The sequence below is a fragment of the Mesorhizobium sp. RCAM 06353 genome (assembly GCF_059683585.1).
The window spans coordinates 4104858-4561857 of the sequence record NZ_CM185031.1 but is presented as its reverse complement, the minus strand read 5'-3'; the positions used below and the strand labels follow the sequence as shown (position 1 = coordinate 4561857).

The following is a 457000-nucleotide window of genomic DNA, read 5'->3' as shown; positions in this document are numbered from 1 at the left end:
CGATCAGCCCATCTTCTATCCAGTTCTGTCGGAAGCCTATGCCGTGCAGATCGCCCGCGACTGGAATGTGCCGGCAAGTGGTTCTGGCTTCGTGACGCGCGCGATGTCCTGAAAAGCTTCCTGGATGGCTATCGTGTCGAACACGCCGGCAGCAGGGCGCACCTCGAATACTGGATACCCGCCGAGGATTTGCCAGCCTTCAACAACGCGCTCATCGGCAAGATCGAGGTGACGGCTGCGTTCGGAAAGGCCGCCGAAAGCACCGTTTGAGAATTATTCGGCGGCCTTCTTCTTTGCCGCCGCGGCTGAGGCAAAACGCTCGCGCAATTCCTTGCCCTTGCCCGGGATTGTCTTCTGGCGGGCACGGCCGAAGGCCAGCGCATCGTCGGGCACGCTTTCGGTGATGACGCTGCCGGACGCGATGTAGCCGCCCTTTCCAATCGACACCGGCGCCACCAGCGAGGAGTTGGAGCCGACAAAGGCGCCCTCGCCGATATCGGTGAAGAATTTCGAATAGCCGTCATAGTTGCAGGTGATGGTGCCGGCGCCAATATTGGCACCCGCGCCAACGCGGGCATCGCCGATATAGGTCAGATGGTTGACCTTGGCGCCCTCCTCGATGACAGCCTGCTTGACCTCGCAGAAGTTGCCGACCTTGGCTTTCTGCTTCAGATCGGCGCCCGGCCGCAGCCGCGCGTATGGCCCGACATCGCAGTTGGACGCAATGGTGGCGCCTTCGATGTGGCTGAAGGCATGGATCTTGGCGCCCGTGGCAATCTTCACCCCTGGGCCGAACCAGACATTGGGTTCGACGAGCGTGTCGGCGCCGATCTCGGTGTCATGCGAGAAATACACGGTCTCCGGCGCGATCAGCGTCACACCCGAAAGCATCGCCTCGTGCCGGCGGCGCTGCTGCCAGATGCCCTCGGCCTGCGCCAGCTCAGCTCGGTTGTTGATGCCGAGCGCATTTTCGAAGCTGGCTTCTGTCGCGACCACATCAAGGCCGCGCCCGCTGGCGATCTCAACGATATCTGTGAGGTAATATTCGCCCTTGGCATTCTTGTTGCCGACCGCGTCGAGCAGCTTCAGCGCGTGGGCGCCGGCCACCGCCATCAGCCCGCCATTGCAGAAGGTGATCTCCTTCTCTTCCTCGCTGCAGTCTTTCTCCTCGCGGATGGCGACGAGCTTGCCGCCCTTTTCGATCAGCCGGCCGTAGCCGGTTGGATTGGGTGTACGGAAGCCGATGACCACGACGGCGGCACCTTCCGCCAGCTTTAGCCGCGCCACCGTGAGAGCGGTCGCATCGATCAGCGGCGTGTCGCCGAACATTACCAGCACATCATCATAACCCTTTGATATCGCTTGGCGAGCAGCCAGAACGGCATGCGCCGTGCCAAGACGCTTTTCCTGCACGAAGGTCTCTGCGTTCGGTGCGAACTTCGCCGCCGCCTTGCGCATCTCATCCGCACCATGCCCGATCACCAGCGCCTGGTCGCCGGCGCCAGCAGCTTCAGCGGCTCTCACCACATGGGCAACCATCGGCAGCCCGGCGATATGGTGCAACACCTTCGGCAGGGCGCTCTTCATGCGCGTGCCTTCGCCGGCGGCAAGGATGACGGACAGGCAGGATCTCTGGCTCATGGATGGACAACCATATGAAAAGGGTTGGGAATCAAATCATGCTAGCAGCCGTGCCATGCTGCACCAATGCGGTTAAATTCCGGTGAGATTGGATCTGGAATCGATGTGTTCGATGGCCGGCGCTCTGGAAAAGCAAGCGTTTAACCGAATTTGAATTTGCAAGAGATATAGGAAAAATAGGCGTCCAGCGCCCCCTGAAGGGAGATGGTGAATTGAGATACGTTGCCGACATGGCAATCGCCTTTGCAGCTATTGTCTTCGGCGCGGCTATCGGCATTCCAGTCTGTTGGCTCATCGCCGCCGAACTCCAAGACAAAGCGTCAGCTTTCTCCCTGGAAAGCACCATTCATACGCTAGTTGTAGCTACAGTGCTCGGGGCAGTTTTGGGTGCTGGATGTGCGCTTTTTCTCTTGGGAAAGATATCAAAAAAGCGATAGCCGTCGGGACCCGCTACCCTAGCCGTCCCAGCACCGGAAAGTTCTCCAGCAGCCAATACGACACCGTTTGCACGCCGCCGGTGAGGAAAAACACACCGGCGACCACCAGCAGCGCGCCGATCGCCTTTTCGACCCGGCCGAGATGGACGCGGAATTTTCCGAGGAAGCGCATGAAGGCGCCGGAAAACAGCGCTGCGATGAGGAACGGGATGCCCAGCCCAAGCGAATAGGCGGCGAGCAGCAGCGCGCCCTCGCCCACGGTTTCGCGACCACCGGCAAGCGTCAGGATCGGCCCCAGCACCGGGCCGATGCACGGCGTCCAACCGAAGGCGAAGGCGAGCCCCATGACATAGGCGGCGATAGCACTGGCTGGTTTTCCCTGCGACTGGAAGCGCGCCTCGCGCGACAACAACGGAATGCGCAGGATGCCGAGAAAATTCAGGCCCATCAGGATGATCAGCACGCCGGCGGCCATCGCCAGCGGCTCCTGCCAGACGCGCAGCAGCCGTCCGATGGTCGAGGCGCCGGCTCCGAGCGCGACGAACACTGTCGAGAAGCCGAGCACGAAAGCAACCGAGGAATAAAGCAGTGCGCCACGCGTACCTTCCCTGGCCGTCACGCCCGCATTGCCGCGAAAATCGTCGACCGAAACGCCGGCCATATAGCAGAGATAGGGCGGCACCAACGGCAGCACGCAAGGCGACAGGAACGAGATCGCCCCCGCCCCGATCGCGCTGACATAGCCGATGTCCAATGCCATTCCCAAGCTCCGACTGTTTGGCGACGATATAGCGACGGTCAAGCACGTCTGCCAATCACCATTGTGTGGAAAGTCATCGCCGCATGCGCGCGTCGGGGACGAAAGCACGTGCGTTGGACGTTGATGCAAAGAGGCCGCGATTTCCCGCGCGTCTCCAAATATCAGTCAGGGAGATTTCCATGAAAACCATAACCATAGGGCTGGCCGCACTTCTGCTCAGCACCGCCGCATCCTTCGCCGCCGACGCGTGGAAGGAAGCCGAGGTCAATGGCACCAAGATCTACACCGACGCCATGGGCATGACGCTCTACACCTATGACAAGGACGAGAAGGGCAAGACCAACTGCTACGACAAGTGCGCCACCAACTGGCCGCCGCTGAAGGCCGAGGCCGGCGCCAAGGCGGACGACGAATGGAGCGTTGTCGACCGCACCGACGGCACCAAGATGTGGGCCTATGACGGCAAGCCGGTCTACACCTTCATCAAGGACAAGAAGGCCGGCGATGTGACCGGCGATGGCGTCGCTGGCGTCTGGCACATCGTCAAGGCCAACTAGTCCTCGACCGTTGCCCGCCTGCTGGCGGGAAAAAGCTGGTCGCCGGGCATCTTTCCATGCCGCCGGCGGCCAGCGTCAGGCAGCCTGTCACGGCGTCGTCCCGATGTTGTGCGCTGCCGGCTTTTCCTCGACTCGGCGGAAAAATGAATCGGGCTGTTTCCACTGGCTCGAGACCGCCATCTCTCCAAGCCGAAATCTGTGATTTTCTCCATACACTCTAAGAGTGTATTGCTGCGGAGAGCCCTGCAATTTGGGCGCTTCCCCTTGACCCGATGCAAAAGCGCGGCCATGTGAGCGACAAATAGAACGAGATTTCGTCGCGCGCAGCGGAATTCTTCTGCCGCACCACAGCTGATATGAGACCTCATGGACGTCGTCGTCGTCGAATCGCCGGCCAAGGCGAAGACAATCAACAAATACCTCGGCAGGAACTACAAGGTTCTGGCCTCGTTCGGCCATGTCCGTGATTTGCCGGCCAAGGACGGCTCGGTGCGTCCGGACGAGGATTTTGCCATGTCCTGGGCGGTCGATACCGCGTCAGGCAAGCGCCTCGCCGACATCGCCAAGGCGGTCAAGGATGCCGATGGCCTGATCCTCGCCACCGATCCCGATCGCGAAGGCGAAGCCATTTCATGGCATGTGCTGGAAGTGCTGAAGCAGAAGCGCGTGCTGAAGGACAAGTCGGTCAGCCGTGTCGTCTTCAACGCCATCACCAAGTCGTCGGTGCTGGAAGCCATGGCCAATCCGCGCCAGATCGATGCGCCGCTGGTCGATGCCTATCTCGCCCGCCGGGCGCTCGACTATCTCGTCGGCTTCACGCTGTCGCCGGTGCTGTGGCGCAAACTGCCGGGCGCACGCTCGGCCGGCCGCGTCCAGTCGGTGGCGCTGCGCCTGGTCTGCGACCGCGAATCCGAGATCGAGCGCTTCATCCGCGAGGAATATTGGCAGATTGCCGCCCTCCTCGGCACGCCGCGCAACGACACATTCGAAGCGCGGCTGACCGCCTTCGAGCGCAAGAAGCTGCAAAAGCTCGACATCGCCAACAAGGCGCAGGCTGACGACATCAAGGGAATGCTCGAGGGCGCGACCTTCAAGGCGCTGTCCGTCGAAGCCAAGCCGACCAAGCGCAATCCCGGTCCGCCCTTCACCACCTCGACGCTGCAGCAGGCGGCCTCATCGGGCCTCGGCTTCTCCGCCACGCGCACCATGCAGGTGGCGCAGCGGCTCTATGAGGGCATGGAGATCGGTGGCGAGACCACCGGCCTGATCACTTATATGCGAACCGACGGCGTCCAGATGGCGCCCGAAGCGATCGACGCTGCCCGCGACGCCATCGCCAAGGAATTCGGCCCGAAATACCTGCCCGAAAAGCCGCGCCAATACACCGCCAAGGCCAAGAACGCCCAGGAAGCGCACGAAGCCATCCGCCCGACGGATTTCATGCGCACCCCGGCATCGGTCAGGCAATATCTCGATTCCGATCAAATGCGGCTCTATGAGCTGATCTGGAAGCGCGCCATCGCCAGCCAGATGCAGCCGGCCGAAATCGAGCGCACCACGGTCGAGATCGAAGCGGTCAACGGCGCCCGCACCGCCGAGCTTCGCGCTGTCGGTTCGGTCGTTCGCTTCGACGGCTTCATCGCTGCCTACACCGACCAGAAGGACGACGATGCGGAAGACGAGGAAAACCGTCGTCTGCCCGAAATCCGCGCCGGCGAGCAGCTTGCCCGCCAGGCGATCAACGCCACCCAGCACACGACCGAGCCGCCGCCGCGCTACTCCGAGGCGACGCTGATCAAGAAGCTGGAAGAGCTCGGCATCGGCCGCCCCTCGACCTACACCGCGATCCTGAAGACGCTCGAGGACCGCGACTATGTCACCATCGACAAGCGCCGGCTGGTGCCGCAGGCCAAGGGCCGGCTGTTGTCGGCCTTCCTCGAAAGCTTCTTCGAGCGCTATGTCGAATACGACTTCACCGCCTCGCTCGAGGAAAAGCTCGACGAGATTTCGGACGGCAAGCTCGCCTGGAAGGACGTGCTGCGCGATTTCTGGAAGGATTTTTCCGGCGCCGTCGCCGACATCAAGGAACTGCGCGTCACCGACGTGCTCGATGCGCTGAACGAGGAACTGGCGCCACTGGTGTTTCCCACAAGGGAAGACGGCTCCAACCCGCGCATCTGCCCGAAATGCGGCACCGGCAATCTGTCGCTGAAGCTCGGCAAGTTCGGCGCCTTTGTCGGCTGCTCGAACTATCCGGAATGCTCCTTCACCCGCCAGCTCGGCGACGCTGCCAACCCGAATGGCGAGAATGGCGGCGGCGAGGACGGCACCAAGCTGCTCGGCAAGGATCCCTATACGGCGGAGGAAATCACGCTGCGCTCAGGCCGCTTCGGCCCCTACCTCCAGCGTGGCGACGGCAAGGAAGCCAAGCGCTCGAGCCTGCCCAAGGGCTGGACGCCCGACTCCATCGATCATGAGAAGGCGTTGGCGTTGCTGGCGCTGCCGCGCGATATCGGCAAGCATCCCGAAACGGCCAAGATGATCTCGGCCGGACTTGGTCGTTACGGCCCGTTCGTGCTGCATGACGGCACCTATGCCAATCTCGACTCCATCGAGGATGTATTCTCTATCGGCCTCAACCGCGCCGTCACCGTGATTGCCGAGAAGCAGTCGAAGGGCAAGGGCGGCCGCAATGGCGGCACTGCGGCAGCGCTCAAGGAACTCGGCGACCACCCCGATGGCGGCGGCAAGATCGTCGTGCGCGACGGCAAATACGGGCCTTACGTGAATTTCGGCAAGGTCAATGCCACGCTCCCCAAGGGTAAAGATCCGCAATCGGTGACCGTCGAGGATGCGCTGGCGCTGATTGCCGAGAAGGAAGCCAAGGGCGGCGGCAGCAAGAAGCCGTTCCGCAAGGCAGCAGCAGCCAAGGCGCCGGCAGCCAAGAAAACAGCGGCCAAGAAGCCGGCGGCGAAGAAAAAAGGGTAGGACGGCGTGGCGCGCAGGATCACCGGACGAAGCCACGGCGATCCACGCACCGCCGACACCAGAGCCAAGGTCAAGGACGACTACAGGCCCTCGCGCGACGAAATCCTGCGCTACATCGCCGAAAATCCCGATCGTGCCGGAAAGCGCGACATCGCCAAGGCGTTCGCGCTGCGCGGTGACGACCGCATCTGGCTGAAGGACATCCTGCGCGACCTGCAGGACGAAGGCGTTCTCACCAAGGAACGCAAACGGTTGGCCCGCGTCGGCGCCCTGCCCCATGTCGCGGTGCTCGACATTTTCGGCCGTGACGGCGACGGCATCCTGCTGGCGCATCCGGCCGAGGCCGTCGGCACCGGCGAACCGCCCGTGGTCTCGATCCGCGTCTCACGCAGTGGCAACGGCCCGGCACCGGGCATTGGCGACCGCGTGCTGGCCAAGACCTTCCCGACCGATGATCCGTCTGGCCCCGCCTATACCGGCCGGGTGATGAAGATTTTCGAGAAGCGCACCGATGCCGTACTCGGCGTCTTCCGTGTGCTGCAGGACGGTACTCTCCGCATCGAGCCGGTCGAGCGGCGCCAGCCGGAGCTGATCGTCGACAAGGAATTCCAGAACGGTGCCAGGAACGGCGACCTGGTCGAGGTCGAGCCCGCGCGCGCCTCTCGCTATGGGCTGCCGCGCGCCAAGGTGCTCAACGTGCTGGGCTCGCTGACCAGCGAAAAGGCGGTCTCGATGATCGCCATCCACGCCCACGACATTCCGCACATCTTCCCGACCGATGTCATCGCCGAATCCGAAGCCGTCAAGCCGGCGTCGATGGACCACCGCGAGGACTGGCGCGATCTGCCGCTGGTCACCATCGATCCGGCCGACGCCAAGGACCATGACGACGCTGTCTTCGCCACACCTGACCTCGACGAGAAAAACCCGGGCGGCGTGATCGCCACCGTCGCGATCGCCGATGTCGCCGCCTATGTCCGCTATGGCACTGCTCTCGACCGCGAAGCCTTGAAGCGCGGCAATTCGGTTTATTTCCCAGACCGCGTCGTGCCGATGCTACCTGAACGCATCTCCAACGACCTCTGTTCACTGCGCGAGGGCCAGGATCGGCCGGCGCTCGCAGTGCGCATGACCTTCTCCGCCGATGGCCACAAGATCCGGCATTCCTTCCACCGCGTGATGATGAAATCCGCGGCGAAACTTGCCTACCCGCAAGCGCAGGCGGCCATCAACGGCGTGCCGGACGACAAGACCGGTCCGATCCTCGACACCGTGCTGAAGCCGCTATGGGACGCCTATGCGATCCTGAAACGCGGACGCGACGGCCGCCAGCCGCTCGAACTCGACTTGCCGGAGCGCAAGATCCTGCTCAAGCCGGACGGCACGGTCGATCGCGTCATCGTGCCGGAACGGCTCGATGCCCACAAGCTGATCGAAGAATTCATGATCCAGGCCAATGTCGCCGCCGCCGAGACGCTTGAGGCGAAGAAGCAGGCGCTGGTCTACCGCGTCCATGACGCGCCTTCGCTCGCCAAGCAGGAATCGCTGCGCGAGTTCCTGCAGACGCTCGGCCTGTCGCTGGCGCGCGGCGCGCAGATGCGGCCCAGCCAGTTCAACGGCATCCTGGAGCGCGTGCGCGGCGCAGACAATGAAGGGCTGGTCAACGAAGTGGTGCTGCGTTCGCAGAGCCAGGCCGAATATTCGCCCGGGAATATTGGCCATTTCGGCCTCAATCTCAGGCGCTACGCGCATTTCACCTCACCGATCCGCCGCTACGCCGATCTGATCGTGCATCGCGGGCTGATTGCCGCACTCGGCCTCGGTCCAGGAGGGCTGACGCAGGATGAGGCAGCCCGGCTCGAAGACGTTGCGATATTGATCTCCGGCACCGAGCGGCGCGCCATGGCGGCCGAGCGTGACACAGTCGACCGGCTAATCGCGGCCTATCTCGCCGAGCGCATCGACGACCGGTTCGACGCCCGCATCTCCGGCGTCACCAAATCAGGACTATTTGTCCAATTGCCGCAGTTTGGCGCAGATGGCTTCATCCCGGTGTCAACTCTGGGCGGCGATTACTATATATACGACGAAACGGCCCGCTCCCTGTTCGGAGAACGCTCGGGCAAAGGCTACCAGCTCGCGGACCGCGTCGAGGTCCGGCTCATCGAGGTGGCACCAATGGCCGGCGCGATGCGCTTCGAGATGTTGACCGACCCGAAGCCCCTGCCAGGCTCCAGCAAGTCGTTTCACAAGGCTAAAGGCCGCGCCCGTGCGTCGCAATCGCGATCGGGTTCGCGCGGCAGGAGACGATGATGCCAAATGAATTAGGGATACAAGAACAGGTTTTCGGCGGCGAACATCACACGGGCCGGGTTGCCCGCCCGCTGTGGACGGCCATGAAGCGCGGCCTCTTGGGCCGCTGCCCGAATTGCGGCGAAGGCAAGCTGTTCCGCGGCTTCACCAAGACCGTCGAAACCTGCAGCGTCTGCGGTGAGGAAATTCATCACCACCGCGCCGACGACCTGCCGGCCTATCTGGTTATCGTCATCGTCGGCCACATCGTTCTCGGCGCCTTCATGGGCGTGGAAGCGACGTCGACCTTGTCCACATGGCAGCACATCGCCATTTGGGTGCCGCTGACCATCGTTTTGTCGGTTGCGCTCCTGCAGCCTGTCAAAGGCGCCGTCATCGGACTGCAATGGGCGTTCTATATGCACGGATTCGGTGGCGAAAAGGATGGGACAGAGTCCCACCACGGCGCCTGAAGCGCCGCTGGCGCAACATACCGACCGTGAAAGGCCACTTTCGTTTGCAAGAAGTTTCCGCTAGGTCCAGCGCATGGAAGCAATGACCAAGGCGGATGTCGACAAGCTCGACAAGGGTCTTGCCGCGCATGGCGGCCGGCCCCTGCGTCCGCGTGACGCCGCGACCTTGATTCTTCTCGACCGCAAGGGCGACGAGGTGCTGGTGCTGATGGGCCGTCGCCACGCCGGCCACGCCTTCATGCCTGGAAAATTCGTGTTTCCTGGTGGCCGCACCGATCCGGCCGACAGCCGCATCGCGACAGCCACCGCATTGCATCGCGACGAGGAAGAAAAGCTGCTTGCCGGTCCCGGCCGCACCAGCGCTGCGCGCGCCCGGGCCGTCGCCTTGTCCGCAATTCGCGAGACCTATGAGGAAGCCGGTCTGCTGATCGGCCAGAAGGCCGCCTTTGCGACCGACAAGCGTGACTGGCAAGGTTTTGTCGAACACGGCGTGAGACCTTCACTCGAAACGCTGCGTTTCATCGCCCGCGCCATCACCCCGCCCAACCGGGTACGCCGCTTCGACACGCGCTTCTTCAGCGCCTGGCGCAACGATGTCGCCGTCGAACTGCCGGGCGGCGGCCCGACCAACGAACTCGAGGAACTGGTCTGGCTGCCGCTTGCCAAGGCCAGGGAAGCCGACATACCCGACATCACCCGAATGATCCTGGACGAGCTGGAAAAGCGCCTTGCCCATGACCCGCTGCTGCGTCCGGGCGGTCCCGTTCCCTTCTACCGGCTTGTCCGCAACCGCTTCACCCGCGAACTTCTGTAGAGCAATTCCAGGAAAGTGTGACGCGGGTTTTCCGCCCGGAATTGCCTAAGATCAAAGAGACAGAGTATTCAGCATCCCATGACGGTCGATACCCAACCACAGGGCGACGAACGCGTACACTGGCTGCCGATGGTGGCGGCGATCTCGTCGATCAGCGTCGTCGGCATCGCCATTGGCCTCGGCATGCCCTTGCTCAGCGTCATCCTGGAAACGCGTGGCCACTCGGCTTCGATGATCGGTCTCAACACCGCTGTCGCCGGTCTGGCCTCGATCGCAGGCGCGCCGCTGGCGACGCCGCTCGCCATGCGCTTTGGCGTCGCCTGGACCATGATTGGCATGATTGCCGCCGGCGCGCTCGCCTTCGTCGGCTTCCATTTCGCGCCCGATTTCTGGATGTGGTTTCCGCTGCGCATCGTGCTGCATATCGCGCTGACAGTGCTGTTCATCCTGTCGGAATTCTGGATCAGCACCTCGGCACCGCCGCACCGGCGCGGCCTTGTCCTTGGCATCTACGCCACCGTCCTGTCGCTCGGCTTTGCCGCCGGACCGTGGCTGTTCGCCCATCTCGGCAGCTCCGGCTTCAGGCCGTTCGGCGTCATCATCGGCCTGGTAACGCTGGCCGCGATACCGGTGCTGGCAGCACGCAACGAGAGCCCGAGCATCGCCTCCGACGGCGAAACCAGCAATTTCCTGCGCTACATCTGGCTGGTGCCGTCGGCGACCGCCGCCGTGCTGGTCTTCGGTGCGGTCGAAACCGGCGGCTTCGCGCTGTTCCCGATCTACGGCAATCGCATCGGCTATTCCGAAGCCGACGCGGCCTTGCTGCTGACCATGATCGGTCTCGGCAACGTGCTGCTGCAGATCCCGATCGGCATGATCAGCGACCGCGTCAGCGATCGCCGCTACCTGCTGCTCGCCTGCGCCACCGTCGGCCTTGCCGGCACGATATTCATGCCCTTCTTCGCGCAGAACTGGCACCTGATGGCGGCGCTCCTGTTCGTCTGGGGCGGCGTGGTCGCTGCCATGTACACGATCGGCCTTGCCCATCTCGGCTCGCAGCTTTCCGGCCATGAACTGGCATCCGCCAACGCCGCCTTCGTGCTCTGCTATGGCGTCGGCATGGTGCTTGGCCCACAGGCGATCGGCATCGGCATGGATGCGTTCGGTCCGTCCGGTTTCGGCTGGTCGCTCGGCCTGTTCTTCGCCGCCTATATGGCGCTGGTCGGCATCAGGCTCGTCCGCAAGATTCTTCTTTGACCCTTTGACGCAGCGTCCGCTGCTGACAGAACCGTGTCAGGAGCGCTGGGTTAAAAGAGTGTCCCAAAACATCGGAAGTTGAGGACACTCCCATGATCGACAGCGGCTTTGAAACCACATCCCTGCGCATGACGCTCCTGCTGCTTGTGAGCTTCCAGGCCCCGGCCGCGGATGTCGATCGCATCATGGACGCGGTGGTTGCGATCGCCCCGCTGGTGATGGGCAAATATGACCGCAACGCCTATCAGTCTGCGCACGGCATCGAGCGCTACAGGCCGCTTGAAGGGGCCGCGGCCGGCGCGGAAACCGAATTGCGCCGCCGCCCGGGCACAGTCGAGGTTTCGTTTGAACTGCCTGACGACCAGGCGCTAGCCGGTCGCGTCGTCGAGGCGATTTTCCAGGCCCATTCCTATCAGGAGCCGGTGATCCGCATCCAGCCGATCCTCGCCAGCCGCTCCAAGGGGCTGGACGACCGCGCCAATCCGAATCGCTGGTGGAACACGACCGGAGACTGGAAGAAGGTTGCGGTATCCGAGGCGGAAAACGCCTGATTTACGCGTAATGGGCGGGCCGGGCGGGCCACATCAGGTTCGCCGGGCTTGACTTTCCAGGCACGTTCTTTATGTGTCGCGCCAAGTTTCCCGCGTCCGGGTGTTTTTCCCGTGCTCCAGCGGCCAAAACCCCACGAACATAACGGACTGAGATCATGGCCAAAGCCGCAAACATCAAGATCAAGCTTCTGTCGACCGCCGACACCGGTTTCTTCTACGTGACCAGCAAGAACAGCCGTACCAAGACCGACAAGCTGTCGTTCCGCAAGTACGATCCGGTCGCCAAGAAGCACGTCGAATTCAAGGAAACCAAGATCAAGTAATCTGGGTTTCCCTTCGAAAACAAAAACGCCGCCCGATGGGCGGCGTTTTTGTTTGCAAGACAGCGCCTGCCCTCAGCCCGGGCTGAAATTCCGTCAGCCGATGCGATCGCCGCTTTGCGGGTCGAACAGATGCAGTGCTGGTAGGCCGCTCCAATCGCCACAACGTCGTGGTTCAGTCTAGCGCCTCTTCACCTTCGGCGTGATCTCCTCGACCCGCACCTAGTCGCCGATCTCCTTTGCCATATTGAGAGCCGCCTGCTTGTCCTTGGTCGTGATCACGGTGCGCCAATGCGGCTTCTCGAACACACTCACGACGTAGGTTGTGGCCGGTTTGCGCTCCGCCTTTTGCTGCTTTCATAGTTCATATGGATAAGTCCCGATCATAGGGATGAGTCCCTATTATATTAGCAGAAGCGTATACACCGGCCAGCCGGCGCGCCCGCCATATGCCCCACGCCGGCCGGGCCCGGCGCTCTGCCGCACCCCCGCCGATGCAGGGATGCCGGGCCGCATGGCATCCGCCTTGGAGGTGCGCGGGCCGATCCAACCGGTGCTGGGGCTTATAGGGGTTGGGTAGGCACAGCAAAGCATGGGAAAAGGCGTGTCCCGAGGGCGTGACGTGCGTATGTGGCGCGAAGCTGGGAAACTTGCTTTGTCGGGTGACTATGAAGGGTGGCAAGCGATTGAACGGGAGCTTCGTAGCAAAGGTTTTCCGCGCGCCAAGCTACTGCTTAATAACGATCGAGTCCGCGACAAATTAGATGATCTCTGTAAGAGCGCACAGGAGAAGCGTGCCGATGCCCACCGTACCTAAAGGCCAGAAGCGCCCCGACGATCTCTAGAAAAGCATGGCGATCTCCGATGAAAGGGGTCGCCGCAACGGGAGAACTGTATTCCTCGCCTTGTCACTGGCAAGGGCCAGCGCAACCCTTGCATGATGAATTCGTAGATCGTGCCAATTTCTTCATGGATCTCTCTGCCCGGGATGCCCTGGGCTTCCACCGCCCGTTTTGCGTCTACAGCCATATCGATCACCATCAGGACCGGGTCGATGATCGGATCGTCCGGTAAATGGTCCGCTATCCAATGATAGAGAAAATCACCGCCGCGCTTGCTCATTCTTCCCTAAAATCTTGCGAGGCAGGCACTGACTGGCAAGATCGGCATTTAATTAGCACATGCTGAATTATCTCGAGAGCATCTTAACGAATCATTGACCACGCTGTCCTATTTTGGAACAGCGCGGTCAAGTCCCATCATGACTGCGTGGGCGGCTCCGGCACTCCAGCCCCCGCCGCACTGTCGGAGCCGCTACCTCACTCTTCGAAGATACCAGCAATGGTTGAATCAACTGTTACCCACTGTGCTTTCCAGTGCGCTTTCCTAGCCGTTAAACTTTGATAGAACAGGGGATGATATCCATAGCGTGAACTATGCAGCAATCATAAGGATTGCGACAGATATCACATTGATTCAAAATGGCTATTTTCCGCCCATCGGGCGGCGTTTCTGTCTGCAAGACAGAATGCCGCTGGCTGAAATTCCTTCAGCCGATGCGATCGCCGCTTTTCGGATCGAACAGATGCAGCGACGCCGGATCGGCCGACAGCCTCACAGTATCGCCGGGCTTCACACCGGCGCGGCCCATGGCAAAGACGCACAGCTGCTGGCTGGCCAGTTTGACATAGAACTGCGTCGACAGGCCAAGCGGCTCCACCACCCCCACCTCGCCTTGCAGCGCACCATCATTGGCCAGCCTGATATGTTCGGGCCGCAGGCCGACGGTGATGGCGTCGCCGTCCTGCAGGGGCAGGCTGTCGGGCAGTTTCAACGCCTGACCATCCGCAAGCACGGCCTCCGAAGTGACACCCTTGCGAACCGTCGCCGGCAAAAAGTTCATGCCTGGTGAGCCGATAAAGCCGGCAACGAACATGTTGGCCGGCCGGTCATAGAGATCGAGCGGCGCGCCGACCTGCTGGATCAGCCCGTCATGCATGACGACGATGCGGTCGGCCATGGTCATCGCCTCGATCTGGTCGTGGGTGACGTAGACCGAAGTGGTCTTCAATTGCTGGTGCAGCGCCTTGATCTCGGCCCGCATATGGACGCGCAGCTTGGCATCGAGGTTCGATAGCGGCTCGTCGAACAGAAAAACCTTGGGATCGCGCACGATGGCGCGACCCATGGCGACGCGCTGGCGCTGGCCGCCGGACAATTGCCGCGGCAAGCGCTGCAGGAAATTGTCCAGGCCCAGCCGCTTGGCCGCACCGTCCACCCTGGCGTCGATTGTCGTTTTCTCCGCCTTCTTCAGGAGCAGGCTGAAGCCCATGTTCTTCGACACATCCATATGTGGATAGAGCGCGTAGGACTGGAACACCATGGCGATGTCGCGGTCCTTGGGTGCCACGTCATTGACCAGCCTGTCGCCGATGCGGATCTCGCCGCCGGAAGCCTCCTCCAGCCCCGCGATCATGCGCAGCAGTGTCGACTTTCCGCAGCCGGACGGGCCGACAAGCACAACGAACTCGCCATCGGCGATTTCAAGATCGACCGCGTGCAGCACGCGGACGGCGCCGTAATCCTTGCGGACCTTTTCGAGCGTAACAGAAGCCATCGATCTATCCTTTGACGGCGCCGGCGGTGAGGCCGGTGACGAGATAGCGTTGCAGGAAGGCGAAGAAGATGCAGACCGGGATCAGCGCCAGGATCGACGCCGCCATCATCTGCCCCCAGTCGACGGCGAATTTACCGATGAAGGTGAGCAGGCCGACAGCAAAGGTCTTCTGGTCGTCGCTGGAAATCAGCATCAGTGCGAACAGAAGCTCGCTCCAGGCGGCGGTGAAGACGAAACCGAGTGTCGCGCCCATGCCGGGCAGCGTCAGCGGCACGATCACCTTGCGCATCGCCTGCGCACGGGTGCAGCCGTCGATCATCGCCGCCTCTTCCAGGTCCTTAGGGATGCCGTCGAAGAAGGACTGCATCAGAAAGGTGGCGAAGGCGGTGTTGAAGGCGGTGTAGATGATGATCAGCCCGGTCAGGCTGTTGATCAGGCCGATCTGCCCCATGACGCGGTAGATCGGCGGAATGACCATCACCAGCGGAAAGGTCTGGGTCAAAAGCAGCATCAGCGCCAGTGCCGCCTTGCCGCGAAAGGTGAAGCGCGACATGGCGTAGCCGGCAAGCGTGGCAATGACTGTCACCAGGCCTGCCGTTGAGACCGAGACGATAACGCTGTTGAGAAAATAGCGCGGGAAATCGGTGGCTTCGAGCACGGTGATGAAGTTCTGCAACGTCATGTGCGACGGCCAGAAGGTGATGCCTTCGGAGTAAAGCAACCGCTCCGGCGTGACCGAGATCTTCAGCGTCCAGTAGATCGGGAACAGGGCGAAGACCACATAGGCGGCGATTGCCGCATAGAGGCCGACGCCACCGAAGAACCGTTGTGAAGTAGAACGTCCCGCGATCATCAGACGTGCCTCACCAGTGAGCGGCGGATGGCGATCAGCGCGATCGCATAGGCAATGAGCAGGACGAGCAGCAGCACGGCCACCGCCGAGGCATAGCCCTTGTCCAGTGATTTGAAGGCGCTGACATAGATGTAGACCGGCACCGTGTTGGTCGAGCCGGCCGGTCCGCCCTCGGTCATGACAAAGATCAGGTCGGCGAAAGTTGCGATCCAGATGGTGCGCAGCATCACCGTGATGGCAATGGTCGGCGCCAGGAACGGCAGCGTCACCTTGGTAAAGCGCTGCCAGGGCGAAGCACCGTCGATCGCCGCCGCCTCATGCAGTTCCGATGGAATGGATTTCAGCGCCGCCAGAAGCGTGATGGCGAAGAACGGGATGCCGAACCAGACATTGGCAATGATCGGCCCCCACATCGCCGTGGCAGGATCGGAGAGCACATTGGTCGGCTCGGCCTTCAGCCCCAGCGCGAACAGCCAGTGCGGCAGCGGCCCGACGATCGGGTTGAACAACCACGCCCAGGTCAGGCCCGACAGGAAGGACGGCACCGCCCAGGGCAGGAACACCAGCGCCTGCACCACCTTGCGGCCCCAGAACGGCTTGTCGAGCAGCAGCGCCAGGCCAAGGCCAAGGAAGAACTGGAAGAACAGGCTGGCGACAGTCCACCACAGCGTATTGACCAGCGCCTGCCCCAGCACCTGATCCGAAAACATCGCCTGATACTGGCCGAGCTCGACATATTCCGACTTGAAGGCCGAGAATTTGCGGAAGGAGTAGCTGATGCCGATGACCAGCGGCACCAAAAGCACCACGACCAGCAGGATGATCGCCGGGCTGAGATAGAGCCAGGGCTCAATGGCGGCATGCGACAGCCGCTTTCGTCGCGGCTTGCCGGCGGATCGTATTTCGGACACGGCATAGGTCATTGCTGAGGATCGGCTCCCTGGAGCGGCGGCGGATACGGCAGGCAGATGAGGGACAGAGCGAGCCTTGGGGTGCTGGCGCCGCCCCTCATCCGGCCCTTCGGGCCACCTTCTCCCCGTGAACGGGGAGAAGGAAGAAGCTGCGTTTACTTCTTGTTCTTGGCCAGCCAGTCCTGCTGTTCCTTGGTCAGGAACGTTGCCCATGCGTCGGCCGCTTCCTTGGCCGTCTTCTGGCCAAGCAGCACTTCCTGGAAGTTCTTGATCGCCACCTGGTCGACGAAATTGCCGAGGTTTTCCAGATGCGTCGGCGGCGTCACCATTTCATATTTGGAGGTGTCGCTGAGCTCGGTGAACCAGCCCTTGAACTGCTCGGTCTTGAAATGGGGATCCTGGTCCGCACCATTGTGGATCGGGACGACGCCGACTTCCTTGGCCCATTCCAGATTGTCCTTTGGCGACAGCAGCGTTGCCATCAGCTTCCAGGCGTCGTCCTTGTGCTGCGAGTTGGCGAACATCGCCCAACCGGCATAGCCCAGCGTCGGATAGGATTTACCGCTTGGCCCGACAGGCAGCGGCGCCACGGCGAAGTCGTCGGCGCTCATCTTGTCGGCGATGCCGAGCAGCGCGTCCGGATCCTGGTTGAGCATGGCACAGGTGCCGGAATAGAAGCCGGTGACGGTTTCGTTGAAGCCCCAGCTCACCGCATCCTTCGGCGCCAGCCCGTCCTTGTACATGTCGGCCAGCATCTGCAGGCCCTTGACCGAGCCCTCGTCATTGATGGTCGAGGTGCCGTCTTCGTTGAAGTAGCCGCCCTTGCCTGCGGCGATGTTCATGAACATGTGCATGCCGTTGAAGGCACCGGGGCCGCCGCGCAGGCAGTAGCCGTACTTGCCTGGGATGGCGGAGATCTTCTTGGAGTCGGCGATAAATTCGTCGAGCGTCGCCGGCGGGCCGTCGAGGCCGGCTTGCTTGAACAGCTTCTTGTTCCAGAACAGAGCGTTCACATAGTAGCCGTAGGGGATCATGTATTGGGTGTTGTTGACCGTCGAGCCAAACTGCTTGGCGCGCTCGCCCAGCGTCTTGGCGTCGTCCCACTTGGCCATGTAGGGGCCAAGATCCTCGAGCTGCGCATTGTTGGCATAGAGGCCCATCCAGCGTTCCGGCATCTCGACGACGTCGGGCGTGTCGCCGGCCTGCACCATGGTCAGGAACTTTTCGAAGGCCTGGCCCCAGGGCAGCGAGATCAGCTCAACCTTGACGCTGGGATTGGCGGCTTCGAATTCGGCGATCTGCTTTTTCAGGAACTCGGTGCGCGGCGGGCTGGTGATGACTTCGACCATTTTCAGGGTCGAATCGGCCGCAGCGTTCCCGGCGGAAATCGCCAGCCCCGCAACGGTGGCAAGCATGACGGTCAGTTTTTTCATGTTCAAGACTCCCATTTTGAACCCGCTTGTTATTTTCTGGCTTTTTCGAAGGCCTGGGCCACATCGGCCCAGAGGTCTTCGACACTTTCCAATCCGACATTGAAGCGGATGGTTCGGGGGCTGACGCCGAAGCGCGCCATCGAATTCAGTCCCGGCGTCTGCTCCAGCGACGCCTTGGCCGGCACGACCAGGCTCTCATGCCCGCCCCAGCTGACGCCGATGCGGAAATATTTCAGCGCGTCGACGAAGACAGGGATGTCGATATCGTCCGTCACCTCGAAGGAGAACAGACCGGCATAGCCGGCCAGCGTCGCCTTGCCCGGATGGTTCGAGTAGACGGGATGATTGACGCGCTCGACATTGGCATGCGCCTTCAGCCGTTCGGCGATGGTCAGCCCGCTCTTCATGTGGTGCGGCAAACGCAGCGGCAGCGTGCGCAGCCCGCGCAACAGCAGCCAGGCTTCGAACGGCGACAGCTTGCCGCCGAGATAGGAATAGGTCTGCTCGTTGATATGCTTGATGTGCGCGGCCGAACCCGCCACCACGCCGGCGACCGTGTCGCTATGGCCGCCGAGATATTTCGAGGCCGAGTGCAGCACCAGGTCGACGCCATGCGAGATCGGCTTCTGGAACACCGGTGAGGCCCAGGAATTATCGATGGTGGTGATGATGCCCTGCTCTTTCGCCAACCGGGCCAGATGGGCGATATCCTGCAGCTCGAACATCATCGAGGTCGGGCTTTCCAGATAAAGCAGCTTGGCGCCGGGAAGCGCTGCCGCCACCGCATCCGGATCGGAACCGTCGACATAATCGACCTTGATGTTGAGCCGCGGCAGAAGCCGCTCGAACAGCCGATAGGCATCGCCGTAGCAATTGCGCACCGCAACGATGCGCTCGCCAGCGCCGACGAAGGCAAGCACGGTGGCGCTGATCGCCGCCATGCCACTGGAAAAGCCACGCGCGGCCTCGGCGCCTTCGAGCGCGGCCACGCGCGCCTCGAACTCCATTACCGTCGGATTGTCGCCGCGCGAATAGATCGGCTGCTTCCGTTTGCCGGCAAAGGTGTCGGCCATTTCGGCATAATTGGCGAAGGTGAACAGCGACGTCTGGTAGATCGGCGGCACGACCGCGCCGCCAGGAAACGGTTCATCATGCGCCAAAAGCGTTGCCGCCTCGGCAAGATAATCGTGATCGAAACCGGTCGGATGCTCGTTCATATCTGGCTCGAAAGTTTGAGTTTGGCCGCACCGCGCTTGAGATCGTCCTCGACGGTGGCGATCAGCTTGAGCGCCTCGGCGCGGGCACCTTGCGGGTCGCGAGCGATTATGCGTTCGTACATGGTGCGGTGGTAGGGAAAGCTGGCGTGGCCGAAGTCGCGCACGCCGAGCGGATGCTCCCAGAAGCGGTGGAACAGCTCGTGCATGGCGGCGATGATCTGCTCGAACAGCGGATTGCCCGAGACGCGGTAGATCGCCTGGTGGAACTCCCAGTCCTCTTCCGACGACATGCCGTCGCGGGTGCGAAACGCCTGCTCCATGATATCGAGCTTGCGCTCGATCTCGGCAATGTCGGCTGGGCTCGCGCGCTCGGCGCAAAGGGCCGCTGCTTCCGCCTCCAGCGCGCGGCGGATTTCCAGTGTCTGCATGAGCGAAGCAAAATCGTTGCCGCCGGCCAGCGTCAGCGGCATGTGCAGCATGTCGGGTGACACAGCCGCCTTGAGGTAAGTGCCGCTGCCTTGCCGGCGCTCGACAAGACCGAGACCCTCCCACCGCGTCAGTGCCTCGCGCACCGTGTTGCGGCTGACCTTGAGCCGTTCGGCCAGGATACGCTCGGTCGGAAGCCGCTCGCCGGGCTGCAAGGCCTCGGCGCGAACAAAGCCCACCAACGCCTTCAGCACGGCGTCATCGCGCGCCGTCGTCTGAATGGGTGGCAGGCTGTTCTGGTCCACAAATTCTCCCCGAAACGCACAAGTGGTCCAATGGTCCAACCAATTCTGCACGGACGGAGAGATGTGTCAACAGCCGAAACGAGGACGGGCCGGACGGCTCGCCATGGCGCCGTTCGGCCCGTCAGTTCATGCTTGGCTTTACGCCGGCGTGACGGCTGCTCGCGTGGCGCGCCAGCGCGCGAACATCTCCTCGCGAACCCGCCTCGAACCCGCGAGCCGCTTCTTTGCCTCCGCCAGCACGGAAGGCGAGGCCTGTGCGGGCGTGCCCGATTGGAACGGAGGAGCCGGGGCATATTCGAGCGAGAGCTGCACCGTTTCGGCCTCGGCCTGACCGAGAAGCCTGGCGACCAGGGCGAGACCGAAATCGATCCCCGAGGTGACGCCGCCAGCGGTTATCAGGTTTCCGTCCTCGACAATTCGCTCGTCGACTGGAATGGCGCCGAACTCGGCGAGGAAATCATGCGCGTACCAATGCGTCGTCGCCCGCTTGCCTTTAAGCAGGCCGGCGGCACCGAGCACCAGGGCACCGCTGCATACCGAGGTGATATAGCGTGCCTGCGCAGCGCGCTCCCGCACGAAATCGAGGACGGCCTGGTCCTCCAGCAGCGGGTTGACGCCGCCTCCACCCGGAATGCACAGCACATCGAGAGGCGGGCAATCGTCGAAGGTCGCCGTCGGGTTGAGCGACAGCCGCGTCGACGACATCACCGGATTGCGATCCTTCCAGATCAATTCCACCTCGGCGCCCTTCGCCGATGCCAGGACTTCATAAGGGCCGGTGAGATCGAGCTGCTGGACATTGGGGAAGACGAGGATGCCGAAACGAAGGCTCATGGAACTCTCCACAGGTTGACTTCAGCCAATCTAAGGCATCATGCTTTGGCACGATCGCCAATCACCCCTCGTTTCTAGCCAAATCGCCATGCGCCGTATCGAAATTCTTGCCTATCCCGACATCCAGCTCCTCGATGTCAGCGGGCCGCTTCAGGTTTTCGCCAGCGCCAACGACTTCAGGACGCAGGCCGGAGAACCGGCTCCCTATGAGATCGCGGTCGTCGCCGCCTCGCCGCAGATCAGGACATCGGCCGGTCTCGTGCTGGAGGCAGCGGGCATGCCGGTGCACGGGCTGGAGATCGACACGCTGATCGTGCCTGGCGGATGGGGCGTCAACGCGGCCTGCGAGGACCCCGAACTCGTCCAATGGATAATGGGCCGCTCGCACGACGCCACGCGAACAGCTTCCGTGTGCAGTGGCGCCATGCTTCTGGCGACGGCAGGACTGCTCGACGGCCGGCGTGCGGTTACCCACTGGGGACGCTGCGCCGAGTTCGCGCGGCGCTTTCCAGCGGTCCGCCTGGAACCCGACCCGATCTTCATCCGTGACGGCAATGTCTGGACGTCGGCAGGCGTGACGGCGGGCATAGATCTCGCCCTTTCCTTCGTCGAAGCTGACCTTGGCCGGCGTGTGGCGCTTGCGGTGGCGCGCGAGCTGGTGGTTTTCCTGAAACGACCCGGTGGCCAGGCGCAGTTCAGCCAGACGCTCAAGCTGCAGCAAGGCGACGAACGCTTCGACCAGCTGCATGGCTGGATTCAGGACAATCTGGACGGCGACCTTTCGCTGCCGAACCTGGCCGAGCGCGCCAATATGAGCCCGCGCAGTTTCTCCAGGCACTATAGGGAGGCAACGGGCCGCACACCAGCGCGCGCGATCGAGGAGATCCGGATCGAGGCGGCGCGACGGATGCTGGAACGGGGCCAGGCCGTCAACCAGACGGCCCGCCGCTGCGGCTTCGGATCGGAAGAGACGATGCGGCGCGGTTTTCTAAGAGTCCTCGGCACAAATCCGCGCGATTATCGCGAACGCTTCTGACGCAAAGGCCTGCGGCGTGTCGCTAACTCGCGGCGGGCGGCCCGAACCAAATGGTCAGCGCCTCAGCCAGCCCCTCCCGGGTTCCAATCCCGATCCAGGCGACATAGCCATCGGGCCGGATCAAGATGGCGTCGGGCGCGGCGACCATCCCGAGCATCGGAAGCTCCCAGGCACCGGCATACAAAGCGTCGATCTGCCGAACCCGATCCGCCCAGGGCGCAATGTCCAGCCTGCTTGGTTCACCGAGGTTGAGAAGCACCGGCCGGGCGTCGTGCAGCAAGCTGAAGACCCGCATCGGACCGCTGGCCGTGGCCAGGTCGAGGTCGGGCATTCGCCGCCCAAGCAGCGGATGTCCCACGCCGAGATCGTAATGGATACCCAGACCACACATCTCCGCGGCGATCCGTTTGCGCGGCTCTTCCATGCCAAGCAGTTCGGCAAAGATGTCGTTCAATGCCTTGGTGCTGGCATCCATGCGACGAAGCGCAACCTGCGCCATCGCGTTGCGCAGGACGCGGGCGGCTATTGGATGGCGTTCGGTGTGATAGCTGTCGAGCAGGCTTTCCGGTGAGGTTCGCTTGACCACCTGGGCCAGTTTCCATCCCAGATTGACCGCGTCCTGCACGCCAATATTGAGCCCCTGCCCGCCCATCGGCGGATGGATATGGGCTGCGTCGCCGGCCAACAGGACGCGTCTGTCGCGGTAAGCGGCGGCCTGGCGCGTTGTGTCCGTGAACCGGGAGATCCAGGTCGGGCTGTGGACCCCGAAATCGGTGCCGTAGACCGCGACAAGTGCCTCGCTGAGATCGCCCAGCGTCGGTTCGCCGCCGATGGTCAGTTGCCGCTCGGTCAGCACGACACCCACCCGGTCGCCTTCCTCGATTTTGCCTATCGCATGAATTCCGTAGGCGTCGCTGCGAAAGCCCAATGCCGGTTCCCTAGACATTTCGACCTCGGCGATCATCCAGCTCATCGTCGGATCCTGTCCCGCGAACTCGATGCCCGCCGCCTTGCGGATTATGCTGCGTCCTCCGTCGCAGCCGACGAGGTATCGTGCCCTCAACCGTTGGCCACCGGACAAATCCAGGTCGACGCCGTCATCATCCTGCGCAAAGCCCGTGACGTCCTGTCCGCGGTAGATCGGCACCTGCAACTCGCTGATCCAGTCGGCCAATATCCGCTCGATATGGTTTTGCCGCAGGGCCAGCAGACAGTTATACCGCGTAGGAAAATCGCCGATGTCCAGCCGGATCATGTGGAAGCCGACTGTCGGGAAGCGCTGCCCCTGGGAGAGAAACCGGTCGGCAATTCCGCGTTGATCGAGCACCTCGATGGTGCGTGCGTGCAGGCCACCCGCACGCAGGCCGATCAGTTGCTGGTTCGGTCGCCGCTCGACGATGGCGACATCGATGCCGGCCAAAGCCAGTTCGCCCGCCAGCATCAGTCCGGTCGGACCGGCCCCGACGATGACCACTGCATGATCCCGACCGTCTGCTGGCGACACAACAACCATTCTCATCTCCCGTTTCCGCTGGCGAGGGCCGCGGTTTTACGAGAACAGGCGGGGCTTGCCGCAAGCCCCTTGTGCGCCATATGTACAAAATGGAGAGAGGTACTCTCCTTGCCCTGGATGAACGACAGCCCAAAACGGCAGTTCGCAGTCGCGCCGCCGCAGCTGAAGCCGCCACTGCCCAGCAAGCGTTATTCAGATTTTCCCACGCAAGAAAAAAGCCCCTTTCGGGGCTTTTGCTGAGGCTTGAAACTAAGGGGGCCGGTCGGCGATTGGCAGCGGTACGAGGAGGCCACTATGTGCCAGCGCCGGCCGGCCGACCCCACGGACCCAGGAGATGCGGCGGACCTGAGCATCATGGGGTATTCCTGAGGATCGAGCCGGCTATCTATCCCTCGTGCCGGCTTCGTCTCGCACTGCACATTTGCGCAAGAGCTCATAAAAATCAACAGTTTCTTAACCAAGGCTCGCGAATCGCTTGGATTAAGGTAAATAGCTAACCTTGTTGGATTGACCGGACAATCAGGCGCGGAGGACTACGCCGCCTTGGCAACGACGCGGTTGCGTCCGCCGCTCTTGGCTTCGTAAAGCGCGAGATCGGCGCGCTTCATCAGCGCCGCCACCGTATCCACGCCCTTCAGCACCGACGACACGCCAACGCTGACGGTGACCTCGATCGTCTTGCCATCGGTACCGATGGCGAAGGGCTGCTGGGCGATTTCGGCGCGGATGCGTTCGGCCACTTTTTCGGCCACCGCACCATCAGTGTCCGGCATCACCACCACAAACTCCTCGCCGCCGAACCGACAGGCAAGGTCGATACCCCTGACATTCTTGCGCAGCCGCCGGGCGAATTCCCGCAGCACCTCGTCGCCGCCATCATGGCCGTGCGCGTCATTGATCGACTTGAAGCGGTCGAGATCGGTGATCATCACCGATAGCGGCCGGCGCCGCGCCACGGCGCGGTCGAACAGCGTCTGCAGATGGCTGTCGAGATAGCGGCGATTGTGCAGCCCGGTCAGGCCGTCCGTCACCGCCATCTCGATGGTCTGGGTCACACTGGCGCGCAATTGGTCGTTGTAGCGCTTGCGTCGCACCTGGGTGCGTAGCCGCGCCGTCAGCTCCTGTTGGTCGATCGGCCGCATCAGATAGTCGTTGATGCCGAGTTCGAGGCCGCGGATGATGCGCTCCTCCTCACCCTCATCCGCCAAAAGGATGATCGGCACGAAACGGGTGCGGTCGAGCGAGCGCAACTGCGAGCAGAGCCGGAGCGGATCGAAATCGGCGAAGGCCGTCGAAATCATCACGCATTCATAGGATGTCTCGGCTGCCTGGAAGAACCCGGCATGCGGATCGCTGTTGACGTCAAGATCGGCGCGATCACGCAACATCTTCTGGATGCGCTCGACCGACGATTTGCGCTCGTCGATCAAAAGCACTTTCGGCGCCGTGTCTTCGGACGCGAAATTGCGGCTGAGCAGCTCTTCGATGCCGATGTTGCGCGTCGTCGAGGCGCGCAGCCTGAGCTCGTCGGTGAGAGACTTCAACCGGACCAAGCTCTTGACCCGCGTCATCAGTTGCAGGTCGTTGACCGGCTTGGTCAGGAAATCGTCTGCGCCGGCCTCCAGCCCGCGCACACGATCGGAGACTTGGTCGAGCGCCGTGATCATCACCACCGGGATGTGCGACGTCGCCGGATCGCTCTTCAGCCTGCGGCAAACCTCGAACCCGTCCATGTCAGGCATCATCACGTCGAGCAGCACGACATCGACCTTGCCGTTCTCGCAGGTCTCGATCGCATCAGGCCCGTTGGTGGCGGTCAGCACCTCGAAATATTCGGCCAGCAGCCGAACCTCCAGCAGCCTCACATTGGCAGGGATGTCGTCGACGACGAGGATCCGCGCGGTCATTTCACAAGGCTCCGGCTCGGCTGGAATGGCACATCAGGCATCGCCCAGATAGGATTTGATGGTTTCGATGAAACGCGGCACCGAGATCGGCTTCGAAATATAGGCCTCGCAGCCGCCCTGGCGGATGCGTTCCTCGTCGCCCTTCATGGCGAAGGCAGTCACCGCGATGACCGGAATGACGTGCAGATCGTCATCTTCCTTCAGCCATTTGGTCACTTCCAGCCCCGACACTTCGGGCAGCTGGATGTCCATCAAGATGAGATCGGGCCGGTGCTGACGCGCCAGATCGAGCGCCTCCAGGCCATTGCGGGTGCGCACCGTCTCGTAGCCGCTCGCTTCTATGAGGTCCCGAAAGAGCTTCATATTGAGCTCATTGTCCTCGACGATCATGACCTTCTTAGGCATCGACATCCCGTTCCGGCCGTCCTTCCGATCGAAGGTGGCCGTCATGCGCCCCTGGTTGAACGCACCAAACCCTGCTTCACTATACGGCAATATGATTGACGAAACGGAAACCCTCGGGCTGCAAAGCAGCGCGAATTCCACCTCGCCTCCCTGCGCGTCCAAACGGCGCGCCGTGCTGTAAAGGCTTGCCGCAAGCAATTCTTGCCATTACTGCGGAAGAGACTCATTCCACATACCGAAGGTAGTGATGGCAAACGCGGCGTCAATGCGCGAAGAGGCGGAAACCCTTGCCGTGAAGGCGCTGGGCTTCGTCGCCTCAGATCCGGAGCTGTTGCCGCGTTTTCTGGCGATCACCGGAATAGAGGCGCATTCGATCCGCAGGGCCGCCGGCGAGCCGGGTTTTTTGGCCGGCGTACTGCAGTTCATTCTCGCCCACGAGCCGACCCTGATGCGCTTTGCCGAGGAAACCGGCACGCCGCCGGCCGCCGTCGGCAAGGCGTTGCGCGCCCTGCCGCTCGGCGACGACAACCATGAGCATTCCATATGAGCGATGATCCAGAGACCGCGCGCCAGATCGAGGAACTGGCCGACGACGACCGGCCGTTGCTGGTGCTTGACGTCGACGACGTCGTGCTCGAATTCATTCGCCCCTTCCCGCATTTCCTCAAGTCGCGCGGCTATGGCCTGACGCTGGCGTCCTTCCGGCTGACCGGCAACATTGCCGAAACGGCCAGCGGCCGGCTGATCGAACAGCCCGAAGTCACGACACTCCTGGGCGATTTCTTCGACGCGCAAGCCGATTGGCAGAGCATCACCGACGGCGCCGCGGAAGCCTTGGCAAGGCTTGGCGACCGCGCGGAAATCATCTTGCTGACGGCCATGCCGCACCGGCATCGTGCCGTACGCCGCGCCCATCTCGATGCTCTGGGTCTGAACTATCCGCTGTTGACCACCGAAATGGCCAAGGGACCGGCGGTGGCCAGGCTGCGCGGCAAGAACGGCCGGCCGGTGGTCTTCGTCGACGATCAGCCGCACAATCTGGCGTCGGTGCGGGAATCGGTCACCGACGCCAATCTTTTCCATTTGATGGCCGACAATTCGCTACGGGCATTCCTGCCGGCAGTCCCGGACGATGTCATCGTCGTCCAGGACTGGCACGAAGCCGCGCCGAAGATCGCGGGCGCGCTGGGGCTCTAAACACTAGACGCAAGTCCCAAGGGGAATCTCTACGCGCTTTCCCCGAAACTGCTCGAAGGCTGTACCCTCAAGGATTCAGCTTCGCGCCGGCCCCGCCATTGTCGCCGCCGCCACTATTGGCGCCACCGTCATTATCGCCGCCGCTGCTATCGTCCGCACCATCACCGTCATCGACACTGTCGTCCACCGCCGGATCGGCGGGCTTCAGCATAACGCCGTTCACGGTGACCGAGCCGTCGGCCTTGGTGCTGACAGCCCATTCCAGACGGCCGTCCGGCAGCGTCTTGGCAAAACCCTTGGCCATGAGAGCGACGGGCACGTACTGTCCCAGTTCCGGCTCCGCCTTCGCTGCGTCCTGCAGATGCGCCATGATCTTGTCGAAGCCGGCGACATCGACCGTAAGATTGGCGTCGGGCTTTTCACCGAAGCTTGTCATCTCGCCTTCCAGCGCGATCTCCATGTCCTTGTTCTTCACGGTGCTGTGGCCGATGACAACCTTCGGCGCCTTGGCCAGGAAGTCGGCTTTGAGCTGGTCGCCGAACTCGGGCGACAGCGGCGGCTTCTTATTGAGATCAAGCGCTTCGATCGCCTTCTTCGCCATGCTGTCGAGATCGATATTGGCGCCGCCGAAATTGAGGTCGATATCGGTGGGCAGCAACGCCACGCTCCAGCTCGGCAAAAGCTGCTGCGGCACGGTCAGCCCCGACGCCTTGATGCCGTAGGTGATCTTGCCGTTCTGGGAAACGCCGTCGCTGCCGAACACGGTGCTGAGTTGCGTCGCCCCGAAAGTGCCGATCGGGCTGTCGACGGCGAAATCCTTGAAGCCATAGGTGCCGTCGATGCGCTCCCACACCGGAAGCGCAGCGAGCAGAAGCGACTTCAGTTGCGCCTGGTTTGCCTTCAGCGTCTTCTCGTCCTCATTGGCCACGGCAAATGCCAGGAGGTCGAGCAGCGGCTTGGTCTGCACGCCCTTGCCGCTGGCTTCCACCGACAATTCCGGCGACTTGATGGTGACCGGGAAATTCACCCCGCTCTCGGGATCATTGAATTTGATGGCCTCGACGAAATTCGAAATTTTTTGCGACATCGTGAAGTCGACGCCGCCATTGGCGGCCTTGGTGGCGGCAATGGTCGCGGTGCCGGCACCAGTGCTGGCCTCCATCTGCTGCTTGGCATCCTTCGATGCCATCGTCATGCCGGCCAACGAACTGGTGCCGCTGATGAAGGCCGCCAGATAGGGGTCGTAGACGCCTGAACCCTTGCCGTCCTTGATCGAAAACTGCGTGCTTTGCAGCCCCTCGGGCCCGTTGAACTCGAAGGATCCGCTTTGCGAAAAATCCATCGAGACATCCCAGGTGCCGTCGCTGCGCGACTTGACCAGCAAAGCGTAGGGCGCGAAGTCGAGTTTCACCTTTCCCTCTGCGGGAAAGGTCGCCGCAAGCGCCTGGAGATCGAACACGATCTTGTAAGCGTTGCCTTCGACCGAGACCTTCAGAATGCCCTTGTCGAGCGCCTGCTTGCCGACATAGCGGGACAGGTCGTCGGACAATTGCTTCGCCCCCTGGCTGTCGACGGTCTGGCCGAAAGCGGGCGCGCAGAACAGCAGCGCGGTAAAGGCAGTTGGCAACATACGGTTCACGGCAATTCTCCGTTGGATCGAAAAGGCAAAAACGTGTCGTACTTCTGGTAGGGAAATACCATCACAACTGCAAGATGATGACAGTCAGGCAGCCGGTTTGAGCACCAGCCGCATCAGCGGCCGGCCCGCCTTGCGCTCGACGAGCCGCTCGAAACCGGCCTTCTCGAACACCCCCGACGAGCCGACGAACAGACCGATCGAACGCGAATCGCGCGACAGGTCGATCGGGCAAGCCTCGACAAGCCGTGCCCCGTTGCTGCGGGCGAAATCGATGCCGCCCTCAACGAGGCGATGGGTGATGCCCTGGCCGCGCGCCTTGGCGCGGATGAAAAAGCAGGAGATCGCCCACACCGCCGGATCGGTAGCGTCGGCGGGATCGATCGGAGCCGAGCCCCTGCCCTTGTTGTTCCATTCGGGCACGTCGGCGCGTGGTCCGATCTGCATCCAGCCAACCGCCTTGCCGTCCTCGAAGGCCAGCAGGCCGGGCGGCGGGCCGGCTTCGATGCGCGCCTTGATGTGGTCCTTGTTGCGTTCGCGGCTGCTCTCGCGCCGCGCTGCCGGCGCCAGCCTGAAATGCGTGCACCAGCAGCCGTAGCAAGCACCCTGCTTGCCGAAAAGGTCCTCGAAATCAGGCCAAAGCTCAGGCGCCAGCGGCGCTATGGTCGTGCTCATACGGTTCTCCCCAGGCCAAGCTTGTGGCTGGCCCTGCACTGTCGTACCATTGCCTCTGTTCTCTTTATGTTCGCAGCGATGGCGGCCCCTGTCAACAATCCCGATCACGGTTTTTGCCGCGACTGCCTGACCTTTCAGCGCAGTGAAACGCGCCGCTGTGAGCGCTGCGGCAGCCCTCGCCTTGCCCGCCATCCCGAGCTGTACCGACTGCATCTGGCCCATATCGACTGCGACGCCTTCTACGCGGCGATCGAAAAGCGCGACAACCCGGCGCTCAAGGACAAGCCGCTGATCATCGGCGGCGGCAAGCGCGGGGTTGTCTCCACCGCATGCTACATCGCCCGCATCCGGGGCGTGCGCTCGGCCATGCCGATGTTCAAGGCGCTCGAGGCCTGCCCGGAGGCCGTCGTGATCCCGCCCAACATGGAAAAATATGTACGTGTCGGCCGCGAAGTGCGCGCCATGATGCAGGCGCTGACGCCGCTGGTCGAGCCGCTGTCGATCGACGAGGCGTTTCTCGACCTCGCCGGCACCGAGCGGCTGCACGGCCTGCCACCGGCGGTGGTGCTGGCGCGCTTTGCATCGGCCGTCGAGAAGGAGATCGGCATCACCGTTTCAGCCGGCCTCTCCTATTGCAAATTCCTCGCCAAGATCGCGTCGGACTTCCGCAAGCCGCGCGGTTTTTCGGTCATCGGCGAGGCCGAGGCGGTCGGCTTCCTGGCGGTACAGCCGGTGACCATGATTTGGGGCGTTGGCAAGGCGTTCAACGCCACGCTGGAGCGCGACGGCATCCGCACCATCGGCCAGCTCCAAAAGATGGAGCGTGCCGACCTGATGCGCCGCTACGGCACGATGGGCGACCGGCTCTACCGACTTTCGCGCGGTGAGGACGTCCGCCGCGTCGACCCCGACCAGAACGCCAAGAGCGTATCGGCCGAAACCACCTTCGACACCGATATTGCATCGCTGGATGAACTGGTCGCGGTGCTGAGAGGTCTTTCGGAAAAGGTCTCGGCGCGGCTGAAAAAGTCGGGCATTGCCGGACGCACAGTGGTGCTGAAGCTGAAGACCCAGGATTTCAAGCTGCGCACGCGCAACCGCCAGCTCGGCGACCCGACCCGGCTCGCGGACCGTATCTTTCAGACCGGCGTCGAGCTTCTTCGCAAGGAAACGGACGGAACGAAATTTCGATTGCTGGGCATCGGCGTCAGCGACCTCTCGGACGACGACAAGGCGGACCCGCCGGACCTGGTCGACGTGCAGTCGCGCAAGCGCGCCATGGCCGAAGGCGCCATTGATGCGCTGCGTGACAAATTCGGCCGCAAGGCGGTGGAAACCGGATATACGTTCGGCAGGGGCCGCGACGCGCACCCGCCGGAGCCACTGGAAGACTGATCCTGGATACCGGATGTGTTGAGATTCAGGTCAGCCATCAGGTTCGCGTCAGATCGATCCTGCTCGTCACCACGCTCTTGCCGGTTTTCGGATCGGTATCGATGACCGTCAGCCGGATGCCGTTCTCGCCTCGCTTCTCGACCGTCATCCGGGCCTTGCGATCGCCATTGACCTCCTGCGCCCAGCGGATACCAAGATTGATCGCATTGCCCGAACGGCTGCCGTTCAGCTGTGCGGGTCCGGTGCGGGATCCGACATAGATGCCGTTGTATTTCGCGCCTGTGACCTTCAGATTGGCACTGATGGCCCGCGACATCACAACAAGACCGCGACAATTGCCATCCAGCGAGAGCGAGGTTGAGGTCGCATCCGACTTGAAGCTGCAGGAAACACTGACATTCGGCACATCCGTGGTCACCTGGACAGTGCCCTTGCCGGCGAAATTACCCTTGAACGACTGGAGAAACTTGGTCTCGTCGGCATGAGCTGCGCCGGCGGCGATCACCAGGCAGCCAGCGAGCGCGACTTGCGCGAATGGTCTCATGAGACTCTCCTTGTCGATAAAGGCAGGGTTGCGAAGCACGGATAAAATATCGGGCTCAACGCCCGTGGCCGTATCAGGTTCCGCCAGCACCATGACTGTTTCGTCAGTTGATCGCGGCAACTGGCCCAGAAGAATAGATCAGCTAGCGATTGCGGCAAAAGCCGCGGCCTGCGAGACAGCTGCCATGGCACCCACCCCTTCGATCCCCAAGGCCGCGTTCTGGATGGCGCTGTCGATTACCTCGTTCCTAGGGATGTCGGTCGCCGGCCGCGCCACGACGGCCGAACTAAACGTCTTCCAGGTTCTGGAACTGCGCTCGGTGATCGGCTTGCTCATCCTCTTGCCGCTGGTGCTGACGAGCGGCGGCTTTGCGGCGATGCGCACGCAGCGTCCCCTCGCCCATATCGCCCGCAACGTCGTCCATTACACCGGCCAGGCGGCATGGCTCTACGCCTTGACGCTGATTCCGCTGGCGGTGCTGATCTCGATCGAATTCACCACCCCGATCTGGACGGCGATCCTGGCGGTGACGTTTCTTGGCGAAAGGCTGAGCCGGCCGAAACTGGCGGCAGTGGTGCTTGGCCTGATTGGCGTCGTGGTCATCGTGCGCCCTGGCGTTGGCTCGATTGATCCGGGACATCTCGTCGTGCTGGGCGCCGCGGTCTGCTTTGGCATCTCGTTGGTGCTGGTAAAGTCGTTGACGCGGACGGACAGCGTCGTACGCATCATCTTCTGGATGCTGATCATCCAGTCCGCGGTCGGCCTGATCCCCGCACTCTACGTATGGCGCACCCCGTCGCTCGAACTCTGGCCATGGATCCTGCTGATCGCCTTCACCGGCATGTCGTCGCATTTCTGTATGGCCCGCGCGCTCACCTATGCCGACGCGACCGTCATTTCACCGATGGATTTCCTGCGCGTGCCCTTGTCGGCGCTGGTCGGCTGGCTGCTCTATCAGGAACAGATCGACGCCTTCACCGCCGGTGGAGCGCTGCTGATCCTGATGGGCAATCTGCTCAATCTGCAGCGCAGGCCGGTGCGAGCGGCTGAAGTGGCGGCGTCTTAGCAGTCAGATCCCTTCGTCGGGTATGTTCAGAACATGCCCGCAGGCCTTGCAATGCACCGCATCCGGCTCATGCCGCTGCAGCCCGCATTGCGGACAGGGGAAGAACACCTTGGCCGGCCGGAAGATCGCCTGCGCCAGCCTGACGAACAGCGATATGCCGGTGATCATGGTGACGATCGCGGTCAGCTTGCCGGCTATGCCCGGCAGTACGATGTCGCCAAAGCCGGTCGTCGTCACCGTGGCGACGGTGAAATAAAGCGCGTCGATGTAGTTTTCGAGCCCTTCACCGGTCCGGAAGAAGAAGGTGTAGACGAAGCCGGTGATGACGAAAAGAAACGTCAACAGGTTGATGACCGCGTGGCTCGCCTCGCGCCAGGGCCGCAGGCCACGCATCTCGAAATGCCGCCAGATCGAACCGCTGCGCGACAACGACCACAGCCGCAGGATGCGCAGAAAACCGAGATTGGCGAGCGCCGTCGGCATCAGCAGCGTCAGCAGGATGAAGACATCCACCCAAGAGGTCGGCTGCTTCATCAGGCGCAGCATATCGTTGGAGGCCAGCAGCCTGGCAATCAGATCGGCACCGACGAGGGCCGCCACCGCATAGTCCAGCCACGGGAACGAGGCCGATTGCTGGATGACGGGTGTCGCGATGAAGAAGGCGATGATGGCCAGATCGATGACGATTGCCACCACCTGAAACCGGAAGGCGGCAGGCGTGCGCCCATGATAGAGCCTGCGCAGCCTGTGGCGCAGCAGCGCCATCGCGGAACGACCCTGCGATGCGCGCTTATCCGCGGCCTTCATGCCGATCGCGGTGACATGGGCGGCACCTGCGGAAGCGTGCCAAGGGGCGCGGTCACACCAATTCCACTTCGACCACGCCAGGCACCGCGCGCATTGCCGAGGCGATCTGTGGCGAGACGCGGTAGCCGCCCTGCAAGGCGATCTCGACCTCGCCCTGCGCCTCTTCCTTGAGAACGATAATGCTCACCTGGCTTTCACCGCGCTGGGTGAGCTGGGATTGGATCATCGAGGCAGGCCCATCGTTCCTGACGAAAATGCGCAGTGCCTTCTGGATGCGACTTGCCTCGTCTTCCAGCGACTGCACGGAGTTGATACGCAAATTGACGCCCTCGGGCCTGTCCTCCGCCGCGACAGTGATGACGACGGAGCGGCCGGCTTCCAGGAGGTCGCGGTACTGGGCCAATGCTTCCGAAAACAGCACCGCCTCGTACTGGCCGGAGGTATCGGAAAAGGCCACCACGCCCATCTTGTTGCCGGTGCGCGTCTTGCGCTCCTGCTTGCTGGTCACCGTGCCGGCCAGGCGGCCGGCGGTGGCGCCACGCTTGACGCCCGCCGAGAACTCCGCCCAGTTCTGCACCCGCATCTTCTGCAACGCCGCCTTGTATTCATCGAGCGGATGGGCCGAGAGATAGAAGCCGACGACCTGGAATTCGCGGTGCAGCCGGTCGGCGGCGAGCCACGGGTCCGTCGCCGGCAGATTAAGCGCCTGCGACTGAGCGCCGAGCGAAGCACCGAAAATATCGGCCTGGCCGGAAACGGCATTCTGCTGGGCGAGTGAAGCCAGGCCCATCATCCGTTCGACGCCGGCCAGCATCTGGGCGCGGTCGTGGCCGAAACAGTCGAGTGCGCCGGCCATGATCAGGCTTTCGAAGACGCGCTTGCCGACGATCTTCGGATCGACCCGCTCGCAGAAATCGGCGAGATTCTTGAACGGCTTTTCGCCACGGACAGTGACGACGTGCTCGACCGCCGCGTCGCCGACGCCCTTGAGCGCGGCCATCGAATAATAGATGCGGTTCTCGCCGACCTCGAAAGGCCGAAAACTCGTCATCACCGACGGTGCCAGAACTTCGATGCCAAGGCGCAACGCATCCTGACGGAAGTCGGCCAGCTTGTCGGTGTTGCCCATGTCGAGCGTCATCGACGCCGCCAGGAACTCGACCGGATAATGCGCTTTGAGATAGGCCGTCTGGTACGAGACGACGGCGTAAGCCGCGGCATGCGACTTGTTGAAACCATAGTCGGCGAACTTGGCCAGCAGGTCGAAAATGAAGTCGGCTTGCGGCTTGCTGACGCCGCGCTCGACAGCACCGGTGACGAAGCGCTCGCGCTGCTTGTCCATCTCGGCGCGGATCTTTTTGCCCATGGCGCGGCGCAGAAGGTCGGCTTCGCCGAGCGAATAGCCGGACAGTTCCTGCGCGATCTGCATGACCTGTTCCTGGTAGACGATGACGCCTTGCGTCTCCTTCACCAGATGGTCGATCTTGGGGTGGATCGACGCCATCTCCTCCTCGCCATGCTTTCTGGCGTTGTAGGTCGGGATGTTCTCCATCGGACCCGGACGGTAGAGCGCGACCAGTGCGATGATATCCTCGATGCAGTCGGGCCGCATGCCGATCAGCGCCTTGCGCATGCCGGCACTTTCCACCTGGAACACGCCGACCACTTCGCCGCGCGACAGCATGGCGTAGGTGTCGGGGTCGTCGAGCGGGATCGTCGCCAGGTCGATGTCGATGCCGCGGCGGCGTATCAGCTTCACCGCCGTCTCCAGCACCGTCAGCGTCTTCAGGCCGAGGAAGTCGAACTTCACCAGCCCGGCCTGCTCGACATATTTCATGTTGAACTGGGTGACCGGCATGTCAGAACGCGGATCGCGGTACATCGGCACCAGTTCCGACAAAGGCCGGTCGCCGATGACGATGCCGGCGGCGTGCGTCGAAGCGTGGCGATAGAGCCCTTCCAGCTTCTGCGCCATGTCGAGCAGCGTCTGGACGATCGGCTCCCTCTCGGCCTCTTCGGCGAAGCGCGGTTCGTTGGCGATGGCATCCGCCAGCTTGACCGGATTGGCCGGGTTCTGCGGCACCATCTTCGACAGCTTGTCGACCTGGCCATAGGGCATTTGCAGCACGCGGCCGACGTCGCGCAGCACGGCGCGGGCCTGCAGCGTACCGAAGGTGATGATCTGCCCGACCTGGTCGCGGCCGTATTTCTGCTGGACGTAGCGGATCACCTCTTCGCGGCGATCCTGGCAGAAGTCGATGTCGAAGTCGGGCATCGACACGCGGTCGGGGTTGAGGAAGCGCTCGAACAGCAGGGAGAAGCGCAGCGGATCGATGTCGGTGATCGTCGTCGAATAGGCGACCAGCGATCCGGCGCCCGAACCACGGCCCGGTCCGACCGGAATGCCTTGTGCCTTGGCCCATTTGATGAAGTCGGCAACGATCAGGAAGTAGCCGGGGAATTTCATCTTCTCGATGATGCCGAGCTCGAATTCGAGCCGCTCGCGATATTGCTCGACCGTGTAGCCCGGCGTCGGTCCGTGCAAGGCGAGCCGCGCATCGAGCCCCTCGCGCGCCTGGCGGGCGAGTTCCAAGGCCTCGGCCTTTTCGGCCGCGTCCTTGTCGGAGGCATCGCCACCGGTGAAGCGCGGCAGGATCGGGCTGCGGGTCTTTGGATAGTATGAGCAGCGCAATGCGATCTCGACCGTGTTGTCGATCGCTTCCGGCAGGTCGGCGAAAAGCTTTGCCATATCGGCCTGGCTGCGCAGGAAATTGTCCGGCGACAGCCGGCGTCTGTTATCGACGGCAACGACGGTGCCCTCGGCGATGGCGATCAGCGCGTCATGCGCCTCATAGTCGTCGCGCGAGGAGAAAAACGCCTCATTGGTAGCAACGAGCGGAAGTTCGTGCGCATAGGCGAGATCGATCGTCTGATGTTCGATGACCCGGTCGTAGCCCGCAACGCGATCCAATTCGACATAGAGCCGGTCGCCGAACAGCGCCTTGAGCGTCAAAAGCCGCACCTCGGCCAGATCGCGGCGATCCTCCTTCAAGGCGTTGCCGATCGGGCCGCGCGGTCCGCCGCTGAGGCAGATCAGCCCATCGCTCTGTCCAGTCAGCGTCTCGGTGGTCAGGTGTACCGCCTCACCGGGGGGTGTTTCCAGGTAGACGCCGCTGACAAGCCGAACCAGATTGGAATAACCGGCCTCGGTCGCGGCGAGCAGGACGACCGGCCGCATCTCCGGGCCTTGCCGCCGGCGGTCACGCTGGCCGTCGCTGTTCTCGCCGGAAAAAGCGAGCGCGATCTGGCAGCCGATGATTGGCTGGATGCCGTCCTTCACCGCCTTCTGCGCGAACTCCAGCGCGCCGAACAGATTGTTGGTGTCGGTGACGGCGATGGCCGGCGCTTCGTCCTTCACGGCGTGGCCGACGATCTTGCCAAGCTGAAGCGCGCCCTCGAGCAGCGAATAGGCTGAATGCACGCGCAGATGGACAAACGGCCGCGCCGGCACCTCCGGCCGCGCGGCAGCAATTGCTGCTTCGCGCTTCAGGGGATCGCGTGGTAGTCTGTCATCCGCCATGGTTTCTCGCGCTGCCTAAGGCTTTGAGTCGATGGAGATGTATTGTCCGGGACCGGGCGATACCAGTCCAGCACAAACGACTGCTGACCACAGAGTTCCAGCCTGGTCAGGCGAATTCCATGATCACCGCGTCGACAGCCAGGCTGTCGCCCGGCTTGGCGTTGAGCTTCGAGACGACAAGGTCGCGTTCGGCGCGCAGCACGTTTTCCATCTTCATCGCTTCGACCACGGCCAGCGTCTCGCCGGCCTTGACCTCCTGGCCTTCGGCAACGGCGATCGACACGACAAGGCCGGGCATCGGGCAGAGCAGCAGGTTCGACGTGTCCGGCGCCACCTTTTCAGGCATCAGCCGCTCCAACTCGGCGGTGCGCGGCAGCATGGCGCGCGCGGTCACCGACATGCCTTTCCAGGCGATTCGAAGACCGTTGGCGACTTGCCGAATCTGGGCGGCAACCCTTCGCTTGCCGACCGTGCCGCGCCAGATCAGGTCGCCCGGCCGCCAGTCGGATGAAACAGTCAGCGCCTTGCCGCCGTCGATCGACAGGTCGATCTCCATCGGGATCGAAATCATGCCTTCGAGGATGGACGCCTGGAGATAGTCTTCGCCGATCTTCACCACCCAGCCGCGCTTGAGCGCGCCCGAATGCGGCGCCAGCCGCCCGCCAAGCCGGTCAAGCCGGTCGCGGCGCAGCAGCTCCACCGCTGTGGCGATTGACGCCAAGACGGCCTTGTCCTCGCTGCTGGGTACGATCGGCGCGAAGCCGTCGGGATACTCCTCGGCGATGAATGCCGTCGATATCTGTCCTTTCCGCCAACGCGGATGCTGCATCAGCGCCGCCAGGAACGGAATATTGTGCTCAATGCCGTCGACGACAAAGCTATCGAGAGCTTCCGACATGGCATCGATCGCTTCGATGCGCGTCGGCGCCCAGGTGCAGAGCTTGGCCAGCATCGGGTCATAGAACATCGAAATCTCCGAGCCTTCGGTGACGCCGGTATCGTTGCGTATGACGACATCGCCGAATTGCCCTTCCTCCGGCGGCCGGTAGCGCGTCAGCCGGCCGATCGACGGCAGGAAATTGCGGTACGGGTCCTCGGCATAGAGCCGGCTTTCCACCGCCCAGCCATTCAGCTTGATGTCGCTTTGCGTCAGGCCAAGCTTTTCGCCGGCGGCGACGCGGATCATCTGTTCAACCAGATCGATGCCGGTCACGAGCTCGGTTACCGGGTGCTCGACCTGCAATCGTGTATTCATTTCAAGGAAATAGAAGTTCTTGTCCTTGTCGACGATGAACTCGACCGTGCCGGCGCTCTGGTAGTCGACGGCCCTGGCCAGCGCCACCGACTGCTCGCCCATGGCCTTGCGCGTCTTGGCATCGAGGAAAGGCGACGGCGCCTCTTCCGCAACCTTCTGGTTGCGGCGCTGGATCGAGCATTCGCGCTCGCCGAGATAGAACGCATTGCCATGCGCGTCGGCCAGCACCTGGATCTCGATATGGCGCGGATCGACGACGAACTTTTCGATGAACACGCGGTCGTCGCCGAACGAGCTCTTGGCCTCCGAGCGCGCCCGGTCGAAACCGTCGCGCACTTCCGACTGGTTCCAGGCGATGCGCATGCCCTTGCCGCCGCCGCCGGCCGAGGCCTTGATCATCACGGGATAGCCGATCTCGCCGGCGATCTTTTCGGCATGGTCGGCATTCTCGATGACACCGAGCCAGCCGGGCACCGTCGAAACCTTGGCGGCGTTGGCGAACTTCTTCGATTCGATCTTGTCGCCCATCGCCTTGATCGCTTTGGGCTTTGGGCCGATGAAGATGATACCTTCCGCTTCCAGCGCCTCGCAGAAGGCGGCGCGCTCGGACAGGAAGCCATAACCGGGATGCACGGCCTGAGCTCCGGTTTCCTTGCAGGCGGCGATGATCTTTTCCGGCAGCAAATAACTCTGCGCGGCGGGCGAAGGCCCGATATGCACCGCTTCGTCGGCCATCTCGACATGCACGGCATCGCGATCGGCATCGGAATAGACCGCGACCGTGGCAATCCCCATCTTGCGCGCCGTCTTGATGACGCGACAGGCGATCTCGCCACGATTGGCGATCAGGATTTTCGTGAACATGCTGAGGTCGTTCCCCTCCGGTCGGTCGTTCCTTTTATGGCCTGTGCTTGCGGGGTCAAGCCGACCATGCAAATCACTGCCTTTCAATCGATTTGCGATTCCAATTCTTCGCTGTGGCCCAGTCTCGGCACCAGCTTCCAGTTGATCGTGTCGATAAAACCTGAAACCTTGGAAAAAAATTCGCATTGGAGGACGCCTGATGAAAACCCGCGCCGCTGTCGCTGTCGCCGCCGGAAAGCCGTTGGAGATCATGGAGGTCGACCTCGACGGTCCGCGTGATGGCGAGGTGCTGGTAGAGATCAAGGCGACCGGTATCTGCCACACCGACGAGTTCACTCTGTCGGGCGCCGATCCGGAAGGCCTGTTTCCGGCCATCCTCGGCCATGAGGGCGCTGGCGTCGTCGTCGATGTCGGCAAGGGCGTCACCTCGGTCAAGAAGGGCGACCATGTCATCCCCCTCTACACGCCGGAATGCCGGCAGTGTCCGTCCTGCCTGTCGCGCAAGACCAATCTGTGCACGGCCATCCGCGCCACGCAGGGGCAAGGCCTGATGCCGGACGGTTCGTCGCGCTTCTCGATCGGCAAGGACAAGATCTTCCACTATATGGGCTGCTCGACCTTCTCAAACTTCACCGTGCTGCCCGAGATCGCGCTGGCCAAGGTCAACCCGGACGCACCCTTCGACAAGATCTGCTACATCGGCTGCGGCGTCACCACCGGCATTGGTGCGGTCATCAACACCGCCAAGGTCGAGCAAGGCGCCACGGCTGTCGTCTTCGGCCTCGGCGGTATCGGCTTGAACGTCATCCAGGGCCTGAAGCTGGCCGGCGCCGACATGATCATTGGCGTCGATCTCAACAACGACAAGAAGGCCTGGGGCGAAAAATTCGGCATGACGCATTTCGTCAATCCGAAGGAGATCGACGGCGATGTCGTGCCGCATCTGGTCAACATGACCAAGCGTGGCGCCGACCAGATCGGCGGCGCCGACTACACATTCGACTGCACCGGCAGCACCAAGGTGATGCGTCAGGCGCTGGAAGCCTCGCATCGCGGCTGGGGCAAGTCGGTCGTCATCGGCGTCGCGGGTGCTGGCCAGGAGATTTCGACCAGGCCGTTCCAGCTGGTCACCGGGCGGACCTGGATGGGCACCGCCTTCGGCGGCGCGCGCGGCCGCACCGACGTGCCGAGGATCGTCGACTGGTACATGGACGGCAAGATCCAGATCGATCCGATGATCACCCACACGCTGAAGCTCGAGGACATCAACAAGGGGTTCGACCTCATGCATGAGGGCAAGTCGATCCGAAGCGTCGTCGTTTACTGAAGGAAGGCCACAAGCCGCCGACCGACCGGCCAGCGACCTCTGTGGTTCACAAACGGGAGGAGAAAAGAATGGCGGAAAAACTGCATCCGAAAATCGACAATGGCTTGCCCAAGGAGAGCGCGAGCTTTGCCGGCGGCACGCTGGTCTGCGCCTGCACCAGCAAGCCCGTCAAGGTGAAGGTCAAGGGCCAGATCGCCCACAACCACGCCTGCGGCTGCACCAAATGCTGGAAGCCGGAAGGCGCGATATTCTCGGTGGTTGCCGTCGCCGGCACCGGCGACGTCACCGTCACCGAGAACGGCGACAAGCTCAAGGTGGTCGACCCCTCGGCGCTGATCCAGCGCCATGCCTGCACCGGCTGCGGCGTCCACATGCACGGCCCGGTCGAGCGCGACCATCCGTTCAAGGGCTTGTCCTTCATCCACCCTGAGCGCTTCCAGGAGGATGGCTGGTCGCCGCCGGGCTTCACTGCCTTTGTCTCGTCGATCATCGAATCCGGCGTCGACCCGAAACGCATGGACGGCATCCGGGCGCAGCTAAAGTCGATCGGGCTCGAACCCTATGACTGCCTCAACCCCGGCCTGATGGATTATATCGCCACCTGGACGGCGAAGAAGTCAGGCGCCTTGCCGGCCTGAACGCTGTAAGATTTCAGGCAGGGGCCGGACATGCTTCCGGCCCCTGTCCGTTTCGGAGAGACAATGCCCGCACCCTCCATTTACGTCGATGCCGACGCCTGCCCCGTCAAGGCAGAGGTCGAAAAAGTCGCCGAGCGCCTTGGCGTCGTCGTCACCTATGTCTCCAATGGCGGCTTGCGGCCATCGCGCGACCCGATGGTCCGCAACGTTGTGGTCTCCAAGGGCGCTGACGCCGCCGACGACTGGATTGTTGAGAACGCAAAATCCAACGACATCGTGATCACCGCCGACATACCGCTTGCTGCCCGCGCGGTGGCGCTCGGCGCCCATGTGCTTGGGCCCACCGGGCGCCCGTTCACGCCGGAAACCATCGGCATGGCCGTCGCCATGCGCGACCTCAAACAGCATTTGCGCGAAACCGGCGAAAGCAAGGGCTACAATGCCAGCTTCGCACCGCAGGACCGTTCGCGATTCCTCGGTGAACTCGACCGTATCTTGCGGCGCGCGCTGAAATCCGCCACACCCAGCTAGAAACCGAGCGTCATCCAGGGTGGAGACCGCCATGGCCGCCGAAACCCCGATCAAGAATCCCATTCAGCGCCACATGCTGTTCGCGATGTCGGCCTGCTTCGGCGCTGTGGCGCTTGTTGTGGCGTTGCTGCTGCACGCCCCGCTCGCCTATTCGGTCGGCGCCAATGCATTTTTTGCCGCTTACGTCATGCTTGTCGTCAGCCAGATGCCAACGTTCACCGGCAAGTATCTGAGCAAGAATGCGCGTGCCACCGACCTGCCGGTGCTGGTCATCTTCGCGGTGACGCTTGTCGTCGTCGGCGTCGCCGTTATCTCCTTGTTCCTGCTGATCAATCAGAAAGACACTGGGCATCCGGTTGAACTTGGCTTCGCGCTGCTGTCGATCCCGCTCGGCTGGTTCACCATCCATGCCATGGCGGCGCTCCATTATGCTCATGTCTACTGGATGGATGGCGACGAGGTCGACACCAAGACCAAGAAGAAAATCCCGGTTGGCGGATTGCTGTTCCCAGGCGACAAACGGCCGGAAGGCTGGGATTTCCTCTACTTCTCGGCAGTCATCGGCATGACGGCGCAGACCGCCGACACCAACATCTCCACCACGCATATGCGTTGTGTCGTGCTCGTCCATTCGATCCTGTCGTTCTTCTTCAACACCATCATCGTCGCCGCGGCGGTCAACCTCGCCGTCAGCCTGGGCTCTCCGTAATAAATCCGTGATCGGGTGAAACATCGGTTTGGATCGCGACGTATCAGGAGGACAATGAACGCGCAGGTCGCGCCGCGAGGCCGGGAGACGAGACAAGATGGAATCGGTTGCCAGAAGCCAATCTGAAATTGGGCCGGGCGTTCCCGCTTCGAACGACAAGACGCTGATCTACCGGCAGTCGCGCTGGACGCGGCTGACGCATTGGCTCTGGGCCATCTCGCTGTTCTTCATGCTGCTGTCCGGCCTGCAGATCTTCAACGCCCGGCCGCAGCTCTACATCGGCAAGCAATCCGGCTTCGGCTACAATAACACCATTTTCGAGATCGGTGCCGAAAACACCAACGCCGGTCCGCGCGGTTACACCGAAATCTTCGGGCACCGCTTCGACACGACGGGCGTGCTCGGCTGGTCGGGTCCGGCCGGCAACGAGACGGCGCGCGGTTTTCCGTCCTGGGCGACCATCCCGTCCTACTATGATCTCGGCACCGCCCGTGTCGTGCATTTCTTCTTTGCCTGGATCCTGACGACGACCTTGATCGTCTGGCTGGTCGCCAGCCTGATCAACGGCCATATCAGGCGCGATCTCGCACCACGCCTCGACGACCTCAAGCGGCTGCCGCGGGACATCATCGACCACGCCAAGCTGAAATTCCACCACACACGCGAATACAACACGCTGCAGAAGATGGCCTATGGCGGGGTGCTGTTCGTGCTGTTGCCGCTGATGATCATCACCGGCCTTGCCATGTCGCCCAGCATGAACTCGGTGCTGCCCTTCCTCAACGATCTGCTCGGCGGGCGCCAGACGGCGCGCACCATCCATTTCACCGTCATGCTGCTGCTGGTCGGCTTCTTCATCATCCACATCCTGATGATCCTGGCCGCCGGCCCGATCAACGAACTGCGCTCGATCATCACCGGCTGGTATCGCACCGATCCGCCCATGCATGACGACAAGACGACCGAGAGGAGTGCGTGACATGGCGAAATTCGAAATCAGCCGCCGGAAATTCCTGACCGCAGCCAGCCTCGGCGCCTCCGGCATCATGCTGTCGGGCTGCGACGCCTTCGACAGCCAGTTGAGCATCGGCAGCGGCTTGCGCAGTTTTCTCGAAAACGCCAACGGGCTGACATATCGGGCGCAACGCCTGCTTGCCGGTCGCGACGCGTTGGCGCCGGAATTCACCGAAGCCGACATCCGCCAGCCGCAGCGACCGAACGGCGTCACCTCTCCCGACGACGACACCTATAAGGGCCTGCTCGCCAACAATTTCGCCGACTGGCGGCTGGAAGTGACAGGTCTCGTCGAAAAGCCGCTGTCGCTGACCCGCGAGCAGCTTCAGAACATGCCGAGCCGCACCCAGATCACCCGCCACGACTGCGTCGAGGGCTGGAGCTGCATCGCCAAATGGACCGGCACGCCGCTGTCGCTGGTGCTCGACCAGGCCGTGGTCAAGCCGCAGGCGCGCTATGTCATGTTCCATTGCCTCGACACGATCGACCGCAGCCTGTCCGGCGACATCAAATATTACGGCACGATCGACCTCATCGATGCTCGCCACCCGCAGACGATCCTGGCCTATGGCCTGAACGGCAAGCCGTTGCCGGTCGAAAACGGCGCGCCGCTACGCGTCCGCGTCGAGCGCCAACTCGGCTACAAGATGCCGAAATATCTCTACAAGATCGAGCTGGTCGACGGCTTCGCCAATGTCGGCGGTGGTCGCGGCGGCTATTGGGAAGACAATGGCTACGACTGGTATGGCGGTATCTGACCTCACCACAAAAAGATGATCGGCCCGCGGAGGCCACGGGCCGATCACGAACGCCTGCTATGATTGAGCCCCCCGCCCCGCTCAATAGCCGGCGTAGATCCACTGGCAGTTGTTGTAGGAATCGCAGCTGTAGTACCAGTAGCCATCGCTGCGCGCCGTTTCGCCGTTCGAGGTCGCCATGCTGGCGACGGCATCGGCCTTCTTGGCGTCGGCGCCCATTTCCTTGGCCATTTTGGCCATCTTGCCGGTGTCCATCAGTGTCGGCTTGCCGTCCTTCATCTTGGCGCCCTGCTCGGCCACCGGACCGGCCTCGGCCAGCATTCTGGCGGCGACGAGCATCGCCTCGCCGTCCTTGTCGGCCTTGGCGATGTTGGCCAGTGCCACGGCTGTTTCGACCTTGGTGCGCGCGTCAGCCTGTTGTTGCGGCGTCATCCCGCCGGCATCGGCCAGCGTTGTCGAGCCAAGGCCTGCGGCAAATGCAAGTGCAAGCATCTTACGAAGCATGGTCATGTGTTGTTCTCCCCTGAGAGTGGACGTCCCCGCCCGACACTAGAGGAGTTTCATGGCCGACGAACCCTATCGAAACCGAGAGGGGGAATGCCGCGAAGCGGACGCTTGTTCTTTTCAGGCGACCTTGTCGAGCAGCGGCTTCAGGGCCGGATGGATCTCCGGCGAGGCATGCTTGATGAGCGTCAGCAGCGCGCGCTCGTTTTCGTAGAGGGGCCTGTCCACGCCGATATGTCCGACCAGCCATTTGGCTTCACCGGCATCGATCGTTTCGGCGCGGCGGGCCAAGGCCTCGGCCGCCCTGTTCTTGGCTTCCCACTCGGCCTCGATGTCATCCGGAGACCGATAGGCTTCGATGATGCCGGCAAGGCCGCCGGAGACCATGCGGCTGAAGAAGCCGCCGATTTCCGGATCGGCGTGTTCGAGGAAGCTTTCCTGTCGCAGTGCCACACCGCGGGTTGGGGCTTCATAGCCGGCCGAGCACATGACGAAATTGGCGATCGCCTTGACGAACAGATCGTTCCAGGACTGGTCGTTCTTGGCCTGCGCGGTCTGTTCGTTGATCCTGAACAGCACCGCGGCCTCGCCCCGTGTGATGGCGATGTTGCCGTCGCCGCCATGGGCGTGGAGGATACGGCGCAGCAATTCGACCTCCGCCCTGGCGATCAGTCCCGGCACCAGCGCCCCACCCAGCATCAGCGGCCCCTTGCCGTCGATGACGGCGTGCGCAACCTGCTCCAGCGCATAGACGCAAAGCTTGCTCGGCGAGGATCTTGCTTCTTCCAGCACATGGACCAGCAATTCGAGTTCGGTGCGGCTGTCGACCATGCCGTCGCGCGAGATGGTGCGGATCAGCCAGTCGGTATTCTCCTGTGAGATGTAGCCCGAGGGCTTTTCCTGATGGACGATGTAGTCGGTCACCGCCTCGACGAAGAACGGCGCCCAGTCCGCGCACTTGTCCCGGGCCGTCTGGTCGAGCGCGAACAGCGCCTCGGCCTCGCCTCGGGTCACCACGCCATCGGCGAACACGTCGCGGCGCAGCATCACCACATCTTCCGGGCCAATGCGATTCTTCGAGGTCAGCCCCGCCACCGGCGCGCTTATGATCAATTCGCCCATAGTCGTCCCCGTCCGCCCCAAAGCGTTACATCGGCCTCCTATATCAGGAGTGTCTTGAAAAACCGGCAAACGGCGTGGTTAGCGAAGACTTGCCGGCATCACCTGAATATCAACGTACCTTTAGATGTCGCTGGGAGGTGACAAGGTGTCGCCGACGGGCTATGGATGGCGCGTCGAGGACTTGAGGTTTTGAGTCCTACCTGTTTGCGGGAGAGAGCAGCGAGAGCTGCCGCCGAAGGGGAAATCGCCCGAAATCTCTCAGGCAAAAGAACCGTAGACGGGAAAGACACTCTGGAAAGTCGGGGCTTGCCCCCGCGCCGAAGGTGTAAGCGCCGCTGACAGAGTTCCGGCTGCGCGAGTCTCTCAGGCTTCAGACAGAGGGGCACGGACTGGTCGCCATCAGCGGCCGATTGCGTGCGACTCTGGAGATGACATGACGGGCGACGACAGCAGACACCTCCCCCTCGAAGATATTCACACAGCCACCGGTGCGCGTTTTGGCGCCTTTGCCGGCTGGTCGATGCCGCTGACCTATCCCGCCGGCGTCATGAAGGAACATCTGCACACCCGCGAGCATGTGGGTCTGTTCGACATTTCGCACATGAAACTGTTCGAGGTCAGCGGACCCGGCGCGATTGCCTTGCTCAACCGCGCCTGCCCACTGGACACCGGCGCGCTCGAAATCTCGCAGTCGAAACTGTCCTTCTTCCTCAATGAACATGCAGGCATCCTGGACGATCTGATCGTCACCAGGCTTGGCAACGAGCGCTTCATGGTGGTCGCCAATGCCGGCAATGCCGTCGCCGACGAAAAGCATCTGCGCGCGCTGGCCGCCGATTTCGATGTGAAGGTCGAGCCGCTCGACCGCGTCTTTCTCGCCATCCAGGGACCTGAAGCCTGGGCAGCCCTCTCCCGTGCGGGCATCGAGACCGGCTCGCTGCTGTTTATGCATGGGGTCGAGCGGCGGAAGAACTGGTTCATGAGCCGGTCAGGCTATACCGGCGAGGACGGTTTCGAGATCGGCCTGCCGGAAGCGGACGCGCGGGATTTGGTCACAAAGCTACTCGAGGATGAGCGCGTGCTGTGGATCGGTCTTGCCGCGCGCGACAGCCTGCGGCTGGAGGCGGGACTGTGCCTGCATGGCCAGGACATCACGCCGGAGACCGACCCGGCTGCAGCAGCGCTGATGTGGGCGATCCCCAAGGACATCCGCGCTTCCGGCGCCTTCATCGGCGCCGATGCCTTGCGCGCCGCCGTTGAACGCGGCCCGGCGCAAAAGCGCGTTGGCTTGAAGCCGGAAGGCCGCCAGCCGGTGCGCGCCGGTGCTGCTCTGTTCGACGCCGACGGCAATGCGGCAGGTCGTGTGACATCGGGCGGCTTCGGCCCTTCGGCCGGCCATCCGGTTGCCATGGGCTATGTCGCCACAGCGCTGGCAAAGCCCGGCACAAGGGTTTTCGCCGACGTGCGCGGCACGAGAATCCCCGTCGATATCAGTTCCCTGCCCTTCACTCCTCATCGCTACCGCAAAGGATAATTCCGATGGCAACGACCTATTTCACCTCCGATCACGAATGGCTCCGCGTCGAAGGCGGCATCGCCACCGTCGGCATCACCGACTATGCGCAGGAACAGCTCGGCGATCTCGTTTTCGTCGAGTTGCCCGAGATCGGCAAGAGGCTAAGCAAAGGCGATACCGCCGTCGTAGTCGAATCCGTCAAGGCGGCCTCCGACGTTTACGCGCCCGTAGACGGTGAAATCACCGAGGCCAACGGCACGCTGTCGTCCGACCCATCGCTGGTCAACTCGGCGGCGACCGGCGCCGGCTGGCTGTGGAAGATGAAGCTTGCCGACGAAAGCCAGCTTGCCGGCCTCATGGATGAAGCCGCCTACAAAGCCCATATCGCCTGATTACAGGACTTAAAAACGATGAGCACAGCACTTACCCCCTTCTCGGCCCGCCATATCGGTCCTGATGTCAGCGATGTCAGAGCCATGCTTGCGGTGATCGGCGTTCCCTCCGTCGAGACGCTGATCAGCCAGGCCGTGCCGCAGTCGATTCGCCTCGACGTGCCGCTGGCCCTGCCTGCGCCGGCGAGCGAAGCCGAAGCGCTGGCCGAATTGTCGGCGACCATGGCGAAAAATACGGTGCTGAAGAGCTTCATCGGCGCTGGCTATCACGGCGTGCATGTGCCGCCGGTCATCCAGCGCAATTTGTTCGAGAATCCGGCCTGGTACACGGCCTACACGCCCTATCAGGCCGAGATCAGCCAGGGCCGACTGGAAATGCTGTTCAATTTCCAGACGCTGGTCACCGAACTGACCGGCCTGCCTGTGGCCTCGGCCTCGCTGCTCGATGAGGCGACCGCGGTCGCCGAGGCGGTCGGCATTGCGCTGCGCCACCATCGCGACAAGCGCACCAAGGTGGCGCTTGCTGGCACACCGCATCCGCAAACGCTGGATGTCGTGCGCACCCGCGCCGAGCCGCTCGGCATCGAGATCGACGGCGACACGATCGACGACAACACGGCCGCCCTGCTCGTCTCCTGGCCCGACACGTTTGGCGTCTATGGCGACCACAAGGCGGCGATCGACAAAGCCCGCGCCACCGGCACCGTTGTCGTCTTCATCGCCGATCCGCTTGGCCTGACGATGACCGATGCGCCGGCGAAGCTTGGCGCGGACATTGCAGTCGGCCCGATGCAGCGCTTTGGCGTGCCGATGGGCTTTGGCGGCCCGCACGCCGCCTATTGCGCCGTCTCCGATAGGCTGACCCGGCTGATGCCGGGCCGCCTCGTCGGCCAGTCGACCGACAGCAAGGGCCGCGCCGGCTACCGCCTGGCCTTGCAAACACGCGAACAGCATATCCGCCGCGACAAGGCGACCTCCAACATCTGCACCGCGCAGGCGCTGCTTGCCAACATGGCCACCGCCTATGCCATCTGGCACGGCCCTGCCGGGCTGCAGGCGATCGCCGGGCGCATCCACACGCTGGCCAACCGTTTGGCAAGCGGCCTGAAGGTGGCAGGCGTTTCGGTGCTCGGCGCCAGCCGCTTCGACACCGTGACTGTGGAAGCAAAGGGCAAGGCTGCTGAGATCGCCGCCGCCGCCGAAAAGACCGGCCGGCTGCTGCGCGTCATCGACGCCGACCATGTCGGCATCAGCTTCGACGAGACCTCGACAGACGCCGATCTCGATGCGATCGCGGCGCTGTTCGGCGCCAAGGCTGAGGCTTCAACCAGCAGCACCGTGCCCGGCAAGGCGCGTGGAAAAGAGTTTCTGACCCAGCCGGTCTTCAACGAAAACAAGTCAGAAACCGACATGATGCGCTTGCTGCGCCGGCTGGCCGACAAGGACCTGGCGCTCGACCGCTCAATGATCCCGCTGGGATCCTGCACGATGAAGCTCAACGCCGCGGCCGAAATGATGCCGGTGAGTTGGCCAAGCATCGCCAATCTGCATCCCTTCGCGCCATCAGCGCACTCGGCCGGCTATCGTGCCATGATCGGCGAGCTGGAAGGCTGGCTGTCGGAAATCACCGGCTTCGACGCCGTCAGCCTGCAGCCCAATGCCGGCAGCCAGGGCGAATATGCCGGCCTTCTCGCCATCCGTGCCTATCACCGCTCGCGCGGCGAAGGCCATCGCACCGTCTGCCTGATCCCCTCCTCCGCGCATGGCACCAATCCGGCAAGCGCGGCGATGGCCGGCATGAGCGTTGTCGTCGTGCGCTGCCTGGAGGACGGCAATATCGACATGGACGATATGCGGGCCAAAGCCAACGAGCATTCCAAAAATCTCGCGGCGCTGATGTTCACCTATCCCTCGACGCACGGCGTCTACGAAGAAGGCGCGCGCCACCTCTGCGCCCTCATTCATGAGCATGGCGGCCAGGTCTATTTCGACGGCGCCAACCTCAACGCGCTGGTCGCGCTAGCCCGCCCCGCCGACATCGGCGCCGACGTCTGCCACATGAACCTGCACAAGACCTTCTGCATCCCGCATGGCGGCGGCGGCCCCGGCGTCGGTCCGATTGGCGTCAAGGCGCATCTGAAGCCTTATCTGCCGGGGCATGTCACCGAAAGCTCGGCGCATGCCGTGTCGGCGGCGCCCTTCGGCAGCGCTTCCATCCTGCCGATCACCTGGATGTATATCCGCATGATGGGCGCCACTGGGCTGAAGCAGGCGACGGAGACCGCCATCATTTCGGCCAACTATGTGGCGACACGGCTCGCGCCGCACTTCCCGCTGCTCTACAAGGGCCGGCACGATCGCATCGCGCATGAATGCATCCTCGACACTCGCGTGCTCAAGGAGAGCGCCGGCATCAGTGTCGACGATATCGCCAAGCGCCTGATCGACTACGGCTTCCACGCGCCGACCATGTCGTTTCCGGTTGCCGGCACGCTGATGGTCGAGCCGACCGAGTCCGAGCCCAAGCGAGAACTGGATCGCTTCTGCGAGGCGATGATTGCCATCGCCGGCGAGGCAGCCAAGGTGGCGAAGGGCGAGTGGCCGCTGACCGACAATCCGCTGGTCAACGCACCCCACACCGCCGCCGAGGTGCTGGCCGGCCAGTGGAACCACCCCTACTCGCGCCTGGAAGCGGCCTATCCCGCCGGCGACGCCGATACGGCAGCCAAATATTGGCCGCCGGTGTCGCGCATCGACAATGTCGCCGGCGACCGCAACCTGGTCTGCTCATGCCCGCCGCTGGCTGATTATCTGGGAGCGGCGGAGTAGCCCGCTCTATGCTGAGCGCAAGGCCGGCCTGACCGGTTCGGCCTTGCCCATCCTTTTATGGCTGATGACGCAATTTCGGCCGGCACGCTTGGCCGCGTAGAGTGCTGCGTCCGCCTCGGCCAGCACCTCGTCGAGGCTGCTGCCTTCGGCGCCGCCAAAGCCGATGCCGCCGCTGACCGTGCTGCGCAACGGACCGAGCGGGGTGGCAACGATTTCGGTGCCGAAGGCAACGCCGATCTTGCTGGCGAGATCATGGGCCCGCTCTTCCGTCATCCGCGACATGACGATGGCGAACTCCTCGCCACCCAGGCGAAAGGCGTCGACGCCTGTCCTGGCATACTTCCTGATGACGGCTGCGAAGCGGCACAGAACCTGGTCTCCGACCGGGTGACCGTAGACGTCGTTCGTCCTCTTGAAGTGGTCGAGGTCGAACATCACGACCGCCATGAAAGGACCGAAAGGCCGCTCGCCATAGTGCGACGTCAACCCGCGACGATTCATCAGCCCGGTCAATGGATCGGTCATCGTCTCGGCCTTCAGCTCGATCTGCGCCTGCAGATGGTGCAGCGACAGCGTCAAGGCGCCGAGACCTGTCATGCAGGCCACCGCAACGACGGAATTCAGACGTTCGGCCCAGTTGTCGGGCGCCGCCCCAAGCGTCCATTGCCCCTTGGCCATCAGAACCATGCCGCAAAGGGCAAACGACACCGCGCAGGTGCCGCTCAGGAACGAAACCACCAGCAGGATCCGGCGATCGTGACTGCCATTGACCCAGAACATGGCTCCAATCGTCGAGAGCAGCACGGTGACCGTCGCGTAGGTGACGATGAAGCCGACACCGTCAAGGCCGAGGAAGGTCACGGCCGCGCAGACAGCCATGGCGGCAAGTGTCGGCAGCATCGCACGCCTGTGTTCCGGCACGCCCAGATACTGCATCGCCGAAATGCAGATGATGAGGAAGCCCAGGCTGAGCAGCGCCAGCGCGATCTGGCAAAGCAGCGGATCAGGTTCCTTGGTGTAGCGCCAGAAGACAATCACATGCGCGACGAGCACAAGGATGCCGCAGGCCACCGTCAGCACGAAACGCGCCCGCGGCGCGGTGAACCAAATGGCAAACAGGGTGACGGCCAGACAAGTACCCGACAGCGCGGCTGCGAGCAGGAGCGAACTGAAATCCAGCATATCGGGCGGCGGCCTCTCGAGCGTCGGCGGTAGCGCCGCATTCTAGGTCAGCGGCAGCCCTCGACCATGGTTTTCAGCCGATCTTTCGACCCAAGCTGCGGTTAGGGTTTACAAAGCGTCGATACCACCTGTCTGGAAATCGCGCCCACGGTCGGCGCGAGGATCAAAACGGGCATCAACCCTTGTTGAGCAAGGCGAGGTTGGCGTTGACGACCGTGGGGTCGGCCATGCCGGCCTTGGCCTCGAGCAGCAGCGCCCTGGCTTTTTTCTTGTTGCCGCGCAGCAGTTGCGAATAGCCCATATTGTTGACGATCTGCGGTTTGCGGCCGGCGACCTTCAAGAGCTGGCCGTAGGCGCGGTCGGCAAAGTCGAAGCGGCCGAGCTCGTCATAGGAAGCGGCGAGCCCCATCCAGGCCTCAGCATTGTCGGCCTTCAGCTCGACCGCCTTGCGGAAATGCTGTTCGGCGAGACCATAATTGGCGTCGCGAAACTGCGCCTTGCCTTGCGCCAGATCGGAGGTGTCGACGGTCTTTGCAGCCGGCTGAATGGCCGTGGTCTTGGTCGTGTCGACGTTGTTGTTCGTCGTGCACCCGGTGATCATCAAGACAGCCGCCATCGTGGCCGCCGCCGCAAATTGTGTCTGACGCATGCCCTGCCCCGTCGCCCGATTTGTCGGGTCGTTCTTCAGAAATCAAGGTACAGAAGAGCAATTAAACTTCGGTGCCGAAATGCAGCTAAGATTTGGTTTCCGCAATACCGGCCATTAACCACCAGGCCCTGAGAGACGGTCTCCGACACCTCAAGCAGATGCAAGCTGCGCTCTCACGGCGTGTCCAGGACCTTGAGCGCGGCCGGAACCGGATAGTGGTTGCCGTCATAGCGCAGCCGGTGGGTCCGGCTCACCGACTTGCCGGGATGCGACTGACACTCGCCATCCTTGTCGGGAGCCGGCTCGTCGGTATCCTTCCGCTCGACCGCGATGATGTCATGGTAGCCGCGATGGATCGTCGGGCTCATCGCCAGGCTGACCTTGCTGGAATGAAAGGATCCCGCGCAATTGGTGTCGCCTTCGCCGCCAAAGCCGGCCACGACAAGGCCGTCGAGCACCACGCGCAGTGCATTGCCTGTTATGGCGTAGAGCCGCAGGTCGGTTTCATTGAAGGGATTGGGCTGCGAATGGTTGGCCATGTCGATGCGCAGGCCAAAAGCGGTGACACCCGGCGCCAGCCCATAACGGCCGGTATCGAATTCGATGCCGCGGATGGCGATGGCATCGTCGTTCATCAACCCGGGCTGGAGCAGACGCTGGCGCACCTGCAGGGTCTTCCTGTCGACGACCAGAAGCTCGATATCGCCAAAATGCTCGCCGTCGCTGGACTTGGCGCTGTCGATCAGCGGCACTGCGACCAGCAGCAGATCGTCATGGGCAGGCCATATCCTGCAGACCAAGCCGGGCTTAAGGTCCTGCGGATCCGCGAGCACAATGCTGGTATGGGGTTCGAGCGTAAAGGAGTCGCCGTCGGCGCCTTTCTGAACCTTGGGATAAGCCTGCCGCAACAGCGCGGCGGCATCGCCGCAATCGTTGGCCATGGCCCAGGCGGGCCACAGGCTGGCGGCGGTGAGGCCAAGAAAGATGATCCGCAACAGTGTTCGCATGGGGTTCTCACATCGCAGGGCCGAGTTCAGGAATCGAGCGCGAAAGCCTGTCACTTGCAGGTCGACCTCACCTGAATACCAGTACAGCCTAGTGGTGACCCGTCATTTTGACGATGATCGGAATGACCGCGATCATCAGCACCACCGGCAGGATGCACACCGTCACCGGTATCGACATCTTGGCCGGCAGGGCGTGCGCCTTTTCCTCGGCCAGCGACATGCGCTTGTGACGCATTTCGTCGGAGAAGACGCGCAGTGCGCCCGACAGGCTGGTGCCGAGTTCCTTCGACTGCTGCAAGAGGGTGGCGAAGGAGCGGACCTCGTCCAGGCTGAGGCGGTCGGCAAGCGCCTTCAGCGCGTCGTCTAGGCTGCGCCCGGCCCGCAACTCCAGCGACACCAGCTGCAGGTTCTGGCTGAGCGCGGGATAGGTCTTGGCGAGTTCCTTCGAAACGCGCTCGATGCCGGCCTCCATGCTCATGCCGGCGTCCGAGCAGACGATCATCAGATCCATGAAGTCGGGAAAGCCGTTGCGGTATTCGCGCATCTTTTCCCGCACCTTCTGGGTCAGCACCAGACCGGGCAGGAAGTAGCCGGCCACGCCCGACAGGATGACGAACGCCCAGCGGCTGGTCATCGTCGCTTCGGCACTGGCCAGCCATTGGTTGAGGACAAAGGCGCCGATGGCGCCGCCGACCAGCGCCGAGAAGCGGATGATGAAGAACGTGCCGACGGCACGCGGCTCCATATAGCCGGCCTGGATCAGCTTCATGCGCAGCCGGGCGACGTTTTCCGGATCGCTCCTGGCGTAGAATTCCTGCGCCCGCTTCACCGCCTTCTCGCGCACGACATTGGCGTTCTTCTTCTGCAGCGGCTCGGCTTTCGCGGCCACGGTACCATGGTCGACCTTGAGCCGGCGCTTCACGTCGTTGCGGTCGCCCTTCGCCGTCACCATCGGCCAGGCGACCGCGATGGAGCCCAGGGCCAACAGCAGGATGGCCACCGGCATCAGGGACGTCGGGGCAAGCGAGGCGAGGAATTCGATGAAGCCCTGCATGTCAGAACCTGAAATTCGACATTTTGAACATCATCAGATTGCCCAGCATCAGCCAGGTGATCGATCCACCGATCAAATACCAGGTTTTGGGCTCGTCCCAGACATCGCGGTAGAAGCCCGGCATCAGCGCCATGATGGCGGCAAACAGCAGCGCCGGGATCGCCGTCAGGATGTAGGCCGACATGCGGCCTTCGGTCGAAATGGCGCGCACCTTGCGGCGCAGCTTGCCGCGCTCGCGGATCGTCAACGCCAGGCCGTCGAGAATCTCGCGCAGATTGCCGCCCGAACTGGACTGGATCGAGACGGCGGTGATGAACAGCGGCAGATCCTCATGACCGACCCTTTCGAACAGCGAATTCAAAGCCGAGACCAGATCGGAACCATAGGTCACCTCATCGGCGATGACGCCGAATTCGGTGCCGATTGGATCGGGCATCTCGCGCGACACCATGGCGATAGCCACCGGCACGGGGTGACCGGCCTTGAGGCCGCGCGTGATCAGCTCCAATGCCTCGGGCAACTGCATGCCGAAGCGCTTGAGCCGGCGCTTGCGCTTGAAGCGCATCACCATCACCGGCACCAGCGGCATCAGCACGGCGAACAGCAGCAGCCCCATCAGCAGCGGCAGCCCATACCAGATGGCTACCAGGGTCATGGCCATCGCCACGCCCGAGGTGATCATCAGGAATTTCGGCAGCGGCATGATCATGCCCGACTGCGTGCGCAGCGCGCGGAACCGGTCCGGCGAGAACAGCGAGGTGCCTGCGTCGAGCCCGCGCTCCTTGCGCAGCTGGATCAGCACCTGTTCCTGGCTGATCTTGTTTTCCTGCAGCTTCATGCGCCGGTTGATGGCGGTGCGCTTGTCGCTGCGGCCGGCATAGAGGAGATAACAGGCCTCGGCGATCATGATGCCGGTGAGCGCTGCTCCGGCATAGACGACATAGATTGCGCTCAGCCCGTCGAACACCTGGCTTACTCCTGCGGCCGGCCGGGTTCGAAATAGCGTCCGGGAAACTCGATGCCCATGGCGCGCAGATCCTCCAGGAAGCGCGGCCGGATGCCGGTCGCCTCGAAATAGCCGAGAATGCCGCCATCGGCATCCATGCCGGTGCGCACGAAGCGGAAGATCTCCTGCATCTGGATGACGTCGCCTTCCATGCCGGTCACCTCGGCGACGCTTGTCACCTTGCGCTTGCCGTCGGAAAGCCGGGTGAGCTGGACGATGATGTCGATGGCGCTGGCGATCTGGCTGCGGATCGACTGCACCGTCATCGGCATGCCGGTCATGCCCAGCATCTGTTCGAGGCGTGAAATGGCGTCGCGCGGCGTGTTGGCGTGGATGGTCGCCATCGACCCTTCATGGCCGGTGTTCATCGCCTGCAGCATGTCGAAAGCCTCCTCGCCGCGGCACTCGCCGAGGATGACGCGGTCGGGACGCATGCGCAGCGCGTTCTTGACGAGATCGCGCTGCTTCAGTTCGCCATGGCCCTCGATGTTGGCGGGGCGCGTTTCCATGCGCGCGACATGCGGCTGCTGCAGCTGCAGTTCGGCCGCGTCCTCGATGGTGATCAAGCGCTCGTCTTCGGGAATGAAGGCCGACAGCGCGTTCAGCATCGTCGTCTTGCCGGTGCCGGTGCCGCCCGAGATGATCGTCGTCTTGCGAGCGTGCACTGCCGCCGCCAGCACTTCGGCCATGTTCTGGGTGATGGCGCCGAATTCGACCAGTCTGTGCAGGCCGAGCTTGTTCTTGGAGAATTTGCGGATCGACACCAGCGGCCCGTCGACGGCCACCGGCCGGATGGCCGCGTTGAAGCGCGAGCCGTCCAGCATGCGCGCATCGACCATTGGCTGCGATTCGTCGACCCGGCGGCCGACGGCGGCGACGATCTTGTTGACGATTCTGAGCAGATGGGCCTCATCCTTGAACGGGATATGGACCTTCTGCAGCTTGCCCTTCTTTTCGATGAAGCAGTTCTCGTGGCCGTTGATCAGGATATCGTTGATGTCGGGATCCTTGAGCAACGGCTCGAGCGGACCGAGACCGACCATCTCGTCGACGATGTCGTCGACCAGCGCTTCGAGTTCGACGGTGTTGATCGCCATCCGCTCCTGGCGAGTTTTTTCCGAAACGAAATCATGGACTTGCCGGCGCATCTCCTCCTTGGGCAAACGCTCCAGCGCAACGAGATTGATTTCTTCAAGCAGCATCCGGTGAATGCGCACGCGCGCATCGAGCACCTTGTTGGCGCTCTTTGCCGGTGCGGTGTCCGGCTTTGCCGCCAAAGCCTTTCGGTTGGTCGGGATGACGACCGCATGATGCGCCACCGGGGTCGAGTCCGTCGGACGCAGCGGGCGCGCGTCGCGGTTCTGCAGGGTGGAAAAACGACTGGTCATCCGGCCTTCCTTTTCAGCAGACCCTTGCCGAAGCTGAACAGCGACTTCGACCTAACCCCGGTCGCGACCGCCTCTTCCGGAAGGATGATCTTCTTCAGGTCGTTGATGACATTGGCGTTCGGGTCGATCTCGTGCAGCGGTACGCCGCGATCGACCGCCTCGCGCACCAGCCGGTAATTGTTGGCGATGCCGCCGACGAAATGCTCGCCGAGGATCTCCTGGACGTCCGCCTGCTTGATACCGTTGTCGAACATCTTCTGCTCGAAACGGTTGACGATGACGTTCGGCTTCACTTCCTTGCCGGCGGTCTCATAGACCGCCTGGATCAGCCTCTGCGTGTGGCGCAGGCATGGCACCGTCATCTCGGCGACGATATAGAGCTTGTTGGAACCGAGCAGCACGGTCTCCGTCCAGGGAAACCAGGTGCGCGGCATGTCGATGACGACATTGTCGAAATAGGCCGAGACGAGGTCCAGCATGCGCACCACGACATCGGTCTTGAACGAACGCATCTCCGAGGGATGCGTCGGTGCCGCCAGCACGCAAAGGCCGCTGGCATGCTTGGACAGCATCACGTCGAGCAGTTGCCGGTCGAGGCGTTCGGGCTGGTTCTCGATCTCGGTGATGTCGAAACGCGGCTCGAGGTCGAGATATTCGGCACAGGCGCCCTGCTGGAAATTGAGGTCGACCACGCAGGTCGAGGCGCCGCGCGTCACCGAGTGATGCAGCTGGAAGGCGGTCTGCAGCGCCAGTGTCGTGGTGCCGACGCCGCCGGCGGCCGGCATGAAGGTGTAGATCTGCGACTCGGTGTTTTCCTCACGCCCCGGCCCTTGCAGCGCCCGCACCACCGAGCGCACCAGATCGGCCGTGGTGATCGGCTTGACCAGGAAGTCCGCGACCTTGAGCTGCACCAGGATGCGCACGGCGGCGGCGTTGAACTCCTGGGTGACCACGACCACGGGCGCCTTGCCCTCCAGCCGGCGCATGATGCGCTGCAGCGACTCGACCTCCTCCAGCTTCGCCGCGTCCATGTCGACGATGATGGCGCCGAAATCGGTCTCCTGGATCTCGCCACGCAACTCCGTGACACTCTTCTCCACCGCCGAAAGCTGGATGATCTCGGAGGCGGCGAATGCGGTCCGCGTGTCCTGCACGAAGGTCCTGTCCGTCGATACGAGCAGGATCTTCTTGGTCTTGATGCCGTTAGCCATTTTTTGTCAGCCTGTGGGCTTGATCGCCCTTTGAGGTCAGTTACCCGCGGTCGCCTGAGATGCCTTCGAAGCGGCGGCCTGATCGGGCGTGACAGGTCCGGCGTCGCCGCGCTTGGCAGGTACGAGAAGCCTCGTATTCTGGACGCCGTATTTCCACGGATCGACCATCTGCATGACGGTGTTGGCGGCCTGCGCGTTGCCCGGGCCGGTCGTCACCCCTTCGCTGCGTGTGTAATCGTCGCTGGTGCAGCCGCCGGCCAGACCGGCAAGAAGCAAGGCGATGCTCGATTTCAGGACCAGTCGCATGGCTTCAGTCCTTCGGCAGGTCGAGGAAGTGCCCGACCGTGGTGGCGGGGGCGGTCCGTGCGGCGCTGCCATCGGCCATCGCCAGCGCGCGACCGGTGTCCGACGTCTTCACTTCCTCGGTGTTGTTGAGGAAATAGTCGACATTGCTGGCCGGCTGCGAACCATCGGTCGGTACCGCCATCTTCTTCGACGGATCGACCGGCTTGACCAGATAGGGCGTGACGAGGATGACCAGGTCGGTCTCGCGCCGCTGGTAGGATTTCGACGAGAACAGCGACCCAAGGACGGGCATCTTGCCCAGGCCGGGAATGCGCGACGTGGTGATGTCGTTTTGCGACTGCAGCAGCCCTGCGATCATGAAGCTCTGGCCGTTCTTCAGGTCGACCGAGGTCTTGGCGCGGCGCACGATGAAACCCGGCACCGAGATGTTGCCGATATTGTAGGACGCCGATGCGTCGATCGACGAGACTTCCGGCGCGATGTCGAGGCTGACCAGCCCGTCCTTGAGCACGGTCGGCGTGAAATCCAGGCTGACGCCGTATTTCTTGTAGGTAACAGAGATCTTGCCATTGTCCTCTGAAACCGGGATCGGGAATTCGCCGCCGGCGAGAAAGCTCGCCGTCTCGCCGGAGCGGGCGATCAGGTTGGGCTCGGCCAGCATGCGGGCCAGGCCGCGCTCCTCCAGCGCCTTGACGGCGACGTCGATCGAGAGGCCATTCGACAGCAGCCGGCCGATGATCTCGCCGGTTCCCGCCGCCGAGACGGTGCCTGGATCGATCGTGACATCGCGGCCGCCGAAGCCGTAAGCGAAATTGGCGCTGTATTTTGCACCCAGATCCTGCCCTGCCTGCCGGTTGATCTCGACGAAGCGGACATTGAGCTGCACCTGCTGCGACGACGAGATGTTGACCGAGTTGATCACCTCCTCGTTGCCGGAAAAGCGGGTCGCGATCTTGTTTGCTTTCTCGGCGGCGACCGCGTCATCCGCCTCACCCGACAGCACCACGCGGCCATTGGCCGAACCGACCTTGATCTTGGCGTCCGGCACGCTGGCGCGGATGGTGCTGGCCAGTTGATCCGTGTCGAGCGTCACCTCGATATCCACCGTGCCGACAAGCTGCTTTTTCTCGTCGAACAGCGCAATGCCGGTGGTGCCGAGATTGTTGCCGAGCACATAGAAGGATTTGTCGGTCAGTGGATTGACGTTGGCGATCTCCGGATCGCCGATGACGATCTGGTAGAAGGCGGCACTCGTGATGATCGTCTTGGGCTTGCCCTTGGCGACCTTGATCGACGCATTCTTGGTCGACGAGACATAGACGATGTCATTGTCCGCCTTGGCCGCCCCGGGCAGAGCGAGCATGCCGCTCGCAACCAGTGCAACCGCCATCGCCAGGGTGCGCACAAAGCGCGACCGGCCCGTCATTCGATATAGGGTACGCATCAACATTGCCCTGTCCCGTCCGGTCCCCACCGGCCTTTACTTCTGGTTCTGGTCCCGCGCGGGAACCTGATATTCCTCGGCCTTCGTGCCGCGCGTCACGATGACCGTCTTGAATTTCGGCTTCTCCGGCTCCTTGGTCATCGCATCGAACAGCGAGCCGGCCGCTGCCTGAGCCTTGGCCGCCACCGATCCGCCGAAGGAAGAGATGGTGGTGACGCCGTTCTGGCCGTCGCCGCCTTCGCTGGCGGAACGCAGCGACAGCGACAGCGTGCCGACGGTGCGGGCAAGCGCCACTTTCTGCGCGCCCTCGGTCGTCACCTCGATGGTCACGGAATTGGTCACCTGCGGCGTCGTCTGGCGCTCGTCGGCGCCCTGGCCGACACTCAGCACCTTGGCATCGGCGACGACGATCTCGGAAGTGATGGTCGAACCGGCGGCGCCTTGCGCGTTCTTGGCGACTTCCTGGATTTCGCCGGCATCGCGCGTCAGCACGACATCGACGCGGTCGCCCGGCGTCACGAAGCCGCCGACACCGGCGATCTCGTCAGTGCGGATGGTGACCGCCCGCATTCCGGGCGTCATCATGTTGGAGAGCGTCGCGCGGCCGTTCGGACCCGACAGCTTGGTGAGCAGCACCGGTTCGTTGACCTCGATCGGCGACAGCACGACGCGGCTGCCTTCGCCAAGCAACCCATCGATGGTGGGAAATGCCCCTTGCGGCAGCGAATCCTGCGGCCACGGGATTTCGCTCAGCTTGGCGCGGTCGAGTTCCATGCCGTAGCGCAACGGCGCGTTCGCCACCACGATGGTCTTGAACTCGACCCTGGGCGGTGCCGGAGCGGCGATCGACGCCGTCTTCTCCTCGGCATCGGGCCTGGCCTGGCTCTTGACCCAGAAATCCGCGGCAAAGATCGAGATCGCGCCGAAAACCGCGGCGATGCCGATCATCGTTATGGCCTTGCCCCTCACGCCGAAACCCCTGATGCCCGCAGTTTCTTATTATGTTGGGCTCACGCTAGGCCGCATTGTTAAAGAATCAGGAATCTTGTGCGGTGGCATTCGACCTATTTCCGCCCGCTTGGTTATCGAATGGTTTTAGGATAAGACGGGTCAAATCCCCGAACGTAACAGGAACCTCCGTCGCTTGACGCCGCAAAGCGTGGCAGTATCGACGGGTGATTCGCAGCATCGGACCCGATGGCAGGCATGGACGACAACAACGATCTCTTCGGCAATATGGACAAGCAGCCACAGCCGGTTCGCACACCCGCGCGCCCGGCGGATCCGCTGGTGCAGGCGGCGGCCAAGCGTCCGGCCGCGACCAAGGATGGCAGCGAGGGCTATAGTGCCGCCGACATCGAGGTGCTCGAAGGCCTGGAGCCGGTGCGCCGCCGGCCGGGCATGTATATTGGCGGCACCGACGACAAGGCGATGCACCATCTGTTCGCCGAGGTCATCGACAATTCGATGGACGAGGCGGTCGCCGGCCATGCCACCTTCATCGATGTCGAGCTGTCGGCCGACGGCTATCTGGCCGTCACCGACAATGGCCGCGGCATTCCGGTCGACCCGCATCCGAAATTCAAGAAGCCGGCGCTCGAAGTGATCATGACGACGCTGCATTCGGGCGGCAAGTTCGACTCCAAGGTCTATGAGACCTCGGGCGGCCTGCATGGCGTCGGCGTGTCCGTCGTCAACGCGCTGTCGGATCATCTCGAGGTCGAGGTCGCACGTGGCCGCCAGCTCTATCGCCAGCGCTTTTCGCGCGGCGTCCCGGTTACCGGCCTGGAGCACCTCGGCGAGGTCCATAACCGGCGCGGAACAAAAATCCGCTTCCATCCCGACGAGCAGATTTTCGGCAAGGGCGCGGCCTTCGAACCGGCGCGGCTCTACCGTATGACGCGTTCGAAAGCCTATCTGTTCGGCGGCGTCGAGATCCGCTGGACCTGCGATCCCTCGCTGATCAAGGAAAAGGACCAGACGCCGGCCAAGGCGGAATTCCATTTTCCCGGCGGCCTGAAGGATTATCTCAAGGCATCGCTCGGCGACGACTTCCAGGTGACGCGCGAAATCTTCGCCGGAAAGAGCGAAAAACAAGGCGGCCATGGCTCGCTCGAATGGGCGGTGACCTGGTTCGGCGGCGACGGCTTCATCAATTCCTACTGCAACACCATCCCGACCGGTGAAGGCGGCACGCACGAAGCCGGTTTCCGCAATGTGCTGACGCGCGGGCTTCGCGCCTATGCCGATCTTGTCGGCAACAAGCGCGCCTCGATCGTCACCTCGGAAGACGTCATGATCTCGGCGGCGGGCATGCTGTCTGTGTTCATCCGCGAGCCGGAATTCGTCGGCCAGACCAAGGACAGGCTGGCGACGATCGAGGCCATTCGCATTGTCGAGACCGCGATTCGCGATCCGTTCGACCATTGGCTGGCCGACAATCCGCAGGAAGCCTCAAAGCTGCTCGAATGGGTAATCGCGCGCGCCGACGAGCGCGTGCGCCGGCGCCAGGAAAAGGAAGTGTCGCGCAAGAGCGCGGTGCGCAAATTGCGCCTGCCGGGCAAGCTCGCCGACTGCACACAAAATGCCGCTGCCGGCGCCGAACTGTTCATCGTCGAAGGGGATTCGGCCGGCGGCTCGGCCAAGCAGGCGCGCGACCGCGCCAGCCAGGCCGTGTTGCCGCTGCGCGGCAAGATCCTCAACGTCGCCAGCGCCGGCAATGACAAGCTGGCCGCCAACCAGCAGATATCGGATCTGATCCAGGCACTCGGCTGCGGCACGCGGTCAAAGTACCGCGACGAGGATTTGCGCTACGACCGCGTGATCATCATGACCGACGCCGACGTCGACGGCGCCCACATCGCCTCGCTGCTGATCACCTTCTTCTACCAGGAAATGCCGGCGCTGGTGCGTGGCGGCCATCTCTATCTGGCGGTGCCGCCGCTTTACTCGATCCGGCAAGGCGGCAAGGTCGCCTACGCCCGCGACGATGCGCACAAGGACGAGCTTTTGCGCACCGAGTTCACCGGGCGCGGCAAGGTCGAGCTTGGCCGTTTCAAGGGCCTGGGCGAAATGATGGCCGCGCAGCTCAAGGAAACCACCATGGATCCGAGGAAGCGCACGCTGCTCAGGGTCGATGTGAACGAAATCGATTCAGCCACCAAGGACAGGGTCGATGAGCTGATGGGCACCAAGCCGGAAGCTCGCTTCCGCTTTATCCAGGAACGCGCCGAATTCGCAGCGACGGAAGTGCTGGATATCTAGCCGCCGGCCAGCTTAGCTTGCGCCTCTGATACGGAGACGAGCATGTGACCTGGGCGCGGCTGAAAACCTATTTCGAGACGAGTTTGGCCGGGCTGACACAGCCGACGCGCTCGGACTGGATTTTCGCCCTACGCACCGTTTCAGCCGGCCTGATCGCGCTGCTGGCGGCCTACGCCCTGAAGCTCGACCACCCGCAATGGGCGATGATGACGGTGTTCATCGTCGCCCAGCCCGTCGCCGGCATGGTGCTGGCGAAGGGCTTCTACCGGTTGCTCGGCACGCTGGCCGGCGGCATCGCGGCGATCGGCATCACCACCGTGTTCGGCACCAATCCATGGGTTCTGGTGACCGTGCTTGCCGTCTGGATCGGCATTTGCACCTTCGTCTCGTCACTGCTGCGCAATCCCGAAGCCTATGGTGCGGCGCTTGCCGGCTACACCGCGATGATCATCGGCCTGCCGGCCTTCGGACAACCACACCTCGTCGTCGACCTCGCGGTCGCGCGCTGTGCGGAGATCGTGCTCGGCATTGTCTGCGCCGGCCTGACCAGCCGGTTGATCCTGCCAAAACTGGCCAGCGACGCCATCATCTCGCGGCTGAGACGCTGCATTCTCGATCTCGCCACCTATGCCGGCGGTGCGTTCTCCGGCGGCGATCCCGCAACGCTCTCCGGCCTGCATCGAAAGCTGGTCGCCGACACCCAGACGCTTGGCGAGATGCGCGCCTATGCCAGACTTGAGGCACCGAGTTTCGCGCCACGCGCCCATCCGGTCCGGCGCACCATCGGACAGCTGCTCTCGGCGCTGTCGGCGGCTCGCGCGCTGCATTCGCACGCCGCCCCGAAAAACGCAGCACTCATCCCAGTGCGATCGGAATTGCATAGCCTTGTCAGTGAACTGGCGGCGAAGCCGGGCGCGTTGGACGACACCGCCCCCTGGGTGACACGGCTCGACGCAATCTCGGCCAAAGCCCGGCAAATTCCCGATGCCTCGGTCGACCAGGGCGACGACAGGGTCGGCACCATTACCCGTCTCACCATCGCCGCCGATTTCGCCGAGGCCTTCAAGCAGGTGCTGCGTGGTCTCGACGCCTTGCGCGCTCCCGTCACGCGCCCGGTTCGTGGCAGCAGGCAGCCTGCTCTGGTGGTTCACCGCGACTACCCCGGCGCATCGCGCAATGCTGTGCGCGCTGCCCTTGCCACCTTGCTGGTCGCGGCCTTCTGGCTGACGACGAAATGGTCCGAGGCGGCGGGCACGGTCATTCTCGTTGCCGTCGTATCCAGTCTTTTCGCCGCTCGCCCCGATCCGGTGCAGGTGTCCTGGGGCTTCTTCAAGGGAACGCTGCTGGCTTTGCCCTTTGCCTTTCTCGTCGGCCAGATCGCGATGCCTGCCCTGCCCGGCTTCGGCTGGTTCGTGCTGTTTGTCGTGCCGATCCTGGTGCCAACGGCGCTGGGCATGGCCAATCCGCGTTATGTCGGCGTGGCCACGGCCTTCGCCATCAATTTCCTCGCTTTCCTCAGTCCGCATCAGGCGATGACCTACGATCCTGGCCCATTCTTCGCCGGCTCGGCATCGGTGCTGGTTGGTATCCTGCTGGCGATCGGCGTCTTCATGATCGTGCTACCCGCCGATCCGTGGCTGGCGGCAAACCGGATCGTGCGGGCCATGCGCGAGGATCTGGCACGGCTTTGCCTGCACGAACGCGTGCCGAGGCGTTCGGCCTTCGAGAGCCTTGCCTATGACCGCATCAACCAGCTGATGCCGCTGGTGCAGAACTCCGGCAGGAAGGGCGACGCGGTTCTGGGCGGCGGCGTCGCCGCCGTCACGGTCGGCCTGGAGATCCTGCGGCTGCGCGATGCGCAACAGGCGCATGCCGTTCCGTCCGAAACCGCGCTTTCGATCGCCAATTTCCTAAGGGGATTGGCACGCGAACTGCTCTTCCGCGCCCCTAGCGATCCGCAGACAGCAACCGTCGCCGTCGCCCGCCAATATGCGGCGACCATCGCCCAGCGAAACGCCTCCGGCGACGTGCTGCAGATCGCGGCGTCATTGCGCATTATCGCCGCCGCGATAGAGGATTTTCCGGATTTTTTCGCGAGGGGTAAGGGCTAGAGCAATTCCAGGAAAAGTGTGAGCGGCTTTCCGTCAGGAATTGCGTCAAAACAAAGAGTTAGAGCGGTTCGCCGTTTCCATGAAACGGTGAAACGCTCTAGGCTGCCGCTATCGCCAGTGCGTGCCCACGCGCATTCTCGCGCAGCGCATCGAGATGGATCGACTTGATCAGGGCGGCAAGATCGCCTTCGGCGGATTGCCCGCCCACCTCTTTCAGCATCAGCCAGCTGACTTCCTGAACGCCAGCGACGCGCTTGCCATTGGCGACTTCGCGCCAGATTTTCAGCGCGCGCAGGATGATCGCATGCGTGGCGGCGGCCAGGCCGGCGCTTCGGAACAGCGCCTGCAAGGCCACGTCGTGCCCGCCAGCCAGCAGCGTCCTTACCCGCGGCTCGGACTGCTGGCTGAGCGCGACCAGCGTGGAGCCAAAGAAATCGACCTTGCCATGCGCAATGGTGCGGATGAGGAAGCTCGCGGTGAGATCGCCGCGCAGCCTGAGATGCTCGATCAGCGCCGCATGTTCTTCCTGGCGCGTGCCTTCGATCAGCGTCACCGAAGCCTTGACGCAAGCGTCGCGCATGACGCGGTCGGCACGCGCGGCGCCCATCAACGCCATGACCAGCGGCGATGTCTTCAAGGTCTCGCCGAGCTTGATGAGCAGCATGTGCCGGCAGTCGGCAGGCAGCCTGATATCCGATATCAGCGCCTCGCGCACCAGCGGCAGGTGCCCGTGGCGTTCGGCCATGCGGCGGAAGCTGAGCGAAGCAATGTCGGCGCCGCTGTTGGCCAGCAAGACGGCGCAGGCTTCGGCCTCGCCGATCTCGGCGATGGCCGCCGACAGCGCCATCGAGACAACGGGCCGGTCGGCGATCAGCTTCTGCGTTGCCTTCTGGCTCGACGCCACGCGGTTGATCAGGTCAGCATCGGTGAGCAGCGGCGAGCGCGCCAGCACGACACCGGCGACTTCCGGCTGGTCGGAGGCCAGCGCACTGATGATCTGCAGCGGCGCGTGGTGGCTCATCGAGAGCGCTTCGGCCATCGCCAACCGCACTTTCGACGAGGCGTCGTCGAGCAGCAGCGTCAGCGCCGCTTCGGCGGCGCAGCGTTCCTCGAACGGCAATTCGGAATTGACATAGGCCCGGGCCAGCGCATTGGCCGCGGCGGCGCGCTCGGACACTCTTGCCGTGTAGATCCATTTCAGGAAATGCGAAACAACAACCATGCCCGTCTGCTTACGCCCCATGCCGGAAGGTTTCCGGCCCCGCTGAGGACGGTAGGCAGAAATGGTTTACGAACGGTTCACCATGTTCATTAACTGGCTTGCGAGCGCTGAATGCAGCGCCTATCAACCGTCAATCAGCGCAGGAGACGGAAAATGGCCGGGCTATATCTCGAGGAGTTTGTCGTCGGCCATGTCTTCCAGCACACGCTGCGCAAGACCGTCACCGAAAGCGACAACATGCTGTTTTCGGTGATGACGCTGAACCCGCAACCGCTGCATATCGACTTCGATTTCGCCGCCAAGAGTGAATGGGGCAAGCCGCTGGTCAACTCGCTGTTCACGCTCGGCCTGATGATCGGCATTTCGGTCAACGACATCACGGTCGGCACGACCGTCGCCAATCTCGGCATGAAGGAAACCGTATTTCCGCACCCGGTCTTCCACGGCGACACCATCCGCGTCGAGACCACAGTCATCTCGGTGCGCGAGTCCAAATCGAAGCCCGATCGCGGCATCGTCGAATTCGAGCACCGCGCCTACAACCAGCATGGCGATCTCGTCGCCAAATGCACCAGGCAAGCGATGATGCTGAAGAAGGCGTCCTGATGCGCTCGCTGCTGTTTGTCCCCGGTGATTCCGAGCGCAAGCTGGAGAAGGGATTTGGCGCCGGCGCCGATGTGGTGATCGTCGATCTGGAGGATTCCGTGGCGCCGCAGAACAAGGCGGCCGCGCGCGCGATTGCGGCACGCTTTGTTATTGAGCGCAGGACGCAAACCAACTCGGCGATCTATGTCAGGGTCAACGACCTCTCGACCGGCCTGACGGACGACGATCTTGCCGCGCTCATACCGGCAAAGCCCGACGGCATCATGCTGCCCAAGTCCAACAGCGGCCAGGATGTGCAGCAGCTCTCGGCAAAGCTCAGGGTTCGCGAGGCCGAGAACGGCCTGCCCGACGGTGCGATCAAAATCCTGCCGATCATCACCGAAACTCCGGCGGGCGTGCTCGCCGCTGCGACCTATGCCGGCGCCAGCAAACGGCTTGCCGGCCTCACCTGGGGCGCGGAAGACCTTTCGGCGGCGATCGGCGCACGCACAGCCCGCGACGAGCACGGCCGCTATACCGACGTGTTCCGCCATGCTCGCCTGATGACCATCCTTGCGGCCGGTGCCGCGGAGGTCGCTGCGATCGACACCGTGTTCCCGAACTTTCGTGACATGGCGGCCTTCGCCGCTGAATGCACTGAGGCTGAGCGTGACGGCTTCACCGGCAAGATGGCGATCCACCCCGATCAGGTGCCCGTCATCAACGCCGCCTTCACGCCCTCGGCCGAGGCGGTGAAGCACTCCCAGGCAATCGTCGACGCATTCGCGGCGGCGGGCAATCCCGGCGTCGTCGGCATCGACGGTAAGATGTTCGACCGCCCGCATCTGCGGCTGGCCGAACGGCTGCTGGCTCGGGCCAAGGCAGCAGGCGTTTCCGTTTAGTCTCAGTCCCGCGCCAGCACGATGATCCGGTCCTCCGGCAGATAGGCCAGCGCCTCCGACTTCAGCGGATTGACGGTGACGCCGCCCAGCGCCCGCTGGTCGGTGTCACCCTCACGGATGCGCCGGTACCCTATGGCGATCTCGCCACGCAGCCGCGCCGATTCCGCGATCGTCCAGAAGGTCAAGGGCTGGTCGATGGCGACATAGTCGGCGACCGGGCGCATGTAGATTTCGGAGCCCTTCTCGTCGAGCAAATCGTCAAAGATCGCGGCGAGATACTGGTTCTCCGACGCCTGCGCCAGCATCAGACTGACCAGACGGTTGCTGACGACGAAATCATCGGCCTTGGTCACCGCCGCAAGCTCGCGGTTGCGCACGTCGATCATCTCGCTGACGATGGAAATGTGCAGGCCGGCGTCATCGGCGATCTTGCGCAGATGCAGCAACGTCACCAGCGTGCGCGTATCGGCCGGCTGCGCTGCCATGGTTTCGCTGTAGCCGAGGACGAGCACGTGGTCGTAGGAAGGCACGTCCAGGCTTACCAGTGCTGCGCTGCTCGACGTGTCGGTGATGCGGCAGGTAACCGACAGATTATCGCCGGCAACCGGCAGTCCGGCAACTTCCTGCTCGAGGCCAGGTGTGTCGGCGGCGATGGTCAGGATCGAACCAGGCGCGACGTAGCGCGACAGTTCATAGGTGATGATCGGACCGCGCCGGTTCCAGCCGAGGATCAGCGTACGCTCCGGCTTCGCCTCGATGGACCGTGGCCCACGGATCGCCGCCGCATCGATCTTGATCCCGGTGCTTCCGAGCTTAATCGCGGCATCGTCCTCGGCGATGATGATGGCGCGCAAATCCCCGCCGATCACCAGGTCCGATGGCGGGTTGAGATTGACGCGCCCCTGTTGGTCGCAAAGCCCGATCAGCGCGCAATGCTCATAGGCCATCACCGCCTCGCCGAAGGTCTTGCCGGTGAGATCGGGCTGCTCGGTCGTGTAGATTTCGCAGCCGTCGAAATCGAGCAGTTCCGAATAGACACCGCTGAGACCAGACTGCCGGCTCGAATGCACGACGATGCGCGAGATCAGCTGGTCGGCCAGCACGAGCTGCACCTCGGCCCCACCGACAACGCGGGCGACCTCGGCATTCTTGCCATCGCGGATCTCGGCGGCGATGTTGTAGGGGTCGGTGCGGCGGTTCGGATCGTTGACCAGCGCCAGCACTGTCTTGATGACCTGCGAATCCGGATCGTCGCCATCCGGCGACAGCACGACAACCGACCGCGAGCTCTGCGGATTGACGATCGCCAGGTCGTAGAGATCGGTCGGGTCGCCGCTGCGGCAGATGATGCGCGTATTGCCCAGTTTGCCGACCTTGGCCGCGATCTCGTCCTCCATAGCGACCTTGTCCATATTGGCCATGACGACGATGCGTGGACGGCGGCGGCTGGCATTGGCGATGACGAGTTCGGAGATGACGTCGAAGATCGACGGCGACCAGTTGAGGATGATCGTGTGATCGGCCTCCAGCACCCGCGAACGGCCCTTGCGCAATTCGTCGAGCTTGCCATCAACGCCGGCGCTGAGCACGCCGATGAGAGCCGACACGACGAAGATGCCGGCAAGCGTGACGACCAGCATGACGAGACGGAAAGCCCAGCCAGTGTCGCCGCCCATCGTGCCGGAATCGAGCGTGCGCATCAGCGATTCCCAGAATGCTTCGAAAAAGTTCAGCGGCTCGCCACCTTCCGGCGCGATACGGGTCACTGCAAGGAAGGCCGCGGCGGCAATGATGATCAGCAGAGAGACGACGGCGAGCCAGCCAATCAGCGCGATCGGGCCGGCGGCCATGCTCTTGTCGAAGCCGTAGCGCAGCCGGGTTCCCAGCGAGTCTCGTTTCTTCATGCCGCCTGTGCCCCCGCACTATCCCCAAGGTCGATGCGCCAACGCACCGCCGAAGTCGCTCTCTTAGCCTGTGTTTGGAGGAAGGGGAATCGCTATTCGCGTGCTCGCGGCTACGCAATGGATCTCTCTGCCGCATACCGAGCGCGCGGGCCGGCTGACGGGAGCCAGGTCTGAAGCCTACTCCTTGCCCCAGCGGGGCCGGCGCATCGAAAAGACCTCGCTGACACTGGCATAGTCCATATAGCCGAGACGAGCGACATTGCCGGCCTTGGTGATATCGAACAGGCCTTCTTTCAAAAAGGCATCGTCAATGTGCACGCCGACCACTTCGCCGGCGACGACAACGGCACTCGTCGGCGTTCCGTCCAGCGCCTTTGGGCGAAACACCTCCGTCACCCGGCATTCCAGCGCGGCAGGCGCTGCCGCCACGCGCGGCGGTCTGACAAGACGCGAGGGCGCCATGGCGAGATCGGCATAGACGAACTCGTTGACGCCGCGCGGTGCGTTGACGGAGGTGTAATTCATCTTCTCCGCAAGATCGCGACCGACCAGATTGGCGACGAACTCGCCGGTCTCCTGGGCGAAAGCGGCGCTGTCCTTCTCGCCCTCCGAGGAAAACCAGACGATGAAGGGCCGCGTCGAAACAGCGTTGAAGAAGGAGTACGGTGCGAGATTGATCTCGCCTGCCCCGTTCAATGTCGATATCCAGCCGATCGGGCGCGGCGCCACGATCGCCTTCGACGGATCGTGCGGCAGCCCGTGCCCCTTGGACGGCTCGTAGAACATTTTAGCCCGCCCAAGGCCCTGAGTAATCGGCATAGAGTTTTGCCGGATCGGGCCGTGGCCGCTCCGGCGCCGGGCCGGCGTGAGTGCCGATATGGACGAAACCGACGACGCGCTCCTTCGGTGCCAGTCCGAGGATTGCCCTGCCCTCCGGTACGTCGGAATACCAGTTGCTGATCATGTTGGTGCCATAGCCCAGCGCATTGGCTGCAATCATCAGGTTCATCGCCGCCATGCCGCCCGACAGGAACATTTCCCATTGCGGAATCTTGGGATTTTCCTTCGGCACCGACACCACGCCGATCACCAGCGGCGCGCGCGAAAAGCGCGCCAGTTCCTGGTTGCGGCGGCTCTCAGGCAGCGGCCCTTCCCGCTGTTCGGCGAGCGCCGCCAGTTGTCTGCCTATCTCGATCCGAGCATCGCCGCGATAGAGGATGAAGCGCCAGGGCTCCAACCGGCCGTGGTCGGGCACGCGCGTGGCGGCGGCAATCATCGTTGCGATATCGGCATCGCTCGGCGCCGGCTCCTTGAGGTCGGGAATCGGCGCTGAATTTCGGGTCAGCAGGAAGTCGATGATCGGCGACGCCATGGGCGCAAGTCTCCTAAACACTCTGTTTTGAGCTGAAGCGCACCATCGGGAATTCGGGCGGCTCGGGCAAAGGCGCGCAAGCGCCGGGCTGAAGAGTCACGGATCGGACTCTTAAGCCTTGAAATTGCCACCGCCATGGGCTTCAACGCAAGGCATGTTTGAGGGGCGACTGCGTCTTTTCCTGGTCTGGCTCTGCGCCGTGCTGTTCCTGCTGCCGGTCTCCATGGCTGCTGCGCAGGAAAAGGACGGCGTTAGCGACCTGAAACTTCCCGGAATTTCAAGCTATGCGACGCCGAAGAGCGAAACCCCGCTGGCGCTTGGCGGCGGTGGCACCATCACTTTGTCGGCCCAACTGACCGACAAAGGCACCGACATCACCCGTGGCCTCGTCTGGCGTGTCTTCAAGCCCGAAGCCGTCAATGGCAAATTGCCGATGGTTGCCTCCGCGCATGGCGGCAACGCCGTCTTCCAGCTCGAACCCGGCAGCTATCTGGTTCATGCCTCCTACGGCCGCGCCGGCGCCACCAAGCGCATCACTGTCGGCAAGGACGCCAAGCGGGAAAGCCTGGTGCTCGATGCCGGCGGTTTGAAGCTCGACGCGGTTTTATCCGGCGGCGTTCGTATTCCGCCCAAAAAACTGCGCTTCTCGATCTATGAGGGTACCGCCGAAGCCAATGGCGACCGCGCGCTGATCATTCCCGATGTCGAGCCCAACAGCGTCGTGCGGCTCAATGCCGGCATCTACCATGTCGTCTCGACCTACGGCGCGGTCAACGCGGTCATCCGTTCCGACATCCGCGTCGAGGCCGGCAAGCTGACCGAAGCCACCGTCGAGCACCACGCCGCCGAGATCACGATGAAACTGGTGCGCGAGACCGGCGGCGAGGCGATCGCCGACACGTCGTGGTCGCTGCTCAACGAATCCGGCGATCCGATCAAGGAGACCGTCGGCGCCTTTGCCTCGATGGTGCTTGCCGAAGGCGACTACACCATCATCGCCAAGAACCGCGACCGCATCTACCAGAAGGATTTCACGGTCGTGGCCGGACAGAACCAGGAGATCGAAGTTCTGGCCACTGAAGCCGCGGCCATGGACCCGGAAGAAGGCGCCGACTAGCCTTCAGGCGGCCAGCTTGGTCCGCGCCGGCAGGAAGGGTATCCGGCGGCGCGGCATCTGCGGCGCCAAGTCGAACACACCGCGATACAGCCGGTCGAGCAACGCCTTGCGGTCGCGCAGCGGCTCCAGTTCATCCCAGCTCAGAACATCGCCGACGCGCACGTCGATCGCCTTGCCGGACAGCCGCGCGAATTCGTGGATGAGCATCGAAAGGCGCAGTGTCAGCGATGCCTTGCCGACGAATTTGGCCACGCGACCATCGCGCTCGGCCATGTTCATCGGCCCGCTGACCAGATGGAACAGCCTGCCGTTCTGCCCGGAAAAATGCATCGGAATGACGGACGCCTTGGCATCCTGGACCAGGCGTGCCGGGAACATCTTCCATGGCAGGTCGCGCGCCCGGCCAAAGCCTTTCGGCGCGGTGGCGACACCACCGGCGGGAAACACCACGATGGTGACACCCTCCTTCAGCAGCCGCACCGCCTCGTGGCGCACGGCCATGTTGTTCTTCAACGCGTCCTTGGTCTCGGAAAAGTCGATTGGCAGCGAATAGGGCTCCATCTCGCGGATCTTGAGCAGATCCTTGTGGATCATCACCCGGAACGGCCGCCCCAGTTGTTCCACCAGGGAAAGCACGGCAATGCCGTCGCCGATGCCGAACGGATGGTTGGCCACGATCACCAGCGGTGTATCCGGTAACGGCGCGGGCGGCCATTGGTCGGCGGTCCGTATCCGCACATCGATCAGGTCGAGCATGCGGCTGAACACGCGCTCGCCTGATGGCACCACCTGGCGGCGCCAGAAATCATAGAGCGCGGCATAACGGTCGCGCCCCGACAGGCCTTCAATGGAATGGATGACCCAGCGCGTCAGCGCCGGCTGGCGCGGATTGGCATAGGAAAGCTCGGGAAACGGTTTTTCGCGCAATTTCAGCTTGAGCATGGGGGCTCGTTACAAGATCGGCGTGACAGGGATATGAAAATGGCGGTGGATCACTCCACCGCCATTCCTGGGGACTATGCGGATCAGGCCGCGCGTTTGCGCCTGCGGTCCGGCGTCACCGCTTCTTCGGTCAGTTGCGCGATCGCCTCGGCAAGGCCAAGCGATTCCTGGTCGCGCGAGCCGAGCCGGCGCATGTTGACCGTATGTTCCTCCGCCTCGCGTTTGCCGCAGACGAGGATGACCGGCACCTTGGCAAGGCTGTGCTCACGCACCTTGTAGTTGATCTTCTCGTTGCGCAGATCGGCTTCCGCCAACAGCCCGGCAGCCTTCAGCTTTGCCACCACCTCGGTCGCATAGCTGTCCGCCTCGGAGGTGATCGTTGCCACCACCACCTGCAGCGGCGCGAACCACAGCGGGAAGTGACCGGAATAGTTCTCGATCAGGATGCCGAGGAACCGCTCCATCGAACCGCAGATGGCGCGATGCACCATGACGGGCTGTTTCTTCTCCGAATCCGAGCCGATGTAGAAGGCACCAAAGCGTTCCGGCAGGTTGAAGTCGACCTGCGTCGTGCCGCACTGCCATTCTCGGCCGATGGCGTCCTTCAGCACGTACTCGAACTTCGGCCCATAGAAAGCGCCCTCGCCCGGATTGATCGAGGTCTTGATCCGGTTGCCCGACCGCGTCCTGATCGTCTCCAGAACATTGCCCATGATCGCCTCGGCATGATCCCACGCCTCATCGGTGCCGACCCGCTTGTCCGGCCGTGTCGACAGCTTCACGCTGACCTCTTCAAAACCGAAATCGGCATAGGTCGATAGGATCAGATCGTTGATGCGCAGGCATTCCGCCGCGAGCTGCTCTTCGGTGCAGAAGATGTGCGCATCGTCCTGCGTGAAGCCGCGCACGCGCATCAGCCCATGCAGTGCGCCCGACGGTTCATAGCGATGCACATTGCCAAATTCTGCAAGTTTTACGGGAAGATCGCGGTATGACTTCAACCCATGCTTGAAAATCTGCACGTGGCCCGGGCAGTTCATCGGCTTGAGCGCGAAGACCCGGTCGTCGTCGGTGTCGTCGCCGGCGACCGTCACCTTGAACATGGCGTCGCGATACCAGCCCCAATGGCCTGACGTCTCCCACAGGCTCTTGTCCAGAACCTGCGGAGCATTGACCTCCTGGTAGCCTTGCTCGTCCAGGCGGCGGCGCATGTAGTTGACCAGGTTCTGGAACATCTTCCAGCCCTTGGCATGCCAGAACACGACACCCGGCCCCTCTTCCTGGAAATGGAACAGGTCCATCTCGCGACCGACCTTGCGGTGGTCGCGCTTCTCGGCCTCCTCCAGCATCGTCTGATAGGCATCGAGCTGCGCCTGGTCGGCCCAGGCCGTGCCGTAGATGCGCGTCAGCATCGGGTTGTTGGAATCGCCGCGCCAGTAGGCGCCGGCCACCTTCATCAGCTTGAAGGCGTTGCCGATCTGGCCGGTCGAGGCCATGTGCGGGCCACGGCAAAGGTCGAACCAGTCACCCTGCGCATAGATCTTGAGATCTTGGTCCTCGGGAATGGCGTCGATCAGCTCGAGCTTGTAGCGCTCGCCCTTGTCGGCAAACACCTTTTTCGCCCGGTCGCGCGACCAGACTTCCTTGGTGAACGGCTTGTTGCGCGCGATGATCTCGCGCATCTTCTTCTCGATCACCGGAAAGTCGTCCGGGGTGAACGGCTCATTGCGGGCGAAGTCGTAATAGAATCCGTTCTCGATCACCGGTCCTATGGTCACCTGCGTTCCCGGCCATATTTCCTGCACGGCTTCCGCCAGCACGTGCGCGGTGTCATGGCGGATAAGCTCAAGAGCGCGCGCGTCGTCGCGGGTGATGATCTCGACCTTGCCGGACTTGCCGAGCGGGTCGGAGAGGTCGCGCACGGTGCCGTCGATGGCGTAGGCGACGGCCTTCTTGGCCAGCGACTTCGAGATCGATTCGGCAAGACCTGCACCGGTCATCGCCGCGTCGTAGTCGCGGACGGAGCCATCGGGAAATGTCAGGGAAACGGAATTCAGCATATGGATCTCCTATCCAGTCCCGCAAACGAGCGCGGGTGGTCGTGGGGGCCGGATGCGTCCGGCAAGCGGGCGGGTTTTAGAGGCAGTGCCGCGTCAGGTAAAGAGCGCTGATTGGCCCAGCCGTCAGGAAATGTCGCCAGAGATGTCGCAGGCTCGTCGCCCAGGCTTGCGAACATCGCCGCAATAGCCTGGAATTGTCGATATGGAAGAAGCAACACCCAGCCGAACCGCCCTTGGCGTCGCACGCATGAGGGCCCTGCATCAGTTTTCACCGCAAGCGGGGCTGTTTCGCGATCCCTACGCGATCGCGATTCTGGGCGAAGCTGCTCCCGCGGCGCAGGAGCTTGATCAGGAAGACGAGCGCCGCCGGCGCATGCGCCTGTTCGTCACCGCGCGCGCCCGCTTTGCCGAGGACTGGCTGGCGGCGGCGGTCCGTCGCGGCATCCGGCAGCTCGTCGTGCTTGGCGCCGGCCTCGATACGTTTTCGCTGCGCAATCCGTATCCGGATCTCAGGATATTCGAAGTCGACCATCCGGCGACGCAAGCCTGGAAACGCAAATGCATTGCCGATAGCGGGCTTGCCGAGCCAGCCGCCACCACATTCGTGCCAGTCGATTTCGAGCGGCAAAGCCTGCCCGCGGAACTGGCTGCGGCCGGTTTGCAGTCGACCGAGCCCAGCTTCTTCATGTGGCTGGGGGTCGTGCCCTACCTGACGAAAGAAGCGATCTTCAAAACGCTGTCCTGGATTGCCGGCGTCCCCGGCTCGGAGGTCGTGTTCGATTACAGCGAACCGGCTGAGAACCGCGATGCGGCGGGACAGGCTGCGCTGGCCTTCCATGCGGGGCGCGTCGCTTCTGTCGGGGAGCCATGGATCAGCTTCTTTGTTCCAACCGACCTGGCGAAATCCCTGACTGATCTCGGCTTCGAGGAGATCGAAGATATCGAGAGCGGCGATATCGCCGCCCGCCTTTCCGGGGCGCCGAAGGCAACGACGGCCAACTCCGGCGGCCACATCATCCGTGCCCGCCGAAGCGCTTAAGCAATTCCAGGAAAAGTGTGCAGCGGTTTTCCGTCCGGAATTGCGTAGAGACCAGACTCATTTCATCAGCAGAGGCAGGTCCTTCAGAAACCCGGAGCGTGTGCTCCAGCCCTTCGGCACATCGGTGCGCTTGGTGTCGACGATAAGACGGGCAAAGACGATCTGCTGGCCGTCCTTGTTCGCCCAGCCGACGAACCAGCCGAGCGAGCGCTCGTCCCTGATCTTGTCGGCATCGTTGGCCAGCCTTGTGCTGCCGGTCTTGCCTTGCACGGTCCAGCCGCCGGCCTTGAATGTCGGGATGATGGCTGACGTCATGTCGTAGGCCTTGGCTGAGACCGGCAGCTTGCGCGCCAGCAGCTTGCGCAGGAAATCGACCTGCTCGACCGGCGTGATCTTGAGCGAGGAATTCACCCAGGAATGGGTCAGGCCGTCATTCTTGCCGGGATTGCCGGAGACGTCATTGTTGCCGTAGCCGAGTTTCGAGACATAGCCGGCAAACTTTTCGGCACCGAGCCGGCGCGTGATCTCCCGCGAGAACCAGATAATCGAATCCCGCTCCCAGATCACCGGATCGACGGTCTTCTGATCCCGTTTCACCGCATTGAACTCGGGTTTGTAGTCCCAGGTCGGTGTGTGCTCGTCGCTCAGGATTCCGGCATCATAGCCGATCAGCGAAAGCGGCACCTTGAACGTCGAGGCAGGGCTGAAGCGCTGGTCGCAGGTGCCGTCCTGATAGAGCGTCTTGCCGCTCGCCGCATCGGCGATCAACGTGCACTGCACACCCCCAAGCGGCGCCGACTGCGCGCGCATCGGGAACCCCAGCAGCCAGGCGAGTAGGAACAGGACTCCAGCCAGGATAAAGGGAAGACGGTCGATGTTACGCATTGAAGCTCGCTCCAGAAGGGGTGTTCGCGAGCGGGCTTAGCGGGGTCTCTTGTCTCGATTTTGTCTCAAATGCGCAGTCTTTGTGCAGGCTTGCGTTAACCCTACCGGATCGTAAACGCGCACTGCCGCCCGAGGCGTGACCGGCGCAATCATGGCTTCGTTTCGGCGTGCTTGCGGCCGATCCGCCAGTACCGCCACGGCATGAACCAGACATAACGATCGGCCAGCACTTCCGGCACCCGGTCGATGCCATGCGTACCGAAGGGCCCGCAGCGCAGCACGCGGAAAAATCCCATCCAGCCGCCCGCCCACAGGCCATGGCGGGCGATCGCCTCATGCGCGTATTCCGAACAGGTCGGCAAATGCCGGCAGGAATTGCCGACAAAGCCGGACAAAGTCAGCTGGTAGAGGCGCACGAACGACGTGCCGAGGAGACGGCCAGGCGTCTTGCGCCATGGGCCGGGCCAGTTGCGGCCGCGCCCCGGCGGCCTGGCAGTGTGGGCATGCCCATGCGGGTCGTGCACCGCGGTCTCCGTATCGCGTTCTCCAGCGATAGATGTGGGCTTCGTCGGGAGAACGCAATCCCCGCCCCCTATCCCCCGTGCTGTCATGGGCGGGAGCGGCGAAATGGCTGCCGGTCGACAGGAGGCGCCCGGCGGTCGGGTCTGACATGTTCCTCGCTGCACTTTGCATGGTGCCTTTCGTCACGCCATTGAAACGTTGCGATCCGCATGACATCGCTGAAAATGTTCAGGAACTGGATCATGGTCGGTCTCCTTTGATGCGATTAGACCGCCGCTGGCCTTGGCCTTCAAACGAGTATAATTTCCACTTCGGATAACCTTGGATTATGCGAAATGAAGCGCGGACGCCTGCCGTTGACGGCATTGAGGAGTTTTGAGGCGGCGGGCAGGCATCTGAGCTTCAGCCGGGCCGCCGAGGAGCTTTTCGTCTCGCAGGCGGCGATAAGCCGGCAGATTCGCGAGCTCGAAACCTTCCTGCGCCAGCCCTTGTTCGAACGTCATCATCGCCGCGTCGAACTGACGGATGCGGGCCGCCGGCTGCTCGCCCAATTGGTCAGGAGTTTCGATGACATCGACAGACTGCTTTCGGAATTGGTCGCTGTCCCCGCGCAGTCCGTGGTTCGTGTCAGCGTCGAGCCCTCGCTTGCCTCCGTCTGGCTGGTGCCCCGGCTCAACCGGTTTCGCCAATTGCGGCCCGACATCGATGTCTCGCTCGAAGTCGACCCTAGGCTGATCGAATTCCGCAGCGATCAGCCCGAGCTTGCCCTACGCTTCAGCGCCCATGCCATCTCCTGGCCTCGCAGTCTGGCCGAGCGGCTTGCCTCGACCGTCGATTCACCGGTTCTGTCGCCGGCACTGCTTGCCTCGGGCCCTGCGCTCGAGAAGCCGATCGACCTTGCCCGCTACACACTTTTGCACGAGGAAAATCGCCAGGGCTGGGCGCGCTGGTTCGAAGCGGCCGGCGTGCCCGCAGATGCTGTGCCCGCGCGCGGCCCAATGCTGGCGGATGCGTCGCTGTCGAAACAGGCCGCCCTGCTCGGACATGGCGTGGCGCTTGGCGATCTCTTGCAGATCGGCGGGGAAGTCGAATCGGGCGCGCTGATCAAGCCGTTCGACATCGACGTTGCGTCCGGCGCCTACTGGCTGGTGGCGAGGAATCTGCGCGATCTTTCGGAACCGGCAGCCGCGTTCGCCGACTGGCTAAGAGGCGAGTTTGCTGAAAGCAGACACGCGCTGGAGGAGCACGCCTAAGCCGCTTCTTCGGCGCGCTTCTTCTCGATCTGGCCGATGGCGTCGACCACGGCGTCGAAGGTCAGCATGGTCGATGCATGGCGCGCCTTGTAGTCGCGCACCGGTTCCAGGTACTTCAGATCGGCGAAGCGCCCCTCAGGCGGCTCGCCATTTTCCTTCAGCATCTTTAGCATCGTGTCGCGCACCGTGCGCAATTCCTCGGCACTGGCGCCGACGACATGCTGCGCCATGATCGAGGACGACGCCTGGCCAAGCGCGCAGGCCTTCACGTCATGGGCGAAGTCCGTGACCACGCCGTCTTCCATCTTGAGGTCGACGGTAACGGTCGAACCGCACAGCTTGGAATGCGCCTTCGCGGTCGCGTCGGGATGATCGAGCCGGCCGATGCGGGCGATGTTTCCGGCAAAGCCGAGAATTTTCGCGTTATAGACATCGTTGATCATTTTTTTCCAATCCGTCGCCGCCAAGCGAACAGCGATTGCCGCTGCTGCGTCTTCCTTTCGCTCGCTACGATCTTATATAATGCTGGCAGTCCGGTAACGACAAGGCGATGAGCGCCACTGTCCTGGCCGGGAAGTTCACGCCGCTTACGGGGCTGGAAACGGGGCGAGTTTCCGACACCGAAAGGTCGTGGTCCGTTCAACTCGTTCCTCCTTGGAGAGGAACTACGGGAGACGCCTTTTATGGATGCCGTCATCAAGAAACTCATGCCCCAGTCCGCCTACATGGAAAAGCCGGTCACCGACCGGCCGAGCGAAGCTGAAGTCGAGGCCGCCGTGCGCACATTGCTGCGCTGGACAGGCGACAATCCGGTCCGCGAGGGGCTGATCGACACACCCAAGCGCGTCGCCAAGGCCTATCGCGAAATGTTCGGCGGCTACGACATGTGCCCGGCCGAGGAACTCGGCCGCACCTTCGAGGAGGTCGCCGGCTACGACGATCTCGTCATCGTCAAGGACATCACATTCCATTCGCATTGCGAGCACCACATGGTGCCGATCATCGGCAAGGCGCATGTCGGCTATCTGCCGGATGGCAAGGTCGTCGGCCTGTCGAAGATCGCCCGCGTCGTCGATATCTTCGCCCATCGCCTGCAGACGCAGGAGGCGCTCACCGCGCAGATCGCCGGCGTCATCCAGGATGTGCTCAACCCTCGCGGCGTCGCCGTCATGATCGAGGCCGAGCACATGTGCATGGCCATGCGCGGCATCCGCAAGCAAGGCTCGACCACGCTCACCTCGACTTTCACCGGCGTGTTCAAGGATACGCCCGAAGAGCAGGTTCGTTTTGTCACCATGGTGCGCGGCGGCGGGGCGTAAGCCCCTCGCCGGCGTCACGGTCAACAGGAAAATAGACCGGCGATGTCGGCACTGGAATTTCCCAAAGCTCCGTCAGACAAGAAGGCCCTGGAAGAAGGCGCGGTGTTGTCACCGCGCTTCGACGCCGCAGGCCTTGTCACCGTTGTCGTCACCGATGCCGAAGACGGCATACTGTTGATGGTCGCGCATATGAATGCCCAGGCCCTGGCGCTGACACTGGAGACGGGCATCGCCCACTACTGGTCACGCTCGCGCAATGCGCTTTGGAAAAAGGGCGAGACCTCGGGCAATTTCCAGCACGTCGTCGAGATGCGCACCGACTGCGACCAGGACGCATTGTGGCTTCGCGTTAAAGTGTTGGGCCACGACGCAACCTGTCACACCGGCCGGCGTTCATGCTTTTATCGGACGGTGGGGCTGGTTGACGGCAAGGCGACACTTGCCGATGATGGCAGCAAGCCGCTGTTCGATGCGGAAACCACGTATCGGAAGCCATCGTCTTGAACCTTCTGCCTAACACCAACCACACAGATTCATCATTTCGATACGGCCCGTCCGTATATTAGCCTTGGGACAAGGGAGATCGTGATGCTCGAGTGGGCGTCATTGCGTAACAGACCGGACGTGAGAGAGGCCAACGGCCCCGCTTCGTCCGGTGGCGCGTCCGAGCAAACACCGGCAAGGAAAACAGGCATTTCGCTCGCCCTTGGCGGCGGCTGCGCCAGAGGCTGGGCGCATATCGGCGTGCTGCGCGCGCTCGATGAAGCCGGCATCGAAGTCTCGATGATCGCCGGCACCTCGATCGGCGCGCTGGTCGGCGGCTGTTATCTCGCCGGCAAACTGGATGAGCTGGAAGAATTCGCCCGCAGCCTCACCAAGCGGCGCATCTTCGGCCTGCTCGATCTCAATCTGCGTGGCAGTGGCCTGTTCGGCGGCATGAAGCTCGATGCACGACTGCGCGAGCACATGGCCGGTATTCGTTTCGAGGATTTGGCCAAGCCGTTCGTCGCCGTCACATCCGAAATTCGCACCGGCCACGAGATCTGGCTGTCGAGCGGCTCGCTGATCACGGCGATGCGCGCATCCTATGCATTGCCTGGCGTGTTCGAGCCGGTGAACTGCAACGGCCGTGTGCTGGTAGACGGCGCGCTGGTCAATCCGGTGCCGGTATCGGTCTGCCGCGCCTATGAGCAGCCGCTCGTCGTTGCGGTCAACCTCCACTACGACCTGTTCGGCCGCGCCGCCGTGATCAAGCACAGCGCCGGCGAACTGGTCGTCGAAAAGGACGCGCCGCGCGCCGGCCACGTCGACCCAAATCACCAGTCGCATCAGACGCGCCTTGGCATCACCGGCGTCATGGTCGAAGCCTTTAACATCATCCAGGACCGCATCTCGCGCGCCAGGCTGGCCGGCGATCCGCCCGACATGTCGCTGCAGCCCAAGCTCAGCCATATCGGCCTCACCGAGTTCCATCGCGCCGACGAGGCGATCCAGCTCGGCTACCAGGCGACGATGGCGCAGATCGGCGAACTGAGCCGGCTGCAGACCGTTCTCGCCTGATCCAACCTCACGCCCGCGCCGCATCGACGATGCGAAATTGCACCGTGCGGTTGCCGTTCCAGTAATTACCCGACAGCGAGCCGGCGACATGCACGGTCTTGCCCCGGTTCTTGAACAGGAATTCGCCAAGCACCGTGTCGACGGCGCGAAAGGCGATCGCCTGGATGCGGCCACCGCTGTCCGACTGCAATTCGCAGCGGATGTGGTTGGTGCCGACGGGCCGGGCGTCGGCCAACCGATGGCGCGGCAGCACGAAAACCGGTGCGACGTGGCCGGCGCCGAAGGGACCGGCCTTTTCCAGCGCATCGAGCAGGCCGAGCGTCGCGCCTTCGGCCGCAAGCGCGCCGTCGATCGCCAGGCTTTCCTCGTCCTGCAGCCGAAACACGTCGGCGGCCGCCCGCTCCTCGAAGAATGCCCTGAGTTCGCCGAGCTTGGCGCGCTCAACGGTGATGCCGGCCGCCATGCCATGGCCGCCGCCCTTGACGATTAGCCCGGCATCGGCGGCTTCGCGCACCAATCGGCCGAGATCGAATCCCGACACCGAACGGCCCGAACCGGTACCTATGCCCATAGCGTTGAAGGCGATGGCAAAAGCCGGCCGGCGCGCATGATCCTTCAGCCTCGAGGCGAGCAGGCCGACAATGCCGGGATGCCAGTTGTTGCTGGCGGTGACGACGATCGCCGGTCCGTTGCCGCCGGCAAGCTCGGCATCGGCCTCGGCACGCGCCGCGGCCAGCATCTCCTGCTCCATCTGTTGCCGTTCCTGGTTCAGCCGGTCGAGCGTCTCGGCAATGGTCCGCGCCTCGACCGGATCGTCCGTCGCAAGCAGCCGGCTACCGAGAGCGGCATCACCAATACGCCCGCCGGCATTGATGCGCGGACCTATCAGATAGGCGAGATGGAAGGTGCTGACCGGTTCGCCAATGCGCGAAACCCGAGCCAATGCGGCCAGCCCTTCATTTTTCTGCTGGCGCGCCACTTGCAGCCCTTTGACGACGAAGGCGCGGTTGACGCCGGTGAGCGGCACCACGTCGCAAACGGTGGCCAATGCAACGAGATCAAGCAGCGAAAGCAGGTCAGGCGGCGCGACATCGCTCAGGCCACGCAGGATTTTTGCGGTCTGCACCAGGGTGAGGAAGACGACGCCGGCGGCACACAGATGCCCCTGCCCGGAGAGATCGTCGTCACGGTTTGGATTGACGACGGCAATTGCCGCCGGCAAGGCGCCGCCGACCTGATGGTGGTCGAGCACCACGACATCGGCGCCGGCTTCATTGGCCGCATCGACGGAAACGGCACTGTTGGTGCCGCAATCGACTGTGACGATCAGCGTCGCGCCGCGCGACACGAGTTCGCGCATGGCATCGGGATTGGGGCCGTAGCCCTCGAAGATACGGTCCGGGATATAGATTTCCGAAGGTATGGAGAAATGCGTCAGGAACCGCTTCAGCAAGGCCGACGAGGCGGCGCCGTCGACATCGTAGTCGCCGAAGATCGCCACCTTCTCCCTCGCCATCACTGCCGCGGCGATGCGGGTGGCGGCTTTGTCCATGTCGGTCAGCGAGGCCGGATTCGGCAACAGGTCGCGGATCGTCGGATCGAGGAAGCGCTCAGTCTCATCGGCGGTCACGCCGCGTCCGGCAAGCACGCGCGCGACGATGTCGGGCACGCCATGGCCCTGCGCGATGGCAAGCGCGACCATGTCCTGCCGTTCGGTCAGCCGATGCTCCCAGGAGAGACCGGTCACCGACTGCCTGACATCGAGGAAGAGGCGCTTGTCCCCCATCATGCGCTTTGCCAATTCATGGTTGGCCGCAGGATAATGCATGTCGCCCAAAAGTGCGCATCGCTTTTGGAACAACGACAGGCACAAACAACGGCCTAAAGCCGGGCAAAGCCAAGCGGTTCGCGGCGGGTGGCATCGCGGGAAAATTCAAGAAGAACTACGCTTTCCGCTTTTCAGCCTGGCGCCGGACCCATTCGTCGGCTGCATCCCCCATCGTCTTTTCCCGACCGTCCTTGAGCCAGGCCATGAAAAGTCGATCGAACCTGAACGCATCGCCGCATTCGCGGGTGAAAAAGCGGCGCGCATTCTGGGTGTTACGATAGGATTTCGTGATGGGCGTGGCACGCGAAATCGGATCCGCGTGCCAATTGAACGCATTCATCGTCAATCCTTGCGCGGCCAGGGTTCAGATGCAGCCAAGCGCTAGCAACTGCGGTGCGGCTTCGCAAGCAGGTCTAGAACTTATCCAGATCCTGGTGCCGGGCCTTGATCTCGCGCACGGTGCGTGACGACGAGCGCAGCACGATCGTGTGCGTTGTGATGTAGGTGCGGCCGAACTTGACGCCGGCCAGCATGTTGCCGTCGGTGACGCCGGTGGCGGCGAACAGCACGTCGCCGCGCGCCATGTCTTCCGCATGATAGATCCGCTTCGGATTGGAAATGCCCATCTTCGCCGCGCGTGCGACCTTTTCTGGCGTGTCGAGGATCAGCCGGCCCTGCATCTGGCCGCCGGTGCAGCGCAGCGCGGCCGCCGCCAGCACGCCTTCCGGCGCGCCACCGGTGCCGAGATAGATATCGATGCCGGTTTCTTCCGGGTCGGTGGTGTGGATGACACCGGCAACGTCGCCATCGCCGATCAGCCGGATGGCGGCACCCGTGGCGCGCACGGCCTCGATCAGCTTGGCATGGCGCGGCCGGTCTAGGATGCAGGTGGTGATGTCGGATACCGCGACGCCCTTGGCCCGCGCCAGGCTGGCGATGTTTTCGGCCGGCGAGGCATCGATGTCGATGACGCCTTCTGCACAGCCCGGACCAATGGCGATCTTGTCCATGTAGACGTCGGGCGCGAACAACAGGCTGCCCTTCTCGGCGATGGCGATGACGGCAAGCGCGTTGGGCAGGTTCTTGGCGCAGATCGTCGTGCCCTCGAGCGGATCGAGCGCGATATCGACGGCGGGTCCTTTGCCGGTGCCGACCTCCTCACCGATATAGAGCATCGGCGCCTCGTCGCGCTCGCCTTCGCCGATCACTACGGTGCCCTTGATGGCAAGGCGGTTGAGCTCCTGGCGCATGGCGTCGACAGCGACCTGGTCGGCCGCCTTCTCGTCGCCGCGCCCGCGCAGCCTGGCGGCCGCGACGGCGGCCCTTTCGGTGACGCGCACCAGTTCCATGGTGAGTATCCGGTCAAGACCGGCGACAATGTTCTGGGCCACATTCATTTTCGGGAAATCCTCGTTCGCACGTCGCCTCCCGCCGGAGGCGCGCCTGTTTTGTCAAACGAGCATGACAACGGCAAGACCTGCCGAATATTTTATCGAAAGGTCAGCAATATCAATCGATTGAAGCGCATTCCCAACAAGATTGTGGCCCGGTCGGAAACGACCGGGCCACTCAGAAGACGTCCAAATTGTGGGTCTCGCGACCTAGAAAACCGCGAGGTATTTGAGCAGCGAAATGATGCCGATGATGATGACGATAACCTGCACGATCTGCCGCATCTTGGCGTCGAGCGGCAGCCGCTGGACGAGATAGAGAACGAGAATGATGACGAGAAATGTGATCAGAATGCCGATCAGCATGGATGAAGCCACGGTGCCCTCCTGGAAATGATTTCTTGAAACGGGAGCCGGCAACGCCGGCTCAATGCCGGCGCGCTCAATACCAGCGGCGCGATGTGTCGTTGTTCAACGACTGGCCGACGGCAATTCCAGCCAGGAAGCCGAGCAGGCCGATGACGCCGACCACGGCGGTCGTCGTGCCCGGATTGTCGCGGGCGACTTCCGAAACCGCCTGAGCCTGGCTGCGCAGCTGTTGTGCCGTCCGCGATGCACGCGCCGACGCCGTCTCGTAGAAATCCGAAGCCTGCTCGCTGGCGTCATCGAGCATTTCCGCGCCCCGTGCCGAAATGCTCTTGTTGATCTTGGTGATCTCCTTGCGCAGTTCAGCGATCTGTTTTTCCAGCGTTTTCTGGATGTCGTCGATGTGAGGGGTGTCGGATTTGTTGTTATCGGCCATGAAGTGGCTCCCTTGGTTGCTGACCAAGAGAACGACGCCGCAACGATTTCGTTCCGGTCTATTCGCGGCTGGTAGCCAATCGGATCGACCGCGAGGCCGGAGGGGATTCTTCCCCCCGGGACGGAGCTACCCTGCCCGCTCGATGCGGATGACCTGCGGTTTGTCGGTCAGGTGACCGTCCTTGGTGATGCCGTCCACGGCCTTGCGCACGGCGGCCTCGGTGGTCTCGTGCGTCACCAGGATCACTGTCTTCTGCGCCGCCGCCTCGCCGCTGATCGCGTGCTGGACGATCGATTCCAGCGAAATATCGTTATCGGCCATGCGCTTGGCGATCGCGGCGAAGACGCCGATGCGATCGTGCACGGTCAGCCGGATGAAGTAGCCGCCGGCATGGCTGCGCATCTGCGCCTTCTTGTACGGCCGCAATTCCTTCGCCGGCCGGCCGAACACCGGACCATGCTGGAAGCCTGGCCGGCTCTTGGCGATGTCGGCGACGTCGCCGATGACAGCCGAGGCGGTGGCGTTGCCGCCGGCGCCGGGGCCGGAGAGCAGCAACTCGCCGAGAATGTCGGTCTCGATCGCCACCGCATTGGTGACGCCATGCACCTGCGCGATGACGGAGGCCGTCGGCACCATGGTCGGATGCACGCGCTGCTCGATGCCGCTTTCGGTGCGTTGGGCGACACCGAGCAGCTTGATCCGGTAGCCTAAATCGCCGGCCGCGCGGATGTCGGCCTGGGTGATGTTGGAAATACCTTCCATGTAGATGTCGTTGGCGGCGATCTTGGTGCCGAAGGCAAGGCTGGTCAGGATCGACAGCTTGTGCGCCGTGTCATGGCCCTCGATGTCGAAGGTCGGGTCGGCCTCGGCATAACCCAGCCGTTGCGCATCCTTCAGGCAGGCATCGAACGAGATGCCCTCGGCCTCCATGCGGGTCAGGATGTAGTTGCAGGTGCCGTTCAGAATACCGAACACGCGGGTGACCGAGTTGCCGGCCATCGCCTCGCGCATCGTCTTGATGACGGGAATGCCGCCCGCCACCGCCGCCTCGTAGTTGAGCAGCACACCCTTCTTCTCGGCGATCTCGGCCAGCGCCACGCCATGCTTGGCGAGCAGCGCCTTGTTGGCGGTGACGACATGGCGGCCGGCTTCGAGTGCCGCCTTCACCGACAGGCGCGCCGGCCCTTCGTCGCCGCCGATCAGTTCGATGAACACGTCGATATCGGCGCTCTGCGCCAGCTTGACCGGATCGTCGAACCATTTTGCCGAACTGACATCGACGCCACGGTCGCGCTTCGGGTCGCGCGCCGAAACCGCTGACACGACAATGTCGCGCCCGCATTGCCGGGTCAGCTCGGCCGCCTTGTCGCGCAGCACGCGCGCCACCGACGCACCGACCGTGCCAAGACCGGCAATTCCAACACGCAATGCTTCAGCCATGGAAGGCGACGTCCCTCAAATCAGATCGAATTTTGCTTATCGGTGAGCGGACAGCGGCACCACATTGTTGGGCTGCTTGGCGCTGGTCGACAGGAAGCGCTTGATGTTGCGCGCCGCCTGGCGGATCCGGTGCTCATTCTCCACCAGCGCCACGCGCACGAAATCATCGCCATGTTCGCCGAAGCCGACACCGGGCGCCACCGCCACGTCGGCGTGCTCGATGAGCAGCTTGGAGAATTCGAGCGAGCCGAGATGCTTGAACGGCTCGGGGATCGGCGCCCAGGCGAACATCGAGGCCGCCGGGGCCGGAATGTTCCAGCCGGCACGGCCGAAGGCATCGACCATCACGTCGCGCCGCTTGTGGTAGATGTCGCGCACCTCGGCGATATCGGCGCCGTCGCCATTGAGCGCATGGGCCGCCGCCACCTGGATCGGCGTGAAGGCGCCATAGTCGAGATAGGATTTCACCCGGGTCAGCGCCGAGATCAGCCGCTCATTGCCGACCGCAAAGCCCATGCGCCAGCCGGGCATGGAGAAGGTCTTCGACATCGAGGTGAACTCGACGCAGACATCGATGGCGCCCGGGACCTGCAGCACCGAAGGCGGCGGATTGCCGTCGAAATAGATTTCGGAATAGGCAAGATCGGACAGGATGATGATGTCGTTCTTCTTCGCGAACGCTACCACGTCCTTGTAGAAATCGAGCGAAGCGACCAGCGCCGTCGGGTTCGACGGATAGTTCAGGATCAGCGCCAGCGGCTTCGGGATCGAGTGACGAACACCGCGCTCAAGCGCTGGGATGAAACCATCATCAGGCTCGACCTGCAACGAGCGAATGACGCCGCCCGACATGATGAAGCCGAAGGCGTGGATCGGATAGGTCGGGTTCGGGCACAGGATGACGTCGCCGGGCGCGGTGATCGCCTGCGCCATGTTGGCGAAGCCTTCCTTCGAGCCAAGCGTGGCCACCACCTGCGTGTCGGGGTTGAGCTTCACGCCGAAGCGGCGGGCGTAGTAAGCGGCCTGGGCGCGGCGCAGCCCCGGAATGCCGCGCGAGGAGGAATAGCGATGCGTGCGCGGATCGCGCACCACTTCGCACAATTTGTCGACGATGGCCTTGGGCGTCGGCAGATCCGGATTGCCCATGCCGAGGTCGATGATATCGGCGCCGCGCGAACGGGCGCTGGCCTTGAGCCGGTTGACCTGTTCGAACACGTAAGGCGGAAGCCGGCGAACCTTGTGAAACTCTTCCATGGCAGTTCCAGACAGCAAAAGGAGTGTTGGGCGCGCGCTATATACTCATTTGCAGGTAGGGTCGAGGGTGGGGTCGCATTTGCCTTCGATCTGCGTCAGCGTCTGCGGGCCATGCTTCTTGGCGAGGTCCGTCAATGCCGCCTGATTGCTGGCAGCGCCGCCACCACCTTTGGCGCCCTGTGCGTTCTTTGCTGCCTTAAGTTCGGCGAGCTTGGCCTTGCTCTCGTCCGGGGTGAGCTGTTTGTTCGCCACCTGTGGCGGGATGTTGAGGTTCGGGAATGTGCCGGTATCCTTGGGGCCTGCATTATCGGCCATCGGCACCGGACCGCTGCTGTTCGTGCTCGAACACCCGGCGATCCCCAACAGGACGATCGCCGCGCCGATGCGGAAAAAGCGTGCGGCACCAAAAAAAACAGTCTCGCCAATATTAATCGTCATATTGTTTCCTTGGCAGCCGAGGTAGAGCCAGATTGGACCCTGTCGGATGTCCCATGTTACTATGTCAAGAAAACGCTTCGGGAGGAACCCCGCGAACCATGTCCAAAACACCCGATTCGGGCAAAACGGAAGATGACGAGCCTTCGACCGTCGAGCAATATCTGGTTAAGGACCCGGAGCGCTTTGCCTTGAATATGGCGCGCATGGTCGAGCAGGCCGGCAAGGCGGCGTCCGCCTGGGCCGAACCGCGCGAACGCGGCGAAGTGCGCGACCACGTCGCCGAGCCGGTCGTCGACATGGTCAAGACCTTCTCCAAGCTCAGCGAATACTGGCTTGCCGATCCGCAGCGCGCACTCGAAGCGCAGACGCGGCTGTTCGCCGGCTATATGACCGTGTGGGCGAACGCCATCCAGCGCGTCAGTCCCAGCGCCGAAGGCCCCGACGATGCGGTCAAGCCGGAGCGCGGCGACAAGCGCTTCCAGGATCCGGAATGGGGCCGCAACGCCTTCTTCGATTTCCTCAAGCAGGCCTATCTCGTCACCTCGCGCTGGGCGTCCGAACTGGTCGATCACGCCGAAGGTCTGGACGAGCACACCCGCCACAAGGCGAGCTTCTACGTCAAGCAGGTGTCCAACGCCATCTCGCCGTCGAATTTCATCCTGACCAACCCGGAACTGTTCCGCGAAACCGTCGCTTCGAACGGCGAGAACCTGGTGCGCGGCATGAAGATGCTGGCCGAGGACATCGCCGCCGGCAAGGGCGACTTGAAAATGCGCCAGGCGGACTATTCGCCCTTCGAGATCGGCAGGAACATCGCCACCACGCCCGGCAAGGTGGTCGGCCGCAGCGATGTCGCCGAGATCATCCAGTATGATCCCGCAACGGAAACAGTGCTTAAGCGCCCGCTGCTGATCTGCCCGCCCTGGATCAACAAGTTCTATATACTCGACCTCAACCCGCAGAAATCCTTTATCCGCTGGGCGATCGAGCAAGGCCACACCGTCTTCGTCATCTCCTGGATCAATCCCGACGAGCGCCACGGCGCCAAGGGTTGGGAGGCCTATATCCGCGAGGGCCTGCAATACGGCCTCGACACGATCGAGAGGGCCACCGGTGAACGCGACGTCAACGCGATTGGTTATTGCGTCGGCGGCACGCTCTTGGCGGCGGCACTGGCGCTGATGGCGCAGGAGGGCGACGACCGCATCAAGTCGGCGACCTTCTTCACCACGCAAGTCGACTTCACCTATGCCGGCGACCTGAAAGTCTTCGTCGACGAGGACCAGGTCGCGGCGGTGGAAAAGTCGATGAACGAGAAGGGCTATCTCGACGGCACCAAGATGGCGACCGCCTTCAATATGCTGCGTTCCGGCGACCTGATCTGGCCCTATGTCATCAACAACTACATGCGCGGCAAGGATCCCCTGCCCTTCGACCTGCTCTACTGGAACGCCGATTCGACCCGCATGGCTGCGGCCAACCATTCTTTCTACCTGCGCAACTGCTACCTCGACAACACGCTTTCGCAGGGCACGATGGAACTCGCCGGCCACACGGTCTCGCTGGGCGACATCACCATCCCGGTCTACAACCTCGCGTCGAAGGAGGATCACATCGCGCCGGCGCTGTCCGTCTTCCTCGGTTCGAAATATTTCGGCGGCAAGGTCGACTATGTCATGGCGGGATCCGGCCATATCGCCGGCGTCGTCAATCCGCCTGCATCCAACAAATACCAGTACTGGACCGGCGGCACGCCAACAGGCGATTTCAACCAGTGGATAGCCAGTGCAACCGACCATCCGGGCTCGTGGTGGCCGCACTGGCAAAGCTGGATCGAGGACAAGGACAACACCCGCGTGCCGGCCCGCAAACCCGGCAAGCATATGAAAACCTTGGGTGATGCTCCCGGCAGCTATGTCAAGGTGCGTGTGTAACGGACTGTAATGTCTGGTGAGTTGACGGCTTGTCAAAAGCGGGCGAAATGGTGTCGTCAACCATCAAGCAGCCGTAATTCGGCAATCACTGTAAAAATACTTCCAGGCTTGCTGATTTGACACAGGTCTCGTTTCCGGATCGGAGACAAAGGTCACCTCGACGCAGACATCTTAGGCTGCGGCAAGGACATACCGACCGGACATCGAGGGGGAATTTGACTTTGAAATCAGCAGGATGGAGCCTCGCAAAGGGAGAACGCCGCGCCATCGTGGCAGCGCTCTGCTCTTTGCTCTTGGCCTCCTGCACCTCGGCCGGCGACCCGACAATGTCGGTCGGCATGCCCGGCTACAATGCCTCCGCCTCGAACATCAATGCGGCCGCCACCGGCAAGCCGATCGCCACCGCCGATTCGACATCGACGACGACGACTACGCAAACGACCGTGATGAGCGAAGGCGACACGGCGTTGCCCGAAAAGGTCGCTTACGTACCTGTGGCCAAGCCGCAAGCCGCTTTTCCACTGACAACGCCAGCCGGCGTTGAGACGATCGCGGGACAGACGCCGCAGGCCTTGCAGCAGCCGGCCCAGACGGCACAGCAGACCGACGCGGTCGCCCAGAAGATCGCCGCCGCCGATGCCGCCGTGACGACGCCGAAGCCCGCGGCGGCGCCGGTGATGAACAATCCGGTCTATGTGACCGCTGGCGAGGCGCCGCAAGCGGACGCGCCGAAGAAAAAAGGCTTCCTGGCCTCGATGTTTGGCGCCACGCCCGCTTCGGCAACGCCAGCGCCCCTGGTCACCACTAGGTCGGGCGAACAGCCGGCCGCGCAAGCCAAGCCGGCAGCGGCGGCAAAGCCGATCATCACGCTGGCCTCGGCCGACTCCACGGCAAAGCCGATACAATTGGCCTCGACCGGTGACGAAGCCGGTCACATTACGGGCGGCGACGCCTTGCCCGGCGTGCGCCAGACCGCCCTGTTCGAGATCAAGCGCAAATCCGGCCTCGACGACGAAAGCGACGTCGACCTCAATGAGGACGAGGGCCCAATCGGCGGCTCCTATCAGGTCGCGTCCGCCGCCGGCATGGCGCGGCTCGCGCCCAACGGGCTGCTCAAACAGAACGAGACCGTCGATGTCGCCTGCCTGAAGCCGTCGCTGGTGCGCGTGCTGAAGACGATCGAAGGCCATTACGGCCGCAAGATGGTAGTGACGTCAGGCTACCGCGACCCGGCCCGCAACCGCCGCGCCAACGGCGCCAAGAATTCGCTGCACATGTACTGCGCCGCCGCCGACATCCAGGTGCCCGGCGTCTCCAAATGGGAGTTGGCGAACTACATCAGGACCATGCCCGGCCGCGGCGGCGTCGGCACCTACTGCCACACCGAATCGGTCCACGTCGACGTCGGCCCCGAGCGCGACTGGAACTGGCGCTGCCGCCGGCGCAGCGGCGGTGGTGACGACGGCTAACGGCATTCACGCGCCTAGACTGGGCGTGTTAGCGGCCAAGATCGTTCCGCCAGCATTGTTCCAGCCTCCCGAACATTCGAGATTGACCGAAGCGTCCCCCCACTTCGTCATCCACGGGCGGAGCAGGAGCGAAGCTCCGTCGCGAAGACCCGAGGATCCATGCCGCGCCCTGGCCAAAGAGCGCTGCGGAACCGAATTCTGCACCGCTGCGGCGTCTCAAAAGTCGCAGCATGGATTCCAGGGTCTGCGCCGCGTCGCTTCGCTCCTTGCTCCGCCCTAGAATGACGAAGCGATGGGGTGTCTCAGCTAATGACCAGCCGTGCAGCCGCGACGAAACACCCATGTTTCCAAACACCGGAAAAAAGTTGTCCAAGGCGGCAACTGACGGGTTGCCGGTTGCGCACAACGTCAGTATAAGCCGCTTCGTCTGAGCGCGCCCATCGTCTAGCGGTTAGGACACCGCCCTTTCACGGCGGTAACAGGGGTTCGATTCCCCTTGGGCGTACCACCTTCATTTAACTGCCCTTTTCATTCAATGCCTTGCGGCGATGAATGTCCAACCTTTCAACCCGGTTCGACAAACCCTGTTCGCTTGTCGCCCTCGCCACCTTCTCCATGCCGGTGTCGCCGAGCAGCTTGCGGTTGAATTTCTTGACGTAGGTTCTGGCCTCATCCGGCGTGCGGTGCCCAAGGTAAGCCATGATCTCCGATTCGGTCGCCCCGGCATTGGCGAGGCGAGTAGCGCCCGCCTTGCGAAGACCATGCGAGGCGCAATGCGGCAGGCCGGCCGCGGGCCGGGACAGTTGGCATCGTTGGAAACGGCTGAAGGTGCTATTAGGCGAAGTTACACCCGCGTGTTAGCTATCCAGCCCTGGGGGTACCCGCTGGGCTTCCGACAGAGCGAAGGATTCCAGAGGTAGGTGGTTTCCGATGGACCGCGAGTTTTACGTCGACGGCAACTGGGTCTATTCGAAGGATGGAAAGCCCTCGCACTATTTCGGCTGAATGGAAATCGGGAAACTTGCCATCGTGGAGGCGAAGGGGCATGACGAAAACGATAGACGTTCGACTTAGCAATATATCCCTGCGAGCGGAGGGCAAAGCCTACACCATCGGTACGCTGTCCCGCTACACCGAGCAATACGAGGCAATGGTTGAGACCTTCGTCGCCAACGGCTTCGGCGTGGACGACTGCGAGTTCCTGGTCGTTGACAACCGGCGCGACGATCAATGGGACGCCTTCCACGGGCTGAACGAAGTCCTCAACCAGGCACAAGGCCGATACGTCATCCTCTGCCATGAGGACATCCGCCTCATGCAGGATGGCCGGGCTGAGCTCGACGCCCGACTGGCCGAGCTGACAGCGCTAGACCCGAAATGGGCGCTGGCCGGCAACGCAGGCGGGACCGATGCGGGCACCCTTGCGATCCGGATCACCGATCCGAACACCGGCGACACGGCGATGGGGGGGCCGTTCCCGGTTCGGGTCATGTCTTTGGATGAGAACTTCATCGTGGTGCGCAAAGGTCCGCGCATCGGCTTTTCCAGCGACCTCGACGGCTTTCACCTCTACGGCGCGGATCTCTGCCTGAACGCTGAAATCATGGGCCATTCGGCCTACGTCATCGACTTTCACCTGCAACACCTGAGCGGCGGAAACGCCGATGCGACCTTCTGGGCCGCAGCCAACGCCTTCACCGACAAGTGGCGTCGCGCCTTCCGAAGGCGAACGATGCGCACCACCGTCGCCATCCTGCCGATGGAGGGGGCGCCGGACTAATGGCCCGCAGGAAGCGTTGTTCGGCCGCGCAATAGGCGTGGTGCACGCGGAATTGTGACAGTGAGCCGTCACCGTCATTCTGTCATCGATCAGAGATTGAAACGCGCTCATCCTCAGACATTGCGCGTTCCTCTTGGCAAACTCGTCGAACTCGGCACAGATGCGCGCAATCATCGTGGCCTTGAACAACCACGCCGTCAGCGCCACGTCCGGCGAGACGGTGTGCTCGTCATAGAGGTCCGGCATGCCTCGGCATCTCGCTTGCCGTATCCGCGCGGCACCACGTCAGCAGAGGCGAGAGGCCAGCCGAGTTGGTTCCGGTAGTCGACAGAGTTGCTGACCTTCACCTCTCCCCTTGAGGCGAGGAACTCGATCTCGGCGACAGCACGCCGCTTGGCATATCGACAGGCCAGGGACGTGTCTCGACGTCGACCAGATCGGCGCGCAGCCCGGCAACGCGATCAAGCACGGCAGGGATGGTGTCGGCCTTCTTCATGCTGATCGGCAGCGACCAGGCCTTCAGCGTATCGACGCGCACTTCATAGCCGCCGGCTTGCCCTGCGCCCGGGCATGCATCGGCGGCCAAGTCGCGCTTCCACCCGTTGCCAGCATATCGGCTCATCTCGCGGGCGATCTGCGCAGCGGAGAAATGGAAGTCCTCGGCAAGGGCGATGAGGCAGCAATCGCGGGCGACGAGCGCGGCACGCTGATGGTGCGCCGACGATATCGCAGCCGCAAAGGCGAGCAGCGACGAGGCCGGAACGCCTGCCAGGGCTGCCTGGTCGATCGGGGATAAGTCGGCCAGCACCAGCCCGGCGCTCTCGTCGGCGAGGATGGCGGTGAAGGACACCGGTCAAGCCCCTCTCGCGCGGAGGAAGAGCCCGACATCAGGGAACGATATCGCCCGCGGTGAGTTGGAAACGCATGGACACTATGGACCCCCACGGCCACGGGACGGCGGCCGATAGCGCCGAGCAGCGACACAGACGGGCCGAACTCGCACTTGCCCGTTCGGAAGAAATGCTGGCCGCAAATATCGCGCGGCGCGCCAGGATGCGGTGTCTGGTCGAGGCCGTTGGCAGCGTGGCAAAGATCGACCGCCCCACCAATCGCGGGGGTTGAGCAAGGCCGGCGTCTCATTCGTCGCGACCCTCGGGCCACCGGCGCCACCACTCGCGCCCTGGGACCGTGGCCACCATGTCGACTGCGGCCGAGCGCGGCGCATCGTGCGCGGCCTGGTGCTCGGCGAGGAAGCGATCTTCCGGCATGCGTTCGACTGCCTCTGCCAAGCAGGCCAGCGATTGCTCGATGCAGACGGCGGCGGAGCGATAGGCGGTGATGCGGCGCTGCCTCCGCGGTGGCCGCCCATGGGCACGCAGCAGAACACAGCATCGGCGAAGGCGCGCAGTTCGCGGTCGATCACATCGCAGTCACTGCCGGCCGCATCATCTGGCGACGCGTGACCATGACTTGTTGCCGCCGATACCGATCAGCATCAAGGCCACGCTTGCGCCGGAGGATCGAAGCGACGTGGCGAATGCGGCCCTTACGGAAGGCGTCGGGAACGGGGTTACCTGGGCTGTCATCGGGCAAACCCTCCCGAGATATAAGAGATCATGCCCATATGGGCACTAGTGAGACTGCAGGAATGGGCACTGGTTTTTGCAGGAATGGGCAGCCAGGTGGAAGGGTTAAAACGCCTTCGGGACAACGGCGGCCAGACGTCTCTCGACCAAGCGAAGCTCCATTTTGACAATATCAAAATCCAGCATTCAGAGTTCTACAAAGCCATCGATTTCCAGCGGTGGTTCCGCTTTCTGCAAACATGAGAACTGGCAACAAATAGACGGCGATTCAGTCTCTATCACCGATCTCGAGCGGGAGTTTCTTACCTTTGTCGATCAGGACAAAGGCGGGATCGCTCGCAGCTTTTAGAGTCCCGCCTTTCATCCATTGGGATGCGAGGAGCCGGGACACGATCCCTTGGAGCCGGTGGCCGAGGCTAAGATTCTCAAATTCCCTTGGCGGAAGTAATTCGCGCCAGTGCGGGGCTTGTCGAACACGCTCACGATGTAGGTTATGGCCGGCTTGTGATCACCTTTTGCTGCTCCCATTCGTTCATATTGATAAATCCTGAGTGTATCAGCAAAGGCGTATACATTAGCTAGCCGGACGCGCGCCCGTCCTCAAGGCTCCTGCCGGTCAGGCCCAGCGGCCTCCCGCTGCCAGTCCCTCTAGCAACCAAGCTGCTGGGCCGCTGCCCTAAGCCCGGGCTTGGGTGGTTCGAACATCGTTCCAGTCGAATCGCGCTGCCGGCCAACTTCAAGTTGCACGCTGAACTTATCGTTTGTTAAGCAGATTAGCGCACCATCATATGCGGACATGGAATGTAGCTCGTACATGGCCAAGGCCCCGGCGATTCACCCTGCGCCGGGGCTTTGTTCGTACAACCGCTTAATGTCGGCAGGCTCGATGGCGCTACCCAGCCGTAGGAGGCCGCACCGCTCCTGTGGTGTTCCACTGGATAAACTGGACTTCCTTCCGCTGACGTCCCGTACGGCCTTCAACAGCACCACGTGCAGGACACGCGTTGCCCGATAATGGTCGCAGTGTGGCGATATGAACGGTTTGATGATGCTCAGGTGCAGCGCTCCCGCTGCCACCAGGAAGCGCTCGATCTCGGTCTGCGATAACTGCTGGGAAGGTTTTGATCTGGCCATTGGCGATCTCCATTTTGATGGGGCTCGCCGCAGCACATGATCCTATTCCTGAGATCGGTGGGCAAGGCCAGCACTATCCAATCGGCAGGAGGGCGGGATTTACTTCATAGCAGCCGGGTTCTGGGCCCTCGTTGGCTACGTGCTCCGAGCCTGACGCTTTGCGCCACGCCGGATTTGGCTGATGAGCATGTCAAGTCGGCGGCCACGCTGAAGCCGCCGAGGCGTCCTGGCGCCCGCCTGTCGCCAGTGCCAAATCGTCAAGCACCTCTGCGGGGAGGCCCCCTTGCGTGTGAGTCGCTCCTCTAGGAAATGGTCTTCAGGAGTGTGCGAGCCCGAGCCGCGCCTGTTCGTCTTGGGCGAAGGCTTTGGCATCTTCCTTGGAACTGAAGCCCTTGATGCTTACCACACCGTCCTCGATAACCCGCACATAATACCTGTCTTTGACTTCCTCGATCTCGACCGAAGTCTTCCACGGTTGCTTGTTCATCAATTGCCCCCCCTGATGTCGCTGAAACGTCATCACCGGGGAAAATGTTCCAATCCGCCCGCTGCCGCAATGTGACGGGCCTTACACTTTTGGTCTAGCTCGGCGCGCCGTATCGCTGCCGGCGGGTCGGGAGTTCCGATCTTGGCGCCCTTTGCCGATTCTCATCGCCGTTGCCACCACAATTTCCTCGATTTGCCGAGGTCTTCATCCGCATGGGAAATGATCAAGAAGAACGCGGCCCGAACGATATTCTTCTTCGAGGCGTGTGGATGCACCCTGCGTGCCGCTTTGATCAATTGCTTGGGCGTCATCTCGGGCCTCACAATCCGGATGAGAGTGTCGCTAATCGCCCGCAATTCGGCTGCTTCCATAAGAAAACGTCCATCCTTTTTTTTGCGCGGTCGGCAGGCGAATGGCGCGATGATCGTACAGACCCAATGTGTTGCAGGGAACTGCAGAACCTTCAGCCTTTACGTCTGTCGATTGCAGAAATAGTGAGATGCCCTATTCATTTTGGCTTAGTTGCGCGATCGCGACCTACCCCAACAGACTGTCGATCTGATGGTAAGCGTGCGCTATCAGGCTCCTCCCGGAAATCCTGCAGCGAAGCGTGCCGCAGGTCCTGCTCGCCGCGCAAGTGTGCCTGCCATTGATTCGGAAGCCGATAAAACGCCAACGCCCTCGATCTCGACCTCGGTGACTGGGTTTCGGGCTAGCATGCCTCGCTCCCCGCGATTGCAGGCCCTGTGAGGAGCGCAAGCAGCGCGCCGGCCATATGAGTCAGCGGTATTGCCCGAAGCGTCCTGGCGGTCTGCCTTAGCCAGCCAAGGTCTATTTGATCCATGGCGAGGAAGAGATCAGCGCCAGTTTCGGGTGGCAGTATGTCGGCTCCGGTTCGAAAGTGTAAGTTCTTCACGCTCTCAGCCGTGGAGGCGGGAATGAACCTGCTGCGAACATCGCTTTCGTGCACGGCCATCGTCGGCCTGGCAGGACTATCGGCCGTACACGCTGAAGATAAGCCTGTTCCGCCAAACGGCGAAGGGACGCCTCCGCAGCCGCCAGTCCATTGCGAGGGGCAAAATTGCCAGGCTCCGGCCGAAGACCCCGTCCTCGACTGCAAGGGCCAGGATTGCAAGCGGGCTCCGGCGACCGACCAGACGCCAGGCCCGGAGATTGAAAAGATCAATGGAGAAGGATCAGCGCACGACGCAATCCTGTCAGGCGATCGGCACGACTGCTGAATGTATCGTTTCACACAATCCCCAATTGGTAGACTCGCGCGATGCATCGGCAGTTAATCCGCCGGGGCAAAGGAGGGGCAGCGAACTGGGAGGAAACGATGTCTGTCCAAAAAGGCGACTATCGAACGAACAGAGCCGACTACGTCATTGCTGTGATGCATGACCGAGCGACCGCTGACGACGGTGATCACGATGAGTTGCTGGCGAGAAAAAAGAAATCCCTTTGGCTAAGAGACCAACGATCCGCGAGATTGTCCACAAACCCGGCGCAAAGTTCGTCAGGACGGAAAAACAGACCGCGCGGTTAGCCCGTCCTGCGCCACGAGGAGTGGCTCGCGTCCTGGAGCAAAGACGCGAGCCGACCAAGAGTTGCTGTCCGGCTACAAATGCCGAGAAGATCCGCGCGATCATGTCCGATTCCCCGGTCGACTCGCTGCGTATACTTTTCGACCCTGAGATAACAGCCAGATTCGCGCCGTGCGGCATCACCATGCTCGACGACGCCGAGCAGGTGCTGGGCTAGGCACCGGTCTATCTCGGGCTGGACCCGGACACCGCCAATCCCGACGAATTGCAGAAAGCGGTGGACGTGTCGCTCGGCTTTTCCGGCGATACGCACATAGCCAAGGGTCTGGAATAGCGGACATCCTGAGCGGCCCGCGAGCCTAACTGCCGACCAGCGGCACGGTAACGGTGGTGGCGTAGTTGATCGGGAAGGCGCTGAGGTAAGGGAAGTCGACGACGAAGGCATAGGTGGCGGTCAGATGTGCCATCCGGAAGCCGCCACTCGCCGGATCGATGGCGATCGTCACGTTCACATCCTTCAAACCCAGGGCCTGCAATTTCTGCGTGGCGATTGATTGGATGTCGGCCTGGGTCAGCGTGTTCTGAAGCTGCAGCGAGCGGGATGACGTCTCCAGCGTATAGCGAACGCTGGACACGGAATGCATCGACCAACCCAAGGCGAAGATCCCGAACAGCAGTATGATGAGGAACGGCGCAATCAGGGCGAACTCCAACCCAGCCCCACCCGACCGATCCCGCCTGAAGGCGCTTGCCCCAGACTTAGCGGACACGGATCACCTCCAGATGGCCGATGATGCTGGGGGCAGAAAAGACGCCGAAGGTGAAGGGCGGCGTCCAGGTGGCCGATGCCTGGATCTGTACAAAGACCGATGGCACCTTTGGCCCACTGCACAAGGTGGAAGCATCGACCACGGTCGTCCCGCACATGTAGATCCGGCTTAGCGTGACCTGGCCGTCCGCCGGCCGCTTCTCCCAGCTCGACATGGCAACGGCCTGGGTCGCCGTATCGCTGGTCGATCCTTCCATGACCAGGTTCGCGGCGGTCTTCACCCCGGCGCGCATCGACAGCGAATTCGTCATATAGGACCAGCCGTCGACGATGCCGAGCAGCGCCAGACACAGGAAAGGCAAGACCAACGCGAACTCGACCGCGGCAACGCCCGAACCGTTGCCAAGGATCGATTTTGATCGGCGCGCCACCGCGGGCTACTCGACCAGTGCCACGGACTGCGTAGCCGGAATGTCACGCATTCCGAGGCTCGTGCAATCCTGGTCGATGGTTGAATTCCCTGACCATTGGATCGTGTTGGCAACGACCTGGGTGCACCCGTTCTTGCCGGAGAAATTGCCGAGATAATTGACCTGCTGCTTGGGGAAATAAAGCGCGCCCGTCAGCAGCGAATCCGCCGTGCCGTTGAAGGTGCTCTGTCCGCCGGTGCTGGTTCTGTCGCCATACATCAGCACACCGGAATAGGTGCCGGACGTCGGCGCGCTCAGAGTAACGGTTGCATTGCCGTTCATCGAGACCCGCGAGGCGCCGGCGAGGTAAATGGTGACGCCGTCACCAGTGACGTTGGCGTTCGCATTCACTTTGAAATCGCCGCTCTGGATGACATAGACGCCAGGCTGCATTGTGACTGTGCCGCTAAGGCTGAGCCCATTGCAGTAGGTGCCGGGTTTCAGCGGCGACTTGTTGGCGTTCTGGCAGGGGTTCGAGGCCGCCGGTGCCGGAACGTCTGCAAATGGATCAGCGGCAGGCAGCGCCTGCGTGATCGGGGCCGCGCAAACGGTCGTGACGGGATTGCTCAGAGAAACACCGCCCCCTGATATCAGGCAATCGGTCTGGAGGCTCGCCGAGCCCTGAAGCTTGATGGCATCCGAGGCGATCGAATTGGCCATGACCGAGCAGCCGATGAGCTTAACGCTGGTGTTGCCCGAAAACAGGGCTGCCTGCGAGGCGGACGGATCCAGAGCGAGCACGCAGGCTTTCGAGGCATCGGTGATAAGGGCCACCGCCCTCGCCTGCTCGGGAACCTGGCCTTGCGTGAAGATCGAGGTGAAAATCCGGTCGAGCTTTTGGCCGACGATGACCTCGACCGCCTTCTTCGCCGTGTTCGGTCCAGACGCCGGCGGCGTGTTGACGACGATCGTGCCCGAGCCAAGCCCGTTCGTTGCCGCCGACTGGGTCGCGGCCGCGACGATCGTCGGCGTGTCGGAACCCGAGATTTTCTCCAGCGCGCCGGCATAGGCCGCGGCATCGGCCGTCGCCTGCAGTTTCAGGCTGTTGTAGTACCAGTAGGAGGTCTCCACACCGAAGCCGGCGGCGCCGACAACGATCGGCAGGCTGAGAGCGAAGATGGTGGCAACATTCGCGCTTGCGCTCCGGCGTATACCGGTCGCCATCAGCCGAATTCGGGTGAAGCAATTGAAAGCCATAACTTAAATTAGAAACCACGCATATATGAAGGAACGGCTAAAAAGTTCATTTCATTTTTGAATTGGCTTCAAACAGCCGGCCCCTGACTCGCGCACGCGAAATCACGATGAACAAATCTCGCGGCAGCCGGACTCCGGCCCCATAGCAATGTGTGGCAACCTTTCCGCCCACGAAGCCTTGGAGCTACATGTTGCTGGCCGGACGAACCGGAGGCGACGGGCGATGCACCGGCCTCTGTCGCGACCCACGTGGAATGTCCGCCAACGATGCGCGGATCGGTTTAATGGATACCGACAGGGTATCCGCACGGCGCTTCAGCACCTTGGCTGACATCTTCGCAACGAGATCTCGTATATCCATGGGCGCTCCTCCCGAGCAGCCCCCCCCGCCGCACCTTGTTAGCAACGATGCAAGTTGTCCGCATTTAACTTTGATGTATCGAAGCAGTGAAGTTGTCAGTCTCGTTGGACAGGATGTTCCGTCACTAGCAGTCGCTAGCGAAGGTCAGGCAGGACGTTGGGCCGAGATATCCGGGCCATAAGTCTTATGCATCGCCTCCATTGGTCCTGGTTTGCCTTCTCTCCGGCCAGTTCAGGAATAATCGAGCGACTGGCCACGTTGCCTCCAGGTTAGCAAGGAGGACCATCATGCCTAAATTGACTTCGAGCCGATTCATCTTCTTCGCATTGCGTGCCTCGACAGCGTTGGCTCTGACAGCAGCCCCCTATCAACTAAACCTGCACGCCGTGGCCAAGATCGGCCCCGCCGCAGCCTACGCGAAGGGCGAAGGTGGTGGGGGCGGTGGCGGAGAGGGCCATGGCGGCGACTCAGGCGGTAGTTCCGGCTCCGGCGGCAGCTCCGGTTCAGGCGGCAATTCCGGCTCCGATGGCGGAGGAGATGACGGCGGCAATTCCGGCTCGGGCGGGCCTGACGATGGCGCCGGTGACGACCATGGTGCCGACGATCATGGCGACGATGACGGCCATGAGCATGTGAATCCGACGACCGGCAACAAGGTCGAAGTGGACGGCAGCAAGATCGAGGTCACTCATCCCGACGGAACCAAGGAGGAGGTCGAGAACGGCCAGTTCGAGATGAAGGATGCAACCGGCCGCACCATCATCGAGCGCCCTGCCACTCCTGACGACATAGCCCGTCTGCAGGGCGCATAAGCCCAAACAATTTGAGGCGGGGCTGGTTCATCAAAGGCCCCGCCTCTTCAATGTCCCGCTTCGCGGATCAGTTCCCTGGCGCTATCAGTTCACCTGAACCCGATATTGCCGTAGGTCTGCACCTTGTCAGCGAACCTGCCATCAAAAGTAGCGTACACCGAGGTGCTGGAGTTCCGGTTCAGCTTGACGCCAGCGTTGACGGTGACAGCGTCTTCTGCCGCTGCCAAGCGGACGGCCAAGTTGCCGGACTTGTAGCGAAGGGCCGCGCTGCCAACCACAGGATCGCCGGAAGCCACGCCCGAATTGCCGTCCTCCGTCGCCCAGTAATTCCAGCGTTGCTCGTTAGGGGCCTTGGTCAAGGCATCGAACGGATTTGTCTCGCCCGTCGGTTCGGCATAGGCCGTTGCCGGCACTTTCAGGCGGAAAGAACTGGAGCCGCCTCAGCCGCCAGTCCAGCTGCAAGCTCTCTTTGTACGGCCAGGAAAAACCTGCGTACTTCATCACTGGCTGTTGCCCTGTCTCTGCCTGACCCGACAACGAGGTCAAGCAACTCGGCTGCTTTAGCCCTCCAGAACGAGGCTGCAGATTCGCCATGCAGATGGTCGAGCTTGGCTGCAACTTCTCTGACGAGGAATAGCTGACGGTCGATTGGGAATGCACGAACTTTTGCTGGGGACATCTTCCGAACCATGAGACTGACGCAACGAATCAACCATTGCCGAACAAGCAATGGCGTAGCCTCTGATGTGGAAACGGAAGCTTAACGCCGCCGTCGATGCGTCGTCACGGAAGGACACACACACAATGATCAGCACATGAGATCATCACGCGTTCAAGCAAAGTTGGTTGAAAGGCCGAGTTGGTCGATTGGACAGGCGAAGCAGTCGTCAGGCCTGCAGCCCCCTCGCCTCGCCGCCACGCTTCCGCGGCGCCATCATGTCGCTGGCCATCAGCCCGGTGACACGGCAGAACGCCATGAACGCCCGACAGGCATCCTCGGTCTTGACCACGTCAACCGTGGCGCCAAAGCAAGCATTGAAGGCTTTTTGATACACCGGCCCCTGCCGGCGCGCCGGCCAGTCCTGGAGAAAATCCAGCGCCTGCTCGACGCTGTAAATCTCCTCGACGGGCAAGCCGGGGCCTTGCGCAATGCGCACCGGCACCTCGAATTGCAATCTGTCCATCAGACATCTCCCGAACTGGCGCCGCCCAAGCAACGCAGTTCGTCATCAAAAGTTGCGTTGCCCGATTTGTGGCGGGCAAATGTGTCGTCACTGCGGAAACGGCCGTTTCTGCTGCAAACGGACCGAGGAAAGTTCTGCCTGGGTCGCGGCCGCGATGATCGTCGGCTTGTCGGAACCCGATATCTGTTCGAACGCGCCGGCATCGACCCTGGCATCGGACGTCGCCTGCAGTTTCAGGCTGGTCTCCACACCGAAACCCGCGGCACCGACAACGATCGGCAAGGTCAGCGCGAAGATGGTGGGAACATTTGCGCTCGGGTCACCTGGAACCCGACATTGCCGCCATCACTTTGACACAGCTGTTTTGACGCCGACGCTTCGCATCATCGTGCACCCCGAATAGCCAGCCTTCTTGATTACGGACAAACCTGCCTTGGAGGCGTCCTCGGCTGTCTTGGCCGCGGCCGCCACGCATCCCATCTTGGGATACAGGCAACAGACTTCGGCAAAGACGGCCTTTGAATTGTTTGTGGTGGCAGGATTGCTGCTGCAGGTCTTGGAGACAGCTGTGCAAGCCTCGAATGCCGCCTTGGCAGCGGCCTTCTGGTTCTTCCCCCAAGCGATTGGGGCTACAGCCTCATTGCTACTGGCAAGGGCCGCCCAGCGTTCTGCGGCATAGGCCGGGGCCATGGACAAGATGAGAACCATGAAAATAATGACCTGTCGCATTCAACCCTCCAATGTCAGTGACCATCTTGGCAGAAGGCTTCAGTTGAGACCTTCGAGGATCGACGACAGACTTTCATTTGCGCCGTTGGCAGTGGCCGTCGTGTTCGTGTTCGAGGTCTGGTTGCCTGTACTGTCCTGGTTGGTATCGATGGCCGCGGTCGAGCCGTTGATGATAATGCACGTATAGTTGCCCGTGGACGTAGCGGTGCCGCCGCCGCCGCAGCCAAATGACGTTCCCGCATAGCCCGCGGTCGCATCGGCCTTTGCATGAGAATCCATCAGCGCGGCAATGCTCGCGCGACTGGCCTCCTGCCGGGGTTGCCATCCTGCGTTTCCCATAAGCGGGTCGGCAAAGGTGGGACCGGCCAGAAAAACGGCGGCGCAGATTGTGCCGAAGACAATAGACATTCTGGGCGTGATCATAGCGATGCCTTTCTTGGCTAGGAGAAAGGAGGGGCGTTGTGCGCCCCTCCCAAGTGGTATCGATCAAATGTCGGGGGTCCCGACCTTGATGCTCAGGTTGTTTCCAACCGCCGTGGCCGAATTGGAAATGATCGGCGTAATATCGCCGCCGCCGCCAAAGCCGGCTGCGCCAAGGCCAGTATAGTTGTTGAGATTGACATCCGTGACCGATGCGGCCGCCGATACGTTGGCATAGCCCCATTGGGTTAGATCGGCCACGACGACATGATTGGCCGGGTTGTCAGACGAGATCGAGAACGAAGCATTGTTGGTGACCGCGGTCGCCGAGTTTTCGACATAGGCATTGAGGATGTCGGAAACGCTTGCCGATGCGGAAACCGCCGCGGGCTCGATGAAGCCGGTCGCAGCTGCAACCGTCAGCAGGCCGGCGATCGAGGTGTGCTCGTTCAGATCCTGCAACTCGCCGTCGACCTCGGTGACGCCGTAAGCTCCGATGAGGAAACCCAGCGCGTCAGGGCAACTGCTGTCACCTTCTCCATCGCCGCCACAGGTCGTGTTGAAATTGCCCGCAGCAAACTGAGCGTCATGCAGGTAGATCGGGACGTCCGCGGAGATGCTCTGGTTGTTGGAGACCGCAGTTGCAGCATTCTCCACCTTAGGCAGATCAGCTGCATCGAGCGCTCCAGCCGATGCCAGCGTGCCTGACACGTTGATCTGGAAGTTGGCCTGCTCACCAATCTCATCCACGTTTCCGTAATTGCCGGCGCCCTGATCCACAAGGGTTACAGTGAGGCCGCCGACGGTCTGAGACGTGAAGCTGGAAGCCGGCGGGCCGGAAATGGCATTGGTTGCCGACTCCGCCGTGTCATTGATATTGGCCGGGCTGCCGTCGATATAGTTGATTGCAGCGTCAAACGTCTGGTCGATCGTTCCATCGGTGGCGCCAGCCGCGTTGTTATTGATGCCGCTGACATTCGACACTGCAGTGATGTCGCCGAAATGCGCCTGCAGCTTTTCGACCTGCACCAGGCCGGTCGGATCAATGTTGGTCGTGACATCGATGTCAAGGTTGAGATCTTCGTGGGTGACGTTGTCCCAGGCCCAGTCGACCTGGTCGAAGGCGAACGCCGCAGGTGCGGCCCCCATCAGCGCAGCGGATGCCACCGCGCCCAATAGCCATGTCTTGTAGTTCGTCATCATTCTCTCCTACGCTTCTGGTTTCTGCTTCAAGTAAGACGCCATGTTCCCGTTCTTCACTAAGGCGCAGCTGTCGCCCCCCGGCAGACCGAGAAACTCCGTCATGATCTGGTAGACTGCCATTTCAGCGACGGACCGCACGCCAAGCTGAAGCGGTTCATTGCGAATCGCTCCGGCGTCGAACTCGACGAGGGTATTTCCAAAGAATTTGAAGACGTTGGCTTCTACTTCGTAGCCGTAGATCTGCTTCTGCAGGCTTGAGACATAAGCGATCTGGAAGTTGCGGGCGTTGATGACGCGCAAGTCGAGCGCGACGTTGATGACGACCGTGCGCGCGCTGCCGCCCATGCCCTTGATGAAGAGCTGGCCGCCACCGGAGACGATATTGTAGTTGAGTTCCGTCAGGGCGCCGACGACTATGAAGTCGCTTGCGGGCAGTTTGCCGTATTGCGCTTCCGTGCGGGAGAGCTTCTTCTGTTCGGCGAGTTTGACTTCCGCGAGTGGAATGCGAAGGTCGAGACGTTCGACCTGTTTCACTTTCTTAGTTTTCTGGAGCGCGCTGATCACCATTTCCGACGCACCCTGGCTGAGTGCGTGGCTGTTGTTGTCGGCGTCGATCTGCCCCGTCTTGTCGGCGATTTCTCCCACTGAAAATACCGGCAGGCGTTTGGTCTTCACGTCGAGAGCCGCCAACTGCTCCAGGCATTGGCTGTAGGGGGTCGGATTGTTGGTGACTGCGTAGCTGTAGAGAGGCTTGACGCCCGCCGAGGTAAGGTCTGGCGGTACCGTGGCACATCCCGAAACAGCCAGAGCACTGGCTGTCGACAAGGCGAACATAGCCTTCAACATCGTTTCCCCCGCAGCCGTCGTGCACGGCCTTTTGCCCCACAACTGGAAGGCTAAGCGAGTGCGTCGGAAACGTTAAATGTTATTAATAGTCGAGCGAGGTTCAAATAGGCATACTGCCGAGAATAATGGGTACGCAATATTCTCGCCAAAAGGGAAAGTTGGAGTGGTGCACAGCCCGAAATGATTACCTCGAAAGAGCTGTGTCTCATATGCAATAGTCAGTTTCAACGTTGGAGGATGCAGCGCATTTTCTTGTTGCCGCGAGAGGGCGTGGCAAGATTCGAGGGAACTCGGAGCGCCCTGTCTCGCGGTTAAAGCATCGCTGTTTAGACAGGGCCAGGGTTGCCATGCCAACCTCCGAAGACATCAATGCCGGAAGCATCGTCGGTATTGCGGTGGACGAGTCAGCGCTTGCGGCTGCTATCGCGACGGTGCTTACCTCAAGCCGCCACGAGCACGTGGTGTTTGAGAAGCCAAGTGTCAGTTCTGGATCGTGGCCTGAACTGGACTTCACCGCTGTCATCGCGTCTCCGGAAGCCGCCAGGCGCTGGCGGCACGCTATGCCGGTCAAGCCACGATGGCCGATGATCTTTGCCTTTGAGCGTAATGCACTGATGAATTTTCATTGCCTGGCGACTGGGAATTCCTTTGTGCTAACCGATGAAAACCTGGCCCACCTTCCCACCCTGGTCACGCTCAGCCGCTATGGCCTGAGCATCATGCCGCGAGGCATCGATAGCGACAGCGCAAGCGTCAACCCTCGCCTGCTACGAATCTCGTATCTGTCATTGCAGGATCGCGAGATTCTGAGCGAACTGGGCCGGGGCAGCAGCAACAAGTTGATAGCCTGCAAGCTAAGCCTTTCCCTTGCCATGGTAAAATTCAAAGTCCGCCGCATCATCGCCGTCCTGGAGTTTCGCAACCGCACCGAAGCGGCTGTATTCTCCGCCACAATGCCTTCGGGTGTTGAACGCTCTACTCCCTATGACAGCGGCTTGACTAAAAAGATGAGATCCCTTGCCTTTCCACCGAATTGAGCCATTTTTGTCCTACGCTAATTGGCCGGTGGATGAAATTCATGCGCAAACATGTTCCGCTCATTGCAGGGTGTTTGGCTTGCCTGTTGTTTGTTGGTGTTGCCGACGCGCAGCAGAACAACAAGCCGTTCAATTTTCCTGCTGCCGGCGGCATGGGCATAAGCACTGCGGGCAAGCAGGCTATCCTCGATCAGAAGCTCACCGGAGCGGCACCGGATAACCTTGCCCGAGGTCCGGATGGCGTCCTTGTCGAAATTGGACACGGGCCAGGCGGCGTGGCGATCGGCACGATATCAGGAGGGAGTGGCGTTGCGACCCTTGTTCCGCATAAGAGGTTGCCATGGAGCAATGGCGTTGATCAGTTCAACAGTTTTTTTGTAAAATTCAACGGTCTGTCCTTCCGGTCCGAGATTGGCACGACCTCAGGGCAGATGGTCGATTCCTGGACCGGAGCTGTCTATGGCTTGATCGCGGGCGGTGGCAACTCTGTCGATCAGTGGACCAGCATGGTCTATCCCTGAGTTAAATTAAACGCGGCGAGGCTCCGTCGTCCGAACTCCTACAGCTTTGTTTTTGCCGGACAATGCCAAATCTGCCACGCGCCGTTGCGGCGTCGTTGAAAAGCCGTTCGGGGTTGTCGAAAAGCCGTTCTGCAACGCCCATATAGCTGCCTGTGTGCGGTTCTGAGCCCCGATTTTTTTTAGGATCGTCTTGACGTGAACCTTCACGGTGGCTTCCGTGATGCTGAGTTTCGTTGCGATTATCTTGTTGGAGCAGCCATCGATGAGCCATTCGACAATCTGAAGCTCGCGATGTGAAAGCTGCACGTCCTTTGTTTGTGCGCGCGCCCAATTTTTTCCTCCGAGCAGCAACGCCAGTTGGCTGGGGAATACTTTTTCGCCAAGCACGACCAGATTGAGTGACTCAAGCAAAGCCTCGGGCGAAATCTCCTTCAGCAGATAGCCGTCCACGCCGCCGGCGAAACTTGCGGCGAGTTGGCTATGCTCAACGGTGTCTGCGAGCAGAACGACGAAGGCGGCAGGCTGAAGGGATTTCAGGTGGCGGATCTCGTCCGTAATCGTCCTGATGTCACTCGGCTTGTGGACCAGAAAGAGCCATTGGCCTTCATCGCAGAGTGGCAAGATTTCATGCATGGATATTGCTTCGCAATCCACCGCAAAAGCGGTGTCTTGCAATATCCTAGTCAGCCCCGCGCAAAACAATTTGCTCAGACCGACCAAGCACGTACGCATGATTCCCCCGGAACGAAATGCGACAAATCAGAGAATTTGAAGCAACCCCAACAGCATGATCAGGATGCGGCAAAAACACCGCTGACGACGACCCCCATCTCTAAGATATTGTCTAAATGTTTAACCATTGTAAGGCATAAACCGGCAAATGCAAAGAGAGCCGCTTCCGATGATACAGTAGGGGCTCGACGCGATAGCTTTTTTGAAAACCGGTAAACGTCACATACACCACTCCGCCAATTTGGCATATCCTCGACGCCGTACCGCTTTCACCGACTGCCTCTACGGCTATCGGCTAGGCCCTCATGCACGGGGCCGCGCGCTCGGTCTCTCGGTCGAAACCGGCGCCACCACCAAGCAGTACGGTTTTAGCACTCGCTCCCCGATCAATAATTGCACGGCGCGAGGATGTCCTATCGCAGTGCCCTGATATTCGAAGTTTGTGGCAGCGCCCCAGCGTCGACAATGCCAATACTGTCGGGCTTTGAGCCGTTATCGCGATGTCGCCGGCCGGTCCGTGCATTCCCTCTGCACCTGCCGCGAAAAACCGACGAACATCATCGCAGGCCGATGCCTTGTCCTTGCCGGAGATGACGACAAGATCGAGGAGTTCGGAAGTGCGTCGTCACGGCGGAAACGGCCGTTTTTGCTGCAAACGGCCCAAGCAAAGTCCTGCCGGCAACAGTTCGTCCGGCAGAACCTTCCCACTCGACGGCACCACTATTGATTGATCGGGTCGGTCTCCGCGTCGAAGGCCATGCGCACCGCCGTCAGCAGAACATAGGCCGACGGCAGGGCGAACAAGGCGCCAAGGACGAGCGCTCCGCTTCCCGACAGATAGAGCGTCTCGGCGATCGCCCAATAGACGGTCCCGATACAGATGAACGCCTGGACGGACAGGAACGAAGCAGCCGAGGCCGCACGCGACAGGCTTTTGAATGTCTTGATACGTTGTTGCATTGCAATCATCCGAAAATGACGCGCCGCACCCGCCATGCGCGGCTCCTGGCCGCCGCACGGGTCGCGACGCGAATGGCTTGGAAATGGCGGTGAACGTGCGGTCCTGGACCGTTCAGGCCTGCGTGGAGGGCGGCGCACGCGGCTGGTTGGTGCTCGCGCCAGCGGCGAAGACCGTGCCCGATCCGGCAACAACCACCGCCGGCGACATCGGAGCGAGCCAAAGGAAAACAGCTTGCGGGGCCGGCAGCGCCGGATAACCGCCGGCGAACTTGGCCAGCACCGGCCGGGCAGTGCGAACCTCCAGGGCCTGGGCCTTGTTGGTGACACGCAGCAGCGCCGCGACTTCGCCCGACCGTTCCAGGCCAACGCTGGCGCCGCCCTGGGCAGGGTCCGCGAAGGCGGACACATCAGGCCGGCCGAGGCAAAGCATCGCCAGCAGCACCAAGCCCATCAGACATGAGCAGGCTGCCGTCAGCGGCGCTTCAAGCGATCTGGCGCGCTTTTGGGCTGGACGCGATCTCCAAAACATCGTCCCGCCCTAGCTTACGATGGCTGGAAAGGAAAGCAAACCGTGTAAAAACCGACGAGAGATCGCCCCGACGCGACGAATATCGCGACGGCTTGGGTTGCATCAGGCAGTTCTTCCTTGAACCTTTTGCCCTCAAGTGCCAAATCTGGTGGGATTTTCACGCCAGCACTCCTGCAGCCCACCCTTCTATACGGACAAAATGGTCACCTATCTCGACGCCGCGACGGCCCCCCTCAGAAACACCGGCCAGATCCGCCTCTATGGCGAGGACGGTTTTGCCGGCATGCGCAAGGCATGCGACCTCACCGCGCGTTGCCTGGACGCGCTGGTGCCGATGGTCGCGCCCGGCGTCACCACGGACACCGTCGATCGTTTCGTCTTCGAGTTCGGCATGGATCACGGCGCACTGCCGGCAACGCTCAACTATCGCGGCTACACGAAATCGTCCTGCACCTCGATCAACCACGTCGTCTGCCATGGCATCCCCGACAACAAGCCGCTGAAGGATGGCGACATCGTCAACATCGACGTCACCTACATCCTCGATGGCTGGCACGGCGATTCCTCGCGCATGTATCCGGTCGGCACGATCAAGCGCGCGGCGGAACGCCTGCTCGAGGTCACCCATGAATGCCTGATGCGCGGCATTGCCGCGGTCAGGCCCGGTGCCCGCACCGGCGCCATCGGCGCCGCCATCCAGACTTTTGCGGAGGCGGAGCGCTGCTCGGTGGTGCGTGATTTCTGCGGCCATGGCGTCGGCCAGCTCTTCCACGACGCTCCGAATATCCTGCACTATGGCAGCGCCAATGAGGGCGTCGAGATGCGGCCCGGCATGATCTTCACCATCGAGCCGATGATCAACCTCGGCCGCCCGCATGTGAAAGTGCTGTCGGATGGCTGGACGGCAGTGACGCGCGACCGTTCGCTGTCGGCGCAGTACGAGCATACGATCGGCGTGACCGACACCGGCTGCGAGATTTTCACGCTCTCGCCCAACAACCTCGACCGTCCCGGTCTGCCGGCCTAGTATTTGATACACCGGGCGAGGGCTTTGCCCGACTGATTGGCCGGATGCGGGGGCAGATGGGGAAAGCCAACGACGACGACGAGCGGAGTTTCTTCTCCGAGGTGCCGATCCGGCCAGCGGCGAAGGCCAGGGCGGCTCCAGCCGAAAAACCTGGTTATCTCGGCCATCGCGACCGCTTGCGCGAGCGCTTTGCCTCGGCGGGTCCAGACGCCCTGCCCGACTATGAACTCCTCGAGCTCTTGCTCTTCCGGCTGATCCCGCGCGCCGACACGAAACCGGCAGCCAAGGCGCTGCTGGCACGCTTCGGCACGCTGGCCGAAGTGCTCGGCGCGCCCGTCAACCTGCTGCAGGAGGTCAAGGGCATCGGCCCGGCGGTGGCGTTCGACCTGAAGGTTGTCGCGGCGACAGCCCAGCGCATGGCGCATGGCGAGGTCCATGGCCGCGAGGTCCTTTCGTCCTGGACGCAGCTTCTCGCCTATTGCCGCTCGGCCATGGCCTTCGAGGCGCGCGAGCAGTTCCGCATCCTGTTCCTCGACAAGAAGAACGCGCTGATTGCCGACGAAGTGCAGCAGACCGGCACTGTCGACCACACGCCCGTCTATCCCAGGGAAGTGGTCAAGCGGGCACTGGAACTGTCAGCCACCGCGATCATTCTGGTCCACAACCACCCCAAAATGCCTATTTCGATCCCGCAGGCTCACGCTCTATCACGCTGATTCATCTGCATTTTTTGACTTGCCGTAATCCCGGTTAGTGTGGCAGATTCGGGGTGGTTTTCGGGGGATCAAAACCCCTACCGACCCCAGTTGCCGACACTACTTTTTCGGTGGGAACGAACCCCACTTACCATCCGTCGGCAGAGCCCACTCTCAACCCAAAGGGAGAGCAAGAATGTCGATCATCTCCGATGGAGAAATACGCGCCGCAATCAAACGCATTGAACAAACCGGCAAACAAGAAACACTTGTCGATGGCGACGGACACGGCACCGGCCGGCTCGTCTTGACCCTGAAGCCGATGCCAACCCGCGTGACGGCCGACTGGATGGCGCAACAGTGGCGCGACAAGAAGCGCGTCAAAAGGAAGATCGGCTCCTACCCATCGATGTCTCTCGCCACTGCGCGCGAGATATTCGACCGCGATTTCGCCAAGGTGATCCAGAAGGGCCGCAGCATCAAGATTGCGACTGATATGCGACCTGGAACCGTCGCAGATCTGTTCGCAGGTTATGTCGCCGCCCTCAAGGCCGCAGGTAAGCCCTCCTGGAAGGAGACAGAAAAGGGCCTCAACAAGATCGCCAACACGCTCGGCCGACATCGCCTGGCCCGCGAAATCGATCCAGAGGAAATCGTCGAGGTCATCCGGCCAATCTACGAGCGCGGCGCTCACGCCATGGCCGATCACGTCCGAAGCTATGTCCACGCTGCCTATAGCTGGGGCATGAAGTCAGAACACGACTATCGGAACACATCGCCACGCCGGTTCCACATTCCGTTCAATCCCGCATCGGCAATCCCGACGGAGCCGAAGGTGCGGGGGACACGTTGGCTGGACGAGAGCGAGTTCGCGCGCCTCTATTGGTGGCTTGTCTGCCCGGATGTCCCGGTACATCCCTCTTATCCGCGCGCCATTCAGCTCATCATGCTCACCGGCCAGCGCGTGGAGGAGATTGCACGCTTGCATGTGGATCAATGGGATGCGGTCGAAAAGATAATCGACTGGTCGAAGACAAAGAACGAACAACCTCACGCCGTGCCCGTGCCGTCACTGGCAGCGGAGCTCATCGAGTCCATCACCCCGAACGAACACGGCTGGTATTTCCCATCGGCGAAAGATCCATCAAGGCCGGTCAGCCACGGCTCGCTCTATAGTTTCGTCTGGCGGCAACGGGACCGCGGGGTCATACCCTACGCAACCAATCGCGACCTGCGCAGGACATTCAAGACCCTCGGGGGCAAGGCCGGCATCTCCAAGGAAATCCGAGATCGCCTCCAGAACCATGCGCTACAGGATGTCAGTTCGAAGAGCTACGACCGCTGGAACTACATGCCTCAGAAGCGCACAGCGATGAAAAAGTGGGACGCCTATCTCAGAACGGTTCTTGCACGGAAGGCGTTCAAGGAGGCCGCCTAACCCAGTATGCTCTCGCCGACGACAGGGCTGGGGGGTAGGATGGTCAGTGTGTTTTTCCGGTGGCTCGAACGCCGGCGCGACATCAGGCGCCGTAGGCAGTTCGATGCCAGGCTGATCGACGAAGACGAGCCTCGCGCTTACACCGGATCGTATGCGTTCAATGGCGTACGGGAGGCGATTGACCATTTCGTCGTCGTCGGCACCGGGCTTGCAAACGCGTCCGTGACGTACCTCAACCTCAACGCCGACTCCCTCAAGCAGGTGAGCGATCACAATCCAGTCGTTCTGGTTGCCCACTGATGGACCCGCCACGTCCCACCGGCACCTCATCTAAACGACAGCGCTTCACGCACTGGCGGCGGGAGGTCGCGCAGACGCGAGCACGTCATGTCCTCCCAGCCGCGAATCCTTGAACACCCACTCGACGCCTTCCTTGCCCCGCCCCAGCAAGCTCAAGGTGGCACAAGGAATACGACGCGCATCAAACTTGCGCTGCAGGAATTCTGCCTGACCCAGGTCATGAGTTGAAAGCAAGACCTGATAGTCCTTTTGCTGCACTAAGTTGGCAATGAAGTCAGCGAAGGCGGCCGCGTGGATGGCGTCATTGTGCTGAAGTGGATCGTCTAGCACCAATGCGCGCCAGCGTGCCCATGGATAGGTGAGACTTGCCGCGCACAGCATGCTTACCGCCAAAGCCGCCATCTGCCCTTCACTGTGCACGAGCAGCGGGTCAATCTGGCCAATGGCGGTCGGCAGTTCGCCATTGCTCGATGCGCTCTGCTCAATTTTTTTGCGCCTGACATGAAGGTCGATGCCAACCCGAGGGTCACAAAGGATTGCCCTATTGATCTGTTTCATCAACGCGTCGAGGGGCTGAATGTATTCAGCGTTGAACTCTTCGACTTCGCGAGCAATGTCGGCGCTTGCGAGACTCGCGATTCCCTTGGCTTGCTTCGTCGCCTCCAACTGCCGCTGCTTCTCGGCCAAATTCTTCTCACCCACGTTGCGTATCTGATCGCGCTCGCTGTTGGGCGCCAAGTCGACCGCCAGGCGTAGGCGTTCGAAGGTGCCTCGGTGGGCCTGTTGACGTGCCCATGCCTCACGACCTTCACGAAGTCGGCGATGGATCAACGTCGCTTCCTCGACGGAGCTCTCGGAAGCGGCCAGATCCTGATCTGCACCTTCCAGATCCGACACCGTCGGACCTTTCTCCGGCCATCCGAGCTGAGGCCATTGCGATTGAATGCGCTGCGCGTCGGAAACGGCTTGCGCAAGCTGCTTTGCTAGCTCGCCAACCTGCGCTGTTGCGCTCGCAACCGCCTGCTGCAACGACGCTGCACGCGCATCGAACTCAGCGGCTACGTCGTGTGCTGCGTCGGAAGCTTCCTGAGCCTGCCGTAGCACGTCGGCGACTGTATCGATGGCGGCTTCTAGCCGGCCCGCCACGAGCGGTGTTGGCTCGCCCGGAAAGATGACTGTCGTACGAGTAGAGACTTCTGTAGCGGAAGTCTGTTCGGCCGCGGTGACATCGGACAGACGGCGAGCTAGCGCTTCCCGTCGGCGTAGCGCATCGTCGCGCCTTCTGATCGCGTCACCCAGCACGGAGGAAATGTCGTCTGGTGCCAAGCGAGGAATCCAACGCCCGCGACGGTCGCGTCTTGCCTGGAGCGCCTGGATTTTCGATACGAGCTCGAGGCGATAGTCCTCAAGGCTACTCAAATCTGCGGGACCTACCCAGGCGATCCTTTCGAGCAGCTGGTCATTCTGGGACTGTTCGGAAGTGACTTGCTCGCGAGCCAGCCGAATTTGCGATTGAAGTCCTTGGGATATTCTCAGCCGATCGGTGGCTGCGGTCAGTTCGGTCTGTGCGCGACGTGAGGCTTCCTCTTGGTTGACGAGCAGTGGCGCCAGGCGCGCGGCCGCGAGCGCGACGCGCTCGTGCAGCAGGTCTGCATTGTCAAAGCGGGTCGCGCAAACCGGACAGTCACACGCATCAACCGGCAGGTGTGTTGCAATCGTGGAAACGGCTGCGGTCAGCGCACCAACGGATTTCTGCATTTCGGCAAGCAGCGATCCCTGTACATCTGCTACCCGGCGTGCTTCGTCCAAAGCGGCCGCCGCAGCGTCGACCGCCTGATCGATGGACGGGTTCTCCAGCTCCATCGACGCCAGCGTCCGCCGCTGAACGTTTATGTTGCTTGACCGTGCGATCCACTGGGCACACCGGTCGACCTCTTCTCGCGATGAGGTGATTAGGCTGTCGGTTGAACTGATTTCGCTCTCAAGACGCGCAATGATCTGGCGCCGGCGCTCTACTCGTTCGACTTCGCTTTCGGCGCCTTTGAGCGACCGCTCCGCCTCGGTCAGCGAAGTAGCAACCTGCCGATGCTCATCTCGCACCTGCGCAAGCCGCACCGTCGCCTCGCGTAGCTGGACGAGCTGCCCATGCGCATTTCGCGCGGATGTGAGAGCTTGCAGTTTCGTCGCAGCTTCGCCGCGCTTGGCAGCAGCATCAGTAGTGGCTTGCGTGGCCGCCGCAGCTGCCGTCGCAAGTTCGCGCTCCGCCTCCACCAACGCCGCTTTCTTCTGCGCTACTTCGAGCGCGTTCCGGCGCTGATCTTCCAATACGAGCCGCGATTGCGCGATCCCGAGACGACGGTTTCTGACCGCCGCGGCTGCGGTATCGATTGATGTCTGCAATGCATCACCTTCGATGCGGTCAACGCTTATGGACGTCGGCACGGTGCTTCCAACCACCGACGGCACGCGACTCAGCGCACTCGCGATCTGTCGAACAAGGTCACGCGCGGCACCGTCGTCGATCGATCCCGAAGCCTGAGCACCCTGCCAGAGCTCGGCTTCCTGGGAGAGGAGGCTTCGCAGGTCATTGCTATCTCGCTCGAGATCGCCGATCCGTTTCGTGAACGCGCGTGCACCGGCATTGCTGCCCTTTCCGTGCATTGCGATCCCGATCGCCTCAAGTTCGGCACTCTGCGCTGCCTCCTTGAGGATCTCGAAGCGCTCGTCAGACGATCGATGCGTCAGCCGAGAAAGCGTCGACTGCCCGAGGAAGTGAGTAAGCAGCAGATAGCGGTTGAGAGCACTGATCGAGGGTTTCCACTCATTGGTCCTTAGATACTGCGCGACGTTATCCACTCCGGCCAACGTGGAGCTAACCGCCTGGGGCGAGGCAAGCTGACGTTGAATCACCTTGCCGTCCGAAAAGCTCATCGCGACCGATGTCGAGCCGGGTTCATCGCGCCAGCGACAGAGGTATTTGCCCACCTTGTCGTAGCCGTTGGCTGGGCGGAAGTGATCGATATTGTCGGTGAGCGTCCACTCGAGCGCATCGAACAGCGACGATTTGCCCAGGCCATTGCTACCGTGGACGATTAGCACACTCGGCTGCGCCGCCAGTTTCACCTTAAGATTTGCGAAGCTGCGGAACTGCACAAGCTCGATACCGGTGAGATAGACCTGGCTCATTGTGCTGCCTCTCTTGCAGAGACCAACTCGACAACCAGAGCGTCGGGGTCATCCTTCACTCGCCTCACAGCGCTGACCCACTGCTCGGCGACTTCGTTCGTTAGCCCGCGGGCGACCAGGGTTCGCTGAGCCAATCCTTGGTTGTTGTCCAGTGGCGCGTTGAGGCTCTCGTCGGCCTCGCGCCACGGTGCTGCAAGGAACGTGCGGGTCACGAACTCCTTATATGAGGCGTCCAGCGCACCCTTGTCCGGAATCCATATGATCTTACGACAGACCGTCTCGTCCCGTTCGGCAAGATCAACGACGTTCCGCCAATCCCCTTCGGGGGAGGGATTGGTGGCGCAAAGGATCAGGTGGGCGTTGATAACTTCCTCGGCGCGCATGTAGGAGCGCGCGATGACCATCTGGCTGTGCAGCCTGCGGAGCGACGCTTGCATCTCCTCCACGCTGCCAAGCACCACCGGCGCGACAATTGTCGGGTAGTCACCAAGTCTTAGACCATGGGCCCCCGCAGGAAGCGGAACCGTGGTTTCGTCCGACCGGCCACGGAACTGAGGACGCGTGAATTCTGGTACGACCGCCGTGGTCCATTCTAGAGCCGTAGCGGATGCCAGCAGTCGGTCTTTGAGCTCTTCCGCCGTCATTTTGACACTCCGTTTATCTGCTCGTCCTGACGCTGCCGCAGGGCCGCGAACTCTTCAGCCACAGCCTCTTTCCAGTTGGCGAGGTCACCAGCTAAACGCGTTCGCCAGTAGCCCGTATTTTGGATTATTGCCGGGCTGACGCGTCGCGCGGCCCTCATGGTTGTTCCAATCGTGCCCCCATCGAGAACACGACCGGCAGGGTTTCGGACATCAACCTCGCCGCTGGCCGAAAGAATCAGCGCATCGACACCCCAATCATCAGGTTCAGTCCGGATCGAGATCGGATCAGCACCGATCACCTCGCATCCCGTGCCCAGGGCAACGGCATCGGTGGCAAAGCTAAGATTGCCGCGCTCGATCGATATCGGAGCAAACGGTTGCTGACAATGCGCCGCCATGATCATGATGATCGCGTTCGCCATGCGCTGAACACTACCATGGTCACCGTCCCATGGGCTGATTTCCTGCTGGTCGACTTGCGCAAGCCAGCGAAGAAAATCAAAGCGTAGCGCGTGGTTGGCATCCAATATTGGCTGCCAAGCGTTCCAGGCCTTGCCGACTTCAGCAACTAGTGGAGCCGACAGTTTGCCCAATGGAGGGCTTTGCCCCTGCGCGATAGCCTGTTGCACACGTCCGTCCAGCGCGCGCATAAGGCAAGCATCGACACTCGGCACTATCTGAGCGCCGTCATAGTCCCGGGCCGCTCGCACGGATGTGGGAGCAGGTGCTGTGCCGATTCCGGGCAGTAGCTTCGTCCACTCGGCTGACACGGCCGGGTACGCCCGGAGATCAATCTTGCCGGCACTACTCTTGACAAGCCGGACGAGATCTCTCGCCTCCGGCAACTGACTCGGCAACACATGGATATCAATCGTGACGCGTTTAGGGAGTTCTTCGCAAGCGAGCGCTACTTCCGCCAGTTTTTGGCTGCCGCGCTCGATCAGAACATGCGCAGCGGGGTCAACGAGGATTTCTACAATTCGCTTTGCCTCATCGGCCTGAACAAGCTGCTGCTGCTTGGATGCGTAATCCGCGATCTTCTTGATTCGCAGTTCTTCGAAGAGTTCAAAGGTCACTTCTTCCAGCACAGGCGGGACCGCCAAACCGGGCGTGGCGACCAGCAGTGGGGTCAGGTGCGCCTTATAGGCGGCCATAAGCGTGGCGGCGGGCGCGTACCGCTTATCCAGGTCGGGTCCATGACGCAGCACGACGTGATTGAATGAACCCGGATAGGGAGTGGTGCCGAGGCTGATGCCGGCCAGCGCGGTACCAGCCGTTGTCTTCGTCGTACCTTTAACAAATCCCCTCGTACGTTGAACTGTGACGCCTTCAACCGCAGCTGCCTCGAGCAGCGCGAAGACCATGCAGTGGTTTAGCTGCGACGCCCTGCCGGCAGCAAAGAGGGGACCACTCGAATTGATTGTGACAACCCGATCCTTGCGGAGCATGGGACGCAGCCGGTCCAGCACGCCGTGCATCTCCAAGATAGGTAGAAGATTGGTGCGCAGGCTCGCCTCGATATCTTGTTCGAACGCCGCCCCGCTGAAAATCACGTCCGCCGCGATGCGAAGTTCGTCGCCTGGGAAGAACCCAAGGAAACCGCGCGTAAAGCTGACATGTTCGAACCCATCGACCAGCAGTCCCAGTGTTTCCGTCAGCGCGCCGTCGCCATTGCCGCTGACGACATAGCTGGCGCCTGAAACCGGTTCAGTTGCCGACGTGCCGATCGCACCCGGCCGCCAATAATCTTCAGGCACCACGTCCCCAGACGGCCGCTCGTCTCCGAAGCCCATGGCGAGAACGACATGCTGAAAGATGCGGTTTTGAGGGCCGCTCGCTGTGTCAAAGGTAAGCTGCCAGGCCGCACCTGATGGGGCAATATCGACGAGCTTGTGGCCTGGCCGGAACGTCAGGTTGGGCAGCGACACGTCAATCTTGGAGAACTCGCCGCGCAGTGCGTTACACACGACACCGCCCGTCCCTGCCGACCAATCCATCACCGGCAGGCCGGCACGATCGTCGAGCGACCCGCGATTCGGCCACTCATATATGTGCGGATGAAGCAGGCGCGACGACGCACTCTGTAACTGCAGAATCTGCGTGGCGGGATCGTATAGCGTCACCTGCTTGTCGAGCAGGCCAAGTGCAGCCGCGAGGGTCGAACCAGCGGCGCCCGCGCCCACGACCGCGATCTGATGGCCAGCGTTGACAAGATCCAGCCCGTGCATCGCATGTGCGAGCCGCAGGGCGCGAACCTGTTGCGAATAGAAGGTGATGCGAGGGTGGAAGGGGCCAACGAAATAGACGGTCTTTGCAGACGGCGCCCGGGAGGCGTTGATCAGGTCGGCGTAATCCATTGTTGTCGTCGCCATTAATGTGGACTTCCGTGGGCCGCACAAGACACGGCTAACAATCGTTATCGGGAGCTCAGACTTCTTGTTGATAGATTGTCCAACCGCACGGCCATCGCCATGCAGTTCATACGACCACAATCTAGTTGATGCCCCCTCCCCTGTTTACTTACCCGGCATTGCGAACGCGCGCCAAGGAAGTTTTTCCGTCAGCAAGGCTCGCACCTCGCCCTCGCGGTGTTGCTTTGTAGCCTTCGGCCAACAGCGGGAATTTTGGCTTTGGTTGCCCCATCGGCACGGCGCCGTGCGCATGGAATTGACGGTCGATAGCTTGCCACGGTGAGTCGTCGCGAAAGTGAAAACTAGCCGCTAGTCCGATCGTACGGCATGGTCTGTCGAGCTTGGTTCAATACAGCTGAGTATGACAGGATATTCGAGCGTGCAAACACAAAACTCGCGCGATAGGGTCATGAAAAACAAGCTATTTCCGCCAATGCTTAGGGGGGCACATGTCCGACAGCCTAGCCGACCTGATTCTGACGCTGATACCTGAAGACGGGTCTTCCATAGGAAACGGCGCAATGTTGGCACTGCTGCGCGAGCATGCCCCAAGCTTGTCTGAGGATGACTATATCAGCGCTCGCGACGTCCTACTGGGCGAAGGTGTCCTCGGACGAGGACGTGGTCGAGGCGGATCGATATTCCGGATGGTTGAGCAGGCGATTGACGATGATGAGGGCAGCGACGACACGGAAGGATTGGATGAAGATGACGGGTTCGAACTGATACCCACCGAAGAAACCACATCAACTCAAAGGACGAAATCTACCAAAAAGAGCGCTCGCCGGTCAGGTGAACCGCTCCAGGTGCTCAGCTATCGACATGGTGAGAGGCGGGTCAACAACCCCGAAGTCGGAATGGTCCATGCCGGGACCGATCCTGACGGGGACAAGACCGGATGGGCCTATGACCCGCATCTGGATCCCGTGTTGAACTTCGACAGCGCCCGGGCAGGGATCGAGAAATTAATCGACGACGCGTTGGCCAGTGACGACCTCCAGCGGATGAAAGGCGCTCTAACCGAGCTCAAACGACTCCAGCAGCCTTACCTCAACTGGTCGGGCAAGGCGGAGCGGACGTCGTTCGAGGTCGATACCGTCTCGCTCCACGTTCATGAGCGCGTGGACCCGGCAACAATCCTGGCCAATGCGGCTCGGCGGCTGAAAGGCAAGGATGCGGGAGCACAGTGGCGACAGCCCGACCTATTCGCCGCCCCGTTCGAAAACCTACCGCTGCGGCAGGCCCTCGATTTCTACAGCCATGAAAAGGGATGGTCGAACCGCTTGGTGGCGGGCGATAGCCTCCTGGTCATGAATTCTCTGCTCACCAAGGAGAGCATGGCGAGGAAGGTCCAGATGATCTACATCGATCCGCCCTACGGGATCAAATACGGGTCGAACTTTCAGCCTTTCACCAACAAGCGTGACGTGAAGGACCGGTCAGACGCGGACCTGACCCAGGAGCCCGAGATGATCAAGGCGTTCCGCGACACCTGGGAGTTAGGCATTCATTCATACCTTACCTATCTGCGCGACCGGTTGGTGCTCGCTAAGGACTTGTTGCATGAGAGCGGATCAGTGTTCGTGCAGATTTCGGATGAGAATATTCATCGCGTGCGATCAGTTATTGCAGAGGTAATGGGCGAGGAAAACTTCGTCGCGGAGATACCCTTTAAGACAACCAGCGCATTTACGAGCAGTAATCTTTCTCGATCGGCAGACTTCATCATCTGGTATGCAAGAGATCTGCCAAAGTTAAAATACCGGCAGCTCTACCTTGAAAAGTCACTTGCGGATGATCGCGGTGGTCGCTTTACGCGACTATTGGAGGTCGATGGCCGCCGACGCGTGCTCACTACTCAAGAACGGTCCGATCCAAGCTTCACCCCTGCCGATTCAATGATTTATCGGCATGACAACCTTTTCTCCCAGGGGCGTGCCTCTGATCCTCAGGAGTTCGCTTTTCAGGGCGCGGAGTTCGATCCTTGGACAAAGAACTCTCATTGGAAGTGCCATCATCCAGTGGGCGTGCAGCGTCTGGGCAAAGCAGGACGCCTAGCTTTGCCTTCGACCGCGTCAATTGCCTATTTGCGCTACCTGGATGACTTCCCCGTGATGGCGATTTCGAATGTTTGGATGGATACCCAAACGGGCGCATTTACAGATGAAAAAACATACGTCGTACAGACGAACCAGAAAGTCATCGAGCGCTGCCTGCTCATGACCACGGATCCCGGTGATCTCGTGCTTGATCCAACCTGCGGCTCGGGCACAACCGCTTTTGTCGCCGAGAAATGGGGACGGCGCTGGATCACCTGCGACACCTCGCGTGTGGCGATTACATTGGCCAAGCAGCGGCTGATGACTGCCAGTTTCGAGTACTATGCTCTGCGCTATCCGCATGAGGGACTGAAGGGGGCTTTCGACTACGAGACCGTCCCGCATGTCACTCTAAAGAGCATCGCCAACAATCCCGACATCGACACGATCTTTGAGGAAAATCACCCGAAGATTGATGCGGCGCTAGAGGGCCTGAACGCGGCCCTCACCGCCGCGCCGCCAAGGCCCGTGAAACCTGCGCAAGGCGTGCGCAAGGGCAAACCGGTGGACTTTGCCGCGAGCGAGACGCTCCAAGAATGGGAGGTTCCGTTCGACTGGTCCGACGACTGGCCCAGCGCCGCTCGCGCGCCCTTCGACGCCTTCCAAGCCGCCCGTCAAGCGATGCAGCGGCGCATGGACGAGAGCATCGCTGACCATGCCGAACAGGAGACTCTCTACGACAAGCCGCGGATTGACCGGAACCGCCTGCGCATCACTGGCCCGTTTTCGGTCGAGGCCGTGCCCGCGCCCACTGTCCTGTCGCTCGACGACAGCCTGCCGCCAGCAGAGGCCGACGACAGCATCGCCCGCACGGGCGAGACCTCGCGCCAGTCGCTCTGGCGCGACGAGCTCTTGAAAACCGGCGTCCGCGCCAAGGGCGGCGCGATGCTTCGCTTTGCCGAGTTCGAGACGCTGCCTGGCCTGCGCCACCTGCACGCCAGCGGATCGCTGGCCGAGACTGGCGAGCGTGTCGTCGTCAGCTTTGGCCCTGAACACGCGGCGCTAGAACAGCGGCAGGTGGAACTGGCGCTGACCGAGGCCGAAAGCCTGCGCCCCGCGCCAAAGTTCATCCTGTTCTGCGCCTTTACCTTCGACCCCGAGGCGGCGAAGGACATCGACGAGGTGAACTGGCCCGGCGTCACGCTGCTGAAAGCGCAGATGAACACCGACCTTCTGACCGAGGATCTGAAAAAGGCACGGTCGTCGAACCAGTCCTTCTGGCTGATGGGCCAACCCGATGTGGAGTTGCGCAAGCGCAAGGACGGGATGTGGGAGGTCGAGGTCAACGGCTTCGACTATTTCGATCCCAAGGCGGGCGAACTGGTATCGGGCGGGAAAAAGCAGATCGCCATGTGGTCGCTCGACACCGATTACGACCAGCGGTCGCTGATGCCGCATCAGGTCTTCTTTCCCATGGCAGACGCCAAGGGCGGCTGGAACCGGCTGAAGGCGACAGTCCGCGCCGAACTGGACGAGGATCTGCTGGAGCAATTCCACGGCACCGTGTCGCTGCCCTTTGCGGAAGGCGACAACCGGCGGATCGCGGTGAAGATCGTCGATGACCGCGGGATCGAATCCCTCAAGATCATGCCGCTCGAGGGCTGAACCCAATGTCCCTCATCATCAACACGCCTTTCGTCTGCCCGGCCCAGCATTGGGTCGAGGGCAAGGGTGGCAAGCTCGAGATCACGCCCGAGCGCCGCCCCGCGAGCTACGAGGTCTTCGACGCCCGCAACAACACCAAGCGGACCGAGGTGCTGGGTCTGGTCAACACCATCCGCACACGGGTCGACGACTGGCACGAGGCGGGCTGGCCAGGGGTGACCATCGTTACTCGCAAGCTGTTGGAACACTGGCACGACATGGAAGCGCGGCAGCACCCGTTCTACTTCTGCCAGCTGGAGGCGATCGAAACGCTGATCTGGTGGGTCGAGGGCGCGGAGGCCTTCAAGCAGGGCATCGCGATCCCCGGCGATGGCGGGACGTGGGAACGGCTCTGCAACAAGATGGCGACCGGCGCCGGCAAGACCACGGTGATGGCGATGATCATCACCTGGCAGGTGCTGAACGCCCTGACCTATCCGAAGCGCAACAAGGATTTCAGCCGCGCGGTATTCATCGTGGCGCCCGGCCTGACGGTGAGGGAACGTCTGCAGGTGCTGCTGCCCAGCGAGGGCAGCTACTACGACGAGTTCAACCTCTGCCCTTCGGAAGCTCTGCGGCAGAAGCTGAACCAAGCCGAGGTGCTGATCGAGAACTGGCACACGCTCATGCCGCTTAAGGAGCCGGAGCGTTCAGTCGTGAGAAAGGGCCGGGAGTCTGACGAGGCGTTCACCCGCCGTGTGCTGGGCAAGATGGCTGCCCACAAGGATATCATCGTCATCAATGACGAGGCGCACCACGCCTATCGCAAACCGCCCGAGGTGAAGATCAGCAAGAAACTGGCGGCCGAACAGGGCATCGACCTTGACGAGGCGACGCGCTGGATCGAGGGGCTGGACCGCATCCACAAGACGCGCCGCATCCAGCGCTGCTTTGACCTTTCCGCCACCCCGTTTGCGCCGACCGGCAAGAAAAGCACGGACACGGCGCTGTTCGACTGGATCATCTCCGATTTCGGGCTGAACGATGCGATCGAGGCCGGGCTGGTAAAGACGCCGCGCGTCGTGGTTCGGGACGATGCCCTGCCAGACGCCAGGACGCTGCGGTCAAAACTCTATCACATCTACCGCGATCCGTCAGTGTCCGAGGATCTGAACAGGGCCAAGGCCGCGCCGCACGAGGCGCTGCCGAAACTGGTGCAGGACGCCTATACGCTTCTCGGCGCCGACTGGCGCGAGACGCAGAGGCTGTGGCGAGATGCCGGGCATCATACCCCGCCGGTGATGCTGACGGTATGCAACCGCACCGAGACGGCCGCGCGGGTCGAGCACTATTTCAACAAGGGCGACGCGCACTGGCCCGAGCTGCATGCCCCGAACAAGACCTTGCGCGTTGATTCTAAGGTGCTTGAGAAAGCGGAAATCGGCGAAGCCGCCACGTCTGACAAGGACTACGAGAACAGGCTGAAGGGCATCATCGAGGCCGCGGACTTACCAGAGACCCGAAAGCAGCAGCTTCTCGGTATGAAGAAGGAAGAGCTGCTGCGCGAGATCGTGGATAATGTCGGTAAGCGCGGGGCTGCGGGCCAGGACCTGCAGAACGTAATCTCCGTAGCGATGTTGTCCGAGGGCTGGGACGCCAAGAACGTGACCCACATCATGGGTTTGCGCGCGTTCACGTCGCAGTTGCTCTGCGAGCAGGTCGTCGGCCGCGGGCTGCGCCGGGTGTCCTACGATACCGATGAGAATGGACTATTCCTGCCAGAGTATGTGAACGTCTTCGGCGTTCCGCTGTCCATTTCCGAAACGGGAGAAAGTGGGGACGCGCCTCCACCTCCCAGGCCGACCACCCAGATCGAAGTCATCCCGGAAAGGGCGAACCTCGAGATAAAGTGGCCCAACGTGTTACGGATCGAAACCGTGGTGAAGCCTCAGTTAGCCATGGCATGGGACGAGGTGCCGGCCCTCGTGCTTGACCCCTCCTCAACCCCCATCAGCGCCGAACTGGCGCCAGCCTTGGGTGGTGCGACGGACATGGGCAAGGTCACTGCGATCGATCTCGAACGCCTTCCGGATGGCTTCCGGCTGCAGAGATTGGTATTTCAGGCAGCACGTAAAGGCTTCGCTGAACTACGCCACAGCTTCTCGGGAACGGAGGAGTATCTTGCCGCGCAACTGGTTCGCATCGTTGAGAGCTTCCTGAATTCCAAGCTGCTGGATATTCCGTCACTCTTCCATTCCGATCCTCTCCGTCGACGGATTCTCATCGCGTTAAACATCGATCTCGTCGTTCAACATGTGTTGCGCTACGTCAGCGAGCACAACACGGAACGGCTCACCCCGGTCTTTGACGAGGAAAACCCTATAGGCGCCACCGGTCAAATGCGGACCTGGTATACGACCAAGCCCTGCTTTTTGGCGATAAAATCGCATGTCAGCCACCTGGTCGGCGATTCATCGTGGGAAGGTCATGCGGCGAATGTCTTCGAGAGCCGCAATGATGTCGTTGCCTATGTCAAAAACGATCATCTAGGCTTCCAGATTCAGTACATGTGGGCCGGTTCGCGTCGCAGATACGTGCCGGACTTCCTTGTGCGACTGTCGAGCGGTAAGACCCTCGCACTTGAAATCAAGGGAACGGATAGCCCGCAGAACAAGGCCAAGCGCGACGCATTGAGCGAATGGGTGGCGGCAGTCAACGGGGCTGGTGGCTTCGGCCAATGGACTTGGGACGTCGCTTTCAAGCCCGGCGAATTGCGGGACATTATCTCTAAGCACGCCAATTCTGTCGGAGGCGAAGTCACAGTTGCTTAGCCCAGGCAGCGACCCTCCCGCATCGCCGAACAGCTGCCAGCCGAGTGCTTGCCCCTACAGGAGTGACCTGCCGCACTTCGCCAGCCGTAAATTCCCCCTTCTGGGGGTGACGATGTCGTAGTTGGTGGCCCTGAGCCAGTCGAGCAGTACGGGCAGCCGACCATTCACACCGTTCACATTGAAGGTGGCGACGCGAACCATCTGCCTTCGCGACAGACGTTCACCGCTTGCCCAGCTTATCCTCGACCTTCCTGCGGCTGTTGCCAACCGACTTTACGGCCGACTTCACGTCGGCCTTGCTGGCCCCGGTCTTGCCCGCCTCATACTTAACTTCATGATCCTGCCCACCCGCGACCTTTGCGCGGTTCTGGCTGCGCCCGCGAGTTGTTTGAGTAATGGCCATTTCTTCCTCCAAGGATTGCGTTCCAACTCCCAACAACGCAGCCGGACTCTTCCGCTTCAATCCTCTGACCCACGGGCTTGGAACCGAATCCCAGGCAGTCTATTGAATCCGACTATGTATTCGAGTTTCGCATGTCGGCCGTAGAGGCCGCTCTCGGCAAAAAGCGCACACGGCGCAGGGACTCAGAATCTACCCCGAGATACCCGCTACCCAAGTTTCGTCCTTTTCAGCTCTGTACGCTGACAGACGACATCCCGGTGGGCGCCAATTGGCTGTTCGAAATGAAGTTCGACGGCTACCGCGCGCAGGCCGCGGTCTCCGGCTCGGAGGTCGTGGTCTATACCCGCAATGGCCACGACTGGACCCGCCAGTTCAAGGTGATCGTGCCGCCGCTGCGGTCACTGACCAAGGGCTCCGCCCTTATCGATGGCGAGATCGTCGCCATTGACAGCCAGGGCCGCACCAACTTCTCCATGCTGAAAACTGGTATTGCAGCCGGCATGCCGCTCAAGTTTTACGCCTTCGATCTTCTGGAGCTCAACGGCGAGGATCTCTCGAACCAGCCACTCCTAAAGCGGAAGGAACGGCTTGCAGAACTTCTCGGCGAGCGCGAACCACACGACAGTCTGCAGTTTTCCAGCCATATCGCCGACAATGGCAAGAAGGTCTTCAATACCATGTGCGCCGGTGGCCATGAGGGCATCGTCGCCAAGCGCGCGGACAGTCGCTATGTCGGCGATCGCACCGCCAGTTGGCTCAAGATCAAGTGCACGAAACGACAGGAGTTCGTGGTAGGCGGCTACCGTCCCAGCGACAGCGGCCAGGGAATGGCATCGCTGATCCTTGGCACTTATGAGAACGGCAAGCTGATCTACCGAGGCCGCGTTGGCACTGGGTTTACTCAGGCCATGCGCAAAACGATCCTCGCGCAGTTGGATAAACGCCGTCTAGACAAACCCGCCTTCGCATCCGTGCCGCGCGACATCGCGCGCCGCGCCCGGTGGGTCAAGCCTGAACTCGTGGCTGAGGTCACGTATTCCGAAGTAACACCGGACGGCAGCCTGCGACATCCAAGCTTCGAGGGCATGCGCGAAGACAAGCGAGCCGATCAGGTGGTGATGGAAATGCCAAGGGCGCCCGCGACCGCCGCCAATCTGGATCCCAGGATGGGCAAGGAGATCGCCAGTGCGTTGGGCGTGACGCTGACCCATCCTGACAAGATCAGGTACCCCGGCACTAAGGTGACAAAGGCGACGCTCGCCGCGTACTACGCCGCAGTCGCCGAGAAGATGCTGCCACACATCCAAGACCGGCCCCTTTCGCTTGTGCGCGACACCGACGGTGACCTCGAGCAGACATTTTTTCAGAAGCACAAGCTGCCAGGCATGCCCAAGGCCATCCATAATGGCCAATTGGAGAAAATGTCCGGTAAGGAAAGCCGCATCCTTTGGATCGATGACCTGGCAGGGCTGATCGCCGGCGTCCAGATGAACGTGCTCGAATTCCACGTCTGGGGAAGCCTGCGCCAGCAGCCGAGCCTGCCGCACCGAATAATCTTCGACATCGACCCCGATGAGGGCCTGGGCTTTGGCGACGTCAAGCAGGCGGCCCTCGACATCCATGGCGTGCTGGAGGCCCTCGGACTTCGATCCTGGCCGCTGCTGTCCGGTGGCAAAGGCGTGCATGTGGTCGTGCCACTCGTGCCCGAGGCCGACTGGGAAGCAGTCAAGAACTTCTGCCAGGACTTCGCCGAACTGCTGGCCCGCACGGATCCGTCCCGCTTCGTCGCGAATATGAGCAAGGCGCGGCGCAAGGGCCGCATGTTCATCGACTATCTGCGCAATGGACAGGGCGCCACGGCGATTTGCCCGTGGTCGACCCGCGCGCGGTCCGGTGCGTCGTGCGCCGTACCCGTCACTTGGGATGAGCTGCCGACATTCAAGAGTGCCAGCGCATTTGACGTTTTCACTGCCGCCGCCCGGGCTCAGGAGTCCGACGCCTGGGAGGGCTATTTCGATGTCGAACAAACGCTGACAGAGCGGATCCGAAAAGCAGTCCGATAGGTGCAGCCAGTCCTAGATCGTCAGCGACATCTGCCGATCGGCCTCGGTTCGCGTTCCGGTTATATTTGAAAGTGTCACCCCGAGCAGGCGGATCCCCTTGCTGACAGGAAATACCTGATCGAGGAGGGTGCCGCTGACGGTCGCTAGGTCGGCTTCGCCCTCGATGGCGCCTCCGATCGTGCGGCTGCGCGTGATCTGCTGGAAGTCGGCGAATTTCACCTTCAATGTCACCGTGCGACCCTGGATCGATCTTTCCTCGCAATACCGCCAGACCTTGGCGACCAATGGCGCCAACTCCTTGCGAGCACTTTCGAGATCAAACAGGTCGCTCGCGAAGGTGTCCTCGGCCCCCACAGACTTGCGCTCGCGATCGGGCCGCACCGGCCGTTCGTCGATGCCGCGAGCGATCCAGTAATAGTAGGGGCCTGCCTTCCCGAACTTCTCCTCCAGGAACGCCAAGCTCTGTGCGCGCAGATCGGCGCCGGTTTCGATGCCGAGCCGGGCCATTTTGTCGGCAGTCGCCGGGCCAACGCCATGGAACTTCCGCACGGGCAATGCCTCGACAAAAGCCGGCCCCATTTTCGGAGTGATGACGAACAGCCCATCCGGCTTGTTCTGGCCGGAGGCGAGCTTGGCCAGGAATTTGTTGTAGCTGACGCCGGCCGAGGCCGTCAGACCGGTCTCGGACTTGATCTTCGCGCGGATCATTTCCGCGATCGTCGTGGCGACCGGAATGCCTTGCAGATTGTCGGTGACATCGAGATAGGCTTCGTCGAGCGAAAGCGGCTCGATCAGTGGCGTGTGCTCGGCAAAGATCGCGTGGATCTGCTGGGAGACGGCCCGGTACGCATCGAAGCGTGGGTGTACGAAGATCAGTTCGGGACATTTGCGTTTCGCGGTGATCGAGGGCATGGCTGATCGCACGCCGAACTTCCTGGCCTCATAGCTGGCAGCGGCCACCACACCGCGCGCCGCCGAGCCGCCGACTGCCACCGGCTTGCCGCGCAGCTCCGGGTTGTCGCGCTGTTCGACCGAGGCAAAGAAGGCATCCATGTCGACATGGATGATCTTCCGAAGGATTGCCGTGCCTACCCTCGGCGCATCAGCTTCTAGGCCGCTGTCAACTCGCTCGCCCACCTCGTCGTCCCTGCGTCACCTGTCGGCATTTCAAGATAGACCGCAACTCGACGGAGTGCAGCCTGGGATCAACTCTCGAAGCGACGCGACGAGTCCGATTGACTCTCAGGCACCAAAGAGAACAAATAAGGAACATATCAGCCCCGAAATCCATTGGGAAGAGTGTTTGAGAGTAGTTCGTTCATGGGTCAGCCGGCCGCCAGCCCCGCTATCGCTGCGCTTCGCGAGCGTATCGCGCGCCTCGAAGGCGGGCCGGCGCGTAACCGCGCGACGCTTCCCTTCGGTGTTCCCGGGATCGACAAGGTCCTGCCGGGAGGCGGGCTGGCGCTCGGCGCGCTTCACGAGGTTGCCGGTGGCCGGAACGGGGCAATCGATGGTGCGGCGGCGGCGCTCTTTGCCGCCGGCATTGCCGCGCGCGCCAAAGGCAAGGTGCTGTGGTGCGTCACCCGGCAGGATCTCTTCGCCCCTGCCCTCGCCCAGGCCGGGCTGCTGCCCGGACGCGTCGTCTATGTCGAGGCCGGCGACGAGGCCGCCGTACTCGCCTGTTTCGAGGAAGGGCTTCGTCATGGCGGCCTAGGGGCCGTCGTAGCCGAACTCGCCCGTCTCTCCATGACCGCCTCCCGCCGACTACAACTTGCCGCCGAAACCTCCGGCGCCATCGGCATCGCCATCCGCCGCTGGCGGCGCCAGACCGAGGCGACCGATTTTGGACAACCAACTGCCGCGGTCACCCGCTGGCGCGTCACCGCGCTGCCCTCCCGCCCTTTGCCGGTCCCCGGCATCGACCGCGCTCGCTGGCAGCTTGAGCTGATCCGGGTGCGGGCTGGAGAAAGCGCCGATTTTGAAGTGGAAGCCTGCGATGACAAGGGTCGTCTCGCTCTATTTTCCGACCTGGCCGACCGATCGCCTAAGGCGCGCAATGGGCCAGTCCGCGCCATCGGCTGAAACCCCGATCGTCATGCTCGGCCGACAGGGAAACCGGCGGCTCGTGCTGGCCGCGGACGCAGCGGCGCGCGCGGCGGGCCTGCGCATCGGCATGCCGGCGAGCAAGGCCCAGGTGCTGGTGTCCAACTTGCAGAGCTTCGATCTTGATCTGGCGGGCGACGCCGAGGCTCTCGATAGAATGGCCCTCTGGTCGCTGCGCTATGCGCCAATCGTCGCCACCGATCCGCCCGATGGCCTCATCATCGACACCACGGGCGCCGACCATCTGCATGGCGGTGAGGACGCCATGCTAGAGGGATTGGTGTCGCGCATGGCAGCGTCCGGCATCGAGGCACGTGCCGCCGTCGCGGACACCTGGGGGGCCGCTCATGCCTGCGCGCGCTTCCTCGACCGGCCAACCTTCATCGTGCCAGTGAGGCAAGCCCCGGCGATTATGCGCGGTCTTCCGATCGGCGCCCTGCGGCTTTCCCACGATATCGTCGAAGGCCTGCTCAAGCTCGGGTTCGAACGGGTGGGCGAAGTCGAGGCGGCGCCGCGCGCCTCTCTCACCCTTCGCTTCGGGCCCGAACTCGGCCGTCGCCTGGACCAGGCCATGGGGCGGCGCAGCGAACCCTTCGAGCCCGCCCGCTCTCCCGAACTCATCGAGGTGCGTCGGGCCTTCGGCGAGCCGATCGGCGCCGCCGAGACGATCGCCCGCTATACCGGCAAGCTCGTCGAAACCCTCTGCGAGGCGCTTGAGGCCAAGGGGCTCGGCGCACGCCGGCTGGACCTGCTGTTTCATCGCGTCGACAACCGCATCGAGGCCATTCGCGTCGGCACCGCCGTGCCAGTTCGCGATGTCAAACGGCTGACCCGTCTCCTGACCGGCCGCATCGAAACTGTCGATCCCGGTTTCGGCATCGAACTGATGGCGCTGACCGCAACCCTCGCCGAGCCCTTCGGAGCCAAGCAGATCATCTCCTCGCTGGTCGAGGAGCCGGAGCCCGACATCACCGATCTCATCGACGTGCTTGCCAACCGTATTGGCGAGCAGCGGCTCTACCGCTTTGCCCCGGTCGAGAGTGACGTGCCCGAACGCTCGGTCCGCCGCATCGCGCCGAATGCGCCGGACGATGGGACGAGTTGGCCAGGTGACTGGCCCCGCCCGCCGCGTCTGCTGACGCACCCCGAACCCATCGAGACGATGGCGCTGCTGCCAGACCATCCGCCCGTCTGGTTCAGTTGGCGCGGCATCCGTCGCCGCGTCACGCGCGCCGATGGTCCCGAACGCGTGTTCGGCGAATGGTGGCGGCGCGATGCCGAAGTGATCGCGGTGCGCGACTATTTTCAGGTGGAGGACGAGTCCGGAGACCGCTTCTGGATCTACCGCGCCGGCGATGGCGAGGATCCCGAAACGGGCTCCCACAAATGGTTCATGCATGGGGTCTTCGCATGACCACCCCGCGCTATGCCGAATTGCAGGTGACCAGCCATTTCTCGTTCCTCCGCGGCGCCAGTTCCTGCGACGATCTGTTCGCGCAGGCGGCCGCGCTCGGCATCGAGGCTCTGGCGGTTGTCGACCGCAATTCTCTGGCCGGAATCGTGCGGGCCCATCAGGCCGCCAAGGACACCGGCGTCAGGCTCATCGTCGGCTGCCGCCTCGATCTGGTCGACGGCATGTCCCTGCTCGTCTATCCCACCGATCGTCCCGCCTATTCCCGGCTGTGCCGGCTGCTGACCCTGGGCAAGAAGCGCGGCGGCAAGGCGCAATGCCATATCGAGTGGAGCGATCTGGCTGACTATGCCGAGGGCCTGATCGCCGTTCTCGTCCCCGATCGGGCCGATGACACCTGTGCGCTGCAGTTGCGTCGCCTGCGGGAGACCTTCAACGATCGCGCCTACCTGGCGTTGACCCTGCGCCGCCGGCCCAACGACCAGGTCCGGCTGCACGAGTTGTCCAACCTTGGCACCCAAATGCGCGTGCCGATGGTGGTGACGAACGACGTTCTGTTTCACGAACCCGACCGGCGCATCCTCCAGGACGTGGTGACCGCCATTCGCCACAACATCACCATCGACGAGCTGGGATTCCGGCGCGAGCGCCATGCCGACCGCTATCTCAAGCCGCCGGAGGAGATGGCGCGGCTGTTTTCGCGCTACCCCGAAGCTCTCGCGCGCACCGTCGAGATCATGCGGCAATGCCGATTCTCCCTCGATGAACTCGCCTACCAGTACCCAGATGAGAAGATGCTGCCCGGCCTGACGGCGCAGCAGGCGCTCGAACAACTGACCTGGGAAGGTGCCGAGCGGCGCTATCCCGAAGGTGTGCCTGACAAGGTCGTGGCGCTCATCAAGCACGAACTGCGCCTGATCGAGATCCTGCAATACGCGCCCTATTTCCTGACTGTGAATGCCATCGTGCAGTTCGCGCGTAGCAGGGACATCCTGTGCCAGGGCAGAGGCTCGGCAGCCAACTCGGCCGTATGCTATGTCCTGGGCATCACCAGCATCGATCCCGAGCGCAATAATCTCCTCTTCGAGCGCTTTGTCTCGCAGGAGCGCAACGAGCCCCCGGATATCGATGTCGACTTCGAGCACGAGCGGCGCGAGATCGTCATGCAGTGGGTTTACGAGACCTACGGCCGCGACCACAGTGCCCTCTGCTCAACCGTGGTGCGCTATCACACCAAGGGCGCTGTCCGCGATATCGGCAAGGCTCTCGGCCTGCCCGAGGACCTCACCAAGCTGCTTTCCTCGCAGGTCTGGGGGCACGACGAGGGCATCGACGAGAAGCGCGCCCAAGATCTCAATCTCAACCTCGCCGATCGCCGGCTGCGGCTGACGCTCGATCTTGCCCAGCAACTCGAGGGCACGCCCCGGCATCTGTCGCAGCATCCCGGCGGCTTCGTTCTCACCAATGACCGGCTCGATGACCTTGTGCCGATCGAGCCCGCCCGCATGGTCGACCGCCAGGTCATCGAATGGGACAAGGACGACATCGACATCCTCAAATTCATGAAGGTCGATGTCCTGGCGCTCGGCATGCTTACCTGCATGAAGCGCAGCTTCGATCTGCTGGCCGAGCACAAGGGAATGACCCTCGACCTGGCCACCATCCCGGCCGAGGATCCGGCGACCTACGCCATGATCCGCAAGGCGGATACGATCGGTGTCTTCCAGATCGAGAGCCGCGCCCAGATGTCGATGCTTCCTCGCATCAAGCCGCGCACCTTCTACGATCTGGTCGTCGAGGTCGCCATCGTCCGACCCGGTCCGATCCAGGGGGATATGGTCCACCCCTATCTTCGTCGCCGGGAGGGCAAGGAGCCGGTCGAGTTCCCTACCCCCGAACTCGAGCGCGTGCTCGGCAAGACACTGGGCGTCCCTCTGTTCCAGGAGCAGGCCATGCAGGTCGCCATGGTCTGCGCCGGCTTCAGTGCCGGCGAGGCCGACCAGTTGCGCCGTGCCATGGCGACCTTCAAGCATACCGGCGGGGTCAGCAAGTTCCGCGACAAGCTGATCGGCGGCATGATCGCCAATGGCTATACGCCGGAATTCGCCGCCACCACTTTCAAGCAGCTCGAGGGCTTTGGCAGCTACGGCTTTCCCGAGTCCCACGCCGCCAGCTTTGCACTTATCGCCTACGCGTCGAGTTGGATGAAATGCCACCACCCCGATGTCTTCTGCTGCGCGCTGCTCAATTCCCAACCGATGGGCTTCTACCTCCCCGCCCAGATCGTGCGCGATGCCCAGGCCCATGGCGTCGAGATCCGCCCTGTCTGTATCAATGCGAGCCGGTGGGATTGCACGCTGGAACCGATCGACGAAAGGGGACGCTTTGCCGTCCGCCTCGGTCTGCGCCTGGTCAAAGGGCTAGCCAATGCCGACGCGGCCGCGATAGTCGCAGCCCGGGCCGACGAGCCCTTCGCATCCATTGACGATCTCTGGCAACGCGCGAGTGTGCCGGCGGCATCTCTGGTCCAATTAGCCGAGGCCGATGCCTTCCGTTCCAGCCTCAGTCTCGCACGCCGCGAGGCGCTATGGGCGCTCAAGGGGTTGCGAGACGAACCCCTGCCGCTCTTTGCCGCAGCATCGGCCCGCGAACAGAAGACCGTGTCGGAAATCCGTGAACCCGCTTTGACGCTGCGGCCGATGACGGCTGGCCGGGAAGTGGTCGAGGATTACGGTCATGTGGGCCTGACTCTGCGAAACCACCCACTGTCCTTCCTGCGCGCCGATCTTGCCCGCCGCCGCATCGTCACCTGCCGCGACGCAATGCAGGCGCGCGATGGCCGCTGGCTGGAAGCGGCGGGCCTTGTCCTCGTCCGCCAGCGGCCCGGCTCGGCCAAGGGCGTTATGTTCCTGACAATGGAAGACGAGACTGGCGCCGCCAATGTCGTGGTCTGGGTCAAGGTCTTCGAGAAGTTCCGCCGCGTGCTGCTCTGCTCCTCGATGCTCGCGGTGCGGGGTAAGATTCAGCGTGAGGGCGACGTGGTCCACCTCGTCGCCCACCAACTGACCGACCTTTCTTGGGAACTCGCCAGTGTCGGCAATCGCGAGACGCCGTTTCCGCTTCGGCGGGGCGACGAAGCCCATCATGGTGGTCCCAGAATCGATCCGCGAGGCTTGCCGAAGGGTCTGCGGCCGAGGGACCTCGTAGACCCCACGCTGCAGGTTGAGCCGATCAAGGTGAAGACAAGGGACTTTCGATAGCGCTCGCATCGTCCGTGCCAGCCGTAAACGAAAAAACGCCGGCTGAGATAGGGTGGAAAGCGGACTGGCTACCTTGCAGGCAGTTCAGCGAATACCGGACGCTGACAGCTAATCGAAGTCTAGCCTAACCGTGCTGCTTTTTTTCGCCGACCACGATCCCCTCCTGTCGTGATCGAAACATTGTCGCCACTCGGGTCGCCCTCTCGGCCTCGTCCGCGTCTTCAACCCACGGCCAGGCCAACGGCAGAAGGCCGTCAATAGGGCCTTGTGTACTGATGCTATCGACAATGACATACCAGCGGTCGCTTTTGGTTTCGTACTTGTGCTTTCTGCCGATGGCAGCCGCCGCAGCATGACTTCGTTCCGAAGCGTCCGAGGTCACTGCGTAGGTAAGCCCGCCGCCCTCAGTTGGAATCGAAAACGCCTTGATCGCCTTTCCCGTCTCTGCAACTTCTTCCCGAAGCATTTCGATGTTCCTGCCAACCTCTGCAAGCGCAGCACCAGAGAATCCATAAAGCTCGATCACAACCGCCGCGATTTCTGGAGGAGCTGTCCTCAGCTCCGATAGAAGCTCCGCAATCAGCGGAGTTTCTATCGTCTCCAATACGCCCTTGGGCCGCTCCGGCTCGACACCCAGGTCGGCGGAGATCATATAGTCGTCCACAACCGTCGCGAAGTCGCGGTCGATGACCATGAAATCCGCCTCAGGCGGCAGCGCCAGCTTTGTCCGAATATGGTAGCCAAGGAAGTTGTACTCGCTGTCCGAGATGATGCGGTCGAAAACGTCGCCTCGCGCCTTCAGATAGAACAGCATCTCGATTGGCGATGGCAACATACGCGATGCACAATCGAAAAACCCCAAATCCCAGATGACTGGGGCTGGATCGCCTTCTTTTCGGTCGAGCATGGACCGCGATAGGTTAGTAGCAGCAGGGAACATGTCGCTGAGCAACACGACTGGAAACACGCGTGGGAATTTGGGCAGACTGATTTTCGCCCCGTCAACATCCAAACATCTGGTGCCTGCCTTGATCAGTTCGCCACTCGCCAATGCCTGCTCAAAGGGATCCTTGATGGCTCCTTTGAAATCCGCCCTTAGCGCTTCGGGGTCTCCTGCACGTGCCTTCAGGGTAATCCGCTTGGATTTTGCCTGTACCACTAAAACAAATTCGCCATATCGGACCAGAACGTCGACTTCTTCGCCCTTGTGACCTACTGCGTCTGGAAAACGTGCATTCAAGAAGACGTTTTCATCTCCGAACACCTTCCGCATGACATGCGCAGCCGTCTTCTCCAGAAACAGCCCACGGTTTGCCGCCGCCTCGTCACCATAAGCCTTATCCACGACCATCCAGTAGAACGGACTCTCGTAGATGCACTCCATCAGCCGATACTGGCTGGGTACATAAAGGTGGTCACCGAAGTCGATCAACGGCGCAATAGAGGCGCCGTTGATTGAAAACGGTGTGTTGAAACCTGCGTTTGCACCGCTGACAGGCGTTGCAAACTTGGCGATGAAATTGTTGACCTTGGCACCAAATTTCCGGCGCAAGACAGCTTTTGAGACAAGCAGACTGTTGGTCAGGTCGCCGTTGCTCAGCGCTTCGCCCGCCACGCGCGCGCGGCCGGTAGCATCCATTTGAGCCGTTACCTGCTCGACGATGAAGGTCGCGATCTCAATCATAGGCCGGATTGAGATACCCGCCTTCTGCAACAGCCAGATCCAGTCGGCCTTGTAGCGATGCCGTGCATATTTTGCGAACTGGTGCATGTACCAGCTGGCGGGACCATAATAGATGGCCTCCCGCGCAAACATGCCCAGTGACTCCGGCTTCTCAAGAAACTTCTGGGATTCTGGGTCAAACACCGATGCTGCATCCGCGTTAATGCGGTCGTGCAACTCACGCATTAAACGGTCCGCCCTTGAAGCAAACTCTGATCTTAAGTTGATATCAGCGAAGGTACGATTGTCGGGAGTCTGAACAAGCAACCCCAACAGGAGGACCAGTTCGTTGGTGTTAAGCTTGTCCGTCGACCACCTTTCGGAGGGGGCATCGATGACCTTGCCTTCCTTCAGGTCGACATTTACCACCCAGTCGCGATAGATGATTTCAGAGATATCGTGCAGTGCGCCCTCGGACTGTGCAAGTGACCGCAAGTCTTCGAAGATGACGTCCATTGATCTGGGCGATGTGTCGGTCATGGCTGCCCCCGGCGCACACTGTGAGAATTGCAGGCGTTCTGCCAGCATTTTTTCGTGGTCAAGCGAGCCGCAATGGACAGGCAAGGCTGGTCCGGTCGGTTCGGGGCCATCGTTCATACGGCTCAACGACCGATTGGGGGTCGGAAGCCGCCGGATGGAATGAGCCCTATTCCGGCCGCTTGGCCTGACGATGCCGCCCTAATCCGATCCCTGGCGAACGGTTTCAACCGCGAGTGAGCCCTCCGGTAGGGGGCGCAGCAGTTCAGGTTCTGTCTTCGTCAGGTAGATCCAGTGCGCCCAGTCGGTGGGACGCAGGATCACCACCTGGCGGTCATGATAAGCAACAATATCGGGACCAGGTTCGGTAGTCAGCATGGCGAAGGCCGGGCTGGAGCCATCTGCGCCTTCGCGCCATATGCCGGCAATCGCCATGAATGGCGCATCGTTCAGCGTGAACCGATGTTTAGCTTTCGGGTATTTCTTGCCCGTGAATTCGAAGAAGGCCGATGCAGGAATGAGGCATCGGTTGCTCTTGTCGAAATGCCTTCCGTCTGACCGGTAGTTGAAGACCGGCCCACTCTTCGGATTGGATGGAGGGAAGCTGAAATTCATGGGCACCAATTCAACGCCATTGCCGGCAGCGCGCATCACCGGCGCCATGTCATTGATCCGGATATCGTCGCTTTCCGGCAGATCGAGTTCGGTCTGTTGCGTCGGGATGCCAAGCTCGAGCGCCTGCATCATCTGGACGTATTCGACCCATTTCACATGCTGTTCGTAGGCATTGCACATGCCGCGCACTCTATCGCGAAACGCAAATGAGTCGAGATGGGCGTCCCTTCGGGCCGGGCTCTCGGCTGGCGCTGAAGCCCCGCTCTGCGGGTCTTCACCCTTCGGGCGCTTCCATCCCTGACGCGGCACGGCGCCGACAGCGCGTAGCCCCCTCCTCTCCGGTGTCGGTCTTGCGCATCGCGAGAGTGAGAGGGCGGTTTTGGAGGGCCATGACGGGTATGGGCTTGGAGAGAGGCTTCCGGCGCCCGTCATGGAGAACTCCCATGAACAATTCAGTGACTATCGATGCCGGCCGCGACGCAACCGGTGGCTACAAGGTGGATGCGAGCCGCGGCGAGCGCATCGGGCGTGTTTCCTCGGAGTGGTTCAACCGACCGGCTGATGAGCGCTACCTTTCGCTGTCCGCGTTGATGGCTTCTGTGCACAGGCGGTCCGAGCGCAGCCGGACCCGTACCGTCGAGACCGCTGCGATCCGAGTCGACGCGACTCGCGACGATGCCGAGCGGCTCACCCTCATGCTTCCGGGTGCAGACAGGCCGGTCGCGCCGACGCATTGGAGCTTTGGCCAACTCGCCGGCATCGTGGGCGCCCCGGCGACCTACCTGCGCCAGCTTCCGGCACCGCTCGCCGGCATCAACCTGCAATACGGCCTGACCGCGCATCGCGCCGAGCAGGTCAAGACGCTCGAGGTTGAGAACGGTCGCGTCGAACTCCGCGCCGTCACTGGCCCGGACTATGGTCGCATCTATGATCACGAACTGGTTGCGGCCGTCCAGAAGATCGCCGGCAATGGCACTGGCGACACGCGCTGGAAGATCCCCGGCGTGCTCGACTGGTCCACCGGCATCTACAATCCCCGTGTCGACATCACGTCCGACACCACAACGCTCTACGCCTCCGATCGCGACGTCTTCCTCTTCCTGGTCGACGACCTCAACCCGATCGAGGCAGGCAGACTGCCGGATGGCTCGCCCGATCTCTATTTCCGGGGCTTCTACTGCTGGAACTCTGAAGTCGGGGCGAAGACGCTTGGCATCGCCAGTTTCTATCTCCGCGCCGTGTGCCAGAACCGCAATCTTTGGGGCGTCGAGGATTTCGAGGAGATCACCATCCGCCACTCCAAATATGCCGCCTCGCGTTTCGCGCACCAGGCGGCGCCGGCGCTGACCCGTTTCGCCAACTCCTCGCCCATGCCCTTCGTCAACGGCATCCGGGCGGCGCGCGAAAAGATCGTCGCCCGCAGCGACGACGATCGCACGGAGTTTCTCCGTAAGCGCGGATTCTCCAAAGCGGACACAGCGAAGATCATCGAGACCGTGCTCGCGGAAGAAGGTCGGAAGCCCGCGAGCGTCTTCGACTTCGTGCAGGGCATCACCGCCGTCGCGCGCGACAAGCCGCACCAGGATGCCCGGCTCGACCTGGAGGGCAAGGCCAAGAAACTGCTCGACCGGGCCGCCTGAATTCAGCAAAGCCGGCGATGCGGATTTCCGTGTCTCCGGTTGCGTGCCTTTCCGGGAACCCGGAGTTGCGGCGCCGTCCCTCAGAGTGAGAGGGCGGCGCCGATCGTCGTGACGGGTTGGAGGTCGAGAGAGGTTCCCGGCCGCCCGTCGCGGAGTACATCCCATGGCTACTGCCAGGAAGAAGCCCACCGTCACCCTGTCGCCCTCGCGCGACATCCCCTTCAACCAGCTCGTCCTGAGCCAGTCCAATGTCCGGCGCATCAAGGCAGGCGTCTCAGTCGAGGAACTCGCCGAAGACATCGCTCGGCGTGGCATCCTTCAGGGCCTCACCGTCCGCCCTGTCGTTGATGAAAACGGCGTGGAGACCGGCATGTTCGAGGTGCCGGCCGGCGGCAGGCGCTTCCGGGCGCTGGAACTGCTCGTCAAGCAGAAGCGCCTGGCCAAGACCGCCCCAGTGCCCTGTGTCGTCCGCGAGGGCGGTATTGCTGAGGAGGACTCGCTCGCAGAAAACGTCCAGCGAGCGCCGCTGCATCCGCTCGACCAGTTCCGCGCATTCCTCACCCTGCGCGAAAAGGGTCAGTCCGAGGAGGAGGTCGCCGCGGCGTTCTTCGTCTCGGTCAACGTGGTCAAGCAGCGCCTCAAGCTCGCATCGGTCTCTCCGGTGCTGCTGGACGTCTATGCCGAAGACGGCATGACGCTCGACCAGCTCGAAGCGTTCACCGTGTCGGGCGACCATGCACGCCAGGAACAGGTCTTCGAACGCCTGAAAACCTCCTACGACAAGTCGTCCTACGCCATTCGGCGCATGCTGACCGAAGGCGCCGTCCGTGCCACCGACAAGCGGGCACTGTTCATCGGTACTGAAGCATATGTCGAGGCGGGCGGCACGGTGCTGCGCGACCTGTTCGAGGGCGACGATGGTGGCTGGCTGCAGGATGTCGCCTTGGTCGACCAGATGGTGGCCGATAAGCTCAAAGCCGAGTCCGAGGCGATTGCCGCCGAGGGCTGGAAGTGGACCGAGGTCGCGCATGATTTTGCCTACGGTCACACCTATGGTCTGAGGCGCCTCCACGGTGAACCCGTGCCGCTCACGGCCGAGGAGGAAGCCACGCGCGACGCGCTCAAGGCCGAGTTCGATCGCCTCGTTACCGAGCATGAAGGTGCCGACGAACTGCCCGTCGAGGTCGACGAGCGGCTGGGCGAACTCGAGACCGCACTCGAGGCGTTCGACGAACGGCCGCTGTCCTTCGATGCCGAAGAAATCGCCCGTGCCGGCGCCTTCATCAGCATCGCTGGCGATGGCCGCCTGCGTGTCGACCGGGGCTATGTTCGCCCCGAGGATGAGGCTTCGGTCGAGCCCGAGAACGCATCCGATGGCGAAGCAACGGGTGGAGGAGCGTCGGCCGGCAACAATGCCGATGGCGTCGGCAGCGATGCCGCACCCGAGCCTGAGGAAGACGAGGGTCTTTCGCCCATCTCCGACCGTTTGATGACCGAATTGACGGCGCATCGGACGCTCGGTCTCCGGCACGCCCTCGGCGAGCATCCAGATGTCGCCTTCCGCGCCGCGCTGCATGTCCTGACGCTCAAGGTCTTCTACCAGTATGGCTCGGATAGCTGCCTGGAGTTGGACCTCAAGACCGTCAGCTTCGGCGTCCAGGTGCCAGGGCTGAACGACAGCGTCTCGGCCGAGGCGATCCGTGCCCGGCATGAGAGCTGGACGAAGGCTCTGCCGAAGGACTCGGCCGACCTCTGGGACGCGCTTCGTGACTGGGACAGCGATAGCCGCGCCGCCTTGTTCGCCCATGTCGTCAGCCTCTCGGTTAACGCGGTCCACGAAGCCTGGAACCGACGGCCCCGTGCACTCGCCCATGCCGACCAGGTGGCGGACGCCGTCGACCTCGACATGTCGGCGCGCTGGAAGCCGACCGTCGACACCTTCCTCGGTCGCGTCACCAAGGCGCGGATCCTACAGGCCGTTGCCGAAGCGAAGGGCCAGCGCGCTGCCGACCGGATCGCCCATCTCAAGAAGGGCGACATGGCGACGGAAGCGACGACGCTGCTTAACGGCATTGGCTGGTTGCCCGAGCCGCTCCGTACACCGGCCCGGGAGACGGTCGCCGACATGTCGCCGGTGGAACTGGCCGTCGTAGAAACGGCGGAGGTAGCGGACGAAACGGCCATGGCCGACGACGACGGTATCGTCGATGATGACGATGTCGCCGCAATGACCATCGCGGCCGAATAGCCTCCCACGACCCTCACAACTGGCCCGCCGGCAACGGCGGGCCTTTCTTTTTGAAGGAGGTAACCATGCGCGAACCACCGCATGCGCTGGCACGCCGCCTCGCCGACCGGGCCGAGGCGGTCTGCCGGCATTATCTCTCCAACGGCCGCCGCCAGGGGAACTATTGGACCGTCGGCGATGTACGCAACACGCCTGGTCGCTCCATGTTCGTCCGACTTGCAGACACCGCAAGAGGTTCGGCCGGACACTGGACCGACGCCGCTACCGGCGAGCATGGCGATCTGCTCGACGTGGTGCGAGAGGCGCTTGGACTCAGAGCTTTCGCAGATGTCGCTAAGGAAGCCCGGGCCTTTCTGGGCCCGTCGCATGAAGCAGCGCGTCTGGCATCTCCTGTCCGGCAGAGTGTCCAGGCTCCAGCCGGCTCATCGGAGGCAGCCCGCCGGCTGGTGGGCATGTCGCAGCCGATCATCGGAACCATCGTGGAAACGTATCTCCGTGAACGTGGCATTACGACTTTGCACGGAACCGGATCGCTCCGGTTTCATCCACGCTGCTACTATCGGCCTGACGGCAATGGACCGACCGAAACCTGGCCGGCGATGATCGCTGCAGTTACCGATCTCGATGGGCGGCTGACCGGCGCGCACCGGACCTGGCTTGCGCCGGACGGCGAGGGCAAGGCACCCGTCGACACGCCGCGCCGGGCGATGGGTGACCTTCTTGGCAACGCCGTTCGCTTCGGCGCGCCCGGCAGCGTCATGGCAGCGGGCGAAGGCATCGAGACGACGCTTTCGCTCAGATGCGCCCTGCCCGGCATGGCGATGGCGGCAGCTCTCTCAGCGGCGCATCTCGCTGCCATCCTGTTCCCGCCAACGCTGAACCGACTCTACATCATCCGCGACAACGATCCGGCCGGTGACGGTGCCCGCGACAACCTGATCGAGCGGGCGACCGATGCCGGGATCGAGGCGATCGTCCTCTCGCCGAGGATGGAGGACTTCAACGAGGATCTCCGCTACTTGGGCCTCGCCGCACTTCGCAAATCGATCGCGGACCAACTAGTTCACCGGGATCGCCATCGTTTCCTCGAACGTGTGACCTGAACCGGTATGGAGCGCGGCGCCGTGCGGTTCACGAGGCCGGCGTCACGCGCCCCAGAAGCCTCCGCCGGAGAGAACCACGACCCGGCCTTCGAGAGGGCGATCGGGCCCACAAGCGGCCCGGCCAGACAAAGGCGTCGGCCGACTATTTTCCGGCGGCGGCTGCGCCGCCTTTCCATCGCGAGCCAAAATAGTCGGCCTCTGCCATCCTCCGCTGTCGCTCCGGCCCTCCGCGTCGCTCCGGGTGCGAGGCCATCCCGCCTGTGAGCTTTCGTCGCCAAGAAGGCCGCGAGGGTCGCGGTCCAATCGACGGGAGCATACCGTGAGCGCGTACGACGACACCGAGCCACACCACTCCGCCTCTCCAACCGATCACGTCCTCACCGAACTCCAGCTCTATGGCTGGCGTCCTTACGCCGACGAGCCGGATCCGCGACCACTTCCCGACGGCGATCATGTCGCCGGAGCCGTGGTGGACATCTTCGATGCCCTCATCGCCACCTTGGCGGATACGCGCCTCGAACCTGACCTCGACGACCTGCTCTGGTCCGTCACCAACGTCTTCCACCGTGCCGTGCTGCGGATCGAGCGCCAACTGGACGACAACGAGCAGGCGCAGCGTCGCCTGCAGCGGGAACAGGATGGCACCGAGATCAAGGCGGTCGAACTCGAGAACCTCACCGCCCAGGGCCGGACGATGATCGAACGGCGCGACGCCTTCGAACTGATGCGCGACCAGGCTGGCGACCACTACGAGCAGCACACCGGATCGGCCTGGCGACCGCGCACCGGATCGATGGTCAACCACCGGCATCTCACCTCGGCGATGATCGACAGCCGCGACTTCCTCGCCGCCCGGCGGAAGGCAGACACCAAGGTGATGCTACCCACAGGCCCGAAGATCGCCCTGACCGGCGGGCTCGACTTCAACGATCACCAGTTCATCTGGGACGTGCTCGACAAGGTTCACGCCAAGCACCCCGACATGGTGCTGATTCACGGCAAGTCCCCGAAGGGCGCCGAGCTGATCGCCGCCAAATGGGCCGACAGCCGCAAGGTTCCTCAGGTCGGCTTCGCTCCGAACTGGGACAAGCACGGCCGGGCCGCGCCGTTCAAACGCAACGATGCGATGCTAGACATCCTGCCGATCGGCATCATCGTCTTCCCGGGCACCGGCATCCAGGACAATCTCGCAGACAAGGCGAGGAAGCTCGGCATCAAGCCCTACGACTTCCGCAAGAAGGACGGCGCGTGAGCGCCGCTGTATTTCCGCAAAGCCGTATCGCCATTTCCACTGAAAATCGGCTTCAGTCCGGATTGCCATCACCGCGATACGGCGGCACGCGCATAGGGCTCCACGTCCCCCTCGATCAACCGGTTCAGCAGCGCCTATCACGTCGCTCTGATCCGACGCCGACTGAAGCGGCCCCGGCTGTCGCGCGATCGCCAGCACTGCGATGGCCAACGTCTTCTTCACCAGGTGCTGATCGCGATCCTTGAATTCTGCTGCAATGACACCAATCCTCCAGAACGATCGGACCGACCATCCCCCGCGCCGATTGCAGAAGGGACAATGTGCCTTCAGGGCTCGTGACAACGGCTCTTGAACAAACGAACACCACCCCCGCTCCCAAGTAGCGCTGATCCTTGGTCCGGCCCATGGCCTGACGCCATCAACCCGTAAAGGGTCCGCTACGCGAGCGTGCGGCCCTGCGGCTTCGCCCCAGCGGTGATTGCGGCCACGGGCCGGACACATCGGGCGCCTGTCGCGCGGGGGATGGTCTCCCGCCTCCAAGACAGGAGCCGGAACAATGTCACTCAACGACGCTCACGCCTTCGCTTTCAGCCTCGCCGCAACCCTCATGGTCAACATCATCATCTTTCAGGCCGGCGACGGCAGCCTCGGCGTCATGCCCGCCAGCGAATACGACGGCGATACCGCCGCCATCGTCCATGAAATCGATCCTTTCGCTCCCTGAGCAGGGGCGGCCTTGCCGTTGGAGCGGTAGTCCTGCCGGATTTCCGCTCCCGCCGCCGCTCATCTTCGGCTATACTTCAAACTGCGCCGTGGTGGTGGTGGAGGCGCGACCGTCAGACCATTTCTCACGGAGACCACCACCATGATCTTCCTCGGCATCCTCCTTTGCATCGCCGGTATCGGATTCCTTTGCTGGCTCCTGTTCACGCTCGCGGTCTACGCGCTTCCGTTCTTCGTGGGCGTGACCGCCGGAATGTGGACCTTCGGCACCGGCGCGGGTCCGCTCGGCGCGTTCGTCGTGGGCATCGCCGCCGCCGGGGCGACGCTCGCGGTCGGCCAAATCACCTTCACATTCGTTCGCCCGGTCTGGGCTCGCCTTGCGGTCGCGCTCCTCTTTGCCGCACCAGCATCGGTCGCCGGCTATCACGCGACACATGGTCTCGCGACGCTCGCCGTACCGTCCTTGGGCTGGCAAAACGCTTTCTCGATCGTCGGCGCGATCGCCGTCGGCATTGCCGCTTGGGTTCGGTTGCTGGCGATGGCACCGCCCGAGCCAGCCATGTGAGGCGTCGCTCGCGGCTAGGCGCCATCCGGAGCTTGAGGGCGGCTGGGACAGCGAGGATCACTACCAAGCCGCCCCTCGCTGCGTCAGGGCCACGGACAGAGCGTTCAAGCCCAAGGGGTTCCACCCCCACGGCACAGACGCAAGCAGTGCCCCCCGCCTGGCATTGACCGCTATGACAACCTCGAGCGGCCGTTGATCGCAGATGCAACGGCGGTCTCCTCCCTGGGAGCGCTCATTCAGGTGCCATCGCGGATATGGTCGAAAAGCGGGCTGAGCGCCGTCGAGCAATGCCGGCTATTCGAAGTTGCCGATAGTCGCCATGTTCTCGCTCGAGATCCTCTTGCAGGTCGACCGCTCTAAAACGGCCTCATCAATGGCCTGATCTGACCGAAGGTCGGCTACGCCTCGACCGCCTATGCGGCAATGGCGCCGATCGTCTTTCTTCCCCTGCCGGCTGCGCCGTCATTCCTCGCGAAACAACAAAGTCGACTGGCTGCCATCCTCCGCTGAAGCTGCGGTCTCAAGCGATGCCGCGTCGATCGCCTCCGGCCTGCCGATCGCCATCGAGGCCGCAATGGTGCGGGCTCGAAGCAGAGATCAAGGAGAACTACCATGGCGACCATCGGAACCTTCAAAAAGTCCGGCAACGAATTCACCGGCGAAATCGTCACCCTGAGCCTTCAGACCAAGAATGTCCGCATAGTCCCCGACAGCCGGCAGGTCGGGGAGAACGCCCCAAGCCACCGCGTGTTCGTCGGCCGCGCCGAGATCGGCGCCGCTTGGTCCAAGACCTCCAACGAGGGCCGCGACTACCTCGGCCTCAAGCTGGACGACCCAAGCTTCAATGCTCCGATCTACGCCAACCTCTTCGACGACGAGGAAGGCGAAGGCTTCAGCCTCATCTGGTCCCGCCCCAGCCGCCGTAACGGCGAGTAGCGGCCTGAACAAAGCCCCGCCCGGACGCACCGGGCGGGGCCTTGTCCATTTTTCAGGCGGCGCGCGGCCGTGCGCCGCGCCTGACAAGCGCCCTTCGCCTCGCACCCGAAACACGTGGGCGGTTCCCAAACGACGATTACCTAGTATATTGGGTGGCAGTATATTAGGTAGCCGGTGACTCCTCCCGAATGATCTTACGGGAGAGAGTTGCGAAGAACTTACGCCGGCTGAGGCATGCCACTGGCCTGTCGCAGGAGGAGCTTGCCGATCGTGCCGACGTCAATCGCAACTATGTTGGCATGCTTGAGCGCGAGGAGCATGCCGCCACAATCGACATGCTCGAAAAGCTTGCCGCAGTTCTGGAAGTCGATCCCGCCGAGTTTTTCCGCAAAACCGCCTGACCGATCTGGGCACAGCGATGCGCCGCGCGCATCACCTGATGCCTTCGTGCACTCGCGCATTCACCTGCCAGCCTATACTGCTAATAACGATGCAGACGCTGCGATGACCGGCTGCGGGAGATCGGCGTGACACAAGAAGCGTTTCTGGACCAGCCACCAGAGAGCCAAGAGATTACCAGGTACGATCGCCAGCACATGAAGCTGTATATCCGCCTGCTTGACGCGGCGGCGGACGGTGCCGACTGGCACGAGGCGGTCTCGATCCTCTTTGGTTTAGATGCTGACCTCGAACCCGAACGAGCCCGCCGCGTCTACGACACCCATCTTGCTCGCGCACGCTGGATGACAGAGCACGGCTACCGCAAGCTTGTTCGCGAGAGCCGTCACTAGCTCGACCGCGATGCGGTGCTCGCATCGCGCGTTGTCCACGCGAGGGCTTCCCGAGGTCTTTCCATCCGGCAATCGTGTCGCTCCCAGCATGTACGAGACATGCACACTTGGAGGACACTGATGCGGCCGGACACATCACAGTGGCGATCCTCGTCGACGTACGACTATCTGGATGATCTTGTCGCCGCCGACCTCGCATGGGAATGGCTGCGCCGCAATGCCGACTATCAGCGCGACTACGCTGAAGTCGAACACCCCGACGCGGCCAATGAGCGCCTGACGAACATGGTGCGAATGCGCTGGGGGCTGCGATTTCCCTGTCGACCCAACTTTCAGTGCCATCGAGACGGCAGCGTTCTGGGCGCCGGGAGTAGATCCGGGCACAGTCATGCTCACAGCGATCCCGCCATTGCCATTGCCGGGCTTGCAAGGCTTTGCGCCACCTGATCTCGATCCCCGCAACGCGCAGTTAGGCCCGGAGGGGCTGAGCATTGTGCACGGCGAGGGTGCCGGCGCCATCCGCCTTCTGGTGCTTGGCGATGCGCGGCCCGATGAGCCGCTGGCGGCCCTTGTTCCGCTTGACGCCGACGGTCTCGATCGTATCGACGCCGTCACGCGGCTCTGGCGTGGGCTGCATGGCCGTCCCGTTTTTCCCGATACCCGCCTGACGGCACAGCAACGCCGAAGGCTGCGCCACATGCTGCAGGCCGTCGACGGCAGCATGAACGGCGCGAGCTACCGCGAGATCGCAAACGTCATCTACGGCGCGCCGCGCGTCGCCGCCGATTCCTGGAAGACCTCCGCGCTTCGAGACAGCACCATTGACCTCGTCAAGGACGGCCGCGCCATGATCGCCGGCGGCTATCTCAGGCTTCTGCGCCATCGCCGTAAGTCCTGACACGCTTCACGCCCGACGGGGGTGCGAATTTAGCTCATCCTTCTTCGCCATCCCCCCTCGCGGCCCCTCTCCGCCACCGTGGCCTTCGTCCGCCGCTGATCGCCAGCGGCCTCAATGAACCCACGGAGGCCCGATCATGTCCGCCAACCTCTCCGGCTTGCCGCCGCGCTTTCTGCGTACTCCCGAAGCCGCCCGCTTCTTGGGTCTGTCCGGCCGCACGCTCGAGAAGCACCGCACCTATGGAACCGGCCCGTCCTATCGCAAGCTCGGAGGTCGCGTCGTCTACGCGATCGACGACCTGCAGGCCTGGGCGGACCGGGGCGCCGTTACTTCGACCTCCGATCCCCGCGGCACGGTTCTCCCTGCAAAGCGCCATGAGGCCGTGACGCCGGTCGTTGCCGGCCGTCACGCCCGCTGACCGTCGCGCCGGTTCCCTCAATGCCGGTGCGCCGTCGCCCCCTGTCGGAACGCGGACAACTCGAACTGTTCCGTGCGCGCGGCAGCGATCTCGCACCCCGAGACACGCAGGATCTCATGGCCTATCCGTTCTTCAGCCTCTCCAAATCCCATCGGATACAGCCCATCGACTTCTCCGCCGGGGACGTCGTCATCCGCGTCGAAGCCGTACCCGAACATGGTATGGCGACCATCTGGGACGCGGATATCCTGATCTGGGCCGCAAGCCAGATCGTCGAGGCGCGCGACGCCGGACTGCGTACGTCGCGCCTCATGGCGGCCACGCCCTACGAAATTCTCACCTTCGTCGGACGCGGCGTCGGCGCTCGCGACTACCAGCGCCTGAAGGCGGCGCTCGATCGCCTGCAATCGACAACGGTGGCGACGACGATCCGCCAGCCCGCGCAGGGCCGCCGGCACCGCTTCTCCTGGATCAACGAATGGGTTGAACGCACGGATCCACGCGGCCATCCTGCCGGCATCGAGTTGATCGTCCCCGATTGGTTCTACCAAGCGGTTCTCGACGACGCCCTCATACTCACAATCGACCGCGACTACTTTTCGCTGACGGGCGGGCTCGACCGCTGGCTATATCGGCTCGTGCGCAAGCATGGTGGCCGCCAGCGTGCTGGCTGGCGCTTCGATTTTCGCCATCTCTACCTGAAGTCCGGCAGCCTCTCGCCCTTCAAGCGGTTTGCCTTCGAGCTGCGCGACATCGTCAGACGACAGCCGCTGCCCGGGTACACCCTGTTCATCGAGGTCGAAATCAGCGGCCGGGTGCTGCTCTCCTTTGAGCCGTCTCCTCAAAGGAGACCTGTGGACGGCCTCGTGCTATCGGGAACCCGCACTATCGTGCCATCGGGAACCCGAGGCTCGTGCTATCGGGAACCCAAACCGGGGTTAACCGACTGCACGGCAAGCGAAAATCGCGGCCCTAACTTAGAATCTAACACAGAATCTAACTCTTATGGCGCGCGCTGCATCGTCAAAAGCTCTGCCGGCGACGGCAATCGCGACGAAACACAGACGCTTCAGCCCCCGATCTTCTCGCAGACATCTTTCAGGAAATCCGGTGTTCCGACACCTGAACTTCCTCTCGAATCTAAACCGCGAGGGGAAAAATGATCGTAGCGCTCCTCAATCAGAAAGGCGGCGTCGGCAAGACAACGCTGGCGCTGCATCTCGCCGGACAATGGGCCAGGATGGGGAAGCGCGTCACGCTGATCGACGCTGACCCGCAGGGCTCGGCGCTCGATTGGTCGCAGCAGCGGACACGAGAAGGTCTGCCGCGACTGTTCGGGGTGGTCGGCCTGGCGCGAGACACAATCCATCGCGAGGCGCCCGAACTGGCGCGGGACACCGATCACATCGTCATCGACGGGCCACCCCGCGTCGCCGGGCTGATGCGCTCGGCGCTGCTCGCCGCCGATCTCGCGCTTGTCCCCGTGCAGCCATCCCCCTTCGATGGCTGGGCGTCAGCCGAAATGCTTTCGTTGATCCGCGAGGCGCGGATCTACCGCCCCGAGCTTGCTGCCCGCTTCGTGTTGAACCGCTGCGGCACGCGCACCGTCATCGCTCGCGAAACAGCCGAGACCCTGGCCGATCACGATCCGCCGGTGCTCGCCGCGACCATTGGCCAGCGTGTCGCCTTTGCCGATGCCGCGCAATCGGGTCGCCTCGTCTTTGAGACAGACAAGGATAGTCCGGCATCACGCGAGATTGCTGCCTTCGCCGCCGAGGTCGGGAGGATCGCACCATGAATCGACGATCCTCGAAGCGCGGCTTCGCCGCACGTCCCGGCTCCGCCGACGACTGGATCAAGGAATCCGAGAAGGCGCCGGATCGCAGCGGTGAAGCGCCAGGTTTCACCGCCAGGCTGACGATCGACGTTACGCCCGAGCTGCGTGGCCGCATAAAGATCGTCGCCTTTCAGCGCGGCCAGACCGTCGCCGACATGCTGCGCGACCTGCTCGCCCGAGAATTTCCCGAGAGCCAAGGAGACACTCCGTGATCCGAAACCAGACGCCTCGAATGCGCGGCGGCCGACAGCCCGACGTCGCCACACCATCCACAACCCTCGTCGAGTTGACCTGGATCGAGAAGAGGATCGAGCACTGGATCAGGTTCGGCCACAAGGTTCACGAGCAGGTTCTCGACCAGCGCCACCGTGTCGTCGGGTTTGCGCCCAACACGACCTTCGCCTTCGTCCGCTGGGCGGCGAACGACTTCGGCACGATCATCTCGCGTATTGATATCCTGCGCGCGGTTCGTGACGGCGAACCGTTCCAGACGCTGCCCTTCGTTAGACCCGGTGGCGACATCCTGCTGAAAGTCGACAGCTGGCCGAAGGTCGAGCGCGTGCTGCAGGCCATCGACGCCATCGAGGCGCTCGGCATTGATCCCGTCGATGTCGCACCCGACCATTGGCGACACATCCACAACCGCCTCAACGCCGGCCACGAGCCACGCTCCTACACCCGCGAGCGTCATCACGCCTGGCTCCAGCGCCGCAGGGCCGAACCATGACGCGGTTCGGCTACGTCATGACCACATATTTCGCCGTGCTCGCGATCGGCGGACTTTCCTTTGTCCATGTCGCGCCGAAGCTGATCTGGAACGCGTCAGCCAGCACACCGATTGGCCTGTACCGCGTCAGCCCCGCGGTGCGGCTTACTGTTGGCGATCTTGTCGCTGTCGTTGCTCCCGAACCACTGGCAAGCTTCCTTGCCGACAACGGCTACCTGCCGCGCGGCGTGCCGCTGATGAAGCGCGTCGCCGGCCTTCCAGGGCCGGAAGTCTGTCGCAATGGTCTTGCCATCACTGTCGATGGAATCGAGATCGGTAAGGCGCTCGAGCGTGACCGCATGGGCCGACCACTGCCGGTCTGGCAGGGCTGCCGGCGCATCGTCAGCGGCGAATTCTTCCTCATGAATGCGCACGTCCGCGACAGCCTTGACGGCCGCTACTTCGGGCCGATCAAGGCCAGCTCGATCATTGGCCGCGCAACGCCGCTGTGGACCAAGCAGGACACGACCGGCCGCTACGAATGGCGCGCTCCAGCCCAGTGATCGCGCCCGAACCTTCAAACGCCCATCGCAGAAAGGAGCAAAGAAATGTCACAGATCGGCGAGTTCACCCGCACGAAGTCCGGATATTCCGGCCGCGTCCGCACGCTCACCCTCGACCTGCAACTGGCCCTCGTTCCAGCCGAGCCCTCGGACCCCGAAAAGGCGCCGGATTTTCGCATCCACATCGGCGAGGACGGCGACGGACCCGAGGTCGGCGCAGGCTGGAAGCGCACCGGAGAGAAGGCCGGCGAATACGTCTCACTGCTGTTCGACGATCCCGTCTTTACGCAGCCAATCCGGGCAAACCTGTTCCGATCGGACGCCGACAATGCGTCGTGGTGGCTGCACTGGAGCCGTGCGCCCAAGCGCGGCGAGCGAGAGTGAGGCCATGTCGACCTCCCGTCACCGCGCCGCCGCCAGCCTTCCCAAGTTCGCCCGTTGCGGCGCATTCCTTCTTTCCGGCCTTCTCTCGATCGCTGCCTTGCCGCCCGCCTCGGTCGCGCAGAATGCGCCGATCGAACGAACGACTGCCGGCGATCCCTATGCGGCTATCATCGCCGAGGCGTCGCAGCGGTTCGGCATCCCGAAGAGCTGGATACGCGCCGTCATGCGCGCCGAAAGCACAGGCGACGCCCAGGCGATCTCAAAAGCTGGCGCCATAGGGCTGATGCAGATCATGCCCGACACATGGGCAGAGCTTCGTCTTCGCCACCGGCTCGGCAGAGATCCTTTCAGCCCGCGCGACAACATCCTGGCGGGCGCAGCATATCTGCGCGAGATGCACGACCGCTATGGCTCTCCGGGTTTCCTCGCCGCTTACAATGCTGGGCCTGGCCGCTACGAGGATTACCTCGCGGGCCGACGCGCGCTACCAGCCGAAACGCGGGCCTACGTCGCTGCACTCGCGCCACTTGTCGGAGGCGGAAAGATCGATCGCCCTTTCGTAGCCGAGGCCGTCGAGCGCAATGACTGGACGCGCGCACCGCTGTTCTCTGCCAAGTCCGAACACACGCCGGCTGTCGATCTTGTACCGCCAGATGGCCATATCGATGCTGTTCCGGCGGCAAGTCCCGCACATGATCTCTCGGCCACCTCACCGCTGTCCGTTGGCCTGTTCAGCGCCCGTCCCGGCTCTGGAGGCCCGCGATGACGAGTTTCGAAGGATCGAGCAGACCGGCGTGGAGTAGCGGAGGGAGGACGGGATTAGAGGAGTGGCGAGGAAATACGAGCTTAGGACGGCAAGATAAAAGCGGCTCGCCGGTCGTCATCCAAGCCATTGATATGGCTTGTTTTCCGGCGTGCCTGTCGGTCGGCGCGCGTGCCGCGCTTGAGAGTTTCCCCAATGATTTCAACGCTATTTCCGGCACTGCTCGCCTAATACCTTCATTGGTAGACTGGCCATGAGCAACGGGGACAGCGACTTTCGCCTCCGGCCAGGACGCATCCGCGGCACCCGCGCGCCGAAGGCGAAGAGTTTCGTCAACCAGGTGCTGCGGGCCGCCAAGCGCGCCGGCCATACCGATGGCGCGTTCAGTTCAACGCCGAGGAGCGGCCGTTCGCCCGTTCTGGGCCGCTCCAACTTCGGGCGCGGCCGGATCAACTTCAGCCGGAACCGGCTCTTCTCCTCTAGCCGACGTGTCGTCGTCGCGGCGCGGATTGCCCGGCATACGGGCAAGGCGTTTCGCTCCGCCCCCTTGTCCGCACATCTGTCCTATCTGAAGCGCGACGGCGTGACCCGGAACAGTGAGAAGGCGGTGATGTTCGACGCTGGCAGCGACCGCGCGAATGACACAGCCTTCGCCGACCGCTCCAAGGACGACCGCCACCATTTCCGATTCATCGTCTCGCCCGAGGACGCCGGCGAGATGACGGACCTGCGTGCCTTCACGCGCGACCTTGCGAGGCAGATGGAATCCGACCTCAGCTCGCGTCTCGATTGGGTCGCCGTCGACCACTGGAACACCGACAACCCGCACGTCCATCTGCTCGTGCGTGGCATCGACGACACCGGCGCGGACCTCGTGATCTCGCGCGACTACATCAGCCGCGGCCTGCGCTCGCGCGCCGAGGAGCTGGTGTCGATCGAGCTCGGACCCCGACCCGAGCACGAAATCCGCAACGCGCTGGAGAAGGAGATCACGGCCGAGCGCTGGACGCGGCTGGATTTGGAGATCCGCGCCGCCGCCGACGAAGCCGGGTATATCGACCTGCGCCCGCAAGCGACCGGTGCCGCCGATCCCGAAAGCCGTCGCCTGTTGATCGGCCGGGTCCAGCATTTGGAGAAGATGGGCCTCGCCACCGCGGCCCGTCCCGGAGAATGGATGATCGGCCTTGAAGCCGAACGGTCGCTCCGCGACCTCGGCATGCGCGGCGACATCATCAAGACGATGCACCGCGCGTTCACCGAGCGCGGCCAGGATCGCGGCATCGCCGACTATGTCATCGACGTGGGCGCGACAGGCGCGCCCATCATCGGCCGGCTTGTCGCCAAGGGCCTTCAGAACGAACTGACCGGCGAAGCCTACGCAGTGATCGACGGCATCGACGGTCGCGCGCACCACGTCCGCTTCGGCAGCATCGAGGCGTTCGAGCACTCACCGCCGATCGGCGGCATCGTCGAGGTTCGCCGCTTTGGCGGGCCGAAGGACGAACAACCGACGCTTGTGCTCGCCAATCGCTCGGACTTCGACCTGAAGTGCCAAATCACCGCGCCGGGCGCGACATGGCTGGATCATCGCCTTGTCGAGCGCGAGCCGATGTCGCTTTCGATGGGCGGTTTCGGCCGCGAGGTGCGCGACGCCATGACAGCCCGTGCAGACCATCTCGCCGAGGAGGGGATCGCCCGACGACAAGGCCAGCGCATCATCCTGCAGCGCGATCTCCTCAACACCCTGACCCGCCGTGAGTTGGACTCCGCCGCCGCGCGGCTCTCGGCCGAGACCGGCCTGCCGCACATCAAGGCGACAGCCGGTGATCATGTCACCGGCGTCTATCGCCAGCACCTGACGCTCACGTCCGGGCGCTTCGCGATGATCGACGACGGCCTCGGCTTCCAACTCGTGCCGTGGTCGCCGCCACTCGAGAAGAAACTCGGCAAGCACATTGCTGGCATCGTCAGGCATGGCGGCGGCATCGAATGGGGCTTCGGCCGCAAACGGGGACTCGGGTTGTAGGTCTCCAAATGTCGAATGAGGAATACCGGCATTAAGCCGTTAGGTCCGGGTCGCTATCGTAGCTGCGGCGCCACCCATCGTTACCGCAGCCGCTCGGTTGAAGATCTTAAGCGCACGTGGCGTCCGCAACACGTTTCGCGCTTTCGCTGCCAGGATGACAAAGGGCAATTGGGCAAGAGACAAAATGACGGTGGTCAAACCGAGCAAGATGATGACGTCGGATGTGCCAATCGCATCTAAGTCAATAATTGTTGGCAGGAGCGCAACATAGAAAAGGATGGATTTGGGATTGCCCAGGGTAACCAAAATTCCGGAGATCAGCGCATTCGATCGGCGGTCATTTCGGCTTCGCGAACCAACCTCATGAACAACGTTGCCGGCCCTCCAGAACTGGACAGCGAGCCAGCAGAGATATGCGACTCCCGCCCACTTGATCGCGATCAGCAGAATACTGAACGACTCGGCGATGTATGCCAGCCCCGCGAGAACTGCTGAAAGATACAGCACGTCGCCAATGACCATACCTGCAGTCATCCAGAACGCCCGGCGGTAACCCGAACTCATTGCATGGGCAACAAGAGCTACAATCTGCGGGCCCGGAATGACTGCCGCGATCGCAAGTGCAACGGAATATGTTGCGAACCCTGCAAGCGTCATCAGACGTCTCCTCAATGACAATAATCTTCTTCCAGACGAGCTTATCGCGCAGGTCGGTACCACATCAATATATGGAATCGCACTTTAAAGAAATCGGGATCGTCCGCTCCAAGCGCAAACTGACCTCGCCGCCCCCGACGCTTTTTCCTGTATTTTCACTCTAGTATCGCCGAGTCTACGACCCCCAACGGAGGCAGCTTGTAATCCTCAGCACCCGCCACCGACCTTGATGGCATACCTATCGAGGAGCGATGAACTTGTCCGCAACGAGAATCCTCTGGGGCCAGATCGCCATTGTCTCTCTGATCGTGCTCACCACGACCTGGGCGGCAACGCAGTGGACGGCGTGGAGGCTCGGTTTCCAGGCGCAGCTCGGCGCGCCATGGTTCGAACTGGCGGGCGTGCCGGTCTACTACCCGCCCTCATTCTTTGCGTGGTGGTATTTCTACGACGCTTGTGCGCCGCCGATCTTCGTCGAAGGCGCCTATATCGCCGCCTCTGGCGGCTTTATCTCCATCGCCGTGGCGATCGGCATGTCGGTCTGGCGGGCGCGCGAGGCGAAGAACGTCGAGACATACGGATCGGCGCGCTGGGCGAAACCGAATGAGGTCAAGTCCGCCGGTCTGCTCGGCCCTGACGGCGTGGTACTCGGCACGCTCGATCGCGATTATCTCCGTCACGACGGGCCAGAACATGTCCTGTGCTTCGCGCCGACGAGAAGCGGCAAAGGCGTCGGCCTCGTCGTGCCATCGCTTCTCACCTGGTCGGGATCGGCCATCGTGCACGATATCAAGGGTGAGAACTGGCAGCTCACTGCAGGCTTTCGCGCCAAGCACGGGCGGGTGCTGCTGTTCGATCCCACGAACAGGAAGTCCTCCGCCTACAACCCGCTTCTCGAAGTGCGCCGCGGCGAGTGGGAGGTGCGTGACGTCCAGAATGTCGCCGACGTGCTAGTCGATCCCGAAGGCTCGCTCGAAAAGCGCAATCACTGGGAGAAGACCAGCCACTCGCTGCTCGTCGGGGCGATCCTGCACGTACTCTACGCCGAGCCCGACAAAACGCTGGCCGGCGTTGCGGGATTCCTGTCAGACCCAAAGCGGCCGATCGAGACCACTCTGGCGGCGATGATGACGACGCCGCATCTCGGAGAGACCGGCCCACATCCTGTCGTCGCCTCAACGGCGCGCGAGCTCTTGAACAAATCCGACAACGAGCGGTCTGGCGTTCTCTCGACCGCGATGTCGTTTCTCGGCCTATATCGCGACCCTGTTGTTGCCGAGGTGACGCGCCGCTGCGACTGGCGCATCGCCGACATCGTCGCCGACCCGCGGCCGGCGACCCTCTACCTCGTCGTGCCGCCGTCCGACATCTCGCGCACCAAGCCGCTCATCCGCCTGGTGCTCAATCAGATCGGCCGGCGCCTGACCGAAGATCTTCATGCGAAGGACCGCCGCCACCGCGTCCTGATGATGCTCGATGAGTTTCCCGCGCTCGGCCGGCTCGATTTCTTCGAGAGCGCTTTGGCCTTCATGGCGGGCTACGGTCTAAAGGCCTTCCTCATCGCGCAATCGCTCAATCAGATCGAGAAGGCTTACGGCGCGAACAACTCCATCCTCGACAACTGCCATGTCCGCGTGAGCTTCGCGACCAACGACGAGAGGACGGCCAAGCGTGTTTCGGACGCGCTGGGCACCGCCACCGAAATGAAGGCGATGAAGAACTATGCCGGGCATCGTTTGTCGCCCTGGCTAGGGCATCTCATGGTGTCGCGCTCGGAAACGGCGAGACCCTTGCTCACACCGGGCGAGGTGATGCAACTCCCGCCCAGCGACGAGATCGTCATGGTGGCGGGCACGCCGCCAATCCGCGCGAAAAAGGCCCGCTACTACGAGGACGGGCGGTTCAAGGAGCGCGTCCTGCCGCCCCCAGATCCGGTGAAGAGCGTCCAGTCAGCACGAAAGGACAACTGGTCCGCGCTTGCCTCGCCGCAGGCTTCCACCAGGCTTCTGGCCGAGGCGGAAAAGGCCAAGCAGGACGAAGCCAATGGGGGCCTGCGGCGCGAACCGGAACTCCCGGATCACGTCGCTATCGCCAGGGAGACCAGTGGGCCGAGGCCGCAGGAAGAGTTCGCCATCATCGCCGACGACGAGCCGGAAGATGCTGCCCGGCAGGGCCGCATCCTGCGCCAGCAGATGCGCGGGGTCGCACGTCAGGTGGCGCTCGATCCCAACGACGGCATCGAGATGTGAGGCTCGACCATGCGCGACCGGATGAACGTCTATTTCCCGCCCCAAATGCTGAGACAGATCGCCGAGCTTGCCGACCGCAAGAAGCTCTCACGCTCGGCGATCGTGGAGGCGGCAGTCGCCTCCTTCCTGTCGCCGGACGGCGCCGACCGGCGCGAGGCCGCTTTCGCCCGCCGCCTCGACCGGCTTTCGCGACAGGTACAGCGCATGGAGCGCGATCTCGGTGTTACCGCGGAGACGCTAGCGCTGTTCGTCCGCTTCTGGCTGACCATCACGCCGCCATTGCCGACCGACGCCCAGGCGGCGGCCCAGATCAAGGGCCGTGAGCGCTTTGAGGGGTTCATCGAAGCGCTGGGCCGGCGCCTGCAGAAGGGACAGAGCTTTCTTCGGGAAATTCCCGACGACATCGGCAACCTCCCGCCGACCAAAGATCCCGACGAGTCGGGGACGGCCGGCTGAATAGTCTTCGCGAGGCGGATGCCAAGTATTCCGACGTCCCGCCGTTTCCCTGTCTTTATACGCCAGGCTGCGACGCCACATTGTAGTTGTTGCCAGCCTCTAATTCCTGCCTCTTCTAATCATCCCCGATGCCAGCGCCGCCTTTGCGGTCCTTTGGCAAGAAGGGGACGACATGGCGGCTTCTCACCAACAATCCGAGGCGATCATCCGGGGCGCGCGCATGCTGCGCACGGCCCTGGGACCGGCGATAGCGGGGTTTCTGGAAGACCCCGAAATCGTCGAGGTCATGCTCAACCCCGACGGGCGGCTCTGGGTCGATCGTCTTTCTCACGGGCTCGCCGACACGGGCGAGCGGCTGTCGTTCGCGGACGGCGAGCGCATCGTGCGGCTCGTCGCCCACCATGTCGGCGCCGAGGTTCATTCCGGTCGTCCACGCGTCTCGGCCGAGCTGCCTGAAACGGGGGAGCGGTTCGAGGGGCTTCTGCCTCCCGTCGTAGCGGCCCCGGCCTTCGCCATCCGCAAGCCCGCGGTCGCCGTCTTCACCCTCGGCGATTATGTCGACGCCGGCATCATGACGGCCGACCACGCCGAGGTCCTGCGCGCGGCCGTCGCGGCCCGCAAGAACATCCTCGTCGCCGGCGGCACCTCGACGGGCAAGACCACGCTCACCAACGCGCTGCTGGCCGAGGTCGCCAAGACATCTGATCGCGTGGTGCTGATCGAGGACACCCGCGAGCTGCAATGCGCCGCGCCGAACCTGGTCGCGCTGCGCACCAAGGACGGCGTCGCCTCGCTTTCCGACCTGGTTCGCTCGTCGCTTCGCCTGCGGCCCGACCGCATTCCCATCGGCGAGGTCCGCGGCGCCGAGGCGCTGGATCTGCTCAAGGCATGGGGCACCGGACATCCCGGCGGCATCGGCACCGTTCACGCCGGAACCGCCCTCGGCGCGCTCCGACGGATGGAGCAGCTCATTCAGGAAGCTGTCGTCACCGTGCCGCGCGCGCTCATCGCCGAGACCATCGATCTGGTCGCCGTGCTTTCCGGTCGCGGCTCGCACCGCCGTCTCGCCGAACTCGCCTGGGTAGACGGGCTGGATCCTGCTACCGGCGACTACCGCACGCTCGACGCCAAACACGACCCCAAAACAAGCGCGAATCCCCAGTCCTCCACGGAGTCTCAGAATGTACCCGATCCGCTTCACTTCATCGTCTATCCATAAGATTGCCGGCCTGCTTTCCACGACCGCAGCAACCGTTTTCGTTGTGGCCACGATGATCGCGCCAGCCCATGCCGCCGGTTCCTCGATGCCGTGGGAAGCACCGCTGCAGTCGATCCTCGAATCCGTCGAAGGGCCAGTCGCCAAGATCCTTGCGGTGATCATCATCATCGTCACCGGCCTGACGCTGGCCTTCGGCGACACCTCGGGCGGTTTCCGCAGGCTGATCCAGATCGTCTTCGGGCTGAGCATCGCCTTCGCTGCCAGTTCCTTCTTCCTGTCGTTCTTCTCCTTCGGCGGCGGGGCGCTCATCTGATGGACGGCGTCTTCGACCATGGCGGCGACATTCCGGGCTTCACCGCCCCGGTCCACCGCGCACTGACCGACCACATCCTGCTTGGCGGCGCGCCGCGCTCGGTGGCGATCCTGAACGGGACGCTGGCCGCAGCGCTCGGCTTCGGCCTGCGGCTCTGGCTGGTCGGCCTGATGCTCTGGGCGATCGGCCATTTCGCGGCCGTCTGGGCCGCCAAGCGCGACCCGATGTTCGTCGATGTTGTGCGCCGGCATTTGCGCATCCCCGGTCATTTGAACGTCTGAGAGACAAGGATCTGAGCCAGCCATGATGAACCTTGCCGAATATCGCCGCGCGTCTTCCCATCTGGCCGACTTCCTGCCTTGGGCAGCCCTCGTCGGCGAAGGCGTTGTCCTGAACAAGGACGGCGCGTTCCAAAGGACCGCGCGCTTTCGCGGACCCGATCTTGAATCTTCGGTGCCGGCCGAACTGGTCGCGGTCGCTGGACGCCTCAACAATGCTTTCCGCCGGCTTGGCTCCGGTTGGGCTATCTTCGTCGAGGCCGTCCGGGTATCGGCACAATGGTATCCAGAGAGCCGGTTTCCCGACCCGGCGTCCGCCCTCGTGGACGCCGAACGCAAGGCCGACTTCGAGGAAGAAGGCGCGCACTACGAGTCCAGCTACTACCTGACCTTCCTCTATCTACCGCCGGCCGAGGACGCCGCACGCGCCGAGGGCTGGCTTTATGAGGGCAAGGCACAGAGCGGCGTCGATGCCCGCGCGATCCTGCGCGGCTTCGTCGATCGCACCGACCGGGTGCTGCAACTCGTCGAAGGGTTCATGCCCGAATGCGCATGGCTCGATGACGCCGACACGCTGACCTACCTGCACTCGACGGTCTCGACGAAGCGCCATCGCGTGCGCGTGCCCGAGATCCCGATGTATCTCGACGCGTTGCTGGCGGACCAGGCGCTGACTGGTGGCCTCGAGCCGCGGCTCGGCAATTCGCACCTACGCATCCTCACTATCGTCGGTTTCCCGACCTCGACCACACCTGGCATCCTCGACGAACTGAACCGGCTCGCCTTCCCGTATCGCTGGTCGACGCGGGCAATCATGCTCGACAAGACCGACGCGACAAAGTTGCTGACCCGGATTCGGCGGCAATGGTTCGCCAAGCGCAAGTCGATCGCCGCGATCCTCAAGGAGGTGATGACCAACGAAGCGTCGACGCTGGTCGACAGCGATGCGGCGAACAAGGCGGCCGACGCCGATCTCGCGCTGCAGGAACTTGGCTCCGACCTGATCGGGCAAGCCTATGTCACGGCAACTGTCGTCGTCTGGGACGACGATCCCCGTATCGCCGAAGAGAAGCTGCGCCTTGTCGAGAAGGTGATCCAGGGCCGCGACTTCACCGCGATGACCGAGACGATCAACGCGGTGGACGCCTGGCTCGGCAGTTTGCCGGGGCAGGTCTACGCCAACGTCCGGCAACCGCCGGTCTCCACCCTCAATCTCGCCCACATGATCCCGCTCTCGGCGGTGTGGGCGGGGCCGGAACGGGACGAGCATTTTGCAGCGCCCCCCTGCTCTTCGGCAGGACCGAAGGCTCGACCCCGTTCCGGTTTTCTCTTCATGTCGGCGATGTCGGCCACACCCTCGTCGTGGGCCCGACCGGCGCCGGCAAGTCGGTGCTGCTGGCGCTGATGGCCCTGCAGTTCCGGCGCTACAGCCAAGCACAGGTCTTCGCCTTCGACTTCGGCGGTTCGATCCGTGCGGCGGCGCTCGCCATGGGCGGCGACTGGCATGACCTTGGCGGCGACCTAACCGATGGCGCCGCGGCGTCTGTCTCTCTCCAGCCGCTCGCACGTATCCATCACACACCCGAGCGCGCCTGGGCCGCGGACTGGATCGTGGCGATCCTAATGCGGGAGAGCGTCGTCATCACTCCGGAAGCGAAGGAATATCTCTGGTCGGCGCTGACCTCGCTGGCATCGGCCCCTGTGGCGGAACGCACACTCACTGGCCTCTCCGTGCTGTTGCAGTCATCGGCCCTGAAACAGGCCCTTCGACCCTATTGCGTCGGTGGACCTTACGGGCGGCTGCTCGACGCCGAAACCGAGCGGCTCGGCGAGGCGTCCGTGCAGGCCTTCGAGACCGAAGGGCTGATCGGCACGGGCGCGGCGGCCGCCGTGCTATCCTATCTGTTCCATCGCATCGAAGACCGCCTCGACGGTCGTCCCACTCTGCTCATCGTCGACGAAGGCTGGCTCGCGCTCGACGACGAGGGATTTGCCGGCCAGCTCCGCGAATGGCTGAAGACGCTGCGCAAGAAGAACGCAAGCGTCGTCTTCGCCACGCAGTCACTCTCCGACATCGACCGCAGCGCGATTGCGCCTGCCATCATCGAGAGCTGCCCGACGCGTCTGCTGTTGCCGAACGAGCGGGCGATCGAGCCGCATATCACCGCCATCTATCGGCGCTTCGGCCTCAACGACCGCCAGATCGAGATCCTCGCGCGAGCCGTACCGAAGCGCGACTATTATTGCCAGAGCCGCCGCGGCAATCGCCTGTTCGAGCTGGGGCTCGGCGAGGTGGCCCTCGCCTTCACCGCCACCTCGTCCAAGACGGACCAGGCCGCGATCGAACGCGTCCTCGCTGAGGCCGGTCGCGATGGCTTCGTGCCCGCTTGGCTTCGGGCACATGGCGTCGCGTGGGCGGCCGACCTCATCCCCGATCTCACGAACCTCAGTCCCCAAACCCAGGAGACAACCCAACCATGATTAACCGTTCCTCTTCCAGCATTGCGCGTTTCGCGGCGGCCCTGGTGACCGCGCCCATTGTGCTATCGCCGATGCTCACGACATCAGCCTACGCGCTCATCGTCTTCGATCCAACGAATTATGGGCAGAATGTCCTTCAAGCCGCCCGAGCACTGGAGCAGATCACCAACCAGATCACTTCGCTCCAGAACGAGGCGCAGATGCTGATCAACCAGGCCCGCAACCTCGCCAGCCTGCCTTTCTCCTCGCTCCAGCAGCTGCAGCAGTCTGTCCAAAAGACGCAGCAACTCCTTTCCGAGGCGCAGAACATCGCTTTCGACGTCCAGCAGATCGACCAGGCGTTCCAGACAACCTACGGCAGCGCCGCGCTCTCGGATTCGGACCAGGAGTTGATCGCGGGAACTCGCGAGCGTTGGCAGAACACGGTCGACGGCCTCCAGGACGCCATGCGCGTGCAAGCCGGCGTCGTCGGCAACATCGACACCAACCGGACCCAGATGTCCGCGCTCATCGGGCAGAGCCAGGGTGCCACCGGCGCGCTGCAGGCGGCGCAGGCCGGCAACCAGCTTCTCGGCCTCCAGGCGCAGCAACTGGCCGACCTGACCGCCGTGGTCGCCGCGAACGGCCGGGCGCAGGCGCTTCAATCGGCAGAGCAGGCCGCGGCCGCCGAACAGGGCCGCGAGCAGCGCCGCCGCTTCCTGACGCCGGGCGCCGGCTACCAGCCGGGCAACGCCCGCATGTTCCAGAACGGCGACTGAGGCAAAGTCATGGACGGAAAGATGCTCGCCCGGCTGGGCGCGGTCGTGTTCGTCGCGGTCGCCGTAGTGGCGACCGCGCTCGAGCTGACCCGGAAGGAAGATCGCTCCGCGATCCCCTCGGTCGGCCAATCGGAGGCGGGCAGCGCCGATCCGTTGCGCGGCGAGCTGATCCGGTGCCAGGAGCTTGGCGAAGCGGGCACGCGCGATCCCGCATGCCTACGCATCTGGGCCGAGAACCGCCGCCGCTTCCTCGCGCCCGCGCCGTCGGCGATCGATCGACCGGAGGCCCGATAGCCTCATGGGTGGCACCGGCGTCATCGATCACTTTCTCGAAGTCTTTACCCGCTACATCGATTCCGGCTTCGGCCTGCTCGGTGGCGAGGTCGCCTTCATCGCCACCACGCTGATTGTGATCGACGTGACGCTGGCCGCCCTGTTCTGGTCGTGGGGCGCCGACGACGACATCATCGCCCGCCTTGTCAAGAAGACGCTTTTCATCGGCGTGTTCGCCTACATCATCGGCAACTGGAACAGTCTCGCCCGCATCGTCTTCGAGAGCTTCGCCGGCCTCGGCCTCAAAGCGTCCGGCACCGGCTTTTCGACCGCGGATCTCCTGCGCCCCGGCAAGGTCGCCCAGACAGGTTTGGACGCCGGCCGGCCGCTGCTCGACTCCATCTCCGGCCTGATGGGCTACTGGTCGTTCTTCGAGAACTTCATCCAGATCGCCTGCATGTTTCTCGCCTGGGCGCTGGTGCTGTTCGCCTTCTTCATCCTGGCGGTCCAGCTCTTCGTCACCCTTATCGAGTTCAAGCTCACCACGCTGGCGGGCTTCGTGCTGATCCCCTTCGGCCTTTTCGGCAAGTCCGCCTTCATGGCCGAGCGGGTGCTCGGCAATGTCATCTCCTCCGGCATCAAGGTGCTGGTGCTCGCAGTCATCATCGGGATCGGCTCGACACTCTTTTCCGAATTCACCGCCGGCTTCGGCGGCGCAACGCCTACCATCGACGACGCCATGGCGATCGTGCTTGCCGCGCTCGCGCTGCTCGGCCTTGGCATCTTTGGTCCCGGCATCGCCAATGGCCTCGTCGCCGGCGGGCCGCAACTCGGCGCCGGCGCCGCTGTCGGCACGGGTCTGGCTGCCGGCGGCATGATGATGGCGGGCGGAGCCGTCCTTGGCGCGGCGGCAGGCGGCATCAACGCCGTGTCGAGTGGTGCCTCGACCGCTGCGCGTGGTGGCGCCACGCTCGCCGGCGGAGCCGCGAATTCCTATAGCCTTGCGTCTGCGGGCCAGACGGGCGCAGCCGGCGTTGCCTCAGCCCTCGGCGGCGTCGCCCGCGCCGGTGCCAGTGCCGCCACATCGCCGCTTAGGCGCGCCGCGTCCCGCACTGCCGACAGCATGGCGCAGAGCTTTTCCAGTGGTGCAAAGGCCGCCTTCGAGGCCACTGGCGGCACATCGACTGAAGGCACGATCGGCGGCGGCGCTGATGCCGCGAACGATCCTTCCCATGCAGCAGGCTCCTCGACGCCGCCCGCCTGGGCCAAGCGCATGAAGCGCTCCCAGACGGTCAGCCATGGGGTCTCGGCAGTCAGCCACGCCGTCCGATCGGGCGACGCCCATGGCGGTGGCTCATCCATCAATCTCTCCGAAGGGGACCGCTAATGTTCAAACGACCGTCCACCCACTACGGCAAGACACCCGAACCCGAGACGCCGTACCAAAAGGCTGCCCAGGTCTGGGATGACCGGATCGGCTCGGCGCGCGTCCAAGCGAAGAACTGGCGCTTGATGGCTTTTGGCTCACTGCTGCTCGCCGGCGGCTTCGCGGCGGCGCTCGTCTGGCAATCGGGGCGCGGGACGATCGTTCCCTGGGTGGTGCAGGTTGACCGGCTCGGCCAGGCACAGGCGGTCGAGCCGGCCGTCACGGATTACCGCCCGACCGATCCGCAGATCGCTTGGTACCTGGCGCGCTTCATCGAACAAGTCCGCTCAATTCCCGCCGATGCGATTATCGTTCGCCAGAACTGGCTCAGGGCCTACGACTTCACGACGGACCACGGCGCGCTGGCGCTCAACGACTATGCCCGCGCCAACGAACCCTTCTCCAAGGTCGGCAAGCAGCAAATCGCAGTTGAGGTGTCGAGCGTCATCCGCGCCTCGCCGGATAGCTTCCGCGTCGCCTGGGTGGAGCGCCGCTATCAGGACGGTTCGCTCGCATCCACCGAGCGCTGGACCGCCATCCTTACCGTCGTGATCCAGCCGCCGCGCGACACCGAGCGGGTGCGCAAGAACCCTCTCGGCGTCTTTGTCAACGCCATCAACTGGTCGAAGGAGCTTGGCCAATGATCACTCATGTTCGTAGATCCAGCCGGCCAGCTCCGGCGAAAGTCGGATTTCCTCATTTCCGTAAATCCGTCTTTCCGCTTGTGCTGCTCTCCGCAACGGCGCTTGGCGGTTGCGCCACCAAAAAGCCGCCGCAGATCTCCTACGACGATCCACAGCCCGCTGTGCTCAGGGCCGAGCCGGCGGCGCCTGTCCAGGTGGTCGAACTTGCACGTCCCCTGCCCTTGCCGGGCCAGTTGAAGCCGGTCAAGGAAACACGTCGAACACCGGAACCGGCCGAGCCCACCGCCCGGGTCAACCAGGCCAACGCCGCCGCGCGCATGCAGCCTGTGCGGGACGGCTTTATCAACGCGATGCAGGTCTATCCCTACACGCAGGGCGCGCTCTATCAGGTCTATACCGCCGTCGGACAGATCACCGACGTCGCCCTGCAGCCCGGCGAGCAGCTCGTCGGCTCCGGTCCAGTCGCCGCCGGCGACACTGTGCGCTGGGTGATCGGCGATACCGAAAGCGGCTCAGGCGGAACGCGGCAGATCCACATCCTCGTCAAGCCGACCCGTGCGGACCTGACGACGAATCTCGTTATCAACACCGATCGCCGCACCTATCACATGGAGCTGCGCTCGACGACGGGGACCTACATGGCATCGGTTTCCTGGCAATATCCGCAGGACCAGCTCATCGCCCTGCGCCGGCAGAACACGCGAGCCGAGGCCGCTCAGCCCGTCGCCACCGGAGTCGATCTCGCGTCGATCAACTTCCGCTATTCGATCGAAGGTGACCGCGCACCGTGGCGGCCACTGCGTGCCTTTGACGACGGCCGTCAGGTCTTTATCGAATTCCCGCGCGGCATCGGCCAAGGCGAAATGCCGCCACTGTTCATCGTCGGCCCCGAGGGTGACACCTCCGAACTCGTGAACTACCGCGTCCGCGGCAATCACATGATCGTCGACCGCCTGTTTGCCGCGGCCGAGTTGCGCTTCGGCAGCGGCCGCAAGCAACAGCGCGTCCGGATCGTCCGCACCGACGGAAGGCCCGCGTCATGAGCGAGGACCGGGAAGAGGAAGGACGCCCGCCGGTCGGTGGCGAAGCACCTGGTCCCGCGCCCATGCGCCTGCGTGGGGAGGCGCCACGCGTCACCCGCCTGTCGCGGCGTGTGCTGGCCGGGCTCGGCCTGGTCGCCAGCCTCGGCATTGGTGGCGCGCTGATTTACGCGCTGCAGACGCGTCACAGGGGCCCCGCCAACGACGAACTGTACTCGACCGACAACCGGACCACGGCGGACGGACTCGCCAGATTGCCGCGCGACTATTCCGGCGTGCCGCAACCCAATGTTCCGCAATTGGGGCCGCCGCTTCCAGGAGATCTGGGGCGTCCAATACTCAACTCACAGAACCGTGGTCAGCCCGTCCAAGGCGTCAGCGCCGAGGAACAGCGCCGGCTCCAGGAAATCGAATCCGCCCGGACGAGCCGGCTATTCGCCGGCACCGAAACGCGGTCTGTGACTCCCATGCCGGCGCCCGCGTCAGGCGAAACGCCGGCAATGGAGGCACCGACGCTCGCGAGCCTTGGCCTCGCCCCACAGCCTGCGACCCCCATCGCGCAGGAGAGGCAGGCCGCCTTCCTCAACGCGGCCGTCGACCGCCGCACGGTTAGTCCCGATCGCGTTGCGGAACCAGCCTCGCCCTACGTCTTGCAGGCAGGCTCCATCATCGCGGCGGCCCTCATCACCGGCATCCGCTCCGACTTGCCCGGCCAAATCACCGCGCAGGTGACCGAGAACGTCTATGACAGTCCGACGGGACACATTCTCATTATCCCGCAAGGCGCGCGGCTGATCGGTCAGTACGACAGCGGCGTCGGCTTCGGTCAGCGCCGCGTCCTCCTGGTCTGGAACCGCGTCATCATGCCGAACGGTAGGTCCATCGTGCTGGAGCGGCAACCCGGCGCCGACGCCGAGGGCTATGCCGGTCTCGAGGATGGCGTCGACTATCACTGGTGGGACTTGGCCAAGGCGGCGGGCCTGTCGACTTTGCTCAGCGTCGGGGCCGAACTGGCGATCGACGATGATCAACGGCTGCTCCGTGCCGTCCGCGAAGGGGCGCAGGACACGATCAATGATGCCGGCCAGCAGATCGTCCGGCGTCAACTCTCGGTCCAGCCGACGCTCACCATCCGGCCAGGCTTCCCCGTCCGCGTGATCGTCACCCGCGACCTCGTCCTCGAACCCTATGGAGGGTGATCCATGGCGAAGCTGAAACTTGGGGCCATTGCCGACGACAAGCCGGTCAAGATCTCGATCGAACTGCCGGCCACCCTGCATCGCGACCTCATCGCCTATGCCGAGGTTCTCGGCCGGGAGACTGGCCAGCCCGTTGGCGAACCGGCCAGGCTGATCGCGCCGATGATCGAGCGCTTCATGGCGACGGATCGGGCGTTCGCGAAGGCGCGGCGGATTCGGCAGCCCTAGTTGGCAGCGGGGGATAGCGCTCTTCCAACAGCTTGAGGAAGTGCGCCAGCGCCGGGTTGTCGTTGTTGCTCTGCCAACAGGCGGCGTAGCTGATCCGGCTCGGTCCCCTACCGTCCTGCACATCGCGATAGACGACGCCAACGTAACTGGCGCCGATGGCAGCCTCGCATGTCAGGCTGACCCCGAAGCCGGCACCCACCAGGCTCGTTATGCTTTCGCGGCTGACGTCTTGGGTGACAAGCTTAGGCTGGACGCCGGGCGAAGCCAGTTTCGCCAGTAAAATGTCCCGGAGTTCCGGTTCGGGATCGCGCTCGCTCAGGAGGAAGGTTTCGCCTCTGAGGTCGGTCCAATAGACTGTCTCGTTCGCTGCCAGTGAATGGCTCTCCGGGAGCGCGACCATGATGCGTTCGCCCCACAAGGCCATTGCTCCGCCGTCGCGAACTGCCGGCTCGCCGGTGACGATGGCAACGTCGAGCGTGCCATGTTCCAAGCCTACGATAAGACTCGCCCGTGCTCCCTCGACCGCACGGATTTCCACCTGCGGAAATCGTCGCGCATGTTCCACCAAGCTCGCGCGCAAGTTCCCCGCCGACAGCGAGGTGTAGAAGCCGATGGCCAGCCGGCCAGCCTCCCCCCTGCCTGCGGCCTTGGCCGACGCCATCATGTGGTCCAGCCCATCGACCAGATGCCGGGAGGTGCGCAGGATTTCGGTGCCGGCCAATGTCAGGCGCACGCCGCTGCTCGATCGCTCGAACACCGCGACACCCAAGCGGTCCTCCATTTGGCGAATGCGGCGGCTGAGCGACGACTGCTTGACGCCAAGCGCCTCCGCCGCGCGACGGAAGCTGCCATAGTGCGCGGCCGCGACAGCGTACCGCAGATGGCGCAGTTCAATCGCCATTAGGGACTCGCAGCAGCCATCATCACGCCGCTACCGGTGGGATAATGCGACCCGTGAGCACGGACCCTTTGAGCTGCCCCATCTCGCGAACGTTCATCAGCGCGGATTCAGAGATCGGCAGGTAACCGGCCAACGCCCTTGTGTTGTCAATCTGCATGGGCGGAGCAAAGCGCTCCAATGGCCATCCAGCACGCCTTAGGATGCGCTCAAATCGAACGTCCGTTACTGTGACTACCGCCTCTTGACCCTTCGCGAGTCCCCATTCGAGAATCCCCGCAAGCAGGCTGAACGTCGCGTCACGAAGCCCAGTTGAGGCCACGCTGTCCGCCGCGCTTGTATCCACACAGAAGCGCGAACTTTCGAATATTCTGTCGCTTCGCGGATGGAGATTCGATCCAAGCAGCGCTGGAAAGGTGTTCGCCAGCATCGTTGGTCCTGTCGTCGGCAGCAGCCTCGCACAGCCGACCACCGAGTTGCTGTCGTCGACAGCCATGATGTATGTCGGCTCAAGCGTGTCGTAGGCGTCGATCTCCATATCGCCTGAAACAGAAACATCCCAATTCAAACGATCCCGAAACACGCGGTAGCGCAAGCGGTGCATGCTCGCGATCAGATCAGGAAAGTCTGCGTAGTCCGAATGAGTAACTGGAATTACGCGCATGGCAGCAGGCTCCTTTGTTTGTGAGAAACAAAGAGCACGGCGGGCCGGGTCGCGTAGCTGTGGGGTTTTACAGGGTGAGTATGCGCGGAAGCTCCAGCGTAAATTTGGCCGATTGCACCCACGGCTGCAGTAGAGATGGGTGGTGCATGGACGGGAGATGTCGATCAGACCAAGCAAATCGGGGCGTCACTGCGCCCGCGGCGGTCTCATGAGAACCAGAGTCGAGCGCTTTTTCACGACAAGATAAGGCCGCGGTGGGCGGCCTCGGCTACTGCCTGCGCTACCGTGGACGCGCTCAGCTTTGACCGGGCATTCTCAAGATGGAAGACCACTGTTCGTGTGGTGATACCGAGAATTTTCGCGGTCTCTTGCATCTTCTTTCCGCGCGCCGCCCAAGAAAGGCACTGCAACTCTCTTTGGGTGAGTGGCGCGTCGGCAACCCGGGTCAGGCCGAGTTGGAGTTTCGCGTAGACGTGAGCATGATAGTAGAGTCCAGCAAGTTGCAGGAGATCCATCGATTCAGTAGTACGAATCTCGAGGTCTGTGTTCAGGTCGCCCGCAAGTGTAAACGCGGCGAAGCGGCCAAAGCCTCCGCGTATCGGAACCGTCACTCCGCTTTGAATGCCAAATTTGGCGGCCTCGGAGAAGAAGCGCTGCTGAGGCGCGGTTGACAGTCGCAACGTCCGGCGATCCCATTGGAACGACCGTTGCGACGATCGTGCCAGTCCGACCACGGGGTCGATATCCTCGTACCGTTGCTCGACATACTGCCGCGCCCATGAATTTGGATAGGAAGAGAGCACCTTGAGCGCTGGTTCCGAAAACCCGAGATAGGCAAACCATCGGTAGCCTAGTCGCGCAGCAAGACGGTCAGCGGCACCCTTGAAGCCAACCTCATCATAGGCGGTCTCAAGTGCGTCAATGAAATCTCTGAAGGCAAAGTCGAGAAGCGTCATCAACGGCCCTATCCCTGCACGCACGCTGATTAACGGTTAGCCGTCGGGTTCGTCACGGCCACTTCAACTCGCCCGCCGATATCCGTGTGCTCACGTAGAAGGGGAATTCTTCACCACACAGTGTAGCCGCCGTCGGCGACGACAATCGCCCCCGTCATCAGGCTCGAAGCATCGGAAGCCAAGAACAGCACGATGGATGCGATCTCGTGCGTCTGGCCGACGCGACCCATGGGGGTGTTCCCGAGCCACACCCGTGTCATCTCTACGTCCTGCTTCAGAGCAAAAGCGTTCATCGGTGTCTCGATAAAGCCCGGCGCGACGGCGTTGACGCGGACACCGCGTGGCGCCCACTCCGCCGCCAGCGAGCGGGTCGCGTGATGGACGGCGGCCTTAGACGCGTTGTAGTGGACGTTCTTCTGCGGCCGGACCACGATCTCTCCGGCCATCGAGCCGACGTTTACGATGGATCCGCTGCCACGCTCGATCATGCGGCGGCCGAAAGCGCGGGCGCACCAGAAGACCCCGTTCAGGTTAATATCCATGACCTCGCGCCACTCGGCGTCCGAGGTGTCCTCGGCCGCGGCTTGCCGCCCTATCCCTGCATTGTTGATCAGGATGTCGACCGTGCCGACGCGCTCCGCCATGCGGTTTACCGCGTCAGGGTCAGTGACGTCGACGTGCTCGAAGGAGACATCGGCGTCACTGAGCCTTGTCCGCGCTTCCTCCAGGTTCTCTTGGCTGAAATCGGCGACGATCACGCGCGCGCCTGCTTCGAGCAGGGCATCGACGCACGCGGCTCCGATGCCGCGTGCGCCCCCCGTCACGAGGGCCGTCTTGCCGCCAAGTTCGAATTTCTCCAAGTACATGCATACCTCCTCAGTCAGTTCCGCTGATTCTGTTCGAGTGAGAGCGCCGCCGCGCCCACGAGGCCTGCGTTGTCGCCGAGTTCGGCCAGCACGACCGGAACTTCCTTGAACGGCTGCATCGCGTCGCGACGGATGACGGCATGAATCCGTTCGGACATCAGATCAAACGCGTTCGAAACCCCTCCGCCCATCACCACACATTCTGGACTGAAAAGATGTATCAGGCCGGTGAATCCCTGCCCGAGGTAGTCTGCTTCCTGCGCGAGTAGGAAAATGCAGATTTCGTCGCCCTCGCGGGCGCCCGCCACAACGTCGCGCGTTTCCACTTGCCTCTCGCCTGCCACCTTCGAGAGGAAACCTTCACCCGAGCGACTCGCCTCCCTCGCACGCCGGGCCAAGGCAGTCCCGGCAGCGAAGGCTTCGAAGCAGGCCGTCGCGCCGCATGAACATTGGGGGCCGTCCGGAGCCATGCGGAAGTGGCCCATATGCGCCGCCATTCCCCGGCGGCCGTGGAGCAGATTTCCGTCGACTACGGCTCCGCCACCGACTCCTGTGCTGACCGTGACAAAGACCATGTGCCGAAGTCCTCGTCCCGCGCCGAACTTCCATTCACCGTAAACCGCCGCGATGCCGTCGTTCTCCACAGTGACCGGCAGTCCAAGTTCGCGTCCGAGCACCTCGCGAAGCGGGAAATCCTCCCATCCGGGGAGCGTCGGGATGTGGAGGACGGTCCCGGTGTCAGTGTCGAGCGGGCCCGGAGCGCTGACGCCAACGCTGACCAAGGCCACCCTCTCTTCCCGGCTACAGACACCCCGGATCATGCGATCGAACTGTGCGAGGACGGCAGCGGGGCCGCCCGCTACGTCCGTCCGCTCCGCCGTGCGGCGGACGACTTGACCGTCGCGGACCAACGCGACCCGGGCCTGCGTCCCGCCAAGGTCCATACCGACCGCGAGTTTGCCCGACATGGGTCAGGCCCCCTGAGGAAGCGCATGAAGCCAGGTCATACGCTGTGGAAGGTCGGGATCATTGAAAGCCAGGGAACCCAGCACGACGGTCTCGGCTCCAGCCGCTCTAAGGAGTGGCACCGTGTGCTGGCGGTTGCCGCCGTCAGACGCGAGCAGGATGCGACGCGTTTGCTCGGCGCGGGAGATCATGTCCTTCGCCTCGGTAAGCCGTGCAGTCGCCTGCCCGTCCAGGTCCTGGCCCTTTACTCCAATCCGGGTGCCAAGCAGCGTGAGGATACCGAGGCGGTCAAGAAACCGATCGACAACCGTAACCGGAGTATGAAGCTGGAGGACGAGGCCGGCGACCATTCCGAGTTCGGCAACGAGCCCAAGGCCTTCCTCCACATGGCGGTTCTCCGCATGGATGCTCAACGCATCGGCGCCCGCGTCCGCAAACTGTCTGATCTGGGCCATCAGAATCGAGTCGTCCACCATCAGGTGGACGTGGAGTGGCCTTGCGGTGCTCCGTCGTATCATCCTGACCAAGTCGGGGAAGAGCAGAATGTCGGGCGAGAAGTGGCCGTCAGCCACGTCCAGATGATAGAGGTCGGCAAACCCGTCAACGCGTCCGATCTCATCAGACATCCGGCCGAGGTCTGCAGACCAGAGGGACATCTCAGCGAGCAGCCGCTCGCGAGGCAGTTCGTCAAGCCAGTTATGGGAAGGTCTCATGGCAAAAAATCCTGAAGAAAAGATGCAACGGCAGCGCGGAACTCGCTGCGGTATAGGTCCCGGCTGTCGGACTTTGACGTGACCTGTGCAAAGCGCGCGCCGGGTATCAGAGCCGCCAGTTTCCGGGCCATCCCCAAAGGGTGGACCGCGTCTCGGGCGTTGCCGATCACGAGGACCGGAACGCGCAGGGCAGCGATATCTTCCTGGTCGACGCCTGGCCCGTCCATTGAGATCCTGGACAGGAGCTCCCGTGTTGTCTCCACGGGCTCTCGCGCGAAAAACCCCCTTAGGGAGGCAAGGTTGTCCGGGGCATCCTCGGCCAGGGCGACGGCGAGCTGAGAGCGGTCAAAGATCTCCTTGGCTTCAACGGGAGGATGGTCGCGCAACAGCCCGGCGATGAAGACATTTGGTTGCATGTTGACCGGCGCGGCCCTGTCCAGCCATGCGGGGCGCGCCAGCAGCAGGGCCGACACAAGGTCTGGACGCCGCACCGCGACGCGCAGGGCGATGGCCGCTCCCATGGAAATGCCGGCGAGCGGCATAGGGGTGAAATCCCGCGCCTCGATCAGAGAGATCAGGTCATCGGCGAAGGAAGCGATCGAAAAGTCCTCAGGAGATCCGGCCTCAGAGCGTCCATGCCCCCGACATTCCAGGGTGACGGCACTCCAGCCGATTCCGTTCGGAAACACATCCGCGGGTTGGCGCGCGTCGCCGCAGAGCCCGTGCTGGAAAACCATCGGCCGCCCCTTCCCGTAGGTGGCTACAGAGAGGGCCAGTCCCTCGCTCCAATGAATGTCCCTTTCCATTACTGCTTACCGGCCGCGTCGATCTTCCCGGCGAGGAAGCGCGCGACTTCGCCCGCCTCACTGGCTTTCAGTCCGTGCGTCACCAGCGTGCCATCGAAACCGGCGCGATCCAGCGCAGCAAGGTAGTGCGGCCAGTCGATCACTCCCCTGCCAACTGTTGCGAAACTGCCATCGGCATGGCGGTCCTTGGCATGGGCCAGCGCGATATCATCGCCGACAAGTTCGATGGACTGGTCGATGATTTCCCTCGCGCGGTCAGCGTCCTCCTGCTCAAACAGGTTGGCGGGATCCAGCACGATGCGGATCGGTCCCGACGGAAACATGTCAACGAGTACCCGGGCTCGCGCCGCCGAGTTTACGATGTTGGCGAGTTCCGGTTCGACTCCGATCGTAATGTCATAGCGCTCGGCGATCGGGACGAGATGGCGGAATTCGGCAACCATCTCTTGCCATGCGGCCCCGGTGTCGTTGTGGGGATGGTACCGCCACTGGTCGTCCGGATCGCGGCTCCCGCTACACACTGTGATGAGGCGGCTGCCCATGCGGCGCGAGGCCGCTGCGATGGCCTCGAAGCTCCGACGGCCTTGCGCACGCTTCTCCATGTCCGGATGCGTCATGTTGTATGTCGCGGAAACCGCCGCGATTTCTACCCCGGTCTCCTCCGCGGCGGCCGCGACGGCGTCAGCGGCTTCCTCGGTAATGCTGGCGGGAAGCGGCCCCAGCCCCGAGCACGCCATGTTGTACTGTACCGCCCTGTAGCCTGCGTCGCGCGCCGCCCGCAGGACGCCCATCGGCGTGCATCCCTCGAACGTCTTGGCGAATACCCCGAGCTTCATCATAGCGCTCCGGAGACGTCGGCGAGGCGGACCGGCCTCCCGCTATCAGCAGAACGCGCGATGGCCACCATGGCCCTGACGGACGCAATACCATCTGTGATGTCAGCGCCTGCCATTGGGGCGCCGTTGAGAACCGATGCCGCAAGACCTTCCAACTGGCGGCGGTAGAAGTGGCCGTCCGCTCCCAGCACGCGCGTGGTGGTCGCGGTCGCCTCGTGGAAGATATCGACATCGCTGGAGCGGTAGAGCCAGGGATTGTATGTTCGGGCGAGCACGCTCCCGTTTTCGCCGTAGATCTGGAAGCCCTCGTGCCAGTCCATGCGAACCGGGAGGGTCAGGTCGAGATGGCCCAACGCGCCGCTCGCGAAGCTCACGTTCACAAACCAGCAGTACGAGCCGAAGCTCTCGCGCAACCTCACGTCCACTTCGACGATCTCGCCGCCGAGGAACCGCGCGGTGTCGACCAGATGGCTTCCGTGAGCCAACATGTAGTAGGACTTCAGGTTCGACTTGGGGTTGCCGGGCGGGCGCTTCACGGCGCTGCTGCGGACCATCAGTGGTTGGGTGGCATCTGTGACCCGGTAACGGTGCGTGTTGTCACAATACCAGGCCTTTAGCGCGAGCATTGCCCCCATTTCCCCTTCGACGAATGCCTTGGCGCTCTGCACGCCCTCGTCGAAGCGCTTCATGTGGCCGACCTGCAGAAGAAGTCCCGACCGCTTTACCACCTCCGCGAGTTCCTCGACCTCCTCGACCGAGACGCCGATTGGCTTCTCGCAAAGCACGTGTTTGCCCGCCTCCAGCGCCATCGTCGCCGCTGGGACATGGAAGGTGTCGGAGGTGGCAATGATTACCGCATCGAGGTCCGGGTCGGCGAGCATCCGCTCGTAGTCCGTGAACGTCTTTCGCGCACCGTGGGCGACCGCCATCCGCTGGAGGAGGTCTTCCGCCACGTCGCAAACCGCGTAGAGCTCGGCGTTGCGGGCCTTCGTTGCGCTTTCAAAGTGCGCTGCCTGCGCGATGGGGCCACAGCCCAGCACACCCACCTTGAGGCGCCTATCCTCGTTTTCAGTCATCTGCTTGTCGAATCCTCTCGTCCGGCTCATGACGTTTCCAGAACTTTAGCGTCTCGATCCCTCATACTCCTCCATATTATTTACTCATTAAACAAATAAATTCGCTAGAAGCTTCGTGTCAAGCCGACTTTGAGTGCTGGCCGTAATCGACGCTACGTGCGCCGATCTGTAAATCGAAGGTGGAAGCTTTGCCCGGCACGAACCGTGCGGCAGTTGCCACGCCTGCCGCCGCAATCGGATTTGGTGCGAGTGCCACCTGCGTACCGAGATCGAAAGCCGAGATCACGGGTTCGATACCGACACAGAGATTCCTGCCATTCCATGGCGAGTGGCGCCTCCCACGATTGCTGAGCCAGAGGACACACGACGGCAACGCTTCCGGATCCCAAGTCAGCGACCAGCATGTTCGCTCCGCATCGTCGAAAAGGTGAGCAATGCCCCCTGTGCCGCAGAGCTGCAGAATCTCCTCAGTGTTGTCGGCCAGAGGCAGGAGGTCGAAAGGTCGGGTTCCGCCATCTCGAACCGGCACACGAGATAAGTTGTCAAAGTTTTCGTCGGGTTGGGCAGCGGACACATCAGCTTCGCCGACCGGATGGGTCATTCCGAAGCTGAACCTCCCGGGCACGATGCGGTACGACCCTGGTTTGCCGGGCAGCGCAAAATTGGGATGAAACCCAAAGGGGCGCCGACACGGTCGACGCGCCTCAACCTCGACAGAAATCTTAAATGCCGCCTCGCCGGGCAGACCTTGCACTTTGCGCACAAGACGGCCGATCGGCGAAGGTTCGGGATATTCAATCGCGATCACCAAATTCCCGGGAGATTGCGTGACCAACGACCATCTTGCGTTTGAGCAAAGGCCATGCGGCAACAGGTCACTTCCGGTCAGTTCACCGTCCATGTCGTCAATGGGCGTTTTGGCTGCCAAAAGCCATCTGTCTGGCAGTCCATCGGCATCTCCATACGCGCGTCCAAAAGGTAGGCAAGCGAACTCTCCACGCAAATTTGCGAGCAGCGAGACATCGTCGGGCGCGCTTTCTCCAAGCCAAGGAGCTTCGTAGAACGGCGCTACCCAACGCCCGTCTTCCAGCAACAGTCTGGTGGCCCCAATCATCCCGCTTTTTGCGTGAACGGTCATATGGCCGTGCGACCACGCAACGGTCCAAGCCTCGCCCATGATACATCCTTCCGGCTGCGTTGAGTTGTCGATCTTACCTGGCCGAAGCGCACCAATGCTGTGTTTGATTTTCGGTCGCGCACCTGTTTCGCGAAAGAACTTCCACAACGAAGGATGGGCCTCAAAGAGTCTTGAGCATGCCTCCGTCGACAAAATAGGTCGAACCCACTGAGTAACTTGCCCTTTCCGAGCAGAGAAACACGAAGAAGTCGGCCAGTTCCTCGGGTGACGCAAAACGCCCAATGGGCGCATGCTCGGTCGCGACCTCCGTCAGGTAGGCTTCCCAATCCCCGCCCCTGTCGGCAGTCAGTTCCTTGGCAGTCTTGATCCAGTCAGGCGTCTTTGTCAGTCCGGGGTTGACCGCATTCACCCGGATATTGTCCTTGATAACCTCATTCGCCAGGTTCTTGGAGAACATGACGAGTGCTGCCTTTGTGACGTTGTAGATCGGCTCATACCAGAGCGGCTGGGCAGCGCAAATCGAGGCATTGTGAAGGATCACGCCGCCGCCGCGCTCACGCATCTGCGGCACGAAGCCACGAGCCAACCGCACCGCTGCCATCACGTGGATGTCCCAATAATATTGCCACTTCTCGTCGGGTGCATCCATGATGGTTTCGTTGCTTCCGGTCCCGGCGTTGTTGATCAGGATATCTGCGCCACCAAACTCTCGGCGAGCCGAGCTCACAAGCGTGTCAACGCCTTCGACTGTAGCAACGTCGCACTCGACACCGAGAGCTCGAACGCCGTGTTTGCTGCTTACCAGCAACTGCGCTTCCCTCACGCGGTCCGCGTGACGCGCTGCTAGGACAACATGCGCGCCCTCAGCTGCCAGTCCTTGAGCGATGGCGAGGCCGATGCCGGTGCTGCCTCCCGTGATAACGGCAACCTTGTCGCGAAGACCAAGATCCATGCGGTTTACTCCCTTGTGCTATCAATTGAATTTGCTTCTCATATCGAGGCATCGCCTGACTGAAACATGTCGAGCAGCGCGTCACAAAATTAGGAAGTCCGCTGCGCCCGGATCCGTTCGAGCCCCATCGCCAGCAATATCGCCCCTCCAAGGACGATCGGTTGAAAAGCGCTTGGAACATCCATCAACGACAGCGCGCTTCTCAGTACGGACATTATTGCGACGCCCAAGAGAATCCCGATAGCCGACACCCCACTGCCCCCACCGCCGAACTTGAGACCGCCGATCACAGCGGCCGCGATAACGTCGAGTTCGTAGCCGGTCGCGACGCTAATCTCGCCACTGCCCAGCCTCGCCGTAAGCAGTAGCCCTCCAAATGCACCCATGATCCCGGCAATCACGAAGGCCGAGATCTTCAGGCGGCCAACAGGAACACCGGAAAGGCGAGCCGCCTCCTCGTTGCCGCCGATGGCGTAGATGCGCCAGCCGAATGTCGTGCGCGACATGAGCCAAGTGAATACGCACGCAAGGATCGCCATCAGCCAGACGGGGATTGGGATGCCGAGATAGAAACCCACACCCAGATACCTCAGTCCGCGAGAAAACCCGCTGATAGGCATCCCATTTGTCAGCGCATAGATGAGGCCGCGCCCCATCAATCCGGTTGCGAGGGTGAGGATAAGCGAATTCAGACCCAAGCCGACGACGAGAGCGCCATTTACAAGGCCGTAGAGTCCCCCAGCGGCCAAAACCAGAAGAAGCACTGCGGCGTCCGACAACCCGAGATTCACCGTGAAGTATGCGGCGAGAACGCCGGCAAGGCCCATGCAGGAGCCAACGGACAGGTCCAGTTGCCCAGCGGAAAGCACAACCATGGCACCAAGGCTGGCAATCCCCACGAACGAAAGCGAGCGCGCAACGAGAGTGAGGTTGCGCTCACTGACGAAATTTTCATTCATCGCCGCAAGCGAGAGGCACAGTAAAACAAGGATGAGAACCGCGGTCGCCTCCTTGCGGCGCAGCAGGTCTCGCAACACTGTCATCATGGACTGCCTCGACGATGCGAAGGTTTCTTGCAGTATCAACCCACTTGGCTCTGCCTCCAATTCCACACTCCTTGTCCCTGGATTGGCTTGCGAAGGCCGGGCGTTACCGTGCGACATGGCTTGCATACCTCATGACTAATTCGGGGGTCGCGTCGGATCGATCAAGGGTTGCCATGATCCGCCCTTCGGACATGACGCAAACGCGATCGCTCAGACCCAGCACTTCTGGCAGATCCGAGGAGATGAAAATCACAGCCAAGCCTTCCGCGGCCAGGTCCCCGATCAGTTTGTAGATCGTTGCCTTGGCGCCGACGTCGATACCCCGCGTTGGTTCGTCGAGAATGAGGACCTCGGTCGAAAGGACAAGCCACCGACTGAGGACGCACTTTTGCTGGTTGCCGCCACTCAGACCAGCGACGGTCTGATCAAGTGAACGCAACTTTATCCCAAGTTGTTCGGTGTATTGGGATGTGACCCTGGAAACGCGCCTGCTGCGAACCACCCCGAAATCTGAGAGCTTGGGAAGGGCGGCCAGGATCATATTTTCGCGCACCGAGTGGTCGAGAACGAGCGCGTCTTTCTTGCGATCCTCAGGCACAAGGCCAATGCCGCGCCGTATCGCCTCTCGCGGTGACCGATTGAGCGCTGGTTTCCCGTTCAAGAGAATCTGCCCCGCACTCGGCACTTGGTCGCCAAAAATCAGGCGAGCCATCTCGCTTCTTCCTGCGCCAACCAGTCCAGCAAAGCCGACAATCTCGCCGGCGCGCACCGAAAATGTCACATCCTTGACCATCCCCCCACTGAGCCCGCTAACCTCAAGGACAGGAGTTTGGCCGATCTGAACCGCACGTTTTGGGTAATGCTGATCCATAGGCCGACCCACCATCCATTCAACAATGGTCGCCTCGTCGATGTCTTTCGCGCCAGCTTTGCCAACATTCCTGCCGTCGCGAACAACGACAAACCGGTCCGCGACCCTGAAAGCCTCCGGCATTCTGTGGGTCGTAAAGACAATGGCCATTCCTTGCGAACGCAGTTCGCACATGAGCGTTAGCAAACTGTCGGCCATTTCCTCGGAGAGCGAAGACGTCGGCTCGTCCATAAAAAGAACCTTGGCATCAAAGGAAATCGCCTTGGCGATCTCCACGAGTTGTTGTTGGCCCGCGCTAAGATCCCACAATATCGTGCCAGGCGAGGCTTTCGAGCCGACAGTCCGCAGAGCCCGTTGCGCCCTGAGGTGAAGCTCCCGGCGATCAATGACTCCCAGCCAGCCCAGCCCGCCCCTCCGAAGGGGTTCGCGGCCAAGGTAGATGTTTTGGGCAACAGTGCGGCTTTGGACCAGGTTCAACTCTTGATAAATCATGGCAATGCCCAGGCTCTGCGCATGCATGACATTCCCGATCACGACCGCTTCGCCGCCATAGGAAACCACGCCGTCGTCGGGTCGCGTTGCGCCAGCCAGAATTCTCATCAGGGTCGACTTGCCCGCACCGTTTTCGCCGATGAGGGCGAGGATCTCGCCGGATCGAATATCCAAGTCGACGTCCTCAAGAACACGCTGCGAGGCGTAGCTTTTGTTGATGCCTCGGGCGCTGAGGACGATATCGTTCAAGCTCATTGTCTGCTCCGGCGCGGAACCGCCACGCGATTGCCGTGAGTTCCCGTTCTTCGATCGATACCTATTGGGCGTCGCATCGCCAGAATTTGCCGCCGAGCGAAACCCCGGCGGCAAATAATGTTGGCGCTACTGGCAGTCTGTGACCTGGACGGGATGTGTGTCCCAGTCGAAGTCTGTCCAGATTTTCTTGTTGAATTCCGCGGCGCTGATCCTGCCAGACCCACCGTCCTTGGTGATCAACTGGTTGGCCAAATTGCAGACGGAGGGATACTTGACGCCTTTGAGGGCGACTTGATTTGCATATTCTACCATTCCGGCGGTCAATTGACCGAGGTTCTGGGAAACCTGGCCATAGATATAGCCATCCTCCACCAGCTTCAGGCCGTTGGGAAAGGCGTCGACGTTGACAACGACGAGTTTTCCTTCCTTGGCCCTTGCGGTCATCAGGGGTAAGCCGACGCCTGGAACGGCCAGAGCGCGGTCACATAGACGGCTGTAATTGAGGGATCCGCGCGCAAGGATGACTCGATCGCGTCGATCGCCTTTTGGGTGTCTTCGTAGCATGGGATCGTGGGAAGAAACTCGACGTCAAGCGCAAGGTCCTTCACCTTGTCCTTGAAACCTTGTTCGCGCTCCTGGAGATTCTGAGCTCCGGGTGTTCCTGTCACCACCAGAACCTTCTGATGTCCTTTGTCCTTCACGGCCTCGGCAAACAGCGTCGCAGCATCTGCGCCCAGCGACAGGTTGTTCGAACCGTAATAGCCCAGGCGGGTGCTCTCCGAGCAGTCACCGTCGCCCATGACCACCGGGACGCCGGCCGCGATAGCATCATCCACCGCTTGGCACGTTGCGGGGCCCAGGCTCGAGACGACAAGCGCGTCGACCTTGTCCGATACGTAGTTCTCGATCATTTCGACTTGCTTTGCGATGTCGCCGTTCTCGGGACCAACCACCTCATAATCAACGCCGAGCCTGGCAGCGTTCTCCTGAATTTTCTTGTCGATCTCGGGTGGCCACCACTTGGTCGAAAACTTGAATACATAACGAATGACTGGCTTCTTGTCCTGAGCGTAGGCAGCGCTGGTCATCGGCACCACAGACGACCCAACGAGGAGCACCGACGCAAGCAATGCAGAACACCTCAGTTTTCCCAACGTAAAGTTTGACATTTCCCGTTCCTTTCCCAGTTGACTTCGTATCGTTGAGTTCATGCCTCGACGAATATTTTGAGGAGCCGGCAAGCATCGGCTTGTTTGGACAGCTTTGGATTTCATCCACGTATCTTGCGACGAATACCGTCGATCGACACTGCAGCGACTATGATGCTGCCGGTTGCTAGCAGCTGCCACATCGCGCCGATCTGGAGCAGTACGAGGCCGTTTCGGATGACAGCCATTGCGGCAGAGCCGATGACAACGCCTAAGACGCTGCCAATTCCTCCAAAGATGGACACACCGCCGATCACCGCGCCAGCGACAGCTTCCATCTCGTAGCCAACGCCGATCGTTTGTTCCGCCACGCCGAGCCGGCACGCCAGCAAAAATCCCGCCAGAGCGCCCATCGCCCCGCAAAGGACAAAGGCCAGCATACGAATCCGATCGACCGGAACGCCGGACAGTCGGGCGGCCGAAGCGTTCCCGCCTATCGCGAAGAGGTACTTGCCGAAAACTGTTTTTCGCAGCACCCAAGTCCAAAAACGGCAAGTACAAGCAGGATCAAAACGAGATTTGGAATCCCAAGAATTCGACCTTGTCCGACGAATGAAAGGTTATCAGAAAATCCGGTTAAATTCCTGCTCTCGGATATTATTACGATGACGCCGCGGCCAATGTACCCGGTAGCCAGCGTAGCAATGAACGCGTTAAATTTGAACTTTGTAACGATGATCCCGTTGATCAAACCAAAAATCATGCCCGACGCAATCGATGCGCCAAAAACCAGAACGTCGGGAGTTTCGGGATGGTGGAAGACTATCCGGCCGGCAATGATTGCAGCCAAGCCGATTTGAGCTCCTATGGACAGGTCGATGTCGCCCGCCGCCAGCACGAGCAACATGCCGATGGAGGCCAACCCAATTACGGCAAAACTGTAAAGGACCCACAATACGTTCTCTTGGCTTAGGAACGTTGGCGTGGCAGCGGACAGAAATATGGCCATGACGGCGAGCAAAATGGCTCCAGCTACTTCAGGTCGGCTTGCAAGCCTCGCGTAAAGTGAATCCCGATCGGCAACTGCCGGCCTCCTGGCCGCCATGTCGGCAACGCTCAGACTGCCGTGAGGCTCTCCTACCATTTCTCATCCTCCCGGGCCGAACTTCGACGGGAAGCGCGACTAGCACCATAAGAGAATGCGCAAGGGCGAAAAACCAGCGCCGGTGTTTCGGACTCCTGATACGCATTTTCTGCTGCTCTGCAAAAAAACGGCTCAAACAGCACCATTGCCGGAAATATCCCACTAGCGGCATCGCCAATGCGGGGTTCGGTGCGCGTTGCTGGAATCTAGATCGACTCCTCTCGCGAGGACATCCGAATGACAGCTTTGATGATTGGGGGAGTACCGGTCCACGCCCGCGATCGGGCCATCAGCCGAGGCGGCTCGTATTTCGCCTGGACCGTCAGCTCATTACATTGCCGCCATCAACGTTGAGCGTCTGACCAATGATGTACTGCGCGTCAGCCGAAGCAAGGAAAACTGCCGCCCCCGCTATCTCGTCTGGTCGTCCCATGCGCCCAAAGGGCACAGACGCGCCAACCCGTCTTTTCTTCTCGCCGAGCGGCAGTTGCTCGAGCCGAGCGTACAGAGCATCGACCTGGTCCCACATTGGCGTTTCCACTACGCCCGGCGCAATCGCATTGACGCGAATGCCGTGTCCGATCAAAGCAAGGGCAGCGGATCGCGTAAGACTGATTACAGCGGCCTTGGTGGCAGCGTAGACAGCTGAATCAGGTTCACCTCGCCGCCCGGCTTGAGAGGCCATGTTGATAATTGCTCCCAGCCGCCCGGCATCGACCATGTTGCGGGCCACCGTCTGCATCATGAAAAATAGGCCCTTCACATTGACCTGGAACAGCCTGTCAAAACTCGTCTCTTCCACTTCAAGAAGGGGTGCGAGATCGAACACCGCTGCGTTGTTGACCAGAATGTCAATGCCGCCGACGCGTCGTGTGATGTCAGCAACGAACGCCTCGATTGAGTTGCGGGAGCCTACATCGACCTGGGCAGGTATGGCGCCATACGGCAGACGCCCAGCCACATCTTCGGCGTCCGCCAAGGCTATGTCCGCGACAACGACCCTTGCCCCCTCGCCCGCATAGCGCTCAGCGATCGCGCGTCCAATCCCCCGGCCGCCCCCTGTAACGACTGCTATTTTGCCGTTGAGCTGCATTCTAACCTCGCGCATTCGAGACTGTGCTGGCTGCAAGGATCGCCACCGGGCGCGTGAGAAGAGTTGCTGCTCCAAGGCGCCTCGCGAACGCCGGAAGAGTCGTAAGCCAGCTGTTCATTGTGTCACCACTTCGGGCCGGATGCCGATGGAGCATCGTCGTCACGGTGATGGCACCATGCCCGGATTGTCGAGAACGGCGACCTTCCCTTCCCTCTCGACGACGATCTTTCGCATCCCGGTGCGCAAGATCTGTCCATAGTCATGACCGGCGTCCACCGAACAGACCCACATAAAGACCAAGCTTTCGGCGCCAATGTTGATCGACCTGTGCGCCCAATTCGGAGCTATGAAAGCGCATGTCCCCGGCCTCATCTCGATCACGTTGGTCTCGCCATCAGGGGACTCCAGGAGCAGGATACCGGCGCCGTTTCTTGTGTAGTAGACTTCGCCCATGTCCCGGCGTTTGTGGAAGTGACCCCGGGTCATGTAATATTCCGCATTGACCTTCCCCGGCAAAATCGCGGTTGTCCCAAAAAACAGATCACTTCCACCCTTTTTGTATTCGATCACTTCATAAACGATCGGGTCGCCCTTGGCCCGGATTTCGGCCTCGAGTACTTGGGCATCCTGGAAAAGGCCACGCAATTCGCTTAGGCGCTTCCTGTAGCGCCCTGTGTTGGGCGTCATGAGACCAGATTTGTCATCAATGACCACATGCTCGGGTATCATGATGGCTAGATCCCCATTGCAGCAAAACCGCCAGATTGCGTGGTCCCGTGCTTGTCGCCGGTTGCCAATGCGAGAGCCAGGAACCTGCGTAGGTCACCTATCCTCGTATCGACAATAATTTATTCATGCAATTAACTAACTACTAAAAAATCTCCTTGATTTCAAGCCTTTCCGGAACATTGGAATGACCGAGGCAGTTTTCCGCTTGATTTCGTCACGACTGCTCAGATAGCAACATGCTTGGAACACAGCAGGCTTTGCAAAATGGGCTATCAGACGCTTGCGAGACATGTGAACGAGTTGCGCGTCCTGACCGTGCTTAGGACCGAAGGGCCGACGAGCCGCGCCGACATGGCCAGACGTCTGGCGTTGACGCCCGCAACGATCACAAACGTCGTCGATGACCTTTCGCAGCGCGAACTGGTCATGGAAAGCGCGGGCGCGCGGCGGGTCGCAAACCGCAAAGAGCTGGGGCGGCCAGGAGTTGCGATCGCAATCAATCCCGGCGGTGCCTATTTCCTTGGTGCGGAAATCGGCGTTGGCGTCATGCGTTTTGCGCTTCTTAACATGGCGGCGCAAACCGTCGAAACGGCGAAAATACCGATATCGGAATCCATGACCGCGACGGACGCCGTCGATGCTATCCGGAGCCATGAAAAGTCGTTAGAGCGGAAATTGAAATATCGCGGGCGCATTCGCGCGATGGGCGTGACCGTGCCCGGCTTGGTCCGGTCGGATGGCTTTGTCGTCCATCTCCCTATCCTTGGCTGGAGCGACGTCAACCTGCTGGGCATCTTACAAGATACCGTAAAGCTTGACGCCATTGTTGAGAACAACGCCAATGCTGCAGCTCTGGGCGCTGCCTATACCGTTCCGGCGCTGCCGCAGGACTGCATAGTCTATCTAAAGCTCGGAACCGGATGCGGCGGGGCGGCCATTTTCAATGGCAGACTGTTGCGGGGCGCGTCTGGTACAGCCGCCGAACTGGGACATATCCGCGTTACGGAGAATGGCCCGATTTGCAGTTGCGGGCAGCGAGGGTGTCTTGAAACGTGGGTGAATATCGCCGCCCTTGCACGCGCCTATGATGACAGCGCGCACCTGTCCGCAGATGATCTTGCTTTGCTTCCCGCTCTGGTGGCTAAACGCTCCGGCTCGGGCGACAAGGCAGCCCGCGCGGCCATTGAATCTGTCTTTCTTCATTTGAACAATGCGCTTCAGACGCTGGTCAACACTTTCAATCCAAGCACAGTCATCTTGGGCGGAGCGATGCTGCCTGTCCTCCAGGCAATCATTGACCGGCTCCAAACGAGTGTTGCGAAATCGATCGTTCCAGGCATGCGGCCTCCGGAACTCCGCCTGTCGGTATTGGGAGAGTTTGAATGCGCGATCGGCGCGGCCTCGATAGCACATCACCACGCGTTCGGCGTGTCCAGTGTCAATACTGCCGCCGAAGGCGTCTCTGTATTTGGATAGGTGATAGTGGGCTCTACCGCAGGCTTCAGCCGCCTGGCTTGCCGACCCACCCGCGATCTCAGTCACTGGTGGTGATCGCCGCTTCAAGTGCCTTTGCCACTCCGCCTGTCGCAATCATATCGACGCAGGACATATATCCCGCGACAAAAGCGGAAGAGCCCGCAAGATCCAAACTGGCGAATGAGCCAAGTCCCAACACCCCACGCGGGTCCACGGTTGCCGCCTCGAGTTCTGAAGCACTGATATGGGGTTCATCAAGGATGAACCGAGCGCCTACCTCGTCTTGACCTTTCAGGTAGTGGTGAAAGCATGCGAAAACGAATGCAAATCGCGTGATATCGCTGCCCTCGTTCAAACAAGTGGCAAGCGTCTTGAACAGGAAGGTCGGAAGCTTAACGGCGCCATTGCCGCAAATTCTGAGCAGTTGGTCATGGATTGCGGGATTGGCGAACCGTCGCAAAACCATCTGCTTATAGCCGTGAAGATCGAGGCCCGCAGGTGCCGCAAGCAGCGGGATCGCATCCTTCTCCATGTACAGTTCAAGCAGACGCCTCAAACGCTTGTCTGCCATGGCTTCGTGCACTTCACGATATCCGAGGAGAAGCGCCGGAAAACAGAGGGTCATATGCGAGGCGTTGAGCATGCGACCCTTGATCTTCTCGAACTCGCGAACGTCGTCGCGCAAATCGACACCCACGGCTTCAAAATTTGGACGGCCCGCACAAAATCGATCTTCCATGACCCACTGGAGGTAGTCTTCCGCCATCACGGGCCGAAGGTCGTCGACGCCATTTTCCCGGTTGAGTCTCTGGCGTTCGGACTCGTCCACCATCGGCGTGATGCGATCGATCATGCTGTTCGGGAATGAGACGTGTCTCTCCATCCAGTCAGCGAGGCCTGCGTCTCGGGCGCGAGCAAATGAGGTGAAGGCAAGGTGGGCAACATCGCCGTTATGCCGGAGGTTATCGCAGGTCATGACGGTGAATGGACCGACACCTGAGGTGCGGCGGCGATTGAGCGCTTCGACAACGAAGCCGAAGGCTGTTCGAGGCGACTGCGGCTGAGAAAGATCATGTTCGACGTCAGGATGTGAGAGATCGAACTCCCCGGTCGCTTCGTCAATGTTGTAGCCGCCTTCGGTGATAGTCAGCGAGACAATGCGAATGGCTGGGTCTGCTAGACGGTCAAGGACGGCGGCGGGATCGGCCGGTGCGTGAAGGTAGTCAACCATCGAACCGATGACGCGAACAGCGACGGCGCCATTGGATGCGTATTCGGTGAGCGTGAAGAGGCAGTCCTGACGTTGCAAATCTGACGCCTTCCGCGCGGGGCCCGGCCCGGCGCCGAGCCCGATGCCGAGAAGACCCCAAGCCTCCTGTCCCGCGAGCTGGAGACAGCGATCAACATAGAGGGCTTGATGGGCTCGATGAAAGTTTCCAACGCCGATATGAGCAATGCCAGCCCGGACCGATCGACGATCATACCTTGGGATAGCAACGTGCTCGGGCAACGACGTAAGGGTCTTTGAGGACAATTTGGATGAGGTGTGCTGCATCATGTGTCGCATTTTCCTGAACGGTGGATTGCTATCGTGCCTTCGGCAGGTTTCGCCGAGACCGCTGTGAGGCGGCGGCGAAGTCGCTAAGCCTCGTGATCAGGGATCCACTTTGATCTGCAGTTTCACATCGCCAGGCAGCCCTTTTGCAGCACGCTCGAAAGCGATGACGCTGTCATCAAAGGAAAACGTTCTTGAGATCAGCGGCCTGACGTCCAGCTTGCCCGACGAGAGCATTTCGATCGCCCGGTCGAAGACATTGGCGTAGCGAAAGACCGTCTCGATTCGTACCTCTTTGGCAGCCGCCGCGACGACGTCGACCACTACCGGCTCGATTGGCATGCCGACTAGGACAACGCATCCTCCGGGCCTGATGCAGTCGAAGAGCTGAGGGAAGGCTTTCGGGCTGCCGCTTGCCTCGAAAATGATGTCAGCCCCCCACCCTGCGGTCACAGCGGCGACCTCGCTCCCCAACGTTTTATGCCTGATGTCTACACCAATCACGCCCGGATATTGTTGGGCGATACTGAGCTTCTCCGGAACGAGGTCTGCGATGATCACTCGGCTGCAACCACCCGAAAGCGCCGCTAGCGCGACCAAGATCCCGATCGGGCCAGCGCCCACGACGACGGCAACATCGCCGGGCCGAATGCGTGCCTTGGATGCGGCCTGCAGGCCAACTGCGAGCGGCTCGACCATGGCGCCTTCGGCAAACGAGACGTTGTCTGGCAGCTTGAACGTGAACGCAGCGGGATGCACCACGTAGGATGTCAGACAACCATGGATCGGAGGCGTCGCCCAAAACGTTACGCTCGGATCTACGTTGTATAGACCAAGTTTGGAGGCTCGCGACGACAGGTCGGGGACTCCGGGCTCCATGCAAACGCGATCACCAGCGACAAATGCCGACACGCCAATACCAACTTCTACGACAGTACCGGCTGCCTCGTGGCCCAGCACCATCGGTTGCTGGACAACAAAGGGACCTATGCGCCCGTGCGTGTAATAGTGGACATCGCTGCCGCAGATCCCAACCGTGTCGACCTTAACCTTGACCATCCCGTGTCCCACCGCCGAGGGCAGATCGATTTCACGAAGAGAGAGTTCTCTTTGACGTTCAAGGACGAGGGCTTTCATCGGATCCGCTCTTGGTTGGGCCAGAACCGAGGACGACCGACAGACGGCGGCCTCGGTGCCAGCAAGAAACGAGGGAGCCTGGGGTGGAGCCCAGGCTCCCTCGGCGCTCAGGGCTTGGGAGGAACCTCGAGCCTGAAGATGCACCGACTCTCAGGGAAGGGACGCAATGTCACTAGGACCCTATTTTCCAAGACCCGATACGCATTTTCTGCTGCTCTGCAAAAAACCCACGAACGCGCCGATATTTCTGAAATCAAGCACTAGCTTTCTTCTTGAATATGAGAATCCAGGGTGCAAAGGTAGCGAAACTGTGTCGCGCGCACCGCGACGTTGCAGCGGGACAGAGCGCGGTGACTCTCAAGGTTTTACATAGGCAATCAACGCAGACGCCGAATGTTGGCCGCCCTGGCCTCGAGCGCATACTGACGGAACCAGGAAAAAGCTTCGTTTGGCGGAAGGATGACTATCCTTGCGCCCTCGGCCAGTGGAACTATCATCCAGAATTCGAAATCCATCTGGTTCGAAAGTCGATCGGCCGTGTCTTCGTCGGAGACCACATCGGCCATTTCACTCCAGGATATCTCGGTGTGGTGGGATCGAATCTGCCGCACAATTGGGTAACCGACATCAAACCTGGAGAAATCATCCAGGGGCGCGACATCGTCATCCAGTTCGATCCGAACATGTTGCGATCGGCACGGGACACATTCCCGGAAATGTCGGACCTAGAGGGGTTTCTTTCCGCCGCCGGGCGGGGCCTACACTATTATGGTGCGACTGCCCTTCAAGCGGCCGACTTCATCGAAGACATGGGCGAAGCTCAGGGATTTAAGCGGCTGATGCTTTTCCTCAACCTCATATATCTGCTTGCCAGTTCTGATGAGCGTCACACGCTATCGAGCGAGCATTTTTCGCCCGATCTGGTGCCGAGCAATTCGGCGATCGTGCAATTGGTTCTGGAATATGTCCTCAACAATCTCCATGAAACCGTGAGCATGTCAGAGGCCGCGCGACTGGTTGGTATGACCGGTCCGACTTTTTGCCGGTTCTTCAGGAAGAATACAGGGCACAATTTCCGCGACTACGTCAGGATACTGCGTATTGGCCAATGTTGCAGACTCCTGACGGAGACTGACGCGCCGGTAACGGACGTTTGCTTCCAAGTTGGATATCAGAATATTTCAAACTTCAACCGCCATTTCATGCTTGAGAAGGGAGTGACGCCGACCCAGTATCGGCGGCTACTAAAGACCCGATCAAGCGGCGGTCTGGACCAACCAGCTGCCCGCTGACGTGTTCTTGATGGCACTCATGAAGATTGACTCGCTATTGATAGCGGCTCCCTTGCTCAATGCCCCATGGCTTTGATGATTTCCTCGGTCATCTTCTTGGCGTCGCCGAGCAGCATCATGGTGCCGTCCTTGTAGAACAGCGTGTTGTCGATGCCGGCATAGCCGGAGCCGAGCGAGCGCTTGACGAACAGGCAGGTGCGCGCCTTGTCGACGTCGAGGATCGGCATGCCGTAGATTGGCGACGACTTGTCGTCGCGGGCGGACGGGTTGGTGACGTCGTTGGCGCCGATGACATAGGCGACGTCGGCCTGCGCGAATTCCGAGTTGATGTCCTCAAGCTCGAACACCTCGTCGTAGGGCACGTTGGCTTCGGCCAGCAGCACGTTCATGTGGCCGGGCATGCGGCCGGCGACCGGGTGGATGGCGTATTTGACGTCGACGCCGTTGGCCTTGAGCTTGTCGGCCATTTCGCGCAGCGCGTGCTGCGCCTGGGCGACAGCCATGCCGTAGCCGGGCACGATGATGACCTTCTGCGCGTTCATCATCAGATAGGCGGCATCGTCGGCCGAGCCCTGCTTGACCGTGCGCTCGATGCCGTCGTCTGCAGCTGCCGCCGTCTCGCCGCCGAAGCCGCCGAGAATGACGGAGATGAAGCTTCGGTTCATGCCCTTGCACATGATGTAGGACAGGATCGCACCGGACGAGCCAACCAGCGCGCCGGTGATGATCAGCGCCAGATTGCCGAGCGTGAAACCGAGTGCCGCGGCGGCCCAGCCAGAATAGGAGTTGAGCATCGAGACGACTACCGGCATGTCGGCACCGCCGATCGGGATGATGAGCAGGATGCCGAGGAGAAGCGAGGCCGCGACGATCAGCCAGAACACCAGCTTGGACTCGGTGGTGACGAGCAGGATGATCAACACAATCAACGCGATGCCAAGCGCGGCGTTGATGAAGTGGCGGCCGCCGATCATGATCGGCTTGCCCGACATACGGCCGTCGAGTTTCAAAAAGGCGATGACCGAGCCGGTGAAGGTGATGGCGCCGATGGCGACGCCAAGGCTCATCTCGATCAGCGCCTGGGCGTGGATATCGGCAACGGTGCCGATGCCAAAACTTTCCGGCGCATAGATAGCGGCAGCCGCCACCATGACGGCGGCAAGGCCGACCAGCGAGTGGAAGGCGGCAACCAGCTGCGGCATCGAGGTCATGGCGATGCGCCGCGCGGTGACCGCGCCGACAGAACCGCCGATGGCGAGGCCGAGGACGATCAGCCAGTAGCGGCCGGCCGACGGGACAGACGGGGCCGCCAGTGCCAGCGTGGTGGCAATGGCGATGCCCATGCCGATCATGCCGTAGAGATTGCCCTGGCGGCTGGTGGTCGGATGCGACAGGCCGCGCAGTGCCATGATGAACAGGACGCCGGAGACGAGATAGAGGAAGGACGCGAAGTTGGCGTTCATGGCGCTCTACTTGTCCTTCTTCTTGTACATGGCCAGCATGCGCTGGGTGACGAGGAAGCCGCCGAAGATGTTGACCGAGACCAGCATCAGCGCAACGAAGCCGAAGCCGGTGGCGACGCCGGAGGCCGAGATGCCGACGGCAAGCAGCGCGCCGACGACGATGACCGAGGAAATGGCGTTGGTGACGGCCATCAGCGGCGTGTGCAGCGCCGGGGTCACTGACCATACGACGTAGTAGCCGACGAAGATCGCCAGGATGAAGATGGCGAAGCGGAAGACAAAGGGATCGATGGCGCCGCCGGACAAAGCGTGCGCGGCATCGCCCGCCGCATCGGCGTCGCCGGGGGCATTGGCCAGGTTCTGCACCGCAAGCCGGACGGCGGCGGACGCCTGATCGAGCTGGTCGAGGGCTTTCTGCAAGGTCTGATCCATCACGCGATCCCCTTCGGCTTGGCGGCGGACTTGCCCGTGGCGGCCTTCTTGCCGGCGGCCCTTTTCGCTGTGGCTTTCTTCACCGATGCGTCGGCGACCATGGTCTTCGCCGGGATCGCCGCCGGTTCGACATGCCGGCCCTTTGGCGGCTCTGCCGCCGCCGTGGCGAAAGCCGGATGCACCACCTTGCCGGCGTCGGTCAGCATGGTTGCCTTGACCAACTCGTCGTCGCGCTTGATCGCGAGCGTCTTCGTCGCCTTGTCGACCAGCGTCTCGACGAAGGTAAAGAGGTTCTTGGCGTAAAGCAGCGACGCTGAAGCCGCGACGCGGCCGGGAACGTTGAGATGGCCGACGATTTTTACCCCGTTGGCCGTCGTCACCACCTGCCCCGGCACGGCGCCCTCGACATTGCCGCCGCGCTCGACTGCGAGGTCGACGATCACCGAACCCGGCTTCATCGAGGCGACCATCGCCGCCGAAACCAGCTTGGGCGCCGGACGGCCGGGGATCAGCGCGGTGGTGATGACGATGTCCTGCTTGGCGATGTGCTCGGCAGTCAGCGCGGCCTGCTTGGCCTGGTATTCCTTCGACATCTCCTTGGCGTAGCCGCCGGCCGTCTCGGCTGCCTTGAATTCCTCGTCCTCGACCGCCAGGAATTTTGCGCCGAGCGAGGCGACCTGTTCCTTGGCGGCGGGGCGAACGTCAGTCGCGGTGACGACCGCGCCAAGGCGACGCGCCGTGGCGATCGCCTGCAGGCCGGCGACGCCGACGCCCATGATGAAGATTTTCGCCGCCGGCACGGTGCCCGCCGCCGTCATCATCATCGGCAATGCGCGATCATATTCCGAAGCGCCGTCGATCACCGCCTGGTAGCCGGCAAGATTGGCCTGCGAGGACAAAACGTCCATCGACTGGGCGCGGGTGATGCGCGGCATGAACTCCATCGAGAACGCGGTGACGCCGGCCTTGGCCAGTGCTGCGACAGCGGCATCGTTGCCATAGGGATCCATGATGGCGATGACGGTGGTTCCGGGCCGATAGGCCTTCAGCTCCGCTTCGCCCGGCCGGCGCACTTTCAGCACCACATCAGCCTTGGCGGCATCGCCGGCCTTGCCAATGGTGGCGCCCGCCTTGGCGAACTCCTCGTCGGGAATGCGTGACCTGGTGCCGGCCCCGCTTTCGACAACCACGTCGAGGCCCAGAGCCGCCAGCCGCTTCACCGTATCGGGCGATGCCGCGACGCGCGGCTCGTTGGCATCGAGCTCACGAGGGATGAAAAGTATCTGTCCCACCATTTACACCCCTAACGTCAAAGCACCCCGTCGACTGCAACGGGTCTCGTCGAATCTGCTTTGGAGGAAATTAAGACCAGCAGCGAAGCGATTAGGGTTTTGAACGAGCAGGTTAGCGACATTCCGCATTGGGATGTGGCCGGACTTTCACGTCCAAGCGTTCGGCTACAACCAACGGATCGGTTTCACTTCGCGACTTGGTTCCGACAATGCACGCTTCATCCGCTGCATCGAGGATACCCGAGCGCATTCAACGTCAAGAACGACAACGCCACTAGCGTTGGGTTTGTTGAAGTCTGATAGAAATTTTCGCCAAAGCTTCGTTCGCCACCGCCCGGATCAAACCCACCGGGTGCCGCTTCCGGAACCCACTCCACAAGCCGAACGTCGCTGAACAGATCTTCCCGCATCCTGCCCCACCGTCGCAAATCAGTCCGAAGCCGCATGGAGTAAGCCATGAAACGCGATGGGCGTCTTGCCTTCGGCGACTTTGATCGCGGCTCACTATGATTGATGGCGTTTCCACCGGCGGCCGGACCGTGCATGCCCTCAACGATTGCCAAAAGAGCTATCGGTGGGCGCGATGGATTTGCCATTGAGTATCTTAGCTGAAGATAACTCGTGCTCGAGAGGCAATCCTCATCTTCCCCGTTCGGTGTCGTCGTGCAATATTTCGGTCATCTCCTTGGGGGCAATCGATTGAATAATAGATACAACAAGTCGGCCGCGATCGCGGTTGCAAGTTCACTGAAAATTTCGAAGTCGCCAATGCGAGAAATCCGCTATCTCGCTAGTGAGGGCATCCACTCACGAGAAATAAAGGGAATCACCGCACTTGACGCAGCAATGCCGCCCCAGTGGGTATTCTACACCGGCCTCCAATACTTTCCAGGACACGACAGACCGATTGAGATGGATCTCATCATCCTAATGGACGACCGCGTGCTTCTGGTGGAAATCAAGGATTGGACAAAGGCAATTCGCTACGAGGGAAGTGTCTGGGTCGTCGGCCGTGGAAGCCGGCGTCCGAACCCAGTGAAATCTGTCGGAAATAAAGCCCGGATACTAAAAACGCTCCTCCGAAATAAATTGCCCAATATTCCGGTGTCGGTGGATTCTTGCGTCGTACTTACAGCTACGCCTACGGTCGACGGCATTCCGCCAAACGAGGGGCGACGAGTTTTATCGCTGCTTGAGGCTTGTGAACTTGACAATCCGGAGGTTCGCCGGAAGCACCTTGAGAAGTTGCAGCTTGGGCTACGGGCTCCAGAAATCTGGAAGTTCGCAACCCAATTTGACGAGGTGTTCGGAGATCGACGTTCGTTTCGATCTCAAGAGGCGGAGTTCTCCGGCTATCGGATTACCGAGGACAGTGTCTTCGAGCATCCGCGGCATATTTGGCGGGAGCATCGCGCTGAAGAGATCGAACGGACAGGGTCGACGGCCTTGCTACGTCAATGGGATTTTTCGAAGTTACCCCCTGCCCTAAACTCTCCTGATGAACGAAAATTCGTCGCAGAGCGAGAGCGGCGGCTGTTTGAACATCTGAACGCATTGGGAAGTTGGCTAGCGGAGGGGGCATCACTGCTGCGCCCCTTGGGAGCTGTCGACGACGAGGTTGGAACAAGTCATTTCGAACTCTTAGCGCTGCCTGCGACTTGGACGCAGGTGGTTCGCTTTGCCGAGCGAATGCACGAATCGTTATCTGACGACGATGCGCTCGATAGCGTCGGCGAACTTTTGCGGATCGTTGCTGAGTTGCATGACAGGCAGATCACTCACCGCGATATCGGTACTCGTAACGTTTGGATAGGGGGGACCGCACGCTTGGGCGTTACAGGTTTCAGCGTGAGCCAACTACCAACCGACAAGTCGATAGGGGATTGGCGGTCCACACTTAGAGGCTACGGTGACGACATTCCGGAAGATCTGGACTCTACATTGTTTGAAAGCGGCTTTCGGCGAGACGTTTATCAGCTCGGCATCGTCATCAAGGAACTCTTGGGCACGTGCAAACCCGAGGCCTTAGCGAGACATGCCGAGTGGCTCTCGGAATGGCTTGCCGTTGCTCTGGCGATCGATCCCAAGGATCGGTATGCCACGGCGAGGGCGATGGCAGACGATTTCGGCCTCCGCCGAACAGAAATTAAGTCGTCATCCCTCGACGCATCCCGCCTCGACGCATTCGAAACTTCTGAGAATCCGTATGCACGCTGGGTGCCGTTGACGACGATAACCTCTGGCGCCGTGCACATCTACGAATCGCTCCAAAACACAACTGAGAGTGTCTTCGTCAAGATCTGGCTTGGCATTCGTCGGGGTGCCACCCTTGAGACAGATTTGGCGCTGTTACGCCTCCTTGAAGGCGCTTCTCGAATGAAGGCCAGCCCGGTCGACGGTTTCCCGGTTTTCGAAGCAGTCGGCCTTCACGTCGCTGGCCCGTACGTCGTTTATAAACGGGTGGACGGGGAACCGTTGGGACGCTTGAGTGACATTACCAGGCGAGAGTCGGTGTCGCTGGCAACGCAGCTCCTGCGCTCAATTCAGTCTCTTCATGCGCTTGGTTATGCGCATGGTGACCTCTCCCCGCAGAATATCTTGATCGGTCGCGGTGGCAGTACGACATTAACAATCGTAGACCTCTTTGACCTCTCGCCTGTTGGCAACGGGAGGAAGAGAACCCTCGCCTATTGTCCCGAAGGTCACGACAATTTGGGTGACAAACAGGTAGATCGGTACGCCGCTGCGGTTATCGCGTTGGAGTTGCTGAAGGGTGCGGAGGCTCCAAGTACTCGCCCTGCGGTTGAATTGCTGCAGGCAGTCGTCGATTCTGGCGGCGAGGATCCGTTAGAGTTCGCCCTCGAAGCTCTTCTGGCAGCTCATTTTGAATTGGAGCGGCCACCGGCCCCTGAATTTGCAATCTCGTTCCCTGGAACTCCTCCGCTCAATTTAGAAAATCGGCTTATGAAACTAAGGCGGTTCGACACCTCCTTGGTACTCACCACCGACGAAGTTGAGATTGAAATTGCGGCCAAAACTAAAGAGCGTGCCATTGTACGCTCGATCGTCCGGCCAACCCATCGCTCGCTAGAAGACGCGTCATTCAACGGGGTATCTGTGCCGCTTACGTTGTTGGTCAATCGAGATGGCCGCGACGAGTTGGGCAACCTCGTCAGTCATCTGGAAGGAATTAGCACAGCGCGCGCCAGACCAACTGTCGCTCGTAAGGGCCCCTCCTCAATTAGCGCGCACAAGACCTTTCCAGTGAAGGAATATTGGAAGCGGGTGGTGGAACTCGAAGATAGCCTCCTGCCGGAGTTGGAGATTACAGGCCCGGGAGAAGCGCGCGGTCGAACAATGACGTTCCCGTGTGAGAGGACACGGGGTACGTTTGATTTTGACCCGCTTGATACTGTTGACGTTTTCATGGGTGGCAAAAGCAAGCCCATTGGAAGCGTTCACGTCGCCTCGCTAACCGACGAATCCATCACCCTCCTGAATGAACCCGATTGGCCACTTCGCAAGGGGGATCATGTACGGCTAATGAGCCGACGCAGCAGACAGTCCTTCGACAAGCGAAAGCGAGCAATCGATCGGATACTCAGTGGCTCAAGCCAGATACCCGACCTAGTGGAATACTTTGATCCGGCCGCAACCAAGCGTACGATCGACTATGGTGACGTAATCGATAGTGATGACCTGACCCAATATGGTCTGAATGAAGGTCAACGTGACGCAATCGTCCACGTTCTCAAGCACGGACCGGTAGGGTTGGTTCAAGGCCCTCCGGGCACCGGCAAAACCCACTTCATCGCGGCCTTGACGCACTGGTTAACCACCAAGGGTGGCGCGGACAAAATACTCTTGGTTAGTCAATCCCACGAGGCTGTGAATGCAGCGCTCGAAACGCTCATCAATCGGTTCGATACTGAAAAACACAAGCTCCCTTTACTTCGAATAGGGACGAAGGGGATTAGCGAAAAAATCCGTCCTTACCACACTGCATCATTGCGAGAACGTTTCCGAGCGTCGTTTGAAGGGGCAATGAAACATCGTGTTTCGGTTGCGGCGAGAGGAGCGGGCATATCACGCAATACCGCTTACGGTGGCGTCGATATCGAGCGACAGATTGGAGCTATCTCTCGACGCTTGAGTTTCCTAGAATCGATGCCTAGCAGCTCCACAGATACTGAGGAAAGCAGACGCCTCGAGCGAATGATTCACTCAGCGGGTAGATCCTTTGAAGCCGCTGGCAAGCAGTTTTTTGGTTACTCTGTTGATGCTAAAAACCACCTCAGTGAAGTCGCGTCTGCTTACAAGGAGCTGGCTACTACAGAGAAAAGTTCGCCCGCAGACATTCAGGTTCTACTCAATATTTTGAATCTATCTCAGGATTGGCTCGCCGCACTTGCCACGAGCTATCGGAATTTTGACGAGTTCTTGGTCAAAACCCGCAGTATTATTGCAGGGACATGTGTGGGTGTCGGCCAAACCTCGCTCAAGATTGACTCACGCTCATTTGATTGGGTCATCATTGACGAAGCAGCGCGATGTACGGCTGGAGAACTTGCTGTCGCAGCGCAACTCGGTCGTCGGGTGCTCCTCGTAGGCGACCATTTGCAACTGTTGCCTATGATCGACAGGGAAATGATGGAGCAACTCGGAAACGCTTTTCCAATCATCTCCTCCGATGAACTTGCTCGCAGCGATTTTGAACGCGCGTTCGCATCAACGTACGGAGAGGGAAATCGTCGAGTTCTGAGCGAACAGTACCGGATGAACCCCGCAATATGTGATCTGGTAGCCGATACCTTCTACTCTCCTCACGGCGTCGCGCTTCGCACGTCTGAGAAACGTGAGCCAAACCTTTACTTCGACCAATCACTACCGAAGCCTTTTGATATCCAAATTGCCTGGCTCGACACTTCCGGCGATCCTCGAGCAAAGGAGGATCCAGACGAGCGCGAAAGCCACGCAAACGCTGCAGAAGTCGATGCCATTGTTTCGGCCCTAGATGTGATTGCCGCCGATGCATCATTCGTGGCTGCCCTCAAGATAGTCGAAGAGGAAAAGCCCATTGGGGTCATTTGTATGTATGGGGCCCAACGGGAAGCAGTTGAAATGGCCATCGCCGCGAGGCCTTGGGAGAATGGCTTTCGGCGGCTAATCAAGGTCGAAACGGTCGATTCGTACCAAGGCAAAGAGAACACGATCGTCCTGGTATCACTATCACGCACAAATAGTGGTCGGCGAGGCGGGCACGTCTCAATTCCGAATCGCGCAAATGTCGCTTTCTCCCGTGCGAAAGAGAGATTGTTGATCGTGGGATCGGCAACGTTTTGGGACCGGTTCGACATCGGGCACCCAATCCGGTCTACGCTTGATTGGATCCGCGCTCGGGAACGTAAGGACGGCAAGGCTAAGATGATTAAGACGGTGGAGTTGTTTGGTCGATGAACGAGCAGCAGGACGTCGTCACGATCGATACAATCGGCTTTCGAGTTCCTTGCCGTAGCTTCTACATCCGCGCAAATGTGACTCGCGACCGTCCTCTACCGGTCGTTGATGAGTTCGTGCTTCGCCTGCTTCGGGTCTGCGGGCAACTCACCCTGGCCAGAGTTGGAGATTTCTTTGGGTTCACAAGGTCGGAGACAGAGCGTGTCATCGAGGACCTGCTGTCCAAAGAGCTTGCAGTAGCCGAGGGGGAGGAACTTCGTCTTTCGAAAACGGCAGCCGAGCTTTTCAGATCAAGTGCGGACGAGGAGCCTAGACTTGTAGAGGTCGAGGCTTGGACAGAAAATATCTGGCTTGACCTAGTTGGCCGAACGCTCGTTCCACGGCCACGACAAAGACCGTTTCGGAATTTGGTTGATGTCCAACCCGATGTTGACGCCGAAAAGTCTCCCGCCGATCACGCTCGTGCAGCTTTTGAGGCGAACTTCAGGGACTATGTAACAAGAACTCGCCGCGTACCTGATCCTGATAAGGTCAGCATCCATTCCATTGCCAGCCTAGAGCCGGACAGGTACGGTTCTGTGATCATTGGGGCACGAAAGGTTCTTCAAAAGCGGGGCGGCAAACTCCGGCTTGAGTTCGATGGATTCGCTGATGCGCCGGCTCACTACCGCAACCTTATTCAAGAACTTTCATCAACATATGGCCAGCTCGACCAGCCAAAAGCTCTCGCGACCAGTCTCACCGATTTCGAACGGCTTGCCGCCGTTTCTTTGCGTGAGTATTTCGACGAGAGCCAAGCGTTTGATTACGAGCGGTGGATTGCGCACCGACCCTCGTTCTCTGACAGCGCAACGACCTGGATTGCTGGCGCGATCTATCTGGACACCAACGTGCGGGAGTTGGTCGCCCATCTAGAAAAGTTGGAGCCCAATAGTGTCAAGCCCGAACTGAAATGGCTTCGGCCAGCCGGCGGGACTTGGGGCATGACCAGCGACCTAGCCGAGGCGTTGAGCTTACTCCGACGTACGCTTCGCTTGCCTGATATTCCACGCGCGCAAGGCGCTACGCTGGTCGTTCCAAAAGTAGCAGTGAGCACAACCGTCAAACGATTCAACCGTTTGTTTGAGTTTGCCGAGCACGCACCGTCCCGAACAGCGTCAAGTCTCGAAATTCTCGTCGCCGGGAAGGCTGCCGCAATGGTGCTAATCCACGTCCCGGTGGATGCCCGTGAAACTTTGCCGATTGGGGTTGTGACGACGCAGCACAAGTTCCTGAGTCGTCTAACGGCGTATATGGGCAGCGAAAACCCATCCCTGTGGCGTACCCTGCCGCGCAAGGGTCAAGATGCAGACGATGTCGAACCAGACTCGACATCTTGATCGCGGGGATCGACGATAATCCGGCAAAGCTGGATGGCAGCATGCCGCGCTGGGAACAAGGTAGAGAGCACTCCGGTGCCGAGGCCTAGTTCTGGAGCTGGGTGTGGTCGGCAGGCCATCCGATTTCTATCCCGCGATATCCGTTGTCACTACTCCCCTCCTCCGAGCCTTGCATTCCCGTGCACAGACGTCAGTCATAACGTAACCGCTGTTCTCAGGCCACGGCCTTGAGTGGCGCGGGGGCATAGGCCCAGGGCAGCAGGTCGTCGAGCTGGCTTTGCGGATGGCCTGCGACGATGCGGGTGATGACGTCGGCGAGGTAGGCGTACGGGTCGACGCCGTTGAGTTTCGCGGTTTCTACGAGCGAGGCGATGGTCGCCCAGTGCTCGCCACCGCCGTCGGAACCGGCGAAGAGCGCATTCTTCCGATTGAGGGCGATTGGCCTGATCGAGCGTTCGACGACGTTGGAGTCGATCTCGACGCGGCCGTCGTCGAGGAAGCGACCAAGTCCGGCCCAACGCGAGAGCGGGTAGCGGATTGCTTCAGCGAGCTTGCTCTTCTGGCTGACCAGGGCGAGCTTCTCGCGCAGCCATGGCTGGAGGGTATCGATGATGGGGCGGCTTCTCTCCTGGCGCGCGGTGCGCCGCTCTTCGGGCGAGCGTCCCCGTATCTCGTTCTCGATCTTGTAGAGCTCGGCGATGCGCTGGAGCGCCTCCGTGGCGATCGGCGCGGGCCCGGACTGGGCCAGTTCGTAGAAGCGTCGACGGACATGCGCCCAGCAGAACGCCAGGCTCACGGCATTGCGCTCGGCCAACGCCCGGTATCCGGCGTAGCCGTCGACTTGCAGGATTCCGACGAAGCCCTGAAGGTGCCGCAGTGGCTGTTCGGCCTTGCGGTCGGGTGCATAGAGATAGGCGACGCCAGGTGGAGCGATCCCGCCCCAGGGGCGATCGTCGCGAGCATAAGCGAACAGCTGGCCCGTCTTGGTGCGGCCGCGCCCGGGATCGAGCACCGGCGCCGTGGTCTCGTCGGCGAAGAGCTTCCCGGAGGCCTTCAGCCGCTCGAACAACCGCTCGTGGATGGGGCGGAGCAGGAAAGCCGCCTTGCCGACCCAATCGGCAAGCGTCGAGCGATCCAGGTTCACGCCTTGGCGGGCGTAGATTTGCGCCTGGCGATACAGGGGAAGATGGTCGGCGTACTTGGAGACCAGCACATGGGCGACGGTCGCCTCAGTCGGGATGCCGCCCTCGACAAGCCGTGGCGGAGCCGGTGCCTGCACCACGACCTCCTCGCAGCTCCGGCAGGCGTATTTCGGTCGGCGCGTGACGATGACGCGGAATTGGGCCGGCACGATGTCGAGGCGCTCGGAGCGATCCTCGCCCATGACATGCAGCATTCCCTTGCAGCACGGGCAGATCTTGTCGGGAATGTCGATGATCTGCTCGATACGCGGCAGATGCGCGGGCAGTGATCCACGGTTGGCGCGGCGCTTCCTGGCGCGAGCCTCGCGCTTGGCAGTATCGGCGGTGTCCTCCGCGGCGAAGCCTTCAGCCTCGATCTGCTCGGCCTCTTCCAGGCCCAGCAGCAGCTGGTCGACCGGCAGGCTCTCTGCCCTGCGGCCGAAGCGGTGGCGCTGCAGTTCCTTGATGATCTGGCGCAGCCGCTCGTTCTCGGCGCGCTCCGCCGCGAGCATCGCCTGAAGCGCGATCGGATCGTTGGTCTGAGGCTCGGCCGGGTTGCTCACAAGGCCGATTCAATCATGCATTCCAATGCTTTGCGAGCGCCTCTAGCCTCCCATGGAATCAACTTGCCGCGACCGGCGCGCGCGTCTCGCGGGCGTCATGCACGCGCCGCCAATCCAACCCTTCCAGGAGCGCCTGCAATTGCGCCGCCGACAACCTCACCACGCCATCGGTGATGGCAGGCCAGCAGAACTTCCCGTCCTCCAGACGCTTCGCCAGCAGGCACACGCCGGTGCCGTCGAAGTACACCAGCTTGACCCGGTCGGCGCGCTTGGCCCTGAAGACGTAGACCGCGCCAGAGAACGGATCGGCGCCCATCGTCTCGCGCACCAGCGCCGCCAGGCCTTCGGCCCCCTTGCGGAAGTCCACCGGCTTCGTCGCGACCATCACCTTGACCACACCCGTCGGCCCGATCACGACGGCGCCTTCAGCGCACGGATCACCGCCGCCACCGTCCTGGCGTCGGCGCCACGACCGACCCGCATGGCGACGCCGTCAATCTCCAGCTCTATCACGCCGGTTTCTCGCGCGGCCTTCCGCTGCCGTGTCGATCTCGCGCGCTTCCCCGCCGGTTCGGGCTCCTGTGCCGCGACCACCGCTGGAACAAACAACGGCTCCGGTGCCGGCGCATTCGCCAACGGCACCCGCGCGGACCGGCGCCAGGCGAACAGCTGCTGCGGGGACAATGCATGTCGCCGAGCCACCGCGCTCACCGTCTCGCCAGCATCGTAGCTTTCCGCCACGATCCGCGCTTTCTCCTCCGGCAACCATTCGCGCCGCCGTCCAGAACCCGTGAATATCTCAAGCCGTCGAACCGGCTCCTCGTCCCTGGACTTAAGCGTAAGTTCTGAAATCGTCATGTGTCGAAGCCCTCAAAGGCCCCGAGCATCGTCGCTCACGACAACGCGCGAAAGGTGCCAACGGGACAGCGCTTACGTCATAACCGTGCAACTGCATGATCAACGGTTCGGAAGCGTGCACGAGCCTGCTCACAGGCAATGGTTGGGATACCACCAGCAGCGCTGCCGCCGGCGAACATCTGGAGGCCCCGATGAAATATCTGACGGCTGAGGAAGTCTCGGAGCGCTACCGTGGCAGCATCTCTGTTGGGACGCTGCGAAACTGGCGAGCTGTGAGGATTGGACCGGCCTACGTCAAAATCGGAAAAAGCGGTGCTATATCCGGTCGAGGGTAACCGCTGTTCTCAGGCCACGGCCTTGAGTGGCGCGGGGGCATAGGCCCAGGGCAGCAGGTCGTCGAGCTGGCTTTGCGGATGGCCTGCGACGATGCGGGTGATGACGTCGGCGAGGTAGGCGTACGGGTCGACGCCGTTGAGTTTCGCGGTTTCTACGAGCGAGGCGATGGTCGCCCAGTGCTCGCCACCGCCGTCGGAACCGGCGAAGAGCGCATTCTTCCGATTGAGGGCGATTGGCCTGATCGAGCGTTCGACGACGTTGGAGTCGATCTCGACGCGGCCGTCGTCGAGGAAGCGACCAAGTCCGGCCCAACGCGAGAGCGGGTAGCGGATTGCTTCAGCGAGCTTGCTCTTCTGGCTGACCAGGGCGAGCTTCTCGCGCAGCCATGGCTGGAGGGTATCGATGATGGGGCGGCTTCTCTCCTGGCGCGCGGTGCGCCGCTCTTCGGGCGAGCGTCCCCGTATCTCGTTCTCGATCTTGTAGAGCTCGGCGATGCGCTGGAGCGCCTCCGTGGCGATCGGCGCGGGCCCGGACTGGGCCAGTTCGTAGAAGCGTCGACGGACATGCGCCCAGCAGAACGCCAGGCTCACGGCATTGCGCTCGGCCAACGCCCGGTATCCGGCGTAGCCGTCGACTTGCAGGATTCCGACGAAGCCCTGAAGGTGCCGCAGTGGCTGTTCGGCCTTGCGGTCGGGTGCATAGAGATAGGCGACGCCAGGTGGAGCGATCCCGCCCCAGGGGCGATCGTCGCGAGCATAAGCGAACAGCTGGCCCGTCTTGGTGCGGCCGCGCCCGGGATCGAGCACCGGCGCCGTGGTCTCGTCGGCGAAGAGCTTCCCGGAGGCCTTCAGCCGCTCGAACAACCGCTCGTGGATGGGGCGGAGCAGGAAAGCCGCCTTGCCGACCCAATCGGCAAGCGTCGAGCGATCCAGGTTCACGCCTTGGCGGGCGTAGATTTGCGCCTGGCGATACAGGGGAAGATGGTCGGCGTACTTGGAGACCAGCACATGGGCGACGGTCGCCTCAGTCGGGATGCCGCCCTCGACAAGCCGTGGCGGAGCCGGTGCCTGCACCACGACCTCCTCGCAGCTCCGGCAGGCGTATTTCGGTCGGCGCGTGACGATGACGCGGAATTGGGCCGGCACGATGTCGAGGCGCTCGGAGCGATCCTCGCCCATGACATGCAGCATTCCCTTGCAGCACGGGCAGATCTTGTCGGGAATGTCGATGATCTGCTCGATACGCGGCAGATGCGCGGGCAGTGATCCACGGTTGGCGCGGCGCTTCCTGGCGCGAGCCTCGCGCTTGGCAGTATCGGCGGTGTCCTCCGCGGCGAAGCCTTCAGCCTCGATCTGCTCGGCCTCTTCCAGGCCCAGCAGCAGCTGGTCGACCGGCAGGCTCTCTGCCCTGCGGCCGAAGCGGTGGCGCTGCAGTTCCTTGATGATCTGGCGCAGCCGCTCGTTCTCGGCGCGCTCCGCCGCGAGCATCGCCTGAAGCGCGATCGGATCGTTGGTCTGAGGCTCGGCCGGGTTGCTCACAAGGCCGATTCAATCATGCATTCCAATGCTTTGCGAGCGCCTCTAGCCTCCCATGGAATCAACTTGCCGCGACCGGCGCGCGCGTCTCGCGGGCGTCATGCACGCGCCGCCAATCCAACCCTTCCAGGAGCGCCTGCAATTGCGCCGCCGACAACCTCACCACGCCATCGGTGATGGCAGGCCAGCAGAACTTCCCGTCCTCCAGACGCTTCGCCAGCAGGCACACGCCGGTGCCGTCGAAGTACACCAGCTTGACCCGGTCGGCGCGCTTGGCCCTGAAGACGTAGACCGCGCCAGAGAACGGATCGGCGCCCATCGTCTCGCGCACCAGCGCCGCCAGGCCTTCGGCCCCCTTGCGGAAGTCCACCGGCTTCGTCGCGACCATCACCTTGACCACACCCGTCGGCCCGATCACGACGGCGCCTTCAGCGCACGGATCACCGCCGCCACCGTCCTGGCGTCGGCGCCACGACCGACCCGCATGGCGACGCCGTCAATCTCCAGCTCTATCACGCCGGTTTCTCGCGCGGCCTTCCGCTGCCGTGTCGATCTCGCGCGCTTCCCCGCCGGTTCGGGCTCCTGTGCCGCGACCACCGCTGGAACAAACAACGGCTCCGGTGCCGGCGCATTCGCCAACGGCACCCGCGCGGACCGGCGCCAGGCGAACAGCTGCTGCGGGGACAATGCATGTCGCCGAGCCACCGCGCTCACCGTCTCGCCAGCATCGTAGCTTTCCGCCACGATCCGCGCTTTCTCCTCCGGCAACCATTCGCGCCGCCGTCCAGAACCCGTGAATATCTCAAGCCGTCGAACCGGCTCCTCGTCCCTGGACTTAAGCGTAAGTTCTGAAATCGTCATGTGTCGAAGCCCTCAAAGGCCCCGAGCATCGTCGCTCACGACAACGCGCGAAAGGTGCCAACGGGACAGCGCTTACGGTCGAGGAAACTTGAGATGTGGGATAACAAAAATATTGTGGTGTGCCGTGCATCAAAGCGACTCACGATGGACGCGACTGAATGAGCGTGACGATCAGGCAGAAGCACACAAAACCGCCATCAAACACGGGCGGTTAGTTGAGCGTCAAGACGACCGGATTGTGGTCGCTCGTTTGGTCACGGAAGTCGGCATTGAGGTTCAGGTAGGTGATCGAGGTGACGTCGGTCGACGACAGGCTACCGCCCACGACTATGTGGTCGATAGCCTCCCGCAGGCCATGGAACTGCGACGAGAAGGTGAAATTCTCGCCCCGGCTGTCCGGGAGCATAGTAAGGCCAAGGCTGCCCGCCTCGAAGGGAGCAAGCGTGGCGGCCTCTGTGACATCGTTGAAGTCGCCGAGAATAATAATCCGGGGCGGGTTCGTGCCAAAACGTGACTCCAACTCAGCGACGATGGCTTCCGCCTGCGCGCGTCGCCCTGCCGACGAGTGCGGCACGGGATCTTCCGCTTTCGAGTAGAGCCCCTGGTCCCCGACCTTTGAGCTCAGGTGGACATTTAGCAGAACGTAAGGCGTCCCGTTCACTGTGAGTGTCGCCAGCAGCGGCTTTCTCGACTGATAGAAGGGATTTACACCCTCCTTGCACCGGTCGTCCGTGTCGAACAGCCGCTCAACCGCCCCTACCGCAACGCCCGCCCCGCTCTTGGCGAGATAGACGTTGCGGATGTTGCCACCAGGCTGACCACCGTCGGCATTGGGCACCAGTGGATCGAGAGCAACTATCTCGTAAGCAGGGCCATTGGCGGCCCCGATCGCGGCAATTAGCTTCGCGAGGGTGGCACCCGCGGTGACCGTCATCGTGACATCAACACCATCGTCGTCCTGGACTTCTTGCAGGGCAAGGATATCCGGCGCGCCGAGCGATCCCACGATCTGCTCAGCAATGCGAGCGAAGCGCGACGGCGGGTCATTCGCATCGAGATGCTCGGCATTGAACGTTGCGATGCGCAAACCCTGCACCGGGGCGGGCGGCGCTTCGGGCGCGGCAGGCTGCGTCAGGGATACCGGATCGATCACCTGGTCGAGCGCCACCATGTACTCGCCATTCTCGTAGGTAACGACGCCCGTGAGGTCGCCAAGGAGCGTGCCAGGATCGACGACGATCGTTGGTTGGGTCGCCGGCAAGCGTACCCGCGTAATTTCCGGAAAGATGTGGCCAGGGATACTGATAGGCAGTCCATCGACGGTCAGTTCGCCTGTCTGCAGGTTCGCGCGTGCAGCGACATAGACGATCTTGTTGTCCCGCGCGGACACGGCCAACGCGTCATCGATGCTGACGCGCATCCCCTCGAGGGATTCAAAGTAATCACGGGGATGATTTGCCGGATCGAACGGCGTGTTCGGAATGTCAGCAAAAGCGATGGAGGCTGTTGCCCCCGGCGGCATGAGCGGCACTGGCGCGGGAATGGCAGCGGTGCCGTTTACGGTCATCGCCGTGACATTGGTAAGTTCGGTAATCGTGAGGTAAGACCTTCGGTCTTCGTTTGGGATGGTCGACGTTTCAATCGTCCCGCAGGTGACCACGGTGCGGTTGGGCGGAAAGCCTTCGGTGAAGGGCTGGAATTCGACAGGGCGGCCCGTCACCGTGACGAGGCTCCCGACGTCATGAACTGGGAAGGCCGCGACGTTGCGCAAGAAGACGTAGAGGCCCTCCGAGGTGGCCGGATCGTTGTCCGGCGCCGTGGACTGAAGGAAGAAACCGTCGCCGAACAGCTCTGTCACCACGCCCGACACGGTCAAAACCCCGCCACCTGCAACGGGCGATCTGTGGTCAGCGCCCTGCACCGCGGACACCGGCGTTTCCTGAGCCATCGCCATTGCCGAGACAAGGAACGCAGCTGTTGTGACACCAGCAATGGCTGAAACGACAGAACGCAAATGGAAATACATTCTCGACCCCTCGCGACATGTGTTTCAGCAAAGCGACCATATTGTCGCTAAAGACGAAACGCAATCTGCCGTTGAATTACTGCGATCATGTGACAGATAATCTATGTAGCCACAGCAAGCGCCGGCCAGGGTGCGAGACCACGTCACCGTAGCTTCAGCAGGAGTAACGAGGATTGAGCGCCTGGCCATCCCCGTCCGGCGCGTGGTCGCGCTCTTTCCGAATTGCGCATGCGCGATGCGGCGCCGTGCCAAAGAAGCCTTGGCAAAGGCCCGCAACCAGTGACATCGTCGCCGATCGGCGGCCGGGCTATCGCAAACCGAGCCCGCATCCGGTCTCGGCCGGGCGGCTTCTATCCCTGGTGCCGCATGCGGACTTCCGCGGACGGGGACAGTCGGTCCCGCGTCCCGTCCTGCGGCCGGCGCTATGCTGACGCTCCTACGGCTGTCCCGTTACCGCCCGCGGCAGAGGCGAATTTCCTCCGTCCTACCCGCGACAATCGTCCGCTGTTGCGGACGCGCGCAGGACTGCGGTTTATACGCCGTTCTGTCGTTGGACCGCCGGCGGTCGCCGGCGCGGACCCATAGATCGTGGAGACCTCAGATGGCTTCCGAGCAACATCCGGATGGATTTTTCAAGTTCTGGTCGTTGCGAGATGAATCGGTGATCCACCGGCGTAGCGCAGTATCACGTCGATCCAATCATATGCCCCCAGGATCGACCATACTGGCCTGCGATCGGGATGACTGAAATTGGTCGGAAGCTCCCATTCTCGAATGACCGAAACTGGGCCGGGAGCGGACTGGCTGCTGTTGTACCGTACCTAGGGATAGCTGTCGCTCCGCTTCCGATGGAGGCGCGAATGATCGATTATCCCTTCTACCTATGCTTGGCCGTTGTGGTGCTCAACGCACGCGCCAGCGTTCTGATTGCCTTCTTTCGCCCGAGATCGGCGGTCGTTGAAGAAGCCCTGCTGCGGATTGCACCCTTGGCCGCTGCCGCCGTGGTTGCCACTCAGGCTCATATCGACACCGTGTGTCATTGCAGGCTGCCTCCACCGGGAGGCGGGAGCTTTCTCAGTCTGAAAATTCGCCCGTTTCGACAAAGGTTTTGTAAGAATCGGGATCGAGGTAGACATTGTGGAACAAGGCTTTCACGGCCCGCTCGGCCTCGAGCGAGGTCATGTCGGCGAGATGATTCTCGTAGGACAGGCCAAAGTTAGACCCGACGAAGACCCAAGTCTCGAAACCCGTCGGCACGGTCAGGGTCCCATCAGCCTGATAAGTAGGGGCGAAGGCGGAGGGGTGGGCGCCAACTGGTGTTGCTATGCTCAGGAGAACCAGGCACCCCAGCGACCGTAGACGCATGAATTTGCTGGCTCTAGACATCTATGTGCGCACCACGACGTGAGAACCGGCCGCATCCTCCACAACCACCGAATTGATGGTCGTGGACAGTATCAACTCTTTGATCGTGGTGGGAAAGGCCGTTCCGGTTTGCCCATCGGGCAGCGGCTCAACTACAAGGCGATAAGACCGCGTTTCGATGACGGGGTCGCCAAAATCAAACCATGCTCGCGACGACACATCCTCGAGTGTCGCACTGCAACTGAGCGTCAGGCTCGATCCTATCAGTCGCAGCTTGTAGTTGGACCCGGTGGCCAGCGTCAGCCTCCTGCAGCCTTCGATCCGCCATCTTTCGAAAACGGCTATCCATTCCTCCGGCCACGGTCCCCCTGTCATGCGCGTGGGCATCGGTATGGCGCTCGTCAGTTCGTCGAAGATCTCCTTCGCGTGATTGCTGACGAAGTCATAGTTCCAGAGATCGATCGGCTCCATTCCGATTTTTTTGGGCAGCATATGTGCCCAATCGATCACCCGGAACATGGGCCGTATATGGAGTTCGAAAACGGGGTTGCGGGAAGCCATTTAGCGCTCCTCGACCTCAAGCGCCTGGATGAGGCTTGAGATCGGGGCGAGGCTCTTGTTGGCCGCTTCCATGAGGGTGATGCTCTCCGCTGGCGGTGCCAAAGGGAGTGCTGACGTTGCTATCGTTATCTGCCAACCCGCCAGGAGATCGCGACCATTGGCCTTGCCGAGATCGACGTACGCGTTTGAACCGCCATGGTGCGTGTGTCCGGAGCGTCCCCTCCAGATGACGAGCCGGTCGATAAGAAAGCCATCGCGGGCCGAGGACGGGCTTCCCGCCAGAGGGTCAAACCCGGATGGATGCACAAAGACAAGGATTTCAAAACTAAAGTCAGGCGATGGGGTCACGGCGACCAGTTTTAGCAACCGCCTTGCACCCGTCTTTGCCGTAGTCGGCAGCTTCACAGTCATCACCCTGTCGTCCACGCGTTCCACGGACAAGGGAATGTTGTTTCTTCCTCCCGCCACCTTTATTTCGGCGTCACCATCGCCGTCAAAGTTAAAATCATATTGGTAGCCTAAAGCACTCGTCTTGACGATCATCTGATCGACGGTGCGGCTCTCAGGTTCGACCCACACGGTTGCCGCACCTTTCTGGGCCGTCTGTGTGTTTAGCCGCTGCCAGCGTGCCCAGATCAAGTCGATAAACGTATGAAACGACCAGAAGATCGGGTCTTCTGCCGCAGTTGAAGGGTCGCCCATGGTGGGCCCGATCAGTGGATGCATTTCGTTGTGAGCGTGGTCCTCGAGGTAGCCGTAACTGGGCTTTGGCTTCGCGTCTCCGGCGAAGAGGTTCCAATCGTCCTCCTTGATGGCAAGGCCAATGTCCGCTGCATCCCACTGCGCCGGTCCGGCGTCTTTGCCCCAGCGGCCGGCATGAAACAACGGTGAAGCGGCATCCTCAAACGCGGCCGGAAATCTCTCGCCCGAGGCCGCTTCATGCCAATTCCAATAGGGGAGAGTGATATTCGACGTGCGCGGCGGGTCAGCGGCGCGCAGCAGGTTCTCAAACAGCAGCAGATGGATGCGGTGCCAGGGAAGGAATTCCTCGCTCCCATGTTCGCAAGACCCGATCGTTCCGTCGGGATGTGTACGATCTGCATTGTGAAGGGCAGCCTGATAGTCGTAGCCGGCTTGATCGTTCGGATCGACCTCGCTGCGCTTTTTCAGGATTGAAATGGCATGCGCATAGTCGGCAACCTCCTGCGACGTCAGCGTATCTATATTCTTGCGTGTTCGCATTTCATCCGCCGCTGCGCGCGCGATCAGCATGTCGAGCGTCGGCGCGCCGAGGATACTTGCGTACGCTAGACCAGTTACCAGATTTCGACGGCTTATCATAAGTCCCCTCCATCTTGAAGGAATCGAACATAATCCTAAACTAAAATCGGCGTCCAGTTATTGTTATTGACGTCACTTATATTTTCCCGGTCCGTTGCGCACAAAGTGAAATCACAGTCGTAATCCGCGTCGCCTCTTCATCTCGTTGATTGCGATCAGTATTTTGCCTCGTATTCCGTCCTGACTGAGCACGGGGCGCATTTCGACATTGCAAACGGCGGCGCCTGCCAAACAGGAACACGCCGATTGCCCCGACAACGTGCAGGGACATAGCATTGAAAAGATGCCGAACCATGCCGGCAGAGTGGGCGGGCAGCGGGCGGGTCGAGCCGCAAGCGTCAAGATATGAGTAACTCGCGGCCCCCGGTGGAGTGGCACACACCACCGTCGCAGCAAGACTATAGTCGGTCAACAATGATGCGACGATTTGAGATGTTCGCTTACGGCCAACGAATCCGTCTGCTGTGCACGCTATGATTGGCCATTTCCGTCCACTCGTATCGCTCGCACAATCTGTAACTTATGACCGCTTTTGGGATCCGCTCGCTGCCAAGCAAACTTCCGAAATGAGGGCACATACCAGACATTCAGTAGCTGACCGACTGCGCGTCGGTCGCCTCATTCCTTCCACATCATCGATCGGAGAACGGCCTGGATATGCTCTGCGAGGTCGAGTTCGCCACGCGCCTCGATCTCTAAAGATACCGGGCCTTGGCCACGCGATCCTCTTCCCCAACCGCAGCATAGCCGCAAAAACCTCGCACCATCGGGTCGGCTGGAACTTGGATGCCCAGGGGCTCGGCTGACAGCATTGGCAAACGCGGCAATCGCTTCGCCGGCGAGCCGACTTTGATGATTGGCCCTGTCGAAACGGCAACATCGAACAGTGCCACAACCGGCACTTGCAAATGTGCTCTTGATGCGATCGCAACGGCGTCTTCCGAACGTGATTGCGCGAAAACCGCAATGTCTTCGGACGAGTCGCCCGATCGTTGTCTATCTGTATGGTGACGGCGGGCATTCGGAGAAAGACCGATACTCAAGCTTAGTCCAGCCTGATGAATAAATCTCTTGCGACTTGAATTTCAGATCAAAGATCAGGACTGCCTCCTGCTTCTGCACGCCGAGGGTCACGGTTCGCGTCTCAATGAGCATGCCGTAGTCCTGAGCATTATCTGCGAGTGTTGGGCCCGGCCCGGTTTTGGGAACGGCGCGCGCGAGATCGAGCGTGCCGCAAACGCGATCGAAAATGTTCGGCCGGGAACTCTCCTGATAGAGCCTGAGCCCTGACAGCAGATTGTCTTCGGCAAGCCGCGGCATGAAGAACAGCGGGGCGTCGCCGTCGTGGTTGTAGACCTGCACGCGGCTCCCTTCGAAATCGGACTTCCGGAGGCTGGTGTTGCTGAAGCGAGCGTTGGTCAGGTCAGCGCCGCGGAAGATCACCCCAGTGAGTTCAGCCCCTGCGAAGTTCGCGTTAGGGAGCCGGGAGCCGGTCAGATTAACCTCCTGGAGGCGAACGCCAGCAAGGGATGCGCCGGGAATATCCGAGTACGTGAAGTCACCGCCTGCCGCTTGGATGACGCTGAGATCGATCCCGGCGGCATGGAGAGCGACCAAGAGCTGGCCCCGCTCCGGACTTGCCGGGGCACAGTTGAGCTGAGCTGGGCTCGTGAACCGGCCGCCGGCCAGGCGATCGATCCAGTCGCTTAGCCAGACGAATAAGCCTTCAGCGGTGCCACTGTCGATTGGGATATCGGTTTGGTAGGCTTCTGCAGCCAGGGCCCGCGCGCGATCAGGCTGCAGCCCCTGACTGGCGCCCACTGGCCCCCGCAAGACGACGTCGCCGAGAAGGGCCGTGTAGGCGGCGCTGAGCGTCGGCGACTCCGTATCTTGTGGGCAGAGCTCCGGCTGAGCCCCTTCGACCGTTAGGTATCGATACGGGCGAAGTGCCTGTGTGAGGGCCGCAATCCGCCCGAGCGTCGCCTGCGACGGGACGAAAACAGGCTGCGGCTCCCCGGGGACCGAGGGTCGGAAGCAAAGGCGTTGAATATTCTCCGTGCACTCCTTGTTCGAACTCTTGTCTACTTCCTGCTTCTCGGCATCGATGCGTTCGAAAATGGCCGTGATTTCGACGACCAAGCTCGCACGCCGCTGAGCCTCGGCGAGCAGGTTCTGCACCTCAATCTTGTTGTTCTGGACGGCGAGAAGCCGCGATTGCTGGAAAGACACGAGCAGCGTCAGGACCGCGACGAAGCCGATGGCTGCTGTTCCACCTGAAGGAACGAGGCACCAAGCGAACGCGGCAAGCGCCGGAGGCAGCAGGCGCTGACGCTCTTCGCCACGGCAAACGAAGATCACCTCGCCCAGATTCTTAACGGCCGCCACCAATCGATGCTCTTGGCCGATGAGTGCAGCCTCCTGATAGAGCTTTGCTTTTTTGACTTCGGCGTCGAGATCAGTGATCCGCTGAGCAAAATCAGCCTCCAAGGCGTCAATGCGCTGATCGGTGGATGTCTGATCATCAGTTTCGATCATGCGACATAATCCATGTGTTCCGACTCACCAATTGGGATCGGCACGGGGTCGGGCGATAGCGTTTCCACTGGGATCAGATTGCTATCAGATGCACTGGACTACTGGACTGCTCAGCGCATTGCCTGCTGAACGCTAGCAGTCCGCCCAACGCGAGGATCAATGCCACCTCGCCGACACTACAAACGGGTCGAAGAAATGCAAATAGTCGTTTCTTTGAGGACCACTTACGAAGAGCACTCCGCCCCCAGGGAGGACCCCAGTCGGAATTCGTCGACCGGCTCAGCCGACCGATGTGGTTCGCAGAACCGATCGAGGTTTGTTTCACATCTTAAGCCGCAGATTAAGGGCCGGAAACCGCAGCGGTGCCTTCGATACGCTAGAATGGAACCCAGCTGTCGCCCCCGCTCTGCTCATAACGATATGCACCCTCCTCAAAGCGGTTGCCGACACCGGCGCCGTGATCGTAATAACCTCGCAATCCAAGTTCCCGGCCGTAGTCCATGATCATTCGATAACCAAATACCTCGTACTGGTAGGTATGAGCGCGCTCATGGTCGTACGCCGTCAACAAGTGTTGTGGAGTCCAACCTCTACCCGGTGCCGGATAGAGGATTGAGTTCCCTAGTGTGAACGGGTCTGAGACAAACGCGATTCCCTTGAATTGGATTGCGTTGTTTTCGAATGAGATCGAGCCCGTACCCCAGCCCAGTTGAGAGACGCCCACCATCGCAGTGCCTGCGACCGCGCCCGCCAATGTAAGCGGCAAGGCGTTTATTTTGCCAATTATTCCGGTAGCCGTACGCACGGTCGATTGAAGCCCGCCAACGAAACTCGCTGTATCGCCGGTTAAGCCCGAAGACCAATTGTAGGAATGGCTGTCGATATAAAGCTGCGCGAACGTGCCAGACAAAGCACCGTTGGCGAACTTCTTCCCTTCGAGTTCAGCCACGGCTCCACTCAACGTCGCCCGCGCAGCAACCCGAAGCCCCGTTGAGGGGACACTGCTGATATTAGGTGAGACGCCACGGCTCAAAGCGCCAACTGCGAATCCCTTCCAGTAGTCCCCACCTGCCATAGCGGCTTGCATGCCGCCGAGATGGCCTTCCGCGGCAATACTTCCCCAGCTTCCAGCACTAAAGGAGGTGCCAACGCCGTATCCAATACCGCCCATTACGGCTCCGGTGAATCCACCGATCAGTATGTCTTCAAAAGTGCCGCCATAAGCCCAGGCCATACCCGCCCCCATTACGGCACCACTCAACATTGCGGCTGCGATCGGAGACAATGTCCCGCCGGAGAGCGTTGTAATAGCTACCGCTGCGGCGATAACAACTACCTGACGCCAGTTTTCAGACAGCCATTTCCCGGCGTCCTCCAGCCCGCGCCCTATCCCTCGAGCAGCATCTCCTATCGCATTCCCGACATCGCTGGCGCCTCTTTTGATATCCTCCCAGCGATCGCTGAGCCAGCCGAATCCAGTCGGATCAATGTACCTGAGAGGATTGTTTGCCGAATAGCCGTAAGCGTTTGCCGATTGGGTGTTGAAGACAGCTTGGTTTATGAGATCCACTGACGTAAACATTGAGATCGCGCTGTTATAGACGCGTCCATTCATATGGATGAGCGAGAACTCATCGATATGTTCATGACCCGTGAATCCTCGGTCCCAGCTATCGTCAAGCTTCCGACCAAGACGGGGGGTATTCGGGTCGCGCACCGAGACCGTCCGCTTACCCCAGGGATCATACCAAAAAGCAGCGGCGACCCGGTCTGTTTCGTCAGTAACCTTGATTACTGAACCCAGCTGGTCTTTGTGCAGATACCAGACTTTTGTCGTTTCGATCAGGCTTCTCGGAATCTCAGACTTTGGTTGCGAAGGTCTAACACCAGCCATTTCGCTCAGGACGTCCGAGTATTCACCATTAATTTCTACCGTCGCAAACACGCCGCCACTATTCGAGAGATAGTGCCGATGGCGCGTGAGCTTACCCCGCCTCGCATCTGTGAGAGGACCAATGTAGTCGGTTACCCTCTCATAGGCGCCGAGATAAAGTGTCTCTGTCGCCTCGATCCCCGTGCGCGCAAACTGACGGTATCGCGGACCGGTTGGAGCATAGTCGAAGCGTACCCACCTGGACTGGTTCGCAAACAGCAGCTTCATGCTGTTGTCGGACGTGTACTCAAACGTTCCGGTCGGGCCGCGAACCATGTTCCCGTTTAGATCATAACCATAACTGTCTCGAGTGGACCCGGACTTCGTCCCCAGAACGGCATGAAAGGGCTTCGCATCAGGATCTTCTCCCGCCAATGCGAGAGTTATCGGAGTGGCATAGCTGTAGTCACCAACTCCCGACTTAAAGGTAATGCGACCTGCAGCATCGAAGGCGTAACGCTCTCGCGAGCCATTTGGGCGATACATGCCGATGAGACGATCAAGTGCGTCATACTCAAAAGTTTCAGAAATAGGTCGTCCGGGTCGGACTCCAGTCGCTTCCGTTCGGTTGGTTAGATTGCCGACGAGGTCGTACTTAAGGGATAGATCAAGGACTGCGCCCCCTTTTTCCTCTCCCACGTAGATGGTCTGAGGACGGCCGGTTTCTGGCTCGAACGTTCGTGTAGTTGTGAGCCCGTTGCCGTACGTTTCCGCCGTCGTGCGGCCCAACTCATCAACGTCAAGGACGGTCCAATAGGTGGTGCGTCCATCTGCGTTGCGAACTGAACTCAGAAATCCCTTTGAATCGTAGACATTCTCGATGGCAAGGCCGCTCGGATAGGCTGTGGCAGCTATCCGGCCAAGGCGGTCGAACTGAGTGAATGTAGCGAACGTCTCATTCGCAATCGTGACAGACCAACGGCTCTGACGGCCGAACTCGTCATAAAAGTAGTCTTCGCGGTAACCGTCCGATCCTCTGACTGAGGCTATCTTACCAATGCCACGGGATCCGGAATCATACTCCCACCACGAGGTTGCGTCGTTTAGAGCTTTGCGAACCGGCCGTCCCAGTAGGTCATACTCGATGGTCGTAACCTGGTTTTTTGCATCCGTTTGATGGACCAGTTGACCGAACGCATCGTACTGGTATTTCCAGCGCCCCATGTCGGGATCAAAAGTTTCAATCCGCTGACCCGTCTCATCATACGAATGGCGCGTCGTCGCGCCGGCTGGGTCGATCATGGTGGCCAGGCGATCACCGCCGTCGTAGGAATAAATCACCATACCGCCAAGAGCGTCCGTAACTTTGATGGGGACGCGACGCATGTTCGTTTCGGTCGAGGTTCGCCTTCCCAAAGGATCTATCACGGTCGTCATCAGCCCACCGCCTGGCCTGGAGGCGTAGACGGTCTCGGTCGTTGCGCGATTGGGTGCGACGATCTTCTTGACTCTACCCAAGCGATCGTACTCGACAGTCGTCCAGAAGAGACTCTCCCCACGGTCATAGGGTAGCGTCGATGAAATAGGCCGACCGAGAATGTCAAAAGTGCCATCGCGCTGGATAGGCCTCTTGGAAACTCCATCACTGGTGAAGCCTTCCACCAGGATTCTCAGGACCCGTCCCTTGTTGTCGATGAGGCGAATGGTCGGTGGCAAACTGTCGGTTTGCATTCGCACCGCGTACGCAACCGGAAGCCCAGCTATTGCCTCCGGATCATTGAGTTCCGACGGCGGCAGCATGTCTGAGAGTGAGACCACACCTGTTGCAGAAATCTCCTTTCTGAGGCGCCCAAAGCTGTCGTATTCGTATCGGGTTGTCAGCCCGTTTGGACCTGTCGTTGCAAGTGGAGCCCCAGTCGTGAGTTTTGGGGTCGTTTCGACGCGATGGCCCAAAGCATTGATTTCGGAAGTGGCAAAACGACCCAGGGGATCGAAGATGGTGTGCGTGATTCGGGCGGGCTGACGAATAGCGCGAACTTCAGTTGAGATGACGTTTCCAAACTGGTCCCGCTTGTAGTCGGTCCTTACGGCCACGGCCGAAACATGTGCGTTAGCAATTTCAAACGCGAGAAGACCGGTCGCCGCATCATAACCAAACTCGGCAGTTCGTGTTTCCTGGTATCGGTCACTGGTGCCGGACTGGATGACGTCGCCGGTTTTTGCGACCACAGACTTGGTGAGGCGACCGAAGAACCAGCGTGCCTCATCGTCTTGGGCATACACATTGGACGTCCGTGTGGACGTGCCGTCGCCTCGTTGGCTTACGGTTTCCAGCAAGTTCTGCCGACGCTTGAGGATGTCGGCACTATCATCATACATGAAGGCGTCCGTTTGCGTGGACACAAGGCCACCATCAAGCTCAAACGCCGTGGTCTGTGTGCGCGCAAGGCTGATTTGACGTATTGAACGTGCTGGAAGCCCGTTCGACCCACCGACAACACCTTCCTTCAGACTCCAAGAGAATGTCGACTCCGCGAGTTTGCGGATCGCCAGCAACGGTTGAGGAACGACGGATGGGCAAAGATTGCTCCAGAACGCATCCGAAGGTCGCGCGAAGTCGCGCGACACGGTTGGGCGTCTAAGCTTTTCGAGCGGAACCCAACAGCTTGCTTCTCGAATAGGACTGCTGCGATACTTGATGTCCTGCAGCAACTCCGTGCGCGTGAGGAGCTGGCTTTCCAGTGCCTCATTGTAGCTTTCCCGCCAGCCAAAACCGAGCGACCGCATCGCCGGGCCATGCATGCGGAATTCGCCATATCGGTATGAAAAAGCGAGTTGGCGGCCGGCCCCCTCGTCCACGATCGCGCGGCGGACCACGTAGCTGGCAGGCACAGGCGAAATGATAGGATATTGCGCTAGTGGCCCGGGCACGTAGACGGCATCCCAAGGCGCGACCGTGGTTGCTCCTGGCACGGCGCGCTGATCCGGAGTGGCCTCCAGCAGCGTCTGGTAGAAGATCGTTGTAGTGAGGCCGTACCCTGTTTCGATCGAGGCTAGCACGTCTGAACGGCGCCCCGCATTCAACAGCACGGGCGTTGCGGGAATGGTGTTACCAGGGCCGCTGGCGAAGGATTGCAAAATGTCCAAAAGACCATTGCCATCCACGTCGAACAGGCGAACGCCCTGATCGAGCCCATTCTCGTCTATGAAGCCCGGCACTCGTTCGACGAGCTTCTTGTCAGCAGCAATCCACGAAGAACCGTTATTGAGGTAGACGCCGGCCTCTTTCTGCCCGCCGGACACAATACGCGCATAGATGATGTCCAACAGGCCATCACCATTGACATCGATCAATCGGAAGCTTGGGTCTCCGTCGCGATCTGCGATTGCCTCGGTCGCAACCTTCCAATCTTGGCCACCGTCGACAAAGCCACGACCGGTAGAAAGGAAGGTCGATGAGGCGTTGGACCCGCCATTGCGTTTCGAGAATACAATGTCAGCAAGACCATCACTGTTTGCATCGGCCCATTGCACAAGCGCGCGACGATCTCTGAGAGGCTCATCAAGATAGAGCCGCCCTCCAGAGGGCATGTTTGGCAACCGTAGATTTGTGTCTAGCCGCCAGCCATGCCCTGTGTTGAGCCATGTCTCAAACACGTCTTTCGTGTTGTCATAGGGATGCTTGAAGCCAGCAATAACGTCCGAAAGTCTATCACCGTCGACGTCGATCAGCTGGACGAACAAATCTCGAGTACGATTGCCAGCGGCGGCTTCCTGCGAAACGAACGGTACGGGCGGATCATAGTGCTGCGCGCGCACCCATGAGACACCATCATTCAGGAACGCAGCGACTCGAAAGAGGCTGCGATTCAGCTCGCAGATTTGCCTTCCATTTTCGGTCTTGCAAGTTTCGACGGAATCGTTCCCGCCAGACGAGCCTTTCGGCGGAAGGTATCCGACGAGAATATCGGCGCGACCGTTGCCATCCAGCTCTACGAAGCGGACGCCGAGGTCCCCGACGTGCTCCGCGGCGAAAGGGTAGCCCGCGGGCGGAGCTAAATCAGACGGAACACCCGGCGACTTTTCTTGAAGAACCCATTTTCGGTCAAACCGTGGATCCCATTCACGCCCGGGGGCACAAATCTTCTGATCGTCAGCCACATTGGGGTCGCACGCGGCATTGCGGTAAAAACCGCGCACCACGCTACTGTCCACCTTTCTGAAGCTGTAGAGCATGTCGATGAAGCCATCGCCATCGACATCCACAAATTCGACAGGATTACCGGTGATCTTGTCAGAAGCGAAAGCCAACGGCGGGATCAACCCGGGTGAGGGTAGCCAGCCACGGCCGGTATTGATGAAAGCCCCCTTCGAGTCCTTGTCTTTTTCTGGATTGGTGACATCACGATTGTAAATGATGTCAGGTAACCCGTCGCCATTGAGATCGAGGAGCCGGATACCACGATCTTGTTGATCAGCTCGGGCAAAGGGTACCTTTGGGCCATAGTCCGGGGCCTCTGCGAAACCGTTGCTAGACCCCTGAAAGACCCTACCCAAGCCCTGTTCAGTCCCTGCCGGCAGTACAATCTCGGGGAACCTGTCGCCCTCAAGGTCGCCGACAAAGGCGTGTGGTTGTTGGGTGTTCGGCGCTCCTATCGCCAGTGCCGGAGGCTCGAATGCAGCGTTTTCGCTCCAACCCGAGTTTGTCTGCAAGTAAGCAAATTTGACTGCCGGTTTCCCTTCGAGAGCGTGATTTGCGATGATGTCGACTTTACCATCATTGTCGAGCTCGACCGCGATTGCGAGTGATTCCTCGCCCTCGGAGGTCACAAGATTGAACGGCGGCTCCTTGTCGGGTACCGACAGCCATCCTGATGGGGATGCGACGATTGCAGCGCGAAAGCCTCCATTCTCGCCTGTAGACGCGATAAGGCCTGGGCACGAATTGCCAGAGAATTGGACCTCTAACAGCGCTTTGGGCCTAATCGTTGGTGGGATGAAAGAGGTTGGTAGGAACTGTGAGCTGCTCTCTGGGATCCATCCGGTTGGAGAAAACCGGAAGACACGCCAAGTAGACACGCCGGCCGTGTCACGTTCGATCGCCAACAACTCAGGTGATCCGTCACAGTCCACATCGAACAAAGTCGCGAAATGCCCGAGTGACACAGGCGGGGCCAGTATTGAATCGCTCCTCCAGCCCGTCGCGGTGTTTTCCAGAAACCCTTTCTGCCCCTCTGACTCATAGAGCAAGTCGACCTTTCGACCCGGCGCTAGAACGCCCGATAAGACAGTCGCTGCGCGCTTACCCTCGACGCTCAGATTGAACGGCAAACGGTAATCGAGCGAAGGCTGGTCGGCAGGAGCCCAACGATCCTTTTCTGCAACATAGGCGCTCCGTAGCGGCGCTGCGTCCTTGGGTTTGTGGCTCTGGAGGAGATCAATTCGACCATCCCCATTGACGTCTATCAAGAGCGCTCCGAGGTCATCTCCATCGGTGTTAGTAAACGCAAACGGTGGCTTAAACGCGTCGATGCGATCCCACTGACCATTACCCTTGTTCTGGTAAGCAAAAGCGTCCAGTTTGCCGTCCACCTGCGCTGCAACGAGCAAGTCGGGCACGCCGCTTGCTTGCTCCGCGAACCGCACAAAGCGATAAGCTCCCGCGAGTTCGTGGCGGTGAGCGAACGCGATTCCCTGGGGCAAACTGTAGCGATCATCGCGCCATTCAAAATCGGGACTGGAGTATTTGAATGTTGTTGGCGTTATCTCGCTGTTGTCTTCGCCGAATTGCCGTACCTTTGTCAGAACGAAGCGGTTAGCCGTTGTTGGGCGATCTTCGTATTCTAGGGTGTATTTTGAGACTTGTGACCAAGAGGCTTTAGGGAGCGATGGATCGTCGCCGACGAGCGCCCTGATCGAAGCAAGCCTTCTCTTCTTCTTTAGAACTTGACCGGCAACATATGCCTCGATTGTTCTTGAAGTGGACTCATATGAAAACTCCACCGACGCATAGCCGCCTCGCTCTAAAGTGACGGCACCTGTTTCGTCAATCCTGCCTCTGCCGGTGTAGTAGATGCTGGCAATGTCGTAGTCGCCGTCTTCGTCATTCTGGTACGCAAATGAGATGTAGTTTCCCGTCGTATCAAAAATATACGATACCGCTTGAAGGAGCGTTGGCCCCGCTCCAAACGATATTCTGCTTTTTCCGTCCCCGTTGAAAACGAGCGTAAGGCCGCCTTTGGTCCTTGCAATAAATCGCGACGAACCGAAGTTGGCTCCAAACTGGACAACTTGGCTCTGGTCGTCGACTTCCTTTCGATACTCGATACGGCGAGAGTTGCCCGATCCTGAGATCGCGATAGGCACCAGGCGCTGTCCATCGAGGAACAACGCATCCGTCTCCTCCAATCTAACGCCATCAACTACGCCATCAAAATACAAGCTCTTCGGGCCGCGGGTGATGGCGGATAGACCCACGACCGACCAACCTGCGCCTAAAGTGCCTCCTGGTGACTGTGAGTCATAAGACAAAGCAATTTTCGGCTCAGTTCCGGCAGACCCCGGTGCTAAGCGAATTGGGATACTGTAAGTTGCGCTGCCAGCTAACGTGACATCGAAACTACCGGCAATTGCTCCTACTTCTTGCTTGGTCTGTGCATTTACTCCGGTCACGGGGCACGCCGACACACCGAGAGCAAACGACAATGCGAAACTCGCACTCGCAAAGAGCTTCATCGACACTCCCCCGCTTTTAATGAAACTATACACCAAATCGTAGAGAACAAAAGCCATGGTCCTCGACGCCGCCGACGAAGATCTGCGGCAGCGCCGTCGGCACTTCGACATGCTGGCGACGCGTATAGCCACTCATCAGGGCGGCCTCGCTAACGGCGACGGGCACGCGATGGAGGACGAACATCTTGTTGCGCACCATCGGGGGCGTTGCATAGATGGCGCTGGCGATGACCTCTTCCACCGGTCCGAAGCCGAACAGCAAGAGCAGCGGAATGAGATAACGAAGGCAGGCACGGTCTGCATCAGGGTCGAGTGCGCCGAGCAGTCTGGGCGCTCGCTCCGACGGGCAAAAAGGCTTCGGCTCTTGCTTTGGATGGGTCTACTTGCAGCGCAGATCGCCGCACTGCGTCGCCCCCTTTCCGGTTCGCGAGCGCTAGACCGCAACGGGGCCGGAAGCTGCCTGTCGGCTTTCGGTTGGCTAGACTGCGAAGAAGACTAAAGGCCCGATGTCCCACCGTCAGTTTTTCGCCCAGAGCAGGAATTGTGTGCACAGGACGAGCGTCGCTACGCAGGTGTGCTGCGGCATCGTTGCAAAAGGAATCGACAAGAGATCGCTTCTGCCCTCACATGACTTAGGGGAACGTGGGGGATTAAAATGCGGGATCTACTTGGAGATACGTTCGGCCGGCCAAGCCGCCGTGCGTTGTTGCAACGGTTGGTGAGCGCGGCGGCAATCTCCGCGCTACCCGCCTGCGTAACACGACCGCTCGACCCCGGGAGTTGCGTAACCGACACCGGCGGTAAGCTCATTGATGTCCACTGTCATTTCTTCAACGCGTCGGACGTGTCTGTCGAAGGCTTCGTGCGATATGTGTTTCTGGGGGAAGAGCGTGAGCTCTATGTGCCGGGACTTTTGGCGGCAAAGACTCGAAGTGTCATTGATGCGCTGGTGGTGCTGCTCGCGCTTATCCTGGCTGCCAACACCATTTCCGCCAAGCGTGAAGCCGCCAATCTGCGAAGCAAGCAGACCCGGGAGACGTCGCAGGAACTTGACCGGCGCCAAACGGAGGCGGTGGCCAACGCGCTTGTCGTCATAGACAGCAGCCAGCGGGCGCCCAACCGATTGGCGCGTGCCATCGTCGGTAGCGGAGCGGACCCGGACTACGGGGGGCTCCTTAGCCAACTCTACGCCGAGGCCGGCATTTTAACCGCGAAGGCTCGCTCCGAACCTCTAACCAAGGAAGAAGCGGTTCGCGTCACACGGGAACTCAAAGGTAAGGAATCTAAATTCGCGCGCTTTATCGATTTCGCGCGATTGCTGCTTGGCAGCCGCGAGGCCATCGCCCGGGAATATGTCCGCCTCTACGCTGACCAAAGCTGCGGCCAACTGCAACTGGTCACACCGAGCTTCCTCGACATGCACCGCTGGCTGGGTGCGCCCCCGAACTCGCCGATCGCTGACCAAGTTGATGTGATGGACGCACTGCAGGTCACGATCGCGCAAACCACCCCCGTGCACATGCACAGTATGGTCGGCTTCGATCCGAGGCGCTCCGCCGAAGACCCCAAGGTCCTGAAAGTAGTCAAACATGCTGTCCACGACTGCGGCTTCATCGGGGTCAAGGTCTATCCGCCCATGGGCTTTCAGGCCATCGACAACGCCGGTCTCGAGGTGCCGGAAGGGCCCGGTGGCGCGCTTATCGATCGTGAGCTCTTGAAGCTCTACGACTGGTGCGCCGCCGAGGACGTGCCGATCATGGCACATGCCGAGAACAGCCTTGGCGCTGTCTGCGGCTTCGGCAAACGCGCCAGCCCCGTATGGTGGCGGAAATTGCTCCGCAGGCGGAAGTATTCCGAGCTGCGCATCAATCTCGCCCATTTTGGCGGCTTCGATGAACTGCTCGATATCGGAGACAACACACCCGCGGGGCTACGGTGCGCTGACGATGCATACTCGGGCGAAGTGTGGGAGGACATCATCGGCAAGGCGATATGGGACGACGGGCGTGAATTCCTGTTCGCTGATCTCGGCTACCTCAGCGAGCTGGCGATCCCGGGCCGACAGGAGGAGCAGCGTCCGGCCATCCTGGAGCAACTCGCCCGTTTCCGCTCGAAGTACGACCCTCAAGTACACCACCTCATGTACGGCACCGATTGGACGATGACCGCGAAGGAAGTCGGCAACAATAACTACCTCGCGAACCTCGATACGCAACTTCGCGACGCGGGCTTCACGGCCGACGAACTGCAAAACATCTATTGGCGGAACGCCGCGCGATATCTTGGGCTGGGTCGCGGGCAGAAGACGCGGGATCGGCTGGTACGCTATTGCACGAAACGCAAAATCCCCGCCACGTGGCTCAACAGCTTCGATGCCGGCTAGGCATGCGGAGGCAGCGGACGCGCATGCAGCGGTTCTTGGACTGTGGGCGTCACCGAGCTTGTTTTTCAACGCACCCAGAGCTTCAACTTAGTCGAGGGTGAATGGCTGGTCGCCGAGATTGCCGATGTTAGCCCCAAATGATCGAGGTCGTTGAATATGGCGAACTCGTCGATCCCATCCTCTAATAGGTGCTTGCGGGGCACATTCGATAACGTCATCCGGAATATGGACACTGGTCACGAAACGAAGCGCCAGTTTCTCTAGCGGCTCCAGCGCAGTTCCGTGTACCGTAAAAGAAGAAGCCGCCTTGGTGCCCAATCCTTCTGAACTTCCGCGGCGACGCCTAGGGACGGGCAACTTATAGGGCCAAGCAGCAGGCCGTTTACAATGCTTCTCTCGAACGCCGCGTAGAGGCGCATCCATGTCGTACCTTGGCGCATCGCCACGTGCTTAGTCGGGGCCGCGGCGGAAGTCGGGGTAGGAAACCAGGATAACCGCTTCACGAATAAAAAAAACGCAACTCATTGAGTTAGCGGCGTGATTTTGTTTGCGGCGGTAGGATTTGAACGTACAACCTTCAGATTATGAGTTATCCATGCCAGAATGCTGCGGCGTCACTCGGCACAAATCACATTTTTTTTCACTGCGAACTTGCACGCAGTGCTTTCCTTGCACACGCTTTGAACGGCCTCCTTATCCATTTGGCGTCGATTGCTCCAATTGAACTTCGCTACAACCCCGTTGATTGTCCTCGGATGGCTGGCGGCGAGCGAAGAAATTGAACACCCTCTTCCTACTCATGGCGCAGTATGAGGGACGCGTGATTGTCCCCGCTGAGACCGTGTGCAAGGATTATTTTCCCACCTGACGCTCACCAAGTTCTTACGCAAAGTGAGCGTTGGAAAAATTGAGCTTCCGCTAACCAGAGCAGAAAGAAGCCAGAAGAGTGCCAAAGGCGTTCATCTCCAGGACCTAGCTTCATACCTCGATAAGCGGCGCGAAATCGCACTGTCTGAAGTGCGCGCCTTCCGACGAAGCTAGCGCGCCCGTGGCTTCTTTGCGCTTGGGGTTCAGCATTCCCTAGGTCACTGACAGGATGCTACCTCCCGTCCGGCATTCGTGCCCCTTCCCCGAAATGCGTCCGTTTTTGCCCAAGCGCTTCGGACGCCCACTCTTCCGCAACGGGGGCAAACGCGGTGGCTATGGTGACGTGCAGTAGAGCGTCGCGCGAATCTCGCAGTCTCCCCCATTCGCGTCATACTCCTTACAGCCGATCTCCACGTTCCGGCGCCCGAGCACACCAACGATTTTGGCCTGGCCACTTCGCCTGGAGGTATCTCCGAGCCAGCAGACCCCGTCGTACCCGGTGTCTGAGCGCTCAATGACCGCAAGCACGTTACCCGGCAAGTTAGACAGATGCGCGGACGTCACGCTGCTTGTTTCGAGAGTGCAGGCAGCGCGAGCCGAAACTAATCGCTTGCCAGCAGGACACGCCGCGGTTCGCTGACAACCTTGGTTGTTACCATTCACCGCACACACAGCGACCTTCTCCTGCAATGAACAGGTGGACGTCGATGTAAGCTCGCCGTCACTGCAGGTTTTGGCCTGGCTCATGCATACTGGAATGGCTTTCGGACCTTCACGTACGTCCCAACTGTGGCCATCAAGCAGAAGATCTTTGTAGGGGTTTAGGATGTAGCATCCGGACCGACGGGGGCTTGCGCTGTCGACGGTTTCGTTGTGCGCGATGAGGTTCGGACGGTTGGAGCTATCGCCCTCCCGGATCATCAGCGGCGTCAGCCGCTTGATGATGCGATTCTGCATGACAACGTTGTCGGTGGCGTGATCGTCGTTGCTTATGCTCGACCCCCACTCAAACCCGTCATCATCATCGCATGTGCCAAGGCCAGGAAACGACCGCCACCAGTCGCCATGAGCGCCCAGAAGCACGGACGGATTGGCGCCATCATAGTGGTCATAAAAGAAGATGTTGTTGATGATCTGATTGTGGCTCGGCGTTCCATGACGGACGGTCCCGCGATAGCCGCAGTTTCGGTAGAGCCAGACCCCTCCCCCTTCGAGTGCTGAGAAACGGTTCCCGATGATGCGGTTGTAGCTGGACGTGTCTACCGAGATCTGGGGCCCAAGCCTGTTGATGCCAAAGAGCCGCTCATCAAACACCTTCACATGGATCTTGTTGTCCTTGATCAGGTTGTAGCCGGACTCGGCGTCCAGGTAGATTGCACCGCGAGTGCCATTGCCATTCAACTCGGAATTGAGCAGCGAGACACGGGTCACACCAGGCGACACATAGAGCGCGGTCCGTTCGGTAGACGTAATCGCAAAGTGGTCAAGCACGATGCGGGTGGGTGCAGCCCGCCGCAAGCGACCGACGTGACCATCGTCTTTCTGGGAGGATTCTCTGACCGCATCTGCTTCGCCATTTTGACCCATGCCTTGGATGCGTATCGACCCGATCACGTTGCAGTCACGGATCGTGATGTCGGTCGGTCGTAGCCAATCCGTTCCAGAGGGGGTGGACCGGATATCGATCATGTCCTTGCCGTCGTTCGGGCTGCCAATGCCCCCGTTAAGCGTGGCGCCGTTGCAATCGATCGTCACGCCAGACACTGCCCCAGAGATCACGATCCGCTTCTGCACGACATTGTCGGCTTCCAGGACAAGGTCGCAGGCAACCTCCACGTCGTAGTGCTTCTTCTTCGTGTTCTGGTCGATGGGCGCCCGCACCCAATCAGTCATCCTGTCATCGCACCGGGTGGCGGAAGCAGGCAGGCAAAGCCAGCATGCGGCTATCACGACCAAGATAAAGCGCAGACCGGCATATGTTCCATGTGCCATCGGTATGCCCCTCAATTTTCTCACGATAACTAATAGTTGTCGATCAAGCGCCACAACAACTTAAACGTATGACAGTATGTCTGTCATTGTTCCTCGAACAATTGAGATCGATGCAATTCTGCACCTTTCGCAGGCGAAAACAAAGGTGCATCATTGGCACCAAGACATGCAAGCGCATTACAGAAGGGACTGGCGCTATGCAGCACCTTCGTCCATCATCAGGGCGCGCAATCAGTCGATTGCGCTGCGCAGCCGCGGGACTGATTGCCACCTGTCAAATCATAGGTGCAGAAACGGCGCTGGCAGCAGACGGCCGCCCTAGAGTCGCTCCGGCGCAGGGGGCAGCGGCCGCCGCGCCTGGCGGCGTCGTTGCGCCGCCTGATCGCCCTCCGCTTGGCAAATTGATCAAGCGGCTTCGTCTCCTGACGCACAACGTCTACGCCGTCGATGAAGATTCTTGTGATCAGCGGGCTAGGGGATTCGGGCTTCAGCTGGCAAAGGCCGGGTCATCCGGCCGGCAGCCCTATGACATAGTCGGACTGCAGGAATATTACGAAGATCATTTCTTCGATGCCGGAACGGTATGCGACGACAGCACGCTCCTCCAGGCAGCGCGGTCGACAGGCATGTACCGCAACTCAAGCAACACCAGCCTCTTTAGACCGCGGTTCGACGGGCGCCACAACGGAGGCGTCGGTGTATTGACGCTTCACCGCATCAGGACTGATCTCGACTGGCGATGGGGTAACGATCAACAGGGTCTCTTCGAGGCCGTCGAAGGCTTTATGTTTGCGCGGATCGAAATCCCGGGCAAGGACCTAGCCATCGACACCTATGTTGTCCATTTGAACTCAGGCCGAGACAATGTCGCCGGGCGTCAGCGCCAACTGCGGCAGCTTGCGGCACGGATTGCCCAATTTAGTAAGGCCAGTGGCAACCCGGTTATCGTGATGGGGGATTTCAATATTGGTGGCCCGCAGCCGCGGACCAATCCGCCAGGAAATCCCGGGTATCAGGACATCGTTCGCATCCTGCGCAGTCCCAGTGACCTGTGGCTGAACGCGCATCCGCAGACCGTACCAACTGCCGGCTACACGAGCGGCTGCGACACACAGTACCGACCAGCGTGTCTGGGGAAGGAGCGAATTGACTACATCTTCCACGTGACCGATCCGGCGCTGACAAACAGCCCGTACCAACTCGTGGTGACAAACGTCTCTCGTGTGCGTTGGGCCGAGCCACCAAAGGCAGGCGCCAAAGACAGGCATTTCGTTTCAGATCATTTCGGGGTCGACGCGACGATCGAAATACGGGTTCGTTCGCCGTGAGTTCGTCAACCCATAGAGATCGAGGCGTTAGTCGTAGTGCCAAGTGTGGGGCCGAACTTTGCCGCGCCCAACATGTGAGCGCGGCAATCTCGATCCTCACGCCGCCTCGAGCACTATGTTCAGAGGGGGCTGCGCGGCCCTGCGAATGCTTGTAAAGCAACCGGACCGGATGACGACCTCCGTCAACTTTTCCTCGCCAGCCTGAGCGCCGCCGCCGTATCCGCCCGTCCGGCCAATGCAGCGATGCGAGCCGCATGCCCAAGCAACATGCCACGGCGCTGGAGGTCAAACCATGTGGTGCCGCGTCACATTTTGCAGAAATTGAAAGCCAACCTGAGCGGTGGCCTCAGCCTTCCATCCGCGCTGCTGCAGCGGAGGCGCGGGTAGCCCTGTGCCCACCGGGTGATCCCGAAGCGTTTAGGCTGCTCGCACTTGCTCGGCAACTGTGGACCAGCGCACACTCCGCTACCACTCGGCCCGAGTTCGTTTGCTGCTCGCCGAGGCGTTTGCCAGGAATGGCGACTTATCCAGTGCGCGAGCAGAACTGGTAGCGGCAAGCCTTTCCGCCGACCGGACAGTCTGCTGTCGGCCCTGAGCGGACATCGCATTTCCTTGCCAACCCTATCTTCCCAACCGGTACCGCCACTGGTTTTGGTCATTCTGGTGGACAGCCATGACGTTGGCCAGGCAAACGGCGCAAACGAGCGCAACGCAAGCAAGGACGGGCATGGCACTATGGGCGTAAGGCGGAAACGGGACATTGTACTTGGACGCTACGGCCCAGCGTTCCGGCTCCAAAACTCACAACCTGAACGTCGCAGGTTCAAATACCGCTCCAGGTCATGCAACCTGAATGGCGCCCGATCTTACCCAAGCGCTCCGACGAGTACGACAGCAGTACAACTTCGAGGAACTGATACCCATTAAGTCGTTGAATATACTTTGCTTTTCGCGACGTCTGTCCAATCCATCATCTTTACAAGGAACTTATGGATCGACCACATCGGCCATTTCCAGGTAGCGGCAGAAGCCGTTGGCGAGATGCATCTGGCGCGGCGTCCGACATTCCGGCTCGAACACGTCCGGATTGGCCACGAGAATGCACAGTGCCTTGGCGCGGGAGGTGGCCACGTTGAGGCGGTTCGCGCTGTAGAGGAACTCCATGCCACGCGGGGCGTCGGCATGACTGGAGGTCGTGATGGAATAGATCACGATGGGCGCCTCCTGCCCCTGGAACTTGTCAACCGTCCCTACCCTCGCACCGGGGAGGCGCGCCTGGATTTCAAAGACCTGCGCGTTGTAGGGCGCGATAACCAGAATGTCTTCCAGGGTGAGCGACGCCTCGTTGCCCTCGCGATCGCGCCAACCTGCACCTGAAGCAAGGATCCCCAGCACAATACTACGGATACGGTCAGCCTCCTCCGGGCTGGAGTTCTGGTTGCCGCTGTGCCGCACCCCGACATAGCGCAGGCCGCTCCCGCCAAGCGGGCCGTCCATCAGGATGGCCTGGTTCTCGAGACCGGGACGGGGAAGGAGTCGGCTTTCGTAGAACAGCTCGGAGGTGAAACGGCAAATGGCGGGGTGGAGGCGCCAGGTCTGGTCGAGGAACAGGCCCTCGTCCTCGGCGATGGTCTGCCGTCCGCCGAGAAGGTGGTCGAGGGCCGAGACCTCCGTACCCTCGGGGTGCGAGCCCTGCATCGGCTGCTCAAGCTGCTGCGGATCGCCAAGCAGGACAAGGCTGGCTGCGGCTGGCGATATGGCAAGCACGTTGGCGAGTGACATCTGCGCGGCCTCATCCACGAACAGCACGTCGACGAGGCCAACCGCATCGGGCCGGGCCCACAGGAACCCCGTGCCGCCGAGGACGTGGTAGCCGCTTGCAAAGGCGCCGAGGGCCTCAGGGTTCTTCGTGGTGGAGGTGAGGTGTGGGACATTGTCTTCCGCATCCGTGACCTTGTGCAGGCACTGCAGGTCGAAGTCTTCCTTCGCTGCTTCCTCGGCGGCCTTCGCGAGCAGGTTGCGAATGACCTTGTGGCTGTTGGCGGTCACCCCGACGCGAAGGCCGGCCCTGACCAGCGCAAGGATCGCGTAGGCGCCGGTATGGGTCTTGCCCGCGCCAGGCGGTCCCTGGATGGCGAGCACGCCCTGCAAGGCCGGGACGAGGCGGCAGGCCGCATCGACCGCGCTCTCGCCCGGCTGGCGCAGCGCCGCGCCACCGGCATCGGGCGGCCGCCGCAGCAGCAGATCGCGCGCCGCCTTGTAGGCACCGGGACCGCCGATGCCATGATCGGCCACGTACTCGCCGATCTGCACCAAGGACTCGGCCAGGACAGCTGTGTCGATGTAGGTATGGGCGAAGATCGCTTCGGGGTGAAGACCGGCAGTGTCGCCTCGCTTCTTGATGTCGATGAAGCGATGTTCCAGGTCGACGCCCTCGACCTTGCCGAACCGCTCGCCGCCGACGCTGCGCAAATCCTCGCCACCGCGAAACTCCGCGTCCTGCGGGGGAAATCGATAGCGGTGGATGGGGGCCTTGGCGGTTCCTCCCACGATATCCACGAACTCGAGGCCGGCGATGCCTGCCCGCTCGTCCTCCAGCTCGTCCGCGGACAGCGCCGCCAGCCGGAAATATTCCCACCAGGTCGCCTTCTCTTCCCGGCGATGCCAGTCGAGCACGTTCGCCAGCACGTAGAGCGCCTGCTGCTCGGCGCTGCGCTCCGCGGAGTCCACCGGAATGCCATCGGTCAATTTGGCCACGACTGCATCGATCCGCGCCTGCCAGGCTGTAATATCCGGGGGAGCGTCCTCTCCAGGCGGAGCCGGTCGGGGGATCTCCACGCCTGAGGCGACCGCGCCAGTCCGCAGGCCCTCCAGCCAGTCCCGAAGCCGCTCCGTCGAGACACAATCATCTTGGTTATAGCCCGCCACGACGGCCCGATCATCCGGATTGATGCCGCCTGCATCCCCGAGCTCCAGGCGGGCCTGGACCCTACTCAAGGCATAGTTGGCATCGGGCAGCGATACCGCGCGTACGAATTCGTAGAGCGGCTCCAGCTTCTTGATGGAATAGCTCTCGACGCTGGCGCGGATGGCGTGGCGGACCACCGCGTAGAGATCGACCAGGACCTGCCCGCGCAGCAGAGTGTCGATCTCTTCCTCGCGCGTGGCGTAGCGCCCCATCAGGCGTTTGAGCGCGCCCACCTCATAGGCCGCGTAGTGATAAATGTGCATGCCGGGATGGTGCGCTCGCCGCTCGATCACGAAATCGACGAAGCGCTCAAAGGCTGCCTTTTCATCGGCCTGGGTGAGACACCAGTCGGCGACGTAGGTGAGCGCGCCCTCCGCGTCCTTGAAGGCATAGCCGAAGAGATATTCGAGGCCGCCTTCGCCGACGAAGGGGTCGCCTTCGAGATCGAAGAAAATGTCGCCGTCGTCCGGCACCGGCAGGCGGCACAGACCAAAGCCCAGTTCTATCGGCAGCGCTTCATGGAGCACCTGCCCGGCCGCGCGCCCCGCGACCTGGATCCGGGCCTGCTCGCGGATGCGATTGTAGGACGATGCGGCGCCGCGCTCCGGCTTCCACGACAGCGGAAGGGGGAGCTCGGCCAGCGCAGTCATGGTGGCGACGTCGTGGCCGGCGAGCTCGCCGCGCTGCACGGCCGTGATCCCGGCCACAAGGGAGAGGTGATCGTCCTGGTGGCGCTGGTCGTCGCATCGGCCCCGCCAGCGGCAGATGTCGCATTGAGCGACCGGCTCCGGATAGGTCCCGCCGTTTCCGTTCAAGGACGTGGCGAAGCGTTCCCGGACATTGCGGTAGTAGGCGGCATAGTCGCTGATCCGAAAGACCTCCGGCTCGAAACCGGTGAGCGGCGCGACAACGTAGGCGTATTCTGGCACGAGGCCCTGCACCTGCCCGACGAGGTCAGAATAGAGGCAGAGCTGCAGCACCGTCCCGCCCTTGGTTTCGCGGGCGAGCTTGGTGTCGACGACTTCGTAGGACCAGGCGCCGAGATCGCTTGGCGTTTCGACACGCCGGAGTATGTCGGCCCGACCAGTGAAGGGCAGCGACCGCAGCGCGGCCTGTACGATTATCTGCGCGCCCGCACGCATCTTTTCCATTGTGGCGGCCACAAAGCCGTCATCGATCCCGTTACCTGCGATGACCGCGACATCAAGGCCGGACGCACGCAGATGATCGACGTAGGCCGCCTCATGCGCGGCACCTCGCTGCTGCAGAATCTCAAGTAGAGGGTCCCAAATCTTCGGCTTCTCAAGCGCGCCCTCTGCCACCTTAAGGTCAAGTCTCGTCAGATGGCCGCAATTCAAATAGCCGACCAGGTCGGAGGCGCTCAACTGTAGCTTGGAGCCGACTTTTAGCATAAACAAAGTCTACACAGATTAGTGACAGTCCGGCAATGCGAGTGTGCCGAACAACATTTTCCCCCTTTACGAAATCTTCCCCTTAGTGTCTTTACATTGCGCTAGATGACGGTCGAAGAACACAAATATCCTGGTGAGCTTGCATCCCCACAGCAGGTTCACGCCCTGGCGGAAGAATACCGCAGAGCAGCAAGCCATCTCCTTCAACTCGGCCGAGCCGGCAAGCCGCTTTCCCGAGCGCCGTTCAGAATGGCGGCAATCCATGCGATCGAACTCTATCTGACCGCGCTTTTGCTCCACTTTGGGCTCAATCCCAATCAGATCCGTAAGATGCAGCACGACCTGTCGGCGCGGACGGAACACGCTTTGGAGGCGGGACTGCGCGTTCGCGGCAAAACCGCCAAGCATCTTCAGTCCCTGAGCCAGAACCGAGAATATCTCGTCACCCGTTACGGCCCGGAACTCGCAGCAACGGCCTCGCAGTTAAACCGTCTCACCGCTACCCTCGAAGAGGTGGCGACAAAGGTCACTGTATTGATCACGCTGCCACCGAGAAGGCCGAAGCCACACTCGGCTACCGACGAGCTTGAGGGCCAGCTGCCAGCAACCCCCTTGCAAAAACCGAAACCGAAAGACACGACAAGTGCGCGCCAATAGCAGGGACCACGCTGCAGCGGCAAATGGCGCACACCACCGCTTGGACACGCCAGTGTGCAATTCAACGTGGCCTTCCACGGTGATTTGGAACATCTCAATCTCTCTGTGATAGTTCGGGCGTCGGGATCTCTTTACCGAGCGTATCGAATGTGGCCTTGACCAAATTGCTATCTGGCCGCTCGCGCACCTACCGCCCTGGCTTCTTTGCGCGGTTGTTTCCGGCGGGAAAATGGAAGCTGACCCTAGACCCGAAGCTATCGGGACATTTCCGGCTAGCTCAGGATAGCGAAGTCGAGTTTAGCTGCCTTGACGTCGTATCGATTTCGACCAGCAAGGCTCTCTTGTGGCATACAGTCGAGATACGCGCTCGTGGCAGAACAGACACGCTGTCGGCGCTATCGGGAGACGCGGCCGCACAACTGGCCGCAGACCTTCACGCCTTCATCAACACTCATCTCTTTGGTCTGATCGACAACGAGAGAGAGCACTTGCTTGATGTCGACGACCGACTTCGGAGGATTACCGAAGGCAATGGACAGTATCTTGCCCAGGCCGATCTCGGCAGAGCCATTGCCAGCGTTCCTGGCGCCGCGGCAGCTGCCCTCTCTCACCCGCTTCTCGACCCAAACTTGATGCCTGCGGGGCTCAATGCATCCCTCCCGGCCTCCTTTGCCATGATAACCGACCCAAGCGTTCGGCTCGCCTACAATGAAGCGTTCGTCAGGTCGGAGTTGCTAAAGTTCCAGACATTCTTCGACGATCTCGACAGGCGTTCGTTTTCCGACCAGCAGCGCGAGGCCTGCATCCGCCTCGAGGACAATAACCTGCTCGTCGCCTCGGCAGGGTCCGGCAAATCCGCCACGATGGTCGGCAAGGTCGCCTACGTTCTGGAGAAGCAGCTCTATCGGCCTGACGAAATCCTGCTTCTGGCCTTCAACAAGAGCGCAGCCGATGAACTCAAGACGAGGATCGCAAGCCAGCTACAGGTCGCCGAAAACGCGTTGGAGTGCCGCGTCACCACGTTTCATGCGCTTGGGCGCGGAATCATCGAGGCGGTCGAAGGTCGGCCGCCCCAGCTTGCCAACTGGGTGGATCATCCTGGTGGGGAAACGAAGGTCATTGAGGCAATCATCCAGAGCCTCGTCGAGAGTGATCCAGAATTCGCCCGACTGTGGAGCGATCTTCTCGTCGTGCACCCCAAGGCCGACATCCCGGTTGAGGTTTTTGACGCCCAGGCCGACTACCGCCGCTATGTTTCGGATAGCCTCAGGAAGGGGAAGGCCACTATCGGCTCCCTGCCAGGCGTGATCGTAAAGTCGCTGCAGGAGCAGAAGATCGCCAACTGGCTTTGGCTGCATTCCGTCAGCTTCGAATATGAACGGCAGATCGCGGTAGAGGAAGATGACGGCGCGGTCCGCCATCTGCATCCCGATTTCTATTATCCGCAGACCGATACGGTGCATGAGCATTTCGCGCTCAACGCCGACGGAACGTCGCCCTTTGCGGACTATGCCCAGCACGCCGAGAAGAAACGGCAGGCATATCGCCGCAAGGAGATCGATTTCTTCGAGACGACTTCAGCCCAGGCCAGTAACGAGACGCTGCTTAATACGCTTGAATCAGAACTGGCGCAGCGCTCCATGCCTTTCGAGCGCAAGAGCTACGCCGAAATCACCAAGGCGCTCGACCCTGTGGTGATCAAGCACTACCACCAGCTGATATCCACCTGCCTGAAGCATATACGCGCCAGCCATCTCACCCTCGACATGCTGCTCGAGCGTGCCAAGAGCCTGCACGACAAGGAGCGTGCGAAGCTATACGCCCGCGTGGTTTGGATGATCGCGGGGGAATATTCCCGAAAGCTTGAGGAAACCAGACGGATCGACTTCGATTCGATGATCGCGGATGCGGTTCGGCTAGTCGAGACCGGCCGATATCGAAGCCCCTATGCCCTGATCCTCGTGGACGAGTTTCAGGACATTTCCGAGCCGCGCGCCAATCTCATCAAGGCCCTTAAACAACAGAAAGCGTTCAGCAAGGTGTTCGCGGTCGGAGACGACTGGCAGTCGATCTATCGTTTTGCCGGATCGGACATCTCCATCTTCACCCAGTTCGAAGCGAATTTCGGCATCAGCTGGCAGGGGCGCCTCGAGCAGACTTATCGCTGCAACCAGCTCATTGCCGAAACGGCCGCAAAGTTCGTCCAGCGCAATCCCGATCAGATCAAGAAGTCGGTCCGCTCGACACGACCGGCTATCTCGCGGTCGATCCGTGTTATTCCCATCGATGGTGACCGCGGCAAGCTGGACTTCGCGGTGGCTTGTCAGCGCCTGCTCGAACGGCTTGACACCGCTCTGGGCGGCATCGCCACACTGTGGCGCAACGAAGCACGCGACAAGCTCAAGGTTCTTGTGCTGTGGCGCTATAACACCCTGGATCCCTTCGAAGGAAAACCACCTTCCTTTGCCAATATCGAAGTATCTGGGCTGTCGTTTCACCGGGCCAAAGGGCTCGAGGCCGACTACACAGTGCTGCTCGATGTGAGCGAGGGCAACTATGGCGTACCAAGCCGCATCGAGGACGATGAGCTGCTCAATCTAGTCATCCCCCGCCCCGAGACCTTCGCCTACGCGGAAGAGCGACGCCTTTTCTACGTGGCGCTGACGCGTGCCAGCCGAGGCGTCTACATGATCACCAATCGCCGTCAGCCATCTCGCTATATCCGTGAGCTTTGCGAGATCGCCAGCGACGAAGTTCGCTTCGAGACGATCGAGGGCACCGCCTTAAGCCAGTGCCCAGCTTGCCTCGTCGGCCAATTGGTTGAGCGGCGCAATAAGAACGGAGCCGCATTTCGTGGATGTAATCAGTTCCCGGACTGCAAACACGGTGAACCGGTGGCTGCCGACCGCGGGAATCGGTCCCGTCCCCGGCACTCTTAGTAGGCGGCAGGCTTCCTAGTACTGCTACGCTAGAACTGTGCTGCTTCCTGCCGATGGGCGGTTGGATTCGCTTTCGCTACCTCCAGTCATGAACGAAGAACTCGAGAGGCTTGGTGGTATTCATCTCGGCATTGCTCGAAATTGCGATATACGACAGATATGTGAAGCGAGCTTTGACCCCATACCAGGAGCGACTACTTGAGCGATCAAAACGAAGCCCAAACGGCCAATCTGGTCGGGCTGACGGCAGACATTGTCTCTGCCTATGTCAGCCAAAATCCATTGCCCGTCGCTGGGTTGCCAGACCTCATCGCGTCGATCCATTGGTCGCTGTCAGGCCTTGGCCAGCCGAGTGAGGCCCCGCAACCGAAACAGGAGCCGGCCATCAATCCGAAAAGGTCGGTAACGCCGGACTATATCATCTGCCTGGAAGACGGGAAGAAATTCAAATCGCTGAAACGGCATCTCGCGGTGCACTACGGGCTCACTCCGGATGAATACCGCGAGAAGTGGGGATTGAAGCCGGATTACCCGATGGTTGCGCCGAATTACGCGGCTCAAAGATCGACGCTTGCGAAGGCGGCAGGGCTCGGACGCAAACCGCAGCTAACCCCGGCCAAAAAGGCTCCTGTCAAACGCAAGCCTAGGGCTTAGTGAAGGCAGGCTGTGGGAGCGTCCAACCTCGGGCGGTTCGTCAGGCGCGGGTAGCCAATCGAGACCACCTTCGTGGGCGCATGCCACCTTCTGGGCATCGATCCCGGTTCGGGGTACTAGCGGCAGCCGCTTACTCATTGTCACAGCTATGGTGTAGGGCGCTCAGATTCTTCAGGCGCAGCTCCGATCTGGATCGCCCCAACTCCTCTGAACCGGTCGGCAGGAAATCCAAGACTCGATACGAGATCATTCCCCAGAAAGCCGAGGGGACAGGCGGTCATGCCCTTCCAGGTGGCGCAAAGTGCAAGCGTCGCCATGACCGCTCCCGCATCCCGGAACATGAGGCTCTCCGCGTCAGCATAGGCAGCCGAAAGCTTTGCCCAATCTGCGATGAGACGGAGCGTACAACCGGCGACGGGCCTGACGACAGCTTTGACCGCTTCTCGATTGGCTCTGACGACGAATTCTGCCTCGACGTTGAGTTCGAGCAGGCGATGCCCGAACGGATCGTAGAGGCGAGGCCGTGAGCCATCGTCGGACAAGCAAACAACGCGCACACAACCCAGCCCGCCTGCACTAGGCGTGGCCGACCACTGGATGGGCAGGCCGGCGCGACCGGCCGGTTGATAGCCTCGGACACCGGCGGCAAACCATAGGAGATCAGCGATTTGCAGCCACGTGACGCGACCGCCGAGACTTGACCGGCGTGCTTCCAGCACCTCAGCGAATGGCACGTCCGATTTGGCGGTCGGTCGGGCGAAGTCGTGAACCGCGACAACGGCCGGTTCAAATGGGGACCAGTCGCACGTCGATCGCCGCGGTTGCGGCTCGTTAATGTGGGGCCCAGCCAAGCGCTTTCCACGTCGCATAGTGTTTGCGACACCCGCGACACTGCCCGCACGCCACATTGCTTGTGTGGCAAGAGTGCGCCCAGCCGAGGATGTCTTGGGAGATTCCGGACGCCTCGACCAGTTCAACCGCGGTCAAGCCAATGGCCGGGGCACCGACGGTTAGCCCGCCCTCTTGCGTCGCCATCAGATCGGAAATCCCTGTCACAAACTCGCTTCGTCCGTCGGCATGCACCCTGTCCGTGCTGAGCGTACCAATCATCAAGCGCTTGGCGCCTAATCTTAGGGCGACAGCCCCCGCAATCGTTAGGATCAACTGATTTCGGAACGGCCACCATTCCGGCACCGGCGCAATGTCTAGACCCGGCGACCCGGCCATGTCTCCCGACCCCAGCGCCGAACAATCGGCACGCACCATTTCGAAGCGAAGGTCGATAGCCTCGCAGACCGCACGCCCGGCCGCCTCTTCGGCCTCCGCTGGCTTCTGACCATAGTCCACGAAGATCGCGACATCCGGGCGCTTCCACCACGCGATACAAGTTGAGTCCATGCCCCCAGACAGCAGAAGTGCGTTCATCGGACGGGCAATCTCCCTATGACCCGGTAAAGGGCGGAGGCGAAGTCATCGATGATTTCGCAACCGCTTCCCTCAATCATCTTCAAATCCTCACCCTTGATATTTTGCGCGAGGACCACCACAGGAATTCCCAGTTTCACAGCGTAGCCGATCTCGAAAATAGTGCCGGTGTCGAGACCGTTGGCGATCGCCAACACCGCATCACAGGCCTCGAGACCCGCAATATCTTCGGGCGCGACGATGTTGGCGGGTCCGGGACCAACCTCATGCACCGGCGAGAACACTTTCGCGCCGAGGGACAGCAACAGTCCGCGAGCTTCCTCGATCAGCCATCGCTGAGCAATGTCGAAGAAGGGGCCGGCCAAATAGATCAAGCCCTCGCCACCCCGCACAGGATCATTCGGCATAGCGCGCAGTGCTTCAAGCGCGGGGGTAGGTAGCGCCCGTGTTTCGCAGTAGGCGGCAGTTGCTCTGGACGCGAGGTCGGCTGCTTCAAGCGCGTCAATGGCCAGGCCGCCCCACAAAGCTGCAAAAACCGCCGAAAACACGTCGCCCGAACCAAGCTTCCAGACCCTCTCAGTTCGATAAAACGGTACTTGGTTCAATTTGCCCGGCGTCGCGACAAGCGCGCCCCTGCCGCCCATTTTGACAATCACGACCTGCGCCTCACCTGCGTCTAACAAAGCCGCCGCGGCAGCCACGGGGTCGCTCAGACCCGTCATTGATTGCGCCTCCATCCGATTCATCACAACCGCAAGGCGATCAGCCCGCGAGCCGTTGGCCGAGAACCGGGGAGCACCAAACGCAGATTGCGGGTCGTAGATTGCCGTTTGCGCATCGACCACGGCATCGCCTTCCAGCATGCCGTAGCGCAAAACGATGTCCCCGGAGACATGTATGGACGCATGGCGAGTCATGCGCGCTGGAGCGGGTCGAATGATCGGCGTCGATAGAGGATGCAAATAGTCAAAACTGACTGCATGATCGGCGGGTGTCGGCACCAGAAGAGCGCCGCAGTCTGCCGCAAGATAGGCCGTTTCGTCCTTCACTGCGCCTGCCACGTAGGCATGCAGTTGCACCGGTTCGTTGACGAGCGAAGTGACACAATGAGCGGCCCTGCCCGCCGACCCATAGACCGCGTTCCAAAGCGGTTGGATACAGCGTTCCTGGTAGATCCCTCCAACGATAATGAAGCGCGCTGTCACTTTGGCTCTACGCTCACCTCGTAGACCCCGCCCGTAATGTTGATAATCGTCGCCTCGTAGGTAACGCCGCGATTCTGAATGCAGTCGATGACTTCCAGATAACCGATGAAAGTCAGGGATCCGGCCAAGGCACCCGAGCTGTCAAAGACTGCGAGGATGGGAGTTGCACCCGACATCTGGATATCGACTTTGAGAATGGCGCCGACAACCAACTTCGAAAGAACAACTGCCTTAGGGCTGTTGATCGGACCGCGTCGCTTCTTTTGACACGGGTCTGAGCCCCCTACCGGCGCGCCACCGCTGCCAGGCCCATCGTCGCGGCTGTCGTTTGATCCAGACATGGCCGATTCCCCCTTTGTTCTATTTCGTCAAGCTGCGCGAATCGGCGCGCGCGGTCAACGAGTTGTTGCAATAGAACCCTACTCAGACTCCGCATCGTCGACCACATCACCGCATCCATCGCCGAAGCGGGTGACTGCGTCGCTTCGCAGAATGCCAGGAAACGGCGCTCTAGGTCGCTGTAACGCCGAGCGGGTTGAGCCCTCTCCGGGAAAACACCGATCGCCGAACAGGCGCGGACGATATGAACATCAAGGATCGCTACATGATCACTGGCGCGGCGATTGCGCACGATCCACGACGCCGTCTTGGGGCCGATTCCAGGCATGCCGCACAGCACATCGCGCAGATCGACATCGCCAAGGTTCTCAGTCTCGACCTCGGCTAGTCGGTCGAGCGTTCCCGCGAGATAGTGCGCCCGCTGGGCAGCAAAGCGATATCTGACCGATCGGCCGCGTACCAACAGCGGCTGGCGAAGCAGACGCTCCAATTCGATCCGCGAAGGTTTTAGACTGCCAGAATTGCGCAGTGCGTCGCATACCCGCCTGGAGGCCGCTAGACCGACTTCGGCCGGCGCGCCGTGACCGCCAAGAAGGCAATAGATGACCTCCTCAATCAAGGTCCGGCCCAACCGATAGTGCTCGTCGCGTGTGGGCTTCGCCATCCAAGCTTGACTAGCCCAGAAGGCGGGCGTCAGCGGTTCGTTGAAGTGGCCCCAGCGCAACCCAGGCCAAACTGCTGCGCCCGCATCCGGGAGGCTGAGACGTTCGAAGCGTCCCCCGATCTCTGCGATGACCTGTTGCACTAGCGCAATCCTTATGCAATGCATCAACTTTATGCATTGCATCGAAGGTCAGGTCAATGGCTGGAAGCCAACTGATTGCCAACGTTCTGCGACAGATGGCGCAGCTCAATACTACACAGTCCGAGCTCGCAGTGGCTTGTGATTTGTCTCAACCACATATCAGTAAGGTATTGTCTAGGCGCGTGATATTGGCACCAAAGACGGAACGCAAGCTATCAGCTTGGCTTGAAGCCACAAGCGCTGGATCTGCTGTTAGCCCGAGCGACATTGTTGGCTCTTTGGCCGCTCGGCTGGAACAATTGCGCCCTCGCAAACGTATGCAAATTATGGAATTGTTGAGGGCTGTGGAACGCCTGATTGAGACCTGACCGCGCTTTGCGGTGGTTCCCACGACGCCGGACTTCAAAGGCGAACCACCAGCCTTTTTCTGCACCGCCCCACCTATTCCTGCGACAGCGCTTGTCGGCATTGTGTGCCGTACCGAGTCTTCTCGTATCGTGCATCAAGCCACTTTGGGAACGGCCGCGCACCATGGACCACTTTTACAAGCAAGCCTTCGTTGCACCTGCGAGTAGCGTCACAGCGAGGAACGCCAATCCTGGTCAGGTCTTTCGTTTGCGTGCTCAAGCGCGAGGGCGACCGGACGTTCTCTCCATGTCGGCTTCGGTCCGCCGGCAGCGGAAGAGCGGCAAATTGACAAGGTCAGTTATGTGCCCCCAATGCGGCCCCCGCATGGGTGTTCGCACACTTATTCTTAATGGTGGGTCGTTTGGCGCCGGCAGGATATTCGAACCTTTGACCTCTGCCTTCGAAGGGCCCCCGCTGGTTGCATCCCCTGCCCCGGGCGGATCCGACTTATGGTCGCGCCTTCCCTCCGGCCTTTTTCTAGCCGGCAGCCCGAGATGGTCCTACCGTGGTCAGAACCCGCTTTCAGTCTTGAGTGAAATCCCCTTAGAGGTGCGTGACGCGCCGGTATCGACAGATGTTCTCAATGAAGATCGCCTTGTCGACCCCAAGCGCAGGGAGGTCGTCTCCGTCTTCACTATTGGCGGACCCGATCATCCCGACTGAGACTTGGTTTGAGGTGCAAGATGATGGAACCACTGTATCTGACGCCGGAGGAAGTGACCGAACGTTTTCGCGGCGCAATCTCGACCGGGACATTGGCCAACTGGCGAGCATTGCGCGTCGGGCCAGCTTTCGTGAAGATTGGAAAGTCGATTGTCTATCCCGTGGCCGACCTCAACGAATGGGCAAGTCAGCAAACCGTTAGGTGCCGTGCGACAAATCGACTCAACGGGAAGGAACATGAGCAAGCGTGAACCCGGTCGAATAAAGTTCACATACGCACCCCAGAACCCGCCCTCAGTAACGTCCGTCTCGTATTTTTATCATGTAATATCAATTAGATACTGAGTTGCGACGGGTGATCCACAACCATCCATCGGGCGACCCGACGCCGTCGCGCGCCGATATCGAGATGACGAAAGAGATCATCGACGCGGCCAAGCGGCTGGGCATTTCCGTGCACGACCACATCATCATCGGCCGCAAAGGCCATTCCAGCATGAAGGGTTTGTTGCTTATCTAGGCAGCGACCCGCATGCCGTCGAAGTCGTCTTCGCCGGGACGAAACCAGGCGCTCCCGCGTGGCCCTTGCCGTGCCGCGGATTGGCAACTAGGACCATAGTCCGGTCTACATGGGACTTCAGTACCGCAGCAGCTTCATGGCAATAATTTTTGTGAAATAACAAAAGCTTATGGCGGCCTCTGGTTTCCACATCGCGTATTGAGACCGCATTTGTCTAAAGTTTACTCTGTACCGTTAGCAATTCCTCATACGACGCTTCCTTAGCTGTCGGGCGGATGGCGATTCCCCGAGGAGATTTACCCATGACAAACCGAAAAACTCTGTTCGCGGCGCTTGCCGCATTTGCGCTTCTGGCGTCCCCGGCGCTCGCCGGAGCCGGCGGCAACGGGCACGGGGGCGGCGGTGGCAATGGCGGCGGTAACAGCGGCGGCAACGGCGGCGGCAACGGCGGCGGTAATGGCAACGGCGGCGGCAATGGCAACGGCAATGCTGGCGCCTCGCATGGCAAAAGCGACGCTTCGCATGGTAAATCTGCGTCGGCTCCGGGACAGGTGGCCAAGGCTGAGCCGGACACAACAACCGAGACCACGGTCGACACAACTGAGGTCTCGTCTGTACCCAAGGAAAAGAACATCCACGCCAAGCTTGGTCGGCTGAACTCGCTACAGCGCAACATCAACGCCTACATGAACTCGAAGAGCAAGAAGTTCGCTGCCGTCCAGGCATTTGTGACGCAGTCGGCGAAAGCCAAGGTCGCCCAGGCTGCGGCAGACGAGGCAGCCGCCGCAGCGGCGGCCGCCCAAACCCAGTTGGATGCCCTGAATGCGCAGCTCACCGCGCTGCAGGCGGATGCGACCGCTACGCCTGAACAGATCCAGGCTGTGCAAGACCAGATCACTACTCAGCAGGCTGTTGTCGACGCCGATAACGCAGCGGCCGACGAGGCGGCGGCAGCGGCTACCGCGGCCACCGCAGGCACCGATCCGGCATCACTCGACGCAGCGCTGGCGGACATGGCCAACAAGCCGGTCGATCCCGAGGTCACGGCCTGGGCGCAGGGCGTCCTTGCCGGCAAGATCGACCAGATGGCTACCAAGATCGAAGCGGAGACGACGCCTTAAGCGTCGACTAAACGGCAGCAGCCGATCGAAGAAAAGCCGCCGGGCACCACCCGACGGCTTTGCTATTTCTTGACCATCGAAGAAAGCCGGCCTGTTGCGATCTCCAGCGCTTTCGGCCCTGCCCGGCACGAAATGGAGATCGGCGCGCACGACATCATCGTCGGCCGGAAAGCCATTCCAGCATGAAGGGGCTGTTGCTGATCTAGCCTCGTATCACTTCAGCCCGACCAGCCGCCTCAGGCGTCGACGCAAGCTCATCGCAATTACTTGGCGACGAAGGCGGTCAATTTCAGCGTCGAGTCTGGCCCGCTCTTCGGCATGCGCCGCTAAGGCAGCGCTCAGCTCTTCCTGACTGACCCTGGCCCGATCGAGCGCTGCACCTGCGGCGAGCTTTTCCTCGTTGATCCCGGCCTTCTGGATTGCTGCATCCGCGGCCAGCTTTTCCTGGTTGATCCTGGCGCGCTCGAGCGCCGCATCTGCGGCTAGCTTTTCATCTCGAACGCTGCGGAGCTCGCGGCGTAACGCAATATTGTCTACCTCCACAGCGCTCGGGTATCGGATTTGCGGTTGGGGGATCACTGTATCCGCTGCCGATAGCCCTTTTTGTGTTGCAACCTCGTCGCCGATCCTGACCTTGGCAAGCGAAGCAACGCTGGCATGTGCCTCCCGAGCGGTTTGCGCAGATACGTCTATGGGCAGGATGGGTTTCAGCGTGAGGTAGAGATATTCCCAGTCTTCAACCATCCGTGGGAAGACTGGAAAAACCATAGGGATTTGGGCCTCGGCGGCACGATGAACCAACCTGTGGAAGCTGACCGCCAGCAGCCTGGCCTGATCGAGCGGATTGAGTGAAAAAACGAGCCCGCCGGGGGTCACCCCGGCTACCTCCCAGGTTCGATCCAGCTTCTCCGCGACCCACGGCTGGGTCTGATGGATCGATCGATACTCCGCCACGGCGCGGCTGGTAGCGGCCTCGACAAGATCCCGAATAGGAACCACCAGCGCATCGATCGCAAATCGGTTGCTGCCCAGAATCTCCTCAATATATTCCCCGGCCCACGGTGACTTGAGGACATAGGGCAGATCCTGGTCCGGCTGGACCAGAAGCATTTGTTCCAAACCGGCATTGGCGGAAGAAGACCAGCCAGCTCCCTCTTCACCGTAACGACCGAAGCTGGTGTCCAGACCAAGGGCAGTCAGATACTTGACGAGAAAGCTTGTCCCAGCCCGGCCTGTTCCAGCAATCAGGAGATGACGGCGCGGCGACGCTGGTTCAGCACCTGAACCGGTAGAGGTCTCGGTCATCACGAAATTCCGATCTCACGTCTGTTGTGAATCGCCAGACCGTTTTCCGGCGTCATTTTATCGACACTGGACCCGTCATGGGCCGACGCCAGACGGCAAACCTTCATCAGGAGTGTCATGAGAAGCCGATCCGTTGGAAACAAGAAACTCTACGGCAATTGCAGCAACTGGAATTTGCTACGTACCAACCGGATTTGAATGTGGCAACGCCCTCAAACTTCAGTCTCGGGCGTCGAAACCAAACAAGGCGCCTTGCCCGCAAAAACGCGCCGCGTCTCGGTTTCTGTCAGCCGCTCGCGGCCGACGAAATGGCAGCTGCGCCGAGCACCGATCAGGCCGGCCGGCCAAACAAAGTGCAGAAAATGCGAATGCACAATCTTTTTGCCGAAAATTGAAAATCGTTCAAATTTGGTAACGCGAATTCGGGTTTCGGCCACATCATGGTTTTGGTTTCCAAATCCAGACCAACGCTACCAACTTTTTGGAAGATCATTCCATTGAGGCGTCGCATCTTCGCTGCTACCGTTTGAAACGCTTCAATTGGAACCAGGCAATTGCAACGCAAGCGCCCTACCATAGCGGATGTCGCACGAACCGCCGGTGTCTCCATCGGCACGGTATCGAACTTCATCAATGGCACTGCCGGCCTCAGGGACGACACGCGCGACCGCATCGAGAAGGCGGTTGCCGCGCTGATGTACCGGCCGAGTTCATTCGCCCGTTCGCTGCCCGGCCGCGCGCCGCGCAGGCCCAAAAACCTCGATCACCTGCCAAGGCTGCTGGTCGCCGGCCGCGTCAGCGTAGACTTCCTGTGCCGCGTCGACGTGTTGCCGCATCGCGACGACCGCATCACCGCCAGCCACATCGAAAAGGCGCTGGGCGGACCGGCGGCCAATCTCGCGGTTGCCGCGGCCGGCGTCGGAGCGCCCTACGCCCTTGACGTGGAACTGGCGACGGCGGTCGGCAGGGACGCAGAGAGCGACTGGGCGCTGGGCGAGCTCGCCAAACTGGGTGTCCACGCCCTCCCCATCCGCAGCACGCCCAACAACCGACTTTCGCAGGCGATCGTCATCATCGAGCGAAATGGCAGCCGCACCATCATCAGCGAACCATTCGAACTGGGTGAGGTCGACCTGACCGCCAATCTGGACATCCAGCCCGAGCAGCGCCCGGCCTGCCTTCATATCGAGGGCTTTCACTATGAGACGATGATCGCCTCGATAGAGCGCTTTCATCAGGCCGGTTGGAAGGTGAGCCTGCATTCGGCCGGCCTGCCCAAAAGCGCGCGCACGCCGGAAGCTTTCACGCAGATGGTCAGGCAGATCGACCTGACCTTCATCAACGACGTGATGATGCGGGAAATTTTCGGCTTTCGCACCGGCATGGCGAGCATGATCGAAGAGGTGCGGCTGATGCTGTCGCGCATCAAGCCGCGCGGGTCGGTCGTGCTCACCCTTGGCGAGTTTGGCGCGGTCGTCTTCCCGGCTGGCGGCGGCCCACAGATCGAGGTGCCGGCGCTGCCGGTCAACCGCGTCGACGCCACCGGCGCCGGCGACAGCTTTGCCGGCATCTTCCTCAGCCTGTGGCTGCATGGCGCGTCGCTGGATGCCGCCGCCCGCTATGCCGCCATCGGCGCGAGCCTGACGACCACCGTCGAAGGCGCGCAGGGCTACATTGCGGATTTTGCGACCCTGAAGGCCACCGCCTTGGCAAACGACACTGTGATGGCCAGTTAAATCAAAGACTTATCGATTTCCAGACATCGGCCCATCGGGCGAAAATCAGGAGAATATGATCATGGCGAAAGCAAAAGTCCTTCTGGTCGGCGAGAGCTGGATGAGTTCGGCGACCCACTACAAGGGCTTCGATCAGTTCGGCAGCGTCACCTTCCATCTCGGCGCAACGCCGCTCGTCAACGCCTTGAAGGACAGCGAATTCGATCTCGAATACATGCCGGCCCATGAGGCTGTCGAAAAGCTGCCTTTCTCCATGGAGGGCCTGTCGCAATACAAGGCGATCATCCTGTCCGATATCGGCGCGAACTCGCTCCTGCTGCATCCCGATGTCTGGCTGCACGGCAAGACGGTGCCCAACCGGCTCAAGTTGCTGCGCGACTGGACGCTGGCCGGCGGCGGCCTGATCATGATCGGCGGCTACTTCTCCTTCCAGGGCATCGACGGCAAGGCGCGCTGGCATCGCACCGCGGTCGAGGATGCGTTGCCGGTAACCTGCCTTCCCAATGACGACCGGCTTGAGATCCCTGAGGGCTTTCGGCCCGAGATCACCGGGCCCAGGGATCATCCGCTCTTTGCCGGCATAGACGGGGAATGGCCCATTCTTCTCGGCGCCAACGAAGTCGTTGCCCGCGACCGGGACGATGTCGAGGTTCTGGCACGGCTGCCGCAGGACCAGGGCGGTCACCCGCTGCTGGTCACCGGACGCCATGGCGAGGGTCGCACCCTGGTCTGGACGTCGGATATCGGCCCGCACTGGCTGCCCAACAGTTTCGTCGAATGGCCCGGCTATACCAGCCTGTGGACCAACGTGCTGCGCTGGGTGAGCAAGACCGTTTAGCCACTTAGCCCGATCGACCGCCGGGGAGCCCGTCATGACAGAACCCTTTCTTGTCGCCAGGAACATCGCCAAGCGCTTCGGCGCGCTGACGGCGCTTTCAAACGTTGACCTGGAAATCCGCTCCGGCGAGGTGCTGGCGCTGCTTGGCGACAATGGCGCGGGCAAATCGACCTTCATCAAGATCCTGGCCGGCGCCCATGCGCCGAGTGAGGGAGAACTCATTATCGAGGGCAATCCGGTCTCCTTTCATTCGCCCAAGGATGCGGCGGCGTCGGGGATCGCGACGATCTTCCAGGAACTGGCGCTTTCGGAGAACCTGTCGATTGCCGAAAACGTCTTTCTCGGCCGCGAATTGAAACGCTCCATTTTGGGCATTCCGTTTCTGAAGCGCCAGGAAATGCGCCAGCGCGTCGACGGCTTGCTGAAGGAGCTCGATGCCCATATTTCCGATCCGGAAGCGCCCGTTGGCAGCCTTTCCGGCGGCCAACGTCAAGCCGTCGCCATCTGCCGGGCGCTCAATCTGAATGCCAAGCTGGTCATCATGGACGAGCCGACGGCGGCGCTTGCCGTCGCCGAGACCCGCAAGGTCCTGGCGCTGACGCGGCGGCTTGCCGCGCGTGGCTGCGCCGTCGTCCTCATCAGCCACAACATTTCCGAAGTCTTCGAGGTTGCTGACCGCATCGTCGTGTTCCGGCGCGGCCGCAAGGTGGCCGAACGGCTGGCGACCGAAACCAATCACGAGGAAGTCGTTTCGCTCATAACAGGCGCTCATCCCGACGTGCGGGCGCTCGAAAAAACAAACTGAAACGCACGTCATTTCCAGAGAGGATCAAACCACAATGCTTTCACAGTTCAAGAAAGTGCTCGCAGCCTCCGCATTGTCACTCGTCATTGCCACGGCAGCGCACGCCGCCGACAAACACAAGGTCGCCTTCGTCCCTCAGCTGATCGGCATCCCCTATTTCAACGCCATGGAAGCCGGTGGCAATCGCGCCGCCAAGGATCTCGGCGTCGATTTCATCTATTCCGGCCCCGTCGACACCAATCCGGTCGACCAGCTGCAGATTGTCCAGAACCTGATCGACCAGGGCGTCGAGGCGGTCTCGGTCAGCGTGCTTGATGCCTCCAGCATCGCCCCCGTGGTCGAGAGCGCCAAGGCGAAGGGCATCAAACTGTTCACCAGCGACAGCGATGCCCCTGACAGCGGCCGCGCTGTCTATGTGGCGCAAGCGACCGACGAAGGCCTCGGCACGACGATCGTCGACGAACTCGTCAAGCGTGTCGGCGAGGACGCGACGATCGGCATCGTCTCCGGCGAGGCGACAGCGTCCAATCTCAACGCCTGGATCGGCTTCATGCAGAAGGAAGCCACCGCCAAATACCCGAAGCTGAAGCTGCTCGCGCCGCAATTCGCCGGTGGCACCGCCGAGCGCGCCGCGCAAATATCAGGCGATCTCATGGCCGCCAATCCCGACATCAAGGCCATCATCGCCGTCGCGTCCTCCACCTGCCCCGGCGTTGCCCAGGCCATCGAAACCGCCGGCAAGATCGGCTCCGTCATCGGCGCCGGCTACTGCAGCCCGAACACGGCGCGCTCCTACCTGAAGAGCGGCGCTTTCGGCTTCACCGTGCTGTGGGATCCCGAGCAGCTCGGCTACCTCACGGTCTGGGCCGGCAAGCAGCTGATCGACGGCAAGGCCTTCGAGGCGGAGAACAAGATCGCCGGCCTGGAGAAGCCCGTCACCTACGATGCCGCCAAGGGCATTCTGCTGCTCGGGCCGCCGGCTGTCTTCACCAAGGACAATGTCGACAAGTTCAACTTCTGAGCCTGACATGAGCGCGGTGCGACAGTCTGCAAACGGTGTCTTCTCAATGAACGGACGAGAGTGGTCTCTGCTTGTCGCCTGTTTGCTGGCGATCGTCGTCTTTTCTGTCGCATCGCCCCACTACGCCACCTCAGGCAATGCGGCGACGGTCCTGCGCAACAGCGTCGAACTGCTGCTGATCGGCCTAGGCATGACCTTGCTCCTGGCCATGGGCGGCATCGATGTATCCATCGGCATCGTCATGGGGCTCGCGGCCATCGCTATCGGCCGCGTGCTCGGTGCCGATGGCAATCCGGCGCTGGCGATCATTGTCGGCCCGCTCGTCGGGGCCTTGCTGGGATGCGTGACGGCCACCATCGTCGTGCTGGGCCGCGTTCCGGCCATCGTCGGAACTCTGGGCCTGCTCGGCGTCTACCGCACCGCCGTCTTCGTCCTGCTCGGCGGGCAATGGCTTTCCGGCCTGCCCTCGAGCCTCACCAATGTTCTTGCAATGACCGTGCTCGGCGTCCCCATTCCTGCGCTGGTGATCGCCATTGCCTATCTCATCGTCTGGCTGGCGTTGCGGCGAACGCCCTATGGGCTGCATTTGCAGGCGATCGGCAATTCGGAGGAAAAGGCGCGGCTGTCCGGCATACCGGTCATCAAGACCCGCTTCACGACCTTCCTCATCAGCGGCTTTCTGACCGGCATTGCCGCCACTTTCTATGTCGCCACCTACCGCAATGTCGAAATGACGATCGGCAGCACGCTGGCGCTCGATGCCATTGCCGCGGTCATTCTCGGCGGCACCAGCATACTGGGCGGCAAATGCAGCCTGATCGGCACCGTTCTCGGAGTGCTTCTCCTGCGCATTCTCCAGAACGGATTGCTGCTGATCGGCGTCCCCTCGCTCTGGCAGCCCGTCGTCACCGGGGTTCTCATCATCGGCGTGCTTGGTTTCGAGGCCGTCTCCAACCAATTGCCGCTTGGCCTGATACAGCGGGCCCGCGCATGAAAGCGCTCCGCAACCTGCAGGGCCCAGCCCTCACCTTGGCTCTGCTCTGCGCGCTTTGGCTGATCGTGATTGTCGGCCTGCTGGCGCTCAGGCCTGCGGTCTTCAATCTCGGCACCGTCACCACCATCCTTCAGTTCTCGACGATCCTGGCGTTGGTCGGCCTCGGCCAGGCGCTGGTCATCCTGGCCGGCGGCGCCGGCATCGACCTGTCGGTCGGCGGTGCGGTCTCGCTCTCGGCCATCCTTGCCATGCTTTGCATCAAGCTGGGCTTGCCGCCTGTCCTGCTGCCGGCCGTCTGCATCCTGGCAGGCGCCCTGCTCGGTGCATTAAACGGATGGCTGGTCAACGGCCTCGCCCTTCTCCCCTTCATCGCGACGCTGGGCACATTCTTCGTCTATTCCGGCGCGGCACTCGCTGTCACCGGCGGCGCGGCACAGGCTGGCGTACCCTCATGGCTGCTTGTCTGGGGCCGTGGCGTCGTCATGGGCATTCCCATGCCATTTCTCACGCTTGCCATCCCGTGCTTCGTCCTGGCCGGCCTGGTGCTGATCTCGACGGCCTGGGGGCGCTGGATTTACGCAATGGGCTTCAATGAACGCTCGGCCAAACTGGTCGGCATTCCGGTCGATCGCGTGCGTTTCATTCTCTACTGCTTGAGCGGCGCGCTCGCCGGTGCCGCCGGTCTGGTTTCGCTGGCCTGGCTCGGCAGCGGCAGGCCCAATATCGGCCAGAACCTCGAACTCGAATCGCTGACCGCGGCCATGCTCGGAGGCATCGTCATCACAGGCGGGCGTGGTGGCGTCGGCGGCGTGTTCGCGGCCGTCCTGCTGCTGGTCACGCTGAAGACCGGCCTTCTGCAATTGAACATCAACACGGTTTGGCAGGTGGGGATTGTCGGCGCCCTTCTGGTGTTCGTCCTTCTCGCCGACCGACTTTCCCAACGTTGGAGATCATGATGCCGTCCAAAGAAGAGATCATCGCCGCGCGCGTCGAGGCAGCCGCCGACCGCATCGTAGCAACGCTGAGCGATCTCGTCGCCTTCCCCTCCATCGTGAAATCCAACCCCAAGGAGGCAGGACTCGGCGAACGTGATTGCCAGCTCTATCTGCAAAAACGCATCGAAACGCTCGGCTTCACGACCGATCTCTGGGATCCGGACGGGCCTGCGCTCTACGAAAAATACAAGGGACGCGCCGGCGCCAACAAGGGCAGGACCTTTGATGGCCGGCCCAATCTCGGCGGCGTCCTGAAGGGTACGGGCGGCGGGCGCTCGATCATGCTCACCGGCCATATCGACGTCGTCCCGCCAGGCGCTGCCAGCCATTGGACGACAGATCCGTTCCGGCCCGTCCTCAAGGATGGATTTCTGCACGGTCGCGGCACGGTCGACATGAAAGGCGGCGTCGCCTGCATGCTGATGGCCGTCGAGATCTTGAAAGAGCTCGACATTTCCCTGTCCGGCGACATTGTCTTCACCACCGTTGTCGACGAGGAGATCGGCGGCATGGGGTCCCTGGCCATGGTCGATCGCGGCTTTCACGCCGACGCCGGCATCATGACCGAGCCGACGGCAAACAAGATCGCACCGCTCTGCCACGGCATCCTGTGGGGCAGGATCATCATCGACGGCATAGGCGGCCATGCCGAGCTGACGCCGAATGCCTGGTATTCCAGCGGCCCAGTCGATGCCGTCCAGCTTTGCCGGCAAATCCTCGACGGCATCGACATTCTCAACCGGCGCTGGATGTTCGACCCCAGCAAGAACCATCCGCTGATGGACCTGCCCAACCAGATCATCGTCACCCAGATCAATGCCGGTGAACACCCCTCCTCAATGGCAGGACGTGGCGAAATCATCATCGACGCGCAATATCTGCCGAGCGAGCATGACGAGTTCAGGCTGGGCGGCAACGTCAAACGCGAGATCGAAGAGCACATCGCCAATGTCTGTCAGGCAGACCCCTATCTACGAAAGCACCCGGCCCGCATCGAATGGATTCTCGATGCCGACTGCGCCGAGATCCCGTCGGGCAATCCGTTCGTCGGCGTCTTTCAGCAGGCGGTCGAGGAAGCCAATCTGTCACCCGTTCTCAGTGGTTTCGGCGCGCACAGCGACATCGGCTTGCCGACCGGCCTCGGCAATACGCCGACCGTCAACTTCGGCCCGGGCGACCCGGCGCAGGCGCATCAGCCCAACGAACGCGTTTCGGTGCGCGATCTCGTCGATTGCACAAAGGCGATTGCGATTGCCGTCGAGAAATGGTGCCGCTAGCGAACAGCCAATGGGCGACTGATCACCCGCCAAACCGCGGCTCCGGAACGCCGGTCACGCCGAGGCCAGTGACGGCGAACAGGCTGCCGCGCAGCACACCGTCGCCGGGAAAGCGCGGCAGCGGCGGCTTGGCCATCGAGGTGACATAGAGCGTGTCGAGCTTCGGCCCGCCGAACATCACGCTGGTGATCTTCTTCACCGGCATGTCGATGATGCGGTCGACAGTGCCATCGGGCGCATAGCGCACGAGGCGTCCGTCATAGACCAGCGCATTCCACAGGTACCCCTCGGCATCGACGGTCGAGCCATCCGCAGCACCGCCCTTGCTGGTGTCGACGCGCACGAAGGTGCGGCGGTTGGTGGCGGCGCCCGTGGCGATGTCGTAATCATAGGCCCAGATCTCGCCGGTCCAGGTGTCGGCGAAATAGAAGGTGCGGTCGTCGGGGCTCCAGCACGGACCGTTGGAGCAGATGATGCCGGAATCGATCCTTGTGACCGAGAAATCCGGATCGAGCCGGTAGAGCCCGCCGGAAGGCCCCTCCTCCATCGTGTCCATCGAGCCGGCGAAGAAGCGGCCGCGCCGGTCGACCTTGCCGTCATTGAGACGGTTCATCGGCCTGTCCGGCTCCGGATCGTGGATCAGCGTCACATCGCCAGAGGTGAAATCGAGCAGATGGAAGCCGCGCTGCAGCGAGACGACCGCGCCGCTGCCATCCTTGCGCAGCGCCATCGAGCCGATCTTCATCGGCACGTCCCAGGAGCGGATTTCGCGCCCGTCGGCGGTGGCGCGGAACACGCGCCCGTCGAAACTGTCGATCCAGTACAGGCGCTCCTGCTCGACGTCCCATAGCGGGCCCTCGCCCAGCGTCGTCTTCACGTCCACCACGACTTCGATCTTCATGCCATCCTCCTGTGTATTGGCATCCCGTGCAGCGATTATTGGGCCGCCTCAGAAGGCGACCTTGTCGCCGCCCTTCAAGGACAGGATCTCGCGCGCCTCGTCCGGCGTCGCCACCTCCATGCCAAGCCCTTCGATGATCTTGCGCGCCAGCAGGACCTGTTCGGCGTTCGACTTGGCGAGCTTGCCCTTGCCGGCCCACAGGCTGTCCTCCAGCCCGACGCGAATGTTGCCGCCGAGTGCGGCCGATTGCGCGGCAATGCGCAGCTGGCTGGCGCCGGCGCCGAGCACCGACCAGCGGAACTGGTCGCCGAACAGCCGGTCCGCTGTGCGCTTCATATGGGCGACGTCTTCGGGATGGGTGCCGATGCCGCCGAGCAGGCCGAACACCGACTGCACGAAGAATGGCGGCTTCACCAGGCCACGGTCGGCGAAATGGGAGAGGTTGTAGAGATGGGCGATGTCGTAGCACTCGAACTCGAAGCGCGTGCCATTGTCGTAGCAAGTCGCCAGAATGTACTCGATGTCCTTGAACGAGTTGCGGAAGACCAGGTCGCGCGTCGCCTCCAGATGCGGCTTTTCCCAGTCGAACTTGAAGGTCTCGTATTTGTCGGCGAGGTGATAGAGCCCGAAATTGATCGAGCCCATATTGAGCGAAGCCACTTCCGGCTTGAATTGGGCGGCCGGGCGCACGCGCTCCTCGACCTTCATGTAGGGGCTGCCGCCTGTGGTGATGTTGATGGCGGCATTGGTGCCTTGCTTGACGCGCGGCAGGAAGCGGGCGAAGGCCTCCGGCGTCTGGTCGGGCTTGCCGGTTTCCGGGTCTCGCGCATGCAGATGCAGGATCGCGGCACCGGCCTCTGCCGCCGCGATGGCCTCCGACGCGATCTGATCCGGCGTGATCGGCAGATAGGGCGACATGGTCGGCGTATGGATCGCGCCCGTCACCGCGCAGGTGATGATGACCTTGCCCTTGGCCGCCATGGCGCCGGGCTTGCGGCTTGTTTCTGTCATTGTCCGAACTCCTGATCCGATTTCTTCTTGTGTGCCGCCAGCGCCATCAGCCGGCGATCCCGCCAGACCTGCCGGTCGCCCAGGCTCTCCCTCGGCAAGCGCTTGCTGCGCTCGGCCTCGACGGTTGCCATGACCTCGCCAGCCCAGTCGACCCGGCGCAGCATTTGCGGGAAAATGTTGGAATAGATGCCCTGGTAGCGCTCGACATAATCGCGCACGCCGCCGGGCGCGTTGAGGTCGATGGTCTCGAACGGTCCCATGAAGGACCAGCGCAGCGCCAAGCCATCGCGGATGCCGATATCGACATCCTCGACGCTGGCGTAGCCGTCCGCGACAAGCCGGAAAGCCTCTTCCAGCAAGGCGCCTTGCAAGCGGTTCATGATGAAGCCGTCGAGCTCGCGCTTCATCACCAGCGGCGCATGGCCGGCATCGATGAGGAAGGCGCGCGTCCTTTCGAGCGTCTCGGCGGACGTCCACGGCGCCGGCACCACCTCGGCCGCCGGAATGAGATAGGGCGGGTTGATCGGATGCACGACCAGGCAGCGGTGCCGCCCTTGCAGATGGTCGGTGAATTTCGACGGCAACAGCGCCGAGGTGGAACTGGCGATGACCGTTTGCGGGCCGGCAAGGCTATCGATCAGGGAGAATACTTCCCGCTTCACATCGAGGTTTTCAGGCGTGTTCTCCTGGACATGGGCTGCATCGGCCAGCGCTTCTACCAGTTCGGCGACGACGGCGATGCGGCCCAGCACGGTGCCGACGGACTGCCCGCGCAGCAGGTCGTTCGCGGCAAGATCGCCGAGCACACCTTCTATATAGTCGCGCGCACCATCCGTCGCTGCGGGCGACTGGTCCCACATGCGCACATCATGGCCGGCGCGGGCGAAGCTGATCGCCCAGGCCCGTCCGATGAACCCGCTTCCGACAATCGCGACATTGGCCATGGATTGTTCCTCAGAGTGTTTCGACGTTGCCGTCGACGCCGAGCGACTGGCCCGAAATGTTGATGCCCGCGTCGGAGAGCAGGAATGCGACCATCGAAGCGACGTCATAGGGACTGGTCATGCGGCGCAGCGAGATGTTCTGCAGATAACGCCCGGTCATCTCCTCGTGGCTGATACCGACCTGCTTGGCGCGTGCCGAGATGACGCCTTCGATGCGTGGCCCCTCGATGATGCCGGGCAGGATAGCATTGACCCTTATGCCGTGCGGCCCAAGCTCCTTGGCGAGGCTCTGGGTGAAGCCGATGACGCCGAACTTGGCCGCCGAATAGGGCGTGCGGAACGCGTAGCCGTGACGGCCGGCCGCCGATGACATCGAGACGATCGAGCCGCCGCCCGCCGCCTTGATCAGCGGCACGGCGCGCCGCGCACACAGGAACTGGCCGGTGAGACAGATGTCGATGCAGCGCCGCCAGTCGTCCGGTTCGATCTCGTCGACACCGCCGGTCGGCCCGGCAATGCCGGCATTGTTGATCAGCGCGTCGAGCCCGCCGAGCTTTTCCTTGACCGCCTCGAACAGGCGGTCGACGTCATCGTCGCGCGAGACATCGGCCTTGACCGCGGCAACCAGGTCGAGCTTGCCGGGAGCAGCGGCCAGCGCTTCGTCGGAGACGTCGCAGACGACGATGCGTGCGCCGAGCCGCGACAGCGTGTCGGCGATGGCGAAGCCGATGCCGCCGGCGCCCGCCGTCACCAGCACGCGCTGGCCTTTCAGCCCGGCCAGAAATTCGTCCGCCGATGCGGGTGCCTTTGTGCTCATCGTCCTGTCCTTTTCATTGCAGCCGCCGTTCGCGCAGCGCCATGACGGCGCCCAGAACGACCAGCCCGTAGAGAATTGCCCTGGTGGCGTAGGGAAGCGTGGTGCCGGCCAGCAGCATCTGTAGCGCCGTCAAAAGCAGCACGCCGCCGAGCATGCCGAGATAGTGGCCGCGCCCGCCGGTGATCAGCGCGCCGCCGACCACCACGACCGCGATTGATGGCAAGAGATAATCGTCGCCCATGCCAAGGCTCGCCTGGCCCGAAAAGCCGGTCAGCATGATGCCGACAACAGCCGCGCAGACGGCCGACAGCATGTAGACCAGGATCAGCGTGCGCTCGACACCGATGCCGGACAAGCGCGCCGCGCGCAGCCCGTTGCCGATGCCGTAGACCCGGCGCCCGAACGGCGTCCGTCCAAGCAGCAGCACCGCCCCGACCACGAAGACGACCATCAGCAGGACGATCGGAGTCACAAAACCGAGCTTGGCCGTCATGAACCAGCGCAGCATCGGCGAGGAAAAACCGGCCGGCGTTCCCTGCGAATAGATCAACGCGAAGCCCTGCAGAATGCCGTTAGTGGCGAGCGTCATGACGATCGGCGAGATGCCGAGATAGGCGATGCCGAAGCCATTGGCGAAACCGATCGCGCAGGCCATCACCAGCACGACCGGCAAGGCGTAGACAAGGGCGGCGTCGGAGCCATTGACCATGCCGGCCAGGATGATGCCGGAAATGCCGATCGTCCACGGCACGGAGAGATCGAGGCCACCGGTCAGGATGACCGTTCCCTGCCCCAGCGCCAGGACGGCGAGGAACGACGACAGCACCAGCAGGGAGTTCCAGTAACCCGGATTGAGGATGGCGCGGCCGAGCCAGATTTGCGTAACGACCACGATGACGAGCAGGCAGACATAGGCGGGCAGCGCATAGCGCAGTGTCTCGGCATTGCGCAGACGGAAAGCCGGGCGTGGCGCTGCCGGACCACGCAGGCCCTGCGAGGGCCCAGTGATCTTCAGCCGCCGGTCGATCGGCTCAAGCTGCGAGGGCAAGATGCCGGCGCGCCAGGCGGCGAGCCGCGCGCGGGCCGCGCGCAGTTGCACTGCGAGCACCGATGCGTGCGACAAGGATCCGGCAAGGGCCGCCAGCACCAGGATGGTGCCTTCCGCGATGGTCGCATAGTAAGCCGATACGTTCAGCACCAGCAGGATGTTCACCACCATCATCAGGATAAAGGCGCCGAAGACGCTGCCCACCGGGCCACCCTGCCCGCCGCCAAGGCGCGTGCCGCCGACCACCACCGCCGCGAACATCGACAAAAGCAGCGGATTGCCGACCAGCGGGTCGCCGCTACCGGTCTGCGCGCTGATGAACACGCCGGCAAGGCCGTAGCAGCCGCCGGCGATGACATAGACGGCAAAGCGCACCAGCACGACATTGATGCCGACGGCAGCCGCCGAATCCGCGTCGCTGCCGACGGCATAGAGTGCCGTGCCGAAACGGGTTCCCTTCAGCCAGAACCAGGCGAGCAGGACGACGCCGATCACCACCAGCGGCATGGGCAGCCAGCCGGTGATCGCGTCACCCAGATAGAAGCTGCCGAGATCGGGCGAGACGAAGCCACCGGGCTTGTCCATCACCAGCAGCGTGACACCTTGCAGGATGAACATGGTGGACAGCGTCACCACGATGGGCTGCATGCGCAGCACCGCGATGAAGAAGCCGTTGAAGGCACCCACCGCCATGCCGACGCCGATGCCGACCGCGGTCCACAGCAAAATGCTGGCGCCCGGCGCCATCGGGTCCATGCTCGATGCCAGCACGGCATTGACCAGCGAGATCACCGCGCCGGCGGAGAGGTCGAAGCCACCCGACAGGATGACGATGGTCTGGCCGATCGCCGCCAGCGCCGAGGTCGCACCGCCGCTGGACAGGAACGACACGTCGAAATAAGTCAGCGGCCCAGCACTGATCCAGTCGACAATGAAAAGCAGGATCGCGAGAACGGCCGCGGCGATCAGCGCACCGCGGTTGCGCATCAACGCTCGGCGCAGACCGAAGCCGGTCGAACCAGGGGATGAAGTTGCTGCGCTGCTCATGCGGCTTCTTCCCCGGCATGGCCAAGCGCCGGGCGCATGATGGCGGGCTCGGTGATGGCGTCACCTTCAAGCTCGGCCGCGATGCGCCCGTCATAAAGAACCAGGACCCGGTCGCATTGGTGGACGAGTTCGGGAATTTCGGTCGAGTGCAGCAGGATCGAGCCGCCGGCGGCGACGTAGTTTCGCATCATCACATAGAGCTCATGCTTGGTGCCGACATCGATGCCGCGTGTGGGATCGAACAAAAGCAGGATGCGGCTCTGCGCTACCAGCCATTTGGCGATGGCGATCTTCTGCTGGTTGCCGCCGGAAAAGGCCCCGGCCCGCGTCCACAGCGCGCGGCGGTCGACTTCCACGGTGGCGAATGCCTCCTCGACCGAGCGGGTCTCGGCCGCGGCGTCGACAAGGCCGAAGCGCGTGAAGCGCGACACTACCGGCAGCGTGGCGTTCTGGCTGCCCGACAGTTTCAGGAACAGGCCTTCGGATTTACGATCCTCCGGCACCAGGCCAATCGCCATGTTGGGCCGCAAGGCATCCGCCGGAGAGCCGAGCCAGACCTTGCGGCCGTCGACAAGGACGTCGCCACGGATGATTTCGGCCATGCCGAAGCAGGCCAGGAACAGATCCTGCTGGCCCATGCCTTGCAGGCCGGCAACACCGAGAATCTCGCCCCGACGCAGGTCGAAATGCGCGCCATCGAGCTTGCGCCCGACCTTCAAGTCGCGCACGCCCAGAACCGGTGGACCGAAGGCCTGGGCACCGTCGGGCTTGGGCGGAAAGGTCTGCTCGATGCTGCGCCCGATGATCTTCTCGATGACGTCGCCGTCGGTGACATCGGCTACCGGCGCGGTGACGATGTGGCGGCCGTTTCTCAGGATGGTCAGCGTATCGCAAAAGGCGCGCACCTCGCGCATGCGATGGGTGATGAAGACGATGGTCGTGCCCGCCGCCTTCAACCTGGCGATGATGTCGCCCAGCCAGTCGACATCGCGGCCGGCGAGCGTCGAGGTCGGCTCGTCGAGCAAAAGGATGCGCGGCTTGCGGTAGACGGCGCGCGCGATCTCGATCTTCTGCCGCACCGAAAGCTCGAGCTCGCTCACCTCCGCATCGAGATCGACGGAAAAACCGAGCTCATCGATATGGCGGCGGACCGCCTTGCGTGCAGCACCGCGGCGAATCAGGCCGGAGATACCGACGGGGGCGTAGGGCAACAGCATGTTGTCGAGGACGGAGAGATCGCGCACCAGGGTCATCTCCTGGAACGCCGTCTGCACGCCGAGCGCATGTGCCGTGCGCGGCGCGCCATAGCCGATCTCCTTGCCGAAGACCCTGATATGACCGGCACTCGGCCGCACCAGCCCCGACAGCAGTTTCACCAGCGTCGACTTGCCGGCGCCATTCTCACCCAGCAGCGCATGGACGCTGCCGGGCGCGATGCGGAACGACACGCCGTCCAGCGCGACGGTGGCGCCGAACGCCTTGCCGATACCGTCAATCTCGATGGCGGGGAACTCGGAGTTTTCTGTCATGTCCTCGATCGCCGGGCTGCGCACTTTTGGGCGCCACGCATTTGGCGCGTATCGACGATGCACGGACAAGGCCCGTGCATCGTCGCGATTTGCCTTGGGAGGCTTAGTTCTCCGGCTGTCCGACGAGGGCGGCGTTGAGGCCGATCTCGGGCGTCTGGTCCGAAAAGATCGAAGCGAACCAGCCGGGATTGGAAACCAGCGACGGCTTGAAGACGTTGCAGCCGGCCTTCATCTCCGCCCAAGTGCCTTCATCGCATAGCTTGATCGTCTCATTGGTGACGAGCGGCAGCGGCAGGATCGTGGTCTTCGGCACATCCTTGCCCTCGATCGCCTCGACGGCAAGTTTCAGCGCCAGCGCACCGGAATAAGGCGGCGAGGCATAGGAAATGCGTTGTGCGCCCGATGGTGCATAGGGCGGAGCCGCCCCCTCTACGTCGGTGCCCTCCGGCAGCATCTGGATGCGGCCGCCATTGGAGCCCTCGCCGGCGCAGGGCAGGAGTTCGCTGGCCTTCTTGCCGGCCTCGAGCTGCATCGAGTTGGCGGTGAAGCAGCCGACCTGCATCCACAGCCCGTTGATATCGCCCCAGCTGCGCGTGGCGAGGATCTTGGAGAGCTCGGTTCGGGCGACCGCCTGGCTCCACATGCCGACAGCCTCGCCGACAATCTTGATGTCGGGATATTTGGCAAAGACCTCCTTGGCGGCCTTTGTCCGTTGATCGTCGACCGATGTGCCGGGAACGCCGGTAATGGCGATGATGTTACCCTTGCCATTGAGCTTCTTGACCAGCCATTCGGCGGTTACCCTGCCCGCTTCCAGCTGGTCGATGTGGACGTTGTAGGCACAAGGCTCGGTAATCTCGGCGTCATAGGCAAAGACCTTCACGCCCTTGTCGCAGGCATTCTTCACCACCTGATTGAGCGCGGTCGGCGAGATCGGATAGACGACGATCGCCTCGGCGCCGCTTTGCACCATGGCGTTGATCTGCTGGATCTGGCGTTGTGCGTTGGGCCCGGCGACCTGGACCTGCAGATCGACCTTGTCGGCAAGGCTCTTGTGCGCGGCCATGGCCTTGACCATGTTTGCCGCCTCGGCCTGCCAATCATTGCCGATGTAGCTCATGCTGAGAAATATCTTGTGCTTTTCGGCCGCTTGCGCGCCCGACATGCCAAAGGCGCAAGCAGCCATGCCCGCCAGCAGCGCGAGCCGCCGGACTTTCAATCCGATACCCATGTGAATTCCTCCCGAAACGAACGACCGAATGCCTCCCGAGGGCACGAAACGTAGCCCTCGCCATCCGATGTCGATAACCCTAACATCATTTGATCAAAGATCAATGATGAAATATCTTTATACCAAGCCACCGGTAGCATACGCTTGACGCGGCAGCCGGAACCCTGCATTCCGGGAACGGGTTGTGGCGCGGCCTTTGCGCGGAAAGGTTGATTGGGAGATGGCCGGAGCGGCGTTCAGGAAGCCTGGTGTCGAGATCGTGCCCCTGTCCAGAGAGACCCTGCAGGACAGGGTCTATCGCCATGTCACCGAATTGATCCTCGACGGCAGCATCGTGCCCGGCGAGATGGTGACGGTGCAAAGCCTTGCCGACGCCTTCGGGGTCAGCCCTATGCCGGTCAGGGAGGCTTTGCGGCGGCTGACCGCGGCCAATGCCTTGATGGTTGTTTCAGGCCGCTCGATCGGCATTCCCGCACTCAGCCGCGCGCGCCTCGTCGATCTCCGGAATGTCCGCTTCGAGATCGAGGCGATAGCCGCCGCATGGGCGGCAGAGCGCATCGACGACCAGGGCATCGTGCAGCTCGGCCAGCATCTGGCAGCACTCGAACAGGCCAATGCGGCTGGGGACGTCAAATCCTATCTGCGCGCCAACTACGCCTTTCACTTCTCCATCTATCGGGCGGCTGGCTCGGAGAACATCCTCAACATCATCGAGAATTTGTGGCTGCAGATCAGCCCCTATTTCAACATGCTGCATGATTCCGGAAACTATTCGACCGCCAACGAGCACCATCAGGCGATGTACGCGGCGCTGCGCAACCGCGACGCCGAAGCCGTCCGCCAGGCGATCCGCGCCGATATCGACGCCGCCTTCGACGTGCTGGTCGACCTGCTGAAATAGGATTGCCCTTCCACCTGGGCTGCGAAAATCACGCTGCAATTGGCGAAGGTCAAGCGGCGCCACGCAGACGCATTCCGTTTGTCTAGTGGCATCGGCTTGAAATGAGCCGACCTTTCCACACATGCGATACACACGACAAAATATTGAGAAGGAACTGACAGCATGACCACACAGGCCTCCGCGTCTGAAATCGTGATCGTCGGAGGCGGCATCTACGGTACCAGCCTCGCCTACGAACTGGCGCTGGCCGGCAGGACCGTTACGCTGCTCGAGGCCGACGACATCGCCACCGGCGCATCGGGCGGTTCCGGAGAACGGGGCGTGCGCGCTAACAGCCGCGACTTGCGCGAACTGCCGATGGCGACTGTCAGCTTTCCGCTCTGGGCCAGATATCAGGAACAATTCGAAGGCGGCGTCGGCTACCGCCGGATCGGCGGCCTTCATCTCTTCAATATCCCGCATGGCGGCCATGAACATGAAGTGCGCGGCACCATGGAAGCCATGGCAATGGCACAGAACGCGCTTGGCGTTTCTTCTCAGCTTCTCAACCGTGACGAAACGCTGGAACGCGAGCCGGAGCTGTCGGGGGATCTGATCGGTTCGATCTACTGCCCGAATGACGGTGTGTGCGATCACACCTTCGCCACGCAGGCGTTCGCCAAACAGGCGCGCAAAGCCGGAGCGAACCTGCGCACAGGCACCCGCGTCACCGAAATCCTCCACACCAGAGGGAGGGCGACGGGAGTGAGGCTGGCGAGCGGCGAAGTCGTGCCGGTTGGCGAGAAGCTCGTTCTCCTGGCCAACAGCGGCGTCCTGCCGCTGCTCAAACCGGTTCTCCAGCCGCAAGAAATCATGCCCGTCACCACCCTGATGCCGCAGATGATGTTCGTCACCAATCCGCACGGCAAGAAGATCAATCATCTTCTCGGCCATGCCCACCGCACGCTGTCCGTGAAGCAGATCCCGGATGGGACGTTGATGCTTTCAGGCGGCCAGAGCGTTGCCTATACGCCGGAGGGCCGTTGGAAGGGGTCGCTCAGTGCGACAGCGCTCGGCCTGACCGATGCCATCGCGACCTTGCCCTTCATCGACGAGTCCGCCTTCCTGAAGGTCGATGCGTCCCGCGTCGAGAGCTGTGCGGTCGACGGCATCCCGATCGTCGACACGCCTGCTGCCTTGCACAACACTATCTATGGATTTGCCTGGACCGGGCATGGCTTTGCCATAGCCCTTGGCGTCACCAAATACCTGACTGACTGGATCGTCAGCGGTGAAAAGCCGCAAGCGCTCGAAGTCTTTTCTGGAAGACGGTTTCGGGGATCATTTTCCGACTAGACCACCCGAGATCCGGTCACGGTGGATCGGTATGGCAGGTCCCGGCGATCTGCTCGACTGCCTCTTCAAGTCCCGCGAGGTCGAAATCCGCCTGGCCGCGGCCTGACAACAATCCGAACCGCCAGGAAAGCGACAGCCGGCTTGCGGGAACAAGGCGCTTGATGCCGTCAGCTCCGTCGCGCATCAGCATTCGGCCGCGCGCCCCGACCGACCAACTCTCGTCGAACTTGCCGCCGCCGTCGACGGTGACCGACATGGTGATCTTGCGGCTGGCCGAAACCCCGTCATTCAATTGCAGCCATTCGGTCCAGCGCGGTTCGCCGTCTGCCCGGCAGGCAATGGTCAGCACCGGGCTGTAGCTCAGGGCGCCGCCGCCCGTGATCAGCTTGTTGGTGCCATGAAGCGAAGCGGTGACAAGGCCACCGTCGTCCGTGCCGAAGCGCCAGTCGCCGGCAAGCGCGGCGGCTTGGGCAAGGTCACAGGCGAAGGCCAGAACGAGCGCCAGGGCGACAGTACGCCCCGTTTCGAAGAATAGGCTCAACGCCCCCTCCAGGAACCACACGGTTTGCAGCAACAGCGCAGATAGTGATTAGCGCTTGGTATAACCAAGGGCCGCCTCCCGCGAAGCGAATCGGCTGTTGCAGTTTCGCAACGAAAAAGGCCGCCTCGAGGGCGGCCTTCGTCGATTCCATCAAGTGCGGGAAACTTATTCGGCGTCCTTGGCGGCCTTCTTCTTCGGCGCGGCCTTCTTCTTCGGCTCTTCCGCCTCGTCCTCGCTCGCCTTGGCTTCAGCCTTCTTGGCCGCGGCCTTCTTCGCCGGCTTCGCCTTGGTCGTGGTTTCCGCTTCCTCGTCGTCGGCCATCAGCTCTTCCTTGCTGACCTTGACGTCGGTGACCGAGATCTGTCCGAGCAGATGATCGACGACCTTCTCCTCGAACATCGGCGCGCGCAGCGCATTCAGCGCCTCGGGGTTGTTGCGGTAGAACTCGAAGGCTTCCTGCTGCTGGTTGGCCGGGAAGCGGCGAACCTGCTCGAACAGGCCGCGCTGCAACTCCTCGTCCGATACGGTGACACCGGCCTTCTCGCCGATCTCGGCCAGCACCAGGCCGAGGCGCACGCGGCGTTCGGCAAGACGCAGATATTCGGCGCGGGCTTCTTCTTCGGTCGTCTCTTCGTCGGCGAAGGTGCGGCCGGCGGCTTCCAGATCGCGGTTGACCTGCGCCCAGATGTTGTTGAACTCGGCCTCGATGAGCTTCGACGGCGCCTCGAACGAATAGGCCGCGTCGAGCTGGTCGAGCAACTGGCGCTTGACCTTCTGGCGCGTCATCGAGCCGAACTGGTTCTCGATCTGGCCGCGCACGATCTCACGCAGGCGCTCCAACGACTCCAGGCCAAGGTTCTTGGCGGTCTCGTCGTTGATTTCCAGTTCGCCGGGCTTTGACACTTCCTTGACGGTGACGTCGAAGGTGGCTTCCTTGCCGGCCAGATGAGCAGCCTGGTAGTTTTCCGGGAAGGTCACGGTGACCTGCTTTTCGTCGCCAGCCTTGGCGCCGACCAACTGGTCCTCGAAGCCTGGAATGAACTCCTTGGAGCCCAGCACCAGCGGTTGGTCGGTGCCGGCGCCGCCGGCAAAGGCCTCGCCGTCGATCTTGCCGACATAGTCGATGCTGACGCGGTCGCCTTCAGCCGCCTTGCCGGTCTTCGGCTCGTAGCTGCGTGCCGATTCGGCAACGCGCTTGACCTGGTCGTCGATCTCGGTGTCCGGCACGTCGAACACCTGACGCGTCACCTTGATATCGGAGAAATCCTTGATCTCGATCGCCGGAATGATCTCGTAGTTGAGGCGGAACTCGAAATCGGTGCCGCCGGCCAGGATCTTCTCGGCTTCCTTCTCGTCCTCGGTCATGATGACTTCGGGCTGCATGGCGGCCTTTTCGCCGCGGCCCGTGATGATCGAACGGGTCGAATCGTTGAGGATCTCGTTGACCACTTCGGCCATGAACGACTTGCCATAGACCTTGCGCAGGTGCTGCACCGGCACCTTGCCCGGCCGGAAGCCGTTGATGCGAACCTTATTGCGGGCGTCCGACAGCCGCGCCATCAGCTTGGCTTCCATGTCACCCGCCGGCACGGTGATCTTGATCTCGCGCTTGAGACCGGAGTTGAGCGTTTCGGTGACCTGCATCGTAAAACCTTTGTTTTCACCAATGAGACTGCCACGGCCTCTGCCGTTTACAGCCTGCCGGTATAATCTTGCCGGGAATGGCTTTTGGTACGGAACCTGGCGATTTGACCGAAATTACGGCTCAAACTCTCCCAAACTGCGTTCCAAAATGTGAATAAGTTCTTGTTTTTCCTACTTCTTATCACATTCTGTAGAAGCGGATCGTCGCGTCCCGTCACATTTGACACGCCTTTTGTCACAGGCGAGGCTAATTTTCAACAGTCTTCGCGTTTAGGCGAATAACCAACATTTCGGCCTTGGCCCGACATTCTGGCCCTCACCGACATTTTGGACCTGACCCAACATCTTGAACCTGACATTGACAGAATGATGGCTACATGGGATTGCCGGACCACGCGGGTATGGCGGAACTGGTAGACGCACCAGATTTAGGTTCTGGCGAGAGATCGTGGGGGTTCGAGTCCCTCTACCCGCACCACTCTTCGCTCTTCGAGCTTCGGGTGGCAGGCCACCCCGCCAACCCCCAATGCAGCATGACTAATAAAGCGGCTCCTCGAACAGCGTTTTGTCGCCGTCGACCAGTGCCTTGATCTGCGCGGTGCCGTCGCTGGCGAGCGCCAGCCTTATCCCGAACGGGCGCACCCGCATGTCGTTCTGGATCGCCATGCCCTCGCCTTCCGGCAGATAGAAACGTTCGATGCCGTAGTCCGGTGCGATCGACGCTCCCTCGCTGCGAAGGTCCCAGCCTTCGGCGACATGGCCTGATATGTCGGCCTCGTCGGCGGCGGCCGGCGTCGGCGCCTTGCCGAACCAAGCAGTGGTTGGTGTCCAATAGCCGTCAGCACCTTTCTTCAGGCGGACCACGATCGAGGTGTCGTCGCTGGAGAGTTTGCCGGCGGGACTGTTGGCGATCATTTTCACTGGTATGCGCGAGATGTCGTAGCCAAGGATGATATAGTCGCCGCGCAGCAGGTCGCGCGGATCGACGGGTTCGATCTTCAACAGCACTTCCTTGCCGTGGCGCAGGATCGCCGCCCGGCCGGCGATGATCCAGCTCAGGAAGCCCATCTGGACGAGCGCCAACACCAGCGCCGAGATTACAAGCCGCTTTCCGGTCATCATGCCGTGGCTCCCCCCGTTGCCGGACCCTTCATGCGTTTTTCGACGCGGATGATGACGATGGCCAGGATGCCGAGCAGCACCGCGGCGGCAAGGAAGAAGCCGGCCGTGTCGAGCATCGATTGCAAGGTCACGACATAGATCATGGCAAGTTCGACGGCGAAGCCGAGATAGGCAAGCCAGCGCAGGCCTCGGCTCTCCCGTCCTGCCAGCACGATAGCGGCGACGATGCCGGCCAGCGCGACGACCGAGGCGATGGTGAAACCGCTGTTGTAGGTGCTTTCGTCGGCCAGTTCGAACTGGATGATGGCGAGGCCAGTGAGGAAGCCGAGCAGCGCGTGCAGCGGCAAGCGGCCGCCAAGCTGCACGATCTTGTCGACCGGCTCCGGTGCGAAGACGCCAGCCGCGAAGAGCACGACAGAGGCAATGACCAGGGGGATCGCCACCGGCAGCGTCGCGTGATTGCCGGCCAACAGCACGAGATAGAAGAGCAGCGACAGGATGATCAGATGCCGCGCCGGCTGGCTGCGGGTCCAGAACGAGATGGCAAACAGCACGACCGCCATGACGACGAAGGCATGCGGAAAGTCGCTACGGTTGTAATAATCGAACCCTTTGAGGAACAGCCACGCATCGGCGATGCCGACCGAAGCGACGGTCAGCGGGTTCGACCGTAGCGCGACCGCCGCCAGCGCCGTACCGGCGCCCCAGGTGATCAGGGCGGAAGCTTCGTCGCCGGACAGATGATACATCTGGCCGATCAGCGCGATCGAACCACCGAAGGCAGCAGCCGCCACGATCCATAAGGCCTCGCCGATCGCCGCATGGTCGCGCGTCTTCAGCACCGCGCCGCCGACATAGCCGCCAAGGATGATGGCAAACAGCGCTGCCACCCGCGCCAGCCGCGGGATGGCGTCCCAGTTGGCGGCGACGAAGATCAGGATGGCCGCACCAAACAGCAGCGCAGCCATCATCGCCAGGATCGAGCCGAAGCTCAGTGATTTGCGCGCGTTGGCGTCGACGTCACGCGTCAGGGAATCGGCTGTCGCAGCGTCGATCAGGCCTGCCTGGAGCCACCGCGCAATATCGGACCTGACCCGTGTCGAGTAGCCCGCCATGTCCTGCCTCCCCCGCTAGGTCGTTTTTTCAGCCGAACCAGCCAAACCGTTGACGTCACGGCACTTTCTGATTCTGGCTTCTTTGTGTCAGGTCCGTGAAGGCGCGTTAATGTTGCATTGCACAATTTGCATTGCTGCCATGCAGCCATAGCGCTTTTAAATCGATATGACCCCGCCTATTTATGGTTCGTACACAAACGGAATGATCCGCAAGAAAAGACGAAACGAGAACTACCATGAACCTGATCCGCAACTACCGCAACTGGCGCCGCTACAGGGACACCGTGTCCGAGCTGAGCCGCCTGAGCAACCGTGAACTGACCGACCTCGGCATCAGCCGCAGCGACATTCCTTACGTCGCTCGCAAGGCGGTCTAATCCTTCGGACCGCAAATGGTCCGAACAAGTTTCTGAAGAGAGAACGACAATGAACCTGATCCGCAACTATCGTAACTGGCGCGTTTATCGCGATACGGTTACCGAGCTGGGTCGCCTTTCGAACCGCCAGCTGCATGATCTCGGTATCGTCCGCGACGAAATCAAGATCATCGCCCGCCGGGCGATCTAACGGAATTTCGCTGGGGTCGACCTCCTCCCCGACTTCCAGCGAACGGTCAGCCCTTATCCTCCTCCCGAGGGTTGACCACCAAAACGGCGCCCGCCGCACCTCCTCCCGCGGCGGGCGCTGTTTCCCCGGAGCAAAATTCATTTTGCTCCAAAGGGTTTCGCCCCTTTTCAAAATGCGAAAGAGATTTCGTCAAAGCCGACCTCCTCCCCGGCGATGACGAATAGGCCCGACCTTCACCTCCTCCCGAGGGTTGGCCAACCAAACGGCGCCCGCCGCACCTCCTCCCGCGGCGGGCGCTGTTTCTCCGGGGCAAAATGAATTTTGCTCCAAAGGGTTTCGCCCCTTTTCAAAACGCGAAAGAGATTTCGTCAAAGCCGACCTCCTCCCCGGCGATGACGAATACGGTCGATCTTCACCTCCTCCCGAGGATCGACCCCCAAAACGACACCCGCCGGACCTCCTCCCCCGGCGGGTGTTGTTGTTTTCAGCGGCTGGTTTCGCCCTCTGCGTTTGCCCCACACCAAGCACGACAATTGCAATCGCGGCGGCAAGCGATTATTCCGGCGCTCATGAGCAAAAACCCTATCCACGTCATCGGCGGCGGTCTCGCCGGTTCAGAAGCCGCATGGCAGGCAGCGCAAGCCGGCATTCCCGTCGTGCTGCATGAAATGCGCCCGGTTCGCGGCACCGACGCGCACAAGACCGATGGCCTGGCCGAGCTCGTCTGTTCCAATTCCTTCCGCTCCGACGATGCCGAGAACAACGCCGTTGGTCTGCTGCACGCCGAAATGCGGCTGGCCGGCTCCTTGATCATGAGCGCCGGCGACGCCAACCAAGTGCCGGCGGGCGGGGCACTCGCCGTCGACCGCGATGGTTTTTCAGAAGCCGTGACGAAAAGGCTCGAAGCGCACCCGCTGATCACCATCCAACGTGAGGAAGTGCCCGGCCTGCCGCCGGCCGACTGGGACCAGGCTATCATCGCCACAGGGCCGCTGACCGCGCCTTCGCTTGCTCAGTCGATCGCGGAAGCGACCGGCGCCGATGCGCTGGCCTTCTTCGACGCCATCGCGCCGATCATCCATTTCGACACGATCGACATGGACACCTGCTGGTTCCAGTCGCGCTACGACAAGGTCGGACCGGGCGGCACCGGCAAGGACTACATCAACTGTCCGATGGACAAGGACCAGTACCTTGCCTTCGTGCAGGCGCTGGTCGACGGCCAGAAAACCGAATTCAAGCAATGGGAAGGCACGCCCTATTTCGACGGCTGCCTGCCGATCGAGATCATGGCCGAACGCGGCGTCGAGACACTGCGCTACGGGCCGATGAAGCCAATGGGCCTGACCAATGCGCACAACCCGACGGTAAAGGCCTATGCGGTCGTCCAGCTGAGGCAGGACAATGCGCTGGGCACGCTCTACAACATGGTCGGCTTCCAGACCAAGCTGAAGCATGCCGAGCAGGTGCGCGTCTTCCGCACGATCCCAGGGCTCGAAAATGCGGACTTTGCTCGCCTCGGCGGCCTGCACCGCAACACCTACATCAATTCGCCGACCTTGCTCGACGCATCGCTGCAGCTGAAGTCGCGCCCCGGCCTGCGCTTTGCCGGCCAGATCACCGGTTGCGAGGGCTATGTCGAAAGCGCTGCCATCGGCCTGCTCGCCGGGCGCTTCGCCGCCGCCGAGAGGCTCGGCCAGGCACCCTCGCTGCCGCCGCTCACCACAGCCTTCGGCGCCCTGCTCAATCACATCACCGGCGGCCATATCGTTTCCGACGATGAGCCGGGCAAGCGCTCCTTCCAGCCGATGAACGTCAATTTTGGCCTGTTCCCGCCGGTGGAGGCCGTGAAGATCGAAGGTAAACGCCTGCGCGGCAAGGACAAGACGGTCGCAAAACGGCATGCCATCACATCGCGCGCCCAAGCCGATTGCCGGCGATGGCTGGGGCTGCCGGCTCAGGCGGAAGCCGCCGAAGCGGCGGAATAAAGTACACCTATTCCGCCGGCTCGGCACCCGCCATCGGCAGCCCCGGCTTCCCCGCCTCACCCGGATTTCGCCTGACATAGGCGGCCTTCAGGCTCTCCGACGTCTCGCGCGAGCCGTCATGGCTCCAGCCGGGCGGCTTGATCAGGTAATTCAGGCGATCGCTGAGTGAAAGACCCGGCGCGAAAGCATCCCTGAACATGCCGATCCACTCGTGGAAGGCCACTTTCAGCGGGTTGAAGGTGCCGAGATTCTTGACGATGCCATAGCGCGGCCGGTCCTCCTCCAACTCCTCAACGAAGGTGCCGAACATGCGGTCCCAGACGATCAGCGTGCCGGCATAATTAGCATCGAGATAGCGCGGATTGGTGGCGTGGTGGACGCGGTGGTGGGATGGCGTGTTGAAGACGAATTCGAACCAGCCCCACATCTTGCCGATGGTCTCGGTGTGGATCCAGAACTGCCAGACCAGGTTGAAGCCGAAGGTGAAAGCAATCACCGCCGGGTGGAAGCCGAGCAGCACAAGCGGCGCCTGCAACACGAACATGAAGGTGAACAGCCCGGTCCAACTCTGCCGGAGCGCCGTCGACAGATTGTAGTGCTGGCTCGAGTGATGGTTGACGTGCTCGGCCCACACCCAGCGCACCCGGTGCGCGATGCGGTGGTAGACATAGTAACGCAGATCATCGAGCAGGAAGGCGGCCAGGAACACCCAGACCGACAGGCCGAGATTGAAGACGCGGAACTGCCACAGCCACAACAGCGCCCAATAGGAGACGACTCCAAGCAGCAGCCCGGCGACGACATTGCCGGTGCCCATCATCAGGCTGGTCAGAGTGTCGCGCGTCTCGAATGAGCCTTTGGCGCGGCCTGTGCGCACCAGCCCGAGCTCGATCAGGATGGCGGCGACGAAGAACGGAATGGCCAGCTGGGTGACCTGCGGAAAATCATAACTGTCCATCACGCGGCCTCCCTGGCGGCATCTGAATGGCGTGGTTCAACAGCCTTCAGCAAAGCCTGCGCATCGCTGGCATCGGCAAAGCGGAAGCGGCCGCCCTTCCAGGTGAAGTCCGTCAGCCGCATCAGAATCGTGTTGGCCTCGTCAGCGCTGGACACCCTTGTGTCGCCAGCCGTGACGATGCGGGTCAAAAAGCAGTCGCCGATGCTGTGGACGATGCCGATGCGCCCTCGTCGAAGATCCAGAAATGCTGTTTTGGCATCCGCCGTCAGACGGACTGTCGCAGCTATCTCGTCAGGGTAATCCTCCGCGAAACGGATCAACGCCTGATCCGCACCGGTCAGCGTTGCCGTCTTGCTGCCGCCGGTGAAATGCACGGCTGCAACCGACAGCGCAATGCCAAGGGCGACGATCGCGACCAGAACGGGCAGGCTCATGGATTTCCTCCGGGCCGGCCTGTCGTCTTCGGCGACAGTTCTCGGCGCGGCCGAATCCTTAACACGATTGACGTTTACGTCAAAGTGCCGGCCAGCCCTTGCCCGCGCGCCGCAACAGCAGCCAATGCCGACGCACGGCGGATAACCGCACGACGCCGTCGAGCGGTGAATGGCGCGAGCCTTCCATCTTGTCGAGATAGGCGCGCGACAGCGCCAGCGGCAGGAATGCAGGGCGCAACGACGCCGGCAGCCCGGTAGCGCCCCGCTCGAAAGCAGAAAGGTGTTCGCGCGCCAGCGCAATCATCGCCGCCACCGCGCGCTGCGCCCCAGGCCCGCCAGCGCCGGCAACGAATTCTTCCGGCGAAGATCCCGCCGCCGCCAGGATGTCGGCCGGGACAAAACACTGCCCGCGCTTGCGGTGCAGCGGCAACAGACGCAGGAGGCCGGTCATCGCCTGCGCACAGCCCGCCCTGCCAGCCAGTTCAGCGAAGCGGGACGCCTCGACGGGATCGAGCATCATCGCCGCAAGCTGGATCAGCGCAGCCGCAGTCTCACCGCAATAGCCTTCGAGATCGGTGCGCGACGGCATCGGATCGTCGTAGAGATCGAAGATGCGCGCTTCGAGCATGTTGTCGAAGGCGAGCTTGGGCAGGCCATGGGCGGAAATTGTCGCCTTCAATGCGTCGGCGACGGGATGGCCGATGCCTGCGCCGTCATTGTCGGCGGCGATGAGGTCACGCCACCATTGCAGCCGCACCTCGCCCGGCAACGGCTCGTGGATGCGGTCGCGGATGCCGGCGATTTCGGCATTGAAAGCATAAAGCGAAAACAGCGCATCGCGCTTGTCGGCTGGCGCGTAGAGCGCCGTCAGATACCGGTCATGGTCGGCCGCGCGCACCGAATCCATGACGATTTCTGTATTCTGCGACATATCAATCGACGGCGATGAGCGCGGCAGCCACGGCGCGGTCTTCCGCCAGAAGGACATTGTAGGTCCGCACCGCAGCCCCGGTCGACATCGGGTCGGACGCAATGCCAGCTTCTTTCAGCGCCGCCCGCAGTGCCGACGGCAATGGCCGGAGATCCCTGCCCATGCCGACCAGCAGGATCTCGACCTTGTCGGCCTCGGCCAGTAGTCTGTCGAAATCCGCTACCGTCAATGCCAACGGATTTTCCGGCTCCCAGCCATGGATCCCTGTAGGCAGGCACAGCAGTGAGCCACGATGCGACATGTCGGCAAAGCGGAACCCGCCATTGCCGTAGGCCTCGATCGGCGCGCGGCCGGGGAAATGCGCCTCGCGGATGACGATGCCTTTGCCGGTCATCACTCTGTCATCCCTTCGGGGTCGCGCGTCAGGTCGCGACCGCCTTGCCGCCGCTGACCGGCTTCTCCTCATCGGCCGAAGCCTGCGGCCGCAGCTTGAACAGGATCAGCAGTGGTGCGGCGATGAAGATCGACGAATAGGTGCCGAAGACGACGCCGAACAGCATCGCCATGGTGAAGGAGCGGATGACTTCGCCACCGAACAGCACCAGAGCCAACAGCGCCAGGATCGTCGTCACCGAGGTGAGCGTCGTTCGCGACAGCGTCTCGTTGATGGCGTTGTTCAACAGCTGCGGCAGCGGCATTCGCTTGTATTTTCGCAGATCCTCGCGGACGCGGTCATAGACCACGATCGTATCGTTCAGCGAATAGCCGATGATGGTCAGGATCGCCGCCAGCGACGATTGGTTGAACTCCAGCCCGGTGATAACGAAGAAGCCGAGCGTCATGACCACGTCGTGCACGGTCGCAACAATGGCGCCGACCGCGAACTGCCATTCGAAGCGGAACCAGACATAGACCAGGATTCCGATCAGGGCGACCAGCATGGCGATGGTACCTTGCTTGGCCAGTTCGCCGGAAACCGTTGGTCCCACCACTTCGACGCGGCGGAAATCATACTGGTCCTGCAGTTCGCCGCGCACCTTGTCGATGACCGTCTGCTCGGCATTCTCGCCGCCATCCTGCGTGCCGACGCGGATCAGCACGTCATTCGGCGCACCGAACTGCTGCACCTGCACCTCGCCGATGTTGAGCTCCATCAATCGGCTGCGGATATCGCCGATATTGGCATCGCCGCTCTTGGCCTTCACCTCGATCATCGAGCCGCCCTTGAAGTCGATGCCGTAATTGATGTCCACGGTCATGAACAGCACCACGGACAGCACCGACAGGAAGCTCGACAGCGCGAACGTCCAGCGGCGAATGCCCATGAAGGGGATCTTGGTACCCGGTGGAATGAAGGTCACCGGAGCCTTCGGCAATTCCTTCGGACGGGCGCGACGCAGCCAGATCGACACCAGCAGGCGCGTGAAGGTGAAAGCGGTGAAGACCGTGGTCAGGATGCCGATCGCGTAGGTGATGGCAAAGCCCTTGACCGGGCCGGTGCCGAGATAGAACAGCACCACGGTAGCGATCAGCGACGTGACGTTGGAATCGACGATGGTCGCCAGCGCCTTCGAGAAGCCGGTGTCGATCGCCTGGATCACAGAGCGGCCGGCACGTCGTTCCTCACGGATACGTTCGTAGATCAACACGTTGGAATCGACCGCCATGCCGATGGTCAGCACGATACCGGCAATACCAGGCAAGGTCAGCGTCGCCCCAAGCAGCGACAACAGTCCGACAATCATCGCCACGTGCACCGCCAGCGCGATGTTGGCGAGGAAACCGAGGAAGCCGTAGGCGACGAACATGAAGGCAACGACGAGGATCGAACCGATGATGCCCGCCACCTTGCCGGCATGGATCGAATCCTGGCCAAGGCCCGGACCGACCGTGCGCTCCTCGATGACCGTCAATGTCGCAGGCAGCGCACCGGCACGCAAAAGCACGGCGAGATCGTTGGCGCTCTGGGCGGTGAAATTGCCTGATATCTGGCCGGTGCCGCCGAGGATCGGTTCACGGATCTGCGGCGCCGAGATCACCTGGTTGTCGAGGATGATGGCGAATAGCTTCCCGACATTCTGCGAGGTCGCCTGGCCGAAGCGGGCGGCGCCCTTCGAATCGAAGCGGAATGAAACCACCGGCTCGTTGTTCTGCGAATTGTACGTCGCCTGCGCGTCGACGAGGTTTTCGCCCGAAACGATGACGCGGTTTTCAATCAGATACGGAACCGGCGGATCGTCCTGGGAATAGAGCACCGACGAACCCGCGGGCGGGCGCCCCTTGAGCGCGTCCTGCACCGGCATCGACTGATCGACCATCTGGAAGGTCAGCTTTGCGGTCTGGCCGAGGATTTCCTTCAGCCGCTGCGGATCCTGCAGGCCCGGAACCTGGACAAGGATGCGGTCGTCGCCTTGCCGCTGCACAATAGGCTCGGTGGTGCCGAGCTCGTTGACGCGGCGCTCGACCACTTCGATCGACTGCGCCAATGCGGTCGATGTGCGGTATTTGATACCGGCGTCGGTAACGGTGAACTTGAGCAGGCCCGGTTCGGAATCGTCCAGCGACATTTCCTGGATGGAGCCGCCGCTGAACAGGCCGGCGGCGACAGGATCGGTCAAGGTCTTCAACGCCGTCTTTGCGGCGTCGAGTTGGGCTGGATCCGTGATGCGGACCTGCAAGGTCCGCCCGGTGCCGGCAAGGCCGGTATAGCCGATCTTGGCGTCGCGCAGCAGCGTGCGGATTTCGTCACGTGTCGTCTCCAGCCGATCCTTGATCAGATCGTTCTGGTTCATCTCGAGCAGGATGTGCGAACCGCCCTGCAAATCGAGGCCGAGCGTCATCTGCCGTTTCGGCACCCAGCTCGGCAGCTGAGCCAGCGTGCTGGTGGGGAACAGATTGGGCGCGGCGAGGATCACTGTGATGGCCACGGCCACCCAGATCAGGATCATCTTGAAGCGCGAAAAATACAGCATATGGCGTCGTCCGTCAGAGCGTGTCCGCGGATCGCTCCGCCTGGAATTGGATTATTTCTTGGCGTTCTGGTTGGCCACCGGTTCGCCCTTGACGCGCACGTCGGCGATCGTCGAGCGCAGCGCCGTCACCTTGGTGCCACCGCCGAGGTCGATCTCGAGCTCGTTATCGTCGATCACCTTCGTCACCTTGCCGACGAAACCGCCGCCGGTGACGACCGTGTCGCCGCGACGGACCGCCGCCAGCATCTCGCCGCGCTTCTTCAGCTGCGTGCGCTGCGGGCGGATGATCAGAAAATACATGATCACGAAAATCAGGACAAACGGCAAAATGCTGATGAGCATATCGGGAGAGGCGCCGCCGATGCCTTGGGCGTATGCCGGTGTCACGAACATCGAGAGTACTCCTGAATTTTAAAAACAGCCGCCAACCGTCCTGCGGAGTTTGGCGGCCCCTTGAAATTTGGCCGGAATATAGTCGGTAAAGTTGTCAATGCAACTGCGCGGCCAGCCAAATCGGCTGCTTTTCCGGCTTGTTGAGCCGTGTTAGAGCATGACCGCGAAAAGCGCGAGCCGGTTTTCCGAAAAGATCACGCTCGAACAAACGGTTGGAACCGGTTTCGAACCCGACGGAATCGAACGCCCCCACCTGCCCGCCCAAGAAAACGAACCAAAAAAGACCTGAAATGACCGATAGCAGCATCGACGCCCTCAACAAGAAACTCGACCGCCTGATCGAGGCTGTCGGCCGCCTCGCCCCGCCGCCGGTGCCTCAAACCGACCTCGGCGAGGCCGACTGCTTCGTCTGGCAAGCCGATCCCGGCTATCTGGAACCGGTGCGCAAGGTCAACCGCGTCGACATCGGCCTGATCCGCGGCGTCGACCGCGTCCGCGACATCCTTGTCGACAACACCGAGCGCTTTGCCGCCGGCCACCCGGCCAACAACGTGCTGTTGTGGGGCGCGCGCGGCATGGGCAAATCGTCGCTGGTCAAGGCCGTGCATGCCGAGATCAATGCCAAGGCCAAATCCGATCTGCCGCTGAAGCTGATCGAGATCCACCGCGAGGACATCGACACGCTGCCGAAACTGATGGGTTTGCTGAAGGCGGCGCCTTTCCGCGTCATCCTGTTTTGCGACGATCTGTCCTTTGATCATGACGACACCTCGTACAAGTCGCTGAAGGCGGCACTTGAAGGGGGCGTCGAAGGCCGCCCGGCCAACGTCATCTTCTACGCCACCTCGAACCGCCGCCATCTGTTGCCACGCGACATGATCGACAATGAGCGCTCGACCGCCATCAACCCGTCCGAAGCGGTCGAGGAAAAGGTGTCGCTGTCCGATCGTTTCGGACTTTGGCTCGGCTTCCACAAATGTTCGCAGGACGAATATCTCGAGATGATCAACGGCTATGCCAGCCATCACGGCCTCGACATCGACCCCGAGCAGCTGCGCGCCGAGGCGCTGGAATGGGCGACGACACGCGGCAGCCGTTCGGGCCGCGTCGCCTGGCAGTTCACCCAGGACCTGGCCGGCCGGCTTGGCAAGCCGCTGAAGGATTGAAGCGTCGCTAAAGCGAATTGCGGGATGTCATTTGGGCGGCCGCCCCCGTCGCAAATCACGCGGCGTTTGGCCGATCTCGCGGCGGATCCAGTGCGCCAGATGCGACTGGTGTGCGAAGCCCGTCAATTCCGCAACCTCGCTGGTGCTGAGATCGCCCTGCTGCAACAGAACGCGCGCGCGTTCGACGCGACGACGCAACACGTAGCGATGCAGGGTGACACCCGTCGCCACCTTGAACCATGTCCGCAAATGCGAGCTGCTCGCGCCGGCAACCCGGGCTAGTCGATGGATCGAAAGCGGCTCATGGAGAGCGGCCTCAATGTGGTCCAGGACACGCTTGAGCTGGGTATCCGACAACCGGTTCGTTCGATCGATGTCTGAACCATCGAGGCCAAGCAGCCTCACCGCGAGCGCGGCGCCAACGCTGTCGGCAAACAGTGAGCCACTCGGCGCGCCTGCATCGAAATCACTCCGGAGTGCTCGAGCAAGATGCTCGATGCGCTGGTCACGTAGCAAATGGCGCGTGTCGAGCCGCGTTACCAGCGCCCTGCCGCCAAGTTCCGCCGCTACCCTTTCCATCAAGGCTGGCAGCAAGCCAATCTCGATCGTGTCGAACGGGGTTTCAGCCTCGAAACCGCCCTCCTCGCCAGCCGGCACCAGGTCGATATCGCCGGCGCGCCTGACGAAATATCGCCCAACCTGATCGCAGTAGGACCGCGTCGCGGCGCTTGCATGCACCATGATGCGATGGTGTGGCGCCCGCGACAGACGATGGACGCCCGCCTCGATATGCCGGGAAACCATTGTCACGTCTGACGGAGATCGGGCCGGAGCGAATTGCGGGCGCATGCTCTCTCGATTCATGGCGAAACCTGTTCAAGATTTGGCAATTCCCGCGCGATTTTCAATGCCGCGAACCTGTAGCTCTCCATCAAACTTGGAAGAGAGGTTGCCATGAATTTCTATGTTGTTGTCGGTGCAGGCCCGGTTGGTCGCGAGACCGCTCGCCTTCTCAGCGAAGAAGGACATGAGGTCGTTCTCACAAGCCGAAGCGTCGGTTCAAACGCGTTGCGGAACGTGCGAGCCATACAGGCCGACGCCACGGATGCCTCGGAACTGTCGCGTATCTGCCAAGGCGCCGATGCGATCTTCATGTGTGCCATGGCCACATATCATCGCTGGCCGACCGACTTTTTCCCCATCATTGACGGCACCGTGCGCGCGGCCGAAGCGGTCGGCGCCAAGCTCATTGTCCTCGGAAACCTCTATGGTTATGGGGAAAATGCCGACAGCCCGCTTCGCTCCGACCTGTCGCTGGACCCGACTTCGAAGAAGGGAACCGCCAGGACGATCATGTGGCAGCGGGCGGTCCGTGCCGATGTACCGGCGATCGAAATACGCTCCAGCGATTATCTCGGACATGGCGCGATCAGCTATTTCTCACTGGTTGCGCTGCCCTCCATCATCGAGGGCAAGCCCACCGCCTTCATTGGAGACCTCGACGCAACTCATGCCTGGACCTTCACCAAGGACGTCGCGAGCACACTGGTCGCGGCAGCCCGTTACACGGGTGAATGGGGACGGGCGTTTCACGTTCCCTCGCAACACGCCTCGCCCCGGCAGCTCATCTGGAAAACCGCCGCGATGGTGGCACGAGAGGTTTCAGAGATACGTTCCTATTCCGTCGCCGAGATGGAAGCCTTGGGCATGCATGAGCTCATCGAGATGAGCTACCTCTTCCAGAGCCCCCTGCTGGTTGATTCCTCCGACACCGAGGCGCTTCTGGGCGTGAAGGCCAGCAGCCTTGAGGAGATGATCGCCGACACGCTCCGTGATCATATGTGAGCCCTGCGAGCGGGCTTTTGGACAAAACTGAAAAAGCCCGCTCCTTGCGGAACGGGCTGAGCCGGCGGGCTGGACTGGAGGTCAGACGGCCCGCAAATCGCTTTTTTTATTCTATTCGAGATAACCCGAGGGATCGACCGGCGCCGAGTTCTTGCGCACTTCGAAGTGCAGCTTCGGCGAGTCCGTCGTGCCGCTCATGCCCGAGAGCGCGATTTCCTGGCCGCGCTTGACCTTCTGGCCGCGCTGCACCTCGATCGAGCTGGCATGGCCATAGACGGTGACCAGGCCGTTCTCGTGGCGCACCAGCACCGTGTTGCCGAATTCCTTGAGCCCGTCGCCGGCATAGATGACGACGCCGTTCTCGGCCGCTTTGACCGGCGTGCCCGTCGGCACGGCGATGTCGACACCGTCCTTGCCGGATCCGAAACCGGAGATCACCCGGCCGCGCACCGGCCAGCGCATCTTGCCGATCCCCGTGGCATCCGGCGCGACCGCGTCGTCGTCCTCGGCCTGCTGGATGACCTTCGCGTCCTTCTTCGGCGGCGTGTAGGACGCCAGCGTTTCGGACGGCGTGGTCTTCGCCGGAGGCTGCGTGGTTGCAGTGGTTACCGGATCGACTTTCGCCGGCTTGGCACTGGCGACCGTCGCGGTTCCGCCGGCCGGCACCTTCAGGGTCTGGCCGATCTTGAGCAAGCCGTCCTTCATGCCGTTGGCCTGCTTCAGCGCTACGACGCCGACGCCGGTCTTCCTGGCGACCGAGGACATCGTGTCACCCGACTGGACCGTATAGGTGCCCGCGGCGCCAGTTGCCTTGGCGACCTGCGCGGGCTTGGGCTCCTTGGGCTGGCTCGCGGCGGCCGAAGCGTCGACCTGCGCGGCGGACTTGCCTTCCTTGAGCTTCGGCTGCTGCGGCAGGACGGCGACCTTGTCCGGCGCGGTGGCCGGCAAATCGTGCTTGCCATCCTTCGCCGGCTTTGCGTCTGCGACCTTCGGTTCGGCCTTGCTCGAATAGGCATAGGCCGGGATGACTAGCTTCTGCCCGGTCTTCAGGCCCTTGGTCGCGCTAAGCCCGTTGACCTTCATGATGACGTCGGCCGGCACTTTGTAGTGCTGCGCGATGCCATTGATCGTTTCACCGTCCCTGACCACGATCTCGGTCGCGTGCGGCCTGCCCGCTTCTGCCATCTTCGGCGCGTCGGGCTGGGCATTCTTGAACGGCTTGGCCGCCGGCTCGACAGTGCCGGTTGTCACCCTGTCGACATGCGGCGCCGGGCGCACCATGGCTGGCGCCGATGCGACACGCACCGGATTGGCGGCAGGCGCGAGTGCCGGCGCGGCCTGGGCTGAAACGGGCGGCGGCAACGGCCGACTCGAAACCGGCTCGAGGCTGGAGCGGCTGACCGACTGGGTGTGGCTGCCGTCGAGCGGAGCGGCGGAGACATCGCCCGGATAGGGCTGCGCGGCATCCTGCTTGTTGATGATGGCGCGCTGATTGTTTGTCGAGGAAGTGAAGACATCGTCGACGCTGTTGAACCGCGAGGCCTGGGAACTGCACCCGGCGGCGGCCCCCGCAATCATGAGAACAGCGCAGCCCCGCGCCAGATTGCGACTGTTTGTCTTCAAAACACTGAGTTGCATCGCACTAACCCGCACAAACGCTGCACCAACTGAGACAGGATTAAAGCGCGTTAATGTTACTGGGCGGTTAACCCATTAGAATCCGACGAAAATTTTCTTAAAACATTTTGGGGCGCCGGAGGCGCGTTGAGATTCAGGTCAGGCCGAGTCGAAAATGGTTGATACCGAGAACCGGAGCGGAGCGTACTTCAGTACGTGAGCACCGGAAGCGCAGGTATCAGCCATTTGCAGGCCGGCCTCACCTGAATCTCAACGCGCCTAGATCACCGCCGCGACGCTGCGCAGGATCGGCTGCAGCCGCACCAGGCCGATATCCTCGCGCTCGAAACGGCTGCCGACCTTGGTCAGCTTGGCCAGCACCTGCTCGCCCTCCTCCGGCCCGATCGGCGCGATGACGATGCCGCCGCTGGACAGTTGGTCGAGCAGGAATCGCGGCAGGCTGTCGAAGGCCGCCCAGGCGACGATGCGGTCGAACGGTCCTTCGGCCGGCAAGCCGCCGGAGCCGTCCGTCTGGCGGACGATGACGTTGCCGATACCGAGTGCCTCGAAACGTTGCCTGGCTTGTTCGACCAGCGTCTTGTAGCGATCGATGGTCACGACGCGCGCCGCCAGCCGCGACATCACCGCCGAAGTGTAGCCGGAGCCGGTGCCGATCTCGAGCACGCGGTTTCCCGCTTCGATGGCAAGGGCCGCGATCACCGCCGCCTGCATGTCGGCGCCTTCGATCGCCTCGCCGCATTCGATCGGCAGCATGCGGTCCGACCAGGCGATCTGGTGGAAATGGGGCGCCAGGAAACCGCGCCGTGGTGTCGCCTCGAAAGCCGCGATCAGCGCCTTCGGAACCGTTCCCCTGCCACGCAGGCGCAACAGGAAAGCGGCAAATCCCTCGCGGTCATCGATTGGCAGGTTCATGCAAGCGCCTTGCTCAGCTGGTCACGGATCTCATGCGCGGTGAGGTCGAGCTGCAACGGCGTCACCGACACCAGACGGTTGCGCAGCGCGTAGAGGTCGGTGCCTTGCTTGCCTTCGACCGGCTCGCGGCCGAAGCGCAGCCAATAGTAAGGCAGGCCGCGCCCGTCACGGCGCTCATCGACCCACAGGCTGTGCACGAGCTTGCCTTGCGAGGTGACGACCGTACCGGCGACCTCTTCGGGAAGGCAGTTCGGAAAATTGACGTTGAGCAGCACGCCGTCCGGCAGCGGCGTCGCGACCAGCTTCTTTAGCAGTGCCGGCGCCAGCGCCTCGGTGGTCTCATAGGGGACGACGCGATCCTCGCCGACATAGGAGTAGCCCTGGCTGAGCGCGATCGAGCGGATGCCGAGCAGCGCGCCTTCCATGGCGCCGGCGACGGTGCCGGAATAGGTGACGTCGTCGGCGATGTTGGCGCCGGAATTGATGCCGGACAGGATCAGGTCCGGCGCGCCAGGCAGTATCTTCTTCACCCCCATGATAACGCAATCGGTCGGCGTGCCGCGCACGGCAAAATGCTTCTCGCCGATCTTGCGCAACCGCAGCGGCTCCGAGATCGACAGCGAATGCGCATAGCCGGACTGGTCCTGCTCCGGCGCCACCACCCAGACGTCGTCCGACAGTGTGCGGGCGACGCGTTCGAGCGACGCCAGCCCCTCGGCATGAATGCCGTCATCATTGGTCAGAAGAATGCGCATTATTTCGCTTCGATCTTTGCCAGACCGCCCATGTAAGGCCGCAGCACTTCAGGAATGGTTACGCTGCCATCCTCATTCTGGTAGTTTTCAATGACAGCTATGAGAGCGCGGCCGACAGCGGTGCCGGACCCGTTGAGCGTATGGACGAAGCGGTTGCCCTTGCCATCCCTGTCCTTGTAGCGGGCATCCATGCGCCGCGCCTGGAAATCGCCGCAGACAGAGCAGGACGAGATTTCGCGATAGGCGTTCTGGCCGGGCAGCCAGACCTCGATGTCATAGGTCTTGCGTGCACCAAAGCCCATATCGCCGGTGCACAGCACCATGGTGCGGAACGGCAATTCCAGCCGCTTCAGCACTTCCTCGGCGCATTGCGTCATCCGCTCATGCTCGGCGAGCGAGGATTCCTGATCAGTGATCGACACCAGCTCGACCTTGTAGAACTGGTGCTGGCGCAGCATGCCGCGCGTGTCGCGCCCGGCCGAGCCTGCTTCCGAACGGAAGCACGGCGTCAGCGCCGTATAGCGCAGCGGCAGCTTTTCATGCGCGGTGATTTCTTCGCGCACCAGGTTGGTGAGCGGCACTTCGGCGGTCGGGATCAGGCCAAGCCTGCCCTCCCCGTGCGGCACAAAGAACAGATCCTCCTCGAATTTCGGCAGCTGGTTGGTGCCGAAAAGCACCTCGTCGCGGACCATCAGCGGCGGGATCACTTCCTCATAGCCATGCTCGGTCGTGTGCAGGTCGAGCATGAACTGGCCGATCGCGCGTTCCATCCGCGCCAGGCCGCTCTTCAGCACGGTGAAGCGCGAGCCCGACAGCTTTGCCGCCCGCTCGAAATCCATCATGCCGAGCGCTTCGCCGATCTCGAAATGCTCCTTCACCCAGTTCGGCCGCGTCGGCACCGTGCCGACAATGTGTTTGACGACATTGTCGTGCTCGTCCTTGCCGACCGGCACGTCGTCGAGCGGCACATTGGGCAGCACTGCCAACGCGTCGTTGAGCGCCTTGTCGAGCTCGCGCTCGCGCGCCTCGCCGTTTTGGATAAAGGTCTTGATCTCGCCGACTTCGGTCTTCAGCCTTTCGGCAAGGGCGGCATCGCCCGAACGCATGGCGTTGCCGATCTCCTTCGAGGCGGTGTTGCGGCGCTCCTGCTTGGTCTGCAGTTCGGTGACGTGTTCGCGCCGCGCCTCATCTTTGGCGATCAGCCCGTCGACCGTGGACTGCGCCTCACCGGCCGACCACGAGCGCTTCACCAGCGCCTCGACAAGGGCCTTCGGGTTGTCGCGAATCCATTTGATGTCAAGCATGGTTTATCCGTCCTCAGCTATGCGAGAGGGCGTAAACCGCATCCTTGATTGATGCAAGATAGACCGGGCAGCGACGGTCTCTTTCCGCCGCTGCCTGTTGTTTTACGAAGCAGCCGGCGCTGGAGGCTCGTCCGGCGTTTTATCGGCCACGGTCTCCCCGGCCTCTTGCTTCTCGCGCGCAACCCGCTGCTTTTCCTGGTCGCGCTCGATCCACCGTGCGGCCCAGATGGAAACCTCGTAGAGCAGGATGGTCGGAAGGGCCAGGCCGATCTGGCTCATCGGATCGGGCGGCGTCAGCACCGCCGCGACGATGAAAGCAATGACGATCGCCCATTTTCGTTTCTCGGCCAGCCCCTTGGACGACAGCATGCCGACGCGCGTCATCAGGCTGGTCACCACCGGCAGTTGGAACACCAGGCCGAAGGAGAAGATCAGCGTCATGATCAGGCTGAGATATTCCGACACTTTCGGCAGCAGCGAAATCTGCACCTGGTCGTCGGTGCCGGCCTGCTGCATGGCTAGGAAGAACCACATCACCATCGGTGTGAAGAAGAAATAGACCAGCGAAGCGCCCATCAGGAACAGGATGGGCGACGCGATCAGGAACGGCAGGAAGGCGTTGCGCTCGTTCTTGTAGAGGCCGGGCGCGATGAATTTGTAAATCTGCGTGGCGATCAGCGGAAAGGCGATGACCATGCCGCCGAACATGGCGAGCTTGACCTGCGTGAAAAAGAATTCCTGCGGCGCGGTGTAGATCAGCTCGACTTTGTGCGGATCGAGACCCGCCCACTTCGTCGCCCATTTGAAAGGGACGACCAGAAGGTTGAACAGCCGCTTGGCGAAGAAGAAGCAAACCAGGAAGGCGACGAAGAAGCCGCCCAGCGACCAGATCAGCCGCCGGCGCAGCTCGATCAGATGCTCCATCAGTGGAGCGGACGATTTCTCGATCTCGTCCTTTTCCTTGTCCGAAACGCTCACTTGGCGGCTCCAGCCGTCTTTTTGGCCACCGGCTTCTTCGCCGCGGCAGGCTTCGGTTCGGCTTTCGCCACGGTCTTTGCAGCAGTCGCCTTGGCAGCAGTCGCCTTGGCGGCGGCGGGCTTCGCAAGCGCAGCTTTCGCCTTCACCACGGGTGCGGCTTTTGCCGTCACCACCTTCGCGGAAGTCGCGGCCTTGGACGGCGCTTTCGCTGCCGGCGCCGTCTTGACGGCTTTCCTGGCCGCGGATGTCTTCGGCACCACGGCGGGTTCCGTGGATGTCCCCACCACCGATTCATCGGTCATCGCCGGGAAAATCGGCGTTGAAGGCGCAGCTTCCGGCCCGCTGACGCCGGGCATTTCCGTCGCACCATTCTTCAACGGCTCGGCCGCCTGTGGCGTCGAAGCGGCGGGCGTTGCCGGATCAGCGGCCGGCTTCGGCTTCATCGCCGCGTCGACACCGGCGCGGACATCGGCCGCCGCCTGCTCGAACGGATTGAGCTGCTTTTTGATTTCGGCAACGGGGCTGAGGCCCCTGAGCTCGTCGACCGACTTCTTGACGTCGTCGAGTTCGGCTTCCTTCAGCGCCTCGTTGAACTGTTTCTGGAAGTCGGCGGCCATGGCACGCAGCTTCGCCGTCGTGCGCCCAAAGGTGCGCAGCATGTTGGGCAAATCCTTCGGCCCGACGACCACGATCATAACGATCGCGATCACCAGCATTTCGGTCCAGCCGACTTCAAACATGGCAATCTGTTCCGACTAGAACTTTTTGGCTCAGCTCTTGCTGGCCTTTTCCTTCACGGCCGAAACGGTCTCATCGGCACGGTGTTCGACGGTGCGCTTGTCCTCGGCGACGTCGTCGTCGGCCATGCCCTTCTTGAAGCTCTTGATGCCCTTGGCCATGTCGCCCATCAACTCGGGGATCTTGCCGCGGCCGAACACCAGAAGCACGATGACCAGCACGATCATCCAGTGCCAAATCGAAAATGAACCCATAGCAAATCTCTCTCGAATGTTTTCCCTGGCGATGATCTATGCGTTTTCGCGTTGGGATTCAAACACAACCGCGACAGAGTTTATGAAAGGCTGGCGGATGTCACGCATTTTCGGCAAAGCGGCCCGCTACCAAACGGCGCATGTAAAGGCGTAAAGCCGCTTTTGATAGACGCTCGCGGTCAATCTTCCGTGACGCGCGGCGTCAAAAGGCCGAGTTCCTCAAGGTCGATGTCGGTCAGCGGATCCTCGTCCTCGGTCAGCGCATCGGGATCGGCCGGCGGCTGCGGAATGGAGAAGTTCGACGGCATGCGGCCCGAAAGCAGGCCGGCCCCCTTCAGTTCCTCCATGCCGGGAAGATCGCGGATTTCCTCGAGCGCGAAATGGTCGAGGAAGGTTTCGGTGGTGCCGTAGGTGACGGGACGGCCGGGTGTTTTGCGGCGGCCGCGCATGCGCACCCATTCCGTCTCAAGCAGAGTGTCGAGCGTGCCTTTTGACGTCTCGACACCGCGGATGTCCTCGATCTCGGCGCGCGTCACCGGCTGGTGGTAGGCGATGATCGCCAGCACTTCCAGCGCCGCCCGCGACAGCTTGCGCTGCTGCACCGTGTCGCGGCTCATCAGGAAGGCGAGATCGCCGGCGGTGCGGAACGCCCAGGCGTCGCCGACGCGCACCAGATTGACGCCGCGCCGCGCATAGACCTGCTGCAACTCGGCCATGGCAAGGGCGATGTTGATGCCGTCAGGAAGGCGCGCGGCAAGCTGCTTTTCGCTGACCGGCTCGGCGCTGGCGAAGACAATCGCCTCCGCCATGCGCACGGCCTCCGCCATATGCAGGCGCTCGGCCGGGTTCTGTGCCGGATTCTGGACGGAAACCTGGTCGAGATCCCCCTCTTCCGGCCCATCATCCACCTTGAAGGGGATAACCGAAGCGTTGGCGCGTTCGCTCATGATGCCACCTCGACTGCCTTGATTGGCTGCGCCCGGCCGCGGAGATAGATCGGCGCGAACGTCTGATCCTGCCGCAAATCCATCGTGCCGTCGCGCACCAGTTCCAATGTTGCCGCGAAGGAACTGGCGATCGCCGTGCGCCTCTCCTCGGGACTGGTCATGTACACGATCAGGAAACTTTCCAGCGTCGTCCAGTCGCTGACAGCCCCAACGAGGCGGGTCAGGATGTCGCGCGCGTCCTTGAGCGACCAGACACCGCGCCTGGCGATGGTTACGTTGTTGATCGCCTGCTTCTGCCGCTGCTGGGCGTAGGCGGTCAAGAGATCGTATAGCGACGCCGAATAGGCGTTGCGCTTCTCGATGATGACCATTTCCGGCATGCCGCGCTCGAACACGTCGCGACCGAGCCGGTTGCGGTTGACCAGACGCGCCGCCGCATCGCGCATGGCTTCCAGCCGCTTCAGCCGGAATTGCAGCACCGCGGCCAGTTCCTCGCCGCTCTCGCCCTCTTCACCCGGCTGCTTGGGGATCAACAGCTTCGATTTGAGGAAGGCGAGCCACGCCGCCATCACCAGATAGTCGGCGGCAAGCTCCAGCCGCAGCGCCCTCGCCGTCTCGACAAACGTCAAATACTGCTCGACCAGCGCCAGGATCGAGATGCGTGCCAGATCGACCTTTTGTGTGCGGGCAAGATGCAGGAGGAGATCGAGCGGACCTTCGAAGCCGGCAACATCGACAACTAGCGAGGGGTCGCCGGTGACGCGTGAATCATCATTCTCGGCCCAAAGGCGGTCCATCGGTGCGGCCTTCGCGGCCTTGCTTTCCAATGTTTCCGCCACTGTCCCTGTCACTTCCTTTTGCTAGGCCACCGCATCGAAATAGGTAGCGAATTCAGCGCGTATCTCGGTTTCCTCGACCGCGTCGTGTTTCTTTATATAGGTCAGTGCCCGCTTTGCGCGCTCCAGAGACTTGCCCTCAAGCCCCTTGGTGCGCGACGCGATGCCCGCCATCTCCTCGAAAACGCCGTTGCAGTGAAGGACCAGATCGCAGCCCGCCGCAAGGATCGAGGCCGCCTTTGTCGGGAAATCCCCAGAAAGTGCCTTCATCGAGGTGTCGTCGCTCATCAAGAGCCCATCGAAGCCGATCTCGCGGCGGATGATCTCGTCGATGACCTTGCCGGAGGTGGTCGCCGGGTTGTTGGGGTCGATGGCGCTGTAGACGACATGCGCCGTCATCGCCATCGGCAGGTCGTTGAGCTCCCGGAACGGGGCAAAATCATGCCGCTGCAGATCGCTCAGCGAGGCGTTGACTATTGGCAGCTCGAAATGTGTGTCGGCAAAGGCCCGGCCATGGCCGGGAATGTGCTTCATCACCGGCAGCACGCCGCCGGCCATCAGGCCTTCGGCGGCGGCACGGCCGAGTTCAATGACCGGACGCGGCTCCTTGCCGTAGGCGCGGGCGCCGATCACATCGCTCGCGCCTTCGATCGGCACGTCGAGCACCGGCAAGCAATCCGCCGTGATGCCGTAGCGCAAGAGGTCGAAGGCGTGCAGGCGCGCCATCAGCCAAGCGGCACGGGCGCCGGCGTCATGATCGTCGCGCCACAGCGCGCCAAGCGCCCCGCCGGCCGGATAGTTCGGCGCCAGCGGCGGCCGCAGGCGTTGCACCCTGCCGCCTTCCTGGTCGATGAACACCAGCGCGTCCGGGCGTCCGATACAGTCGCGCATCTCGGCGACCAGATCGCGGATCTGCTCGGTCTCGCCAATGTTGCGGGCAAACAGGATGAAGGCCCATGGGCATTCATTGCGATAGAAATTGATTTCTTCGCGGGTGAGCGATTTCCCGGCACAGCCGAGGATCATGGATTTTGATTCGGTCATATCAGGAGTTTAGGGCTTCGAGCGATCAAAGGGAATCGTCTCGGGACACATGCGTGAAAGCACGTGACGTGCTTCCACATGAAAAACGCTGGGCACATGAAAAAGCCGGCACGAACTTGGGCCGCGCCGGCTTTGATTGATTGAAACGCGTCTAGCGCGAGACGAAGCAGTTGCCGCCGGCAGCCTTGTAGCTGGTGCACAAATTGATAGCATCGTTGCGCGACTGGGCCACGACACGGACGCGGTAGAACGTGCCCTTGCCGGCAATCTCGGCCTTGACGATATTGGCGGTGCGGCCGGCAAGCACGCTACCATAGCGGCGTTGCAGATCCTGGTAGGTCGACTGGGCACTTTCCACCGTCGGCTGCGAGGCAACCTGCATCGACCACGAACCGCCACCGGTCGCCGTCGTTGCCGGATCGATGGAAGCGACCTGATCGGGCTTGACCTCGCCGACGACGTCGACCGGCTGATCGGACGGACGCTGCGGTGCGATCGCAACCTTGGCCGGAGTGTTGGCTGACTGCGCCTTCGCCGGCTTGGCTGCCGGCTTGAGAGCCGGCTCGTCGTCCGCCTGGGCCGCGGCAGGCGCCACGGTGCCGGTCTGGTCGGCGTCGGCCTGGGCCGACGGGGCGACATGCTGCGGCGCCGGATCGCTCGGCTCAGCCGCAGCTACCTGCGGCGCGGCCGGTGCTGGATCCTCGCGCGGCACCAGCGAGCCATCCGACTTGACCACCATGGTCCTCACCTTGCGCGGGGCAACGGCGACGACATCGGTGTTAGTGCCCTTGTCGGTATCCTGCAGCACCTGCGCGATCCGATCCTCGGACTTGGGCGCTGGCGCCGCATTGTCGGCCGGCGCAGAACTTGCGGTCGGCGCGGCATTGCCGTCGTCGGCGGCGCCGGCGGCGGCACTCTGGTCAGCAGAAAGATCGACGGCACGGGCCGGATCCTTCGCCTGCACGTCCACCGGAACCTCGGTGTTGGTGACAAGCTTCTGCTGCACCGGTTCAGCGGGCTTGGCGCCCTTGACCACCGCGTCATAGACCTTGTTGTCCTGGTTCGGCACCACGGTGCCGCCCGGATTTTCCGGCTTGACCTTGATCGGCGAATTGTCGGCCTTGACGATCACCGGTGCTTCGCTGCCGCCCTTGCCGCCGAAGGACAGGGCAAAGGCACCAAGGCCGCCTGCGATCGCCACAGCACCGACAATCGCGGCGATGAACAGGCCGCGGCGGCCCGAAGGCCTGGCCGCCTCCCGCTCGCCGAGACCCGGAACGGACATCGCCTCGTCCAGTTCGGGATCATAGTCGAGTTCATCGACGGTGAAATCGTCCGCCTGCGAGACCGGCTGGCTGCCGGGCAAATTGTCGAGATCGAAGCCGTCGGCGGCGTCGGCATAGCCTGTGTTTGCCGCAGCGCGGGCCGGCATTTCCGCCGGACGCGCCGCATAGGTCCGCGCTTCCGGCTGCAAGGCCGGCTTGGGCTCTTCATAGGATGGCGCCTGATAGCCCGAGGTGAATCCAGCGTTGTAGGATTCGTCGGCATAGGCAGCGCTGCTCGCGGGAGCAGCAGGAGCAGGCGCGACCTCCACCGAATTCATTTCCGTCAGCAGGCTGGCGAACTCGGCGTCGAGATCGTCATAGCCAGGCGAGGCCGGCTCATCTTCCTCGAAATGCAGTTCCGGGATGTCGAGATCGTCCGCCAGCGCCACGACGCGCTCCGGCACATCAACCGTTTCGACATCAGGCATCTCCTCGTAGCGCGAGGACTGGCGCGGCGGCAGTGCGGATACGGGGGCTGCATAGGGAGCAGCCGCAACCGGGTCGGGCGCATGGTAGGACGGTACAGCGGCCACTGCTGGGGCCACATCAGCCGCGGCGGCCCTGGCCGCCGTCGAGGTGGCCGGCTGCGCGGCGAATGCCGGCTGCTGGGGAACCGGCGTCACGCGGCTCCACGAACGGGTCGGCTCGGTCGGCGCGGAGCGGTCGGCCAGCCAATCGAGGGAATCGGCCTGATCCTGGTGGGAAGCGACCTCGTCACGCGGATCGAGGTTCCTGGCCAAGGCCGCATCGAACGCATCATTGTCGAAATCGACGTCGACATGATCAGTAGCATCAGAGCCAAGATCCTGGCCCTGGAGCTCATCGAGCAGCAGATTGTCGAGATCGGTATCGGCGGCGTGAGCCGCACTGGAGGGATGCAGATCCTCGGGCGCTTGTTCGTCGAGATCCCAGTCGAGATCGGCAGTTTCCTCGGCAGCCGTTGCAGGCGCGGCGGTATACGACTGAACGGGAGCAGCAGCCGGTTGAGCCACAAAGGGCTGAGCGATGACAGGCTGAGCCACGACAGGCTCCTTGGCCGACGGCAGCGTGCGCGCCGTCATGGCACCCAGAAGCGCGTTCAACTCGTCTTCGAGGCTTCGTTCGTCCGCCACGGGGGCCCGCACCGGCTCGGCCATGATGGCTGCCGGAGCGATCGGCTGGACCGCGGCGGTCGCGACCTCGGCGACCGGCTCTTCGACAGGCTCGGCGAACGCGTCGTCCAAGTTCAGGTCGAACGCATCATCCGAAACGGCCTCAGAGCTTGAGAAGTCGCCCCTGGTATCAACGGGATCGGCGCGCACTTCGTGCGTTTCCGCGCCGTCAAAGGCCACCGGCTCGTTCGCCTGAACGTCAAAATCCATATCGACATCAGCCATGGCGTCGTCGAAGTGACCTTCGAAATCCTCGTCGGAAATCGCCTGGGCCTCATGCGCGGTGGCCAGCACCGGTTCTGGATAGTCGACCGCGGTCGCAGCCACATGGCGCTGATCCATCGAATGGTCGTCCAGCATCAGCTCGTCTTCTAGCGAAAGCGCGACCGCATCATCGAATTCAAGCTCGGGGGCCGGCTCGACAGCCACCGGCACTTCGGCAACGGCATGCTGGGGCTCGACGGCGTCGTTTTCGATCTGGACGGCATGGTCCTCGATATGGAAATCCTGATCGAGCGACGCGGCAAGCTCGTCCTCCATCGGCAGATCGTCCTCGAAGGGCGAAACAGCCTCGAGCGAACTGGCAACGGCATTGTCGAAATCGACGTCGAAGGCAGGTTCGACAGCCGGCGCGGCTTCGGCAGCGCCCGGAATTGCATGGCTGGCGACGACCGCGTGGTCATCGGCACCGGTGAAGTCCAGATGAAAATCGTCGTCGAGCGACAGCGCAAGATCGTCGTCAGCCACAAGATCGTCGTCAGCAGGATGCGTGGCCGCCGTTTCGAATGCCGGCTCATAAGCCTCGACAACCGGAGCGGCGTCGCTGTCGCCAGCGCCGAACTCGCCCATCAGTTCCTTTTCGAGGTCAATGTCGAAATCGTCCTCTTGCGTAGACTGACTAGCGGCCTGAGGTTGGGCCGGCGCCTGCTGCTTGACCGGCTGGCGTGGGTCGAATCCCATGATCCTGGTCAGTTCCGCGAACGGATCATCGTCAGCGATGTCGTTGTTGTCGGCTACTCTCAGCTGGGTTCTGTCTGCCATTATTGTTCCCGAACTCGCACTCATTCGGACGCCATGGACGTCGCGCAGGGTTGGCCCTTACCAGCGCAATGTGGGCAAAAGGTGACAGGTTTTTTAGTCAAACCTAACGCATTTCGGTGGGCGCGGCGGCCCCGATCAGCGTCAGGCCGGACGTGAGAACGTCCGAAACAGCCTGCACCAGCCCTAGTCTGGCATGCGTCAATTGTCGGTCGTTAACCTTAACAAAACGTAAGTCCGGATTATCGGTACCCCGGTTCCAGTGTCCGTGGAGACTGGAAGCCAGATCATAGAGATAAAATGCCAGCCGATGTGGCTCCAGCGCAAGAGCGGCTGACTCGATCAGGCGCGGATATTCCGCAAGCTTGCGGATCAGGCCAAGCTCGCCCTCGTCGGTCAGCAAAGCGGCCGCGGCAGCCAGGCTTGTGCGATCGAAATTCGCGTCGCCCAGCTGCTCGCTGGCCTGCCGGAACACCGAATGGCAGCGCGCCGAGGCATACTGCACATAAAACACCGGATTGTCCTTGGACTGCTCGGTGACCTTGGCGAAGTCGAAGTCGAGCGGCGCATCATTCTTGCGGAACAGCATCATGAAGCGTACCGCGTCGCGGCCCACCTCTTCGATGACTTCCCGCGCCGTCACGAAATTCCCGGCCCTTTTTCCCATTCGGACCGGCTCGCCGTCGCGAAACAGTTTGACCAGATTGCAAAGCAGAACCGTAAGCTTCACCTCGTCGCCGGCAATCGCCCGCGCCAAGGCCTCCAGCCGCTTGACGTAACCGCCATGGTCAGCGCCAAGCACGTAGATCAAGTCGGTGAAGCCGCGATCGACCTTGTCCTTGAGGTAAGCCACGTCGGCAGCAAAATAGGTGAACGAGCCGTCAGACTTGACCAACGCCCGGTCCATGTCGTCGCCGACCGCCGTTGAGCGGAACAGCGTCTGCTCGCGGTCTTCCCAGTCATCAGGCTTCTCGCCCTTGGGCGGCGGCAGCTTGCCCTTGTAGATATGACCCTTCAGCGTCAGGTCATTAATCGCCAAGCGGATCTTCCTGGCATTGTCGGCGTGCAGCGTGCGTTCAGAGAAGAACACGTCGTGATGCACGTTGAGCAGCGCCAGATCATCGCGGATCATCGCCATCATCGCATCGATGGCGCGGTCTTTGACGATAGCCAGCGCCTCATCCTCCGGCATTTGGAGCAGACTGCGGCCGAACTCTTTCGCCAGCGCCTGGCCGAGAGGAACCAAATAATCACCTGGATACAGGCCGGGCGGAATCTCGCCGATCTCGTCACCGAGTGCCTCCCGATACCGCAGTATGACCGAGCGACCGAGCACGTCGATCTGTCCGCCGGCATCGTTGATGACATATTCCTTGGTCACGTCGTAGCCGGCAAACGCCATCAGGTTGGCGAGCGCGTCGCCGACGACCGCACCCCGGCAATGGCCCACATGCATCGGCCCCGTCGGGTTGGCGGAGACATATTCGACATTGGTTTTCCGGCCGGCGCCGATCGTCGAGCGGCCATAATTACGCCCATCGCCCAGAAGGGTCGACAGATGGGCCTGCCAGAAGCCGTCCTTGAGCCTCAGATTGACGAAGCCGGGACCGGCGACGTCGACGGCGGCGACATCCTTGTCGTCCCGCAGCGCCAGCGCCAGCCTTTCGGCCAGCGCGCGCGGATTCTGGCCGGTGGGCTTGGCCAGCACCATAGCCGCATTGGTCGCGAGATCGCCATGGCTGGGGTCGCGCGGCGGTTCGACGGCAATGCGCGACAGGTCGGGCGAAACGCCGTCCTTGTCTTTCAGATCAAGCGCTTCGACAGCCTTTGTGACTCGCGCGGTGAAATCGGCGAAGATGTTCATGGGTATTGCTCTGGCGGCTTTATGGCGAATCCGGCTCGTTGGCCGGCAAAATCGCGCCCGCCCTAGCTCAAATCCGGGGTGCGGTCAAACAAACGCCTGTGTTCCTTGAGTGCGTAAGTGTCGGTCATCCCTGCCAGGAAATCGGCCACACTGCGCGCCTTGATGCGATCGTCGGCCCTGTCCAGCCCCTCGCGCCAGCCATCCGGCATGGCGCGCGGATCGGCGAAATAGACGTCGAACAGGTCCCTGACGATCTGCTCGGCGCCGGCGCGCACCCGCATCACCTCCTTGTGCCGGTAGAGGTGCTTGTAGAGAAAGGCCTTCAGTTCCTTCTCGGCCGCGGCCATCTCGGTGGAGAAGGTCACGATCGTCTCGCCTGCCGCCCTCACCGCATCGGCGCTGCGCGGCCCGACACGCTCCAGATTGGCGGTCGCCGAGACTATGACATCCTCGACCATGGCGGTGATCTGCCGCCGCATCAGTTCGTGGCCGGTGCGCACATCATCTAGCACCGGATAGCGCTCGCGCACACCCGCCAGGATCGTCCCCGGCAGCGAGACGGTCTTCAGCATGTCGAGCGTCAGCAGCCCTGCCCGCAACCCGTCGTCGATGTCATGCGTGTTGTAGGCGATGTCGTCGGCGATCGCAGCGCACTGCGCCTCTATGCCGGCGAACCGGTCGAGTTCGAGATCCTGCAACTCCGAATAATCGCGAATTGCCTGCGGCACCGGCCCTTTCAGGCCTTTGCCGCTGGCGTCCGTCAGCGGACCATTGTGCTTGACCAGGCCTTCCAGCGTCTCCCAGGTCAGGTTCAGCCCATCGAATTCGGCGTAGCGCGCCTCAAGCCTCGTCACGATGCGCAGCGACTGAGCGTTGTGATCGAAGCCGCCCCAGGCCGCCATCTTGTCATTCAGCGCGTCCTCTCCGGTGTGGCCGAAGGGCGTGTGGCCGAAATCATGCACCAGCGCCACTGCTTCGGCCAGGTCCTCGTCGCCGCGCAACGCCCGCGCCAGCGCCCGCGCGATCTGCGCCACTTCGATCGAATGGGTCAGCCTTGTGCGATAGTGGTCGCCTTCATGGGCGATGAAGACTTGCGTCTTGTGCTTAAGCCGCCGAAACGCGGTCGAGTGGATGATGCGGTCACGATCGCGCTGGAACGGCGTGCGGGTCGGGCTCTCGACCTCATCGAATAGCCGGCCGCGCGAGCGCGCCGGATCAGTGGCATAGGCCGCGCGCGGCCGATAGCCGAATCCGATGTCGCCCAACTCATTGGTCATGGCTGATGCTGCCGCAGTTGACTTGATCTAGTTGACTTGGCCCCTCGCGCTTCATACCTATCATGTGAAACCGAAAGCAAGGTGACGCCCATGGGCGCGGATGCCAAGACTGCCATGAAAGTCGACATGACCGAGGCCGCGGCCAAACGGATCGCCAAGATTGTCTCTGGCGAGGCCGGCAAGACGGCGTTGCGCGTTTCCGTCGAAGGCGGCGGCTGCTCCGGCTTTTCCTATAAGTTCGATCTGGTCGATGCGCGCAATGATGACGACGTCGCCATCGAAAAGGACGGCGCCACGGTGCTGATCGACGACCTGTCGCTGGTCTATATGGGCGGTTCGGTGATCGACTTCGTCGACGATCTGATGGGCCAGTCCTTCCAGATCCGCAATCCGAACGCTGTCGCCTCCTGCGGCTGCGGCACGAGCTTCTCCATCTAGCGGCATGCCTGGCATCGGCGCGGTCCGTCAGATCGCGCTGTCGGCCGGACGCAACCTTGATTCGACGCTGGCCTTCTGGTGCGATGTGCTAGGTATGGGCGTTCACGCCCGCTACGATCCCCCCGGTATCGCCTTCATCATGGCGGGCGATGTGCGTCTGCTGTTCACCGATGGCGTGCCGGCCGGCACGGTCTATCTTGACATAGCGGGCCTCGAAGCCTTCCACGCCGAGGCGAAAGCTGCGGGCGTCCCCTTCACCGCGCCGCCAGCGCTTGTCCATCGCGACACCGAAGGCACATTCGGTCCGGCGGGGGAAAGCGAGTGGATGGCCTTTCTAAAGGACCCGGCAGGCAATACGATCGGCCTCGTCGAACGCCACCCGCCGCAGGAAGAATAGACCGTCATGAAAATCGTCACCTGGAACATCAACGGCGTGCGCGCCCGCATCGGCAACCTCACCCATTGGCTGACCGAGAGCGCGCCCGACATCGTCTGCCTGCAGGAGATCAAGACGGTCGACGAGCAGTTCCCGCGTGCCGAGATCGAGGCTCTGGGCTACAATGTGGAAACCCATGGCCAGAAGGGTTTCAACGGCGTGGCGCTGCTGTCGAAGCTGCGCTTTGACGAAGTCAATCGCGGCCTGCCGGGCGACGACACCGACGAGCAGGCGCGTTTCATCGAAGGTGTGTTCTCGACCGACAAGGGCGCGCTTCGGGTCGCCTCGCTCTATCTGCCGAACGGCAACCCGATCGATGACGAGAAGAAGTTCCCCTACAAACTGTCCTGGATGGCGCGGCTGGAGCGCTGGGCCGAGGAACGGCTGAGGCTGGAAGAGGCGCTGGTGCTGGCCGGCGACTACAACGTCATTCCCGAGCCGATCGACGCGCGGTTTCCGGAGAACTGGCTGGGCGACGCGCTGTTCCAGCCGCAGACGCGGCAGGCTTTCCGGAGGCTGCTCAACCTCGGTTTCACCGAAGCGGTGCGCGCGGTCACCGATGCACCCGACACCTACACCTTCTGGGACTATCAGGCCGGCGCCTGGCAGAAGAACAACGGCATCCGCATCGACCATCTGCTGCTGTCGCCGGAAGCCGCCAACCGATTCTCGTCGGCCTCGATCGAAAAACATGTGCGCGCCTGGGAAAAGCCCTCCGATCACGTGCCGGTGGCGATCGATCTCGCGCTACAGCCGGCCTGACCGGAGGCCCTGCGCCCCGAGGCCTGAGGCTGGGCACGTCGATGCTGGACCTCATATCGCCACATTCGGGCGCATGATGGGAGATCTTCATGGCGGCCGGGGTTCCCATGACCATTCGATTTGTTATTTGTCCGATCGGCTTGGCATTTGCCACGGCCGCCATGGTGCCGGCTTTCGCCGCCCCGGAATGTCTCGCCAACGGAAAATCCTATCCGGTCGGTCAGGTCGCCTGCCTGACGGTTGCCGACCAGAGCCATCTGGCTCGCTGCGAGATGGTGCTCAACAACACATCCTGGACGAAGGTCGGCGACAGCTGCCCCGAAAACACGATGGCGCCGCACCTGCACGTCACGCCGATCTCGACGCCAGCGCCAAGCATGGTGCCGACGGAGCCGACCGAGAACTGATTTTTCCGTTAGAGCGGTCTTGAAACAATTCCGGACGGAAAACCGCTTCAAACTTTTCCTGGAATTGCTTTCGCTGATCCCCTCTTTGTGGAGGAGACCACTCCTTACTGATCCGTGTTGGCGGTGCCCTTGGTCAGGATGTCGTCCGCCAGCGAAATCGCTGTGCGCCGGTCGGCTTCGCCGGCGGCGGCAAAGGCCTCTTCCTGCATGCCGCGGATCCAGGGCTGGTCGGCCGGCGACGCGCGCTCGAGCGCCGCGGTCATCATCGCCAAGCCACGAACGATCTTGCCGCTCTGGAACAAGAGATGGCCAAGTGTCGCCTGGGCGCCGGCATGGCCTTTCTCGGCGGCGAGCTGGAACCAGCGCCCGGCCTGCTTAACGCTGGCCTTCACACCGCCCTCGCCCTTCAGGAACATCTGCCCCATCTCGAACTGGGCGTTCGGGTTGCGGTAGTTGGCGGCGGCACGCATGTAATATTCCTGGGCCGCCACCTCGTTCTCGGTGACCGGGCTGCCGGGAATGCCCGTGCGCAGATAATCGCCGAGCGCCACCAGCGCATCGGAGACATAGCTTTCTTCCGGCGAACCGGGCTCGACATCCTGGTCGACGATCTCGGAGAAGAACTTGAACGCCTCATAGTCGTCGCGCGCCACGCCGTCGCCCTCGGCATACATGCGGGCAAGCTTCCAGGTGGCGCCGATCTGGCCGTTTTCGGCGGCGTATTTATAGGCTTCGGCTGCCTGTTCCTTGTGGCCGTTCTTGTAGGCGGAAAAACCGAACTGGAACACCGCCCAGGGGCTCGACTGCGGCTTCACGCCGGTCTTGTCGTCGAACACCTTGTCGTCGAAGGCCAAAGCCTGGCCCACGGCGCCAAAGATCGCGACAGCGACCAGTGCCGGAAGGACAGATGACCTCAACAACTCTGGTGTTGACTTCAACAACTCAGATATCCGCATAGCAGTGTGTTTCTTTCGCACCGCCCGGATGGGTGACCGCGCCGTCGCGGGCAGACCCGACCGTCTGTGCGTATTTCCATATCGCGCCCGACTGGTAGTCGGTCGTGCGCGCCTTCCAGGTCTTGGCCCGCGCCGCCAATTCGGCCTCGGTCAGCGCCACCTCGATCGTGCCGTTCATGGCATCGATCGAAATCACGTCACCATCCCGGATGAGACCGATCGGGCCGCCAACCGCCGCTTCCGGCCCGACATGGCCGATGCAGAAGCCGCGTGTCGCGCCCGAGAAGCGGCCGTCGGTGATCAGCGCCACCTTGCCGCCCATGCCCTGGCCGTAGAGTGCCGCCGTCGTCGACAGCATCTCGCGCATGCCCGGGCCGCCGCGTGGTCCTTCATAGCGAATGACGAGAACCTCGCCGTCCCTGTAGTTGCGATGCGTCACCGCCTCGAAACATTCCTCTTCCGAATCGAAGCAGCGCGCCGGGCCGGAGAATTTCAACTCCGCCATGCCCGCGACCTTCACGATCGCGCCTTCGGGGGCGAGGTTTCCCTTCAACCCCACGACACCGCCGGTTTGGGTAATTGGTCTGTTGGCCGGGCGGACCACATCCTGATGTTCATTCCAGGCAACATGTTCCATGTTTTCGGCCAAAGTGCGGCCAGTGACCGTCAGGCAATCGCCATGCAGATAGCCATGGTCGAGCAGCGTCTTCATCAACAGCGGAATGCCGCCGGCCTCGAACATATCCTTGGCGACATATTTGCCGCCCGGCTTGAGGTCGGCGATGTAAGGCGTCTTCTCGAAAATCTTTGCGACGTCGAAGAGATCGAATTTGATGCCTGCCTCATGCGCGATCGCCGGCAGATGCAGGGCTGCGTTGGTCGAGCCGCCGGTGGCGGAAACCACGGTCGCCGCGTTCTCCAGTGCCTTCAGCGTGACGATGTCGCGCGGCCGGATGTTTTTCGCGATGAGCTCCATGATCTTTTCGCCCGAGGCGAAATTGAAACGGTCGCGCATTTCGTAAGGCGCCGGCGCGCCGCAGGAATAGGGCAGCGCCAGACCGATCGCCTCGGCGACGGTGGCCATGGTGTTGGCGGTGAACTGGGCGCCGCAGGAACCGGCCGACGGACAGGCGGCCTGCTCGATTTCGAGCAACTCGGCATCGCCGATCGTGCCGACCGAATGCTGGCCGACCGCCTCGAACACATCCTGCACGGTGATCTGCCGGCCACGATAGCTGCCGGGCAGGATCGAACCGCCATAGATGAAGATCGACGGCACGTTGAGCCGCACCATGGCCATCATCATGCCTGGCAGCGACTTGTCGCAGCCGGCCAGGCCGACCAGTGCGTCGTAGCAATGGCCGCGCATGGTGAGTTCGACCGAATCGGCAATGACCTCGCGCGACACCAGCGACGACTTCATGCCCTGGTGGCCCATGGCGATGCCGTCGGTGACGGTGATGGTGCAGAATTCGCGTGGCGTGCCGTTGGCGGCAGCTACCCCCTTCTTGACCACCTGTGCCTGGCGCATCAGCGAGATGTTGCAGGGTGCCGCTTCGTTCCAGCAGGAGGCGACGCCGACCAGCGGCTGCGCGATCTCGGCGGCGGAAAGCCCCATGGCATAGAGATAGGACCGGTGCGGCGCGCGCGCCGGACCGACAGTCACATGGCGGCTAGGGAGCTTAGCCTTTGAAATGACCTTGGCGTCCATTCTCATCCTTGCCGCGGGCGGTGCGGCCTGTCCCATCGCCGAGCCTTTTGGCGCGTGTCCCGAGACAAGATCGAGGTGCGCCGGGTTTATGGCGGGAAATGGGCAATTTCCTCGACCTGACTTCTAGCGCAGGGGTTGTTCAGAAAGTGTTGCCAAAACGTCACAATCGCACGAGGCGGCCCCGGTGCGGCTTATATGCAACGCAGCTTGGATACAGAGGGCCCTGGCAAAGCCCATCCAAACGAAAAAGGCCGGGCAATGCCCGGCCTTTTTGTCGATTTCTCAATAAGTTAGAACTTGATCTTGATGCCGCCGGAAATTGCCGTGACCAGATCGTTGCCGAAGTCGTAGCTGACCTCATTGCCGGCCACATAGCCGTTTTCGCCATTCACTGTTCCCGAATGGCCGCTGGTCAGCACGCCGATCGCACCGGCCAGACGAACCTCGATATTGGGCTGCGGCGTATAGGCGACGCCACCACCCACGGTCCAGGTATCGGTCTGCGAGCCATAGCCGTGCGAGGTGCCGCGATCCCAGGAAAGCTGGCCGGCCGCACTCCACTGATCGTTGAACTTGTGGCCGATACCGCCCGTTACGGTCCAGCCGTCGCGATACATCAAATCCAGCGAGGTGATCTGGCCTGAATGCAGAGCATCGCCCGTAACGCAGGCTGCCGAAGGAGTGCCGACTACGCAAATCGGAACACTCTGCAGCAGACTCCAATTGACCCACTTCAACGAACCGAAAGCGAGCCAGCCGGGCGCAATGCCCGACTGCAGCTTCAACTCGACCGTGTCCGGCATGTACTGTGTTGAGGCATAGATCGGCAGCACGACACTGCCAACATGCGTCAGATCCAGCGTGCCCGTGATATTGTCGAGCTTGACCCGCGAATTGTAGACGAGGCTGGCGCGCAGCGCGATGTCAGGGATTTCATAGGCAAGGCCGACGCGCCAGCCCCAGCCGGTCCCTTTGAGATCAACCTGGCCGGTGCCCTGGAAACCCGGCACCAGCGGCGACACCAAGTCTTTCTTGAAACCATAGACTTCCTGGTAATAAACGCCACCGATGAAGCGAATCTGGCCTTTGCCTGCATCCATCTTGTAGGAGCAAGTCGTGGCGTAGTTGTTGCTCTTGATGTCGGTTTCCATGTTGGATTCGGCGCCGGCCCACAGACCCGGATTGGTGTGTGCGCCCCAAGGCTGGGAATAGTCGAACATACAGTCGACACCCTGAACGACCTGCGCCTTGACGCCGATGCGCGGCACCCAGTAGCTCTTGCTGTCTTTCGCCGTACTGCCGAGGAATGTCAAATTGCCGTCGAGCGGGTTGGTGTCCACCGCATTTTTGAGCTTGCGTTGCGGCATAACATAAGTCGATTCCGCTTCCGTCGCGAACGGCGCCGGATCGAACAGAAGATCGATATCGTAACCGCCACGCTCAATGCCACCGGCATGCGCCGAGTTCACTGCCGTGCCGATCAAAGCAAGCGAAAAGCACCCCGCCCCCAGTAGCGCTTTCAGTCGCAGAATAGTCATAAATGTCCTCCCCGAATTCGAGTGCATCAAGCTAGAACCAATTCGGGTTAACGGTGCAATAACGAATTCAAGGGGCGTACATGTACATGCTTGTCAAACGCATTTTCGACAAAATGCAAGGCAGTGCCAGGAGGCTAAAAACCGCCCTCGGGGGCCAGCGCTGGCCCTAAAAGGAGAGAAAAGCCGGCTGAAAAGGCTCAAAAACAGCCAATTTTAGAGGCTTGCGCCCCCGTTGTTACATTATGGCAACAATGGGGCTAAAAGTTTCCGTTTACGTCAACATTAACGCTGCGGAATGCCTGTTTTCGAGGCAGTTGACCTACGGGAAACCGGTCCCGGCCCCGTTGCGAATCTACCCTTCAACCGGCGTCGCGAACCCTCGTCAAAGCCACCGAAAGCTTGTCCTGCGCGTCGCGGTATTCGGCGAGCTTTTCGCGCTCGGCGTCGACGATCTCGGCCGGCGCGCTGGCGACGAACCGTTCGTTGGACAGCTTCTTGTGCAGCCGGGCGATTTCCTCGGTCACCTTGGCCAGCTCCTTCTGCAGTCGGGCAGCCTCGGCGGTGAGGTCGATCAGGCTGCCGAGCGGCAGGCAGATCGTCGCTTCGTTGAGGACGATCTGCGCCGAGCCCTTGGGTGCTGTGTCAGCCAACGAGATGTCGCCGACCCGCGCCAGCCGCTTGATCGCGGAGTCCTCGCGCACCAACCGTTCGCGCGTCACATCATTGGCGCCGACCACGACCAGCGGCGCGATCGCCGCCGGCGGCACGTTCATCTCGGAACGCACCGAGCGGATGCCGGAGACGAGGTCGACCAGCCAGTTGATGTCGGCGGCCGCTTCCGCGTCCTCGAAGTCCGGCGACGGCCATGCGGCGTGGCAAAGCAGCGAGGAGCGCTCCTTGCCCTCGCCCGCCGTCTGCGCCCACAGCTCTTCCGTCATGAACGGCATCATCGGGTGCAGGAGCTTGTAGATCTCGTCGAGCACGAAGGCGACGCAGGCGCGACTTTCGGCCTTGGCAGCCTCGTCCGTGCCCATGAACACCGGCTTCAGCAGCTCCAGGTACCAGTCGCAGAACAGGTTCCAGACGAAGCGATAGGCAGCACCGGCCGCCTCGTTGAAGCGGTATGAGGTGATGCCGTCCGTGATCTCGCGTGCGGCGCGCGTCAGCTCGGTCAGGATCCAGCGATTGACCGCGAGTTTGGCGTCGTTCAGCCAGAAATCGTCATTGCGGGCGACTTCGTTCATCTCGGCAAAGCGCGTCGCGTTCCACAGCTTGGTGCCGAAATTGCGATAGCCGGCGATACGCGCCGGGTCGAGCTTCACATCGCGCCCCTGAGCCGCCATCACCGTCAGCGTGAAGCGCAGCGCATCGGCGCCAAACTCGTCGATCAGATCGAGCGGATCGATGACGTTGCCTTTCGACTTCGACATCTTCTGCCCGTTCTTGTCGCGCACCAGCGCGTGCACATAGACGGTGTGGAACGGCTCCTCGTCCATGAAATGCAGGCCCATCATCATCATGCGGGCGACCCAGAAGAAGATGATGTCGAAGCCGGTCACCAGCACGTCGGTCTGGTAGTAGGTCTTCAGTTCCGGCGTCTGGTCCGGCCAACCCAGCGTCGAGAATGGCCACAGCGCCGAGGAGAACCAGGTGTCGAGCACGTCCTCGTCGCGGGTCAGGATCTCGCCAGGCTTGTAGTTCTCGAGCTTGTCTTCGACCCAGCCCTTCCACGGCCCTTCCAGCGCCAGGTAATATTCGATCGCCGCGCCCAGCGCCTCTTCCTCGGTCTTTTCGACGAAGACGCGCCCGTCCGGTCCGTACCAGGCCGGTATCTGGTGGCCCCACCACAGCTGGCGCGAGATGCACCAGGGCTGGATGTTTTCCATCCAGTCGAAATAGGTCTTTTCCCAGTTCTTCGGCACGAAATTGGTGCGGCCTTCGCGCACCGAGGCGATCGCCGGCTTGGCGAGTTCGGCCGCATTGGCATACCACTGCTCGGTCAGGAACGGCTCGATCGGCACGCCGCCGCGGTCGCCATGCGGCACGGCGTGGCGATGCGGCTCGATCTTTTCGAGGAAGCCGCCGGCTTCCATCAGTTCGACGATCTTCTTGCGCGCGACGAAACGGTCGAGCCCGTTGAGATCGTCCCAGACCGCCTGGCGTTCCGGCGTCACCTCGAGCCCAGCGAGGAAATCCTCATTGTCTTTGAGGTTTATCGCAGCCTCGATGGTGAGAATATTGATCGCCGGCAACTTGTGCCGTTTGCCGACCTCGAAGTCGTTGAAATCATGCGCCGGCGTGATCTTCACCGCACCGGAGCCTTTTTCCGGATCGGAATACTCGTCCGCCACGATCGGGATTTTTCGGCCGACGATCGGCAGCACTACGTTCTTGCCGACCAGATGCCGGTATCGCTCGTCGTCTGGATGCACGGCGACGGCCGTGTCGCCGAGCATCGTTTCAGGACGCGTCGTCGCGACGGTGATGAAGGTTTTCGGGTCCTCAGGGTCGAAGACAGCGCCCTCGATCGGATAGCGGAAGTGCCAGAGATTGCCGTTGACCTCCTGCTGCTCGACCTCGAGATCGGAGATCGCGGTCAGCAGTTTCGGATCCCAGTTCACAAGGCGCTTGTCTTTGTAGATCAGCCCTTCCTTGTAGAGCGTGACGAACACTTCGAGCACGGCCTTGGACAGGCCCTCGTCCATGGTGAAGCGTTCGCGCGACCAGTCGGCCGAGGCACCGAGCCGCTTCAGCTGGTTGAAGATGGCACCGCCGGATTCGGCCTTCCACTCCCACACTTTCTCGATGAACTGCTCGCGCGTGAGATCGCGGCGATGGATCTGCTTTTCCATCAGCTGGCGCTCGACCACCATCTGCGTGGCGATGCCGGCATGATCCATGCCGGGCTGCCACAGCACATTCTTGCCGCGCATGCGCTCGAAGCGCACCAGAATGTCCTGCAGCGTGTTGTTGAGCGCGTGGCCCATATGCAGCGAGCCGGTGACGTTGGGCGGCGGGATGACGATGGTGAAGGCCTCGGCGCCCTCCTCGGCGCCTGCGCCGGCACGAAAAGCGTCGGCCTCTTCCCAGGTTTTGGCGATCTTCGGCTCGACGGTCTTTGCGTCGTAGGTCTTTTCAAGCATGGGAAAATGGTCCGCGCTGTCGGGATTTTTGCTGGTTCGGTGTAAATCGGAAGGTCTGGGCCAAGTCAACCGCAAGGGCCGCCTCGGTTCATGAGAAGCAAATAGGCGTGACGCGGATCGGATCAAGCAGGAGCTGTTCGCGATCTACTCATCAACGATGGCAGTCCCCTATTCGCTGGAGAAAGCCTTGTCACTCGCGCCTTGACCACGGATCCCAGCCATCTTAGGTTGCCAAGGCTGCTGTAGGGCGCATCGGCTTCCGGCCGGAGGGGCATTGCCCGCCTACGCCACCTCAACCCGCAATGCGCCCATGCCGACACTCGAACATCACAAGAAACAGGCCAAACTCTATCTGAAATGGCATCGCGAGCGGTATTATCCCGTCGCCGCTGTGATTGGATGGCTCTTGCCGCGTTTTAGCCATCTCAGCGACAGCCAGATCCTTGATCACGGCTTCAAGCTTGCCGATGCCCAGGAACTCGTCGCCAGGAAGTCAGGTTTCGAGAGCTGGCAGGCGCTGAAAGAAGGCTTTCAAACCGTGACCGATCATGGAGCAGCAGACGCCGCAAAACCGCATCTCGCCTTTGCCGAGCCACAGCTCTTTGTCTGCGACATCGCAACGGCCTGTAATTTCTATCGGCAAAAGCTCGGCTTCGAGACGCGCTTCACCTATGGCGAGCCGCCTTTCTACGCCCAAATCATCCGCGATGGCGCACGGCTCAACCTGCGCCATGTCGACAAGCCTCCACTCGCCGCCAATTCGACCGATGACCTACTGGCGGCGACGATCGTTGTCGACAACATCAAGGCTCTGTTTCTGGAGTATCAGGCGGCCACAGCCCCGTTCCACCAGACATTGCGGACCGAACCGTGGGGCGCCCGCACGTTCATCGTCAAGGATCCCGACGCCAACCTCATCTGCTTCGCGACCAGCGCGGGCTGACCTCATCGACAAAAACGCCGCCTCACGGGCGGCGTTTCGAGAGTGATCGCTGGAGGAGATTACTGCGCGCCGCGCGCCACGCGCTCGATCTCCTCGCGCACCAGCCTTTCGACCAGCGTCGGCAGATTGTTGTCCAGCCAGTCCTGCAGCATCGGCCGCAGCATCTCCTCGGCCATCTCGTCGAATGTCTTCTTGCTGCGGCTGGCAAAGGCGTCGGACAGCTCGCCGAAGGCCGCTGCGACCTGCCGGCCCGTATGTTCGGAAAGGATTGCGGCGCGGACCGCAGGCGCTTCAGTTACCGCCGCACGTGTCTGAGTGGTGGCTGCCGGAACCTCGTTTGAAGAAGGCCGCTCGAACGCGGCCTCCACCACCGGTTCGCTCGCTAGCGACTCGAGTTGGGGCGCCTCGGGCTGGGGTGCCTCGGGTTGAGCGACCGGCCGGCGGACGCTCCTGTCCGGTATCGCTTTTGCCTGCTCTCCGACCGCTGCGATCTCGCGCCGCCAATCGGCAACGATGGCATCACTTGTCGCGCTGGCTTGCGGCGCCCCAGCCTGCGGGACCTCAGGCTGCGGGACCATTGCCGCGTCGGCCCTGACGGCGGGCACCGGCTCGGCGGCGATCCTGGCGCTGACCTCGGCAAGCGTCATCGACGGCTTGGCGGGCGCGGGATCGGCACGCGTCTGCGATTCCATGTGCACGGGCTGGGGGCGCGCGGGCTCGGGCGCCGTCGCCTGGATTTCCGCGAGCGCAACCGGCTTCCGGACTTCGGGGGCAGCATGCAGCTCGGCGCGAAACGCATCGACATCAGCGGCCGGAGCCTCGCTGGACGATGGCTCCAGATCCTGGCGCAGCTCATCGGCCTCGCCCGGCTGCTTGCGGCCGTTGTCGCTGTCCTCGATGATCCTCCTGATGGAAGCCAGTATCTCTTCCATGGAAGGTTCGCGCTGCGCGCTGCTTGCCGTTGCCATCGTCACATCCGCCGCCCTTGTGACCTCTGTGGTCTTCCGCCCCGGCACGAGCCGGATTCGAATCATGGCGACAGCGTAACCGACGGATCGCCGCACGAGAATCCCCAATCTGGGGCCATGTGGGATTTCAACAGATTAGAGCGCGAAGCCGAAGAAACGGGACGGGTTCGGAAAATCGCGTCCTGAGCGGACGCGAGAATTCCAACCGGCGGCCTAGCGGCCGTCCGGCGTGCGCAGGCCGATCCACTTGTCCTTGACGGCGTTGTAGTGCTCTTCGGGCTTGTACTTGGTCACCGGCAATCCAAGCCGATCGATCGAGAGGCGGCCCACGGCCGACAGGATGGCATAGCTCGCCACGACCACATCATGCTCGGAATTGGCCTGGTTGATCTTGGCGGTGATGACGGTGGCCTGTGCGTTGAGCACGTCGAGCGTGGTGCGCTGGCCGACATTACGCTCTTCGATCACGCCGTTCAACGCTAGTTGCGCGGCGTCGATCACCTGCTTGTTGGCCGAGACGCTCTGTTGCGCGGCGGTGTATTGCGACCATGCGGTGGCAACGGCCTGGCGCACTTGGTCGCGGCTGACATCGACCTGGATGCGGGCCTCGCCAAGCGATTCCTTGTTCTGCCGCACGTGCGCCGAGGTCCGGCCGCCCGAATAGATCGGAATGGTCAGTGTCGCGCCGATGTTGGCCGAGGTTGAATTGCCGTTCGATCCGGCATTCGGATTGCGATTGAGATAGTCATCCGAGATGCCGGCCGAGGCGGTAAGCTGCGGCAACAGCGCGCCCTCAGACGATTTCACTGAAAACGCGGCCGCATCGACGAGATGCTGGGTGGAGAGAATGGCCGGATGTTCGGCCGAACCAATGGCAATCGCCGAATCGAGGCTCGACGGCAACAGCTTCGCCAGCGGGGCAGCCGGCTTGAGCTTGCCCGGCTCGTCGCCGACCACCTGGTGATAGGTTGCGGCGCTGGCCAAAGCCTGAGCGCGGGCAGCGCTGAGCGAAGCCACCGCCGAGGCACGCGACGCATCGGCCTGCGCAACGTCGGTGCGCGTGCCCTCGCCAACCTCGAAACGCGAGCGCGCGGCGCGCGCCTGCTCGGTCAGGAACTGCAGGTTCTGTTCGGTCAGCACTGCGATCTGCCGGTCGCGGATCACGTCCATATAGGCGGTGGCCGCATTGAAAAGCGTGTTCTCTTCGGTGTTGCGCAGGCTCTCCACCGACGCCTTCACCTGGGCTTCCGCCGCCGCCACGTTGTTCCTGGTCTGAAAACCGTCGAACAGGGTCTGGTTGATGACAATACCGACGCTGGCCGATGATGTCTTGCTGTTGGCGCCGCTAGCGCGCGTGTTCACATAGTTCGCGTCGGCGGATCCGGTGATGGTTGGGCGCCAGCCCGACTTGGCGATGGCGACACCTTCATCGGTGACGCGCACACCGGCGCGGGATAAATTCAGTGAGGAATTGTACTGATAGGCCTTGGCGAGTGCGCCGGTGATGGTTTCCGCCGAGGCGGTCAGCGGAGACAGCGCGGTCGCGGAAACGAGGACAGCGGCAAAAAGGGTCTTGGATACAGACGGCACGGGTATATCCCTCATTCGTTTTCCCATGGGAACCGCGCCGCGCCAGCTTCTCGTTAAGAGCAGCCGGAGTGGCGTGTTTTTAATGCTCCCTGTCGCTCGGTCCCAAAGTGCCCCCAGTCTGAGATCAGCAACGTTTGTTCAAGTCCAAGCGACCATGACAAAGCCTTTGCTGCAAGCACAAATCATTCAGAATTCAAAGGCATGCTCACGTTCGAAGCCGGGTAGTGGCTTAATTGCCGCATTAAATGCCCGTCTCCCGGTTACAACCCCCCCAGCCTTGAAAAAAAGTCGCGCCACGCCGGAATTGCCTTGCCCTTCGACCGCGACGAGTCGGCCGCCTTCGGCGAGCTGATCGAGCAGCGGTGCCGGCACGTTCTCGACACTGCCGCCGATGAAGATGACGTCATAGGGTGCCTTGGCCGCATGACCTTGCGCCAGCGCACCCTGGACCACGGTCACATTGCCGCAGCCAAGGCCGGAAAGGGTCGACGCCGCGGTTTGCGCCAGCGCCGAATCGCTTTCGAGCGCGACGACGGACCGCGCCAGCCGCGACAGGATGGCCGAGGCGTAGCCGGTGCCGCAGCCGACATCGAGCGCCGAATCGGTCGGGTTGATCTCGGCCAGTTGCATCAGCTTGGCCAGCGGCGATGCTTCCATCAGATAGCGCGCGCCATCGGCGCCGTCGGCAATGCGGATGTCCTCGTCGATATAGGCAAGATCGCGCTGGCGGTCGCCGACGAAAACCTCGCGCGGCACGGAAAGCATGGCATCCAGCAGCGGGGCGCTGGTCACGTCGGTGGTGCGAACCTGACCATCGACCATCTTGACCCGAAGCTCGGCAAAATCAGCGCTCATGTTCCAACCAATCCGCTTGCCGCGTCAGAACCGCGGTTCATTTCGATGAGAACGTCAGGCTCCGGCGCTGAGCGCGCGGGAGCCCGGGTATTGGAGGCCTCGCCCGGAATCGAACCGGGGTGCAAGGATTTGCAGTCCTCTGCGTAACCACTCCGCCACGAGGCCTCGTTGCTCCCGGCGTTCCACCCGGTTCCAATAGGTTGCGGCGAAAATGGCGTCAAGCGGCCACCACGCATTCGGCGCGGTTTCCTCTGCAAGAATCTGACCCTCCGCGTTGAGCGTCGCGACCACCGCGGTCACGACGCATATTAGCAGAGCGTTAAACATAGCAGGCGATCACGAGAAACTCCACGCCCCGGCCACCGTTGAGAAACGAGGAGGACTGCGCCATGCGGCCGGCTAGCCCAAACGACGGAACGAGCGCCTGGGACGGCCTGTCGCGAGCGGGATGCGAGGCGTTGCTGCGCCATGCCATCGATTGCCTGGCAATAGACGGCACCGCTAGGCTATCGCCGCGCGACCGCGCGCGCCTTGCCTCGGCTGCCGCGGTTCTCAAGGAAATCCGCGAGAATCTCGGAAGAAGTGCGGACCGAAAAGCCGATTCGTGAAAATCCGGAACCCGAACAAAGACATGACGCGCCGGAAGGATGGCGCGATCAAAGGCGCGGCTTGGTGCCCGTCGTTCCATCCGGCCGCCGCCGCCGCTCCCACCAGACGACGAAGCGGCGCCGGTGGCGGCGCACCATGGCGAACTCATATGAAAGCACCAGCAGTCCGATCGGCACCATCCAGAAGCCGAGAATCGGCAGAAAGCCGAGAATGCCGCCGATGGTCAAAAGAATACCGATCGCGATTCTGAGGCCACGCGACTGCGGCATGGTGAACTCGCGCCCGAAAATCGAGATCTTTCGTGCCGGTATCCGGTTTTCGTCTGCTGCCGTCATCGCGAATGGCTGCCTGTGTGGTCGCTCGAAAATATCATTTTACGAAAGTCGCGACCGCCCTTTGGGTTCCGCGCCCATCGCCAAGACGGCTAATATGAGGGCGGACGCCGCCGATTGCGAGAAACGCCAGAGCGAAAAAGTCTCGGAAAAAAGCGAAATGCTTCTTTGCAAAGCCGAAAGGTGTTTGCTATAGGCTGCGCCACTTGCTCAAAGAGCCTCCGTTCCCCGGTAGCTCAGTGGTAGAGCAACCGGCTGTTAACCGGTTGGTCGCTGGTTCGAATCCGGCCCGGGGAGCCAAATCTTTTCAAACACATATCAATCTCGCAAAACCGAAGATTTTTCGGCTATGTACGGCTTGTGTACGCGAGTTGCCCAGCTTCCGGGAATCGGCAAAAAAGGCGTTTCGTTCCAGCGAGACCAAATCGAGAGATTAAAGGCAGCGGATCACGAGGCCTGATAGCCAAAAGGTAACCCAAGAGACTGTCGGGCCTCTTCACCTTCGAACGAATGTCGGCTTCCAGTCGCGGTGTTGCGCGTGCAGCCCGTTTTTGTAGATCCGCGTGAGCACGTCGCGAGCAGACTCGGCGCGCTCCCGTGTGCAGCCGATCAGTATTTTCCCGCCCAAGTTTGCCGGCTCGCCGGTGACTTCATCCCAAACCGTCCAGTCGCCTGTCGGCTCGAGAAAGCAACTAAATCTACCTGGGCTTTCTTCCATTGCCCCATCCCCCAATATGGGCGGAGCGTTTCATTATATTAGCAATCGCGCAAGTAATGACTGGCGATAGATCACTGCCTCCTTCGGTCAAGGTTAATTTGCGAAATAGTGAGAAAGCCCAGCGCTTCTTCACCTTGCCGCCGATTTCCTTGGCCATATCGAAGGCCGCCTGTTCGTCCTTGGTGGTCAGCACTGTGCGCCAGTGCGGTTTCTCGAACACGCTCACGATGCCGGTGGTGGCTGGCTTGTCGGCCGTCTCTGGCCCTGGTGAGAGTTTGAGAGCCCGCGCTCTCGGCCAGAGGCGCGGACTTCTACTGGGAAGTAGGGGGCTGGTCGGCCGCGTGTTGCCTGACATCACCTTTCAAACCCTGCGCAGCTCTAATCACGGCCTTGCGGCTGTTACCGTGTTTTAGGATCAACTCCCAAGCCAGGTCCGGCGTTAAACCGTTCTCTGAGGCGAAATATTCGACCTGATGGTCGTGAATAGCATCCTGCCTGCGCTTATCGCCGGCCATTTGAGCCTCCGCGCTGTCAAATTTTGAGCTACGAGCGCCAGTTTGGTGAAACGAGCCGCACCGGCCATAGCGGGTCTGTCCTTTGGGATCGCCCCGCATTGCCCAAGCTAAATGCATATTAGCAATAGCTCAACTAAGACTGAAGTCCCTCGAACGTAGGTTTCCAGTCGCGATTGCGCTCCCTACCCGGTGATCCGAAGTGAACGCCGAGGCATAGCCATCGGCGGATCGGTCGAACGACAAGGTTGCCCGTAAGCCGGAAAGTGAACGCCATGAACAAGTTCGTTCTAGCCGCACTTTTTTGACCCTTTCATCAACTGCCTGCGGCGACGATGATATCTCGATGCCGGAAGCGACCTTTACTGTCCCAGGTGAGACAGGCCCTTCGGACTCATCCGGCCTCCTTGGTCTGGACCCTAGCAACGCGTGGCCCGAACGGCCGACTATCCCAGGCAGCATTGGAACTCTTGTCGCAGCGGCGCTTTCCCGACGCGTTCAGGATTTGGACAAAAGTCTTCATTCCACGCCCGATACCACCCGGCGGTATCCCTACGCCATCCCGAAAAAGGTCTGCGCGTGGGCATGGAGCTGTCGGGCGGCCGACCGGTGTTCAATCCCATCACCGCTGCAAACAACCAGGAACTGCGCCGCGAACTCGTGCGCATTTGTAGCCGGGATGGCAAGCATGGCCTGCACGATCTCAGACATGTCTTGATAGGCGCGTTTCAGATCCCGGTCGGAAATGTCCAGGGAGATCGAATTCATCAGCGCCTCCCAGCGCCGGAACCTCGCCAAGATGGGACTTTCGTTCGAGTTTGCAGCAAAAATCTTTTCCGCTGCGGCGACGGCCCCTATGGGCGGAAAGGAGACTGTTGTGCCTACCACCGCGCGTTTGGTCATTGCATCAAACATCATGTCCGAGTTCCTACGACTGAAGGCAACTTTCTAGGGCTGTCGATCCGATACCGCATTGCGCTGCGTCAAATCCGGCAACGCCGAAAGCCGGGGTAGAAGCCAGCCCTGTCTCCGGACGAAGGTGATAAACCGACCGAACTTGGTCGCCGGCCGATCGAACCGTTGAAGATGCTTTCCGCCTGGCCGCACGACCATGTCGCCGTGAACATGGCCCGAACCCGGTCGAGGAGGCGGAATATGGGTGGATCGATGGAGCCACTCATTGGAACGTCTCGGGTCGCTCCCGCTTGCGCTTGGATATCCGCCGCGCGATAGATGCGTCGGCTCAGGGAGGAATTATGCGCAAAATCCTGGTTTCGGTACTGCTGGCCGCGGCTGCGCTTTATGCAAATTGCGCTCTGGCGCTCGACAGCAGCAGCACGCCTGTCGTCGTGACGCCGCTGGCATCGCGCACGACCACCGCGTCCGGCCAGCCGATCACGCTCCCGCAGAAGAACGTGCAGGTGCTGGTGTCGACCTTCGACATCGCGGTCGGCGCAACCTTGCCGGTGCACAGGCACCCCTTCCCGCGCTACGCCTATGTCGAGGCCGGAACGCTGAAGGTCACCAATGTCGAGACCGGCAACAGCAACACCTACAACACGGGCGATTTCATCATCGAAATGATCGGGCAGTGGCATCAGGCCACCAACATCGGTGATGGCCCGGTCAAGCTGCTGGTCATCGACCAGGTCGAGGAAGGCGTCAAGAATACGGAATTGCGCCAGTAACCGCCAACGCCCCGAAGGCGGAAGGCAATGTGCCGTCCGCCTTCATGCGCTGTAGTTGACAACCACCTTGCCCCAGCGCACTCAGCCCCAGGTGCCGACCATCTGGCGGGTCGTCGCGTTCAGCCGGTTGAAGGCGTTAATCAGGGCGATCTGGACAACCAGCGCGGCAAGTCCCTTTTCGTCATAGTGCCGGGCGGCTTCATCCCAGACATCGTCCGGCACGGCGTCCGGGCGGTCGGCGAGCCTCGTGCCGGCCTCCGCCAGCGCCAGGGCCGCCCGTTCGGCATCGGTAAAGTATGGCGTCTCGCGCCATGCGGCCAGCGCAAAGATGCGCTCGTCCTTCTCGCCGGCCTTCTTCAGTTCGCGCGCGTGCATGTCGACGCAGAGCGCGCAATTGTTGATCTGGCTGGCGCGCAGATGAATGAGCTTGCGCGTCACATAAGGCACGTCGGCCGCCTCCGTCGACTTGTCCAGCGCCAGCAGTGCCTGCAGGGCGCCTGGGATCAGCATCACCGGGTTCTTGATTCTCGCTTGCATGGTCTTCTCCTTTTGAAGTGTTTCGTCAGGACGTGTTTTGCCGACCCGGATGGAGCGCATCCGGGTTTTTGGCTGATGGAATTTTCGGCTGCCGCCGTGCCGCCAACGGCTAATCAATAACCATCTGGCTATGGATTATTCATAACTACACGGTTATAGGACTGTCAAGCCGGAAATGTCGCCTGGTCCAAATGGCGGGGCATCGTTCACGCTTTCGCGCCAGCCGCCCGGGTGCTAGGGCTTTGCGCAACATCATGAACTGGATCGCCCCTTGACCACAGAAATCCGCCCGCCGCTGATCGAAATTTGTGTCGAAGGCATTGATGGCCTGCTCGCCGCGCAGGCTGCCGGCGCCGACCGGGTCGAACTGTGCGCCAGCCTGGTCGAAGGTGGCATTACGCCGAGCCTCGGCACGGTGCGCGCCGCCCTGAACCAGGCGACGGTACCGTTCCATGTCATGGTGCGGCCGCGTGGCGGCGATTTTCTCTACAGCGAGACCGAGTACCGCTCGATGCTCGCCGATGTCGCCGCACTCCGCGATCTCGGCGTGCCCGGCGTCGTGTTCGGCTGCCTGAACGCCGACGGCACCATCGACGAGAAGCGCATGGGCGAACTGACGCAAGCCGCCGGCTCCCTGAACGTCACCTGCCACCGCGCCTTCGACATGACGCGCGATCCGGCCGAGGCGCTGGAAGCGCTGATCCGCTGCAAGGTCGGCCGCGTGCTGACCAGCGGCCAGCGCGACACCGCGATCGAAGGCCTGCCGTTGCTGGCAGATCTGGTGCAGCAGGCCGGCGACCGCATCATCATCCTCGGCTGCGGCGGGCTCGATCTCGCCAACATCGCCGAGGTGCGCGGAAAGACCGGGCTGGCCGAAATGCATTTTGCCGCACTGAAGGATGTGCCGAGCGCCATGCGCTACCGCAATCCAAAGGTCGGCATGGGCGGTTCCGATCTCGATCGCGAATACCGCAACACACTGACCGACACTCCGCTGGTGGCGGCGACGATCGTAGCGGCCAAGGCATGACCTCTGAGATAGACCGCATAGCGCAAGGCGACGAAGCCGACATACTGGCGCTCAACAATGAGCATGCCGCGGAACTGTCCTGGCTCGAGGCCGAGCGGCTGTCGTTCCTGCTCGGCGAAGCATTCTATGCGCGGCGCATCGGCGATCTCGAAGCCTTCATCATGACCTTCGACCAGGAGGCCAACTACGACAGCCCGAATTTCCTGTGGTTTTGCGAACGCTACGAACGCTTCATCTATGTCGACCGCGTCGTCGTGGCGGCGCACGCCAGGGGCCGCGGCCATGCGCGCCGGCTTTATCAGGATCTGTTCGAGCATGCAGAGCGCGCCGGCCACACGCTGGTCACCTGCGAGGTCAACGCCGATCCGCCCAACCCCGCCTCGGACGCCTTCCACGCTGCGCTGGGTTTCGCTGAAGTCGGCGACGCGGTGATCCATGGCGGCAAGAAAGCGGTGCGCTACTACGTCAAGCAGATCGTCGCCTAACTCTGTTGCGCTGGCCACATAAAGAAGCCACATCTAATATGGGTTCCACCAACCGGAGGAACCGCGATGCCAAGCAACGTCTTCCGCTTCGATGAAAGCTGGCACATTCCCGAAGGCACGCCGCAACAAGTGTGGGACGTGCTCTCCGACGCCGAATTGCTGCCGCTGTGGTGGGGCGATGTCTACAAGGAAGTGGTGCCGCTCGACGGCAAGGGCAAGGCGTCCGTCGGCTCGCGGGCAAGGGCGCGGGCGCGTGGCGCCCTGCCCTACGAACTCAACTTCATCATCGAGGCCGCCGAACTCGAACCTGGCCGGCTAGTGGTGGTGAAGACCTTTGGCGACTTCGACGGGCTGTGGCGGGCCGAACTGTCGGCGTCGGGCACCGGCACCCATGTCCAGTTGACCTGGCAGGTCACGGTCGAGAGGCCGATCCTCAAATTCCTGGCACCACTGCTGCGGCCGGCTTTCGCCTGGAACCATCGCTGGACGACACCGCGCGGCGAAGCCGGCCTGCGGCGCTATCTCAGGCTCGCAACAACAGTGTCTCGGCGCGATGAGGCCTGAGTCACCAGTTGCGGTTCAGCCATTCACGCGCCGGCCGCTCGATGAGGTAGTAGCTGCAGAGCGCGCAGGCAAAGACCGCGGCCAGCATCGGCCACGGGTTGCTGCCTTGCTCGTAGACGAATTTGTAGAAAGGCTGCTGCCACAAATAGAGCGAGTATGACCATAGGCCCAACGTCGCCATCGGCCAGGACGACAGCAAATTGGAAAAAATCGGCGTGCTGAAATCAAGCGCATTGACGGCCAGCGCCAGCAGCGGCACCGCCAGGAGATAGTGGATCGGCGTCGGCACCGGGTCCATGAACAGCAGAACCGCGGCGATCGCCGCGGCCAGCGCGATATAGGGCCCCTTCAGCACGGCCGGCAGCCGGCCGTCGGCCTTGAGCAGGCAGATCGAAGCCGACAGCAGGATCGAGGCGATGTGCACATCGGTGCGCCAGTAAGTGGCCTCATAATCCAGCTTGAACACCCAGTACGAAATCGCGCCATTGGCCATGGCGAGCAGGGCCAGCGCCAGCAGCAGCGGGATGACGCGGTCGCGGCTGGAGACGAGCGCGCTGATCAGCGCAAGGATGATGTAGGCATGCTCCTCGACGCAGAGCGACCAGATATGGTCAAGCGCACCGGCACGGGTGACGAGGATACCGGCATAGTTGTAGGTGAATGTAAGCGCCGTCAGGGCCGCCTTCCATTTGAAGGCGATGAACGTGCCGGAGAGCGCAACCATGGCAACGATGACGAACACCAGAAGTGCCGGGTAGATACGCGAGAAACGGCGCTTGAAGAACTTCTTCAGCGGGTAGCGTTCGATGAACAGGATTTCGCCCATCAGCCGGCCGCTGAGCACGAAGAAGAATTCGACGCCCAGCACGCCCAGATTGATTCCCGGAACCGGAAAAAAATGCCCGATCAACACCAGGGCTATCGACAGGCCGCGCCAGCCATCGAGATAGGCCAGTCTTGTCCGGGCCGATCTGTCGACGACGGATCGGGACGGAACCAAATGGGTCGCGGAAATTTCGGACATGCCGATCCCTTCGCATTGGCATGCGAAAGGGCACGGCGATGCATTCTCCGAACCCGGCTCGCATTCCCGCCCAAATTCATATTGCAGTGCAATATCAGTTTGTGCAAGTGCGAGATTGCCGCTGAAGCAGTTCCTTGGGCAGCAAGCTGCCGGAATTGCTTGAAGCAAAGGACCGGTCGCGCGGCGGCATTTCCTTCAAGAGCCGCACGGCTACAGCTTGCCGCATACGAAAAAGGGGCCGAGACGGCCCCTTTCGATGTCGGCAATTGATGCAGTCAGGCGTTGGCTGCTGCCACCGCACGCTTGGCCATGACCGTGATCAGATTGGCGCGGTAGTCGGCGGAAGCGTGGATGTCGCTCATCAGGTTCTTCGCCGGCACTTTTACACCGGCAAGCGATGCAGCATCGAAATTCTTCGCCAGTGCGGCCTCGATCTCCTTCGAGCGGAAGACACCGTCATCGCCGGCACCGGTGACGGCGACGCTGACGCCATCCTTGCCCTTGGCCACGAACACGCCGACGATCGCGTAGCGCGAGGCCGGGTTGCGGAATTTTTCGTAGGCAGCCTTTGCCGGCGCGGTGAAGGTAACCGCCGTGACGATCTCTCCATCCTTCAATGCCGTTTCGAACAGTCCTTTGAAGAACTTGTCGGCAGCGATCTCGCGCTTGTTGGTGACGATGGTGGCGCCCAGCGCCAGAAGTGCCGCCGGATAGTCCGCCGCCGGATCGTTGTTGGCGATCGAGCCACCGATCGTGCCCTTGTGGCGCACCGCAGGGTCGCCGATCAGCGACGCCAGATGGGCAAGCGCCGGACAGGCCTTTTGCAGCTTCTCGTCATTGGCGACGTCGAAATGCGTGGTGGCGGCGCCGATGGTGACCGTCTTGCCCGAAACTTTTATCCCCTGCAGATCCTTGATGCGTGACAGGTCAACAAGGTCGGAGGGGGCCGCCAGCCGCGTCTTCATGGCGGGGATCAAGGTCATGCCGCCGGAGAGTAGCTTGGCGTCGCCGCTCTTCACGAGCTTGGCGGCATCAGTGACCGAGGCGGCACGGTGATAGTTGACCGAATACATGGCTGTTCCTCCTCAGTGCTTCGTCGCGGCGCGGATCGCTGCCCACACGGTGGACGGCGAGGCTGGCATGGCGAGATCGTTGCTGCCGATGGCATCGGTGATGGCGTTGATCACCGCCGGCGGCGAGCCGATGGCGCCCGCCTCGCCGCAGCCCTTGATCCCGAGCGGATTGCCCGGACATGGCGTGTTCGAGGTCGAGACCTTGAACGACGGCAGGTCGCCGGCGCGCGGCATGGTGTAGTCCATGTAGCTCGCCGTCAGCAGCTGGCCGCTAGCGTCGTAGTGGGCGCCTTCCAGCAGCGCCTGGCCGACGCCTTGCGCGATGCCGCCATGCACCTGGCCTTCGACGATCATCGGATTGATGATGTTACCGAAATCATCGGCCGCCACGAACTGGACGATCTCGGTCGTCCCGGTCTCCGGATCGACCTCGACCTCGCAGATGTAGCAGCCCGCCGGGAAGGTGAAGTTCGACGGATCGTAAAAGGCGGTTTCCTTCAGCCCGGGCTCCATCCCTGCCGGCAGATTGTGGGCGGTATAGGCGGCAAGCGCCACCTGGAACCACGGCACGTTCTTGTCGGTACCGGCAACCTTCAGCGCGCCATTCTCGATGACGATGTCGCCCTCGTCGGCTTCGAGCAGGTGCGCGGCGATCTTCTTGGCCTTGGCCTCGACCTTGTCGAGCGCCTTGACGATGGCCGACATGCCGACCGCGCCTGAGCGCGAACCGTAAGTGCCCATGCCCATCTGCACCTTGTCGGTGTCGCCATGGACGATCGAAACCGAATCGATCGGCACGCCAAAACGCTCGTTGACCAATTGCGCGAAGGTCGTCTCGTGACCCTGGCCATGGCTGTGCGAGCCGGTCAGCACCTCGATCGTGCCGACGGCGTTGACCCGCACTTCCGCCGATTCCCACAGGCCGACACCGGCGCCGAGCGAGCCGACCGCCGCCGACGGCGCGATGCCGCAGGCCTCGATGTAGCAGCTCATGCCGATGCCGCGCAGCAGGCCCTTCTTAGCGGCGGCAGCCTTGCGCTTGGCAAAGCCGGCATAATCCGACGCCTTCATCGCGGCATCGAGAGAGGCCGCGTAGTCGCCGGCGTCATAACACATGATGACCGGCGTCTGGTGCGGGAAGGTGGTGACGAAATTCTTGCGCCGCAGGTCCGCCGGCGAAACGCCGAACTGGCGCGCGGCGGTTTCCATCATGCGTTCCATGACGAACGTTGCTTCCGGCCGTCCTGCCCCGCGATAGGCATCGACGGGTGCGGTGTTGGTGTAGATCGCCTTCACATTGGCGTGGATCGCCGGGATATTGTACTGGCCCGACAGCAGCGTCGCGTAGAGATAGGTCGGGGTCGCCGACGAGAACAGCGACATATAGGCGCCGAGATTGGCTTTTGTTTCGACCTTGAGGCCAAGGATCCTGTGGTCCGCATCGAAAGCCATTTCGGCATGGGTGTGGTGGTCGCGGCCATGCGCGTCGGTGAGGAAGCTTTCGGTACGGTCGGCCACCCATTTCACCGGGACGCCGGTCTTCTTGGAGGCCCACAGGCAGACGATCTCTTCCGGATAGATATAGATCTTCGAGCCGAAGCCGCCGCCGACATCCGGCGCGATGACGCGGAGCTTGTTTTCCGGCGCGACATTGTAGAAGGCACTCATCACCAGCCGCGCGACATGCGGGTTCTGCGACGTCGTCCAGCAGGTGTAGTGGTCCTCGGCCTTGTCATAGTGGCCGAGTGCCGCGCGCGGCTCCATGGCATTGGGAACCAGCCGGTTGTTGATGATGTCCATCTTGATGACATGGGCTGCCTTCTTGAACGCGGCGGCGGTGTCGTCGGCATTGCCGATGTCCCAGTCGAAGATCAGGTTGTTTTCGGCCTCCGGATGGATCTGCGGCGCGCCCTTGTCCATTGCTTTGGAAGCGTCGACGACAGCCTTCAATTCCTTGTAGGTGATCTCGACCGCCTCGGCCGCATCGCGCGCCTGACCCTTGGTCTCGGCGACCACGATGACCACCGCGTCGCCGACATAACGGACCTTGTCGAAGGCCAGTGGCGACCAGGCGCCCATCTTCATCGGCGAACCGTCCTTGGAATGGATCATCCAGCCGCAGATGAGATTGCCGATGCCGTCGGCCTTGAGCTCCTTGCCGGTCAGCACGCCGATGACGCCAGGCATGCCTTGCGCCTTCTTGACGTCGATCTTCTTGATCTGCGCATGCGCGTGCGGGCTGCGCACGAAGGCCGCATGCTTCATGCCGGGAACCACCATGTCGTCGACATAGCGGCCGGCGCCGGTAATGAACCTTTTGTCTTCCTTGCGCGCGACCCGAGCGCCAACACCTTCAATGCCCATCAGAAATTCCTCCCGAGATTATTGTAGGGGGAGTAGGTGAGTAGGGCAGTACGGCAGTAGGGAAAAATTGGTCCGGTTCCCTACTGCCCTACTGCCTTACTGACCTACTGCCTCGTTTAAGCAGCTTGTTTCGCTTTGGCCTTGGCGGCCCCCTTCGACATCGTCTTCGATGCGGCGAGGATCGCCTTGACGATGTTGTGGTAGCCGGTGCAGCGGCAGATGTTGCCTTCCAGCTCGGCCCGCACCGTCGCCTCGTCGAGGCCCTCGGGATGGCGGGCGATCATGTCGGTTGCCGTCATGATCATGCCTGGCGTGCAGAAGCCGCATTGCAGGCCGTGATGTTCCTTGAAGGCGGCCTGCACGGGATGCAGGTCGGCGCCGTTGGCCAGACCCTCGATCGTCACGATGGTCGACCCTGAGGCCTGGATGGCGAGCATCGAGCAGGACTTGACCGCCCTGCCGTCGACATGGACGACACAGGTCCCGCATTGCGAGGTGTCGCAGCCGACATGCGTGCCGGTCAGGCCGAGATTCTCGCGCAGGAAGTGAACCAGCAGCGTTCGATCCTCAGCGGCCCCGCTGACCCGCTTGCCGTTCACCATCAACGAAACGTCCGACATGAATCCTCCCTGGGTATCAACCTTGGTCATCACGCTGCCGACGTGCCGCTGGCACTTCGGCCATGCGTTATTCGTACACCGCACAACGCACAAAAAACAGCGCGACGGAAATGGCGGATCATTGTACTTTCGGTCATGGCCACGGCCGAAGGCGCATTCCCCTCGCCCCATTGCCAAAACGCCTATTGGAAGCAACAATGCCCTTCGACGCCCGCGCGCCAAAAGCTTGTAAAAACAGCGCATAAACAAGCGTCGGAGGAAATGCGGGAGAACGCCGCTGACCAGTTCAACGACGCGCTACGCCTGCGGCTTGTCGGCGCTGACCACGGACGAGCCCGACCCGGACGTTTTCGCACGCGCGGTAGCCAGCGAGGCTGCCGCAATCAACGCCGGCTTTGCCCTCGTGTTCTTTTCCCAGAGCCTCGTCGAGGCCGGCGCCCTGTCGCGGGCACTCTCGGCCTACGCGCCGGCGCTCCACCATGCCGGCTGCTCCACCGCCGGCGAGATCACGCCGCAGGGGCTCGAGGAAGGCCATATGCTGGCGATGCTGCTTCCCTCGGCGTCGTTCACCGCGGTCAGCGCCATGGTCGACAATTTGTCCTCATCGGGCATGGACAGGATCACCGGCGAGGTCGAGGCCTTGCGGCGCACGCTGCGCGGCCGGCTTGGCTGCGAGCAGGCCAGCAACACCTTCGCGCTCTGCTTCATCGATGGGCTGTCCTATGCCGAGGAAGCGGTCAGCTCGGCCATCCACTGGGGTCTTGACGACATACCGTTGCTCGGCGGCTCGGCCGGCGACGATTTGAAATTCGAGACGACGCGCCTGATCTCGAATGGCAGGGTCACCTCGGACAGCGCCATCATCGTGCTGATCGCCACGGAAATTCCGTTCCATGTCTTCAAGACCGACAATTTCGTTCCGACCGACGAAAAGCTGGTGGTGACCGCGTCCGACGCCGATCACCGCATCGTGCGCGAGTTCAACGCCACCAATGCGGCGGAGGAATATGCCGCCTCCGTCGGCATCATGCCGCAGACCCTGACGCCGCTGAGCTTCGCCTCGCATCCGGTGGTGGTGAAGGTGGGCGGCGAATATTACTGCCGCTCGATCCAGAGGATGCACGCGGATGGCTCGCTGTCGTTCTTCTGCGCCATCGACGACGGCGTCGTGCTGTCGATCGCCCAGCCCAAGGACATGGTGGAATCGACGCGCGCCGCCCTGCGCGAGGTCGAGGACAGGCTGGGCGGCATCGACCTGATCCTCGGCTTCGACTGCGTGCTGCGCCGGCTCGATGCGCGCAACCGGCAGGTCTTTCGTGACATTTCGGAACTTTACCGGGTCAACAATGTCATCGGCTTCGGCACTTATGGCGAACAGTATCGGTCGATGCATCTGAACCAAACCTTCACCGGAATTGCCTTTGGCGAGCGCCAGGCTGCAGAATGACAAGATGCCGCTCAAGGACATAAACGATCTCGAAAAGCTGAAGAAGATCAACGCCGCCCTGGTCAGCCGCGTCGAGCGCTCGATGGACCAGCAAGGCAATGCCTTCTCGCTGTTCCAGACCGCGATCTCGCTGGAGAACCGCGTGCGCACGCGCACCGAGGAGCTGCATTCGACGCTGCGCCGGCTGGAGCAGTCCAACATCGACCTCAGCGCCGCCAAGGAAAATGCCGAGCTGGCGAACCTCTCCAAGACCAGGTTTCTCGCCGCCGCCAGCCATGACGTGCTGCAGCCGCTGAACGCGGCCCACCTCTCCGTCTCGGCGCTCGCCGAAGTGCAGACCAGCGACGAAGGCAGGAAGCTTGTCCGCCAAGTCGAGCGCTCGCTGGAAACGATGGAGGACCTGCTGCGCACGCTGCTGGATATCTCCAAGCTCGACGCCGGCGTGGTGCAGCCCGACATCGGCGACGTCAGCCTGGAAGCGCTGTTCTCGTCGCTGCGCTCGGATTTCCAGCCGGTCGCGGAAATGAAGCGGCTGTCGCTGAAATTTCGGCCGGTCAATGCCGTGGTCCGCTCCGACCGGACGCTGCTGCGCCGCATCCTGCAGAACATCCTCTCCAACGCGCTGGGCTACACCCGTTCCGGAGGTGTCTTGGTCGGCACCAGGCATCGCGGCGACACCATCCGCATCGATGTCGCCGATACTGGCTGCGGCATTCCCGAGGACCAGCGCGAGGCGGTGTTCGAGGAGTTCCATCGCGGCACCTCACCGGCCAGTTCGGAACGTGACGGCAACGGTCTCGGGCTCGGGCTTGCCATCGTGCGCCGCATGGCCGGCGCGCTCGGCCACCCCGTGACCTTCTCATCGAAGGTCGGGCGCGGCACGATCTTCCACATCGATGTCCCCGTCGGTATCGGCGCGCCCGCCGACGCCATTGCCAGCGCCACCAGCCTGGAGCGGTCGCGCGGCTACGGTCTGTTCGGCACCAAGGTGCTGCTGGTCGAGAACGACATCGAGGTGCTGGAGGCCATGACCTTCCTGCTCGAGCGCTGGCAGTGCCTGGTGCGGTCCGCGACCTCGACCGACGACGCGCTGGACCTGCTCGGCGACACCGACTGGGTGCCCGACATCGTCATTGCCGACCAGCATCTCGACGGCGGCGATCTCGGCACCGCCACCATATCGGAAGTCCGCGACTATCTCGGCCGCGCCGTGCCGGCGCTGATCGTCACCGCCGACAGTTCCGAAGCCGTCGCCAAGGCAGCGCGGGCCGGCGGCATCGAACTGATGCGAAAACCGCTGAAGCCGGCGCAGTTGCGGGCGCTGCTGGCGCATTTGCTGGCTTAGGGGCTTACCCTCCCCTTGATGGGGAGGGTCGGCGCGCAGCGCCGGGGTGGGGTGCAGCGGCAAGCTCCCCCACCCCGCTCCGCTTTGCGGATCGACCCTCCCCACAAGGGGGAGGGTGGAAGCTCAAAACCCCGCCTGATCCCGAAACAGCTCGGCATTGTCCAGCTTCGAAACCTCGATCACCGCCTGCGTGCGGCTGTACACGTTGAGTTTGCGCAATATCTCCGAGACATGCGCCTTTACCGTGGTCTCGCCGACCTGCAGCTCATAGGCGATCTGCTTGTTGAGCAGGCCCTGGCGCAGCATTTGCAGCACGCGCAGTTGCTGCGGCGTCAGCTTGGACAGGCGCTGGACCATGTCGGCGCGGTCGATGCTGTCGGCGTCGGCCGGCTGGCCTTCATAGGTTTCCGGCACATAGATCGCGCCGTCCATCACCGAGCGGATGGCGGCGGCCAGGTCACTCTTGCGCGCCGATTTCGGGATGAAGCCGGCAGCACCATAGGACAAGGCCTCGGAAATGATCCGCGGTTCCTCGTAGCCTGAGACGATAACCACCGGCAGCCGCGGATAGCGCGTCCTGAGCTGCAGCAGCCCGTCAAAGCCATGCACGTCGGGCATGTTGAGATCGAGCAGCGCCAAATCGAACGGCTTTATCCCTGCCAGCAGATCGAGCGCCTCGGCGATCGAGCGCGCCTCGACCGTATCGACTTCCGGATAGGCCATCTGCACCGCGCTGTGCAGCGCCTCGCGAAACAGCGGATGGTCGTCGATGATCAGGAACCGGGCGCGATCATTGGATACTGTCATGTGGCTCGTTCCGGTTTACCCGCCACACCATAGTCCTGTGACCATGGCCGGATTATTGGCAAATAGTCTATCGCCAGTTGATAGGATGCACTGCTGCAAAAGTGATGGGAACCCTGAATTCCTTGTACAGCCCCGGCAATGCCTTTGCTTTATGAAAAGCGACGCCTTGCCCGGCCCCCGAAATCGGTCGAAGGTGCCGCCATCATCCCGAACGCAGAGACCACCATGACCGTCTTCATCCTTCCCGTGCCGCCAACGCCATCCGTCGCCATCAGCGGCTCGGCCGAGCGATTTGCCGTCCGGCGTATTTTCTGCGTCGGGCGCAATTATGCGGCGCACGCGCGCGAATTCGGCAATGACGAGCGCGATCCGCCCTTCTTCTTCACCAAGCCGGCCGACGCGGTGGTCGATTCCGGCACCGTGATCCCCTACCCGCCGCTGACGGCCAATCTGCACCACGAAATCGAACTGGTGGCCGCGATCGGCAGGCCGGGTTTCCGCATTGCGCGTGATCGGGCGCTGGATCATGTCTGGGGGTACGCCGTCGGCATCGACCTCACCCGTCGCGATCTCCAGGACGAAGCCAAGAAGGCCGCGCGGCCCTGGGACTGGTCGAAAGCCTTCGACCGCTCCGCTCCTTGCGGCCCGCTGGTTCCTGCACAAAAGACCGGCCATCCGACGAAAGGCCGTATCTGGCTCGCCGTCAACGGCACGGTGAAACAGGATGCCAACCTCACCGAACTGATCTGGCCAATCGCTGACATCGTCTCGATTTGCAGCGAAGCAGTCGAACTGCAACCCGGCGACCTGATCTTCACCGGCACGCCGGCCGGCGTCGCCGCCGTGGAGCCGGGTGAGACGATGACCGGCGGCGTCGACGGCATCGGCACGATCGAAGTGACCATCGGCCAACCGAACTGAGCGCATGAGCGAACTCGTCCTGCACAATTACTATCGCTCCTCCACCTCCTACCGGGTGCGGATCGCGCTGGAGATGAAGGGGCTGAGCTATGACTATGTCCCGCATCATCTGCGCCATGGCGACCATCTGGAACCGTCCTACCTCGCGGTCAATCCGCAGGGGCTGGTGCCGGCATTGGTGCTCGACGATGGCACGCTTTTGACGCAGTCGCTGGCGATCATCGAATATCTCGACGAGATCGAGCCCGCGCCGCCGCTGCTGCCGAAGGACGCACTTGGGCGGGCGCGCGTGAGGATGCTGGCGCAGATGATCGCCTGCGACATCCACCCGGTGAACAATCTGCGCGTGCTGACCTCGCTGCGCACCTTGTTCGGCGCCGGCGACGAGGACATCACCAACTGGTTCCGCCACTGGGTCAACGAAGGCTTTCAGCCGCTTGAAAAGATCCTGGCTTCTTCACCCGAGACCGGAACTTTCTGCCATGGCGAAGCGCCTGGGCTCGCCGACATCTGTCTGGCGGCGCAAATCACCAGCAACGCCCGCTTCGGCGTCGACCTGACGCCCTACCCGACGATCGCCCGCATCAACGCCGCCTGCATGGCGCTGCCGGCTTTTCAGAAGGCAGCGCCGCAGAACCAGATCGATGCCGAGTAGACCGGTCTATCGGCCCACGCGCAGCGTCAGCGCCCAGAACAGCAACGCCATAAGGCCGATGCCGGCGCCCAGCATACAGACGCCGCTCCAGCCCATGGCGCCATAGATCACGGTCGAGGCGATCGAGCCGAGCGCGCTGCCGAGCGAATAGAAGATCATGTAGCCGCCGACCAGCCGGCTGCGCGCATCCGGCCGGCGCGCGAAGATCAGGCTTTGGTTGGTGACATGGACGGCCTGGATCGCCAGGTCCAGCATGACGATGCCGGCGACGAGCAGCCACAGCGACAGGCCCATGAAGGCGATCGGCAGCCAGGCTGCTGTCATCAACAACAGGCTGAGGCCGGTGACCAGTTGCCCACGCCCGCGATCGACGAGGCGGCCTGTCCAGCGGGCACCGAGAGCGCCGGCGACACCGGCCAGGCCGAACAATCCGATCTCGGTGTGCGAGAGTGAAAATGGCGCGGCGCTCAGCGGCAGCACCAGCGGCGCCCATAGCACGTTGAAGGTGGCGAAGATCAGCATTGCGAGCACGGCGCGCACGCGCAGCAGCGGCTCCTGCACGAACAACAGCACCACCGAGCCCAACAGGCGCGGGTAGGATGTGCGTGGCCGCTCCGGCTCGCGACGCGGCAAGATGAGGAAGAGAACCACCGCCATGATGAGCGTCAGTGCCGCCGAGATCAGATAGACCCAGCGCCAGCCGGCGAAATCGGCGACGACACCGGCGACGAAGCGGGCAAGCAGGATGCCAAGGATGACGCCGCTGGTGACGGTGCCGACCGCCCGCCCGCGCTCGGACGGCGCGGCGAGATCGGCGGCGTAAGCCACCAGCACCTGCACCACCACGGCAAGCAGCCCGACAACCGCGAGGCTCGCCAGCAGCATCGCCGCATTTGGCGCGATGCCGACCGAGATCAACGCCACGGCGGAAAGGATGGCCTGCCCGGCGATCAGCTTGCGGCGGTCAAACAAATCGCCCAGCGGCACGATGAAGAACAGGCCGAGCGCGTAGCCGATCTGCGTGACCGTCACCACGATGCCGACCGAGGCCGGCGCGATGGCAAAATCATACGCCATGGCGTCGAGCAGCGGATGGGCGAAATAGACATTGGCGACGCTCAGGCCGCAAGCGATGGCGAAGACCAGCGCGGTCATTGCCGACAGTCCCGGTGGCGCCGCCGGCACGACTTGCCGCGGCCCGTCGGATCGCTCCAGGCTTGTTGCCGCGCTGTTCACCACCTGCACATTCATGTCGCTCTCCGCAAATAGGTTTCAACTTGAAACCTCTTGCTGGATAGACAGAACAGTTTTATGTTGCAACCAAAATGACGGATCTGGACCAACGATTGCCATGGTGAAACGAACGAGTCACCACGAAGCCGATTGCCTGATTGCGCGGCCGCTGGACGCGATCGGCGACTGGTGGTCGCTGCTCATAGTGCGCGACGCCTTCGACGGGCTGCGTCGCTTCGGCGAGTTCCAGAAGAGCCTCGGCGTCGCCAAGAACATCCTGTCGGCGCGGCTGCGCAATCTGGTCGCGCACGGCATCCTGGAGACGGTGCCCGCACCCGACGGCAGCGCCCACCATGAATATGTGCTGACGCAAAAGGGGCGCGGCCTGTTCTACGTCCTGGTTGCCTTGCGGCAGTGGGGCGAGACCTATTTCTCCGGACCGGGCGAGCCCTACACTTTCATGGTCGACATCAAGAGCGGCCGGCCGATCAGGCGCCTGGAAGTGCATGCCGAGGACGGGCGGCTGCTTGTCCCTGGCGACACAAGGCTCGCCGATTTCCGCAACCAGGAAAACAGCTGACCGCCCTGGGCTGGTTCGGCGGACGGCCTGCCAGGCGGAATCGATTTCTCCTTGACCCGACAGGGAATCGGCTATCGTTTCAGGTAGCGAATACCGTCCTAGGGTGGAGTTACAGATGAAAGCCGTCGTCTTCGAGAAATTCGGCGAAGCGCCGACGATCCAGACCGTCCCCGATCCGAAGCCGGCTGCCGATGGCGTCGTCATCAAGGTCGAGGCGACGGGGCTGTGCCGCAGCGACTGGCATGGCTGGATGGGCCATGATGACGGCATCACCTTGCCGCACGTCCCGGGACATGAGCTGGCCGGCGTCGTCGTCGCCGCCGGCAAGCAGGTCAGCCGCTGGAAGGCCGGCGACCGCGTGACGGTGCCGTTCGCCGTCGGCTGCGGCCGCTGCTTCGAATGCACCTCGGGCAACCACCAGGTCTGCGAGCACCAGACGCAGCCCGGCTTTACCGGCTGGGGCTCGTTCGCCGAATATGTCGGCATCGAGCATGCCGATACCAATCTGGTGCGCCTGCCCGAGGAGATGGAATACGCCACCGCCGCCAGCCTCGGCTGCCGCTTCGTCACCTCGTTTCGCGCCATCGTCGACCAGGGGCGGGTCAAGCCCGGCGAATGGGTGGCGGTGCATGGCTGCGGCGGCGTCGGCCTGTCGGCGATCATGATCGCCAGCTCGATGGGCGCCAATGTCATTGCCATCGATCTCACCGACGAAAAGCTGGACTTCGCCAAAAAGATCGGCGCCGTCGCGACCATCAACGCCTCGACGACGCCGAATGTGGTCAAGGCGGTCAAGCAGATCACCAATGGCGGCGCGCATATGTCGATGGACGCGCTCGGCCACCCCACGACCTCGTTCAACTCGATCGCCAATCTGCGCCGGCGCGGCCGTCATGTGCAGGTTGGCCTGATGCTGGGCGAACACGCCCGCCCGCAGGTGCCGATGGACAAGGTCATCGCCTTCGAACTCGAAATCCTCGGCAGCCACGGCATGCAGGCCTATCGCTACCAGGCGATGATGGACATGATCCGCAACGGCAAGCTCAAACCCGAACTGCTGGTCGGCAAGAAGATCAGCCTCGACGAAGCACCCGCGGCCTTGATGGCGATGGGCGGTTTCGAGGGTATCGGCATTGGGGTGGTGACGAAGTTTTAGGCGTGGGGCTCGCTTCCCGAACTACCGGGCAAACTTCTTCGCCCCGAACACGCACGCCACGACGCCGAGCGTAACCACCACCATCAGCGGGCTGACCTGCTCGTGCAGCAGCGTCGCCGCCAGCGCCAGGCCAAAGAAGGGCTGCAGCAGCTGCAACTGGCCCACCGCCGCAATGCCACCTTGCGCCAAGCCGCGGTACCAGAAGACGAAGCCTATCAGCATGCTGAACAGCGAGACATAGGCGAGACCGATCCAGGCGTGGGAGCCGACGGCTGCAAAGGACGGCGGCAGGGTCGCCAACGTCAGTACCAGCATGATCGGGAGCGACAGCGTCAGCGCCCAGCAGATCACTTGCCAGCCGCCGAGCTTGCGCGACAGCGCTGCGCCCTCGGCATAGCCCAGGCCGCAGACGACGATGGCGGCGAGCATCAGGCCATCGCCGACCGGCGAGGCCGTCACGCCTTGCATCAGCGCGAAGCCCGCGACCAGCGCGCTGCCTATGCAGGAAAACAGCCAGAATGCCGGTCGTGGACGCTCACCGCCGCGCAGCACGCCGAAGATCGCGGTTGCCAGCGGCAGCAGGCCGACGAAGATGATCGAGTGGGCGGAGGTGACGTGCTTCAGCGCCAGCGCGGTCAGCAAGGGAAAGCCGACCACCACTCCCAGTGCGACGATCACCAGTGACATGAGATCGCCCCGCTCCGGGCGCTTCTGCCGGAACAAGAGCAGCATTGCCAGGCCAAGCAGCCCGGCAATCGCGGCGCGGGCCGATGTCACGAATGTCGGATTGAAGTCCATCACGGCCACGCGCGTCGCCGGCAGTGAGCCTGAGAAGATCAACACGCCGATAAATCCGTTCAGCCAGCCGCTCGCGGTCTTGTCCATTCCAGGCTCCATGTCTTTCGCCCTCTATCCGGCAGATGCCATGGCGCAGCCAGAGACAATGGGGTACAATTCAGCGAAACTGTAATGGCCTGACGAGCAGTACGGATGACGGACTTCGCTTTGGAAAAGGACGACGCGCGAACCCTGGGCGCCCCCACCCTCGTCGAAAGCGTCATGGCGACCATCCGCCAGCGGATCGCAGCGCGCAGCCTGACACCGGGCGCCCGGCTGCCCTCCATCCGCGCCTTCGCCCAATCCATGCAGGTGTCGAAATCCACCGTGGTCGAAGCCTATGAGCGGCTCGCCGCCGAAGGCACGATCCGGTCCCGGCCGGGTTCAGGCTTCTATGCCGCCGGCTCGCTGGCGCCGCTGTCGCTGGCCGAGATCGGCCCCCGGCTCGACCGCGCCGTCGACCCGCTCTGGGTCTCGCGCCAGTCGCTGGATGCCGGCGACGAGACCCTGAAACCCGGCTGTGGCTGGCTGCCGGCCTCCTGGATGCCGCAAGCCGGGCTGCGCCGGGCGCTGCGCACAGCAGCGCGCGCCGACGATGTCGCGCTGGCCGACTACGGCACGCCGCTCGGCCTGCCGCCGTTACGACAATTGCTGGCGCGGCGCATGGCCGGGCACGGCATCGAAGTCTCACCCGAGCAGATCATGCTGACGGAATCGGGCACGCAGGCCATCGACCTCCTGTGCCGGTTCCTGATCGAGCCCGGCGACACCGTGCTGGTCGACGATCCCTGCTATTTCAATTTCCACGCTTTGCTGCGCGCCCACCGCGCCAAGGTCGTCAGTGTGCCCTACACACCGTCGGGGCCTGATATCGAGCTGTTCGCGCAGGCGCTCGCCGAGCATCGGCCGCGCCTCTACATCACCAACTCCGCCATCCACAACCCGACCGGCGCCATCCTGTCGCCGGTCACCGCGCATCGCTTGCTCAAGCTCGCCGACCAGTCGGACCTGACCATCGTCGAGGACGACATCTTCGCCGATTTCGAACATGCCCCTGCCCCGAGACTGGCGGCCTTCGATGGCCTCAGCCGCGTTGTGCAGATCGGCAGCTTCTCCAAGACGCTGTCGGCGTCGATCCGCTGCGGTTTCATCGCCGCGCCCCGCGACTGGATCGAGGGCCTGACCGACCTCAAGATCGCCACCACTTTCGGCGGCGGACGGCTGGCGGCCGAACTGGTGCTGACGCTGCTGAAGGACGGCAGCTACCGCAAACATATGGATCTGCTGCGCGCGAAACTCGCGCGTGCCATGGTCGAGACCGGCACCCGGCTGAAGGCGATCGGCATCACGCCGTGGATCGACCAGCCGGCCGGCCTGTTCCTGTGGTGCAGCCTGCCCGATGGCGTCGACGCGGCCGAAGTCGCACGCCGCGCGCTCACCGACAATGTCGTGCTGGCGCCCGGCAATGCGTTCAGCCTGTCCGGAACGGCCAGCCGTTTCCTTCGCTTCAACGTCGCCCAATGCGAAGACGAGCGGATTTTCAAGGTGCTGGAAACCGCGATGAAGCGGTGATCGCACGTCGCTTTCAATCAGCGGCTCGCACAGACCTCCCGCACGCAGTCGCGCAGCCAGCGCTGCGCCGGATCGGCATCGAGGCGCGGATGCCAGAGCATGGAGATGGTGACCTCCACCGTGGCGACCGGCAGCGGAAAACTGTGCATGCCTGTGCGCCCGCCCGCCGTATGCCGCTCGGGCACGCTGGCGACCAGCTCCGAGGCGCGCGCCATGGCGAGCGCGGCCGAGAAACCCGAGACCATGCAAACAACCGTCCGCCGCAAGCCAAGCCCGCTTAGGGCCTCGTCGATCGGCCCTCTCTCGCGGCCACGCCGCGAGACACTGATATGCCGGCCAGCCGCATAGCGCTCGGGCGTCACAATGCCCTCGGTAAAGGGATGGCCTGATCGAACGGCGCCGATAAAACGGTCGCGAAACAGCGCCTGGATGCGAACTTCGGGCCCGGTTTCACCGGCAACGCCGATCTCGAGGTCAATCGCCGCGTCGCGCAGCGACATCACATCCTTGTCGGATTTTGCTGCAAAACGCAGCCGCACCCCTGGCGCATCGGCCGCGATGCGCGCGACCAGACGAGGCCCGAACTCCTCGACGAAGCCCTCATTAGTGCGCAGCGTGAAGACCCTGTCCAGGCTTGCGAGATCAAGCAACGCGGCAGGACGCAGCAGCGCCTCCGCGTCCTGGACGACAGGGCCGACCTGCCGGCGCAATTCCTCCGCGCGCGGCGTCGCCACCAGGCCGCGCCCGGCGCGGACCAGCAAAGGATCGCCCGTCGCCTCGCGCAGCCGCGCCAGCGTCCGGCTCATCGCCGAAGGGCTGAGCCGCAGACGGCGCGCCGCGCGGGCCACGCTGCCTTCAGCCAGCAGAACGTCGAGGGCGAAAAGCAGATTGAGATCCGGCGATGTCATCCGCGGATCGTAGCATGATGTGGCGTTTGATGCACGAATATGATGCAAATGCTGCGCCTTCCGCCATATCAGGCACAGGGCTAGATCTCCGACAGCTCCAGTTCCGGAGCGAACGGAAAGGAGATCGCCATGGCAGTCGCCGCGCAAAATCACGATGGGCTGGTATCAGCCCATCAACAGAACCAATCGGTCGGCTGGGCGCTGGCAGGCCTGTCGCTCGCCACGCTGCTGTCGTCGCTCGGAACCAGCATTGCCGGCGTAGGACTGCCCTCGCTGATGCAGGCGTTCGGGGCGTCGTTCCAGGCCGTGCAATGGGTGGTTCTGGCCTATCTCCTTGCCATCACGACGCTGATCGTCAGCGCCGGGCGGCTGGCCGACATGTTCGGGCGCCGGCCATTGCTGCTTGGCGGCATCGCGCTGTTCACATCGGCATCGGTGCTCTGCGGGCTGGCGCCTACGCTCTCGCTGCTGATCGCCGCGCGCGCCGTGCAAGGGCTTGGCGCGGCGTTGATGATGGCGCTGACGCTGGCCTTTGTCGCGGAGACGGTAAGCAAGGAGCGGACCGGCAGCGCCATGGGCCTGCTCGGTGCGATGTCGGCGATCGGCACGACACTCGGCCCCTCGCTAGGTGGTCTGCTGATCGCCGGCCTCGGCTGGCGGGCGATCTTCCTGATCAATGTGCCGCTGGGCCTCCTGACCTTCGCGCTCGCCTGGCGTGCCTTGCCTGCGCGCAGCAAGACAGCGCAGGCCGCTCAAGGCAAGTTCGACGCGACAGGCACTGTCCTGCTGGCCTTGACGCTGGCCGCCTATGCATTGGCCATGACGCTTGGCCGGGGCAATTTTGGCGCTCTCAACATCGGCCTGCTGGCTGCGACCGCTGCCGGCGTCGGTCTGTTCGTCATCGCGCAGAGGCGCGTCAAGAACCCCCTGGTCCGGCTTGCCAGCTTCCGGGACCTGCGGCTCAGCGCCAGTCTGGCCATGAGCCTGATCGTCGCCACGGTGATGATGGCGACCCTAGTGGTCGCCCCGTTCTATCTGTCGCGCGGACTGGGACTCGATGCCGCGATGGTCGGCGTGGTGCTTTCGACCGGGCCGCTCGTGTCGACCCTGTCAGCGCTGCTGGCCGGACGGCTTGCTGATCGCTTCGGAGCCCACAGGATGATGGTCGTTGGGCTGTTCAGTCTCGCCGTCGGTACATTCCTGCTATCGCTGGCCATGATGAGGCTCGGCATTGCCAGCTATGTCGTTCCGATCACCGTCACCTGCTTCGGCTATGCCCTGTTCCAAACCTCCAACAATGCGGCCGTCATGAGCGGTGTCGGCGCCGGCGAGCGCGGCGTCATATCAGGCCTGCTCAACCTGTCGCGCAATCTTGGCCTCATCACCGGCGCATCCTTGATGGGGGCTATATTCGCGGTCGCATCGGCCGGGGCGCAGCGAGGCATTGGGCAGGAGATCCTGACTTCCGTGGCCGCCGCCCGGGGCATGCAGGTCACTTTTCGAACGGCAACGGCGCTGGTGCTGGTCGCGCTGATCCTCGCCCTGCTCTCGGCCCGCGCCGCTGCCCGCATAGAACCCAATGTTTCGTAAGACACCACCCCTTTTTGGCGATAGGCGATCGAAGCGTTAAATCCGGGTGCACACCTCTCCGAGACTGTTTCGAAATTCGCTCTGGCGAGTCATATGGTGGTGGTTTCGAGAACCGGAGCGGAGCGGACATTCGGGTCCGTGAGCTCAGTTCTACTGCGAACGCAGTAGAACGGGGAAGCGCAGAAAACGCCATCAGATGGCCGCCGGAATAGAATTTCCAAACAGTCTCTCAGGCCCCTGCCCGTTTGCGCCGCTCATAAAGCATGACCAGCGTTTCCGCCATCAGTGCCGGCTTTTCCTCGCCTTCGATCTCGACCGTGTTGGCTGCCTTCATCAGATACTGGCCGGGGCCTCTGTCTTCCATGGAAAGCAGAACCGTGCGCAGCCTGATGCGCGCGCCGACCTTGACCGGCGCCAGGAAACGCACTTTGTCGAAGCCATAGTTGAAGGCCGCCTGGGTGTTTTCCGGCACGATGCCCATGCCGAGCGCCAGCGCGCCAATGATCGACAGTGTCAGATAGCCATGCGCGATCGTCGTGCGGAACGGGCTTTGCCGCCGCGCCCGCTCAGGGTCGACATGAATCCATTGATGGTCGCCGGTGCATTCGGCGAACTGGTTGATACGGTTCTGGTCGACCGTGGTCCATTCCGAGACACCGAGCTCCTGCCCGGACATCGTCCTCAACTGCTCGTAGGTCGGCGGCGTTTTAGGCCGTACTTCTGTCATTCCTGCTTTCCCGATAGCTCACCGCGCCTCCGGACCACGAACGCACGGCCCCTGTCAATTCGTCCTGCATGAATCCGTTCCGCCGAATTCCGGCTGAATCGTGCCATGCCTTACCATGCAATGGCAGGCCGAATTCGGATTCTTGGACGTTCCAAGGGTGCCGGGAACCTATTCGTGGCGCGAATGCAACTATGGGCAAGGTTGCAAAGCCAGGAGGCCGCGTGCCCTGCGAAGGCGAAACGGCAGGCGGCAAGAGCCTATTTCTGCCCATAGCCGGCGCGGATTTCCTGCATCGCCTCTTTGATGCGCTCGCGCAGGATTTCGATCGATTCGGTGCCGGATTTCTTGGCCAGTTCAGCCACCTCGCTGGCATTCTTCAGCGCAGCCTCGAAGGATTTGCGGGCGAATTCCGTCTGTTTGGTCATCAACTCCTGCGGATTGCCCGGCGCCCTGTAGCTTTGCGCCATATCGGCAACCTCGCGCAGCGTGTCCTGCAACAGTTCGCGCTGCCTTGACAACAGCGAGGTCGCTCCGGCGGCGCCGGCTCGCGCCGATTTCTCCAAGGCTTCGAGGTTCTTGCGGTGATGGGCAAGGATCGCCTCGACATCGACATTGGGCACCTTCAGGTCGCGGCCAAACCTGCCGAACATGTCCATGAAGGAATCGGATTCCGGTTGCTTGGCCATGATGTCTTCTCCCCTTTGCCGCAAATGCGGCTGCCCTCGCCGGGGAGCATATCACTCGCGCGCCGCGTGTCCATTTCGAACCTGGCGATCGGCGTGCATCAATTGACCGGGAGCAGCAGCTCGATCGTATAGAGCACGATACCCGCCAGCCCGCCGATGATCATGCCGTTGAAGCGGATGTATTGCAGGTCCCTGCCGATGTTCATCTCGATCAGCCGCGTCAGTTGGGCAAGATCCCAGCGCTTGACCTGGTCGGCGATGAACTTCGACACGCCGCTCTTCTGGCTCTCGACGAAGGAGGCCAGCGCCACCACGAACCCCTGGTTCACGTCCGCCCGGATCTGGGCATCACCGGCGAGATGGCGGCCGACCTCGACGAACATGTTGGCGAGATGCGCACGGATCACCGAATTCGGCGCCTTGGCATCCTGCTCGATGAACAGGCTGAGGCTCTCCCACATGTCGCCGGCCAATCCCTTGACCTCCGGCCGAGCCAGAAAATCCCGCTTCATCTGCTCGGCGCGTTTGGCATACTGCTTCGATGTCCTGAGTTTTTCGATGAAGCCCTGCGCAAAACGGTCGAACTCGGCGCGCATCGGATGGTCGGGATCGGCCCGCACCTCGTCGAGCAGGGAACCCGCCGAAGCGACGATCTTCTTCAGGAGATAGGCGTCGGCCCGGAACAGATTGAACAGCGACGGCAGCTCCTCACGGATCTTCTCGCGCATCGTTGCCAGCGCCTGTTCGTCGTTCAGGAAGCGGCCGATCACCTTGATGAACTCGTCGAACAGTTTCTGGTGGCGACGGTCGTCGGTGAGCGCCGACAAAAGCTCGGCGGCCAGCGGCGCCAGCGGCACCTTTTCGATCTGCTCGAGCATGCGGCTGGTGACGAAGCCGCGCAGGCCGGACTGCTCGACCGCGGCAAGCGTCTGCGGCACCAGCCGCACGACGAAGCGCGACAGGCCGGCCGCACGTTCGGCATCAGTCAGCCAATCGGCGACGAGTGCTGCAAAATCGACCTCGGCGAGTTTCTCGCGCACCGGCTCCGGCGCCAGGAAATTGGCCTCGATGAAGCGGCCGAGATTGTCGGCGATGCGGTTCTGGTTTTCCGGGATGATGGCGGTGTGCGGGATCGGCAGCCCGAGCGGCCGCCTGAACAGCGCCACCACCGCGTACCAGTCGGCAAGGCCGCCAATGGTCGCCGCCTCGGCGAAGGCCGCGACGAAACCCAGCCACGGATAGGTGCCTTGGAACGACTTGGCCAAGGCAAACACCAACACGCAAAACGCCAGCGCGGCCGTGGCGATGAATTTGGTGCGGCGCAGCGCCGAGAGCTTGGCGGCCGCGTCGGCATCGAAACGGACAGGCGCCAGGGACGGAGCCGATTGTGACATGGATGAACTGCTCCTCGTCGAACTCTGGTCGACCTCTGGTCGATCTCGGACCTATCTAGTGCCTCGACCGCCGAAATGCCCGCGACGACAGGTTTTTCCCGCGCTTTGCCGGGTTGCGCACATAAAGTTGACGAGAATATTCATCTATCACGCGCTGCTAGTCTGGAATTATTCCAAGGTATAGGCCATATTCGCCCTGGGCCAGTGTGGCGAATCCGAAATTCCGGATCGGAGCCGCGCCAGCAAAGTTCTGGAATCCGGCGTGGTTGCACCGCGCCGGCGCCTAGTGAGGACAAAAATGCGGCTTACACGCCAGACCAATTATGCCATGCGCATCCTGATGTATTGTGCTGCGAACAATGACCGGTTGAGTCGCATTCCCGAAATCGCGGCCGCCTATTCGGTGTCGGAACTGTTCCTGTTCAAGATCCTGCAGCCGCTGGTCGAGCATGGCCTGGTGGCGACGGTGCGCGGCCGCAATGGCGGCGTCCGGCTTGGCCGTGCCGCGGAGGCGATCAGCCTCTTCGACGTCGTTCGCGTGACCGAGGAGAGCTTCGCCATGGCCGAATGCTTCGAGAACGATGCGGCCGAATGCCCGCTGGTCGACAGCTGCGCGCTGAATTCGGCGCTGCGCGAGGCCCTCAACGCCTTCTTCGCCGTGCTTGCCCGCTACACAGTCGCCGACATGGTGGCGGCAAGGCCGAATGTGCGCAACCTGCTTGGCATCGACATGCTGGAGCGCCGCGCCCCGGCCGCCTGATCTGAGCAGGCCGGCCTCACCTGAACATCAACCGACCGACGATTGCGGCAGCACGAACGGCATGTTGCCGGCCGGGAGCACGCCGACCCTCAGCCGGCAATCGAACACTTTTTCGATCAAATCGTCGCTGAGCACATCCAGCGGAGAGCCGGTCGCGGCCAGCCGGCCGCGATGCATGACGAAGATACGGTCGGCATACATGGCCGTCAGGTTGAGATCGTGCAGGATGGCGACGACGCCGCCGCCCCTTCTGGCGAAATCGCGGGCGATGTTCATGATGATCAGCTGGTGCTTGATGTCGAGGCTGGAAACCGGTTCGTCGAGGAACAAATAGCGCGGCTTGCCGTCGAGCACCGGCGCCCAGACCTGGCACAGCACGCGCGCAAGCTGGACGCGCTGCTGCTCACCGCCCGAAAGCTCCTGGTAGAAACGCCCGGCAAAACCGTCGAGGTCGACGCGCGCCAGCGCCCGCTCCGGCAGCCGCGCATCCTCGCCCGGCAACACACCCGCGCGGCCGCCAACGAGGCCGAGCTTGACCACCTCGCGCACGGTGAACGGGAAGGACAGTGTCGTCGCCTGCGGCAGCACCGCGCGATGCACGGCAATCTCGACCGGCTTCATCGAAGAAAGGTCGCGGCCGTTGAGGGTGACGCGCCCGGTAAAGGCAAGTTCGCCCGACAACGCTTTCAGGAAGGTCGTCTTGCCGGAGCCGTTGGGGCCGACGATGGCCGCGATCGCGCCGGGTCGCGCATCAAAATCGACCCCGCCGACGATGCGCTTGCCGGCGATATCAACGGAAACATTCCTTGCCTCGATCATCCCAGCCTCACAAATCCCGTATCTCACAGATCAACCACGCCGCGCTTGCGCAGCAGGATCCACAGGAAGAACGGCGCGCCTGCGATCGCGGTAACGATGCCGATCGGCAGTTCGGCCGGCGCCACGATGGTGCGGGCGACAGCATCCGCCAGAAGCAGCAGCGAGGCACCGAGCAGCGCCGAGGCCGGCAGCAGGTAGCGATTGTCCGGACCGATCAGCAGGCGCAGCAGATGCGGCACGACGATGCCGACGAAGCCGATGCCGCCGCTGACGGCGACAGACGCACCGACCGCAGCCGAGACACCGATGATGGCCGTATATTTCAGCCGCTGTACCGGAATGCCGAGATGGCCGGCGGTCGCCTCGCCCAACGCCAGCGCGTTCAGCCCGCGCGCCAGGAACGGCATCGCAGCCAATGCCAGTATGATGATCGGCCCGACGGAACCGATCTTCTGCCAGGTTGCGCCACCGAGCGATCCCAATTGCCAGAAGGTCAGGTCGCGCAACTGGCCATCGTCCGCCATGAAGATGAGGATGCCGGTCAGCGCCATGGCAAGGGCTGCCAGCGCGATGCCGGCCAGCAGCATGGTGGCGACCGAGGTTTGCCCGCGTCGCGTGGCGACCTGGTAGAGCACCAGTGTCGTGGCAAGACCGCCGAAGAAGGCGGCCAGCGGCAGCGCGAGTGTTCCGAACAAGGCCGTCACCGGCGCCAGCACCGTGGTGCCAAGCACGATGACGGCGACCGCGCCAAGGCTGGAGCCGGCTGAAACGCCGATCAGGCCGGGGTCGGCCAGCGGATTGCGGAACAGTCCCTGCATAACGGCGCCGGAGACCGCGAGCGCCGCGCCAACCAGCATGCCGAGGATGATGCGCGGCAAGCGGATGTCGTAGACGATCAGGCTGTCACGAGCGCTCAGCGCTGCATCACCCGGGACGACTCCAAGCAGCCAGTCTCTGAGAACGTTGACGGCCGAAGCATCCGACGCCCCTGACGTGAGCGACAAAAGCACGGCGGCCGCGAGCCCGAGGCACAGCAGCAGGATGACGATGCGGGCGCGACCCGAGCGGTCGCCTTCGGATGCATTCGCCATCGCCTTCACCTGGCCGGCGATCGATTGATCGACCATGATGCTCAGTCCGTGACCTGCGCGCCATAGAGCGAGACAGCAAGGTCGTGGATGGCTTCAGCCGTGCGCGGCCCGAAGCCGAGCAGATAGCCGCCATCGATGCGGATCAGCTTGCGCGCGGTTCCGGCCGGCGTCGAGGCAACAGATGAATTGCCGAACAATTCGTCGTCCGACACCGGCGGTCCGGCATTGCTCATCATCAGGATCACGTCAGGCCTGGCGGTGATGATGGCCTCGTCGGACATCTGCTTGTAGCCGGAGAAGCCTTCGACGGCATTGACCCCGCCCGCCATCTTGACCATGCCGTCGGCCGCGGTGTCGCTGCCGGCCGCCAGGATCTTGCCACCCTGTATCGACAGCACGAACAGGATGCGCTTGCGCTCCTTGATCGAGGCGGTCTGCCTTTCGGCTGATGTCAGCTTGGCATCGAGTTCCTTGGCCAATACGTCGGCCTTGGCGTCGACGCCGAGCGCCTTGCCGACGATGCGGACCTTATCGAGGATGCCGTCGTGGCTATAATGCTCAGGCACTTCGATGAACGGAACGCTGCTCTTCTTCAGCACGTCGACGGCTTCCTTGGGACCGCTGCCGTGCAGCGCCAGGATGCCGGTCGGATTGACCGACAATACGCCTTCCGGCGACAGCGCGCGCATATAGCCGACATCGGGCAGATCGAACGCCGCCTTCGGATAGCGGCTGCTGGAGTCGCGCGCCACCAGATGTTTCTCCTCGCCGAGCGCATAGACGATCTCGGTGATCGAACCGCCTATGGCGACGATCTTCGAGGTGTCCGTGAAAATCGAGACGCCTTCGGTGGCGGCAGCCGGCTGCAGCACGGCAAAAACGAGGGAAAGGCCGGCCATTGCGCCACGCATGGTCGGCGATTTCGAAAGAAAAGACATCGTTATGTTCCTCAGGCTGCCGTCGGGTTCGGGATGCGCGGCAGGTTCTCGGCCAGGAAGCGCCAATCGTCGCGCTCGCTTTCGCCTTCGTGGCGCTTGCCGAAGAACTGGATGATCATCTCGCCGTCGGCGGTGTAGACCTCGAGCGAGGTGACATGGCCATCCTTGGTCGGCTTGCGCACCGCCCAGACTTCATGGATGTGGTCGGTGCGCAGGTGCAGATGGAAGGTCTCGTCCAGCACATTGATCCACGGCCCCATCGGCTTGATCGACTTGACCGGTCCGGAATGGATCTGGATGCAGCCGCGGTTTCCGACGAAGCACATGATCGGCATCTCGCCTTCGGCGGCATGGTGGAACATGGCGCGGACCGCGTCATTGTCGAGCAGCCAGGCATAGTCGGTTCCAACCATGCGCACCGCCTGGCGGCGGCTGAGCTTCAGCGTTTTCAGCATGCCGAAGAACTGGTGCACGTCGGTCAGCCGGCTCCAGCGGTCGCGCAGATCGTCAAGGTTGGCGTTCGTCGCCGTGGCCTCGCCCTCATCATCGGAGGCTTGCCCGGAAATAGTGACGGTCGGTTCCTGGTTGGAGGATTCCAGCGACGCGACCAGCTTCTGGTAGGCATAGAGGCTGGAGGCCGGACGCAGATGCACCTTGTGCACCGCCTCGCCTGCCGCGTCGAAGAACTGCAGGCTGCGGCGGATGTCGTCGCCCTCGCGCTTCTCCACGGCAAAGCCATGCGCCCAAACTTTCGGGAAGATACGCAGGTCGATGTTCTCGCCGAGCACCATGGCATTGTGGTTGCCGGTGACGACCTTGTCGTAAACGCCGATCTTTTCGTGCACGGCGCTTTCATTGCGGGTCAGCGCCATCACCTCGCCGACCGCCTCGAGGCCGGTCAGGAGGTCGTTGACGCGCGGCTCGACGCGGACGACGCCGTCGCCGCAATTGGCGGCGACCAACTCGGCTTCCGAGATGCCGAGTTGCGCGGCCAGGTCACGCTCGCGCGCCTTCGAATTTTCCGTCCGTGCCCGCCGGATTTCATGCGGGGCGGGTTTTACGCGCTGGTCCATGTCTCGTCCCTGCTGCCTTGCCTTACTTGTTGAGAATGAGCTTGCCCTGCCGGGTGATCTTCAGCCGGTAGAGAGCGCCATGATGCTCGATGCCGATCTCGTGCTCGCCCTGGAACAGCGTGTTGCTGGACAATGTTCTGACCGCCAGCGGAACCCGGTCGAAACGGGTGACGGGGGCTTCGTCGGAACGGCGGACGCGGTAGCGAAAGTCATTGGGATTGTGGGTGTTCATCTGGGTCGATCCCTTTCCTGTGCCGGGCGTCTGGCTAGGCGTTGCGAAGATCCGATTCATTTCTTGACTTGAATAATCATGTTTATTAGTCAGTGCAATACCGGATTAAATGAGTCAACATTTAACGCGCCGGACACGATCAAAAATGCCAGCGAGCCACGGGCCAGCCAGCACGAAACCTGGAATCTGGAGTTGGGGCATGGGGTTGGTGAACTGGGAATGGCGCGACCGGTCGGCGGCGAACGGTGTGGCGGCTTTGTTGGCAAGCGTGGCGGCGATCGCCCTGTCCGCGCCATCGGCGCATGCCCAACAAGCAACGCAGCCGGCGGGCGAACAGACGGATCAATCAAAGAAGGCTGACCAGGAAAAAGCCGCCCCCGCGGGCGCAACGCTGCTCGACAAGATCCTGGTGCTCAGCCGCACCGGCGAGACAGCGATCGAATCGCTGGCCTCGGCCAGCCATCTCGACCAGGAACAGCTCGACCGCCGCATGGCGACGACGCCCAACGAGATACTCTTCGGCGTGCCCGGCGTCGCAGCACAAGCCGACGCCAGGCGCGTCAGCACCAGCATCAACATTCGCGGCCTGCAGGATTTCGGCCGCATTGCCGTCATCGTCGACGGCGCGCGCCAGGATTTCCAGCGCTCCGACCACGGCACCCAGTCGACCTTCTACATCGATCCCGAGCTCATCAAATCCGTCGACGTGATCCGTGGTCCTGTCGCCAACACCTATGGCTCAGGCGCCATCGGCGGCGTCGTCTTCTTCGACACCAAGGACGCCGCCGACTTCCTCAAGCCGGAGGAAACATGGGGCGCTTCGGTAACCGGACGCTATGAGAGCAACGGCAAGGGCTGGACCACAAGCGCCACCGGCGCCTACCGCGTCAACGAGAATTGGGACGTCTTGGGCAACATCGTCTACCGCAACTATGACGACTACAAGGATGGCGGCGGCGACACCGTCAACGGCACCGGCTTCGACGTTTTGAGCGGCATGCTCAAGACCACCATCCGCCCGACCGACAACAGCGAGCTGAAGCTCGGCTGGGTCGGCTCAAGCGACAGCTGGGACGAAACCAGCGGCGGTGTGCCGGTCAATGATGTCGACCTGAAGTCGAACACCTTCACGGCCCGTTACAACGTCACTGACGAAGACAAGAGCTGGCTCGATCTCCACATCAACACATCGTACAACAAGACCAATCTCGACCTGACCAGCCTTGTTCCGCAAAACCGCTTCGATCCGGTCACAGGTCTTCCGGTGGTGCTGCCAACCGGCTCGACGTCGACTTTCGATGTCGGCACGGCGGCAATCGACATCTGGAACACCTCGCGATTCGAGACCGGTGGCGTTGCGCACGAATTGACCTATGGCGGCGACTGGGTGAATGACGACGTCAAGACTGGCGGCACCGCCGGTGGCGACAGTTTCTACACGCCGTCGGGCAAGCGGAATGTGTCCGGCGCCTATGTCCAGGACAAGCTCACCTGGGACTGGCTCGAGGTGATCGCCGGGCTGCGTTACGACAGCTACAGCCTTAGGGATGACACCCACGATACATCGGGCGACCGGTTGTCGCCGCGCATCACCGTCGGCGTCTCGCCCTTCGACAACGCCAGCCTTGCCGGCTTGCAATTCTATGGCACTTACGCGGAAGGTTACCGTTCGCCTTCCCTTACGGAGACGCTGATCAGCGGCAACCATCCGGCAGGTGTCACCTTCCCATTCCTGCCCAATCCGAACCTGCGGCCTGAGACCGGCAAGACGACCGAATTCGGAATCAACTACAAGCAGAACGATATATTGGAGGCTGGCGACGCACTCCGCATCAAGGCGGCATATTTCAACAACGACGTCGACGACTATATCGAAGGCGTGACATTGTCGCCGTTCGCCCCAGGCAGTGGCTGCCCGTTCGGCCCCGGCATTCCGATCTGCTATCAGTACCAGAATTTCGCCAAGGCCAAGATCCACGGTTTTGAGTTTGAAAGCGTCTACGACGCCGGATGGGGCTATGCCGGGCTTTCGGCATCGATCACGAACGGCCACACCATGTCCTACAAGGGTGTGGAAGCCGATCTCGCCACCATCCCCTCTTCGCAGGTCACCGCCCAACTCGGCCTGCGCTTCCTCGAGGACAAGCTGACCGTCGGCGGCGAGGTGCAGTACAACGGCAAGCCGAAGGGCAATGCGGTGGCCGAGGACTACACGCTGGTCAATGCCTTCGCCAGCTATCAGGCGACCGACAATCTGAAGGTCGATTTCCGCGCCGACATATGTGGAACGGCCCGCGTTGCAAGGGCTTTTTTAGTCGATTTCATCACGCGGGAACGGTGCAGTCATATGTCCGGCCTTTCAGCGCGGCCCATGACCGCTGGCCTCGATGAAGTCCGCGAAGCGGGTGGCTGATCAATCTGACGTGCTCGAAGCACATTGTCGCGCAAGCCTCTCCCGCGTCGGGATTTCGTCCCGTGGAATCATCGTCTGCTCAATGCACCTCGCCTCTTCCTGGCTCTTCTCCGGTAGCTCGTGTCGGTACTCTGCCCTCAGGCGTTTGCCGCACGAACCGCCATCACACCAGGTTTCCGATAGGTCCCGCCCTTCGTTAGCAGGGCCCAGATGATCCTCGCGATCTTGTTGGCAAGCGCGATGGCGACGACCTTGAAGGGCCGACGCGCTAGCAACGCGGTCAACCAGGGCAGTGCCCTGTCGTTGTTTCTGGCATGGCGCAGGACAGAGGTAGCGCCATTTACAAGGAGAGATCGAAGCTCCGTGTTGCCCATCTTCGAGATGCCGCCCAACAGCTCCTTGCCGCCGCTCGAATGCGACCTCGGCGTAAGCCCAAGCCAAGCGGCAAGGTGACGGCCCGACCTAAACCCGTCCGGATCGGGAACCAGCGCCTTGACGGTCGCCGCTGTGATCGCGCCGACGCCCGGGATCGTGGTCAGACGGCGCATGTCTTCGTCATGCTTTGCCTCGGTGACGATCTCGCGCTCAAGTCGTTCGACCTGTTCGCTCAGAGTGTCTAACTGGTCGACAAGGGCCGTCAGGGCGAAGCGCGCCGCCGCAGGCAGGCGAGCATCTGTCGGGTCACGCACGATCGCGGCTAATGCCGCCACCTTCGCCGGGCCGGCAGCCGCGATGATGCCCAATTCGGACATATGAGCGCGCAAGGCGTTGATCACTTGTGTTCTTTGGCGCAGCAGCAGAGCTCGCGTCCTCAGCACCATCGCCGCCGCCTGTTGCTCGGCCGACTTGATCGGCACAAAGCGCATGGTCTTGCGGGTTACCGCCTCGCTGATCGCCTCGGCGTCGGCAGCATCGGTCTTGCCGCGCTTGACAAAGGGCTTGACGTAGGCCGGCGGGATCAACCGGACGTCATGGCCGAGTGCTGCGATCTCACGCGCCCAGTAATGTGCCCCGCCGCAGGCCTCGAGGCCGACGAGACAGGTTGGCTGCTTCTCGAAGAAGCGCAGCACTTCGGCCCGGCGCAACCGCCTGTTGAACAGCGGCGCGCCTTCGGCGTCTGCGCCGTGAACTTGGAAAACCTGCTTGGCCAAATCTAGCCCGATGGTGTTAATCTGCGTCACGGAACGGTCCCTCCTTGGTGGCGTTGAAACAACGGCCACGTTAGCACTTGATGCTGTCGGAGCGGGCCGTTCCACCTCATCAATCTGTTCGATGTCAAATACGCCAACCCGCTGAACGGCACCACGACAGTCGCGGTCTATGAGCCGGGCATCACGCTGAAGCTGGCGGCAACAATGCGATTTGGAGGCTGATGATCATGATGAGCTTGACGACATCTCTTCGTCTGCGGACCTCGACGCTGGCGATGTCGCTTGCGATGGTTCCGGCGTGGGCTGAAGGGTCCGCGCCGTTCCCTGCGCTGACCCTGGAGCTTAATGCCGCGCAACCTTCCGACAAGGGCTGCCGGCTGACCTTCCTGGTCAACAACAATCTCGGCGCCGACCTCTCCAAGGCGGCGTTCGAGATCGCGCTGTTCAACGAGGCCGGCGTCGTCGACCGGCTGACCGTGCTCGATTTCAAGGATTTGCCGGCAGGCAAGACCAAGGCGACGCGCTTTGATCTCGCCGGCACCGACTGCACCAAGATCAGTCGCGTGCTGATCAACAGCGCGACGGAATGCGCCGGCTCCGGCGTTGAACCGGCCGCCTGCATGCGCAAGCTGAAGACGGACACCAAGACCGGCATCGCTTTCGGCGTCTGAGAACGGCATTGGGACTGCATCCCACATTCACAGGAAAGACCGTGGCTTGGTCGCTGGCCGGCCTCGGGCCGACGATACCAGGGGCAAACGATCTTGATTTGACTTTTGCCCGCTGGTCGCTGCAATTTCCGGCCCGCGACATGCAGGAAATCAGTCCCCTCCCCGACGCCGGCAGCGAACTGGCGATAGCGCCGGCCGAACCGCTTGCAGTCGCGCGGCCGACCGCCCGCAACAGCAAATGGCCTGCGGCGATCGTCGTCTCCGGCCTGCTCCATGGCGCAGCGGCGGCATTCTTTCTGATCTCGCCGTCCGGCACGTTCAATTCCCGGGATGCGGTGCAATCGGAAGGCAGCGATCAGACCGGAGACAGGGTGGCCGGCAGCGCGTTGGACAAGGATCCGGCGGCAATCAATGTCACGCTGGAGCCGACACCGCAGCCGACCAAACCGGAGCCAGCGGTCAAACCAGTTCCGCCGGCAAGACCTCCGCAGCCAGCCCAGGAAGCTTTGGAGCAAGCTCCCAAACCAACCCAGGAAGCTGCCAAGCCGCAGCCCAAGCCTTTGCCGGAAACTGTCAAACAGCCAGCGGCAACGCCAGATATACTGGTGGCGGCAACGCCGCGCCCGGATAACCAGAGCGTGGCTGCCAAGGTCGAAACGTCGGCACAGCCGACCGTCCAGGCCGAAAGTACCGAAGCGTCTGTCGCCGTTCCGGAGCAGCCGCCGATCCCGAGTGCCAGGCCAACGCCGGCAGTCGCTCCCGCGGCAGGAAGCAAAGTTGCAGAGAAACGCGGCACAGCGGACGGCAACGAAACCAAGGCGGCAATTGCGAGCGAGGGCCGAAAGCAAGCCGATACCGGGAGCGCGGCGGCGTCCCGCTATAGCGGCGAGATAGCCAGCAAGTTGGCTCGCGCCAATCGCCGCGTATCGAAATCGGCACAAACGACAGCCCGCAACAACGCATTGGTGGCGTTTGTCGTGCTGGCCAATGGAAACATTGTCGACCTGCAGCTTGCCAAAAGCTCAGGCTCGCCCGAACTCGATCAATTCGCTTTGGAGCTGGTGCGAAAACAGGCACCGTTCCCGCCGATTCCTCCCGAGACCGGGCTGATGAACTGGCGTTTCAAAGCGCCAATCGGCCCCTTCTCGCCTTGACAGCTCAAGCAACTACCCAACATCAACGCACGCGAATAACCGAGAGGAACCCCATGTACATCGCCATGAACCGCTTCAAGGTGCAGAACGGCTCGGAGGCCGATTTCGAGGCCGTATGGAAAAACCGCGATTCCAGTCTTGCCGAGATGAAGGGCTTTCGGGAATTCCATCTGCTGCGCGGCCCGGTCAACGAGACCGAGGGCTACACGCTGTTTGCCTCGCACACGGTGTGGGCGAGCCAGGACGATTTCGTCGCCTGGACCAAGTCGGAAAATTTCCGCGCCGCGCACAGGAATGTCGGCACGACCAAGGTCCACTATCTCGGCCACCCGCAGTTCGAAGGGTTTTCGGTCGTCGAAGGCGCCTGACGTGGCTTTGCCGGAGCAAAGCACCTCCGGCACCCCTCGTCATGATCGCGTGGAAGCGCGCCCACCCAGCCGACGCAGCCACTGGGCAATGTGCATGCGCAGCCACTGCCAGGGCCGTCTCCGGATCAGGTGTCGCATCAGCCGCGGATCATCGGCAAGCTCCCTGAACTGACGCACATGCTGCGTCAGGAATGCAGGTATGAAATTGCGCCCGTTGACTTCAGCGAGCCAGGCTGAATTCTCAAGCACATAGTCGACGACATCCGCCGCCAATGTGCTCCTGTAGGCCCGGTAGGCAGGCGTTTGCCGAACATGGCCGCCGGCAAAGCCAGCGCCGGTGGAGGAGACGTTCGACCCGTGCAGGCGATAGAGGCCGAGTCCTTCGGAGAGGATGAGGCTGCCGCCTGCCAGATGCGCGCATGTGGCTGTCAGATAATCCGTCCCCACCTTGGCCTTGAACGGGAAGGACAGGACCGATTCCAGCGCGCCACGCCGGTACATGATCGCCGAGCATGGTGACCATAGCCAGCCGGTAGTCGCAGGCGTGAAATAGGTCACCGGATGCTCCGATGGGTAGGCAATCCCGGACGCCATGCCGGCAAGCCGGCCACCCGGTGCGATGGCGACGCCATTGCCATCTGGCCCGGAGCGCGGTTTGCGCAAGGGAAGGAAAGTGCCGCTCAGCAACGTGCCGCTGCCGTCGACCAGGAACACATCGGAGCTCGAAAGCGCGGCCGAATGTGTCGCGTTGAGGTGGGCGGACAGATGCGCCAGGAGAAAATCCGGCAGCCACGCATCGTCGGCATCGAGAAACACCACGAAAGGCGCGTCGGTCGCGGCAAAGCCGTCGCGGAACCCCGCGATCTGCCCGCCATTTTGTGAGCGCGCCAACAGGCGCAGGCGCGGATCGTCGATGGCCGCCAGAAGCTGGCGGATATGGTCGGCCGAACCGTCGGTCGAGGCGTCGTCGACGATGACGCAGTCCCAATTCCGGTAGGTCTGTGCCAACACCGAGCGGATCGCCTGTTCGACGTAAGGCCGGTAATTGTAGCAGGTGATGATCACCGCCACGCAAGGCAGCTCAAACGGTGGGGACTTGTCATTCATCTGATCGGTCGCCCCGCTCGAATTGCCGCCCGTGTTTATCCCCGGCAACTCGAGACAAAGCAAGCGAGGTGCGAACAGTCCTTATGCCGCAGCCAGCAGGCTGGCATTGCCGCCGGCCGCTGTGGTGTCGACGCAGACGGCCCGCTCATGCGCATAGGCCGCCGGGTTGAGCACCTCGCTGACCAGCGGCACGATCGGGCCAGTCCTGTCGGCGATGACCTTGCGCACGATGCGGGCGGCTTCCGGTGCGCCTGAAAAAGCCACGACATCGACGCGCAGCGAGCGCGCTTCGACCGGATCAGGCCGGCCATCTATAGCAGCCAATGGCAAGCCCTTGCCGGTCAATGCGGAGAGTGCGGCCGGCGCTCCCGGCGCCACAGCCAGTACCGCATTGCCTGCGGCGAGCGCCTGGATCGTCTGCGCAAGCAGCGTGTCGGCGTCGGGGCCGAGGCACAGCGCCCGCCCGCGTGGTGACAACGACAGCGTGTTGGCCTCGCCGGTCGGTCCGGGCAGGTCGACCTGGCCGAAATCGATTGCAGCGGCGGCGCCAATGGCGGCAGCGCCCTTGCCGCGCAGATGTTTCCTCAGGATCGCGATTCGATCCGGCCGCGTCGACCAGCCGCCAAGCGTGGGATCGGGCAGATTGTCGGCCAGTTCGGTCGCCGTCACCTTGTGGCCATCCTGCAAATGGGTGCCTGCCTCCGGCCCCTTGCGGAAACGCCGGAGATAGTGCGGCCCGCCGGCCTTCGGACCGGTGCCGGACAGCCCCTCGCCGCCAAAGGGCTGCGAACCAACGACGGCGCCGATCTGGTTGCGGTTGACGTAAATGTTGCCGGCGTGGATGCCGTCGACGAAATGCTGGACGCGGCCCTCGATGCGGGTGTGCAGGCCGAAGGTCAGGCCATAGCCCTTGCGGTTGATGGCGGCGATGACCGCATCGATCTCATCGGAATCGAAGGTGGCGACATGCAACACCGGCCCGAACACTTCGCGGTCCATCTCCTCGATGCCCTTGACCCGGAAGACATGCGGAGCAACGAAGCGGCCGTCCTTCGGCGCCTCGAGCTTGGCGATCAGCCGACCCTCGAGGCCCTTCTTCGTGCAATAATCGCGGATCGAGACCTGCGCCTCATCATCGATGACTGGACCGACATCGGTCGAAATCTGCCAGGGATCACCGATGTTGAGCGCTTCCATGGCGCCCTTCAGCATCTCCAGCATCTTCTTCTCGACGTCCTTCTGCACGTAGAGCACGCGCAGCGCCGAGCAGCGCTGGCCGGCACTCTGGAAGGCGGAAGCCAGAATATCACGCACCGCCTGTTCGGGCAGCGCGGTGGAATCGACGATCATGGCGTTGAGGCCACCGGTCTCGGCGATCAGCATTGCGTCGGGTGCCGCGGTCTCCGCCAGCTGCTTCTCGATCAGCTTGGCGACCTCGGTCGAGCCGGTGAAGCAGACGCCGGCAATGCGCGGATCGGCGGTCAGCGGGCCGCCGACCGAAGGGCCGTCGCCGGGCAGCAGCTGGATGACGTCTTCCGGCACCCCGGCCTCGCGCAGCAACTCGACGGCGCGGAAGGCGATCAGCGGCGTCTGCTCGGCCGGCTTGGCGATGACCGAATTGCCGGTGACCAGTGCCGCCGCGATCTGGCCGGTGAAGATAGCGAGCGGGAAATTCCACGGCGAGATGCAGACAATGGCGCCGCGCGCCTGCGTGCCGGCTTCGTTGTTGGCCGCTTCGGCAGCGTAGTAGCGCAAGAAGTCTACGGCCTCACGCACCTCGGCGACACCGTCGGCCAGCGATTTGCCGGCCTCGCGGGTGGCGAGTGCGAAGAACTCGACGGCGTTGGTCTCATAGAGATCGGCGGCGCGGTCGAGGATGGCGGCTCGCTCGGCAACCGGACGTTTTGCCCAGGCGGGCTGCGCCTCCACGGCGAAGCGTACAGCGGTCGCCACCTGCTTGGCGGCGGCCTCGCTGACCGTGCCGACCACTTCGTCAGGCTTGGCCGGATTGACGACCGGGCGCTGCTTGCCATAGCCGGCGGCGCGCGTGATTGGCTTGGCATGCCAGCGATCCGGTCCGGCGAAGGCCGCTCTGGCCTTGTCGATCGCCGCCAGCGTCACCGTGTCGGTGATGTCGAATCCCCTGGAGTTGCGGCGGCCGGAGCCAAAGATCTGGGACGGCCGGGCAATCGCCGGATTGGCGGCAGGCCCCTGGTCCTCGACCGTTTCGAGCGGATCGCGCGCGATGTCCTCCGGCTCGACATCCTCGTCGGTCAGCTGGTGCACGAAAGAGGAATTGGCGCCGTTCTCCAGCAGCCGGCGGACCAGATAGGCCAGCAGATCGGAATGCGCGCCGACCGGCGCATAGATGCGGCAACGCGTGCCTTCGGCCTGGCGCACGGTCTCGTGCAGTGCCTCGCCCATGCCATGCAGGCGCTGGAACTCGAAGGAGTCGCGACTTTCCGCCATCGACAGGATGGCGGCGACGGTGTGGGCGTTGTGGGTGGCGAATTGCGGATAGATGCGGTCGGTCATGCCAAGCAGTTTCTTCGCGCAAGCCATGTAGGAGACGTCGGTGTTGGCCTTGCGGGTGAAGACGGGATAGCCGGATAGTCCGAGCGTCTGCGCCCGCTTGATCTCGGTGTCCCAATAGGCGCCCTTGACCAGCCGCACCATGATGGTGCGGTCGTATTTCTTGGCCAGCGCGTAGAGCCAGTCGATGGCAAACGCCGCACGCGGCCCATAGGCCTGGACGACGACGCCAAAGCCGTTCCAGCCGGCGAGTTCCGGCTCTGCCAGCACGCGCTCGATGACGTCGAGCGACAGATCGAGGCGATCGGCCTCCTCGGCGTCGATGTTGAGGCCCATGCGCGAATGGCGCGCGGCCAGCGCCAGCGACAACAGCCGCTCGGCCATCACAGGCAGCATCTCTTCCCTCTGCGCCACTTCGTAGCGCGGATGCAGCGCCGAGAGCTTGACCGAGATGCCGTGGTTCTGCCTGATGTCTGGACCGTTGGAGCCGGAATCGAGCGAGGAAATCGCATCGGCATAGGCCTTGAGATAGCGCAGCGCATCGGCCTCGGTGCGGGCCGCCTCACCCAGCATGTCGAAGGAATAGAGATAGCCCTTCTGAATCATCGGCCGGCCGCGCTTGACGGCTTCGGCGATGGTGCGGCCAAGCACGAACTGTTCGCCCATCTCGCGCATAGCGGCGGCCACCGCCTTGCGGATGACCGGCTCGCCCAGCCTGCGCACCATCGAGCGCAGCGTGCCTTCGATGCCGCCCTCGCCCTCATCCAGCACGCGACCGGTCAGCATCAGCGCCCAGGTCGAGGCGTTGACGAAGATCGAGCTGGAACCGCCGGAATGCGCGGACCAGTCATGCGGCGCGATCTTGTCGGCGATCAAATCGTCCATCGTCTCGGTGTCCGGCACGCGCAGCAGCGCCTCGGCCAGGCACATCAGCGCCACGCCTTCCTTGGTCGACAGGCCGTAGGCGGAGAGGAAGACTTCCATCAGTCGGGGATCGGACGAGCCGCGCACCGCCCGCACCAGATCGGCGGCTCGCGCCGAGATCGCATCGCGATCCCCGGCCGAAAGCCCTGTCGCCTCGGCCAGCCGCTTCACGGCCTCGTCTTCGTCAGGCAAATAGTTGGCGCGGATCTGCTGGCGGATGGTGTCGAGCGGCATGGCGGGTCCTGTGGAGCGAGCATCAGCGAGCGGGCCGGCGGTCACCGGACCGAATGGCGCAAGCTAGCACAGGCGCAGATTTCAGTCGGTCCAAAGAAATCGACATCACAGGCCATTTGATCCATCATGACGACAGAAGATCAACAAATAGACTGCCTTTTTGATGACCGAAGACCAATTGGACCGCATCGACAGGAACATCCTGTCTGCGCTGGCAAGCAATGGCCGGCTTTCCATGTCGGAACTGGCAGCAAAGGTCGGCCTGTCGAAGACGCCGGTGCAGGCGCGGGTTAAGCGGTTGGAGAAAGACGGCTATATCAGGGGCTACCAGGCGATCATCGACCGCGAGCGCATGGGCGAAGGCCATGTCGCCTTCGTCCAGGTAAAACTGTCCGACACCCGTTCCGCAGCACTCGACGCCTTCAACCGGTCCGTCCAGAGCGTGCCGGAGATCGAGCAGTGCCACATGATGGCGTCGAGCTTCGACTATCTGCTGAAGGTCCGCACCAAGGACATCGCCGCCTACCGCCGCGTTCTGGGCGAGCGTATCTCGGCGCTTCCGCATGTCGCCCAGACCTCGACCTTCGTGGCGATGGAGACAGTGAAGGATCGATAGGTCATTCCGCCAAAGTCTTCAAAAACGCCACCAGCGCCGCGCGCTCACGATCCGACAGCTCCAGCGGATGAATTTCGGATACCCCCTCCACACTGGGTGCCGCCTTGGCGTAGTGCGCCACCACCTCGTCGAGCGACGAAAACTGCCCTGCATGCATGTAGGGTGGCCGCGTGGCTGCGCCGCGCAACGATGGCGTCTTGTAAGCGCGGATCAGTTGCGGCGCACCCTTGACCATAAAACGCAGTTCGCCGCAGGCGCTCGCATCGCCGTCGCGATAGACGCCGAAACAGTTGAACGGGTCGGCCTCGACCTGTGCCACCGCATCGATGCGCCCGCGATCCAGCGGCAGATCCGCGACGGGCGGCACGCCGGTGTTGTGAAAACTGTTGTCGGTGAAGCGCGGGCCGTTGTGGCAGGTCACGCAATTGGCCTTGCCTATGAACAGTTTCAGCCCGAGGATTTCTTCCCGCGTAAAAACCGCATCGCCCTTCGGTTCGGCGCCGGTGGCGAGGTCCAGCGCAAAGCGGTCGAAGCGCGTCTGCGCCGGCTCGATCGAGCGTTCAAAGGCCGCGATCGCCTTGCCGATATTGGCATAGACGCCGTTGATGTCATCGCGCTGCGCATCGCTCATCGCATTCCAGGCAGTCTTTTCGGCATCTGTTCCGAGCGGGCTGGCATTCAGCGGAATGCCGGAAAAATCGGGCAGCGGCCCAAAAATGCGCTCGTAGCGCTCGCCAAAGCGCGCCTTGATGTAGTGTGCGTAGGCGGTGCGGTTTCCCGCCTGTTCCAGCGGGTTTTCCAGCGGCGTCAGCGCTTGCGCCCACAGGCTGTCGCGACGGCCGTCCCAGAAGAACCAGGGGTCACGCGCCACGCCCGCCAATGCCATTGTGCGGCGGTTGGTATGGCCAACGCCCACCGCTTGTGGCAGGTCGTCCTGGAACTGGCGGTCGATCTTGTGGCAGGTCGAGCATGAGACCGTGCCGTCGCGGCTCATCCCGAGATCGAAGAACAGCGTCGAGCCGAGCGCCGCAGCGGCCGGCACATCGGCAAAGCGGTTTGTGGTGTCGGGCTTCAACGACGGCAGCGTGTTCAACGCCAGCGAGGCGATGGTCTTCTTCTCGGCGTCGGAGAAATCCGGCTTGCCGCAGCCGCCAAGAACAACGGCCACCGTTAGCGCCAGAAAACAGAAAAGCCGCTTCATCGATCGCTCACAGCACCACGTTGAACAGCACCGTGTCGGAGCCGGCGCCGGACGAGATGGCGAAACGAAGTTGCCACCAGCCGCTCATCGTGAACTTGACCCCTTCGATCCGGTAGCGTCCGTCGCCCAGGTAATCGGTGACCTGCGGGCTGGTCGGCAGGCCGTGATTGTGTTGCGGCATGCCGCCGGAGATGGCGATCGCGGCTCGCTCCACCGAAGCTCCTGTCTTTGTTTTGAGCGTCAGCAGCCAGGATTCCAGTTCGCCCTGCCGTACCACGCCCCGTTCCGGTACGAAGCTCGCCATGTACAGCCCGTTGTCGGTTTTCTTCGTCCGCGAGACATCCGGGCCGGCAAGCTGCGCCGATTGCGGCGCGGACAGATAGACGACCGCGAGGACGCCGACCAGCAGAGCAGCCAGACCAAGACCCGCCAGGAGATAACGCCATATCGATGCCAAACCGGTTCCTCTGCTGCGGATAACGTTCTGCCGGGCGGATCGCGTCCCGCCAGCCTGTGGGAAAACGCTGTGGCGCAAAAATGCCTGCTTGCCAAGCATGGCGCTGCCGCCGGCAAAAAGCTACAGCACCGAAATCACTGGAGGATTGCAGATGGCGGGAAACGGCGTCGCCTCGATCGGCGAATGCATGCTTGAACTGTCGGGCCAGACCGGCCCGAACTGGCACATGGGTTTCGCCGGCGACACGTTCAACACGCTGTGGGCGCTGCATGCGCTGAGCGGCGACCGCCCTGCAACCTATGTCTCGGCCTTCGGCGACGATCCCTTCTCGCAGGGCCAGATCGGCTTCTTCGCCGAAAACGGCATCGGCATCGGTTCCAGTCCGGTGATACCGGGCGCGCGGCCCGGCCTCTATGCGATCACGCTGACAGGGGCCGAGCGCTCCTTCACTTACTGGCGCGGCGACGCCGCCGCGCGGCAGCTCGCCTCGGATCCCACAGCACTGTCGAAAAACCTGGAAAATCAATCGCTTGTGTACTTTTCCGGAATCACTTTGGCAATTCTGGACGATGCCGCGCGCAAAACACTGCTGGCCGCCGTGGCCAAGGCGCGGGCGGCGGGCTCGCTGATCGCCTTTGATCCCAACTATCGGCCACGGCTCTGGCGCAACCGCGAGAACGCGCAAGCGGCTATCGTCGAGGCGCTTGCCGTTACCGACATCGCACTGCCGACCTTCCCCGACGAGCAGATGCTGTTTGAGGATGCAACGCCGCGGGCGACCGCCGAGCGGCTCCGGCAATGGGTCGGCGAGGTCGTCGTCAAGAACGGCGAGCAGCCGGCGCTGATTGCCGAAAGCGGGATACTGCACGACGTGCCGGCGATCCATGTCGCGGCCCCTGTAGACACCACCGGCGCCGGCGATTCCTTCAATGGCGGCTATATCGCGGCGCGTCTTGCCGGCCATGGCCCGCAGGAGGCGGCAAACCGAGCCCATCGCGTCGCCGCCGCCGTGGTCCAGGTCCGCGGCGCGCTGGCGCCGTTCGAAACGCTACGGGCGGCGTTCGACGGCTGAGATCTGTTGATCTTAAGGCAGACGGAATCGATATTCCGTCACGTGGTGATAAATAGCGCCAGGCCACAGCGTGGCCTGCGGGAAGTATGGCCGGTTCGGTGCATCCGGCCATATTTGCGGCTCCAGGCAGAAGCCGGAAAAAGCCTTGTAGTCCCGCCCTTCCAGCCCTTTGCGCGGCGTCACATACTGGCCGGTATAGAGCTGGACGCCAGGCTCGGTGGTCCAGACCTCCATCTCGACGCCGGAGCTTGCCCCTTGCGCCCATGCCGCTTGCCGCAACGGCCCGCGCGCCGACGCAAGGCAGAAATTCTGGTCGTAGGGCAGTTGCTCGCCCTCGGTCTCCATGCGCAGCGGCCGCGCCTGGCGAAAGTCAAAAGGCGTGCCGTCAACCGGCTTGACCACGCCGGTCGGGATCATATCGCCGTCGACAGGCAGATAGGCGCCCGCATTCAGCATCATCCTGTGGTCGAGAATGTCGCCGGCGCCGCCATCGTCGAGGTTGAAATAGGAATGCTGGCTGAGATTGCACAGCGTCGGCTCCTCGCAGGTCGCCGTCAGCTCGACGCTGAGCGTGCCGGGGATCTTCAGCCGGTAGGTGCAGGTGACGTCGAGCGCGCCGGGAAAACCCATCGTGCCGTCGGGGTCGTGCAGCGTCAGCGTGACGAAGTCCCTGCCATGCAAAGAAACTGTCCACGGCCGATGCGAATAGCCTTGCGAGCCGCCATGCAGCGTGTGCTTGCCGAGGAAGTTCTGTTCGGTCTGGTAGCGATTGCCGGCGATGGTAAAACGGCCATCATGGATGCGATTGGCGTAGCGACCGACGACCGCGCCAAAGAACGTGTTATTGGTCTCATAGGCTTCCAGATTGTCGTAGCCGAGCACCAGCGGCGCATCGTGCCCGGTCAGGCGCAAATCCTGGATGACAGCACCGAGCCCGATGATGTTGGCAGTAATACCGCCGCCCTTGATCGTGAAGCGGCGCACCGCCTCACCCGCCTGCGTCGTGCCGAAAACCTCGCCGTCCTTCATCGCCATGCCCGCAAACGCCAGTTAATCCAAGGACTTCGGCAGGTTCTTGCCAACCCAAGGCAGGCAGGTCATGGACCTGCCAACCTCAGGGCCAGTCTATCAGAGGCCGAGGCCGCCGATGCACACATATTTGGTATCGAGGTAATCCTCGATGCCCTGATGGCCGCCTTCCTTGCCGAGGCCCGATTCCTTGACGCCGCCGAACGGCGCCTCGGGCGTGGTGATGAGGCCTTCATTGACGCCGACCATGCCGTATTTCAGCCCTTCCATGACGCGGAAAGCGCGGCCGAGGTCGCCGGTGTAGAAATAGCAGGCGAGGCCGAATTCGGTATCGTTGGCGAGCGCGATTGCTTCCGCTTCAGTCTCGAACTTGAACACCGGCGCGACCGGGCCAAAGATCTCTTCCTTCATGAAGCGCATCTTGGGCGTCGCGTTGGCGATGACCGTCGGCTGGAAGAACGAGCCCCCCAGCGCATGGCGCTTGCCGCCGGCGACGATCTTGCCGCCTTTGGAAGTGGCGTCGGCAATCAGCTCCTCGACCTTCTCGACTGCCTTCTCGTCGATCAGCGGTCCCTGCTGGACGCCCTCTTCGAGGCCGGAACCGACCTTCAGCCCATTGCTGGCGGCGGCGAGCTTCTCGACGAACTTGTCATAGACGCCGGCCTGAACCAGGAAGCGGTTGGTGCAGACGCAGGTCTGGCCGGAGTTGCGGTACTTGGCGGTAATGGCGCCGGCGACGGCACGCTCGAGGTCGGCGTCGTCGAAGACGATGAATGGCGCGTTGCCGCCGAGTTCCATCGACACTTTCTTGACGGTCACCGACGACTTCTGGATGAGAAGTTTGCCGACCTCGGTCGAGCCGGTGAAAGTGATCTTCGACACCAGTGGATTGGCGCAGATTTCGTCGCCGATCTCGCTGGCCGAACCGGTCAGGATGTTGACGACGCCCTTGGGGAAGCCGACTTCCTCGGCCAGCGCGCCCCAGGCGAGACCCGAGTAAGGCGTCTGCGAGGCCGGCTTGACGACGGCGGTGCAGCCGGCAGCGAGTGCGGGACCGAGCTTGCGGGCCAGCATCGAGGACGGGAAATTCCACGGCGTGATGGCGGCGATGACGCCGACCGGCTCCTTGGTCACCAGGATGCGGCGGTCCGCCCATGGCGAGGGCACGACGTCGCCATAAGTGCGGCGGCCTTCCTCGGCGAACCAGAGGATGTAGGCCGCGGCAGAGCCGATCTCGCCCTTCGATTCGAACAGCGACTTGCCCTGTTCGATGGTCAAGAGTTCGGCCAGCACGTCCTGATTGTCCATCATCGCGTCATGCAGCTTGCGCAGCAGCTTCGAGCGCTCGAGCGCGGTGGTCTTGCGCCAGGTCTTGAAAGCCTCGGCGGCGGCTTCGATGGCGCGGCGGGTCTCGGCCTTGCCCGACTTCGGCACGGTGCCGATCTTGAGGCCGGTGGCCGGGTTGTTGACGTCGACCGTCTGGCCGCTGTCGGCCTGCACCCATTCACCGTTGATGAGATTGGCCTGCCGCATGAAATGGCTGGTCTTCTGAAGCATGGTCTAGCCTCCGCTCGGCGCACTGACGGGCCGGTATCTGGATTTTCTTCGATGGACGTGCCCGATGGTATCGAGGCCGGGACACTGGAGCCAGTGCTCTTTACCTAGGGCGAGCCACGCAATCAATTGCAAGATGGCATATAGGCTTTAGGCCAGCGCGAAACCAGCCGAAGACGAACTAGCCGTAGACGTGAAGAACTACGGTCAGCCAGAAAGCAGTGGTGACGGCGGCGCAGGCGGTGGCGATGGTCATCTGGTTCGATGCCAATGCCTGGCCGGTGTTGAACTGCACGGCGATGAGATAGGAATTAATGCCGGACGGCAGCGCCGCCACCACGACGGCCACCTTGGCCGTCATCGGCGGCAGGCCGAGCAGCCAGACGAAGACGAGCACCAGCGCCGGCATCAGGAACAGTTTCAGCACCGAGAGCGCCAGTGCCGGCCGGACATTGCCGGAAACGCCGAAGCGGCGCAGGCTGAGCCCCATGGCAAACAGCGCCACCGGCCCTGCCGTGTCGGCAAGCGCATCGACCAGCCGCATGAGGAGGTCCGGCAGCGGCAAGCCGCTGAGCCGCCATGCCAGCCCGAGCAGGATGCCGATGATCAGCGGATTGATGAACAGCCGTCTCAGGAAACTGCGGATGACGCGCAACGGATGGACGGGGTCACCCCCGCTGCGGCCGAACATCTCGAACAGCACGATCGAGGCCATCATCATGACAGGCAGATGCACGGAAACCAGCAGCGACAGCACTTCGAAGCCGCTCGGGCCGAATATCCCAAGAATGAAGGGAGCGCCAAGCAGCACGACATTGGAATAGGCCGACGACACGCCGCCGACAACACCGGCGCGGGCGTCGCGTCCGAAGATCCGCGTGGTGACAAGATGGCCTGCGGCCCAGGTGATCGCCACCGCCGTGAAATAAGCCCCCCACAGCGGCCATGGCGCGACGCCGTGGAAATCGGCATTCACCATCGTCTGGAACAGAAGCAGCGGCATCGCCACAGAGACCGCGAAGTCCGATATCCCCTCGCCGCTTGCCGGTCTGAGATAGCCGGTCAGCCCGGCGAGATAGCCGAGCGCAACCAGGCTGAAGACGAAAAGCACGGTTTCTGTGAGCGGAGACATTTTTCAGGGATAGGCGAGCCACGCGCGCGGCGCAATCGCGCCCGAATTTGATCATGGTATACTGGCAGCGTTATAGAGGGTTTGGAATATCAGGGCGGACACCAACGACAAATGACCTTTGTCGAAACCTCGGAACGCAATCTTTTTGCACGGATGTGGCTGACGGCTTTCGTCGCCGCACTGTTTTGTTTTGCCGCGACGGCGCTTGCACTTGCCGAGACCAAAAGCCTGAAGGGCGTGGCGCTGATCATCGGCCAATCGAACTACGAGCACATCGCCGCCCTGCCCAACCCGGCCAACGACGCCCGCGACATGGCCAAGATGCTGACCGACCTCGGCTTCGACGCCCGCAATGTCACCGATCGCGATGCCGCCAAGTTGAAGCGCGACCTTGAACGCTTCGTCGAGGATGCCGAGGGCGCCGACGTCGCTTTCATCTACTACTCCGGCCACGGCATAGAGGCCGGCGGCGAGAATTATCTGGTTCCGGTCGACGCCGACGTCTCGTCGCTCAAGGACGCAGGCCAAGCCCTGGTGCCGATATCAGCCGTCATGGATGAATTGAAGAAGACCGTGCCGGTAACAATCGTGCTGCTCGATGCCTGCCGTACCAATCCGTTTCCGGCCGATGCTGTGGTCCGGCGCGCACCAACCGCTTCTGCCGAGCCGATAGGTGCAGGCGGGCTGGAGCCGGTGCGCGGCGCCAAGGCGCTCGCCAATGCGTCGGCGCAAGATGCGAGCCTCGGCACGGTGGTCGGCTTCGCCGCCGAACCCGGCCGCCCGGCGCTCGATGGTGCCGCCGGCGAAAACAGCCCCTATGCGGCAGCCCTGCTGCGCCATCTCGCGGCGATGAAAGGCACCGAATTTGGCTCGGTCATGCGCATGGTGACGGAGGAGGTCTATCTCGACACCAAGGCCAAGCAACGCCCCTGGGTCAATGAAAGCCTGCGCCGGCTGCTCTATTTCGGCGTGGCGCCACCGGAACCGACCGGCGACGACGGGCTGATCACCGGTGAGCGGCGGCAATTGCTCTTGACCATTTCCGACCTGCCCGACCCGAAGCGGGCGCAGGTGGAACTGGCCTCGCTGCAGGATGGCGTGCCGCTCGACGCGCTCTATGGCGTGCTCAGGGCCCTCGGCACGGACAAAATCCCTGAAGATCCGACCGACCTGCAGAAGGTGTTGGACGGCCGAGGCCGAGCGCCTGAAGAAGATGATGTCCGAGCGCGCGGCACTGCGCACCGACGATCCGGAGATCAAACGGCTGGTTGCGTCCGCCGACAAGGCCATCGGCCAGGGCGCCATGGTGACGGCGCGCAAATTCCTCGATGACGCGGTCGGCAGGGTCGAGCAGAACAGCGATGCGGTTGACGAGGCCGAGGACCTGGTCCGGCAGAAACGCATCGCCGACGCCTCGATCTATGCCAAGCGCGCCGACGCCGCCGCACTGGTCTTCGACTACAAATCCGCCGCCAATGATTACGCCAAGTCCTTCTCGCTGGTCGAGAAATGGGACGACAAGCTGCGCTGGAACTACAAGAACCAGGAAGCCGAAGCGCTCAACTCCTACGGTTACGCCACAGGCGATCTCGATGCACTCCAGCGCGCAATCGAAGCCTATCACGTCATCCTGAACTTCATTCCCAATGGCGAGCAGAACCGCGACTGGGCAATCACCCGCAACAACATGGCGGTTGTGCTGCAGACCATCGGTGAGCGAGAGACCGAAACCGCGCATCTGGAAGAAGCAGCGCAGATTTTCAGCGATTCGCTCGTCGTCTTCGAGCGTGAGAAGGACGACCGCAATTGGGCCGCCGCGCAGAACAATCTAGCCAATGTGTTGTTGAAGATCGGCGAACGCGAGAGCGACCCGAAGCGCCTCAACGAGGCGGTGGCAGCGATGCGTGCCACGCTGGAAAAGCGACCGCGCGACAAGCTGCCGCTCGACTGGGCCGCTTCGCAAAACAATCTCGGCCTGGCGCTCTTTGCGCTCTCCGAGCGTGATCCCGCCGGCGAGCATCTGAAGGACGCGGAAGCCGCCTACCGGCTGGCGCTCGAGGAATACACGCGCGAGAAAGCGCCAGTGGAATGGGCGATGGTCGAGAACAATCTCGGCAACACGCTGGTGACACTTGGTATCCAGCTCAACGACAAGGGGAAGATCAACGACGCAGTCGATGCCTTCCGCGCGGCGCTGAAGGTGCGAACCCGCGAAACTTTCCCGGTGTCCTGGGCGACCAGCCGGCTTAACCTCGGCAACGCGCTGAGCGGTGTCGCCCGCTTTGATATGGGCACGGACACGCTCGAAGAGGCCGCCGCGGCCTATGACGACGCCCTGACGGTGTTTACCCGGCAGCGCTTCCCGATGGATTGGGCGTCGGCGCAGAACAATCTCGGCTCGATTTACCAGACGCTTGGCCAGCGGACCCGCGACGCGGCGAAGCTGGAGCAATCGGCGGCAGCGTTTCAGGCGGCGCGGCAGGTCTATGTCAGGCGGAAGTTTCCGCAGGATTGGGCCATGGGCTACTACAATCTCGGCAACACGCTGCAGCTGCTTGGCGGCGTGACGGACAAGCCCGAGCACTACAACGAGGCGGTCGACGCCTACGGCAATGCCTTGCGCGAGTACAAGCGCGAGACAAACCCGCGGCAATGGGCGCTGGCCCAGGCCGGTCTCGGCTCGACTTTGCACTGGCTGAGCATGAGCAATGCCGATCCGAAAACCTTGCGGGATTCGATCGCAGCCCGTCGGGCGGCCCTCGAAGTGCTGACCATCGAGACGGCGCCCGTCGACTGGGCCAACGCCCAGAACGGCATCGGCATGAGCCTGCTCAACCTCGGCAACATCGAAAGGACCGGCAAATATCTCGACGAGGCCGAGGCGGCGTTCACGGCGACGCTGAAAGTGTTCACCAGGGAAAGCCAGCCCATGCAGTTGGCCTTCGAGCAGAACAATCTCGGCGACATCCACTGGAACCGCGCCAGCTATGGCGGCGGCAAGGCCGAGTATCTCAAGGCCATCGACTTCTTCGAGAACGCCAAGCAGGGTTTTACCGAAGCCGGCTACACCCTCCCCATCCCGCTTACCGACCAGAAGATCGATCTGGTGAAGAAGCAGATCGCCAAAAAGTGAGGCGGGGGCGTCTGCAACGCCCGCTTGTCTTTGTGCCCGCTTTCCAATCCCTATATGCGAAGGACCGGAACCCGATGTCGGGCTCCTGGAAGGACTGCGATGATTCGATTTGCCCTGGCCTTGTTCCTGCTCGTCATTCCCGTCGCGGCCCATGCCACGGATGCCGGCTGGGCGCTGCTGCGCGATGGCGGCCATGTCGTGCTGCTGCGCCATGCCATGGTCACCGGCACCACCGATCCGGCCAATTTCGACATCGACAGCTGCACCACCCAGATGAACCTGTCGGCGCGCGGCAAGCAGCAGGCGAGCAAGATCGGCGCCTTGTTTGCCGCTCGCGCCGCGCCTATCGAGCGCGTCCTGTCCAGCCGCTATTGCCGCTGCCTCGACACCGCGCGCATCGCCTTCGAGGCCGAGCCAGAGCTGTTTGCGCCGCTCGATCTGCTGAAAGGCGACGATGCCAAGAAGGCAGCGCAGATCGCCGCGATCATGAAGGAAATCCGCGCCTATTCCGGCTCCGACAATCTGGTCATGGTCACCCACCTGGAAGACATCGTGGCGCTCACCGGCATCTCGCCGCGCGAGGGCGAGGCCGTGGTCGTCGAACCGCAAGGCGACGGTCTGCGCGTGCTCGGCCGCGTCACCTTCTAATGATGGCCAGAGCCAACTGACGTCTCAGTGAGCAGCCACGCATCGATGCGGACTTTCCACGTCTCGATCATGTGCGCGAAGACATCCTCCGTCAGTTCAGACAGATAGGATTCTCCCGCCGCGTTCAGAGCCGTGAACGTATAGGCAATCGATGCTTCGGTGCCGCCATCGGCAGCCGAACGGCAGGCCACTTCGACAAATCCGAAACGCGAGTCCGGCGTGACCCTGACATAGCGGACACGATGCGCGGTTGGATCCCAATCGGCGCAGGCCCACAGCGTCGCCTCATCGCCGTGGACGGTTCGGAAAACCATGCCTTGCCGCGTTTCTCCACCTTGCGGATGCAGAAATTCCGGATCCCAGCCCTCCACCCACAAGGTCTCGCCGATCGGCGTGAACAGCGGGAAGACGCGGCCGACCGGACCGGAAAGGACGATGCTGTGGCTGCGTTGAAGATGGCTCGTCATCCGCCTTCCCTTTCCATTCCGTCAGAGGGTGGCGCTTCAGCCAGACGGTGGCTGTCCGCCGCGCCAAGTTCCAGCCCATAGATGCGCTTCAATTGGCTGATCGTTTCGAGCGTCTCCGGTGAAAACGGCGCCTGCCCTTCGAAAGCATGCAGCACGATGCCTTCGATGAGATCGCCGAGGCTCATGTCGCGATGCTCGGCCAGGGCCTTGAGCACCTTCACCAGCCGTTTCTCCAGCCGCACGCCGGTCTGTATACGTTCGATGTTCATAGCACATCGTACCATGGTACATTGGTACAAACAATATGCGGGCAGACGCCGACCGGCACTGTTGCCGAAATGCCACCGCCGAAAGAAGCCGCAAATTCGCCCCGACAATGCCGCTTGCGACAACCCGTCGCAGGCTCTATAGCCGCGCTCCCGGTCACGAGAACCGGAGCGAGCACAACGGCTGGAGCTTTCGTCTCCGCCCGTGCAGGCGGCTTTGCCGCCCTGTATACGGCGCCGCTTTGGGGATTGGGATCGCGGATGTAGCTCAGTCTGGTAGAGCGCCGGATTTGGATCCGGAGGTCGCAGGTTCGAATCCTGCTGTCTGCACCACGGATAGCTCAGTTTGGTAGAGCATCAGATTTAGGTTCTGATTGTCGAAGGTTCGAATCCTTCTCCATTGGCCTGATAAGCCAGCACCCTGCCACGGTGTTATCTGAAAAACGGTCCGGGGACTGGAATGCTGAAGACCCGACGGACAGCCTAAGCCTTCGGGCCAAGGCCGTTTCGAAGGTCCGACGCCATCGGCTCGCGGCCAGGTCCGCGGTGATGATCAAGGCGCAGCGTCGCCGGCAAGGCAGGCCAAGGCTTGCCGAGCCCGCTTCGCTGCCCCGCGATCCGCTCCCGAAGGCCCGCCACGGATCGATGCCACCAGTCCCCGGATCATTCGTGCCCGGACTATGACGCTAGAGACGATGTGAAATGAGAAACGAAGGGAAGATCGACGCATGAGTTGACGCCTCGCATGGGGCCATGCCCGACAGGAGTAAGACAATGACTGTTCTCGACAAGGTTCTTGGACGCGAGCGCGTCCTCGTAAGGGAAAACGAACGTGCCCTCACCCTCTACAAGGGGGAGATCAAGGCTGTCCTGCTGCCGGGCGAGCATTGGCTCGCCAACCGGTACGGAAGCCTCGAAGTGTCCCGGCACGATCTGAAGAACCCGGAATTCGTTTCGGCATACGAGAAGGCGTTGTTCGACAAGCTCCCGGATGTGGCCGCGCGTCATTTCACCGTCGTTCGCACCGGGCGCACGGACGTCGCCGTCATCGAGCGTGACGGCAACCTGCATGCCGTTCTGGCGCCGGACCGCAAGCTGGTGCTGTGGACGGATGCCGGGCCGTGGAAGGTGACGATGGTCGACACTTCGGCCGACCTCGCCATCGATCCGGCTGTCATGCGCCGGCTGGGCCAGGCCCGGAAGGCGGAGTTGATGTCCGTCTACCCGGTTGTCGACGGCCAGGCGGGGCTGCTGTTCGTTGACGGTGTCCTGGTCCGGACGCTGGCTGCGGGCGTGCATGGCTTCTGGAACGTCGGACGGATGGTGCAGGTCAAGGTCGTCGACCTCAAGCGCCAGTCGCTCGACGTCGCCGGGCAGGAAGTGCTGACCAAGGATCGGGTCACGATCCGCGTCAACATCGCTGCTGAGTATCGGGTCGTCGACCCGGTCAAGGCGGTGAGCGCTGTGAAGGACTTCTCCGAAGCCCTCTACCGCGCCTTGCAGTACGCCTTCCGCAAGACGCTTGGCGGGCTGACACTTGACCAGATCCTTGAAAAGAAGGTGACGGTCGATGAGGAAGCTGCGGCCAAGGTCCGTGCCGACATGGCCGAGATCGGGGTCGAGGTCAGCGATATCACGCTCAAGGATGTCATCCTGCCGGGCGAGATGCGCGAGATCCTCAACCAGGTGGTGTCGGCCGAAAAGCAGGCCGAGGCCAACGTCATCCGCCGCCGCGAGGAGACGAACGCCACGCGTTCGCTGCTCAACACGGCCCGGGTGATGGCGGAGAACCCGGTGATGCTGCGGCTGAAGGAGCTCGAGGCTCTGGAAACCATCGCCGGTAAGGTCGAGCGGCTGACTGTCCACAATGGAACTGGCGGGTTGCTGAACGACCTGGTGAAGCTCCGCGAGAGTTGATGCATGTCGCCCAAAAGTGGTTGCGGTTTTGGGAAACGACATGCATCGAAACAAGGACTGACGTAACGGTAACGGGAAGGGCCGCCGGGTTGACCGGCGGCCCTTCTTGCGTTTCCTAGGCACGCTTCCCATCTGCGCCCGGACTATCAGGCCTTTTCCTGCCGGGAAAAACCGATTAGACAGCGCCCAAACAAGATGCGGACAGATTCCGCCCGCAAAGAAGGAAAAGCCCTTGTCCACCACGTTCGACAAAGTCGCCAAGATCATTGCCGACACCAGCGAGATCGATATCGACACCATCACGCCCGAGAGCCACACGATCGACGATCTCGGCATCGACAGCCTCGATTTCCTCGACATCGTCTTTGCCATCGACAAGGAATTCGGCATCAAGGTGCCGCTGGAAAAGTGGACCCAGGAAGTCAATGACGGCAAGGCTTCGACCGACGATTACTTCGTCATGAAGAACCTGTGCGCCAAGATCGACGCGCTGGTCGCCGCCAAGACCGCCTGACGTCAGTTGAGCGCGCGATCTTGACGCGCTCTGCCGCCTGACCCACAAAGCCGCTCATGAGCAGCCCCCGCGACGTCGTCATCACTGGTATCGGCCTTGTCTCCTCGCTGGGAGAAGGCCCTGAGGCCCACTGGCAAAAGCTGGCGCAGCCAGGCCTGCAGCCGGTGCTCGAAGCCGCGCGCTTTGCGCCCTACACCGTCCATCCGCTGCCGGAAATCGACTGGAACCTGCAGATCGCCAAGCGCGGCGACCAGCGGCAGATGGAAACATGGCAGCGGCTCGGCACCTATGCCGCCGGCCTTGCGCTGGACGACTCCGGCATCAAAGGCAATGACGAGCTCTGCACAACCATGGACATGGTGGTGGCCGCCGGCGGTGGCGAGCGTGACGAGGCGGTCGACGCCGCCATTCTCGCCGCTTCGGAAAGCCGCAACGACCGCGACGTGCTTCTCAACGAGAAGCTGACCACTGAACTGCGGCCGACGCTGTTCCTGGCCCAGCTCTCCAACCTGCTCGCCGGCAACATCTCGATTGTCCACAAGGTGACCGGCTCGTCGCGCACCTTCATGGGCGAGGAAGGTGCCGGCGTCGCCGCCGTCGAAACGGCTGCCGCGCGCATCCGCTCCGGCCAGTCGACGCACATCCTGGTCGGCGGCGCATTCCAGACCGAGCATTCCGATATGCTGCTTGGTTACGAGCTTGCCGGCTATTTGCATCGCGGCCCCTGGAAACCTGTGTGGCAAAGACAGGGTGCTGAGGGCGGCGGCGTCGTGACTGGATCCGGCGGGGCCTTCCTGGTGCTGGAGCACCGCGAACACGCGACAAGCCGCGGGCGCAAGATTTATGCAGAGCTCGGACCGGTGGTCTCCGGCCGCGCTAGGCGGCCACGCGGAGAGCTCGATGCCGAGATCGCCGCGCTGCTCGGCCAAGCGGCGCTGCCGAACGGCAGGCTGCTTGCCCTGTCGGGCGCCTCGGGCGCGCATGCCGCAACCACCGCCGAGAAGGCAGCGCTCGATGCCAATCCGGCCATTGCCACACGCGGCTTCTCGACGCTGACCGGACACATGAAGGAAGCGCAGTTTCCGTTCGCGGTGGCGCTGGCGGCACTCGCCGTCGACCGCAAGGCCGCCTACCCTGTTTTCGATGCCGCAGCCGAGAAGCCATTCGAAGGCGTTCCAGCGACCGTCCTTGCAACGGCGATCGGCTATCACCAATTCGAGGGCATGGCGCTGGTCAATGCCGCGTAACGCGGCGCTGCGCGAACCATGCTGCAACGATAAACACTCGAGGGCTCCAGATGGCCAATCTGAACGATCACATGGGCAGGCCAATCGTCGCCGTCACCGGCATCGGCGTGGTCACCTCGCTTGGCGTCGGCAAATCAGACAATTGGGCGGCGTTGACCTCCGGCAAGTCGGGCATTCACCCGATCACCCGCTTTCCCATCGATCAACTGAACACCCGCATCTCAGGCATGGTCGATTTCCTGCCGTCGAGTTCGAAAGGTGCCAGCCCGCTCACCTATGAGCTAGCCGAGCTTGCGGGCCTCGAAGCCGTGACTGAAGCCGGTCTTAATTCCAGCGATTTCGGCGGACCGCTCTTCCTCGCATCGCCGCCGGTCGAGCTCGACTGGGCCGAGCGCTTCTCGCTCTACAATTCTGGCAAGGACAAGGATGACACCGCCGCCGAAAGACTGCTTCGGGTGGCGCGTAGCTTGAAAGAGCTGGATATTTTCGAGACCACCCAGTTCGGTTCGATCGCCGACCGCCTTGCCGACCGCCTTGGCACACGCGGTCTGCCGATCACCCTGTCGACGGCTTGCGCTTCGGGAGCCACCGCGATCCAGCTTGGTGTCGAGGCGATCCGACGCGGCGAATGCGACCGTGCGCTATCGATCGGCGCGGACGGTTCTGCGACCGCCGAGGCATTGATCCGTTTCTCATTGCTTTCGGCGCTCTCCACGCACAACGACATTCCCGAAAAGGCATCGAAGCCTTTCTCCAGGGATCGGGACGGCTTCGTGTTGGCCGAGGGATCCGGGGCGCTGGTGTTGGAATCGCTTGAGGCGGCATTGGCTCGCGGCGCGACTATTCTCGGCGTCCTGGGCGGTTGCGGCGAGAAGGCCGACGACTTCCACCGCACCCGCTCGAAGCCGGACGCTTCGCCGGCCATTGCCGCGGTTCGCGCCGCCCTCGCCGATGCCGGCCTGAGTGAAGACGAGATCGACTATGTCAACGCCCATGGCACGTCGACCCCCGAGAACGACAAGATGGAACATCTGGCGCTGTCGACCGTGTTCGGCGAGCGCATAAGCTCTATGCCGGTCTCGTCGAACAAGTCGATGATCGGGCACACACTGTCCGCGGCCGGCGCTGTCGAGGCGGCGTTTTCGCTGATGACGATGCGTGAGAGCGTCATTCCGCCGACCATCAACTACGACAATCCCGACCCGGCGATCGTGCTCGACGTGGTGCCCAACAAGAAGCGCAATGCCGAGGTTCGCAGCGTTCTGTCGAACTCCTTCGGCTTCGGCGGCCAGAACACTTGCCTTGTCATGGCGCGGGAACCGGTCTAAGCGAGCGCTTTCCGCCAATGCATGTCGCGCAAAAGTGAACTCGGTTTTGCGACAACGACATGCATAAAACAACGAACTAAAGCGCAACGCGCTTTAGAACAGAACCGGCAGGTTTTATGCGCGCACTGCAACTTATCGAGGACCGCCGTCTTGAAACGGTGGACCTGCCGCCCCCGCCACCACCCGCACTCGGCGAAGTCACGCTGCGCATCAAGGCGGTGGCGCTGAACCATATCGACGTCTGGGGCTGGCGCGGCATGGCCTTTGCCAAGCGCAAGCTGCCGCTGGTCGTCGGCGCCGAGGCTTCCGGCGAGGTCGAGGCGGTCGGTCCCGGCGTTTCCAGCCTGCTGCCTGGACAATTGGTGTCGATCTACGGCGCGCGCACCTGCGGCCTCTGCCGCGCCTGCCGCGAAGGCCGCGACAATCTCTGCGAACATGTTTCGGGCGTCCACGGCTTCCATCTCGACGGCTTCGCCCAGGAGAAGATCAACCTGCCGGCGCGCCTGCTCGTGCCTGCCCCGCCAGGCGTGACCGACATCGGCGCTGCTGTCGCGCCGGTCACCTTCGGCACCGTCGAGCACATGCTGTTCGACAATGCCAGGCTTCAGCCCGGCGAAACCATCCTCGTCCATGCCGGCGGCTCCGGCATCGGCTCGGCGGCGATCCAGCTGGCCAAGCGGATGGGCTGCACCATCATCACCACGGTCGGCTCGAACGACAAGATCGACAAGGCCAAGGCGCTGGGCGCCGACCATGTCATCAACTACCGCGACGACCGTTTCGAAGGCGTCGTGCGCAAGTTGACCAAGAAGAAGGGCGTCGATGTCGTGTTCGAACATGTCGGCGCCGACACCTTTGCCGCCTCGATGCTGTGCCTGAAGCGCGGCGGTCGCCTGGTCACCTGCGGTTCGACCTCGGGCGTGTCGACGCAGATCAACCTGATGCAGCTCTTCCAGCAGCAATTGAAACTGCTGGGATCCTTCGGCTGCCGCATGGAGAACATGGCCAACGCCATGCAGAAGATGGCGGCCGGACAGGTCGCGCCGGTCATCGACACCGAGGTCGGCTTCAGCGATATCGATGCCGCGCTGAAGCGCATGGAAGGCCGCGACGTCTTCGGCAAGATCATCCTGCGCGTCGCCTAAGGCCTTGACGCCGGTGCTCAAGAAGTTTCGCCGCGATCTCAGATTTCGCTATGGCAGGCAGCTGCGCCAGCTGAACTACTGGCTGGTTGCCCGCGCGGCGATGATGATCATCTCGATACTGCGCCTGCTGCCGGCCGACAGTGCGCTGAATTTCGCCGACCGCGTGGCGCGCTTCATTGGTCCCAAGGTCGGACGCCACCAGGTCGCTATCGACAATCTGCGCAAGGCCTATCCGGAAAAGAACGAGGACGAAATCCAGGCCATCGCCTCCGATATGTGGGGCAACATGGCCCGCCTTGCCGCCGAGTATATTTTCCTGGACGCCCTGTTCGACTATGACCCCGCTGCAACCAAGCCCGGCCGCGTAGAGGTCAAGGGAACAGAGCATTTCGTCGAGATCGCCGCCGAAAAGCAGCCGCACATCGTCTTCACCGGCCATCTCGGCAATTTCGAGCTGCTGCCCGTGGCGGCAGCCACCTTCGGCATGAACATCACGGCACTGTTTCGCCCGCCCAACAACCCATACCTCGCCGACTACATCCTCTCGACACGGCGCTCGACCATGGGATCGCTGCTGCCGTCGATGGCCGGCGCCTCATTCGCCTTGGCAGGCGTCCTGGAAAACGGCGGCAATATCGGCGTCCTCGTCGACCAGAAATTCTCCAACGGCCTCGACACGACCTTCTTCGGCCGCCCCTGCCAGAGCAACCGGGTGCTGGGCACCCTTGCCCGTCACTATGACTGCGACGTCTATCCGGCACGTTGCATCAGGCTGCCGGGGAACCGCTTCCGGCTCGAGATCGAGGACAAGCTGGTCTTGCCGCGCACCGCCGACGGCAGCGTCGACGTCCACGCCACCACCCAGATGCTGAACGACGTGGTCGAGCGCTGGGTGCGCGAGGATCCCGGCCAGTGGATGTGGTTCCACAAGAGGTGGGAGATCAGCAACTGGCGGCGCAAAAAGCGGCCGAAGCCGGCTCCTGTCCCAACTACCTGAGCAAGCAGCCGGCGAGAACGCGAGTTCCACGCCAGCCGATAGGGCCCGCATCAGCGCACCAGTAGCTGCCTAGTTCGTCACTACAATGCGCGTATTGCCGAAGCCCACTTCCCGCACCATCGAATAGAAGGCCGCAGCATTGGCCGTGTGCAGCCGCACGCAGCCATGCGAGGCCGGGCGCCCGAGTTGCCTGACGGCGCCCGTGCCATGGATGGCATAGCCGCCATGGAAGAACACGGAATAAGGCATCGGCGACATATGGTACTTTTTCGAATACCACATCCGCGCCGTGCGCTGCGGCCGGTACGTGCCGCGCGGCGTGAAATAGCCGGGACGCGCGGTGGACACGGTCCACCGATAGACCTCCAGGCCATATCTGACCGTCATCGTCTGCGACGACACGTCGATACTCGCTTCCAACATGGCCGCGTGGCTTGCGGCCGGCGCACCAAACAGCGCGGTTGCCAACATCGCCGCTGCGACTAGAAAAGACTTCTTCATGCGACCAAACCCCTTTGATTGCCCTTGCCTGTCTGCCCTCACGATGTTTTTCATCTTTTTAATGGCAGGTGAACGGGATAACACACACTCCTTGATCAATTCCCCAATCCGAAGCAGCGAATTTGAACGATTTCCCGCGATAGTTGCCGCAACGACACGTCGCACGGACTTGATTGCTGGCGGGCTTGCAATGCAACGTCGTTCTTTGCTCAACTCTCCTGATGAACGAACGACTCCTGCAAGCAATCGATAACAAGCGCGATGAAGTCGTCGCGCTGACCGCCGAACTCATCCGGTTCCCGACCATCAATCCGCCCGGCGAGGCCTACCGGCCATGCGCCGAATATATTGGCGCGCGGCTGAAGAAGCGCGGCTTCGAGACCGAATTCATCCGCGCCGAAGGCACGCCCGGCGACACCGATCGCTATCCGCGCGTCAATGTCGTGGCCCGTTTCGACGGCCGGTCACCCGGCGCCTGCGTCCATTTCAATTCGCATATCGACGTGGTCGAGGCTGGCGACGGCTGGACCGTCGATCCCTTCGCCGGCGTCGTCAAGGAGGGCAGGGTCTATGGCCGCGGCGCCTGCGACATGAAGGGCGGCTTGGCTGCATCGATCATCGCCGCCGAAGCCTTCATGGAAGTCTATCCCGACTTTCCCGGCGCCATCGAAATATCCGGCACGGTCGATGAAGAATCCGGCGGCTTCGGCGGCGTCGCCCATCTGGCGGGGCTTGGCTATTTCTCCAAACCCAGGGTCGATCACGTCATCATCCCCGAGCCGCTGAACAAGGACCGCATCTGCCTTGGCCATCGCGGCGTCTGGTGGGCCGAGATCGAGACCAAGGGCGAGATCGCGCATGGCTCGATGCCGTTTCTCGGCGACAATGCCGTGCGCCATATGGGCGCCGTGCTCAGGGCTTTCGAGGACGAACTCTTCCCGGCTCTCGACCGCAAGATGACGCGCATGCCAGTCGTTCCCGAAGGCGCAAAACGCTCGACCATGAACATCAATTCCATCCATGGCGGCCAGACCGAGGATTTCCGGCCCGGCCTGCCCTCGCCCAACGTGCCCGATTCCTGCCGGCTCACCATCGACCGCCGCTTCCTGCTCGAGGAAGATCTCGCCACAGTCAAGGGCGAAGTGACCGGCATTCTCGAGCGGCTGAAGCGCGAGCGCAAAAAATTCGACTATGAAATCCGCGACCTGATGGAAGTGCTGCCGCTGATGACCGAGCGCGACGCGCCGGTGGTCAAGGCGGTGGCGCAAGGCATCATGGCGATCTTCGACCGCGAGCCCGACTACGTCATCTCGCCCGGCACCTATGACCAGAAGCACATTGCCCGCATCGGCCACATCTACGACTGCATTGCCTATGGCCCCGGCATTCTCGACCTCGCCCATCGGCCGGACGAATGGGTCGGCATAGAGGACATGGTGGAATCGGCCAAGGTGATGACGATCGGCCTCAACGTACTGCTGCGCGGCACAACCGAATGATCGGCCTGCGGCGCAAAAACATTTCTCCTGGCGCGGCGCGACAGCACGAAACGCAATTTACTCCCGCGCGAAATCACGCTTCTATCCGCCGGCTTGAGCATTTGAGCACATTGGGAGTTCAGCGATGAAACTTTGGAAGACCCTTCTGGCCGCTGCCGTGCTGGCGGTCGCAACCGCCACTTCGGCTTCTGCCGCCCGGACCGATCTGGTCATCGGCATTCCGCTCGAGCCCCCGCATCTCGATCCGACGGCGGGAGCGGCCGCGGCAATCAGGGAGGTCACCTACGCCAATGTGTTCGAGGGCCTGACCCGAATCGGGCCCAATGGCGAGGTTCTGCCGGATCTTGCCGAAAGCTGGACGATTTCCGATGACGGCAAGGTCTACACCTTCAAGCTGCACACCGGCGTGAAATTCCACGACGGCGCCGATTTCAGCGCCGACGACGTGAGGTTCTCGCTCGACCGTGCCCGCGCGGAAAACTCCCTCAACGCGCAAAAGCAGCTCTTTGCCGCCATCGACAAGGTCGAAGCGGTCGACCCCGCCACCGTCAAGGTGACGCTCACCCACCCGCAGGGCTCGTTCCTCTACAATATGGGCTGGGGCGACGCGGTGATCGTGTCGCCGAAATCCGCCGACACCAACAAGGAAAAGCCTGTTGGCACCGGCCCGTTCAAATTCGAGAGCTGGGCCAAGGGTTCAACGGTCACCCTGGTGAAATCAGATCATTACTGGGGCACCCCCGCTTTCCTCGAGAAGGTCGAGTTCCGCATCGTTCCCGATGCCGCGGCGGCGGTGCCGGCGCTGCTGTCCGGCGACATACAGGCTTTCCCCTTCTTCGATCCCGACAGCGTTTCCCAGGTCAAGGACGATCCGCGCTTCAAGGTGGTGGTCGGCGCGACCGAAGGCGAGACCATCCTGTCTATCAACAACAAGAAGCCGCCCTTCGACAAGCTGCAGGTGAGGCAGGCGATCTCCTATGCGCTCGACCGCAAGGCGATCATCGACGGCGCTTCGGCCGGGCTCGGCCTGCCGATCGGCTCGCATATGTCGCCGGCCAACAAATATTATGTCGACCTCACCGGCCGCTACCCTCACGACGTGGCCAAGGCCAAGGAACTGCTCAAGGAAGCGGGACTGGAGAACGGCTTCAAGGCCACGTTGAAGCTGCCGCCGACGTCCTATGCGCGGCTCGGCGGTGAGATCATCGCCTCGGAGCTCCGCGACGTCGGCATCAACCTCGAGATTATCCCCGTCGAGTGGGCGCAGTGGCTGGACCAGGTGTTTACCAAGAAGGACTACGACCTGACCATCGTCTCCCATACCGAGCCGAACGACATCGATATCTACGCGCGCAAGGACTACTACTTCAATTACGACAACCCTGCCTTCACCAAGGTGATCGCCGATCTGGAGCAGACATCGGACGAAGCCAAACGCAAGGAACTGTATGCCCAGGCGCAAAAGATCCTGGCCGACGACGCCGTGGTCGGCTTCCTCTACGAACTGCCCAAGGTCGGGGTCTGGGACGCCAAGCTGCAAGGGCTGTGGGAAAACGCGCCGATCCCGGCCAACGACCTGACCAAGGTGAAGTGGACCGATTGATTTCGCCCTTCCGAGAAATGCGTGGCTCCGGAAGTAAACCAGCTTCCGGAGCCTGCCTTTTTCCGGCACGTTGGAACGGATGACCGCCTATCTCCTCAAGCGCCTGGCCATCTCTCTCGCCACGCTGGTCTTGGCCTCCATCGTGGTGTTTGCCGTGCTCGAAATCCTGCCCGGTGACCCGGCGCGGCTGATGCTGGGCATGAACGCCAGCGCCGACCAGGTCGAACTCTTGCGCAATCAGATGGGCCTCAACGCGCCGCTTGCCCTGCGCTATCTGCACTGGGCCGGCGGCCTGCTCAGCCTCGATTTCGGACGCTCCTACACCTATTCGGTGCCGGTCATCGATCTCGTGCGTGAACGGCTTGCCGTCTCGCTGCCGCTGGCACTGATCGCACTCGCGCTCTCCACCATCATCGCCATTCCCGTCGGCCTGTTTTCCGCCAGCCGGCGCGGACGAGCCGGCGATACGATTTCCATGGGCGCGGCACAGCTTGGCGTCGCCGTGCCCAATTTCTGGTTCGCGCTGATGCTGATCTACGTCTTTGCCGTCTGGCTGCGGCTGGTTCCGGCCGGCGGATTCCCCGGCTGGAGCGCCGGCATCTGGCCGGCGCTGAAATCGCTGCTCCTGCCGGCAGTGGCGCTTGCCTTGCCGCAGGCAGCAATCCTGGCGCGCGTTACCCGCTCGGCGCTGATCGAGGTGCTGAACGAGGACTATATCCGCACCGCCCGCGCCAAGGGCCTGCCCTATCGGGCCGTGCTGTGGCGGCATGCGCTGCGCAACGCCATGATCCCGGTGCTGACCATTCTCGGCCTGCAATTCGCCTTCCTGCTCGCCGGCACCATCATCATCGAAAATGTCTTCTATCTCCCCGGCCTCGGCCGGCTGGTGTTCCAGGCGATCACCCAGCGCGACCTGATCGTCGTCGAAAGCGTCGTCATGCTGCTGGTCGCCGCCGTCATTGCCGTCAACCTCGTCGTCGACCTTTCCTATGCGGTCGTCGATCCGCGCCTGAGAAGCCGGCAATGACGCTGCACATCGACATCCCCGAGGAGACGTTCAGCTCCATCCTAGCCAAGGCTTTCAGGAACACAGCTTTCGTCACCGGCTTCGTCATCACCTTGCTGATCCTGGCGATGGCGCTCGTCTCCTATATCTGGACGCCTTACGATGTGACGAAGCTGGTCATAGCGGACAAGACGCAAGGCCCTTCGCTGGCACATTGGTTCGGCACCGACCATTTCGGCCGTGACATCCTGTCGATGATCATGGTCGGCGCCCGCAATTCGATCGCCGTGGCGCTCGTCGCGGTCGGCATCGGCATGGGCGTCGGCGTGCCGCTCGGCGCTTTCGCCGCCGCGCGCGGTGGCCTCGTCGACGAGGCGCTGATGCGCATCAACGATCTTGTCTTCGCCTTCCCTGCACTGCTATCGGCGATCATGATCACCGCCATTTTCGGGCCGGGCGCCGTCAACGCCATCATCGCCATCGGCATCTTCAACATTCCGGTGTTTGCCCGCGTCGCCCGCGCCGGCGCGCTGGCAATCTGGCCACGCGAGTTCATTCTTGCAGCGCGTGCCGCGGGAAAAAGCAGCACACAGATATCGATAGAACATGTGCTGCCCAACATCGCCACGCTGCTGCTGGTGCAAGGCACCATCCAGTTCGCGCTGGGCATCCTGGCCGAAGCCGGGCTTTCCTATCTCGGCCTCGGCGCGCAGCCGCCAATGCCGAGCTGGGGCCGCATGCTGTTCGACGCGCAGACGCGTATGGTCGTGGCGCCGTGGATGGCGATCTTTCCCGGCATGGCGATCGTCATCACCGTGCTCGGCCTGAACCTCCTGGGCGACGGTATCGCCGACATTCTCGACCCAAAATCGCGGCGGCAGCGATGAGCTTGCTGGAGATCGAGAACCTGTCGCTGGCGATCGGCGAGACGCCGATCCTGAAAGGGATCGAACTCTCCGTCGCGCCCGGAGAAGTGATGGGGCTGGTCGGCGAATCCGGCTCCGGCAAGTCGATGACCGCGCTGACGCTCATGCAGCTCCTGCCACACGCCGCGCGCGCCACCGGTCGCATCACCTTCGATGGCATCGACATTCTCGGAGCAACCGAGGACCAGATGTGCGCGCTGCGCGGCGACGACATCGGCATGGTGTTCCAGGAGCCTATGACGGCCCTCAATCCGGTCAAGACCATCGGCGAACAGGTGGCCGAAGGCATACGCTGGCACACCAAGGCCACGCGCGCGGCGGCTGAAGAGCGGGCGCGCAAAATGCTCGACCGGGTGGGCCTGCCCGACGCAAAATTCCCGCTGTCGCGCTATCCGCATGAACTCTCCGGCGGCCAGCGCCAGCGTGTCGTCATCGCCATCGCTTGCGCGCTGAAACCCAAGCTCTTGATCGCCGACGAGCCGACGACGGCGCTCGACGTGGTGCTGCAGGCGCAAATCCTCGACCTCTTGCGCGACCTCGTCGCCGAGAGCCGCATGGGCCTGCTCTTGATCTCGCACGACCTTGCGGTGGTGACCGAGATGGCCGACCGCATCACCATCCTGCGCCATGGCGAGGTGATGGAGGCCGGCGATACGGCGCGCACGCTGTCGGAACAGCTCCACCCCTACACGCGCCAGCTGGCGCAGGCCTCGATGCATGTGCCGGCGCGCGCCAAAATTCACGCGGTCGGATCGGCCAAGCCACTGCTCGAGGTTGAAGGCGTGACGCGCGATTATCCAGGCCGGCGCACCTCTCTGTTCCGGCCCGCACCCGCCATCCGCGCCGTCGACGATGTCTCCCTGTCATTGGCGCCGGGTCAATCGGTCGCGCTGGTCGGCCGCTCCGGCTGCGGCAAGTCCACGCTTGCCCGCATGATCCTGGCGCTCGACAAGCCCAGCCAGGGCACGATCCGCTTTCGCGGCGAGACCATCACCGGCAAGAGCGAAGCCGAGTTGAAGCCGACCAGGCGCGATATGCAGGTTGTTTTCCAGGATCCCTACGGCTCCTTCGACCCGCGCCAGAAGGTCGAAAGACTGGTCGCCGAACCCCTGCATGTGTTGGAGAAGAAGCCGACGCGCACTGAACGCCGCGAGATGGTGGCCCATGCGCTGCACGAAGTCGGCCTCGATCAGCGCGACATGGACAAGTACCCGCACGAATTTTCAGGCGGCCAGCGCCAGCGCCTGTCGATCGCCCGCGCCATCATCACCCGGCCGAAGCTGGTCGTTGCCGACGAGCCGGTCTCGGCGCTCGATGTCTCGATCCGTGCCCAGATCCTCGACCTGTTCGCCGAGCTCAACCAGAAGCTCGGCATCGCCTATCTCTTCATCACCCACGACCTGACCGTCGCCCGTGCCATCACCGACGAGGTGCTGGTCATGCATGACGGCAAGATCGTCGAACGCGGCAAGACCAGCGAGGTGCTGGATCATCCGCAATCCGAAGCAGCCAAGGCGCTGGTCGCCGCGGCCCCTGATCTGCATCGGGCGATCGCCCGGCGGATGCGGGAACAGGGGTGAGCGGCCGGTTCGCGAAGCGAAGTCATCGTGCCAGTGGCACGATGAAAGGCGCGAACGGTGAAAACCCGGTCCGCCTTCAGGCGGATCGGAACGTCCAGTGGACGTTTCGAAGGGTTTGAACGCCCGAAGGGCTAAAGGACGCTGCGGGGCAGCGGGGACCCGGCCGGGCAACAGTAGAGCTTGGCTCTGTCCTATTCTTCCGGCTTGACCACATCGACCGGGCTGATATCGAGCAAGTCGAGCGTGCGGCGCAGCAAGCGCATCTCGCTCTCGGCCAATTGCGAATCCGCCTTGGCGATCTCCGCCATGTGCTGGGCCAATTGCTTGCGGCGTTCGACGTCGAGATCGCGAAACAGCGCGATTGCTTGCGAGCCATTGGTCTCGTAGCCGAACTCGTTGAGATATTCGATGACGGCGTCGATGCTGGTTTCCGGAATGCCGAAGGCATCCTTGCAGATGCGCCGGAAGGCAACCATCTCACTCTCGCTGACCGTGCCGTCGGCCAGGATCATGCGGAACAGCATCAGAAGTTCAGCCGACAGAACCGGATCGTCCGCGACCTTGCGTACGCCTGGATCGCCGTCAAAGATCGAGCGTATCTGGTCCAGCAATGCGAATGCCATCGGGGCCTCTTTCCGGGTTAACTGCGCGCAAATACAAATCCAGGCGCGACGCGCTTGGATAGAGTTAGCGCGAAATCGGCCTTGCGCAAACAGGGCGGTCGTGGTCGAACGCCGTTATCCCGCCGACCGGACGTCTCCGCATATCAGATGATCGACCTCACCACCCAGACAATCGCCATGCTCGCCTTCGCCGCCTTTGCCGCGGGCTTTGTCGATTCGATTGCCGGCGGCGGCGGGCTGATCACAATTCCTGCACTGCTGCTGGCTGGCTTCTCACCGGTCGAGGCGCTTGGCACCAACAAGCTGCAAGGCATGTTCGGCTCCGGGTCGGCGACCATCCACTATGCCTCCAAGGGCCATGTCGACTTGCGCCGGCAATTGCCGTCTGCATTGCTCGCACTTGTCGGAAGTGCCATCGGCGCCCTGCTGGCCACGATCGTGCCCGGCGACCTGTTGCGCGCCCTGCTGCCCCTGGTGCTGATCGCTATCGCACTCTATTTCGCGCTCAAGCCCAACATGAACGATGTCGACCGGGCCGAGCGCCTGTCGCCATTCCTGTTCGGACTGACCCTGGTGCCGGCCATCGGCTTCTATGACGGCCTGTTCGGCCCCGGCGCCGGCTCCTTCTACATGCTGGCCTTCGTCGCGCTTGCCGGCTACGGCGTGCTCAAGGCGACGGCGCACACCAAATTGCTCAATTTCGCCTCCAACATCGGCGGCTTCATAGTCTTTGCCGCTGTCGGCGTCATCTCCTGGAAGATCGGCCTGATGATGGGTGTTGCCCAGTTCCTCGGAGCCCGCGTCGGCGCGAGCCTCGCCATGCGCATCGGCGCCAAATTGATCAAGCCGCTGCTGGTGATCGTCTGCGTGGCGCTGGCGGTGAAACTGCTGGCGGATCCGGCCAATCCGCTGCGTGTGATGATTGGTGTGTGATAGACTGCCATTGTTCGAATCATGTTGAGGAGGAGCCAAACATGAATCTCAGCGCACCCACACAGATCGTTTTCATCATTGCGGTTGTTATCGCCATTATCGGGGTTCTAGCAGCCCTCGGCATTCTTGCGTTCATTCCATTGGCCTCGGTCTGGATTGTGACCATCGCTTTCGTCGTGCTGGCCGGCGGCTGCCTGATGCGCGGCGCCTGACAAGTTTCCATTGAAGTGGGGACTGGAAGCGCCCGGCCAAAAGCCGGGCGCTTTTGATTCCGGCCCATGGCTATCTCTTTGTTTTGACGCAATTCCGGACGGAAAACCGTCTCACACTTTTCCTGGAATTGCTGTAGATCTATCCCGGCGGAAGGATGGCCGATGCCGATCGAGATGCAGCGCCGGAAGGAACAGGACCGCTCCATCGCGGGGCGTTTCGAGATGCGCCGGCGCCTTCCTGATCCTGCGCTTGGCGGCGTCGTCACCGACATCTGCGGCTATCGCGAAACGGCGCCTGGCCATTTCCGCAATGTCGAATACGCCTCGCTGACCGTGCCGCTGGTGATCAGCTTCGCCGAGCCCTTCGCCATCGGCCTCGGCAAGACGCCCGGCGACAATGACCGCTTCGCCAGTTTCGCCGCCGGCCTCTTTGCCGGGCCGGTGATGATCGAATCCTTCGGCGCCGCCTGCTGCGTGCAGATCAACTTCACGCCGCTTGGCGCGCGCCGCTTCTTCCGCCTGCCGATGAGCGAACTGACCGACAGCATGGTCGTCCTCGACAACGTGCTGGGCACCGAAGGCATGGCGCTGCGCGAACAGCTTGGCAATGCGCCGGACTGGACAGCGCGTTTCGACCTTGCCGAAGCCTTCGTCACCGCTCGTCTTGCGAGCGCTGCCGAAACGCCGCTGGAAATCGCCTGGGCCTATGACCGCATCATCACATCGGGCGGCCGGACCCGTATTGCATCGCTTGCCGAACGGCTGGGCTGGAGCCGCAAACACCTCGCGGAAAAATTCACCGACGCAACCGGCATCGGCCCAAAAACGCTGTCGCGCATCGTGCGCTTCAACCGGGCGCTTGGCCTGTCGCGGCAGCAAACGTTGGACTGGGCCGATATCGCGGCCGATTGCGGCTATGCCGACCAGGCGCATCTGGTGCGCGAGTTCCGCGACCTTGCCGGCGAGACGCCGACGGCACTTCTCGGCAGGTAACATTTCTTCAAGACGCTGGAACGACCTTCGAACAGAGTGATGCATGTCGCCCAAAAGTGCGCAGCGGTTTTGGGACAACGACATGCACAAACAGGATTCATTGACCAACCCAGATGAAGGAGTTCCCATGCCCACCACCACTGAAGCCCCCCGCCTCTACCCCGCTTTACGCTATAAAAACGCGGCGAAAATGATCGACTGGCTGGGCGAAGCCTTCGGCTTCAGCGTCCGCGCCCGCTATGGTGAAGGCGATATCGTGCACCATGCAGAACTGGTCTTCGGCTCCTCGATGATCATGCTGGGCAGCACGCGCGACGACGATTACGGCAAGATGGTCGGCGAACCTGGCTCAGGCGGCGGCAAGTCGATCTATATCGCCGTCGACGATGCCGACGCCGCCTATGCCAAGGCCAGGAAGGCCGGCGCCACCATCATTCAGGAATTGACGAACCGCGACTATGGCAGCCGCGAATTCATCTGCCGCGATCCGGAAGGCAGCGTGTGGTCGTTCGGGACGTATTGGCCGAAGGCTGGCGAAAAGGGCTGAGCCGAGTCTTCAACGCGCCAACGCGAAAATCGCGTCACAGTCGAGATGGGTTTCGAGCTCGGCCGCGACGTCGTCTAGCGCCCGTTCGACCTCGGCGCGATAGTCGATGCCGCCACCCTTGATGCCGAGGCTTTCCAAGAATTTCCCGCGAAAGCCGTCGGCGCCGAACAGGCCATGCATGTAGGTGCCGATCACCTTGCCATCAGCCGAGATCGCGCCGTCCGCGACACCATTGATGATCGCCGACGGTCGTATCGTGTCCGGTCCGGTGGTGCGGCCGAGATGGATTTCGTAGCCTTCGAGCGGCAGATCGAATTGGACCGAGCGTGCGCTGACATTGCGCACCGTCTTCTCCGGTTCCATCACCGTTTCAATATCGAGCAGGCCGAGCCCTTCGGCTTCGGTGACGCTGCCTTCGATGCCGTCGGGATCGCGCACAATACGGCCAAGCATCTGGAAACCGCCGCAAATGCCGACCACATGGCCGCCACGCTTGCGGTGCGCGGCCAGATCCCGGTCCCAGCCGTTCTCGCGGAATTTCAGGAGATCGCCAATCGTAGACTTGGAGCCGGGAATGACCACCAGCCCGGCGTCGGCCGGCAGCGGTTTTCCCGGCGGCACGAACACCACTTCTACCTGCGGCTCGGCCTTGAGCGGATCGAGATCGTCAAAATTGGCAATGCGGCCAAGCATCGGCACCGCCACCTTCAGCGCGCGCGCCTCGCCGGACGCCAGCCGCTCCAGCACCACCGAATCCTCCGAGGGCAGCCGAGCCGCCGCCTTCAGCCATGGCACGACGCCAAAGCAGCGCCATCCCGTGAAAGTTTCGATCGCCTTCAGGCCATCGTCGAACAGCGAGACATCGCCACGGAACTTGTTGATGAGGTAGCCGACGATCATGCGCCGGTCCTCTTCCGGCAGGATCAGATGCGTGCCTGCGACCGAGGCGATGACGCCGCCGCGATCGATGTCGCCGACCAGCACCACCGGCACATTGGCACGGGTGGCAAAGCCCATATTGGCGATGTCGCGGCTTCTGAGGTTGATTTCGGCCGGCGAGCCGGCGCCCTCGACAATGACCAGATCAGCGCCCTCGCCGACCTTCGCCCAGGAGTCCAGTACGGCATCCATCAGCCGGCCCTTCAGCGCCTGGTAGTCGCGCGCCCGCGCCTCGCCGAACACCTTGCCCTGCACGATGACCTGCGCGCCGACATCGGTCTGCGGCTTGAGCAGCACCGGGTTCATGTGGACCGATGGCGCGACACCACAAGCGATCGCTTGCAGCCATTGCGCGCGGCCGATCTCGCCGCCGCTTTTGTTGTTGTCGCCGGGAATATCGGCGACCGCGGCGTTGTTCGACATGTTCTGCGGCTTGAACGGCCGCACCTTCAGCCCACGCTTCTTCGCTGCCCGGCACAGCCCGGCGACCAGCACCGTCTTGCCGACATCCGAACCCGTGCCTTGCAGCATGATCGCCTTGGCCATCAGCTTCGGCCCTGCGCCACGGTTCCGGTAATGGTGGATTTCTGCGCCAGCGGCCCGCCGCGCCAGATGTAGAGCGCCAGCAGCGGCTCGTTGCCGGTTCGCATGGTGTGGTTGACATTCGAGGCATGGTGCACGACCTCGCCGGCCTTCCGCTTGCGAAAACCGCCCTCGCCCATGCGCCATTCCGTGCCGCCGGTCAGCGGAATGTATATCTCTTCGGCAAGGTGATGATGGTCCGGATAAACGATCTCAGGCCCCAGGATCAGCAGGCCTGCCGCAACCGCGTCATTGGCGAAATGGCCGCGCGTGCCGAACACTTCCAGCCAACCGTAATTGTCGATGAAGGCCTTGCCGAAATCAACCTCGGTGTAGGTCTGCCCCCAATGCAATGCGTTGCGCTGCTGCGCCAGCACTTGCACCAGCGGCTTCGCATCAGATGGCGCCAGTTCGGCGGTCCGATCGAGATGATGCAGGCAGCCGAGCGCATGCGGCTCCAGCACGCGGGCCGGCATGTCCCAACCGATGCGCGCCACGGCGTCACGTACCAGGGCGTCGTCCACGGAAGCGAGATAGGTGTGGAAGCGTCGCAGCAGTTCATCGAATTTTGTCGTCACATCTCGCTCCGGACATGCATTGATGCACAGCCGCTCCGCAGGGGATCGGGTTGCGCGGCGGCATCATTGGTCTAGATTGGTGCCCGCGCAAAGCCAAAAACGACAGGCCAGCGGGCTAGCTGGCCAGCACATAGGGAGCACGCCATGGACGCCGCGGTCGATGCGAGCACCAGCCAGTTCGAACTCAACGAGGAACAGCGCGCCATCCAGGAGATGGCGCAGGCCTTCGCCGCCGATCGCGTCGCGCCGAACGCGCTCGACTGGGACCGCAGGAAGCATTTTCCCGCCGATGTGATCCGCGAGACCGGCCCGCTTGGCCTGGGCGGCATCTATGTCAGGGACGATGTCGGCGGCTCCGCCCTCGGCCGCCTCGACGCCGTGCTGATCTTCGAGGCGCTGTCGCATGCCGATCCGGCCTTTTCGTCCTTCATCTCGATCCACAACATGGTGGCCTCGATGATCGACCGTTTCGGCAATGACGAGCAGCGCCAGCGCTTGCTGCCGAAGCTGACCTCGATGGAATGGCTGGCGAGCTATTGCCTGACCGAGCCGGGCTCCGGCTCCGATGCCGCGGCGCTGAAGACACGCGCGGTGAAGAGCGGCGGCGACTATGTGCTCAACGGCGCGAAGCAGTTCATCTCCGGCGCCGGCGACAGCGATGTCTATGCCGTCATGGTGCGCACCGGCGCCGACGGGCCGAAAGGCATTTCCACCATCATCGTTCCGAAAGACGCTCCCGGCCTCTCCTTCGGCGCCAACGAGCACAAGATGGGCTGGCATATGCAGTCGACCCGCCAGGTCATCTTCGAGGACTGCAAGGTGCCCGCGGAAAACCTTTTGTCGGGTGAAGGCGCCGGTTTCGGCATCGCCATGGCCGGGCTCGATGGCGGCCGGCTCAACATTGCCGCCTGTTCGCTGGGTGGCGCCCAATCGGCGCTCGACAAGGCGCTGTCCTACACCGCCGAGCGCAAGGCCTTCGGCTCGAAGATCAACCAGTTCCAGGCGCTACAGTTCAGGCTGGCCGACATGGAGACCGAGCTGCAGGCAGCGCGCATCTTCCTCTATGCGGCGGCCTCCAAGCTCGACCGCAAGGCGCCGGATGCCGGCAAATGGTCGGCCATGGCCAAGTGCTTCGTCACCGACACCGGCTTCACAGTCGCCAACGATGCGCTGCAATTGCTTGGCGGCTACGGCTATCTGCACGATTACGGCATCGAGAAACTGGTACGCGATCTTAGGGTGCACCAGATCCTCGAAGGCACCAACGAGATCATGCGCGTGATCATCGCGCGCGCGTTGATCGGACGATAAAGGCAGTAGGCAGTAGGCAGTAGGCAGTAGGCAGTAGGCAAAGAGATGACCGGCAAGATCAATTCGTACAAGGATCTTATCGTCTGGCAGCAGGCAATGGATCTGGCCGTCACCACCTACGCCTTGACTAAGACATGGCCGAGAGAGGAATTGTATGGGCTGACCAGCCAAATTCGCCGCTCAGCAACCTCTGTCCCTGCGAACATTGCGGAGGGTTATGGCCGAGATAACAGAGGCTCCTATCAGCAATTTCTCAGGATAGCTCAAGGCTCGCTGAAAGAGTTCGAGACACACCTACAGATCGCTGAACGCATTGGCCTCGCCACCCATGATCAAGCTCATCAGATACTGTTAGCGACCGAGGGTCTCGGAAAAATGCTTCGCCAACTCATTATCAAACTCGCCCCCGAGTAGAATTCCTACTGCCTACTGCCTACTGCCTACTGCCTACTGCCTACCCAAAATCACGGAGCGCCACCATGACCACTATCGCCTTCATCGGCCTCGGCAATATGGGCAATCCAATGGCCGCCAACCTGGTCAAGGCCGGGCATCAAGTGCATGGCTTCGACCTGATGCCGGAGAATTTGACCGTCGCGCGCGAGCACGGCGTCGTTGTCATGGCCAATGCGCTGGCCGCCGTGAAGGACGCCGATGTGGTGATCACCATGCTGCCCGCCGGCAAGCATGTGCTGTCGGTCTATGAGGACCTCGCGCCCAAGGCGAAAAAGGGTGCGTTGTTCATCGATTCCTCGACGATCGACGTCGACTCGGCGCGCAAGGCGCACGCGATTGCCGCGAAACACGATCTCAAGTCGATCGACGCGCCGGTTTCGGGCGGCACCGGAGGTGCGGCAGCCGGCACGCTGACCTTCATGGCTGGCGGCTCCGACGATGCCTTCGCCGCCGCCGAGCCGATCCTGAAGCCGATGGCCGGGCGCATCGTCCATTGCGGTGGTGACGGTGCCGGCCAGGCGGCAAAGATCTGCAACAACATGATCCTCGGCATTTCGATGATCGGCGTCGCCGAGGCCTTCGTGCTGGCCGAAAAGCTCGGCCTGTCGCATCAGGCGCTGTTCGACGTCGCCTCGACCTCTTCGGGCCAATGCTGGTCCTTGACCACCTATTGCCCGGTGCCCGGCCCGGTGCCGACCTCGCCTGCCAACAGGGATTACAAGCCGGGCTTTGCTGCGGCCCTTATGCTGAAAGACCTGAAATTGTCCCAGGAAGCAGCACTTGACGCAGGCGCGGTGACGCCGCTTGGCGCCGAGGCCGCACAGCTCTACGCCCTGTTCAACGCCCAGGGGCATGGCGGCGCCGATTTCTCCGGCATAATTAATTTTCTCAGGGGTAACCCAGCGTAACCAGCGGATTTTATGGGCTTTTCCGGAAACGTCGGGCAGAAAACCCGCAAATTTAGATTTGCTTAAGCTCTCGATAACTCCGCGGTAACGATGTCCCTATAAAACGGATGGCGAGGCGGACATATCGCATCCGCCCGGCGCTCCGGATCAGGTCTCGCGTACCGGAGCCCGTAAGTTTCGCAGTGTTTCAGTAGCGAAACGCCATGCGTATCTGGCAAAGCCGCGTTCCCGACGGAGCGCGGTTTTTGCGTTTCTGGAACTATTGCTGCGTCGTCCGATTATATTTTGGTTGCCGCATCTGGACTGGCGAAATGGTCCTCATCGACCAGCACGATTGGTGCCCCTCCCGCCATGACGACAAGCAGGCGCAGGTTCCATTTTCCTGCGCTGCGCAGAGCATGCGACATCACCCAGGCCGATCCGCGGCTGCCATGGATGCGCATGCTGAACTGCGCGTCGCCAGACTCGTTTCCAAAGGTCTGGACGCTGCCTAGCACCCAATAGCCGGCGTCAATATTCTCACCGAGTGCAGCCTTGACGCGACCATCGGCGCGAACAGCATCCATGCTTAGCCGGTAGGCGTCGCTGTTCTTCAGGAGACGAGGGACGACGCCGACCACGGCGGCGGCACCGGCGAGCCCTAGCCCAAATGCAATGAAACCGGCAATCGCCCAGTTGCGTTGGACCCTGCGGAAATGTTCGGCATCGCGCCAGGAAACATTCTGCCACGCCCAACGGCTGCCCTTGGCGCCCAGCACGAAGAGCATGACGATATTGACCAGCGGGACGAACATCAACAGCGCGATGAAGGTGTTGTTGGCGATGCCCCAGATCCAGTTGAAGAAAAACGCGCCCCAGTTCCAACGGTCGAGTTCGGGCGGAATTTCAGCGGGCTGGTTGAGCGGTTGTACGGCCATGATGTCCCCCATCGGCAAAGACTGCCCGACGGATTCTAGCGCAGACGCCGCGAAAACCGGAATCGCTTTTCATGCGCCTCGGACAGAGGCACGGCGGCCTTGTCCGACCGGACGCTTCAATCAACTTTTGTCGATAGCCTGCGAAAATTCGCCTTCACCGCACGGCTGGCCGGCTTCAGTGCGGCGCTGATCGACCGTTCCGCTGCGACACCGTTGAACAGCGACGGCGTGCGACCGGAAAGGAATTCCGGCCAGAATCGCGATGCCGATTGCAGCAGAGACATCTGCGCCGCAAAAGCGCCTTCGGCCATGGCTGCGGTCTTCTCGTTCACCGCACGTGCGGTTTCGGTGCTCCAGGGCTGGCTGCTGCCGGCGTCCATCGCCATCAACGGCATGCGCATCATTGCCACCAGCGGCGCCAGCATAAGGTCGCCGCCGATGCTGGTTGCGTCTTGCACGCGTCGGCTCTTGCCGGTTTTTCTCATGGAAATGAACCCCTTGTCGCAGCCAGGCTGGCTGCCGCCTCACACACTACGCGCGGAGGATGAAGTAGTTCCGCATTGCGGCAGCATGTTTCTCGAAGCCGGGCGTTCCCTCTAGGAAACGCCCGGTCGAGGCTGGTTCTTAGCGCTTGCGCAGATCCGCCTGTGCCAGATCCAGCGCTTTGCCGATGCGCTCGCAGGCCATGTCGATCGTGTCGCGGGTCCAGATCAGCGGCGGCGACAGGATCATCGTGTCGCCGGTGGCGCGCAGCATCATACCGTTGGCGATAGCATGGTCGCGCACCGTCACCGCCGCACTTCCCGACGGCAGGAACCGTTCCTTGGTCGCCTTGTCCTTGACGATCTCGATCGCGCCCATCAGGCCGATCGAGCGCACCTCGCCGACCAGGTCATGCCCGGCAATGCGCTCCTGTAGGGCCTTGGCGAAATAAGGCCCGGTGTCGTCCCTGACGCGGTCGACCAGGCCTTCCTGCTCGATGATCTCCAGGTTCTTCAAGGCCACCGCGCAGGCCACGGGGTGCCCGGAATAGGTGTAGCCGTGGTTGAACTCACCGCCCTTCTCGACCAGCGTCGAGGTGATGCGGTCGCCGACCAGCAGTGCCGACAGCGGCTGATAGCCTGACGTCAGTGCCTTTGCCGTGGTGATGGTGTCGGGCTCGATGCCGAAGGTCTGCGCCGCGAACCACTCACCGGTGCGGCCATAGCCGGTAATAACCTCGTCCAGCATCAGCAGCACATCGTATTTACGGCAGATGCGCTGTACTTCGGGCCAGTAGCTGGCCGGCGGGATCTTGACGCCGCCCGCGCCCATCACCGGCTCGCCGATGAAAGCCGCGACCTTGTCGGCGCCGGCTTCGAGGATGGCGTCCTCGACAGATTTAGCCGCGCGCAGGCCGAAATCATGATCGCTTTCGCCCGGCAGCGCCAGTTCGTAGGCATAGGGCATCATCACATGGACGATGTTGGGCACGGCCCCATTGAGCTGCTTGTGCATGGCATCCATGCCGCCGAGCGAGGTGCCGGCAATGGTCGAACCGTGATAGGCCATCTTGCGCGAGATGATGCGGTTCTTCTCCGGCTTGCCTTCCAGCACCCAATAGTGGCGGACAAGACGCAATGCGGTGTCGTTGGCTTCCGAACCGGAGGAACCGTAGAAGACTTGGTTGACGTTCTTCGGCGCGATTTCGGCCAGCTTCTTGGACAACAGCACCGGCGTCGGCGTCGAGCATTTGAAGAAGGAATTGTAGTAGGGCAGTTCCTTCATCTGCGCATAGGCAGCTTCGGCCAGTTCGTCGCGGCCATAGCCGATGTTGACACACCACAGACCGGCCATGCCATCGAGCAGTTCGGCCCCTTCGGAATCGTAGATGAACGGGCCGTTGGCGTGGGTGATGATGCGGGAACCTGCTTCGCGCAATTCCTTGTGGTCGGTGAAGGGATGCAGATGATGCGCGGCGTCGATCTGCTGAAGCTGCTTCAGCGAATAATTCTGATAGGTCATGTCTGGATCTTTCCTCTGAAATCATTCCGGCGGTGCCGGGGCGAATTCGTCAGAGGATGGCGGGTGGCGAATAACCGATGCGGGCGCACAGCCGCAAAAGCTCCGCACGCAACGTGCGCGGTGACGGTGTCACCGCGACCCCGAACGTGCAGACAAAGGTCATAGCAGGAGCCATGGAGGCACCTTAGAGCAAAGGCTGGCCGAGGTGAACCACCCTTTGCTTGACCCATGAACAAATGGCTCTAGGCCTTGGCGCTGAGCGCCCGTTGCAGGAAGACATACTTCATCGCCGTCTGCGCCGCCTGCGGCCGGCGGTCGCCACGCCCACCATGGCCGCCTTCGGTTTCCTCGAAGAACAATGTCCTGGCATGACCGGCCTCCTGCAGGCGTGCCGCCATCTTGCGCGCATGGCCGGGATGGACGCGGTCATCGGCGGTCGAGGTTGTCAGCAGCACCGGCGGATAGGCGACAGAGGCCTCGACATGCTGATAAGGCGAATAGCCGGACAGCCATTTCGCGTCTTCCGGCTGTGACGGATCGCCATATTCGGCCATCCATGAGGCGCCGGGCGGCAATTGCGTGTAGCGCAGCATGTCGAGCAGCGGCACCTCTATGATGACGGCGCCGAACAGCTCCGGATGCTGCGTCAGCGAAACGCCGGTCAGCAAACCGCCATTCGAGCCGCCCTGGATGCCGAGCGAGCTTGCCGTCGCGATGCCGCGCCTGACGACGTCCTCAGCCACCGCGGCGAAATCATCAAAACCGTTCTGGCGATTGCCTTTCAGCGCCGCCTGATGCCAGGCCGGCCCAAACTCGCCACCGCCACGGATGCAGGCCTGGACATAGGCATTGCCCTTCTCCAGCCACAGCCTGCCGCGCACGCCGGCATAGCCGGGCAAGAGCGGTACTTCGAAGCCGCCATAGCCATAGAGCAGGGTCGGCACCGGCCCCTTCTGGTCGCGCCGCCTGACGACGAAGTACGGGATCATCGTGCCGTCCTTCGAGCGCGCCTCGAACTGCTCAGAGATCAGCGGCGCGGCATCGAAGCGCGCCGGCTGCGACTTCACGGTGGCGAGCGTCTCGCCATCGTCATCCGACCAGATGATCGAGCTCGGCGTCAGGAAATCCGTGAAGGAGAACGACACGCTGGAACCGAAATGCTCGGCATGGCTGATGCCGACAGTGCCGTTTTCAGGCAGCGCCACCGGCTTCATCGACCAGGCGCCATCCCTGCGCTCGCAGACAAGGGCCTTGCCGCGCACATTGTCCATCAGGCTGATGAACAGCCGATCCTGCGTGCGCGCAATGCCGGCGATCGACACCCGATAGGCCGGCGCCAACAGGGTTTCGATGGCGCCAAAACTGCCGGTTTCGATCCAGTGCGCGAAATCGAGCGAGTAAAGCCCATCCGGCTGGCAGGCGGTACCGTCCGGCGCCGTCCACGGTGTACGCACACCGAACAGCAGCTGGTCCTTGAACAGCGATGTGTCGGTGACATCGTCGGGCAGCGGAATGCGCCGGTTTTCGCCGGACGGGAGATGCAGAAAACTGTGCGATGCGAAGAAATTGATTGCCCGCGCCAGAAACACGTGACGCTTGTCGCCGTCGAACTCGACGCCGGCTCCGGCGGCGAGATCATCTTTCTGCGCCTCGAAGATCGGCGTAGCCTCTTCCAGCTTGGTGTCACGCTTCCAGAGCTTGATCACGCGCGGGTAGCCGGACTCGGTCTTGTCTGCTTCCTCGAAGGCCGCCGAGACGATGACGGTGTCCTTGTCCAGCCAGCTAAAACCCGACTTCGAGGCCGGTGCACGGAACCCGCCCTCGATAAATGATTTGGTTTCGATGTCGAATTCGCGCATCTCGCTGGCATCGCCGCCATCCGGCGACATCGACAGCAGGCAGCGGCTAAAATCCGGATAGAGCCGGCTGGCGCCGCTGAACACCCATTTTATCCCCTCCTTCGCCGCGAGCTGGTCGAAGTCGATGATCGTTTCCCAGACCGGCTTCTCGGTCTTGTAGGAAGCAACCGTCGTGCGGCGCCACAGGCCGAGCGCATTGGTCTTGTCCTGCCAGAAATTATAGACATGACCCGCGATGGCCGCGCCGACAGCGATATTGTCCTCGGCCGTCATCAAATCGAGTGCCGTCTCGAACGACGCCTGATAGCATGGATCGCCCTGCAATTCGCCTGTCGTGATCTCATTCTGGCCATGCACCCAGTCGAGCGACTGTTTGCTGGTCCTGTCCTCCAGCCAGAGGAAGGGGTCCGCGGTGCCGGCTTCCGGCTTGGTGATGGGCTTGGTCATCGAATCTCCGATAGGCAATGCGTCGGCATGCAACATCGACATGCCGCGTCAGATATTCAAGAGTTGCGGTGTCTCAGCAGAGCATTCAGGCCTTCCCGCGACCAGCGACGCTCGCAACCGCCAGCGTCAAGCACAGCAGCCCCAGCGTGATCGGCAGGCCTCTTGCACCAAGCAAGTCCATGGCGCTCCCCGCCAGCGGTGGCACGGCTATGCCACCAACGCCCCACATCAGCGAGAAAGCGGCGTTGCCGGCGACCAGTGTCGAGCCGGTGAAGCGCTCACCGAGTTCGATGATCGACATCGTGTAGATGCCGTAGGAAACCGCGCCCCAGACGAAAATCATCGGCCAGATCAGCGGCGTTTCGATGAGAAGCGGCAGCAGGGCACATCCAAGCACCGTCAAGGAAACACAGGCAAGCCGCACCAGGCGCGCGGTCAGCCTCTCCGCCAGCAGCCCGAGCGGCACCTGCATGGCAATATTGCCGGCGATCATCACCGACAGCAGCGCCGACATGCGGACTTCCGCGATGCCATGATGGGTGCCATAGACCGGCAGCAGGGCCAGCGCTCCCTGTTCGAAACCCGCCGCCACGATGACGGCGAACAAGAGCAGCCATGCCATCGGCACGAAGCCCAGGACGGAAACCTGATGACCGGCTTCGTCTACCTTCGGCAGGCGCGGCAGCACCGAGGCCAGGCAGATGCCGCACAGCACGAAGGCGCAGATGCCGACGAGGAAGGGCGACCATCCCTGCGTGCCGACGGCAAGCAGGCAAAGCGGCCCGGTCGCAAAGCCGGCCGAGATGATCGTCGAATAGACGCCCATGATGCGGCCGCGCCGGGCCGGCGGCGCCAGTGCGATCACCCAGATTTCGCTCAAGACATAGAGCGGATTGGTTACCACGCCGATCAGGAAGCGCAGCGGAAACCACAGATAGACGTTCTGCGTCCAGCCGATCAGCGCCAGCACGACAGCCGAGAGTGCGGCACAGGTCAGCGCCGTGCGCCCTGCCCCGAACCGCCGCGCCAGTGCCGGGATCAGCGGCGACGAGATAATGAAGCCAACTGGCGTCATCGCCGCCGACAGGCCGATCATTGCCGGCGAGACGCCCTGCCTCTGCAGGATGAAGCTCAACAGTGGATAGGACAGCCCCTGCGCGATGGCGAACACCGAGACGGTCGCGATCACGCCGGTGATCGCGGCCCATTGCATTCCGTCGCCAGTTTCCGAATCCGCCGCGGTCATGCCTTGCCGCTCCGGCGGACCGATGAGCGATAGAGCGCGAAGATCACCAGCAAGGCGTCGAGGCCGACGATCACGACCGGCAGCCCCAGCGGACCGATGCCTTGCATCAGCAGGCCGGCGCCCGGCGGGCCGACAATGCCGCCAACGCCCCACAGCAAGGCGAAGGCCGCGTTGCCGGTGACGAGCAGCGTGCCCTTGAAGCGGCTGCCGAGTTCCACCAGCGCCATCGTATAGACGCCGTAACCGACTGCGCCCATCACCAGCAGCGCACCCCAGATCAGCGGCGTCATGATCAGCAGCGGCAGCAGTGCCGCGCAAACCGTTGTCGCCACCGCGCAGGCAACGATCATCGGGCGGCCGCCGAAGCGCTCGGCCAGCAGGCCGAGCGGGATCTGCAGCAGGATGTTGCCGAGCGACAGCGCCATCACCAGCGCGGCGAGCACGGCCTCCGGCAGGCCATAGCCGGCACCGAAGACCGGGACCAGCGCATAGGTGCTTTGCTGGACGGCGGCCGAGACCAGCACGGCCAGCAGCAGCGCCGGCGCCAGCTTGGCAAAACCGACAAAGCTGCCGGCAGGCTGGCCGTCATCCTCGAAGCCGGTGAGTTTTGACGAGACAAGGCGCAGAATGACGGCACAAAGCAAGAAGCCGCCGACACCGACGCTGAACGGTGCCCAGCCCGATGTGCCGATAAAGGTCAAGGTGAAGGGCCCCGCCGCATAGCCGGCCCCCATCAGCGTGTTGAACACGCCCATCACCCGGCCACGCCGCGAAGGCGGCGAAAGCGACAATGCCCAGACCTCGCCAAGGATATAGAGCGGGTTAATGACGACGCCGATGATGAAGCGGATGACGTACCAGGCCACCCAGTTCTGCAGATAGCCGATCGCCAGAAAGCACAACGCGCCGATCAGCGAGCAGCCGACCGCCAGGTTGCGCGCACCGACCAGCCGCACCGCGGCCGGCACGAACGAGGCCGACAGGATCAGCCCAAGCGGCATCATCGCCGCCGACAGGCCGATCAATCCAGGCGACATGCCCTGCTTCTGCATCAACAGCGTGAACAGCGGCGAGCTCAAACCTTGCGCGGCGCCGAACATGGCAAGTGCTGCGGTGACGCCGGCGAGCGCTGCCCACTGCGTCCCCGCTTCGCCTTCGCTCGAGCCGGTTGCCACCATGTTGTCATCCATGTGAAATGCGCCGGCCATCCGACCGGCACGCTGACTAGCTACTGGCTCGCTTGAGGGAAAGGAAGGGCCGGTCAGGGAAATCCGCTTGCACCAACAACCCGGCCGATCGGTTGACGCCGACCGGTCCGAGATTGAATGAAGGTTTGCCGAGGTGGCCGGTTGCGCTTAAGGAAAATACCGAGCAATCGCGCCTTTCTTGCCATCCGCATACGGCTTCAGCCACTTGTCGTCGATGGAGATCCCGTCATCGTCCGATGGTCCCTTGCCGATCGTCCGGCGCCAGGCGCGGAACTTGTAGTGGTCGTAGACGTCGAGCATGTGCACAGCGTAGGCAGCGGCAAACGTCTTGTCACCTTCCACGATCACCAGATTCTCGTCGTTTTCGTAGGACGCCTTGTAACCGAGATTGTGGCTGCCGGTGATGACGGTGGCGTTGTCCTCCATCGGATCGATGATGACGATCTTGTCATGCACGATCGCGTGGCCAACGGTCAGCACCTCGGCCTGGAAGTCGCGGGCAATGGTGGCGCCGGTCAGGTTCGCCGCCCGCACGATGGAGACGTTCGGCGCCTCCCAGACATTTTCCGGATAGACGAAGGGCGACTTGCCGCCGCCCTTGATCGACTTGTGTGTGACCGGATCCTTGGGCGGCGCGACATAGTTGGGCATGGCGGTCTCGTCGCTGATGGCGCCCTGCACGATCAGATTTGGATCTGCCTTTGCGGCGGCGACAGCCTGATCGACGATCGAGTTGTCGCCGAGCAATGAAGGGTTGAACACGAGGAACAGAACGGCGCACTTGGCCGCCCTGATGCGCGCGAAGACATCCTCGAGGTCCACCGGTCGCACCGAGATATCCTTCTTGCTGCGCTTCGGGTCGTTCGGAGAGAAATACACCGTCATGCCGTCCAGCGCCGAGGTCGCGCCGTTCAGCGGATTGGGCAAGTGGTTATCCCTGCGGAACGGCACGCCTTGCGTCTGTGCGACGTGCCCGGCAGCGGTTTCGCCGGCTGGTGGCGGAAACACGTCTGCCTTCATGCGCTGCCAATAGTCGTTGAAGACCTCGGCCATCGCGGGATCGTCACGGACGAAGGCATTGTTGGACTGTCCGCAAATGCCTGTCGAGGTCCAGTTGGTGCTGCCGGTCATCACCGCCAGCGGCTTGCCCTGGGGATCGCGGTAGACAACGAATTTGTTGTGGCCGATATGGTTGTTGTTGAACAGGCGGTCCGTCACCACCACGCCCGCATCGCGCAGGCGCTGCCTGTAGCGAAAGTTGCCGGCATCCCAAACCTCGGCCTTGTCGTCTTCGGCCGCGTCTGGAAGCTTGCCCTTGCCGGAATTGGAAAGGATGACCTCTACGACATCCTTCGCGGCGATGATAGCGTCGCACAATTCGTCATCACCAAGCTCATAGAGGGCAAGCCTGACCGTGCCGCCCTCGGTCTTGGCGCGTTTCAGGAGACTGGTTAGCACATCGGGCACATCGCCATGCAGATAGGCGCGTATCTTGCTGGTCGGGTCCTGCAGGATCGCAGCGATCTTCTCGCGCTGCCCGACTTTGATGCCGGCCTCCTGGAGCGCATGCGACATCCATTGCGTCGACAGCACGCCGTTGGTGAAGGCGACGCGCGCCTTGCCGAACATCTGTCCCAGAAAGATCGGCGGGCTGACGGCACCCTGGCCGAGATAGCCAAGCGGCCGCGCCGGTCCGGTATAGGCGGGTTTGCCGTCGACGACCTGATCCGGGCGTACCGGCACGGGATCGAGGCCCGGCTTCATATCGCCAACGGGACGCACCCGGTAGGCGATCATCTCGCCGTCGGGCCTGACGTCGATGCTGTCGCGCCGGCGCCGCACGGTCAGATCGCGCCAGAACGTCTTCTGAACCGGCCACACGCCGGTGTCCTGCGGAATCCATCTCGGATTGCGCTGCCCCTTGAACGGTACCCAGGACGCCAGGCAGCGCTCCTCGCCTGTATCCGGATAGAGGCGCACGATCTCAAAACCGAGGCAACCCGGGATCATCCCGTCAATATCCCAGGAAAGGAAGGCAACTTCGTTGTTTGTCGCGGCACGCACTTTGACGACGTCAGGCATGGCTGTCCCTCCGAAAAAGTTCAACGCGCAAGTATGTCAGAAGTAAAAGACGGTACTGTAACGCTCTCAACATCCGCGCCCAACCAGCTGACCGCTCTCTGACACACCCCGGAGTACCGATGCCGCCAAGGCAACGTCGCCGCCGCGCAACTGCCGTTCCGGCATGTCGCTTCCCTCGCCCTAGTGGTCGCCGCCTCCGCAATGGCCGGCGGGCCGCCGGTCCATTATGCCGCCCGCTATCGCATCGTACGAGGACCATCATGACCGCCGCCCTACAACCCCTGGAATCGGCACAGGCGCCCGACCGTGCCCGCCGTGGCGGCCGCGCCGGAAAGCGCGCCGGCGGCTCGGCCGCCTTTGAGCAGCCGGCTTTCCGCCAGTTGAGAAATCCGCTCACGCCGACCAAGCTGGTTTCCGAAGACGAACTGGAATCGATCCACCTCGCCTCGTTGCGCGTGCTCAGGGAAATCGGCGTCGACGTTTTGCATGACGAGGCCCGCCGCATCATGAAGGCGCATGGCGCCGATGTGCGTGAAGGTTCGGAGCGCGTGCGCTTCGACAGCGATATGATCCTCGATCTGGTCTCGAACTGCCCGCCCGAATTCACCATCCATTCCCGCAATCCCGCGCACAATGTGCGCTTCGGCGGCGACAATCTGATCATCTCGATGATGGCGTCGGCGCCCAATTGCTCCGACATCGATCGTGGCCGCCGGCCAGGCAACCAGCAGGACTATCGCAACTTCTTGCGCCTGGCGCAGATGCACAACATCCTGAATTGCACGGGCGGCTATCCGGTCGAGCCGACCGACATCCACCCCTCCGTCCGCCACCTCGAATGCGTCCGCGACCTCGCCACGCTGACCGACAAGGTGTTCCACATCTATTCGCTCGGCAAGGAGCGCAATGTCGACGGTATCGAGATCACCCGCATCGCGCGCGGCATCAGCCACGAGCAGTTGCTCGAGGAGCCGTCCGTCTTCACCATCATCAACACCAATTCGCCGCTCAAGCTCGACGTGCCGATGATGGAAGGCATCATCCAGATGTCGAGCAAGGGCCAGGTCGTCATCGTCACGCCCTTCACCCTGTCGGGCGCGATGGCACCGGTCACCATCGCCGGCGCGCTGGTGCAGCAGAATGCCGAAGCACTGTCCGGCATCGCCTTTGCCCAGATGGTGCGCAAGGGCGCGCCCGTCGGCTATGGCGGCTTCACCTCCAATGTCGACATGAAGTCCGGCTCACCGGCCTTCGGCACGCCGGAATACATGAAGGCGCAGCTTGTCGGCGGCCAGCTTGCCCGCCGCTACAACATCCCCTACCGCACCTCCAACACCTGCGCCGCCAACACTGTCGACGCACAGGCGGCCTATGAGAGCGTGTTCTCGCTTTGGGGCGCCATCCAGGGCGGCGGCAATCTGATGATGCACGCGGCCGGTTGGCTCGAGGGCGGCCTGCGCTGCTCCTACGAGAAGACCATTCTCGACATCGACCTCTTGCAGATGGTGGCCGAATTCCTGACCCCGCTCGACATGTCCGACGAGGCGCTCGGCTTCGACGCCATCCAGTCGGTCGGCCCGGGCGGCCATTTCTTCGGCACCCAGCACACGCAGGACCGCTACAAGAACGCCTTCTACTCGCCGATCCTGTCCGACTGGCGCAATTTCGAGACCTGGGCAGAAGCCGGATCGCCGACGGCGATGGAAAAGGCCAACAAGGTGTGGAAAGAACGGCTGGCATCCTACGAAGAACCGTACATGGACCCGGCGATCCGCGAGGAGCTCAACGCCTTCGTCCAGAAGCGCACGGCCGAAGGCGGCGCGCCGACCGATTTTTGATCGGGAAGCCCGCGTCGCCACGCCCGCTTACCAACCCTGATTCAGTTTTCGCAAAAACGGACCTATCTTCATGAAATCCCACGTAAAAGCGGTTGTCATCGGCGGCGGCGTCGTTGGCTGCTCGGTGCTCTATCACCTGGCCAAGGCCGGCTGGACCGACATCATGCTGATCGAGCGCTCGGAACTCACCTCCGGCTCGTCCTGGCACGCGGCGGGAGGCTTCCATACGCTGAACGGCGACCCCAACGTCGCCAAGCTGCAGGCCTATACCGTGCAGCTTTACAAGGAGATCGAGGAAATCTCCGGCCAGTCCTGCTCGCTGCATCTGACCGGCGGCGTGATGATGGCCGATACGCCCGAGCGCATGGACTTCCTGCGTCTGGCCCACGCCAAGGGCCGCTATCTCGGGATGGACACCGAGCTGATCACGCCGTCGGAAGCCAAGGCGATGTTCCCGCTGATGGACGAGACCAACTTCGTCGGCGCCATGTGGGACCCGGTCGAAGGCCATCTCGACCCGTCCGGCACCACCATCGCCTATTCCAAGGCGGCCAAGAAACTCGGCGCCGAGATCGTGCTGCGCAACCGCGTCGTTGATCTCACGCAGCAGCCGGACGGCACCTGGAACGTCGTCACCGAACAGGGCACGGTCCACGCCGAGCATGTCGTCAACTGCGGCGGCCTGTGGGCGCGCGAGATCGGCCGCATGGTCGGCGTCGAACTGCCGGTGCTGGCCATGGAGCACATGTATCTCCTGACCGAACCGATGCCGGAGGTCGAGGAGTTCAACAAGTCGACCGGCCGCGAGATGATCGGCGTGCTCGACTTCAAGGGCGAGATCTACACCCGCCAGGAGCGTAACGGCATCCTGCTCGGTACCTATGAAAAGGCCTGCAAGCCGTGGTCGCCGGTCAACACGCCATGGGATTTCGGCCACGAACTGCTGCCGCCGGATCTCGACCGTATCGCGCCGTCGCTGGAAATCGGCTTCAAGCATTTCCCCGGCATCGAGAAGGCCGGCATCAAGCAGATCATCAATGGCCCCTTCACCTTCGCGCTGGACGGCAACCCGCTGGTCGGACCGGTGCAGGGCCTGACCAATTTCTGGTGCGCCTGCGCCGTCATGGCCGGCTTCAGCCAAGGCGGTGGCGTCGGCCTCGCTCTGTCCAACTGGATGGTGCATGGCGATCCGGGCTTCGACGTCTGGGGCATGGATGTCGCCCGCTTCGGCGAATGGGCCGGCCTGCGCTACACCAACGCCAAGGTCCGCGAAAACTATTCGCGCCGCTTCTCGATCCGCTTCCCCAACGAAGAACTGCCGGCGGCACGCCCGGCGCAGACGACGCCGCTCTACGACACCATGCTGGCCAACAACGCCGTCATGGGCGACTCCTGGGGTCTGGAAACTCCGCTGTGGTTCGCGCCGAAAGGCAAGGAGCCGAAAGATATCGTGTCCTTCCACCGCTCCAACGATTTTGGCCCGATCGGCGAGGAAGTGCGCGCCACGCGCGAGCGCGTCGGCGTCACCGAGATCGCCAACTTCGCCAAATACGAAGTGTCGGGACCGGGCGCGGAAGAGTTCCTCAACCGGCTGATGACCAACCGCATGCCGAAGACCGGCCGCATCGTTCTGACGCCGATGATCAACGAGTTCGGCAAGCTGATCGGCGACTTCACCATCGCCAAGGCCGGCGAAGACCGCTTCATGATCTGGGGGTCGTCGGCCGCGCAGAAATACCATATGCGCTGGTTCGAAAAGCATCTGCCGAAGGACGGGTCGGTGCGCATCCATCGCTTCGACCAGACGCTGGTCGGCCTGTCGATCGCCGGGCCGAAATCACGTGACCTCCTGCAGAAGCTGGTCGATGTCGACATCTCGACAAAAGCCTTCCGCTTCATGGATTTCCGCGAGATGGCGGTCGGCGGTGCACCGTGCCTGGTCAACCGCATCACCTACACCGGCGACCTCGGCTACGAAATCTGGATGGCGCCGGCCTATGAGCGCCTGGTGTACAAGGCGATCAAGGACGCCGGCGAGGAATTTGGCCTGGTCGATTTCGGCATGCGCGCTTTGCTCTCGATGCGTCTCGAGAAGAACTTCCCGACCTGGTTCCGCGAGCTGCGTCCGATCTACGGCCCGTTCGAAGGTTCGATGGACCGCTTCATCAAGCTCGAGAAGAATGACTTCATTGGCCGCGAAGCCGCCGCCAAGGAACAGGCGGAAGGGCCGAAACTGCGCCGCGTTTCCTTCATCGTCGACGCTGCCGATGCCGATGTCATGGGCGACGAGCCGATCTGGGCCAAGGTCAGCAAGGACTATGGCACGGTGGAAAAGCCGCATGGCTACGGCGCGCCGCGCTTCGACACATCAGGCAAGGAAATCCGTGGCTCCAAGGCCGCTGAAGGCGCGTCCGCCGTGCGCGGTATCGTCGACGGCGACTGGCGCGTGGTCGGCTGGGTGACCTCGGGCGGCTATGCCCACTATGTCCAGAAGTCGATGGCGCAAGGCTATGTGCCGGCGGCACTGGCCGAGGACGAAAGCGCCGGCCTGTTCGAGATCGAGATCCTCGGACATCGGCGTCCGGCGCGCATCAATGTCGAGGCGCCTTTCGACCCGAGCGGCGAGAAGATGCGGACCTGAGGCTCGACCATGGACAGCGCGGGGCCAAAAGGCGGCTTCGGCCGCCACCGCAAGATCATGCCGTTCGAGCCAGGCTCGATCGAGGCCCTGCGCGACACCTCCCGCCAGAAGGCGGCTTCGCTCAACCAGCATGTGCTGGGCTATGGCGCGCAGGCTGAAGCGGAATGGGCTGCGGCAGGCATTGCTGCGCCCGATCTGCCGGCGATGCGGAAATACCGGCTGGAGCGCATCCGCGCCGAGCTGAAGCGACGCGGCTATGCCGGCGCCCTGCTCTACGACCCCGTCAACATCCGCTACGCCACCGACTCGACCAACATGCAGCTCTGGGTGGCGCACAACCCGACACGGCATTGCTTCGTCGCCACCGAAGGGCCGGTGGTGCTGTTCGACTATTTTTCCTGCGAGCATCTCTCCGACCATTCCGGCGTCGTCGACGAGGTGCGCCCGGCCGTGTCGTGGATGTATCTCTACGGCGGCGAACTGACCGAGCAGAAAGTCCGCCGCTGGGCCGCCGGCATTGCCGATCTGGCGAGAGAACATGGCCGCGGCAACAACCGCATAGCCGTCGATCACATCAATCCGGAAGGCGTCGAGGAACTGGCGCGGCTTGGTGTCTCCATCGGCAATGGCGAAGCGGTGATGGAAAACGCGCGGCTGATCAAATCGCCGGACGAAATCCTCGCCATGCGCCGCGCCATCGTCGCCTGCGAGGCGGCGATGGGCGAGATGGAACAGGCGCTGAAGCCGGGCATCTCCGAGAACGAACTGTGGGCCGAACTGCATCGCGGCAACATTGCGCGCGGCGGTGAATGGATCGAGACGCGACTGCTGGCATCAGGCCCGCGTACCAACCCGTGGTTCCAGGAATGCTCGTCGCGAAAAATCGAGGCCGGCGACCTCGTCGCCTTCGACACCGACCTGATCGGCCCCTACGGCTTCTGCGCCGACCTGTCGCGCACCTGGCTGTGCGGCGATGCCAAGCCGACCAACGAACAGCACGACCTGTTTCGCATTGCCGCCGACCAGATCACACACAACACTGAATTGATGCAGCCCGGAATCTCGTTCCGCGACCTTGTCGAACGCTCGGCGGTGCCGCCTGGCGACTGTTTCCCGACCCGCTATGGCGTGCTCTATCACGGCGTCGGCCTGGCCGACGAATACCCGACGCTGCCGCATGCCAGCGACTGGACGCCGGACACGCCGGACGGCGTGCTCGAACCAGGCATGGCGCTGTGCGTGGAAAGCTATATCGGCAGGCTTGGCGGCCGCGAGGGCGTCAAGATCGAGGAGCAGATCCTGATCACCGAGACCGGCAACGAGCAGCTTTCAACCTACCCGTTGGATGCGAGGCTGCTCGGCTAATCCAGCGAGGGCTTCGCGCATTGCCCGGATTGTTTTTTCGGGCGTTGTCTTGGCGGTGATGAATGGCAGGCCCTTGCGCCGTGCCGTCCAGCCGACGATCGCCACTTTCCGCGCCGCCGGTTCGAAACGCTGCGCCAGCGCCCAGCTTTCGCAGTCGATCGCAGCGATATCAGCCTTGCCCTCGGCCACAGCGACGATCGAGGCGCGATGGCCGCCGCTTGCGCTGCGCGCGGAAAAGATATCGAGGCTTTCGCCAGCCGCCTGCAGATCGCGCGTCAACCCGATGATGCCCGACATCGAATCGAGGCCGTTGAAAGTGAAGCGCTTGCCACGGATGAGTTCTAGCGGGAGCACCGCCTTGCCGTTCGCGGGTGACCGAACCTCCGGGCCCTCGCCTATCCGCATCACCAGCGCACTGGAATAGAGTTCGCCCTGGCCGCCTTCATAGGTGTCGTAGCTCGGCTGTCCGACCACTTGCACATGGCTGGACAGGCCAAGCTCCATCGGTCCCCAGCAGGTCTGTGCAAACAGCAGTGCCGGGTGCAGCCAGAGCTGGTGATAATCGAGTGCGTCGGGCGGCAATGTCGCCGGGTCCGGCGCGATCAACGCTCCCTCGGCGTCGCGGATGCCGCCCGGCACCGGCGGCAGGTCGCCATTGCGGTGCACGATGGTTTGCGGTGCGTCGATACCCTTTTGCCGGAAGGCATCGCGCAGACGTACCCATTGCGCGTCAACCTCGCCGCGGACTTCAGGCCAGTCATACATCGGCAACGCCGCAATCAATTCGCTCATGCCGACACTCAATCATCACGTCTGGAGAAAGGATCGCAAAAACGCGGCGTCCAATCAGAATTGGCCGACACGGGACCCAGAGTTGCCCGAATTATTCCTTGGGCGGTTCGGCGGGCACCGGCGCGGTGCCGAGCCCACTGACGTTGCGCGCCCGGATGCGCGGCTGGAAGGCCCGGCCGTGCTCAGGCACGCGACGCAGCACCGGATGCACGATCGGCTCCTTCGCCTTGAAGGCGTAGGCTTTGATCAGCGCGAAATAGTTGGGGTAGGCATAGCCATTGTTCATCCGCAGCCATTCGTCACGGCGCTCGCGAAACAGCTTGGGCAGTCTGTACCAGGCCACCGTCGGGGTCTTGTGGTGGACGAAGTGGAGATTGTTGTTGAGGAACAGGAACGACAGTGGCGAGCGCTCGATGATCACCGTGCGGCCTTCCGGGTGCTCGGACCACTGATGCTCGGCAAAAGTGCGGATCGCGATCAGCGACTGGCCGAGCCAGACCGGCGCCAGAATATAGAGCCAAAGCGGAATGCCGAAACCGAACTGCACGATCGGCGCCACGATGGCGAGGCCGATCGCGTGCAGCAGCCAGGCTTTGCGGATCGCCTTGTCGCCGGCCATGATCTGCTTGGCATCATCGATGAAGAAGCCGATGCAGGACAGCCAGGGGCCGAGGAAGAAACGGCCGGCCATGGTGTTGTTGATCTTGAGCAGGAATTTCATCGTCGGCGGCAATTCGTCATGCTGCCACATCGCCTGATAGTAGCTTTCCGGGTCATCGAGCGGATCGGTCAACCGCTCATCGGCATGGTGGCGCAAGTGAAGCGTCTTGAAGCGACGGAACGGCCAGACCAGACCGATCGGCAGGAAGACGAAGGCTTCGTTGATCAGCGCGCTGCGCGTCGGATGGCCATGCAGCACTTCGTGCATGATCGATGATTGCAATGCCAGGATGAAGCCAAGGATGGCGAGCGCGAGGATGGGATAAGAGGGCCAGAGCAGGAAACCGGTGGCGAGCCATGTTCCGTAACAGAAGAAAGCGAGAACCACGGTGGGCCACTCGATGGCCGGTGCGTTGCGTCGCTTGATGCTCTTGCCTGTCATGCTATCGACCACTGTCCCTCAGTCGCCGGAACCCCCAGTGGTTCCTGACAGCATAGTGTCAGGAGAAGTGATTCCACTCAACGAGACAAAGTGTACAAAATGTTGCGATTGCGCATATTTAACCGCACATGTTACACATTGTAAACAGCCTTAGGGATTCATTTACGCCTGAGATGCCTCGTTAAACCGCTTCGGCGCAAATTTTTCCTCAAGATTCGGAGGACCGGACGATGGACAAACGCGACCTGTCAGCAATCTTTCGGGAGCGTTTGAAGCTGCTCCTGACACGGTCGGACCTCAACCAGTCGGCATTCGCGTCAGCAGTCGGCATCGATCGGTCGGCTTTGTCGCAGCTGATGTCGGGCGCCTCGACACGCCTGCCACGCGCCGAAACGCTGCTCAACATCGCCGCCGAATTCAAAGTGTCGCTGGACTGGCTGCTCGGCCTCAGCCAGGACGAAGGCGTCACCGGTGAAATCCGCGAAAGCCTGGAGATCGAGGAAGCGCCCGACGGTTTCGACCGCACGCTGCTCGCCAAATGGTTCGCTGAAGCCGCAGGCACCAAGATCCGTTACGTGCCGGCCGGCATTCCCGACCTGCTGCGAACCCGCGCGCTGGTCGACTACGAGGCCAACATCACCAACCGGAGCCGCCTGACGCAGGCCAGCGAGACGCAGTACCGCATCGAATACAACCGGCGCCCGGAAACCGACATGGAAGTCTGCATGCCGCGCCATACGCTGGAGATTTTCGCGCGCGGCCTCGGCGTCTGGGATCGTTTTCCCGAGGCTGACCGTAGGCAGCAACTCGCCCATATGGCGACGCTGCTCGACGACCTCTACCCGACCTTCCGCCTGTTTCTCTATGACGGCCGCATGCGCTATTCGATCCCGCTCACCATCTTCGGCCCCTACCGCGCCGCCATCTATGTCGGCGACATGTATGTCGTGCTGAACGCCACCCAGCCAATCCAGGCGCTGACCCAGCATTTCGACAATCTGATCCGCGCCGCCGACATCAACCCGCACGAGGCCGCCGCCTACGCGCGCAATCTGGCCGGCATGTCGTTCCCGTCAGGCTCTGTCTGATCGATAGCAGTCGTGGTCATTCGATTGCCTGGCCCCGACATGGTCGAGGGTCAAGCCAACCGCATTGCCGGAAAGTCGCGCAAATCGTTGACTGGACATAAAGACTTCTTTATATCCTTATTCGAATTCGAAACACGAAAGCCAATCCGATGACGACGACCAATCCGATCGATGCCCTGCTGGCTGAAAAGGGCGTGCTGCTGGCCGATGGCGCCACCGGCACCAATTTGTTCGCCATGGGCCTGGAGGCCGGCGAGGCGCCGGAACTGCTGAACGAGACCGCGCCCGACACCATCACCAGCCTGCACCAGAATTTCGTCGATGCCGGCGCCGATATCATCCTGACCAACTCCTTCGGCGGCACCCGCCATCGGCTGAAGCTCCACCATGCGCAGGACCGCGTGCATGCGCTGAACAAGCGCGCCGCCGAGATCGCCCGCGCTGTCGCCGACAAGGCCGGCCGCAAGGTGATCGTTGCTGGCTCCGTCGGCCCCACTGGCGAATTGCTAGTGCCGCTCGGCGCCATGACCTATGACGAGGCGGTCGAGGCCTTTGCCGAACAGATCGAGGGTCTCAAGGAGGGCGGCGCCGAAGTCGCCTGGATCGAAACCATGTCGGCGCCCGACGAGATTCGCGCCGCCGCCGAAGCGGCGATCCGCGTCGGCCTGCCCTACACCTATACCGGTTCCTTCGACACCGCCGGCCGTACCATGATGGGCCTGCTGCCGAAAGACATCCACGGCGTCGTCGACGGCCTGTCTGAAGCACCGCTCGGCGTTGGCGCCAATTGCGGCGTCGGCGCCTCGGACATCCTGGCATCGCTGCTCGACATGACCGAGGCGAAGCCACAGGCGACCGTCATCGTCAAGGGTAATTGCGGCATTCCCGAATTCCGCGGCACCGAGATCCATTATTCCGGCACGCCGGAACTCATGGCCGACTATGTCCGTCTTGCCGTCGATGCCGGCGCCAAAATCGTCGGCGGCTGCTGCGGCACCTCGTTCCAGCATCTTGCCGCCATGCGCAAGGCGCTCGACGCCCATACCAAGGCGGATCGTCCGACGGTTGCGGCGATCGTCGAGCGCATCGGTCCGATGCGCAACAAAGTGGCGACGGAAAACACCGCCGAGACCAGTGAAGCCCGCCGCGAACGCCGCCGCAGCCGGGCCTGACTCGATATTCTCAATTATTCGCTGTTGTCGGCGTAGCTCGACTGCGCCGACTTGAAATCGACGACATTGTCGCCGCGCATCGTCATCAGCGCGCCGGATGACGCCGGATCGCTGATCTGTTCCAGCATGGCGCGGAAGCGGTCATTGGTAAGCGCCGACATGGCGGTATGGCGCGCCTGCGCGACATCGTCACTGATGCGCCTGGATTCAGCTGATGGGGCCGACGAAACCGGCGGAGTGTCCCGCGCCGGCGGCGGCGAGTTGGCGATAGTCCTGATCTGCAATTCCGGCTCCCTCAAGCCCTGTAAACATGACCGGTGTAACAAGAGGACATTGCGATCCGGTACCGGAAATGTCGCGCAATTTAACGATCTTGCGGGTTAACGGCGCGCGTTAGGATCTGTTGAGATTCAGGTCAGGCCGAGTCGAAAATGGTGGTTTCCGAGAACCGGAGCGGAGCGTACTTAAAGTACGTGAGCACCGGAAGCGCAGGGAACCTCCATTTGCAGGCCGGCCTCACCTGAATATCGACAGATACGAAAAAAGGCCGGCAAGGGAATGAATCCCTTGCCGGCCTGCCTCACCCGCCCGTAGGCCGGTTTCCCATATCAGAACGATCCCATCTGAAAGAAACCGGCCGTCATCGCCACTACCGGTTACCGCCCAGCGCCGAGGCAAGGCGCACAAGCGAGAGGAACTCGGACCTGTACCCAAACGGGTCGGCTCCTCGGGCGGCAGTGGCAATCTCCATGATCTTGTCGTAACCGAACTTCGCGGTTGCATCCTCGTCGCGCAGCTTCTGGCCGAAGGCCGCGACGGCGACCGAGAAGCGCTGGTCGGTGCTGGCCTGGTCGAACGACTCCACCTCGTTGGCCGATGTCACCGGCGTGGTGATCAGCTTCGAGATGTCTTCGTTCGGCAGCTTGTAGCGGATCTTGACGAAGGCATATTCGTCCGCATTGGCGACGCCGCCATTGTTGACCGTCGCCTGGCCATAGCGCAGCGGATCGATCTGCTCCCCGCCGCTGCCCTTCGGCGTGACCTCGTAGATCGCGGTGACCGAATGGCCCGAGCCGATATCGCCGGCGTCGACGCGGTCATTGTTGAAATCCTCGCGGTTGAGCGCCCGGGTCTCGTAGCCGATCAGACGGTATTCGGAGACCTTGTTCGGGTTGAACTCGACCTGGATCTTCACGTCCTTGGCGATCGGGAACAGCGTCGACGAGGCATCCTCGACCAGCACCTTCTCCGCCTCGGCCAGCGTGTCGATATAGGCTGCCGTGCCGTTGCCGTTCTGGGCAATGGTCTGCATCATCTGGTCGTTCAGATTGCCGCGGCCGAAGCCAAACACAGACAGGAAGACCCCGGTCTTGCGCTCGCTTTCGATCAGCCGCTTGAGGTCGTCATCGTCGGTCTGTCCGACATTGAAGTCGCCGTCGGTGGCCAGCATCACCCGGTTGACGCCGTCCTTGATGAAGGACTGCTGGGCCAGCTTGTAGGCCTCCTTGATGCCGGCCTCGCCGGCGGTCGAGCCACCCGGCGTTAGATTGTCGATGGCGTTGAGGATCTTGTCCTTCTCGGTAACCTTTGTCGGCATCAGCACGGTGCCGGCGTCACCGGCATAGGTGACGATCGAGATCGTGTCGTCGGCCTTCAGCTTGCTGACCAACAGCCGGAATGCCGATTTGAGCAGCGGCAGCTTGTCCGGCTCGTCCATGGAGCCCGAGACGTCGATCAGGAACACCAGATTGGCTTTCGGCTGCTCGGTCGGCTTGATGTCGAAACCTTTGATCGCGACATGCATCAGCTTGGTGTGCGCGTTCCACGGCGTCGGCATGACGCTGACGGTCGAGTTGAACGGCGTCGACGCCGAGTCCGGCCCCTTCCAGTCATAGGGGAAGTAGTTGATCATCTCCTCGACGCGCACCGTGTCGGCCTGCGGCACGAAACCTTGCTTCAGTGAACTGCGCACGAAGGAATAGGATGCCGTGTCAACGTCGATCGAGAAGGTCGAGACCGGATCTTCGAGTGCGGCGTGCACCGGATTGGTCTTGAAATCCTGGACGCGGTCGCGGTTTTCCTCCTGCGGTGCGATCTGATCGGCAGGTGCGGTGGGCTGCGGCGCCATCAATTTGGAGTCGGCTCCCGGCACGCGAGCGACCCGTGATGCGTAGGGCGCGGTCCTGGTGCTACCATCCAACGCGAATTCACCTGTTGGTGCAGGTGCCGGCTTGTAAGCCTTCAAAGTGCCCGCCTCGGTTTCGTTGATTGTTGCCGGAGCATCAGCCGGCACACCACGCCCCAGTGCATTCTGCCGTGCCGCGCCGCCAACCGCGGTCGATTCGGATTTCGGCGGCGAAGCCGGCGCCACAAGCGCGTCGGTCGCGTCGCGGCTTTCCACATCCGCGTCGGCCTTCTTGTCCTTCTCCAACCAGGTCGGAGCCTGCTTCGGCTCGGCCGGCTTCAGGGTCGCCGGCTTGTCGGCCAGCGTCTCGGTGATCTTCTCGTCGCCGCCGAATTTGGGCGGCTGTTCCCTCAGCAGTTGGAAGGTGGCGTATCCGGCGATCGGCAGGGCGACGAGCCCGGCAATGGCCGGAGTGGCAATGAGTTTCTTTTGCATGATCTCGCTCCAGAGCTTTTGTGCTCGCTCTGTGAGACGAAGGCCGCCGACTGATCCTTGGGCGACGGCAGAAATATTTTCCTGATCATAGGCGCGCAGCGCGGCCTCAAAAGCGCGCGCCTTCGCGCTCTCGGCCGGCGCTGGTGCTGCGATATCGCGCAGCTTCTTGAGTTCGTTGTCGTCGACCATGGTCACACTTCCCCGGCCGAGCGCATCAGCGTCTTCAGCCGTTTCTTCGCTTCATGGATGTGCCAGGAAACCGTCGTCTCCGAGATCGCCATCGCCTCGGCGGCGGCCGCGTGGCTCAAGCCCTCGCCATAGACCAGCAGCACGGCGTCGCGCTGCTTGTCCGGCAGCTGCCGCACCGCCGCCCACAGCGCCTCGGCCGGATCCTCGCTCTCAGCCGGGGCCTCGCCGGAAATCAGCGCATGAACGCCGTAAGCCTCGGTCTTGACCGTCTCGCGCGCGGTCTTGCGCATCATGTCACGCGCGGCGTTCATCGTCACGGAATAGAGCCAGGTCGTGAAAGCGCCGCCGCCGCGATAGTCGCGGATCGCCTTGCCCAGCCGGACGCAGACTTCCTGGGCGATGTCCTCGGCATCGGCCTTTTTGCCGCACCAGCGATAGGCGGCGCGATAGACGAAGTCGTAGTGACGCTCCAGCAATGTGCCGAAGGCCCCCCTGTCTCCGCCCTTCGCCCGCCCGATCAGTTCGGCGTCGGAGGCTTCGCTTTCATCCAGCATCATCGCCATCATTTGCCTGTTGGACGAAGGCTAATGGCTAATCCTTGGGGTGATGCAAAGATTTTTTTCAACCCAGCGCTTTGACGGTGGGATGCCCCACTGGGACGACTTCACGACAGACGCAAAAAAGAGTGACTTGTGATCATCCGTATGGTGCTGGCAATTCCATCTCGGCTCCTCACCAACGGCTGCGGCCAGAACGTCAAAAATGTCGAAACCGGAAACAGCACCCGTCCCTAGCTGTTCGCAGCTGTTCTGGATTTTCACCCGCATCGCCTTGACGAGTTTCGGCGGTGGAGTGAGTGGTTGGCTGCTGCGGGAATTTGTCCAAAACCGCAAGTGGATGACGCAGGAAGAATTTCTCAACGGCCTGTCGATTTCCCAGGCGCTGCCGGGCGTGAACGTCAAGAACATGGCCGTCTGGATCGGCTACAGGCTGCTTGGCTGGCGTGGCGCCATCATTGGTTTTGTCGGCATCATCGTCCCGCCCGCCATCGTCATAGTCCTGTTGGGAACGCTGTTCTCCTCGCTGTCGCGGTATCCGCTGACGCATGTGGCGTTGACCGGAGCCGCGGCGGCGGCCGTTGGCCTGTCGCTGTCAATGGGCATCACGGCCGCGCGGGCGGTGCCTCGAAAGGCAGTTCCCATTGCGATTATGGCTGGCACTTTCATTGCCGTCGCACTCCTGCACTGGCCCCTCTTCTGGGTCGTTCTCGCCGCCGGGTCCGTAAGCGTCGCCTACACCTACGCGGAGGCTAGGTGATGAGCGAGCCCCCACACACATCGTTGTTGCTGAGCTTGTTGGCGGTATTTGCTCCGCTCTCCCTCGTCACGATCGGCGGCGGGCAGAGTGCCATCGCCGATATCAACCGGCAGGTTGTCGACGTCCATCAGTGGCTGAGCCAGGCGCAATTCGTCGACGCCTTCGCCATCTCGCGGATGGCGCCTGGGCCAGGATCCCTGCTGGTTACGCTGATTGGCTGGCAAGTCGCGGGGTTTTGGGGCGCTGTCGTTTCGACGCTGGCAATTTTCGGCCCGACCACCTTTCTTATCTACGCGGTCGCCCATATGTGGTCCCGCAATGGCGGAGCGCGCTGGAAACGAGCGCTGGAGGCAGGGCTCCGGCCAGTCGCCGCGGGGATGATCCTGGCCGCGACCTATGTGTTGCTCCAGGCCATCGATGGCGGCTGGTTCGCACGTGCCGCGGCATTCGCATCAACGGCAACACTGCTTTGGACCAAGGTCAATCCGCTCCTCTTGATCGGCGCAGGCGTGGCTATTTTCATCGGACTTCATGCGATGAGCCTGGTTTAGGCACCCCCCGAAGGCAGCGGTAACATAGGCGCTGCTTAAGCCGCCTGCCCCGCCACCCAGCCCGACGACCATGCCCACTGGAAATTGTAACCGCCAAGCCAGCCGGTGACATCGACGACTTCGCCGATGAAGAACAAGCCCGGCACGGATTTCGCCTGCATCGTCTTCTGATCAAGTGCGTTGGTATCGACCCCGCCCAGCGTCACTTCGGCGGTGCGGTAGCCCTCGGAACCGGCCGGCTTGATGCGCCAGTCGTTAACCGCGGCGTCGACCGTTTTGACGTGGGCGTCCGAAAGATCGGCGAGGTTGCCGTCGAGCCCCGTGCGCTCCGCGATCGACTGTGCAAGCCGTTTCGGCAGGTGATTTGCAAGCACTGTCTGCACTGCCTGCCGTCCATTGGCGCGTTTGGCTGTGCGGATGAGGCCCGCCACGTCGACCCCGGGCAGCATGGAGATGCGGATTTCGTCGCCCTCGCGCCAATAGGATGAGATTTGCAGGATGGATGGCCCGCTGACGCCGCGATGTGTGAAGAGCATCGCTTCGGAAAACTTTGTCTTGCCACAAGCGACTTCCGCGTCGACGGCGTTGCCGGCCAACGGCGCCAGCCGCTCGAGTGTCTTTGCGTCGAAGGTCAGCGGCACCAGCGCCGGCCGCGTTTCGACAAGGGCAAGCCCGAACTGTTCGGCAAGTTCATAGCCGCACCCCGTCGCCCCCATCTTGGGGATCGACTTGCCGCCGCACGCCACGACCAGGGACTGGCAGTTGACCGCGCCGGTGGAGAGGGTGAGCACGAACCCTTCCGGGGTTTTGCGCACATCCCTAACCTCGGTCGACAGTGCCAGTTCTACGCCCCGGCCCTGCATTTCCGCGACCAACATGTCGATGATCTGGCGCGCGGAGCCGTCGCAGAACAGCTGCCCCAGCGTCTTCTCGTGATAGGCGATGCGGTGGCGTTCGACGAGCGCGATGAAGTCGCGCTGCGTGTAGCGGCTGAGCGCCGAGATGCAGAAATGCGGATTGCCCGAGATAAAGTTCTTCGGGCTGGCGTGGATGTTGGTGAAATTGCAACGGCCACCGCCGGAGATGCGGATCTTTTCGCCCGGCGTTGCCGCGTGATCGAGGATCAGCACCGAACGGCCACGCTTGGCGGCCTCCATGGCGCACATCATTCCGGCTGCGCCAGCGCCGATGATCACGACATCGTAGGATTGCATCAGACCAGCCGTTCCCGCTCGGCCCCCACTCAATTCGGGGGGCCGTCATTCAGGCTGCCTGATACCGCGAACGGGTCGGGCCGCCAACAGGCAAGAGTAGCCTCATCAAAGCTCAGATCAGCGTTTCGGCAAACAGCGTGGTCAGCCTTTGCCAATGCCGCTCGGCGCCGGCTTCGTTGTAGACGCTGTGATCCGGCACGCACCAGCCATGAGCCATGCCGACATAGTTCTCGATCGTATGGTCGACCTCTGCATGTCGCAGCGCCTCTTCCAGCCGCGTCGACTGCTCCGGCGGGAAACTCCTGTCGACGCCCGCCATGCCGACATAGACGCGCGCCTTGATGGCGGCGGCCTTGCGGTGCGGGCTGTCGGCGGCATCGGAGGCGAGATTGCCGCCATGGAAACTGGCGGCGGCCTTGATCCTGTCCGGGTAGGCCGCGGCGGCGTTGATCGCCCGCGCGCCGCCCATGCAATAGCCGACAGTGCCGATCGGCCCGGTGACGCCTTCGCCCGCGAGCGCATCGAGGAATGCGGCGCCGTCGCCGATGGTCATCTCCTGCGTCGTGCCGGTGACCAGCGCCATCAGCGCTGCCTTGGTCTTTTCCTCGGTGAAAGCGGTCTTGGCGTCGAAGGGACCGTAAGGCGCGTTGCGATGGAAGAGATCGGGCACCAGCACCGCATAGCCCTCGCCCGCCAGCCGCTCGGCCATACCGTCGAGCGCCGGACGCGGACCGAATGCGTCCTGATAGAGAATGACACCAGCCTTGGCCGGGGAGCTCTTGGCCGAGCGGAACAGGCCCGCCTTGGCCACTCCGTCACGGGTCTTGATCTGAAGGTCCTGCTTCGTCATTGCCTGCTCCACTCATTCGATGCGCGATACATATCCGCGCATGCGACAACGGCAAGACATTGCCTGAACGTGGCGGTCAACATTTCGTGCAGCCTAGCGTCAAGCCGTGAGGATCAATCTTGGCCGTCGATGCGCATGGTTCGGGCGCCGACATGCAGCGCACGTCCGGCACCGAACCCCATGATGGCCGCCCCCAGTCCGAGCGCGACGAACAGGAAGGCCGATTCCGAAAAACTGCCGGTCCAGCCGCGGATCAGGCCGACCAGCAGCGGGCCGGTTGCCGCAAGCACATAGCCGACACCTTGCGCCATGCCGGACAGATGCGCGGCGACATGCGAATCCGGCGAGCGCAGCACGATCAGGGTCATGGCGGCGGCGATCAGGCCGCCCTGCCCGATGCCTTGCAGAACCGCCCAGAACAGCACGGTCGAGGTCGGTGCGAACAGGATGCCGAGCAGCGCAACCACCGCGATGCCAACGAGCGCCACGTTGATGCCGCGCTGGTCCTTGAGCCGCACTGCGACGGAAGGCACAGCAAGGCAAGTGATGACCTGCGCCATGACAGACACCGAAGCGATGGCGCCGGCGGTGGCAGCGTCGAAGCCGCGCTCGCGCAGGATCGGCGCCAGCCAGCCGAAGATGCAATAGGCAAGCGCCGACTGCAGTCCCATGAACAGCGTCACCTGCCAGGCCAGGCGATCGCGCCACAGGCCGACGACGCGAAAGCCGCGATGGCTGACCTGCCGCCGGCTGGTGAGCGCCTGCGGGACCCAGATCAGCAGCACGAGCAATGTCGGCACCGCCCATGCAGCGAGCGCGCCCGACCATGAGCCCGTGACAAGATGCTCGATCGGCAGGGTGAGACCGGCGGCAGCGGCCGAGCCGGCGCAGAGCGCCATGGTGTAAAGCCCGGTCATGACGGCGGCGCTGCCGGCAAAATCGCGCTTGACCAGACCTGGCAAAAGCACATTGCCGATGGCAATGGCGCCGCCGGCAAGGAAGGTAGCGACAAACAGCAGCGGCACCGAGCCGAACCAGCGCAGCCCGGTTCCCAGCGCCAGCAGCACGAGCGCGCCGAGCAAGGTGCGCTCAGCCCCGTAGCGCTGGGCAAGCTTTGGCGCAAAGGGTGCGAACAGGCCGAGGCACAGGACCGGCAGCGTGGTCAGCAGGCTGGCGCCGGTGGTCGAAAGACCGGTCGCCTGCATCACCTCGGGCAACAGCACAGACAGGCTGGAAAACAGCGGCCGCAAATTGAACGCGATCAGCACAAGGCTGGCGCCAAGCACGACGCGCGCGATACGGCTGCGCAGTTCGGGCGGCTGCGGCTGCGGCAGGCTATCGGCTTCGGCATCGATGAGGTCCAGCCCCTCGACGGCCCCGGATTGCACCGTCAGGCCGGGCTGGCGAAATGTCTGGTTCATGGGGACAGCAGTCTTTCAAGTTGGGCAAGCACCGGCGCCATGAAGGCGCGGACGGCGGCAACCGCACGGTCCGGATCGTTCGCGGCGATGGCGTCGACGATTGCCCCGTGCGCCTGCTGGTCCGGCTCGGGCAATTCGCCGTCGATGGTGGCATGGATGGTTTCGGCGATTGCCGCGGTGAAGAAGTCGTAGAGCTCCATCATCGCTCTGTTGCCGGACGCGGCGACGACCGATTTGTGGAAGGCGAGATCGCGCAGGATGAAGGCTTCGCTGCCACCGTCGGCAACGGTGCCGCGCTCGGCCAGCAGTTGGCGCATCCGGTCGAGATCGTTGGGCGTGTGACGCAAGGCGGCAAGCCGTGCGGCCTCCAGGTCGAGCGCTGCCCGCGCCTCCCATTGGTCGCGCAAGCCGGTGCGTTTGACGCGGTCGAGCGCGGCGGAAGAATCGACGGTCGAGCGCACATAGGTGCCCGAGCCTTGCCGCGTATCCAGCAACCCTTGCGAGACCAGCACTCTCACCGCCTCGCGCACCGTGCCGCGGCTGACCGACAGAAGGTCGCTGAGGGCCGCCTCGTTGGGAATGCGCTCGCCGACGCCCCAGCGGCCGCCGACGATTTCAGCACGCAGGCTCCCGGTAGCACTGTCGGTAAGATTGGTTCGGATGGCAGGTTGCATCGGCCTATTCATCAAGTCATCGGATGACTTGATGAATAGGCTTGCTTCTCCCTGTCGTCAAGCTACCGATCGAGGTGGAAGCTCACCAAGCTATGGCGTTGATCAGTTGGTGGATCGTGAAAAGCTCGCCATGTGGAAGGCCTGGACCTCCGGCGGATAGCGATACTCCGTGCCATAGGGACAGGCATTGCGATCAAGGCAGCCGCCGCTGCGGCACGGCTCGCCACTTACTCCCCGTACATGCGCCAGGCAGGCCTGATAGGCGAACCCTGCCGGGGAATAGGCGTCAACCGGACAGGATTTCAGACATGGTTTCTCGACACAGGCGTCGCAAAGGTGAATTGCTTCACCCTGCTCTGGAAGCGCGATCTCGTCCTCGAACAGCAGCGCACCGCGATAGGCATGCCAAAGCCCGTATTGCGGGTGCATGAGGATGCCGAGCGGCGACGGTTTTAATCCTTCGGCCCGCATCGCCCATTGCTGGAACGGCAGATAGGGTTTGTCGGACGGTGAAACGGCGCGCGCCCCGACTGCCGCAGCCACATCGCCGATGACCTGCCGTGACCAGCTGTCGAGCGGATTGGCGATTTGCTGTGGCTGCCTTTCGCGCCAGCGCAGGAAATGCGGCCAGGGCGCCGCACCCGCCTGCCCCACCAGCAGGACGGACCTGGAGGGAGCGCCTGAGGCGCCATGAGGAACACCCTCGTCACCAGAAAAAACAAAACCACCGCGCAGGATGAGGCTGTTGGCGCCAAGCGCGGCCGTGATCTCCTCGATCATGCCGCGCGCAGTCATCCCTTCTTGTCCGGATCGGAGAAGGCGCTCCGCCAGACTTCCTTGTGGATGATGTTGGCGACTTTAGCCCCGCCTGACTCGGGCTCCTTTCAAGTGAAGGCGTCGGGCATCGACCCCTTCTTCTTGGCGATGAACTCCTTCAGCGCTTCGTCGATGCTCGGGTCGAGATAGGGCGCCTCATAGCTTTCCAGCCAGCGGCGGGCGAGTTCGTTGGCGCGCTGCGGCGCGGTCTTCTCACCCTCGGCCAGCCACTGCTCGTAGGAATTGTTGTCGGCAATGTTGGAACGGTAGAAGGCGGTCTGGAAATTCGCCTGGGTGTGGTCGCAGCCGAGATAGTGGCTGCCCGGCCCTACCTGGCGGATGGCATCCATCGCCTGGCCGTTCTCCGACAGATCGACGCCTTCGGAGAATTTCTGCGTCATGCCGAGCTGGTCGATGTCCATCATGAATTTTTCATAGCAGGACGCCAGCCCACCCTCGAGCCAGCCGGCTGAATGCAGCACGAAATTGGTGCCGGCGAGAATGGTCGAGTTCAGCGTGTTGGCGCTTTCGTAGGCCGCCTGTGCGTCCGGAACCTTGGATGCGCAGAGCGAACCGCCGGTGCGGAACGGCAGGCCGAGCCGACGCGCGAGTTGCGCCGCGCCATAAGATACCAGCGACGGTTCCGGCGTACCGAAGGTCGGTGCACCGGACTGCATCGAGATCGACGAGGCGAAGGTGCCGAACAGCACCGGAGCGCCCGGCCGGATCAGCTGCGTGAACGAGGCGCCGGCCAGCACTTCGGCCAGCACCTGTGTCAGCGTGCCGGCGACCGTCACCGGGCTCATCGCGCCGGCCAGGATGAACGGCGTGACGATGCAGGCCTGGTTGTGGCGCGAATAGACTTTCAGAGCGCCGAGCATGGTCTCGTCGAACACCATCGGCGAGTTGGCGTTGATCAGGCTGGTCAGCACCGTGTTGTTCTCGACGAAGTCGTCGCCGAAGACGAGCTTGGCCATCGCCACCGTGTCTTCAGCCCGCTCCGGCGCGGTGACCGAGCCCATGAACGGCTTGTCGGAATATTTGATATGGCTGTAGATCATGTCGAGATGGCGCTTGTTGACCGGCACATCGACCGGCTCGCAGACCGTGCCACCCGAATGGTGGATCGACGGCGCCATATAGGCGAGCTTCACGAAATTCTGGAAATCCTCGATCGTGGCATAGCGCCTGACACCATCGAGGTCGCGCACGAAGGGCGGGCCATAGACCGGCGCGAAGACAGTGGCATTGCCGCCGATCTGCACAGAGCGTTCTGAATTGCGGGCATGCTGGGTGTAGACGGACGGCGCGGTTTTCAGCAGCGAACGGCAAAGCCCCTTCGGGAAATGCACGCGCTCGCCCTTGACGTCGGCGCCGGCCTCTTTCCACAGCTGCAGCGCTTCGGCGTCGTCGCGGAAGATGATGCCGATCTCTTCCAGCACCGTATCGGTGTTCTTCTCGATCAGCGCCAGGCCCTCTTCGTTGAGCACCTCATAGACGTTGATCTTGCGCTTTATGTAGGTGAGCTGCGTGCCGGGGCCACCGCCCGAACGCGCCGCGCGCCTTGCCGCCGCGCCGCCGCTGGCAGCGCGCCCACGCCGCGCGTTTGACGCTTCCTGGTCGACTGCCGCGTGTTCACTCATGATCGCTCTTCCCTGAATATGGCCAGGCCTGACGATGGCTGGTCCGTAACCGTTGCGGCCGCATGGCGCGGCTTTCGCCGGATCGTAGCCATGCACCCTATTCGAAACGGCCCGTCCGCGCCAACGCCTGTCGCAAAATCGACAAGAAAACCAATAGATTTTCCAGTCGCTTTCCTTTTGCGGGAAGTCGCAAATCAGCTATGGATACCCGCCCGTTGCGGGTTAGGTATGAACGCTAATATTTTGTGCCTTGCGACGCAGTCGCGATGCCGTGAGGAGCTGGATTAAAATGTCCGACGACGAGATCATCCTTTCTGAACTTTCCGACGACGAGTTGGTGCAGCAGATGCACGACGATCTCTATGACGGGCTGAAGGAAGAGATCGAGGAAGGCACTAACATCCTGCTGGAGCGCGGCTGGGTGCCCTACAAGGTGCTGACGGAAGCGCTGGTCGAAGGCATGCGCATCGTCGGCGAGGATTTTCGCGACGGCATCCTCTTCGTTCCCGAAGTGCTGCTGTCGGCCAACGCCATGAAGGCCGGCATGTTCATCCTGCGTCCGCTGCTCGCCGCCACCGGCGCGCCCAAGCAGGGCAAGATGGTGATCGGCACCGTCAAGGGCGACATCCACGACATCGGCAAGAACCTCGTCGGCATGATGATGGAAGGTGCCGGCTTCGACGTCATCGACCTCGGCATCAACAATGCGGTCGAGAAATATCTCGATGCGATCGAGCAGCATCAGCCCGACATCATCGGCATGTCGGCGCTTTTGACCACCACCATGCCCTACATGAAGGTCGTCATCGACACGATGAAGGAAAAGGGCATTCGCGACGACTATGTCGTGCTGGTTGGCGGCGCGCCGCTCAACGAAGAATTCGGCAAGGCCGTCGGCGCCGACGCCTATTGCCGCGATGCCGCGGTGGCGGTCGAGACCGCCAAGGACTTCATGAAGCGCAAGCACAACGTCCGCGCTTCGGCCTGACCCAAGGCATCAGGATGGACCGACAAGAAAAGCCGCGCCTTGCAGCGCGGCTTTTTTGTTCCCAGATGATGGACGAGGCTGCCGATCAGTTGGCGACAGTGTCCTTGACCGCTCTTGCCGTCGATTTGACGTCTTTGCCGACGCCGCGAACGGTGTTCGCGCAAGCCGTAAGGGCCAGGACAGAGGCAAGAATGGCAATCGGTGCGATGCGTAGCAGTTTCATGGACGGTGTCTCCCTCAACAGATAAATTAGCCCCACAGCAACGAAGGCCGGCTCGACTGGTTCCATGGCCAAAACACAGAAAACGAAACCGAATCAAGGCGACAGGCTGCTCGTCATCGCCTGCGGGATGATTGCGCGCGAGGTGTTGGCCGTCAAGGAACAGCTCGGGCTGCATCACCTCGAATTGACCTGCCTGCCGGCGGAGTTTCATTTCTATCCCGACCGCATCGCGCCCGCCATGGACAAGGCGATCGCGAAGGCCAAGGCGGAAGGATACGAGCACATCTTCGTCGGCTATGCCGATTGCGGCACCGGTGGCCTGCTTGACCGCGTCCTGGAGAAGCATGGCGTCGAGCGCATGGCCGGACCGCATTGCTTCGCCTTCTATCAAGGCATGGAGGCCTACGCGAAAATCGCCGACGACGACATGATGTCCTTCTACATGACGGACTTCCTTTGCCGTCAGTTCGATGCCTTCTTCATGAAGCCGCTCGGCCTCGACAAGCACCCGGAGCTGATCAAGGACTATTTCGGCAATTACCAGAAGCTGATCTACCTCGCCCAGACCAACGATCCGGAGCTCGACAAGGTCGCGGAAAGGGCAGCGGCCCTGCTCGGCCTTGCCTATGAGCGGCGCCCGACCGGCTATGGCGACCTGACGGCCGGAATGGCGCTGGCGGCCGCGCATGCCTGACGACTCCTAAAGCAATTCCAGGAAAAGTGTGAGCGGTTTTCCGTCAGGAATTGCGTCAAAACAAAGAGTTAGAGCGGTTCGCCGTTTCCATGAAACGGTGAAACGCTCTAGGAGACGTTCTCCTCAGCCCGCAATTGTGCCAGCACATCGGCAAAACTCGTCTTGCAGACAAAACCCAGCCTGTCCTGCGCCCGCGACGCGTCATAGACCCGGTCGATAGGGGAAAACATCGTCCAGCCCTTTCGCGCGTAGAGCTCGGGAAAGTCTGGGAAATAACGCGCAACGACCGATGGCGCGTCCCTGATCAGCGCCTCGCAGTCGTCGGGCTGGAACGGCGTCGGCGCACAGATGATAAAAGTATCGAAGCCGAGAAGCGGCGCCTTCTCCAGCGCGGCGATATGAGCCTGCGCTGCATCTTCCACCGTCAGCCGCCGGAACAAAACTCGTTCGCCTTGGTGTTGGCGTCAGACTGTTCGATCGCATGCGCCATGTCATCGGCTTCGGGAAAGAATCGGGCCGTGCGCAGCACGACCACCGGCAGGCGGTGCTGAAGATGATAGAGGCGGCAGAGATGCTCGGCCGAAAGCTTGGTCACGCCATAGATGTTGCGCGGCTCGGGCGACATCGCCTCCGTCAGCCAGGCGGCCTTGCGCGCACCGCCCTTGAACCCGGCGCGTATCGCTTGCGAGATCATCAGCGAGGTCGTCGAGGTGAAGACGAAGCGCTGCACGCCGGTCGCCACCGCCGCGTCGAGCAGGTTCAGCGTGCCTTGCACGTTGGTGGCGACGAAATCGCTGTTGGCGCGGCTCTCTATATTGGGCTTGTGCAGCGCGCCGCTGTGAACGATGGCTCCGATCCTGTGATCCCTGACCGTCCTCATGACCAGGTCACGATCAGCAATCGAGCCAACAATGTGCGTCTCCGTTGATGGAGCGGGATCGAGCCCGATCACCTCGTGACCAAGGTCGCGCAGCCGCGGCGCCAGCGCACTGCCCAGCCAACCTGACGATCCCGTGAGCAAGATTCGCATGCGTCACACCATGATTTTTGACGGTGACGCTGTTAAGCACGGATGACAGGCGCGAGCGACCCGGTAAAGTCAGGCATCGGGCGGCAACAGCGTTGCTCCAGACATTAACTGCCATTTCTATTCATTGCCATTTTAGAGACTGCGGGAGTTCCAGATGACCATTCGCCCATTGCTCGCCGCCATCGGCCTGCTCTGCTGCACCCTGCCCGCCTTCGCCGACGGCGAGGTGCAGAAGCTGATCACGCCTGCCGACAAGGTCCGCCTCGACAAATATGGCGAGACGCGCAAGGCAGCCCTTGCCGAAGCGAAGGCGGGCGACCCAGCCGAGGTCAAACAGCTCGATGCCTTGCTGGCGAAGCCGCTGGTGTCGTTCTCCGACAAGGACCTGACCGGCAACTGGCAGTGCCGCACCATCAAGGCAGGTGGGTTGAGCCCGCTCGTCATCTATGGCTGGTTCAAGTGCAAGGTGACCGACGACGGCTCCGGCTGGCGGTTGGAAAAGATCAGCGGCTCGCAGCGAACCCAAGGCCGCTTTTTCGACGACAACGAGAAGCGCGCGATCTATCTCGGCTCCGGCTCCGTCAACAACGATCGGGCAAAACCCTATGGCAGCGGCCCGCAGACCGACCAGGTCGGCTATGCCTTCCGCACCGGCGCCAAGGAATGGCGCATCGAATTGCCCGCGCCCTATTACGAATCGAAGCTCGACATCATCGAGTTCAAGCGCTGAGCGTGGTCATCAAGATTTAACCCCATTCCGGCACAAATTCCGGCCAGCAGCATGCGGCAGGCCGCCGCGTGCAAGGCAGGGAAGCGGGCTATGTCTTCACCGGTTGGAACCAGCGCGCCGATCGTCGTCGTGACCGGCGGCGGGCAGCATGTCTGGGCTATGATCAACGCAATCGCCGATCGCGTTGGTCCTGTCAGCGTCGTCCTCGAAACGCCTGAATCCAAAAAGCAATTGCTGCGTGGTCGGGCTCGCCGCCAGGGCTGGATCTCGGCCATCGGGCAACTTGGCACGATGGTGCTGAGCAGGCTGGGCAAGCGATTCCTGGCCGGCCATGCCGAGCGGTTGATTGCCGAGGAGAAGCTGGAGGTTGAGCCGCGACCGGGCCAGGAGATCATCCAAGTGGCCTCGGCCAATGGACTTGAATGCCTGCAGGCGATCCAGAAAATCCAGCCAGGCGTGGTGCTGCTCAACGGTTGCCGACTGATCTCGGCCGAGATGCTGAGCAAGATGCCTTGCCCGGTGCTCAACTACCATGCGGGCATCACGCCGAAATATCGCGGCATGAATGGCGGCTATTGGGCTCTGGTATCAGGTGATGCGCAGAATTTCGGCACGACTGTCCACCTCGTCGACGCCGGCGTCGACACCGGTGGCGTGCTGAAGCAGGCACGCGGCAGATCGAAAAAAGGCGACACGATCTCAAGTCACGCGCTGCGCCAGACGGCGTTCTCGCGCGACATCTGCGTCGAGGCCGTCCGCGATGCACTCGCCGGGAAACTCACGACGATCGATCCCGGCCTGCCTTCGAAACTGTGGTATCATCCGACGATCTGGTTCTACGTCTGGACCGGCCTCAGAACCGGAATCTGGTAGGTTTTTTCAACCTCGAACCGCATAAGGCACGACGGCCGTTTTGGCACGTCGACCCCGCCGCCGGCACATGCCGCAAACGAATAAACGCACCTTTCATTTTACGACATTGAAATGCGTCGCTTTTGAATGCGCGCGCGTCGTCCCATAACAAGCGGCCCCACGGCGCATGCGGCAATGCTCGATAGTTCGAGGAGCGAGAATTCATGGCCGATCTTATCGTCGTCTACTGGCGCGACATCCCTGCCCAGGTCATCGTCAAGAAGGGCCGTCAGAACGCCAAGCGTGAACTGCCGTTGCGCTTCACCGAGGCCATCGACATGTGCGCCATGCGCACCGGCGCCGGCGGCACCGACGACTATCTCGCAGAATGGCGCAAGGCCGATCCCATTCCTGTCGGCGACGATCTCGAAGCCGAAGTTGAAAAGGCTTTTCAGGACCTCGACACGAAATATGACCGCGAGCGGCTGGTCGCTCTGGTCAAGGCGGGGGGAAAAGAAAATGTCTGAAGCCCAACCGTCAGTTACCCAGGCCACCCAGGTCAAGAAGGCAGCGCCGAAATCCGACTACAAGCCGGCCGACGTGTCGCCACAGCGGCGCGTACAGCGCTCGTTTGCGATCAGGCTGTGGTCGATCCGCCATTCGCGCCTGCTCGAATGGTTCTATGCGCGTTTTGCCGACACCTTCCTGCTGCTCCACCCGCTTTGGAAAGGCCTTGGCTACGGGCGCGTCGAGGCCCCGATCAAGTTCGTCGAAAAACGCGTCAAAGGCTTCATGTTCGACTGCCGCATGTGCGGCCAGTGCATCCTCTCCTCGACCGGCATGTCATGCCCGATGAACTGCCCCAAGCAACTGCGCAACGGCCCCTGCGGCGGCGTGCGCGCCAACGGCAATTGCGAGGTCGAGCCTGATATGCCCTGCGTCTGGGTCAAGGCCTGGGAAGGTTCGCAGAACATGGTCAACTCGGACAATATCCTGACCGTGCAAAAGCCGGTCGACCAGTCGTTGCGCGAAACCTCCGCCTGGCTGCGGGTCACCGCGCAGGCGGCGGCAGCGCGTGAAGCCGCCGCCGCGCCAAAGACCGGAGCCGCCGCATGATCGGCCGTCAGCGCGATGAGAACCCGGCCGGCATTGATCTGCCGCTCGATCCCCTGCCCGGCCACTCCTCGCGCGGCCGGCTGGAGCGTGTGCTGCGGCGCGGTGAATTCGCGGTGACGACCGAGCTCAATCCGCCTGACAGCGCCGACCCGGAAGACGTCTACAACAGGGCGAAGATCTTCGATGGCTGGGTCGACGCCATCAATGCGGTCGACGCGTCCGGCGCCAACTGCCACATGTCGTCGGTCGGCATCTGCGCGCTTTTGACCCGCATGGGCTATGCGCCGATCATGCAGATCGCCTGCCGCGACAAGAACCGCATCGCCATCCAGGGCGACGTGCTGGGAGGTGCTGCCATGGGTGTCGCCAACATGCTGTGCCTGACCGGCGACGGCGTGCAGGCCGGCGACCAACCCGGCGCCAAGCCGGTGTTCGACCTCGATTCCATGTCGCTGCTCGAAACTGTCCGCATCATGCGCGACAACGGCAAATTCCTGTCCGGCCGCAAGCTGACGACGCCGCCGCAGGTCTTCCTCGGTGCTGCCGTCAATCCGTTCGCGCCGCCCTTCGATTTCCGCCCGATCCATCTCGGCAAGAAGATCGCCGCCGGCGCGCAGTTCGTGCAGACGCAGTATTGTTTCGACGTGCCGATGTTCAGGACCTTCATGCAGAAGGCGCGCGATCTCGGCCACACCGAGAAGGTGTTCGTCCTGTGCGGCGTCGGCCCGCTCGCCTCGGCCAAGACAGCCAAGTGGATCCGCAACAACGTGCCGGGTATCCACATCCCGGACGCTATCATCAAGCGGCTGGAAGGCGCGCAGGACCAGAAGAAGGAAGGCAAGCAGCTCTGCATCGACATCATCAACGAGGTGAAGGAAATCCCCGGCATCTCGGGCATCCATGTGATGGCCTACCGCCAGGAGGAATATGTCGCCGAGATCGTCGATGAATCGGGCGTGCTGAAGGGCCGCCAGCCCTGGAAGCGCGAGATCCGTCGCGACGACCAGATGGTTGCCGACCGGCTCGACCACATACTGCACGACGAGATTACCGAAACACAGGTGGACATGGTAAAGACCGCGCACTAAGTGCGGCCGATCACCAGACCCTGGAACGAAACCAGAGACGATATAAAGAAGCACTTTATATCAAGGCGGAGAGACTTCATGACCCGGACCATTGTCGCCTCGGCGACACGAGAGATCATCATCGGCTTCGACCAGCCCTTCTGCGTCATCGGCGAGCGCATCAACCCGACCGGCCGCAAGAAGCTCGCCGCCGAGATGATCGCCGGTAATTTCGACACCGTGATCAGGGACGCGCTGGAACAGGCCGCCTGCGGCGCCACCATGCTCGACGTCAACGCCGGCGTCACCTCGGTCAACCCGAACGAGACCGAACCCGGCCTTCTCGTGCAGACGCTGGAGATCGTGCAGGGGCTGGTCGACCTGCCGCTATCCATCGACAGCTCGGTCACCGCCGCGATCGAGGCAGCACTCAAGGTCGCCAAGGGCCGCCCGCTGGTCAACTCCGTCACCGGCGAGGAGGAAAAACTCGAAGCCATCCTGCCGCTGGTCAAGAAATACAACGTGCCGGTCGTCGCCATTTCCAACGACGAGACCGGCATTTCGATGGATCCGGACGTGCGCTTTGCCGTCGCCAAGAAGATCGTGCAGCGTTGCGCCGATTTTGGCATTCCGGCGCATGACGTCGTCGTCGACCCGCTGGTCATGCCGATCGGTGCGCTGGGCGACGCCGGCCGCCAGGTGTTCGCGCTGCTGCGTCGCTTGCGCGAAGAGCTCAAGGTCAACACCACCTGCGGCCTGTCCAACATCTCCTTCGGCCTGCCGCATCGCCACGGCATCAACGCCGCCTTCATCCCGATGGTGATTGGCGCCGGCATGACCTCGGCGATCATGAACCCGGTGCGTCCGCAGGAAATGGAAGCCGTGCGCGGCGCCAATGTGCTCAACGGCACCGACGAGAACTGCACCAACTGGATCCGCACCTACAAGGACTACAAGCCGGCCGAAGGCGGCCAGTGCAGTCGCGGCACCGACACAGGTCAATGCACCGGGCGACGCTGCTGCCGGCGGTCGCCGTCGCGGCGGCCGTGAAGCCCGGATGGGTCGGGGATAAGCGCGCAATCGTGAATTCACCTGCCAACATCACCGATCCGCTCGTGCTGTTCATGCCGTCAGGCAAGCGCGGGCAGTTTCCCGTCGGCACGCCGGTGCTCGATGCCGCGCGCCAGCTTGGCGTCTATGTCGAGAGCGTGTGCGGCGGCCGCGCCACCTGCGGGCGTTGTCAGATCGAGGTGCAGGAAGGCAATTTCGCCAAGCACAAGATCGTCTCGTCCAACGACCACATCTCGCCCAAGGGACCCAAGGAAGAGCGCTACGAACGCGTGCGCGGCCTGCCCGAGCGGCGGCGCCTGTCCTGCTCGGCGCAGATCCTCGGCGACCTCGTCATCGACGTGCCACAGGATACCGTCATCAACGCGCAGACCATCCGCAAGGATGCCGACACCAGGGTGATCGCCCGCGATACGGCGATACGCATGTGCTATGTCGAGATCGAAGAGCCTGACATGCACAAGCCGCTCGGCGATCTCGACCGGCTCAAGATCGCGCTGATGAAGGATTGGGGCTTCAAAAACCTCGAATTCGACTTCTACCTGCTGCCGCAGGTGCAGGGCATATTGCGCAAGGGCAACTGGACCGCGACCGCCGCCATCCACAAGGATGCCGACAGCGATATCGCGCGCGTCATTTCTTTGTGGCCCGGCCTCAAGAACGAGGCCTATGGGCTCGCCTGCGATATCGGCTCGACCACCATCGCCATGCATCTGGTGTCACTGCTGTCTGGCCGCGTCGCCGCCTCCTCCGGCACCTCGAACCCGCAGATCCGCTTCGGCGAGGATCTGATGAGCCGCGTCTCCTATGTGATGATGAACCCGGACGGGCGCGAAGGCATGACGGTCGCCGTGCGCGAGGCGATCTCCAGCCTCGTCGACAAGGTGTGCGCGGAAGGCAACGTCCAGCGCAACGACATCCTGGATTCCGTCTTCGTCGGCAATCCGATCATGCACCATCTGTTCCTCGGCATCGATCCGACCGAACTCGGCGGCGCCCCCTTCGCGCTCGCCGTCTCGGGCGCGGTGCGCATCAAGGCCTCCGACATCGGCCTCAAACTCAACCAGGGCGCGCGCCTCTATATGCTGCCCTGCATTGCCGGCCATGTCGGCGCCGACGCGGCGGCGGTGACGCTGTCGGAAGGCCCGCACCGCCAGGACGAAATGATGCTGATCGTCGACGTCGGCACCAATGCCGAGATCGTGCTCGGCAATCGCAAGCGCGTTGTCGCGGCCTCCTCACCCACCGGACCGGCCTTCGAGGGCGCCGAAATCTCCGGCGGCCAGCGCGCCGCGCCCGGCGCCATCGAGCGCGTGCGCATCGATCCCGAGACGCTGGAGCCAAAATACCGCGTCATCGGCTCGGAACTGTGGTCCGACGAACCGGGCTTCCTCGACAGCGTGCAGGCGACGGGCGTCACCGGCATCTGCGGCTCCGGCATCATCGAGATCGTGGCGGAGATGTATCTCGCCGGCATCATCTCGGAGGACGGCGTCGTCGACGGCTCACTGGCCGCACGCTCGCCGCGGGTCATCGCCAATGGGCGCACCTTCTCTTATGTGCTGAAGGAGGGCGAGCCGAAGATCACCATCACCCAGACCGACGTGCGCGCCATCCAGCTCGCCAAGGCAGCGCTTTATGCCGGCACCAAGCTCTTGATGGAAAAGCAGAACACCGAGCACGTCGACCGGATCCATTTCGCCGGCGCCTTCGGTTCCTTCATCGATCCGAAATACGCCATGGTGCTGGGCCTGATCCCCGATTGCGACCTCGACAAGGTCTCGGCCGTCGGCAACGCCGCGGGCGCCGGTGCGCGCATGGCGCTGCTCAATCGCGGCTATCGCCGCGAAATCGAGGAGACGGTGAGCCAGATCGAAAAGATCGAGACCGCGCTGGAACCGAAATTCCAGGAACATTTCGTCTACGCCATGGCGCTGCCGAACAAGGTCGACCCATTCCCGAAACTGTCGGCGGCGGTGAAGCTGCCACCACGCAAGACGGTCAGCGAGGACGGTGTCGCCGGTGACGCCGCCCCGCGCCGCCGCTCGCGCGAAGGCCACGCGGCAAGGCGTAGCCGGGAATAAAAGCGCAGCGCGCTGCAACGGATTCAGCGCCCGCGCCTCGAATCCATGTTCAATCCGCGGCAGGCGCAAGTCGAACTATGACTTGACCTGTCACGGGCTTTTGGTGCGTGAGCGGTTTGAGCAAGCCGGTCAGCGGTTTTTCAACGATCAGATAGAGCCCTGCGGAAATCGCAATGCTGACAAAGGCAACCGATGCCGGCTGCCAACCTGGCGGAACCCCAAGCCGCAGTATGATGCCGGTTACCACGACAACTACCAGCACATGCCAGACGTAGATTGAATACGAGGCATTGCCGAAAAATGTGAACAAGGCCATTGGGCTGAACGGTCTGGCGCGCTCGGCAAAAACCGCGCCGGCAACGACCAGCATCGACGGAACACCCCAACGCAAGACACGGGGCATTTCGGGGTCGAGCATCTGGACCATTATCAGCAAGAGAAATCCGCCGACAACCAGCGACAGCGCCAGCACAAGCTGGAGCCGAACATCCTTCACCCACAGGCGCCCGACGACAATGCCGGCGGCGAACTCGAGCACGATGGGCGAGGTAAACGCCTCGGCGTGGCCTTTCAGCAGCAACACGTTCAACACCACCAGCGCCGTCAGCACGCCGATCAGCGCGGCAAAACGCTGCTTCTCGCCCAGCAAGAGCGACAGGGCGAAAATGACGTAAAACATCATTTCATAACACAGCGTCCAGCCCTGGATCACCACGGGGTGAAGTGCACCATTCTGCGTGATCGGAAGAAACAACAGCGAGCCAACGAGATTTGCCGGGCTCAGCACGTGTCCGAAGAGAAATTGCGGCTTGACGAAAATTGCCAGCGCGGTCAGCAACGTGACAATCCAATAAAGCGGCACGATACGAACGATCCGTCGCCACATGAAACGCTGTGGATCAACAGGGTGATCGACCGTGGTCACCCACATGATGAAACCGCTGATGACAAAAAACAGGTCGACCCCTGCTGCGCCAATTGCGAACGGACCGCCGAACTGCTCGCTGATGTGAAAGAGGACTACAGAAAAAGCGGCAAGCCCTCGAAGGTATTGAATACTGTGAATGTCATTCACGCCCGTACCCCTACTACCTAAATTAGCACCCCAAAATGCTGCACTGCACAATAGCGGGCATTTGCTACCTGCTGTCAACCGGCTAAAACCGTAGGTGGCGTTACAGTGTCGCTTTCGGTTGGCTGCGACATGGCCGAGAAGCAATCCCTTCGGGCCTCGAACTCATTTGCATGCAAATGTTTCCGGATCGAACCGATCCGGAAACCGAAACGCTGTTTTCGCGAAATCCACCCGATACATGGCAGGCGCATTTACCCCGCATCGAACGGCAGCCGAAGATAATCCTCGGCTGCAGCCGTTCTTCAAGGGAGATGAAAATGTCGATGTTTGGAAATCTCGGTCGCTTCGGTGCAACCATCAGGCAGACCCATGCCAGGAACAAGGCGATCCGCTCGCTGAACAGCCTGCCGGCACATGTCCAGAAGGACATTGGCTGGCCGGCATCGCCGCCCACCGACCCGCAGGCCGCGCTCACCTCGCTGCTTCTGGGGACCGCGCGCTGATGACCTTCGCCGACAAATGCAAATTGCTCGGCGTCCGCCGGGGGCTCGCACATCCCCGGCGGCAACCAGCAACCGGCTGCGCGCGGCACTTTTGCCGCGCCGCTGACGTCAGTGGCGCGGATCACAGCGCCGTGTGGACACTGCGTAAAACTTGACTTTTTCGGCCAAGGTACGATCTTCGGAATTAGTGGAGGTTTCTCTTAGTCGGCTCTTGCCGAAGTTCGTGTACCCGCATGCTAAGTTTCAAAAGCCACGTCGTGTCCTTTGTGCTCAGGTACAGTCGCAAAAAGGCGTTTTCCAGCCCGGAAAACCTGCAGCGCTGGATCGCGGCCGCGCGCAAGACCGAGGATCACCATCCGCCGGCCTCGCTGCAGCAGCGCTTGGACATCCAGACACGCACCGTCGACGGTTTTCCGGTCTATGAAATCGCTCCAAGAGCCGGCGAGTATAAGCGGATCCTCTATTTGCACGGTGGCGCCTATGTGTTTGAGATCACGCCCTATCACTGGCGCCTGATCGCCGACATGGCCGACCGGCTGGGCTACGGCATCACCGTGCCGATCTATCCCATCGCCCCGGAACACGATTTCCACGCCATGTTCGGTATGGTCGGCGACGTCTATCGCCAGATGCTCGACGAGACGGAAGCGGAAGACATCATCTTCATGGGCGATTCCGCCGGCGGCAACATGGCCGTGGTGCTGACCATGATGGCTGCCGAAGAAGGCTTGCCCCTGCCGTCGCGCCATGTGCTGATCTCGCCCGGCGTCGACATGTCGCTTTCCAACCCAAAGCTGTTCGAGGCTGAGCGCAACGACCCGTGGCTCGGCATTCCAGGCGGCCTCGAAGCCATCCGGATGTACAGTGCCGGCATCGACCGCAGCGACTGGCACATCAGCCCGGTCTACGGTGATCTCTCCGTGCTGCCCAAGACACTGCTTCTGACGGGCTCGCGTGATCTCCTGACCCCCGACAATCTGGTCTTCGCGGAAAAGGCGCGTGCCGCCGGCGCCGAGATCGACGTCGTCCATGAGCAAGGCATGTTCCACGTCTGGCCACTGTTCGACATGCCGGAATCGCGGCGCGCCCGTCAGCACATCGTGGCGTTTCTCAACGAGAGCCCCTTGCCGATCAGGCAAGACACGAGAACAAGGTCAGAAGTGCCCTCCGCCGAGGCGGCGGAGTAGCGCTTCTGCTTGGTCTGATCCGGGCGGATCAGAACTTGCCGGTTTCCCGGAACACTTCGAACGTTGCGCGGATGTGGTCGGCCACCGCCTTGACCGGCGCGCTGGCGTCCGGTGCCACCACCATGGCGAGATTGTAGGTGCCGATATCGGGCATGCCGTCCTTCGGGCAGAGTTCGACCATGTCGTTGCCGAGGAATGATCGCGGCAGCGGTGCAACCGCCAGGTCGGCCATGATCGCGGCGCGCTGGCCGGCTGTATGCGCGCTCATATAGGCGACGCGATAGTTGCGGCCTTCGCGTCCCAGCGCATCGAGCGCACCCGCCCGCCAGGCGCAGCCCTCTTCCCACAGCGATACCGGCAACGGCTCGCGCAGATGGGCGCAACCGCCCTTGGCGCCGGCCCAGACGATCGGCTCGGTCAAAAGCACCTCGGCGCCGAGTGCGCTGGTCTTGTAGGAATTGGTCAGAAGCGTGATGTCGAGCGCCCGGTCATCCATGCGCCGGCGCAAATTGCTGCTCTGGTCGATGGTGACGTCGACGGCGATCGACGGATGCGACTGGGCGAAGCGCTTCAGCACATGCGGCAGCACGCGCTCGCCGTAATCATCCGGCGAACCCAGCCGCACCACGCCGACAATCTCGGGAATGATGAACTTCGACACCACCTCGCGGTTGATCGACAAAAGCCGGCGGGCATAGCCGAGCAGCATCTCGCCGTCCGTGGTCAGCGACACCGAGCGGGCGTCGCGCGCGAACACCGAGCGGCCAAGAATGTCCTCCAGCTTCTTGATCTGCATGGAGACAGCCGAGGGCGTGCGGAACACGGCATTGGCGGCGGTGGTGAAGCTCCCGGTCTCGGCAATCGCCACGAAAGTGCGCAAAACATCGAGATCGAGCAGCGGCAGCGGATGATTGAGCGGGGCGTTCATGGCAACCGACCTTCAATTTTTCTGATACAAAGCATCATTCCATTTCGTTTGATTGAACATCAGATTAGGAGGATAGTCAACTCCATCGAAGCAGGTAGCTGCCACAAGCAGCCACGAAACGACCACGACGCAGACCTGCAATCGACATGAAATGGGGTTGAAACACGCCGCGTGTGAGCCCCACAGCAAAGGTCGGAATGGCTCCGGCCCGCCACCAAAGGAGAATGAAATGTCTATCCTGTCATCCCTCGGTCGCATCGCGACTGAATTCAGCGAGGCACGCGCCCGCTACCAGACCGAACGTGCCATCCGCTCCCTGCCGATCGAACTGCAGAAGGATATCGGCTGGCCTGAAGCTTCCGACACCAAGACCGGCATTCGCAACGGCGCTGGATCGTGGGCTGGAGCAAAGTAAACCGTGTGTATCAAATGCTGAAGGCCTGCCGCGCGCACCCAGCCCGGCAGGCCTTCTCAATTTTACCCCTTGGGCCCCTGCACTTTATTTGCATTCAAATGAGTTTCAGAGCCATGTCGCCAACGCATGACGCATATGAGCAAGCCGCATAGCAGCTCAAATTTTGAATTAATGCCTTGTAAACAATCATAATTTTCGAGCACGCTGCCCAAATTTGTCGCATTCGGTGTCGCATTTCATATCAAGCGCTTCGCTTTTGCGATTTAGTTTTTACTCACACAAGCCTATATCACAGCCAGCAAACGAGCTGCCCCACTCCATCAAGCGAAGGCGACCCGTCTGAGCAACCGATTGGAGATGATCATGAAGCTTTTTGCCCGCCTCTTCGCCCGCCGCGAAATGAACCTGACCACCGCTCTCGAGCGTCAGCGCCTTGCCAACACCATGCCCGGCCAGACCGGCGCCATGGCTGCGGCGCGCCTCGGCTTCGTCGCCTGAAGATTTCTCCCAGGCAGCGCCTCCCTGCCGCTGCTTTAAAACTGTAACGCCGCCTGACTCCAGCCAAGGCGGCGTTTTTGTTTCGACGTTGAACATTTTGCCTGTCGCTTGAACAGTTGATGCCGCTCGCCGGCGCAGCGCCGCACAGCAATTGCCCATTTGCGACCCATGTCGCAAATTTTGTCTCGTCAAGGCAGCGTAGCCGATTGACAAGCAAGGTTTTTCCTGATGACGCTATGCTATTCGCGACATCCTGTTCGCGCCATGGCTGCGTGAGGTTCCCTTGAACGCCGTAAAGCATCCGATCAAGCGATCGTTTGTGTTCTTCCTTGTTCCCGATTTCACCATGATCGCTTTTGCGACCGCGCTCGACCCGCTGCGCTCGGCCAATCGCATGCTTGGCTACGAGGCCTATCGCTGGCGCCTGGCCAGCATCGACGGCAAGCCGGTGCGGGCCTCGAACGGCGTCGAATGCGCGGTCAACACCTCGCTGGAGGAAGAACGCAAGAAGATGGCCGGCCCCGACCGGCCCAACATGGCCATCGTCTGCAGCGGCATCAATGTCGAGCGCTACCAGAACAAGTCGGCCTTCGCCTGGCTGCGCGAAGAGTACAACCGCGGCGTCGCCGTCGGCGGCCTGTGCACTGGCGCGCATATCCTCGCTGCTGCCGGCCTCTTGTCCAACAAGCGCTGCGCCATCCATTGGGAAAACCTGCCGGGCTTTTCCGAGGCGTTTCCGAAGGCCAATGTCTTTGCCGACCTCTTCGAGATCGACCAGAACATCTACACCTGCGCCGGCGGCACCGCCGCGCTCGACATGATGCTGAAGCTGATCGGCGACGATTTCGACGAGAGCCTCGTCAACCGGGTCTGCGAACAGGTGCTGACCGACCGTGTGCGCAGCCCGACCGACCGCCAGCGCCTGCCGCTGCGCGCGCGCCTCGGCGTGCAGAACTCGAAGGTGCTGACCATTATCGAGCTGATGGAAGGCAATCTGTCCGAGCCGCTGTCGCTGATCGAGATCGCCGACCATGTCGACCTGTCGCGCCGCCAGATCGAGCGGCTGTTCCGCACCGAGATGGGCCGCTCCCCCGCCCGCTACTACCTGGAAATCCGGCTCGACCGCGCCCGGCATCTGCTGATCCAGTCCTCGATGCCGGTGGTCGAGGTGGCGGTCGCCTGCGGCTTCGTCTCGGCATCGCATTTCTCGAAATGCTACCGCGAGCTCTATGCCCGCTCGCCTCAGCAGGAGCGCGTCGACCGCAAGCAGCTGCTGGCGGCCTGATCCCCGGATCAGGCCTCGGTCGGCTGCGCCTGTGCCGTGCGCATCGCTTCGACGCGGATGTCCTCGGTCAGCCGCGCCTTCAACGCGGAGAATTCCGGACTGGTCTTCAGCGTGTAGTGGCGCGGATGCGGCAGGTCGATGGCGACATCCGATTTGATGCGGCCGGGCCGCGCCGTCATCACGATGACGCGCGAGGCCATGAAGATCGCTTCCTCGATGTCGTGGGTGACGAACAGCACCGTCTTCTTGCGCCGTTCCCAGATCCCGAGCAGAAGTTCCTGCATCAGCCCGCGCGTCTGGTTGTCGAGCGCGCCGAACGGCTCGTCCAGCAACAGGATCGCGGGATCGTTGGCCAGCGCCCGAGCAATCGCCGTGCGCTGCTGCATACCGCCGGACAGCTGCTTCGGCCAATGGTTCTCGAACCCCTTCAGCCCGACGAGGTCGACATAGGACGCGACGATACCGTCCCGCTCCTTTTGCGCCATGCCGCGTTCGCGCAGGCCGAAGGCGATGTTTTCGGCCACCGTCAGCCACGGGAACAGCGTGTAGGACTGGAAGACCATGCCGCGGTCCGGCCCCGGCCGCGTCACCGCCTTGCCGTCAAGAAGCACGCGACCCTCGCTCGGCGCCTCGAGACCAGCGACGATCCTCAGCAGTGTCGACTTTCCGCAGCCGGACGGCCCCAGAATGGTGATGAAATCATTGGCGGCGACCGCCAGGTCGACCGGCATCAGCGCCTTGACCGGCTGTCCGCCGCGCACGCCTGCAAAGGTGCGCGAGACGCCCTCGACGAGAAGCTTGCTCACGCCAGGCTCCATGGAAAGAGCCAGCGGTTGAAGGCCTTGAAGGCGAAATCGGACAGCAGCCCGATCAGCCCGATGACGATGATGCCGAAGATGATCTGTCCGGTCGCCAGCCGCGACTGGCTGTTGATGATCATGTAGCCGATGCCCGACGACGAGCCGATCAGCTCGGCGACGATGACATAGGTCCAGGCCCAGCCGAGCACCAGCCGCAGCGTTTCGGCGATTTCGGGCGCATTGGCCGGCATGATCACCCGTCTGACGATGCCATTGTTGGTGGAGCCCAGCGTATAGGCGGCCTCGACCAGGTCGCGCCGCGTGGAGCCGACCTTGACGGCGACGATCAGGATGATCTGGAACACCGAACCGACGAAGATGACCAGCAGCTTTTCCAGCTCGCCGATGCCGGCCCACAGGATGAGCAGCGGAATGAAGGCCGACGCCGGCAGATAGCGGGCGAAGGAGACGAAGGGCTCCAGGAACGCTTCCACCGGCTTCCAGGCGCCCATGGCGATGCCGATCGGCACGGCGACGACCGAGGCCAGCACAAAGCCGCCAAAAACCCGCCAGATGGTGATCAATATGTCGAGCCAGAACCGGTCCTCGACCAGCAGCCGCCAGCCGTCGCTCAGCATCGACAACGGATCGGCGAGGAAGATGCGGTTGACGTGGCCGCCAAGCGTGATCCAGGCCCAGAAGGCGACGAACAGCACGAAGAAGGAAATGCCAAGCACGGTTCGCAGGCCCGGCGAGACTGGATGCAAGGGGCGCATCTTCACATCGTCCCCATCAAATGGTCACGTGTCCAGGAGAAGACGGCGGCGCCAGGCGCCGCCGCAGGGTGGGCAAAGGCCGGACGATCAGTTCGCCACCGCGCTGGTGTCGGCCAGCGTGGCGACATCGGGCGCTTCCTTGATCAGCCCCATCTGCAGCAGCAGATCGCCGGCGGTCTTGGAAAAATCCTGGAATTCCTTGGTGAAGAACTGCTGGTTGTCGGCCTTGTCGGCCCATTTCAGGTACTTCGCCGAATCCTCGAATTCCTTGGCCGACTGCTTCACGTCGGCGCCCATGATCTCGTAGGATTTCTGCGGATCCTTCTTGATCAGGTCGAGCGCCTCGAAATAGCTGTCGGCAAGCGCCTTGGCCGCGTCGGGATTGGCCTTGAGGAATTCAGGCGTGCAGCCGACCGTGTCGAGCACCATCGGATAGTCGAGCGTGGTCGCCAGGATGTGGCCCTGGTCGGACTTGTCGCGTACCGCCGAGATGAACGGCTCATAGGTGACGGCCGCATCGTTCTGGCCGGCGAGGAAGGCCTGCGCCGCCGCATCCGGCTCCAGATTGACGACCGTCACGTCCTTGGTCGACATGCCGTTCTTGTTCAGCACCCAGGCGAGCATGAAATAGGGCGACGTGCCCGGCGCCGAGGAAGCGACGTTCTTGCCCTTGAGATCGGCGACGGTCTTGATGTCGTTGCGCACGACGATGCCGTCCGCGCCGTAGGACTTGTCGAGCTGAAAAATCTGCTTGGTGGTCACGCCGCTGGCATTCCACACCAGCCAGGTCTCGACCGTGGTGGCGGCGCATTGCAGGTCGCCGCTGGCGATGGCGAGCGGACGGCTGGCCTGCGGCACCTTCTTCAAGGTCACGTCGAGGCCGTGCTTCTCGAAAAGGCCTGCCTGCTTGGCAAGCGTCAGCGGTGCAAAGCCGGTCCAGCCGCTGATGCCGATGGTGACCGAGGTGGCGGCCATCACCGGCGCGGACAATCCGGCGGCAAGCGTCAAAGTTGCGGCGAAAACGGCGATCCTGTTCATGTGAGTTCCCCTTTTGTTTTATCTCGGGGGATTTTTCTCACAGACGCCAATCGGCTTGTCAATCAACAGGATGGTGAGGCATGTCCCTGGGATAAGGCCTAGCGGCTGTCCAACATCCAACTGCGGTTGCGCCACATCTTCTCGCCGATCTGGCAGTCGCTGGCCGGCTTGTCCTGCGTCAGCACCACTGGCGGGTGATCCGCCTCCTCCGCCGCCCATTGCGGCGACGCCGGGCCGGCAAGCTCCAGCACCAGCTTGCGGCGTATAGCTTCGGGAAATTGCGTCCAGTCGTTGACCGGGATCATGAACGCTCCGGGGCCGCCGATGACGCAGTCGCTGTAGTAGCGGTCGAGATCGTTGACATCGTAGGCGCCGGAAAAGCCGCCCCGCGTCATCAGCGGCAGGCCGTTGATGACAATGCCTTGCCTGACCACGCCGTCGCGGGTGAGATTGACCGGCGCGCCCTGATTGTTGGGTCCGTCGCCGGAAATATCGATGACACGCTTGGTGCCCTGGTAGCCGCTTTCGGCGAAAAGGTCGCTGCCGAACTCCAGCGCACCGGAGATCGAGGTCCGGCGCGCGCTGTCGGGCGGATGCGCCGACATTTGCGCAACCACCCGCTCGGCGTCGGCGCGGTTGGCGATGACAGTCCATGGCACGATGACGCGTTGCCAGCTGGTGCCGGCCCATTCGACATAGGTGACGGCGATCTTGCCATAGGCGCCATCGGCGATCGCTTGCAGCACATTGTCATGCGTCAGCGCCGCCGCGTAGCCATGACGCTGGATCTCGAGCTCGTCCGCCGACATCGACAGCGAAACGTCGACCGCCAGCACCAGTTCGACATCGACCGGGTCGTCGGCGCGGGATCCCGGCGCCAGCCAGAACATCAGCGCCAGCGCGGCACAGCCCGAAAGGAGATGTCTTGCGCAGGAGAAAGCAGACATGCTGCAAGGGTAAGCGAAAACCGCTCGCTTAAAAAGACAAAAGCCCGGCTCAAAGCCAGGCTTTTGCGATCAATCCATTGCTCCATCAGCAGGAGGTCAGCTGCGCGGCTTGAGGTTCTCCGGGTCGTACAGCGGCTTGTAGCCGACACCTGCGACCTCGACCGGATACGTCTCGCCGAAATACTCGACCTTGAGCTTGCGGCCTTCCTGCGCATACGAATGCGGCAGATAGGCAAGCGCGATGTTCTTGCCGATGGTCGGGCCATAGGCGACCGATGTGGTGAAGGAGCGGCGGCCGAGTTCGTCGACCAGCGTCTCGCCGGTGGCCGGATCCATCACCGGCATAATGCCCACGGGATAGCGCGCCACGCCCTTGGAATCGGTGTTTTCGGTCATCACCAGCGTGCACAAAGTCGCCGGCTGGTGCTCGCGGGCGCGGTATTCGACATGCTTGGCCTTGCCGCAGAAATCGTTCTCCTTGACCTTCGGCCGCGCGAGATCGGCTTCGAGCAGATTGTACTCGGTCAGAAGGTCGGCGTTCTGCAGCCGCAGGCTCTTTTCCATGCGCCGCGTATTGGCATAGGTCTCGACGCCGAACGGCATCACGCCGGTCGAGCGCAGCGCGTCCCAGACGGCCAGGCCGTCCTCATAGCGCATGTGCAGTTCCCAGCCCTGCTCGCCGACATAGGAAATGCGGAAAGCGGTGACATCCTTGCCGCCGATTCGGACCGGCTTGATTGCCGCGAACGGGAAGTTTTCAATCGACAACCCGTCCGGATTCTCGACCACCTTCTGCAAGGTCGTGCGCGCATTCGGGCCCCAGATGCCGATGGTGACGTAGTTCTCGGTCACATCCGTGATGGTGACATCGAAACCTTTGTCCTGCGCGGTTCGCTGCATGTAGCGGAAGTCGCGCGGGCCGGCGTCGGCGCCGTCGATCAAGCGGCAGCGGTCGGCCATGCGGATGACGGTAAAGTCGGCGCGCACCATGCCCTCCTCGTCGAGGAAGTGAGTGTAGATGCCCTTGCCGATGTTGTTGTCGCCGCCGATCTTGGCCGCGCACAGCCACTCCAGCAGCGCGACATGGTCGGGTCCCTCGATGTCATACATCGAGAAGTGCGACAGGTTGACGATGCCGCAATCCTCGCTCATCGCCAGATGCTCGGCATTGGAGACGCGCCAGAAATGGCGGTTGTCCCATTCGTTCTCACGCACGGGCACCCGGTTGCCATACTTCTCAAGCAGATGCTCGTTGGCGGCATAGCCATGCGCGCGCTCCCAGCCGCCCAGTTCCATGAAGTAGCCGCCGAGTTCCTTCTCGCGCTCCCAGAACGGCGAGCGCCTGATGTTGCGGCCCTTGGAGAACGGCTCGCGCGGATGCACCGCCGGATTGTAAACCTTCATCGCCGTCTCGGTGCAGCGATCCCAGATGAACTGTTCCTTGGTCTGGTGCGGATAGAAGCGCGCGTAGTCGATGGCGTGGTGGTCGATCGCCGTGCGGCCGTCGGTCATCCAGTCGGCGATCAGCTTGCCCATGCCGGGGCCGTCCTTGACCCAGATGGCGACGGCGTACCAGAGCCCCCTCACCTTCTGGCTTTCGCCCATCGACGGGCCGCCATCGGCCGTCACCTGCAACAGGCCGTTGAAGGAATGGCTTTCGTTATAGCCGAGTTCGCCCAGGATCGGCGTCAGTTCCATGGCGCGTTCGAGCGGCGCCAGGATCTGCTCCATGTCGAGGTCGCGCTGCGACGGCGACAGCCGCGCCTCATGCTTTTCCAGCAGGTCGCGCGGATGGCAAAGGCGCGGATTGTTTTCTTCGTAATAGCCCCATTCGATCTGGCCGCCCTCGGCGGTCTTGGGGTCGCCGGTGTCGCGCATATAGGCCGAGTTGCCCTGGTCGCGCAGCAGCGGCCAGCCGATCTCCTTGCCGGTGCCGGCGAACTCATTGTAGGGGCCGAAGAAAGTCAGCGGATGGTCGATCGGCATGACCGGCAGGTCCTCGCCGACCATTTCCGCGATCAGACGGCCCCAGATACCGGCGCAGACGATGACATAGTCCGCCTCGATCGTGCCGCGGTCGGTCACCACGGCGGTGATACGGCCGTCCTTGACGACGAGCGACCTGGCCGACGTGTTGGCGAAGGATTTCAGCTTGCCTGAGGCTTCCGCCTGGTCGACCAGCTTGCCGGCAACGGTCTGCGAGCGCGGAATGACGAGGCCGGCGTCCGGGTCCCACAGCCCGCCCTGCACCATCGCTTCTTCGATCAGCGGAAATTTTTCCTTGATCTCAGCCGGCTCGATCAGGCGCGCCCGCGTGCCGAAAGCCTTGGCCGAAGCGATCTTGCGCTTGATCTCGTCCATGCGGCCGTCGTCGCCGACGCGCGCCACTTCGAGGCCGCCGATGCGGGCGTAGTGGCCCATCTTCTCGTAGAAATCGATGGAATAAAGTGTCGTCCAGCAGGACAGGAAATCGTGGCTGGTCGTGTAGCAGAAGTCGGAAGCATGCGCGGTCGAGCCGATGTCCGTCGGGATGCCCGACTTGTCGATGCCGACAACATCGTCCCATCCGCGCTCGATCAGGTGATGCGCAATCGATGCGCCGACAATACCGCCGAGGCCAATGATGACGACCTTCGCCTTTTTCGGAAACTCTGCCATTGCCCGCGACTCCAAAGTGATAAAGCGGGCGGACTATAGGGCGGAGCGGTGGGCCTGATGAAGCCTGTTTGCGACATTGGCAAAAAGCCGAGCGACCAGACAGCAGAATGCCTCACTTAGACAGCTCCTGCGCGGAGCCGGACTAGCCATCATTGCCGGCTTATGGCTAGGCTTTGGCCGCAGCAATCCGGTGCAATCGATATGGCAAGCAAGAACGACGGCCCGCAATCGATCGAGCGCGTGGCGCGCATCCTCGAATGTCTGACGTCGGAGCCCGTCGTCGGCGAGCGGCTGTCCGACATCGCCGCCCGTTGCGGCTATGCCAAGCCGATCGCTCACCGGACGCTGAACGCGCTTGTCGATGTCGGCTATGTCGAACAGGATCCAGAGACGCGCCGCTACCGGCTTGGGCTGGAGATTTTCGCCCTGGCCGCCGCCGCCGGCAGCCGCATCAGTATTCTCCACCTCGCCCAGACCGCGATCGCCCAGCTTGCGGCCAAGCACGGCGACACATTTTTCCTCTATGTCCGCAACCGCACCAACGCTGTCTGCATAGACCGCATCAGCGGGTCTTTTCCGATCAAGGCGCAAACCATCAATGTCGGCGACCGTGTCCCCCTGGGCGGCAGCGCCGGCAGCCTCGCCATCCTGGCGAGCGTCAAGGAAGACGAGCTCGATCGGCTGATCGACATCAACATGCCGATGCTCGGCCACCTGTCGAAATTCGACCCGTCGCGGCTGCACCAACTCGTGGCTGAAACGCGCGAGCGCGGCTACGCGCTGTATGAAGGTGCGATCGTCCCCGGCATGAGTGCGGCGGCGCTGCCGATCCATGATGGGCAGCGCAATGTCGTCGCCTCGATCAGCATTGTTGCACTCTCCGATCGGCTCACGCGTCAGCGCCTGCCGCAGATCATCGACGACATGGCGGAGGCCGTCCGCCTGATCGAGCAGCGTTCCGGATACAGCCGGCTCTGAGCAAGGCCAAGATCATGCGCAGCGCACGCTGAGGCCGCCGTCGACCACCAGCAGATGGCCGGTTATGTAGCGGGCCTCGCGGCTGGCCAGGAACACGCCCGCATTGGCGACATCCCACGCGTCGCCGGTAAACCCCATCGGGCAGAGCGCCGCGCGTTCGCTGGCGGCGGCCTTCCCGTCGTCGCCGTAGCGCTGGGCCAGCTGGTTCTGCACCAGTGACGTATGCAGCAACCCAGGCACGATGGCGTTGGCGCGAATGCCACGGGCGGCGTTCTCAAGCGCCAGCTGCACCGTGAACTGGTTGAGTGCCGCCTTCGATGCGGCATAGGCGGCGTAAGCGATACCGGGGTAGCGGATGGAGCCGACGGTCGAGATGTTGGTTATGACACCACCGCCCGGCTGCGCAAGCATCTGCCGCAGCGCAAGCCGGCTGGCAAGGAATGGCGCTCGGGCGTTGATCGCGAACGCCCGATCCCACGTCGCGGTCGTCATCGCATCGATCGCCGCGACGTCGGCGATGCCGGCATTGTTGTGCAGGATATCGATCCGGCCGAACGTTTCGAGCACGCACTCGAACACCCTCTCGACTTCAGCCTCGTCGTCAGCCCGCGCCTCGATCGCCAGCGCATGGCCGCCGGCAGCCTTTACCAGTGTTGCCGTGGCCTCGGCCCGTTCCCGATAGAGGTCCACCGCGACGACACTGGCACCGGCGAGAGCATAGGCCAGTGCCGCCGCCTGGCCGTTGCTCAGAATGCTGCCGGACGAGCCGGCCCCAAAAACGACGGCGATCGCGCCGACCAGACGGTCGGACTGTTCTGGCGCATGCGGCGGCAACGCTACCTTGCCGGCCAATCGGTCTCGCTGCACCGATCAGCCCCGGCGGCTCAGAAACCGCACGACCGCGGCGTTGAACGGCTCTGGCCTCTCGAGGAACATGAAATGCGCCCCGCCATCCTCGGCGTCGGTGATGACAAGCTCGACATCGGCGATCTGGCTGGCGATCCAACGCTGTGATCGCACCGAGACGTGGCTGACCATGCCGCCGAATACCAGCACGGGCCGGTCGATCCGCCTGAAGATATCGCGCCAGTCCAGCGATGCATGATCGATCAGCAGGGAGGCGGCCGCTTGCGGCGCCACGCGCAGGTTCTCGGCAACGACCCAGCGGTGCAAGGCAGGATCGATTGCCTTGGTGACCATCGAGCCGACAAAAGCCTCGCGCACTGAAGCCCCGTCAGCTCCAACGATCTGGGCGGCAATGGCGCCCAGCGACGTTGCATCGAAGATGGCGCCGGCATCGGCGACCGCTTCGTCGTCCATGCCGGGCTGGTGCATGACCGCCGCCGGCTCGTCGACGAAAATCAGGCTGCGCAGTCTGGCCGTGCCGAAAAGGTCGATATAGCTCCACAGCACCGAAGCGCCCATCGACCAGCCCAATGCCGATAGCGAAGCGATCTCCTCATGGTCTAGCAATTCGTGCACATCTCTGGCGAACCGCGAAACTCGGTAGCCATGGTCGGCATCCGCCGACTGGCCATGACCGCGAAAATCGAGCGCGATAACCCGGTGCGATTTGCTGAAGGTGTCGATCTGGTTGCGAAACATCGCCGCCGATTGCGACCAGCCCGGCAGCAGCAGAAGCGGCGATCCCTCACCTGTAACGCTGTATGCCAGATGCGCGCCGTCCGACGTCTGGAACGTCTTGTCCATCATTCCTCCCGAAAATGCTGTCATCCCGCTGTTGGCCCTGCCCCACGCACCTCCACGCGTGTCCTGCATCGCGGCCGCCACCGTGGAAGTGCAGGTGGCGGAACAAAGCCATTACCAACGTCGCACAGACTTTTTCGTTGAAGAATATCCGGTTACCGATTTGCGCCTCAAGACAGCGAAAATATTTCAGAAACAAGCCAAAAAGTGGCCTGTTTTTCACCTGTCGGGAATACGAATTCTCACAGGCGTAACATGGCCTGAAAGTCATGCCGCCAGCTAGGCCTGTCGGCCCGAAAACCAACGATGCGGCTGCCTCATCGTCCGCTAAGTTACTCGACTCTGGCAGTTAGCTTCAGGCGAAAGCCCAGATATCCTCGGCCTGGAAGCCGACCTGGTAGCCCGCCGTCTTCAGCTTGACGACGACCTGGCCGATCTCGGTCGCTGGCAACGCACCGACTTCCACCTTGATCATGCCTGGGCGGTAGCGCTTGAGGTCGAGCTGTTCGAAGACGATCCAGTCGGCACCTTCGCAATCGACGAGGAAGGCATCGATACGGGTGATGCCATTGCGGTCGAGCAGCGTTTGCAGCGTTTCCGATGGCACTTCGGTGTCCTTCAGGTGCGGCGCGAATTTGTTGAAATTGGCGTCGGCCTCACCCCAGGCATTCTTGCCCGACATCAGATTGGTATCGGTCACCGACGAGCAGCCGATGAACTCGATCGGCAGCGTGCCGGCCTCGAGGGCGGCGGCGTCGAAAGTGTGGACGGTGATCGTGCCCTTGGTCCTGGTCACGGCTACCGGCTCGATGATGAAGCGGTCCGTATCGGGATAGTTGGCGCGCAGCCGCTTCTGATTGTACGGGATCGGCTCGACCAGCATGGCGCGGGCGCCGGAAATCTTGTGCAGCCACGGCGTCACATCGTCGAACAGCGCGCCATCGCAGGCACCGACATTGACCATCTGGAACGGCTCCCCTGCCCCACCGAAGCGCGCTTTCAGCGCCGCCTTGGCCAGGAATTTCGTACCGCGCAGCGACGGGCCACGATCGAGCAGGCCGGAGGGAAGGCCGAGCGACAAGGCGATGCGCGCCAGGTTGGATAGCGAACTCATGGCTTATCTCCGGGAATGATGTGCAAGGCGGCGCGATGCTGGCCGCGCGCCACGGCTGCCCACAGCGCCATCAACGGCGTTGCCAGCAGCAGGAATGGCGGGATCAGATGTGGAAAATAGATGCGCGTGTCGTGGATCGGGAAGACGGTGAACTTGGCCAGTGCCCCCAGCACCAGCGCCGCGAACAAAATGCCGGCACGGCGGTCGAGACGGAAGCCGCCGCGGCTGGCGGCGAACCAGCCGGCCAGTGCCAGCACCGAAACGCCGACCCAGCTGTTCAGATTGACGGCGCGCAGCAGCGATGTCGCAAACGCCCTGAGATAGGCGGTGACCGAGAACGCCGGCTCGAACCCGTCCATATTGTAGTGCTGCTCGATGCTGGAGAACCACAGATGCGGCCACCAGCCGGGATGATGGGCCCAGTGCGAAATGGCGAAATAGGCGACGAAGGACGCAGCAAAGCCGGCCAGCGCCCCCCACGCCTTCTGCCGGAAAGCGACCAGCAGCACCGCGAAAACGGCAAGGAAAACAATATTATCCGGCCTTACCATGAAGGCGAGGAAGAGCAGGATCGCCGTCGCCACCTCGCGGCCTCTGACATAGGCGTTGAGCCCGCCGAGCAGCAGCGCCGACGTGAGCAGGTCCGGCGTCGAGGCACGCGCCGCATCGCCGAAGCCAGCCATGATCAGCACCGCGCCGACCACCGGCGCCAGCGCCAAGGCCTTTTGCGAGCGCAGCCAGAGCAACGTAATCGCGCCGAACAAGAGCACCGAAAATACCTGCACCAGCCGCATCGCCTCCACCGGCGACATCACTGCGCTCAGCGTCGACAGGATCTCGGCATAGAGGAACTTGATCCGGTACATGCCGAGCAGCGAATGGAAATCGGCGGCATTGTCCGTCATGTGGCTGCGGAAGCCGCCGCCATCGTCGGTCAGCGCCTTGTAGTCGCCGGCCGAAACGCCTGATTTGACGGTGCTGTAGGCATAGTCATGCAGTGCCTGCGCATCGGGATAGCTGCCTTCCTCTGAGATGGCGAGATAGGGCAGCATGTCCCAGTTGGCGTCCGGCATCACCCAGGCCGTGAACGCCGTCAAAAGGATGTAGAGCGCGAAAGCCGCCGCGCCGATGGGTGCGGCCAGCCGCGCATAGGTCCCCTCGCCCCACGCCAGACCGGCCTCGGTGAGTCGGTCGAGCGGGTTTTTCGCAGCGGGAGACTTGGTCAGCATTGTTGAACTCAGCGAACCTGGCTTTTGACGAAATCCTTGACGATCGAAACGATGCCGCGCGACAAGAGGCTGTCGAAGGCATCGACGAAGCGGTCGACATGCTCGCGCTGGCAGATCAACGGCGGCTCGAGCCGGATGACGTTGCGGTTGTATTCGGTGAAGGCGACGAGCACGTCATAGTCGCGCAGCAACAGCGCGCCGACGAAGCCGGACAGCGATCCCTTCAGCTTGTCGTCGAGCACGCTGACGATCGGGCGCAGCACCATCGGCAAAGTCTGCGAGAAGTCATGAAACTCCAGGCCGACCATGAAGCCCTTGCCGCGCACATCCTTGATGATCTTCGGATACTTCTCCTTGAGCGCTTGAAGGCGCTGCAGAAGGTAGTCACCGGTAACGGCGGCGTTGTCGATCAGCCCTTCGTCATAGAGCACGTTGAGGCCCTCGATCGCAGTGACGCATGCCTCGCCCATGCCACCGAAGGTTGCCATGGCATGGATCATCGCCGTCTTCGGCGTGCCATAGGCCTTCATGTAGACGTCGCGCTTGGCAATCATCGCACCGACCGCCGCCTTACCGGCGCCGAGCGACTTGGCAAGTGCGGTCACATCAGGAACGACGCCGTAGTGCTCGAAGGCATAGAAACGGCCCGAGCGGCCATAGCCGCACTGCACTTCATCGGCCACCCACAGCACGCCATACTGGTCGCACAGCGCGCGCAGCTTCTGCCAGTATTCGGCAGGGGCCTGGATGATGCCGCCGCCGCCCTGGATGGTTTCGAGCACGATGACGCCCACTTCCGGATCGGAACGGAACAGGCGCTCGACCGCCTCGATGTCGCCGAACGGAATGCGCACCGTGTTCTCGGCCATCTTGAAATCAGCGCGATAAAGCTGGCCGTCGGTGATGCCGAGCACGCCCTTGGTCTTGCCGTGGAAGGAATTCTCGGCATAGATGATTTTCGGCCGCTTCGGGCCGGCGGCGCGCTCGGCGAGCTTCACCGCCGCTTCCATCGCCTCCGAGCCGGACGAGCCCAAAAACACCATGTCGAGATCGCCGGGCGAGCATTTGGTGATGTTGTGCGCCAATGCCGTCGCGTATTGCGACATGAAGGCGATGGCGATTTCCTGGCGCTTTTCCTCCTGGAATTTTCTGCGCGCTTCGAGGATGCGCGGATGGTTGTGGCCGAAGGCCAGCGAACCGAACCCGCCGAAGAAGTCGAGGATCTCGCGGCCGTTCTGGTCGATGTAGAACATGCCTTCGGCACGCTCGATCTTGATCTTGTGGAAGCCGAGCAGCTTCATAAAATGCAGCTGGCCGGGGTTGAGATGCGCCTTGAACAAATCGGTCATGCGGGCGACGTCCATCGCCTTAGCCTGCTCGACGCTGATCAAATCGGGCTTGGCGATGGTGGCGGGCGACAGCGCCGGCGCGCTGACCATGGTGCGCGCATTCGTCTGTTCGGGTTTGGCCATGACGGTCATTTCAATTCTCCTGTCCGCGCACACGACCAGCGTCGTGCGCCATATGACTTTTTGACGAGACCGCTATTCGGCCGGCACGTGTTTGGTGGCCACAGTGGGACCGGCCTTCCTGGCGCGGTACTCACTGTAGGCAGCGATCAGCATGTCCTCGTCGCGATACTGCGGCACCCAGCCGAGCTGGCGTTCGGCCTTGGACACGTCGAGCACGCACTCCTCATCGGCGATCAGATATTGTTCCGGATCCATGATCGGCATGTTCATGAGATCGAGTAGGTCGAGCGTGCGCTTGACCGTCCAGCCGGGCGTCGGCAGCAGGATCGATTTCGAGCCGGCATGCCGGATCAAATCGCCGAGCAATTTCTTCACCGGCGGCGGGTTGAGCGAACCGAGGTTGTAGGCTTCGTTCGGCACGCCGGCCTTCCAAGCCGCGCGAGCGGCTTCCGCACAATCGAAAACAGAAATGAACTGATAGGGGTTGCGGCCCGAACCGATCATCGGCACGGGAAGGTTCCAGTCGATCAGCTTGAACAGTTTTTCCAATATACCGAGCCGGCCGGGGCCGATGATCAGCCGCGGCCGAAACAGCGAGATCGACATGCCGCGCTTGCGCCATTCGGCCGCCAGTTCCTCGGTCTTCTGCTTCGACCAGCCATATTCGCCAAGCGGCGCCACTGGATGCTCCTCGGTCATCGGCTGCGTCACCGTATGGCCGTAGATCATATCGGTCGTGTAGTGGACGAGCCTTAGTGCGCCGGCCTTGTCCATCGCCCGAATGATGTGCTCCGTGCCGTGAAAATTGACCGGGAAGAAGAAATCGTGCCGCTTGGCGCGCACCTGGATCGGCGACAACATCTTGGCCGACAGATTATAGACCATGTCGTCGGCCTGAAGTCCGACGCACGACACCGAAGCCGGCTCGGTCACGTCGCAGCTGACGAAACGGACGTTGCGATAGTGCGGCAGGTCGCTCTTGACGATGTCAACGACGACCACGTCCTCACCATCGGCCACGAGCTTGGGCGCAAGGTGACGACCGACGAAGCCGTCACCGCCGAAAATCACATGTCTCATCGAACGGTCTCGTTTGCAGGGATCTTGTCGGGCGTAAGCGAAGCGGTCTGGTCCTCATGCCCTCGCCCACCCAAGTCTCGACCACTCTGCGCGATCAGCACGGTGCCGACGCAGATGCAGGCGATGCCGGCGATGCGCCAGCCGTTGAGGTCTTCGCGGAAGACGAAATAGGCGAAGATGGCGACAGCGACATAAGCGAGGCTGAGGAAGGGATAGGCGAAGGAGAGCTCGACCTTCGACAGCACATAGAGATGCGAAGCCATCGAAATGACGAAGGTGCAAAGCCCGAGGAACACCCAGGGGCTGAAGACGATCTGCAGCAGCTTGACGAGCGGATTGACGCCCTCGAACGAGATCGGCCCAAGCGACATCATGCCTTGCTTCAGCATCAGCTGCGCAGCGGCATTGGTCATGACCGTAAAGAGAATGAAGACGATATATTTCATGCCTGCTCACCCACCCCGTGTCATCGAGTAATACAAAGCTGAAAAGATTTCGTGAACTCACAAGAATGTTTTGAGTAAACCTTGCAATTAATCACTCGATAACCACGATTCATTCCAATTTTATCTATTCCGCAGCCTCGGCGCCGCGTCGCCGCAGGTCGATGCTGCCAGCCGTGCGCGCCCAGAAATCGGACATGAATGAGGGGTCGCGCAGCGCTTCCAGCCGCGGCCAGTCCACAAAGGAGGCGGCGAAGGTTGCGGAGCTCATGCGCGCATCCTTATAAGGGTTGACCGCGCCGCCTGCCGCGATGGTGATGCGGTCAAGTTCACCAAGCAGAGCAAGCGTCGCCGCTCCCTTGTTGGGGAAATCCAGCGTCAGCGTGTAGCCGGGCCTGGGGAATGACAGCAGCGCCGGCGAGCGGATCGAGCCAAAGCGCTTCAGCACGGTGAGGAAAGACCCCTGCCCGGCCCGCCGGGCAGCGGCGAGCAGCTCCGGCACCACGGCCCGCGCGGCCTCTTCCGGCACCACGCTCTGGTGCTGGAACAGCCCTTTGGGGCCATAAAGCCGGTTCCAGTCGCGCACGCCGTCGAGGGGAAAGAAGAAGCCCTGGTAGCCGGCCTGGCGCGGCACCGTGGCACGGCCTTTCTTCCACCGGTAGGCGGCGTTGAAAGCGGTCAGGAACGGCCGATTGAGCACGTTGAAGGGCGGCTGGAGCGGCACCGCAAGACTACCGCCGGCTCGCGCGGCCGCATGCGAGCCATGCTCGGCGTGGTTGCCGGTGAACAGCAGGCCGCGCCCGCTGTTGTGGCCGCCGGCGAGCTGGTCGATCCAGGCCACCGCATATTCATTGGCCTGGTCCGCCGCCTCGGCCAGATCGAAGAATTCGCCGAGATCGCGAAACGGCGTCGTCTTCTCGACGATGTCCAGCGAAGGCACCCGCATCAACCGGATCGAGGCCGAAAGGATCAGGCCGGTCAGGCCCATGCCGCCGATGGTGGCCGCAAACAGGCGCGTATTGGTGGTGGCTGAGCAGCGATAGGTCTTCCCATCGGACCGCAGCAGAGTGAAGCTCTCCACATGGCAGCCGAACGTGCCGCGCCGATGATGGTTCTTGCCATGCACGTCATTGGCAATGGCGCCGCCGAGCGTCACGAATTGCGTGCCCGGAACGACCGCCGGGAAGAAGCCGCAGGGGGCTGCGTGCGCGATGATATCCGACAGCAGCACGCCGGCATCTGCTTCAAGCACGCCGGTCTCGGCGTTGAAGGCGCGGATGTGGTTCAGGGTCCGCATGTCGACTACCGCCCCGGCCTGGTGCTGGCAGGAATCGCCGTAGGAACGCCCATTGCCATAGGCCAACAGCGACCCGTCCTTCGCCTGACCGCCCTTCAGCAGCGCAATGGCGTCGTCGGCGTGGATCGCATGTGGCGCAGGCGGCGTAGCGAGGCCAAAACTCTGGAACCGGCCGGCCATACCTACCAGCCCCCGATGACCAGCAGCACCGCACCGATCGCCACGACGATCTGGCTGCGCCAGTCGCGGATGATGAAGACGACCGGGTCGTCATGCATCTCGTCGCGCCGCGCCAGGATCCAGACGCGCATGGTGAGGTAGAGCACGATCGGCGCCAGCGGCCAGATCAGCCAGGGATGCGGGTAGAGTTCCCGCACCGCGACACTGTCCATGTAGAGCGCCAGAACCAGCGCCGAAGAAAAGGCCGACGCCATGCCGGCCTGGGCGACGATCTCCTGGTCTTCGGTGCGATAGCCGCGGCCGGCAATGCGTTCGCCGGGCGGAATGGCGGTGGTGCGCAATTCGACGAAGCGCTTCACCAGCGCCAGCGACAAGAAGAAGAAGATCGAGAAGGCGAGCAGCCAGAACGAGACGTCGACGCCGGTCGCGGCCGCACCGGCGAGCACGCGGATCGTATAGAGGCCGGCGAGCGTCAGCACATCAACCAGCAGCATGCGCTTGAACGACAGTGAATAGGCCGTGGTAACGACCATGTAGCCGCCGAGCACACCGAGGAATTGGATTGGCAAAAACAGGCTGATGGCGATGCCGATCGCCAACAGCACGACGATCGCACCGAGGCCGAACGGGATCGACAGTGCGCCGCTGGCGAACGGCCTGTTGCGCTTAGTGACATGCTTGCGGTCGAGTGCGAGATCGAAGAAATCGTTGAGGATATAGATGGCGGACGCCACCGCGCTGAACGAGATGAACGCCAGCAGGCATTGCCAGATCATATTGGTGTTGAAATATTCGTGCGACAGCACCATCGGCACGGCGATCAGCGAGTTCTTCAGCCACTGATGCACGCGCAGCATCTTGACGATGGTCCGCAAGGTCGGCTTCGGCGCCGGCATGGTTTCGGCGCCATGCGCCGCCTGCCAGCGCGCGGCATGACGGTCGGGCGCGACGACGATCGCATTGCGCGCCGCGTCGAAGACCTGGAGATCATGGCGGCTGTTGCCAGCATAGTCGAAACCGCCATCGCCATAGGCTGAGATCAGCGAAGCACGCTTCTTGCCGGACGTGAGATTGTCGAAACCATCGGTCGCCAGCACGCGATCGAAAATGCCGAGATGAGCTGCTATGGCGTCGGCGAATTTGCGCGGCGTGCCGGTCGCCAGCACGATCTTGCGGCCTTCGTTGTGCTCGGTACGGAGCCGCTCGAGCAAGGGCGCGCGATAGGGCAGTGTCGCGGGGTCGATGTCGATACGCTGCGCGATCGCCTGCTTCAGCCGCGCCGGCCCGCCGGCAACCCAGAACGGCACCAGGAAGATATAGAGCGGGTTCTTCTTGAGAAGGAGGAACAAGCCTTCCCACAACAGGTCGGTTGCGATCAGCGTGCCGTCGAGATCGACCGCAAGCGGTATTGCGTTCCTGTCCGACCGCGCGTCCATGTCCTGCCCTGCCCTGCCAGCGTATGATCCGGGAAACCGGAATCTGGTTGCGCGCCGCGTTTCGGCGTCTTGACGCTGGTATAGCGGGGGATGGCGTAGCGAACGTTAAAACGTCTGGTTGCAGGCGGCTGCCGCACCGGTATTTCCGGCGTCATTGTTAAACAACTGCTACCGGAAACGATAAAGGCCGAGCAAATGCCCGGCCTTTCCAGTCATGCCACCCGGATTACTTGATGCGGGCGACACCGCCCGAGATTTCGACGGTTTCCGAGCCGGTCAGGGCTTCGAGGTCACCGTTCGGCAACATGACGAAGCAGCCGTTCGGGCAGAACTCGACGGTTTCACCGCCGGCCAGCGCAAGTTCGGTCTTGCTGCCGCCCTCGGTCACGACCAGCGTGCGGGTCTCGGCGTCCTTGTTGACCGCGCTGGCGGCATGGGCCGAGCCGCTCACGGCGAGCAAGGCGACGGCAGCGACGAGAGACTTCCACATGTTGCAATATCGGTGTTCCCACCGCCTCTGTTGCATTTCGCAAGGCATTTTCGCCCTTTGCATGGAAGCTTATATGAGATGGAAGCTGAACCGCAACTGAATGCCGCATTCATGCCGCAATTGGTTTTGGCATGTCCAATGTCGGCTGCGGGCGCACGCCCAACCCCTGTTAATTTCGCCAACCGGCACGATATGATGCCGAAGGCGGCGAACGCGAAGAAAAGATGCACGACAATTGGCTGGAAACGATCGGCGTTGGAATTGAGTCGCGAAGGATTGCGGCGCGACTGACCCATTATGTGCCCGCATCCATCAATCATCGGCTGGGGATCCACGTCGGCGCGCCAGTCAACGCGTCGTGCCACTGCGACGGAAAGCATCACCGGCGAGTCCAGTCGGATGGCGACATCGATATCGTGCCCGCCGGGCTCGACGGCGACTGGGAAGACGACGCCGACTGCACCATTCTGCGGCTGTGGGTCAGCCCGGCGCTTGTTCGACGTGCCGCCGAGGACCTCGAGATCGATCCGGACCGGGCCGTCGTCCATCCGCAGTTCCAGCGCCGCGATCCGAGGATCGAACATATCGCCCATGCGTTGGCGACCGGGCTCAGCCCGGACATCCCATCCGACCGGCTGTATTTCGAAAGCCTGGCCAAGGCGCTCGCGGTACAGCTCATCCAGGGTGCAGGCTCGAAGTCAAACGTTCCGGCCAGGCAAACGCTTTCCTTCGGCCAGAAGCGCAGGCTGACCGATTTCATCGAGGCCAATCTCGACCAGGACCTTTCGCTGGATGATTTGGCGCAAGTGGCTGCCATCAGCGTCTCGCATCTGAAAGTGCTGTTTCGCCGCACCTTCGGCATGCCGCCCCAGCAATATGTCATCCATCGCCGGGTCGAGCGGGCCAGGGCCCTATTGCATCAGGCGAAAATGCCGCTCAGCCAGATCGCGCTGGAGGCAGGCTTTTCACATCAGAGCCACATGGCGCAAAGCATGAAGCGCATCCTCGGCGTCACGCCTGCCGCCCTGATCCGCATGCAGCGATAGTCGGCGGTCCGGCATTTTTCGCCGCCTTCGGCTTTCGTAGCCAACCATCCGTTTTTGTCTTCCGCCGTCCATACCTGGGCGACCCAGGCCCGCCCATCAGGCATTCCTGACATCCCATTGGTCAGATTGAAGGATACGGGCATGTTTGTTGTGTTGGGCGCTACCGGGAAGATCGGACGGGCCACGATTGGTGCACTGCGTCGACATGGCGTTCCGGTCAGGGCCGTGGTGCGAAACCCGGCGCATGCCGAAGAGTTTCGTGCGCTCGGTTGCGAGACAGAAATTGCCGATCTGCGCGATGCGCCGGCATTGGCGCGGGCAATGAAGGGCGCGACCGCTGTTCAGGTCATCTGTCCCACCGGCGTCCGCGCCGATGATGCGTCGGCGGAGATGTCGTCCACCATCCGGTCCATCGTCATCGCACTGGATCAGAGCCGGCCGAAAAGCATCCTGGCGATTTCGGACTATGGCGCCCAGCTTGCCGCCGGCACCGGCATCACGCTCACTTTCCATCATCTGGAATCGCAGCTGAGGACAATTCCGGTGGCGCTGACGATGCTGCGCTCCGCCGAGCACATGCAGAACTGGAGCCGCCTGCTCGGCCGCGCGATCGAGACCGGTGTGCTGCCGAGCTTGCATCATCCCGTCTCCAAATCCTTCCCGACGGTCTCGGCCGGCGATGTCGGCCTGATGGCGGCCGATCTCCTCCTGTCGGGCAATGGCGATACGCTGCGCGTGGTCCATGCCGAGGGGCCTGATCGTTACAGCGCAGCCGATGTGGCGCGGACGCTTGGCGAGATCGCCGGCCGCGAGATCATAGCCCGCGAACTACCAAGGCAGGACTGGGTTCCCGCCCTCACCGGTGGCGGCATCACCACGAGTTACGCCGAACTGGTCGCTTCAATGTTCGATGCCCACAATGCCGGCCGCATCGATGTGGAACACGGCGTCGGCGAGATCAGGCGTGGCGAGACCGATCTTCGCACGGCATTGTCCGCGCTGATCGAGAACCGCGAACAAGTCTAGTCGGGATCGGGCTTGCGCAGCTTGCGTCCTGATTTGGCAAGCTTTTTCGCTTCGGCCGCGGCGTCCGCCTTCGCCTGCTGCTGGTCGGCAAAGTCGGCCTCGATCTTGTCGTCGTCGGTCGGCCAGGCCTTCGCATGCTTGGTCTCGATAACGGCGCGCGGCGTCGAGGGGATTTCGATATGCTGGTCGCTGAATTTTTCCAGCACCGCGAAGCGGACGTCGTTTTGCACGATGTTGCCGTTCATCACATCGGCCAGGAACACACGGATCTCGAATTCGAGCGCCGCGGGACCGAAGTTGGAAAACAGCACGAAGGGTTCCGGGTTCTTCAGCACCATCGGGTGGCTGCGTGCGATCTCGAGCAGGATGGCGTGGACCTGCTTGACGTCGCTGCCATAGGCGACGCCGACCTTGATGTCGATGCGACCGAGCTTGTTGCGGTGCGTCCAGTTGCCGACGGCATTGTTGATCAGGTTCGAATTGGGCAGGATCACCGACTGCCGCTGGAACGTCTCGATCTCGGTGGCGCGCACACTGATCTTCTTGACCGTGCCGCTGACGTCACCGGCGACGATCCAGTCGCCGACTTTGAACGGCCGCTCGGCCAACAGGATCAGGCCCGAGACGAAATTCGACACCACATTCTGCAGGCCAAAGCCGATACCGAGGGAAAGCGCACCGGCGACCAGCGCCAGGCTGGAGAGATCGATGCCCGCCGCTGATATGCCGACCAGCCCCGCCAGCGCCACGCCGGCATAGCCGACCGCCAGCCGGATCGAGTTGCGCACGCCGGTGTCGACCTTGCCGCGCGCCATCACCGAGCCGTCGAGCCAGCCCTGGAACCAGCGCGTCAGGAAATAGCCGATGACGAAGACGACGATGCCCGAGAGGATGCCGGTGACCGAAATCGTCACCGAACCGATATTGATCCCGGTCGCGAGCTTATAGGCCCAGGCCTGGATGTCGCCGGGCTGGAATCCCCACATCAACAGGATCAGCGGCAGGAAAACCAGCACGATCAACAGGTTGATGGCAACACTGACGACGAGGCCGAGCTGGTCGAGTGCCGTGTCCTCGTAGCTGGAATTGGTCGACAGCCAGCGCCCGACAGTGGTGTTGGCGAAAGCCCCCTCCTCGCCGATCGCGCGCGCCGACAGGAAGCCGATATAGGCGGTGATCAGCGCCGTGCCGGTGACCACGACTTGCAGCGAGACGAACAGGGCAAGACCGATATAGCCAAGCAAGGCGGCTATGATGGTGAACAAGCCAAGCGCCAGCGCCAGATAGCGCAGCCATGCCGGCCACGGTCGCCAGCTTCCGTCACGTGCCTTGAACGGCCGCAGCATCGCCATCAGGATCAGGATGATGCCGACGATGATGGTGGCGACGAAACTGCGCGCGATGGTCAGCGACAGCGGCGAGCCCATCTTGTCGTTGACGACAGACAGGAAGGTGTTGACTGAGATGACCACGGCCATGGCGGTGGACAGGCGCACCAGCCAGCGCGCCGGCACGGTTTCGACCGGGATGAGGCGCCAGTTCGGCAGCCGCGGCTCAAGCGCCGCATTGGTCAGCCGATTGACGCAGAATATCACACCGATGGCAGTCGCGAGCGCATTGAGGAACAGGCCAATGTCGCCGCGCAACACATTATAATAATTGAAAAAGAAGATGGTCGAGCCAAGAAACGCGCCGACCGCCAGCGTCGGCAGCAAGGTGGACCAGAAGGCCACCGACAAGCGGCTAAGATAGGACGGGTCTTCATTGGCGGGGTCGGCCTCGAACACGCGCCCAAACAGGCGCCTGCCGCCGACCAGCAGCACCAGCGCCAGCCCGAGCGCGACGAAGGTTGCCGCCAGGATGGCCTGGAACTTGAACTTGAAAGCGAAGCTCAGCCAGGACGACACTGCCTTGTAAAAATTGGCGTATTCGTCCTGGGCGTCAGAAAACACCTGCGGGCTCAGCGCATCCGACAGCACGTAGCGTTTGGTCAACAGGTTGCGGAACAGCTCGCTGCGCATATTGCCGATCTTGTCGATCAGCCCGCTGATGCGGATCGACAGGTTCTGCGCGGCGGCGACGACCGCGTTGATCTCGGCCTTTTCCGACGCCAGCGCCTGGCGTTCGCCGGTCACGATGTCGGGCTCCTGCGGCTGGCCCGCCGCCGGCGGCGGGCCGAGAACCTCGATGCGATTGTTGATGTCGGTGAGCCGCGAACGGAACGCCAGCGCACTGGTCAATGCCGCCCGCGACAGGTCCTCCAGTTGCAGACGGATATCGACGAGTGAGGAATCGTCCTCGGCGTCCTGCTGTATTTTCTTCTCGAGATCGTCCGTCTTGGCCGTCAGCCCCTGGATGACTTTCTGCTGATCGGTGATCAAGCCGGCGGAGCCCTGGCCAAGCGCCTGCGCCATCGCCTCGAACGAAGGCTGCGCCGAAACGACGAGCGCGAGGATCAGGAAGAGGCGAAGCAATCGAAAAAGCATGATTTGTTGGCGACTCATGGGCGGCAAAGGCATTCAAAAAGCCTGTCCTTGATAAAGACGGCCATATCATGGGGCAAGCCGTCGCATCCGATCGCGCTCGGATCGCGATCCGAGCGTCGGCCAGTCGAAAGGCCATGGCGCAATATTGGCTTTGCGGATGCGGCCTGCTCTATAGTCTGCCGCATCGCCCGAACCGGATGACAATGATGGCAGAGTACTCGGCCTTTTCGCTGCTCGCGAACGCGCTCAAGGGAAACAAGGACTGGAAGCCGGCCTGGCGCAAACCGGATCCCAAGGCTTCCTATGATGTCATCATCATCGGCGGTGGCGGTCACGGTCTGGCGACCGCCTACTATCTGGCGAAGGAACACGGCATCACCAATGTCGCGGTGCTGGAAAAGGGCTGGCTCGGCTCCGGCAATGTCGGCCGCAACACCACGGCCGTGCGCTCGAACTACCTGCTGCCGGCCAACACCCGCTTCTACGAGCATTCAATGAAGATGTGGGAGAACCTCTCGCACGAGCTCAACTACAACGTCATGTTCTCGCAGCGCGGCTGCCTGAACCTGGCGCACACGCCGGCCCAGTTCGACGACTATGCCAGGCGTGGCAACGCCATGCGCCATCTCGGCGTCGACGCAGAGCTGATGACGCCGGCCGAGATAAAGCGCCTGATCCCGGCGCTCGATATTTCCAGCGAGGCCCGTTTCCCGGTTGTCGGTGGGCTGATGCAACGGCGCGCCGGCACCGCCCGTCACGACGCTGTTGCCTGGGGTTATGCGCGCGGCGCCGATCGGCGCGGCGTCGACATCGTCGAGAACTGCGAGGTCACCGGCTTCCTGCGCGATGGCGACCGCGTCACCGGCGTCACCACCTCGCGCGGCGATATCCGCGCCAAGAAGGTGGCGGTCGCCGTGGCCGGCAGCACCGGACGCGTCATGCAGCTTGCCGGCATCGAGACGATGCCGATCGAGAGCCACGTGCTGCAGGCTTTCGTCACGGAATCGCTAAAACCCTTCATCGATACGGTCGTGACCTTCGGGATGGGCCATTTCTACATGTCGCAGTCCGACAAGGGTGGCCTCATCTATGGCGGCGATATCGACGGCTACAACAGCTACGCCCAGCGCGGCAATTTGCCGATCGTCGACGAGGTGATGAGCGAGATGCTGGCGCTGTTCCCGGGCCTTGCCCGCGTGCGCATGCTGCGCTCCTGGGGCGGCGTCTGCGACATGTCGATGGATGGCTCGCCGATCATCACCACCGGCCCGCTGCCCGGCATGTATCTCAACTGCGGCTGGTGCTATGGCGGCTTCAAGGCGACGCCGGCCTCCGGCTGGACCTTTGCCTGGACCATCGCCAAGGATGAGCCGCACGATTTCAACGCGCCGTTCACGCTCGACCGTTTCCACCGCGGCCTCGTCATCGACGACAAGGGCCAGGGCGCGAATCCGCGACTGCATTAGGAATAATCGATGCTCATCACTTGCCCCTATTGCGGCCCGCGCGACGTCATCGAATTCACCTACCAAGGTGACGGCAACCGCGAGCGGCCCGATCCCGCCTCGCAGAATCTCGAGGCTTGGAATGCCTATGTCTACGATCGGCTGAACCCGGCCGGCGACCACAATGAGATTTGGCAGCATTCCGGCGGTTGCCGCGCGCATCTGAGGGTCGTGCGCAACACGCTGACGCATGAGATATCCAGCGTTGCCTTCGTGCGCGGCGATCATGGCTCAGCCGCGCGCCGGAAGGCGGAGGACAAGGCATGAGCCCGCGCCGCACCGACACTGGCGGCCGCATCGACCGGCTGAAGACCATCCGCTTCACCTTCGACGGAACGGCTTATACCGGCCATGCCGGCGATACCTTGGCGTCCGCGCTGCTGGCCAAGGGCGTCACACTCTTCGGGCGCTCGTTCAAATACCATCGCCCACGCGGCCTGCTGACCGCTGGCGTCGAGGAGCCCAACGCGC

At 62.3% G+C, this 457000-nt stretch carries 415 protein-coding genes, 6 tRNA genes, 8 pseudogenes and 1 riboswitch (2 of these 430 only partly in view); of the genes and pseudogenes, 194 read left to right on the top strand and 235 right to left on the bottom strand.

The window, feature by feature from the left end; genetic code table 11:
- Positions 1 to 270, top strand: a pseudogene (locus AC56QX_RS21940) (ADP-ribosylation/crystallin J1); it begins 104 nt to the left of the window's first position.
- 3 nt (positions 271 to 273) lie between these two features.
- On the opposite strand, the gene glmU reads toward AC56QX_RS21940, so the two are convergent.
- Entirely contained in the window at positions 274 to 1641 is a 1368-nt protein-coding gene (gene glmU, locus AC56QX_RS21935) for a bifunctional UDP-N-acetylglucosamine diphosphorylase/glucosamine-1-phosphate N-acetyltransferase GlmU (protein WP_497110576.1), read from the bottom strand.
- Positions 1642 to 1853: 212 nt separating this feature from the next.
- Between glmU and AC56QX_RS21930 the strand changes: the two genes are divergently transcribed.
- Positions 1854 to 2078, top strand: a complete 225-nt coding sequence (locus AC56QX_RS21930; protein ID WP_497110574.1) for a hypothetical protein — start codon at positions 1854 to 1856, stop codon at positions 2076 to 2078.
- A gap of 13 nt (positions 2079 to 2091) precedes the next feature.
- Here the strand turns inward: AC56QX_RS21930 and AC56QX_RS21925 are convergent, their stop codons facing one another.
- Positions 2092 to 2838: a cytochrome c biogenesis CcdA family protein gene (locus tag AC56QX_RS21925; RefSeq protein ID WP_497110573.1), complete on the bottom strand. Its 747-nt coding sequence runs from the start codon at positions 2836 to 2838 to the stop codon at positions 2092 to 2094.
- A gap of 179 nt (positions 2839 to 3017) precedes the next feature.
- Here AC56QX_RS21925 and AC56QX_RS21920 point away from each other — a divergent pair, with 179 nt between their 5' ends.
- The 8 genes from AC56QX_RS21920 (at position 3018) to rpmG (ending at position 12093) form a co-directional block, all read left to right on the top strand.
- The gene (locus AC56QX_RS21920; protein ID WP_172228561.1) at positions 3018 to 3395 is read left to right on the top strand and encodes a COG4315 family predicted lipoprotein; all 378 of its coding nucleotides are present in this window, start codon (positions 3018 to 3020) and stop codon (positions 3393 to 3395) included.
- 366 nt (positions 3396 to 3761) lie between these two features.
- Positions 3762 to 6383 carry a type I DNA topoisomerase gene (gene topA, locus AC56QX_RS21915; protein ID WP_497110571.1) on the top strand — a complete coding sequence of 874 codons (2622 nt, stop codon included), beginning with the start codon at positions 3762 to 3764 and terminating at the stop codon, positions 6381 to 6383.
- 6 nt (positions 6384 to 6389) lie between these two features.
- A complete protein-coding gene (gene rnr / locus AC56QX_RS21910) occupies positions 6390 to 8696 on the top strand; it encodes a ribonuclease R (RefSeq protein ID WP_497110570.1) in 2307 nt (768 codons plus the stop codon).
- Positions 8696 to 9148: a DUF983 domain-containing protein gene (locus tag AC56QX_RS21905; protein WP_497110569.1), complete on the top strand. Its 453-nt coding sequence runs from the start codon at positions 8696 to 8698 to the stop codon at positions 9146 to 9148. The genes rnr and AC56QX_RS21905 overlap by 1 nt, the downstream gene beginning before the upstream one ends.
- Before the next feature lie 73 nt (positions 9149 to 9221).
- Positions 9222 to 9962: an NUDIX hydrolase gene (locus tag AC56QX_RS21900; protein WP_497110568.1), complete on the top strand. Its 741-nt coding sequence runs from the start codon at positions 9222 to 9224 to the stop codon at positions 9960 to 9962.
- Between the two features lie 78 nt (positions 9963 to 10040).
- Positions 10041 to 11219, top strand: a complete 1179-nt coding sequence (locus AC56QX_RS21895; RefSeq protein WP_497110567.1) for an MFS transporter — start codon at positions 10041 to 10043, stop codon at positions 11217 to 11219.
- Positions 11220 to 11311: 92 nt separating this feature from the next.
- Complete coding sequence (locus AC56QX_RS21890) at positions 11312 to 11770, top strand: YqfO family protein (RefSeq protein WP_497110565.1); 459 nt, start codon at positions 11312 to 11314, stop codon at positions 11768 to 11770.
- Between the two features lie 155 nt (positions 11771 to 11925).
- Complete coding sequence (gene rpmG, locus AC56QX_RS21885; RefSeq protein ID WP_006201775.1) at positions 11926 to 12093, top strand: 50S ribosomal protein L33; 168 nt, start codon at positions 11926 to 11928, stop codon at positions 12091 to 12093.
- 810 nt (positions 12094 to 12903) lie between these two features.
- On the opposite strand, the gene AC56QX_RS21880 is transcribed toward rpmG, so the two are convergent.
- From AC56QX_RS21880 to AC56QX_RS21845, 8 genes are all read right to left on the bottom strand, one after another.
- On the bottom strand, positions 12904 to 13212 hold the full coding sequence (locus AC56QX_RS21880; RefSeq protein ID WP_497110564.1) for a hypothetical protein: 309 nt from the start codon (positions 13210 to 13212) through the stop codon (positions 12904 to 12906).
- Between the two features lie 427 nt (positions 13213 to 13639).
- Complete coding sequence (locus tag AC56QX_RS21875; protein WP_497110562.1) at positions 13640 to 14707, bottom strand: ABC transporter ATP-binding protein; 1068 nt, start codon at positions 14705 to 14707, stop codon at positions 13640 to 13642.
- Between the two features lie 4 nt (positions 14708 to 14711).
- Positions 14712 to 15560, bottom strand: coding sequence for a carbohydrate ABC transporter permease (locus AC56QX_RS21870; protein WP_497110560.1), 849 nt, complete (start codon positions 15558 to 15560; stop codon positions 14712 to 14714).
- Positions 15560 to 16483, bottom strand: coding sequence for a carbohydrate ABC transporter permease (locus tag AC56QX_RS21865; protein ID WP_497110559.1), 924 nt, complete (start codon positions 16481 to 16483; stop codon positions 15560 to 15562). The genes AC56QX_RS21870 and AC56QX_RS21865 overlap by 1 nt, the downstream gene beginning before the upstream one ends.
- A 143-nt stretch (positions 16484 to 16626) precedes the next feature.
- Positions 16627 to 17904, bottom strand: coding sequence for an ABC transporter substrate-binding protein (locus tag AC56QX_RS21860; protein WP_497110558.1), 1278 nt, complete (start codon positions 17902 to 17904; stop codon positions 16627 to 16629).
- 29 nt (positions 17905 to 17933) lie between these two features.
- The gene (locus tag AC56QX_RS21855) at positions 17934 to 19121 is read right to left on the bottom strand and encodes a PLP-dependent transferase (RefSeq protein ID WP_497110556.1); all 1188 of its coding nucleotides are present in this window, start codon (positions 19119 to 19121) and stop codon (positions 17934 to 17936) included.
- Positions 19118 to 19852 carry a FadR/GntR family transcriptional regulator gene (locus tag AC56QX_RS21850; protein WP_497110554.1) on the bottom strand — a complete coding sequence of 245 codons (735 nt, stop codon included), beginning with the start codon at positions 19850 to 19852 and terminating at the stop codon, positions 19118 to 19120. Before AC56QX_RS21850 ends, AC56QX_RS21855 begins: the two co-directional genes overlap by 4 nt.
- 138 nt (positions 19853 to 19990) lie before the next feature.
- Positions 19991 to 20686 carry a DJ-1/PfpI family protein gene (locus tag AC56QX_RS21845; protein WP_497110552.1) on the bottom strand — a complete coding sequence of 232 codons (696 nt, stop codon included), beginning with the start codon at positions 20684 to 20686 and terminating at the stop codon, positions 19991 to 19993.
- An 88-nt stretch (positions 20687 to 20774) separates the two neighbouring features.
- On the opposite strand from AC56QX_RS21845, the gene AC56QX_RS21840 reads away from it, so the two are divergent.
- Positions 20775 to 21722: a GlxA family transcriptional regulator gene (locus AC56QX_RS21840; RefSeq protein WP_497110551.1), complete on the top strand. Its 948-nt coding sequence runs from the start codon at positions 20775 to 20777 to the stop codon at positions 21720 to 21722.
- Positions 21723 to 21744: 22 nt separating this feature from the next.
- On the opposite strand, the gene AC56QX_RS21835 is transcribed toward AC56QX_RS21840, so the two are convergent.
- The 3 genes from AC56QX_RS21835 to AC56QX_RS21825 all read right to left on the bottom strand — a co-directional run bounded on the left by AC56QX_RS21835 (position 21745) and on the right by AC56QX_RS21825 (position 25547).
- On the bottom strand, positions 21745 to 23235 hold the full coding sequence (locus AC56QX_RS21835) for an FAD-dependent monooxygenase (RefSeq protein WP_497110549.1): 1491 nt from the start codon (positions 23233 to 23235) through the stop codon (positions 21745 to 21747).
- Positions 23236 to 23768: 533 nt separating this feature from the next.
- Positions 23769 to 25142: a PleD family two-component system response regulator gene (locus AC56QX_RS21830; protein ID WP_497110548.1), complete on the bottom strand. Its 1374-nt coding sequence runs from the start codon at positions 25140 to 25142 to the stop codon at positions 23769 to 23771.
- A 33-nt stretch (positions 25143 to 25175) separates the two neighbouring features.
- Positions 25176 to 25547, bottom strand: a complete 372-nt coding sequence (locus AC56QX_RS21825) for a response regulator (protein ID WP_006334976.1) — start codon at positions 25545 to 25547, stop codon at positions 25176 to 25178.
- Between the two features lie 247 nt (positions 25548 to 25794).
- On the opposite strand from AC56QX_RS21825, the gene AC56QX_RS21820 reads away from it, so the two are divergent.
- Positions 25795 to 26094 (top strand): DUF3572 domain-containing protein, encoded by a 300-nt coding sequence (locus tag AC56QX_RS21820; protein WP_258583493.1) that lies wholly within the window; start codon positions 25795 to 25797, stop codon positions 26092 to 26094.
- Positions 26091 to 26744, top strand: coding sequence for a hypothetical protein (locus AC56QX_RS21815; protein ID WP_497110546.1), 654 nt, complete (start codon positions 26091 to 26093; stop codon positions 26742 to 26744). Before AC56QX_RS21820 ends, AC56QX_RS21815 begins: the two co-directional genes overlap by 4 nt.
- Positions 26745 to 26811: 67 nt before the next feature.
- Here the strand turns inward: AC56QX_RS21815 and AC56QX_RS21810 are convergent, their stop codons facing one another.
- Positions 26812 to 28374, bottom strand: coding sequence for a hypothetical protein (locus tag AC56QX_RS21810; protein ID WP_497117838.1), 1563 nt, complete (start codon positions 28372 to 28374; stop codon positions 26812 to 26814).
- A 93-nt stretch (positions 28375 to 28467) separates the two neighbouring features.
- A complete protein-coding gene (locus AC56QX_RS21805; RefSeq protein ID WP_497110545.1) occupies positions 28468 to 29055 on the bottom strand; it encodes a GNAT family N-acetyltransferase in 588 nt (195 codons plus the stop codon).
- Between the two features lie 66 nt (positions 29056 to 29121).
- Between AC56QX_RS21805 and AC56QX_RS21800 the strand changes: the two genes are divergently transcribed.
- Entirely contained in the window at positions 29122 to 30450 is a 1329-nt protein-coding gene (locus AC56QX_RS21800; protein ID WP_497110544.1) for a DNA polymerase IV, read from the top strand.
- A gap of 37 nt (positions 30451 to 30487) precedes the next feature.
- Here the strand turns inward: AC56QX_RS21800 and AC56QX_RS21795 are convergent, their stop codons facing one another.
- Positions 30488 to 30994, bottom strand: a complete 507-nt coding sequence (locus AC56QX_RS21795; RefSeq protein WP_497110543.1) for a hypothetical protein — start codon at positions 30992 to 30994, stop codon at positions 30488 to 30490.
- 184 nt (positions 30995 to 31178) lie between these two features.
- Here AC56QX_RS21795 and AC56QX_RS21790 point away from each other — a divergent pair, with 184 nt between their 5' ends.
- The gene (locus AC56QX_RS21790) at positions 31179 to 32060 is read left to right on the top strand and encodes a DMT family transporter (RefSeq protein ID WP_497110542.1); all 882 of its coding nucleotides are present in this window, start codon (positions 31179 to 31181) and stop codon (positions 32058 to 32060) included.
- A gap of 3 nt (positions 32061 to 32063) precedes the next feature.
- On the opposite strand, the gene AC56QX_RS21785 is transcribed toward AC56QX_RS21790, so the two are convergent.
- The 3 genes from AC56QX_RS21785 to AC56QX_RS21775 all read right to left on the bottom strand — a co-directional run bounded on the left by AC56QX_RS21785 (position 32064) and on the right by AC56QX_RS21775 (position 38566).
- Positions 32064 to 32867, bottom strand: coding sequence for an ion channel (locus tag AC56QX_RS21785; RefSeq protein WP_497110541.1), 804 nt, complete (start codon positions 32865 to 32867; stop codon positions 32064 to 32066).
- Between the two features lie 52 nt (positions 32868 to 32919).
- Positions 32920 to 36447, bottom strand: a complete 3528-nt coding sequence (gene dnaE / locus AC56QX_RS21780) for a DNA polymerase III subunit alpha (protein WP_497110539.1) — start codon at positions 36445 to 36447, stop codon at positions 32920 to 32922.
- A gap of 106 nt (positions 36448 to 36553) precedes the next feature.
- Positions 36554 to 38566, bottom strand: coding sequence for an acetyl-CoA carboxylase biotin carboxylase subunit (locus tag AC56QX_RS21775; RefSeq protein ID WP_497110538.1), 2013 nt, complete (start codon positions 38564 to 38566; stop codon positions 36554 to 36556).
- A gap of 199 nt (positions 38567 to 38765) precedes the next feature.
- Between AC56QX_RS21775 and AC56QX_RS21770 the strand changes: the two genes are divergently transcribed.
- The 6 genes from AC56QX_RS21770 to AC56QX_RS21745 all read left to right on the top strand — a co-directional run bounded on the left by AC56QX_RS21770 (position 38766) and on the right by AC56QX_RS21745 (position 43543).
- Positions 38766 to 39893 carry an S-(hydroxymethyl)glutathione dehydrogenase/class III alcohol dehydrogenase gene (locus AC56QX_RS21770; RefSeq protein WP_497110537.1) on the top strand — a complete coding sequence of 376 codons (1128 nt, stop codon included), beginning with the start codon at positions 38766 to 38768 and terminating at the stop codon, positions 39891 to 39893.
- Between the two features lie 68 nt (positions 39894 to 39961).
- Positions 39962 to 40531: an S-(hydroxymethyl)glutathione synthase gene (gene gfa / locus AC56QX_RS21765; protein WP_497110535.1), complete on the top strand. Its 570-nt coding sequence runs from the start codon at positions 39962 to 39964 to the stop codon at positions 40529 to 40531.
- 63 nt (positions 40532 to 40594) lie between these two features.
- Positions 40595 to 41062: a YaiI/YqxD family protein gene (locus tag AC56QX_RS21760; RefSeq protein ID WP_497110533.1), complete on the top strand. Its 468-nt coding sequence runs from the start codon at positions 40595 to 40597 to the stop codon at positions 41060 to 41062.
- 31 nt (positions 41063 to 41093) lie between these two features.
- Positions 41094 to 41771, top strand: a complete 678-nt coding sequence (locus AC56QX_RS21755; RefSeq protein ID WP_497110532.1) for a DUF1345 domain-containing protein — start codon at positions 41094 to 41096, stop codon at positions 41769 to 41771.
- 97 nt (positions 41772 to 41868) lie between these two features.
- Positions 41869 to 42750, top strand: coding sequence for a cytochrome b/b6 domain-containing protein (locus tag AC56QX_RS21750; protein WP_497110530.1), 882 nt, complete (start codon positions 41869 to 41871; stop codon positions 42748 to 42750).
- A gap of 1 nt (position 42751) precedes the next feature.
- The gene (locus tag AC56QX_RS21745) at positions 42752 to 43543 is read left to right on the top strand and encodes a molybdopterin-binding protein (protein WP_497110529.1); all 792 of its coding nucleotides are present in this window, start codon (positions 42752 to 42754) and stop codon (positions 43541 to 43543) included.
- Positions 43544 to 43624: 81 nt separating this feature from the next.
- On the opposite strand, the gene AC56QX_RS21740 is transcribed toward AC56QX_RS21745, so the two are convergent.
- Positions 43625 to 44053 (bottom strand): hypothetical protein, encoded by a 429-nt coding sequence (locus AC56QX_RS21740; RefSeq protein ID WP_497110528.1) that lies wholly within the window; start codon positions 44051 to 44053, stop codon positions 43625 to 43627.
- 114 nt (positions 44054 to 44167) lie between these two features.
- Complete coding sequence (locus tag AC56QX_RS21735) at positions 44168 to 45169, bottom strand: hypothetical protein (RefSeq protein WP_497110527.1); 1002 nt, start codon at positions 45167 to 45169, stop codon at positions 44168 to 44170.
- A 197-nt stretch (positions 45170 to 45366) separates the two neighbouring features.
- Positions 45367 to 45453: riboswitch (glycine riboswitch) on the top strand.
- A gap of 149 nt (positions 45454 to 45602) precedes the next feature.
- On the opposite strand from AC56QX_RS21735, the gene gcvT reads away from it, so the two are divergent.
- Genes gcvT through gcvP form a run of 3 tightly spaced genes read left to right on the top strand, consistent with a single transcriptional unit; the run spans position 45603 to position 49906 of the window.
- Positions 45603 to 46703, top strand: a complete 1101-nt coding sequence (gcvT, locus tag AC56QX_RS21730) for a glycine cleavage system aminomethyltransferase GcvT (protein ID WP_497110525.1) — start codon at positions 45603 to 45605, stop codon at positions 46701 to 46703.
- Between the two features lie 5 nt (positions 46704 to 46708).
- Positions 46709 to 47077: a glycine cleavage system protein GcvH gene (gcvH, locus tag AC56QX_RS21725; RefSeq protein WP_497110523.1), complete on the top strand. Its 369-nt coding sequence runs from the start codon at positions 46709 to 46711 to the stop codon at positions 47075 to 47077.
- An 18-nt stretch (positions 47078 to 47095) separates the two neighbouring features.
- A complete protein-coding gene (gene gcvP, locus AC56QX_RS21720) occupies positions 47096 to 49906 on the top strand; it encodes an aminomethyl-transferring glycine dehydrogenase (protein ID WP_497110521.1) in 2811 nt (936 codons plus the stop codon).
- 6 nt (positions 49907 to 49912) lie between these two features.
- On the opposite strand, the gene AC56QX_RS21715 is transcribed toward gcvP, so the two are convergent.
- From AC56QX_RS21715 to cpaB, 10 genes are all read right to left on the bottom strand, one after another.
- On the bottom strand, positions 49913 to 51088 hold the full coding sequence (locus AC56QX_RS21715) for a GGDEF domain-containing protein (RefSeq protein WP_497110519.1): 1176 nt from the start codon (positions 51086 to 51088) through the stop codon (positions 49913 to 49915).
- Between the two features lie 175 nt (positions 51089 to 51263).
- Complete coding sequence (locus AC56QX_RS21710; protein ID WP_497110518.1) at positions 51264 to 51737, bottom strand: hypothetical protein; 474 nt, start codon at positions 51735 to 51737, stop codon at positions 51264 to 51266.
- A gap of 173 nt (positions 51738 to 51910) precedes the next feature.
- The gene (locus AC56QX_RS21705) at positions 51911 to 52744 is read right to left on the bottom strand and encodes a PA3715 family protein (protein ID WP_497110516.1); all 834 of its coding nucleotides are present in this window, start codon (positions 52742 to 52744) and stop codon (positions 51911 to 51913) included.
- An 88-nt stretch (positions 52745 to 52832) separates the two neighbouring features.
- Positions 52833 to 53798, bottom strand: coding sequence for a type II secretion system F family protein (locus tag AC56QX_RS21700; RefSeq protein ID WP_497110515.1), 966 nt, complete (start codon positions 53796 to 53798; stop codon positions 52833 to 52835).
- A 1-nt stretch (position 53799) separates the two neighbouring features.
- A complete protein-coding gene (locus tag AC56QX_RS21695; protein WP_497110513.1) occupies positions 53800 to 54765 on the bottom strand; it encodes a type II secretion system F family protein in 966 nt (321 codons plus the stop codon).
- Between the two features lie 5 nt (positions 54766 to 54770).
- Positions 54771 to 56192 (bottom strand): TadA family conjugal transfer-associated ATPase, encoded by a 1422-nt coding sequence (locus AC56QX_RS21690; protein ID WP_497110512.1) that lies wholly within the window; start codon positions 56190 to 56192, stop codon positions 54771 to 54773.
- Entirely contained in the window at positions 56189 to 57403 is a 1215-nt protein-coding gene (locus AC56QX_RS21685; RefSeq protein WP_497110510.1) for a CpaE/TadZ family protein, read from the bottom strand. The genes AC56QX_RS21690 and AC56QX_RS21685 overlap by 4 nt, the downstream gene beginning before the upstream one ends.
- A gap of 36 nt (positions 57404 to 57439) precedes the next feature.
- Positions 57440 to 57709, bottom strand: coding sequence for a hypothetical protein (locus AC56QX_RS21680; RefSeq protein WP_477440172.1), 270 nt, complete (start codon positions 57707 to 57709; stop codon positions 57440 to 57442).
- Between the two features lie 4 nt (positions 57710 to 57713).
- The gene (locus AC56QX_RS21675; protein WP_497110509.1) at positions 57714 to 59159 is read right to left on the bottom strand and encodes a type II and III secretion system protein family protein; all 1446 of its coding nucleotides are present in this window, start codon (positions 59157 to 59159) and stop codon (positions 57714 to 57716) included.
- Positions 59160 to 59189: 30 nt separating this feature from the next.
- Positions 59190 to 60122, bottom strand: a complete 933-nt coding sequence (cpaB, locus tag AC56QX_RS21670; protein ID WP_497110508.1) for a Flp pilus assembly protein CpaB — start codon at positions 60120 to 60122, stop codon at positions 59190 to 59192.
- A 237-nt stretch (positions 60123 to 60359) separates the two neighbouring features.
- Between cpaB and parE the strand changes: the two genes are divergently transcribed.
- Both parE and AC56QX_RS21660 read left to right on the top strand, forming a co-directional pair.
- Positions 60360 to 62417, top strand: a complete 2058-nt coding sequence (gene parE / locus AC56QX_RS21665) for a DNA topoisomerase IV subunit B (RefSeq protein WP_497110506.1) — start codon at positions 60360 to 60362, stop codon at positions 62415 to 62417.
- Positions 62418 to 62461: 44 nt separating this feature from the next.
- Complete coding sequence (locus AC56QX_RS21660) at positions 62462 to 64528, top strand: FUSC family protein (RefSeq protein ID WP_497110505.1); 2067 nt, start codon at positions 62462 to 62464, stop codon at positions 64526 to 64528.
- Positions 64529 to 64625: 97 nt separating this feature from the next.
- Here the strand turns inward: AC56QX_RS21660 and AC56QX_RS21655 are convergent, their stop codons facing one another.
- Entirely contained in the window at positions 64626 to 65750 is a 1125-nt protein-coding gene (locus tag AC56QX_RS21655) for a DUF2336 domain-containing protein (protein WP_497110504.1), read from the bottom strand.
- Between the two features lie 153 nt (positions 65751 to 65903).
- Between AC56QX_RS21655 and AC56QX_RS21650 the strand changes: the two genes are divergently transcribed.
- The gene (locus AC56QX_RS21650) at positions 65904 to 66356 is read left to right on the top strand and encodes a MaoC family dehydratase (RefSeq protein ID WP_497110503.1); all 453 of its coding nucleotides are present in this window, start codon (positions 65904 to 65906) and stop codon (positions 66354 to 66356) included.
- Positions 66356 to 67237, top strand: a complete 882-nt coding sequence (locus AC56QX_RS21645) for an HpcH/HpaI aldolase/citrate lyase family protein (protein WP_497110501.1) — start codon at positions 66356 to 66358, stop codon at positions 67235 to 67237. The genes AC56QX_RS21650 and AC56QX_RS21645 overlap by 1 nt, the downstream gene beginning before the upstream one ends.
- A gap of 2 nt (positions 67238 to 67239) precedes the next feature.
- Here the strand turns inward: AC56QX_RS21645 and AC56QX_RS21640 are convergent, their stop codons facing one another.
- From AC56QX_RS21640 to AC56QX_RS21630, 3 genes are all read right to left on the bottom strand, one after another.
- Positions 67240 to 69141, bottom strand: coding sequence for a CASTOR/POLLUX-related putative ion channel (locus AC56QX_RS21640; RefSeq protein ID WP_497110499.1), 1902 nt, complete (start codon positions 69139 to 69141; stop codon positions 67240 to 67242).
- Between the two features lie 177 nt (positions 69142 to 69318).
- Positions 69319 to 69927 (bottom strand): flavin reductase family protein, encoded by a 609-nt coding sequence (locus AC56QX_RS21635; protein ID WP_497110498.1) that lies wholly within the window; start codon positions 69925 to 69927, stop codon positions 69319 to 69321.
- A gap of 1 nt (position 69928) precedes the next feature.
- Entirely contained in the window at positions 69929 to 70513 is a 585-nt protein-coding gene (locus AC56QX_RS21630; protein WP_497110497.1) for a nitroreductase family protein, read from the bottom strand.
- A gap of 154 nt (positions 70514 to 70667) precedes the next feature.
- Here AC56QX_RS21630 and AC56QX_RS21625 point away from each other — a divergent pair, with 154 nt between their 5' ends.
- The gene (locus AC56QX_RS21625) at positions 70668 to 71630 is read left to right on the top strand and encodes an RgsD C-terminal domain-containing protein (RefSeq protein WP_497110495.1); all 963 of its coding nucleotides are present in this window, start codon (positions 70668 to 70670) and stop codon (positions 71628 to 71630) included.
- A 3-nt stretch (positions 71631 to 71633) separates the two neighbouring features.
- Here the strand turns inward: AC56QX_RS21625 and AC56QX_RS21620 are convergent, their stop codons facing one another.
- Together AC56QX_RS21620 and thrS are read right to left on the bottom strand one after the other, a co-directional pair.
- Positions 71634 to 72572 carry a lysophospholipid acyltransferase family protein gene (locus AC56QX_RS21620; protein WP_497110494.1) on the bottom strand — a complete coding sequence of 313 codons (939 nt, stop codon included), beginning with the start codon at positions 72570 to 72572 and terminating at the stop codon, positions 71634 to 71636.
- Positions 72573 to 72655: 83 nt separating this feature from the next.
- Positions 72656 to 74632, bottom strand: coding sequence for a threonine--tRNA ligase (gene thrS / locus AC56QX_RS21615; RefSeq protein ID WP_497110493.1), 1977 nt, complete (start codon positions 74630 to 74632; stop codon positions 72656 to 72658).
- A 247-nt stretch (positions 74633 to 74879) separates the two neighbouring features.
- Between thrS and AC56QX_RS21610 the strand changes: the two genes are divergently transcribed.
- Positions 74880 to 75671: an SAM-dependent methyltransferase gene (locus AC56QX_RS21610; protein ID WP_497110491.1), complete on the top strand. Its 792-nt coding sequence runs from the start codon at positions 74880 to 74882 to the stop codon at positions 75669 to 75671.
- 57 nt (positions 75672 to 75728) lie between these two features.
- Here the strand turns inward: AC56QX_RS21610 and blaOXA are convergent, their stop codons facing one another.
- Together blaOXA and yidD are read right to left on the bottom strand one after the other, a co-directional pair.
- Positions 75729 to 76556 (bottom strand): class D beta-lactamase, encoded by an 828-nt coding sequence (blaOXA, locus tag AC56QX_RS21605; protein WP_497110490.1) that lies wholly within the window; start codon positions 76554 to 76556, stop codon positions 75729 to 75731.
- A gap of 149 nt (positions 76557 to 76705) precedes the next feature.
- Complete coding sequence (yidD, locus tag AC56QX_RS21600; protein WP_497110489.1) at positions 76706 to 77080, bottom strand: membrane protein insertion efficiency factor YidD; 375 nt, start codon at positions 77078 to 77080, stop codon at positions 76706 to 76708.
- A gap of 333 nt (positions 77081 to 77413) precedes the next feature.
- Between yidD and AC56QX_RS21595 the strand changes: the two genes are divergently transcribed.
- Complete coding sequence (locus AC56QX_RS21595; protein ID WP_497110488.1) at positions 77414 to 78331, top strand: LysR substrate-binding domain-containing protein; 918 nt, start codon at positions 77414 to 77416, stop codon at positions 78329 to 78331.
- On the opposite strand, the gene AC56QX_RS21590 is transcribed toward AC56QX_RS21595, so the two are convergent.
- A complete protein-coding gene (locus AC56QX_RS21590; RefSeq protein ID WP_497110487.1) occupies positions 78328 to 78774 on the bottom strand; it encodes an iron-sulfur cluster assembly scaffold protein in 447 nt (148 codons plus the stop codon). The genes AC56QX_RS21595 and AC56QX_RS21590 overlap by 4 nt on opposite strands.
- 240 nt (positions 78775 to 79014) lie before the next feature.
- On the opposite strand from AC56QX_RS21590, the gene folE reads away from it, so the two are divergent.
- From folE to AC56QX_RS21575, 3 genes are all read left to right on the top strand, one after another.
- A complete protein-coding gene (gene folE, locus AC56QX_RS21585) occupies positions 79015 to 79650 on the top strand; it encodes a GTP cyclohydrolase I FolE (protein ID WP_497110485.1) in 636 nt (211 codons plus the stop codon).
- Positions 79651 to 79692: 42 nt separating this feature from the next.
- Positions 79693 to 80154, top strand: a complete 462-nt coding sequence (gene hisI / locus AC56QX_RS21580; protein WP_497110484.1) for a phosphoribosyl-AMP cyclohydrolase — start codon at positions 79693 to 79695, stop codon at positions 80152 to 80154.
- An 84-nt stretch (positions 80155 to 80238) separates the two neighbouring features.
- Positions 80239 to 81210: a patatin family protein gene (locus AC56QX_RS21575; protein WP_497110482.1), complete on the top strand. Its 972-nt coding sequence runs from the start codon at positions 80239 to 80241 to the stop codon at positions 81208 to 81210.
- Between the two features lie 7 nt (positions 81211 to 81217).
- Here the strand turns inward: AC56QX_RS21575 and recJ are convergent, their stop codons facing one another.
- Positions 81218 to 82999 (bottom strand): single-stranded-DNA-specific exonuclease RecJ, encoded by a 1782-nt coding sequence (gene recJ / locus AC56QX_RS21570; protein WP_497110481.1) that lies wholly within the window; start codon positions 82997 to 82999, stop codon positions 81218 to 81220.
- Positions 83000 to 83036: 37 nt separating this feature from the next.
- On the opposite strand from recJ, the gene AC56QX_RS21565 reads away from it, so the two are divergent.
- On the top strand, positions 83037 to 83423 hold the full coding sequence (locus AC56QX_RS21565; RefSeq protein WP_497110479.1) for a hypothetical protein: 387 nt from the start codon (positions 83037 to 83039) through the stop codon (positions 83421 to 83423).
- 28 nt (positions 83424 to 83451) lie between these two features.
- Here AC56QX_RS21565 and glpX read toward each other — a convergent pair whose 3' ends face one another.
- From glpX to AC56QX_RS21535, 6 genes are all read right to left on the bottom strand, one after another.
- Positions 83452 to 84435, bottom strand: a complete 984-nt coding sequence (gene glpX, locus AC56QX_RS21560; protein ID WP_497110477.1) for a class II fructose-bisphosphatase — start codon at positions 84433 to 84435, stop codon at positions 83452 to 83454.
- Positions 84436 to 84639: 204 nt separating this feature from the next.
- Positions 84640 to 84807, bottom strand: coding sequence for a Thivi_2564 family membrane protein (locus tag AC56QX_RS21555; protein ID WP_172228433.1), 168 nt, complete (start codon positions 84805 to 84807; stop codon positions 84640 to 84642).
- A gap of 64 nt (positions 84808 to 84871) precedes the next feature.
- Positions 84872 to 85231 (bottom strand): hypothetical protein, encoded by a 360-nt coding sequence (locus AC56QX_RS21550; protein WP_497110476.1) that lies wholly within the window; start codon positions 85229 to 85231, stop codon positions 84872 to 84874.
- Positions 85232 to 85357: 126 nt separating this feature from the next.
- Positions 85358 to 86671, bottom strand: coding sequence for a homoserine dehydrogenase (locus AC56QX_RS21545; RefSeq protein ID WP_497110474.1), 1314 nt, complete (start codon positions 86669 to 86671; stop codon positions 85358 to 85360).
- A 36-nt stretch (positions 86672 to 86707) separates the two neighbouring features.
- On the bottom strand, positions 86708 to 87925 hold the full coding sequence (locus tag AC56QX_RS21540) for an LL-diaminopimelate aminotransferase (RefSeq protein ID WP_497110473.1): 1218 nt from the start codon (positions 87923 to 87925) through the stop codon (positions 86708 to 86710).
- A gap of 45 nt (positions 87926 to 87970) precedes the next feature.
- Complete coding sequence (locus tag AC56QX_RS21535; protein WP_497110472.1) at positions 87971 to 88363, bottom strand: hypothetical protein; 393 nt, start codon at positions 88361 to 88363, stop codon at positions 87971 to 87973.
- 98 nt (positions 88364 to 88461) lie between these two features.
- Between AC56QX_RS21535 and phaC the strand changes: the two genes are divergently transcribed.
- From phaC to AC56QX_RS21520, 3 genes are all read left to right on the top strand, one after another.
- Positions 88462 to 90297 carry a class I poly(R)-hydroxyalkanoic acid synthase gene (phaC, locus tag AC56QX_RS21530; RefSeq protein WP_497110471.1) on the top strand — a complete coding sequence of 612 codons (1836 nt, stop codon included), beginning with the start codon at positions 88462 to 88464 and terminating at the stop codon, positions 90295 to 90297.
- 215 nt (positions 90298 to 90512) lie between these two features.
- Positions 90513 to 91766: a YcbK family protein gene (locus AC56QX_RS21525; protein ID WP_497110470.1), complete on the top strand. Its 1254-nt coding sequence runs from the start codon at positions 90513 to 90515 to the stop codon at positions 91764 to 91766.
- Between the two features lie 433 nt (positions 91767 to 92199).
- Positions 92200 to 92274, top strand: a tRNA-Glu gene (locus AC56QX_RS21520).
- Between the two features lie 7 nt (positions 92275 to 92281).
- On the opposite strand, the gene AC56QX_RS21515 is transcribed toward AC56QX_RS21520, so the two are convergent.
- Together AC56QX_RS21515 and AC56QX_RS21510 are read right to left on the bottom strand one after the other, a co-directional pair.
- Complete coding sequence (locus AC56QX_RS21515) at positions 92282 to 92467, bottom strand: hypothetical protein (protein ID WP_497110468.1); 186 nt, start codon at positions 92465 to 92467, stop codon at positions 92282 to 92284.
- Between the two features lie 3 nt (positions 92468 to 92470).
- A pseudogene (locus AC56QX_RS21510) lies at positions 92471 to 92548 on the bottom strand (tyrosine-type recombinase/integrase); the annotation flags it as partial.
- Positions 92549 to 92916: 368 nt separating this feature from the next.
- Here AC56QX_RS21510 and AC56QX_RS21505 point away from each other — a divergent pair.
- On the top strand, positions 92917 to 93546 hold the full coding sequence (locus AC56QX_RS21505) for a hypothetical protein (RefSeq protein ID WP_475450396.1): 630 nt from the start codon (positions 92917 to 92919) through the stop codon (positions 93544 to 93546).
- A gap of 343 nt (positions 93547 to 93889) precedes the next feature.
- Here the strand turns inward: AC56QX_RS21505 and AC56QX_RS21500 are convergent, their stop codons facing one another.
- A complete protein-coding gene (locus tag AC56QX_RS21500) occupies positions 93890 to 94396 on the bottom strand; it encodes a hypothetical protein (RefSeq protein ID WP_497110466.1) in 507 nt (168 codons plus the stop codon).
- Between the two features lie 784 nt (positions 94397 to 95180).
- On the opposite strand from AC56QX_RS21500, the gene AC56QX_RS21495 reads away from it, so the two are divergent.
- Complete coding sequence (locus tag AC56QX_RS21495; RefSeq protein WP_497110465.1) at positions 95181 to 95375, top strand: hypothetical protein; 195 nt, start codon at positions 95181 to 95183, stop codon at positions 95373 to 95375.
- 649 nt (positions 95376 to 96024) lie between these two features.
- Here AC56QX_RS21495 and AC56QX_RS21490 read toward each other — a convergent pair.
- From AC56QX_RS21490 to AC56QX_RS21480, 3 genes and pseudogenes are all read right to left on the bottom strand, one after another.
- Positions 96025 to 96266 (bottom strand): annotated as a pseudogene (locus AC56QX_RS21490) (hypothetical protein).
- A 316-nt stretch (positions 96267 to 96582) separates the two neighbouring features.
- On the bottom strand, positions 96583 to 96753 hold the full coding sequence (locus AC56QX_RS21485) for a hypothetical protein (protein WP_497110464.1): 171 nt from the start codon (positions 96751 to 96753) through the stop codon (positions 96583 to 96585).
- A gap of 161 nt (positions 96754 to 96914) precedes the next feature.
- Positions 96915 to 97124 carry a hypothetical protein gene (locus AC56QX_RS21480; protein WP_477437213.1) on the bottom strand — a complete coding sequence of 70 codons (210 nt, stop codon included), beginning with the start codon at positions 97122 to 97124 and terminating at the stop codon, positions 96915 to 96917.
- Positions 97125 to 97691: 567 nt separating this feature from the next.
- Between AC56QX_RS21480 and AC56QX_RS21475 the strand changes: the two genes are divergently transcribed.
- Entirely contained in the window at positions 97692 to 97994 is a 303-nt protein-coding gene (locus tag AC56QX_RS21475; protein ID WP_497110463.1) for a hypothetical protein, read from the top strand.
- Positions 97995 to 98659: 665 nt separating this feature from the next.
- Here AC56QX_RS21475 and AC56QX_RS21470 read toward each other — a convergent pair.
- From AC56QX_RS21470 to AC56QX_RS21460, 3 genes are read right to left on the bottom strand one after another with little or no spacing between them, the layout of a single operon-like run.
- The gene (locus AC56QX_RS21470; protein ID WP_497110461.1) at positions 98660 to 99070 is read right to left on the bottom strand and encodes a TadE/TadG family type IV pilus assembly protein; all 411 of its coding nucleotides are present in this window, start codon (positions 99068 to 99070) and stop codon (positions 98660 to 98662) included.
- Complete coding sequence (locus AC56QX_RS21465) at positions 99060 to 99500, bottom strand: TadE/TadG family type IV pilus assembly protein (protein WP_497110460.1); 441 nt, start codon at positions 99498 to 99500, stop codon at positions 99060 to 99062. The genes AC56QX_RS21470 and AC56QX_RS21465 overlap by 11 nt, the downstream gene beginning before the upstream one ends.
- Before the next feature lie 6 nt (positions 99501 to 99506).
- On the bottom strand, positions 99507 to 100736 hold the full coding sequence (locus AC56QX_RS21460; protein ID WP_497110459.1) for a pilus assembly protein TadG-related protein: 1230 nt from the start codon (positions 100734 to 100736) through the stop codon (positions 99507 to 99509).
- 648 nt (positions 100737 to 101384) lie between these two features.
- On the opposite strand from AC56QX_RS21460, the gene AC56QX_RS21455 reads away from it, so the two are divergent.
- Positions 101385 to 101909 (top strand): hypothetical protein, encoded by a 525-nt coding sequence (locus AC56QX_RS21455; protein ID WP_497110458.1) that lies wholly within the window; start codon positions 101385 to 101387, stop codon positions 101907 to 101909.
- Between the two features lie 89 nt (positions 101910 to 101998).
- Here AC56QX_RS21455 and AC56QX_RS21450 read toward each other — a convergent pair whose 3' ends face one another.
- The 8 genes from AC56QX_RS21450 to AC56QX_RS21415 form a co-directional block, all read right to left on the bottom strand.
- Complete coding sequence (locus AC56QX_RS21450; protein WP_497110457.1) at positions 101999 to 102322, bottom strand: hypothetical protein; 324 nt, start codon at positions 102320 to 102322, stop codon at positions 101999 to 102001.
- Between the two features lie 2 nt (positions 102323 to 102324).
- On the bottom strand, positions 102325 to 102588 hold the full coding sequence (locus AC56QX_RS21445) for a DUF6074 family protein (protein WP_497110455.1): 264 nt from the start codon (positions 102586 to 102588) through the stop codon (positions 102325 to 102327).
- Between the two features lie 208 nt (positions 102589 to 102796).
- Complete coding sequence (locus tag AC56QX_RS21440; RefSeq protein WP_497110452.1) at positions 102797 to 103093, bottom strand: DUF982 domain-containing protein; 297 nt, start codon at positions 103091 to 103093, stop codon at positions 102797 to 102799.
- 87 nt (positions 103094 to 103180) lie between these two features.
- Entirely contained in the window at positions 103181 to 103375 is a 195-nt protein-coding gene (locus tag AC56QX_RS21435; RefSeq protein ID WP_497110450.1) for a hypothetical protein, read from the bottom strand.
- Between the two features lie 63 nt (positions 103376 to 103438).
- Entirely contained in the window at positions 103439 to 103822 is a 384-nt protein-coding gene (locus AC56QX_RS21430; RefSeq protein WP_497110448.1) for a hypothetical protein, read from the bottom strand.
- A 39-nt stretch (positions 103823 to 103861) separates the two neighbouring features.
- Positions 103862 to 104245 carry a hypothetical protein gene (locus AC56QX_RS21425; RefSeq protein ID WP_497110446.1) on the bottom strand — a complete coding sequence of 128 codons (384 nt, stop codon included), beginning with the start codon at positions 104243 to 104245 and terminating at the stop codon, positions 103862 to 103864.
- 63 nt (positions 104246 to 104308) lie between these two features.
- Positions 104309 to 105442, bottom strand: coding sequence for a hypothetical protein (locus tag AC56QX_RS21420; protein WP_497110444.1), 1134 nt, complete (start codon positions 105440 to 105442; stop codon positions 104309 to 104311).
- Positions 105443 to 105451: 9 nt separating this feature from the next.
- The gene (locus AC56QX_RS21415; RefSeq protein WP_497110443.1) at positions 105452 to 106291 is read right to left on the bottom strand and encodes a CsgG/HfaB family protein; all 840 of its coding nucleotides are present in this window, start codon (positions 106289 to 106291) and stop codon (positions 105452 to 105454) included.
- A 347-nt stretch (positions 106292 to 106638) separates the two neighbouring features.
- On the opposite strand from AC56QX_RS21415, the gene AC56QX_RS21410 reads away from it, so the two are divergent.
- Entirely contained in the window at positions 106639 to 107328 is a 690-nt protein-coding gene (locus tag AC56QX_RS21410; RefSeq protein ID WP_497110442.1) for a helix-turn-helix domain-containing protein, read from the top strand.
- Positions 107329 to 107369: 41 nt separating this feature from the next.
- Positions 107370 to 107849 (top strand): hypothetical protein, encoded by a 480-nt coding sequence (locus AC56QX_RS21405; RefSeq protein WP_497110441.1) that lies wholly within the window; start codon positions 107370 to 107372, stop codon positions 107847 to 107849.
- A 6-nt stretch (positions 107850 to 107855) separates the two neighbouring features.
- On the opposite strand, the gene AC56QX_RS21400 is transcribed toward AC56QX_RS21405, so the two are convergent.
- The 3 genes from AC56QX_RS21400 to AC56QX_RS21390 all read right to left on the bottom strand — a co-directional run bounded on the left by AC56QX_RS21400 (position 107856) and on the right by AC56QX_RS21390 (position 110070).
- Positions 107856 to 108482, bottom strand: coding sequence for a LuxR C-terminal-related transcriptional regulator (locus tag AC56QX_RS21400; protein ID WP_497110439.1), 627 nt, complete (start codon positions 108480 to 108482; stop codon positions 107856 to 107858).
- 819 nt (positions 108483 to 109301) lie between these two features.
- The gene (locus AC56QX_RS21395; RefSeq protein ID WP_497110437.1) at positions 109302 to 109577 is read right to left on the bottom strand and encodes a hypothetical protein; all 276 of its coding nucleotides are present in this window, start codon (positions 109575 to 109577) and stop codon (positions 109302 to 109304) included.
- Between the two features lie 76 nt (positions 109578 to 109653).
- Entirely contained in the window at positions 109654 to 110070 is a 417-nt protein-coding gene (locus AC56QX_RS21390; protein ID WP_497110436.1) for a hypothetical protein, read from the bottom strand.
- 199 nt (positions 110071 to 110269) lie between these two features.
- On the opposite strand from AC56QX_RS21390, the gene map reads away from it, so the two are divergent.
- From map to AC56QX_RS21370, 4 genes are all read left to right on the top strand, one after another.
- Entirely contained in the window at positions 110270 to 111097 is an 828-nt protein-coding gene (gene map, locus AC56QX_RS21385; RefSeq protein WP_497110434.1) for a type I methionyl aminopeptidase, read from the top strand.
- Positions 111098 to 111153: 56 nt separating this feature from the next.
- A complete protein-coding gene (locus AC56QX_RS21380) occupies positions 111154 to 111813 on the top strand; it encodes a JAB domain-containing protein (RefSeq protein ID WP_497110432.1) in 660 nt (219 codons plus the stop codon).
- A 175-nt stretch (positions 111814 to 111988) separates the two neighbouring features.
- Entirely contained in the window at positions 111989 to 113230 is a 1242-nt protein-coding gene (locus AC56QX_RS21375) for a tyrosine-type recombinase/integrase (protein WP_497110430.1), read from the top strand.
- 39 nt (positions 113231 to 113269) lie between these two features.
- Positions 113270 to 113530, top strand: coding sequence for a hypothetical protein (locus tag AC56QX_RS21370; protein ID WP_497110429.1), 261 nt, complete (start codon positions 113270 to 113272; stop codon positions 113528 to 113530).
- Positions 113531 to 113575: 45 nt separating this feature from the next.
- On the opposite strand, the gene AC56QX_RS21365 is transcribed toward AC56QX_RS21370, so the two are convergent.
- The 3 genes from AC56QX_RS21365 to AC56QX_RS21355 are packed head-to-tail and all read right to left on the bottom strand — an operon-like array spanning position 113576 to position 119717.
- Positions 113576 to 116716, bottom strand: coding sequence for an AAA family ATPase (locus AC56QX_RS21365; protein ID WP_497110428.1), 3141 nt, complete (start codon positions 116714 to 116716; stop codon positions 113576 to 113578).
- Entirely contained in the window at positions 116713 to 117360 is a 648-nt protein-coding gene (locus AC56QX_RS21360) for an ABC-three component system middle component 1 (RefSeq protein ID WP_497110427.1), read from the bottom strand. Before AC56QX_RS21360 ends, AC56QX_RS21365 begins: the two co-directional genes overlap by 4 nt.
- Positions 117357 to 119717 carry an ABC-three component system protein gene (locus tag AC56QX_RS21355; protein WP_497110426.1) on the bottom strand — a complete coding sequence of 787 codons (2361 nt, stop codon included), beginning with the start codon at positions 119715 to 119717 and terminating at the stop codon, positions 117357 to 117359. The genes AC56QX_RS21360 and AC56QX_RS21355 overlap by 4 nt, the downstream gene beginning before the upstream one ends.
- 503 nt (positions 119718 to 120220) lie before the next feature.
- On the opposite strand from AC56QX_RS21355, the gene AC56QX_RS21350 reads away from it, so the two are divergent.
- Both AC56QX_RS21350 and AC56QX_RS21345 read left to right on the top strand, forming a co-directional pair.
- Positions 120221 to 123475, top strand: coding sequence for a site-specific DNA-methyltransferase (locus AC56QX_RS21350; protein WP_497110424.1), 3255 nt, complete (start codon positions 120221 to 120223; stop codon positions 123473 to 123475).
- A 5-nt stretch (positions 123476 to 123480) separates the two neighbouring features.
- A complete protein-coding gene (locus AC56QX_RS21345) occupies positions 123481 to 126285 on the top strand; it encodes a BPTD_3080 family restriction endonuclease (RefSeq protein WP_497110423.1) in 2805 nt (934 codons plus the stop codon).
- Between the two features lie 220 nt (positions 126286 to 126505).
- Here AC56QX_RS21345 and AC56QX_RS21340 read toward each other — a convergent pair whose 3' ends face one another.
- Positions 126506 to 126688 carry a DUF3606 domain-containing protein gene (locus tag AC56QX_RS21340; protein WP_497110422.1) on the bottom strand — a complete coding sequence of 61 codons (183 nt, stop codon included), beginning with the start codon at positions 126686 to 126688 and terminating at the stop codon, positions 126506 to 126508.
- Positions 126689 to 126969: 281 nt separating this feature from the next.
- Here AC56QX_RS21340 and ligD point away from each other — a divergent pair, with 281 nt between their 5' ends.
- Positions 126970 to 128751, top strand: a complete 1782-nt coding sequence (ligD, locus tag AC56QX_RS21335) for a DNA ligase D (RefSeq protein WP_497110421.1) — start codon at positions 126970 to 126972, stop codon at positions 128749 to 128751.
- Between the two features lie 12 nt (positions 128752 to 128763).
- Here ligD and dinB read toward each other — a convergent pair whose 3' ends face one another.
- Complete coding sequence (gene dinB / locus AC56QX_RS21330; RefSeq protein WP_497117837.1) at positions 128764 to 129804, bottom strand: DNA polymerase IV; 1041 nt, start codon at positions 129802 to 129804, stop codon at positions 128764 to 128766.
- A 267-nt stretch (positions 129805 to 130071) separates the two neighbouring features.
- Here dinB and AC56QX_RS21325 point away from each other — a divergent pair, with 267 nt between their 5' ends.
- From AC56QX_RS21325 to AC56QX_RS21315, 3 genes are read left to right on the top strand one after another with little or no spacing between them, the layout of a single operon-like run.
- The gene (locus AC56QX_RS21325; RefSeq protein ID WP_497110420.1) at positions 130072 to 130833 is read left to right on the top strand and encodes an ImuA family protein; all 762 of its coding nucleotides are present in this window, start codon (positions 130072 to 130074) and stop codon (positions 130831 to 130833) included.
- Positions 130748 to 132268 carry a Y-family DNA polymerase gene (locus AC56QX_RS21320; RefSeq protein WP_497110419.1) on the top strand — a complete coding sequence of 507 codons (1521 nt, stop codon included), beginning with the start codon at positions 130748 to 130750 and terminating at the stop codon, positions 132266 to 132268. Before AC56QX_RS21325 ends, AC56QX_RS21320 begins: the two co-directional genes overlap by 86 nt.
- Entirely contained in the window at positions 132265 to 135525 is a 3261-nt protein-coding gene (locus AC56QX_RS21315) for an error-prone DNA polymerase (RefSeq protein ID WP_497110418.1), read from the top strand. The genes AC56QX_RS21320 and AC56QX_RS21315 overlap by 4 nt, the downstream gene beginning before the upstream one ends.
- A 124-nt stretch (positions 135526 to 135649) precedes the next feature.
- Here the strand turns inward: AC56QX_RS21315 and AC56QX_RS21310 are convergent, their stop codons facing one another.
- Both AC56QX_RS21310 and AC56QX_RS21305 read right to left on the bottom strand, forming a co-directional pair.
- On the bottom strand, positions 135650 to 137728 hold the full coding sequence (locus AC56QX_RS21310; protein ID WP_497110417.1) for a hypothetical protein: 2079 nt from the start codon (positions 137726 to 137728) through the stop codon (positions 135650 to 135652).
- 198 nt (positions 137729 to 137926) lie between these two features.
- Positions 137927 to 138520 carry an SOS response-associated peptidase gene (locus AC56QX_RS21305; protein ID WP_497110416.1) on the bottom strand — a complete coding sequence of 198 codons (594 nt, stop codon included), beginning with the start codon at positions 138518 to 138520 and terminating at the stop codon, positions 137927 to 137929.
- A gap of 263 nt (positions 138521 to 138783) precedes the next feature.
- Between AC56QX_RS21305 and AC56QX_RS21300 the strand changes: the two genes are divergently transcribed.
- The 20 genes from AC56QX_RS21300 to AC56QX_RS21205 all read left to right on the top strand — a co-directional run bounded on the left by AC56QX_RS21300 (position 138784) and on the right by AC56QX_RS21205 (position 155193).
- On the top strand, positions 138784 to 139980 hold the full coding sequence (locus tag AC56QX_RS21300) for a DUF932 domain-containing protein (protein ID WP_497110414.1): 1197 nt from the start codon (positions 138784 to 138786) through the stop codon (positions 139978 to 139980).
- Between the two features lie 163 nt (positions 139981 to 140143).
- Positions 140144 to 142228 carry a ParB/RepB/Spo0J family partition protein gene (locus AC56QX_RS21295; protein WP_497110413.1) on the top strand — a complete coding sequence of 695 codons (2085 nt, stop codon included), beginning with the start codon at positions 140144 to 140146 and terminating at the stop codon, positions 142226 to 142228.
- Between the two features lie 65 nt (positions 142229 to 142293).
- Positions 142294 to 143331, top strand: a complete 1038-nt coding sequence (locus AC56QX_RS21290) for a DUF7146 domain-containing protein (protein ID WP_497110412.1) — start codon at positions 142294 to 142296, stop codon at positions 143329 to 143331.
- A 319-nt stretch (positions 143332 to 143650) separates the two neighbouring features.
- Positions 143651 to 144583: a DUF2493 domain-containing protein gene (locus AC56QX_RS21285; RefSeq protein WP_497110411.1), complete on the top strand. Its 933-nt coding sequence runs from the start codon at positions 143651 to 143653 to the stop codon at positions 144581 to 144583.
- Between the two features lie 556 nt (positions 144584 to 145139).
- A complete protein-coding gene (locus AC56QX_RS21280; protein WP_167458608.1) occupies positions 145140 to 145307 on the top strand; it encodes a hypothetical protein in 168 nt (55 codons plus the stop codon).
- 141 nt (positions 145308 to 145448) lie between these two features.
- Positions 145449 to 145871: a hypothetical protein gene (locus AC56QX_RS21275; RefSeq protein WP_497110409.1), complete on the top strand. Its 423-nt coding sequence runs from the start codon at positions 145449 to 145451 to the stop codon at positions 145869 to 145871.
- A 612-nt stretch (positions 145872 to 146483) separates the two neighbouring features.
- Positions 146484 to 146807, top strand: a complete 324-nt coding sequence (locus tag AC56QX_RS21270; protein ID WP_497110407.1) for a DUF736 domain-containing protein — start codon at positions 146484 to 146486, stop codon at positions 146805 to 146807.
- A gap of 188 nt (positions 146808 to 146995) precedes the next feature.
- The gene (locus AC56QX_RS21265; RefSeq protein ID WP_111546224.1) at positions 146996 to 147208 is read left to right on the top strand and encodes a helix-turn-helix domain-containing protein; all 213 of its coding nucleotides are present in this window, start codon (positions 146996 to 146998) and stop codon (positions 147206 to 147208) included.
- Positions 147209 to 147334: 126 nt separating this feature from the next.
- A complete protein-coding gene (locus tag AC56QX_RS21260) occupies positions 147335 to 147598 on the top strand; it encodes a DNA -binding domain-containing protein (protein ID WP_497110405.1) in 264 nt (87 codons plus the stop codon).
- 120 nt (positions 147599 to 147718) lie between these two features.
- A complete protein-coding gene (locus AC56QX_RS21255) occupies positions 147719 to 148045 on the top strand; it encodes a transcriptional regulator domain-containing protein (protein WP_497110403.1) in 327 nt (108 codons plus the stop codon).
- Positions 147987 to 148496: a DUF2285 domain-containing protein gene (locus AC56QX_RS21250; RefSeq protein ID WP_497110402.1), complete on the top strand. Its 510-nt coding sequence runs from the start codon at positions 147987 to 147989 to the stop codon at positions 148494 to 148496. Before AC56QX_RS21255 ends, AC56QX_RS21250 begins: the two co-directional genes overlap by 59 nt.
- A 136-nt stretch (positions 148497 to 148632) precedes the next feature.
- Positions 148633 to 148914, top strand: coding sequence for a helix-turn-helix transcriptional regulator (locus AC56QX_RS21245; RefSeq protein WP_497110400.1), 282 nt, complete (start codon positions 148633 to 148635; stop codon positions 148912 to 148914).
- 20 nt (positions 148915 to 148934) lie between these two features.
- Entirely contained in the window at positions 148935 to 150077 is a 1143-nt protein-coding gene (locus tag AC56QX_RS21240) for a replication initiator protein A (protein ID WP_497110398.1), read from the top strand.
- Positions 150074 to 150712, top strand: a complete 639-nt coding sequence (gene parA, locus AC56QX_RS21235) for a ParA family partition ATPase (RefSeq protein WP_497110396.1) — start codon at positions 150074 to 150076, stop codon at positions 150710 to 150712. The genes AC56QX_RS21240 and parA overlap by 4 nt, the downstream gene beginning before the upstream one ends.
- Positions 150709 to 150963 (top strand): hypothetical protein, encoded by a 255-nt coding sequence (locus AC56QX_RS21230; protein WP_497110395.1) that lies wholly within the window; start codon positions 150709 to 150711, stop codon positions 150961 to 150963. The genes parA and AC56QX_RS21230 overlap by 4 nt, the downstream gene beginning before the upstream one ends.
- Positions 150964 to 150983: 20 nt before the next feature.
- On the top strand, positions 150984 to 151478 hold the full coding sequence (locus tag AC56QX_RS21225; RefSeq protein WP_497117835.1) for a DUF2840 domain-containing protein: 495 nt from the start codon (positions 150984 to 150986) through the stop codon (positions 151476 to 151478).
- Positions 151475 to 152020 carry a S26 family signal peptidase gene (locus AC56QX_RS21220; RefSeq protein ID WP_497110394.1) on the top strand — a complete coding sequence of 182 codons (546 nt, stop codon included), beginning with the start codon at positions 151475 to 151477 and terminating at the stop codon, positions 152018 to 152020. Before AC56QX_RS21225 ends, AC56QX_RS21220 begins: the two co-directional genes overlap by 4 nt.
- Positions 152021 to 152065: 45 nt before the next feature.
- On the top strand, positions 152066 to 152404 hold the full coding sequence (locus AC56QX_RS21215; RefSeq protein WP_497110392.1) for a DUF736 domain-containing protein: 339 nt from the start codon (positions 152066 to 152068) through the stop codon (positions 152402 to 152404).
- A 4-nt stretch (positions 152405 to 152408) separates the two neighbouring features.
- Entirely contained in the window at positions 152409 to 153170 is a 762-nt protein-coding gene (locus AC56QX_RS21210) for a lytic transglycosylase domain-containing protein (RefSeq protein WP_497110390.1), read from the top strand.
- Between the two features lie 250 nt (positions 153171 to 153420).
- The gene (locus tag AC56QX_RS21205) at positions 153421 to 155193 is read left to right on the top strand and encodes a relaxase/mobilization nuclease domain-containing protein (protein WP_497110389.1); all 1773 of its coding nucleotides are present in this window, start codon (positions 153421 to 153423) and stop codon (positions 155191 to 155193) included.
- Positions 155194 to 155232: 39 nt separating this feature from the next.
- On the opposite strand, the gene AC56QX_RS21200 is transcribed toward AC56QX_RS21205, so the two are convergent.
- Positions 155233 to 155850 carry a LysE family translocator gene (locus AC56QX_RS21200; RefSeq protein WP_497110387.1) on the bottom strand — a complete coding sequence of 206 codons (618 nt, stop codon included), beginning with the start codon at positions 155848 to 155850 and terminating at the stop codon, positions 155233 to 155235.
- A gap of 257 nt (positions 155851 to 156107) precedes the next feature.
- Here AC56QX_RS21200 and AC56QX_RS21195 point away from each other — a divergent pair, with 257 nt between their 5' ends.
- From AC56QX_RS21195 to AC56QX_RS21135, 13 genes and pseudogenes are all read left to right on the top strand, one after another.
- Entirely contained in the window at positions 156108 to 158099 is a 1992-nt protein-coding gene (locus AC56QX_RS21195) for a conjugal transfer protein TraG (protein ID WP_497110386.1), read from the top strand.
- A gap of 9 nt (positions 158100 to 158108) precedes the next feature.
- Positions 158109 to 158555 (top strand): ribbon-helix-helix domain-containing protein, encoded by a 447-nt coding sequence (locus tag AC56QX_RS21190; RefSeq protein WP_497110384.1) that lies wholly within the window; start codon positions 158109 to 158111, stop codon positions 158553 to 158555.
- 172 nt (positions 158556 to 158727) lie between these two features.
- Positions 158728 to 159774: a P-type conjugative transfer ATPase TrbB gene (trbB, locus tag AC56QX_RS21185; RefSeq protein ID WP_497110383.1), complete on the top strand. Its 1047-nt coding sequence runs from the start codon at positions 158728 to 158730 to the stop codon at positions 159772 to 159774.
- Entirely contained in the window at positions 159737 to 160087 is a 351-nt protein-coding gene (locus AC56QX_RS21180) for a TrbC/VirB2 family type IV secretion system protein (RefSeq protein WP_497110382.1), read from the top strand. Before trbB ends, AC56QX_RS21180 begins: the two co-directional genes overlap by 38 nt.
- On the top strand, positions 160087 to 160368 hold the full coding sequence (locus AC56QX_RS21175) for a VirB3 family type IV secretion system protein (protein WP_497110381.1): 282 nt from the start codon (positions 160087 to 160089) through the stop codon (positions 160366 to 160368). Before AC56QX_RS21180 ends, AC56QX_RS21175 begins: the two co-directional genes overlap by 1 nt.
- A 22-nt stretch (positions 160369 to 160390) precedes the next feature.
- Positions 160391 to 162846, top strand: a pseudogene (trbE, locus tag AC56QX_RS21170) (conjugal transfer protein TrbE).
- On the top strand, positions 162843 to 163604 hold the full coding sequence (gene trbJ, locus AC56QX_RS21165; protein WP_497110380.1) for a P-type conjugative transfer protein TrbJ: 762 nt from the start codon (positions 162843 to 162845) through the stop codon (positions 163602 to 163604). The pseudogene trbE and the gene trbJ overlap by 4 nt, the downstream one beginning before the upstream one ends.
- A gap of 9 nt (positions 163605 to 163613) precedes the next feature.
- Positions 163614 to 163898 (top strand): putative entry exclusion protein TrbK-alt, encoded by a 285-nt coding sequence (gene trbK-alt / locus AC56QX_RS21160; protein ID WP_497110379.1) that lies wholly within the window; start codon positions 163614 to 163616, stop codon positions 163896 to 163898.
- A 4-nt stretch (positions 163899 to 163902) separates the two neighbouring features.
- The gene (trbL, locus tag AC56QX_RS21155; RefSeq protein ID WP_497110378.1) at positions 163903 to 165264 is read left to right on the top strand and encodes a P-type conjugative transfer protein TrbL; all 1362 of its coding nucleotides are present in this window, start codon (positions 163903 to 163905) and stop codon (positions 165262 to 165264) included.
- Entirely contained in the window at positions 165264 to 165947 is a 684-nt protein-coding gene (gene trbF, locus AC56QX_RS21150) for a conjugal transfer protein TrbF (protein WP_497110377.1), read from the top strand. Before trbL ends, trbF begins: the two co-directional genes overlap by 1 nt.
- On the top strand, positions 165944 to 166990 hold the full coding sequence (gene trbG / locus AC56QX_RS21145) for a P-type conjugative transfer protein TrbG (protein WP_497110376.1): 1047 nt from the start codon (positions 165944 to 165946) through the stop codon (positions 166988 to 166990). Before trbF ends, trbG begins: the two co-directional genes overlap by 4 nt.
- The gene (locus tag AC56QX_RS21140; RefSeq protein WP_497110375.1) at positions 166987 to 168186 is read left to right on the top strand and encodes a TraB/TrbI/VirB10 family type IV secretion system protein; all 1200 of its coding nucleotides are present in this window, start codon (positions 166987 to 166989) and stop codon (positions 168184 to 168186) included. Before trbG ends, AC56QX_RS21140 begins: the two co-directional genes overlap by 4 nt.
- A gap of 3 nt (positions 168187 to 168189) precedes the next feature.
- Positions 168190 to 168414: a DUF2274 domain-containing protein gene (locus AC56QX_RS21135; RefSeq protein ID WP_497110374.1), complete on the top strand. Its 225-nt coding sequence runs from the start codon at positions 168190 to 168192 to the stop codon at positions 168412 to 168414.
- Here AC56QX_RS21135 and AC56QX_RS21130 read toward each other — a convergent pair.
- The 19 genes from AC56QX_RS21130 to AC56QX_RS21040 all read right to left on the bottom strand — a co-directional run bounded on the left by AC56QX_RS21130 (position 168362) and on the right by AC56QX_RS21040 (position 185063).
- The gene (locus AC56QX_RS21130; protein WP_497110373.1) at positions 168362 to 169315 is read right to left on the bottom strand and encodes a LysR family transcriptional regulator; all 954 of its coding nucleotides are present in this window, start codon (positions 169313 to 169315) and stop codon (positions 168362 to 168364) included. The two genes, AC56QX_RS21135 and AC56QX_RS21130, sit on opposite strands and share 53 nt — an antisense overlap.
- Positions 169316 to 169337: 22 nt before the next feature.
- Entirely contained in the window at positions 169338 to 169976 is a 639-nt protein-coding gene (locus AC56QX_RS21125; RefSeq protein WP_497110371.1) for an acyl-homoserine-lactone synthase, read from the bottom strand.
- Positions 169977 to 170209: 233 nt separating this feature from the next.
- On the bottom strand, positions 170210 to 170932 hold the full coding sequence (locus tag AC56QX_RS21120; RefSeq protein WP_497110370.1) for a LuxR family transcriptional regulator: 723 nt from the start codon (positions 170930 to 170932) through the stop codon (positions 170210 to 170212).
- Between the two features lie 110 nt (positions 170933 to 171042).
- A complete protein-coding gene (locus AC56QX_RS21115) occupies positions 171043 to 171798 on the bottom strand; it encodes an SDR family NAD(P)-dependent oxidoreductase (RefSeq protein WP_497110368.1) in 756 nt (251 codons plus the stop codon).
- Between the two features lie 14 nt (positions 171799 to 171812).
- Positions 171813 to 172766, bottom strand: coding sequence for an ROK family protein (locus tag AC56QX_RS21110; protein ID WP_497110367.1), 954 nt, complete (start codon positions 172764 to 172766; stop codon positions 171813 to 171815).
- Positions 172767 to 172769: 3 nt separating this feature from the next.
- Positions 172770 to 173477: a ribulose-phosphate 3-epimerase gene (locus AC56QX_RS21105; RefSeq protein ID WP_497110366.1), complete on the bottom strand. Its 708-nt coding sequence runs from the start codon at positions 173475 to 173477 to the stop codon at positions 172770 to 172772.
- A complete protein-coding gene (locus tag AC56QX_RS21100; protein WP_497110365.1) occupies positions 173474 to 174283 on the bottom strand; it encodes an alpha/beta fold hydrolase in 810 nt (269 codons plus the stop codon). Before AC56QX_RS21100 ends, AC56QX_RS21105 begins: the two co-directional genes overlap by 4 nt.
- Positions 174283 to 175119: a sugar phosphate isomerase/epimerase family protein gene (locus AC56QX_RS21095; RefSeq protein ID WP_497110364.1), complete on the bottom strand. Its 837-nt coding sequence runs from the start codon at positions 175117 to 175119 to the stop codon at positions 174283 to 174285. Before AC56QX_RS21095 ends, AC56QX_RS21100 begins: the two co-directional genes overlap by 1 nt.
- A complete protein-coding gene (locus tag AC56QX_RS21090) occupies positions 175119 to 176195 on the bottom strand; it encodes a Gfo/Idh/MocA family protein (RefSeq protein WP_497117834.1) in 1077 nt (358 codons plus the stop codon). Before AC56QX_RS21090 ends, AC56QX_RS21095 begins: the two co-directional genes overlap by 1 nt.
- A gap of 118 nt (positions 176196 to 176313) precedes the next feature.
- Positions 176314 to 177480, bottom strand: a complete 1167-nt coding sequence (locus AC56QX_RS21085; RefSeq protein ID WP_497110362.1) for a hypothetical protein — start codon at positions 177478 to 177480, stop codon at positions 176314 to 176316.
- Between the two features lie 13 nt (positions 177481 to 177493).
- Positions 177494 to 178285, bottom strand: coding sequence for an SDR family NAD(P)-dependent oxidoreductase (locus AC56QX_RS21080; protein WP_497110361.1), 792 nt, complete (start codon positions 178283 to 178285; stop codon positions 177494 to 177496).
- Between the two features lie 89 nt (positions 178286 to 178374).
- A complete protein-coding gene (locus tag AC56QX_RS21075) occupies positions 178375 to 179331 on the bottom strand; it encodes an ABC transporter permease (protein ID WP_497110359.1) in 957 nt (318 codons plus the stop codon).
- A 103-nt stretch (positions 179332 to 179434) separates the two neighbouring features.
- Positions 179435 to 180949: a sugar ABC transporter ATP-binding protein gene (locus AC56QX_RS21070; RefSeq protein ID WP_497110358.1), complete on the bottom strand. Its 1515-nt coding sequence runs from the start codon at positions 180947 to 180949 to the stop codon at positions 179435 to 179437.
- Between the two features lie 126 nt (positions 180950 to 181075).
- Positions 181076 to 181393: a hypothetical protein gene (locus tag AC56QX_RS21065; protein ID WP_497110357.1), complete on the bottom strand. Its 318-nt coding sequence runs from the start codon at positions 181391 to 181393 to the stop codon at positions 181076 to 181078.
- The gene (locus tag AC56QX_RS21060) at positions 181393 to 182118 is read right to left on the bottom strand and encodes a substrate-binding domain-containing protein (protein WP_497110355.1); all 726 of its coding nucleotides are present in this window, start codon (positions 182116 to 182118) and stop codon (positions 181393 to 181395) included. The genes AC56QX_RS21065 and AC56QX_RS21060 overlap by 1 nt, the downstream gene beginning before the upstream one ends.
- A gap of 101 nt (positions 182119 to 182219) precedes the next feature.
- Positions 182220 to 182633: an ABC transporter permease gene (locus AC56QX_RS21055; RefSeq protein WP_497110354.1), complete on the bottom strand. Its 414-nt coding sequence runs from the start codon at positions 182631 to 182633 to the stop codon at positions 182220 to 182222.
- Positions 182591 to 183241, bottom strand: a complete 651-nt coding sequence (locus AC56QX_RS21050; protein WP_497110352.1) for an ABC transporter permease — start codon at positions 183239 to 183241, stop codon at positions 182591 to 182593. The genes AC56QX_RS21055 and AC56QX_RS21050 overlap by 43 nt, the downstream gene beginning before the upstream one ends.
- Positions 183242 to 183563: 322 nt before the next feature.
- On the bottom strand, positions 183564 to 184334 hold the full coding sequence (locus AC56QX_RS21045) for an L-iditol 2-dehydrogenase (RefSeq protein WP_497110350.1): 771 nt from the start codon (positions 184332 to 184334) through the stop codon (positions 183564 to 183566).
- A gap of 159 nt (positions 184335 to 184493) precedes the next feature.
- Entirely contained in the window at positions 184494 to 185063 is a 570-nt protein-coding gene (locus tag AC56QX_RS21040; protein WP_497110349.1) for a glucose-6-phosphate isomerase family protein, read from the bottom strand.
- A gap of 264 nt (positions 185064 to 185327) precedes the next feature.
- Here AC56QX_RS21040 and AC56QX_RS21035 point away from each other — a divergent pair, with 264 nt between their 5' ends.
- The gene (locus tag AC56QX_RS21035; protein WP_497110348.1) at positions 185328 to 186539 is read left to right on the top strand and encodes an ROK family protein; all 1212 of its coding nucleotides are present in this window, start codon (positions 185328 to 185330) and stop codon (positions 186537 to 186539) included.
- A 58-nt stretch (positions 186540 to 186597) separates the two neighbouring features.
- On the opposite strand, the gene AC56QX_RS21030 is transcribed toward AC56QX_RS21035, so the two are convergent.
- Both AC56QX_RS21030 and AC56QX_RS21025 read right to left on the bottom strand, forming a co-directional pair.
- Positions 186598 to 188097: a mannitol dehydrogenase family protein gene (locus tag AC56QX_RS21030; protein ID WP_497110347.1), complete on the bottom strand. Its 1500-nt coding sequence runs from the start codon at positions 188095 to 188097 to the stop codon at positions 186598 to 186600.
- A gap of 96 nt (positions 188098 to 188193) precedes the next feature.
- Positions 188194 to 189231: an NAD(P)-dependent alcohol dehydrogenase gene (locus AC56QX_RS21025; protein ID WP_497110346.1), complete on the bottom strand. Its 1038-nt coding sequence runs from the start codon at positions 189229 to 189231 to the stop codon at positions 188194 to 188196.
- Between the two features lie 350 nt (positions 189232 to 189581).
- Between AC56QX_RS21025 and AC56QX_RS21020 the strand changes: the two genes are divergently transcribed.
- A complete protein-coding gene (locus AC56QX_RS21020) occupies positions 189582 to 190523 on the top strand; it encodes a helix-turn-helix domain-containing protein (protein ID WP_497110344.1) in 942 nt (313 codons plus the stop codon).
- A 56-nt stretch (positions 190524 to 190579) separates the two neighbouring features.
- On the opposite strand, the gene AC56QX_RS21015 is transcribed toward AC56QX_RS21020, so the two are convergent.
- From AC56QX_RS21015 to AC56QX_RS21005, 3 genes are read right to left on the bottom strand one after another with little or no spacing between them, the layout of a single operon-like run.
- Positions 190580 to 191986: an NAD(P)(+) transhydrogenase (Re/Si-specific) subunit beta gene (locus tag AC56QX_RS21015; protein WP_497110342.1), complete on the bottom strand. Its 1407-nt coding sequence runs from the start codon at positions 191984 to 191986 to the stop codon at positions 190580 to 190582.
- Between the two features lie 6 nt (positions 191987 to 191992).
- Positions 191993 to 192418 (bottom strand): proton-translocating transhydrogenase family protein, encoded by a 426-nt coding sequence (locus AC56QX_RS21010; RefSeq protein WP_497110340.1) that lies wholly within the window; start codon positions 192416 to 192418, stop codon positions 191993 to 191995.
- A complete protein-coding gene (locus AC56QX_RS21005; protein WP_497110339.1) occupies positions 192418 to 193710 on the bottom strand; it encodes a Re/Si-specific NAD(P)(+) transhydrogenase subunit alpha in 1293 nt (430 codons plus the stop codon). The genes AC56QX_RS21010 and AC56QX_RS21005 overlap by 1 nt, the downstream gene beginning before the upstream one ends.
- A gap of 621 nt (positions 193711 to 194331) precedes the next feature.
- On the opposite strand from AC56QX_RS21005, the gene AC56QX_RS21000 reads away from it, so the two are divergent.
- Positions 194332 to 199167, top strand: a complete 4836-nt coding sequence (locus AC56QX_RS21000; RefSeq protein WP_497110337.1) for an AAA domain-containing protein — start codon at positions 194332 to 194334, stop codon at positions 199165 to 199167.
- Positions 199164 to 200546 carry a hypothetical protein gene (locus AC56QX_RS20995; protein WP_497110336.1) on the top strand — a complete coding sequence of 461 codons (1383 nt, stop codon included), beginning with the start codon at positions 199164 to 199166 and terminating at the stop codon, positions 200544 to 200546. Before AC56QX_RS21000 ends, AC56QX_RS20995 begins: the two co-directional genes overlap by 4 nt.
- A 214-nt stretch (positions 200547 to 200760) precedes the next feature.
- On the opposite strand, the gene tnpC (AC56QX_RS20990) is transcribed toward AC56QX_RS20995, so the two are convergent.
- The 3 genes from tnpC (AC56QX_RS20990) to tnpA (AC56QX_RS20980) all read right to left on the bottom strand — a co-directional run bounded on the left by tnpC (AC56QX_RS20990) (position 200761) and on the right by tnpA (AC56QX_RS20980) (position 203148).
- A complete protein-coding gene (gene tnpC, locus AC56QX_RS20990; RefSeq protein ID WP_095205361.1) occupies positions 200761 to 202239 on the bottom strand; it encodes an IS66 family transposase in 1479 nt (492 codons plus the stop codon).
- A 109-nt stretch (positions 202240 to 202348) separates the two neighbouring features.
- Positions 202349 to 202675: an IS66 family insertion sequence element accessory protein TnpB gene (gene tnpB, locus AC56QX_RS20985; RefSeq protein ID WP_224690299.1), complete on the bottom strand. Its 327-nt coding sequence runs from the start codon at positions 202673 to 202675 to the stop codon at positions 202349 to 202351.
- A 26-nt stretch (positions 202676 to 202701) separates the two neighbouring features.
- Positions 202702 to 203148, bottom strand: a complete 447-nt coding sequence (gene tnpA, locus AC56QX_RS20980) for an IS66-like element accessory protein TnpA (protein WP_095205360.1) — start codon at positions 203146 to 203148, stop codon at positions 202702 to 202704.
- A 191-nt stretch (positions 203149 to 203339) separates the two neighbouring features.
- On the opposite strand from tnpA (AC56QX_RS20980), the pseudogene AC56QX_RS20975 reads away from it, so the two are divergent.
- A pseudogene (locus tag AC56QX_RS20975) lies at positions 203340 to 203478 on the top strand (DNA-binding protein); the annotation flags it as partial.
- Between the two features lie 14 nt (positions 203479 to 203492).
- Here the strand turns inward: AC56QX_RS20975 and tnpC (AC56QX_RS20970) are convergent.
- From tnpC (AC56QX_RS20970) to AC56QX_RS20925, 10 genes are all read right to left on the bottom strand, one after another.
- Entirely contained in the window at positions 203493 to 204971 is a 1479-nt protein-coding gene (gene tnpC / locus AC56QX_RS20970) for an IS66 family transposase (protein WP_095205361.1), read from the bottom strand.
- A gap of 109 nt (positions 204972 to 205080) precedes the next feature.
- Positions 205081 to 205407, bottom strand: a complete 327-nt coding sequence (gene tnpB, locus AC56QX_RS20965; RefSeq protein ID WP_224690299.1) for an IS66 family insertion sequence element accessory protein TnpB — start codon at positions 205405 to 205407, stop codon at positions 205081 to 205083.
- Positions 205408 to 205433: 26 nt separating this feature from the next.
- Positions 205434 to 205880, bottom strand: a complete 447-nt coding sequence (tnpA, locus tag AC56QX_RS20960) for an IS66-like element accessory protein TnpA (protein WP_095205360.1) — start codon at positions 205878 to 205880, stop codon at positions 205434 to 205436.
- Positions 205881 to 206091: 211 nt separating this feature from the next.
- Positions 206092 to 207906, bottom strand: a complete 1815-nt coding sequence (locus AC56QX_RS20955; RefSeq protein WP_497110335.1) for a DUF8508 domain-containing protein — start codon at positions 207904 to 207906, stop codon at positions 206092 to 206094.
- Between the two features lie 1074 nt (positions 207907 to 208980).
- Entirely contained in the window at positions 208981 to 209163 is a 183-nt protein-coding gene (locus AC56QX_RS20950; protein WP_497110333.1) for a hypothetical protein, read from the bottom strand.
- Between the two features lie 129 nt (positions 209164 to 209292).
- Positions 209293 to 209832 carry a hypothetical protein gene (locus tag AC56QX_RS20945; protein WP_497110332.1) on the bottom strand — a complete coding sequence of 180 codons (540 nt, stop codon included), beginning with the start codon at positions 209830 to 209832 and terminating at the stop codon, positions 209293 to 209295.
- Positions 209833 to 211104, bottom strand: a complete 1272-nt coding sequence (locus tag AC56QX_RS20940; protein ID WP_497110331.1) for a tyrosinase family protein — start codon at positions 211102 to 211104, stop codon at positions 209833 to 209835.
- A gap of 1065 nt (positions 211105 to 212169) precedes the next feature.
- On the bottom strand, positions 212170 to 213708 hold the full coding sequence (locus tag AC56QX_RS20935) for a pentapeptide repeat-containing protein (protein ID WP_497110329.1): 1539 nt from the start codon (positions 213706 to 213708) through the stop codon (positions 212170 to 212172).
- Between the two features lie 376 nt (positions 213709 to 214084).
- Positions 214085 to 222316 carry an RHS repeat-associated core domain-containing protein gene (locus AC56QX_RS20930; protein WP_497110327.1) on the bottom strand — a complete coding sequence of 2744 codons (8232 nt, stop codon included), beginning with the start codon at positions 222314 to 222316 and terminating at the stop codon, positions 214085 to 214087.
- Between the two features lie 25 nt (positions 222317 to 222341).
- Positions 222342 to 222557 (bottom strand): hypothetical protein, encoded by a 216-nt coding sequence (locus AC56QX_RS20925; RefSeq protein ID WP_497110326.1) that lies wholly within the window; start codon positions 222555 to 222557, stop codon positions 222342 to 222344.
- A 414-nt stretch (positions 222558 to 222971) separates the two neighbouring features.
- Here AC56QX_RS20925 and AC56QX_RS20920 point away from each other — a divergent pair, with 414 nt between their 5' ends.
- Both AC56QX_RS20920 and AC56QX_RS20915 read left to right on the top strand, forming a co-directional pair.
- A complete protein-coding gene (locus AC56QX_RS20920; protein WP_497110325.1) occupies positions 222972 to 224699 on the top strand; it encodes an amidohydrolase family protein in 1728 nt (575 codons plus the stop codon).
- A gap of 799 nt (positions 224700 to 225498) precedes the next feature.
- Positions 225499 to 225740 (top strand): annotated as a pseudogene (locus AC56QX_RS20915) (pyocin activator PrtN family protein).
- A gap of 159 nt (positions 225741 to 225899) precedes the next feature.
- On the opposite strand, the gene AC56QX_RS20910 reads toward AC56QX_RS20915, so the two are convergent.
- The gene (locus tag AC56QX_RS20910) at positions 225900 to 227558 is read right to left on the bottom strand and encodes a hypothetical protein (RefSeq protein ID WP_497110324.1); all 1659 of its coding nucleotides are present in this window, start codon (positions 227556 to 227558) and stop codon (positions 225900 to 225902) included.
- 197 nt (positions 227559 to 227755) lie between these two features.
- Here AC56QX_RS20910 and AC56QX_RS20905 point away from each other — a divergent pair, with 197 nt between their 5' ends.
- On the top strand, positions 227756 to 228886 hold the full coding sequence (locus tag AC56QX_RS20905) for an endonuclease/exonuclease/phosphatase family protein (RefSeq protein ID WP_497110322.1): 1131 nt from the start codon (positions 227756 to 227758) through the stop codon (positions 228884 to 228886).
- A 987-nt stretch (positions 228887 to 229873) separates the two neighbouring features.
- On the opposite strand, the gene AC56QX_RS20900 is transcribed toward AC56QX_RS20905, so the two are convergent.
- Complete coding sequence (locus AC56QX_RS20900; protein WP_497110321.1) at positions 229874 to 233239, bottom strand: TM0106 family RecB-like putative nuclease; 3366 nt, start codon at positions 233237 to 233239, stop codon at positions 229874 to 229876.
- A gap of 132 nt (positions 233240 to 233371) precedes the next feature.
- Between AC56QX_RS20900 and AC56QX_RS20895 the strand changes: the two genes are divergently transcribed.
- The 3 genes from AC56QX_RS20895 (at position 233372) to AC56QX_RS20885 (ending at position 237516) form a co-directional block, all read left to right on the top strand.
- Positions 233372 to 233923: a HEPN domain-containing protein gene (locus AC56QX_RS20895; RefSeq protein WP_497110320.1), complete on the top strand. Its 552-nt coding sequence runs from the start codon at positions 233372 to 233374 to the stop codon at positions 233921 to 233923.
- A gap of 155 nt (positions 233924 to 234078) precedes the next feature.
- A complete protein-coding gene (locus AC56QX_RS20890; protein WP_497110319.1) occupies positions 234079 to 236862 on the top strand; it encodes a UvrD-helicase domain-containing protein in 2784 nt (927 codons plus the stop codon).
- Between the two features lie 198 nt (positions 236863 to 237060).
- Entirely contained in the window at positions 237061 to 237516 is a 456-nt protein-coding gene (locus AC56QX_RS20885) for a Ros/MucR family transcriptional regulator (RefSeq protein ID WP_497110317.1), read from the top strand.
- Between the two features lie 146 nt (positions 237517 to 237662).
- On the opposite strand, the gene AC56QX_RS20880 is transcribed toward AC56QX_RS20885, so the two are convergent.
- From AC56QX_RS20880 to AC56QX_RS20860, 5 genes are all read right to left on the bottom strand, one after another.
- A complete protein-coding gene (locus AC56QX_RS20880) occupies positions 237663 to 238235 on the bottom strand; it encodes a nitroreductase family protein (protein ID WP_497110315.1) in 573 nt (190 codons plus the stop codon).
- A 112-nt stretch (positions 238236 to 238347) separates the two neighbouring features.
- On the bottom strand, positions 238348 to 238941 hold the full coding sequence (locus AC56QX_RS20875) for a 7-cyano-7-deazaguanine synthase (protein WP_497110314.1): 594 nt from the start codon (positions 238939 to 238941) through the stop codon (positions 238348 to 238350).
- Positions 238938 to 240146: a nucleoside 2-deoxyribosyltransferase gene (locus AC56QX_RS20870; RefSeq protein WP_497110313.1), complete on the bottom strand. Its 1209-nt coding sequence runs from the start codon at positions 240144 to 240146 to the stop codon at positions 238938 to 238940. The genes AC56QX_RS20875 and AC56QX_RS20870 overlap by 4 nt, the downstream gene beginning before the upstream one ends.
- Complete coding sequence (locus AC56QX_RS20865; RefSeq protein ID WP_497110312.1) at positions 240143 to 240487, bottom strand: hypothetical protein; 345 nt, start codon at positions 240485 to 240487, stop codon at positions 240143 to 240145. Before AC56QX_RS20865 ends, AC56QX_RS20870 begins: the two co-directional genes overlap by 4 nt.
- Positions 240430 to 241290 (bottom strand): 8-oxoguanine DNA glycosylase, encoded by an 861-nt coding sequence (locus AC56QX_RS20860; RefSeq protein WP_497110311.1) that lies wholly within the window; start codon positions 241288 to 241290, stop codon positions 240430 to 240432. The genes AC56QX_RS20865 and AC56QX_RS20860 overlap by 58 nt, the downstream gene beginning before the upstream one ends.
- Before the next feature lie 1091 nt (positions 241291 to 242381).
- Here AC56QX_RS20860 and AC56QX_RS20855 point away from each other — a divergent pair.
- The 3 genes and pseudogenes from AC56QX_RS20855 (at position 242382) to AC56QX_RS20845 (ending at position 244002) form a co-directional block, all read left to right on the top strand.
- Positions 242382 to 242612, top strand: a complete 231-nt coding sequence (locus AC56QX_RS20855) for a helix-turn-helix domain-containing protein (protein WP_497110310.1) — start codon at positions 242382 to 242384, stop codon at positions 242610 to 242612.
- Between the two features lie 104 nt (positions 242613 to 242716).
- A pseudogene (locus AC56QX_RS20850) lies at positions 242717 to 242881 on the top strand (JAB domain-containing protein); the annotation flags it as partial.
- A gap of 302 nt (positions 242882 to 243183) precedes the next feature.
- Complete coding sequence (locus AC56QX_RS20845) at positions 243184 to 244002, top strand: hypothetical protein (protein ID WP_497117832.1); 819 nt, start codon at positions 243184 to 243186, stop codon at positions 244000 to 244002.
- Between the two features lie 213 nt (positions 244003 to 244215).
- Here the strand turns inward: AC56QX_RS20845 and AC56QX_RS20840 are convergent, their stop codons facing one another.
- Positions 244216 to 245307, bottom strand: a complete 1092-nt coding sequence (locus AC56QX_RS20840) for a hypothetical protein (RefSeq protein WP_497110309.1) — start codon at positions 245305 to 245307, stop codon at positions 244216 to 244218.
- Between the two features lie 77 nt (positions 245308 to 245384).
- On the opposite strand from AC56QX_RS20840, the gene AC56QX_RS20835 reads away from it, so the two are divergent.
- The 8 genes from AC56QX_RS20835 to AC56QX_RS20800 all read left to right on the top strand — a co-directional run bounded on the left by AC56QX_RS20835 (position 245385) and on the right by AC56QX_RS20800 (position 252973).
- A complete protein-coding gene (locus tag AC56QX_RS20835; protein WP_497110308.1) occupies positions 245385 to 245702 on the top strand; it encodes a hypothetical protein in 318 nt (105 codons plus the stop codon).
- A 159-nt stretch (positions 245703 to 245861) separates the two neighbouring features.
- Positions 245862 to 247043: a carbohydrate kinase family protein gene (locus AC56QX_RS20830; protein WP_497110307.1), complete on the top strand. Its 1182-nt coding sequence runs from the start codon at positions 245862 to 245864 to the stop codon at positions 247041 to 247043.
- A gap of 61 nt (positions 247044 to 247104) precedes the next feature.
- A complete protein-coding gene (locus tag AC56QX_RS20825; RefSeq protein WP_497110306.1) occupies positions 247105 to 247881 on the top strand; it encodes a glutamine amidotransferase in 777 nt (258 codons plus the stop codon).
- Between the two features lie 34 nt (positions 247882 to 247915).
- Positions 247916 to 248686 (top strand): ATP-binding cassette domain-containing protein, encoded by a 771-nt coding sequence (locus AC56QX_RS20820; protein ID WP_497110304.1) that lies wholly within the window; start codon positions 247916 to 247918, stop codon positions 248684 to 248686.
- A gap of 34 nt (positions 248687 to 248720) precedes the next feature.
- Positions 248721 to 249707 carry an autoinducer 2 ABC transporter substrate-binding protein gene (locus tag AC56QX_RS20815; RefSeq protein ID WP_497110303.1) on the top strand — a complete coding sequence of 329 codons (987 nt, stop codon included), beginning with the start codon at positions 248721 to 248723 and terminating at the stop codon, positions 249705 to 249707.
- Between the two features lie 46 nt (positions 249708 to 249753).
- A complete protein-coding gene (locus AC56QX_RS20810) occupies positions 249754 to 250701 on the top strand; it encodes an ABC transporter permease (protein ID WP_497110302.1) in 948 nt (315 codons plus the stop codon).
- The gene (locus AC56QX_RS20805; RefSeq protein ID WP_497110301.1) at positions 250698 to 251657 is read left to right on the top strand and encodes an ABC transporter permease; all 960 of its coding nucleotides are present in this window, start codon (positions 250698 to 250700) and stop codon (positions 251655 to 251657) included. Before AC56QX_RS20810 ends, AC56QX_RS20805 begins: the two co-directional genes overlap by 4 nt.
- Entirely contained in the window at positions 251657 to 252973 is a 1317-nt protein-coding gene (locus AC56QX_RS20800) for a M20 family metallopeptidase (protein ID WP_497110299.1), read from the top strand. Before AC56QX_RS20805 ends, AC56QX_RS20800 begins: the two co-directional genes overlap by 1 nt.
- Positions 252974 to 252995: 22 nt before the next feature.
- Here the strand turns inward: AC56QX_RS20800 and AC56QX_RS20795 are convergent, their stop codons facing one another.
- From AC56QX_RS20795 to AC56QX_RS20765, 7 genes are all read right to left on the bottom strand, one after another.
- Positions 252996 to 253874, bottom strand: a complete 879-nt coding sequence (locus AC56QX_RS20795) for an SMP-30/gluconolactonase/LRE family protein (RefSeq protein ID WP_497110297.1) — start codon at positions 253872 to 253874, stop codon at positions 252996 to 252998.
- A 48-nt stretch (positions 253875 to 253922) separates the two neighbouring features.
- Positions 253923 to 254885, bottom strand: coding sequence for a 3,5-dioxohexanoate:acetyl-CoA acetone transferase (kce, locus tag AC56QX_RS20790; protein ID WP_497110296.1), 963 nt, complete (start codon positions 254883 to 254885; stop codon positions 253923 to 253925).
- Entirely contained in the window at positions 254882 to 255829 is a 948-nt protein-coding gene (locus tag AC56QX_RS20785) for a 3-hydroxyacyl-CoA dehydrogenase (RefSeq protein ID WP_497110295.1), read from the bottom strand. The genes kce and AC56QX_RS20785 overlap by 4 nt, the downstream gene beginning before the upstream one ends.
- Positions 255830 to 255839: 10 nt before the next feature.
- Complete coding sequence (locus tag AC56QX_RS20780; RefSeq protein WP_497110294.1) at positions 255840 to 256646, bottom strand: SDR family oxidoreductase; 807 nt, start codon at positions 256644 to 256646, stop codon at positions 255840 to 255842.
- A 13-nt stretch (positions 256647 to 256659) separates the two neighbouring features.
- The gene (locus AC56QX_RS20775) at positions 256660 to 258741 is read right to left on the bottom strand and encodes an ABC transporter permease subunit (RefSeq protein ID WP_497110293.1); all 2082 of its coding nucleotides are present in this window, start codon (positions 258739 to 258741) and stop codon (positions 256660 to 256662) included.
- Positions 258738 to 260270, bottom strand: coding sequence for a sugar ABC transporter ATP-binding protein (locus AC56QX_RS20770; RefSeq protein WP_497110291.1), 1533 nt, complete (start codon positions 260268 to 260270; stop codon positions 258738 to 258740). The genes AC56QX_RS20775 and AC56QX_RS20770 overlap by 4 nt, the downstream gene beginning before the upstream one ends.
- A gap of 103 nt (positions 260271 to 260373) precedes the next feature.
- Positions 260374 to 261501, bottom strand: a complete 1128-nt coding sequence (locus tag AC56QX_RS20765; protein ID WP_497110289.1) for a sugar ABC transporter substrate-binding protein — start codon at positions 261499 to 261501, stop codon at positions 260374 to 260376.
- 220 nt (positions 261502 to 261721) lie between these two features.
- Between AC56QX_RS20765 and AC56QX_RS20760 the strand changes: the two genes are divergently transcribed.
- Together AC56QX_RS20760 and AC56QX_RS20755 are read left to right on the top strand one after the other, a co-directional pair.
- A complete protein-coding gene (locus AC56QX_RS20760; RefSeq protein ID WP_497110288.1) occupies positions 261722 to 262402 on the top strand; it encodes a GntR family transcriptional regulator in 681 nt (226 codons plus the stop codon).
- Positions 262403 to 262564: 162 nt separating this feature from the next.
- Positions 262565 to 263737, top strand: a complete 1173-nt coding sequence (locus tag AC56QX_RS20755; RefSeq protein WP_497110287.1) for an NAD(P)/FAD-dependent oxidoreductase — start codon at positions 262565 to 262567, stop codon at positions 263735 to 263737.
- Positions 263738 to 263753: 16 nt separating this feature from the next.
- Here AC56QX_RS20755 and AC56QX_RS20750 read toward each other — a convergent pair whose 3' ends face one another.
- Positions 263754 to 264278, bottom strand: a complete 525-nt coding sequence (locus tag AC56QX_RS20750; RefSeq protein WP_497110286.1) for a hypothetical protein — start codon at positions 264276 to 264278, stop codon at positions 263754 to 263756.
- A 165-nt stretch (positions 264279 to 264443) separates the two neighbouring features.
- A complete protein-coding gene (gene tig / locus AC56QX_RS20745) occupies positions 264444 to 265922 on the bottom strand; it encodes a trigger factor (protein ID WP_497110284.1) in 1479 nt (492 codons plus the stop codon).
- A gap of 395 nt (positions 265923 to 266317) precedes the next feature.
- On the opposite strand from tig, the gene AC56QX_RS20740 reads away from it, so the two are divergent.
- Positions 266318 to 266400: transfer RNA gene (locus AC56QX_RS20740), tRNA-Leu, on the top strand.
- A 59-nt stretch (positions 266401 to 266459) separates the two neighbouring features.
- Here the strand turns inward: AC56QX_RS20740 and AC56QX_RS20735 are convergent.
- Entirely contained in the window at positions 266460 to 267044 is a 585-nt protein-coding gene (locus AC56QX_RS20735) for a GDYXXLXY domain-containing protein (RefSeq protein WP_497110282.1), read from the bottom strand.
- Positions 267041 to 268159: a DUF2157 domain-containing protein gene (locus AC56QX_RS20730; protein WP_497110281.1), complete on the bottom strand. Its 1119-nt coding sequence runs from the start codon at positions 268157 to 268159 to the stop codon at positions 267041 to 267043. Before AC56QX_RS20730 ends, AC56QX_RS20735 begins: the two co-directional genes overlap by 4 nt.
- 236 nt (positions 268160 to 268395) lie before the next feature.
- On the opposite strand from AC56QX_RS20730, the gene AC56QX_RS20725 reads away from it, so the two are divergent.
- The 3 genes from AC56QX_RS20725 to trmFO all read left to right on the top strand — a co-directional run bounded on the left by AC56QX_RS20725 (position 268396) and on the right by trmFO (position 270714).
- On the top strand, positions 268396 to 268536 hold the full coding sequence (locus tag AC56QX_RS20725) for a DUF1127 domain-containing protein (protein ID WP_013531315.1): 141 nt from the start codon (positions 268396 to 268398) through the stop codon (positions 268534 to 268536).
- A gap of 49 nt (positions 268537 to 268585) precedes the next feature.
- Positions 268586 to 268726: a DUF1127 domain-containing protein gene (locus AC56QX_RS20720; protein WP_497110280.1), complete on the top strand. Its 141-nt coding sequence runs from the start codon at positions 268586 to 268588 to the stop codon at positions 268724 to 268726.
- Between the two features lie 569 nt (positions 268727 to 269295).
- Positions 269296 to 270714, top strand: coding sequence for a methylenetetrahydrofolate--tRNA-(uracil(54)-C(5))-methyltransferase (FADH(2)-oxidizing) TrmFO (gene trmFO, locus AC56QX_RS20715; protein WP_497110279.1), 1419 nt, complete (start codon positions 269296 to 269298; stop codon positions 270712 to 270714).
- A gap of 7 nt (positions 270715 to 270721) precedes the next feature.
- On the opposite strand, the gene AC56QX_RS20710 is transcribed toward trmFO, so the two are convergent.
- The 7 genes from AC56QX_RS20710 to AC56QX_RS20680 form a co-directional block, all read right to left on the bottom strand.
- Positions 270722 to 271672 carry a sterol desaturase family protein gene (locus AC56QX_RS20710; protein ID WP_497110278.1) on the bottom strand — a complete coding sequence of 317 codons (951 nt, stop codon included), beginning with the start codon at positions 271670 to 271672 and terminating at the stop codon, positions 270722 to 270724.
- Complete coding sequence (locus AC56QX_RS20705) at positions 271672 to 272106, bottom strand: hypothetical protein (RefSeq protein ID WP_497110276.1); 435 nt, start codon at positions 272104 to 272106, stop codon at positions 271672 to 271674. The genes AC56QX_RS20710 and AC56QX_RS20705 overlap by 1 nt, the downstream gene beginning before the upstream one ends.
- 79 nt (positions 272107 to 272185) lie before the next feature.
- Entirely contained in the window at positions 272186 to 273037 is an 852-nt protein-coding gene (locus tag AC56QX_RS20700; RefSeq protein ID WP_497110274.1) for a phytoene/squalene synthase family protein, read from the bottom strand.
- A gap of 1 nt (position 273038) precedes the next feature.
- Positions 273039 to 273431: an Mth938-like domain-containing protein gene (locus AC56QX_RS20695; RefSeq protein WP_497110273.1), complete on the bottom strand. Its 393-nt coding sequence runs from the start codon at positions 273429 to 273431 to the stop codon at positions 273039 to 273041.
- A gap of 28 nt (positions 273432 to 273459) precedes the next feature.
- On the bottom strand, positions 273460 to 276009 hold the full coding sequence (gene secDF / locus AC56QX_RS20690) for a protein translocase subunit SecDF (RefSeq protein ID WP_497110271.1): 2550 nt from the start codon (positions 276007 to 276009) through the stop codon (positions 273460 to 273462).
- A gap of 51 nt (positions 276010 to 276060) precedes the next feature.
- Positions 276061 to 276402: a preprotein translocase subunit YajC gene (gene yajC / locus AC56QX_RS20685; RefSeq protein WP_027043763.1), complete on the bottom strand. Its 342-nt coding sequence runs from the start codon at positions 276400 to 276402 to the stop codon at positions 276061 to 276063.
- A gap of 94 nt (positions 276403 to 276496) precedes the next feature.
- Entirely contained in the window at positions 276497 to 276709 is a 213-nt protein-coding gene (locus tag AC56QX_RS20680; RefSeq protein ID WP_497110270.1) for a hypothetical protein, read from the bottom strand.
- On the opposite strand from AC56QX_RS20680, the gene AC56QX_RS20675 reads away from it, so the two are divergent.
- Positions 276693 to 277568, top strand: coding sequence for an ATP-binding protein (locus AC56QX_RS20675; RefSeq protein ID WP_497110269.1), 876 nt, complete (start codon positions 276693 to 276695; stop codon positions 277566 to 277568). The genes AC56QX_RS20680 and AC56QX_RS20675 overlap by 17 nt on opposite strands.
- 27 nt (positions 277569 to 277595) lie before the next feature.
- Here the strand turns inward: AC56QX_RS20675 and AC56QX_RS20670 are convergent, their stop codons facing one another.
- Both AC56QX_RS20670 and AC56QX_RS20665 read right to left on the bottom strand, forming a co-directional pair.
- On the bottom strand, positions 277596 to 278417 hold the full coding sequence (locus AC56QX_RS20670; RefSeq protein WP_497110268.1) for a helix-turn-helix domain-containing protein: 822 nt from the start codon (positions 278415 to 278417) through the stop codon (positions 277596 to 277598).
- Positions 278418 to 278444: 27 nt separating this feature from the next.
- Complete coding sequence (locus tag AC56QX_RS20665; protein WP_497118067.1) at positions 278445 to 278597, bottom strand: hypothetical protein; 153 nt, start codon at positions 278595 to 278597, stop codon at positions 278445 to 278447.
- On the opposite strand from AC56QX_RS20665, the gene AC56QX_RS20660 reads away from it, so the two are divergent.
- Complete coding sequence (locus tag AC56QX_RS20660; RefSeq protein ID WP_497110267.1) at positions 278523 to 279413, top strand: NAD-dependent epimerase/dehydratase family protein; 891 nt, start codon at positions 278523 to 278525, stop codon at positions 279411 to 279413. The two genes, AC56QX_RS20665 and AC56QX_RS20660, sit on opposite strands and share 75 nt — an antisense overlap.
- Positions 279414 to 279524: 111 nt before the next feature.
- Here AC56QX_RS20660 and AC56QX_RS20655 read toward each other — a convergent pair whose 3' ends face one another.
- From AC56QX_RS20655 to AC56QX_RS20595, 13 genes are all read right to left on the bottom strand, one after another.
- Positions 279525 to 281051, bottom strand: a complete 1527-nt coding sequence (locus AC56QX_RS20655) for a peptidoglycan DD-metalloendopeptidase family protein (RefSeq protein ID WP_497110266.1) — start codon at positions 281049 to 281051, stop codon at positions 279525 to 279527.
- A gap of 258 nt (positions 281052 to 281309) precedes the next feature.
- Entirely contained in the window at positions 281310 to 281963 is a 654-nt protein-coding gene (locus AC56QX_RS20650) for a protein-L-isoaspartate(D-aspartate) O-methyltransferase (protein ID WP_497110265.1), read from the bottom strand.
- Positions 281960 to 282718 (bottom strand): 5'/3'-nucleotidase SurE, encoded by a 759-nt coding sequence (gene surE, locus AC56QX_RS20645; RefSeq protein ID WP_352655206.1) that lies wholly within the window; start codon positions 282716 to 282718, stop codon positions 281960 to 281962. Before surE ends, AC56QX_RS20650 begins: the two co-directional genes overlap by 4 nt.
- Positions 282718 to 284022, bottom strand: coding sequence for a serine--tRNA ligase (serS, locus tag AC56QX_RS20640; RefSeq protein WP_497110264.1), 1305 nt, complete (start codon positions 284020 to 284022; stop codon positions 282718 to 282720). The genes surE and serS overlap by 1 nt, the downstream gene beginning before the upstream one ends.
- Positions 284023 to 284124: 102 nt before the next feature.
- A complete protein-coding gene (gene tatC / locus AC56QX_RS20635) occupies positions 284125 to 285000 on the bottom strand; it encodes a twin-arginine translocase subunit TatC (RefSeq protein ID WP_497110263.1) in 876 nt (291 codons plus the stop codon).
- The gene (gene tatB / locus AC56QX_RS20630; protein ID WP_497110262.1) at positions 284997 to 285740 is read right to left on the bottom strand and encodes a Sec-independent protein translocase protein TatB; all 744 of its coding nucleotides are present in this window, start codon (positions 285738 to 285740) and stop codon (positions 284997 to 284999) included. The genes tatC and tatB overlap by 4 nt, the downstream gene beginning before the upstream one ends.
- A gap of 30 nt (positions 285741 to 285770) precedes the next feature.
- Positions 285771 to 285992 carry a twin-arginine translocase TatA/TatE family subunit gene (locus AC56QX_RS20625; protein WP_013895102.1) on the bottom strand — a complete coding sequence of 74 codons (222 nt, stop codon included), beginning with the start codon at positions 285990 to 285992 and terminating at the stop codon, positions 285771 to 285773.
- 179 nt (positions 285993 to 286171) lie between these two features.
- Positions 286172 to 286939 carry an SMC-Scp complex subunit ScpB gene (scpB, locus tag AC56QX_RS20620; RefSeq protein WP_497110261.1) on the bottom strand — a complete coding sequence of 256 codons (768 nt, stop codon included), beginning with the start codon at positions 286937 to 286939 and terminating at the stop codon, positions 286172 to 286174.
- Positions 286936 to 287736, bottom strand: a complete 801-nt coding sequence (locus AC56QX_RS20615) for a segregation and condensation protein A (RefSeq protein WP_497117830.1) — start codon at positions 287734 to 287736, stop codon at positions 286936 to 286938. The genes scpB and AC56QX_RS20615 overlap by 4 nt, the downstream gene beginning before the upstream one ends.
- Before the next feature lie 63 nt (positions 287737 to 287799).
- On the bottom strand, positions 287800 to 288819 hold the full coding sequence (gene nagZ / locus AC56QX_RS20610; protein ID WP_497110260.1) for a beta-N-acetylhexosaminidase: 1020 nt from the start codon (positions 288817 to 288819) through the stop codon (positions 287800 to 287802).
- Between the two features lie 151 nt (positions 288820 to 288970).
- On the bottom strand, positions 288971 to 292336 hold the full coding sequence (locus AC56QX_RS20605) for an SPOR domain-containing protein (RefSeq protein WP_497110259.1): 3366 nt from the start codon (positions 292334 to 292336) through the stop codon (positions 288971 to 288973).
- A 103-nt stretch (positions 292337 to 292439) separates the two neighbouring features.
- Complete coding sequence (argS, locus tag AC56QX_RS20600) at positions 292440 to 294197, bottom strand: arginine--tRNA ligase (protein WP_497110258.1); 1758 nt, start codon at positions 294195 to 294197, stop codon at positions 292440 to 292442.
- 62 nt (positions 294198 to 294259) lie between these two features.
- Positions 294260 to 295474, bottom strand: coding sequence for a deoxyguanosinetriphosphate triphosphohydrolase (locus AC56QX_RS20595; RefSeq protein ID WP_497110257.1), 1215 nt, complete (start codon positions 295472 to 295474; stop codon positions 294260 to 294262).
- A gap of 90 nt (positions 295475 to 295564) precedes the next feature.
- On the opposite strand from AC56QX_RS20595, the gene erpA reads away from it, so the two are divergent.
- From erpA to AC56QX_RS20575, 4 genes are all read left to right on the top strand, one after another.
- A complete protein-coding gene (gene erpA / locus AC56QX_RS20590) occupies positions 295565 to 295912 on the top strand; it encodes an iron-sulfur cluster insertion protein ErpA (RefSeq protein WP_172228236.1) in 348 nt (115 codons plus the stop codon).
- Positions 295913 to 295916: 4 nt separating this feature from the next.
- The gene (locus tag AC56QX_RS20585; RefSeq protein ID WP_497110255.1) at positions 295917 to 296309 is read left to right on the top strand and encodes a VOC family protein; all 393 of its coding nucleotides are present in this window, start codon (positions 295917 to 295919) and stop codon (positions 296307 to 296309) included.
- A gap of 6 nt (positions 296310 to 296315) precedes the next feature.
- Positions 296316 to 297110: an exodeoxyribonuclease III gene (gene xth / locus AC56QX_RS20580; RefSeq protein ID WP_292869203.1), complete on the top strand. Its 795-nt coding sequence runs from the start codon at positions 296316 to 296318 to the stop codon at positions 297108 to 297110.
- A gap of 89 nt (positions 297111 to 297199) precedes the next feature.
- A complete protein-coding gene (locus AC56QX_RS20575) occupies positions 297200 to 297517 on the top strand; it encodes a hypothetical protein (protein ID WP_497110254.1) in 318 nt (105 codons plus the stop codon).
- 104 nt (positions 297518 to 297621) lie between these two features.
- Here AC56QX_RS20575 and AC56QX_RS20570 read toward each other — a convergent pair whose 3' ends face one another.
- The 4 genes from AC56QX_RS20570 to AC56QX_RS20555 form a co-directional block, all read right to left on the bottom strand.
- Positions 297622 to 298473 (bottom strand): tetratricopeptide repeat protein, encoded by an 852-nt coding sequence (locus AC56QX_RS20570; protein ID WP_027043784.1) that lies wholly within the window; start codon positions 298471 to 298473, stop codon positions 297622 to 297624.
- Entirely contained in the window at positions 298460 to 300184 is a 1725-nt protein-coding gene (ilvD, locus tag AC56QX_RS20565; protein ID WP_497110252.1) for a dihydroxy-acid dehydratase, read from the bottom strand. Before ilvD ends, AC56QX_RS20570 begins: the two co-directional genes overlap by 14 nt.
- Before the next feature lie 290 nt (positions 300185 to 300474).
- A complete protein-coding gene (locus tag AC56QX_RS20560) occupies positions 300475 to 301722 on the bottom strand; it encodes an outer membrane protein transport protein (RefSeq protein WP_497110251.1) in 1248 nt (415 codons plus the stop codon).
- Between the two features lie 359 nt (positions 301723 to 302081).
- A complete protein-coding gene (locus AC56QX_RS20555; protein WP_497110250.1) occupies positions 302082 to 304865 on the bottom strand; it encodes a valine--tRNA ligase in 2784 nt (927 codons plus the stop codon).
- 310 nt (positions 304866 to 305175) lie between these two features.
- Between AC56QX_RS20555 and AC56QX_RS20550 the strand changes: the two genes are divergently transcribed.
- On the top strand, positions 305176 to 305808 hold the full coding sequence (locus tag AC56QX_RS20550) for a bleomycin resistance protein (protein ID WP_497110249.1): 633 nt from the start codon (positions 305176 to 305178) through the stop codon (positions 305806 to 305808).
- Positions 305809 to 305867: 59 nt separating this feature from the next.
- Here AC56QX_RS20550 and AC56QX_RS20545 read toward each other — a convergent pair whose 3' ends face one another.
- The 5 genes from AC56QX_RS20545 to AC56QX_RS20525 all read right to left on the bottom strand — a co-directional run bounded on the left by AC56QX_RS20545 (position 305868) and on the right by AC56QX_RS20525 (position 310165).
- On the bottom strand, positions 305868 to 306776 hold the full coding sequence (locus AC56QX_RS20545) for a PopZ family protein (protein WP_497117828.1): 909 nt from the start codon (positions 306774 to 306776) through the stop codon (positions 305868 to 305870).
- Between the two features lie 213 nt (positions 306777 to 306989).
- Positions 306990 to 308366, bottom strand: coding sequence for a TolC family outer membrane protein (locus tag AC56QX_RS20540; protein ID WP_497117826.1), 1377 nt, complete (start codon positions 308364 to 308366; stop codon positions 306990 to 306992).
- A gap of 186 nt (positions 308367 to 308552) precedes the next feature.
- Positions 308553 to 309221 carry a protein-L-isoaspartate O-methyltransferase family protein gene (locus tag AC56QX_RS20535; RefSeq protein WP_497110248.1) on the bottom strand — a complete coding sequence of 223 codons (669 nt, stop codon included), beginning with the start codon at positions 309219 to 309221 and terminating at the stop codon, positions 308553 to 308555.
- Between the two features lie 91 nt (positions 309222 to 309312).
- Positions 309313 to 309386, bottom strand: a tRNA-Cys gene (locus AC56QX_RS20530).
- A 491-nt stretch (positions 309387 to 309877) separates the two neighbouring features.
- Positions 309878 to 310165, bottom strand: a complete 288-nt coding sequence (locus AC56QX_RS20525; protein WP_497110247.1) for a hypothetical protein — start codon at positions 310163 to 310165, stop codon at positions 309878 to 309880.
- 222 nt (positions 310166 to 310387) lie between these two features.
- Here AC56QX_RS20525 and AC56QX_RS20520 point away from each other — a divergent pair.
- Positions 310388 to 310462 (top strand) — tRNA-Asn (locus tag AC56QX_RS20520).
- Between the two features lie 398 nt (positions 310463 to 310860).
- Here the strand turns inward: AC56QX_RS20520 and AC56QX_RS20515 are convergent.
- The 3 genes from AC56QX_RS20515 to AC56QX_RS20505 all read right to left on the bottom strand — a co-directional run bounded on the left by AC56QX_RS20515 (position 310861) and on the right by AC56QX_RS20505 (position 312310).
- Positions 310861 to 311100 (bottom strand): hypothetical protein, encoded by a 240-nt coding sequence (locus tag AC56QX_RS20515; RefSeq protein WP_497110246.1) that lies wholly within the window; start codon positions 311098 to 311100, stop codon positions 310861 to 310863.
- 91 nt (positions 311101 to 311191) lie between these two features.
- Positions 311192 to 311395, bottom strand: coding sequence for a DUF3606 domain-containing protein (locus tag AC56QX_RS20510; RefSeq protein WP_497110245.1), 204 nt, complete (start codon positions 311393 to 311395; stop codon positions 311192 to 311194).
- Positions 311396 to 311944: 549 nt separating this feature from the next.
- Entirely contained in the window at positions 311945 to 312310 is a 366-nt protein-coding gene (locus tag AC56QX_RS20505) for a hypothetical protein (RefSeq protein WP_497110244.1), read from the bottom strand.
- A gap of 338 nt (positions 312311 to 312648) precedes the next feature.
- Between AC56QX_RS20505 and AC56QX_RS20500 the strand changes: the two genes are divergently transcribed.
- Positions 312649 to 313080, top strand: a complete 432-nt coding sequence (locus AC56QX_RS20500) for a cupin domain-containing protein (RefSeq protein WP_497110243.1) — start codon at positions 312649 to 312651, stop codon at positions 313078 to 313080.
- Positions 313081 to 313161: 81 nt separating this feature from the next.
- Here the strand turns inward: AC56QX_RS20500 and AC56QX_RS20495 are convergent, their stop codons facing one another.
- On the bottom strand, positions 313162 to 313617 hold the full coding sequence (locus AC56QX_RS20495) for a carboxymuconolactone decarboxylase family protein (RefSeq protein ID WP_497110242.1): 456 nt from the start codon (positions 313615 to 313617) through the stop codon (positions 313162 to 313164).
- Positions 313618 to 313888: 271 nt separating this feature from the next.
- On the opposite strand from AC56QX_RS20495, the gene AC56QX_RS20490 reads away from it, so the two are divergent.
- The 3 genes from AC56QX_RS20490 (at position 313889) to AC56QX_RS20480 (ending at position 315696) form a co-directional block, all read left to right on the top strand.
- Entirely contained in the window at positions 313889 to 314647 is a 759-nt protein-coding gene (locus tag AC56QX_RS20490) for a copper homeostasis protein CutC (protein WP_497110241.1), read from the top strand.
- The gene (locus tag AC56QX_RS20485) at positions 314644 to 315132 is read left to right on the top strand and encodes a GNAT family N-acetyltransferase (protein ID WP_497110240.1); all 489 of its coding nucleotides are present in this window, start codon (positions 314644 to 314646) and stop codon (positions 315130 to 315132) included. The genes AC56QX_RS20490 and AC56QX_RS20485 overlap by 4 nt, the downstream gene beginning before the upstream one ends.
- A 66-nt stretch (positions 315133 to 315198) precedes the next feature.
- Complete coding sequence (locus tag AC56QX_RS20480; RefSeq protein WP_497110239.1) at positions 315199 to 315696, top strand: SRPBCC family protein; 498 nt, start codon at positions 315199 to 315201, stop codon at positions 315694 to 315696.
- Position 315697: 1 nt separating this feature from the next.
- Here AC56QX_RS20480 and AC56QX_RS20475 read toward each other — a convergent pair whose 3' ends face one another.
- From AC56QX_RS20475 to AC56QX_RS20460, 4 genes are all read right to left on the bottom strand, one after another.
- Positions 315698 to 316720: an acyltransferase family protein gene (locus AC56QX_RS20475; protein WP_497110238.1), complete on the bottom strand. Its 1023-nt coding sequence runs from the start codon at positions 316718 to 316720 to the stop codon at positions 315698 to 315700.
- Positions 316721 to 316995: 275 nt separating this feature from the next.
- Positions 316996 to 317793: an FAD binding domain-containing protein gene (locus AC56QX_RS20470; protein WP_497110237.1), complete on the bottom strand. Its 798-nt coding sequence runs from the start codon at positions 317791 to 317793 to the stop codon at positions 316996 to 316998.
- Positions 317794 to 317805: 12 nt separating this feature from the next.
- Positions 317806 to 320157, bottom strand: coding sequence for a xanthine dehydrogenase family protein molybdopterin-binding subunit (locus AC56QX_RS20465; RefSeq protein WP_497110236.1), 2352 nt, complete (start codon positions 320155 to 320157; stop codon positions 317806 to 317808).
- Between the two features lie 116 nt (positions 320158 to 320273).
- A complete protein-coding gene (locus tag AC56QX_RS20460; RefSeq protein WP_497110235.1) occupies positions 320274 to 320777 on the bottom strand; it encodes a (2Fe-2S)-binding protein in 504 nt (167 codons plus the stop codon).
- Between the two features lie 310 nt (positions 320778 to 321087).
- Here AC56QX_RS20460 and AC56QX_RS20455 point away from each other — a divergent pair, with 310 nt between their 5' ends.
- Both AC56QX_RS20455 and AC56QX_RS20450 read left to right on the top strand, forming a co-directional pair.
- Positions 321088 to 322224, top strand: a complete 1137-nt coding sequence (locus AC56QX_RS20455; protein WP_497110234.1) for an FIST N-terminal domain-containing protein — start codon at positions 321088 to 321090, stop codon at positions 322222 to 322224.
- A 4-nt stretch (positions 322225 to 322228) separates the two neighbouring features.
- Positions 322229 to 323569: a hybrid sensor histidine kinase/response regulator gene (locus AC56QX_RS20450; protein ID WP_477439186.1), complete on the top strand. Its 1341-nt coding sequence runs from the start codon at positions 322229 to 322231 to the stop codon at positions 323567 to 323569.
- Between the two features lie 123 nt (positions 323570 to 323692).
- On the opposite strand, the gene AC56QX_RS20445 is transcribed toward AC56QX_RS20450, so the two are convergent.
- Positions 323693 to 324376: a response regulator gene (locus AC56QX_RS20445; RefSeq protein WP_027043803.1), complete on the bottom strand. Its 684-nt coding sequence runs from the start codon at positions 324374 to 324376 to the stop codon at positions 323693 to 323695.
- 225 nt (positions 324377 to 324601) lie between these two features.
- On the opposite strand from AC56QX_RS20445, the gene AC56QX_RS20440 reads away from it, so the two are divergent.
- Together AC56QX_RS20440 and maiA are read left to right on the top strand one after the other, a co-directional pair.
- Positions 324602 to 325297: a fumarylacetoacetate hydrolase family protein gene (locus tag AC56QX_RS20440; RefSeq protein WP_497110233.1), complete on the top strand. Its 696-nt coding sequence runs from the start codon at positions 324602 to 324604 to the stop codon at positions 325295 to 325297.
- 4 nt (positions 325298 to 325301) lie between these two features.
- Positions 325302 to 325952: a maleylacetoacetate isomerase gene (gene maiA, locus AC56QX_RS20435; protein WP_497110232.1), complete on the top strand. Its 651-nt coding sequence runs from the start codon at positions 325302 to 325304 to the stop codon at positions 325950 to 325952.
- 6 nt (positions 325953 to 325958) lie between these two features.
- Here the strand turns inward: maiA and AC56QX_RS20430 are convergent, their stop codons facing one another.
- Positions 325959 to 327203, bottom strand: coding sequence for an MFS transporter (locus AC56QX_RS20430; protein WP_497110231.1), 1245 nt, complete (start codon positions 327201 to 327203; stop codon positions 325959 to 325961).
- A 100-nt stretch (positions 327204 to 327303) separates the two neighbouring features.
- On the opposite strand from AC56QX_RS20430, the gene AC56QX_RS20425 reads away from it, so the two are divergent.
- Entirely contained in the window at positions 327304 to 327765 is a 462-nt protein-coding gene (locus AC56QX_RS20425) for a winged helix-turn-helix transcriptional regulator (protein ID WP_497110230.1), read from the top strand.
- Positions 327766 to 327880: 115 nt separating this feature from the next.
- Positions 327881 to 328921 carry a zinc-dependent alcohol dehydrogenase family protein gene (locus AC56QX_RS20420; RefSeq protein ID WP_027043808.1) on the top strand — a complete coding sequence of 347 codons (1041 nt, stop codon included), beginning with the start codon at positions 327881 to 327883 and terminating at the stop codon, positions 328919 to 328921.
- A gap of 21 nt (positions 328922 to 328942) precedes the next feature.
- Here AC56QX_RS20420 and AC56QX_RS20415 read toward each other — a convergent pair whose 3' ends face one another.
- Positions 328943 to 329806: a DMT family transporter gene (locus tag AC56QX_RS20415; RefSeq protein ID WP_497110229.1), complete on the bottom strand. Its 864-nt coding sequence runs from the start codon at positions 329804 to 329806 to the stop codon at positions 328943 to 328945.
- A 105-nt stretch (positions 329807 to 329911) separates the two neighbouring features.
- Here AC56QX_RS20415 and AC56QX_RS20410 point away from each other — a divergent pair, with 105 nt between their 5' ends.
- Positions 329912 to 331330, top strand: coding sequence for an aminotransferase-like domain-containing protein (locus tag AC56QX_RS20410; RefSeq protein WP_497110228.1), 1419 nt, complete (start codon positions 329912 to 329914; stop codon positions 331328 to 331330).
- A 17-nt stretch (positions 331331 to 331347) separates the two neighbouring features.
- Here the strand turns inward: AC56QX_RS20410 and AC56QX_RS20405 are convergent, their stop codons facing one another.
- Positions 331348 to 332238: a LysR family transcriptional regulator gene (locus tag AC56QX_RS20405; protein WP_497110227.1), complete on the bottom strand. Its 891-nt coding sequence runs from the start codon at positions 332236 to 332238 to the stop codon at positions 331348 to 331350.
- A 129-nt stretch (positions 332239 to 332367) separates the two neighbouring features.
- Here AC56QX_RS20405 and AC56QX_RS20400 point away from each other — a divergent pair, with 129 nt between their 5' ends.
- Complete coding sequence (locus AC56QX_RS20400; RefSeq protein WP_497110226.1) at positions 332368 to 333828, top strand: MFS transporter; 1461 nt, start codon at positions 332368 to 332370, stop codon at positions 333826 to 333828.
- Between the two features lie 229 nt (positions 333829 to 334057).
- On the opposite strand, the gene AC56QX_RS20395 is transcribed toward AC56QX_RS20400, so the two are convergent.
- From AC56QX_RS20395 to AC56QX_RS20385, 3 genes are all read right to left on the bottom strand, one after another.
- Complete coding sequence (locus AC56QX_RS20395) at positions 334058 to 334555, bottom strand: MaoC family dehydratase (RefSeq protein ID WP_497110225.1); 498 nt, start codon at positions 334553 to 334555, stop codon at positions 334058 to 334060.
- Positions 334556 to 334812: 257 nt separating this feature from the next.
- On the bottom strand, positions 334813 to 335241 hold the full coding sequence (locus AC56QX_RS20390) for a phasin family protein (RefSeq protein WP_497110224.1): 429 nt from the start codon (positions 335239 to 335241) through the stop codon (positions 334813 to 334815).
- 98 nt (positions 335242 to 335339) lie between these two features.
- Complete coding sequence (locus AC56QX_RS20385; protein ID WP_497110223.1) at positions 335340 to 336635, bottom strand: DUF445 domain-containing protein; 1296 nt, start codon at positions 336633 to 336635, stop codon at positions 335340 to 335342.
- Between the two features lie 298 nt (positions 336636 to 336933).
- Here AC56QX_RS20385 and rirA point away from each other — a divergent pair, with 298 nt between their 5' ends.
- On the top strand, positions 336934 to 337395 hold the full coding sequence (rirA, locus tag AC56QX_RS20380) for an iron-responsive transcriptional regulator RirA (RefSeq protein ID WP_477222223.1): 462 nt from the start codon (positions 336934 to 336936) through the stop codon (positions 337393 to 337395).
- 27 nt (positions 337396 to 337422) lie between these two features.
- On the opposite strand, the gene AC56QX_RS20375 is transcribed toward rirA, so the two are convergent.
- From AC56QX_RS20375 to hemP, 5 genes are read right to left on the bottom strand one after another with little or no spacing between them, the layout of a single operon-like run.
- Positions 337423 to 338214, bottom strand: a complete 792-nt coding sequence (locus AC56QX_RS20375) for a heme ABC transporter ATP-binding protein (protein WP_497110222.1) — start codon at positions 338212 to 338214, stop codon at positions 337423 to 337425.
- A gap of 23 nt (positions 338215 to 338237) precedes the next feature.
- The gene (locus tag AC56QX_RS20370) at positions 338238 to 339341 is read right to left on the bottom strand and encodes a FecCD family ABC transporter permease (protein ID WP_497110221.1); all 1104 of its coding nucleotides are present in this window, start codon (positions 339339 to 339341) and stop codon (positions 338238 to 338240) included.
- Between the two features lie 5 nt (positions 339342 to 339346).
- A complete protein-coding gene (locus tag AC56QX_RS20365) occupies positions 339347 to 340243 on the bottom strand; it encodes a heme/hemin ABC transporter substrate-binding protein (RefSeq protein WP_497110220.1) in 897 nt (298 codons plus the stop codon).
- An 11-nt stretch (positions 340244 to 340254) separates the two neighbouring features.
- Positions 340255 to 341316 carry a hemin-degrading factor gene (locus AC56QX_RS20360; protein WP_497110219.1) on the bottom strand — a complete coding sequence of 354 codons (1062 nt, stop codon included), beginning with the start codon at positions 341314 to 341316 and terminating at the stop codon, positions 340255 to 340257.
- Between the two features lie 22 nt (positions 341317 to 341338).
- Positions 341339 to 341548 carry a hemin uptake protein HemP gene (hemP, locus tag AC56QX_RS20355; protein ID WP_027043821.1) on the bottom strand — a complete coding sequence of 70 codons (210 nt, stop codon included), beginning with the start codon at positions 341546 to 341548 and terminating at the stop codon, positions 341339 to 341341.
- 199 nt (positions 341549 to 341747) lie between these two features.
- On the opposite strand from hemP, the gene AC56QX_RS20350 reads away from it, so the two are divergent.
- Positions 341748 to 343961 carry a TonB-dependent hemoglobin/transferrin/lactoferrin family receptor gene (locus AC56QX_RS20350; RefSeq protein ID WP_497110218.1) on the top strand — a complete coding sequence of 738 codons (2214 nt, stop codon included), beginning with the start codon at positions 341748 to 341750 and terminating at the stop codon, positions 343959 to 343961.
- A 137-nt stretch (positions 343962 to 344098) separates the two neighbouring features.
- Here the strand turns inward: AC56QX_RS20350 and AC56QX_RS20345 are convergent, their stop codons facing one another.
- Positions 344099 to 345142 (bottom strand): IS110 family RNA-guided transposase, encoded by a 1044-nt coding sequence (locus AC56QX_RS20345; protein WP_183465509.1) that lies wholly within the window; start codon positions 345140 to 345142, stop codon positions 344099 to 344101.
- A gap of 197 nt (positions 345143 to 345339) precedes the next feature.
- Here AC56QX_RS20345 and AC56QX_RS20340 point away from each other — a divergent pair, with 197 nt between their 5' ends.
- The 3 genes from AC56QX_RS20340 (at position 345340) to hmuQ (ending at position 347305) form a co-directional block, all read left to right on the top strand.
- Entirely contained in the window at positions 345340 to 345783 is a 444-nt protein-coding gene (locus tag AC56QX_RS20340; RefSeq protein WP_497110217.1) for a hypothetical protein, read from the top strand.
- A 371-nt stretch (positions 345784 to 346154) separates the two neighbouring features.
- Positions 346155 to 346937 carry an energy transducer TonB family protein gene (locus tag AC56QX_RS20335; protein ID WP_497110216.1) on the top strand — a complete coding sequence of 261 codons (783 nt, stop codon included), beginning with the start codon at positions 346155 to 346157 and terminating at the stop codon, positions 346935 to 346937.
- Between the two features lie 53 nt (positions 346938 to 346990).
- Positions 346991 to 347305 (top strand): heme-degrading protein HmuQ, encoded by a 315-nt coding sequence (gene hmuQ / locus AC56QX_RS20330; RefSeq protein ID WP_019858631.1) that lies wholly within the window; start codon positions 346991 to 346993, stop codon positions 347303 to 347305.
- Between the two features lie 39 nt (positions 347306 to 347344).
- Here the strand turns inward: hmuQ and AC56QX_RS20325 are convergent, their stop codons facing one another.
- Together AC56QX_RS20325 and putA are read right to left on the bottom strand one after the other, a co-directional pair.
- Positions 347345 to 348412 carry a glycosyltransferase gene (locus AC56QX_RS20325; RefSeq protein ID WP_497110215.1) on the bottom strand — a complete coding sequence of 356 codons (1068 nt, stop codon included), beginning with the start codon at positions 348410 to 348412 and terminating at the stop codon, positions 347345 to 347347.
- 81 nt (positions 348413 to 348493) lie between these two features.
- Positions 348494 to 352102, bottom strand: a complete 3609-nt coding sequence (putA, locus tag AC56QX_RS20320) for a bifunctional proline dehydrogenase/L-glutamate gamma-semialdehyde dehydrogenase PutA (protein ID WP_497110214.1) — start codon at positions 352100 to 352102, stop codon at positions 348494 to 348496.
- Positions 352103 to 352265: 163 nt separating this feature from the next.
- Here putA and AC56QX_RS20315 point away from each other — a divergent pair, with 163 nt between their 5' ends.
- Complete coding sequence (locus tag AC56QX_RS20315) at positions 352266 to 352718, top strand: Lrp/AsnC family transcriptional regulator (protein WP_477439225.1); 453 nt, start codon at positions 352266 to 352268, stop codon at positions 352716 to 352718.
- Between the two features lies 1 nt (position 352719).
- On the opposite strand, the gene AC56QX_RS20310 is transcribed toward AC56QX_RS20315, so the two are convergent.
- Together AC56QX_RS20310 and AC56QX_RS20305 are read right to left on the bottom strand one after the other, a co-directional pair.
- On the bottom strand, positions 352720 to 353919 hold the full coding sequence (locus AC56QX_RS20310) for a cytochrome-c peroxidase (RefSeq protein WP_497110213.1): 1200 nt from the start codon (positions 353917 to 353919) through the stop codon (positions 352720 to 352722).
- Between the two features lie 7 nt (positions 353920 to 353926).
- Entirely contained in the window at positions 353927 to 354376 is a 450-nt protein-coding gene (locus tag AC56QX_RS20305) for a FixH family protein (protein WP_497117824.1), read from the bottom strand.
- Positions 354377 to 354527: 151 nt separating this feature from the next.
- On the opposite strand from AC56QX_RS20305, the gene AC56QX_RS20300 reads away from it, so the two are divergent.
- Positions 354528 to 355448: a sugar kinase gene (locus AC56QX_RS20300; RefSeq protein ID WP_497110212.1), complete on the top strand. Its 921-nt coding sequence runs from the start codon at positions 354528 to 354530 to the stop codon at positions 355446 to 355448.
- Positions 355449 to 355460: 12 nt separating this feature from the next.
- Here AC56QX_RS20300 and AC56QX_RS20295 read toward each other — a convergent pair whose 3' ends face one another.
- The 3 genes from AC56QX_RS20295 to AC56QX_RS20285 all read right to left on the bottom strand — a co-directional run bounded on the left by AC56QX_RS20295 (position 355461) and on the right by AC56QX_RS20285 (position 359163).
- A complete protein-coding gene (locus AC56QX_RS20295) occupies positions 355461 to 356483 on the bottom strand; it encodes an aldose epimerase family protein (protein ID WP_497110211.1) in 1023 nt (340 codons plus the stop codon).
- A gap of 93 nt (positions 356484 to 356576) precedes the next feature.
- The gene (locus AC56QX_RS20290; protein WP_497110210.1) at positions 356577 to 358034 is read right to left on the bottom strand and encodes an NAD-dependent succinate-semialdehyde dehydrogenase; all 1458 of its coding nucleotides are present in this window, start codon (positions 358032 to 358034) and stop codon (positions 356577 to 356579) included.
- Positions 358035 to 358212: 178 nt separating this feature from the next.
- A complete protein-coding gene (locus AC56QX_RS20285) occupies positions 358213 to 359163 on the bottom strand; it encodes an AEC family transporter (RefSeq protein WP_497110209.1) in 951 nt (316 codons plus the stop codon).
- A gap of 111 nt (positions 359164 to 359274) precedes the next feature.
- Between AC56QX_RS20285 and AC56QX_RS20280 the strand changes: the two genes are divergently transcribed.
- The 3 genes from AC56QX_RS20280 (at position 359275) to AC56QX_RS20270 (ending at position 362944) form a co-directional block, all read left to right on the top strand.
- The gene (locus AC56QX_RS20280; RefSeq protein WP_497110208.1) at positions 359275 to 360495 is read left to right on the top strand and encodes a caspase family protein; all 1221 of its coding nucleotides are present in this window, start codon (positions 359275 to 359277) and stop codon (positions 360493 to 360495) included.
- Positions 360380 to 362296, top strand: a complete 1917-nt coding sequence (locus AC56QX_RS20275) for a tetratricopeptide repeat protein (RefSeq protein WP_497110207.1) — start codon at positions 360380 to 360382, stop codon at positions 362294 to 362296. Before AC56QX_RS20280 ends, AC56QX_RS20275 begins: the two co-directional genes overlap by 116 nt.
- Before the next feature lie 99 nt (positions 362297 to 362395).
- Positions 362396 to 362944, top strand: coding sequence for a histidine phosphatase family protein (locus tag AC56QX_RS20270; RefSeq protein WP_497110206.1), 549 nt, complete (start codon positions 362396 to 362398; stop codon positions 362942 to 362944).
- Here AC56QX_RS20270 and AC56QX_RS20265 read toward each other — a convergent pair.
- Together AC56QX_RS20265 and AC56QX_RS20260 are read right to left on the bottom strand one after the other, a co-directional pair.
- Positions 362941 to 363411: a hypothetical protein gene (locus tag AC56QX_RS20265; protein ID WP_497110205.1), complete on the bottom strand. Its 471-nt coding sequence runs from the start codon at positions 363409 to 363411 to the stop codon at positions 362941 to 362943. The two genes, AC56QX_RS20270 and AC56QX_RS20265, sit on opposite strands and share 4 nt — an antisense overlap.
- Positions 363408 to 363680, bottom strand: a complete 273-nt coding sequence (locus tag AC56QX_RS20260; RefSeq protein ID WP_497110204.1) for a hypothetical protein — start codon at positions 363678 to 363680, stop codon at positions 363408 to 363410. Before AC56QX_RS20260 ends, AC56QX_RS20265 begins: the two co-directional genes overlap by 4 nt.
- A gap of 254 nt (positions 363681 to 363934) precedes the next feature.
- Here AC56QX_RS20260 and AC56QX_RS20255 point away from each other — a divergent pair.
- The 8 genes from AC56QX_RS20255 (at position 363935) to AC56QX_RS20220 (ending at position 370825) form a co-directional block, all read left to right on the top strand.
- Positions 363935 to 364010 (top strand) — tRNA-OTHER (locus tag AC56QX_RS20255).
- 2 nt (positions 364011 to 364012) lie between these two features.
- Positions 364013 to 364081, top strand: a tRNA-Leu gene (locus tag AC56QX_RS20250).
- Between the two features lie 370 nt (positions 364082 to 364451).
- Entirely contained in the window at positions 364452 to 365594 is a 1143-nt protein-coding gene (locus AC56QX_RS20245; RefSeq protein WP_497110203.1) for a slipin family protein, read from the top strand.
- A gap of 232 nt (positions 365595 to 365826) precedes the next feature.
- The gene (locus AC56QX_RS20240) at positions 365827 to 366108 is read left to right on the top strand and encodes an acyl carrier protein (protein WP_010909964.1); all 282 of its coding nucleotides are present in this window, start codon (positions 365827 to 365829) and stop codon (positions 366106 to 366108) included.
- Positions 366109 to 366164: 56 nt separating this feature from the next.
- A complete protein-coding gene (locus AC56QX_RS20235; protein ID WP_497110202.1) occupies positions 366165 to 367355 on the top strand; it encodes a beta-ketoacyl-ACP synthase in 1191 nt (396 codons plus the stop codon).
- 50 nt (positions 367356 to 367405) lie between these two features.
- Positions 367406 to 368683: a beta-ketoacyl-ACP synthase gene (locus AC56QX_RS20230; protein WP_497110201.1), complete on the top strand. Its 1278-nt coding sequence runs from the start codon at positions 367406 to 367408 to the stop codon at positions 368681 to 368683.
- 116 nt (positions 368684 to 368799) lie between these two features.
- Positions 368800 to 369828, top strand: coding sequence for a zinc-binding dehydrogenase (locus AC56QX_RS20225; RefSeq protein ID WP_497110200.1), 1029 nt, complete (start codon positions 368800 to 368802; stop codon positions 369826 to 369828).
- 13 nt (positions 369829 to 369841) lie between these two features.
- Complete coding sequence (locus tag AC56QX_RS20220) at positions 369842 to 370825, top strand: lipid A biosynthesis lauroyl acyltransferase (protein WP_497110199.1); 984 nt, start codon at positions 369842 to 369844, stop codon at positions 370823 to 370825.
- A gap of 69 nt (positions 370826 to 370894) precedes the next feature.
- On the opposite strand, the gene AC56QX_RS20215 is transcribed toward AC56QX_RS20220, so the two are convergent.
- Positions 370895 to 371326 (bottom strand): L,D-transpeptidase, encoded by a 432-nt coding sequence (locus tag AC56QX_RS20215; RefSeq protein WP_497117822.1) that lies wholly within the window; start codon positions 371324 to 371326, stop codon positions 370895 to 370897.
- A 221-nt stretch (positions 371327 to 371547) separates the two neighbouring features.
- Here AC56QX_RS20215 and AC56QX_RS20210 point away from each other — a divergent pair, with 221 nt between their 5' ends.
- The 5 genes from AC56QX_RS20210 to AC56QX_RS20190 all read left to right on the top strand — a co-directional run bounded on the left by AC56QX_RS20210 (position 371548) and on the right by AC56QX_RS20190 (position 377940).
- Positions 371548 to 372825 (top strand): acetylornithine deacetylase/succinyl-diaminopimelate desuccinylase family protein, encoded by a 1278-nt coding sequence (locus tag AC56QX_RS20210; RefSeq protein WP_497110198.1) that lies wholly within the window; start codon positions 371548 to 371550, stop codon positions 372823 to 372825.
- Between the two features lie 124 nt (positions 372826 to 372949).
- Positions 372950 to 374428: an ABC transporter substrate-binding protein gene (locus AC56QX_RS20205; RefSeq protein ID WP_497110197.1), complete on the top strand. Its 1479-nt coding sequence runs from the start codon at positions 372950 to 372952 to the stop codon at positions 374426 to 374428.
- A gap of 79 nt (positions 374429 to 374507) precedes the next feature.
- A complete protein-coding gene (locus tag AC56QX_RS20200) occupies positions 374508 to 375455 on the top strand; it encodes an ABC transporter permease (RefSeq protein WP_497110196.1) in 948 nt (315 codons plus the stop codon).
- Positions 375452 to 376321, top strand: a complete 870-nt coding sequence (locus AC56QX_RS20195; RefSeq protein ID WP_497110195.1) for an ABC transporter permease — start codon at positions 375452 to 375454, stop codon at positions 376319 to 376321. Before AC56QX_RS20200 ends, AC56QX_RS20195 begins: the two co-directional genes overlap by 4 nt.
- On the top strand, positions 376318 to 377940 hold the full coding sequence (locus AC56QX_RS20190) for an ABC transporter ATP-binding protein (RefSeq protein ID WP_497110194.1): 1623 nt from the start codon (positions 376318 to 376320) through the stop codon (positions 377938 to 377940). The genes AC56QX_RS20195 and AC56QX_RS20190 overlap by 4 nt, the downstream gene beginning before the upstream one ends.
- 191 nt (positions 377941 to 378131) lie before the next feature.
- Here AC56QX_RS20190 and AC56QX_RS20185 read toward each other — a convergent pair whose 3' ends face one another.
- Positions 378132 to 378563, bottom strand: coding sequence for a TerB family tellurite resistance protein (locus AC56QX_RS20185; RefSeq protein ID WP_497110193.1), 432 nt, complete (start codon positions 378561 to 378563; stop codon positions 378132 to 378134).
- Positions 378564 to 378710: 147 nt separating this feature from the next.
- Here AC56QX_RS20185 and AC56QX_RS20180 point away from each other — a divergent pair, with 147 nt between their 5' ends.
- From AC56QX_RS20180 to AC56QX_RS20165, 4 genes are all read left to right on the top strand, one after another.
- Positions 378711 to 379496 carry a TSUP family transporter gene (locus AC56QX_RS20180; protein ID WP_497110192.1) on the top strand — a complete coding sequence of 262 codons (786 nt, stop codon included), beginning with the start codon at positions 378711 to 378713 and terminating at the stop codon, positions 379494 to 379496.
- Positions 379497 to 379537: 41 nt separating this feature from the next.
- Positions 379538 to 379708, top strand: coding sequence for a hypothetical protein (locus tag AC56QX_RS20175; RefSeq protein WP_081850490.1), 171 nt, complete (start codon positions 379538 to 379540; stop codon positions 379706 to 379708).
- 162 nt (positions 379709 to 379870) lie between these two features.
- Entirely contained in the window at positions 379871 to 380701 is an 831-nt protein-coding gene (locus tag AC56QX_RS20170) for a helix-turn-helix domain-containing protein (protein WP_497110191.1), read from the top strand.
- 127 nt (positions 380702 to 380828) lie between these two features.
- On the top strand, positions 380829 to 381248 hold the full coding sequence (locus tag AC56QX_RS20165) for a VOC family protein (RefSeq protein WP_497117821.1): 420 nt from the start codon (positions 380829 to 380831) through the stop codon (positions 381246 to 381248).
- Between the two features lie 9 nt (positions 381249 to 381257).
- On the opposite strand, the gene AC56QX_RS20160 is transcribed toward AC56QX_RS20165, so the two are convergent.
- Positions 381258 to 382733, bottom strand: coding sequence for a cobyric acid synthase (locus AC56QX_RS20160; RefSeq protein WP_497110190.1), 1476 nt, complete (start codon positions 382731 to 382733; stop codon positions 381258 to 381260).
- Positions 382733 to 383347, bottom strand: a complete 615-nt coding sequence (locus AC56QX_RS20155) for a dimethylsulfonioproprionate lyase family protein (protein WP_497110189.1) — start codon at positions 383345 to 383347, stop codon at positions 382733 to 382735. Before AC56QX_RS20155 ends, AC56QX_RS20160 begins: the two co-directional genes overlap by 1 nt.
- Before the next feature lie 144 nt (positions 383348 to 383491).
- On the opposite strand from AC56QX_RS20155, the gene AC56QX_RS20150 reads away from it, so the two are divergent.
- The 3 genes from AC56QX_RS20150 to mmsB all read left to right on the top strand — a co-directional run bounded on the left by AC56QX_RS20150 (position 383492) and on the right by mmsB (position 386022).
- On the top strand, positions 383492 to 384658 hold the full coding sequence (locus AC56QX_RS20150) for an isobutyryl-CoA dehydrogenase (protein ID WP_497110188.1): 1167 nt from the start codon (positions 383492 to 383494) through the stop codon (positions 384656 to 384658).
- Between the two features lie 45 nt (positions 384659 to 384703).
- Positions 384704 to 385072 (top strand): four helix bundle protein, encoded by a 369-nt coding sequence (locus tag AC56QX_RS20145; protein ID WP_497110187.1) that lies wholly within the window; start codon positions 384704 to 384706, stop codon positions 385070 to 385072.
- Between the two features lie 65 nt (positions 385073 to 385137).
- Positions 385138 to 386022 (top strand): 3-hydroxyisobutyrate dehydrogenase, encoded by an 885-nt coding sequence (mmsB, locus tag AC56QX_RS20140; RefSeq protein ID WP_497110186.1) that lies wholly within the window; start codon positions 385138 to 385140, stop codon positions 386020 to 386022.
- Positions 386023 to 386300: 278 nt separating this feature from the next.
- Here mmsB and AC56QX_RS20135 read toward each other — a convergent pair whose 3' ends face one another.
- The 7 genes from AC56QX_RS20135 to AC56QX_RS20105 form a co-directional block, all read right to left on the bottom strand.
- On the bottom strand, positions 386301 to 386939 hold the full coding sequence (locus AC56QX_RS20135; protein ID WP_497110185.1) for a cytochrome c oxidase assembly factor Coa1 family protein: 639 nt from the start codon (positions 386937 to 386939) through the stop codon (positions 386301 to 386303).
- Positions 386940 to 387055: 116 nt separating this feature from the next.
- Complete coding sequence (locus AC56QX_RS20130) at positions 387056 to 387364, bottom strand: hypothetical protein (RefSeq protein ID WP_497110184.1); 309 nt, start codon at positions 387362 to 387364, stop codon at positions 387056 to 387058.
- Between the two features lie 199 nt (positions 387365 to 387563).
- Positions 387564 to 388943, bottom strand: a complete 1380-nt coding sequence (locus AC56QX_RS20125; RefSeq protein WP_497110183.1) for an aspartate aminotransferase family protein — start codon at positions 388941 to 388943, stop codon at positions 387564 to 387566.
- A gap of 242 nt (positions 388944 to 389185) precedes the next feature.
- A complete protein-coding gene (locus AC56QX_RS20120; RefSeq protein WP_497110182.1) occupies positions 389186 to 391249 on the bottom strand; it encodes a prolyl oligopeptidase family serine peptidase in 2064 nt (687 codons plus the stop codon).
- 85 nt (positions 391250 to 391334) lie between these two features.
- Positions 391335 to 392495, bottom strand: coding sequence for an MFS transporter (locus tag AC56QX_RS20115; protein WP_497110181.1), 1161 nt, complete (start codon positions 392493 to 392495; stop codon positions 391335 to 391337).
- The gene (locus AC56QX_RS20110) at positions 392492 to 393673 is read right to left on the bottom strand and encodes an MFS transporter (RefSeq protein ID WP_497117819.1); all 1182 of its coding nucleotides are present in this window, start codon (positions 393671 to 393673) and stop codon (positions 392492 to 392494) included. Before AC56QX_RS20110 ends, AC56QX_RS20115 begins: the two co-directional genes overlap by 4 nt.
- A gap of 177 nt (positions 393674 to 393850) precedes the next feature.
- Entirely contained in the window at positions 393851 to 395785 is a 1935-nt protein-coding gene (locus AC56QX_RS20105) for a phospholipase D-like domain-containing protein (RefSeq protein ID WP_497110180.1), read from the bottom strand.
- A 260-nt stretch (positions 395786 to 396045) separates the two neighbouring features.
- Here AC56QX_RS20105 and AC56QX_RS20100 point away from each other — a divergent pair, with 260 nt between their 5' ends.
- The 3 genes from AC56QX_RS20100 to AC56QX_RS20090 all read left to right on the top strand — a co-directional run bounded on the left by AC56QX_RS20100 (position 396046) and on the right by AC56QX_RS20090 (position 401629).
- Complete coding sequence (locus tag AC56QX_RS20100; RefSeq protein WP_497110179.1) at positions 396046 to 397623, top strand: trimethylamine methyltransferase family protein; 1578 nt, start codon at positions 396046 to 396048, stop codon at positions 397621 to 397623.
- Positions 397624 to 397693: 70 nt separating this feature from the next.
- Positions 397694 to 400264 carry a GcvT family protein gene (locus AC56QX_RS20095; protein WP_464610092.1) on the top strand — a complete coding sequence of 857 codons (2571 nt, stop codon included), beginning with the start codon at positions 397694 to 397696 and terminating at the stop codon, positions 400262 to 400264.
- 9 nt (positions 400265 to 400273) lie between these two features.
- Positions 400274 to 401629: a M24 family metallopeptidase gene (locus AC56QX_RS20090; RefSeq protein ID WP_497110178.1), complete on the top strand. Its 1356-nt coding sequence runs from the start codon at positions 400274 to 400276 to the stop codon at positions 401627 to 401629.
- Here the strand turns inward: AC56QX_RS20090 and AC56QX_RS20085 are convergent.
- Both AC56QX_RS20085 and AC56QX_RS20080 read right to left on the bottom strand, forming a co-directional pair.
- Entirely contained in the window at positions 401594 to 402421 is an 828-nt protein-coding gene (locus AC56QX_RS20085; RefSeq protein ID WP_497110177.1) for a phosphate/phosphite/phosphonate ABC transporter substrate-binding protein, read from the bottom strand. The genes AC56QX_RS20090 and AC56QX_RS20085 overlap by 36 nt on opposite strands.
- A 91-nt stretch (positions 402422 to 402512) precedes the next feature.
- Positions 402513 to 403523, bottom strand: coding sequence for a fatty acid desaturase (locus AC56QX_RS20080; RefSeq protein ID WP_497110176.1), 1011 nt, complete (start codon positions 403521 to 403523; stop codon positions 402513 to 402515).
- 230 nt (positions 403524 to 403753) lie between these two features.
- On the opposite strand from AC56QX_RS20080, the gene AC56QX_RS20075 reads away from it, so the two are divergent.
- Together AC56QX_RS20075 and bmt are read left to right on the top strand one after the other, a co-directional pair.
- Positions 403754 to 404611 (top strand): helix-turn-helix domain-containing protein, encoded by an 858-nt coding sequence (locus AC56QX_RS20075; RefSeq protein WP_497110175.1) that lies wholly within the window; start codon positions 403754 to 403756, stop codon positions 404609 to 404611.
- A 149-nt stretch (positions 404612 to 404760) separates the two neighbouring features.
- Positions 404761 to 405783, top strand: a complete 1023-nt coding sequence (bmt, locus tag AC56QX_RS20070) for a betaine--homocysteine S-methyltransferase (protein ID WP_497110174.1) — start codon at positions 404761 to 404763, stop codon at positions 405781 to 405783.
- 14 nt (positions 405784 to 405797) lie between these two features.
- Here bmt and AC56QX_RS20065 read toward each other — a convergent pair whose 3' ends face one another.
- The 3 genes from AC56QX_RS20065 to AC56QX_RS20055 form a co-directional block, all read right to left on the bottom strand.
- On the bottom strand, positions 405798 to 406067 hold the full coding sequence (locus AC56QX_RS20065) for a hypothetical protein (RefSeq protein WP_497110173.1): 270 nt from the start codon (positions 406065 to 406067) through the stop codon (positions 405798 to 405800).
- Positions 406068 to 406432: 365 nt separating this feature from the next.
- A complete protein-coding gene (locus AC56QX_RS20060) occupies positions 406433 to 408592 on the bottom strand; it encodes a vWA domain-containing protein (protein ID WP_497110172.1) in 2160 nt (719 codons plus the stop codon).
- 2 nt (positions 408593 to 408594) lie between these two features.
- Entirely contained in the window at positions 408595 to 409155 is a 561-nt protein-coding gene (locus AC56QX_RS20055; RefSeq protein ID WP_095200256.1) for an RNA polymerase sigma factor, read from the bottom strand.
- Between the two features lie 199 nt (positions 409156 to 409354).
- On the opposite strand from AC56QX_RS20055, the gene AC56QX_RS20050 reads away from it, so the two are divergent.
- Both AC56QX_RS20050 and AC56QX_RS20045 read left to right on the top strand, forming a co-directional pair.
- Complete coding sequence (locus AC56QX_RS20050) at positions 409355 to 409909, top strand: chromate transporter (RefSeq protein WP_497110171.1); 555 nt, start codon at positions 409355 to 409357, stop codon at positions 409907 to 409909.
- Positions 409909 to 410460, top strand: a complete 552-nt coding sequence (locus AC56QX_RS20045; RefSeq protein ID WP_497117817.1) for a chromate transporter — start codon at positions 409909 to 409911, stop codon at positions 410458 to 410460. Before AC56QX_RS20050 ends, AC56QX_RS20045 begins: the two co-directional genes overlap by 1 nt.
- A 35-nt stretch (positions 410461 to 410495) precedes the next feature.
- Here the strand turns inward: AC56QX_RS20045 and AC56QX_RS20040 are convergent, their stop codons facing one another.
- From AC56QX_RS20040 to AC56QX_RS20015, 6 genes are all read right to left on the bottom strand, one after another.
- Complete coding sequence (locus AC56QX_RS20040; protein WP_497110170.1) at positions 410496 to 411674, bottom strand: BaiN/RdsA family NAD(P)/FAD-dependent oxidoreductase; 1179 nt, start codon at positions 411672 to 411674, stop codon at positions 410496 to 410498.
- 112 nt (positions 411675 to 411786) lie between these two features.
- Positions 411787 to 412524: a dienelactone hydrolase family protein gene (locus tag AC56QX_RS20035; RefSeq protein WP_497110169.1), complete on the bottom strand. Its 738-nt coding sequence runs from the start codon at positions 412522 to 412524 to the stop codon at positions 411787 to 411789.
- A gap of 113 nt (positions 412525 to 412637) precedes the next feature.
- Positions 412638 to 413945: a CynX/NimT family MFS transporter gene (locus AC56QX_RS20030; RefSeq protein WP_497110168.1), complete on the bottom strand. Its 1308-nt coding sequence runs from the start codon at positions 413943 to 413945 to the stop codon at positions 412638 to 412640.
- Positions 413942 to 414619 (bottom strand): FadR/GntR family transcriptional regulator, encoded by a 678-nt coding sequence (locus AC56QX_RS20025; RefSeq protein ID WP_497110167.1) that lies wholly within the window; start codon positions 414617 to 414619, stop codon positions 413942 to 413944. Before AC56QX_RS20025 ends, AC56QX_RS20030 begins: the two co-directional genes overlap by 4 nt.
- Positions 414620 to 414721: 102 nt before the next feature.
- Positions 414722 to 415399: a hypothetical protein gene (locus AC56QX_RS20020; protein ID WP_497110166.1), complete on the bottom strand. Its 678-nt coding sequence runs from the start codon at positions 415397 to 415399 to the stop codon at positions 414722 to 414724.
- 104 nt (positions 415400 to 415503) lie between these two features.
- Positions 415504 to 417078 (bottom strand): trimethylamine methyltransferase family protein, encoded by a 1575-nt coding sequence (locus tag AC56QX_RS20015; RefSeq protein ID WP_497110165.1) that lies wholly within the window; start codon positions 417076 to 417078, stop codon positions 415504 to 415506.
- Between the two features lie 289 nt (positions 417079 to 417367).
- Here AC56QX_RS20015 and AC56QX_RS20010 point away from each other — a divergent pair, with 289 nt between their 5' ends.
- Positions 417368 to 418066, top strand: a complete 699-nt coding sequence (locus AC56QX_RS20010; protein WP_027029468.1) for a corrinoid protein — start codon at positions 417368 to 417370, stop codon at positions 418064 to 418066.
- Positions 418067 to 418151: 85 nt separating this feature from the next.
- Here AC56QX_RS20010 and AC56QX_RS20005 read toward each other — a convergent pair whose 3' ends face one another.
- Entirely contained in the window at positions 418152 to 418289 is a 138-nt protein-coding gene (locus tag AC56QX_RS20005; RefSeq protein ID WP_149905337.1) for an entericidin A/B family lipoprotein, read from the bottom strand.
- A gap of 64 nt (positions 418290 to 418353) precedes the next feature.
- Between AC56QX_RS20005 and AC56QX_RS20000 the strand changes: the two genes are divergently transcribed.
- On the top strand, positions 418354 to 418983 hold the full coding sequence (locus tag AC56QX_RS20000) for a DUF1638 domain-containing protein (protein WP_497110164.1): 630 nt from the start codon (positions 418354 to 418356) through the stop codon (positions 418981 to 418983).
- A 107-nt stretch (positions 418984 to 419090) separates the two neighbouring features.
- On the opposite strand, the gene AC56QX_RS19995 is transcribed toward AC56QX_RS20000, so the two are convergent.
- Positions 419091 to 419405, bottom strand: a complete 315-nt coding sequence (locus tag AC56QX_RS19995; protein WP_497110163.1) for a hypothetical protein — start codon at positions 419403 to 419405, stop codon at positions 419091 to 419093.
- 2 nt (positions 419406 to 419407) lie between these two features.
- Positions 419408 to 420013 (bottom strand): NAD-dependent epimerase/dehydratase family protein, encoded by a 606-nt coding sequence (locus tag AC56QX_RS19990; RefSeq protein WP_497110162.1) that lies wholly within the window; start codon positions 420011 to 420013, stop codon positions 419408 to 419410.
- Positions 420014 to 420167: 154 nt separating this feature from the next.
- Here AC56QX_RS19990 and AC56QX_RS19985 point away from each other — a divergent pair, with 154 nt between their 5' ends.
- The 7 genes and pseudogenes from AC56QX_RS19985 to AC56QX_RS19955 all read left to right on the top strand — a co-directional run bounded on the left by AC56QX_RS19985 (position 420168) and on the right by AC56QX_RS19955 (position 426930).
- The gene (locus tag AC56QX_RS19985) at positions 420168 to 420743 is read left to right on the top strand and encodes a DUF4893 domain-containing protein (RefSeq protein ID WP_497110161.1); all 576 of its coding nucleotides are present in this window, start codon (positions 420168 to 420170) and stop codon (positions 420741 to 420743) included.
- 90 nt (positions 420744 to 420833) lie between these two features.
- Positions 420834 to 421616 (top strand): formyl transferase, encoded by a 783-nt coding sequence (locus AC56QX_RS19980; RefSeq protein ID WP_497110160.1) that lies wholly within the window; start codon positions 420834 to 420836, stop codon positions 421614 to 421616.
- 203 nt (positions 421617 to 421819) lie between these two features.
- Positions 421820 to 422122 (top strand): virulence factor, encoded by a 303-nt coding sequence (locus AC56QX_RS19975; protein WP_227346844.1) that lies wholly within the window; start codon positions 421820 to 421822, stop codon positions 422120 to 422122.
- Complete coding sequence (locus AC56QX_RS19970) at positions 422115 to 422711, top strand: methylenetetrahydrofolate reductase C-terminal domain-containing protein (RefSeq protein WP_497110159.1); 597 nt, start codon at positions 422115 to 422117, stop codon at positions 422709 to 422711. The genes AC56QX_RS19975 and AC56QX_RS19970 overlap by 8 nt, the downstream gene beginning before the upstream one ends.
- Positions 422708 to 423799 carry a methylenetetrahydrofolate reductase gene (locus tag AC56QX_RS19965; protein WP_172227910.1) on the top strand — a complete coding sequence of 364 codons (1092 nt, stop codon included), beginning with the start codon at positions 422708 to 422710 and terminating at the stop codon, positions 423797 to 423799. Before AC56QX_RS19970 ends, AC56QX_RS19965 begins: the two co-directional genes overlap by 4 nt.
- Positions 423800 to 423877: 78 nt before the next feature.
- Positions 423878 to 424850, top strand: a pseudogene (locus AC56QX_RS19960) (methyltetrahydrofolate cobalamin methyltransferase).
- 10 nt (positions 424851 to 424860) lie between these two features.
- Positions 424861 to 426930, top strand: coding sequence for an ASKHA domain-containing protein (locus AC56QX_RS19955; protein WP_497110158.1), 2070 nt, complete (start codon positions 424861 to 424863; stop codon positions 426928 to 426930).
- 49 nt (positions 426931 to 426979) lie between these two features.
- On the opposite strand, the gene AC56QX_RS19950 is transcribed toward AC56QX_RS19955, so the two are convergent.
- Entirely contained in the window at positions 426980 to 428005 is a 1026-nt protein-coding gene (locus tag AC56QX_RS19950; protein ID WP_497110157.1) for an acyltransferase family protein, read from the bottom strand.
- A 317-nt stretch (positions 428006 to 428322) separates the two neighbouring features.
- Here AC56QX_RS19950 and AC56QX_RS19945 point away from each other — a divergent pair, with 317 nt between their 5' ends.
- Both AC56QX_RS19945 and AC56QX_RS19940 read left to right on the top strand, forming a co-directional pair.
- Positions 428323 to 428508: a hypothetical protein gene (locus tag AC56QX_RS19945; RefSeq protein WP_497110156.1), complete on the top strand. Its 186-nt coding sequence runs from the start codon at positions 428323 to 428325 to the stop codon at positions 428506 to 428508.
- 233 nt (positions 428509 to 428741) lie between these two features.
- Positions 428742 to 429695 carry an alpha/beta hydrolase gene (locus tag AC56QX_RS19940; RefSeq protein WP_497110155.1) on the top strand — a complete coding sequence of 318 codons (954 nt, stop codon included), beginning with the start codon at positions 428742 to 428744 and terminating at the stop codon, positions 429693 to 429695.
- A gap of 28 nt (positions 429696 to 429723) precedes the next feature.
- Here AC56QX_RS19940 and AC56QX_RS19935 read toward each other — a convergent pair whose 3' ends face one another.
- The gene (locus tag AC56QX_RS19935) at positions 429724 to 430623 is read right to left on the bottom strand and encodes a LysR substrate-binding domain-containing protein (protein ID WP_027043894.1); all 900 of its coding nucleotides are present in this window, start codon (positions 430621 to 430623) and stop codon (positions 429724 to 429726) included.
- Positions 430624 to 430852: 229 nt separating this feature from the next.
- Here AC56QX_RS19935 and AC56QX_RS19930 point away from each other — a divergent pair, with 229 nt between their 5' ends.
- The 3 genes from AC56QX_RS19930 (at position 430853) to AC56QX_RS19920 (ending at position 432821) form a co-directional block, all read left to right on the top strand.
- Positions 430853 to 431038 (top strand): hypothetical protein, encoded by a 186-nt coding sequence (locus AC56QX_RS19930; protein ID WP_497110154.1) that lies wholly within the window; start codon positions 430853 to 430855, stop codon positions 431036 to 431038.
- 363 nt (positions 431039 to 431401) lie between these two features.
- Positions 431402 to 431536 carry a hypothetical protein gene (locus tag AC56QX_RS19925; RefSeq protein ID WP_013894968.1) on the top strand — a complete coding sequence of 45 codons (135 nt, stop codon included), beginning with the start codon at positions 431402 to 431404 and terminating at the stop codon, positions 431534 to 431536.
- Positions 431537 to 431882: 346 nt separating this feature from the next.
- Positions 431883 to 432821, top strand: a complete 939-nt coding sequence (locus AC56QX_RS19920) for a GlxA family transcriptional regulator (protein WP_348647147.1) — start codon at positions 431883 to 431885, stop codon at positions 432819 to 432821.
- Between the two features lie 8 nt (positions 432822 to 432829).
- Here AC56QX_RS19920 and AC56QX_RS19915 read toward each other — a convergent pair whose 3' ends face one another.
- The 5 genes from AC56QX_RS19915 to AC56QX_RS19895 form a co-directional block, all read right to left on the bottom strand.
- Positions 432830 to 433639 (bottom strand): ABC transporter ATP-binding protein, encoded by an 810-nt coding sequence (locus AC56QX_RS19915; RefSeq protein WP_497110153.1) that lies wholly within the window; start codon positions 433637 to 433639, stop codon positions 432830 to 432832.
- A complete protein-coding gene (locus AC56QX_RS19910; RefSeq protein ID WP_497117816.1) occupies positions 433624 to 434397 on the bottom strand; it encodes an ABC transporter permease in 774 nt (257 codons plus the stop codon). The genes AC56QX_RS19915 and AC56QX_RS19910 overlap by 16 nt, the downstream gene beginning before the upstream one ends.
- Positions 434398 to 434484: 87 nt before the next feature.
- A complete protein-coding gene (locus AC56QX_RS19905) occupies positions 434485 to 435435 on the bottom strand; it encodes an ABC transporter substrate-binding protein (protein ID WP_497110152.1) in 951 nt (316 codons plus the stop codon).
- A gap of 98 nt (positions 435436 to 435533) precedes the next feature.
- Positions 435534 to 436382 (bottom strand): DUF1194 domain-containing protein, encoded by an 849-nt coding sequence (locus AC56QX_RS19900; RefSeq protein WP_497110151.1) that lies wholly within the window; start codon positions 436380 to 436382, stop codon positions 435534 to 435536.
- A 96-nt stretch (positions 436383 to 436478) separates the two neighbouring features.
- Complete coding sequence (locus AC56QX_RS19895; protein WP_497110150.1) at positions 436479 to 439040, bottom strand: GcvT family protein; 2562 nt, start codon at positions 439038 to 439040, stop codon at positions 436479 to 436481.
- A gap of 201 nt (positions 439041 to 439241) precedes the next feature.
- Between AC56QX_RS19895 and AC56QX_RS19890 the strand changes: the two genes are divergently transcribed.
- Positions 439242 to 440018, top strand: coding sequence for an IclR family transcriptional regulator (locus tag AC56QX_RS19890; RefSeq protein WP_497110149.1), 777 nt, complete (start codon positions 439242 to 439244; stop codon positions 440016 to 440018).
- A gap of 12 nt (positions 440019 to 440030) precedes the next feature.
- Here the strand turns inward: AC56QX_RS19890 and AC56QX_RS19885 are convergent, their stop codons facing one another.
- Together AC56QX_RS19885 and AC56QX_RS19880 are read right to left on the bottom strand one after the other, a co-directional pair.
- Positions 440031 to 440870 carry an SDR family NAD(P)-dependent oxidoreductase gene (locus AC56QX_RS19885; protein WP_497110148.1) on the bottom strand — a complete coding sequence of 280 codons (840 nt, stop codon included), beginning with the start codon at positions 440868 to 440870 and terminating at the stop codon, positions 440031 to 440033.
- A gap of 18 nt (positions 440871 to 440888) precedes the next feature.
- Positions 440889 to 441728: an alpha/beta fold hydrolase gene (locus AC56QX_RS19880; protein WP_497110147.1), complete on the bottom strand. Its 840-nt coding sequence runs from the start codon at positions 441726 to 441728 to the stop codon at positions 440889 to 440891.
- Between AC56QX_RS19880 and AC56QX_RS19875 the strand changes: the two genes are divergently transcribed.
- On the top strand, positions 441721 to 442008 hold the full coding sequence (locus tag AC56QX_RS19875) for a hypothetical protein (protein WP_497110146.1): 288 nt from the start codon (positions 441721 to 441723) through the stop codon (positions 442006 to 442008). The genes AC56QX_RS19880 and AC56QX_RS19875 overlap by 8 nt on opposite strands.
- A gap of 72 nt (positions 442009 to 442080) precedes the next feature.
- On the opposite strand, the gene AC56QX_RS19870 is transcribed toward AC56QX_RS19875, so the two are convergent.
- The 8 genes from AC56QX_RS19870 to AC56QX_RS19835 all read right to left on the bottom strand — a co-directional run bounded on the left by AC56QX_RS19870 (position 442081) and on the right by AC56QX_RS19835 (position 450466).
- Complete coding sequence (locus AC56QX_RS19870) at positions 442081 to 442839, bottom strand: FkbM family methyltransferase (protein WP_497110145.1); 759 nt, start codon at positions 442837 to 442839, stop codon at positions 442081 to 442083.
- Positions 442836 to 444068, bottom strand: a complete 1233-nt coding sequence (locus tag AC56QX_RS19865; RefSeq protein ID WP_497110144.1) for a hypothetical protein — start codon at positions 444066 to 444068, stop codon at positions 442836 to 442838. The genes AC56QX_RS19870 and AC56QX_RS19865 overlap by 4 nt, the downstream gene beginning before the upstream one ends.
- Before the next feature lie 8 nt (positions 444069 to 444076).
- Positions 444077 to 445507, bottom strand: a complete 1431-nt coding sequence (locus AC56QX_RS19860) for an aspartate aminotransferase family protein (protein WP_497117815.1) — start codon at positions 445505 to 445507, stop codon at positions 444077 to 444079.
- A 105-nt stretch (positions 445508 to 445612) separates the two neighbouring features.
- Positions 445613 to 446620, bottom strand: coding sequence for an NAD-dependent epimerase/dehydratase family protein (locus AC56QX_RS19855; protein WP_497110143.1), 1008 nt, complete (start codon positions 446618 to 446620; stop codon positions 445613 to 445615).
- Positions 446617 to 447066, bottom strand: a complete 450-nt coding sequence (locus tag AC56QX_RS19850) for an EamA family transporter (protein ID WP_497110142.1) — start codon at positions 447064 to 447066, stop codon at positions 446617 to 446619. Before AC56QX_RS19850 ends, AC56QX_RS19855 begins: the two co-directional genes overlap by 4 nt.
- Positions 447067 to 447190: 124 nt before the next feature.
- On the bottom strand, positions 447191 to 448540 hold the full coding sequence (locus AC56QX_RS19845) for an FAD-binding oxidoreductase (protein WP_497110141.1): 1350 nt from the start codon (positions 448538 to 448540) through the stop codon (positions 447191 to 447193).
- Between the two features lie 2 nt (positions 448541 to 448542).
- A complete protein-coding gene (locus AC56QX_RS19840) occupies positions 448543 to 449976 on the bottom strand; it encodes a UbiA family prenyltransferase (RefSeq protein WP_497110140.1) in 1434 nt (477 codons plus the stop codon).
- A gap of 226 nt (positions 449977 to 450202) precedes the next feature.
- Positions 450203 to 450466, bottom strand: a complete 264-nt coding sequence (locus AC56QX_RS19835) for a hypothetical protein (RefSeq protein ID WP_497110139.1) — start codon at positions 450464 to 450466, stop codon at positions 450203 to 450205.
- Between the two features lie 78 nt (positions 450467 to 450544).
- Between AC56QX_RS19835 and AC56QX_RS19830 the strand changes: the two genes are divergently transcribed.
- From AC56QX_RS19830 to AC56QX_RS19820, 3 genes are all read left to right on the top strand, one after another.
- On the top strand, positions 450545 to 450757 hold the full coding sequence (locus tag AC56QX_RS19830; protein WP_497110138.1) for a hypothetical protein: 213 nt from the start codon (positions 450545 to 450547) through the stop codon (positions 450755 to 450757).
- Positions 450758 to 450765: 8 nt separating this feature from the next.
- On the top strand, positions 450766 to 451512 hold the full coding sequence (locus tag AC56QX_RS19825) for a helix-turn-helix transcriptional regulator (protein WP_497110137.1): 747 nt from the start codon (positions 450766 to 450768) through the stop codon (positions 451510 to 451512).
- 141 nt (positions 451513 to 451653) lie between these two features.
- Positions 451654 to 452538: an NAD(P)H-binding protein gene (locus AC56QX_RS19820; RefSeq protein ID WP_497110136.1), complete on the top strand. Its 885-nt coding sequence runs from the start codon at positions 451654 to 451656 to the stop codon at positions 452536 to 452538.
- On the opposite strand, the gene AC56QX_RS19815 is transcribed toward AC56QX_RS19820, so the two are convergent.
- Positions 452535 to 455024 (bottom strand): mechanosensitive ion channel family protein, encoded by a 2490-nt coding sequence (locus AC56QX_RS19815; protein ID WP_497110135.1) that lies wholly within the window; start codon positions 455022 to 455024, stop codon positions 452535 to 452537. The genes AC56QX_RS19820 and AC56QX_RS19815 overlap by 4 nt on opposite strands.
- A gap of 206 nt (positions 455025 to 455230) precedes the next feature.
- Here AC56QX_RS19815 and AC56QX_RS19810 point away from each other — a divergent pair, with 206 nt between their 5' ends.
- The 3 genes in view from AC56QX_RS19810 to AC56QX_RS19800 are tightly spaced (at most 9 nt apart) and all read left to right on the top strand, a layout consistent with a single transcriptional unit that may run on beyond the window.
- Complete coding sequence (locus AC56QX_RS19810) at positions 455231 to 456490, top strand: sarcosine oxidase subunit beta (protein ID WP_497110134.1); 1260 nt, start codon at positions 455231 to 455233, stop codon at positions 456488 to 456490.
- 9 nt (positions 456491 to 456499) lie between these two features.
- Positions 456500 to 456796 carry a sarcosine oxidase subunit delta gene (locus tag AC56QX_RS19805; RefSeq protein ID WP_497110133.1) on the top strand — a complete coding sequence of 99 codons (297 nt, stop codon included), beginning with the start codon at positions 456500 to 456502 and terminating at the stop codon, positions 456794 to 456796.
- Positions 456793 to 457000, top strand: partial view of a sarcosine oxidase subunit alpha gene (locus AC56QX_RS19800; RefSeq protein WP_497110132.1) — the 5' end (the start) only. Its footprint extends 2801 nt past the window's final position; 208 of the gene's 3009 nt are visible here — the first part of the coding sequence; it begins with the start codon at positions 456793 to 456795; its stop codon lies beyond the right edge, outside the window. Before AC56QX_RS19805 ends, AC56QX_RS19800 begins: the two co-directional genes overlap by 4 nt.

Excerpts from the sequence above, each read along its gene's own strand:
- AC56QX_RS19980 (WP_497110160.1), top strand. The coding sequence starts at position 420,834 with ATGTCTTCACCGGTTGGAACCAGCGCGCCGATCGTCGTCGTGACCGGC.
- AC56QX_RS21015 (WP_497110342.1), bottom strand. The coding sequence starts at position 191,986 with ATGAACGCCAACTTCGCGTCCTTCCTCTATCTCGTCTCCGGCGTCCTG.
- AC56QX_RS21210 (WP_497110390.1), top strand. The coding sequence starts at position 152,409 with ATGTCGACCTCCCGTCACCGCGCCGCCGCCAGCCTTCCCAAGTTCGCC.
- AC56QX_RS21715 (WP_497110519.1), bottom strand. The coding sequence starts at position 51,088 with ATGCTGGATTTCAGTTCGCTCCTGCTCGCAGCCGCGCTGTCGGGTACT.
- gcvP (WP_497110521.1), top strand. The coding sequence starts at position 47,096 with ATGAGCACAGCACTTACCCCCTTCTCGGCCCGCCATATCGGTCCTGAT.
- AC56QX_RS21705 (WP_497110516.1), bottom strand. The coding sequence starts at position 52,744 with ATGCGAACACTGTTGCGGATCATCTTTCTTGGCCTCACCGCCGCCAGC.
- AC56QX_RS19935 (WP_027043894.1), bottom strand. The coding sequence starts at position 430,623 with ATGAACGCCCCGCTCAATCATCCGCTGCCGCTGCTCGATCTCGATGTT.
- AC56QX_RS21390 (WP_497110436.1), bottom strand. The coding sequence starts at position 110,070 with ATGTTTTGGAGATCGCGTCCAGCCCAAAAGCGCGCCAGATCGCTTGAA.
- AC56QX_RS21025 (WP_497110346.1), bottom strand. The coding sequence starts at position 189,231 with ATGAAAGCCCTCGTCCTTGAACGTCAAAGAGAACTCTCTCTTCGTGAA.
- AC56QX_RS20700 (WP_497110274.1), bottom strand. The coding sequence starts at position 273,037 with ATGTCGCAGAATACAGAAATCGTCATGGATTCGGTGCGCGCGGCCGAC.
- AC56QX_RS20425 (WP_497110230.1), top strand. The coding sequence starts at position 327,304 with ATGGTGAAACGAACGAGTCACCACGAAGCCGATTGCCTGATTGCGCGG.
- AC56QX_RS21805 (WP_497110545.1), bottom strand. The coding sequence starts at position 29,055 with ATGAGCACGACCATAGCGCCGCTGGCGCCTGAGCTTTGGCCTGATTTC.
- AC56QX_RS20930 (WP_497110327.1), bottom strand. The coding sequence starts at position 222,316 with ATGAAGCTCTTTGCGAGTGCGAGTTTCGCATTGTCGTTTGCTCTCGGT.
- AC56QX_RS20020 (WP_497110166.1), bottom strand. The coding sequence starts at position 415,399 with ATGATCGAGGAGATCACGGCCGCGCTTGGCGCCAACAGCCTCATCCTG.
- AC56QX_RS20595 (WP_497110257.1), bottom strand. The coding sequence starts at position 295,474 with ATGACCAATGAGTTGGGCGACATCGGATTCGGCTATCGGCCGCGCGCG.
- AC56QX_RS21635 (WP_497110498.1), bottom strand. The coding sequence starts at position 69,927 with ATGTTCTACGAGCCGTCCAAGGGGCACGGGCTGCCGCACGATCCGTCG.
- mmsB (WP_497110186.1), top strand. The coding sequence starts at position 385,138 with ATGACCACTATCGCCTTCATCGGCCTCGGCAATATGGGCAATCCAATG.
- AC56QX_RS21310 (WP_497110417.1), bottom strand. The coding sequence starts at position 137,728 with ATGACCGACACATCGCCCAGATCAATGGACGTCATCTTCGAAGACTTG.
- AC56QX_RS21640 (WP_497110499.1), bottom strand. The coding sequence starts at position 69,141 with ATGAAGAAACGAGACTCGCTGGGAACCCGGCTGCGCTACGGCTTCGAC.
- AC56QX_RS20315 (WP_477439225.1), top strand. The coding sequence starts at position 352,266 with ATGACCGAAGACCAATTGGACCGCATCGACAGGAACATCCTGTCTGCG.
- AC56QX_RS20995 (WP_497110336.1), top strand. The coding sequence starts at position 199,164 with ATGAACGAGCAGCAGGACGTCGTCACGATCGATACAATCGGCTTTCGA.
- AC56QX_RS21445 (WP_497110455.1), bottom strand. The coding sequence starts at position 102,588 with ATGTCCCCAGCAAAAGTTCGTGCATTCCCAATCGACCGTCAGCTATTC.
- AC56QX_RS20040 (WP_497110170.1), bottom strand. The coding sequence starts at position 411,674 with ATGCAATCCTACGATGTCGTGATCATCGGCGCTGGCGCAGCCGGAATG.
- AC56QX_RS20365 (WP_497110220.1), bottom strand. The coding sequence starts at position 340,243 with ATGTCTTTTCTTTCGAAATCGCCGACCATGCGTGGCGCAATGGCCGGC.
- AC56QX_RS20660 (WP_497110267.1), top strand. The coding sequence starts at position 278,523 with ATGAATTTCTATGTTGTTGTCGGTGCAGGCCCGGTTGGTCGCGAGACC.
- AC56QX_RS20675 (WP_497110269.1), top strand. The coding sequence starts at position 276,693 with ATGACCGATAGCAGCATCGACGCCCTCAACAAGAAACTCGACCGCCTG.
- AC56QX_RS20760 (WP_497110288.1), top strand. The coding sequence starts at position 261,722 with ATGGCCGGAGCGGCGTTCAGGAAGCCTGGTGTCGAGATCGTGCCCCTG.
- AC56QX_RS20665 (WP_497118067.1), bottom strand. The coding sequence starts at position 278,597 with ATGTCCTTCTTCGCTGAGAAGGCGAGCGGTCTCGCGACCAACCGGGCC.
- AC56QX_RS21815 (WP_497110546.1), top strand. The coding sequence starts at position 26,091 with ATGAGCGATGATCCAGAGACCGCGCGCCAGATCGAGGAACTGGCCGAC.
- AC56QX_RS20185 (WP_497110193.1), bottom strand. The coding sequence starts at position 378,563 with ATGGCATTCGCATTGCTGGACCAGATACGCTCGATCTTTGACGGCGAT.
- AC56QX_RS20905 (WP_497110322.1), top strand. The coding sequence starts at position 227,756 with ATGCAGCACCTTCGTCCATCATCAGGGCGCGCAATCAGTCGATTGCGC.
- AC56QX_RS21645 (WP_497110501.1), top strand. The coding sequence starts at position 66,356 with ATGCGCTCGCTGCTGTTTGTCCCCGGTGATTCCGAGCGCAAGCTGGAG.
- AC56QX_RS21840 (WP_497110551.1), top strand. The coding sequence starts at position 20,775 with ATGCGCCGTATCGAAATTCTTGCCTATCCCGACATCCAGCTCCTCGAT.
- AC56QX_RS21130 (WP_497110373.1), bottom strand. The coding sequence starts at position 169,315 with ATGGCGATTGAACTGCGCCATCTGCGGTACGCTGTCGCGGCCGCGCAC.
- AC56QX_RS20285 (WP_497110209.1), bottom strand. The coding sequence starts at position 359,163 with ATGTCTCCGCTCACAGAAACCGTGCTTTTCGTCTTCAGCCTGGTTGCG.
- AC56QX_RS21755 (WP_497110532.1), top strand. The coding sequence starts at position 41,094 with ATGGCCGCCGAAACCCCGATCAAGAATCCCATTCAGCGCCACATGCTG.
- AC56QX_RS19965 (WP_172227910.1), top strand. The coding sequence starts at position 422,708 with ATGATCGGCCGTCAGCGCGATGAGAACCCGGCCGGCATTGATCTGCCG.
- AC56QX_RS20605 (WP_497110259.1), bottom strand. The coding sequence starts at position 292,336 with ATGGCAGACAGAACCCAGCTGAGAGTAGCCGACAACAACGACATCGCT.
- bmt (WP_497110174.1), top strand. The coding sequence starts at position 404,761 with ATGACGACGACCAATCCGATCGATGCCCTGCTGGCTGAAAAGGGCGTG.
- AC56QX_RS20085 (WP_497110177.1), bottom strand. The coding sequence starts at position 402,421 with ATGAGCGAATTGATTGCGGCGTTGCCGATGTATGACTGGCCTGAAGTC.
- tnpA (WP_095205360.1), bottom strand. The coding sequence starts at position 205,880 with ATGACGATTTCAGAACTTACGCTTAAGTCCAGGGACGAGGAGCCGGTT.
- AC56QX_RS20075 (WP_497110175.1), top strand. The coding sequence starts at position 403,754 with ATGGACAAACGCGACCTGTCAGCAATCTTTCGGGAGCGTTTGAAGCTG.
- AC56QX_RS20495 (WP_497110242.1), bottom strand. The coding sequence starts at position 313,617 with ATGCAAGCGAGAATCAAGAACCCGGTGATGCTGATCCCAGGCGCCCTG.
- AC56QX_RS21460 (WP_497110459.1), bottom strand. The coding sequence starts at position 100,736 with ATGGCTTTCAATTGCTTCACCCGAATTCGGCTGATGGCGACCGGTATA.
- AC56QX_RS21925 (WP_497110573.1), bottom strand. The coding sequence starts at position 2,838 with ATGGCATTGGACATCGGCTATGTCAGCGCGATCGGGGCGGGGGCGATC.
- AC56QX_RS20045 (WP_497117817.1), top strand. The coding sequence starts at position 409,909 with ATGAGCGAGCCCCCACACACATCGTTGTTGCTGAGCTTGTTGGCGGTA.
- AC56QX_RS20450 (WP_477439186.1), top strand. The coding sequence starts at position 322,229 with ATGCCGCTCAAGGACATAAACGATCTCGAAAAGCTGAAGAAGATCAAC.
- dnaE (WP_497110539.1), bottom strand. The coding sequence starts at position 36,447 with ATGGCGGATGACAGACTACCACGCGATCCCCTGAAGCGCGAAGCAGCA.
- AC56QX_RS20555 (WP_497110250.1), bottom strand. The coding sequence starts at position 304,865 with ATGCTTGAAAAGACCTACGACGCAAAGACCGTCGAGCCGAAGATCGCC.
- parA (WP_497110396.1), top strand. The coding sequence starts at position 150,074 with ATGATCGTAGCGCTCCTCAATCAGAAAGGCGGCGTCGGCAAGACAACG.
- AC56QX_RS20130 (WP_497110184.1), bottom strand. The coding sequence starts at position 387,364 with ATGCTGGCGCCGCTGGTGGCAATGATGCGCATGCCGTTGATGGCGATG.
- blaOXA (WP_497110490.1), bottom strand. The coding sequence starts at position 76,556 with ATGCGTAACATCGACCGTCTTCCCTTTATCCTGGCTGGAGTCCTGTTC.
- AC56QX_RS21610 (WP_497110491.1), top strand. The coding sequence starts at position 74,880 with ATGAGGGCCCTGCATCAGTTTTCACCGCAAGCGGGGCTGTTTCGCGAT.
- AC56QX_RS20205 (WP_497110197.1), top strand. The coding sequence starts at position 372,950 with ATGAAACTTTGGAAGACCCTTCTGGCCGCTGCCGTGCTGGCGGTCGCA.
- AC56QX_RS21770 (WP_497110537.1), top strand. The coding sequence starts at position 38,766 with ATGAAAACCCGCGCCGCTGTCGCTGTCGCCGCCGGAAAGCCGTTGGAG.
- thrS (WP_497110493.1), bottom strand. The coding sequence starts at position 74,632 with ATGCTGAATTCCGTTTCCCTGACATTTCCCGATGGCTCCGTCCGCGAC.
- AC56QX_RS19920 (WP_348647147.1), top strand. The coding sequence starts at position 431,883 with ATGATCGCTTTTGCGACCGCGCTCGACCCGCTGCGCTCGGCCAATCGC.
- AC56QX_RS19930 (WP_497110154.1), top strand. The coding sequence starts at position 430,853 with ATGTCTATCCTGTCATCCCTCGGTCGCATCGCGACTGAATTCAGCGAG.
- AC56QX_RS21800 (WP_497110544.1), top strand. The coding sequence starts at position 29,122 with ATGTTCGCAGCGATGGCGGCCCCTGTCAACAATCCCGATCACGGTTTT.
- AC56QX_RS20510 (WP_497110245.1), bottom strand. The coding sequence starts at position 311,395 with ATGGCCGGCGATAAGCGCAGGCAGGATGCTATTCACGACCATCAGGTC.
- AC56QX_RS21400 (WP_497110439.1), bottom strand. The coding sequence starts at position 108,482 with ATGCATGAAATCTTGCCACTCTGCGATGAAGGCCAATGGCTCTTTCTG.
- AC56QX_RS21040 (WP_497110349.1), bottom strand. The coding sequence starts at position 185,063 with ATGATACCCGAGCATGTGGTCATTGATGACAAATCTGGTCTCATGACG.
- AC56QX_RS21710 (WP_497110518.1), bottom strand. The coding sequence starts at position 51,737 with ATGCGTCAGACACAATTTGCGGCGGCGGCCACGATGGCGGCTGTCTTG.
- AC56QX_RS21745 (WP_497110529.1), top strand. The coding sequence starts at position 42,752 with ATGGCGAAATTCGAAATCAGCCGCCGGAAATTCCTGACCGCAGCCAGC.
- AC56QX_RS21590 (WP_497110487.1), bottom strand. The coding sequence starts at position 78,774 with ATGATCAACGATGTCTATAACGCGAAAATTCTCGGCTTTGCCGGAAAC.
- AC56QX_RS20525 (WP_497110247.1), bottom strand. The coding sequence starts at position 310,165 with ATGACGGCAGCAGACGAAAACCGGATACCGGCACGAAAGATCTCGATT.
- AC56QX_RS21315 (WP_497110418.1), top strand. The coding sequence starts at position 132,265 with ATGACCACCCCGCGCTATGCCGAATTGCAGGTGACCAGCCATTTCTCG.
- AC56QX_RS19990 (WP_497110162.1), bottom strand. The coding sequence starts at position 420,013 with ATGCGAATCTTGCTCACGGGATCGTCAGGTTGGCTGGGCAGTGCGCTG.
- AC56QX_RS21485 (WP_497110464.1), bottom strand. The coding sequence starts at position 96,753 with ATGAACAAGCAACCGTGGAAGACTTCGGTCGAGATCGAGGAAGTCAAA.
- AC56QX_RS21420 (WP_497110444.1), bottom strand. The coding sequence starts at position 105,442 with ATGACGAACTACAAGACATGGCTATTGGGCGCGGTGGCATCCGCTGCG.
- AC56QX_RS21060 (WP_497110355.1), bottom strand. The coding sequence starts at position 182,118 with ATGTCAAACTTTACGTTGGGAAAACTGAGGTGTTCTGCATTGCTTGCG.
- AC56QX_RS21740 (WP_497110528.1), bottom strand. The coding sequence starts at position 44,053 with ATGACCATGCTTCGTAAGATGCTTGCACTTGCATTTGCCGCAGGCCTT.
- AC56QX_RS20420 (WP_027043808.1), top strand. The coding sequence starts at position 327,881 with ATGAAAGCCGTCGTCTTCGAGAAATTCGGCGAAGCGCCGACGATCCAG.
- AC56QX_RS21180 (WP_497110382.1), top strand. The coding sequence starts at position 159,737 with ATGTACCCGATCCGCTTCACTTCATCGTCTATCCATAAGATTGCCGGC.
- AC56QX_RS20550 (WP_497110249.1), top strand. The coding sequence starts at position 305,176 with ATGCCGACACTCGAACATCACAAGAAACAGGCCAAACTCTATCTGAAA.
- AC56QX_RS20145 (WP_497110187.1), top strand. The coding sequence starts at position 384,704 with ATGACCGGCAAGATCAATTCGTACAAGGATCTTATCGTCTGGCAGCAG.
- AC56QX_RS19915 (WP_497110153.1), bottom strand. The coding sequence starts at position 433,639 with ATGGAGCCTGGCGTGAGCAAGCTTCTCGTCGAGGGCGTCTCGCGCACC.
- AC56QX_RS20260 (WP_497110204.1), bottom strand. The coding sequence starts at position 363,680 with ATGAACATCGAACGTATACAGACCGGCGTGCGGCTGGAGAAACGGCTG.
- AC56QX_RS19855 (WP_497110143.1), bottom strand. The coding sequence starts at position 446,620 with ATGAGACATGTGATTTTCGGCGGTGACGGCTTCGTCGGTCGTCACCTT.
- AC56QX_RS21225 (WP_497117835.1), top strand. The coding sequence starts at position 150,984 with ATGCGCGGCGGCCGACAGCCCGACGTCGCCACACCATCCACAACCCTC.
- AC56QX_RS20770 (WP_497110291.1), bottom strand. The coding sequence starts at position 260,270 with ATGACAGAAAACTCCGAGTTCCCCGCCATCGAGATTGACGGTATCGGC.
- rirA (WP_477222223.1), top strand. The coding sequence starts at position 336,934 with ATGCGGCTTACACGCCAGACCAATTATGCCATGCGCATCCTGATGTAT.
- AC56QX_RS21550 (WP_497110476.1), bottom strand. The coding sequence starts at position 85,231 with ATGGCCGATAACAACAAATCCGACACCCCTCACATCGACGACATCCAG.
- AC56QX_RS21365 (WP_497110428.1), bottom strand. The coding sequence starts at position 116,716 with ATGAGCCAGGTCTATCTCACCGGTATCGAGCTTGTGCAGTTCCGCAGC.
- AC56QX_RS20730 (WP_497110281.1), bottom strand. The coding sequence starts at position 268,159 with ATGGCGGGCTACTCGACACGGGTCAGGTCCGATATTGCGCGGTGGCTC.
- AC56QX_RS21230 (WP_497110395.1), top strand. The coding sequence starts at position 150,709 with ATGAATCGACGATCCTCGAAGCGCGGCTTCGCCGCACGTCCCGGCTCC.
- xth (WP_292869203.1), top strand. The coding sequence starts at position 296,316 with ATGAAAATCGTCACCTGGAACATCAACGGCGTGCGCGCCCGCATCGGC.
- AC56QX_RS21175 (WP_497110381.1), top strand. The coding sequence starts at position 160,087 with ATGGACGGCGTCTTCGACCATGGCGGCGACATTCCGGGCTTCACCGCC.
- AC56QX_RS19850 (WP_497110142.1), bottom strand. The coding sequence starts at position 447,066 with ATGAAATATATCGTCTTCATTCTCTTTACGGTCATGACCAATGCCGCT.
- AC56QX_RS20560 (WP_497110251.1), bottom strand. The coding sequence starts at position 301,722 with ATGACTATTCTGCGACTGAAAGCGCTACTGGGGGCGGGGTGCTTTTCG.
- tnpC (WP_095205361.1), bottom strand. The coding sequence starts at position 204,971 with ATGCTCGCGGCGGAGCGCGCCGAGAACGAGCGGCTGCGCCAGATCATC.
- AC56QX_RS21630 (WP_497110497.1), bottom strand. The coding sequence starts at position 70,513 with ATGGCGTCGCCGATCATCGACTTCCTGCTGACCCGAAATTCAGCGCCG.
- AC56QX_RS20480 (WP_497110239.1), top strand. The coding sequence starts at position 315,199 with ATGCCAAGCAACGTCTTCCGCTTCGATGAAAGCTGGCACATTCCCGAA.
- AC56QX_RS20295 (WP_497110211.1), bottom strand. The coding sequence starts at position 356,483 with ATGGCGATGAAGGACGGCGAGGTTTTCGGCACGACGCAGGCGGGTGAG.
- AC56QX_RS20180 (WP_497110192.1), top strand. The coding sequence starts at position 378,711 with ATGATCGACCTCACCACCCAGACAATCGCCATGCTCGCCTTCGCCGCC.
- AC56QX_RS20300 (WP_497110212.1), top strand. The coding sequence starts at position 354,528 with ATGGCGGGAAACGGCGTCGCCTCGATCGGCGAATGCATGCTTGAACTG.
- trbK-alt (WP_497110379.1), top strand. The coding sequence starts at position 163,614 with ATGGACGGAAAGATGCTCGCCCGGCTGGGCGCGGTCGTGTTCGTCGCG.
- AC56QX_RS21690 (WP_497110512.1), bottom strand. The coding sequence starts at position 56,192 with ATGACCAGTCGTTTTTCCACCCTGCAGAACCGCGACGCGCGCCCGCTG.
- hisI (WP_497110484.1), top strand. The coding sequence starts at position 79,693 with ATGTCGGCACTGGAATTTCCCAAAGCTCCGTCAGACAAGAAGGCCCTG.
- AC56QX_RS20805 (WP_497110301.1), top strand. The coding sequence starts at position 250,698 with ATGAAAGCGCTCCGCAACCTGCAGGGCCCAGCCCTCACCTTGGCTCTG.
- recJ (WP_497110481.1), bottom strand. The coding sequence starts at position 82,999 with ATGATGGGGGACAAGCGCCTCTTCCTCGATGTCAGGCAGTCGGTGACC.
- glmU (WP_497110576.1), bottom strand. The coding sequence starts at position 1,641 with ATGAGCCAGAGATCCTGCCTGTCCGTCATCCTTGCCGCCGGCGAAGGC.
- tnpA (WP_095205360.1), bottom strand. The coding sequence starts at position 203,148 with ATGACGATTTCAGAACTTACGCTTAAGTCCAGGGACGAGGAGCCGGTT.
- AC56QX_RS21430 (WP_497110448.1), bottom strand. The coding sequence starts at position 103,822 with ATGCGACAGGTCATTATTTTCATGGTTCTCATCTTGTCCATGGCCCCG.
- AC56QX_RS20105 (WP_497110180.1), bottom strand. The coding sequence starts at position 395,785 with ATGCCTGACGTCGTCAAAGTGCGTGCCGCGACAAACAACGAAGTTGCC.
- AC56QX_RS21875 (WP_497110562.1), bottom strand. The coding sequence starts at position 14,707 with ATGGCTTCTGTTACGCTCGAAAAGGTCCGCAAGGATTACGGCGCCGTC.
- AC56QX_RS20940 (WP_497110331.1), bottom strand. The coding sequence starts at position 211,104 with ATGCTGATCGCGCGCGCAGCGGCGGATGAAATGCGAACACGCAAGAAT.
- AC56QX_RS21845 (WP_497110552.1), bottom strand. The coding sequence starts at position 20,686 with ATGAGCCTTCGTTTCGGCATCCTCGTCTTCCCCAATGTCCAGCAGCTC.
- AC56QX_RS19985 (WP_497110161.1), top strand. The coding sequence starts at position 420,168 with ATGACCATTCGCCCATTGCTCGCCGCCATCGGCCTGCTCTGCTGCACC.
- AC56QX_RS21265 (WP_111546224.1), top strand. The coding sequence starts at position 146,996 with ATGATCTTACGGGAGAGAGTTGCGAAGAACTTACGCCGGCTGAGGCAT.
- kce (WP_497110296.1), bottom strand. The coding sequence starts at position 254,885 with ATGACAGAAACAAGCCGCAAGCCCGGCGCCATGGCGGCCAAGGGCAAG.
- AC56QX_RS21425 (WP_497110446.1), bottom strand. The coding sequence starts at position 104,245 with ATGATCACGCCCAGAATGTCTATTGTCTTCGGCACAATCTGCGCCGCC.
- glpX (WP_497110477.1), bottom strand. The coding sequence starts at position 84,435 with ATGAATGTGGCCCAGAACATTGTCGCCGGTCTTGACCGGATACTCACC.
- AC56QX_RS21100 (WP_497110365.1), bottom strand. The coding sequence starts at position 174,283 with ATGGAAAGGGACATTCATTGGAGCGAGGGACTGGCCCTCTCTGTAGCC.
- AC56QX_RS21275 (WP_497110409.1), top strand. The coding sequence starts at position 145,449 with ATGATCTTCCTCGGCATCCTCCTTTGCATCGCCGGTATCGGATTCCTT.
- AC56QX_RS20920 (WP_497110325.1), top strand. The coding sequence starts at position 222,972 with ATGCGGGATCTACTTGGAGATACGTTCGGCCGGCCAAGCCGCCGTGCG.
- AC56QX_RS20505 (WP_497110244.1), bottom strand. The coding sequence starts at position 312,310 with ATGATGTTTGATGCAATGACCAAACGCGCGGTGGTAGGCACAACAGTC.
- trbG (WP_497110376.1), top strand. The coding sequence starts at position 165,944 with ATGATCACTCATGTTCGTAGATCCAGCCGGCCAGCTCCGGCGAAAGTC.
- AC56QX_RS20270 (WP_497110206.1), top strand. The coding sequence starts at position 362,396 with ATGATTCGATTTGCCCTGGCCTTGTTCCTGCTCGTCATTCCCGTCGCG.
- AC56QX_RS21245 (WP_497110400.1), top strand. The coding sequence starts at position 148,633 with ATGTCCGCCAACCTCTCCGGCTTGCCGCCGCGCTTTCTGCGTACTCCC.
- AC56QX_RS21115 (WP_497110368.1), bottom strand. The coding sequence starts at position 171,798 with ATGTACTTGGAGAAATTCGAACTTGGCGGCAAGACGGCCCTCGTGACG.
- AC56QX_RS20170 (WP_497110191.1), top strand. The coding sequence starts at position 379,871 with ATGCCGATCGAGATGCAGCGCCGGAAGGAACAGGACCGCTCCATCGCG.
- AC56QX_RS21135 (WP_497110374.1), top strand. The coding sequence starts at position 168,190 with ATGGCGAAGCTGAAACTTGGGGCCATTGCCGACGACAAGCCGGTCAAG.
- AC56QX_RS20245 (WP_497110203.1), top strand. The coding sequence starts at position 364,452 with ATGACTGTTCTCGACAAGGTTCTTGGACGCGAGCGCGTCCTCGTAAGG.
- AC56QX_RS21290 (WP_497110412.1), top strand. The coding sequence starts at position 142,294 with ATGCGCGAACCACCGCATGCGCTGGCACGCCGCCTCGCCGACCGGGCC.
- AC56QX_RS21820 (WP_258583493.1), top strand. The coding sequence starts at position 25,795 with ATGGCAAACGCGGCGTCAATGCGCGAAGAGGCGGAAACCCTTGCCGTG.
- AC56QX_RS20325 (WP_497110215.1), bottom strand. The coding sequence starts at position 348,412 with ATGAATGACAAGTCCCCACCGTTTGAGCTGCCTTGCGTGGCGGTGATC.
- AC56QX_RS20785 (WP_497110295.1), bottom strand. The coding sequence starts at position 255,829 with ATGGCCAATGTCGCGATTGTCGGAAGCGGGTTCATCGGACGGGCCTGG.
- AC56QX_RS20775 (WP_497110293.1), bottom strand. The coding sequence starts at position 258,741 with ATGAGCAGCGCAGCAACTTCATCCCCTGGTTCGACCGGCTTCGGTCTG.
- AC56QX_RS21270 (WP_497110407.1), top strand. The coding sequence starts at position 146,484 with ATGGCGACCATCGGAACCTTCAAAAAGTCCGGCAACGAATTCACCGGC.
- AC56QX_RS19905 (WP_497110152.1), bottom strand. The coding sequence starts at position 435,435 with ATGAACAGGATCGCCGTTTTCGCCGCAACTTTGACGCTTGCCGCCGGA.
- AC56QX_RS20005 (WP_149905337.1), bottom strand. The coding sequence starts at position 418,289 with ATGAAACTGCTACGCATCGCACCGATTGCCATTCTTGCCTCTGTCCTG.
- AC56QX_RS21455 (WP_497110458.1), top strand. The coding sequence starts at position 101,385 with ATGCCTAAATTGACTTCGAGCCGATTCATCTTCTTCGCATTGCGTGCC.
- AC56QX_RS20390 (WP_497110224.1), bottom strand. The coding sequence starts at position 335,241 with ATGGCCAAGCAACCGGAATCCGATTCCTTCATGGACATGTTCGGCAGG.
- AC56QX_RS20175 (WP_081850490.1), top strand. The coding sequence starts at position 379,538 with ATGAATCTCAGCGCACCCACACAGATCGTTTTCATCATTGCGGTTGTT.
- AC56QX_RS20845 (WP_497117832.1), top strand. The coding sequence starts at position 243,184 with ATGACAAACCGAAAAACTCTGTTCGCGGCGCTTGCCGCATTTGCGCTT.
- AC56QX_RS21410 (WP_497110442.1), top strand. The coding sequence starts at position 106,639 with ATGCCAACCTCCGAAGACATCAATGCCGGAAGCATCGTCGGTATTGCG.
- AC56QX_RS19970 (WP_497110159.1), top strand. The coding sequence starts at position 422,115 with ATGTCTGAAGCCCAACCGTCAGTTACCCAGGCCACCCAGGTCAAGAAG.
- AC56QX_RS21860 (WP_497110558.1), bottom strand. The coding sequence starts at position 17,904 with ATGAAAAAACTGACCGTCATGCTTGCCACCGTTGCGGGGCTGGCGATT.
- AC56QX_RS19940 (WP_497110155.1), top strand. The coding sequence starts at position 428,742 with ATGCTAAGTTTCAAAAGCCACGTCGTGTCCTTTGTGCTCAGGTACAGT.
- AC56QX_RS20370 (WP_497110221.1), bottom strand. The coding sequence starts at position 339,341 with ATGGTCGATCAATCGATCGCCGGCCAGGTGAAGGCGATGGCGAATGCA.
- AC56QX_RS20280 (WP_497110208.1), top strand. The coding sequence starts at position 359,275 with ATGACCTTTGTCGAAACCTCGGAACGCAATCTTTTTGCACGGATGTGG.
- AC56QX_RS20840 (WP_497110309.1), bottom strand. The coding sequence starts at position 245,307 with ATGACCGAGACCTCTACCGGTTCAGGTGCTGAACCAGCGTCGCCGCGC.
- AC56QX_RS20350 (WP_497110218.1), top strand. The coding sequence starts at position 341,748 with ATGGGGTTGGTGAACTGGGAATGGCGCGACCGGTCGGCGGCGAACGGT.
- AC56QX_RS21080 (WP_497110361.1), bottom strand. The coding sequence starts at position 178,285 with ATGGATCTTGGTCTTCGCGACAAGGTTGCCGTTATCACGGGAGGCAGC.
- AC56QX_RS21105 (WP_497110366.1), bottom strand. The coding sequence starts at position 173,477 with ATGAGACCTTCCCATAACTGGCTTGACGAACTGCCTCGCGAGCGGCTG.
- AC56QX_RS21305 (WP_497110416.1), bottom strand. The coding sequence starts at position 138,520 with ATGTGCAATGCCTACGAACAGCATGTGAAATGGGTCGAATACGTCCAG.
- AC56QX_RS21280 (WP_167458608.1), top strand. The coding sequence starts at position 145,140 with ATGTCACTCAACGACGCTCACGCCTTCGCTTTCAGCCTCGCCGCAACC.
- AC56QX_RS20120 (WP_497110182.1), bottom strand. The coding sequence starts at position 391,249 with ATGACCAAGCCCATCACCAAGCCGGAAGCCGGCACCGCGGACCCCTTC.
- AC56QX_RS20500 (WP_497110243.1), top strand. The coding sequence starts at position 312,649 with ATGCGCAAAATCCTGGTTTCGGTACTGCTGGCCGCGGCTGCGCTTTAT.
- trbB (WP_497110383.1), top strand. The coding sequence starts at position 158,728 with ATGGCGGCTTCTCACCAACAATCCGAGGCGATCATCCGGGGCGCGCGC.
- AC56QX_RS20080 (WP_497110176.1), bottom strand. The coding sequence starts at position 403,523 with ATGACAGGCAAGAGCATCAAGCGACGCAACGCACCGGCCATCGAGTGG.
- trbF (WP_497110377.1), top strand. The coding sequence starts at position 165,264 with ATGTTCAAACGACCGTCCACCCACTACGGCAAGACACCCGAACCCGAG.
- AC56QX_RS21565 (WP_497110479.1), top strand. The coding sequence starts at position 83,037 with ATGTCGCCCAAAAGTGCGCATCGCTTTTGGAACAACGACAGGCACAAA.
- AC56QX_RS20265 (WP_497110205.1), bottom strand. The coding sequence starts at position 363,411 with ATGACGAGCCATCTTCAACGCAGCCACAGCATCGTCCTTTCCGGTCCG.
- parE (WP_497110506.1), top strand. The coding sequence starts at position 60,360 with ATGGACGACAACAACGATCTCTTCGGCAATATGGACAAGCAGCCACAG.
- AC56QX_RS21760 (WP_497110533.1), top strand. The coding sequence starts at position 40,595 with ATGCCCGCACCCTCCATTTACGTCGATGCCGACGCCTGCCCCGTCAAG.
- AC56QX_RS20535 (WP_497110248.1), bottom strand. The coding sequence starts at position 309,221 with ATGAGCGCTGATTTTGCCGAGCTTCGGGTCAAGATGGTCGATGGTCAG.
- AC56QX_RS21360 (WP_497110427.1), bottom strand. The coding sequence starts at position 117,360 with ATGACGGCGGAAGAGCTCAAAGACCGACTGCTGGCATCCGCTACGGCT.
- AC56QX_RS20230 (WP_497110201.1), top strand. The coding sequence starts at position 367,406 with ATGGCCAATCTGAACGATCACATGGGCAGGCCAATCGTCGCCGTCACC.
- AC56QX_RS19865 (WP_497110144.1), bottom strand. The coding sequence starts at position 444,068 with ATGCTGACCAAGTCTCCCGCTGCGAAAAACCCGCTCGACCGACTCACC.
- scpB (WP_497110261.1), bottom strand. The coding sequence starts at position 286,939 with ATGAGCGAACGCGCCAACGCTTCGGTTATCCCCTTCAAGGTGGATGAT.
- AC56QX_RS21870 (WP_497110560.1), bottom strand. The coding sequence starts at position 15,560 with ATGATCGCGGGACGTTCTACTTCACAACGGTTCTTCGGTGGCGTCGGC.
- AC56QX_RS21575 (WP_497110482.1), top strand. The coding sequence starts at position 80,239 with ATGCTCGAGTGGGCGTCATTGCGTAACAGACCGGACGTGAGAGAGGCC.
- AC56QX_RS21010 (WP_497110340.1), bottom strand. The coding sequence starts at position 192,418 with ATGGATCAGACCTTGCAGAAAGCCCTCGACCAGCTCGATCAGGCGTCC.
- AC56QX_RS21370 (WP_497110429.1), top strand. The coding sequence starts at position 113,270 with ATGGTCAGTGTGTTTTTCCGGTGGCTCGAACGCCGGCGCGACATCAGG.
- AC56QX_RS21750 (WP_497110530.1), top strand. The coding sequence starts at position 41,869 with ATGGAATCGGTTGCCAGAAGCCAATCTGAAATTGGGCCGGGCGTTCCC.
- AC56QX_RS20010 (WP_027029468.1), top strand. The coding sequence starts at position 417,368 with ATGTCCGACGACGAGATCATCCTTTCTGAACTTTCCGACGACGAGTTG.
- AC56QX_RS21050 (WP_497110352.1), bottom strand. The coding sequence starts at position 183,241 with ATGGTAGGAGAGCCTCACGGCAGTCTGAGCGTTGCCGACATGGCGGCC.
- hemP (WP_027043821.1), bottom strand. The coding sequence starts at position 341,548 with ATGAACACCCACAATCCCAATGACTTTCGCTACCGCGTCCGCCGTTCC.
- AC56QX_RS19900 (WP_497110151.1), bottom strand. The coding sequence starts at position 436,382 with ATGTCTGCTTTCTCCTGCGCAAGACATCTCCTTTCGGGCTGTGCCGCG.
- AC56QX_RS19880 (WP_497110147.1), bottom strand. The coding sequence starts at position 441,728 with ATGGACAAGACGTTCCAGACGTCGGACGGCGCGCATCTGGCATACAGC.
- AC56QX_RS21655 (WP_497110504.1), bottom strand. The coding sequence starts at position 65,750 with ATGGTTGTTGTTTCGCATTTCCTGAAATGGATCTACACGGCAAGAGTG.
- serS (WP_497110264.1), bottom strand. The coding sequence starts at position 284,022 with ATGCTTGACATCAAATGGATTCGCGACAACCCGAAGGCCCTTGTCGAG.
- AC56QX_RS19975 (WP_227346844.1), top strand. The coding sequence starts at position 421,820 with ATGGCCGATCTTATCGTCGTCTACTGGCGCGACATCCCTGCCCAGGTC.
- AC56QX_RS20035 (WP_497110169.1), bottom strand. The coding sequence starts at position 412,524 with ATGACGAAGCAGGACCTTCAGATCAAGACCCGTGACGGAGTGGCCAAG.
- AC56QX_RS21835 (WP_497110549.1), bottom strand. The coding sequence starts at position 23,235 with ATGGTTGTTGTGTCGCCAGCAGACGGTCGGGATCATGCAGTGGTCATC.
- AC56QX_RS20050 (WP_497110171.1), top strand. The coding sequence starts at position 409,355 with ATGTCGAAACCGGAAACAGCACCCGTCCCTAGCTGTTCGCAGCTGTTC.
- AC56QX_RS19830 (WP_497110138.1), top strand. The coding sequence starts at position 450,545 with ATGGAAGCTGAACCGCAACTGAATGCCGCATTCATGCCGCAATTGGTT.
- AC56QX_RS20135 (WP_497110185.1), bottom strand. The coding sequence starts at position 386,939 with ATGGCCGTACAACCGCTCAACCAGCCCGCTGAAATTCCGCCCGAACTC.
- erpA (WP_172228236.1), top strand. The coding sequence starts at position 295,565 with ATGGGCGCGGATGCCAAGACTGCCATGAAAGTCGACATGACCGAGGCC.
- AC56QX_RS19805 (WP_497110133.1), top strand. The coding sequence starts at position 456,500 with ATGCTCATCACTTGCCCCTATTGCGGCCCGCGCGACGTCATCGAATTC.
- AC56QX_RS20410 (WP_497110228.1), top strand. The coding sequence starts at position 329,912 with ATGACGGACTTCGCTTTGGAAAAGGACGACGCGCGAACCCTGGGCGCC.
- AC56QX_RS21415 (WP_497110443.1), bottom strand. The coding sequence starts at position 106,291 with ATGTTGAAGGCTATGTTCGCCTTGTCGACAGCCAGTGCTCTGGCTGTT.
- AC56QX_RS20090 (WP_497110178.1), top strand. The coding sequence starts at position 400,274 with ATGGACAGCGCGGGGCCAAAAGGCGGCTTCGGCCGCCACCGCAAGATC.
- AC56QX_RS21380 (WP_497110432.1), top strand. The coding sequence starts at position 111,154 with ATGGGGAAAGCCAACGACGACGACGAGCGGAGTTTCTTCTCCGAGGTG.
- AC56QX_RS21905 (WP_497110569.1), top strand. The coding sequence starts at position 8,696 with ATGCCAAATGAATTAGGGATACAAGAACAGGTTTTCGGCGGCGAACAT.
- AC56QX_RS21920 (WP_172228561.1), top strand. The coding sequence starts at position 3,018 with ATGAAAACCATAACCATAGGGCTGGCCGCACTTCTGCTCAGCACCGCC.
- AC56QX_RS21090 (WP_497117834.1), bottom strand. The coding sequence starts at position 176,195 with ATGACTGAAAACGAGGATAGGCGCCTCAAGGTGGGTGTGCTGGGCTGT.
- AC56QX_RS21325 (WP_497110420.1), top strand. The coding sequence starts at position 130,072 with ATGGGTCAGCCGGCCGCCAGCCCCGCTATCGCTGCGCTTCGCGAGCGT.
- AC56QX_RS20195 (WP_497110195.1), top strand. The coding sequence starts at position 375,452 with ATGACGCTGCACATCGACATCCCCGAGGAGACGTTCAGCTCCATCCTA.
- AC56QX_RS21790 (WP_497110542.1), top strand. The coding sequence starts at position 31,179 with ATGGCACCCACCCCTTCGATCCCCAAGGCCGCGTTCTGGATGGCGCTG.
- AC56QX_RS19925 (WP_013894968.1), top strand. The coding sequence starts at position 431,402 with ATGAAGCTTTTTGCCCGCCTCTTCGCCCGCCGCGAAATGAACCTGACC.
- putA (WP_497110214.1), bottom strand. The coding sequence starts at position 352,102 with ATGCCGCTCGACACCATCCGCCAGCAGATCCGCGCCAACTATTTGCCT.
- AC56QX_RS20395 (WP_497110225.1), bottom strand. The coding sequence starts at position 334,555 with ATGACAGAAGTACGGCCTAAAACGCCGCCGACCTACGAGCAGTTGAGG.
- AC56QX_RS21350 (WP_497110424.1), top strand. The coding sequence starts at position 120,221 with ATGTCCGACAGCCTAGCCGACCTGATTCTGACGCTGATACCTGAAGAC.
- AC56QX_RS20650 (WP_497110265.1), bottom strand. The coding sequence starts at position 281,963 with ATGAACCTGCCAATCGATGACCGCGAGGGATTTGCCGCTTTCCTGTTG.
- AC56QX_RS20030 (WP_497110168.1), bottom strand. The coding sequence starts at position 413,945 with ATGAACCAGACATTTCGCCAGCCCGGCCTGACGGTGCAATCCGGGGCC.
- AC56QX_RS21880 (WP_497110564.1), bottom strand. The coding sequence starts at position 13,212 with ATGAGCAAGCGCGGCGGTGATTTTCTCTATCATTGGATAGCGGACCAT.
- AC56QX_RS19895 (WP_497110150.1), bottom strand. The coding sequence starts at position 439,040 with ATGGCAGAGTTTCCGAAAAAGGCGAAGGTCGTCATCATTGGCCTCGGC.
- AC56QX_RS20725 (WP_013531315.1), top strand. The coding sequence starts at position 268,396 with ATGAACCTGATCCGCAACTACCGCAACTGGCGCCGCTACAGGGACACC.
- AC56QX_RS21095 (WP_497110364.1), bottom strand. The coding sequence starts at position 175,119 with ATGAAGCTCGGGGTATTCGCCAAGACGTTCGAGGGATGCACGCCGATG.
- AC56QX_RS21300 (WP_497110414.1), top strand. The coding sequence starts at position 138,784 with ATGAACAATTCAGTGACTATCGATGCCGGCCGCGACGCAACCGGTGGC.
- AC56QX_RS21825 (WP_006334976.1), bottom strand. The coding sequence starts at position 25,547 with ATGCCTAAGAAGGTCATGATCGTCGAGGACAATGAGCTCAATATGAAG.
- AC56QX_RS21480 (WP_477437213.1), bottom strand. The coding sequence starts at position 97,124 with ATGGAAGCAGCCGAATTGCGGGCGATTAGCGACACTCTCATCCGGATT.
- AC56QX_RS21865 (WP_497110559.1), bottom strand. The coding sequence starts at position 16,483 with ATGACCTATGCCGTGTCCGAAATACGATCCGCCGGCAAGCCGCGACGA.
- AC56QX_RS21375 (WP_497110430.1), top strand. The coding sequence starts at position 111,989 with ATGTCGATCATCTCCGATGGAGAAATACGCGCCGCAATCAAACGCATT.
- AC56QX_RS20875 (WP_497110314.1), bottom strand. The coding sequence starts at position 238,941 with ATGAACGCACTTCTGCTGTCTGGGGGCATGGACTCAACTTGTATCGCG.
- AC56QX_RS21395 (WP_497110437.1), bottom strand. The coding sequence starts at position 109,577 with ATGGCGGGTGCGGCGCGTCATTTTCGGATGATTGCAATGCAACAACGT.
- AC56QX_RS21200 (WP_497110387.1), bottom strand. The coding sequence starts at position 155,850 with ATGACGCTTGCAGGGTTCGCAACATATTCCGTTGCACTTGCGATCGCG.
- AC56QX_RS20695 (WP_497110273.1), bottom strand. The coding sequence starts at position 273,431 with ATGACCGGCAAAGGCATCGTCATCCGCGAGGCGCATTTCCCCGGCCGC.
- AC56QX_RS21070 (WP_497110358.1), bottom strand. The coding sequence starts at position 180,949 with ATGAGCTTGAACGATATCGTCCTCAGCGCCCGAGGCATCAACAAAAGC.
- AC56QX_RS21190 (WP_497110384.1), top strand. The coding sequence starts at position 158,109 with ATGCGCGACCGGATGAACGTCTATTTCCCGCCCCAAATGCTGAGACAG.
- AC56QX_RS20735 (WP_497110282.1), bottom strand. The coding sequence starts at position 267,044 with ATGATGACCGGAAAGCGGCTTGTAATCTCGGCGCTGGTGTTGGCGCTC.
- phaC (WP_497110471.1), top strand. The coding sequence starts at position 88,462 with ATGTCCAAAACACCCGATTCGGGCAAAACGGAAGATGACGAGCCTTCG.
- AC56QX_RS21215 (WP_497110392.1), top strand. The coding sequence starts at position 152,066 with ATGTCACAGATCGGCGAGTTCACCCGCACGAAGTCCGGATATTCCGGC.
- AC56QX_RS20200 (WP_497110196.1), top strand. The coding sequence starts at position 374,508 with ATGACCGCCTATCTCCTCAAGCGCCTGGCCATCTCTCTCGCCACGCTG.
- AC56QX_RS20955 (WP_497110335.1), bottom strand. The coding sequence starts at position 207,906 with ATGTATTTCCATTTGCGTTCTGTCGTTTCAGCCATTGCTGGTGTCACA.
- AC56QX_RS21355 (WP_497110426.1), bottom strand. The coding sequence starts at position 119,717 with ATGGATTACGCCGACCTGATCAACGCCTCCCGGGCGCCGTCTGCAAAG.
- tnpC (WP_095205361.1), bottom strand. The coding sequence starts at position 202,239 with ATGCTCGCGGCGGAGCGCGCCGAGAACGAGCGGCTGCGCCAGATCATC.
- AC56QX_RS20100 (WP_497110179.1), top strand. The coding sequence starts at position 396,046 with ATGACCGCCGCCCTACAACCCCTGGAATCGGCACAGGCGCCCGACCGT.
- AC56QX_RS20945 (WP_497110332.1), bottom strand. The coding sequence starts at position 209,832 with ATGGCTTCCCGCAACCCCGTTTTCGAACTCCATATACGGCCCATGTTC.
- nagZ (WP_497110260.1), bottom strand. The coding sequence starts at position 288,819 with ATGACCGAATCAAAATCCATGATCCTCGGCTGTGCCGGGAAATCGCTC.
- AC56QX_RS21515 (WP_497110468.1), bottom strand. The coding sequence starts at position 92,467 with ATGGCTTACCTTGGGCACCGCACGCCGGATGAGGCCAGAACCTACGTC.
- AC56QX_RS20400 (WP_497110226.1), top strand. The coding sequence starts at position 332,368 with ATGGCAGTCGCCGCGCAAAATCACGATGGGCTGGTATCAGCCCATCAA.
- AC56QX_RS20150 (WP_497110188.1), top strand. The coding sequence starts at position 383,492 with ATGGACGCCGCGGTCGATGCGAGCACCAGCCAGTTCGAACTCAACGAG.
- maiA (WP_497110232.1), top strand. The coding sequence starts at position 325,302 with ATGAGCGAACTCGTCCTGCACAATTACTATCGCTCCTCCACCTCCTAC.
- AC56QX_RS20895 (WP_497110320.1), top strand. The coding sequence starts at position 233,372 with ATGACGGTCGAAGAACACAAATATCCTGGTGAGCTTGCATCCCCACAG.
- AC56QX_RS21625 (WP_497110495.1), top strand. The coding sequence starts at position 70,668 with ATGTTTGAGGGGCGACTGCGTCTTTTCCTGGTCTGGCTCTGCGCCGTG.
- AC56QX_RS21620 (WP_497110494.1), bottom strand. The coding sequence starts at position 72,572 with ATGCTCAAGCTGAAATTGCGCGAAAAACCGTTTCCCGAGCTTTCCTAT.
- AC56QX_RS20405 (WP_497110227.1), bottom strand. The coding sequence starts at position 332,238 with ATGACATCGCCGGATCTCAATCTGCTTTTCGCCCTCGACGTTCTGCTG.
- AC56QX_RS20165 (WP_497117821.1), top strand. The coding sequence starts at position 380,829 with ATGCCCACCACCACTGAAGCCCCCCGCCTCTACCCCGCTTTACGCTAT.
- AC56QX_RS21405 (WP_497110441.1), top strand. The coding sequence starts at position 107,370 with ATGCGCAAACATGTTCCGCTCATTGCAGGGTGTTTGGCTTGCCTGTTG.
- secDF (WP_497110271.1), bottom strand. The coding sequence starts at position 276,009 with ATGCTGTATTTTTCGCGCTTCAAGATGATCCTGATCTGGGTGGCCGTG.
- AC56QX_RS21345 (WP_497110423.1), top strand. The coding sequence starts at position 123,481 with ATGTCCCTCATCATCAACACGCCTTTCGTCTGCCCGGCCCAGCATTGG.
- AC56QX_RS20910 (WP_497110324.1), bottom strand. The coding sequence starts at position 227,558 with ATGGCACATGGAACATATGCCGGTCTGCGCTTTATCTTGGTCGTGATA.
- AC56QX_RS20000 (WP_497110164.1), top strand. The coding sequence starts at position 418,354 with ATGGCCAAAACACAGAAAACGAAACCGAATCAAGGCGACAGGCTGCTC.
- AC56QX_RS21110 (WP_497110367.1), bottom strand. The coding sequence starts at position 172,766 with ATGTCGGGCAAACTCGCGGTCGGTATGGACCTTGGCGGGACGCAGGCC.
- AC56QX_RS20055 (WP_095200256.1), bottom strand. The coding sequence starts at position 409,155 with ATGGCGATGATGCTGGATGAAAGCGAAGCCTCCGACGCCGAACTGATC.
- AC56QX_RS21030 (WP_497110347.1), bottom strand. The coding sequence starts at position 188,097 with ATGATGCAGCACACCTCATCCAAATTGTCCTCAAAGACCCTTACGTCG.
- AC56QX_RS21255 (WP_497110403.1), top strand. The coding sequence starts at position 147,719 with ATGCGGCCGGACACATCACAGTGGCGATCCTCGTCGACGTACGACTAT.
- AC56QX_RS21340 (WP_497110422.1), bottom strand. The coding sequence starts at position 126,688 with ATGGCCATTACTCAAACAACTCGCGGGCGCAGCCAGAACCGCGCAAAG.
- gfa (WP_497110535.1), top strand. The coding sequence starts at position 39,962 with ATGGCGGAAAAACTGCATCCGAAAATCGACAATGGCTTGCCCAAGGAG.
- AC56QX_RS21855 (WP_497110556.1), bottom strand. The coding sequence starts at position 19,121 with ATGAACGAGCATCCGACCGGTTTCGATCACGATTATCTTGCCGAGGCG.
- AC56QX_RS20795 (WP_497110297.1), bottom strand. The coding sequence starts at position 253,874 with ATGAAGATCGAAGTCGTGGTGGACGTGAAGACGACGCTGGGCGAGGGC.
- AC56QX_RS20545 (WP_497117828.1), bottom strand. The coding sequence starts at position 306,776 with ATGGCAACGGCAAGCAGCGCGCAGCGCGAACCTTCCATGGAAGAGATA.
- trbJ (WP_497110380.1), top strand. The coding sequence starts at position 162,843 with ATGATTAACCGTTCCTCTTCCAGCATTGCGCGTTTCGCGGCGGCCCTG.
- AC56QX_RS21475 (WP_497110463.1), top strand. The coding sequence starts at position 97,692 with ATGAACCTGCTGCGAACATCGCTTTCGTGCACGGCCATCGTCGGCCTG.
- AC56QX_RS20815 (WP_497110303.1), top strand. The coding sequence starts at position 248,721 with ATGCTTTCACAGTTCAAGAAAGTGCTCGCAGCCTCCGCATTGTCACTC.
- AC56QX_RS21295 (WP_497110413.1), top strand. The coding sequence starts at position 140,144 with ATGGCTACTGCCAGGAAGAAGCCCACCGTCACCCTGTCGCCCTCGCGC.
- AC56QX_RS20835 (WP_497110308.1), top strand. The coding sequence starts at position 245,385 with ATGGGCCGACGCCAGACGGCAAACCTTCATCAGGAGTGTCATGAGAAG.
- AC56QX_RS21785 (WP_497110541.1), bottom strand. The coding sequence starts at position 32,867 with ATGAAGGCCGCGGATAAGCGCGCATCGCAGGGTCGTTCCGCGATGGCG.
- AC56QX_RS20360 (WP_497110219.1), bottom strand. The coding sequence starts at position 341,316 with ATGGACCAGCGCGTAAAACCCGCCCCGCATGAAATCCGGCGGGCACGG.
- AC56QX_RS19845 (WP_497110141.1), bottom strand. The coding sequence starts at position 448,540 with ATGGCCGGCCGGTTCCAGAGTTTTGGCCTCGCTACGCCGCCTGCGCCA.
- AC56QX_RS21675 (WP_497110509.1), bottom strand. The coding sequence starts at position 59,159 with ATGTTGATGCGTACCCTATATCGAATGACGGGCCGGTCGCGCTTTGTG.
- AC56QX_RS19860 (WP_497117815.1), bottom strand. The coding sequence starts at position 445,507 with ATGGTCAGCGCGCCGGCGCTGTCGCCCGCCACCATCGCCAAGCCCGAT.
- AC56QX_RS20655 (WP_497110266.1), bottom strand. The coding sequence starts at position 281,051 with ATGCAACTCAGTGTTTTGAAGACAAACAGTCGCAATCTGGCGCGGGGC.
- AC56QX_RS20215 (WP_497117822.1), bottom strand. The coding sequence starts at position 371,326 with ATGAAGAAGTCTTTTCTAGTCGCAGCGGCGATGTTGGCAACCGCGCTG.
- AC56QX_RS21250 (WP_497110402.1), top strand. The coding sequence starts at position 147,987 with ATGCTCACAGCGATCCCGCCATTGCCATTGCCGGGCTTGCAAGGCTTT.
- AC56QX_RS20475 (WP_497110238.1), bottom strand. The coding sequence starts at position 316,720 with ATGTCCGAAATTTCCGCGACCCATTTGGTTCCGTCCCGATCCGTCGTC.
- AC56QX_RS21205 (WP_497110389.1), top strand. The coding sequence starts at position 153,421 with ATGAGCAACGGGGACAGCGACTTTCGCCTCCGGCCAGGACGCATCCGC.
- AC56QX_RS20465 (WP_497110236.1), bottom strand. The coding sequence starts at position 320,157 with ATGGGCATTGAAGGTGTTGGCGCTCGGGTCGCGCGCAAGGAAGACAAA.
- AC56QX_RS20430 (WP_497110231.1), bottom strand. The coding sequence starts at position 327,203 with ATGAATGTGCAGGTGGTGAACAGCGCGGCAACAAGCCTGGAGCGATCC.
- AC56QX_RS20820 (WP_497110304.1), top strand. The coding sequence starts at position 247,916 with ATGACAGAACCCTTTCTTGTCGCCAGGAACATCGCCAAGCGCTTCGGC.
- AC56QX_RS20115 (WP_497110181.1), bottom strand. The coding sequence starts at position 392,495 with ATGACCGCGGCGGATTCGGAAACTGGCGACGGAATGCAATGGGCCGCG.
- AC56QX_RS21140 (WP_497110375.1), top strand. The coding sequence starts at position 166,987 with ATGAGCGAGGACCGGGAAGAGGAAGGACGCCCGCCGGTCGGTGGCGAA.
- AC56QX_RS21505 (WP_475450396.1), top strand. The coding sequence starts at position 92,917 with ATGGTTGAGACCTTCGTCGCCAACGGCTTCGGCGTGGACGACTGCGAG.
- AC56QX_RS19815 (WP_497110135.1), bottom strand. The coding sequence starts at position 455,024 with ATGCTTTTTCGATTGCTTCGCCTCTTCCTGATCCTCGCGCTCGTCGTT.
- AC56QX_RS20800 (WP_497110299.1), top strand. The coding sequence starts at position 251,657 with ATGCCGTCCAAAGAAGAGATCATCGCCGCGCGCGTCGAGGCAGCCGCC.
- AC56QX_RS21440 (WP_497110452.1), bottom strand. The coding sequence starts at position 103,093 with ATGGACAGATTGCAATTCGAGGTGCCGGTGCGCATTGCGCAAGGCCCC.
- AC56QX_RS20275 (WP_497110207.1), top strand. The coding sequence starts at position 360,380 with ATGTCCGAGCGCGCGGCACTGCGCACCGACGATCCGGAGATCAAACGG.
- AC56QX_RS21650 (WP_497110503.1), top strand. The coding sequence starts at position 65,904 with ATGGCCGGGCTATATCTCGAGGAGTTTGTCGTCGGCCATGTCTTCCAG.
- AC56QX_RS20210 (WP_497110198.1), top strand. The coding sequence starts at position 371,548 with ATGAACGAACGACTCCTGCAAGCAATCGATAACAAGCGCGATGAAGTC.
- AC56QX_RS20470 (WP_497110237.1), bottom strand. The coding sequence starts at position 317,793 with ATGTATTCGGTCAACTATCACCGTGCCGCCTCGGTCACTGATGCCGCC.
- ilvD (WP_497110252.1), bottom strand. The coding sequence starts at position 300,184 with ATGGACGCCAAGGTCATTTCAAAGGCTAAGCTCCCTAGCCGCCATGTG.
- tig (WP_497110284.1), bottom strand. The coding sequence starts at position 265,922 with ATGCAGGTCACCGAAACGCTCAACTCCGGTCTCAAGCGCGAGATCAAG.
- AC56QX_RS20810 (WP_497110302.1), top strand. The coding sequence starts at position 249,754 with ATGAACGGACGAGAGTGGTCTCTGCTTGTCGCCTGTTTGCTGGCGATC.
- AC56QX_RS20570 (WP_027043784.1), bottom strand. The coding sequence starts at position 298,473 with ATGCGGATATCTGAGTTGTTGAAGTCAACACCAGAGTTGTTGAGGTCA.
- AC56QX_RS20015 (WP_497110165.1), bottom strand. The coding sequence starts at position 417,078 with ATGAGTGAACACGCGGCAGTCGACCAGGAAGCGTCAAACGCGCGGCGT.
- AC56QX_RS20445 (WP_027043803.1), bottom strand. The coding sequence starts at position 324,376 with ATGACAGTATCCAATGATCGCGCCCGGTTCCTGATCATCGACGACCAT.
- AC56QX_RS21700 (WP_497110515.1), bottom strand. The coding sequence starts at position 53,798 with ATGCAGGGCTTCATCGAATTCCTCGCCTCGCTTGCCCCGACGTCCCTG.
- rpmG (WP_006201775.1), top strand. The coding sequence starts at position 11,926 with ATGGCCAAAGCCGCAAACATCAAGATCAAGCTTCTGTCGACCGCCGAC.
- AC56QX_RS21320 (WP_497110419.1), top strand. The coding sequence starts at position 130,748 with ATGACAAGGGTCGTCTCGCTCTATTTTCCGACCTGGCCGACCGATCGC.
- AC56QX_RS20705 (WP_497110276.1), bottom strand. The coding sequence starts at position 272,106 with ATGAGCCTGCCCGTTCTGGTCGCGATCGTCGCCCTTGGCATTGCGCTG.
- AC56QX_RS19870 (WP_497110145.1), bottom strand. The coding sequence starts at position 442,839 with ATGAGTTCGCTATCCAACCTGGCGCGCATCGCCTTGTCGCTCGGCCTT.
- AC56QX_RS20720 (WP_497110280.1), top strand. The coding sequence starts at position 268,586 with ATGAACCTGATCCGCAACTATCGTAACTGGCGCGTTTATCGCGATACG.
- gcvH (WP_497110523.1), top strand. The coding sequence starts at position 46,709 with ATGGCAACGACCTATTTCACCTCCGATCACGAATGGCTCCGCGTCGAA.
- AC56QX_RS20375 (WP_497110222.1), bottom strand. The coding sequence starts at position 338,214 with ATGATCGAGGCAAGGAATGTTTCCGTTGATATCGCCGGCAAGCGCATC.
- yajC (WP_027043763.1), bottom strand. The coding sequence starts at position 276,402 with ATGTTCGTGACACCGGCATACGCCCAAGGCATCGGCGGCGCCTCTCCC.
- AC56QX_RS19810 (WP_497110134.1), top strand. The coding sequence starts at position 455,231 with ATGGCAGAGTACTCGGCCTTTTCGCTGCTCGCGAACGCGCTCAAGGGA.
- AC56QX_RS21535 (WP_497110472.1), bottom strand. The coding sequence starts at position 88,363 with ATGACGATTAATATTGGCGAGACTGTTTTTTTTGGTGCCGCACGCTTT.
- AC56QX_RS20625 (WP_013895102.1), bottom strand. The coding sequence starts at position 285,992 with ATGGGTTCATTTTCGATTTGGCACTGGATGATCGTGCTGGTCATCGTG.
- AC56QX_RS21680 (WP_477440172.1), bottom strand. The coding sequence starts at position 57,709 with ATGCGACTGGTCCTGAAATCGAGCATCGCCTTGCTTCTTGCCGGTCTG.
- AC56QX_RS20765 (WP_497110289.1), bottom strand. The coding sequence starts at position 261,501 with ATGGGTATCGGATTGAAAGTCCGGCGGCTCGCGCTGCTGGCGGGCATG.
- AC56QX_RS20225 (WP_497110200.1), top strand. The coding sequence starts at position 368,800 with ATGCGCGCACTGCAACTTATCGAGGACCGCCGTCTTGAAACGGTGGAC.
- AC56QX_RS19945 (WP_497110156.1), top strand. The coding sequence starts at position 428,323 with ATGTCGATGTTTGGAAATCTCGGTCGCTTCGGTGCAACCATCAGGCAG.
- AC56QX_RS20340 (WP_497110217.1), top strand. The coding sequence starts at position 345,340 with ATGATGAGCTTGACGACATCTCTTCGTCTGCGGACCTCGACGCTGGCG.
- AC56QX_RS21075 (WP_497110359.1), bottom strand. The coding sequence starts at position 179,331 with ATGATGACAGTGTTGCGAGACCTGCTGCGCCGCAAGGAGGCGACCGCG.
- argS (WP_497110258.1), bottom strand. The coding sequence starts at position 294,197 with ATGAACATCTTCGCCGATTTCACCGCGCGAGTCACAAAGGCTGTCGAA.
- AC56QX_RS20310 (WP_497110213.1), bottom strand. The coding sequence starts at position 353,919 with ATGAAGCGGCTTTTCTGTTTTCTGGCGCTAACGGTGGCCGTTGTTCTT.
- AC56QX_RS20025 (WP_497110167.1), bottom strand. The coding sequence starts at position 414,619 with ATGCAACCTGCCATCCGAACCAATCTTACCGACAGTGCTACCGGGAGC.
- AC56QX_RS20415 (WP_497110229.1), bottom strand. The coding sequence starts at position 329,806 with ATGGACAAGACCGCGAGCGGCTGGCTGAACGGATTTATCGGCGTGTTG.
- AC56QX_RS20865 (WP_497110312.1), bottom strand. The coding sequence starts at position 240,487 with ATGTCTGGATCAAACGACAGCCGCGACGATGGGCCTGGCAGCGGTGGC.
- AC56QX_RS20670 (WP_497110268.1), bottom strand. The coding sequence starts at position 278,417 with ATGCGCCCGCAATTCGCTCCGGCCCGATCTCCGTCAGACGTGACAATG.
- AC56QX_RS21065 (WP_497110357.1), bottom strand. The coding sequence starts at position 181,393 with ATGACCGCAAGGGCCAAGGAAGGAAAACTCGTCGTTGTCAACGTCGAC.
- AC56QX_RS21125 (WP_497110371.1), bottom strand. The coding sequence starts at position 169,976 with ATGCGCGTAATTCCAGTTACTCATTCGGACTACGCAGACTTTCCTGAT.
- AC56QX_RS20440 (WP_497110233.1), top strand. The coding sequence starts at position 324,602 with ATGACCGTCTTCATCCTTCCCGTGCCGCCAACGCCATCCGTCGCCATC.
- AC56QX_RS20780 (WP_497110294.1), bottom strand. The coding sequence starts at position 256,646 with ATGAGCACAAAGGCACCCGCATCGGCGGACGAATTTCTGGCCGGGCTG.
- topA (WP_497110571.1), top strand. The coding sequence starts at position 3,762 with ATGGACGTCGTCGTCGTCGAATCGCCGGCCAAGGCGAAGACAATCAAC.
- trmFO (WP_497110279.1), top strand. The coding sequence starts at position 269,296 with ATGAGCAAAAACCCTATCCACGTCATCGGCGGCGGTCTCGCCGGTTCA.
- surE (WP_352655206.1), bottom strand. The coding sequence starts at position 282,718 with ATGCGCATTCTTCTGACCAATGATGACGGCATTCATGCCGAGGGGCTG.
- AC56QX_RS20095 (WP_464610092.1), top strand. The coding sequence starts at position 397,694 with ATGAAATCCCACGTAAAAGCGGTTGTCATCGGCGGCGGCGTCGTTGGC.
- tatB (WP_497110262.1), bottom strand. The coding sequence starts at position 285,740 with ATGTTTGAAGTCGGCTGGACCGAAATGCTGGTGATCGCGATCGTTATG.
- AC56QX_RS20710 (WP_497110278.1), bottom strand. The coding sequence starts at position 271,672 with ATGGACAGTTATGATTTTCCGCAGGTCACCCAGCTGGCCATTCCGTTC.
- AC56QX_RS21545 (WP_497110474.1), bottom strand. The coding sequence starts at position 86,671 with ATGGCTGAAGCATTGCGTGTTGGAATTGCCGGTCTTGGCACGGTCGGT.
- AC56QX_RS21540 (WP_497110473.1), bottom strand. The coding sequence starts at position 87,925 with ATGGAAGAGTTTCACAAGGTTCGCCGGCTTCCGCCTTACGTGTTCGAA.
- AC56QX_RS21685 (WP_497110510.1), bottom strand. The coding sequence starts at position 57,403 with ATGGCTAACGGCATCAAGACCAAGAAGATCCTGCTCGTATCGACGGAC.
- AC56QX_RS19910 (WP_497117816.1), bottom strand. The coding sequence starts at position 434,397 with ATGCGCCCCTTGCATCCAGTCTCGCCGGGCCTGCGAACCGTGCTTGGC.
- AC56QX_RS20825 (WP_497110306.1), top strand. The coding sequence starts at position 247,105 with ATGGCGAAAGCAAAAGTCCTTCTGGTCGGCGAGAGCTGGATGAGTTCG.
- AC56QX_RS20935 (WP_497110329.1), bottom strand. The coding sequence starts at position 213,708 with ATGATCGAAACTGATGATCAGACATCCACCGATCAGCGCATTGACGCC.
- AC56QX_RS21120 (WP_497110370.1), bottom strand. The coding sequence starts at position 170,932 with ATGACGCTTCTCGACTTTGCCTTCAGAGATTTCATTGACGCACTTGAG.
- AC56QX_RS21595 (WP_497110488.1), top strand. The coding sequence starts at position 77,414 with ATGAAGCGCGGACGCCTGCCGTTGACGGCATTGAGGAGTTTTGAGGCG.
- AC56QX_RS20385 (WP_497110223.1), bottom strand. The coding sequence starts at position 336,635 with ATGTCACAATCGGCTCCGTCCCTGGCGCCTGTCCGTTTCGATGCCGAC.
- AC56QX_RS21795 (WP_497110543.1), bottom strand. The coding sequence starts at position 30,994 with ATGAGACCATTCGCGCAAGTCGCGCTCGCTGGCTGCCTGGTGATCGCC.
- AC56QX_RS21035 (WP_497110348.1), top strand. The coding sequence starts at position 185,328 with ATGGGCTATCAGACGCTTGCGAGACATGTGAACGAGTTGCGCGTCCTG.
- AC56QX_RS21045 (WP_497110350.1), bottom strand. The coding sequence starts at position 184,334 with ATGCAGCTCAACGGCAAAATAGCAGTCGTTACAGGGGGCGGCCGGGGG.
- tnpB (WP_224690299.1), bottom strand. The coding sequence starts at position 202,675 with ATGGTCGCGACGAAGCCGGTGGACTTCCGCAAGGGGGCCGAAGGCCTG.
- AC56QX_RS20485 (WP_497110240.1), top strand. The coding sequence starts at position 314,644 with ATGACCTCTGAGATAGACCGCATAGCGCAAGGCGACGAAGCCGACATA.
- AC56QX_RS20190 (WP_497110194.1), top strand. The coding sequence starts at position 376,318 with ATGAGCTTGCTGGAGATCGAGAACCTGTCGCTGGCGATCGGCGAGACG.
- AC56QX_RS19835 (WP_497110139.1), bottom strand. The coding sequence starts at position 450,466 with ATGTGGAAGTCTCTCGTCGCTGCCGTCGCCTTGCTCGCCGTGAGCGGC.
- AC56QX_RS20125 (WP_497110183.1), bottom strand. The coding sequence starts at position 388,943 with ATGACCTATCAGAATTATTCGCTGAAGCAGCTTCAGCAGATCGACGCC.
- AC56QX_RS20680 (WP_497110270.1), bottom strand. The coding sequence starts at position 276,709 with ATGCTGCTATCGGTCATTTCAGGTCTTTTTTGGTTCGTTTTCTTGGGC.
- AC56QX_RS20855 (WP_497110310.1), top strand. The coding sequence starts at position 242,382 with ATGATGGAACCACTGTATCTGACGCCGGAGGAAGTGACCGAACGTTTT.
- AC56QX_RS19890 (WP_497110149.1), top strand. The coding sequence starts at position 439,242 with ATGGCAAGCAAGAACGACGGCCCGCAATCGATCGAGCGCGTGGCGCGC.
- AC56QX_RS20060 (WP_497110172.1), bottom strand. The coding sequence starts at position 408,592 with ATGGTCGACGACAACGAACTCAAGAAGCTGCGCGATATCGCAGCACCA.
- AC56QX_RS19840 (WP_497110140.1), bottom strand. The coding sequence starts at position 449,976 with ATGGACGCGCGGTCGGACAGGAACGCAATACCGCTTGCGGTCGATCTC.
- AC56QX_RS21830 (WP_497110548.1), bottom strand. The coding sequence starts at position 25,142 with ATGACCGCGCGGATCCTCGTCGTCGACGACATCCCTGCCAATGTGAGG.
- gcvT (WP_497110525.1), top strand. The coding sequence starts at position 45,603 with ATGACGGGCGACGACAGCAGACACCTCCCCCTCGAAGATATTCACACA.
- AC56QX_RS20235 (WP_497110202.1), top strand. The coding sequence starts at position 366,165 with ATGAGCAGCCCCCGCGACGTCGTCATCACTGGTATCGGCCTTGTCTCC.
- hmuQ (WP_019858631.1), top strand. The coding sequence starts at position 346,991 with ATGTACATCGCCATGAACCGCTTCAAGGTGCAGAACGGCTCGGAGGCC.
- AC56QX_RS20575 (WP_497110254.1), top strand. The coding sequence starts at position 297,200 with ATGGCGGCCGGGGTTCCCATGACCATTCGATTTGTTATTTGTCCGATC.
- AC56QX_RS20615 (WP_497117830.1), bottom strand. The coding sequence starts at position 287,736 with ATGGACCGCCTTTGGGCCGAGAATGATGATTCACGCGTCACCGGCGAC.
- folE (WP_497110485.1), top strand. The coding sequence starts at position 79,015 with ATGGATGCCGTCATCAAGAAACTCATGCCCCAGTCCGCCTACATGGAA.
- AC56QX_RS21240 (WP_497110398.1), top strand. The coding sequence starts at position 148,935 with ATGCCGGTGCGCCGTCGCCCCCTGTCGGAACGCGGACAACTCGAACTG.
- tnpB (WP_224690299.1), bottom strand. The coding sequence starts at position 205,407 with ATGGTCGCGACGAAGCCGGTGGACTTCCGCAAGGGGGCCGAAGGCCTG.
- trbL (WP_497110378.1), top strand. The coding sequence starts at position 163,903 with ATGGGTGGCACCGGCGTCATCGATCACTTTCTCGAAGTCTTTACCCGC.
- ligD (WP_497110421.1), top strand. The coding sequence starts at position 126,970 with ATGAAGTTCGACGGCTACCGCGCGCAGGCCGCGGTCTCCGGCTCGGAG.
- AC56QX_RS20110 (WP_497117819.1), bottom strand. The coding sequence starts at position 393,673 with ATGGTGGCAACCGGCTCGAGCGAAGGCGAAGCGGGGACGCAGTGGGCA.
- map (WP_497110434.1), top strand. The coding sequence starts at position 110,270 with ATGGTCACCTATCTCGACGCCGCGACGGCCCCCCTCAGAAACACCGGC.
- AC56QX_RS21900 (WP_497110568.1), top strand. The coding sequence starts at position 9,222 with ATGGAAGCAATGACCAAGGCGGATGTCGACAAGCTCGACAAGGGTCTT.
- AC56QX_RS20160 (WP_497110190.1), bottom strand. The coding sequence starts at position 382,733 with ATGGCCAAGGCGATCATGCTGCAAGGCACGGGTTCGGATGTCGGCAAG.
- AC56QX_RS20585 (WP_497110255.1), top strand. The coding sequence starts at position 295,917 with ATGCCTGGCATCGGCGCGGTCCGTCAGATCGCGCTGTCGGCCGGACGC.
- AC56QX_RS21895 (WP_497110567.1), top strand. The coding sequence starts at position 10,041 with ATGACGGTCGATACCCAACCACAGGGCGACGAACGCGTACACTGGCTG.
- AC56QX_RS19820 (WP_497110136.1), top strand. The coding sequence starts at position 451,654 with ATGTTTGTTGTGTTGGGCGCTACCGGGAAGATCGGACGGGCCACGATT.
- AC56QX_RS20290 (WP_497110210.1), bottom strand. The coding sequence starts at position 358,034 with ATGCTTCAGAAGACCAGCCATTTCATGCGGCAGGCCAATCTCATCAAC.
- AC56QX_RS21220 (WP_497110394.1), top strand. The coding sequence starts at position 151,475 with ATGACGCGGTTCGGCTACGTCATGACCACATATTTCGCCGTGCTCGCG.
- AC56QX_RS20460 (WP_497110235.1), bottom strand. The coding sequence starts at position 320,777 with ATGTCGGACGTTTCGTTGATGGTGAACGGCAAGCGGGTCAGCGGGGCC.
- AC56QX_RS21810 (WP_497117838.1), bottom strand. The coding sequence starts at position 28,374 with ATGTTGCCAACTGCCTTTACCGCGCTGCTGTTCTGCGCGCCCGCTTTC.
- AC56QX_RS20755 (WP_497110287.1), top strand. The coding sequence starts at position 262,565 with ATGACCACACAGGCCTCCGCGTCTGAAATCGTGATCGTCGGAGGCGGC.
- AC56QX_RS21890 (WP_497110565.1), top strand. The coding sequence starts at position 11,312 with ATGATCGACAGCGGCTTTGAAACCACATCCCTGCGCATGACGCTCCTG.
- AC56QX_RS21735 (WP_497110527.1), bottom strand. The coding sequence starts at position 45,169 with ATGGGCGAATTGATCATAAGCGCGCCGGTGGCGGGGCTGACCTCGAAG.
- dinB (WP_497117837.1), bottom strand. The coding sequence starts at position 129,804 with ATGGATGCCTTCTTTGCCTCGGTCGAACAGCGCGACAACCCGGAGCTG.
- AC56QX_RS21775 (WP_497110538.1), bottom strand. The coding sequence starts at position 38,566 with ATGTTCACGAAAATCCTGATCGCCAATCGTGGCGAGATCGCCTGTCGC.